Source organism: Streptomyces sp. NPDC048185 (assembly GCF_043202495.1).
Taxonomy (GTDB): domain Bacteria; phylum Actinomycetota; class Actinomycetes; order Streptomycetales; family Streptomycetaceae; genus Streptomyces.
On record NZ_JBIDAN010000002.1, the window covers coordinates 436,828 to 898,200 of the forward strand.

Genomic DNA, 461,373 nt, shown 5'->3' on the forward strand with positions numbered 1-461,373 from the left:
ACCACCTTTCGGCCAACGGGCCGGTACCGGCTCGTCATGGGTGGGTGAAGGGGTGCGTGAGGCGGTACTCCCACGCGCAGCGAACCGGAGTGGCTTTCGCGCGACGGGGCGAGGAGATCCGGCTTCTGCCTCTCCGGCTCGGTCCTGGGAGAGGGTGATTCCGAGCGAGACGGTGAGGACGGCGGGTTCGTCCTCTGCGCACGGCCACAGCCACGTGTTCAGCACTACCAAGCACGTGGGGGGCAAACGTCTATCACGCCGTCCCCGCCCCCGCAACGGCTTCGGAAAGGCCGGCCGCCACGCCGAAGCCGCCCCCGCCCTGCTCCGCGAACGGCCGAGTCTCGGCCTCAGCCGAGGTCGCGGCTCGGACGCCGACCGCCGTACGGGCTCGGCGAGGCGACCCGCCTGTGCATCGTGCACCGAGCCCGGGCGAAGGAGGTGCCCGCTGTCGTTCTCGCAGGCGGTCCTGGCTGGCGACAGTGAGGCAACCGCCACAGGAACAGCGAGGGAACGCCATGACAGCTGAGGTGTTGGACGCCGTCGAGGAATTCGACGTGGTGATCATCGGAGCGGGGATCTCCGGGATCGGCGCGGCCACCTATTTCAGCCGAGAGCTGCCCGACAAGTCGCTCGCCGTGCTGGAAGCGCGCGACGACATCGGAGGCACTTGGGACCTGTTCCGCTATCCCGGCATCCGCTCGGACTCCGACCTCCACACGTTCGGATACGCGTTCAAGCCATGGCGCCACGAAGCCGCGATCGCCGACGCTCCCCTCATCAAGGGGTACCTCCACGAGACCGTCGAGGAGAACGGCCTGGAGCGCGTCCTCAGGCTCGGCCACCGGGTCGTCCGCGCGGAGTGGTCCACGGCGGACTCACGGTGGACGCTCACCGTCCGGACGTCGGACCCCGCCACGGGAGCGACCCGGACCAAGACGATCGAAGCGGGGTGGGTCTTCGCCGCCACCGGCTACTACCGGTACGACGAGGGGTTCTCACCGGAGTTCCCGGGGCGGGACGACTTCGAGGGCCGGATCGTCCATCCGCAGCACTGGCCCGAGGGACTCGACTACAGCGACAAGAAGGTCGTCGTCATCGGCAGCGGTGCGACCGCGATCACTCTGGTGCCGGCCATGACCACCGGGGCGGGCGCCGCCCGGCACGTGACGATGCTGCAGCGCACCCCCACCTACGTCATGCCGCTCCCCCGTGTCGACAAGGTCGCCCTGGCGCTCACGAAGCTGCTCGGGGAAGAGCGCGGGTACGCCGTGACGCGGTTCAAGAACATCTGGACCGAACACGCCGTCGTGAAGGGCCTGCGGACCTTCCCCAAGGCAGGACGGGCCATCATCCGGCGCGAGAACGTCAAGCGCCTTCCCAAGGGATTCGACGTCGACAAGCACTTCAACCCGCCGTACGACCCGTGGGACCAGCGGCTGTGCGTCGCGCCGGACGGGGACTTCTTCGACGTGATCAAGGAAGGCAGGGCCTCCGTCGTCACCGACGCCGTGGCCCGGTTCAGCAAGCGCGGAATCGTCCTGACGTCGGGTGAGGAACTGGAGGCCGACGTCATCGTCACCGCGACGGGGCTGAACCTTCGGCTCTTCGACGGCATGCCCATCGTGGTCGACGGGCGCCAGGTCGACATCGCGGACGCGCTCTGTTACCGCGGCATGCTGCTGAGCGGGATGCCGAACTGGGCGATGGCGATCGGCTACACCACCTCGTCCTGGACGCTCAAGGTGAGCCTGATGTGTCGTTACTTCATCGACCTGGTCAGGCACATGGACGCCCGCGGATACGACACGGTGGTTCCGGTCGCGCCGCCGGGAACGAACCGCAGGCCCGTCATGGACCTTCAGGCCGGATACGCCAGGCGCGGCGAGAAGTTCCTGCCCAAACAGGGCCCCGAGAAGCCCTGGCGGATGGCGATGTCCTATCCCGAGGACGCCAGGGCGCTCCGCGGCCCGGTGGCCGACGAGAACCTCGAGTTCGGCACCCGTCGGACGGCCGCGCAGTCATCCGACGGGCGGCGAGCCACCCATGCCTGACACGAGCGTCGACCAGTACGCGACCCTGCCGTCCGGGATGACGATCTGCTTCCGGGACCACGGCGACAAGGACGACCCCGCGATGCTGCTCATCGCGGGACTGGGCGAAGACCTCACCTTCTGGACCGACTCGTTCGTCGCCTCACTCGTCACCCGCGGTTTCCGGGTCGTCGCGATCGACAACCGCGACGTCGGCCAGTCGACGTTCGTCGCCGCGCCCCCTCCCGGGCTCTGGCGCCAGATCGCCGCGCGCCCGCGCGGCGACGCGTACACGCTGGCCGACATGGCCCAGGACGGCATCGGCGTCCTCGACCACCTCGGGATCTCGCGGGTGCACCTGGTGGGGCGGTCGATGGGCGGGATGATCGCACAGACGATCGCGGCCACGGCGCCCGAGCGCGTGCTGTCGCTGACCTCGCTCTACTCGACCACCGGGGCGAAGAAGGTGGGCCGGCCTGCGTTGTCGACGATCCGGCTCCTTGCCGCCCCGCCTGCGCGGAACAGGACCGCAGCGGTCCGTGCTCACCTGCGACTCACCCGGCACGTCGCGGGAACGGACCATCCCATCGACGACGCGGCCGAGGCCGCCATCGCGGCTCGTGGGTGGGATCGCAGCGCCGGTGAGCCGGCGGCCGGCACGGCGCGCCAGATCCAGGCGATCCAGCGCTCCGGAGACCGGACGGCCGAGCTGAGCAGGATCACGGCCCCGACCCTGGTCATCAACGGCGACCGGGACCCGCTGGTCGACCCGAGCGGTGGCGCCGCGACCGTCCGGGCGATCCGCTCGGCGCAGCACGTGGTCATCCCCGGCATGGGCCACCACATCCCCGAGGCCCTCGTCGACCCCATCACGACCTACGTCTCGCAGCACGCGAACCGCGTGGGTGAAGGAGGAAGCCATGTCCGGATCTCGTGAGTCGCACTCCAAGGGCACCACGGTCGACGTCGTGGTCGTCGGTGCCGGTTTCGCCGGTCTGAGCGCTGCCGAGCGGCTGATGAGCACGGGACGGTCCGTCGTGGTCGTGGAAGGCCGCGACCGGGTCGGAGGGCGTTCGCTGTCCGGCGAGGTGGCGGGCGTGAAGGTCGACCTCGGAGCGACGTGGGTGGCACGGCGCCACACCGCCGTCCGGGACCTCGCGAGCCGGGTGGGGTGTACCACGACCGACCAGTTCGCCCAGGGCCGCAACGTGCTGTGGATGACGGGTCGGCGTCGCACCTACAGCGGCACCATTCCCAAGGTCTCCCCCTTGGCCCTGGTGGACATGGCCCGCATGCAGACGGCGGTGGACAAGCTGGTCGCGACCATCGACGTCGACGCCGCCTGGGAGACGCCCGGGGCCGGCCGGCTCGACGCCATCTCGTTCGGCGAATGGCTCGACCGGAAGAACGCGCTGCCCAGCACCCGTGCGCTGATGACCGTCATCAGCAAGGTGCAGTGGGGGTGTACCCCTGGCGACGTCTCCTTGCTGCACGCGCTGCGCTACATCCGCTCGGCGGGCGGGCTCGACCACATGCTGGACGTCGAGGGCGGACAGCAGCAGGACCGGATCGTCGAGACCACCCAGGAGATCGCCAAACGGGTGGCGGAGCGGCTCGGCGACCGCGTACGCCTGGAGACACCGGTGCAACGCATCACGCAAGACGACGACGGCGTCACCGTCAGCACCGATTCCGGCGAGATCCACGCCCGGTACGCGATCGTCACGGCCTCGCCGGCGCACCGCGCCGCCATCGAGTTCGACCCCTCACTGCCCGAGCGGGGCGAAGGGCTCACCCGAACCTGGCGCATGGGCGTGCTGAGCAAGGCCTTCGTGGCCTACGAGAAGCCGTTCTGGCGAGCCGAGGGATGCTCCGGTGAGGCGGTGACCGACACCGGAACCGTGTTCATCACCTTCGACGTGTCCCCCGCCCCCGGCGGACCGGGCGTCCTGATGGCCTTCTGCGATCCGCGCGTCTTCGACGGCTTCGGCCCCGAGACCCGGCGCGACCGGGTCGTCCAGCAGCTCGCCCACCTCTACGGTCCGCAGGCCCACGCCCCGATCGACTACGTGGATCACCGCTGGGGAGCGGAGCCCTTCGCCCCGGGCGGCCCCAATCCCGCCGTCGCCCCCTACGCGACCACGAGCTTCGGCAAGGCGCTGTCCGAGCCCCACGGGCGCGTCCACTGGGCGGGCTCCGAAACCGCCGGCGAATGGGCCGGAACCATGAACGGCGCGGTTCTGACGGGCCAGCGCACCGCAGAGGGCGTCATCGCCCTGCTGTCCCGCGACGTCCTAGAGGGGGCGTCCCGATGAGGGAGACGCTGTTCCTGCTGGCCGACCTGTGGATGATCTTCGCCGGTTACTTCTACGGCTGGAAATTCATCCGCCGCCATGGCAACTACCTCCTGGGCCTCGAATGGATGGTCGTCGCGACGTCGGGCACCAACTTCCTGCTCTGGTCACTGCTCGGCGCCAAGAGCGACAGCGTCCTGTACGACCTGGCGTACTTCTTGGACGCGTTCTCCAGGTCGGTCGGCATCACGCTCATTCTGATCATGGGCCTGATGAAGGTCACCCACCGCTACAAGCCGAGCCTCGGCGTCGACGTCGCCGTGTTCGGAGTCGCGACCGTGTCCGGTCTCCTCCTCCGCCAGTTCCACGGCGCGGACCTGCACACCGGCGGCATCGCGTTCTGGGTCGCCGTATTCTACGTGGTCGCCAACCTCCTCACGGCGGTCTTCCTCGGGTACTTCGCCAGGCGGCTCCGGAAGGCGGGCGAGAAGCGGCTCGCGATCTGGACCGGCCTGGTCACCGCCGCCGGAACGACCATCGCGTTGACCTACGACTTCTTCCCCCTGCCGTTCGACGACGCGAACCGCACGATCTTCTACACCGCCGCACTGGCGACGTGGGGCACCCAGGGATTCGTCTACTTCCGTGCCTATCGCGCGCTGCACGACCACAACGGGGCCTTGGACGCGAACCCGGCCCGCACCACCGGAACCCTCGCATGAAGCCCGAGAACGAAAAAGGAGTCAGCATGGCGAAGAGGCACGTGTACGCGGTGGTCGACCCCGCGAGCGGAAAGCTGGTCAAGGAGTACCCGACCGCGACGGACGAGGTCGTCGCGGGGGCCGTCGACGCGGCGGCGGAAACCTATGCGCAGTGGTCGAGGCGGACTTCCGTGGAACAGCGCGCCCAGCTGCTGAACACCGTCGCCGCCCTCCACGACGAGCGCAGCGCGCAGCTTGCCGAGATCATCCACCGGGAGATGGGCAAACCGGTGGACGAGGCCGTCGCGGAGGTCGAGTTCAGCGCCTCGATCTACAGGTACTACGCCGAGAACGCGGAGAAGTTCCTCGCCGACGAACCGATCGAGCTCCTCGAAGGAGAGGGCACCGCTTTCGTCCGTCGCCAGCCGGTCGGCGTGCTGCTGGGGATCATGCCCTGGAACTACCCGTACTACCAGGTGGCCCGGTTCGCCGCGCCCAACCTCGCGCTGGGCAACACCCTCGTGCTCAAGCACGCGTCGCAGTGTCCCGAGTCGTCCGAGGCGCTCCAGCAGCTGTTCACGGACGCGGGCTTCCCCCGGGGCGCTTACGTCAACGTCCACGCCACCGGCGAGCAGATCGCTCGGGCCATCGCGGACCCCAGGGTGCAGGGTGTCTCCTTCACCGGTTCGGAGCGGGCCGGCGCGGAGGTCGCCGAGAAGGCCGGGCGCAGCCTCAAGAAGGTGGTGCTCGAACTCGGCGGCTCGGATCCCTTCATCGTGCTGTCGACCGACGACCTCGACGCCACGGTCCAGGCGGCGGTCGAGACGCGGTTCGAGAACACCGGGCAGGCGTGCAACGCCGCGAAACGCTTCATCGTCGCCGAGGACCTCTACGACGCCTTCCTCGACAAGTTCACCGAGAAGGTGCGCGCCCTGACCGACGGGCTCACGCCGCTCTCCTCGGTCGCCGCCGCCGAGTACCTCGAGGAGCAGGTCGAGCGAGCCGTCGCCGACGGGGCGACCTTCGTCTCCGCGCGACAGCGCGAAGGAGCGTACTTCCCGCCCGGCGTTCTGACGGGCGCCTCGCCGATGTCGGCGTCGGCCGCCGAGGAGCTCTTCGGCCCCGTCGCGACCGTCTACCGCGTCGGATCCGAGGACGAGGCCGTCGAGCTGGCGAACGGAACCCCGTACGGGCTGGGTTCCTACGTGTTCACGACGGACGCCGAGCAGGCGCTGCGCGTCGCCGACAGGATCGAGGCCGGCATGGTCTTCGTCAACGGCGTCGGCCTCGAAGGCGCGGAACTGCCTTTCGGCGGGGTCAAGCAGTCCGGTTTCGGCCGCGAACTGGGGCGGGCCGGAATCGACGAGTTCGCCAACAAGAAGCTCATCCGCACCGCCCGGACGTGATCACCGCACCGCGCAGAAGGAAAACCGCCATGACCATCGAATTCGACGCCGCTGTCTTCAGGACGCCGAACGAACCACTGACCATCGAACGAGTGACCCTTCCCTCGACGCCTCCGCCCGGCGAGGTGCTGGTGCGGCTCAAGGCGAGCGGAGTGTGCCACAGCGACCTGCACGTGCTCGTGGGCGAATGGGAAGTTCCTTCGCCGATGATCCTCGGCCACGAAGGGGCCGGGATCGTCGAGAGCGTCGGCGACGGCGTCACGACCCTGAAGAAGGGCGACCACGTCGTGCTGTCCTGGACGCCGTCATGCCGCCGCTGCTCCTACTGCATCAGCGGCAGGCCCGTCCTGTGCGACATGGTCAGCCAGCACTCGGCGAACCACCTGTCGTTCGACGGCCGGTCCCGGATCACGTCCGTGGACGAGGGCGACGTCTACAGCTTCGCGGGCCTCGGAACGTTCGGCCAGTACACCCTCGTGCCCGAGTCGGGCGCGATCGCCATCCGGGACGACGCCCCGTTCCCGCAGTCGGCATTGGTCGGATGCGCCGTCACCACCGGCGTCGGCGCGGCCGTCAACACCGCAGGCGTGCGGCCGAGCGACACCGTGCTGGTCCTCGGCTGCGGCGGCGTCGGTCTGAACGCGATCCAAGGGGCCCGGCTCGCCGGCGCGCGGAAGATCATCGCCGCGGACGTCTCCGACGAGAAGCTCGAGCAGGCACGCGTCTTCGGGGCGACCGACCTGATCAACAACACCCGCGAGAACTTCGCCGACAGGGTGCGCCGGCTCACCGACGGACGCGGCGTGGAGATCGCCATCGAGGCCATCGGACTGCCCCGCACCATCGAGTCGGCCTACGAGGTCCTGGCCCGGGGCGGCACCGCGGTGGTCGCCGGGCAGGTGGCGGACGGCATGCGGATCTCCATCGATCCCTTCGTCATGTCCGATCAGGAACTGTCGCTCATCGGCTCGAACTACGGATCGAGCAAGCCGGCTTCCGACTTCCCGTTGCTGATCGACCACTACATGAACCACCGCATCGACCTGGACTCCCTCGTGACGAGCGAGATCGGTCTCCAGGACATCAACGAGGCGTTCGACCAGATGAAGCGCGGCATCGGCATCCGCTCGGTGATCACGTACTGAAAGGCAGGGGCGATCCCATGGCCCTGGAATCATCACGCTCGGCCTTCGAGCGGACTCGCCGCAGCGTCGGCGGGGGTGTGGGGTCGGGCCTGCGCGCCGCGATGCCTCCCCATCCGCTCTTCGTGCGCGAGGCACGAGGCGCGTACGTCTGGGACCTGGACGGCGACCGGTACATCGACTACGTGATGGCCTGGGGCCCGCTCGTCCTCGGTCACGGCGACCCGCGGGTGGTGTCCGCCGTGACCGAGGTCGCGACGAAGATGCAGGTCGTCGGCACCGGCCACCCGCTGGAGTACCTCGCGGCGGAAGCGGTCCTCGAGGCCGTGCCGCACGGCGAGCGACTGCTGTGGAGCAACACGGGGACCGAAGCGGTGCAGGTGGCGCTGCGCCTCGCGCGGGCCGCCACCGGGCGGCGTCGCGTCCTCAAGTTCGCGAAGAGCTACCACGGCTGGCACGACACCGTGTACGCCGGGATGTCCGAGGACGACTGCGACCGCCCCGCCACCCCCGGCGGACCGGGACAGTCGGCGAGCGTCCTCGACGACCTGGTCGTGGCGCGCTTCAATGACGTGCGTCTGGCCGAGCGCCTGCTGAGCGAGTCCGCCGAGCGCGACATCGCGGCCGTGCTCGTCGACCCGGTGATGAGCAATGCCGGCGTCGAAGCACCCACACCGCAGTTCCTGTCGACGCTGCGGACCCTCTGCGACCGGCACGGCGTCGTGCTCGTCTTCGACGAGGTGATCGCCGGGTTCCGGATCGCCCGTGGCGGGGCGGCCGAGAAGTACGGCGTGCTGCCCGACCTGTCCGTCTTCGGCAAGGCGATGGCCGGAGGGTTCACCCAGAGCGCCGTCGTCGGCCGAGCAGACCTGGTCGATCAAGTGACGACCGGCGTCGTGCACGCCGGAACCTTCAACGCCAACCCGATCGCACTGGCGGCCGTCGCGGCGACGATGCGGGCCCTGGCCGATCCCGCGGTCCACGAGCTGCTCGAACGGACCTCGTCCGAGTTCGAAGCACTCGTCGGCGGCGCTCTCGGTCCGTCCGCCGAGTTCGGCCGCTTCAACCGGGTCGGCTCGCTCCTCCAGTACGTCCCCGCCGGTGGGGCCACCGGGCTGCACGGGACCAGCGGGCTCTGGACCGAGATCCTCGAAGGGATGCTGCGTCAGGGCTTCCTGTTCATGCCGTCCGGCAAGGTCTTCATCAGTACGGCACACACCACCTCCGACATCGAGGCGACGGCCGAGGCCCTCGACCGGCTGCTGCGGAAGTCGTGACGCCCCCGTCACGTCGCGCGTAACCCCCACCCGCTCCGAGCCAGGCCGCGTGTTCTGTTCCCCCCCCCCCGCGGCCTGGCCCGGTCCACCTTCCCGGAAGACACCATGCTGAACCTCTCGGTCCTGCTCGAGGACTCCGCCCGCACGCACCCGGACCGGGACGCCGTCGTCCTCGGCACGACACGCCTCACCTACGCCCAGGTCGAGGCCGCCGCCAACCGGGTCGCCAACCTCCTGGTCGACCGCGGCATCTGGCCCGGCGACAAGGTCGCGCTCAGCTGTCCCAACGTGCCCTGGTTCCCGGTCGTCTACTACGGGATCCTCAAGGCCGGCGCCGTCGTCGTACCGCTCAACATCCTGCTCAAGAGCCGGGAGATCGCCTACCACCTGGCCGACTCGAAGGCGAAGGCGTACTTCTGCTTCGAGGGGGACGCGGGCCTGCCGATGGGTGCGGAGGGACACGCCGGGTTCACCGAGACCGCGGGCTGCGAGCACTTCTTCCTTGTCACCGCCGATCCCGAGGCGCACAGTCCGATCGAAGGTGTCGAGACCATGGGCGCCGCGCTGCAGGGCAGCGCGACGACGTTCGACAGCATGGGGACCACGGGGGACGACCCGGCTGTGCTGCTCTACACGAGTGGTACGACAGGACAGGCGAAGGGTGCCGAACTCAGCCACGCCAACCTGGTTCTCAACGCCCTGGCGTGCAACCGGCTGTTGGACAACCGGCCCGCCCTGGACACCCACCTGGTCGTGCTGCCGCTGTTCCACTCCTTCGGCGCGACCGTGCAGATGAACGCCGGATTCTCGACGGCGAGCACACTGGTGATGCTGCCACGATTCGACGCCCGGCAGGCGGTCTCCCTGATGCAGCGGGAAAGCATCACCTTCTTCGCGGGCGTCCCCACCATGTGGTGGGGCCTGTTGCAGGCGCTCACCGACGATGTCGACGTCGCGAGGATCGCGAAGAACCTGCGCGTCGGCGTCTCCGGCGGCGCCCCGCTCCCCGCCGAGATCATCAAACAGGTCAGGGAGCGGCTGGGGGTCCAGGTTCTGGAGGGCTACGGCCTCTCCGAGACTTCGCCGGTGGTGACCTTCAGCGATCCGGCGCGAGAGCCACGGCCCGGCTCCATCGGCGTGCCGGTCTGGGGCGTGGAGCTCAAGCTCGTCAACCCGGACTGGTCGGAGGTCGAGGACGACGGCACGGGCAGCGCCATCGGGGAGATCGCGGTCAAGGGCCACAACGTGATGAAGGGTTACCACGGCCGCCCCCAGGCCACCGCCGCAGCAGTCAGGGACGGCTGGTTCCGCACCGGTGACCTGGCCCGCAGAGACAAGGACGGCTTCTACTACATCGTCGACCGGGCGAAGGACCTGATCATCCGCGGCGGCTTCAACGTGTACCCGCGCGAGATCGAGGAGGTCCTGATGACGCACCCCGCGATCAGCCTGGCCGCGGTCGTCGGCGTGCCGCACGAGAGCCACGGCGAGGAGATCAAGGCATTCGTCATCCCCACCCCCGGCGTCGAGGCCAGGCCCGACGAGCTGATCGCCTGGGGCAGGGAGCAGATGGCCGGCTACAAGTACCCGCGCATCGTGGAGATCGTGCAGACCCTGCCGATGACGTCCACCGGAAAGATCCTCAAGCGCGAACTCACGTGACCGGCACGCCAAGCGCATGGACATGGGTGGGAAGGACGGCAGATGACAGTGGACGAGGGCCGGCGGCGGGAGACGTTCCCCGACGGGTTCGGTACGGGGGCGGACGCGATTCCCGACTCGCTCGTGGCCATCTGGAAGGCACGCGTGGAGAAGAACCCGGAGGGCACGGCGCTGCGCTACTTCGACGGCGTCCTGTCCGCGCGGGAGGTGGATGCGGCGTCGGACGCCCTGGCCGCCGCGTTCGAGGCCCGCGGCACCGGGCGCGGCGACCGCGTCGGCGTGTACCTGCAGAACGTCCCGCAGTACGCGCTGGTGCTCCTGGCCCTGTGGAAGCTGGGGGCCACGGCACTGGGACTCAATCCGATGTACCGGCGCCAGGAGCTCCGCCGCCTCATCGACGACTCCGGGGCGGTCGGGGTCGTCTGTGCGGACACGGACGTCCACGAGACTCTCGGGACGCTGGCCGGGAGCACGGTGCGCTGGCTGGTCAGCACGTCGGCGCTGGACTACCAGTCGAGGAACGATCCGCGGGTCTTTGCGACGACGGAGCGCCACGCTCCGGCCCCGGACGGCGATCTGATGGCGCTGATCGGTGAGTTCGAGGGCCGCAGCCCCTCGCCCGCGGAGCTGACCCGCGACGACGTCGCGTTCCTGACGTACACCTCGGGAACGACGGGGCCGCCGAAGGGCGCCATGAACACCCACGGCAACGTCCTGAGCGTGGTGGCGACCTGCGCGTCGTGGATGGGCGTGCGTGACGGGGACGTCGTGTTCGCCATGGCCCCGCTGTTCCACATCACCGGCGCGGTGGTCAACGCGACGATCTCTCTGCTCACCGACACCATGCTCGTCCTGACGGGCCGGTTCCACCCCGAGGTCGCCCTGGAGGCCTTCGCCGAGCACGGGGTGACCTACACGATCGGTTCCATCACGGCGTACAACGCGATCTACCAGTTGCCGCAGGCAGGACCGGAACACTTCACCTCGGCGAAGGCCCTGTACTCCGGCGGTGCGCCGATCCCGCCGGCCACCGTCGAGCGGTTCCAGGAGCGGTTCGGCGTCTACCTCCACAACGGCTACGGGATGACCGAGACGACGTCCGCCGTCATCGCCGTGCCGCCGGGGGACAGGGCCCCCGTGCATCTGCCGAGCGGCACGCTCTCCATCGGCAGGCCCCTGCCGCACCTCACCGCGCGCGTCGTGGACCCGCACGGCAATCCGGTTCCGAGCGGGGAACAGGGCGAACTGGAGTTGAGCGGGCCGCAGGTGGTGCCCGGCTACTGGGACAAGCCCGAGGTCACCCGCCAGACGATGCCGGAGGGCCGGCTCCGTACCGGTGACGTCGCCGTCATCGACGAGGAGGGCTGGGTCTACCTGGTGGACCGGCTCAAGGACCAGATCAACGTGTCCGGTTACAAGGTCTGGCCGCGCGAGGTCGAGGACGCCCTGTACGAACACCCGTCGGTGCTCGAGGCCGCGGTCGTCGGACAGCCGGACGCCTACCGCGGCGAGACCGTCGTCGCCTACGTCTCGCTCAAGACGGGGCTGAACGCCACGGCGGACGAACTGATCGCCTTCTCCCGCGAGCGGCTGGCGGCCTACAAGTGTCCCCGCGAGATCCGTTTCCTCGCCGACCTGCCCAAGACCCAGAGCGGCAAGATCCGGCGCGCCGAGCTGCGCGGCCCCGCGTGACGACCGCGCCCGCCCGGACCGGCCGTTCGGCCATCGGCTGTGCATCGTGCACCGGGGACCGGGCGAAGCAGGTGCCCGCTGTCGTTCTCGCCGGTGGCCGTGGCTGGCGAGAGTGACGCCCCAAGGCACATGAACGGCGAGGAAACGACGCCCGTCGTCCGCAGTTCACTTCGAGGGAGAGATGTCGCATGACAGCACAGAACGAGCCCCGGACCCTGTCGTCGGTGGCGACCGACGCGCCTGCGGAGGAGATCCTCCAGCTCCTGACCCGCGACGGAGGCGTCATCGTCAGGAACTTCCTGACGCGGGAGCAGATGAACCGCTTCAACACCGAGATCGAGCCGCCGTTGCAGGCGCTCCGCCCGGGCTCGACCCACGAGGACGACATGGTGGCCGCGTTCCACGGCAGCAACACCAAGCGGCTCACGAACCTGGTCACGCACAGCGCCACGTTCCGCAACGAGATCCTCGAACACTCCCTGGTCCACGAGATCTGCGACCGGATCTTCCTCCCGGAGTCGGGCACCTACTGGATGACCACCGCCCAGGTGATCGAGATCGGTCCCCGGAGCCAGGCCCAGATGCTGCACCGGGATCTGGAGAACTGGTTCCCGTTCATCGGGATGGGGCCGGGCGGCCCGGAAGTCACCCTCAACTTCCTCATCGCCCTGACCGACTTCACGGAGGAGAACGGCGCCACCCGGGTCATCCCCGGGAGCAACCACTGGAGCGACTTCGAGGACCGCGGGACTCCTGAGCAGACCGTCCCCGCGATCATGAACGCCGGAGACGCCCTTCTGTTCAGCGGCAAGACCGCACACGGTGGTGGCGCGAACCGGACCGGCGACGAGTACCGGCGGGCTGTGGCCTTCGCCCTCAACCCGGGCTTCCTCACCGGCGAGGAGGCGTACCCCTTCCTGGTCGACATGGAGGTCGCCAGAACGCTCTCACCGCGTGTCCAGCGCCTGCTCGGGTTCCGCTCCCAGTACCCGACGGGCTCCCCCGGCCTGTGGCAGGTCGACTACGCCGACCTCGGCGACCACCTCGGACTCTGAGACGCGCCAGGGGCTCGCGCCCGGCGTCGCGGCGGGGAGCGGGCGGCGCCGGGACCGGGGGGACGGTGACGCGGTCACGTACGGCTCTCGCCCGACGCCGTGTCCGCGGCGGAACCCCACGCGAGGGCGAGCAGCCGCCGCCAGTCGACCGGGGGCGCCGGCGGCGGCACGCCGGGGCGGTCGCGCGGCAGCAGCACCCGGAGCGCGCGGGGCCGTACCGTGCACACGACCGGTGTGCTCAGCCGCAGCGCCTCCCCGTCCACCGCCACCGGGAGCCGCGCCTCCTCCCCGCCCGCCGTCACCGGGGGCCGCGGTCCGCCGTCCGTCACCTCCACCCGCCGGGCGGTCGTCACGGTGAGCCCCGGCGCCTGTGCGCCCCACAGGGCCAGCCCCGCCGCCTGTGCCGCGTTCTCCACCCTGATCCCGATCACGCCCAGCTCACCGTTGTCGAGCACGGGCCGGCGACCACCGCCGCTCAGTTCGTCGGGCGAGACGTACGGGTTGTTGCTGATCAACAGCGCCTGCTGGTCCGTGAGCGGGGCGCCGTCCACCTGCGCGCCGAGCCGTCGCGCGCCCTCCCTGGCCAGGAGGTCCGGCATCAGCTTCAGGGCGGTGCCCGTCTTGGCGTCGCGGTACCGGGGGCTCTGCACGATGTCCGCGTACACGCCGAAGGACACCGTGTTGACGAAGGGACGGCCGGAGACGTCGCCGAGGTCGACCCGGATCTCCTCGCCGTCGGTCAGGGCGTCGAGGCAGCGGGCCGGGTCGGCGCGGTCGAGGCCGAGATCCATGGCGAAGTGGTTGCGGGTGCCGGCGGAGATCACGAGGAACGGCACTCCGTGCTCGGCGGCGACGGCCGCGACCAGTGCCTGAGTACCGTCGCCGCCGGCGACACCGAGCAGGTCGGCACCGTCGTCCACGGCCTTGCGGGCCAGTTCGCCCACATCGGCCGGGGCCGAGGGATCCAGGAGGATCACCCGTGCGCCCAGTCGCTCCGCCCGCCGCACGAGGTCGAAGCGGCCGACCTTGCCCCCGCCCGACTTCGGGTTCATGATCAGCACCGCCCGCTTCGGCCGACGTGCGCGGACGGGCCGCTGCGACCGGGGCGGCCGCGCCCGGTGCAGCGCCGCACGGCCGCAGGCCACCGCCGTCGCCCAGCACAGGCTGGAGACCAGCGCGACGAGCCACAGACCGCTCCGCGCGTAGAACACCAGGACGCCGGCCGGCGCCGCGGCGGCCAGGAACGCGCCGAGCAGCCGCGCCGGACCGCGCCGGGCCACGAACCACCAGATGCCGGCGGCGCAGACCACCAGCCCGAGGATCCCGGCCGCGACGACGAGCAGGCCGCCCCCGCCCAGCGCGAGCAGCAGCACCACCACGGCGGCGATTGCCGCCACCACGGCGCACCACGCGAGCAGCCGGGCGGCCGGCCCGCCCCGCGACCGCGCTCTCCGCGTCCTGTCTATGGCCGCCTCCTGAAGGGTGCTGGTGCGTCCTGCCTCGGGCGGCCCGGCGCAGCTCCGCCGAGCCGCCCGACCAGCACGGTCACCGTCCACGCGGCTCCCGCCGCCCGCGGCCGCCCGAGGGGCGCACGCCGAGGCTCTCCCCTACATTCACAGTATGGGAACCGACGTCGATGCGTTCCTTGGTCAGCTGGCCCGCCACCTCAGGCCACAGGTGGGGAAGCTGGCCGGCCTGGTGCTCCAGCGCCTGAACGGCGAGCTCTCCGAGCTGTCGGAGGAGCGGGACCTCGCGGCTCTGAACCTGGAGGAGACGGCCCAGCACGTCCTCGCTTTTCTGGATCTCCTGGAGAACCGCCCCGGTGCGAGCGCGTCGAACGTTCCTCCGGCCGCCTTGGAAGTAGGCCGTCTCTACGCCCGGCGGGGGATCTCGGTGAGCAGACTCCTCCGTGGCTACCGGGTCGGCCACCTCCGTCTGCTCGAACTGCTGCAGGCCGAGGCGCCGCACCTCACCAGCGACTGGCACCTGATCCACCGGGCCTCGATGAGGCTGGTCACGGTCGGGTTCGACTACGTGGACCGGTCCTCGGAAGAGGTCGTCGCCGCCTACCAGGAGGAGCGCGACCACCTGCTGCAACGTCGGCTCGCCCTCACCGACAGGGCGAGCAAGCGGATCGGGACCACGCTCGACGTCACCCGCACCGCACAAGAGTTGACGGCGGTCTGCATCGAGGACTTCGCCGACCTGGTCACCGTCGACCTCCTCGGCTCCGCCCTCGGCGAAGCGGACGACGCGGGTCCACCACGGGATTCGGCACAGCGCCGAGTCGCCCAGCGCTCGGTCCTCGACGGCTGTCCGGAGTCCCTGCTCCGCGTCGGTGAGGCCCACTCCTACCCCGACGGCTCCGAACCGGTGCGCGCGCTGGCCACCGGACGATCCGTCCTGCACCGCGTCGCGGGAACCGAGATGCCCGCGTGGATGGCACCGTCGGCGTCCCACGGCCGGGTGTTGCGCACCCTCGGCCTCCACTCGGTGCTCCTCGTGCCCGTGCACGCCCGTGGGGACACCCTGGGTCTGGTGCAGTTCGCGCGCCATCGCACCGCGGTCCCCTTCGACGACGACGACCTCCTGCTGGCGCAGGAGATCGTCTCCAGGGCGGCGGTGTCCATCGACAACGCCCGCCGGTACACCCGTGAGCGTTCCACCGCGCTCACCCTCCAGCGAACCCTGCTGCCGCGGCACACGGTGCGGCAGTCGGCCGTCGACACCGCCTCGCGTTACCTGCCCGCCGGGTCCCGCGCGGGGGTGGGCGGTGACTGGTACGACGTCATTCCGCTGTCCGGGGCGCGCGTCGCGCTCGTCGTCGGCGACGTGGTCGGCCGTGGCCTGCACGCCGCCGCCACCATGGGCCGGCTCCGCACAGCCGTCCGCGCCTTCGCCGACATCGATCTCATGCCCGACGAGCTCCTCACGCACCTGGACGACGTGGTCATCCGGATGCAGCGCGAGGAGTCCCGGGACGAGGGGGAGACCAGCGCCACCTGCCTGTACGCGATCTACGACCCCGTCTCCCGCCTGTGCTCCCTCGCCAGTGCCGGCCATGTCCCGCCGACCGTGGTGACCCCCTCGACCGCCGGCGGGGCACCCGGCACCGCCGGCGTGGCCGAGGTGCCCGAGGTGCCGATCGGTCCGCCCCTGGGCCTGGGCGGACTTCCTTTCGAGACGACCGAGTTCGAACTGCGGGAGGGCAGCCTGCTCGTCCTGTACACCGATGGGCTGATCGCCGGCCGCACGCGCGACGTGGACCTCGCGCTCGCCACGCTGCACGGTGTCCTCACCTCGGCGCCGGAGTCGCTGGAGGAGACGTGCGACCGGCTGCTGACCGCGCTGCTGCCCAGCCGCCCCGCCGATGACGTCGCCCTGCTGGTGGCCCGCACCCGAGCCCTCGACCCCGGCCACGTCGCGGCGATCGACCTCCCGTCCGATCCGGCGGCCGTGTCCGAAGCCCGCCGCTTCGCGGCCGACGTCCTGGCGGACTGGGGGCTGGAGGAGATGTCCTTCACCACCGAGCTGGCCGTCAGCGAGCTGGTGACGAACGCGATCCGCTACGGCAGGAGCCCCGTCCAGCTCCGACTGATCCTCCAGTCGACGCTCACCTGCGAGGTGTCCGACGCCGGCAGCACCGCCCCGCACCTGCGCCGCGCCCGGGTCTTCGACGAAGGCGGCCGCGGCCTGCTGCTGGTGGCCCAGCTCACCGAACGCTGGGGCGCACGACACGGTCGTGAGGGCAAGGTCATCTGGGCCGAGCAGACTCTCCCGGCGGGAGTCCGGCCAGGGTCCTGACCCGGACGGTGGCTCGTCCGCCCTGCCGGTGGCCCCCTCGCGAGGACCTCCACTCCGCTGCCACCATTGAAACCCCAGATTAATTCATATTTAATGGCTGCGCTTGCCGCTTCCGGCTACGTCCCCGGCCTGCCCCGGGCCTCAGGAAGGAACCTCGATGAGCACAGCCCCCGGCGCGCCGACGATGCCGCGCAGCGCGCTGCCCCGGGTGGAGCGCATAGGCATCCCCCGCCCCCTGATGTGGGGATATGTCGCGGTCCTGATCTTCATGATCGGTGACGGCGTGGAGTCCAACTACCTGGAGCCGTACCTCCGCGACAGCGGCTTCACCTCCTCCGGCGCTGGTCTCGTCATCAGCGTCTACGGCGCCTTCGTCGCCCTCGGCTCCTGGCTCTCCGGCGCCCTGTCCAACGTGTGGGGACCGCGCCGTGTGATGCGGACCGGCGCGGTGCTCTGGATCGTCTTCGAGGTCCTCTTCCTCACAGCGGCCCTCCCCAGCGGGAACCAAGCCCTCGTCTACGTCTTCTACGGCCTGCGCGGCATCGCCTATCCGCTGTTCGCCTACGCGTTCCTGCTGTGGATCCAGCTCACCGCCCGCAAGGAACTGCGCGGTTCCGCCGCGGGCTGGTTCTGGTTCGCCTACAGCGCGGGACTGCCGACCATCGGCTCCGCCATCGCCGCCGTCAGCATCCCGCTGGTCGGCGCCTACTCCACCTTCTGGCTCTCCCTGGGACTGGTCGCGGTGGGCGCGGCGATCGGCTCCTTCGCCGTCAAGGAGGCCCGCGGCACCCGGCCGATGGTGGACACCACGGCCCCGGACTTCTCCTTCCGGTCGGAACTGCTGCGCGGCGTCAGTGTGCTCAAGCGCCATCCGCGCATCGGTGTCGCCGCGGTGGTCCGGATGATCAACACGACGCCGTACTTCGGGTTCTTCGTCTTCCTGCCGTCGTTCTTCACCGACGACATCGGCATCAGCGAGTCCAAGTACCTCGCCCTGGTCACCTTCATGGGCGTCATCGGCATCCTCGCCGACCCGTTCTTCGGCCGGATCAGCGACCGGCTGGGCTGGCGCTCCACCATCGCCTGGGCCGGCGGTGCCGGCTGCGCGCTCGGCGTGGCGCTCGTCTACTGGGTACCCCAGCTCGCGCCCGGCAACTACGCCGTCGCCCTGCTGGCCACGGTCGTCTACGGCATCATGCTCGCCGGGTACATCCCGCTGTCCGCGCTGCTGCCGTCCCTGGTGCCCGAGGAGGACAAGGGCAACGCCATGGGCATCTACAGCCTCGCCGCCGGACTCTCCACCTTCGTCGGGCCCCTGACGTACTCCGTCGTCGACCCCCTCGTGGGCCACACCGGCGTCGTCATCGTCTACATCTGCATGTACCTGGCCGGCGCCCTGCTCACCTGGCGCTACCTCGACGTACCCGAGGACCCGGGGTCGCGCCGCGCCGGTGACGCCGTCACCGCGGCCTCCCCCGCCCTGAAGGACCTCCAGTCGTCCTGACCGGCCGTGCCCCCGTGCCCCGCACACCCCGTACCCGAAGCAACGAGGAACGACATGAGTACGAACTCCGACACCGCCACGATGACCGGCGCCTTCCTGCCCGGTGACGGCACCGTCGACCTGCGCGCGACGCCCCGCCCCCGGGCCGGCCACGGCCAGGTCGTCCTGCGCACGCGCGCCTCCGGGATCTGCGGCAGCGACATCCACTACATCTACAACGGCCACATCGGTGAGGGCGGCGCACGCTACGACGACGTGGTCGCCGGGCACGAGCCGGCGGGCGAGGTCGTCGAGGTGGGCCCCGGCTGCAAGCGGCTCGCGCCCGGCGACCGGGTCGCGGTCTACCACATCTCCGGCTGCGGCCAGTGCGACGAGTGCGCGCGAGGCTACTTCATCGGCTGCACCTCCGAGTCCCGCACCGCCTACGGCTGGCAGCGCGACGGCGGCCACGCCCCGTACGTCCTCGCCGAGGAGAACACCTGCGTCCCGCTGCCCGAGCCGCTCACCTACGTCGACGGCGCCTTCATCGCCTGCGGCATCGGCACGGTCTACGAGGCACTCTCCCGGATCGCGCTGAGCGGGGCGGACCGACTGCTGGTCACCGGGCTCGGCCCGGTCGGCGCGGCGGCTGCCATGGTCGCCCGCGCCTTCGGCGTGCGCACCGTGTACGGCGCCGAGGTCGTCCCCGAACGGATGGCGTGGGCCCGCTCGCTCGGGCTGTTCGACGAGGTGCTCGACTCCTCCGCCGAGCCGCTGGACCGGGTACGGGAGCTGACCGGTGGCACCGGCGTCGAAGCGGCCGTGGACTGCTCCGGTCACCCGGCGGCCCGCTCCCTCGCCCTCAAGGCGCTGCGGGTGCGCGGCCGGCTCGCGCTGGTCGGCGAGGGCGGGCAGATGAGTCTCGACGTCTCGGACGACGTCCTCCACAAGCAGGTGCTGATCTCCGGTTCCTGGGTCACCTCCGTGCAGGGCATGACCCGGCTGGCGGAACTGCTCGCCCGGCAGGGACTGCACCCCGAGCGGCTGGTCAGCGACCGGTTCCCGCTCACCGAGGCACAGCGCGCCTACGAGGCCGCGGCCGGTCGCGCCGCCGGCAAGGTCTGCCTCGTCTTCGAGGACTGACCGCACGCGCCGCATCGTTCCCTCCCTTCCGCACGGCCCGGACGGCAGTGACTCCACCGCTGCCGTCCGGGCCTGTTCTTTCCGAGGAGCACCTTCGTGAGCAGTACACCCGCACACCGACCCGGCGAGGGCCGGGTCCGCGCCGTCCGGCGGGCGCGCGCCGGACACGACGTCGTGGAGGTGGACAACGGCCTGATCAGCCTGGTGATCGCCCCCGAGCTGGGCGGCCGCATCCTGTCGGCGGTCCGCAACGGCCGGGAGTTCCTGCACCGGAATCCGGAGCTCCTGGACGACACGCTGGGCGCCCGGAACCCGTCGACCGTCGCAGCGCACGACGGCCCGATGTCCGCCTGGCACAACTGGGGCGGCGACAAGACCTGGCCGGCCCCGCAGGGCTGGTCGGGACCCGAGGAGTGGGCGGGCCCCCCGGACCCCGTCCTGGACTCGGGGGCGTACGCCTGCGACGTGGACGTCGCGGACGACGGTTCGCGCGCCGACGTCGTTCTCACCAGCGGCGACGATCCGCGTACCGGCCTGCGCCTGACCCGCCGGATCACTCTCGCCGCCGGCCGGTGCGACTTCGGGCTGCGGCTCGGCGCCCGGAACATCTCGGCACGGACCGTCCGGTGGGCCCTGTGGAACGTCACCCAGTTGCCGGGGCACCCCGCCGAGCAGCCGGGGGACGGAGTGTGGCTGGGGACGGCCGGGTCCGGCACGCCCGACACCGTCGACCTGGTCGCGGGCACCGGACGGCCGCGCGTCGAGCGCCACGGCGACCTGCTGCACGTCCCGGCGCAGGACGTGGTCGGCAAGGTCGGCTTCCCCGGTGCGGCCGGGTGGATCGCCCACGTCGGCCCGGCGGGCACCTGGACCTTCCGCTTCCCGGTCGACCCCGGCGCTCCCTACCCGGACGACGGTGCGCGGGCGGAGGTCTGGATGGAACACCCGCTGGACGAGCCGTTGGGGCACCTCGGGGGCCTGCGGCCGCGCCACCGGGTGGTGGAGTGCGAGGCGCTCGGCCCGTACCGGGAGCTGGCGCCCGGCGGCACCACCGCGTTGGACGGCACCGTGTCCCTAGGTCCCCGGCTCGGCGCGGTGACCTCGGTCGGCGCGCACGCCTGGTGGAGCGAGCCGCTCACCTGCTCGGAGGGGAGGGTGACCGGCGTGTGCGTGCCGGCGGGCGGCGGTCCGGCGGCCCTGCTGGTGCGGGACACGGCCGGCCGGGTGCTCCGGCGGCAGTCCCTCGCCGCGTGCGGGGCGGGTACGCCCCTGGTGCTGGACGTCCGGTTGCCGGCCGGTCCGGACGCCGCTCGCGTGGAGGTGTGCTGCGGGGGGAACGTCCTCGGAGCGGTGGCGGTGCCGCCCGGCTGACTCCCGCCCGAACGCCTGTGCCCGGCATCTCGGGGCCGCCGAGGTGCCGGGCACGGATGTCGGAGACACGGCGGTCAGGACACCGTGGGGCGGTAGGCGGCCGTCGGCAGTCCGGGCACCTCCACGCGGGCCCGGAACACGGCCCCGTCCAGCGGCCCGGGCGCGGCGAGTCCCACCCGGGCCGTCGTGACGTAGAGGGTGCGCCCGTCGTCACCGCCGAGGCAGAGACCCGCGGGCTGGGCGACCGGCAGGCGCAGGACGGTCGCCAGAGTGCCGTCGGGCAGGTAGCGGCGGACCTCGCCCGCACCCCAGACCGCCGTCCACAGGGCGCCTTCGCGGTCCACGGTCATACCGTCGGGGCTTCCCCCGGTGACCCGGGCGAACTCCTCGCCCTCGCCGAGACCGCCGTCGCGCGGGTCCACCGGGTAGCGCCGGACGAGACCGCGCGCGCTGTCGGCGAGGTACATCGTGGCGCCGTCCCCGTCGAAGGCGGGGCCGTTGGGGACGGTGATGTCGTCCAGGGCCCTGGTGACCGTGCCGTCGGGGCCGGTCCGGTACAGGGAGCCGGCCCCGGGTGTCCCGTCGTAGGCCATGCTCCCGGCCCAGAAGCGGCCGTGCGGGTCGGCACAGCCGTCGTTCATGCGCATCGCCCTCGACGCGTCCCGCTCAGGGTCGGCCAGCCACTCGGGGGCCGTGCCGGGGGTGAGCAGGCAGATGCCGGTGCCGGCCGCCGCGATCCAGGTGCCGGGCCGGCCCGCGACCGGGGCCACCGCGCCGAGCGGCACGTCCAGGCGGGCGAGGGGCCGCAGGGGGGCGGCGCCGTCGCCGTTCGGGTCGTCGCCGTCCGGGGTGAGCAGGCGGCCGGTGAGGATGTCGACGCAGACGAGCCGGCCGTCCGCCCAGCGGACGCCCTCGCCGAGCTCCAGGCGGTCCGGTGCGCCCAGGGGCGTCAGTTCGGTCATGGTGCGGCGCTCCCGGTGGTCGTGGACGGTCAGCGGATCGTGGAGCCCGGGGCTGCGGCGAGCAGGCCCAGTTCGTCGCGGCGGGGCAGGCCCTCCCAGTCGCCGTCCGACGCGACGGCGAACGCGCCGAGGGTGTTGGCGCGGTCGAGGCGTCCGTCCGGGGGCAGCCCGTCGAGCAGTCCGGAGAGGTAGCCGGCGCAGAAGGCGTCGCCCGCTCCCACCGTGTCGCGTACGGGCACGCGCAGGGCCGGGACCGTGCAGCGGGAGCCGTCCCGGTCACGGAAGGCGGCTCCCTCTCCCCCGCGTTTGACGACCACTTCCCGTACCCCGGCCGCCAGCAGCGCGTCGACGGCGTCCTCCTCGCCTCGCGGCCGCCGGGTGAAGGCGCCGGTGGCGACGGGGAGTTCGTCGTCGGAGGCGATCAGGACGGTGACGTGCTCCAGCAGCGGCAGCAGGGCCTTGCCCGCGTCCTCGGCCGTCCACAGGCGCCGCCGGTGGTTGACGTCCAGGGCGACGGTCCAGCCGTGGGCGTGCGCGTGGGCGGCGGCCTCGCGCACCGTCTCCAGCGGGCCGGGGCCGAGGGCGCAGGTGATGCCGGTCAGGTGCAGGACGCGGGCGCCGGCGTCCAGGGCGGGCGCGAGATCGGCCGGGGTGAGCAGGGACGCGGCGGAGTGGCGGCGCCAGTAGTGGACGCGGACCAGGTCGGCGACGCGTCGCTCGCGGAGCATGCCGCCGGTGGGCGCCTCGGGGCGGACGCCGGCGTGGGAGGTGTCGACGCCTTCGCCGCGCAGGGTGCGCAGGATCAGCCGGCCGGGTTCGTCGTCTCCGACCAGGCCCGCCCAGGCGGTGCGGTGGCCCAGCCGGGCCAGGCCGATGGCCACGTTGGACTCGGCACCGGCGATGGTGGTGCGGGCCTCGGCGCCGATCGCGAGCGGCCCGGGCAGTTGCGCGGCAAGCATGGTCTCGCCGAACGTGAGGACGTCGGCGGTGGTCCTCCCGGTGTGCGGGCCGGTGCTCATGCCTGCCCCCGCGCGGTGTCGCCGCCGCAGAGCGCGACGAAGCGGCGGGCGCGGTCCCGCAGGGCGTCCAGGTCACCGCCGCGCGCGGCGTCGCCGACCAGCGGGGAGCCGACGCCGACGGCGATGGCTCCGTGCGCGAGGTACTGCTCGGCACCGGTCAGGTCGACCCCTCCGACCGGTACGAAGGGCAAGTCCGGGAAGGGGTCGCGGAGCGCCTTGAGGTAGGCGGGGCCGCCGAGCGAGGCGGGGAACAGCTTGACGGCGTCGGCACCGGCGCGGCGGGCGGCGACGGCCTCGGTCGGGGTGAGGGCGCCGGCCAGGACCGGCAGGCCGGCGCGGACCGAGGCGGCGACGGACTCGGTGAGCGCGGGAGTCACGATCCAGCTCGCGCCGGCCTCCCGGGCGAGGGCGACGTCGTCCTCGGTCAGCACGGTGCCCGCTCCGACGAAGGCCGAGGGGCCGGCCTCGGCGACGGCCCGGCGGATGACGTTGAGGGCGTCGGCCGTGTTGAGGGAGACCTCGACGAGGGACACGCCCTCGTCGAGCAGGGCCAGGACGGTGCGCAGCGCGGCGTCGGCGTCCGGGCCGCGCACGATGGCGGCCAGCCGGGTGCGCCGCAGCACGGCGGAGAAGTCGTCGGTGGCGCAGGTCTGCGGGGCGTTCATGTTCACGTCCAGAGGGGTCGGGGGCGGGCGGGGTTCACCATTCGGCGAAGGAGCCGTCGGTGTGCCGCCAGAGCGGGTTGTGCCAGTCCGCGACGGTGTTGTCGGCGGCGCGGACCGCCTTCTCGTCCACCTCGATGCCGAGGCCGGGGACGGCGGTACGCAGCAGATGGCCGTCCTGGAAGCGCAGCGGCGTGGTGTCGACCAGGTAGTCCAGCGGACCGGCGCCCACGTTGTAGTGGATGCCTATGCTCTGCTCCTGGATGAGGAAGTTCGGAGTGGCGAACGCGACCTGGAGGCTGGCGGCGAGCGAGACGGGCCCCAGCGGGCAGTGCGGGGCCAGGAGGACGTCGAAGGTCTCGGCGAGCGCGGCGATCCGGCGGACCTCGGAGATGCCGCCGGCGTGGGAGAGGTCGGGCTGGAGGACGGCCACTCCGGCGGTGAGGGCGGGCAGGACGTCGGTGCGCGAGTAGAGGCGCTCCCCGAGGGCCAGCGGTACGGGGGACGACGCGGTCAGGTCGCCCAGCCGGTGGGTGTACTCGGGGAGCAGGGGTTCCTCGACGAACAGCGGATTGAAAGGGGCGAGGTGCGGCAGCAGCTTGGCGGCGTTGGCGACGGTGAACCGGCCGTGGAAGTCGACGGCGAAGTCCAGGTCGTCGCCGAGCGCCTCGCGGGCGGCGGCCGCGCGGGAGACGACCTCGTCGATGTCGCGGACGGTCGCCAGCCGGTTCATCCGGCCGCCGGCGTTCATCTTGACGGCGGTGAAACCCGCCTCCACCTGCTCCCGGACCGCTTCGGCGATCCGGCCGGGCTCGTCGCCGCCGACCCAGGTGTAGGCCCGTACCCGGTCGCGCACGGGGCCGCCGAGCAGTTGGTGCACAGGTGCGCCGTACACCTTGCCGGCGATGTCCCACAGGGCCTGGTCGAGTCCGGCGACCGCGCTGGAGAGAACGGGACCGCCCCGGTAGAACGACCCCTTGGTCATGGTCTGCCAGTGGTCCTCGATGCGCAACGGGTCCTGGCCGACGAGGAGTTCGGACAGCTCCCGGACAGCGGTGCGGACAGTGGCCGCACGGCCCTCGACCATCGGCTCGCCCCAGCCGACGACGCCGTCGTCCGTCTCGACACGGCACAGCAGCCAGCGCGGCGGCACGGCGAACGTCTCGACGCGGGTGATCTTCATGCTTCTCCTTGGTGCGGGCCGGGCACCGCGGTCCGGCCGGGATGCCGGGCGCGGGCGTCCTCCGCGCGGGCGGGCTCGGTTCAGGAAGAGGTCTTGTAGGCGCTCCAGCCGCCGTCGACGACCAGCGAGGCGCCGGTGACGAAGGAGGCGTCGTCGCTGAGCAGGAACGCCGTGGCCGCGGCGACCTCGTCGGGACGGCCGAGCCGTCCGGCGACGGTCTGATCGGCGCTGCGCTGCCGGTCCTCCTCGCCGATCCCGTCCCAGGCGCGGGTGAGCACGGGGCCTGGCAGCAGCGCGTTGACCCGCACGTCGGGCCCGTACTCGACGGCCAGTTGGCGGGCGAGCCCGGTGAGTCCGGCCTTGGCGGAGGCGTAGGCGGGGCGGCCCGGCAGTCCGACGAGGGCGTGGACCGAGGAGATCAGGACGGCGCTGCCGCGGGTGGCGCGCAGATCGTCCAGGCAGGCCCGGATGCCGAGGAAGGCCCCGGTCAGTGTGACGCCGAGCTGCTGGTTCCACTGGTCGAGCGTGGTGTCGTGGGCGGGGGCGACGCGCACGGTGTAGGCATTGGAGACGAGGGCCGAGACCGGGCCGTAGGTGCTGCGGACGGCGTCCGACGCCGCGGCCCAGGACTCTTCGTCGCTCACGTCGGTCCGGTGGAACATCGCCTCGCCGCCGGCCTCCCGGATGGCGCGGGCCGTGCGCTCGCCTTCCGTCGCGTCGATGTCGGCGACGAGGACGCCGGCTCCCTCGCCCGCGAGCCGTCGCGCCACGGCCGCGCCGATCCCCCCGGCCGCGCCGGTGACCACGGCGACCTGCCCGTCGAAACGAGGTGCGGTCCCGGACGACTGCGGATTCGTGGACGGCATGGGCGGCTCCGGAGGCTGTGGCGCGGACGGGTGGCTGTGGTCGGCGACCACGGCCACCCCACAACACATATTAAATATGAATTATCGAGGAAAGCCAAGGCGCCGGAGCCGAGACGCCCATGCGAGGCACCGCTCACAGAGGGGGACGCGCCGCCCCGGTGACCGGCGGCGGCGCGTCGAGCCGGCGGTGCATCAGCGAGCCCGGGAGGACCTGCGTCCTGCTCCGTCGTCCGCCCGCCCGGTGAGCTGGTCCAGGTCCTCGACCGCCTTCGCCAGCAGGTCGAGCATGGCGAGTTCGGCTCGGGCCGCGTCGCCGTCGCGCACGGCGTCGAGGACGGCACGATGGCTGGGGACGGGATCGTCGACGGACGCGTGAGCGTGTACCAGGCGGTCCCGCTCCCGCAAACCCGGTTCGAGCAGCATGTCCATGCGGGCCAGCATCTCGTTGCCCGTGGCCGTCAGGAGCGAGCGGTGGAACGCCGCGTCGGCCTCGGCCGCGTCCGACGAGTCCGTGCGAGCCCGCCCCATGAGGTCGAGTGCCGCCTCCAGTGCCTCGAGGTCGGCGTCGGTCCTGTGCAGGGCGGCACGGTGGGCGGCAGCGGGCTCGATGATGGACCGGACATCGGCGAGGTCTCGCATCAGATCCTCGCCGGCACCCCCCTCGACGCGCCACCGGATGACATCCGCGTCGAGCAGGTTCCAGTGCTGACGCTCCCTGACGAACGTGCCCCGCTTCTGCCGTGCGTCGACGAGCCCCTTGCCGGCCAGGACCTTCAGCGACTCCCGCATGACGGTCAGACTGACATCGAGCTCCTCCCCCAGCGCCCGCACGTCCAGCGTGGTGCCCTCGGGTACGGCGCCGCCCACGATGCGCGCGCCGAGCGCCTGGACCACCTGTCCGTGCACGCCGCGCGTGCTGTAGGCCGCCATGCCGCCATCTCCTAGACATCGGGCGCACCTGAGGCACGCGGGTGGGCGCCGCGGGCGCGAACGCGGGCCCATGGTAACGCCGCGCATTAATTATCAATACATCGCGGGCGGCTCCGTGAGCGGCGCCGAGGGCGGTGAGGACCGTCGGCGGGCGGCCCGCTCAGGGGTAGAAGTGGGTCAGTGACTCCGCGACGCAGGCCGGTTTCTGCGATCCCTCCAGTTCGAAGGTGAACGCCCGCGTCATCTGCACCCCGCCCCGGGCGACCTCCTCGACCTCGCCGACCGAGGCGTGCAGCCGGACGCGGCTGCCGACGGGAACGGGCGCCGGGTACCTGACCCGGTTGACCCCGTAGTTGAGCGCGCGCCCCACCCCGGTCACCTGGAGCAGCTCGCCGAACATCGGGATGCCCCAGCTCAGGACCATGTAGCCGTGGGCGATGGTGCGCCCGTACGGACCGTCCGCGGCGCGCCGCACGTCGGTGTGGATCCACTGGTGGTCCCCGGAGACGTAGGCGTAGGCGTCGATGAGTTCCTGGGTGACCTCCTTCCAGCCGGAGTGCCCGAGGTCGCGTCCGCCGAGGGCGAGGATCTCCGGGATGCCGTGCACGGTCAGGGGCATGAGCGGTGCTCCGTTCTGCGGGTGGGGCGGTCAGGCGCCGACGGGGGCGGTGCGGGGCTCGGCGACGGCGGGGCCGGCGGCCTGCTCGTCGTGGTTGGGGCGCCTGAGCAGCAGGAGCATGCAGCCCAGGGTGAGCGCCACCTGGAGGACGGCGTAGGCGATGACCGCCGTGACGGAGCCGGTCCGGTTGAGCAGGAACTGGCCGATGATCGGCGTCGTACCGCCCAGGAGCGTCCCGCACAGCTGGTAGCAGAGCGAGATGCCGGTGTAGCGCAGACGGGCGGGGAAACGGCTCGCGAGCATGCCGGCGAGGGCGGCGTAGTACAGGCAGTGCGGGATGGTGGCGACGGAGACACCGATCATCGCGAGACCGTAGTTCTCCGTGCCGATGAGGACGAACATCAGCGGCATCAGGACCAGTTCGGGCACCAGCATCACGAGCACGGCGCGGGACCAGCTCTTCATCCTGGTGGCGATGACCGCGCCGAAGGGCTGGACGACGATCTGGGTGATGTTGGCGACCAGGATGATCGTGAGGAACGCACTGCGGTCGAAGTCGAGCGAGCTGGTGGCCCAGGACAGGGCGAACGTCGACTTGAAGTAGGTCGCCGACAGGCCGATGGTGCAGGCGCCGATGCCGAGGACGATCAGCATGGGGTGGCTGCGCAGGACCTCGGTGAGCGGGAGCTTGACGACTTCCTTCTTCTCTATGAGCTTGGCCATGGCCGGGGACTCGGCGACCTTCAGCCGGACCAGCAGGCCGACCATGACGAGGGCGGCGGAGGCGAGGAAGGGCACCCGCCAGCCCCAGGAGACGAAGGCGTCGTCGGGCAGTTGGCTGATGGCCAGGAAGCTCACGGTGGAGAGGGTGTTGCCGACGGGCGAGCCCTGCTGGGCGAACGCCCCGTACAGCACCAACTTGCCCTTCGGGGCGTGTTCGGAGGCGATCAGCACGGAGCCGCCCCATTCACCGCCGAGGCCGATGCCCTGGATCATGCGGATGCAGACCAGGAGGATCGGGGCGGCGATGCCGATGGACCCGTAGCCCGGCAGCAGACCGATCGCGGTGGTGGAGAGGCCCATCATCAGCAGGGTGATGACCAGGGTCTTCTTGCGGCCGAGGCGGTCGCCGTAGTGGCCGAAGACGATGCCGCCGATGGGGCGGGCGAGGAAGCCGACCCAGAAGGTGGCGAAGGCGACCAGGGTGCCCACGGCGCCGGTGAGTTCGGGGAAGAACACCTTGTCGAAGACGAGTGCCGCCGCGGTGCCGTAGATGTAGAAGTCGAACCACTCGATGGTCGAGCCGATGAAGGCTCCGAATCCCGCGCGGTTGGCGGCCTTCGTCTTCTCGCGTGCGGTGGCGCCGGACGCGCTCGTGGGGGACGCACTCATGGGGGACTCCCTGTGGACATCGAACGGATGGGGATGACTGACCGGGGCGTGGCCCGGGACGCCCTGCGCCGCGTGAGTGGTGCGGGGACGGCGGCGCGGAGGGAAGGGCTGCGGCGGGTGTGTCCTCAGGCGGTGACGCGCTCGAAGACCGCGGCGAGGCCCTGGCCGCCGCCGATGCACATGGTCTCCAGGCCGTAGCGGGCCTGACTGCGGTGCATCTCGTGGGCGAGGGTGGCCAGGATGCGGGCACCGGTGGCGCCGACCGGGTGGCCGAGCGAGATGCCGGAGCCGTTGACGTTGATCCGCTGCTCGTGGTCCTTCTCGCCGAGGCCGAGCTCACGGGTGCAGGCCAGGACCTGCGCGGCGAACGCCTCGTTGATCTCGATGAGGTCGATGTCGGCGAGGGTGAGCCCGGCGCGGCCGAGGGCGGCGTGGGTGGCCGGGACGGGCCCGATGCCCATGGTGGCGGCGGGGACGCCGGCCCGGGCGAAGGACACGAGCCGGACCAGCGGGGTGAGGCCGAGCCGTGCGGCGGTGGCGGCGCTGGTGACCAGGCAGGCGGCGGCCGCGTCGTTCTGGCCGCTGGCGTTGCCCGCGGTGACGGTCGCCTCCGGGTCGCTCTTGACCATGATCGGGCGCAGAGCCGCGAGTTGGCCGGCGGTCGTGTCGGGACGGGGGTGCTCGTCGGCGGTGACCACCGTCTCGCCCTCGCGGGTGCGCACGGTGACGGGCACCGTCTCCGCGTCGTAGCGCCCCTCCTTCATGGCGCGGGCGGCCCGGGCCTGGGAGCGCAGGGCGAGGGCGTCCTGGTCGGCGCGGCTGACGGAGAAGGCGCGGCGCAGGTTCTCCGCGGTCTCGATCATGCCGCCGGGGACGGGGTGGTGGACGCCGCCCGCGGTGACCCGGCCGCGGGCCAGCGCGTCGTGGAGCTGGAGGCCGGGGCCCTTGATGCCCCAGCGGCCGTCGTGCGTGTAGTAGGGGGCGGCGCTCATCACGTCGACGCCGCCCGCGATGACGACGTCACTGAAACCGGCCCGGATCTGCATGGCGGCGTCCAGGACGGCCTGCAGTCCCGAGCCGCAGCGGCGGTCGGTCTGGAGGCCGGTGACGGTGTCGGGGAGTCCCGCGTCCAGGGCGGCGACGCGGCCGATGGCCGGGGCCTCGGAGGTGGGGTAGGCGTGACCGAGGATCACCTCGTCGACCCGGTCCGGGTCGATTCCCGTGCGGGCGACGACCTCCGCGATGACGCGTGCGGCGAGCGCCGCGGGTGTCTGCTGGGCGAAGACTCCGCCGAAGCGCCCGATCGGCGTGCGCAGCGGTTCGCAGATGACGACGTCTGAAGGGTCGGGCACGGCGGAACACCTTTCGGCGGCTCGGGTGTGTGGGGTGACCTTCGCACCAGACCACTGAGTCGGTCCAATATCGAGTTCACCGCCCATTGATTCTCCTGACGTCTCAATGAGCCGGGGAAGGCGTCGGCAGGGCCTCCTCCGCCACCGCGAGCACGGTCCGCAGAGCGGCGGACGGATTGTCGGCGCGCCAGGCGAGTGCGGCCTGCCGCCGGACCGGCGGGCCGGCCAGGGGCCGGTAGACGAGCCCGCCCTGCTGGATGTGCCGGACGGAGGAGACGGTGAGGGTGACACCGACACCCGCCGCGACCAGGGCCAGGATCGTGTACGAGTCGGGGGCCTCCTGCACCACACGGGGATTGAAGCCGGCCGACTCGCAGACCTGGACCATCGCGTCGCGCACCGTGGAGCCGGCGTTCGCGGGGAAGGAGACGAAGGGCTCGTCGGCGAGGATCGCGATCGGGATGCTCTCGAGTCCGGCCAGCCGGTGGTCGGAGGGCAGGGCGCACAGCAGCTCCTCCTCGTCGATCACCCGGTAGGCCACTCCCGGCTGGGTCACCGGGAGACGGACGAACCCCAGGTCGAGGGAGCCGTCGGCGACCCGGGACAGGGCGACGTTGGCATACGTCTGGCCCCTCATCACCAGCTCCAGTCCGGGGTGGGCGGCCCGCACGGCCCGGGTCAGGCGGGGCAGCGTCTCGTGGCTGGAGGCGCCGGCGAAGCCGATGGTGACCCGGCCGCGTTCCCCCCGGCCCGCGGCCTTGACCGCCCGCACCGCGGTGTCGAGGTCCTCCAGCACGGCCCTGACGGGTTCGAGGAAGGACTCGCCCTCACTGGTGAGCCGTACCGAGCGGGTGTTGCGCTCGAAGAGCTGGACGCCGAGCTCCTTCTCGAGCTGGCGGATCTGCTGGCTGAGCGGGGGCTGGGCCATCTGCAGCCGCTTGGCGGCCCGGCCGAAGTGCAGCTCCTCGGCCACCGCGATGAACGCCGTGAGATGACGCAGTTCCATCGGAGAACCCATTCTGTGCTGTGACGTCTCAATGCGACCTTAATTTGGTATTGGACAGCACTCAATAGCCGCTGACACGGTAAGGCGACCGCACGCACTCGCCGAGGAGCACCGTGGAACGGACGCATACGGCCGTCGGGGCCGGCAAAGTCATGTCGATGAGGGAGGCCGTCGCCGCCTACGTGCACGACGGCGCCACCGTCGGCATCGAAGGCTTCACCCATCTCATCCCGACCGCCGCCGGACACGAGATCATCCGCCAGGGCCGCCGCGACCTGACCGTCGTGCGGATGACGGCGGACATCGTGGTGGACCAGATGATCGCCGCGGGCTGTGTCTCCCGGCTGGTCTCCTCCTTCGTCGGCAACTCCTCGGCGGGCTCGCTCGGTGAGCTGCGGCGCAGGATCGAGCGCGCCGACCCGGCGCCGCTGGTCTTCGAGGAGTACAGCCACTACGGGATGGTCTGCCGCTACCTGGCCGGTGCGCAGCGGCTCCCCTTCTATCCGCTGCGCAGCTACGGCGGCAGCGACCTGCCGGGCGTCAACACTGATCTGCGCAAGGTGACGTCGCCCTATCCCGGGCCGGACGGCGAACCCGAGCAGGTCTACGTCGTCCCGCCGGTCAATCCGGACGTCACGATCGTCCACGCCCAGCGGGCGGACCGCCTGGGCAACACCCAGATCTGGGGGCTGACCGGCGTCCAGGCGGAGGCCGTGTACGCGGCGGACAGGGCGATCGTCGTGGTCGAGGAGGTCGTCGACGAGGAGGTGGTCCGCTCCGATCCCAACCGGACGCTGATCCCGGCCCACGCCGTCGACGCCGTCGTCGTCTGTCCACGCGGCGCGCACCCGTCCTTCGCGCAGGGGTACTACGACCGCGACAACGCCTTCTACCGTGCCTGGTCGCACATCAGCGCGGACCCGGGGCGGCTGCGGGAGTGGCTGGACGAGTGGGTGTACGGAACGGCCGACCACGCCGAGTACGCCGCGAAGCTGGGCGAGGAGTTCTGGGCGGGGCTCGCGGTCGGCGAGGCGCTCAGCGAACCGGTGAACTACGGGCGGCGGCTGTGAGCGCGCCGCCGGAAAGGAAAGAGACCGTGACGCTCACCGCACCCGAGGCGGTCACGTCGTCGGAGCTGCTCTCCGTCGTCGCCTCCCGCGAACTGGCCTCCCGGCGGACGGTGTTCGCCGGCATCGGGCTGCCGACGCTCGCCACCGAGCTGGCCCACCTGACGGTCGCCCCGCAGATCGAGGTCGTGTACGAGTCCGGGGTCTGCGGCGCGCACCCGTCGCACCTGCCGGAGACCATCGCCGACGCCGTGCTCATCTCGGGTGCCGAGGCGGTGCTGTCGATGCCGGCGCTGTTCGGCTACGTGCTGCAGGGCGGCCACATCGACGTCGGATTCCTGGGCGCCGCCCAGATCGACCGCTGGGGGAATCTCAACACCTCCGTGATCGGGGACTGGCAGCACCCGGACGTACGGCTGCCCGGCTCCGGTGGCGCCGTCGAGGTGATGGCCAACTCCCGTGAGGTCTTCGTGGTGATGCGCCGCCACACTCCGCGCTCCTTCACGAGGACCCTGGACTTCTGCACCACCCCCGGCCCCGACCGGGCGCTGGCCGAGGGCATCCGCCCCCTGGGCGTCGGCGTCACCCGGGTCATCACCGAACTGGGCATCCTGGCCCGTGACGGCGTCGGGGAGGAACTGCGCCTGGTCGCCGTCCATCCCGGTGTGACGGTCGGCCAGGTCCGCGACGCCACCGGCTGGGACCTGGAGGTGGCCGACACCGTGGAGACCGTGGAACCGCCGACCGCCGCCGAGCTGCGGCTGCTGCGGGAGGACGTGGACCCCGGCCGCGTCTACCTCCGCTGAGACGCCCCGCCTCTCTCCGCCTCTCCCCGCCTTGTCCGGGCTCCCCCGCGTGTTCCGCATGTTCCGCACCAACGAAAGGACCGTGAACGCCATGCGCATCAGGATCGTCGGCGCCGGAGCCATGGGCCGTGGCATCGCCCAGTGGGCTGCGTCCGCCGGGCACACCGTGGAACTGTGCGACGCGCGGCCGGAGGCCGTGACGGCGGCCGTGGACTTCGTACGGTCCATGCTGGAGCGGGCGGTGGACAAGGGCCGGATGTCCGCCGGGGACCGCGCGTCCGTGCTGGAACGGCTGGTCCCGCTGGACGACCCGTGGGCCGCCGGCCCGGACGTCGAACTGGCCGTCGAAGCGGTACGTGAGGACCTGGACACCAAGGCCGAGGTGTTCGGGAAACTGGAGCAGGTGCTGCCCCCCACCGCGGTCTTCGCCACCAACACCTCGTCCCTGTCCGTGACCCGGATCGCCGCCACCCTGGACGACCCGAGCCGGCTCGTGGGTCTGCACTTCTTCAACCCCGTACCGCTGATGAGGATCGTCGAGGTGGTGCCGGGCGCGGCGACCCGGCCGGACATCCCGCCGGCCCTCACCGCGCTGGTGGAGGGCTGCGGCCACCGCGCGGTCACGGTCGCGGACACCCCGGGCTTTCTGGTCAACCACGCCGGCCGGGGCCTGGTCACGGAGGCGCTGGCGCTGCTGGAGGAGTCGGTCGCCGAACCGGTGGACGTCGACCGGATCGCCCGGGACGTGCTGGGGCTGCGGATGGGTCCGTTCGAGCTGATGGACCTCACGGGACTCGACGTCACGGCTGCGGTGATCGACTCGATCTGGGAGGGGTTCCGCCACGAGGACCGCCTGCGCCCCTCCTACCTCACTCCCAACCGGGTGACCGCCGGGCTGCACGGCCGGAAGACGGGCCGCGGCTGGTACGCCTACGGCCCCGATGTCCCCGCCCCCGCCGCCGTCGCCGAGCCGCCGGTGACGGGCGACGCGGACCGGCCGGTGTTCGTGGCGGAGACGGACGCCCCCTCCGCGGCCGGGCTCCGGGAGGCCCTGGCCGCCGCCGGGGCGAGGGTGGAGGCCGGCCCCGAGCCGTCCGGCGACGCGCTGGTGCTGGTTCCGGTCTGGGGCACCACGGTGGCCTCCGCCGTGGCCGCGCTGGGTCTGCCCGCCGCACGCACCTTCGGGACCGATCCGCTGCCCGCGGCGGGCCGGCGCCGGGTGCTCGCGGTGACACCCGCGGCCGATCCGGCCGCCGCGCAAGACGCGCGTGCGGTCCTGGCCCGGGCGGCGGACGGTGAGGAACCGTACGCCGTGTCCGTGGTGCGGGACACGGCGGGCTCGGTGGCACAGCGGCTGCTGGCCTCGGTGGTGTCGGTCGCCTCCTCGATCGCGGAGCGCTCGCTCGCCGCTCCGGCGGACATCGACCTGGCCGTGCGCACCGGCCTCGGCTACCCCGTCGGACCGCTGGCCTGGGGGGACCGGATCGGCGCCGCGCGGATGCTGGAGCTCCAGCGGAACCTGCACGCCACGACCGGCGACCCGCGACACCGTCCGACCCGGTGGCTCACCGAACGCGCCCAGCTCGGACTCCCCCTGACGGCCCCGGGCACGTCGCCCGCCGGCTGCACCGCGTCCTCGCCCGGCGGTCCGGGAAGCCCGGCTTGATACTCTGCGGCCATGGACGAGGCGTTGGACGAGGGCCCCTTCTTTCACGGCACGAAGGCCGAGCTGCGGGTCGGAGATCACCTCACCGCCGGTTTCCGCTCCAACTACCGGCCCGACATCGTGATGAACCACATCTACTTCACCGCCCTGCGTGACGGCGCGGGGCTCGCCGCCGAACTCGCCGCCGGCGACGGCGCCCCGCGCGTGTACGTCGTCGAACCGACGGGGCGGTTCGAGAACGATCCGAACGTCACCGACAAGAAGTTCCCCGGCAACCCCACCCGCTCCTACCGCAGCAGGGAACCCCTCCGGATCGTCGGCGAGGTCACCGACTGGACGCGGCAGACGCCGGAGGCCCTCCAGGCGTGGCGTGACCGGCTGGCCGCGATGCGTCTGGACGGCCGGGCCGACATCATCAACTGAAGCGTGCCGCGCAGGGGCCCGCGCCCGCAGGAGCCTGTCCCCCCTACACCGACGGCATCACCGAAGCCCGCGACGACGACCGGGCCGCCTCGAAGCCCGCCCTCAGGTCCCGCTTCAGGTCGGCCAGGGCCTCGAAGCCGACGTGGACCCGGATCAGGGGGCCTCGGCCCGTCCAGGTCCCCGGCAGGCGCTGGGAGACGGGGTCGGCCGGGACGATCAGGCTCTCGTAGCCGCCGTAGCTGTGGCCGAGGCCGAAGAGACGCAGGTGGTCCAGCATCGCGTCGACGTCCGCCTTGCCGAAGGCCGGATCCAGCTCCACCCCGAACAGGCCGGCCGCGCCGGTGAAGTCGCGGCGCCACAGGTCGTGGCCGGGGTCCCCCGGCAGTCCGGGGTGCAGGACCGCCGCCACCCCGTCCTGTTCCGCGACCCAGCGGGCCAGTTCCAGTCCCTGTTCGTGGTGGCGGGCCAGGCGCACGCCGAGGGTGCGCAGCCCGCGCAGGCCGAGGTAGGCGTCGTCGGCGCTCGCGCACTGGCCGAGCCGCATCGCCGCGCCCCGGACGAGCGGGTAGCTCTCCTCGGTGCAGACGACGGCCCCGAGGATGCTGTCCGCGTGACCGGTCAGGTACTTGGTCGCGGAGTGCACCACGGCGTCCACGCCCGCGCCCAGGGACAGCGGGCGGTGGTACACGGGCGTGGCCCAGGTGTTGTCGGCGACGGTGGCCACCCCGTGGGCCCGGCAGACGGCGGTCAGCGCCGGGACGTCCTGCACCTCGAAGGTGGTGGAGCCCGGCGACTCGAGGTACAGCAACCGGGTGTGCGGGCGGATCAGCCGGGCGATCGCGGTGCCGTCCGCGGTCGGGCTGTAGTACTCGGTCTCCACCCCCAGCGCGGCGAGCGAGTCGCAGAACTTCCGGGTGGGCAGATACACCGAGTCGCTCACGAGGATGTGGTCGCCGGCCCGGACGTACGCGAGGATCGTGGTGGTGATCGCCGAGAGGCCGGAGCACGTCACGACCGCGGCGTGGCCGCCCTCCAGTTCGGTCAGGGCCTCCTCGAAGGCGCGGGTGGTGGGTGTGCCGAAACGGCCGTAGACCGGGCCGCCCCGCTTGAGCGGGTCCGCCTGGGAGGCGTCCATCTCGGCCACGTCCCGGTAAAGGACCGTGGAGGCGTGGTGCACGGGCGGGTTGACGTAGCCTCCCTGCCGCCGCGGGTCCGAACCGGCGTGGACGTACCGTGTCTCCGGCGAGTCGATCGGCTCGTTCACCGGCCCACCGCCGGTTCGGGCAGCGGCTGGCCGGGCACGGCGGGCCGCCGGTGGCGGCCCAGCGCCAGGGCGAGGACCGCCGCGAGCGCGCACTGGGCCCCGACCACGAGCCAGAACGTGCCCAGGTCGCCGCCGGACCGGTAGTGGGCGAAGACGAACCCGCCGACGACACCGGCGAGGAGTCCGCCGACACCGCCCGTGAGCCGCTGCACGCCGAAGGCGAACGCGGCGTTGCGCGGCATGAGGTCGACGAGTTCCAGGTCGCAGCGGAGGAAGAGGAAGATCTCCCCCATCGTGAACAGCGCCGTGCCGGCCAGCAGGGCCGGGGTGCCCTCGAGGGCCATGACCGCCATGCCGGCCGCCATCACGGCGAACGAACCGGCCATCAGCAGGCGGTAGTCGGCCCGGGCGATGCGGTCGGCGAGCACCGGCTGGAGCACCACCACCATGGCGCAGTTGAGCAGCATCACCCAGCCCAGCGCCTGGATGTTCGACACCCCGGCCGCGTACAGGCCGATGAAACTCTGGAAGAAGAAGTACAGGTAGTAGGCGAGGGCGGTGAACAGGACAGGGCGCAGCGCCCCCCGCAGTGCCGCCCGCTTCCCCGACCGCCCTTCCTCCCCGGTCGTCCCCGGCGGCGCCGCGGGCCGGCGCGCGGCCTGCTTCAGGGTGATCTGGTGGGCCACGGTGATCAGTGCGAAGAGCGCGGCCAGTCCGATGAGCAGCGCCATCGGGTCGGCGTCGACCACCAGCGCGGCCAGCAGCGGGCCGAGGCCCATACCGGCGTTGAGCGCGGCGCTGCTCACCCCGAGGAACAGCGGGCGCAGTTCGTCGGAGACGCTGGTGACGATGTACGCCTTGTTCGCCGGGAGGTACAGCGCAGGGCCGCCCGCGACGAGGACGACGGCCGGGTACGCCACCCAGGGCACCTCGACGGCCACCCCGAGCAGGACCAGGCCGGCCGTGCGCAGGGTGAGCGCGAGGACCATGGTCCGCTTGAGCCCGAGCCGGTCCACGACGGCGCCGCCGAGGATGCTGCCGCCGAACTGGATGAAGGTGGCCACCGCCACCAGTACCCCGGCCACCCGGACGTCCAGGTGGACGGCCTCGACCATCAGCACCCCGATGAACGGGGTGACCATGTAACTGCCCAGCGCGACGACGAACGACAGGACGATCAGGGACTTGAGCCCGGACGGCAGGCCGGTGAACGTCCGGTACTTCGCGGCGATCGCTCCCCCGGCACGTCCCCCGCTCACCGCGCGTCGCTCCGCCCGGCCACCCGTCCGGACACGGCGGGCGGACCGGGCAGGCCGGCGGCGGTGGTTCCCGGGCGGTTCGTCGCGCTCACGCGACACCTCCAAAGGCCGGTGCCGGCCGCCACCGGGAGGTGTCGGAGAACCAGCCCGCCACGCGTTCGAGGTTGGCGGCCACGTCCTCCTCGCTGTCCCCGTCGACCACGTAACCGGCCAGGAAGAGACCGGACTTCACCCCGCCGTGGAACTCCTGGCCGACCGTTCCGGTGAGCGTCACCTCGCGAACGCACCCGGGCTGCTCGTCCGCCGTGGGCAGCCGCTCCAGCACCCCGTTCCGCGGCGGGATGCACAGGGCCCCGGCGGGCCGGTACGCGGGGTCGGCCGGGGTCGGGGGCAGGCCGCACTCGGCGTACAGCCACTCCCTGTCCAGGTCGATCCCGAACGCGTGCCGGACCAGGGCGCTGATCATGCCTCCGCCGGTGCGGCTGGCGATCTCGCAGAAGACCAGCCGGTCGTCCGGCGTGATCCAGAACTCGGCGTGGAAGGCGGTCTGCGGCGGTGTCGGCAGCTCGGCCAGCACCGCCCGCGCCGCCTTGACCAGCCTGTCGTACAGCGGGTCCTGCCGGGTCAGCGGCAGGTTGGCCACCCAGTCGTTGCTCCGGAACGACAGACAGTCGTTGAGGTAGCGGAAGGGGTGGACGAAGACGACCTCCCCGCCGGCCACGAGCCCGTCCACGTGGTACATCTGCCCGGGAACGAACACCTCGATCTCGCTGCTCCCCCGCCAGGGACTGGCCAGGTAGGCGTCCAGCTCCGCCTCGTCGCGGACGACGGCCGCGCCCAGTGAGCCCGACTCCGACACCGGCTTGATCACGACCGGGTAGCCGTGTTCGGCGACGAAGTCGAGGGCGGTGTAGGCCGAGTCGAGCCGGCGGTAGGCCGGCACGTCGACGGGACCGCCCGCGAGGTGGTCCTTCATCACCACCTTGTCCCGGAAGGCCAGCGCGCTCGCAGTGTGCTGGCCCGGCAGACCGAGCAGCTCCCGCAGTTGCGCGGCGCGTACGACATCGGCCTCGGCCCGGGCGAAGACCGCCTCGACCGCGAACTCGCGGGCCAGGCGCAGCGCGGTCTTCTCGACCAGCTGGTTGGTGTCGTACGCGTCGAAGGCGTGCACGTGCGGGAGGTGGGAGTAGCCCTCGGCGTACTCGCGCGGGGTCACGAGGACCGGGACGATCCCCGAGCCGGCCAGCCACCGGTCGTACGGGGTCTTGGCGTAGGGCGTCTTGGCGAAGACGAGGATGTGGCGCATTGCTGGGGTCTTTCTCTCGGTTCAGGACGCGGAGTCGGTGAGGAGCGGCAGCCGGCGCCGCTGCGGGACGCGGGAGATCAGACCGAGTTCCTCGGACAGCTCGGTGGCGAAGCAGCCGTCCTTGTACGTGCCGGACATCCGCTTGGCGGTGAACGCCTCGATCTCGTCGTGGTCGAACTCCACGTCGTACGTGGTGCCGCCGGCGGTGACGGTGCGGGTCAGGATGCCGAGATGCGGTTCGAAGGTGTTGACGCAGCCCACGATGTCGCCGATCTTCTCGCGGCGGACCTCGGGTCCCTCGGAGAGGACCTCCTCCTGCGCGGGGATGGCGGCGAAGAGCTGGCGGCCCGCCCGGCACCAGCCGACGTGGCCGGGGAAGCCCATCGCCTTGATCCCGAACGTGCCGAAGTCCTCGCTGACGCCGAGCTGGAAGCCGAGCGGGATCGTCTCGTGGAGCCACTTGAAGTCGCGGTAGGCCTGCTCGACCTCCTCGCGGCTCAGGCGCAGTTCGGGGTGGCGGTTGCCGTGGTCGGTGAAGTTGTTGAACCGGACGGTGGCCACACCCAGCTTGTTGAAGTAGTGGGCGTAGCGCTCCAGGGAGGTGCGGCCGTGGTTGTGGCGGCCGATGGTGACGCCGATGTTGACGCGGAAGGCGTCCTCGGGTGCGACGCCCTTGTTGTACTCGGCGATGCGGCGCAGTACCTCCTCGGTGTCCGCGCCGGAGAAGACGCCCTTGATGGGGTACGTCTTGTGGTCGGTGACGGCGAGGTTCTCGTCGATCACGCCGTGGTAGGTGATGGAGACGGTGCCGTAGCCGTTCTCCACCGCACGGTCGAGGAGTTCGCGCCAGTTGTCGGCGAGCAGGGGGCGTCCGCTGGTCCAGGCGTCGCCCTTCTCCATCGTGGCGGTCGGCGTGTGGTCCAGCTCCTGGCGGAACTCGCGGTTGTTGGCCGGGCCGTAGAGGTTCATGAACTCGCCGTCGTAGGCGAAGCTGTCCACGTAGCGCGGGTAGACGTGGTACCCGTGCGACCGCAGCCCCTCCAGGATGCGGGGGCCTTCCTCCATGGCGAAGGACTTGTCGTAGACCTTCTCGTAGTTGACGAACCAGCAGTGCGCGCACTTCTGGCCGCAGGTGTTCTTGCCGACCTTGGTGTCGAGGTCGAGGTAGATGTGGATGTCGTCGGGCTTGATGTCCTTGAAGGGCGTGGAGAACGGGACATCGCCGTGGAAATCGTAGGAAATCGGCGCGTTCTGGACGGACATGAGACCCCCCGGTGTGGTGTTCGTCAGGAATGAGGCGTGCGGTCGGGACGGAGCGGCGGCCGCTCCGCAAGACGCGGGTGCCGCGGTCGCGGGCGCGTCAGAGATGTGGCTCGGGCGCGGTGGTGACCACCGGCCGGGCGGTGAGTTCCGCGACGGCCGCCGCACAGGCTTCGGTGCCGGCCGCGGTCAGGACGGCCATGCCGAGCCGGTCGGCGGAGGAACGCATCGGGCGGACCTCGTCGCCGGGCCGCACGGAGAGTTCCCAGGTCTCGATCCGGCCGTGGGCGAGGGCCGGCGGCGGAGCGACGGCCGTGACGCGTCCGGGCGGGGCGGTGAGGAAGACGGTGGCGGCCGCGGTGGCCGTCGCGGCGCCCCGGCGGACCCCGGCGGCAGTCGCCCAGCCGAGGGCGGCCCTGCGCCACTCGACTCCGGTGGTGAGGTGTACCAGGTCCGCGATGCCGTCGCCGCCGAGCCGGGTGTGGGTCTCGATCACGACGATCTTGTCGCCGTCGACCATGACCTCGGTGTGGCTGGGGCCGTCGGTGAGCCCGAGGGCGTCGAGCAGTTCGCCGACGGCCCGGGCGACCAGTTCCTGGCTGCGCGCGTCCAGGGAGGGCGGCGGCATCATGTGGCTGACCTCCACGAAGCCGTCCGTGGTGCCCTTCTCGGCGATGCCGACGACCGTGTGCCGCCCGCCCGCGGAGAGAGCTTCGACGCTGAACTCCCGCCCCTCCGCGAACTGTTCGAACAGCGTGGCGGCCGTACGGCGGTCCGCCGGGAGCGCGTCGGCGCTCTCCACCAGGGCGACGGAGTCGCTGCCGACTCCGTCGACCGGCTTGGCGATGACCCGCCCGTAGGCGGCGAACAGCCTGTCCACCGCGTCCGCGTCGTCCCCCGCCGCGAAGGCCGGGTTCAGGTGCGGTGCCTCGCGCTCCAGGATCCGCCGCATGGCGAGCTTGTCCCGGGTGGCGCGGACGACGGCGGGGTCGACGCCGGTGACGCCGAGCCGGCGGGCGGCCAGGGCGGCCGGCTCCAGGCCGAACTCGGTGAGCGAGACGACGGCCGTGGGCCGCAGAGGGCGCAGGACGTCCTCGGTGAAGGCCAGGAAGGCGGGCAGGTCTTGGAAGTCGGTCTCCAGGACCCGGGTGCCCGGGTCGAGGGCCGGGGCGCCGGGCAATTGTACGTGGATCAGCTCGCCGGGCAGAGACGCCGCCGCCCTCGCCACGGTCGGGTTGGCGCCGACGATCACGAGAGCGGGGACGTCGTCCGTGTCCTCCGGACAGTCCTCGTCGGGCCCGCCCGTACTCATTGCGTGCACTGTTCCTCCCCGTCCCGCACCGACTGCTCGTTCGGTCGGCGCGGTCAGCAAGACAATGCAAGCGCGCTCAAAGGTTGTCAACAGGCTCACGCAGAGTGACTTTTGATCCTTGCGACCGGGGCTGACCTGGCAACTGCCCACATCCGCAGGGCGCGTCCGACGCCAGGTACGACCGCTGGCGGTACCGCTTGCGTGCGCGCGCGGACCCCCTCCGCCACGTCATTCCGGCCAAGTTTCGACCGCCGGTACACACTCCGTTCACAAAACCGCAGCATGAGGTGCCTGTCGTTGGCGGTTTCCGGTCAATAGTCGGCCGGGGGCGCGGGCGGCGGCGATTCGAACCAGCGGGCCGGGGAAGCGCGACGCCCCGCCACTGCCCGGCGGTACGGGCGGTGACGGGGCGTCGTGCGGCTTCTCCATGCAGCGGGGCCGGCTCAGCCGCCGCTCTTGCGCCGGAACGACCGCTGGTTCGCGGCCGGACCGTGTGCCCCACGCACCTTGGACGCGCCCGGCGCGGCGGCGGCGTCGGCGGCGTCGGCCTGTACACCGCGCTTGCGGGCCAGGGCTTCGCGGAACTTGCGCTTGAGGTCGTAGTTGCCGTCGCTGTCCGGCGTCAGCGGGGACGTCTCGGGAGTGTCCGGTTCCGAACCGTCCGTGGCTGCGGGCTCTGCGGTCATGGTGACCTCCTGGGTTCGGGGGGTTTGGCAGGCACAGCCTGTCATGCCGGGAGAGTCGCCGCGGGCGGATTTCTCAGCCGTTGCGACGCACGTGGGCGGCTCTGCGGGCCTCGGCGAGCTTGCGGGCCTCGCCGGCCTTCCTGGACTTGCCGCCGGCACCGCGGGAGCCGTCCTTGCTGGTGCCGAGGCCGCGGAAGGGTGCGTTGGTGTTCTTGGGCCGGGGGGCGGCGGGCCCTCCGTCGAGCGGGATCCCGGAGGGAGCCCTGGCGCCGGTGATCCGGCTCAGTTCCGCCTCGCCCGAGCGCACCTTCGTGACGGTCGGCTCGATTCCGGCCTCGGCCAGGACGCGGCCCGTCTCCCGGCGCTGACCCCCCAGCACGAGCGTGACCACGCTGCCGGACTCACCGGCACGGGCGGTGCGGCCCGCCCGGTGCACATAGTCCTTGGGGTCGGTGGGCGGATCGACGTTGACCACGAGGTCCAGGTCGTCGACGTGCAGGCCGCGGGCCGCGACGTCGGTCGCCACCAGAGCGGTGATCCCGCCGCTCCTGAACTGCGCCAGCGTCCGGGTGCGCTGTGGCTGGGACTTGCCGCTGTGCAGGGCACCGGCGCGCACCCCGCCGGCCCGCAGGTGCCGGGTGAGCTGGTCGACGGCGTGCTTGGTGTCGAGGAACAGCAGGACGCGGCCGTCGCGGGCGGCGATCTCCGTGACGACGGCGTAGCGGTCGGGTCCGTGGACGACGAGGACGTGGTGCCGCATCGTCGTCACCGTGCCCGCGGGCGGGTCGACCGAGTGGACGACGGGGTCGTGGAGGTAGCGGTGGACCAGTCGGTCGACGTCGCCGTCCAGGGTGGCCGAGAACAGCATCCGCTGACCGTCGGCCCGCACCTGGTCGAGCAGGTCGACGACCTGCGGCATGAAGCCCATGTCGCACATCTGGTCGGCCTCGTCGAGCACGGTGATCCGCACCCGTCCCAGGCGGCAGGCGTTGCGTTCGATCAGGTCGTGCAGGCGTCCGGGGGTGGCGACGACCACCTCGGCTCCCTCGCGCAGCGCTGCGGTCTGCCGGCCGATCGACATGCCGCCGACGACCGTGGCAAGCCGCAGCCGCAGTGCCTCGGCGTACGGCCTCAGCGCCTCGGTGACCTGTTCGGCCAGCTCGCGGGTGGGCACGAGGATCAAGGCGAGGGGCTGCTTCGGCTCCGCGCGCCGTCCGGCCGTACGGGTCAGCAGCGGCAGGCCGAACGCGAGCGTCTTCCCGGAGCCGGTGCGGCCGCGGCCCAGGACGTCGCGCCCCTTCAGGGCGTCGGGCAGCGTGGCGGCCTGGATCGGGAAGGGGTCGCGCAGCCCGAGTCGGCTCAGTGTCCGCAGCACTGCCACCGGCAGGTCCAGACCGGTGAAGGAGACGGCCGGAGTCGGCGGGGTGGTGACGCCGGGCCGGGCGGGACCGCCATGAGGGGTGCCGGAGTCGTCGGGGTGCTTCATGAACAGCCTTCCGCAGAGGAACGTACCGAGGAAGGCCCGGCAGGAGGGAACAGTCCCCGCACAGGCGGAACCGGACAGAGGGAATCGCCCACCGCGACGACCACGCAAACGCGTAAGGCTAGCACGGAGCACCACGTCGCGTCCGCGACGTCACAGGCGACGGCACCTGGTGCGGCCCCCCGGGGGGCGTCGTCTCGTCCGGCCGGTCCGCCGCGGCTCAGCCGACGGTGACGGTGTAGGTGATGCGCTCGGGTGCCGGGGAGGAGGCGGACGGTCCCGTGCTCGGGGTGGCGGAGGGGCCGGCCGTCCCGGGGGGCCGCGTGGAGGTGTTGCCCCGGCAGGTGGTGAAGGTGCAGTGCAGCAGCGTGAACCGGGTGGTTCCCTTGCCCTGGGCCTCGAAGGTGAAGGTGAGGCGGCCGCCGGCGCCGTCCGCCGGCTCGTCGCCGGTGTCCGACGACGCGTAGTCCCGGCCGCGGCCGACGAGCACCGAGCTGTCCGGCGCGGGCCCGACCAGGTACCAGTACTCGCGGGTGGAGGCGTTCTGGTCGACGGTGAGCGTGAAGCGCTCGCCCGGCTCGGCGGTGATGCTGGTGTCGTCCACCGGGCGGCTCGAGGTGCCGTCGAAGCCGCCGGCCGGGTCGTCGCCGCCCGCGTCGCCGCCCGAGCCGCAGCCCGTGGCGAGAGCGAGGAGCGCGGCCGCCGCGAACGCGACACCGCCCTTGCCGGCGCGGAAGGCGGACGCTGTACGCGTCGGCGAGATCACGTGCCGGGCCTGTCCGGTCGTACCTGTCCTGACCTGGTAGCCCTCCGAGCCCACCGTGCCTCCCCCGTATGCATTCGATCTTGAATCGCGGGCAGGCTAGCACCCAGTGTCTGTACGGGATGTACCGGCGTCGTCGGCACTCACGCCGCCTCCACACGGCCTGCCCTCGCCCCCCCGGACCGTGCGGAATCGGTGACACCGCCCCATGCCCCTCCGGGCAGCCACCGGTTGCTGCGAGGACCGTCGCGGGCGCACGGCCACCGGCATGAAGGCGGGCGCGCGGGGCAGACGGTCGGCCTGCGATCGGGAGGATGACATGACGACAGCGGAGCAGTCGGCCGCGCCCGGGGAGAAGAAGACCGTTTGCCGCGCTCACCACGACGGGCACGGTCCGGGGCCCGGTGCCGAGGCCCCGGAGTCTCCGCGTGAGCGGGTCAACCGCCGCTGGAACGAGATCCTGCAGGAGACGCGGGTCACCCAGACCGGCGTGCAGATCCTCTTCGGCTTCCTGCTGAGCGTGGCCTTCACCCCGCTGTTCCGGGAACTGGGGACGGTGGACCGCGTCATCTACGTGATCACCGTGGTCCTGGGGGCTTCGGCGACGGGATCGCTCATAGCGCCCGTCTCCATCCACCGTTTCCTGTCCGGCCAGCGGATGAAGGACGAGCTGGTGGAGGCCGCCGGCCGCCTCATGATGTGCGGGATGATCCTGCTCGCGCTGACCATCGGCTGCACGCTGCTGCTGATCCTGCGTTTCGTGATCCCCGGGGTCCTCGCCGAAACGCTCGCCGCCGGGGTGATGCTCTGGTTCGGCCTGTGCTGGTACGTGCTGCCGCTGTACCTGCGCCGCCGCGCCCGCCGTCGTTCACCGGACGGTGACGCCTAGACCGGACCGCCCACGCCTCCGGTGGTCGGCGGCACGTCCGCGATTGACGCCCACCTGCGGGGTACCTGTGACCGGTCAGGACTTGTGCGACTGCCGGCACGGAAGGCGGCTCACCGTGAGTACACCACGCGGCACGGCCCTGGTGACGGGGGCCTCCTCCGGCATCGGCGCGGCCTACGCCGGACGACTCGCCGCCCACGGCTGGGACACGGTCCTGGTGGCGAGGAGGGCACAGCGTCTCGACGACCTCGCGGAGCGCCTGCGCGAGGAGACGGGCACATCGGTGGAGACCCTCGTGGCCGACCTGTCCGACCCCGCCGGCCTGGAGCGGGTGGCCCGGCGGGCGGCCGGTGACGACATCGGCTTCCTGCTCAACAACGCGGGGATCAACGGGTACGGCCCGTTCGCCGGACTGGAGCCCGACCTCATGGCCAAGGTGCTCCACATCAACGTCCTCGCCGTCACGGCACTCGCGCGGGCGGCTGTGCCGGGGATGCTGGAGCGCGGGCGCGGCACCGTGGTCAACGTGGCCTCCCAGCTGGCCTTCGCGGGATCGCTGCCGCCGCACCCGCTGCCCGAACGCGCGGTGTACGGCGGCACCAAGGGCTACGTGGTCACCTTCACCCGCACCCTCGCCGCCGAGCTGGCCGGATCACCGCTGCGGATCCAGGTGCTGTGCCCCGGGCTGACCGCCACCGAGTTCCACCGTTCCCGGGGCGACGAGCCCGTGCCCGGGCGGGACGAGTCGGTGCACGAGGACGGGGGCGTGCCGGTGTCCCAGGTGGTCGACGCGTCACTGGCCGCCCTGGACACCGACGAGGTGGTGTGCGTCCCGGGGCTGCGGGACGGGGCCCCGGTCGACGCTCTGGCGGAGGCCGAGCTGGCGATCCGCACGGCGGCGCGCCGGGGCGGGGCCTGATCCGGGCTCCGGACACGCTCGGCGCGGGGCCGTGGAGCATCCGTCGTACGGCCGGAGGCGGCCTCCGGCGGCCCCGGCCCGGCCGCCGAGCGCCGGGCCGGACCGGACCACCGGGGAGACGCGCGAGTTCCACCGGTCCCCGACGAGAGCCCGTGTCCGGGCGGGGCCGGCCGGTGCACGAGGACGGCGGCGTACCGGTGTCCCGGGCCGGAGGCGGCCTCCGGTTGCCCCCGGCCGGCCGCCGGACCGGACCACCGGCGACGGACGGTGGGCCCCAGGCCGTGTCAGCCACGGCCCGCCGTGGCCCGACGCACGTCCGGGGCCGCCCCGTGGTCGTCGTCCGGGCCGAGCGCGCGCAGGATCTCCTCGACGCTCTGTTTGGCGTCGCCGAAGAGCATGCTGCTGTTCTCCCGGAAGAAGAGCGGGTTCTGTACGCCCGCGTAGCCGGAGGCCATGGAGCGCTTGAAGACGACGACCTGTTCCGCCTCCCAGACCCGCAGCACCGGCATGCCGGCGATCGGACTGGCCGGGTCCTCGGCCGCGGCCGGGTTGACGGTGTCGTTCGCGCCGATGACCAGCACGACCGAGGTGTCCGCGAAGTCGTCGTTGATCTCGTCCAGCTCCAGGACGATGTCGTAGGGCACCTTGGCTTCGGCCAGCAGCACGTTCATGTGCCCCGGCAGGCGTCCGGCGACGGGGTGGACACCGAAGCGCACCTCCACGCCCCGCTCGCGCAGCCGCCGCGTCAGTTCCGCGACCGGGTGCTGGGCCTGGGCGACGGCCATGCCGTAACCGGGGGTGATGATCACCGAACGGGCCCGGGCGAGCATGCCGGCCGCCTCCGCCGCCCGCACCTCGTGGTGTTCGCCCTGCTCGCCGTCGTCTCCGGACGGTGCCTCGATGCCGAAACCGCCCGCGATGACCGAGAGGAAGGAACGGTTCATCGCCTTGCACATGATGTAGGACAGGTAGGCGCCGGAGGAGCCGACCAGGGCGCCCGTGACGATGAGCAGGTTGTTGTCGAGCAGGAAACCCGCCGCGGCCGCCGCCCAGCCCGAGTAGCTGTTCAGCATCGAGACGACGACGGGCATGTCCCCGCCGCCGATCGAGGCGACCAGGTGCCAGCCGAGCGCGAGTGCCAGAGCGGTCACCGCGATCATCAGCGGCAGGCCGGGGCTGATCGTGAACCACACGGTCAGCGCGACGAAGACGACGAGCGCGCCGACGTTCAGCGCGTTCTTGCCCGGCAGCATCAGCGGACGGGACGCGATGCGCGCCGAGAGCTTCAGGAAGGCGACGATCGAGCCGGTGAAGGTGACCGCGCCGATGAAGATGCCGATGAACACCTCCGCGTGGTGGATGCCCACCAGGCCGGCCCCGATCCGGGTCTGCGCCGCGCCGTGCGCCTCCACCTCCAGGTAGCTGTTCCAGCCCACCAGCACCGCGGCGAGGCCGACGAAGCTGTGCAGCACCGCGATCAGTTCGGGCATCTGCGTCATCTCGACGCGGCGGGCCCGCCACAGGCCGGCCGCCGCGCCGAGGGCCATCGCCAGCACGATCAGGGCCACCGCCCCGGCCGTGATGCTCTGCGCCGCCACCACCACGGTGGCGGCGAGGGCGAGGGCCATGCCGGCGATGCCCTGGACGACGCCGGCGCGCGAGGTGCGGTGCTGGGAGAGGCCGGCCAGGCTGAGGATGAACAGCAGGGCGGCGACCAGGTCGGCTGCGTGAGAGGCCGTCAGGGAGGTCATCCGGGCTCAGCCTTTCGAGAACATGGACAGCATGCGGCGGGTGACGGCGAAACCGCCGAAGATGTTGATGCTCGCCAGGAGGATCGCCGCGATGGACAGCGCGGTGACGATCCTGCTCTCGTGCCCGATCTGCAGCAGGGCGCCGATCACGACGATGCCGGAGATCGCGTTGGTGACCGACATCAGCGGTGTGTGCAGCGCGTGGTGCACCTTGCCGATGACGTAGTAGCCGATCACCACGGCCAGGGCGAACACGGTCAGGTTCTCGGCGAGTTGGGCCGGGGCGAAGCCCACCAGCAGGAACAGCGCGAGCATGCCGAGCCCGAGGACGCCGAGGCGTGCCGCGGGCGTCGCCGCCGGCCGTGCGGGCCGGGCCGGGGCGGCTTCGGCAGCGGGCTTCCCGGGTCCGGGGGCCGGTGCCGCCGAGACCGCGACGGGCGGTGGCGGCCAGGTGACCTCCGCGTCCCGGACCACGGTCACGGCCCGCTGCACGACGTCGTCGAAGTCGATCACCGGCTGTCCGTCCCTGCCGGGCGTGAGCAGCTTCAGCAGGTTCAGCAGATTGGTGCCGAACATCTGCGAGGCCTGGGCGGGCAGCCGGGAGGCGAGGTCGGTGTAGCCGATCAGGGTGACGCCGTTGCCGGTGACCACGCTGCGGCCCGGCACGGTGCCCTCGACGTTGCCGCCCTGGGCCGCGGCCATGTCGACGACGACGCTGCCCGGCTTCATCACGGCCACGTCCTCGGCCGTCAGCAGGCGCGGGGCGGGGCGCCCCGGGATCAGCGCGGTGGTGATCACGACGTCCACGTCCCGCGCCTGCTCGTGGTAGAGCTCGGCGGCGGCACGGTCGTAGTCGGCGGTGGTCGCCCTGGCGTACCCGTCGGTGCCGGTCTCCTGGGCGACGTCCACCGGGAGATACTCGCCGCCGAGGGACTTCACCTGGTCCGCGACCTCCGGCCGCGGGTCGGTGGCCCGTACGATCGCGCCGAGGCTGGAGGCGGCGCCGATCGCCGCCAGGCCCGCCACGCCCACGCCGGCGACGAGCACCTTGGCCGGCGGCACCTTGCCCGCCGCGGTGACCTGGCCGGTGAAGAACCGGCCGAAGACGTGCGCGGCCTCGATCACCGCCCGGTACCCGGCGATGTTCGCCATGGACGACAGCACGTCCATCGACTGCGCCCGCGAGATGCGCGGCACGGCGTCCAGCGCCAGCGCGGTCACGCCGGCGTCGGCGAGCGCCCGCAGCAGCTCGGGCCGCTGTGCCGGGGCCAGCAGGGCGACCAGGACGGCGCCCCGCCGCAGCCGGGTGACCTCCTCGTCGGTGGGTGCGGTCACCTTCAGGACGACGTCCGCGGTCCATGCCTCGCCGGTCCCGGCGCCGGCATCCAGGTAGGACCGGTCGCTGAAGCCGGAGGCCGCGCCGGCCCCCGGCTCCACCACGACCTCGTAACCGAGGTCCAGCAGCCGGCGGACCGTCGTCGGAGTCGCCGCGACACGCGTCTCCCCCGGGGCGGACTCGGCCACCACGCCGATGCGCTGTGGTGGGTGGTGCGCGGATTCACGTGAAGACATGTCTCGTGTTCTCTCCTCGGAGGGAATGTGACGGGATGTCCGCGATCAGTGCGTGTCCATCGGCCCTTTCCCGGTGGGCGCGGCCGTAGGAACCTACCCGTCACAGCTGCCCCTGCAGACCCTTGCGACCGTGGCACGTCTCACTCGGCCGGCGATCGCGCCGCCGGCCGGGGCGGGGCTTCGCCCGACCGGACAGGCGCGGTGGGCGGTAGGAGGGGCAGAATCGGTGGCAGGAGCCCGTGGGAGGAGGCGACGCGTGCGGGAACGACAGCGGCGGCGTGGAGCGCGACGGCCTCCGCGCCCCTTCGTCGGCGGGCACCGCACGCTGCGGGCCGCGCTGCGGCCGGTCTCCGAGGCGCTGGGCGCACGCCGCCGGCTGGCCTGGCTGAACGAGGCCGGGACGCGCATCGGGACCACGCTCGACCTGCAGGGCACGGCGAAGGAACTGGCCGACTTCACGGTGCCCGAGCTGGCGGACGGATGCGCGGTCGACCTGCTGGACTCGGTGCTGCGGTTCCAGGAGGGCGACCGCGTCCGAGGGCCGGGCGCGCCCGAGCTGAGGGCCATGGCGGTGTCGCAGATCGCCGGGCTGCACCTCGCCCCGGACCCGGTGGGCGAGCTGTCCGTGCACACCGCCGACCGGCTGGGGCAGACCTGCCTGACCTCCCGCAAGCCGGTGCTGCTGACCCGGATGACGCGGGCCGACCACGCGGCCGTGGCCTCCACGGCCGAGGCGGCCGACCTGATGCGCCGCGCGGACGTCCACTCCTACCTGGCGGTTCCGCTGATCGCGCGCGGGGTGCTGCTGGGCCTCGCCGACTTCGTCCGGGCCGGCAGCCGGGCCCCGTTCACGCGGGCCGACGTCGCCCTGGCCATGGCGCTGGCGTCCAAGGCCGCCCTGAGCATCGACAACGCCCGGCTGTACGGACGCGAGCGCGAGCACGTGATCACCCTGCAGCGGGCCCTGCTGCCCCGGACCAGCCCGGGCACGCCCGGGCTCGACGTGTCGTCCTGCTACGTCCCGGCCGGTGACCCGGCCGCCGTGGGCGGCGACTGGTTCGACGTCGTCGCGCTGCCCAGCGGCCGTACCGCGCTGATGGTCGGTGACGTGATGGGGCGCGGGCTCGCCGCCGCCGCGACCATGGGCCGGCTGCGCACGGTGGCCCGCACCCTGATGGCCCTCGACATCGCGCCGGAGCGGCTGCTGGCCCGGCTGGACCTGGCCGCCCGGGACCTGGGGGAGGACCAGGTCGCCACCTGTCTGTGCGCGGTCCACGACCCGTACGACGGCACCTTCCGCATCGCCAGCGCCGGTCACCCGCCGCCCCTGCTGACGGGGGCGGACGGCACGACGTCGTTCCTGGACGTGCCGGCCGGGGCGCCGCTGGGGACCGGGGTGATCCCGTACGACCCGGTCGTGTGCCCGGTGCCCGGGCGGGGGCGGCTGACGCTGTACACGGACGGGCTGATCAGGTCGCGCACCGCCGGTCTGGACGCGCAGCTGGAGCGGCTGCGCCGGGCGGCCGGCGCCGGTGTGCCCGAGGACGGCACGGTGTGCCAGGCGATCACCGAGCGGGTCGGCGGGGACCGGGCGGACGACGCGATCGTGCTCGTGGCCGCCACCCGGCCGCTCGGCCCCGAGGGCGACGTGTACGTGCGTGCCCTGCCGCCGGACGGCACGGCCGCGGCCCAGGCCCGTGCCGTCGTGCGCGAGCGGCTCGGGACGTGGGGGCTCGGGGACCTGGTCGACACGACGGAGCTGGTGGTCAGCGAGCTGGTCGGCAACGCCCTGCGCCACGGGAACGCCCCCGGCGAGCTGCGGCTGCTGCGCAACGAGCGGCTGTCGGTGGAGGTGTCCGACTCCGGGCCCGACCTGCCGCAGATCCAGCACGCCGACGTCAGCGACGAGAGCGGGCGCGGGCTGCAGCTGATCAACATGCTGTGCCGGCGCTGGGGTTCGTGCCGCACCCCCGGCGGAAAGGTCGTCTGGGCCGAGCAGGACCTGCCGGCGCGGACCGGGAGCGCCCCTCCCGTGCGCTGAGGGCGTCGGACCACGGCACACCTCCCCGCCCGCGGCGCGGACGGTGCCGGGCTCCCGTCGGTCCCGCGGGTGGACGTGATGGCGGCGTGACCCGGTGATGAGGCGGGGCGGCCACGGTGGCAGTACCTGCACCCGGCCGAGAGGAGAGTCCGATGTCCGTGACCGTGCGGCCGCCCACCGCGGCGGGCGGTGACGCCCGGGGGACCCCGCCCACGGTGCCGCGCGAGAGCGTGCACCGGCAGTCGTCGTCCGAGGTGTTCCTCGGTTCCGCCGTTCCGGGTCCGGACGGGAGCTTCACGGCCCGGGCCGTGCTGCCGCCGACGCACCCCTACTGGACCGACCACGCACATCCGCGGGCAGCCGATCCGCTGCTGCTGCTCGAATGCTGCCGCCAGGCCGAGACGTATGCCGCACACGAGTTCTTCGGGGTGCCGGCGGACGACAAGTTCGTCCTCGTCGACTGGTCGCTCGCGCTGGAGCCGGCGGCGGACGGGCCGGCCGTCGCGGGTGCGGAGGTGGCGATCGAGGCCACCACGCACGACGCCGAACGGCGGGGCGACGCGCTGCGGGCGCTGGCCTACCGGATGCGGCTGTCGGTGAACGGCGCGTCCGCCGGCGAGGCGCGGATGCGCGTGCGCTACGTGCCTCAGGCGGTCTACCGGGCCATGCGCACCCGCCGCGACGGCTCCGCCCTGCCCAGCTCCCAGCAGTACCGCGGGCGGCCCGACGGTGTCCCCGCCCCGCCCGCCGAGGTGGCCCGGGCGGCCGAGGACAACGTCCTCCTGCTCGACGTACGGCGCGAGGACGATGCGCTGCGGGCCCGCATGCGGGTGGCCGGCGGCCACCCGAGTCTCTTCGACCACGCCCAGGACCACGTGCCCGGCATGGTGCTGATGGAGGCCGGGCGGCAGGCCGCGCTCGCGGCGCTGGCCGGCTGGGGCGGCCGCCCGGCGGCCGACTGGCGGACGAGCGCCCTGCGGGCCGGGTTCAGCGCCTACGCCGAACTGGACGCGCCGTTGACCGTCACCGCGCACCGCCCCGAGCCCGCCGACGGCACGGACGGGGCCCTCGGCGTACGGGTGACGTTCACCCAGAGCGGCAGGTCACCGGCCGAGGCGTACTTCGCGGCCGTGCCGGGCCCGGCGTCGCCGCTGCCGCGCACCGGCGGGGACACGGCCGCACGCGCCTGACCGTTGCGCGCCATCGATCACGTGAACGCACGTACTCATTCGACAACACCCACAGGAGTTCGCCATGGAATTCGACTCCCTGCGTCTCGTCGCCCTCGACACCGACGGCGTCCTGTTCAACGACACCTACAGCCCGGTCATCGAACGCTTCGTCACCCGGCACGGGGGGCGCTACACCCCGGAGCTGGAACGTGCGGTGTGGGGCTCCCCCCAGCTCGCCGCCGGACAGTTCATGGCACTGGAGTGCAAGCTGCCCCGTTCTGCGCAGGACGTGATGACCGAGTTCTTCCAGGAACGCGACCGCTACCTCCAGGAACATCCGGTGCAGGTCACGCCGGGCACCGAGGGACTGCTGGAGCTGCTGCGCTCCACGGGGGTCCGGGTCACCAGCTACGGCGGCCGTGAACGGTCGTACTCCTTCGACCGCTTCCTCGGGCACCTCGCCGGCTACTTCGACGCCGAGACGCCCTACGTGGACGTCAATCCCTTCCGGCCCGGCGTGAAGGAGATCGTCACCGACGTCTTCGGCTACCGGTACGACCATGTCCTCTTCGTCGACGACATCAACCGGGTCGCGGAAGTGACCAAGGCCCTGGGCGCGGGGTTCATAGGCGTGCCCGCGAGCATGCCGCACAACTTCCAGCGTGCGCAGATGGCCGCGACGGGCGTGCGGCACACGGTCGACAAGCTGGACGAGATCACCCTCGACATGCTGCGGGACGTCGACCGCCGGCTCGGCGACGGCACGCTCTGGGACCTCTCCCGATGAGCCACCGTCCCGCGCCGTCCGCCGCCCCGACCACAGGAGGTGTCCCGTGACCGTTCCCGTCCGCAGCCGCACCGCACCGGCCGCTCCGCAACCGCCGCGAGAAGGCGCCCGAGCCCCGTTCGGCTACCACGACCTGGAAACGCTGGTCGGCCTGATGACCGGGGACGAGAAGCACCAGCCGTCGTCCGCGTCCACCCTGGACGTGCTGTGGGTGCTGTACGACCGCGTCCTGCGCACGGATCCCCGCCGGGTGGACGACGAGCGCCGTGACCGGTTCTTCCTGTCCAAGGGGCACGGCCCCATGGCGTACTACGCGGTCCTGGCCGCCAAGGGGTTCCTGCGCCCGGACCTGCTGTCCGGCTACGGGGACTTCGACTCGGCGCTCGGCTACCACCCGGACCGGGAGCTGGTCCCCGGTGTCGAGATGGCCAGCGGCTCCCTGGGACACGGGCTGCCGCTGGCGGTCGGCACCGCGCTCGGCCTGCGTGCGCGCGGCCTGGACGACGTCGCCACCTGGGTACTGCTGGGCGACGCCGAACTGGACGAGGGCTCCAACCACGAGGCCATCGCCTTCGCGGGCCGGGCGGGCCTGGAACGGCTGCACGCGGTGGTGATCGACAACCAGTCGGCGAGCATCGGGTGGCCGGGCGGCGTGGAGGGCCGGTTCGCCCTCGAGGGCTGGACCGTGCGCAGGGCCGACGGGCACGACCACCGTGCCCTGGAGGAGGCCTTCCGCGCCCCGCACCCCGGTGCCCCGTTGGTGGTGGTGGCCGAGGTCGAACGCAAGGACGGCCTCCCCCGCACCCCGGACGACGGACCGGGCGGCACCGCCGTCCCCGACTGAACCCCCGCCCACCGGGGCCGGGCACCGCGGTACGGCCGCCGGTGCCCGGCCCGGCCGGCCGTCACGACGGCCCACGACACCGAGGAGGAAGACACCGTGGTCCTCACCTGGGAACAGCGGTTCGCCGACATCAACGCCATGCGGCAGCGGTTCGCCGCCGTCATCGCCGACCTCGTCGAGGAGGATCCCCGCACCGCGGCCGTGTTCGCGGACATCACCTGGGACAAGCTGCCGCCCGGAGCGCGGGAGCATCCTAGGTTCATCAACGTCGGCATCCGCGAACAGCTCATGATCGACATCGCCGGTGGGCTGTCGATGGCCGGACTGAGGCCCATCGCCCACACCTTCTCCAGCTTCCTCGTGGAACGCCCCTTCGAGCAGATCAAGATCGGGCTGACCCACCAGCGGGCCGGAGCGGTCCTCGTCAGCGCGGGTGCCTCCTACGACCTCGCCGTGGACGGACGCACCCACCAGTCGCCCGCCGACGTGGCGCTGCTGTCCACGCTGGAGGACTGGACCGTCCACGTGCCCGGGCACGCGGACGAAGCGGAGGCACAGCTGCGCGCCGCCGCGCGCGGCGACGGCTGGGACTACGTCCGGCTGTCCACCGAGGCCAACGAACGGCCGCTGTGGCACGGGGAGGACGGCTTCGTCGTCCTGCGTCAGGGCTCGCGCGGCACGGTGGTCGCGGTGGGGCCGCTCGCCGACGCGGTGCTGGCCGCGGTCGAAGGGCTGGACGTGACCGTGCTGTACGCGCCGTGGGTCCGCCCCTTCGACGGCGAGACACTGCGCGCCACGCTGACGGCACCGGACGTGGTGCTGGCCGAGCCGTATCTCGCGGGCACCTCCGCCGCCGAGGTGACCGAGGCGCTGCGCGACGTACCGCACCGGCTGCTGTCGCTCGGCGTGGCACGGGAGGAACTGCGCCGGTACGGCACGCCGGCCGAGCACGCGGCCGCGCACGGTCTCGACGCGGCCGGACTGCGGCGCAGCATCGGGGAGTTCCTGGCCCACTGAGCGCCGGCTTCCCCGCACGCGCCTCGCCCGGTCCCGGCCGCCCTCGCTCCCGCCCGCACCTCGGGTCGCGGCGCGGGGGCGGCCGTATACGCGTCGCCGGCGGGACGGGCCGCCCGGCGACCGAGGCGGGGCGCTGCCGTACGAGACCGAGAACGGGCCGCCGGACCGCGGCGGCCCGGGGACAGGAGGAACGCATGACCGAGACGGACACGGCCACCGCGAGCACGGCCCAGCAGGTGGAGGACGACGCCGCCCGCATCACCGACGTCGTGGACGATCTGTTCGAGGCGATGGAGGACGGCGCCTGGGACAGGGTGCCGGCACTGCTCGACGAGGAGATCGAGGTCGACCACACCTCTCTGACGGGCGGTGCCCCGGTACGGCTGAGCCGGGCGCAGCTGATCGGACGGTGGCGGGCGGCGCTGCACCCGGGCAAGACCAACGCGCACGTCCTGGGCCGGTGCCGGGTGCGGGTGCGCGGGGCGTACGCCACGGCCCGCTTCAGTTGCCACGTCCTCAACGCCCTGGAGCCCGCGCTGGGCGGCGCGGAGTGGGAGGCGTGGGGCCGGCACACGCTGACGCTGCGCCGCAGCGGTGGTGCGTGGCGGGTGGCGGGCATGGACTTCGCCACCTTCCACACCCGCGGTGACGTGCGGGCGTACACGCACACCGCCGGTTCCGCGCCGCAGGACGCGAACGGGTAGGCGGGGCGTGCGTCCGCCCACCCGGGCGTGCGCCCGCCGCGGACGCCCCGGTGACGGGACGGAACGGGGCGAGGGCCCCGGCCGGGAGCATCCGGCCGGGGCCCTCGCCCCGGTGCGTCGCCGTGCGGCGGCGTCACACGGTGGTCGCCTGCCGCCCGGCCTCCTCGTACCGGGCGCGCAGCTGGTGCTGGCGGGCGCGTTCCGCGCCGCTGCCGAACGCCCACGCGAGCAGGCCCGCCGCGGCCAGCGCCACGCCCACCCAGCAGGAACCGTCCCAGCCCCAGCGGTGGTAGGCCGCGGCGGAGCACGCGGAGCCCACGGCACCGCCCAGCGCGAAGGAGATCATGTAGCCGCTGGCCAGCCGGGACCGGGCGTCGTCGTTCAGTTCGTACACCACGCTCTGGTTGGTGACGTGAACCGCCTGGATGGCGGCGTCCATGACCACGGCGCCGACCACCAGCCACAGGATGCTGGTGCCGCCCATCATCAGCAGGGCGAAGGACAGCGCCAGCACCACCAGGCAGACGCCGGAGGACTGCCACCGCCAGTGGCGGTACCGGTCGATGAGCCGGCCTCCGCCCGAGGTCATGAGCGCTCCCGCGACCCCGGACAGGGCGAAGACGCCGATGCCGATCTGCGAGTAGGAGAACGGCGGGGCGGTGAGGAGGAAGGCCACGCTGGTCCAGAAAGCGGTGAAGGCACCCATCACACAGGCGCCGAGGAAGCAGCGGGAGCGCAGCACCGGATGGTCGCGGAACTGGGTGAGGACGGACAGCACCTGGGCGCCGTAGGCCATGCGCAGCGGACGGGAGCCGTCGCGCACGAGCCGCGGGACGGTCACCGTCACGGCCCCCATGGCGACGGCGGCCACCGCGTAGACGGTGCGCCAGCCGCCGGCGGCGGCGATGAGGCTCGCGACCGTCCGGGACAGCAGGATGCCGAACAGGACGCCCCCCATGATCACACCGAGGGCGCGGCCGCGGGTGGCGTCGTCGGCCAGTCCCGCGGCGTAGGCGGTCAGGATCGGGATGGCGACGGCGCCGAAGCCGATGAGCACGGCCAGCAGGTCCAGCACCAGCACGTTCGGTGCGAGGGCGCTGCCCGCCAGGGCCAGGGTGTCCAGCGCGAACAGCGCCGCCAGCAGGAACTGCCGGCGCACGATGTCGGCGGCCGGCACGACGAACAGCAGGCCGCAGGCGACGCCGACCTGACCTGTGGTCACCAGCAGGGACACCGCCGACGACGAAGTGTTCAGATCGTGCGCCATGCGGTCGAGCAGGGGCTGGGCGTAGTAGGCGTTCGCCGTCGTGATGCCGCAGACGACGGCCAGCAGCAGCGTCAGCCCGCGCGTCAGAGGTCGTGACTGCACCTGCGGGAGCCTCCTCTTGTGGGTCGGGCCGCGGCGCGCGCGTGCGCGTCGCGGGACTGCGGGATGCAGCGTCACCGTTCACCCTCACCCGGTTCCCTCCCCACGTGCTCACATCCCGCTCATCCGGGTGTCGTGACCCGTGCGTGGGGCGCTCGTGAGCCGGAGCGGAGCGCGTGCACCCACCGTGACGTCAGGGCCTCCGGTCGGGCGCCGGGCGCCGTCGCCCCGGCGGGTGCGCCGGAGCGGACCGGAGACGACGAGATCACGGAAAGGCAGGCGAGGTGGACGTGCAGGACGCGCAACCCGCGGACGCGGGGACACGGGAACGGACCGCCGTGGTGGCGGGGCTGGGCGCGTGGGTGCCGCACGGCGTGGTGACCAACGACGAGCTGGCACGCGTGCTGGACACCTCCGACGAGTGGATCCGCTCCCGCACCGGCATCGGCCGCCGGCACGTGGTCTCCCCCGGGGAGAGCACCGGCGACCTGGCCGTGGAGGCCGGCCGGCGGGCCCTGGCGTCGGCCGCCGCGAACGGTGGTGACCGCGCGGCGGACGCGGTGGTGCTGGCGACCAGCACCCCGGACCGTCCCTGTCCGGCGACCGCGCCGGAGGTGGCGAGCCGGCTGGGTCTCGGCGGTGTGGCGGCCTTCGACATCTCGGCCGTCTGCTCGGGCTTCGTGTACGCACTCGGCGTGAGCGGTGCGCTGATCACGTCGGGGGCGGCCGAGCGCGTGCTCGTGGTGGGGGCGGACACCTTCTCCACCATCCTCGACCCCGGCGACCGCACGACCCGGGCCGTCTTCGGGGACGGCGCGGGAGCCGTGCTGCTGCGGGCGGGGCAACCCACCGAGCGGGGTGCCCTGCGCGGGCTGACCCTGGGCAGCGACGGCACGCGCAGCGACCTGATCCAGGTCCCCGGCGGAGGTTCGCGTCTGCGGTCTGCGGGCGAGCCCGCGCGGGATGCCGACGCCTACTTCACCATGGCCGGCCGTCCGGTGTTCGGGCAGGCCGTGCGGCGGATGGCGGACAGCGTGCGCGCGAGCGCGGCCGAGCTCGGCTGGGCCGTGAGCGACGTCGACCGGGTGGTGCTGCACCAGGCCAACGCCCGGATCACCGCCGCCGTCGCGGACCGGCTGGACCTGCCCGTCGACCGCTTCCCGTCGAACATCGGCCAGGTCGGCAACACGGTGGCGGCCTCCATCCCGCTGGCCCTCGCGGACGCCGCGCAGGAGGGCGTCCTGCGCCCCGGCCACCGCGTCGTGCTGTGCGGCTTCGGCGGGGGGCTCACCTGGGGCGCGCTCGGACTGGTGTGGCCGCAGGTCAAGCCGGTGTGAGCACAGCGGCGTCCGCATGCCGGCGGCCGGACCGACGGCGCGGCCCGCGGATCGCCACGGAGAAACCACGGCAGAAGACGGAAGAACGCACAGAAGGAGTGATTCCCCATGGCACAGACCCCGATCACGACCGGTGACCGCACCACGTCCGGCGGACCGGACCGAGAGGTGCCGGCGGACGTCCAGCGGCGGATCGCGGCCGTCCTCACCGGTCAGTTCAAGGTCCCCGCCGAGTCGGTGCGACCGGACACGACGCTGCGGGAGATGAAGTTCGACTCGCTGGTGCTCATAGAGCTCGGGCTGGTCCTGGACAAGGAGTTCTCGGTGGCCATCGAGGACGGCGAACTGTCCGACGAGTTCACCCTGGACCAGCTCGCCGCGTTCGTCGCCGGCAAGCAGGCGGACGCCTGATGGCCACGGACGTCGTCATCACCGGCCTCGGCCTGGTCACCCCGGCCGGCGTCGGTGTGGAGGAGAACTGGACGCGGGTCCTGTCGGGCCGCTCCTGCGCCGCCCGCGACGACGCGCTCGAGGGGCTGCCGGTCGACCTGTGCTGCCGCGTGCCGGGGTTCGACGCCGACGCGGTGCTGGGCGGGCGGACCGCCTGGCAGCTCGACCGGTTCGTGCAGCTCGCCGTGGCCGCGGCCCGCATGGCGGTGCGGGACGCCGGCTGCTCCAGCGACACCTGGGACGGCACACGGGTCGGCGTGGTGCTGGGCAACTCGCTGGGCGGGCCCGGCGTGCTGGAGGAACAGCACGCCGTGCTGTGCGAGGCCGGGTCGCGGCGGGTGTCGCCGCTGACCATCCCCAAGTACCTGCCGAACATGGTGGCCGGTCAGGTGGCCATCGACTGCGGCGCCCAGGGGCCCAGCCTGGTGACGGCCACCGCGTGCGCCTCCGGGGCCACCGCGGTCGGCCTGGGCCGCGACCTGCTGCGGTCGGGGGCGTGCGACGTCGTGCTGGCCGGGGCCAGCGAGTCGGCGCTCACCCCCACCACCCTGGCGGGCCTGGCCAAGATGGGGGCACTGTCCCGGGGACGGTCCGACGCCGATCGCGCCAGCAGGCCCTTCGACGCCGACCGGGACGGTTTCGTCGCCGCCGAGGGCGCCGGGGTGCTGGTGCTGGAGCGGGCGGCCGACGCACGGGCCCGCGGTGCCTCGGCACGGGCGGTGGTCAGCGGCTACGGCGCGGCGACCGACGCCCACCACGCCACCGCTCCGCACCCCGAGGGCCGCGGCATCCAGCAGGCGCTGCGGCAGGCCCTCGCCGACGCCGGGGTCTCCCCCGGCGAGGTCGACCACGTCAACGCGCACGGCACGTCCACGCCGATGAACGACCTGGTCGAGGGCGCGGTCCTGCGCCGGGTGCTGGGCGAGCGGCCCGCCGTGGCCTCGACGAAGGGCGTCACCGGGCACGCCCTGGCGGCCGCCGGCGCCATCGAGGCGGCGTACACCGCGCTGGCGGTGCAGCGCGACACGGTCCCGCCGACCGCCAACCTCGAGCGGCGGGACCCCCGCATCGAACTGGACGTCGTCAGCGGTGCTCCCCGCGCGGTCGGCATCGACGTGGCCGTCAGCACCTCGCTCGGCTTCGGGGGGCACAACGCCGCCCTGGTGCTGACCGCGGTCTGAGTCCCAACCACCCCGGCCCGGGCCCGCGCCCGTGCGGCGCGGGCACGGGCCCCGTGAAAGGAGTTGCAGATGAGCAGGTCCGTGCTGGTCACGGGCGGCAGTCGGGGCATCGGCCGGGCCGTCGCGGAGGCGTTCGCCGCCGACGGCGACCGGGTGGCGGTCACCGTCCGTTCCGGGCGGCCCCCCGCCGGAGCCCTGGGGCTCACCGCCGACGTGACCGTGCCCGAGCAGGTCGACGCGGCGTTCGAGGCGGCCGAGGCGGAACACGGGCCGGTGGAGGTGGTGGTCGCCAACGCCGGTGTCACGCGGGACACTCCGGCGCTGCGGATGTCCGAGCAGTGCTTCGACGACGTGCTGGCCGCCAATCTGCGGGGCGCTTTCACCACGGCCCGCAACGCCGTGCGCGCCATGCTGCCGGCCCGGCGCGGCCGGCTCGTGCTGCTGTCGTCGGTGCTGGGCTTCACCGGGTCGCCGGGCCAGACCAACTATGCGGCCGCCAAGTCCGGGCTGACGGGCCTGTGCCGCTCCCTGGTGTGGGAGCTGGGCGACCGCGGGATCACCGTCAACGTCGTCGCGCCCGGCATCATCCGCACCGACATGACGGCCGGGATGGGCGAGGCCCGGATGACGGAGCTGATGCGCATGACGCCGCTGGGCCGGCCCGGAACGGTCGACGAGGTGGTCGCGGCGGTGCGCTTCCTCGCCTCGGCGGAGGCGGGCTACATCACCGGGGCGGTTCTCCCGGTGGGTGGCGGCCTCGGCATGGGCCTGTGAACGGTGGGCCGCGCGTCCGCGGTCCCGGCCGCGGTGACGCGGCGGCCCCGCGGACCCGAGAGAACCAGGGCGCCCGTGAACCGGGCGTCCGCGCTCCAAGGAGGCAACCATGGCATACCAGGAGGCGGACCGCGGCGCCGCGAGGACGGCAGGCGGGCCCCCGGTCGACGAGGCGCGCCGTCGCGTGCGGCGGTTGCGCGCGCTGAAACGCTCCGTGTCCGCAGGCGACCCGCACGCCACCCGACGGCTGCGCGACAAGGGCCGGCTGACCGTGCGGGAGCGACTCGACCTGCTGTTGGACCCCGGCTCGTTCCGGGAGATCGAACCGCTGCGGCGGCACCGCTCCACCGGCTTCGGCATGGAGGACCGCCGGCCGCACACCGACGGGGTGGTCACGGGGTGGGGAACGGTGTACGGGCGGCGCGTCTTCGTCTACGCGCACGACTTCCGCCTGTTCGGCGGAACGCTCGGTGAGGCCCACGCCGAGAAGATCCACAAGGTGATGGACCTGGCACTGGCCGCCGGGGCCCCGCTGGTCTCCCTCAACGACGGGGCGGGCGCCCGCATCCAGGAGGGGGTGAGCGCGCTGGCCGGCTACGGCGGCATCTTCCGCCGCAACGTCCGCGCCTCGGGTGTGATCCCCCAGATCAGCGTCATGCTCGGGCCGAGCGCGGGGGGTGCCGCCTACTCCCCGGCTCTGACGGACTTCGTCTTCATGGTGCGCGGCACCTCGCAGATGTTCGTCACCGGCCCGGACGTGGTGCGCGCGGTCACGGGCGAGGAGATCGGCCACGACGGGCTCGGTGGTGCCGACGTGCACGCGGACGTGTCGGGGGTGGCACATTTCGTGCACGAGGACGAGGAGAGCTGTCTGCAGGACGTGCGCTACCTGCTGACCCTGCTGCCGTCCCACAACCGCGAAGTGCCCCCCGACCACCCGTCGGGCGACCCCGCCGACCGGCGCTGCGACGCGTTGCTCGACCTGGTCCCGGCCGACGCGAACCGCTCCTACGACGTCCGGCGGGTCGTCGGGGAGGTGGTGGACGACGGTGAGTACCTGGAGGTGCACGAGCGATGGGCGCCCAACGTGGTGTGCGCCCTGGCCCGGATGGACGGGCAGGTCACCGGGTTCGTGGCGAGCCAGCCCGGGCACACCGCCGGGGTGCTGGACATCCACGCCGCCGAGAAGGCGGCCCGGTTCGTGCAGATGTGCGATGCCTTCAGCATTCCGCTGGTGACCCTCGTGGACGTCCCCGGCTTCCTGCCCGGCGTCGACCAGGAGCACGGCGGCATCATCCGGCACGGGGCGAAGCTGCTGTACGCGTACTGCGACGCCACCGTGCCCCGGGTCCAGGTGGTCCTGCGCAAGGCGTACGGCGGCGCCTACATCGTGATGGACTCGCGTTCCGTCGGGGCCGACCTGTCGTACGCCTGGCCGGGCAACGAGATCGCCGTGATGGGCGCCGAGGGGGCGGCGAACGTCGTGTTCCGGCGCCGCATCGCCGAGGCGGACGATCCGGAGGCGATGCGGGCGAAGCTGGTGGACGAGTACCGGCAGGAGCTCATGCATCCCTTCCACGCCGCGGAACGCGGGCTGGTGGACGACGTGATCGACCCGGCCGACACCAGGGCCGTGCTCGTCGACGCGCTGCGCATGCTGAGGGACAAGCACGCCGACCTGCCGGCGCGCAAGCACGGGAACCCCCCGCTGTGAGCGGCGAGTCGGCCGCCGGTGACGCCACGCCCGTGCTCCGCGTCGTGCGGGGCGAACCGGACGCCGCCGAACTGGCGGCGCTGCTCGCGGCACTGGCGGGGCGCGGTGTCCCGGGTGCCGCCGAGGCGGGGGCCCCGCAGGCCCGGCAGGCACCGGCGCGTCCGGCGACCTGGCGGCGGGCGGGCGGCGGCTCGCCGCGGTCCTGGCGCCACGCCGGCCGCGGGTGAACCGGCCCCCCTCGTCGCAGCACGCGCACGCGGCCCCCGCACGACCCGCGTGCGCGAACACCCGAAACCGTACGTCGAGTGCCGGGCGGAGGGAGCCCGCCGGAGCGACCGGGGCTCCGGCCCGGCACCGGCTCGAACCGAGGAGGCGAGAGAATGCGAGTGAGGACAGGGCCATGTGACACGGTGCGGCGGAGCGGTGGACACCGTCGCTGGACGGTGCCGCTGCGGCCGGCGCGGTCGGAGACACGGGGCCGCGTCGTGCTGTTCCCGCACGCCGGTGCGGGGACGGCCCCCTACCGGCCCCTCGCGGACCTGCTGCCCGGTGACCTGGAAGTGCTGGGTGTGCTGCCGCCCGGCCGCGAGCAGCGGCACGCGGAGGAGCCGCGGTACACACCCGAGAACGCCGTGGCGGGCGTGAACCGGGAGCTGGCCTCGACGGCGGAGCCGGGCGCGGCGACACCGCCCACGGTGTTCTACGGACACAGCCTCGGCTCCCTGCTCGCCGTGCTGACGGCACACGCGGCCGACCGGCCGGCCACCGAGGCTCCGGGAGGCGGTGGCTGCGCCGAGCTGGTGCTGACCTGCGGCATGCCGGGAACCCGCGGCTGTGCACGCTCCGGAGGCGGACGGGCACCGGCCACACTGGCGGCGGTGTTCGCCGACCACGGACTGCCGGCGGACGCCCTGACGGCTCCGCATCCGACCGCGGAGCGACGCGTCCTGGCGCACGACCTTCTGGTGGCGCACCACGCGCTGGCGGCGGTCGACCCGGTCAGACTGTGCCGGCCCCTCACCGTGCTGTCCGGTGCGGACGACCCGCTGGTGCCCGCGGTCACGCTTCCGTTGTGGGCGCCGTTCACCACGGGCCACTTCCGGGGCCGGGTGGTGCAGGGCGGTCACTTCTTCCCCTTCGCCCCGCAGGGCCGGGACCTGGTGGCCGCGGAGCTGGCCGCCGCGGTCAGCCGGGCGGCGGCCGGGCGGCGGCCTGCCCCGGCCGGCCGCTCCGGTGAGGGCAGGCGGGGCGTTCGGGCCGCACGGGCCGCCTGACGTCCGCTCCCTTCCCTGGCCGCGGCGGTCCCGGACCGCCGCGGCCGGAGGCGGCTCAGGCCACCGCGGCCAGGTCGCGGCTGAGCTGCTCCTGGCTGGGGGCCTGAGAGGACTCCAGCACGGTCTGCTGCAGCCGCCGCAGGCGCGGTGAGGGCTCCAGGCCGAGTTCTCCCGCCATGGCCGACCGCAGCGCGGCGTACACGTCCAGGGCCTCACCGCGCCGCCCGGACAGGTAGAGGGCCGTCATCAGCCGCTCGTGCAGCGCCTCGTCGTAGGGGTCCAGGGCGGTCAGTGCGCGCAGTTCGCCGATCACGTCCGAGTACCGGCGCAGCCGCAGGTCGAGGGAGAGGCGGCGGTACAGCACCACCTTGCGGTCCTCCTCCATCCGCAGCAGGTGGGCGGTGAGCACGGGTCCGGCGGGCACGTCCGCCAGGGGCGCGTCACGCCACAGCGACAGGGCCCGCTTCAGCAGGTCCGACGCCCGCTCCGCATCGCCCCGGCCCTCTGCCTCGTCCGCCTCGCTCACCAGGCCGCGGTGTTCCGCGAGATCGCTGTGCTCGACGCCCAGGGCCAGCCGGTACCCGGTCGGCTCGGTGACGAGGAGGCGCTTGGGATCCGCCGCCGATCCCGCCTCCCGGCAGGCCTGCGCCAGTCGTTTGCGGATCTGCAGCACGTTGTTCTGGATACCGGTCGCGGCGCTGGCCGGCACCGCGTCGTCCCACAGTTCACGCTCGATGGTGCCGACCTGCGCGACCCTGCCCGGGTTCATCACCAGCATCGCCATCAGCTTGCGCGCCTTGTTGGCCGTGGGCACCACGGAGCGGCCGGCGATCGTCACGCGCAGCGGCCCCAGTACTTGGACGTCCACCCGTTGTCTCCTCACGGATCCGTACGTATACCTTCGTACATCGGTGAGTCTGAGTTCATCCTTGCATCACAGTACACGAATGCCTGCGACAGCCCGACTTCCCCCCAACTCCGCTGCACACACGCGAACATGACACTCCGTTTGTCACCGTATCGAGATGCTTCCCGGGCCCCCTCCCGGGAACCGCACCGGAGGACAGTGCCCTGCAGTCCATCTTTGGACTGCGATACGCACCGGAGGGAGAGACCTCATGACGCAGCCGGCCGACTCCTGGATCGCCGTGGTCGGGATGGGTTGCCGTTTCCCGGGAGCGGCGGACGTCGGACAGTTCTGGGAGCTGCTGCGGCGCGGCGGGGACGCGGTGGGCCCCCTGCCCACGGACCGGCCCGCCCTGGCGGAGTGGTCGGCGGGCGCCGCCCCTCCCTATGCCGGCACCCTGCCCGACCTGCTCTCCTTCGACAACGCCTTCTTCGGCATCTCGCCCCGGGAGGCGCGGCTGATGGACCCTCAGCAGCGCCTGCTGCTGCACGTCGTCTGGGAGGCACTGGAGAGCTCCGGGATACGCCCTTCCACCCTGTCCGGCAGCCTCACGGGGGTCTACATCGGCCAGGCGACCGGTGACTACGCCGACGCCTGCGGCCCGGCCGCCGGCGCGGACGCGGGTGCCATGGCCGGCAGCCGACTGCGGGCCGTGACGTCGGGGCGGCTGTCGTACGCGCTCGATCTGCGCGGTCCCAGCCTGACCGTCGACACGGCCTGCTCGTCCTCGCTGGTGGCGGTCCACCTGGCCCGGCTCGGCCTGCTGGCCGGCGAGTGCGACGTCGCCGTCGCCGCAGGGGTCAACGCCCTCCTCGCCGAGGCGGATTCCGTCGCCTACGCGCGCAGCGACATGCTCGCCGCCGACGGCCGGTGCAAGTTCGCGGACGCCGACGCGGACGGGTTCGTGCGCAGCGAGGGGGCGGGAGCCGTCCTGCTCAAGCGGTTCGCCGACGCGGTGCGCGACGGTGACGAGGTGCTCGCGGTGATCCGGGGCAGCGCAGCGGTCAACGACGGCCGCGGCGGCGAGTCGTTGCTGCAGCCGTCGGTCAGCGGCCAGGCGGCGATGATCCGCGCGGCCTGCCGCAGCGCCGGCGTCTCCCCCGTCGAACTGGACTACGCGGAAGCCCACGGCACCGGGACCCGGGTCGGTGACGGCATCGAACTGCGGGCCTGGGCCGAGGTGCTGGAGGGGCACGAGGCGCGGCGTCCGCTGACGCTCGGCTCGGTGAAGACGAACATCGGGCACACGGAGGCCGCCGCGGGCATCGCCGGTCTGATCAAGACCGTACTGATGGCCCGACACCGCCTGATCCCGGCCAGTCTGCACGTGTCCCGGCCCCATCCCCTGCTCGCGGCGGGGGATCTTCCGCTGCGCGTGGCCGACCGGCCGCTTCCGCTGGAGCCGAAGGGTGCGCACCCCCTGCTGTCGGCCAGCTCCTTCGGACTCTCCGGCACCAACGCGCAGGTCGTCATCACCGACCTCTCCCCGGCCCCCGCGCCCCCGGTGCCGGCCACCGTGCCGGCCGGGGCGGCCCTAGCCACGCACGCCTCCACGCCGCGGCACGCCGCGGCAGCACCGCGGGGGCGGGGCGAGCACCGGGGCGCGACCACGGTCCACGGCCCGGCGGAGACCGGTCCCCCGGCGCACCTCCCCGCCGACGCGCACGCCCCGGACCGCGGCGCCTCCCCCTGCACCGCGGAGGACCCCGCTTCGGACCGGGCGCCCGAACTGCTGGTACTCAGCGCGCGCAGCCGACGGTCACTGCGCCGGCTGGCCGCACGGTACGCCCGTCACCTCGTCGACGGCGCGGGGCGCGGACAGGCGCTGCGCGACGTCTGCTTCAGCGCGGCCGTGCACCGCGACGCCCACCCCCACCGCCTGTGGGCCGTCGCCGCCGACCACGCCGGCATGGCCCGCGTCCTGACCGCCCTGGCCGAGGGCGAGGAGGACCCCGACGGGGGCATGGCGGTCTCTCCCCGGGCGGGCCGGCGCGCGGTGGCGTTCGTGTTTCCCGGCCAGGGCGGCCAGTGGGCCGGCATGGGGGCGCGTCTGTGGCAGCGGGAACGGGTCTTCCGCGAGACCATGGCGGCCTGCGATGCGGCGGTGGCCGGTGAACTCGGCTGGTCGGTGACCGACCTCGTCACCACGGAGGACGGCGAACTGCCGGACACGGTCGGTCTGGTCCAGCCCGCGCTGTGGGCCATGGAGGTCTCCCTCGCCGCGCTGCTGCGGGCCCGGGGCGTCGAGCCGGACGTCTGCGTGGGGCACAGCATGGGCGAAGTGGCCGCCGCGCACGCAGCGGGGGCCCTGACCCTGCCGGACGCCGCGGTCGTCATCTGCGGCCGCAGCGCGCTCATGGAGCGGGCGGCCGGGCGCGGCGGCATGCTGGTCGTCGGCCTGCCGGAGCGCGAGGCGGCCGACGCCGTCGCGGACCTGCCGGTGTGCGTCGCGGCCGTCAACTCCCCCTCCGACACCGTCCTCGCCGGACCTCACGAGGCACTGAGGCAGGCGGCCGGCCGGTTCGAGGCGCGCGACGTCTTCTGCCGCGCCGTGCCCGTCGACGTCCCGTCGCACTCCCCCGCCATGGAACCGCTGCGCGGGGAGCTGGAGCACCGCCTGTCCGGCATCACGCCGCGGACGGCCACGACCGAGATGTTCTCGACGGTGCGTCGCGCGCCGGTGGCGGGCACGGATCTCGACGGGGCCTACTGGGCGGACAACCTGCGCAGGCCCGTGCGGTTCCTGGAGAGCGTCCGGGCCCTGGCCGAGCGCCGGGAGACGGTGTTCGTCGAGGTGAGTCCCCACCCGGTGCTGCACCAGGCACTGCGGCGCACCCTGCGGGCGGCGGACACCGAGCAGACCGTCGTGCCGGTGATGATGCGCCGTCAACCGGTGGAGGGGATGGCGGCCCGCGCGGCCGGACGCGTCTTCGCCCTCGGCGGCGGGATCGACTGGCGCCGCTGGTACGCCGACGGCGGCCGCCGGGTCCCCCTGCCCTCCTACGCCTGGGACACGGAGGAGTTCCGCCCACCCGTGACCGCGCCCCGGGCCGCTCCCGGGCGAGGCGGCGCACCGCTGCGCCGCAGCCATGACGTCCCGTTGTCCGCGCTCGGCGTGGAGCGGGCGGGCGCCGGCGTCCACTGGGGCGGCCCCGCACCGCTGCCCCCGGCGTTCGCGCTGCGCGCCGCCGGCGAAGTCCCCGGCCGGAGCGCGAACGGGTGGACGGTCCTCGAGGACGTCCGGCTGTGCGCGCCGCCGCCCCCGCTGGCCGCCGTGACGGACGCGGCTCTGCGCGTGGGGCTGGAGGACGCACCCGGCACCGCGGGGCCCGCGTTCCGGGTCACCGTGGCACCCGACGACCGGCCCCGCGCCCATCCGTGGCAGGAGGACGGGGCGGAGGCGGAAACCGGCCCGGACACCGACGTGTTCGTGACCGGACGCGTCGCCGCCGGTTCGGGTCCGGGCGACGACGTCCCGCCGCTCGACCGGGCGTTGGACGGACTGGCGCGGCACTGCCCCGAGCACCTCGCCGGGGACGCCTTCTACCACCGGACGGCCCGCCTGGGGTGCCGGGTCGACGGACCCCTGCGGCTGGTGGAACGCCTGTGGCTGGGCAGGGACCGGGCCATCGCCCAGCTGCGGTTGCCGCACGGGCCGGACGCCGCGGGCCTTGAGGCCGCCCTGGTCACGGTGCTCGCGGTGTGCCCCTCGGACGGACCGGAGCGCTTCCTGCCGACCGGCTTCGACCGCGTACGGCTGGGGTCCGGCGGTGGCGGGCCCGCCTGGGCCGTGGTGCGGCGGGACGCGGGCACCGGCGACGGCGCCCCGGACACCGCCGAGGCGCGCTGCGACCTGCACCTGTACGGCGGCGACGGGCAGCCGTGGGCGGCCTTCGAGGGCATCCGGCTGCGGCGCGCTCCCCTCGTCGGCGAGGTCCCGCACCCGGCGCCGCCGCATCCGCGGACGTCCGGGCCCCGGTCGGCGGCGGACGCCGCGGACACGGTCCTGCGGCACGTCGCCCTCGTGCTCGGCACGACCGTCGACCGTCTCGACGTCCGGTGCTCACTGCGCGACCTGGGGATGGACTCCCTGCTCGCCGCCGAACTGGCCACGCGGCTCACCCGCTCCCTGGGGCGGCGCGTGCGTCCCCGCACCCTCCTGACCGGGCACGACGTCTCCCGGCTCGTCGAGGAGCTGTCCCGGGAGGCGGGCGGACCGCCCGAGCTGACAGCGTCGTCCGGCGCGGGAGTAACCGAAATGGGCCTTGTTGATCTATGACTGCGAGTCAAAAATAGACTGCAGTCCGGACACAGCCGTCGAGAAGCAAGGTGAGCCCATGTCCGCCACCCAGTCAGCCCGGCCCCTGGGGCGCCGCGAACGCAGTAAGCAGCGGGTCAGGGACGCCATCTACTCCGCCGCGCTCTCCCTGTTCGCCGCACAGGGTTACGACCGCACCACCATCGACCAGATCACCGAACAGGCCGACGTGGCCCGGGGTACCTTCTTCAACTACTTCCAGCGCAAGGAAGACCTGGTGACCGCCTGGGCCGAGGACCGCGCCGTGCGACTGGAGGCCTGCATGGAGGAGACACTGCACGCCGACCACGACGTCACCGTGCACCTGACCCGGTGCGTCACCGCTCTCGCGGAGTTCAACGCGGCCGAACTCACCTACGCCCCCGCGATGGTGGAGGCGTGGGTGAAGGCCGGCCGGCCGCTGACCGAGGAGCCGTACACCGGCCGGATATTCGCACGCATCATCGAAGAGGGCCGTCGGCAGGGGCAGATCGCCACGGACGTCGACCCGCTGCGCGTGGGCAACCTGCTGCGGGACGCCTACCTCGGGGCGCTCTACCGCTGGTCCCGCGACCCCGCGGCGGCGACTCCCCTGCACACCGAACTGCGCGAGCTGCTGCGGATCGTCCTGGACGGCGTTCTGGCGCACTCCCGCGTCGTCCCCTCCCCCGTCGGCGGGGACGACGCGTGACGGCGGTGGTACGGCCGGCCGGGCGGCACCCGCACCGTCGTCCTCAACGCCCTGACGGCGCCGGCTCGGCGGGCCTCGGCCGGGTGGCCGCGTCCTCCGCCGTCCCGGGCGCGGCGAACTGCGTCCGGTACAGCTGGGCGTAGCGGCCGTCGGCGGCGAGGAGTTCGTCGTGGGTACCGCGCTCGACGATGCGGCCCGCTTCCACGACCAGGATCTGGTCGGCCGCGCGGACCGTGGACAGCCGGTGGGCGATCACGATGGCCGTCCTGCCCTCCAGGGCCTCGGCGAGTGCTTCCTGGACGGCCGCCTCGGAGGTGTTGTCGAGGTGCGCGGTGGCCTCGTCGAGGATGACGACGCGCTGGCGGGCCAGCAGCAGCCGGGCGATGGTCATGCGCTGGCGTTCGCCGCCGGAGAGGCGGTAGCCGCGCTCGCCGACGACCGTGCCGAGGCCGTCGGGCAGGGACCGCACGAGGTCGTCCAGGCGGGCGCGGCGCAGCGCGTCCCACAGTTCGGTGTCGGTGGCCTCGGGGCGGGCCAGCAGCAGGTTGGCCCGGACGGTGTCGTGGAAGAGGTGGCCGTCCTGGGTGACCATGCCGAGGGTGTCGCGCAGTGACCGGGCGGTGAGGTCGCGGACGTCGACCCCGCCGATCCGCACGGCGCCGGCGTCGGTGTCGTACAGGCGCGGCAGCAACTGGGCGATGGTGGACTTGCCGGCGCCGGAGGAGCCGACGAGCGCGATCGTCCGGCCCGGTTCGGCGCGGAAGGAGAGGCCGTGCAGGACCTCGTCGCCGCCGCGGGTGTCCAGGGAGGCGACCTCTTCGAGGGAGGCGAGGGAGACCTTGTCGGCGGACGGGTAGCCGAAGCGGACGTCGTCGAACTCGACGGCGACGGGACCGTCGGGGACGGGGCGGGCGTCGGGCTTCTCGGCGATGAGCGGGGTCAGGTCCAGCACCTCGAAGACCCGCTCGAAGCTGACGAGGGCGCTCATCACCTCGACGCGGGCCCCGGCGAGCGCGGTGAGCGGCGCGTACAGCCGGGTGAGCAGCAGCGCGAGGGCGACGACGGCGCCCGGGTCCAGGGTGCCGCGCAGGGCGAACCAGCCGCCCAGCCCGTAGACGACGGCCAGGGCCAGGGCGGAGACCAGGGTGAGCGCGGTGATGAACGCGGCCTGGGCGGTGGCGGTGCGCACGCCGATGTCGGCGACCCGGCGGGCGCGCGCGGCGAACTCGGCCGACTCCTCCTCGGGACGGCCGAACAGCTTGACGAGCGTGGCGCCGGGCGCGGAGAAGCGCTCGGTCATCCGCGTGCCCATCGCGGCGTTCAGCGTGGCGGCCTCGCGCTGCATGCGGGCCATGCGGCGGCCCATGCGGCGGGCGGGGACCACGAACACCGGCAGCAGCACCAGCGCGATCAGGGTGATCTGCCAGGACAGGGTGAGCATCACGGCGAGCGTCAGCAGCAGGGTGACCAGGTTGCTCACGACGCCGGACAGGGTGTTGCTGAAGGCGCGCTGCGCGCCGATGACGTCGTTGTTGAGACGGGAGACCAGCGCTCCCGTACGCGTGCGTGTGAAGAACGCCACCGGCATGCGCTGCACATGATCGAACACAGCCGTCCGCAGGTCGAGGATGAGTCCCTCGCCGAGCGTCGCCGACAGCCGGCGGGAGAGGATGCCCAGCGCCGCCTCGGCGACCGCGATCAGCGCGATCAGCAGGGCCAGGCGGACGACCGTGCCCTCGTCGCCGCCGGTCACGATGGCGTTCACCACCTTCCCGGCCAGTACAGGGGTGGCGACGGCGAGGCAGGCGGTCGCCACTCCGAGCAGCACGAACCAGGTGATGCGGCGGCGGTGCGGGCGGGCGAAGGCGCCGATGCGGCGCAGGGTGGCGCGGGCGAGGGGACGGCGTTCCTGCTCGGCGTTCATCACGCTGTGCAGCTGCGTCCAGGCGGTGGTCTCCATGCTCATGGGGAAGAAGTTAGGACCTCGAGTTTCCTTGAGGTCAAGGACGGTGTGCCCGCGATCCGTAAGCCCGCGTCCGCGCGTCGGTCATCCGCGGTTGGCGCGGCTCGGGGAATCTCTTGTGGTGTGACAGCGGTACACCTTCCCGAGACGCCCCCTCCCGGCCTCCTACCGGCCGGCCGGGGCGGCCGTACCCGCCGCGAGGCCCGTGCCCGCCTGGTGCGGCGGCTGCTCTGTGTCCTTCCGCTGCTGCTGGTCACCGTGGTGGCGGTGCGGCACCGGTCGGTGCTCGCCGACGGCTTCGGCCGGCTCGCCGACGCGGAGGGGCCCTGGCTGCTGGCGGCGGCCGGCGTGACCTGTCTGACCTGGGTGGCCGCGGCCTGCACGCGGCAGGGTGCGGTGGTGGAACGGCTGCCGGCGGGGCGGCTGCTGGCCACCCAGTTCGCGGCGGGCGCGGCCAACCATCTGCTGCCCACGGGGCTGGGCGCGAGCGCGGTCAACCTGCGGTTCATGACGGTGTGCGGGCTGCCTCTGGCCCGTTCGTCGGCCGCCCTCGCCCTGTATCTGCTGGCGGAGTGCGCCGGCCGGCTGGTCCTGCTGGGCGGGCTGCTGCTCGCGTTCCCCGGTGCGCTGCGGCTGGGCCCGCTGCTGCCCGAGGGCGCCGTCGGCCCGCTGCTGTGCGCCGCGGGGGCGGTGCCGCTCGTGGCGGTGGCCGCGCTGGTGCCGGCGCGGCGGCTGCGGGCGGCCGTGGTCTCCTTCCTGCGGACGGCGCTGGGCGAGGCCCGGTCGGTGCACGCGCGCCCGGCGCGGGCGCTCGCCCTGTGGGGCGGCGCGCTGGCCTTCCCCGCGTTGCAGGCGACCGCGCTGGTCCTGGCCGGCAGGGCGCTGGGGCTCGGGGTGCCGCCCGGACACATGGCGGTGGCGTACCTGGCGGCGACGGTCGCGGTCGCGCTGGTGCCCACCCCGGGCGGCATCGGCTCGGTGGAGGCGGCGCTGGTCGTGGCGCTGGTGGCGGCGGGCGGCCCCGCGGCCTTGGCCACGGCGGTGGTCCTCGCCTTCCGCGTCCTCACCGTGTGGCTGCCGCTGCTGCCGGGGGCGCTGACCCTGGCGGTGCTGGTGCGGACGAAGGTGCTCTGAGGGCGGGCCCCTCGGGTCCCGTGCCGACGGTCGGCGGGACGCCGGGACAGCCGACCGCCGTGGCACGTCCGCGCCGTCGGGCCCGGCCGGGCGGACGGGACCGTACGGCCCGTCCGCGGCTGTCCGGGGTACCGGGGCGTGGCCGGGGACGAGCCTCCGACGGGGAGTCAGACCGATGGACGCGCCGGGGGCGGGCCTCGCGGTTGTGCGGATTGCGAGGCGTGGCCGGGGACGAGCCGCAACGAGATGAGGCCGATGGACCGCGCCGGGGGGCGGGCCCCGCGGTGTGCGGGGTACCGCGGCGCGGTCGGGGACGAGCCTCCGATGGGCAATGAGGCCGATGGACCTCGCAGGGGGCGGCCCTGGCGGTTGTGCGGGGCACCGGGGCGTGACTGGGGACGAGTCCCCGAGGGGGGTGAGGCGATGGTCCTCGCGGAGGGGGCGGGGCCGGGCAGGGGCGGGCCCGGGGGCCGTGGCCGGTGTGCGGGCGCCCCGTCGGTGCGAGCGGCCTCGCGGCATACGGCAGGATGAGCCCTCGCGCCGGTCGAACTCCCTTGCGGGCCGGTGCGATCGCGACATCGGAGAATCGAGCAGGTGACAGGTGACGAGTAAGCACATCCGCCCGTCGGCCGGCGGCTACGCCGCGGCCGTGCCCCCCGGAGGCGACCGATGACGGAGGACCTCACCGCGGCACACCTGGTGCCCGCCGGCGTCGCGCTGGCCGCCGGCCTGCTGGGGGCCTTCCTGCTGCGCATGCTGCTGCGCTGGCTGGGGCGGCACGCGGAGCGCACCCGGTGGGGCGGCGACGACGTGATCGTGGACGCGCTGCGCTCGGTGGTGCCCTGGGCGGCGGTCTCGGGCGGCGCAGCCGGTGCGGCGGCGGCGCTGCCGCTGACCCGGACGGTGCAGCACAACGTCAACCAGGCGCTGACGGTCCTGCTGATCTTCGTCGTGACGGTGTCGGCGGCCCGGGTGATCGCCGGGCTGGTCCGGACGGTGACGACGTCACGTTCCGGGGTGGCCGGATCGGCGACGATCTTCGTCAACATCACCCGGGTCCTGGTGCTGGCGATCGGCTTCCTGGTGGTGCTGCAGACGCTGGGCATCTCCATCGCGCCGATGCTCACCGCCCTGGGCGTGGGCGGTCTGGCGGTCGCCCTGGCGTTGCAGGACACGCTCGCCAACCTGTTCGCGGGCATCCACATCCTCGCCTCGAAGACCGTGCAGCCGGGCGACTACATCAGGCTCAGCAGCGGCGAGGAGGGCTACGTCGAGGACATCAACTGGCGGCAGACCACCGTCCGCGCGCTCTCCAACAACCTGGTCGTGATCCCCAACGGTCAGCTCGCCAAGGCGAACATGACCAACTTCATGCGTCCCGAGCAGAACCTGACCATCCTGGTGCAGGCGGGCGTCGCCTACGACAGTGATCTGGAGCACGTGGAGCGGGTCACCATCGAGGTCGTCGCCGAGGTGATGACGGAGATCACCGGGGCGGTGCCGGAGCACGAGCCGGCGGTGCGCTTCCACACCTTCGGCGACTCGCGGATCGGGTTCACGGTGATCCTCGGCGTCGGCGAGTTCAGCGACCAGTACCGGATCAAGCACGAGTTCATCAAGCGCCTGCACCGGCGTTACCGCGAGGAGGGCATCCGCATCCCGGCGCCCGCGCGGACGGTCGCTCTCCAGCAGGGCACCGTGGTGATCCCGCAGCAGCGCGCCGGCGAGGACACCGTGCCGTTCGCCTGATCGATCACCCGCTCGGCCGGGGCCGCGCGGCCGGATGGCCGGAATCTCCGCGCGACCCCTGTCGAGCCGGGGTCGATCACGAGATATCTTGATGTCGAGCAATGTTGCAGACGTGGAGCGGAGCACCCGGTGACTGACTCGACCATCATCTACACACACACTGACGAGGCCCCGGCCCTGGCGACGTATTCCTTCCTGCCGGTGATCCGGGCGTACGCCTCGCAGGCGGGTGTCTCCGTGGAGACCCGGGACATCTCCCTGGCCGGCCGCATCATCGCGGTGTTCCCGGAGTACCTCACCGAGGACCAGCGCATCCCGGACGCCCTGGCGGAGCTGGGCGAGCTGGCCAAGACGCCCGCCGCCAACATCATCAAGCTGCCGAACATCTCGGCGTCCATCCCGCAGCTCAAGGCCGCCGTCGCCGAGCTGCAGGGCCAGGGCTACGCGCTGCCGGACTACCCGGACGACCCGAAGACCGACGAGGAGCGCGACATCCGCGCCCGCTACGACAAGGTCAAGGGCTCCGCGGTCAACCCGGTCCTGCGCGAGGGCAACTCCGACCGCCGTGCCCCGGCCTCGGTGAAGAACTACGCCAAGACCCACCCGCACCGCATGGGCGCCTGGACCGGCGAGTCGAAGACCAACGTCGCCACCATGGGCGAGAACGACTTCCGTTCCACCGAGAAGTCCGTGGTGATCGCCGAGGACGGCGCCCTGCGCATCGAGCTGGTCGGCGACGACGGCACCACCACGGTGCTGCGCGAGTCGGTACCGGTGAAGAAGGACGAGGTCGTCGACGCCTCGGTGCTGCGCGTCGCCGCGCTGCGCGAGTTCCTGACCGCGCAGGTCGCCCGCGCCAAGTCCGAGGGCATCCTGTACTCGGTGCACCTGAAGGCCACGATGATGAAGGTCTCCGACCCGATCATCTTCGGCCACGTGGTGCGCGCCTTCTTCCCGAAGACGTTCGCGCAGTACGGCGAGGCGCTGGCCAAGGCCGGCCTCACCCCGAACGACGGCCTGGGCGGCATCTACAAGGGCCTGGAGTCCCTGCCCGAGGGCGCGGAGATCAAGGCCTCCTTCGACGCCGAGCTCGCCGAGGGCCCGGAGCTGGCGATGGTCGACTCCGACAAGGGCATCACCAACCTGCACGTGCCCTCGGACGTCATCATCGACGCCTCCATGCCGGCCATGATCCGCACCTCCGGCCACATGTGGGGCGCGGACGGCCAGGAGCACGACGCCCTCGCCGTCATCCCGGACTCCTCCTACGCCGGCGTGTACCAGGCCGTCATCGAGGACTGCCGCGCCAACGGCGCCTACGACCCCGCCACCATGGGTTCGGTCCCGAACGTCGGCCTCATGGCGCAGAAGGCCGAGGAGTACGGCAGCCACGACAAGACCTTCGAGATCCCCACCACGGGCACGGTCCGCCTGGTCGACGCCGAGGGCAACGCCGTCCTGGAGCAGACGGTCTCCGCCGGCGACATCTTCCGCGCCTGCCAGACCAAGGACGCCCCGATCCGCGACTGGGTGAAGCTGGCCGTCACCCGGGCCCGCGCCACCGGCGACCCGGCCGTGTTCTGGCTGGACGAGGGCCGCGCCCACGACGCCAACCTGATCGCGAAGGTCAAGCAGTACCTGCCGGAGCACGACACCGAGGGCCTGGACATCAGGATCCTGTCCCCCGTCGAGGCGACCAAGCTGTCGGTGGAGCGCATCCGCCGCGGTGAGAACACCATCTCCGTCACCGGCAACGTGCTGCGCGACTACCTGACCGACCTGTTCCCGATCCTGGAGCTGGGCACCAGCGCCAAGATGCTGTCGGTCGTCCCGCTGATGGCGGGCGGCGGCCTGTTCGAGACGGGCGCCGGCGGCTCCGCGCCGAAGCACGTCCAGCAGCTGGTCAAGGAGAACTACCTGCGCTGGGACTCGCTGGGCGAGTTCTTCGCGCTGGTGCCGTCCCTGGAGCAGTACGCGGCGGCCACCGGCAACGGCAGCGCCAAGGTCCTCGCCGACACCCTCGACCGCGCCACGGCGACCTTCCTCAACGAGGACAAGTCCCCGACCCGTCGCGTCGGCGGCATCGACAACCGCGGCAGCCACTTCTACCTGTCCCTGTACTGGGCGCAGGAGCTGGCGAAGCAGACCGACGACGCGGACCTGGCCAAGGCCTTCGCCCCGCTCGCCGAGACGCTGTCCGCCAACGAGCAGAAGATCGTGGACGAGCTGAACGCCGTGCAGGGCAAGCCGGCCGAGATCGGCGGCTACTACCAGCCCGACCCGGCCAAGGCCGCCGAGGTCATGCGCCCGTCGGCCACCTGGAACGAGGCGCTGGCGTCCCTCGCCTGATCCTCACCGGCCCCGCAGGGCTACCGGGCACCCCGTCTCCGTCGGCCGGAGGCGGGGTGCCCGTCTGTCCGCCGCCCGACGCGGCCCCGACCACCCTTCTGGAGCAGCCCCATGACCGACGCCCCGCAGACCTTCGCGCTGCTGCCCGGCGCCGCGCACTCCCCCGTGATCCTGCACGTGCCGCACTCCTCGCGGGAGATACCGGCCGACGTGCGCCCCGGCATCGTCCTCGACGACGCGGCGCTGGAGCGGGAACTCGACCACATCACCGACTCGCACACGGCCGAGATCGCCGAGGCCGCGGCGGGACTGGCCGGCGTCACGCCCTGGCGGTTCGTGAACCGGGCGTCGCGGCTGGTGGTCGACCCGGAGCGGTTCCCGGACGACCGCGAGGAGATGACGGCCGTCGGGATGGGCGCCGTGTACACGCGGACCACGCACCGCGAGGTGCTGCGGGCCGACGGCACCGATCCGCGGCCGCTGCTCGAGCGGTACTTCCGGCCGTACGCGCGGGCCATGACCGAGGCGGTCGCCGGCCGGCTCGCCGCCACCGGCCGGGCCGTGATCATCGACGTGCACTCCTACCCCACCGAGCCGCTGCCCTACGAGCTGCACGGCGAGGGCCCGCGCCCGCCGGTCTGCCTGGGCACCGACGACTTCCACACGCCGCCCGGGCTGCTCACCGCCGCCCGGGAGGCGTTCGCACCGTGCGGGGAGACCGGGCTGGACAGCCCGTTCAGCGGGACCTACGTGCCGCTGGACTTCTACGGCGAGCGCCGCGAGGTCGGGGCCCTGATGGTGGAGATCCGGCGGGACACGTACATGACCGAGCCGGGCGGCCCGGCCGGACCCGGTCTGTCCCGCCTCGCGGCCTCACTGGCGGCGCTCGTCGACGCCGTGTCGGACTGATCGGGCGGCATCCGCCGACGTCAGGCGCGCAGCCACTCCGTGACGACGACCTCGCCGCCGGTCCGCAGCCGCAGGGCGAACGGACCGGCGGGCGGGGCGTCGCCGGTGAAGCGGCCCATGTCGTCGGCCGTCAGCCGGGCACGGGCCAGCGGACCGCCGAGCACCTCGATCCGGGCCGGGCCCGGCGGAAGCACCTGCCCGAACAGTCCCTCGGAGGTCACCTCCACGTCGACGATCACGTCGTCCGCGCGGAAGGTCAGCAGCCGAGGCGGGTCCGGCTCCCCGCGCACCGGGGCGGCGTCGTTCAGCGAGTCGAAGGTCAGCTCGGCGACGCGTGCCTCCAGGTCGTGCAGGGCGTAGGCGTCGACGGCGATCCGGCGCAGCTCGGCCGGTACCGGGTCCAGGATCGCGGCGGCCTGCCGCAGTTCCTCCTCCAGCAGCCCGGCGTCCCACTCCCCGTCGGTGAAGCACCCGTCGGTGAAGGTCCCGTCGGGCGGGCCGTCCTCGGCGTCGTCACCGTGATCGTCGTACACGTCGCTCATGTCGTCGTCCCCCGTGCCTCGAGCCGGGCCCGCAGCCGGCGCAGACAGCGCTGGCGCATCGGCCCGATGCTGCCCACCGCGATTCCCAGCGCGGCGGACACCTCCTGGTAACTGGGCGGTGGCGAGGAGATCAGCACCCTCAGCAACTGGCGGCAGCGCTCTCCCAGTTCCTCGAACTCCTGCCACAGCCGCCGCACGCGCTCGGTCTGTGCGGCGGCCTCCTCGGAGTCGAGCACCGACTCCTCCGGCGTACGGTCCTCGCTCGGCCGGTCGAGCAGCTGCGGATCGTCGGTCGGCGTCCAGCGCTTCGACGCCTTGAGCAGCTTCAGGCACTCGTGGCGTGCCGTGCTCGCCAGCCACGAGCCGGTCTTCTCCGGTTCACGGATCCGCCCCAGGTGCTGGGCGAACCGGAACCAGGCGGTCTGGTACACCTCGTGCGCGTCGGCGTCGGACAGGCCGTGCGCCCGTACGACCGACCACACCAGCGGCCCCAGCCCGTCCACCAGTGACTTCCAGGCCGCCGCGTCCCCGTCGGCGGCCGACCGGACGAGCGCCCCGACATCTGCACGGTCCACGGCCCCACCCCTCGTGTACGACTCGTCATCGTACGCCGCGCAGGGGGCGGGTCCGCCCGGCATCGCACCGCTCACGCCCCCGGGGCCGGCGGTGCGACGGAGGCCGGACGCCAGGTGGGCGGCAGCAGCGCCGGTACGTGCGCACCGCGCACCTCCGCGAACTCGCCGTTGGCCGCGAGCAGTTGCCTGCGGGCCTCGCGGGGGTCGGTCTCCTTGTGCGCCGTCATGTGGGAGGCGACCAGGCCGGCGGCCACGGGGGTCGCGAAAGAGGTACCGCTCCACTGTGCGTGCCCCTCGAACATCACCTGGTCGGGTTTGGCGGGCGCCTCGCCCGGCTCGCTGAGCACCCCGTTGTGCCGGGGGTACTGGCAGGTGCAGGCGTAGCCGAAGCCGAACCGGCAGGCGTCGTAGGTGGAGTGCTGGTAGACGTACGGCACGGGCGCCCGGAAGCCGGTGAGGGCGCTGGTGAGGCGCTCGCCTGGGGCGTAGGCCTTGACCCAGCCGCCGTGGTTGCTGAAGCAGGCGCCGAACTCGCCGTCGGCGCGCAGGGCGCCGACCGAGAGGACGGCGCTCTCCCACCCGGGCAGGTCGGCGTAGGCGGCGGGCCAGAAGGGGGTGGCGCTGGCGTTGTTGCCGGCGGCGGCGACCAGCAGGGTGCGCTGCTCGCGCAGCTCCTCCATGAAGGCCTGGAGGCCGAGCAGGCCGTCGGTGCGGCCGTTGGAGGTGCCTGCGGAGAGGCTGAGGATGTCGGGCCAGCCGCCCCGGTCGACGGCCTCGAAGAGCTTCTCGCCGAACTCGGACTCCAGGATCGCACCGGCGTCGTTGAGGGTGCCGCGCACGGTGACGTCGGTGTTGGGGGCGACGGCGGCGACCAGGCCGGCGATGAACGTTCCGTGGCCGACGTACTGGCACAGGACGCCGTCGTCGTCGCACTCCTTGGTCTGCGCGTCGCCGTCGGTGTGGGCGAGCAGCGGGGAGGAGCGGTAGTCGTGCATGAGCCCGGTGTCGACGACGAGGACGCCCACGGCGGTGCCCGCGTCGTACGCCGTCGCCGCCGGCGCCGGGTTCGGCGGCTCGCCGGCGGCGACCGGCACGGGCTCGTCGCCGGGGCAGGCGTTGACGGCGATCGAGACGACGTGGTTGCGGCTGATCAGGCGGCGGCCCGCGCGGCCCTCCACCGTTCTCAGGGAGCGCAGTGCGCCCGCCACGGTGGGGTCGCCGCTCGGGTCGCCCTGGCCGGGGTCGCCGACCTGGATGCGGGTGATGCCCGTGCGGTTGGTCTCGGGGCTCGCCCGGCGGACGTGGTCCGGGGTCAGACCGGCGAACGTGGTGAAGTGCTCGCGCACGGTGTCCTCGACCAGGCGGGCCTCCTCGCCGTCGCGGGCGAGGACGACGCCCTTCTCGTAGAAGAACTCGGCCGAGTCGTCCGGACCCATCGCCAGCGGGACGCCGGGCATCGAGCGCTGGATCTGGTCGAACTGCTCGCGGAAACGCTGTGGTGCCATACGGGTCCTCCACTGAGGCGGCTGTCGTGGCGACGGTCGCCGGCGGTCGTGCGCGCCGCCGGCGGTCGTCAACCAGAGTCCGGATGCGGCCGATTGATACAGACTCGAACCTGTGGGACGTGGTTGCGGACCACTACCATCCGTGGGGTGACAGCGGGAAACGACTCGGTTCTCGAACTGCTGCCGATGGTGTTCGCCGCCCCCAACGAGGCCGTGGAGCGGGCGGGAGAGGTGCTCGACGCCGATCCGTCGCCGCTGCACGCCTCGGTCGCCCACCAGGTGATCGGCATCTGGCAGCGGGACTTCGGCGACCTGCGGCGGGCGCTGGCCCATCTGCGGCGCGCCCGCGACCTCGCGGCCCGGGCGGACTCGGCCGAGCGGGAGGCGGACGTGCTGGCCACGCTCGGCGTGGCGCTGGTGCACGCCGGGCGCACCCGGGACGGACTCGCGGCGTTCGAGCGGGGCGTGGCCCGCGGCACCGGGCACACCAGGGCGAGGGTGCTGTTCCGGCGGGCGTACGTGTGGTGGGTGCTGGGCCGGCACGGCGAGGCGCTGGAGGACGTGCGACGGGCGGTCCCGGTGCTGCGGCAGGCGGACGACGTCATCTGGACGGCACGGGCGCTGACGCTGCGGGCGACCGTGCACCTGGCGCTCGGCGCGGTGGAACGGGCGGAGGCGGACTTCGCGGCGGCGGAGGCGCTGTGGGACACGACCGGCCAGGAGCACGACAAGGCCGACGCGGTGGAGAGCCGGGGGCTCGCGGCGTTCCGGTCCGGTGACGTGCCGGCGGCGCTGCGGCTGCTGGACGAGGCGGAGGAGCGGTACGCCAAGCTGGGCACGCCGACGTTCATGCTGACCATCCGGCGCTGCGAGGTGCTGCTGGCGGCGGGGCTGGCGCGGGAGGCGCTGGCCGAGGCGGACGGGGCGGTCGCCGCGCTGGACGGCATCGGCGGGCAGTCCACGCGCAAGGCGGAGCTGTTGCTGGTCGCCGCGCGGGCGGCCCGGCTGGCGGACGACGCGCAGACCGCGATCGCGCGCGCGGCCGTCGCGGTGCGGCTGTTCGCCGCTCAGCGGCGCACCTGGTACGAGACGCACGCCCGGCTGGTGCTGATCGAGGCGCGGGTCGCGGCGGGGCGTGCCTCGGGCCGGCTGGTCGCGGACGCGGCGGAGGTGGCGGAACGGCTGGCCGCGTTCGGGGCGCCGGCCGCGCCGGAGGCGTCGCTGCTGGCGGGCCGGATCGCACTGGATCTGGGCTGGACGGCCGACGCGGAGCGGCATCTGGCGGTCGCGGCGCGCAGCCGTCGCAGCGGGCCGCCGCTGGCGCGGATGACGGGCTGGGCGGCGCAGGCGCTGCGGGCGCGGGCCGCCGGGTCGACGCGGGGGGTGCTCGAGGCGTGCCGGCGGGGACTGGACGTGCTGGACGACCACCGGATGACGCTGGGCGCCTCGGAGCTGCGGGCCCGGGCGACCGCGCAGGGCGCGGAGCTGGCGGCGATGGCGCAGCGGGCGAGCCTGGTGTCGGGCGGGCCGCGACGGCTGCTGGTGTGGAGCGAGCGGTGGCGGGCGACCGTGCTGTCGGCGCCGCCCACCCGGCCGCCGGCCGACCCGGCGCTGCTGAGCGGTATGACGGCGTTCCGGGAGATCGCCGCCCGCGCGGAGGAGGCCCGCCTGGACGGCGGCCGGCCCGTTCCCGCGCTGGAGCGTGAACAGCGGCGGCTGGAACGGGAGATCCGCTCCCGCACCCTGCACATGCGGGGGGAGGCGTCCGGGGACGGTGACCTCTTCGACGTGGACCGGCTGCTGCGGCGGCTGGGTGACGGCGTGCGGCTGGTCGAGCTGGCCGTGCTCGACGGGCGCGTACACGTGCTGCTGTGCGGGCAGGGCCGGGTGCGGCGGTTCGCGGCGGGCCTGCTGGCCGAGGCGGAGCGGGAGGCCGAGCACGTCCAGGCGGGGCTGCGGCGGCTGGCGCATCCGGGGGCGGAGGCGCGGCTGCCGGTGGTGGAGGCCTCGGGGGTGCGGCTGCAGGAGCTGCTGCTCGGTCCGGCCGCGGCGCAGCTGGGCACCGGTCCGGTCGTGATCGTGCCGCCGGGGCGGCTGCACCGGGTGCCGTGGGCGCTGCTTCCCGCGCTGCGGGAGCGGGTGCTGAGCGTGTCGCCGTCGGCGGGCAGCTGGCTGCGGGCCCGTGAGACGGCACCGCCGCCCGGCGGCCGGCGGGTGCTGGTGCGCGGCCCGGGACTGGCGACCGGCGGCGCCGAGGTGACGCACCTCGCCGGCCGGCCCACGGACTCCGCCCCGGACGCGCCCGGGGGACGCGGGGGGCCGGCGACGGGGGCCGTCCGCGACGTACGGTCGGACCAGGTGGCGCAGGTGGCGCCGGACGCGGGGCGGCCCGGCGCCGGGCACGAGAACGGGCGAGGGGCGCGGGACGTCCCGCGCGGGCCCGTCGTGGCACCGTCGGACTCCGGGTCCGGCCCGGTGGCCGGGGCAGGCGGCGGGGGCCGGCGCGGGGTTCCGGTGCTGCTGGAGGAGGACGAGGCCCGGGTGCCCCGGGTGCTGCGGGAGCTGGACGGGGCCGCGCTGGCGCACATCGCCGCCCACGGCACCTTCCGTGCGGACAGCCCGCTGTTCTCGTCGCTGCGGATGGCCGACGGCCCGCTCATCGTGCACGACCTGGAGCGGCTGGACCGCAGCCCGTACCGGATCATCCTGTCCTGCTGCGACACCGCCCGGTTCGCCTCCGTCGGGGCGGACGAGCTGCTCGGGCTGGTCACCGCGCTGCTGCCGCTGGGCACGGCCGGGGTGGTGGCGTGCAGTGCGCCGGTCAACGACGCCGCGGTGGTGCCGCTGATGCTCGCCCTGCACAAGGGACTGGACGCCGGGCTGTCCCTGGCGGAGGCGCTGCGCGACGCGCGGGCCGCCCTGCCCGGTGACGCGGTGCACCAGGCCACGGGGTGGGCGTTCTCGGCGTTCGGTGCCGCCTGACCCGGGATCAGGCGGGCTGTGCCGCGGGCAGGTCCACCAGCCAGGGCAGGGCGCCGCGGTCACCGGCGCCGAGGCGTGTGTAGGCGCTGTAGAGGTGGTTGCCGACGGTGCGGACGGAGAGGGTGAGTCTCTCGGCGATCTGGCGGTTGCTCAGCCCCGCGGCGGCGAGTGTGACGATCTGGCGCTGCCGGGCGGTGAGTTCGCCGAGCACCAGACCGGACAGGGCCGGGGTGCGGGCGCCCTCGCAGCGACGGGCGAGGGCGACGGCGCGGGTACGGGCGGTGCGGGCGGCCCGCGGGTCGCGGTGGGCGCGTACCGCCTGGGCGTGTGCCTCGGCGGCGAAGAGCAGGAAGCCGCGCCGCTCCAGTTCCTCGGCCACCCGGTCGAGTCCGGGCCCGTCGCCCCGGGCGAGGGCGTCGGCATGGGCGGCGAAGACGCCGGTCAGCCGCCCGGCCGCGCGCTCGGGGGCGCCGAACCGGACGGTGTCGTAGGGATCGCCGCCCGTGGCCGCCCCGACGGCCCCGTCGAGGTCACCCCGCACGGCGGCCGCCCACGCGGCCGCGCCCCCGCCCCGCGCGGGACCGGCGGGGTGGTCGTCGCCCCCGTCACCGCGTGCGGCCGGTGCCTCGTCCGACCGGCCCCCGGCGGGTCCGTCCCCGGGGTGTGCCCGGCCGGGGTACGGGCCCGCCGGGGGCGCCTCCCCCGACTGGGCCGCCGCCAGGGCGAGTTCGGTCAGACATGCCGGGTCGCCGGCGTCCTGCCGCAGGCCTTCGCGGGCCCACGCCGCCGCCTCCCGCAGCCGGCCCCGCAGTCGCGCGAACCGGGCGCGGACGGCCGCGTCTCCGGCCGGGACCGGCGCCCCCTCCGCCACCAGCCACTCCCCCACGGGCGCCGGGAGGGCCCGTACGTCGGCCCGTTCGATGCGCCGGTTCAGGGCGTCCGTCTCCGCCGTCAGGGCGGGACCGCACCGGTCCGGGGTGCGGGCCAGCCGCCGGGCCCGCAGCCGGCCGGCCGCGGCACGCAGCACGGGTCCGTGCAGCGGGTGGGCGAGGCGGGCGGCGCCGTCGTCGTCGACGCGGACCAGGCCTTCGGCCTCCAGGCACTCCAGGGTCCGCAGGTCGAGGGGGTCCGGGTCGAGGGGCAAGGGCTCGGCGAAGGCGAGGCGGTCGAGCGTCTCGCGCTCCTCGGGGCGGGCGCGGCCGAGGAGGTGGGCGGCGTGTTCCCGTACGGCCGGCGTGAGGGGCACGGCGCCGCGCCAGGCCCGCTCGTCCGTGCCCGGTACCGCGGTGAGCAGCCCGCGTTCCCGGACGGCGGTGAGCAGTTCGCGCAGCAGCCGCAGGTCTCCCCGGCACAGGCGGTGCAGCCGGTGGACGGTGAGCGGTTCCAGAGCGGTGCCCGCGCCCGCCGTGAGCAGGGCCGCGGTCTCCTCTCGGGGCAGCGGCTCCAGAGTGAGCCGGGGCAGCAGCTCGCCGGTCCACAGCCGGGACACCGCGCCCGGCACCGCGGCGCCCTCGGTGGTGACGACCACGAGGCGGGTGCGGCCGTGCACGGCGAGCTGGTGCACGACGGCCGCGGAGGAGTCGTCGAGCAGGTGCGCGTCGTCGACCAGCAGCAGGCGCACGCCGGACAGGAGCTGCACGGCGCGGTGCAGGGTGACGGTCTCGGGCAGCAGGTGGGCGAAGGCGGCGAAGGGGATGCCGCGGGTCTGCGGCGTTCCGGCCGCGCGGGCGCAGTCCGTGCCGCGGACGGCCTCCGTCACGAGCCGGGTCTTGCCGCAGCCCGCCGGTCCCGTCACCACGATGCCGCCCCGTCCGGCGGCCAGGGACCGGCGCACCAGCTCCAGTTCGTCGGCGCGGCCGGTGAACGGCCAGGGCAGCTCCAGCGTCTTCGCGTCCCGCGCGGACGTCGTCACAGTCGTCACGGAAACAGGAGTCCGCCTACTCATTCCTGATACAAGGCGACTTGAGTAGCCCTCGACTCAGGCGCCCGGGCGGTCCGGACGGCAGGCTGTGCGCCATGACCGCACGCTACTGCTCGCTCGCGCAGCAGCCCGCCCCCGCGTTTCCGCCGGGGCTGGGCGCCGAGCGGCACGCCGCGCTCGCCGGCGGGCAGCGGATGTGGGTCAACGGCACGGTGCTGCACTACTGCTTCCTCGGCGGCGACACCGACACCTCGGTCGTCCCGCTGCGGGGCACGGGCCGGCCGCGACGGGGTGCGTGGGCCGGTACGGAGGAGCAGCGGGCCGTGGTGCGCGACTGCTTCCAGGAGTGGCAGGACCTCGGGATCGGACTCGTCCTGACCGAGGTCGGCGACCGCTCGGAGGCCGAACTGCGCATCGGCTTCCGCTCCGGCGACGGCTCCTGGTCGGCGGTGGGCCGCGACGCGCTGCGGACCGGTCTGAACGACCGCACCATGAACTTCGGCTGGGACCTGACCGCCCCCGGGGAACGTGCGACGGCCCTGCACCAGATCGGGCACGCGCTCGGCATGCTGCACGAGCACCAGAGCCCGTACGCGGGCATCCTCTGGGACGACGAGGCCGTCTACGCGGAGCTGGCGGGGCCGCCGAACCACTGGAGCCGGGAGCGGACCTTCCACAACATCCTGCGCACGCTCGACACGGACGAGGTCAACGCTCCGGTCTGGGACCCGCAGTCGATCATGGAGTATCCCTTTCCGTCGGGGCTGATACTGGAGCCGGAGCACTACCGCGCGGGCCTGCACCCGCCCGGCACCCTCTCCGCCGCCGACAAGGAGTTCGCGCTGCGCTGGTACCCGCCCGCCGGCCGGCCGGGACCACTGGTGCCGTTCCGTTCGGTGCCGCTCGGCCTCGCACCGGGCGAGCAGGCCGACTTCCGCCTCGATCCGCCGGAGACCCGGGAGTACACCGTCGGCACGTTCGGCGACAGCGACGCCGTCGTCGTGGTCTTCGAGGAGCGCGGCGGGGAGCCCCGCTACCTCGCCGGTCACGACGACGGGGGAAAGCCCCGCAACGCCACGGTCCGGGCCCGTCTCGTCAAGGGCCGCCGCTACGTCGTCCGGGTGCGCCTGTACTCCTCGTGGGGCGCGGGCGAGACGGCGGTCATGTGCTGGTGACCGCACGGCTGAACCGCACCCGTCCACGACCGACCACAATCCGGCGCCGGGGGAAGGCCGGTGACGTCGCCTTCGGGGGAGGGTGACGTCACCGGCCCGTGCCGTGTCCGCCGTACGAGGGGGCGGCGGACACGGCACTGCCGTACCGAATGTCCGGGACTACCTCACGACGCCGCCCGCTCGTCGGCGCGCACCGCGTCCGGGTGGGTCAGGCCGAGGTGGTCGCGCAGGGTGGTGCCCTCGTAGTCGGCGCGGAAGACGCCTTGTTCCTGGAGCAGCGGGACGACCGTGTCCGCGAACTCGTCCAGGCCGCTTGGGGTGATGTGCGGGACCAGGATGAAGCCGTCGGCGGCGTCGGCCTGGACGAACGCGTCGATGGTGCGGGCCACGGTGGCCGGGGAGCCGACGAAGGTCTGGCGATTGCCGGTGTTGATGACCAGGTCGCGGATGGACCAGCCGTTCGCCTCCGCCCGTGCGCGCCACTCGCGGGCGGTGGCCAGCGGGTCGCGGTACATCCGCACCTGGGCGCGGCCCCGCGCGATGTGCTCCCCGGTCACGTCCGGGTCGATGTCGGGCAGCGGGCCCTCCGGGTCGTAGGCGGACAGGTCCCGGTTCCAGACGAACTCCAGGTGCTTGAGGGCGGTGGCCCCGCTGACCTGCTGCCGGCGGACCTCGCGGGCCCGCTCCTGGGCCTCCTCGTCGGTGTCGCCGAGGACGAAGGTCGCGGCGGGCAGGATCAGCAGGTCCTCGGGACGGCGGCCGTACTTGGCGAGGCGGCTCTTGACGTCCCGGTGGAATGCCTGGCCCTCCTTCAGGGTGGCGTACCGGCTGAAGATCGCGTCCGCGTCCGCGGCGGCGAACTCGCGGCCCTCCTCGGAGTCCCCGGCCTGGAAGATCACCGGGCGGCCCTGCGGGGAGCGCGGGACGTCGAAGCGGCCGTGGATGTCGAAGTGCTGCCCCCGGTGGACGAAGGCACCGGCCTTGGCGTCGCTGAGGAAGGTGCCGGTGGCCGGGTCGGCGACGATCTCGTCGCCGCGCCAGGAGCCGAAGAGTTCGTTCGCCGTGGCCAGGAACTCGCGGGCGCGGGAGTAGCGCTCCTCCTGCGGCAGGAAGCCGCCGCGGCGGAAGTTCTCGCCGGTGAACGCGTCCCAGGAGGTGACGACGTTCCAGGCGGAGCGTCCGCCGGAGAGGTGGTCCAGGCTGGCGAACTGCCGGGCCACCTCGTAGGGCTCGTTGAAGGTGGAGTTGATGGTGCCGGTCAGGCCGAGCCGGTCGGTGACGGCGGCGAGCGCGGCCAGGATCGTGAAGGTGTCGGGGCGGCCGACGACGTCGAGGTCGTAGATCTGCCCGCCCTGTTCGCGCAGGCGCAGGCCCTCGGCGAGGAACAGGAAGTCGAACTTGGCCCGTTCGGCGGTGCGTGCGAAGTGCGCGAAGGAGCTGAACTCGATGTGGCTGCCGGCCCGGGGGTCGCTCCACACGGTGGTGTTGTTGACGCCGGGGAAGTGTGCGGCCAGGTGGATCTGCTTCAGGGGCTTGGTCATGGTGGTGTCCTCCCGGCTCAGGCGGTCGCGGCGGCGTAGCGGTTGACGGGGCGTGCGAGGCCGAGCAGGCCGCGCAGGGTGTCCGCTTCGTATGCGGTGCGGAAGAGGCCCCGGCGCCGCAGTTCGGGCACCAGGCCCCGGGTGATCGCGGGCAGGTCGTGGCCCAGGACCGCGGGACGCAGGCGGAAGCCGGTCAGTCCGCTTGCCGCGAACTCCTCCAGCAGGTCGGCGAGTTGGACGGGCGAACCGGTGAAGACGCGGGCGTCGCTCGTGTACGGGGTTCCGGCGAGCTCGTCCAGGCGGTCCCTGCGGGCGGTGGCGTCGGTGGGGCGGTCGTCAAGGAAGACCACCAGGTCGGCGAAGACGTGCAGCGGTTCGGCGGCACGTCCGGCCGCCGCCTGTTCGGCACGGATCTCGGTGACGGTCTCCCGTGCCTGGTCGGCGTCGTGCGGGGTGACGTAGCCGACGTCGGCCTGCCGGGCGACCAGCCGGTACGGCACGGTCCAGTGGGCGAGGGCGGTGACCAGGGGCTGGCCCTGCGGGGGCCGGGGGGTGATGGAGGGGCCCTTGACGCTGAAACGCGGGCCCCGGAAATCGATGTGGTGCAGCTTGTCCCGGTCGACGAACCGGCCGGTGGCCACGTCCCGGATCTCCGCGTCGTCCTCCCAGCTGTCCCACAGTCGGCGGACCACCTCGACGTGGTCGGCGGCCTCGTCGAACAGCTCGGTGACCGGCTCCCGCGCGGCCGGGCCCTCGTAGCCGTCGATGCGCGGGACGGTCCGGCGGCCGAAGTGGGCGGCCTCGTCGGGGCGGGCGGAGATCTTCACGCGCAGACCGGCGCGGCCGGCGCTGACGTAGTCGAGCGTGGCGATCGCCTTGGAGATGTGGAACGGCTCGGTGTGGGTGGCGATCACGGTCGGCACCAGCCCGATGTGCCGGGTCAGCGGCGCCACGCGGGACGCGATCAGGACCGCGTCGAGCCGGCCCCGGACCTGGTCGGTGCGCTCGTCCGGGCCGAGGAGGCGGGAGGACTGCGGGGCGAGGCCGTCCTCGACGGTCACGAAGTCGAGCAGGCCGCGCTCGGCCTCGGCGACCAGGCCGGCCCAGTAGGCGGCGGTGAACAGTTCCGACGGGCGGGCCACCGGCTCGCGCCAGGAGGCGGGGTGCCAGCCGGTGCCGTCCAGGGCGACGGCGAGGTGCAAGGGAGAGGGAGGAGTGGTGGACACGGGTGTGCCTTCCTGGTCGTCCGGAGGGGAACGTGGGCCTGGTCGTGACGGACGGGGACGCCGTGTTCGCGTCGTCGGTCACCACGCTCCCGGCACGGCGGCCGTGCCGGGGGTGCGCACGTCGCGGAAGTCGGTGTGGCGGCGCAGGGTGAAGCCGAGGGACTCGTACAGCCCGATGGCCCGGGTGTTGCTCGCGGCGGCGTGCAGGAACGGGGTGTCGCCGCGTTCGCGGATGCCCGCGGCGACGGCGCGCACCAGGCGGGTGGCGAGCCCCCGGCCGCGGTGGTCCGGGTCGGTGCACACGGCGCTGATCTCGGTCCAGCCGGGCAGCCGCAGGCGTTCGCCGGCCAGGGCGATCAGCCGGCCCCGGTGCCGGATGCCGAGGTAGGTACCGAGGAGCACGGTGCGGGGCAGGAACGGGCCGGGCCGGGTGCGGGCGACCAGGTCCAGGATCTCGGGGACGTCGGCGGGTCCGAGCCGTACGGCCCCGGGGTCGGGTTCGGCGTGCAGGGCGGTGTCGACGAGCTGGACGCCGGGCACGCCGCCGGAGGTGCCCCAGCCCTCGGGGACGGTGGGCGCGCCGGGCACCGCGACCGCCGTGCCGGGGCCCACGAGGCGGTGCAGGTCGGCCCAGGCGGCCGGGTCGGCGGGGTCCTCGAGGGCGGCGAAGACGGCCGTGTCCGAGGGGTAGCGGGCGGCCTTGCCCAGGCGTTCGGCGAAGGAGGCGTGCGGGCCGGTCAGGGCGGCCCAGACGGCGTTGTCGAGAGGGTGCGGGGCGGGGGCGGCCGGGGCCGGGTCGACGCGGAGGCCGGTCGGCTGGGTCACGGGTGCGGGGTCCTTTCCGACGGACGGGACGGGGCGCGGTGCGTGCTGACGGGTCATCAGGAGTTGTCGAGCGGGAGCCCGGGCGGGTTGACCTCGGAGGTCGCGACGGCCTCGCTGGAGAGGTTCCAGGCGGCCAGCCACTTCGCGTACTGGCCGTTCTCGATCAGGTGGTCGATGGCGGCCGCGATCGGCTCGGCGAGCCCGCTGTCCTTCTTGGTGGTGGCCGCGATCAGCCCCTGGAGGGAGGCGCCGGCGCCCGAGTACGTACCCGCGCTGCGCGTGGCGTTGGGGGACTTCGCCGTCTGGGTGACGTGGTAGGCGACGCCCGGGTTGGCGGCGAATTAGGCGTCGATCTTCCCGCCGGTCAGGGCCAGGTACGTGCTGCTCTTGCTGGCGTAGTGCTTGACGGTGAGCTGCTTGCCCTCCTGCTTCAGCTTCGCCTGCCACTCCAGGAGGATCTTCTCCTGGTTGGTGCCGTTGTCGACGGCGACGGTCCGGCCCGCGAGGCTGCGGTAGTCGCCGTCGAAGTTCCAGGTGCTGTTCTTCGGCACCTCGAAGCCGACGTCGTCCTTGCGGTAGGAGGCGAAGTCGTACTTTCGCTTGCGTTCCTCGGTGTCGGTGATGTTGGCGAAGGCGACGTCGGTGCGGCCGCTGTCGATGCCGACGAACATGTTCTCCCAGGTGGAGTTCTTCAGTTCGGGCTTCAGCCCGAGCACGGCGGCGACCAGCCGGGCCAGGTCCGGTTCGGCGCCGGTGAGGGACTTCTGGTCGTCGCCGACGTAGGCCAGCGGCGGGAAGCCGTCGGGCAGGGCACCCACGCCGACGACGAGTCTGCCGCTGCGGCGGACCGACGCGGGGAGGCGGGCGCTGATCGACTTCACCTCCGCGACGTCGAGCGTGGTCTCCTTCGCGGCGCCGTTGGACAGCCGGCCCACGGTCACCGTGCCCGCGGCGTCGGTCGTGGTGGCGGCGTCGCTGTCCCCGCCGCAGGCGGCGAGCCCGGTGGCGAGGGCGGTCGCGGCGGCCGCGGCCGTGATGCCGCGGAACAGACCGCGTCGGGAGAGGGAGTGGTGGTGGCGCATGGCTGTCCTTGTCGCTGGGAGGGATGGTCGTGGGGAGCGGTCTGCGAGGGAAGGGCCGGGCGGGGCCCGGGGCGGGGCGGGGCTGCGGTCAGTGGTGCGGGGCGGCGGGCCGGGGCGAGGACGCCAGGGGCGCGTGCGTGCCGCGGGTGGTCCGGTGCCCCGGGATGCGGGCCCCGCCGGACGGTCCGGCGGTGGTCATACGGCGGCCTCCCGGCGCAGCCGGGCCCGGGCCTCGGCGAGGCCGGCGCGCGCCTTCTGCAGGGGCGTCGGCGGCAGGGTGCGGGTCGCCCCCCGGGCGAAGTACCGCTCGACGTAGAACTGGACGACGGAGACGGCGCTGGTGAGGACCAGGTACCAGACGGTGGCGACCAGCAGCAGCGGCACGATGTCGCCGGGGTAGGTGCTGCCCATGGTCTGCACGGAGCCGAACAGGTCGAGCAGGGACACGTAGAACACCAGGGACGTGCCCTTGACGAGGCCGATGAGCTGGTTGACGTAGTTCGGGGTGATGGACCGCAGGGCCTGCGGCAGGACGATCCGGCGGAACCGGCGGCCCTTCGGCAGGCCGAGGGCCGCGGCCGCCTCGTGCTGGCCCTGGTCGACGGAGAGGATGCCGGCGCGGACCACCTCGGAGGCGTACGCGGCCTCGTTGAGGCTGAGGCCGGCCACGGCGGCGGCCAGGTCGGTGGCGAGCCGGGACTCGTCGAAGGTCACGAAGGCCGGTCCGAAGGGGACGCCCAGGCTCAACGTCCGGTACAGGGCGGAGAAGTTGTACAGGAAGATCAGGACGACGATCAGGGGGACGGACCGGAACAGCCAGGTGTAGGTCCAGCTCACGGCGCGCAGGACCGGGCTGCCGGAGAGCCGGGCGAGGGCGAGCAGGACGCCGCCCAGCAGCCCGAGTACGGCGCTGAGCGCGGCCACCTCGAGGGTGACGAGGAGGCCGTCGAGGATCGTGGGGCGCAGGAACCAGTAGCGGAAGCGGTCCCATTGGTAGAACGGGTTGGTGGCCAGGCCGTGGACGATCTGGGCGACGACGACGAGGACGGCGGCGGTCGCGATCCAGCGGCCGGGCCGGCGCAGCGGCAGCACCCGCTGGGCGGTGGCCGGCCGGGGGCTGTCGGTGGCGGACGGTGCCTCGGCGAGGGACACGGCGGCGCCCGGGGGTTCGCTCATGGGAGGACTCCGGTGGGTTCGGACACCCCGGGGTCGTGCGGACGGCGGTGAGCCGCGGTGGCGCGGTGGCGCGGCGGGAGCCGCTCCAGGGCGCGAGGTGGCGCACGGGGAAGGCACGGGGCCGGGGCGGGGCGGGGCGGGGCGGGGCGGACAACGGCACACCGCAGAGGCGGTGTTCGTCGTGGCCGGGCGGCCGCTGCGAGGGCTGGGTTCCGGGAAGGAGGTCAGGCCGAGCGGCGGCCGCGGCCGCGGCCGGTACACAGTGCGCTGCTGACGCGGAGCAGATCGACGGTCCGGTCGGCGACGAGCGGGCTCGGGTACGGGCGCACGGCGCCCTGGGAGCGGCGGTACGCCGTCCTGGGAGCTGCGTGCATGTCCGTCACCGTCACTGTTCCGGCCCCGTGGGCCTCGCGCTTACCGAAGTGTCATCCGGTCCGGTCGTCACCTGGGGCACCCCACCGCGGAGCGAGGGTTGCCGGTCAGCGAGCCAGGGCTTGTCGCTGACGCTCATGACCGTTCTTGGTCCGTAAGTAAGGCAGTTGACCGTGCTCGTGTCAACGCCGTTCCGTCAGGTGGGACGGCCTCCGAGGTCGCGCGCGAAGGCCGGGTGGGCGCTCAGGCGCCGCACGTGGGACCACAGGGCGGGGTGGCGGTCCGGGCGGCGGTGCGCGGGGCCGAGCCGGGTCAGGGCCACCCACACCTCGATGTCAGCGGCGGTGAGCCGCTCCCCCAGGACGTGGGGGCGGGCGGTCAGCCGTTCCTCCAGCAGGTCCAGCACCACCGGGTCGGCCGCCCGGGCGCAGAGCAGCTCGACGGCCTCGATCGCCGCGTCCTCGCCGCACGGGTACAGCTCGGGGCCGGCGGAGGCGAAGTACCGGGCGAGGTCGCGCATGATGTCGGGCGCGTGCGTGCTCACGATCCGGCCCGACCAGTCGTCGCTGAGCACCGGCGCGACGGCCGGGCCCCGGTAGTGGTGTGCGCTCGCCTCGTACAGCGGACGCAGCGCGGGGTGGCCGCCGTCGGCACAGCCGGAGCCGGCGTCGAGAACGGTCACCGGGCACACCTCGTCGAGTCCGAGGAGGCTGTGGACGACGGCGATGCGCAGACAGTCGTCGTGGCCGGGCGACAGGTGGAGGCGGTAGCGACGCGGGACGGCGTAGTGGCCGCTGCGGGGGTCGCGGCCGATGCGTCCCCGGAAGGCGGGGGCGGGGGCGAGCGGGGTGACGGACATGGTGCTCCTCGGGTGCGGGGGCGTGGAGACACGCGCGGCGGAAACGGCGGCGGGCCGGCCGCGAGCGGAAGCGGACCGGATCGGCTCGGCTCGGCTCGACTCGGCTCGGCTCGGCTCGGCTGGCTCAGTCCAGTGAGCCGATGGCGCTGCAGACGCGGAGGAGGTCGATGTGACGGCGGGAGGTGAGCAGAGGGGACGGTCCCGGAGTACGGCGCGCGTCGGCGGCGTCCGGCTCGATGCTCCCCATTGATTCCCTACCTGTTCACTAGGATTACCTGGGAAGTGTCGATCGGCGTCCGGAGTGCGTCAAGGGGGCGTCCACGCTGTGGTCCGCCGCGTGCGGGGCGGCACGGAAAAAGGGTCTCCGCGAGCGGCTGCTCGCGAAGACCCTTCGTCACCGTCGGGACGACAGGATTTGAACCTGCGACCCCTTGACCCCCAGTCAAGTGCGCTACCAAGCTGCGCCACGTCCCGGTGTGCGTCGCACGGGCCGCGGGTGAGCGGTTTCCGTGTGATCACGCAGGTCAACCCTACCCCATCCGCGGGGCGGGGCGGAGCCGCCGGCCGTCCCCCCTCGGAGCGGCCGGCGACGTGCGGGGCGGGCTACACGGGCTCGGGCGGTGTGATGCCGTGCCTGGCCGCCTGTTCCGCGAGTTCGCGCCATACCTTGGGCGCCACCGGCACCCCGTTCGTGCCGCGCTCCACGGCGACGGCGGCGCTGCGCTCGCCCGGGTAGTACACCCCGTCGGCGCCGTCCGCGACCGGCAGCCCCTTCAGGGTGCCGAGGGTGTCGTCCACGGCCGCGGTGAAGTCCGCCGCGCTGCCGCCGAAGGCCGCCGGGTCGAGGGCGATGAGCAGGGCGTTCTGGCGGTGCTTGCGGCCGGCCGGGTCACCGGAGTGGAAGGCCGAGAAGATCGGCGCCCCGACCAGGACGCTGGTCAGCAGCTCGAAGGCCAGGGACATGCCGGAGCCCTTGGCGCCGCCGAGCGGGAGGGGCATCACGGCCTCCGCGGGGTCAATGGTGGGGGTGCCGTCCTCGGTGGCGGCGGCGTTCTCGGGCAGCGGGGTGCCGTTCGCCTTCGCCTGACGGATCCTGCCGAGGGCGATCGTGGCGGTGGCCATGTCCAGCAGGAGCGGAGCGTGGTCGGCGGCCGGGACCGCGATCGCGAGGGGGCTGGTGGCGACGGCCGCGCCCCTGACGCCGGTGTAGCCCATGTTGGGCATGCCGGCGACGAAACCGAGGCCGACCAGGCCCTGTTCGGCGATCTTCGAGACGTAGTAGCCGATGGCACCGGTGTGGACGGTGCGGCGCACGCCCACGGAGGCGACGCCGAAGGCGCGGGCCCGCTCGACCGCCTCGTCGGCGGCGGCGCTCAGGGCCACGGGGCCGGGGGCGCGGTCGGCGTCGATGACGGCGGCGGCCGGCGCGGCCGACTCGACCGTGATGTCGGGCCTGGCGTTGGCCACGCCCTTGGCGAGCAGTTCCAGGTAGGCGGGGACGCGGGCGATGCCGTGGGACTCTACGCCGCGCCGGGCCGCCCAGACGAAGACGTCGGCGGTGGTGCGGGCGTGCTCGGGGCTCAGGCCCCCTTTCTCCAGCAGGGCGGCGGCGAAGGTCCGCAGGTCGCCGGCGGGGACGCGGACCTTCCCCGGCTCGGGGGCGGCAGTGTCGGTCATGGTGCGGGGTCTCCTGGGTCAGCGGGTGACGAGGACGTCGACGACGGCGGTGGTGCCCTCCGCCACGGCTTTGAGCGCGCGCTCCAGGGCGGGCGCGAGGGCGTCGGTGGTGTCGACGGTCTCGGTGTGCATGCCGAACGGTTCGGCGAAGGCCGCGAGCCGGGGCAGCCGGTGCAGGTCGGTGCCGAGCCACTCGCCGGTCTCGGCCGCCGCGCCCTCGGGGTAGAAGCGGCGGTGATTGAGATTCATCGACTTGTAGACACGGTTGTTGAAGACCACGATCAGCACCGGCAGGTCGTAGGCCTTCGCCGCGTCGTACGACGGGATCACCGGGTTGTAGGTGAAGGCGCCGTCGCCGATGGTGAGCACCACCGGGCGCTCCTTGACGGCCAGTTTGACGCCGAGGGCGACCGCGATGCCCTGGCCGAGGCCGCCCTGCACGTAGAAGTACGAGTCGGGGTCGGTGGTCTGCACGTGCCGCTTGACGACGCGGCTGTGGGTGATGGTCTCGTCGACGACGATGCCGCCGGTGCCGGCGAGCAGCTTGCGCAGGGTGGCGGCGACCAGGACCGGGTCGACGCCCTCGGACCGTGCCGCATCGGCCTCGGCGGCGGTGATGGCGGCCTGCTCGGCGGCGTGGCGTTCCTCCTGCGCCGACCGGCGGGCGGCGACGGGAGCCTCATCGAGGTCCTTCGCCCGCTTGGCCAGCTGGCGCAGGGTGTTGGCGACGTTGCCCTCCAGGTACACGTCCGCGAAGAGCACCTGGTGGACGATGTGCGGGCGCTGCGGCACCTGGTCGATGACGACGATCTTCGCCTTGGACGGCCTGCGGCTCGGCGGGTAGAACGGAGCGCGGCAGTTGACCAGGAGGATCAGGTCGGCCTCGTCCATCCACGGTCCGATGTCGCTGCCGACGTGCAGCGGGTGGGTGCGCGGGAAGTTGCCGCACACCGCCGAGTCGGGTTCGACGACCGGGATCTCCCAGGCCTCGGCGAAGGCGACCAGGGCCTCGAAGCCGCCCGCCTCGCGGCCGGCCGTCTCGGTGACGATCACGGGGTTCTTCGCCTCGCGGATCATCGCCGCGACCGGGTCGACCTCCTCGGGCGAGCTGTGCGTGGAGCCCGGCGGCACGACGGGCTTGGCCTCGCGTCCGTCCCAGTCCTCCAGCAGGATCTCCAGCGGGACGTTCAGGTAGGCGGGGCCCGCCGGGGCCCGCCAGGCCAGTTCCGCCGCCCGGGTGATCATGGTGGGCAGGGTGTGGATGCTCGCGGCCTCGTTGGCCCACTTGGTGAACGGCTGTGCCACGTGGTGCGGTCCGCCGACGACGGACAGGTTGCGGTACCACTGGCCGCCCGGGTCCTGGCCGGGGCCGTCGCCGTACGTGGTGGACTCCGAGGAGGCGACCACCATCGGGACGCCGGCGAGGAGGGCGCCGTGCACCGCCATCGAGCCCTGGAGCAGGCCCGGGGCGGCGTGCAGGAGGACGCCCTGCGGGCGGCGCTCGACCAGGCCGTAACCCGTGGCCATGCCGACCGCCACGGTCTCGTGGGTCAGGTCCAGGTACTGGGGCGCCGGCTCGCCGTCGCGGTGACGCCGGGCCAGGGACTCCCACACCGGGGCCCACTCGGACCCCGATGAGCAGAAGATGTAGTCGGCGCCGAGGGCGGTGAGGGCGGATACGAAGGCATCGCCGCCGTCGGCGCCCGGCCTGTTGCTGCTGTCCGTCATCTCGTGTGCTTCCTCAGCCCTCGTACGGCCAGTTCAGGACCTCGGAGATGCCGCGGCCCATGATCCATTCGAGCTCCTCGGGCGTGAAGTCCCAGTGCTTGGTGAACTGCTCGATGGTGTCGGTGTACGTGATGCCGTGGCCCAGCAGACGGGTGATGTCGGTGCCGTAGAAGCACCGCTGCGGGCCCATCTTGTCGACCATCTCGCGCACGTACTTCTGGATGTTGTCGTTCGGGAAGGGCTGCGTGGAGTAGCCCGGGAGCGCCGAGACCTTCACGTAGATGTTCGGGTGGGCCGCCAGGTCGGCGGTCTCCGAGACCCAGTAGCCGATCGCGTCGTCGACGCAGCGGGCCATGATGCCCATGTGGTCGATGATGATCTTCAGCTCGGGGTGCCGGGCGGCGATCTCGCCCAGCTCGCGCTTCCAGATCGGGGCGTGGACCATGGTGGGGATGCCGAGCTGCTCGGCGATCGGCCAGTACCAGTCGTTGGTGCCGTCGATCATCCAGTTGCGGTCCTGCGGGCGGTGGAAGGTGAGCCGGGTGCCCTTGATGTGCGGGTTCTGGGCGAAGTCCTTCAGCATGGCCGTGCCCTCGGCCTCGTTGTCCTGCGGGACGCGGGCCATGATGCCGAAGCGGTCCGGGTGGGCCTCGCACGCCTCCAGGGCGTAGTCGATGCGGTTGCCCTCCCAGGAGGGCGGGAGGATCAGCGCCCGGTTGACGCCGGCCTCGTCCATGAGTTCCAGGGCCTCTTCGTAGGAGAAGGGGTCCTCGCGGTGGCCGTTGAGGCGGATGCGCTCACGGGCGCCCGGGACCCAGGGGCGGTCCGGGGTCTCTTCCTTCCAGATGTGGATCTGGGTGTCGACGACGAACATGTCGTGAACTCGCTTTCTCGGAGGGGGTGGTGAGGTGCTGCGAGAGGAACGCTAGGCCGGTGCCGAGGTCTTGCCGAGAGCGTGGGATGCAAGCTGTTGTTGCACGAAAGCGCGCTGTGAGCAGGGCATTCTCAGCTTGCGTCAGGCGTGGTCGAAGACCGTGCCGACGATGTGCTCCGCGATCGCCATGGAGGCCGTGGCGGCCGGCGAGGGAGCGTTGCGCACGGCGGTGATCCGGCCGGCCCGGTGGATGCGGAAGTCGTCCACGAGGGTGCCGTCGCGGTCCACGGCCTGGGCGCGTACGCCCGCTCCGCCGCGCACCACGTCGTCCGCTCCGACGCCGGGGACGTAGAGGCCCGCGTCCTTCATGAAGGCCTTCGTGGACAGGGCGCCGCGGTACTCCTTGACGCCGGTACGCCAGTGCTGGGCCGCCATCCTCCAGGAACCGGGGTAGGCGGCGAGGCCCAGCAGATCCCGCGGGGAGACCTTGGTGAGCGTGTAGCCCTCCCTGGCCAGGGCCAGGACGGCGTTGGGCCCGACCTCCACCGTGCCGTCGACACGGGGCGTGAAGTGGACGCCCAGGAAGGGGTAGCGGGGGTCCGGCACCGGGTAGAGGAGGCCGCGCACCAGGTGGGTGCGGTCCGGCTTGAGGAGCATGTACTCGCCCCGGAAAGGGATGATCTTCGGTTCCTGCTTGTCCTGGGCGAGCTTGGCCACGGAGTCCGACTGGAGACCGGCGCACAGGATCAGCCGGTCGACCTTCACCCTCTGCTGTCCGGACGCCACCTCGATGCCGCCGGGCACATCGGTGATGCCCGTGACGGGGAATCCGAGCTTCACCTCGCCGCCGGAGCCGGTGATGTCCTGGGCGAACTCCCGGGCGATCGCCGGGTAGTCGGTGATCGCGGTGCGCGGGGAGTGCAGGGCGGCGACACCGCCGGCGTTTGGCTCCAGCTCCTTGATCTCGTCCTTGGACACCTTGCGGAGGTCGGGCACGTGGTTGTTCTTGGCCCGCTGGTAGAGGTTCTCCATGCGGCCCAGCTCGTCCTGGCGGACCGCCATGACCAGCTTGCCGATCTCCTTGTACGGCAGCTCGCGGTCCTGGCAGTACTCGCGCAGCAGCGCCACGCCGCGCACGGTTAGATTCGCTTTGAGGCTGCCCGGCGTGTAGTAGATGCCGGCGTGCACGACACCCGAGTTGTGGCCGGTCTGGTGCAGCGCGACCCGCTGCTCCTTCTCGAACACGACGACCCGGGTGCCGGGGCGCCTGAGCGCGATCTCGCGGCCCGTGGCCAGGCCGACGATGCCGGCGCCGACGATGCCGATCGTCTCGTCCGCCATCGGCATCCTCCTCTCTGTTCTTGCTCGCTCCAGCCGCGTCGGTCAGACGCCGAAGTGGACGGCGACCGTCTTGACACGGGTGGAGAAGCGCAGGACTTCGTCGCCCTGCTCCTTGTAGCCGGTGCCGGAGTCGTGGAAGCCGCCGAAGGGCAGGTGCACGTCCCAGCCGGTGGTGGTGGTGTTGACGGCGACCTGCCCGCACTCGGCCTCGTCGGCGAAGCGGTACGCGCAGGCGAGGTCGCGGGTGAAGACGGCGGCGGCGAGGCCGAAGCCGGAGTCGTTGACCGCGTCGACGGCGGCGGCGAAGTCGTCCACGGCGCGCAGGGCGAGGACCGGGCCGAAGACCTCCTCGCGCCAGATCGCCGTCTCGGGCGTGACGCCGGCGAGGACGGTGGGCTGCACGTAGCAGCCGTGCGCGCGGTCGCCGTCGGTGTCGGCCCGGCCGCCGGTGAGCACGGTGGCGCCCTGCGCGACGGCCTTGTCCAGGTCGGCGAGGACGCTGTCGCGCTGCCGTGGGCTGGACAGTGGGCACAGGGTGGTGGCCGGGTCGGTGCCGGGGCCCGTCCGCAGCGCCTCGACCTCCGCGACGAGCAGGCGGGTGAACTCCTCGTACACCGGCCGTTCGACGATCACCCGGCTGGTGGCGGTGCAGCGCTGGCCGGCCTGGCCGAAGGAGGCGGCGACGACGCCCCGCGCGGCGGCGGCCAGGTCTGCGTCGCGCAGCACGACGGAGGCGTTCTTGCCGCCCAGCTCGCCCTGGAAGCGGACGTTGCGGTCGGCGAGGCGGCGGCGGATGCGGTTGCCGACGGCGTTGGACCCGGTGAAGGTGATGCCGGCGATGCGCGGGTCGTCGAGGAGGGCTTCCTCGATCTCGGCCGTGCGGCCCGTGACGACGTTCAGGACACCGGCGGGCAGGCCCGCGTCGTGCAGGGCACGGGCGAGGTGCAGGCCCGACGCCGGGGTCTCGGTGGCCGGCTTGAGGACAGCCGCGTTGCCGGTCGCGAGCAGCGGGGCGAGCTTGCGGGCCGGGGTGATCAGCGGGTCGTTCCAGGGGCTGATCACCAGGATGACGCCGATGGGCTCGCGCTGGGTGTGCGTACGGGTGCCGGGGCGGGCGTCGTGCAGGAGGGTGCCGTACCCCTGGCGGGCCAGGCCGGCGTAGTAGTCGAGGAAGTCGGCGGCCTTGCCCGCCTCGCCACGGGCCTCGGCCAGCGTCTTGCCGTTCTCGGCGGTCACGTCGGCGGCGATCTCGTCGAGCCGTTCGCGGATCAGCCGGGCTGCGTCGGTGAAGATCCGGGCCCGCTCGAAGGGGCTGGTGCGCTTCCAGACGGCGAAACCCTGCTCGGCGTGGTCGTAGGCCCGGGTGACGTCCTTGGCGGACAGTGACGGGATACGGGCGACGGGGGTGCGGACATCGGCCGGATCGTGGACGTCGATCCACTCGCCGGTCGTCACCCACTCTCCGCCCAGGAGCGTTTCCAGAGTGCGCATCAGATCACTTCCTTCGTCGACCGCGGTGCGGATGACCGCGGTCCCAGCAGGTCGGCCTTGCGGGCCGGATGTGACAACACACCATGTCGGGATGGGCGCACCAGCCCCGCGGGGGCAGGCATTGGTTGCATCGCGCGCAGGTCGGACGGAGATCGATCCATGCTGGAATCGGCTGGCCGGACGGTGCGCACGACACCGCCGGGAGCCGAGAAACAGCCGAGGAGAGACAGAACATGGCCTACGCAGTCGTCGCCCACTACCGCTGTGCGCCCGCCGACGAGGCCGCGGTGCGTGCCGCGCTGCTGAAGGCGCGGGAGGCGACCCGCGCGGAACCGGCGAACCAGCTGTACGAGGTGCACGCCGTGGCGGACCAGCCCGGCGGTTTCCTGTTGTACGAGCGCTACGACGACGCCACCGGGTTCGAGGCGCACAAGGCGGCGCCGCACTTCGAGGAGCAGATCATCGAGACCGTGTGGCCGCTGCTGACTGACCGGTCGGTCACCTTCGCCGAGGTGCTCTGAGCGGACGGCGAGGGTCGGGAAGCGCACGCTTCCCGACCCTCGGTTCGGTCAGAACTCGTTGCCCCAGCAGTAGCGGGCGATCGTCTCGACCAGGACGAGCTTCCTTCGCTGGTCCTCGGCGCTCAGCAGCGGCCGGCTCGCCACGTCGGCGAATCCCCGCGACGGGGCGACGGCCGCGTCCTCCAGGTCCTTGAACGCGTCGAGCGGGTCGATCCGGGACATCACCGTGTCGATGTCCTCCAGCTCCGGCCTGGTCGCGTCGACCACACCCAGGCAGAAGTCCCGCTCCTCGGGCAGCGCCCGGACCAGCTCCACCTCGGCCTCGGTGCCCTGGTCGAACGGCAGTACCCAGCGGTCCGCCGGGACCTCGGTGAACAGCCGCTCGGCGCGGGCCACGTCCACGGCGGCCGGCGCGGCCCACCCGGGCGCCACACCGATGCGCAGGCCCTCGGGGCGCTCGTCCAGCCGTACCGCCAGCGCGTCCACGGCGAGGGCGTCCTCGAAGGACAGGGTCCCGCCGCCCGCCGGGTCGGTGGCGACCTGGTCCAGCAGAAGCGGGTTGTTCAGCTGGATCAGGCGGACGCCCTGGGAGACGAGCAGCGCGATCTCGGCGCTGATGATCTCGGCCAGCGTCTCGCCGAGTTCGCGGGCGGAGGCCGGGCCCTGCCCGGCCTCGAACGTGGTCGCGGCAAGATAGGCCGGGGACGGAAGTGTCGCCTTCGGGGCGATCATGGTCAGCTCGCTGAGCCGGGTGCCGTAGCCGGGCAGCAGCGGGCCGCCGGCCTTCGGCAGGGACTCGGCGACCCATCGGACCAGGCCGTCGGGGCCCGTCTCGCCGGTGCGGCGGAACCCGGAGACGTGGTCGAGGACGGCAGCTCGGAAGTCCTCGCGGGGGAAGTCGCCATCAGTGACGACGGTGCAGCGCAGCTTTCGCTGGTACACCACGGCTTCGGCGACCGCGTCCGTCACGGACTCGGCGTCCTCGCGCACGAGGCCGGCCGGGCGTACCAGGCTGCCGTGGTGGTCGATGCGGTAGTTGAACGTGTCCGCCATGGGTCAGCCCTTCGCGGAGTCGGAAGCGGACGGAGCCGGCGTGCCGGCGACGCCCCAGGCGGCGAACTCCAGTTCGTAGCCGAGGGATGCGAGCACCTCGTCGGCGATGACCTGGTCCTCGTCCGCGGTGCCGCCGGCGATGCCGAGGCCGCCGATGATCTCGCCGTCCTTCTTGATGGTGACGCTGCCGTCGGTGGCCATGATGGGCATCGCGGCGCCGGGCAGCTGGGAGAGCTGCGAGAAGAAGACGGGCTGGCTCTCCTGCCACTTCTTCAGCATCTTGCCGGGGCGCTGCATCACGGCGGCGGTGTACGCCTTGGCGCGGGCGATGTCCGGGGTGAGCGGGCGGGCGCCGTCCGGGCGGCGGATGGCGACGACGAAGCCGCCGGCGTCGACGACGGCGACGCTCACCGCCTTGCCGATCGCCTGGGCCCGCTTCTGGGCGGCGTCGATGATCTCCTCGGCGGCGTCGAGGCTGATGTTGCTCATGCGGCTTCCTTCGGTGCGGTCAGGGTGCGGCGCAGGCGGGCGACGGCCGCGTTGTACGACTCGGGCGTCTCCCAGTACATGGAGTGCGGGGCGCCGGGGACGATCTCCAGATGCGAGCCGGGCAGCAGTTCGTGGGCGCGGGTGACGGTCTTGACGCTGAGCACCGCGTCCTTCTCACCGGCCAGGAAGGCGACCTTGACGCCGGACTTCTGGATCTCGTCCAGGGACGGGCCGTTGGTGTCCAGGTTGCGCAGGTCCTGCATCCTGGCCACGTTGAACGTGCCCATCTGCTGGAACAGAAAGGTGAGGTCGGCGCGCTCGGACTGGAACGGCCTGGTCAGCAGGCGGTCGATGACCGGCAGCTTGACGGCCTCGGCGCGGTCTGCGGCGGCCAGCTCCTTCAGCTCGGGGTGGCCGATGCCGCCGAGGGAGTGGCCGAGGACGACGGAGGAGACCCGCTCGGGACGCATGAGGCCGGCGCGTAGGGCGGCGACGGAGCCGATGGACTGGCCGACCAGCATGACGTCGGTCAGGTCCTCCTTGTCGAGGACCGCGAGCACGTCACCGGGGAAGTCCTGGCCGTCGAACTCGGGCATCGAGCTGTCGGACTTGCCGAAGCCGCGCAGGTCGAAGGTGACCACGGTGAACTCGTCACGCAGGGCCGCGACCTGTTGCCACCAGATGGCGTGGTGGCCGCCGCTGCCGTGCACGAACATGATCGCCGGACCGCTGCCGTGACGCTCGTAGTAGAGGGAGGTGCCGTCGGAGTCGACGTAGGGCATGGGATGGAACTCCTCAGCGGGGGCGATCAGTTGGGGCGCTTGGCGTGGTGGACCAGCTCGATCATGGTGTGGTCGGGGTCGTGGATGTAGCAGAACTTGGACTGGTTCTCGGGGCGCTGGATGGGTCGGGTGTGCCGGATCCCCAGCTCCTTGAGGTGGGCGAGGAACTCGTCCCAGTCGTCGACCTCGACGGCGAAGTGGTAGGGCGCCATGCGCTCCATCTCCTCGACCGGCGTGAAGTGCAGGTCGAAGTTGCCCCGGGTCATCAGCACCACGCGGGTGTTGGACTTGGGCATGATCCGCTTCATCCCGAAGACCTTGGTGTACCACTCGGCGGTCCGGTCGGGGTCGGTGGTGGGGAAGTTGACGTGGTGGATGTAGCGGGGTGCTGCGCTCATGAGTCGTTCCCTTCCAGGTGTACGGGGTTGGAGAGCGTGCCGATACCGCTGATGTCGACCTCGACGGTGTCGCCGGGTTCGAGCTGGCAGACGGACTCGGCGCCCATCCAGAGCACGTCGCCGGGGTGCATGGTGATGTGCTTGGTGATCTCGACGATGTGGTCGAAGGGGTCGAAGACCATGTCGCCGGTGGCGAACTCGGCCCGGGTGACACCGTTGACGCGCAGGGTGGTGGTCTGCGCGAGGGCGTCGACGTCGGTCTCGATCCAGGGGCCCATGGGCTTGAAGGTGTCGCTGTTCTTGCTGCGCCAGAAGGAGCGGTCCTGGTGCTGCCAGGTCCGGGCACTGATGTCGTTGCCGACGGTCCAGCCGAAGACCGCCTTGCGTGCCTCGTCGTGGGTGACGTGCCTGAGGGTGCGGCCGATGACCGCGACGAGCTCGGGTTCGGCCTCGAACCGCCCCGTCACCTCGGCGGGTCTGACGATCGGCGTGCCGTGGCCGGTGAGGGCGTTGTTGGCCCGGTAGCCGACCTCGGGCCGCTCGGGCCGGGGAACCCCGGCGTGGGCGATGTGCCGGGGGTAGTTCATGCCGACGGCGTAGAAGACGGGCGGGACGACGGGCGGCAGCCAGTGCGCGCCCTCGCGCGGCACGGTGCCGATGACGTCGAAGTCGTCCTCCTCCAGGGGGGAGCCGGACAGCAGCTCGATGTCCCGCTCCCCCACGCGGCCCCACACCGCGCGTCCGCCGGCCGAGATGCGCGCGTACCTCATGGCACCAGCAGGTGGGAGACGCGCTTGGTGATCAGGTAGGCGTCCAGGGCCTCGGGGCCGCCCTCGCGGCCGTAGCCGCTGTCCTTGACGCCGCCCGAGGGGGCCTCGTGGACGGAGCCGCCGCAGTGGTTGAGGGAGAGGATGCCGGCCTCCAGTCCGGCCGACAGCTTCTCGGCGGTCGCGGCGGAGCCGGTGAAGCCGTAGGCGGCCAGCCCGTACGGCAGCGCGTTCGCGGTCGCGAGCGCCGCGTCGAGGTCGCCGAAGGGAACGACGGGGGCCAGGGGCCCGAACGGCTCCTCGCTCATCAGCCGCGCGTCCTCGGGCACGTCGGTGAGGACGGTCGGCGCGAAGAAGTAGCCGGGACGGTCCAGTCGCTCACCACCGGTGAGGACCCTGGCGCCGCGGGCGACGGCGTCGGCGGTGAGGCGCTCCATCGCCGCCAGGCGGCGCTCGTTGGCGAGCGGCCCCATGCCGGTGCCGTCGGCCAGGCCGTCGCCGACGGTGACCGCCTCGGCAGCCTCGACGAACTCGGCGGTGAACTCCTCGACGATCGACTCGTGGACGAGGAAGCGGCTCGGGGAGGTGCAGACCTGGCCGGCGTTGGCCCACTTGGCCTGGGCGGCCTTACGGGCGGCCTGCACCGGGTCGGCGTCGGCGCAGACGATCACGGGGGCGTGGCCGCCCAGTTCCATCAGGGAGGGCTTCATGACCTCGCCGGCCCTGGCGGCGAGCAGCTTGCCGACCGGGACGGAGCCGGTGAAGGCGATCAGGCGGATGACCGGGGAGTTGATCAAGTGCTCGGAGACCTCGGCGGGTTCTCCGAAGACGAGGTTGAGGACACCGGCCGGAAGTCCGGCGTCGGCGTAGCAGCGGACCAGTTCCATCGCCGTGGCGGGGGTCTCCTCCGAGCCCTTGATGACGAGGGAGCAGCCGGCCGACAGCGCCGAGGAGATCTTCCGGTTGGGGCCGCCCACCGGGAAGTTCCAGGGGACGAAGGCGGCGACGGGCCCGATGGGCTCACGCCGTACGGTCAGCACGGTGCCGGGGGCCGAGGGGATGATGCGGCCGTAGGCCCGGCGGGCGTCGTCGGCGTGCCAGCGCAGGGTCTCGGCGGTGCGGCGAGCCTCGCCGGTCGATTCCCTGAGCGGTTTGCCCTGCTCCTGCGTGGAGACGCGGCCGAGCTCGTCGGCGCGCTCGCTGATCAGGTCGGCGGCGGCGTGCAGGATGCGGGTGCGCTCGGCGACGGGCGTCGCGCGCCACACCGTGAAGCCCTCCGCGGCGGCGTCGAGGGCGCGGTCCAGGTCGGCCGTGGTGGCCAGGGGTACGTCGCCGATCACCTTCTCGGTGGCCGGGTTCACGATCGGGGCGGTACGTCCGGTGCCGCCCTGGCACCACTCGCCCGCGATGTACATGCGGACGGCGGGGTAACCGTGGTCGTTGGTCATGGATGGGTGCCCTCTCAGGCCGGCGGGGTGGTGGTTCGGGAGTCAGGAAGCGGGGGCGTCCTGGTCGCGGTTGGTGCGCAGGGCCCAGATGTGGTGGGGCGGGGTGGTCTCGTGCACGCGGGTCTCGTAGGTGTCGTCGACCCGGTCCATGTCTGCCGCGTACTCGACCCGGCCGCCGCAGGGGGCGTGCAGGAAGCGGAAGACGTTGGAGCCGATGGTGTGCCGGCCCAGCCTGCGGGCCTCGCGCCAGCCCCGCTCGATCATGAAGTTGCCGCCCTCGATCACGTCGTCGAAGCCGGGGACCTCGTAGGCGACGTGGTTGACGCCGGCCCGGTCGGGGCGGTGGCAGAGCAGCATAGTGTGCTGGTCGTCGTCGCCGGGGGCCTGCAGGAAGACGCCCATGGGCTCGACCACGTCGGTGGGGCGGAAGCCCAGGAGACCGGTGTAGAAGGCGACGGCCTCGTCCTTGCCCTCCTTGGCGATGTTGAGGGCGACGTGGCACATGCGCAGCGGGTGGGCGCGGGTGATCGGTTCCAGGGCCTCGTTCCAGCGGGCCACGCTGCCCAGCGTGTTGGCACGGCGGGGTTCGACGGTCACCTTCTTCGGCCGGGCGAGGGTGAGACCCACCCCGAAGCCGCTGCGGTCGACCGTGTGGTGGACTCCGTCGGCGCTCGCACGGACCTCGTGGTCCCGGTCGACCGCGGCCGCCAGGCGGGCCAGCTCCTCCCGGGTGTCGACGCCCCAGACGACCTCCCGCAGGGTGGGGCCGCTCTCCACGGGGGGCGGCAGCAGCCGGCCGGGGTCGGTGTCGAGGTGGAGGGTCTGTCCGGTGAGGGTCTCGAACACCGCGTGCTCGTCGGTCCGCTCGACCGGGAACAGCCCGAAGTCCTCGAAGAAACGGACGCATTCACCGAGGTCGTCCACGCTGTAGGTGACCGATTCGATTCTCTGGATTCCCATGCATTCCTCGTTTCCGTCTCGCCTGGTGAGCGTAGGTTTGCGGGCGCGGGGGCCTCAATGGGCCGAGGTCCCCCGGGTTCGCAATCGTTTCTTGCGCGGCCGGGCCGCGTTCAGGTGCGCACGGCGGGAATGGGATTCTCGGAGAACCACGCGGCGAGGAATTCCAGGAACACGCTGACCTTGCGCGGGGTGTCCTGCCCGGGGCCGTAGATCGCGAACAGCGGGCGGTCCGGTACCGCCAGTTCGGGGAGCAGCACCTGGAGGGCGCCGGAGACGAGGTCGTCGTAGGCCGGCCGCTGGGGCAGCAGGGCGATGCCGCGGCCGTGCACGGCCGCCTTCTGCAGGGCGATGTAGGAGTTCGAGGAGAAGGCGATGTTGCGGATCTTGTGCAGGGTGCTGGCGTGCCCGTGGCCGATCCGCCACACCGGGTCGTTGACGTGGACCAGGCAGTCGTGGGCGGCGAGGTCGTTGGGGTGGGAGAGCGCGCCGTGCGTCTTGACGTACTCCTCCGACGCGCACAGGACGAACGGGAGGGAGGAGATCTTCTTCAGGCGGACGCTGGAGTCGCGCAGATCGCGCGTGTGGAAGGCGACGTCGAAACCGCTGTCCAGGAAGTCGTAGGTGCGGTCCGACATTCCGCCCAGTTCGAAACGGATGTGAATTCTGGGATGGGCCGCGGAGAAGGCGGCGATGGCGTCGCCGAGGTCGAGGCTGCCTATCCACTTGGGGCAGATGACGCTGAGCGTGCCTTCGGCGCGGTCGTGGAGCTGGGCGATGCCGGCGTCCTCGGCCTCGATCTCGTCCAGGATGCGGGCGGCGAAGTCCGCGTACCGCTGGCCGGGTTCGGTCAGGCTCACCGAGCGGGCGGTGCGGTTCACCAGGCGGACGCCGATCTGGCGTTCCAGCTCGGCGACGTGCCGGGACACCAGGGAACCCGACGACCCCAGTTTCTTGGCGGCCCCGCTGAAGCTGCCGACCTGGGCGACGGTGACGAAGCTGTGCATGAGGAGCAGGCGGTCCATGTTCTTCCTCCGGAGGCCGCTCCCCGCCCGACCGGCGTCGGGTGCGGAGAGCAAGGGCCCGCCGCGGGACGCGGGCCCGTCCCGCAGTGGCGGTGCGGGGCCGGGTCGGCGGTACGGCGGTATGTGCGGCTCAGACACGGGTGAGGCGGGCGCCGGTTCCCGGTGGGGGCCCTACTTCGGGCAGTACTGGGGAGCCTCGCTCAGGTTGTCCTTCGTGACCAAGACAAGAGGAATGTCGGAGATCTTGTCAACACCCTCTTTCTTGTCGAGCAGCCCGACAGTGCTCTTCACGGCGGTCCGGCCGATGGTCATCGCCGAGTTGGCGACGGTGGCCGCGAGGCGGCCGTCCTTGACCGCGGCGACACCCTCCTCCGTGCCGTTCACGGAAACGATCTTGACGTCCTTGGCGCCGGCCGCGTCGAACGCCTTGCGGACGGCGAAGGCCATCTCCTCGTTGGCGACGAAGGCGTAGTCAAGGTCGGGGTGGGCCTGGATCATGTTCTCCGCGACGTCCTGCGCCTTGGCCGGGTTGAACATACCGGGCTGGTTGGCGACCACCTTCGCGTTCTTCGGCAGCGCGTCCTTGAAGCCGCCCACCAGCAGGTCGGAGGCGGCGCCCGGGGCTCCGGCGACCACGCCGACCGTCACGTCCTTGCCGGCGGCGTCCTGGCCGATCCACCCGGCGTCCAGAGCGCCGACCTTCTTCAGGTCGACCACCGCTGCGCCGAGCACGTCGGACATGTCGGAGGTGGACACGGAGGTGAGGTAGATCGGGATGCCCGCGCTCTTCGCCTTGGCCATGTCACCCTCGAGGGCGTCCACGTTGACCGTCTGGACGATCAGGGCGTCCACATTGCGGGCGATCATGTCCTCGATGTTGGACAGTTCAGTGCCGGCGTCCTGCTTGGAGTTGGCCGAGTACACCTTGGCGTCCTGCGCCTCGGCCTCCTGCTCGACCGCCTTGAGCAGACAGGTGTGGAAGTGGGTGTTGGAGCCGTTGACGAACCCGAGGGAGACGGAGCCGTCGGAGGCGCCCCCGCTGTCGCCTCCCGATCCGCATCCGGCGAGGACCAGGGCTGCGACGCCGGTCAGGGAGGCTGCGGCGGCGCGGTCACGGGAGCGGGCAATGGGCTTCATGGGTCGGGCCTTTCCTGCATCGTCGAAGAGAAGGTGTTTGCGTGGGGGACGCGCCGAGAGGGGGGTGCGCAAGGACAACGGACGTTCGCTTCCGCGCAGTTTCCGCTAACGACCTGGTGAGGACTTGCGCTGGAACTCGTTGATGACCGCCGCGACCAGCAGCACGCCGCCGGTGACGACGAGCTGGTAGTTGCTGTCGACCTGGAGCAGGTTCAGGGCGTTGCCGACCACGCCCAGCAGGACGACTCCGAAGACCGTGCCGACGATGGTGCCGTGGCCGCCGGCCAGGGACGTGCCGCCGATGACCACGGCGGCGACGGCCGTCAACTGGGTCTGCAGGCCCGCCGTGTTGGGGGCGGCGGCCCCCAGCCGGGAGAGCAGCATCAGGCCGGCCAGGCCCGCCAGCACGCCGGCGAGCGCGTACAGGGCGAGTTTGCGGCCGTTCACGTTGATGCCGCTGAGCCGGGCGACGTGCTCGTTGCCACCCATGGCGAAGGCGTCGCGGCCGAAGGTGGTGAAGCGCATGGTGACCCCGATCAGCGCGAGGATCAGCACCGCGACGACCGTCAGATACGGCACGCCGACGATCTCGTCGTTGCCGAGCGACGACATCCTGTCGCCGATGGTGACGCTCATGCCGTCGAGGACGAGCAGCGCGACGCCGTCGAGAAGCATGGCCGAGGCGAGCGTGGCGACGAACGGGGCGACCCGCGTGTATGTCACCACCAGGCCGTTGACCAGGCCGATCAGGGTGGCCAGTGCGAGGCAGATGACCACCACGGCGGGCGTGGACCAGCCGCTGTCGACGAGCTGCGCGCCCACGCACAGGGTGACGGCCGCGTTGCTGCCCATGGAGAAGTCCATGCCGCCGGCGGTCATCAGCAGAGTCAGTCCGGCTGCGATGACGGCGTTCACGCTGACCTGGCGCAGCACGTTGAGCAGGTTCTGCGAGGTGGTGAACGTGTCCGCCTGCACGGCGGTGAACACGCAGACCAGGATCAGTACGAGGATCAGTCCGCCGTGCGGGACGTTCAGCAGTTTCCGGGACCCCAGCCGGGAGGCGCCGGTGCGCTCGGGCGGGCCGGCCGCGACGTCCGGAGAGGCGGAGGGGGTCTTGAGACTCACTGCGGTTGACCTCCGAGTGCGGTCGCGACGAGCTCGTCGCGGGTGATGGCTTCGATGTCGTGTTCGGCGACCGTGCGGCCGGCGCTCACGACGACGACCCGGTCGGCCAGACGCATGACCTCCTCGGCGGACGAGGAGGCCAGCAGGACGGCCACGCCTCGTGCGGCGAGGCCGTCGACCAGGGTGTGGATGTCGGCCATGGCGGCGACGTCCACGCCGTTGGTCGGGTCCTCGAGGAAGCAGGCGACCGGCTCGGTCTCCAGCCATTTGCCGAGCAGGACCTTCTGCTGGTTGCCGCCGGACAGCGAGCCGACGGGCGGGTTGCCGCTGAGGGCGACGACGCCGTACGTGTCGCGCACAGGGGCGGCGCGGCGGGCGAGGTGGGCTGTGCGGTGCAGCCGGCGCCGGGCGAAACGGTCGCCCGCCAGCATCAGGTTCTCGTCCACGGTCATGCCCTGGACGAGACCGAGCGAGCGGCGATCCCCGGTCACGCAGCGCAGGCCGCTGGCCAGGGAGGCGGTGATGCGCCCGGAGGGCACGCGCCGGCCGTCGACGTGGACCTCGCCGGCGTCGGGACGCCGCCGCCCCGACAACAGGTCGAACAGCCGGGACTGCGCGTCACCGGCCGGTCCGAGCACGGCGACGATCTCGCCCTTGCGCACCTCGACGGTGAAGTCGCGGATGGCGCGGCCCTGGCTCAGTCCGCGGACGACGAGCCCGTGGTCGCTCTTGGGGGCGGGCCGTTCGGGGCGGGTGGAGACGACGTCCCGGCCGACCATGTTGCGCACCAGGGAGGCGGGGTCCATCTCCGTCGCCCGCGCGCTGCGCACCAGGGTGCCGTCGCGCAGGACCGTGACCCGGTCGGCGATGGACATGACCTCGTCGATGTAGTGCGAGATGTAGACGACGGCGACGCCCTCGTCCCGCAGCGTGCGCACCAGGGCGCGGACCTGGCCGGCGTCCTTGGCGCTCAGACAGGCCGTGGGCTCGTCGAGGATGAGCACCTTGCCGCCCCGGCGGACCTCCCGCGCGACCTCGACCATGGTCTGCTCGGCGACGGTGAGCGAGCCGGCCACCCGGTCGACGTCGATGTCGATGCCGAGCCCGGTCAGCGCGGCGTGGGCCTCGGAGCGGACCGCTTGCCAGTTCACGGCGCCGCCCCGGGTCGGGAGGTCGCCCAGCATGACGTTCTCGGCGACGGTGAGGCCCATGGCCAGTTCGCGGCGCTGCGGTACCGAGGAGATGCCGAGCCTGCGGGCCTTGCGCACGGTCAGCCCGGGGTGCTGCGTCCCGCCGACCTCGATGCTTCCGCCGTCGGGCTGATGGACGCCGCACAGGACCTGCACCAGCGTGGACTTGCCGGCGCCGTTCATGCCCATCAGGGCGTGGACCTCGCCGGGATACAGGTCGAGGTCGACGCCTTTCAGGGCGGCCGCGCCGCCGAAGCTCTTGGTGACGCCGCGTACGCGGACCACGGCCTCGGGCGTCGCCGTCGCGGTCCTGGAGCTCACCGCCGTACCTCCCTCGGCACCCGGGTCCGTCAGGCTGCTCACGGTCGTGCCCCGTCGGTGTCGGGCGCGACGCGGCCGTAGCCGCGGATGTCCGGGAAGGGGGGCTCCTTGCCGGCCTGCAGGTCCACCTGGAAGGTGTTCAGGCACATGCCGAGCATGGTGAAGTTGCCGAGCGCGCCGATGGTGTCGACCAGGCCCTTGGACCCGAAGTGCTCCAGGGCGGCGGCGAAGGTTTCGTCCGAGACGAAGTGCTCCTCCAGGATCTCCCTGCAGAACTGGTAGAACGCCTGGTCGGCCTCGTTGTCGAAGGCCGCCTCGCGCTTCTCGGCGATGGCCTTGACGGCGGCCTCCGGAATCCCGGCCTCGATCGCCTGGTGCACGTGGGCGTTCCACGAGTACTGCGCGTCCCAGTTGCGGGCGGCCATCAGCAGCGTGAGCTCGCGCAGGTGCTTCGGCAGGCTGCAGTCGAAGCGGGCGAACGCGCCGAGGGACTCGGCCCGTTCGCACATCTCCGCGCTGTGCAGCCACACCCGGAAGGGGCCGCGGACCGCGCCGCGGCGGCCGGCGATACGGGCGGCCAGCTCCTGCTGCCGCTGGTCCATTTCCTCTTCGGTGAGAACGGGGAGCCTCATCTGGCCGATACCTGCCTTTTCTTTCCGGCGCGTTGCCGCAACGGGTCGGGAGCCCTGCGGTGACAGGTGACGGTACAGCCGGGCGGAAGATGCTCACCCCTCTCGGAGTGCAACGTAAAACTGCATGCCAGAGGGCACCGTTTCGGGACACGGCGACCTAACGTCGTTCGACGCAACACGTCGAATCGGAGAGGAACTCCCGGATGACCACGATCATCAAGGCCGCGTCCGTGTCCCTGCTCGACCGGGGCGGTGCGGTCGTGACGACGCCGCTGATCACGACGCCGTCGGCGGGCGGGGAGAACCTCATCACCAGCGGCATGAGCGTGTATCCGGTGGGCTCCGGGGCTCCGATGCACTCGCACAACTGCGACGAGCACGTGACGGTCCTCGACGGCGAGGCGGAGGTGTGGGTCGACGGTGAGGTGACGAAGCTGGAGCGGTACGACACCACGTACATCCCCTCCCCCGTCCCCCATCTCTTCCGCAACGTCGGCGACACTCCCCTGCGGATCCTGTGGGTGTACTCCTCGGGTCATGTGACGCGGACGTTCACGGAGACCGGCAGGACGGTGGAGCACCTGTCGGACGAGGACCGGATGGGCCGGGACTGAACCGGTCACCGACGTGAGCCGTCCCGATGATCACATCGCGAGACGGCTTTGCGTCCCGCCCCTCACCGGGCGTTTCCTCGCACGGTGCAGACCGAGCGAACCCCCCACCTCAGCGATCACGACGTCACCGGCGACCGCTCCGCGCGCCGCGCCGTCACCGTCTTCCCCCTCCTCGTCCTCGCGGCCGGCGCTCTCGGCCTCCTGCTGCCGGGAAGCTTCACCGGGTGGGGCGAGGCGGTGCCGTACCTGCTGGGCGTGGTGATGTTCTGCATGGGCGTCACCATGACCCCCCAGGACTTCCGCGGGGTCGCCAGGCGCCCCTGGGCGGTGGCCCTCGGGCTGGTCGCGCACTACGTCATCATGCCGGGTCTCGGCTGGGCGATCGCCCACCTGCTCGACCTCTCGCCGCAGCTGGCCGCGGGCGTGATCCTGGTCGGCTGCGCGCCCAGCGGCACCGCCTCGAACGTGGTGACCTATCTGGCCCGGGGGGACGTGGCCCTCTCGGTCTCCGTCGCCACCGTCTCCACGCTCGTCGCCCCGCTGGTCACTCCGCCGCTGACGCTGCTGCTGGCCGGTGAGTACCTCCCGGTCGACGCCGGTTCCATGGTCACGGACATCCTCAAGACGGTGCTGCTGCCGATCCTCGCGGGCGTCGTCGTACGGCTCGTGGCGGGGCGGTACGTGCAGCGGGCGCTGCCCGCGCTGCCGTGGCTGTCCGCGCTGACGATCTCGGTGATCGTGGCCGTGGTCGTCGCGGGCAGCGCCGACGCCATCAAGTCGGCGGCCGGGATGGTGTTCCTCGCCGTCGTGCTGCACAACGGCCTCGGCCTGGCGCTCGGCTACGGCGCGGGACGCCTCGGCCGGCTCGGCGAACCGGGAAGCCGCGCCATGGCGTTCGAGGTCGGCATGCAGAACTCCGGTCTCGCGGCCTCACTGGCCACCGCGCACTTCAGCCCGCTGGCGGCGCTTCCGGCCGCGGTCTTCTCCGTCTGGCACAACGTCTCCGGCTCCCTGACCGCCGCCTGGCTGTCGCGCCGGGGGCGGTGACCTTCGGCCGGCCGGGCGGGGTTCTCCGGCGCGCCCCGGACGGCGCGGGTCGGACACCGGTCAGGTCCGGACCGGCTCGCGCACCATGAAGACGTCCACGGCGTCCTCGGTCTCGACGGTGAACCCGTGCCGCTCGTACAGCCGTCGGGCCGCGCTGCCCCGCAGCACATTCAGGCGGACGGGATCACCGCTGCGGTCGCAGCGCGCCAGCAGCGCGCGGAGCACGGCCGAGCCGACGCCCGCGCCCTGCAGGCGCGGGTCGAGGTAGAAGTGCTCCAGCCACCGGGCGTCCTCGGCCGGCCGCAGGGCCACGCAGCCGGCGAACGCGCCCTCCACCTGGATCACCCAGGTGTGCGCCCGGTCGAATCCGTCCCTCAGCCTCTGCCGCACCCGTCGTTCGTCGTACCGGCCGAGCCGCTCCAGGTCGGCCCGCAGCACCACGGCCCGCAACTCGGCGACGGCTTCCACGTTCGACGCCGACGCGGGCCGAAGTTCCCACTCCACCATGATCGGCACGCTACCGTCCGTGGTCCTGCCCGGTTCCGGACGGCCACCGGTTCGTGCGCCGGCGCCGGCCGCCGCGCCCTCGCGGTGGCCGGCGCGCGTCACCCTGCCGGGGATGCGGTCAGTGCGCGGGGGCGAGGTTCTGCTCCGTGGCGCCGGCGGCGGGCCGCCTCGTGCGCAGGGCCGCGATGCCGATGAAGACCATGGACGAGACGCCGGCGAGCGCGAACGCGGTGAAGCCCCAGTCGCCCTGGTCCGCGGCGAGCAACTGGCCGCCGAGCCAGGGGCCGAAGACGGCGCCGAAGCGGCCCATGCCGGACGTCCAGCCGACCGCGGTGGCGCGGTTGGCGGGCGTGGAGCCGATCGAGACGGTCGCGTAGATCATGGTCTGGGCGCTGTTAAGGAAGACGCCGGTGAGGAAGACGACCACGAAGGTCAGCGCCAGCGGCATGTGGACGCTGAGCAGGAAGACACCGCCGGCGGTCAGCGCGAACCAGATCGCGGAGATGCGCGGGGCGCCGAAGCGGTCCGAGGCACGGCCGGCGACCAGCATGCCCACGATGCCGCCGAGGTTGAACAGCACGACGAAGGTCAGTGCGGAGCCGAGTTCGTAGCCCTCGCTGCGCATCAGGGTGGGCAGCCAGGTGGCGACGCCGTAGACGAGCAGGAGTCCGCCGAAGGAGGCCAGCCAGTACAGCAGGGTCTGGATCCACTCGCCGCCGCGGAAGAGGTTGGCCAGGTTGGCCCAGGCGGCGCCGGTGGCCCGGCCGGTGGCGGCGGGGAGCTCGACGTCGTAGCGGCCGGCCAGCGTGCGGGCCTCCTCGGTGCGGCCCTTGGCGACCAGGAAGCTCAGCGACTCGGGCAGGAGTCGCGCGAGGACCGGGACGAAGAGCAGCGGGACCACGCAGACCCAGAACGCGGCGCGCCAGCCGAGCGGCTCGACGATCCACAGCGCGACGTAGGCGGAGAGGATGCCGCCGGCGTGGTGGGCGGTCATCAGCAGGCCGATGGTGAGGGCCGCGCGACCGCGCGGGGCGTAGTCGGAGACCATGCTGATCGCGGTCGGCAGCAGGCCGCCGAGGCCGACGCCGGCCAGGGTGCGGCCCAGACCGAAGACGGCCACGCTGCCGGAGACGGCGCAGATGCCGGAGGCCAGCGAGAAGAGCGTGACGCAGGAGACCATGAGCTTCTTGCGGCCGATGCGGTCGGCGACCGTCCCCGCGGCCAGCGCGCCGACCAGCATGCCGAAGGTGGCGTAGCTGCCGAGGTCGCCGGCCTGGCCCGAGGTGATGCCGAGGGCCTTCTCCTGGAGCATGTGGGGCAGCACCGAGCCGTAGATGAACATGTCCAGACCGTCGAACAGCACGGCGAGCCAGCAGAGGCCGACGACCAGCAGGGCCAGTCTGCTGCCGCGGGCGGACAGCGCGGGGGAGGAGGACATCGTTGTTTCCTCTCGTCCAGGAGGCGGTGCCTGGAGGGGACGGGGTGATGGGGCGACGCTAAGGACCGCGTTCACCGAGTGTCAACGCTTTTGTTGACAATCTCAGCAACAATTTGGGGGCGGGCCGCGCACAGGCGTGCGCGGACCCGCCCCCGGGGTGTGCGGCCTCGGTCAGGCGACCGGCGGAGTGCCGTGGGTGTGGAACGACTCGATGGTCTTCAGACCCCAGGCCTGGCCCTTCTTCCGCTCCTCCTCGGTCCAGGTGATCAGCGGCCAGTCCGGCGCCAGGACCAGGCGGGTGAGCGGGTTGCACAGCTCGATGCGGTTGCCGCCCGGCTCGTAGACGTACAGGAAGAACGTCTGCTGGATGGCGTGCTTGTGCGGGCCCGTCTCGATGAACACGCCGGTGTCGATGGCGAGGTCGGCGGCGCGCAGGATGTCCTCACGGCTGTCGGCCGCGAAGGCGATGTGGTGCAGGCGCCCGTTGGAGCCGGTCCAGTCCTCGGTGTAGACGACGTCGTAGGACTTGTCGGTGAAGGTCAGCCAGCGGGCGGCGATCCTCCCGGAGTCGAGCCGGATCTGCTCGGTGGGCCGGGCGCCGAGGAGCTGTTCCTGGAACTCGGCGTTGGCGAGCACGTCCTGGGCGAGGAAGTTGACGTGGTCCAGGCGGCGTACGCCAACGCCCTGGTTGGGTTTGGCCTGGGGCTGGTTCTTCAGCGCGGGCTTCAGCTCCTCGGGGGCCCGGTAGTGCTCGCTCTCCCAGTACAGGGCGTGCTCGTGACCGTCGGGGTCGGTGGTGAGGTACAGCCTGCCGATGCCGGGTTCGTCCTCGACCCACTTCCCGCCGCGTCCCGCCTGCTCCAGGGCCGTCACCCGGCGCTGGAGGGCGTCCTCGCCGGAGGCGCGCAGGGCGAGCCGGCCGAGGCCGGGCGTCGCACGGGCGGTGAGCACCAGGCTGTGGTGCTCGTAGTCGTCGAAGGTGCGCAGGTAGACGGTGTCGCCGTCCTGGCCGTTGACCGTCAGACCGAGGTAGTCGGTGAAGAAGGCGACGCTCGCGTCCAGGTCGGGGGTGAACAGCTGGGCGTGACCGACATGGGCGATGTCACCGAGCGGCGGAGTCATGGTGGTCTCCAGAGGGTTGTGCGGGTATCGGTGCCGTCTCGGCGGACCGCGGGAAGACGGTCCCGTCGAAGATCTTCCGTGCGGTGCGCACGACGGCGGTACGGCGGACCACCGGTGGTGTGTCACCGGTTCCCGGGTCCACGTCGGTCTCGACGTCGAGGAATCCGGTGGGGTGCTCGACGCGGACGCGGTCGCCCGTCCCGGGCTGTTGCGCGATGCCCTCCCCCACTCCGCCGGGGAGGCGGATCCCCGCGGCCACGCTCGCGGCGCCGAGGACGCCGATGGAGGTGTGGCAGCGGACGGGGATGAAGGTGCGGGTGGTGACCGCGCCGCCCTCCCGGGGCGGTGCCAGCAGGGTCAGCTTCGGCACCGTGGCGCCCTCGACGTCGCCGAGGCCCATCAACCGGCCGGCCTCCAGCCGGATCTCCCTCAGCCGGTCGGCGAGGGCGACGTCCTCCTCCAGGTCCCCGGGCTCCTCGTACCCGGTGACCCCGAGCGCGCCGGCGGGGATCAGGACGACCGGCATGCCGTTGTCGACGCAGGTCACCTCGACGCCGGCGACGACGTCCCGGACGTGGCCGGTGGGCAGGAGCGGGCCGCCGCCCTGCGGGAACTCGACGACGACCGCGGCCGCGGTGCCCGGCACGCCCGAGATCCCGGTGTCCCCGGCGTAGTCGACGCGCCCGCCCGGCGTGGGGAAGGTGACGACGGCGAGTTCCCCGGTGTTGAGCATGCGGATGCGTACGGAGGTCTCGGCGTCGCCGGCGGGCACCAGCCCGCGCTCGACGGCGAACGGGCCCACCCCGGCGAGGATGTTGCCGCAGTTCTGCCGGTCGGTGACCTCGGGCCGGTCGACGGCGACCTGGAGGAACAGGTAGTCGACGTCGGCCGCGGGATCGTCCGAGCGGGAGACCACGGCGACCTTGCTGGTCAGCGGGTGGCCGCCGCCCAGGCCGTCGATCTGGCGCCGGTCGGGGCTGCCCATGATCCGCAGCAGCAGGCCGTCGCGGGCCCCGGGGTCCGCGGGCAGGTCCCCGGCCAGGAAGTAGGCACCCTTGGAGGTGCCGCCGCGCATCAGCGTGCAGCGCACCTCCTCGGGACCGGTCACGCCTGTTCCCCGGCGGTGTACTCGTCGTACGACCGGTAGGTGACGCCGAGTTGCTCCAGTTTCTCGCGCAACCCGTAGCGGTCGAGGCCGAGTTGGCCGTCGATGAAGGCGGCGCGGGTGGCGGCCTCCTTCTTCTCGCGGGCCTCGGACGCCTCGGCGGTCCGCCGGGCCAGCTCGCGCGGTACGACCACCACGCCGTCGTCGTCGGCGACGATCACGTCACCGGGCCGGATCACCTGGCCGTCCACGGCGACCGGCACGTTGACCGAACCGCCGGTGGCCTTCACCGTGCCCTGCGCGCACACGGCCCGGGACCAGGCGGCGAAGCCCATCTCCCGCAGCTCCTGGGTGTCGCGGATGCCCGCGTTGATGATCAGTCCGCGGACCCCGCGCTGCTGCAGCGCGGTGGCGAACAGCTCGCCGAACATGCCGTCGGTGGACGGCGAGGTGGTGGTGACGACCAGGACGTCGCCCTCGCCGCACTGCTCGACGGCGGCGTGGATCATCAGGTTGTCGCCGGGCCAGGAGAGCACGGTGACCGCGGTGCCCGCGATCCGTACGCCCTGCTGGACCGGGCGGATGCCCGGCCCGAGCAGGCCGGTGCGGCCCAGCGCCTCGCTGACGGTGGCCACGCCGTACCCGGCGAGCGCCGCGACGTCCTCGGCGGCGGCCTTGGGCGGGTTGGTGACGACGACGCCGCTCATGCCAGCTCCTGCGCGATCTGCGGGTACGGGCGCATGTACGCCTCGGCCATGGTCTTGTGCGCCAGGCCCAGGTTGGGGCCGGCGTTGCGCTTGAGCTGGACGCCCCGGCGCACGGCCAGGTCGGTGTAGTAGTCCCACAGGTGCTGCTGGGCACCGAGGCACTCCATGGCCCTGCGCTTGGTCTCCCACACCTCGGTGATGTCGAGGAGGACCTCGGGCCTGAAGCCGCTCATCTCGGGCTGGTGCGGCTCGAAGTAGAAGACGGGCGGGGCGCCGATGATCTCGCCCTCGCCGGGGTAGCCGATGGCCTGGGCGAGGACGCGGGCCTCCAGGGCCATGCGGTTGGCGGCCGGGTGGTCGCCGTTGTACGGGTCCTCGACCGGGTGGGTGAGCACGACGTCGGGCTGGGTGGCGCGGTAGACCTCGACGAGCCGGTCGGTCAGCTCGGGCGTGACGAGCAGCGGGTAGTCCCCGGCGTCGAAGAAGCGGACCTCGGCGCCGAGCGTGGCGGCGGCCTTCTCGGCCTCCTCCCGGCGGATCGCCTTGATCTCCTCCAGCTTCCTGCCTTCCCGCCAGGCCTTGGCGGACTCGCCGCGCTCGCCGAAGGTCAGGCACGCGATGGTGACCTTCTCCCCGCGCGAGGCGGCCAGGGCGATGGCGCCGCCCGCCCGCCACACGAAGTCCCCGGCGTGCGCGGTGACGACGAGTGTCGACCGTGGGGTGGCGGCGGGCGCGTTGCCGTGCGTCATGGGTGCAATCTCCTTGGTGGACAGGTGACGCCCGCCTCGGTGCGTGTGTCAGTCGCGCAGCGCCTCGATCACGCTGGTGAGGTGGGCGCGGACGGCCGCCTCGGCCGCCTGCGGATCCCTGGCCTCGATCGCCTCGATCATGGCCAGATGCTCATTCAGGGATTGCTGCGGACGCCCCGGACGCAGCGCCAACTGGAAGCGATGGCGCACCAGTTGCGCGTTGAGACGCTCCAGCAGCTCCACGGCCGTCAGCTGACCGGAGAACTCCCGGATCCTGGCGTGGAGTTCGTGGTTGAGGTCCGAGTAGGTCAGCGGTTCCCCGCCGGCCACGGCCTTGCGCATCGCCGTGCCCAGGTCCTTGAGCCGGGTCACCTGCGCGTCGCTGACGGCGGCTGCCGCCTTCGCCGCGCAGAGCCCTTCGAGGACCAGGCGGCACTCGGTGATGGCGACCGCTTCCTCCACGGTCACCACCCGCACCCGGGAACCCCGGTTGCGGATCCGCTCCACGAGCCCCTGCGCTTCCAGATCGATCAGCGCGGCCCGGATGCTGGCCCGGGTCACGCCGAACTGCTCGGCGAGTTCGTTCTCCACCAGCCGCTGCGCCGGTGCCATCTCGCCGCGCAGGATCGCCTGCCGCAACTGCCCGAGCGCAAGCTGCTTGGCCTGCTCCCCGGTGCCCGGACGGGCTTGGTTCGGCATGGTTGCCCTCCCTGAGTGAGTGCCTGTCGAACCTAAATCTAGCCAAACAAGATTGTCAACAATTTTGTTCGAGGTGACTCGGCCGCCGGAGTGCGGTTCCGGGGTCGGCGAACGGCCCGACGAAGTGTCCGCACGCACCTCCGGATACGGCACACCCTGTCGCCCCCGCGGCCCCCTCCGCCCCGGCTAGCGTCGGCGCATGACCCACAGCTTCGTTGTCCACGTCCCCGACGCCGAGCTCGAACCCGAGCCCCTGTCCCCCGAGCAGATCGTGTCCGGCAGCCCCGAGGTCACCGGCAAGGTGGTCTGGGAGTCGGCGGACGGCCGTCAGGCGCGCGGCGTCTGGCAGATCACGCCCGGGGTCGTCACCGACACCGAGGCCGACGAGGTGTTCGTCGTGCTCAGCGGCTCCGCCACCATCGAGGTGGAGGGCGGCCCCACGCTGCAGGTCGGGCCGGGCGACCTGGCCGTCCTGCGCGAGGGCGACCGGACGACGTGGACCGTGCACGAGACGCTGCGCAAGGTCTACGCCGTCAACCTCGGATAGGGCGGCCGGACGGCACACGGTCCGCGCCCGGGACGCGACCGCGACGCGACCGCGACGCGACCGACGACCATTTGTCCTGTCAAACGGTTGACATGATGCGGAGCGTCCGCACAGGGTGGCCTTGGACAGATCACGGACCGGTCCTCGAGGGGCTCTCATGGTGGATGCGCTCGGTGTCGCCGTCGTCGGGTTCGGCTGGATGGGCCGGGTGCACACCCAGGCGTACGCCCGTGTCCGGCACCACTATCCGCGGCTGCCCCTGCGGCCGGAGCTGATCGCGGTCGCCGAGGAGGTGCCGGGCAGGGCCGAGGAGGCCGCCGCGCAGTATGGCTTCGCCTCGGCCACCCGCGACTGGCGCGAGGTGGCCGCCGACCCGCGCGTCCGGGCGGTCAGCATCACCGCGCCGAACTTCCTGCACCGGGAGATCGGCGTGGCGATGGCCGAGGCCGGCAAGCACATCTGGATCGAGAAGCCGGTCGGCCTCACCGCCGGGGACACCCGCGCGGTGGCGGACGCCGTGGCCGAGGCCGGCGTCCAGGGCGCCGTCGGCTTCAACTACCGCAACGCGCCCGCCGTCGAGACCGCCCGCGAGCTGATCGCCTCCGGGGAGATCGGCTCCGTCACGCACGCCCGCATCCGGCTGCTCAGTGACTACGCGGCCCACCCCGAGGGGGCGCTGACCTGGCGCTACGAGCGGGAGCGCGGCGCCAGCGGGGTGCTGGGCGACCTGGCCTCGCACGGCGCCGACCTGGCCCGGTTCCTGCTCGGCGACATCGTGTCCCTGACCGCCGACACGGCGGTCTTCCTGCCCGAGCGGGCCCGTCCCACCGCCGCCACGGCCGGTCACGCACGGGCCGCGGGCGGCGAACCCGGACCGGTGGAGAACGAGGACTACGTCGGCTGCCTGCTCCGCTTCGCCTCCGGGGCCCGCGGCGTACTGGAGGCCTGCCGGGTCTCGGTCGCCGCGCAGAACGACTACGGCTTCGAGGTGCACGGCACGCGGGGCGCGGTCTTCTGGGACTTCCGCCGCATGAACGAGCTCGGCGTCAGCCGGGGCACGGCGTACCAGGACCAGCCGGTCAGCACGGTCCACGTCGGTCCCGGGGACGGCGAGTTCGCCGCCTTCCAGCCGGGCGCGGCGAACGCCATGGGCTTCGACGACCTGAAGGTGGTGGAGGCCCACCGCTTCCTGCGCTCGATCGCGGAGGGCGTGCCGTACGGCGCCACCCTGACCGACGCCGTGCACAGCGCGGCCGCGGTGGACGCGATGGCGCGGTCGGCCGAGAGCGGGGCGTGGGTCACCCCCGGGATCTCCGGGTGACGGCGTGGGCACGACGCGGCCCTCTCGCCCACCGGCCGAGCAGGCTCTTGACCGGCACCAGGACGAGCCACCCCCACATGGCCGCCGGGCCGACCGCCAGCGCGAGCGGGATGCTCAGCGAGAACACCGCCACCGAGGCCGCGATGTCCAGTCCGTACAGCAGGAACCCCTCCTCGGGGACCGCCTCGCCGCGCAGCCAGGGCCGGTGGGCCAGCAGGGCGACCAGGGCCAGGTGGGTGGCGCCCAGTGCGGCGACGGCCGCCGCGTAGATGGCGACGGAGGCCGGCTCACGGCCGTACTCGGACAGGAGGGTGGTGGGGAAGGGCACGAGTGCCGCGACTCCCAGACCGAGCAGGGACAGTGTGATCACCTGGCCGTCGACCCGTTCGACGAAACGGAAGATCCGGCGGTGGTCGCGCCAGAAGAGTCCGAGCACGAGCAGGCTGAGCCCGTACGCCCCCAGATTGGGTACGAGGTCGCGCAGTTCACCGCGGAAGGCCGCGGAGTCCAGGCCGCGGGGCACGGAGAAGTCGAGGACGAGCAGGGTGATGGCGATCGCGAAGACGCCGTCGGCCAGAGCCACCACCCGCTCGGGACCGCCGGCCGGAGTCGATTTCCACATGCCCCCGACGGTAGGAGCGGCGGCGCACGGGACCGGGTCACACACCCGGGGCGCGGCCGTACGTCACACGCCCGCGGTGTCGTGGGCGGGTGGAACGAGGAGGGTGCCCCCGGCACCTTCGCCCACGGAGTCGTGTTCCCGTGTCCGGCGGCCCGCCGGGCATCGGTCGCGGCACACCGGACCCAAGGAGCAGCGGAACCCATGCGCATCGGAATCCTCGGCCTCGGCCGCATCGGCGCCTTCCACGCCGAGACCCTCTCCGGACTCGACGCCGTCGGCTCGCTCGTCCTCGCCGACCCGCTCGCGGACGCCGCGCGGGCCGCCGCCGAGCGGTTCGGCGCCGAGGTGGCACCCTCGCCCGCCGCCGTGCTGACCGCCGGGGTGGACGGGGTGGTGATCGCCGCCGCGACCGACGCCCACCCGGGCCTGATCCTGGCCGCCGTCGAGGCCGGAGTGCCCGTCTTCTGCGAGAAGCCCGTCGCCCGCACCATCGGGGAGGGCGTCGAGGTCCTTAAGGCCGTGGCCGGCCGGGGCGTGCCGGTCCAGATCGGCTTCAACCGTCGCTTCGACGCCGGGTTCGCCGCGGCACGGGCGGCGGTGCGCAGCGGCGAGCTGGGCACGCTGCACACCGTGCGGTCGACCACGCTCGACCCGGCACCGCCGCCTGCCGCTTACGTCGCCGCCTCCGGGGGCATCTTCCGGGACTGCTCCGTGCACGACTTCGACATCATCCGCTGGGTGACGGGCCGTGAGGTGAGCGAGGTGTACGCCGTCGGCGGCAACCGGGGCGCCGGCCACATCCGGGAGGCGGGCGACGCCGACACGACGGGCGCGGTCCTCACCCTGGACGACGGCACGATCGCGGTGGTCTCCAACAGCCGCCACAACGCACGCGGGCATGACGTCCGCATGGAGCTCCACGGCTCCGCGGACTCCATCGCCGTCGGCCTGGACGACAAGCTGCCGCTGCGCTCGGTCGAGCCCGGGGCGACCTTCCCGGCCGGTGTCCCGCACGACTTCTTCATGGACCGCTTCGCCGCGGCCTACCGCGCGGAACTCACCGCCTTCACCGAGGTCGTCGCGGGTGCGCGCCCCTCCCCCTGCACGATCGGGGACGCGCTGGAGGCGGGCTGGATCGCCGAGGCGTGCACGCTGTCGCTGCGCGAGCACCGCCCCGTGACGATCGCGGAGGTACGGCAGGTCTGAGACCCCCGGCACCGGGCGGACCGGCCGCCCGGTGCCGGTCAGCCCTGGCGCTCGGTGATGTTGACCATCCAGGGGACACCGAACCGGTCCGTGCACATGCCGAAGACGTCGCCCCACATCTGCTTCTCCAGCGGCACGGCGACGGTGCCGCCGTCGGAGAGCTTCTCCCAGTAGCCGCGCAGCTCGGCCTCGTCGTCGCCGCTGAGGCTGACCGAGAACGTGTTCCCGGGGCTGTACGCCATGCCGGGGGGCGTGTCGGCGCCCATCAGGGTGAAGCCGCTCGGCGTCTCCAGCATGCCGTGCATGATCTTGTCGGCCTCCGGGGCGTCGGCGTCACCGAACGCACCGAAGGTGTTCAGCGCGAGGGTCCCGCCGAAGACCCGCTCGTAGAACTCCATCGCCTGGCGGGCGTCGCCGTCGAAGCTGAGATACGGATTGAGGCGCGAGGACATGAGAACCTCCCGGAACGGGACGAACGGTCAGTGCTTCGCACGCTAGCGCCTGGCACTGACAACGGCTCGCCGAACGGGAGGGGGCGCGGGCCGTCAGACGCCGCAGGAGCGCAGGAACCTGCGGGTGCGGACCGCGATGGGCAGCGGCTCGTCCGGTGCGCAGGGGTACATGTCCTGCTCCACGATCGCGAACAGGTCCACGCCCAGCCGCTGGGCCGCCGTGAGCACCGGGCCCAGTTCGGGGACGCCGGACGGCGGTTCGCACATCACCCCGCGCTGGACGGCCGGCCCGAACGGCACGCCGTTCGCGCGCACGCCGGCGAGGATCTCCGGGTCGACCTGCTTGAGGTGGAGGTAGCCGATGCGCTCGCCGTAGGTCTCGATCAGCTTGACGCTGTCGCCGCCGCAGTAGGCGTAGTGGCCGGTGTCCAGGCAGAGGCCGACCAGGTCGGGATCGGTGGAGTCGAGGAAGCGCTCGACGTGCTCCTCGGTGTCGATGTGGGTGTCCGCGTGCGGGTGGACGACGACGTCCAGGCCGTAGGTCTCCCTGACCCGGTGACCGAGGCGCTCCATGCCCTCGGCCAGGTTCGTCCACTGTTCGGCGGTGAGCTCCGGCGGCTCCAGGATCTCGGCGGTCCTGTCGTCGCGCCAGAAGGACGGGATGACGACGAGGTGGGTGGCGTCCACGGCCCGGGCGAGGGCGGCGACGCGGCCGACCTGCTCCCAGGTGGCGTCCCACTCGGAGGGACCGCGGTGCAGACCGCAGAAGATGGTGCCGGCGGAGACGCGGAGGCCGCGCCGGGCCACCTCGTCGGCGAGCCGCGCCGGGTCCGTGGGCAGGTAGCCGTAGGGGCCCAGCTCGATCCACTCGTAGCCGGCCTCGGTGACCTCGTCCAGGAAGCGTTGCCAGGGCACCTGCCGCGGGTCGTCGGGGAACCAGACGCCCCAGGAGTCGGGGGCCGAGCCGACGCGGATGCGGTCCAGGGCAGCGGGCATGTCAGGCCTTCCCTTCGGCGGTGTCGGGCGCGACCTCCTGCGACGCGGCGGCGCGGGACGCGGGAACCACCGGTTCCGCCCCCGGGAGCACCGCCGTGCCGGCCCCGTCGGCCTGCGCCAGTTCGTGCTTGAGCGCGGCGAGTTCGGCGCCGCCCGCCATGTGGTCGGTGAGTTCCTGGACGGTGATCGCGGTGCGGGCGGCGCTGAGTTCCAGGGTGCCCAGGCGCAGCACGCTGAAGTGGTCGCCGACCAGGTAGGCGTGGTGGGGGTTGTGGGTGATGAAGATGACGCCGAGGCCGCGTTCGCGGGCGGCGGCGATGTACTTGAGGACGACGCCGGACTGCTTGACGCCGAGGGCGGCGGTGGGCTCGTCGAGGATGAGGACGCGGGCGCCGAAGTGGACGGCGCGGGCGATGGCGACGCACTGGCGCTGGCCGCCGGAGAGGGTGCCGACGGGCTGTTCGAGGTCGTCCAGGACGATGCCCATGGCCCGCAGTTCCTCGTCCGCGGTCTTCTTCATGCGGGCGATGTCGAGGCGGCGCACGGGCCAGGGGCCCTTGGTCATCTCGGAGCCGAGGAAGAAGTTCCGCCACACCGGCATCAGCGGCACGGTGGCGAGGTCCTGGTAGACGGTGGCGATGCCCCGGGCGAGGGCGTCACGGGGGGTGGTGAAGCGCACCGGTTCGCCGTCGACGAGGAGGTCGCCCTCGGTGTGCCGGTGCAGCCCGGAGATGATCTTGATGAGGGTGGACTTGCCGGCGCCGTTGTCGCCCAGCACGCAGGTCACCCGGCCGGGGTGGACGGCGAGGTCGACCCCGTGCAGGGCGCGGACGCTGCCGTAGGACTTGCCGGCGCCGCGCAGTTCGACGAGCGGCCGGCCGGCGTCCCCGGGGGCGGTGTCCGCCGGGGCGGCGGCGCGGGTGCCGGTGGTCTTCCTGGTCATTTCCGATCACCTCCGGGCCGCCGCGCGGCGGACCCACAGATTGATGAGGACGGCACCGAGCAGCATCACGCCGAGGAACGCCTTGAACCAGTCGGGGTTCCATCCGGCGTAGACGATGCCCTGGTTCACCATGCCGAACATGAAGGCGCCGAAGACCGGACCGATGGCCGAGCCGTAGCCGCCGGTGAGCAGGCAGCCGCCGATGACGGCCGCGGCGATGTAGATCAGCTCCTGGCCGACGCCCTCGCCGGACTGGACGGTGTTGAAGGAGAACAGCTGGTGCATGCCGACGAACCAGGCACCGAAGCCGACCAGCATGAACAGCGTGATCTTGGTGAAGGTGACGGGGACGCCGACCGCACGGGCGGACTCCTTGTTGCCGCCGACCGCGAAGACCCAGTTGCCGTACTTGGTGCGCAGCAGCACCCAGGTGGCCAGCGCGGCGAAGACCAGCCACCACACGACGGTGATCTTGACCTGGACGCCACCGACGTCGAACGACGAGGCGAAGAGCGCCTCGGCCTGGCCGAAGCCGTCCATGTCGCTGATGTCGTCGGTGGCGACGTTGCCGGTGACCAGCTTGGTGACGGCGAGGTTGACGCCCTGGAGGATGAGGAAGGTGCCGAGGGTGACGAGGAAGCTCGGCAGTCCGGTCCTGACGAGCACCCAGCCGTTGAACGCGCCGACGCCCAGGGAGACCACGAGGGCGACGATCACGCCCATCCAGACGTTCACGGTCAGCTGGTAGCTGAGCATGCTCGCGGTGAGCGCCGAGCCGACCACGGCGACACCGGCGGACAGGTCGAACTCGCCGCCGATCATCAGCAGGGCGACCGGCAGCGCCATGATGCCGATGGTGGACGACTGGTAGAGGACCGTCGCCATGGAGCTGCCGTCGCGGACCGAGGGCGCGGCGATCAGGAAGAAGACGTACACGGCGACGGCGCCGAGGAGGACTCCGACCTCGGGCCGGGCGAGCAGCCGCAGCGCCAGGGGGCGCCGCCGCGCCCGCCCGTCGCCCGGTCCGGGGCCGGGGGCCGGCGGTGCGGACACCGCCGGTCCGGCCTGCGGGGTCGTGCTCATCACCGGGTGCCCTTCGAGGCGAAGCCGGCGACGGACGTGACGTTGGACTTGTCGACGAAGGCCGGGCCGGTCAGCACCGGCTGCTCACCGCCGCCGCTGTAGTTGCCGTTGTTCTCGTAGAGCCACAGGCCGTCGACCGCCAGGTAGCCCTGGAGATAGGGCTGCTGGTCGACGGCGAACTCGATGGTGCCCTTCTCGATGGCACCGGTGAGTTCCTTGTTGAGGTCGAAGGTGGCGACCTTCGCCTTGCTGCCGGTCTCCTCGACCGACTGCGTCGCGGTCATGGCGAACGGGGCGCCGAGCGTGACGACGTGGTCGATGGCGCCGTCCTGCTTCAGCTTCGCGGTGATCGTCGACTTCACGGACGGCATGTCGGTGCCGTTGACGTAGAGGTTCTCGACCGCGCCCTCGAAGGTCTTCTTCACGCCGTCGCAGCGCTGGGTCAGGCCGACGTTGCCCTGTTCGTGGACGACGCAGACCGCCTTCTTCGCGCCGACCTCGTTCAGCTTCTTGCCGAACGCCTCGCCCGCCACGCTCTCGTCCTGCCCGAAGAACTCCATCAGGCCGAGCTTCTTCCAGTCGGCGAGGCCGGAGTTGAGGCCGACGACGGGTATGCCGGCCTGCTCCGCCTTGGCGAGAACACCGCGGAGGGCGTCCGGCTTGGCGAGGGTGACCGCGATGCCGTCGACCTTCTGGTCGATCGCGTTCTGCACCAGGCTGGCCTGGTTGCCCGCGTTGGGGTCGGCGGAGTAGACGAGCTTGATGTTGTCCTTGGCGGCGGCCGCCTCGGCTCCCTTGCGGACGATGTCCCAGAAGGTGTCGCCGGGTGCCTGATGGGTGACCAGGGCGACCGTCATGCGGGGCGTGTTCGCCTTGCCCGCGGAGGCACCGGAGTCCCCCTCCTCGTCGGCCTTCTTGCCCCCGGAGCTGCTGGAGCAGCCGGCGAGGGCCAGCGCCGCCGCCGCGGCGAGGGCCACGGCCGGGGCGAATCTGCGGGAGCGGGCGTGCGAAGAGCGGACCATCTTTCCTGCACCTCACTGTGCGACGGGGAGCCGTGTGTCGGACGGGAGAAGAACGGCTGTTGCGCTGGGACCGGATACAAGTCCTTGAGGGGCCCGCTGTCAATACTTTGTCAAGACATTATTTCACGCGCTGGTCCGAATGTCAGTACAAAGTCTTGACAGGCTCGTCCCGCGGTCATACACCTGGGAGGCGGCAGCCCCCCGCCCAGCCCGAGGAGCGTCGCACATGGCCGAGTCAGTCCGGCATTTCGATCTGATCACGATGGGCCGCATCGGAGTGGATCTCTATCCCCTGCAGACGGGTGTATCCCTCGCGGACGTCGAGACCTTCGGCAAGTTCCTCGGCGGTTCCGCCGCGAACGTGGCGGTCGCCGCCGCCCGCCTGGGCCGTGCCGCAGCCGTCATCACCCGCACGGGCGACGATCCGTTCGGCGCCTATCTGCACCGGGCCCTCGCGGAGTTCGGCGTCGACGACCGCTGGGTCACGCCGGTCGCCGCGTACCCGACGCCCGTCACCTTCTGCGAGCTGTTCCCGCCGGACGACTTCCCGCTGTACTTCTACCGGCGGCCGAAGGCGCCCGACCTGGAGATCCGCCCCCAGGAGCTGGACCTCGACGCGATCCGCGCGGCCCGCATCTTCTGGGTCACCGGCACCGGGCTGAGCGAGGAACCGAGCCGTACGGCGACTCTGGGCGCCCTCGCCCACCGCGCCGGGGCCGGCGCCGGGACCACGGTCTTCGACCTGGACTGGCGGCCGATGTTCTGGGCCGACCCCGACCGGGCCCGTCCGTACTACGCCGAGGCGCTGCGGCACGCGACCGTCGCCGTCGGCAACCTCGACGAGTGCGAGATCGCCACGGGCGTGCGCGAGCCGCGGGCCTGCGCCGAGGCGCTCCTGGCGGCCGGCGTGGACCTGGCCGTCGTCAAACAGGGCCCCGACGGCGTCCTCGCCCTGCACCGCGACGGCCGGACGGCCGAGGTGCCCGCGGTGCCGGTCGAGGTGGTCAACGGACTCGGTGCGGGCGACGCGTTCGGCGGTTCCCTCTGCCACGGCCTGCTGTCCGGCTGGGACCTGGAGCGCACCATGCGGTACGCCAACGCGGCCGGCGCCCTCGTCGCCTCCCGTCTCGCCTGCTCCTCCGCGATGCCCACCGGGGCGGAGGTCGACGGCCTCCTCGCGCGAGCCACTGTCTGAACGGAGCGTTGCCTTGTCCCTCAGCATCCCCGACCTCACGGCGGTCAGAGCCCGGCACCCGGAGGCCATCACCGAGGCGGCGGCGCGCCGGGTACGCCGTCCGCTGATCGGCGACTCCGGGCGCCTGATGATCGTGGCCGCGGACCACCCGGCACGCGGCGCGCTCGGCGTCGGCGACCGGCGGCTCGCCATGGCCAACCGGTCCGACCTGCTGGAACGCCTGTGCACGGCGCTGTCCCGGCCCGGCGTCGACGGGGTGCTCGCCACCGCCGACGTGCTGGAGGACCTGCTGCTGCTCGGGGCGCTGGAGAACAAGGTCGTCATGGGCTCCATGAACCGCGGCGGGCTCGCGGGCGCCGCCTTCGAGATGGACGACCGCTTCACCGGGCACCGCCCCGAGGACCTCGCCCGCCTGCGCTTCGACGCGGGCAAGCTGCTGCTGCGCATCGACTACGACGACCGCGGCTCGCTCGCCACCCTGGAGTCCGCCGCACGCGCGGTCGACGCCATGGCGGCACGCGAACTGCCCGTGTTCGTGGAGCCGTTCGTCTCCCGCCGGATCGAGGGCCGGGTCCGCAACGACCTGTCCGCCGAGGCCGTCACCCGTTCGGTCGCCATCGCCTCGGGCCTGGGCGGCACCTCCGCCTACACCTGGCTGAAGCTGCCCGTCACCCACGACCCGGACGACATGGGCGAGGTGCTGGAGACGTCCACGCTGCCCGCGGTCCTGCTCGGGGGTGACATAGGCGGCTCCCCCGCGGACCAGGCCGCCGCCTACGCACGCTGGCGCAAGGCGCTCAGGCTGCCCACCGTGCAGGGCATGGTGGTCGGCCGCTCCCTGCTCTACCCCGCCGAGGGCACGGTGGAACAGGCGGTGGACACCGCCGTCGGCCTGCTGTGACCCGGGTAGTCGTGACACGAGAGCTGTGACCCAGGCAAGGACAGGAGAGTCACCCGATGACGCATCACCTTCCCGCGGGCAAGACGGCGAGCGGCCCGTACGCCGTGGACGTGACGCCCGAGAAGGCCGGCTGGGGCCACTCCGGTCTGCGCGTGCTCCACCTGCCGCCCGGCGGCAGCCACACCTTCGACAGCGGCGACAGCGAGTGGATCGTCCTCCCCCTCGGCGGCGGCTGCACGGTCGCCACCGCCGACGACCACGGCCAGGACACCTTCGAGCTCGCCGGCCGCGCCGGCGTGTTCGACGGCATCACCGACTTCGCGTACGTGCCGCGCGACGCCCGTACGACGGTGACGTCCGCGGGCGGCGGCCGGTTCGCCCTCACGGGGGCCCGCTGCACCCGCCGCCTGCCCGCCCGCTACGGCCCGGCGTCGTCGGTGCCGGTGGAGCTGCGGGGCACCGGCACCTGCTCGCGGCAGGTCAACAACTTCGCCGCCGCGGACGTGTTCACGTGCGACAGGCTGATCGCGGTCGAGGTGATCACCCCGGGCGGCAACTGGTCCTCGTTCCCTCCGCACAAGCACGACGAACACCGACCCGGCGAGGAGTCCGTGCTGGAGGAGATCTACTACTACGAGTTCACCGGCCACGACGGCGTCCCCGGCCTCGGCTACCAGCGGGTCTCGCCGTCCGGCCCGGGACGGGGCACGGACGTGCTGGCCGAGGTACGGGACGGGGACGTGGTCCTGATCCCCGACGGCTGGCACGGACCGTCGATGGCCGTCCCGGGCCACCACATGTACTACCTCAACGTCATGGCGGGTCCGGAGGCCGAGCGCGCCTGGCTGATCCGCGACCACCCCGACCACGCCTGGATCCGCGACACCTGGCCCGGCCGGGCGGTCGACCCCCGGCTCCCCCTCTACACCGCACCGGAGAGGTCCGCATGAGCACCGTCACCCGACGACTGACCACCGCCCAGGCACTGGTGCGCTTCCTGGCCGCCCAGTACACCGAACGCGACGGCGCCCGGCACCGTCTGATCGCCGGGACCTGGGGCGTCTTCGGCCACGGCAACGTGGCCGGCCTCGGGCAGGCGCTCGTCGAGTACGCCGGCGTCATGCCGTACCACCAGGGCCGCAACGAACAGGCCATGGTGCACGCGGCCGTCGGCCACGCCCGCCACCTCGACCGGCTGTCCGCGCAGGCGGTGACGACGTCCATCGGACCGGGCGCCACGAACCTGGTCACCGGCGCCGCCCTCGCCACGGTCAACCGCCTGCCGGTCCTGCTGCTCCCCGGCGACTACTTCGCCTCGCACGCGGCCGACCCCCTGCTCCAGCAGCTCGAGCACCCGATCGAGGCCGACGTGTCCGTCAACGACACCCTGCGCCCGGTGTCCCGGTACTTCGACCGCGTCACCCGCCCGGAGGCCCTGATCGCCTCCGCCCTGCAGGCGATGCGGGTGCTGAGCGACCCGGCCGAGACCGGTGCGGTCACCCTCGCCCTCCCCCAGGACGTGCAGGCGCAGGCGTACGACTGGCCGGAGGAGTTCTTCGCCGACCGCGTCTGGCGCGTGCGGCGTCCCGCCCCCGACCCGGCGGAACTGGCCGAGGCGGTCCGGGCGGTGCGCGCCGCCGAGCGCCCGCTGATCGTCGCGGGCGGCGGCGTCCACCACAGCGAGGCGGAGGAGGCGCTGAAGGCGTTCGCGGACGCCACCGGCATCCCGGTCGCCTCCACCCAGGCCGGCAAGGGCTCCCTGCGCCACGACCACCCGGCCGACCTCGGCGGCATCGGCCACACCGGCACCGCCGTCAGCGACGAGCTGGCCCGCACCGCGGACCTGGTGATCGGCATCGGCACCCGCTACTCGGACTTCACCACGGCCTCCGGCACCCTCTTCCGGCGCCCCGACGTCCGCTTCCTCAACCTCAACATCACCGCCTTCGACGCCCACAAGCTCGCCGCCCGCACCCTGGTCTGCGACGCGCGCGCCGGCCTCACCCTGCTGACGGACGCCCTCGCGGGACACCGGGTGGCGCCCTCGTACGAGGCGGAGTACCGCACGGGCAAGGAGCGCTGGGAGCGGGTGGTGGAGGCCGCCCTGACGGCGGACGACGACACCGCCGTCCCCACGCAGACCCAGGTGCTGGGCGCGCTGGACGCGGTGGTCGGCGACGAGGACGTGGTGATCAACGCGGCCGGTTCGCTCCCCGGCGACCTGCACAAGCTCTGGCGGGCCCGCTCCCCGCGCCAGTACCACCTGGAGTACGGCTACTCGTGCATGGGCTACGAGATCCCGGCCGCGCTCGGTGTGCAGCAGGCGGCCCCCGGGACGCCCGTGTGGGCGCTGGTGGGCGACGGCACCTATCTGATGAACCCTACGGAGATCGTCACGGCCGTGCAGGAGAACCTGCCGGTCAAGCTGGTCGTCGTGCAGAACCACGGCTACGCCTCCATCGGCGGCCTGTCCGAGTCGGTGGGCGCCGAGCGCTTCGGCACCGCCTACCGCCACCGCGCCGCCGACGGCACCTTCACGGGCGCCCCGCTGCCCGTCGACCTCGCCGCCAACGCGGCCAGCCTCGGCATGGAGGTGCTGCGCGCCAAGACGGTCCGCGAACTGCGGGAGGCGCTGTCGGCGGCCCGCGAGGCGACCCGCCCGGTCTGCGTCCACGTCGAGACGGACCCGGCGGCGACCGCTCCCGGCGCCGAGGCCTGGTGGGACGTGCCGGTGGCCGAGGTCTCCGCCCGACCGGCCGCCGCCGAAGCGCGCGCACGGTACGAGCGGGCCGTCGCCGACCGCCGCCGCCACCTCTGACAACCCGTCACCTTCGCCGGGGAGGTGCGTCCATGGTGAGGACCGGCGATGCCGCACGTGCCTGACCGTCCCCGCGTGCGGCTCGCCGGATCTCGCCCTGGACCGCGGGCCGGACCGTGAGCCTCAGGCGCCGTCGAGGGGCCGGGCGAACGGGCCCTCCAGCGCCGCCCACTGGAGCAGCATGATGGTCTTGGCGTCGGCGATCTCGCCGGTGCGGATCATCTCCAGGGCACGGTGGAAGGGCAGTTCGAGGGTCTCGATGTCCTCGCCCTCCTCGTGCAGTCCGCCGCCCGCGTGGGTGCGGGTGGCGGGGCCGTAGGCCGCCGCGTAGAAGCTGACGCGTTCGGTGACCGAGCCGGGGCTCATGTACACGTCGAAGACGTGCCGCACCTCGCCGACGGTGTGCCCGGTCTCCTCGACGACCTCGCGCCGGACGGCGGCCTCGGGGTGCTCGTCCTCGTCGTCGAGCACCCCGCCGGGCGTCTCGATCAGCATCCCGTCGGGGTGGCCGTTGACGTACACGGGCAGGCGGAACTGGCGGGTGAGCAGGACGGTTCCGCGTACGGTGTCGTGGAGCAGCACGGTGGCGCCGTTGCCGCGGTCGTGGGTCTCTCGCTCCTGGGTGCTCCAGGTGCCGTCGGCGCGCCGGAGGTCGAACGTGGTGCTGCGTTCGACGTACCAGTGGCTGGAGAGGAGCCGGACGTCCCGGATCCTCACGCGCGGGTTGCCGGTCAGGTCCTGGCCGGCCCGGTCGAGTCCGGTGCGGCCCCGGCGGTCCGGGGTGTCGATGCCGGCGGTCACCGGAGGCCGTCCGGGGCCGTCGGGCGGTGCGGTGCGGGGTGGGGCGAGGTGGTCATGCCCGCTTCTATCACCTCGTGCGGCTCCGCACGAAGTCGAGCAGGGAGGCGAAGCAGCGTTCCACGTCCGCCTCGGCCGCCCCGATCCACAGGTGATCGGCTGCGGCGACGGTCCGGAAGTCGGCCGCCGTGCCGGCCGCCTCGAGCGCCGCCGCCAGGGCCTCCCCCTGGGCGACGGGGATGACGGTGTCCCTGTCGCCGTGCAGGATCTGGAAGGGCGGGGCGCCCGGCCTGACCCGGGCGACCGGGCTGGCCTCGCGGGCCCGTTCCGGGGCGTCGGCGGCGGGGCCGCCGAGCAGTGCCGCCTCGGGGGTGTGCGGCGGCGCCGCGGTGAGGTCGGTCGCGCCGTACCAGACGACGCAGCCGCGCAGGGCCGGGGTCGTGGTGAGGGCGAGGAGCGCGGCGAGGTGGCCGCCCGCCGACTCGCCCCAGGCGACGACCCGTTCGGGGTCGATGCCGAGGTCGGCGGCACGGGTGCGCAGCCACTCCAGCGCCGCGCCGAGGTCGTGCAGCGGGGCGGGGAACACCGCCTCGCCGCTGAGCCGGTAGTCGGGGCAGACGACGGCGAAGCCGGCCCGGGCGAGGCGGGCGAAGGGGCCGGGCCGCCAGGTGCGGAAGCGCGGGCCCGGGTCGTCGCGCAGCCCGGTGCGCCAGGCTCCGCCGTGCACGAAGACGACGACGGGCAGCGGCTCGCCGGGGGTCTCCTCCGGGAGCCACACGTCGAGCTCCAGGGGCCGGCCGCCGTCGTGCACGGCGTAGGGGACCGCGCGCAGCAGCCGTACGCCGTCGGCGGGGTGAGCGGCGGGCGGCAGGGGCAGGACCGTGGGGTCGGGCGGGGCCAGGAAAGGGGCGAGTCGGGGGTGCACGGTCACTCCTCGGGTGTCCGGGACGGGCGGTCGGCCAGGCGGGGCAGCAGCTTCAGGGCGTTGGCCGTCGTCAGGGACCGCCAGTCGGTGGCGCCCGCCGGCACCGGCGCGGTGTCGACGGCCGCGACGTGGGCGTCCACGCCGTGCGCCGGCGTCCAGCAGTAGTCGCTGCCGTACAGCAGCCGGTCCGGTTCGACCAGGGAGAGCAGCGCGGGCACCTGGCGCGGGAAGGCAGGGCCGGCCATGTCGTAGTGCAGGCGGCGGAGCTGGTCCACGGCGTCGGGGGCGCCGTCCGCCCCGGCGGGCAGGAAGAGTTTCATGAACCCGTTGATGCGGTCGGCGAGGACGGGCAGTGCGCCGCCGCAGTGAGGGACGATCACCTCCAGGCCCGGGTGGCGCTCCAGGGTGCCCGCCATGAGGAGGTCGGTGACCGTGCGGGCGGTGTCGAAGACGAACTCGACCATGGGCCGCGGCCGTCCGAGGGCCGACCGCTCCCAGCACACCGGGGAGGTCGGGTGCAGGAAGACGACCGCACGGCGTCGTCCGAGCTCGGCGAAGAGGGGCTCCAGCCGGGCGTCGCCCAGGTACACGCCGTGGGTGTTGGTCTCCAGGACGACGCCGTCCGCGCCGAGTTCGTCGAGGGCGTACGCCACCTCCGTCAGGGCCCCGTCCACGTCGGGCAGCGGGAGGGAGGCGAAGAAGCCGAAGCGGCCCGGGTGTCCGGAGGCGACCCGGGCGGCCTCCTCGTTCACCTCGCGGGCCAGGCGGCGGGCGGCCGCGTCGTCGCCGAAGTGGACCCCGGGGGACGACACGGACAGGATCGCGGTGCGGATGCCGACCCGGTCCATCAGCTCCAGGTGCGCCTCGGCGGACCAGCCGGGCCAGGCGGGCACGCCGTCGGGCAGTTCGTGACCGGCGGCGCGCGCCTGCCGGACGTAGGAGTCGGTGACGAAGTGCGCGTGGACGTCGACGAGGCCCGCTCGTTCATCCGGTGCGGTCATGGGCTTCTCCCTCGGGGGTGTGGCGTCTCGATGCGGTGATCCGGCCCCGTCCCCAGGTGATGGCGCGCTCGCCGAGGACGATGCCGAGCAGGCCGGTCAGGCCGATCAGGGGCGGGGCGGGCGAGGTGATGTCCAGGGCCCAGTAGACGGCGCCCATCAGCAGCCCGGCCCCGAGGCTGAGGGCGGCGCCGCGCAGGCGCCCGGGCGGGGCGCTCACAGGGCCCCCAGCAGGGCCTGGCCGGCGAGCATGCCGAGCAGGCCGAACAGGGCGACCGGAGGGGGCGCCGGGGACCTCACCCTGAGGGCGGCGTACAGCGCGCCCACGAGAGCCCCGGCGAGCAGCGCCCGTACGTACGCCATGGTGGCCTCAGCTTCCCGTGCGCCACTGGTGGCCGGGCAGGAAGGTCACGTCGTACTGCTGCGGCACGGTGGCGAACTTGTGCGGCTCGGGCACGAACGGCCGCTGTGGCAGGCCGAGTTCGTCCGTGTCGGTGCCGAGGGTCTCGAAGAAGCGCTCGAAGGTGCCGCCGGGGCCGGCGGCGACGCCGACGATCTGGCTGTGGTGCCGCTCGATGCGGTAGGCGTGCGGGCAGTTCTTCGGCACGAAGCCGAAGTCTCCGGCGGTGAGCAGCTTCTCCTCCTGCTCGCCTCGGAGGTCCTCCACGAAGAGCCGGACGGCGCCCTGCGTGACGAAGAAGACCTCGTAGGTGTCGGGGTGCGAGTGGGCCGGGATGATGTCGCCCTTGGGGCCCTCGCAGGTGAAGAAGTTGAAGGTGTTCTCGGTCTGCGGTCCGCCCGCGTAGACCGTGATCAGGTCGCCGAAGAGGTGGGCGCGGTCGCCCATGCCCTTCTCGATGAAGTAGGGCCTGCCCGGCTCGGCGGGGATGAGGGAGTGGGAGCGCCTGGCGAATTCGATGGTCATGGGGAGCCTCCGGCTGCACATTGTCAGGCTGCCTGACGTTGACGGTCGTCAGGCTACCTGACGATCGACTCGGGCGACACCCCCGTGACGGTGGGAACGGCCGGTGGGAGCGGGCGCCCGGAGCACCGCCCCGCCGGCCCGCCCGTATGCTCGTGGCCCGAGGAGTCCGAGGAGTCATGACACAAGCGAAGGAAGCCGCACCGAACATGCCCCTGCTGCTGGCAGGCGCCAAGCGCTGGTTCGACGACGCGCTCATGGCGAGCATGCGGGCGGCCGGTGAGCAGCCGCTGAGCAGTGCCCAGGGGCAGGTCTTCGCCCTTCTGGACCCGGAGGGCACGACGGTCGCCGAGCTGGCCCGCCGCCTCGGCGTCACCCGGCAGACCGCCCACCAGGCCGTGCACGGCCTGCTCGCGCTCGGCCTGCTGGAGCAGGTCCCGGATCCCTCCTCGGCGCGCAACCGGCTGATCCGCATCACCACGGAGGGCGTCCGCGTCCACCGCCGCGCCCAGGCGACGCTCGCCGTCATCGAGGATGCGCTCGCCGAGCGCATCGGCGAAGAGGCCGCGGCGGCCCTGCGCACGGCGCTGACGCTGCCGCGCGGGGAGCCGCCGGTGGTCCGGGCACCGTGAGACCGCCGACGCGGATGCATACCGGGTGACGACGGGGGCATACGGGTTTCCGGAAATCCGCAGTGACGGTTGACGCGGGACCGCCCGATCGGCCCGCCGGGGAAAGAGGTTGTGCTTTGTTGCTGCCCGCTGAGAAGGATCTGCGCGCGGTTCTGGCCCGTTTCGCCGAGGCCCGCTTCCGTCATGATCTGGAGCCCACCGGCCGTTCGAGCCGAGAGCTGGAGGACACCTCGTACACGCTGTGCGTGATGACGGGCACCCAGTCGGTGGACGAGGCCCTCAGCGCCGCCGACGCCCTTCTGGAGCAGTTGCGTGCGGGCCGCGAGCAGAACGTCAAGGCCGACCAGGGCCTGGCCGCCTGACCTGCCGCCGGGCACCGTGTACGGGCCGGGAGGTCGCGACGCCGACCGCCCCGGCCGTCGGCCGTGCCTGCAGCGGAGCTCCATGCACTCGGGCCGTCCGGCTGTCGTGAGCCACGCAGCGGATATCGAGGAGCGAGTGGGACCGTCGCCGGACTAGCATCCGCAGTCGCGTCCCATCCATCCCCCTACGAGGAACCCGCCCGTGCCGCATCGTCCGACTGTTTCCATCACGGAGTTCACCGTTTCCGATCGCGGGGCCGGACCCTACGGCATCGCGGCCGGGCCGGACGGCGCGCTGTGGTGCACCATGGTCCACCGTGGACGGATCGGCCGGATCACACCCGGCGGCAGCGTCACCTCGTACCAGCTGGAATCGGCCTCCGGCGGGCCGTCGGTCATCGCGGCGGGGCCCGACGGCGCGCTGTGGTTCACCGAGTTCCGCAGTCACCGCATCGGCCGCATCACCACGACCGGGGAGTTCGTCTCCTTCCCGCTGCCGACGCCGGGGGCCGGACCGTTCGGGATCGTGTCGGGCCCCGACGACGCGCTGTGGTTCACCGAGGCCGGCGCCGGCCGCATCGGCCGTATCACGACCGACGGTGACGTCACCGAGTTCCCCCTTCCGGTCGCGAACGCCTTCCCCTCGGCCATCGCGGCAGGCCCGGACGACCGGCTCTGGTTCACCATGAATCAGGCGAACGCGATCGGAGCCGTCGGGATCGACGGCACCGTCTCCGTCCATCCGCTGCCGACACCTGCGGGCGCTCCCGTCGGCATCACCGCCGGCGCCGACGGTGCCCTGTGGTTCGTCGAGATCGGAGCCGGCCTGATCGGACGGATCACTCCCGACGGGAAGATCACGGAATTCGCCCTGCCCGACCCCGCGTCACGCCCGCACGCCATCGCTGCCGGCGCAGACGGGGACTGCTGGTTCACCGAGTGGGGAGCAAACCGCATCGGACGGATCACCCCCGACGGCCGTATCGACGAACACGATCTCCCCCGCCCGTCCTCGGAACCGCACGGCATCGTCCAAGGACCGGACGGCGCGGTCTGGACCGCTCTCGAGATCGGTTCGATCGCACGCCTCGCGGTCGTCTGAACGCGGCCGCCGGCCGACCGGCGGCGGCGTATCCCGTCCCGGAGCGGTCCCCGGCCGGTGGGGCGGTCAGCCGTCCGCCCCGCGGGAATCAGCGTCAGACCGAGCTTTTCGGCTGCGTGCCGGTGCCCTGGGCCGCGCGGAGTTCTTCGTTGATGCGCTGGGCCTCTTCGAGCTGGTCCTCGAGGATGATGATTCGGCAGGCGGCTTCGACGGCGGTGCCGGCGTCGACCAGTTCGCGCGCGCGGGCAGCGATGCGCAGTTGGTAGCGGGAGTAGCGGCGGTGGCCGCCTTCGGAGCGCAGTGGGGTGATCAGGCGGTGTTCGCCCAGCGCGCGGAGGAAGGCGGGGGTGGTGCCGAGCATCTCGGTGGCCCGGCCCATGGTGTAGGCGGGGTAATCGTCGTCGTCGAGGTTGTCGGCGGCGCGGGAACTGCCAGGGGGCATAGACCTCTTCTTCCGGGGGACGCGTCGGGGGGCCCGGACGCCGACCGGCGTCCGGGCCCCGAGCTTTCCACACCATCTACCGGCTGACTGCGCCGGCCTTCTGTATCCGCAAGTTCCGCCTGGGAGGGCGGGCTTGCGGGGATCGCGGCTGCGTGACCGGGGACCACCTTCCAATCCGGGGTCTGCGGTACCCGGGCGGCTCCACCCACCCGGGCGATCCTGATGGCGTTCGGCTCCTTACCTCTTTCTGTCGATCTTTCCGTACTGCTGTGCGGCCGCGGGGCCGCTCGGCTTGACCTGCTCGCACGGCACCTCGTCTCTGCCGTGCCCTCCGACTTCTGGCTACACCCAGAACACTAGCGCTCGCCCCGGGCAATGTCTACACCCGCCAATGCAGATTTACTCCATCCAGGTCCATCCATATCTTCTGCCTGTCATGTCCGGAACCCATAACTGAGCGCGTCAGGCGGCGAGCCATCTCGACGGCACGGGGTCCGGCATCTGTCCGGCGACGGCATCCCCTTCACCTTCGAGCTGTTGCTGCGGCCGTCCGCTTTTCTCCAGCCCGGTGACGCGGTCGCGGACACCGCCGGCCGGGCGTGGCGGTTCGACGGCCCCCGGGACTGGACGGCCTTCGACGGGTAGTCCTGCTCACCCGCGCGGGAGTGCCCCGCACCGTCGAGGACGCAGACCGTGGCCGCGGGCACGGCGAGCGGTTCGCACCAGCGGACCGTCCGGGACCGGATGTCACTGACCGGGGCCTCGCCCACCCCCTGATCGGTCGCGCACCAGGTGGCACCACTAGGGCCGCGATCACTGGCGAACACGCCGCCTCGCGTCCCGAGTTGCCCGCCGGGTCACTCCGTCACGGGCAGGCATTCGGTGAGCAGGTCCACGACGTCGCGCCAGGCCCGCCGTGCGTGCAGCGGGTGGTGGCCGACGCCGGGGAGCAGCCGCTCGTCTCCCGACAGCGGGTGGTGGAAGGCGTGCACGGCGCCGCCGTAGACGACGAGCCGCCAGTCGACGCCCGCTGCCTGCATCTCGGCGGTGAACGCGTCGCGTTGCGCGGTCGCCATGATCGGGTCCTCCGACCCGACCCCGGCCCACACCGGGCAGCGGATGCGCGCCGCCTCGCCCGGCCGGCCCGTGATCAGTCCGTTGACCGTCGCGATCGCCCGCAGGCCGACGCCGTCCCGGCCGAGTTCCAGCCCGACGGCGCCCCCGGTGCCGTAGCCGACGGCGGCGACCCGTTCGGGATCGGTCCGCGGTTCGGCACGCAGCACGTCGAGCGCCGCGTGGCCGATGTCCCGCATCCTGTCGGGGTCGGCGAGCAGCGGCAGGCAGCGGGCCAGCATCTCCTCGGGATCGGTCAGGAGGCGCCCGCCGTGGAGGTCGAAGGCCAGCGCCACGTACCCCAGTTCGGCGAGCGCGTCGGCACGCCCGCGTTCGACGTCGCTGAGCCCCGGCCCCTCCGGTCCGAGCAGCACCGCGGGCCGGCGGCCGGTGCCGGCCGGCAGGGCGAGGTGCCCGCTCATCGTCAGACCGTCTGCGGCGTACTCGACCGTTCCCGTCGTCACCTTCGTCATGCGGCTCGACTGTAGTGAGCGCCGACAAGGGACGGGGCGTTGTTCTGCCGCCGGCAGAGCGCGGCGCGTGCGCAGGACATCGGCGGCGGTTCGCACGGGCCGTCCCGGCGGGATGGAGACGGCGGCGCCGGGCACGTGGAACGGATGGGTGCCCTTCTCGCGTTGGCTTCCGCGGTCTGCTACGGCTTCGTCGACTTCGCCGGCGGACTGCTGTCCCGGCGGGTCCACTTCGCCGTGGTCACCTTTCTCGGACAGGCCGGGGGCCTGCTGCTCGCGCTCGTGGCCGCCCTCGTGCTGCCCGCCCGGGCGGTCGGGCCGGCGGACCTGTTGTGGGGAACGCTCTCCGGGGCGGGCAGCGCCACGGCCATGCACTTCCTCAACCGCGGTCTGAGCCGCGGCGCCATGAGCGTGGTGGTGCCCGTGAGCGCCGTCACCGGGGTGGCCCTGTCCGTGGTGTGCGGGGTGCTGTTCCTGGGCGACCGTCCCACACCTCCGGCCTGGCTGGGCATCTGCCTGACCGTGCCCGCCCTGTGGCTCGTCTCCGCCGGTGGCACCCACCGCGGAGGCGACGGGAGAAGGAGGCCCGGACCGGCGCTGACGGACGGTCTGCTCGCCAGCGCGGGGGTGGCCGTGCAGTACATCGGCCTCGCCCAGGCGGATCCGGCGAGTGGTCTGTGGCCCGTGGCCGCCGGCCGCCTCGCCGCGGTGCTGCTCCTGCTGCCGGCCACCTGGCGGCACGCCCCCGAGTTCAGGAGGTCCGCGAGGTCGTCGGGCCGGGCCCTGCTCATCGGAGCGGGAGCGGCCCTCGGTCTCGTCCTCTATCTCTGGGCCACCCGACTGCAGATGCTGGCGGTCGCCGTCGTCCTGGCGTCTCTCTACCCGGCCGTGCCGACGGTCCTCGGGCTCGCCGTCCTGCGCGAGAAGGTCACCCGCGCACAGGCGACGGGCCTGGTGGGTTCGGCCGCCGCCGTGGTGCTGCTCAGCGTGGGGTGAGACGCCCTGGCCCCGCCCCGGGCCGACCGCACGACGACGCCCCGGGTCGTCCACTCCGCGTGCCCGGAAACACCCCGCCGGCGGAAATACCCCGGTGGCGGCGTACGGCTGCCCGCTAGGCTCGGTGATCGTGAACAGACGACGCCGAAAGAAACTGTCCGGGCGTCTCGTCGACGCCGCGCTGGTGGGTGACCTCACGCAGGTGCGCGCGCTGTTGCGCGCGGGCGCGCCGGCCGAGACGGCGGACTCCGCCGGCACCACGCCGCTGTACCAGGCGGCGGTGAACGGAGACGCCGGCATCGTCCGGGTGCTGCTGACGGCCGGGGCCTCGCCCGACACGGAGAGCGGGACCGGCTCGGAGGGGACACCGCTGTGCGGGGCGGCCTGTTGGGGCCACATCGAGGCCGTGCGCGCGCTGCTGGAGCACGGCGCCGACCCGAACGTGCGGGAGGACCACGGCACGGGCTGGACCCCGCTCGACTGGGCGACGCAGGGTGCGCATGCCGAGACCGCGGAGCTGCTCGCCGCGGCCGGCGCCCGGCCGCGGCCGGCGTCCGCGCCGACAGGTCCCGGGAACGCCTGAAGGCCGGTCCCGGATCTCTCCGGACCGGCCTTCGGCCTGCGACTCTCACGAGTCGGGACGACAGGATTTGAACCTGCGACCCCTTGACCCCCAGTCAAGTGCGCTACCAAGCTGCGCCACGTCCCGATGTGCTCGCGCGCGGTGCACCGCGCGATCACGCGGACAGCACTTTACCCCACACCCCGGGCCACGCGTGAGCGGGGGCGGGCGAGGGACAATCGGCTCCATGGACAGCCCTGCCGACAGCACAGCCTCGGACCGCCCGGTGGACTCACGGGACCGCGACGACGAGGGGCGGGCACGCAACGCCCGGCCGCGGGACGGGCTGGGACGCCCGCTGCCGTACGGCGCGGACGGCGTCCCCCGCCAGCCCGAGGGTGTCGTGCGGGCCCCGGGCGAGACGGTCGCCGAGGCCCAGCGGCTGCTGCACGAGGGCAAGCCCTTCCACGCGCACGAGGTCTTCGAGGACGCCTGGAAATCGGGCCCCGAGGAGGAGCGTGAGCTGTGGCGGGGCCTGGCTCAGCTGGCCGTCGGGCTCACGCACGCGGCCCGTGGCAACGTCACCGGCGGAGCCAGACTGCTGCGGCGCGGGGCCGGGGCCGTGACGGAGTGGGCGGCGTCGGAGCACGGGCGGGAGCGGCCGTACGGCATGGATCTGACCGCGGTCGCGGGGTGGGCCCGGGAGCTGGCGCGGGACGTGGAGGACGGCGTGCCGGTGGACGCCGGGGCCCGGGCGCCGCGGCTGCGGTGCTGACGCCCTCCCCCCACGGGACCGGTGAGCGGGCCGCCCGCGGCCGGGGGCAGCCCGGCCGGGGCCCCGCCGGCGGCGTACGGCAGACTCTTGGCGTGCGGAAGATTCATGTCATCGGTATCGGCGCGGGCGACCCCGACCAGCTCACCCTCCAGGCGGTGCGGGCCCTGCGGAGCACGGACGTGTTCTTCGTCCTGGACAAGGGCGAGGCGAAGGCGGACCTGGTGCGACTGCGCCGGGACATGCTGACGACGCACGTGCCGGAGGGCACCTACCGGGTGGTCGAGGCGCGCGACCCGGAGCGGGACCGCACCGCGGGCGGCACGGCGTACTCCCCCGCCGTCGGGGACTGGCGCAGCGCCCGCGCCGGCATCTACACGCGGCTGATCGCCGAGGAGCTGGGCGAGGACGAGAGCGGCGCGTTCCTGGTCTGGGGCGATCCGGCGCTGTACGACAGCACGCTGGGCATCCTGGAGGAGATCCTTGACGGGGGCACGGTGGCGTTCGAGTACGACGTCGTGCCCGGCATCAGCAGTGTCTCCTCGCTCGTCGCCCGGCACCGGACCGGGCTGAACCGGGTCGCGCGCCCGGTGCAGATCACGACCGGCCGGCGCCTCGCCGAGGGCTTCCCGGAGGGCGTGGACGACGTGGTGGTGATGCTCGACGCCCACCAGGCCTTCCGGCACTACGCGGACCAGGACATCGACATCTACTGGGGCGCCTACCTGGGAACCCCGGACGAGATCCTCGCCTCCGGCCCGATCGCCGAGGCCGCGCCGCGGATCGAGCGGCTGCGCGCCGAGGCCCGGGAGCGCAAGGGCTGGATCATGGACACGTACCTGCTGCGGCGCAACCCGAAGGATCACTAGGCGCTGTCGCCCGGCGGTACCCGGGCAGACCGTCCCCGCATGCGTGGCCCGTGCACGGGTGTGATCGTGACCTCGTGACAGTCGCCGAGGGAACGCCACGGACCGCCGCCGCCCAGCCGCCCGTGCTGGACAGGCGACGCCGCAACGTCGTCTTCGTCACGATCATGCTCGGCATGCTGCTCGCGGCCCTCGACCAGACCATCGTCGGCACCGCCCTGCCGACGATCGTGTCGGACCTCGGGGGCGCCGCGCACATGTCGTGGGTGGTCACCTCGTACCTGCTCGCGGAGACGGTCGCGACGGTGCTGGTCGGCAAGTTCGGTGACCTGTTCGGCCGCAAGGTGGTCTTCCAGGTCTCGGCGATCGTGTTCATCACCGGCTCGTTCCTGTGCGGGCTGGCCACGGACATGCTGCTGCTGATCGCCTGGCGGGCCATGCAGGGCATCGGCGCGGGCGGGCTGATGGTGACGTCGATGGCGCTGATCGCGGACGTCATCCCGCTGCGGGAGCGCGGCAAGTACCAGGGCGCCATCGGCGCGGTGTTCGGGGTCGCGACGGTCATCGGGCCGCTGCTGGGCGGGCTGTTCACCGACCATCTGTCCTGGCGCTGGGCGTTCTACGTCAACGTGCCCATCGCGATCGTCGTGGTGATCGCCGCCGCCCGCACCATCCCGGTGGTGAAGTCGGCCGCCCGGCCCGTCATCGACTACCTCGGCATCGCGCTGGTCGCCGTCGGTGCCAGCGCGCTGATCCTGGGGACGAGCTGGGGCGGCAACGAGTACGCCTGGGGCTCGGGCGTGATCATCGGCCTGTTCGCGGGCGGTCTGCTCGCGCTCGCCCTGTTCTGCCTGGTGGAGACCCGGGCGGCCGAACCGATGCTGCCGATGCGGCTGTTCGCCAACCCGGTGTTCACGGTGTGCTCGATCCTCAGCTTCATCGTCGGCTTCGCGATGCTCGGCGCGCTGACCTATCTGCCGACCTATCTCCAGTACGTCGACGGCGACTCGGCCACCGTCTCCGGGGTGCGGACGCTGCCGATGGTGGCCGGGCTGCTGATCGCCTCGGTGTTCAGCGGCAGCGTGGTCAGCAGGACGGGCCGGTACCGGCTGTTCCCGATCGTCGGCACCCTGGTGATGGGCGTCGGTCTGTACCTGATGTCGCTCATGGGGCCGTCCACGGGCGCCGAACTGGAGTCGCTCTACATGTTCGTGCTGGGCTCGGGCATCGGCCTGTCGATGCAGGTGCTGACCATCGCCGTGCAGAACACCGTCGACTACGCCGACCTCGGCACGGCGACCTCCGGCGTCACGTTCTTCCGCACCCTGGGCAGCTCCTTCGGCACCGCCGTGTTCGGCACGATCTACGCGGGCGCTCTCGGACCCAACCTCCGGGACGGCATCGCCGCCGCCGCGCGGACCGGCGCCGCGGATCCCGCGGTGATCAGCGGGGCGGCGACCAGTCCCGCGGGCGTGCACGGGCTGCCGCCGGACGCGGCGGCACCGGTCATCGACGCGTACGCCGACACCATCCAGACCGTCTTCCTGTGGACGGTGCCCGTGGCCGGCCTCGGACTCGTCGTCGCGCTGTTCCTCAAGCAGGTGCGGCTGCGCGACAGCGCCCGCGCGGGCTCCACCGACATGGGCGAAGGCTTCGCCTCACCGCACGACGCGGACAGCAGGCGGACGCTGGAGGCCTCCGTCGGCAAGATCATCGGCGGTACGGAGCTGGACACCGCCCGCCGCATCATCGCGGACAGCGACACCCGGCTCGACGTCGCCGGCGCCTGGGCCGTCATGCAGGTCGAGCTGTTCACCCGGCTGGTCGGCCACGCCGGCCTCGGCCTGATCGCCGCCCGCCGCCGGCTGCCGCCGGAGGTACTGCTGCCGGTGTTCGACCGGATGGTGGAAGAAGGCTTCCTGACCCGGGACGGTTCGCTGCTCTCGCACACCGAGGCCGGCGTCCGCGAGGCCCTGGTCATCGGGCGGGCCTGGGCGGACTGGCTGGAGGACCGGGTGGAGCGGGACCTCGGCCGCCCCTCGGACGCGGACCTGCGGGTCGCCGTGCACGCGATCGCCAAGCGCCTGCTGGTCGAGGACCTGAGCAACGGCCTGCCCTCCCGGAGCCGGGAGCGCGTCCCCGAGACGGCGCACTGAGGCGGCCCGAGGGGCGGCGAAGGAGCAGGGCCGGGCGCCCGGCGTCAGGGTCCGCCGAGACCCAGCCGCCGCAGGACGCCGGCCACGTCGGCCACCACGGGCACGCCTTCGGGCAGCGGGGGTCTGCGCACGACCACCACCGGCAGGGAGAGGTCCCGGGCCGCCGTCAGCTTGGCCGCGGTGGCGGCTCCCCCGCTGTCCTTGGTCACCAGTACGTCGATGCGGTGGTCGCGCAGGAGGGCGGTCTCCTCGGCCACCGTGAACGGGCCGCGGGCCAGCAGGATCCGGAGGTCCGCCGGGAGGGGCGGCTCGGGGGGCTCGACCGAGCGGGCGACGAAGTGGAGGCCGGTCAGGTGCGCGAAGGCCCGCAGGCCCAGACGGCCGGTGGTCAGGAAGACGCGGCGGCCGAGGCCGGGCAGCAGGCCGGCCGCCTCCGGGAGGGAGGCGGCCGGGTGCCACCGGTCACCGGGGCCGGCGTGCCAGCCCGGCCGGCGCAGGATCACCACCGGGGTTCCGCAGTCCGCCGCGGCCCGCACCGCGTTCGCCGTGATGGTCTCGGCGAAGGGGTGGGTCGCGTCGACGAGGGCGTCCACGCGGTGCTCGCGCAGCCACGCCGCCAGCCCCTCCGCGCCGCCGAAGCCGCCGGTCCGCACCTGGCCCGCGAGCGCGCCCGGCCGGGTCACCCGCCCCGCCAGCGACGTCGTCACCCGCACCCCGGGCCGGTCCGCGAGGACGGCGGCGAGGCGGCGGGCCTCGGTGGTGCCGCCTAGGACGAGGACGTGCGGGATCGGCATGGCGTCGAGGGTACGAGGTGCCTGCTCCGGGCGTGCCGCCGGATCCGGTGACAGGCCGCGCTCGCACCGGTGCGGGCCCTCGGCCCCGACGCCGGTGCGAGCACGTCCGCGGGGGCGGCTGCCGTCCCCCGCGGCGGAGTTCAGAAGTCGTCCGCCCCGTTGCGCAGTTCGGGCGTCCAGTAGCCCGTGAGCGCCTTCGCCGGGTCGACGGCGATGCCGTCGCTGCCGGGCGCGGTCACGGCGATGACCGTGGAGTCGCCCTCCAGCACGACGGAGAACGCCGACACGGGTTCGTTCTCCTCGTCGACCCCGCCGTCCGACAGCTTCACCAGGGCGTACGCCGGGGCTCCCGCCTCGAGCACCACCGGCGAGGCCGGCTTGCTCTTGGCGACGGACGGGACGTCCTGCTTGTGGCTCTCCAGGAACTGGATGTGCGGGAAGCCCGTCAGCCGGCAGGAGTGCCGGGTGCTGTTGCGCGCCGTGAGGACGATGTGGGTGTAGGGCGGACCGTCCTGCGTGGCGGCGGTGACGCGCACGTCACCGGCGGTGCAGACCGGGGTGGCGGCCGCCACCTGCTTGCCGCTCGCACCGCTGTCGCCGGCGGAGGCGTCGGCGGAACCGGCCGATCCGTTCGGCCCCGCCGCGCGCGCCGGGCCGCCCGGCGCCGTCGCGTCGGACGTGCCGGACGTGCCGGCGCCCGGGCCGGCCGCCGCCCCGGCGGACGCCCCGGCGGACGCCGGGGTCGACGCCACCGTGGCCGCCGTGGACGGCGCGGACGCCGACTCGGTGTCCGCGTCGCTCTGGCAGGCGGTGAGGGACATCACGAGTGCGGTGCCCGCGACGGCGAGCAGGGTGGAGCGGCGGCGCAGAGCGGTGTTCATGTGGAGGATCCCCGTTCGGTGAGCTACGGCACGCATGCCACGGTCGTTCGACGGCGGCCGGCCGGAGCCGTTCCCGGGCCCGCACCGGCGCCCTCCCCGGCGGACCCGTCCGCCGAGGGCGTCGGGACCGCGGTCCCGGGAGGGGCGTTCCGCGTCGGCCATCAGTCGATCATTTCCGGTCCCGGCCGCCCAGGCGGTTCTCCCGGCAGGAGTCCCGTCGGCGATACTTCTGCCGGTGGCTCGCATCCGTACGAGCCGGACGATCGGGGACATCGACGGTGCGTCACGGCACGCCCTCCACGGGGGACTTCGGGCAGCGGTTGCGGCACCTGCGGGGCCGCGCCGGGCTGAGCCAGGAGGCACTGTCCCATGCGGCGGGGGTGAGCGTCAGGGCCTTGGCCGACATGGAGCGCGGGCGCACCCGGGGGCCTCAGCGCCGTACGGTGCAGGCGCTGGCCGAAGCCCTGGGACTGGACGACGACGAGGCGGTGGGTCTGGAGAAGACCGCCGCCCTGGGCCGGCCGCGCCCGCGGACGGAAACCGGCCCGGCCGGCTCCAACACCCTGTCCCTGCCGCGCGACATCCAGGACTTCACCGCCCGCGGCCCGGCCCTCGCCCGGTTGCTGGACCTCGCGCGGGACGCCGGACAGGACCGGCCGGTGGTCACGCTGGTCGCCGGGCAGCCCGGTCTGGGCAAGACCGCGTTCGCGGTGCACGCCGCGCACCGTCTCGCCCCGCACTTCCCGGACGGACAGCTCGCGCTGGACCTGCACGGCATGGATCCCGAGCCGACCACCCCACGCGACGCGCTGGCCCGGCTGCTCGGCGCGGTGGGGGTCGCCGACGCGGCGATACCGGCGGGCACCGACGACCGTGCCGGTCTGTGGCGGTCCCTGGCCGCCGAGCGGCGCATGCTGCTGCTCCTGGACAACGCCGCCGACGAGTCCCAGGTCGGCCCCCTGCTGCCCGGCACCGGCCCGTCCCTGACCATCGTCACCAGCCGCCACGCCCTGGCGGGACTGGAGTCCGTGCACCGCACCGATCTGGCCCTGCTGCGGCGGGAGGAGGCGGTGGAACTCCTGACCCGCATCATCGGCGCGGACCGGGTGCGGGCGGAGGCGCAGGCCGCACGCGACCTCGCCGACCTGTGCGGGCATCTGCCGCTGGCCGTCCGGATCGCCGGTCAGCGGCTCCTCAGCCGGCCGCACGAGCGCCTCGGCAAGCTCGTCGCCCGCCTCGCCGCCGAGGGCCGGCGCCTGGACGGCCTGCAGGCGGGCAATCTGCGGGTGCGGGCCACCTTCGCGCTCTCCTACCGGCAACTGCCGCCGGGCTCCCGGACGGTGCTGCGCCGCGCCGCGCTGTCCGCCGGGGCGGACTTCGGCCCCGAGACCGCCGCCCTCCTGGCCGGAGTGTCCCACGACGAGGCGGTGGCCTGCCTGGAGGAACTGACCGACGCCGGGCTGCTCCAGAGCGATGCCGCCGCCGAGCGGTACCGCTTCCACGACCTGCTCCGGCTCTACGCGGCCGAGCAGGTCGAGGCCGAGGACGGCCCCGGGGTCCGGGACGCCGCCCTCGACCGGACGGCGGTCTGGATGCTGCGCCGGGCCACCGCCGCCGCGCTCCACTTCGACGTCGCCCACGAACGGACCGCGGGTCAGGGCGACCCTGCCCCGGAGACGGCACCCGTGGGGCGGGACGAGGCGCGGGCCTGGCTGGAGGCCGAGCGGGCCCAGTGGCTGGCGGCGCTGCGCCGGGCCCACGACGCGGGCCGGCACCGGGAGGTCCTGGACGCGGCGGTGGCCATGCACTGGTTCTCCGACCTCAACCAGCACTGGGAGCAGTGGGTGGAGGTGTTCCGGCGCTCCTCCGACGCCGCCCGTGCCCTGGGGAGCAGGCGGGAGGAGGCCGTTCACCTCAACTACCTCGCCTGGGCCTACAACCTGTGCGTGCACGACCCGCACGCCGCTCTGGCGAGCGCCGACGCCGCGCTGGCGGCGGCCCGCGAGTGCGGGGACGGGCTGCAGGAGGGCTGGGCACTCGGCTACGGCGCGGGCGCGATGCACCGGCTGGGCCGCGCGGAGGAGGCCCGGGCGCGCCTGCGCGAGGGGGCCCGCTGCCTCGCCTCGCAGGAGTCGCCGCAGGCCCGGCTGGCCGAACTGACGATCCTCAACTCCCTGGGCACGCTGCTGCGCCAGACCGGGCGGCCGGCCGAGGCGCTGGAGATCCACCGCCGCAGCGAGCGGATCTGCCGTGCCGGGGTTCCGGGCCGCACGGCCGAACTGATCGCGCTGTACCACGCCGTCGCCCGGCAGCAGATCGGCAACGACCTGGCGGCCCTGGAACGCTGGCAGGAGGCCGAAACGCCGCTGCGGCAGGCCCTCGCCGCCTTCGGCGCCGCGCAGATGCCGGCCTGGACGGAGCAGGCCCGGCTGGACCTGGGCAAGGTGCTCGGCGGCATGGGGCACCCGGACGCCCGGGAGACGCTCCGCACCGCCCGCGACGCCCTCTCCGCGCTCAGGAGCCCGCGCCTGGGCGAGGCCGACGCCGCCCTCACGACGCTCGACGAGGCCGCCGCCGGGGCCGTCTAGCGCAGCAGCAGTTGCAGGCCCCCCACCACGGTCGCCGCGATCACCAGTCGCTCGAACAGCCGTTGGTCGATCCGCTTCACGGCCCATCTGCCGAGGAACGCGCCGGGCACCACGAACACCAGGAGCAGGGCGTCCAGGAGCAGCGAGCGGCCGTCGATGAGGCCGAGGCCGGCGCTGAAGGGCAGCTTGGAGACGTTGACGATGAGGAAGAAGAAGGCCGAGGTGCCGAGGAAGCCGAGCTTGCGGAAGCCCGCGGAGAGCAGGTACATCGACATCACCGGGCCGCCCGCGTTGGCGACCATGGTGGTGAAGCCGCCGAGGACGCCGTAGGAGCGGGCCTTGACGCGACCGGCCCGGGAGGTGATCTCGTCCGGCGGTTCGGCCGCATCGGCCTGCCGCCTGCGCCAGACCGTCACGGCGGCCATGAACAGCAGGATCACGCCGATCGACGTCCGTACGACCGTGTCGTCGGCCCACACCAGGAACACGGTGCCCACGATCACGCCGGCCCCCACCGCGGGGAACAGCCGCCACAGCGTGGGCCAGTGCGCGTGGCGCCGGTAGGTGAGGACGGCCAGGACGTCACCAGCGATCAGGACGGGCAGCAGCACGCCGGTGGAGGCCCGGGCCGGCAGGACCGCCGCGAAGATCGCCAGACTGACCGTGTTGGCCCCGCTCACGGCGGTCTTGGAGAAGCCGACGAGCAGGGCCGCGAAGGCGAGGGCGGCGAATTCCCAGCCGGTGAGGTGCCAGAGCGTCATGGTGTCCATTGCGGGCACCGATGCTATGCGCACCCGGCCGGCGCCGGTAAGGACCGTCTCGTCAGATGATCACCGACGGCCGGCGTACCGCGCCCGCAGTTCCCGCTTCAGCACCTTCATGCTCGGGCCCAGCGGCAGCGCGTCCGTGAACTCCACCCGGCGGGGGTACTTGTACTTGCCGAGGTGCTGCTTGGACCACTCGGTGATCTCCGCAGCGTCCGGCGTCGCGTCCGGCGCGGGGACGACGACGGCGCACACCTCCTCGCCGTGCAGTTCGTCCGGCAGGCCGATGACGGCGACCTGGGCGATGGCGGGGTGGCGCATCAGCACCTCCTCGACCTCGCGCGGATAGACGTTGTAGCCGCCGCGGATGACGATGTCCTTCTTCCGGTCGACGATCCGCAGGAAGCCCTCGTCGTCCTTGGTGCCGAGGTCCCCGGTGCGGAACCAGCCGTCGACGAGCGCCTCGGCGGTGGCCTCGGGGCGGCCGAGGTAGCCGGAGAAGACGTTGTGGCCGCGCACGACGACCTCGCCCAGCTCGCCGGGCGGCAGCAGTTCGACGCGGTCCTCGGTCTCCGCGCGGGCGATCTCGACGTCGACGCCCCACAGCGGGTGGCCGATGGTGCCGGGCTTCGTGCCGAACACCGGCTGGTTGACGGCCGCCGCGGGCGAGGTCTCGGACAGCCCGTACCCCTCGTAGATCTTGGCGCCGAAGGCCTTCTCGAACCGCTCCAGCACGGCGACGGGCAGCGAGGCGCCGCCGGAGATGCACACCCGCAGGTCGGGCAGGGCTCCGGCCTCGGCCGCCGCCGCGGCGAGGGCGACGAACATGGTGGGCACCCCGTGGAAGGTGTTGACCTTCTCCCGCACCATCAGCTCGATCGCGCGCGCCGCGTCGAAACGGGGCAGCAGCACGAGGGTGGCCCCGGCCCGCCAGGTGGAGTTGAGGGAGACGGTCTGGCCGAAGGCGTGGAACAGCGGCAGCGCGCCGAGCGCGATGTCGTCGGGGCGGATGTCGTTGGCGTCGAAGGCGTTGACGGTCGCGTTCATCACCAGGTTGAAGTGGCTGAGCACCGCGCCCTTGGGCACGCCGGTGGTGCCGCTGGTGTAGAAGACGACGGCCGGGTCGTCGGCGTCCCGGGTCACGTACGACGGCAGCGGTTCGGCGTCGGCGGCGAGCTTGCCGAGTTCGTCACCCAGGACGACGACCCGTACCCCGGCCTCCCGGGCGGCGGCCGCTCCGGTCTCCGCCTGCGCCGGGTGCACGAGCAGCAGGGTCGCTCCGCTGTCGGTGAGGACGTGCCCCACCTCCGCGGGGGACAGCAGCAGGTGGACCGGGACGACGACGGCGCCGGCCGCGGCGATCGCGTAGTAGGCCTGCGGGAAGTCGGCGGTGTTCGGCGCCATCAGGGCGACCCGGTCCCTCGGCCGGACGCCCAGGTCCACCAGGGCCCCCGCCTGGGCGCGGGCCCGCTGCCACACCTCGGCGAAGGTCAGCCGCAGGTCGCCCTCGACCAGTGCCTCCTTGTCGGGACGGCGCCGGGCGTTCTCGGCGAGGACGGCGGCGACGGAGAGGGTTGCCATGGGGTGTTGCTCCGTTTCCTTGCTGCGGCTCTGCAGTGGGGTCGGTGGGTGACGGCGGACGGCGCCCAGGTCCTGGGCCGTCCCGGTCGGGAGCCCCTTCACGGGGCCGGTCTACGGCCGTTCGACCAGCACCGCGCTGCCCTGCCCCACGCCGACGCACATGGTGGCGAGTCCCCGGGCGCCGCCGGTGCGGCGCATGCGGTGGAGCAGGGTGGTCAGGATGCGGGCGCCGGAGCAGCCGAGCGGGTGGCCCAGCGCGATGGCGCCGCCGGTGGGATTGACCAGGGCGGGGTCGATGCCGAGCTGGTCGACGCAGGCGAGGGCCTGGGCGGCGAACGCCTCGTTGAACTCGGCCTCCGCGATGTCGTCGATGCCCCAGCCGGCGCGGGCGAGGACCTTGCGGGTGGCGGGGACCGGGCCGATGCCCATGACGTCCGGGTGGACGCCCGCCGAGCCGCCTGCCACATAGCGACCGAGCGACTCCAGGCCCAGGTCGTTCAGGGCCTCCTCGCTGACCAGCAGGAGGCCCGCGGCGCCGTCGTTCATCGGGGAGGCGTTGCCCGCGGTGACCGTGCCGCCGGCGCGGAAGACCGGCTTGAGACGGGCCAGCTTCTCGACGGAGGTGTCCTCGCGGACGCACTCGTCGGCGTCGACGACCACGCCGTCGGGGCGCTCGACGGGCAGCAGTTCGGCGTCGAAGTGGCCGTTCTTCCGGGCCTCGGCGGCCAGGCGGTGGCTGCGCAGGGCGAACTCGTCCTGCCGTTCGCGCGACACGTCGTACCGCGCGGCGACCTCCTCCGCGGTCTCCCCCATGGCCAGCAGGCCGTGCAGGTCCTTCATCGCCGGGTTGACCAGGCGCCAGCCGAGCCGGGTGTCGGCGGTCTCGATGCGGTGCGGCAGGGCCTCGTCGGGGCGGGGCAGGACGAAGGGGGCGCGGCTCATCGACTCCGAGCCGCCGGCGAGCACGATGTCGGCCTCGCCCGCGGCGATGGTGCGGGCGGCGGTGGTGACGGCTTCGAGGCCGGAGGCGCACAGCCGGTTGACGGTGGCGCCGGGGACCGTCTCGGGCAGGCCCGCGAGCAGGGCGGCCATGCGGGCGACGTTGCGGTTGTCCTCGCCGGCCTGGTTGGCGGCGCCCCAGTACACGTCGTCGACGCGGGCGGGGTCGAGCGCGGGCACGTCGGCGACCAGGCCACGGATCACGGTGGCGGCGAGGTCGTCGGGCCGTACCGCGGACAGGGCGCCGCGCAGCTTGCCGATCGGGGTGCGGCGGGCGGCCGCGAAGTGGACGGGACGCACGTGGTGACTCCTGACCGTCGTCGCTCGGCCGCCGGGCGGGGTCGCCGCCGGCCGGCCTCCGCGAGCCTGCTTCCTTCATTCCCGCAGCCGAAATTAGCACTGCTAGTTTTGGACTATAGACCTCCGGCCGCCTCCCTGGGAAGATCCTCCGGGCGACCTGCACCGACGCAGCTGGAGGAGACATGGCCGAGGCCCGCGAGCACGTCCTGTCCGGAACCCGTGGCCGGATCACCGTCCGCGAGTGGTCCGCCGAGCGGCCCCGGTACGCGGTGCTGCTGGTCCACGGCTACGGGGAGCACGCCGGCCGCTACGAGGAGGTGGCCGGCGTGCTGACGTCGCACGGCGCGGCCGTCTACGGCCCCGACCACGTCGGGCACGGCACGTCGGACGGCGAGCGGGTGCTGATCGAGGACTTCGAGGACGTGGTCACCGACGTGCACGCCGTCGCGGAACTCGCCCGGGCCGCCCGCCCCGACCTGCCCCTCGTGGTGCTCGGCCACTCCATGGGCGGCCTGATCGCCTCCCGCTACGCGCAGCGCCACCCCGCCGGGCTGACCGCGCTGGTGCTGTCCGGCCCGGTCATCGGCGACTGGGAGCTGCCGCGCCGCCTGCTCGCCCTGGACGAGATCCCCGACACCCCGATCAGTCCGTCCTCGCTCTCCCGGGACCCGGCGGTCGGCGCGGCGTACGCGGCGGACCCACTGGTGTGGCACGGCCCGATGAAACGGCCGACGCTGGAGGCGTTCGTCCGGACCCTCGAGACCGTCGCCGAGGGCGGTGACGTGGGCCGGCTGCCGCTGCTGTGGGTGCACGGCGACGACGACCGCCTCGTGCCCCTGCCCGGCAGCCGCGTCGGCGTCGAGCAGCTCAGCGGCGGAGACCTCACCGAGCGTATCTACCCGGGCGCCCGGCACGAGGTCTTCAACGAGACGAACCGCGCGCAGGTGTTCACGGACGTCACGCGCTTCCTGGACGGCGTGCTCGCCCGCTGAGCGGCGGGGGCGTTTGCCCCCCACCCCCCAGGGCACCCGCGCCCCCATGGAGTGGTTGCGCCGCGCCGCCTGCGTGGATGAGGACCCCGAACTGTTCTTCCCGGTGGGCACCACCGGACCGGCTCTGCGGGACGTCGCGGCCGCCAAGAGCGTCTGCGCCCGGTGCCCGGTGAGAACGCAGTGCCTGGCGCTGGCACTGGAGACGGTGCCGACATCGGGCGTGTGGGGAGGCACCTGCGAGGAGGAGCGGGACTCTCTGCTCCGCACCACCGCAGGCTTGGCGGCGAGGAGCGGCGCGAGCGCCGCACGCCTGCCCTGACGCCTCGCCCCTGCGCACGCCCGCGCATGCACACCAGAACATCAGCACACCAGCACATCCGCACATCCGTACGACGAAAGAGGGGCACCATGGCCGACGCCCTCGAACTCGACGCGCTGTGGGAGGACTTCCACCGCGTGGTGAACATGACGTCCGCCGAACTCGCGGACTGGCTCCGGGTCCGGGACTCCGGCGAGCTGACCGAGCCACTGCCGGACGACGCGGGCCCGCCGCTCGGTCAGCACGTCCTCTCGATCCTGCAGAAACGGCGCACGGACCTGACGGAGGACGACCTGCGCGCGATGCGCAAGGTCGTGGACACCGTGACCTCGCAGGCCGACCTGGAGAACGAGCCCCGGGCCGACGACTCCCGGCTCAGGCACCGGCTGATGACGATCGGCCACGACCCGCTGAAGCCCTAGTGGCGGGCCGCGACGAGCGCGTCGTGCGGGAACTCGTCGGCGCGCACGGACAGACGTACGCCGAGGAGGCCGGCATCCGGCTGCAGGACACCCCGCAGCCGCTGTACCGGCTCCTGGTGCTCGCCCACCTGCTCAGCGCCCGCATCCGCGGCTCGATCGCGGTGGCGACCGCCCGGGCCCTGGACGAGGCCGGACTCGGCGACCCGCGCCGCATGGCCGGCGCCCGTCGGCAGGAGCGGGTGGACGCCCTCGGCCGGGGCGGCTACCGGCGCTACGACGAGCGCACCGCGACGCAGCTCGGTGACGGGGCCGGGCTGCTGATCGAACGGTGGGGCGGGGATCTGCGCCGGCTGCGGAAGGAGGCGGACGGCGAGGTGCCCGAACTGCGGCGCCTGCTCCAGGAGTTCCCCGGTGTGGGACCGGCCGGCGCGGACATCTTCCTGCGCGAGGCCCAGCGGGTCTGGCCGGAGGCGGCACCCTGTCTCGACCGCAAGGCGCTGCAGGGGGCGCGGCGCCTGGGTCTGCCCGAGGACGCGGGCCGGCTGCTCGAGCTCGCCGGCCGGACGGACCCGGCCGTCCTGGCCGCCGCCCTGGTGCGCGCGGCCGTGGACAAGGACACGGTGCGGGACTGTCTGGAGCGCGCGGGCTGACCGCGCGCCGCCGGGCAGCCGGGCGGCCGGGGCGCCAGTTGTACGTCACCGGCGTCCCGGCCCGGTCCTGGCGACGCCGCCGGTGGCGCCGCTCACCCGGACGGCCCCGTGCGCTGGTGACGCCACCGCCGCGGTGATGCCCTGAGGACACCGTGCCACGTCCCCCAGGAGGCATCCGCGATGAGCCGTCGTCCGTCCCACCCCGTCCGTCTCCTCGCCTCCGCGCTCGCGGCCGGCGCGCTGCTGACCACGGCGGCCTGCTCGGGCGACGGCGGGGCGGACTCCGCCTCGGACACCGCCGCCGAGGAGGCCGCCCGGGCCGCGTCGCCCGCCGTCGAACGCGACGCGGTGCGGGCGGCTCCCACCGGTTCCCCCACGGCCTCACCCGTGGCCCTCACCACCTCCGGCGCGAAGGCCGCGCTGATCACGGAGGCGGACGTGGAGGACGACTGGAACCAGGTGCAGGACGCGGACAAGTGGCACGACAACATGCTCGTCGGCAAGGTCGACGTGTCCGACTTCCTGTCCGCGAAGGCCGACGCCGCGGAGTGCCAGCAGCTCCTCGACAGGCTCTACTCCGGCGATCTGCTGGGCACACCGTCCGGGGCGTCGGCGCTCACCGGTTTCGAGCAGGGCGACTCCCGTCTGCTGGAGCAGGTCGCCGCCTACAACCGCACCCAGCTGGACACCTCCCTGAAGTGGATGAACGCGCTCCCCCAGACCTGCGACCAGTTCACCGCGACCGACGACTCGGGCGGCGACAAGCGGACGGTGCAGGTGACCGAGGCGTCGGTGCCGAAGGTGGGTGACGCCCGCGCGGGCGTGCACGTGACGGTGCAGGGCACCTCCGGCGGCAACCCCGCGACCCTCACCCTGGACGTCGCCGCCGTGCGCGTCGGCACGGACGCCGTCGCGGTCACGGGCGGCGGCCTGAGCGGCGGCGAGACCGACTCCGTGCAGCAGGCGACGAAGCAGGGCACCGAACGGCTGCAGACGGTGCTGGCGGGCAAGACCCCCTCCCCGCAGCCCGGCAACCTCGACTGACCGCGCCGCACGGCACCCGCCCCGCGTCCCCGGGCGCGGGGCGTCGCCGTGCCCGCCCTCGCCGAATCCCGGGACACCGTGATCGACGGGGCGGCACAATGGTCGGCGACGGGCGGCGCACGCGCGAAGGAGCCGAGACGTGAGCGACAGCCACACCCCGGCGGGCGGCCCCGCGCCGCCGCGCACCGCCCTGGCGGGCGACGGCACCGCCCCGCCCGCACCGTTCCCCGTCCCCGTCCGGGAGGACGTATGACCGTTCCTGACGATCCCGTCCCCGGCGGACGGCCCGGTGACGTCGCGCGGGCCGCCTCGCTGAGCGGTGAGCTGGCCGGGCAGGGCGTCCACGGTGTCGTCCTGGCGTACGTCGACACCGCCGGGATCGGCCGGGTGAAGACCGTGCCCACCGCGAAGCTCGCCTCGGCCGCGGCCTGGGGCGTCGGGATGTCGCCGGTGTTCGACACCTTCCTCGCGAACGACGCGATCGTCACGACGGACGTCCTCGGCTCCCCGGACGGCGACCTGCGCCTCTTCCCCGACCTGGAGCGGCTGACCGTCCTCGCGGCGCAGCCCGGCTGGGCGTGGGCGCCGGTGGACCGGATCACGCAGGAGGGCGAGCCGCATCCGGCGTGCGGGCGGACCCTCCTGCGCCGGACGGTGGCGGAAGCCGCCGAACGGCACGGGATCACCTTCCGGGCCGCCGTCGAGATCGAGTGGGTCCTCGGCCGGAGCGACGCACCCGACGACACCTTCGTGCCGGCCGTGACCGGGCCGGCGTACGGTGCAGCCCGGCAGGTCGGGCTGAGCGACTGCGCCGCCGATCTGCTGGCCGCCCTGGCGGCGCAGGACGTGGACGTGGAGCAACTGCATCCCGAGTACGCGGCGGGGCAGTTCGAGGTCTCCGTGGGGGCGCTCGACCCGGTGGCGGCGGCCGACCGCAGTGTGCTGGTGCGCCAGACCGTCCGTGCGGTGGCGCAGCGGCACGGGATGCGGGTCTCCTTCTCCCCCGCGGTCTCGGCGCGCGGCGTCGGCAACGGCGGTCACCTCCACCTCTCGGCCTGGCGGGACGGGAAGAACCTGCACGCCGGCGGTGCGGGCCGGTACGGCATGACGGCCGAGGCGGAGTCGCTGGTCGCCGGGGTGCTCTCCCACCTGCCGGGGCTCACCGCGGTGACCGCGCCCAGCCCGGCCAGTCATCTGCGGCTCAAACCGTCCCAGTGGGCCGGGGTGTTCACCGCCTGGGGCCGGGAGACCCGCGAGGCGGCCCTGCGCGTGGTCACCGGCACCGCGGGAGTGCGCGACCAGGCGGCGAATCTCGAGGTCAAGCCGGTCGACCTGGCCGCCAATCCGTACCTCGCGCTCGCCTGCGTGATCGCCGCCGGGCTGCACGGCGTGACGTCCTCCGCCTCCCTGCCCGAGGAGACCGCCGGCGACCCGGCACGGCTGGGTGCGGCCGAGGCGGCGGCCCGGGGTGTGCGCCGGCTGCCGGTCTCGCTCGCGGAGTCCGTCGAGGCGTTCCGCGCGGACGACGTGCTCCGCGACGCGCTGGGGCCGGTCCTGGCCGACGCGGTGACCGCGGTACGGCGGGGCGAGATCGCGGCGGTCGACGGGCTGGACGACGACCGGGTCGCCGCGGCCTACCGCTGGGTCTACTGACATGGCCGCAGGCCCCGTCCACGAGACGCTCGCCGCCCTGGACCTCGTCGACCACCACTGCCACGGGGCCGTCACCGACGACCTGGACCGGGCGGGCTTCGAGTCCCTGCTCACCGAGGGCGAGGCGTGGCCCGGCGTCTCGCCCTTCGACAGCCCCGTCGGCCTCGCCGTCCGCCGGCACTGCGCGCCGCTGCTGGACCTGCCCCGCCACGCGCCGCCGGACGCGTACCTGGCCCGGCGGTCCGAGCTCGGCGCCACCGAGGTGAACCGGCGGTTCCTGCGGGCCGCGGACACGGGCGTGTTCTGCGTGGACACCGGGTACGCCCCGCACCGCACGACCACGCCGGCCGGGCTGGCCGGGGCGGCGGACGCGGTGGCCTACGAGATCGTCCGGCTGGAGGCCGTCGCGGAGGCGGTGGCGGCCGGGGGTGTGGAGCCGGACGCGTACGCGGAGGCGTTCCGCACGGCCGCGTGGGAGGCGGTGCGGCGGCCGGACGTGGTGGGCGTGAAGTCGGTGGCCGCCTACCGCACGGGCTTCGACCTCGATCCGGCCCGCCCGTCGCCCGGGGAGGTGACGTCGGCCGCCCGCGGCTGGCTGGCGCGCGGCGGCCGGCTCGACGACCCGGTGCTCGTCCGGCACCTGCTGTGGACCGCCGTCGACCTCGGACGGCCGCTGCAACTGCACACCGGGTTCGGCGACAGCGACATCCGCCTGCACCGCGCCGATCCCGCCCACCTCACCGACTGGCTCCACCTGACCGCCGGGACGGTCCCGGTCCTGCTGCTGCACTGCTGGCCCTACCAGCGGCAGGCGGCCTATCTGTCGGCCGTCTTCGAGCGGGTGTACCTCGACGTGGGCCTCACCCTGCACCACGTCGGCCCCGCCCGGGCCGGGGCGGTCCTGGCGGAGGCGCTGGAGATCACGCCCTTCCGCAAGCTGCTGTACAGCTCCGACGCCTACGGGGTGGCCGAGTTCCACCACCTGGGGGCGCTGTCCTTCCGAAACGGTCTCGCCGGGCTGCTGCAGGAGCGGGTGGACGCCGACGAACTCGCGTTGCCGGACGCGCTGCGCATCGCGCGGTGGACGAGCCGTGACAACGCACGCCGGGTGTACGGACTGCCCGGCGACGACCCCGACGACGGCTGAGCGACGTGGGGACGGTCACAGTCCCGGAGCGCCGCCCAGGAAGCACGAGACGCCGAAAGTATGATCAAGCGATGTCTGACATGACCGAAACCACGCCGGGCTGGCTGACGACCGACGAGCTCGAGATGGCGCGCGCACGCATGCCGATCCTGTACGTCGAGGCCGTGCCCGTGCGCGTCGACGACAGCGGCGAAGTCACCAGCGTGGGCCTGCTGCTGCGCATCGGGCCGGACGGCACGGTCAGCCGGACCCTGGTCTCCGGCCGGGTGCTGCACCACGAGCGGGTCCGCGACGCCCTGCTGCGCCACCTGGAGAAGGACCTGGGCCCGGTGGCGCTGCCCCGGGTGCCGTCCTCCCTCCAGCCCTTCACGGTGGCGGAGTACTTCCCCACCCACGGGGTCACGCCCTACCACGATCCCCGGCAGCACGCGGTCTCCCTCGCCTACGTCGTGCCGGTGACCGGCGACTGCCGGCCCCGGCAGGACGCTCTGGACCTGGTCTGGTTCAGCCCGCAGGAGGCCCTGTCGGCGGCGGTGCAGAGCGAGATGCCGGGCGGGCACGGGGTGCTGCTGAAGCAGGCCCTGGCGCATGTGGGCTGCGTGATCTGAGGGCTCGGGGCGCCGGCTCCGGCGGCACTCACCGGGGCGGGCGCCTCGGCGCTCGGTCCTGCGGGTCACGTGACCGGTGTGCGGGCGTGGAACGCACGGCCGCACAACGTCAGGGCCGGTTCGGAATCACTCCGAACCGGCCCTGACCTGCGACTCGTACGAGTCGGGACGACAGGATTTGAACCTGCGACCCCTTGACCCCCAGTCAAGTGCGCTACCAAGCTGCGCCACGTCCCGTTGCCCGTGTGACCTGGGGTTTCCCCTGGCCGAACGCGCAGGAAAACCATACCGCACTCGGGCCGGTGGTCGCGCACCGCTTTTCGCGGCGGGCGGTCGCCGCGCAGGTCAGCCCTGCTCCGCGCGGGCCCGTCCGCGCAGCGCCGTCCGGCCCGGACCGGCCGCGCGCGCGTCGACGCGCACCAGGCCCCGCACCGCCGGTATCACGAGGAGGGTGGTGCAGACCACGAAGCTCATCGCACCGGCGACGAGCAGGACGTGGTCCGCACCGAGGGCCGAGGCCGCCGGGCCGGCGAGGGCCTGGCCGACGGGCATCATGGCGAGGGAGCCCGCGACGTCGTAGGCGTGGATGCGGTTGAGGACGTCGGGCGGGACCTGGGTCTGCACGCTGGTCGCCCACATGACGCCCCAGAAGGACATGCCGGCGCCGGCGACGGCCGCTCCGGCGGCCATGGCCGGTACGCCGAGGCCGGCGCCGACGCTCGCCGGGAACGCGGCGAAACCGAAGAGGGCGACCGCGCCCGCGCGGAGCATGCGGCGCGGGCGCAGCCGCAGCGCGAGGAGTCCGCCGACGACGGTGCCGGCGCCCAGGGCCGAGTTGACCAGGCCGTAGGCGCGCGGCCCGTGCTGCTGCACGACCTCCGTGGCGACCAGGGGCACGGTCGGGCCCCAGACGGCGATCATGTAGATGCCCCAGACGGCGATGACGCCCCACAGCCACGTCCGCGACCGGAACTCGCGCCATCCCTCGACGAGGTCGGCGCGGAAGGCCTCGGCGGCGCGGCCGGCGCGCTCCCGGGGCGGGAGCGGGGGCAGGCGGAGCAGCAGCAGGCACAGGGCGCTGACCGCGTAGGTGGTGGCGTGGGCGGCGAAGACCCCACCGGGTGAGGCGAAGCCGACCAGCAGTCCGGCCGCGGCGGGGCCGGCGAGCTGGGCCGCGGACTCGGCGACGCGCACGGCGCCGTTGGCGCCCTGGATGTCGGAGGCCAGCCGGGGCACGGTGCTGGCGACGCCGGGCTGGAACACGGCGCCCGCGACGCCGTTGACGAAGCCGATCGCGCAGATCTGCCAGAGGACCACGTGTCCCGAGAAGAAGAGCACGGCGGTCAGGGCCTGGGTGACCAGGCGCACCAGATCGGCGCCGATCATCAGTCTGCGGGTGCTGAAACGGTCGGCGAGGACACCGCCGAAGACGACGAGACCGGCGAAGGCGGCGGCCGTCGCGGCCATGGCGAGGCCGACGGCGCCCGCCCCGTACCCGTGCTGGAGCAGGCCCGCGGCCAGGGCGACGGGCAGCATGGTGTCGCCGAGCCGGGCGACGGCCCTGGCGACGAAGAACAGGGCGAAGTCCCGCGACCAGACGGACTGTGCCGCCTTCTGCTGGGCCGGCCCTTCGTGCGTGGACCCCGATGACGTCCCGGCCATCCCGCGCGCTCCCCTCCCCGGCCGGTCCCACCGGCCCTGTGCCGCGGGCCGGGCCCCGCGCTCTCCCGGCCCTGCTCCCCGCCGCTCCCGGCAGCCGGGACCCCCCTCCGGCCCCGGCTGCCACGCATGTCACCGGATCATGCCACGGGGCACCGACAACGCCCGAGGGGTTTTCAGCTCCCGGCCGGGAGGCCCAGCCGAGGGTGTGCCTCCAGCAGCCGGGAGGGGGCCGCCTGGCGCCAGGAGTCGGCGAGGATGTCGCGCAGCTCGTCCTCGCCCTCGAGGGCGGCGAGGCGCGCCCGCACCCAGGCGAACTGGGCCTCGTGGCCGGCGATCCAGAACTTCTCCGGCTCGGCCAGCACCAGCTCGGCGCGCTCCTCCTTGGGGCAGCGCACCGCCATGGAGGTCTCGTCCTCGGGCAGCGTGGCGAACATCTTGCCCGCCACCCGGAAGGTGGGCATGCTCCAGGCGATCTTCTCCGTGGTGTCCGGCAGGGACAGGGCGATACGGCGTACGTCTTCGGCGTCCGGCATGCAAGGCACCGTAGCCGCCGCCACTGACAGCCGGCGGGGCATCAGGCGCCGGCCGCGGGGGCGCCGACCTGGTCGAAGTGGAGGTGCGTCGGCCGCGGGACGCCCTCAGGGCTCGCCGCGTGGTCGGGGATCGCCCCGGCCCGCGTCCACCCGGCAGGGGGTGCCGCTCCCTTGGCCCCGGCACGTCGGCGAACACGCTCGGCGTGCGCGGGCGGGCTCCCGTCGCCTCGGTCGGGGGCCGGGAGGTGCATCGTCACGCGCAGGCCGGCGCGGATCGCGGGGGCGGGCGGCCGGTTCCCGGTGGCCGGCCGGCTCGTCGGCGCGCGGCGCCTACCGCTCGGCGACCGCCTCCAGCGCGTCGAGCACCGGGCGGATCAGCGGATGCCCCTCGGCTCCCCGGCGTACGGCCGCGAAGACCCGGCGGGTGGGGGCCACGCCGTCGACGGGGCGGACGACCACGCCGGCCAGGTCCATGCCGAGCAGCGCCGAGCGCGGGACGAGCGCCACGCCCGCGTCGGCCGCGGCAAGGGACACCACCGCGCGGAAGTCGTCCGAGGAGTGTTCGAGGCGGGGCTGGAAACCGGCGATCTCGCAGGCCAGGACCACCACGTCGTGGCAGGGGTTGCCGGGGTAGGGGCCGATCCACGGGTCCTTGGCCAGTTCCGCGAGCGGCACCTCCGCGGCGTCGGCGAGGCGGTGGGTGACCGGGACGACCGCGTCGAACGGCTCCGCGTACAGCGGGACGTGGGTCAGGCGCGGGTCGTCGGCCGACGGCGCCCCGCGGTACTCGACGGCGACCGCCACGTCGACCTGGCGGTCCAGGACCATCGGCAGGCTGGCGTCGCCCTCGGCGTCCTGGACGCGGATGCGGATGCCGGGCGCCGACTCGGCGAGCCGGGCCAGCGCGGGCCCGACGACCAGGGTGATGCCGGTCGCGAAGGCGGCGACCGTGACCGTGCCGGCCTCGCCCGAGCTGTACGCGGCGAGCTCGGCCTCGGCCCGCTCCAGCTGGGCGAGGACGGCGTTGGTGTGGCTGAGCAGGATCTCCCCGGCCGGGGTCAGCCGTACGCCTTTGGCGCCGCGCTCGACCAGGCGGTGCCCGGTCTCCTGCTCCAGGGCGGTCAGCTGCTGGGAGACCGCCGACGGGGTGAGGTAGAGCGCGGCGGCAGCCGCCGTCACGGTGCGGTGGTCCGCCACCGCTCGGAGGATGTGCAGCCGCCGCGCTTCGATCACGCCGTCGATTCTCTCAGGTCGGGCCCCGCCGGCCGGACGGCGTCAGGCGCCCAGCTCCTCCCGCGCCGCCACGAAGGCGTCCACCGCGCGGTGCACGTCCTCGGTGGAGTGGGCGGCCGACAGCTGCACGCGGATGCGGGCCTGGCCCTGGGGGACGACCGGGTAGGAGAAGCCGATCACGTACACCCCGCGCTCCAGGAGCAGCTCGGCCATGCGGCCCGTCTTCGACGCGTCGCCGATCATGACGGGCGCGATGGCGTGGTCGCCGGGCAGGATGTCGAAGCCCTCCTCGGTCATCCGGCGGCGGAACAGGGCCGTGTTCCCGGCGAGGCGGACGCGCAGGTCGTCGGCCGACTCCAGCAGGTCGAGGACCTTGAGGGAGGCGGCGGCGATCACCGGGGCGAGGGTGTTGGAGAAGAGGTACGGCCGGGACCGCTGGCGCAGCAGGGCGACGATCTCGGCGCGGGCGGCGACGTAGCCGCCGGAGGCGCCGCCGAGGGCCTTGCCGAGGGTGCCGGTGATGATGTCGACGCGGTCCATGACGCCGTGCAACTCGGGGGTGCCGCGTCCGCCGGGGCCGACGAAGCCGACGGCGTGCGAGTCGTCGACCATGACCATGGCGTCGTAGCGGTCGGCGAGGTCGCAGATCTCGTCGAGCGGGGCGACGTAGCCGTCCATGGAGAAGACGCCGTCGGTGACGATCAGCTTGCGGCGGGCGTCGCCGGCCGCCTTGAGCTGCGCCTCCAGGTCGGCCATGTCGCGGTTGGCGTAGCGCAGGCGCTTGGCCTTGGACAGGCGGATGCCGTCGATGATCGAGGCGTGGTTCAGGGCGTCGGAGATCACCGCGTCCTCGGGGCCGAGGAGGGTCTCGAAGACGCCGCCGTTGGCGTCGAAGCAGGAGGAGTAGAGGATCGTGTCCTCCTGTCCCAGGAACGCGGAGAGGCGGGCCTCCAGTTCCTTGTGGACCTCCTGGGTGCCGCAGATGAAGCGCACGGACGCCATGCCGTAGCCCCAGCGGTCCAGCGCCTCGTGGGCGGCGACGACGACCTCGGGGTGGTCGGCGAGGCCGAGGTAGTTGTTGGCGCAGAAGTTGAGGACCTCGCCGGGGCGCCCGCCGGCGGTGACGTTCACGGTCGCGGACTGGGGGGTGCCGATGACGCGCTCGGGCTTGTGCAGGCCGGCGGCGCGGATCTCGTCGAGGGTGGCGCGCAGGTCGTCGCGCACGGAGTCGAACATCTCGGAAGCTCCTAGGAGGACAGTTGGCTGACGCGGTGACGTACGCGGTGACTCACGCGGTCCAGTCGAGGATGACCTTGCCGCCCTTGCCGCTGGCGGCGTCGGCGAAGGCCGCCTCGAAGTCGCGGTGGCCGTAGCGGCCGGTGATCACGGGGGCGAGGTCGAGGCCGCCTTCGAGCAGGACCGACATGGCGTACCAGGTCTCGAACATCTCGCGGCCGTAGATGCCCTTGACCGTGATCATCGAGGTGACGATCCGGGCCCAGTCGACGGGAAACTCCTCGGAGGGCAGGCCGAGCATCGCGATCCGGCCGCCGTGCGTCATGTTGGCGATCATGTCGCGCATCGCCTCGGGGCGGCCGGACATCTCCAGGCCGATGTCGAAGCCCTCGCGCAGACCCAGTTCGCGCTGGCCGTCGGCGATGGTCGCCTTCGACACGTCGAGGGCGAGGCTCACACCGACCTTGAGCGCGAGGTCGAGTCGTTCCTGGCTCACGTCGGTGATCACGACGTTGCGGGCGCCCGCGTGCCGGGCCACGGCGGCGGCCATCAGGCCGATCGGGCCGGCGCCGGTGATGAGGACGTCCTCGCCGACCAGCGGGAAGGACAGCGCGGTGTGCACGGCGTTGCCGAACGGGTCGAAGATCGCGGCGACGTCGAGGTCGACGGGGACGCGGTGCACCCAGACGTTGGCGGCGGGCAGGGCCACGTACTCGGCGAACGCCCCGTCCCGGCCGACGCCGAGGCCGACCGTGGCACGGCACAGGTGGCGCCGGCCGGCGAGGCAGTTGCGGCACTTGCCGCACACGAGGTGTCCTTCGCCGCTGACGCGGTCGCCGGCCTTGATGTCGGTGACGTCCCGCCCGGTCTCGACGACCTCGCCGACGAACTCGTGACCGACGACGAGCGGGGTGCGGATCGCCTGCTGCGCCCAGCCGTCCCAGGCCCGGATGTGCAGGTCGGTGCCGCAGATACCGGTGCGCAGCACCTTGATGAGCACGTCACCGGGTCCCACGGCGGGCTCGGGGACGTCCGCGAGCCAGAGCCCGGGCTCCGCCTTCTCCTTGACCAGCGCCTTCAACGCTACGGCTCCTGACGGGTGTGGTCCCCGCGCCGGGCATGCCGAAGCGGCCCGCGTCCGGGGAGGGAAGTGGAATCGCACAGCAATCTGCCGTACGCGGGCACCCCGGGTCCATCGAGCCTTTCTTAAGCCCTGCCCCAGCTTTCCTTCACGCCCCGAGCGCCGGTCGCACCGTTCCCCGGCGGCTCACAGCGGGAGCCCGTCCTCGGCGCTGCGCTCGATGCGCCGCACGAGGTCGTCCGCCGACGACTTGACGGTCTCCAGGCCGGCCTTGCCCCACGTCCGGGGCCGTACGTCGGCGGCGGAGACCGTGCCCAGCACCGTCCCCGTGCTGTCGATGAGGGGCGCGCCGAGGTAGGAGCGGATGCCGAACTCGTCGACGACCGCGTTGCCGGCGAAGCGCGGGTAGTCGCGCACGTCCTCCAGGACCAGCGCCTTGCGCCGGGCCACCACGTGGGGGCAGAAGCCGCGGTCGCGGGGCTGGACGCGGCCGAACCCGGGACCGGTGCCGTCCCCGCTTCTCACCGGCGGGATCTCGGGGACCCGCAGTCCCGCGAAGAACTGGCCTCCCTCCACAAGGAAGTTGACCATCGCGTACGGCGCCTCGACGAGCCCGGCGAGGTGGGCCGCGAAGGTGTCGAGGGCCGGATCGGGGCGTTGCGCCAGCCCGAGCCGGTGCAGCCGTCGCACCCGGGCGGGGGCGTCCCGGTCCTCGGGGGTGAGCAGCAGGCGTCCGACCGGGCGCGGCGGGTCGTAGCTCATGGCCGGACCCCTGCGCCGAATCCCGTCGCGGGGGCCGGCGTGTGGGCGATGAGGTGGCGTACGAGGGTGAGCAGCGTCTGTACGCCGGAGCTGGAGATCCGGGCGTCGCAGCGCACGACGGGAACCTCGGGGTGGAGGTCCATGGCCGCGCGCACCTCCTCGGGTGCGTAGCGGTGGGCCCCGTCGAACTCGTTGATCGCGACGACGAAGCCGAGGCCGCGCTCCTCGAAGAAGTCGACGGCGGCGAAGGACTCCTCCAGGCGCCGGGTGTCGGCGATGATCACCGCTCCGAGCGCGCCCTCGCACAGCTCGTCCCACATGAACCAGAACCGTTCCTGTCCGGGGGTCCCGAACAGGTACAGCACGTGCCGCGGGTCGAGGGTGATGCGGCCGAAGTCCATGGCCACGGTCGTCTCGAGCTTGTTCTCGATGCCGTCGAGGTTGTCCGTCGCGGCACTGACGGTGGTGAGCAGTTCCTCCGTGCTCAGCGGTGCGATCTCGCTGACCGCGCCGACGAAGGTCGTCTTGCCGACTCCGAACCCGCCGGCGACGAGGATCTTCAGCGCGGTGGGGAACGGATCGGCGCCCTGTCGGTGGTCGTGGCCGTGGCCGTGGTCAGAGCTGTCGTCGTAGTCCATCGAGCACTGCCTCCAGAAGGGCCCGGTCCGTGGGGTCGTGGTGGAACGCGGCGGGGGGTTTGGTGGTCAGCGCGCCGCAGTCGACGAGGTCCGACAGCAGCACCTTGGTGACCGCGACCGGCAGCCTCAGGTGCGCCGCGAGCTCGGCGACCGGGAGGGGCGCGCGGCACAGGTCGAGGGCCTGCGCGTGTTCGGGTCCGAGGTAGCCGAGCGGGGTCGCCCCCGTGGCCATCACCTGGGACATCAGGTCGAGCGCGACGGTGGGCCGGGTACGGCCGTTGCTGACGGTGAAGGGGCGTACCAGCCGTCCGGCCGCGTCGTCGAGCCAGGGCCCGTCGCCGGCCGCGGCCACCCTCAAGGCCTCATCGCCGGGGGTTCCACGGCGTACTGCCGGGGCGCGGTGACCAGGTAGGGGCGAACGCTCTTGACCAGCATCGCCATCTCGTAGCCGAGCACGGCCGCGTCGGCCTCCCGGCCGGCCAGCACGGCGAGGCAGGTGCCGGAGCCTGCGGTGGTGACGAAGAGCAGGGTCGTGTCGAGTTCGACGACGACCTGGCGTACGTCCCCGCCGTCGCCGAAGCGGACGCCGGCGCTGCGGCCGAGGGAGTAGAGGCCGGAGGCCAGGGCCGCCATGTGGTCGGCGCTGTCCGCGTCGAGGCCGTGGACGGACTTCACCAGTCCGTCGCAGGACAGCAGCACCGCACTGGTCGTGTGCGGTACGCGCTGCACGAGGCCGCTCATCAGCCAGTCGAGGTCGGACACGTGGCCGGTCGGCGCGTCGCTCGCCATGGTGGATCGACTCCTTGGGGTACGAAGGTCTGCGGGAGCGCTGGTCGTGGGGGTGGGCGGGGGTGCTGTCATCCGGCCGGTTCGCTCCCGTCGTGCGCGGCAGGGCGGTCGGTCCGGGGCGCGGGCAGGCGGTGCGTCTCGCCGTACGCGGTGCGGGCGGGCTCCCGGTGGGACGCGTCGGGGGTGACGGGCGCGGTGGGGAGCGGCTCGGGTTCGGTCCGGGCCCCTTCCAGGTGTTGCTGGGCTTCGGCGAGACCCACGCCGCGCTGGAAGGCCGCCATCAGGCCGGGGTCGTGGCCGACGAGTTGCCCGGGGTCGGTGTCGGGGCGCGGTGCGGGACCGCCGCGCAGCTGTGGCGCGATGTGCTCGTGGGCGCGGCGGCGGGGCAGTCGGGGCTTGCCCATGTTGCCGCGCACGGCGCCGTGCTGCGGGACCGGCGGTGTGGCGGCGTGCTCGGCGAGGACGCCCCGGTCACCCGGCCGGACGCCCGGCACCGCGGCGGCGGGGTTGGCCCGTTCCGCGCGGGCACCCCGTACGGGCAGCGGCGCGGGTCCCCCGCCCTCGGTGACGGGAGACGCCGGGGCTCCGTCGGGCACCGGCGCTGCGGGGACGGCGGGAACGCGCGCCGGGGGGACAGGCACGGCGGAGGGGGCCGCCCCGGAGGCGGGCACGTCCGAGGCCGGCCCGGTGAAAGCGGCGACCCCGGCGCCGGGCACGGCGGGAGCCGGCGGCCCGCTGCCCGGGACGGCGCGGACGGGTGCCCCGGAGGCGGCCGGTACCGCGGGAGCGGGCGTCCCGGTGCTCGGCACGGCGGGGACGGGCATTCCCGCGAGCGGCGCGGTCGGAGCGGGGGGCGCGGAGGCCGGTACCGCGGAAGTGGGTACCCCGCTGCCCGCGACGGCGGGAGCAGGCGACCCGGTGCCGGGCACGGACGTCCCTGCGAGCGGCGGCGCCGGGGCCGTGGGCTCAGTGGACGCGGGCAGTGGCGGTGCGGCCGGTGGCCGGGGCTGCTGCGGGGGCGGGACGGACGACGGCGTGGCTCCCGTGGCCTCCTGCGGCAGGTCCCCGGCGTCGGGAATGGCCGGCGCCGTGCCCAACAGGGCCTGCGGCAGGACCAGTACCGCCTGGACCCCGCCGTAGATGTTGGTCTGCAGGCGGACCGTGATGCCGTGCCGCTTGGCGAGCTGCGAGACCACGTACAGCCCGATCCGGCCGTCCGCCAGCAGGCGGGCGACGTTGACCTGGTCGGGGTCGGCGAGCAGGGCGTTCATCCGGCTCTGCTCGGCGGCGGGCATGCCGAGCCCGCGGTCCTCGACCTCCACGGCGAGGCCCGAGGTGACGAGGCCAGCCCGCATCAGCACCTGCGTCTGCGGAGCCGAGAACAGCGTCGCGTTCTCGACGAGTTCGGCCAGCAGGTGGATGACGTCGGCGACGGCGTGGCCGCGCAGGGTGCCGTCGATCGGCGGGACCAGCCTGACCCTGGAGTACTGCTCGACCTCGGCGATGGCGGACCGCAGCACCTCCGTCATGTCCACCGGGTTGCTCCACTGCCGGCGGGAGACGGCGCCGCCGAGCACGGCGAGGTTCTCGGCGTGGCGGCGGATGCGGGTGGCGAGGTGGTCGACGTGGAAGAGGCCCTTGAGGAGGTCGGGGTCCTCGATCTCGTTCTCCAGCTCGTCCAGGATGGAGATCTCCCGGTGCACCAGGGACTGGAGGCGCCGGGCGAGGTTGACGAAGACCTCCAGCTTCTGTTCGCTGCCGGCCTGGCTGGAGAGCTGGGCGGCCTTGACGACGGCGGTGACGGCGCCGTCGTGGGCCCGGTGGAGGTCGGCCGCGAGCAGGTCGAAGTCGTCTGCGTCGTCCGGCGGTCCGCCGGCCGGCTTGCGCCGGGCCGGGGTCTCACCGCGGCGCAACGCCTCGACCACGGCGCGCAGATCGCCCTCCCCGCGTGCGGTGCTGCGGCGCAGCGCGCCGACCCGGTCGTGCACGGACCGCGCGGCGCGGCCGGCGGCGACGGCGGCGATGACGACGGCCGCCAGTGCCACCGAGACCGCTCCGCCGAGCACGGCCCACAGGACGGGGCCGGGCCGTGTGCCGGTGGAGCGGACGGTGAACAGGACGGCCGCGCAGGCGCTGAGGGCGACCGCCACGGGCGGCAGCACGGCGAGACGCAGGAGTTGGGGCCGTATCTGAGTCTCGTGCGGCGCGGGGGCGGTCCGTGAGGCCGGCCGGCCGTGCCGCCCGCCCTCACGGCGGTCTGCTCGCGCGGCGGGGGCGCGGAGGTGAGACATCGGGGTCCTCGTACTGGTCCGTTGGTCCGCGACGCCACGCGGGCATGCGCCGTCGCGGGGTCGGCCGGGCGGGCCGGGGGATCCGGCCCTACGTCGCCCGACGGACACTGACAGTAGTCGCCTGCACATCATGTGCGGTGGGCAGTTGCCAAAGTCCCGCGGACAACGTCCCGCTCTGGTATGAGGCCTCGTACGACAGCCCGATAACCGGGTGAAACAGTCGTTCGTGAAGCGTCGGCAACTGGTCCGACTCGATCAGATGTGGTCACCATGAGTGACGACGGCGGAAGGGAGGCCGCGACCGGACCGGCCGGTCCGGGCCAGGTTCAGCCCAGGGGCGACGCCCCGTCCGTCGGCGCTTCCGCGCACGGATGCGGGTGCCGGAGCGCCCCCCTACGATGCCGATATGTCCCACCTGGAACTGGCGTCGCGGCGACTCGGCAGCGGGCCGCCCCTGCTGGTCGTCCTCCAGCTCGACCGGGACGGCTGGACGCCCGTCCTGGAGCGTCTCGCCCGTGAGCACGAGGTGGTGGCCGTCGACGTCCCGGGCTTCGGTGCCAGCCCTCCGCTCCCGGAAGGGACCACTCCCACCGTCGAGGCGCTGGCCGCCGCCGTTGCCGGGTGGCTCCCCGGTGCCGGCCTCGCACGCCCGCCCGTCGCGGGGAACTCCCTCGGCGGGGCCGTCGCCCTGGAACTGGCCCGCGGCGGCGCGGTCGGCAGCGCCGTCGCGTTGTCCCCCATCGGGCTGTGGACCCGCCCCGAGGCCACCTACGCTCTCGGTTCGCTCCGCGTCGCCCACGCGATGGCACGGGCCTGCGCCGGACACCCCGACCGGATCGCCGGACACCCGGTCGGGCGCACCGTCGCCTTCTGGCAGCTCGCCGCCAGGCCCTGGCGGATCCCGGAGGCGGCGGCCGCCGGAGCGCTGCGCAACCTGGCCCGCTCTCCCGGCTTCGAGCCGACGCGGCGCGCCGCGCACGCCTACCGGCTGCGGGCCTTCACCCCTTCGGTTCCGGTCCCGGTCACGGTCGGCTGGGGCACACGGGACCTGATGACCCCGCCCCACCAGGCACTCAGGGCAGCACGACTGCTTCCGGGCGCCCGGCACGTCTCGCTCAAGGGCTGCGGGCACTCGCCGATGTCCGACGATCCCGAGCAGGTCGCCCGGGTGGTCCTCGACGCCATCAACGGCTGACCGGCAGAGAGCGCCGGGCCGCCGGGGGCAGCCGCACCCGGGCGGAGCTGTCCGGGCCCTGCCCCCTGGGCGGGGCCCCTCAGGGCTCCTGTGACGGGCTCCTGTGATCGGAGCCACCAGGGCAAGGCGAATCAGTGGGCGACGGCACCCTCAGGCGTGGCAGCCGGGAGACGCGCCGACATCCCGACCGTCTCCCCCCGCCTCGTCACCGGCCGGCCTCACCGCTCACCGGCGAGGTCGAGATCACCCCGGCTCGTCCCGGACACACCCTCGGCGCCCCGCGGACGCCGCCACGGCTGCGCGACCGGACCGGACACCGCCCGCCACCAGGGCTCCCCGGGCACCTGCCCCGTCGGCTCGAACGGCTCGCCGGGGCGGGGAAGTGCCACGGTCTGTCCCGCCTCCTCGCCCGCGTCCCTCGTCCACTCCCCCGGCTCCGCCCAGGCGTGCGGCGCCAGGTTGAAGGTGCCCCAGTGGATGGGCAGCACGACGCCGCCCGGCCGGCCTCCCTGGAGGTCGAGGTGGGCGCGTATGCCCTCCTCGGGGGTCATGTGGATGTCCGGCCAGAAGTCGTTCTTAGTTCTTTCAGCCGACAGCGGCTCAACCGCCCTAGTCCAGCTCGCTTTTCGACCACGACTTGTTGCAACTGGTCAGAGAGCCCCTATCGTTCCAGGCCGCGGGAGCCACTAGCAGGTCATGCCCGCATAGAAGGCCACTTCCTAGGGACGGCGCTCCCGTTGGCTGTCGGTGGAGACCGAACAGGGTGGACGCGCAGGGCCCCACAGCCAGGCACTCACGACGGCGTTGGCGTCGTGGACGGCGGCGTAGCGCTGCCCCAGGGGGACGTCCCATGATTGGCTCTCCGTGGACTGGGGCACCATGACCGAGGGCGACTGCCTCCGCCAGGCGATCGATGACGCGGGCGCCTCGGCCACCGCCTGGGAACCTGACGACGGCATGCTCTACCGCACCGGCGACTGCCACCACGAGCACGCTCTGCCGAAGAGTGGCTACGTGATGCGGCTGACCGTCGAGACTGGCGCTGTCCCCTACGACGTGCTTCGCCGGTCCGCCGCGTCCGCGCACCACGTTGGCGACGCCGAGGCCGCCGGTCTGCTGCGAACCTTGTCACCAGCCGCATACGGTGGCCATCTTCCTGGGATGCCACCCGTATGGGTGAGCTCGAGGCCAGCCCACTTTCACGAATATGGAGCTGTTTTGCGCGACGCGGGGCAGGCAGGACTCGCAGGCTCTGAATTGTGGTGGTGGAAGACAGTCCGGTTTCGCTGCGTAGCAGAGACCTGTTCTCATAAAGTTTCGACTCCTGATCGGTGTGTAAGTGGGGAGGACGGCGCGAGTGGATCCGGTCTCGGTGGGGCTGTTGGCAGCGTTGGCGGGTGGAGTCGGTGGTGAGGTCGGCCGGCAGGCGTGGGCGGGGTTGAGTGCATTGGTGCGACGCCCGTTCCGGAACGGTCAGGACACTGAGGATGCTTCCGCGGTGAGCTCAGGGGAGGTGGAGCTGGCGGAGCTGGAGCGGGCGCCAGCCGATCCAATGCGCGCGCAGGCGCTCAGTACCGCGCTGGCGGTGCGCGCCGCGCTGGAATCAGACTTCCGCGCTGGTCTGGAGCGGTGGCACGAGCAAGCGAAGTTGGTGCGCACCGGCGACGGCGAGGTTCACAACACGATCAGCGGTGGCACCTTCCACGGGCCGACGCTGCAAGGCCGTGACTTTTCCGGAGCATCATTCGCTGCCCCGCCCCCACCCCCGAGCGCTCCTGGCGCGCCCTCTGCGCAGGACTGACCGGCATGGCCGACGCGGATCCCCGCGGCAAGGACGGCGCGGGCTCACCGGTGAAGAACCAGATCAGCGGCGGTGTCTTTTTCAGTACGGTAATCCAGGGTCGGGACATCACCGTCCAGTTGCCGCGTGCGGTACCCACAGCGTTGTCAGGACTGCCCGCCACAAGTAGCAGCTTCACCGGCCGGGACGAAGAGCTCTCCGTGCTGATGGGCTTGCTGAATCCGGACAGCCGCGGGCCCAGAGCAGTGGCGGTTTCGGCCGTGGTGGGACTGGCCGGAGTCGGCAAGACCGAGCTGGTGCTGCAAGCCGCACACACGGCTGTGGCGCGTGGCTGGTACCCGGGGGGCGTGCTGTTCGCCGACATCCACGGCTATGACGAGGATCGCCGCCCCAGTCCGGGATCTGTACTCGGTAGCTGGCTGAGCGCGCTGGGGATCGCCACAAAGGACATCCCAGTGGAGGAACAGGACCGCGCCCGGCTGTATACCTCCGTCCTGGCCGCCCTGACCGAGCACGACCGAAGGCTGCTAGTGGTGGTGGACAACGCCTCCTCTGCTGGGCAGGTACGCCCTCTGCTACCGTCCGATGGGTCCACGAGAGTGATCGTCACCTCCCGCCACACCCTCGGCACGCTCGATGCACGACTGGTAGAGCTGGATGTCCTCGCCCCGCAGACGGCGGTGGAACTGGTCAACAACGTCGTACAGGTAACGCGCGGCGCGGATGACCGAGTATCGCGGTACCCGCAGGACGCAGCCCGCGTCGCCCGACTCTGCGGGCACCTGCCGCTGGCGTTGCGGATCGTGGCCGCATCCTTGGCCGAGGATCCGGCCCGGCCCCTGGCGGAACTGGCTGCCGATCTCGCGCAGGAGCGCAGTCGGCTGGAGGAGTTGCGGTATGACGACTTGGCCGTACGCGCAGCCTTCGAGTTGTCCTACCGTCACCTGACGCCTGATCAGGCATGGGTGTTCCAGCTGTTGCCGATCAACCCCGGGCCCGATCTGGCCACGCAAGCGGTTGCGGCCCTCGCCGAGCGCGAGGTTCCGGCCACGCGCCGGGCACTTACCGAACTGGCCCGCGCGCATCTGGTCGAGCGCGACACAGCCCACGGGGACGGGTATTGGCGCATGCACGACCTGGTCCGACTCTACGCGAATGAACGCCGCGACTCCGATCTACGCCCGCAGGAGATCAGAGCAGCCGCCTGCCGGCTGTTTGCCCATTACCTCGACTCCTCCCGGCACGGTCACGCCGTCAACCAGACCGAGCTAATGACTAAGCTGACCGCCGGACCAATTGGTCAGCAATTCACCTATGCCGATTCTGAGCCGGCGCAACAAGCGATAGCCCACCTGCGACAGGCCACGACCATCCTTCGCAAGCTCGATGACCGCGAGGCTGAAGGACAGGCATTGGCTGAATTTACCGCCCTACTCGTCGATACCGGACGGTACGGGGAAGCATTCGAACTGCATCAACGCATTGACGAGATATCGGCCGAGCTGTCGCAAGCTTCGCTGGCCCAGGCACAGATCAACATCGGAATCGCATACGCCAGGAGACAGCGGCGCAGCGAAGCGACCGAAGCACTGCGACGGGCCGCAGGCGCCTACCGCAACGCCGATGACAAACCGGGAGAGTTCGCGGCACTATTTCTCCTCGCTAGTCTCCTGGTCGGCACCTGGCCCGTCCGTGAGGTGATCGCCGTCGGACAGCGCGCGGAGTCCCTCGCCGATCGCGCCGCTAACCAGTGGGGCCTCGACCCGATCACCCGGGCCAGGATCGCGTCCCGTCTGGGTGACGTTGTTGCCCTGGCCAAACGCGCCGACGAAGTGCTCAAGGCCAATCTAAAGGGATCCGCGGGCTGGTCCATCCAGGAGAAGCATGCACATGGGATTACGGCAGGGCTGCTCCTGAGCGAGGCCGGGCAGTACGAGGACGCACTAGCCATCATCTCGAGCATTGCCTCGCACCCACTCAACCGTCACAACAGCGTGGGATCAATGGGCGAATCCACCTTGAACAGCGTCCGCGAACGCGTCATCGAGGTTTATCGCCGTGATGCCCAAGCAGCCAAGGCTATGCGTGATGATCACACGGAGGGTGCCCTACTCGTCGAGCTCGGCATACGCTACGGTCAGGAAGGTGATTACCAGCAGGCAATCATGGTCCTGCGAACCGCACTGCCCTTACTCCATGAATCCGCCAACAAAAAGAACCTGGCCAAGGCGTACTGGGGACTCGGCTTTGGACACCTGAAGCTTGGCGAGCGTATTGAGGCAATAGATCTCTTCGAAAGTGGACTTTCTGTCGCCGAGTCGATCGGCGATCGCCAACTCATCGAGAAGTTCGAACGCATCCTCGCGGAAGCAAGTGGCAAAACTGAAACAAAGTCAGGATGGAAGTGGAATGGTTCCGGCTGGAGCCGTCGCAGCTCCTGGTCACGTCCAGCTGACGATTGATGTAGCTGCCCTGCCCCGCTGGGCACGGGATAAGCCAGCAGAATCGGCGGCAGAGCTCTTACCGAGTCCCAACGAGACGCTCGTATACGGAAAAAGCGCGGCCTGTGGCAGCCGCACCGTCGACCTTTCCGGAGCGCCACGTACCGACCGAGTGGTCGCCACACCAGACGTATGTCTGACACTGAGCGACTCTGTCGGGGATCTTGAGGTTCCCCGGACAAGGGCGTGGATGGTTCGGGATGCTTCGGCTGGTTCGATGCAGGCGTGTGTCCTCATGGGGTGATCAGTGTCCGTTCGTCCTCGGTCCGGTGCGGTAGTGCCAGAGCTCACCGCTCGGACGGCTCGCGCGAGTAATCCTCGTGGGACCACCGCGATGTGGGTACGTGATCATCTCGACGGGCTGTGGAGGGACGAGGACTTCCTGTCCTGGTATCCCCGTGACGGGCGCCCCGGGCTGTCGCCGGCCCAACTGGCCATGGTCTGCGTGCTGCAGTTCCTGCTCAATCTCTCCACCGGCAGGTGGCCGAGGCGGTGCGGTGCCGGATCGACTTCAAGTACGCCCTCGCGATGAGCCTGGACGACCCCGGCTTCCACCACAGCGTGCTCACGGACTTCCGTGACCGCCTCGGTCAGGATGGCCGTGCCGACCAGCTCCCGTCCCTGGCCCTGGACCGGTTACGTGAGGCAGGAATGATCAAGGAACACGGAAGGCAGCGGACCGGCTCCACCCAGATCCTGTCCGCCGCCAGGGAACTCACCCGCCTGGAACTGGTCCTCGAAGCGGTCCGCGCCGCGCTGGAAGAAGCCTCCCGCGAATCACCCCAGGTCCTGGACGACCTGGTGGACGCCGAATGGGCCACCCGTTACGGCCGACCGGTCCGCCTGCCCGCCCAGCAGCAGGCCGGAGCGGATGCCTGCCGGCTCCTGCAGATCCTGCCGCCCCACCGTCGCGGCCCCCAGACCGAGGCTATGCGACAGATCATGGTGCAGAACTTCCTCGTCGATACTCGCGGCGTCCTGCGTCCGCGCACCGAGAAGGACGGCCGGCCCAAAGGAGCCGTCCGGATCATCTCGCCCTACGACCTGGACGCACGCCGGGCCATCCGCGGCAACACCCGCTGGAGCGGCTATCTGGTCCACGTCACCGAGACCTGCGACGCGGCCGCCCGCGTCAACCTGATCACGGACCATCGCCACCACCAGCCCCACCCGAGACACCCAGGCCCTGCCCGGCATCCACGCCCGACTCCGCGACCGCCGACTGCTGCCCGCACAGCACCTGGTTGACGGCGGCTACATCTCCACCGCCCTGCTGAACAACTCCGCACGCGACCACAGCGTCCAGCTCGTCGGACCGGTCAAGGCGAGCGGAGCATGGCAGAAGAAGGAGCAGACCGGCTTCACCCGCGACGACTTCACCATCGACTTCGGCCGGCGCCAGGTCGCCTGCCCCAACGGCCGGACCAGCACCACCCTGGATCGAGGCCCCGCCCCGGCCATGGCGCCCTACACCGTCGTCCGGTTCGCCTCCCATCAGTGCGACCCCTGTCCGGACCGTCCTCCCTGCACCCAGGGAAAGTCCGCCCGCACCGTGAACTTCCTCCCCCGCCACCTGCACGAACTCCGGGCCGGAAACCGCACCGACTAGGCCGTGTCTGACAAGTACTGCGTGAGTGAGAGGGCTCTGATGTATCGGATGTGCGTTGGGCCCGTCGTGTGAGGGCGGGCTTGGACCGCTTTTGATGCGTGGCGGCCAATCTAGAGGACGTGCACCATCAGCACGACACTGAGGGCAACTCCCACCAGGCCAGCCATGTCGTAGTGCTTCCAGAATGGTTTGCGGGAAGCGAGTGCCGTCTCCGCGCGCCCAGGGGACATGGGGTCGTAGAGGACTGCAACGCTGTCCCCTTCGCGGGTGCCGGCGGGGACGTGGTTTTCACCTGCACTGTGCGTTCGCTTGACACCGTCTGGCGTCGTGTAGCTCAGAAGGAACTGCGGGCCGCCCTTCCCCCGCCAATCACGATCGAAGCACCGAGCGATGACCTCGACGCCCCGGGAGCGAAGCGTCAGCCGTCGCCGCATCTGCCAAACCACGACCAGCAGTAGAAAAATCGCGACGCCGTCGTAAGCGATCGTGTCCTGCACCCTCAAAGCTCCCCCAGTTTCGCAGTGGCACTGGTGAGCATTCAACCAGCCGTCGGGACCCTCCGGGGCTGCGTTACCAGCTCGCGAAACCAGAGAATGAGTGAGGCGAGGTGAAGTCCGGCGTGGTAGCGAGCGGCGAGCTTGTCGAAGCGGGTCGCGATCGCCCGGAACTGCTTGAGTCGGGCGAAGCAGCGTTCGACCACGTTGGGGGTTTGCAGAGCTCACGGTCGAAGGTCGGGGGCCTGCCGCCCCTCGTCCCTCGCCGCAGGCGGTCGGCCTTCTGGTCGGCCCGTTCCGGGACCACGGCCTGAATGCCTCGCCTGCGCAGGACCTGGCGGATCGCGCGGGACGAGTGCGCCTTGTCCGCGATGACCGCGTCGGGTCTGCGGCGGGGCCGCCCGGCACCGGTCCGGGGCAACCTCAGCTGGTCCATGACCGTGTCAAAGACGGTGGAATCGTTCACGTTGCCGGGCGTGACTACGACGGCCAAGGGCAGGCCCCGGCCGTCGCAAACAAGATGGATCTCCGTGGTCAGCCCGCCGCGGGACCGGCCCAGCGCCTGGCTAGCCGACACGCGTGCCGGATCCTCCACTTCGTCCCCCGCTACCGCCCCTTTTTTCGGGCGCCGGCAGCGTGCTGATGGGCCCGGTTGATCGTGGAGTCCACCGACACCGTCCACTCCACGGCTCCGACGGAGTCAGCGCGGACCTGGACCTGTTCGAGCAGACGGGCCCAAGTCCCGTCCGCCTCCCAGCGGGCGAACCGTTCATAAGCCGTGTGCCACGGCCCGTAGCGTTCCGGCAGGTCACGCCACGGGGCACCGGTCCGCAACCGCCACAACACCCCGTTGATCACCTGCCGGTGAATTCGCCACGGCCGCCCGCGACCATCAACACCCGGCAATCGGGGTGCTATCCGCTCCCACGCCACATCCGTCAGCTCGCCTCGACCTGCCACAAGATCAATTATCAGACAGGTCCTAGTGCTGTGACCCCGTAGGTTCGCCGGGTTGGCGGTAGCGTCCACGGATGAACCGGCTCCCGTGCACTGCGGAAGCGCATGCGCATGCTTCCCCCCAAGGGTGTTGTGGATGGTGATGCTGTACCCCCCTACGGGCAGGACTCGCCGAACTTGACCGCGGTGAACTCGACCGGCTGCCCATTAAGCGCTGTTCCGGGCGCCGGGCTCTGCGTGCACACCTGCCAGTTCGACTCCATCAGCACCATCCGGTCGTCGGCCGACGCATCGTTGACGGTGATCGACACGCCGGAGTCGAGCGCACCCCGCGCCGCCTTCACCGACTTGCCGTTGAAGTCCGGCATCTTGCCGCCCTCGGCCGACGGCGGCTTCTCGTCCTTCGCCGGACAGTCCTCCTCCAACTTCACCGCGCCAAAGTCGAGCCGGGTGTCCGTGGACGTGCTGGTGTCGGCGGCCACGTTCTGGCTGCACACCTTCCAGTTCCGGTCGAACGCCTGCATCCGGTCCCGGCCCAGCGCGTCGTGCGAGTCCAGGCCGTAGAAGCCGAGTTCTTGCGCCTTGTCCTGCGCCGACTGCAGGCCCATGCCGACAAAGTTCGGAACCATCGCCTGATCGCCGTCGGCCTTGTCGTCCTTTGCCGGCTCGCCAGCAGGCGATTCTGCGGCCTGGGACGGGGCGCTGCTGCTGGACGACTTGCCGTCTTCCGTCGGTTCGCAGGCCGTGACACTGACGACCGCAGCGCAGAGTAGGGCCGCCGTGATGATGCGGGTACGCACAGATTCCCCCCGAGTGATGCCAGTACAGGCGGAACACGGTAGAGCACATGTGAGGGACCTGTGAGGGCAGGTTACCCGTCTGTGACGAATGAATGTGGCTGCAGTCACTCATCTCGGCATTGCGTGCCCACTGCCGCTACAACGACAGTGATCAGTGGCGCGGGGCCAAACGATCGGATGCAGTATGACCAGCAGCATGGATCGCGTCGAGGACCTCTTCGAGACCGAAGAAACCCGCGCACTCCTCGTCGACAACCTCCCGGCCGCCCTCGCGCTCTACCCCTACTCCGAACTCGCCCGCGCCGTAAACCGGCGAGACGGCGGCATCCCTCGCGGAGTGCAGGCCCTCGGCCGCGAGTTCCAGCGCGCCGGCATCGCCATCCATCGGGCCCGAGCAGCAGACCAGCACGCTCAGGACGATGCGGTCGACCTCCTCACCTACGTCCGCTCGGCAACCGACTGGTGGGCCAGCACTGTCGACCACGACGGACCCGCCCTCGTCGGGGCTCATCTGATCGATCCCTGCGAGGCGCACCTCGCCCGTGGAGGCGCCAGCGAGCGCGACGACGCCTATGCCGTACTGCGCGCGCTCGCCACGCTCATGCAAGGCCGCGCCGGGTTCCGCCCCCAGTGGATCCTCGACGTGAACCCCGGCCTCTGACTGCATGCCAGCGCCCCCCGCTTCCCTACGACGACAGGGGAGCGGGGGCGCTGTGCTGCTGTGGCCTTCGTCAGACCGGCGGGCGCCCGCTTCACTTGAAACTCGTACCCTTCCCGCGGTCTTCGCCGGGGACGATGCTGGCCTCGCTGCCGCTGGGGAGGCGTAGCGAGGCCCGACGTCCGTTGATGAGCTTGAACGCGAGTGCGGAGTCTTCGGACTCAAGCTCGCCACCCCACCACTGGTGGGTGTTGTCAGCATCCACCGTGAATCGTGCGTATGCCTGGATCTCTTAGCCGTCGATCACGACGACAGCTTCAGTCTCATATTTCTCTGCCATGCCGGACAGTCTGCCGGGAGGCGCTGACAACTGGACCCGAACGAAGCGCAGGGGTGGCGCATAACGTTCCCCTAAACGCCGGCGCTCGGACTGACGAACGGAGCGGTTCCCAATCCTGAGCAGCCTGACTCGCGTGGCCCGCTGGTCGCCATGAACTCGCTCTCTCGTCCGTCGGGCATGCGCAAAATCGCAGGCGCCGCATCGAAGAGGTCGGCGTCCGAGGACTCGTCAGCGAGCGTGATGCTGCCGGCCCAGGTGCTATCCCGATCGGACTCGCGGTTGTCTGTGCGGTTGAGGTCGTAGCGAAGCACGAGCGAGACGGTCACGGGCTCCTCGCGACCGTCAGGGAAAACGACGACGGCCGTCCCAACGTAGCGCGGACGTCCGTCGCCGGGGTGGAAACGGGGACTCGAAGGCATGACATGAGCGTAACTGGCAGCGCAGCCTCGCCTCAGTAGCGCCCTCTTGGCTGACTGCGACTCTCGATAACATGCCATTACGGGTGCGGGAGTCAGATCCGCTTGCGTGACACCAAGCCCTGGTGGTCCTCCTCGTCGTCGGCTTCTTCCCCGAAGTGGGCGGTGTCCCAGTGGAGGAGGCGAGAGCAGAGCTTCCCGAGTTGATCGGCCAACTCCCATACCTCGCTGCTCTCGACGAATGTGACCTCTGGGCGCTGAGTGCCGTGCGCGCCCTTCAGCGTGAGCCACTGGTATGACTCGTCGTCGTAGATCCAGTAGCCGTGTAGGTATCGGTTCCGGAGACGGATTCCCTCCTCGACCGCATCAAGGTCTTCCGCGAGGGACGTCTGGCACGAAGCGGGCAAGCCGGATGTGATCAGCTTGGCGCGGCATTCCTTCACGAGCTTGCCCCCAGTCGCCACGGGTAGCTGGCTGTACGCCTTCTCGGCGTCGATGAGGTGTACATAGATCCCATGCAGGATGTACTCGGCTTCCGCAGCCTTGCGTGCGGCAAGTCCCAGCCCCAGCGTGATGGTCAACTCCTCCTCGTCCATGCCCGCCACGAGGTGGGGAAGGGGCGGCTTAACCGCGAGGGGCTCGTTGGGCTGCTCGGTCATGCGGTATCTCCGTGGTTCGACGGTTGAGTTGCCACTTAGAGCGAACGCCTCCCGGACGACAACTCTATGAGCTCGTAACACGATCATGATCGGTGCTTGTTGAGGCGTCTCCAGTAGATGAGGCTGCATGCCAACGAGACGAAGACGTCGTGGAGTTCGGTGCGGCGTTCCCAGCGGACGGCGAGGCGCGAACTGGTGGAGCAGGGCGAAGGTCTGCTCCACGACGTAGCGGAGCCTGCCCAGACCCTTGATAGTCGGGGCGCCCTTGCGGGAGATGACCGCCAGGATCCGGCGCTTGCGCAACTCCTCGCGGTGGCGGTTGGAGTCGTAGCCTTGTCCCCGAGCAGCGAGTCGGGGCGGCGGCGTGGCCGGCCAGGACGCCCAATCACCGGCGGGATGCCGTCGACCAGAGTGAGGGTCCGGGTGACGTCGTTACGGTTGGCCGCGATGGTGATGACTTTGAGCGGGTGCCGTGTCTGTCGCAGACCAAGTGGTGCTTGCTGCCCGTCTTCCGCCGGTCGACCGGCGACGGACCGGTCTCGGCTCCCCCCGGCATCGGCAGCCGGGCCGCCGACATCCAGCGTCAGCGAGTGCTCGCCAACCGAAGTCATGGAGGTAGATGGTTGCGGTGCGATCGTCTCACCCCAGCACGCGGTACGTTCGTCCGTTTCCTCACAACTCTCGAACCCGGTGAACCTTCGCGGTCACAGCAGTAGACGCTGTCACCGACCCCGGCCGAACGCTGCCAGCCGGGGCCTGCAAGCTCAGCGCTCCACAATGCGGGTTCGGACAACAACCCCAGACGAGGCTTCCAGGGACGGCAAGGGCCTGAAGCGCTGAGCAATGACTTCACACTCCACGCGGGACGCTCCGTCCAAGGCGCGCAGCAAACGATCCTGCTCGTCAGCAGGGAGACGCTCCAGCATCTGGACCATCTCTCCGAGCTCGTCCCCGACCGACGTCACCTCTCCCCCGCAAGGTCGAGATCGCCCTTGCTCGTCCCGGCCACGCCTTCGACGATCCGGGGACGGCTCCACGGGTGCGCGATCGGACCCGACACCGCCCGCCACCACGCCTCCCCCGGCAGCTCCCCCGCTGGCTCGAACGGCTCCCCCGGCCGCGGGAATGCCACCGCCTGGCCGACCTCCTCGGCCGCGTCCTTGGTCCACTCCCCGGGCTCCGCCCACGGATGCGGAGCCAGGTTGAACGTCCCCCAGTGGATCGGCAGCAGCACCCCACCCGGAGCGCCTCCCTGCAGGTCAAGGTGGGCCTGAACTCCCTGCGCAGGCGTCATGTGAATGTCTGGCCACATGCCAGGCAGCGGCGTATAGTCCGTGTGGTTCTTGGGCCAGAACTCGGCGTACGCCCCGATCTGGATCATCGTGGCGTCGAACGGGCCGTGGGCGGCGCCGATGTCCCGGAAGCCGTCGAAGTAGCCGGTGTCCCCGCTGTGGTAGACGCGGTGTTCCGCGCCGGCGACGACCCAGGAGGCCCAGAGGGTGTGCTGGGTGTTGCGCAGCCCGCGTCCGCAGAAGTGGCGGGCCGGGGTGGCGGTCAGGGTGAGGCCGCCGACGCGCGTCGACTCGTGCCAGTCCAGCTCCCGCAGCCGGCCGGCGGGCACGCCCCAGTGCTCGAGGTGGGCACCGACACCGAGCGGCACGGCGAACAGCGTGTCCGTGCCGGCCAGCGCCTTGATCGTGGGCATGTCCAGGTGGTCGTAGTGGTCGTGGGAGATGACCACGACGTCGACCGGGCCCAGGGCCGCCAGGGGCACCGGGACCGGGTGCAGCCGCTTGGGACCGGCGAACGGGAAGGGGGAGCAGCGCTCGCCCCACACGGGGTCGAAGAGCACCCGCTGCCCGTCGATCTCGGCGAGCACGCTCGAGTGGCCCATCCAGGTCAGCCGCAGCCCGGTGGCGGGCGGCCGGGCCAGGTCGGCGAGGGTGGTGGCGTGGACCGGGACCGTGCCGCGCGGGGCACGGCGGAGCCGCGACTCCCGGTCGAAGTAGACGCCGGCGAACTCGCGGGCCGATCCGGAGGGGCGGGTGCGGGCGGTGCCGCCGGGGTTCTGGAACACCCCGTCGCGGAAGTGCGGCGATCTGCGGATGCGCGCCATGCGCTCACCGGCCGGGTCGGCGCCGAAGGCGGCGGGCCGCGGCACACGGGGCCCGGTGCGGGGGGAACGGGGGGCGGCCACGGTACCTCCTGGTGGAGTGGGTCAGGCTCTCATTGTCGTCCTGTCCGACGTCACCTCGAACGAGGGATGTCACATCCAGGTTCCCTCCACCCGTCGCCCCCGTGAGGGCGCTCCCGCGAGGGCTCCGGCGACCTGCCCGGCGCCGGGGCTCACCGGCGCGGCCACCGCCACGTCGGGCTGAGCCGGCGGTGCCGGACGCAGCCGTCGTCGCACGTGCGTGCGCCTGTATAGGGTGACGGGCGTGACGAGGGTCCGGTTGAGTGTGGCGGAGCGGCGTGAGGAGCTGCTGCGCGCGGCCATCGAGCAGATATCGGCGCGGGGTGTGGCGGCACTGCGGATCGCCGACGTGGCCGCGGCGCTCGGTGTCAGCAGCGCGCTGGTGCTCTACCACTTCTCGACGAAGGAGAAGCTGGTCGCCGCCGCGTTCACCCACGCCGCCGAGGACGATCTGGCCCGTCTGCGCAAGCTGCTCGGCCGCCGTACGTCGGCGCTGCGCCGGCTGCGCGCCGCCGTGCGGTGGTACGCCCCGACCGGCCAGGCCAAGGGCTGGCGGCTGTGGATCGAGGGCTGGGCGGCGTCGCTGCGCGAGCCCGCGCTGCGGGAGGTCACGCGGGAGCTGGACCGGCAGTGGAAGGCGGCCCTCTCCGAGGTCATCGCGGACGGGGTGGCCGCCGGGGAGTTCCCGTGCCCGGACCCCGACGGCGCCGCCCTGCGGCTGACGGCACTGCTGGACGGGCTCGCCGTACAGCTGACGTCGTACACGGGCGCGGTCTCCCGCGCCCGTGCGCTGCGCTGGGTGGACGAGGCGCTGGCCCGCGAACTCGGCCTGGACCGGGACGCCTTGACCGCGCCACGGCCCTGAACGGCCCGGCCGCGGAGGCGGGGACCACCCGTCTCAGGCCACCGCGGCGATCCGCGACTTGATGTCGTCCGGTGACAGGGCCCCTTTGGCCGTGACGTGGTCGCCCGAGGACTCGCCGCGCAGACGGCGGCCGATCCACGGCACCAGGTACTCCCGCGCCCAGTGCACGTCGTCCCGCCGGACGTCGAGGGTGCCGCGCGGCGGCAGCGGCGGCCAGGGCTGGTCCGGGTCGGCCGGGATGCCCAGGCCGAGGACCTGGCCGGCGCGCAGTGCCACGCGGGTGTGCCCCTCGGCCGACAGGTGGAGGCGGTCGGCGTCCCACGCCCTGCGGTCCTGCACGCTGCGCAGCGACCACAGGTCGAGCACCGGACAGCCGTAGCGGTCGGCGACGGCCCTCACGTGTCCGTTGTAGGTGGCGATCTTGCCGCGCAGGTGCTTGAGGACGGGCACCCCGCGGGTGTCGAAGCCGGTGGTCACCAGCACCGTGCCGGCCGCGGCGGTCAGGGCGGCCACCGCCCGTTCGAACCGTTCGGCCACCTCGTCCGGGTCGGTGCCGGGCCGGATGATGTCGTTGCCGCCGGCACAGAACGAGACCAGGTCCGGGGCGAGTTCGACCGCCCGGGGAACCTGCTCCGCCACGATCTGGTCGAGCAGCCTGCCGCGCACGGCGAGGTTCGTGTACGTGAAGTCGCCCTCGGGGCGCCGGTCCGCGAGCAGTACGGCGAACCGGTCGGCCCAGCCGACGAACGCCCCGTCGGGGCCGGGGTCTCCGACGCCCTCGGTGAAGCTGTCCCCCACCGCCACGTACGACCCGATCACTGCTCTGCTGTCACTCTTCGAATCGTCTGCCACGTCGGACCATGATTCACCGTGGAATGTGACCTACGCGACCGTAAGAAGGGGTTGACGGTCGGTGAGAAAAGCCACTCCTAAAGTGTTGGCCAATTCAGGAATAAGAAGAGGCCGTCGGCGGACGCACCGAAGGCCGGACCCGGGGATCGGGGTCCGGCCTTCGGTGGCGCGGGTGCTGCGCGGGAGCGGTCGTCAGAGGGAGACGCCGTGCGAGCGCAGGTAGGCGACCGGGTCCACGTCGGAGCCGTAGTCCGGCGTGGTGCGGATCTCGAAGTGCAGGTGCGGTCCGGTCACGTTGCCGGTGGCACCGGAGAGGCCGATCTGCTGACCGGCGGTCACGGCCTGGCCGGCGGACACGGAGATCGAGGACAGGTGGGCGTACTGGGCGTAGTAGCCGTCGGCGAGCTTGATGACGACCTGGTTGCCGTACGCGCCGCCCCAGCCAGCGGAGACGACCGTGCCCGCGCCGACGGCCTTCAGGGAGGTGCCGGTCGGGACGACGAAGTCGGTGCCGGTGTGGTAGCCGCTGGACCACATGCTGCCGGACTGGTGGTACGGGGTGCCGATGCCGGCGCCGGCCACGGGGGCGGTGTAGCCGCTGGTGGTGGCGGACCCGGCGGCCGTGCCGGAGGACTTCGACGCGGAGGTCTTCGCGGCGTCCGACGACTTCTCGGCGGACTGCGCGGAGGACTTCTCGGCCTTGGCCGGCTTCTCGGCGGCCTTCTCGGTGCCGGCAGCGGCCTTCTGGCCGACGGACAGCTTGAGACCCGGGTGGATCAGCGACGGGTCGGAGCCGACGGCCTCGCGGTTGTCCGCGTAGAGCTTCTTCCAGCCGCCGTCGACGTGCTGCTCGTCGGCGATCTTCGACAGGTAGTCGCCGCTCTTCACGACGTAGGTGTGCGAGGCCGAGCCCTTGTCGGCGGACTTCTGCGCACCGGTCGTCACGGACTGGACGGACTGACCGGCGACGGAGTGCGCGGGAGCGGCGTTGGCGGCGGCGGCGCCCATCAGCGGGAGCGCGAGCGCGGCGCCACCGGTGCCGGCGACGGCGATGGTGCGGGTGAGGCGCTGGGCCTTGGTACGGCGGTGCTTACCCTTCGCGGGCATGGCGAATTCCTCTCCGGCGCCTGCGAGGTGAGCTGTCGGGTGCGGACTGGAGATGCCCGGCCGCGTCGTGACGCGGCTTTACCCCGAGCCGTTCCGGGAACCGGAACAGGCGTGGTACCTGTGGGTCCCCCGCTCCTGCCGTGTACGGGTGGTGGATGAGTGCGGGCTCCGGTCGGCGGCAGGATTAGGCGTCCGTCCGGATCGGTGGTGAACGTAAGCGACCGGGATGCGAACGGACAAGCGAGAGATTCCGCGGACAGGCGTTCCACTTGATCCATTGCGGGAATCGCCGGTCACACTCCGTCGATTCCGTGAGCGCCTTTTTCCGCAAAGGGCCTTGATAAGCGCATGAATTACGTGAACATGACGGGCAACGGACGGTCACCTCTATGACGCTGCTCACGGGAACCACTCCAGCACCCTTTATTCCGCGCCGAGTTGGGATGAAGGGCGCAATTCGGACCTAAGTCTCACACCAGCACTAGTCGGTCCTGTCGACGGCCTGCGGCCGGCTCGTTGCCGCAGGCAAGGGATGCCGTATCGTCGGCTGGGCGCCCGTCGGCGAGCAGCGCCGGCGGGGCGGAGTGGGAGGAGCCCCCGTGACGCAGCAGGTCCCGTCGACCGAACCCGAGCTGACCGGCGTGCGCAACTTCCGGGACGTGGGCGGACTGCCGACCGTGGACGGGCGGCGCGTGCGCCAGGGTGTGCTGTTCCGCAGCGGCCACCTCGCGCACGCCACCGGTGAGGACGCCGCCTTCCTCGCCTCACTGGGCCTGCACACGATCTTCGACTTCCGCAACGCCGCCGACCAGAGGCTCGAGGGGCCGGACGTCGAACTGCCGGGCGTGCGCAATGTGAACCTGCCGCTGAGCGATCCGGCCGACGGTGCCGAGTTCTGGAAGATGGTCCGCGACGGCGACCTCGACCAGCTGCGCGAGATCCTGGCGGACGACCAGGCCGCGAAGCGGATGATCGCCTCCTACCGCACGATCATCAAGGAGCGCACGGCGGAGCACTCCCGGGTGCTGCACGCGCTCGCCGAGGACAGCGTCCCCGCACTGATGCACTGCGCGGCCGGCAAGGACCGCGCGGGCCTGTCGATCGCCATCACCCTGCTCGCCCTGGGCGTGCAGCGCGACGCCATCACCGAGGACTACCTGAAGTCCAACGCGACGCACCGCCGCTACAAGGTGCGCCGCAGCGGCTCCGCCGCCTCGGCCTACTCCCCCGAGGTCATGGAGCTGCTCAGCCCCCTGTTCGACGCGCGCGCCGAATACCTGGCGGCGGCCTTCGAGACCGTCGAGGAGACCTGGGGCGGGGTCGACACCTACCTGGAGAAGGGGCTCGGCGTCACCCCGGAGATCCGGGAGCGGCTGCGCGAGCGGATGCTGGACTGAGCCACCCGCCCACGGTGCCGGCCGGCTACTTGGCGCCCACCTCGAAGAGCAGGAAGAGGAAGCCCGCGACGACGTGCCCGAGGACGATGTAGATGAGAAGTCGCACCCACAGGGCACGCGGGAGTTTGTCCTGAATCGTGCTCATGGCATCTCTCCGGTGGTGTGACGGGTCGGTGGGGTGAAGGGTCCCAGGCACAGCGCCGCGGTGGGGCTCTGCAGCAGGGTGTGGACGAAGAGGAGCTCGAGCCCGTCGGCGTCCTGGGCGGCGATCCGGTGCGGGGTCAGGGAGTCGAAGTGGGCGCTGTCGCCCGGGCCGAGCACGTGCACGGCGTCCCCGAGGCGCAGCCGCAGCCGGCCCCGCAGGACGTGGAGCCACTCCTCGCCGGGGTGCACGCGCACGATGTCGCCCTGCGAGCCGTACGGCACACGGACGCGCAGGGCCTGCATCCCGCGGCCGGAGCCGCCGGCCTGCCAGTACGTCCAGCCGCCCGCGGTCGTCGGTTCCATGTCCCCGGCCCGCACCACGGCGTCCCGGTCCGCGGTCGTCTCGCCGAGCAGCTCCGAGACGGTCGTACCATAAATGCGGGCGAGCGAGAGCAGCATCGGCAGCGAGGGCTGACGCTGCCCGGTCTCCAGCCGGGAGAGGTGGGCGGGCGACAGTCCCGCGGCGCGGGCCGCCGCCTCCAGGGTGAGGGACGCGCGGCGCCGCAGGGCGCGCAGCTGCGGGGCGACCACGGAGGTCACGGCGTCAGCCGCTTCCTCCGCCGGTTCCTCCGCGGGGTCGTTAGAGGAGGTCATGCCTCCATTCAGCCCGAGTTTTGCCCGTGAGGCAATTTTCTTGCCTCACAGGCAAACCGGGGCCGATCCCGGTCGGCTAGCGGTTCGCCACCGCCTGCCTGACCAGCGTCTTCCCGAAGTCCCACATCAGACCACCGCCGTTGTGCGCGTCGTCCATCACCTCGGTGAAGGCGTCGACGAAGCGGTCCGCGTCCGAGGTGTCGATGATCAGCGGCGGGATCAGCTTGATCACCTCCAGATGGTCGCCGGACACCTGCGTCAGGATCCGGTGCCGCTGCAGCAGCGGCACCACCACCATCTGCGCGAACAGGCCCTTCCGCGCGGCCTGCAGCATGGTCCAGCGGCTGCGCAGCTTCAGCGACTTCGGCCGGCCGAACTCGATGCCGATCATCAGCCCCCGGCCCCGGACGTCGGCGAGCAGCTCGTAGCGGTCCACCAGCTCCGTCAGCCGGGACTTCAGGTGCTCGCCCACGGCGGCGGCGTTCGCCACGATCTCCTCGTTCTCCATCACCGACAGCACCGCGAGCCCGGCGGCCATGGCCTGCGCGTTGGACCCGAAGCTCGCCGAGTGGACCTGCACCCGGTCCATCGACGAGTACACCTTCTGGAAGATCCAGTCCTTGCCGAGCGTGGCACCCACCGGCACGTACCCGCCGGACAGCGCCTTGGCGACGCACACCAGGTCGGGCTCGGCGCCCTCCTCGTGCTGGTAGGCGTAGAACTTCCCGGTCCGGCCCAGACCCGTCTGCACCTCGTCGGCGATCAGCAGCGCCTTGTGCCGGTGCAGCAGGTCCTGCGCGGCGCGCAGATAGCCGGGCGGGGCCTCGTGGACACCCTTGCCCTGGATCGGCTCCACGACCAGCGCCGCCACGTCACCCTTCCTCAGCTCCCGGGCCAGGGCGTCCAGGTCGCCGAGCGGCACGGCGGTGTCCGGCAGCAGCGGGGCGAAGCCGTCCCGGAAGCCGCTCTCGCCGTTCACGGACAGCGAGCCCGCGGTCAGCCCGTGGAAGGCGTGCGTGCAGTACAGGATCCTGCGCCTGCCGGTCGCGTACCGGGCGAACTTCAGCGCTGTCTCGACCGCCTCCGTGCCGCTGTTGCCGAAGAAGACGCGGTCCAGGTGCGGGCTGTAGGAGAGCAGCCGTTCGGCCAGCAGTCCGGGCAGCGGCGGACAGTCGAAACGGGTCAGGTCGGCCAGCGAGGCGTCGAGGACGTCGTGCAGGGCCTTGCGGACGACGGGGTGGTGGCGGCCCAGGCCCATCACGGCGAACCCGGCGAGCATGTCCAGGTAGTCGTTGCCGTCCGCGTCCCAGAAGTGCGCGCCCTCGGCCCGCTCGTAGACCTTGTCGAAGCCGATGGTGCGCAGCATGCGCGGCAACTGGTGGTTGAGGTGCTTCGCGTGCAGCTCGTACCGCTCGGCGCCGCGCTCGGCCAGCAGCGCGCCGAGGTCGAACTCCTTGGCCATTCAGTTCTCTCCTTGCCCTGGCATGACGGTCCGGCCGTCCCCGGCCGCTTCCCGGACGGCCAGGCTCGCGCTGATCCGGCCGGCGATCTCCACCGGGGTGAGGCCGATGTCGGCCAGCACCTCGGCGCGTTTGGCGTGCGCGAGGAACTGTTCCGGAATCCCGAACCGCCTCACGGGTACGTCGACGTCGGCGTCGCCCAGGGCCAGTGCCACCGCCGAACCGACCCCGCCGGCACGGCTGTTGTCCTCGACGACGGCCACCAGCCGGTGCCGGGCGGCCAGGGGCGGCAGCTCCGGATCGACGGGCTTGACCCAGCGCGGGTCCACGACGGTGCATCCGGTGCCGCGGCCCTCCAGCAGCTCGGCGGCCGCGAGGCAGACGGGTGCCATCACGCCGACGGCGACGAGCAGCACCTCGGGCCGTTCGGCGGCGTGCAGGACGTCCATCCCGCCGACCCGGTCCACGGCCGGCAGGGCCGGCCCGACCGACTCCTTCGGGAACCGCAGCAGGGTCGGCGCGTCGTCGACGGCGACCGCCTCGCGCAACTGGGCGCGCAGCTGGCCGGCGTCGCGCGGCGCCGCGATGCGCAGGCCCGGGACGGCCTGGAGGACGGACAAGTCCCACATGCCGTTGTGCGAAGGCCCGTCGACGCCGGTGACGCCGGCCCGGTCCAGGACGAAGGTGACACCGCAGCGGTGCAGGGCCACGTCCATCAGGAGCTGGTCGAAGGCACGGTTGAGGAAGGTGGCGTAGACGGCGACGACCGGGTGCAGTCCGCCCGTCGCGAGGCCGGCGGCGGACACGGCCGCGTGCTGTTCGGCGATGCCGACGTCCCAGACCCGGTCGGGGAACCGCTCGGCGAAGGGGGCGAGGCCGACCGGGTGCAGCATGGCCGCGGTGACGGCCACGACGTCGTCGCGTTCCTCGCCGATGCGCGCCATCTCCTCGCCGAACACGGAGGTCCAGGACGGCCCGTTCGACGGGCTGAGCGGCGCGCAGGTCAGCGGGTCCATCACGCCGACCGTGTGGAAGTGGTCCTCCTCGTCGCGCAGGGCGGGCTCGTAGCCGCGGCCCTTCTCGGTGAGGCAGTGCACCAGCACCGGCCCGTGGAAGCGTTTGGCGCGCCGCAGCGCCGACTCGACGGCGCCGATGTCGTGGCCGTCGATCGGGCCCAGGTACTTCAGTCCGAGGTCCTCGAACAGTCCCTGCGGGGCGAAGGCGTCCTTGAAGCCCTTCTTGGCGCCGTGCAGGGCCTCGTAGACGGTGTTGCCGACCACCGGCGTGCGCTGGAGCACCTCCTTGCCCCAGGCCAGCATCCGCTCGTAGCCGTCGGTCGTGCGCAGCGTCGCCAGGTGGTTGGCGAGGCCGCCGATGGTCGGCGCGTACGAGCGTTCGTTGTCGTTGACGACGATGATCAGCGGCCGGTCCCTGGCGGCCGCGATGTTGTTCAGTGCCTCCCAGGCCATTCCGCCCGTGAGCGCGCCGTCGCCGATGACGGCGACGACGTGGCCCCGCTCTCCCCGGACCTGGCGGGCCTTGGCGAGGCCGTCGGCCCAGCCGAGCGCGGTGGAGGCGTGGCTGTTCTCGATGACGTCGTGCTCGGACTCCTCGCGCGAGGGATAACCGGAGAGCCCGCCCTTGCCGCGCAGCTTGGAGAAGTCCTGACGGCCGGTCAGGAGTTTGTGGACGTAGCTCTGGTGGCCGGTGTCCCACAGGATGCGGTCGGCCGGCGACTCGAAGACCCGGTGCAGGGCGACGGTGAGTTCCACCACGCCGAGGTTGGGTCCGAGGTGTCCGCCGGTACGGGCGACCGCGTGCACCAGGAAATCACGTATCTCGTCGGACAGTTCTCCGAGTTGCGCCTCGGACAGCGCCTTCAGGTCGCGTGGTCCCCGGATGCTCTCCAGAATCGTCACGCTCGAGCCCCCTTCGGTTCGTGCTGTTCAGCCCACGGTGACGGCCGGCTCCCCCGACGTGCCGTCCTTCTCCGTCTGTTCGGCGAGCTTCATGGCCTCTTCGATGAGGGTCTCCACGATCTTGGACTCGGGCACGGTCTTGATGACCTCGCCCTTGACGAAGATCTGGCCCTTGCCGTTGCCGGAGGCCACACCGAGGTCGGCCTCGCGGGCCTCGCCGGGGCCGTTGACGACGCAGCCCATGACGGCGACGCGCAGCGGGACGTCCATGCCGGTCAGGCCGGCGGTGACCTCCTCGGCCAGCTTGTAGACGTCGACCTGGGCACGGCCGCAGGACGGGCAGGAGACGATCTCCAGGCCCCTCTGGCGCAGGTTCAGCGACTCCAGGATCTGGATGCCGACCTTGATCTCCTCGACGGGCGGCGCCGACAGGGAGACGCGGATGGTGTCGCCGATGCCCTGGGAGAGCAGGGCGCCGAAGGCGACGGCCGACTTGATGGTGCCCTGGAAGGCCGGGCCGGCCTCGGTGACGCCGAGGTGCAGCGGGTAGTCGCACTGGGCGGCGAGCCGGCGGTAGGCCTCGACCATGACGACCGGGTCGTTGTGCTTCACCGAGATCTTGATGTCCCGGAAGCCGTGCTCCTCGAAGAGCGACGCCTCCCACAGGGCGGACTCGGCGAGCGCCTCCGGGGTGGCCCTGCCGTACTTCTGGAGCAGGCGCCGGTCCAGGGAGCCCGCGTTCACGCCGATGCGGATCGGCGTGCCGTGGTCCTTCGCCGCCTGGGCGATCTCCTTCACCTTGTCGTCGAACTGCTTGATGTTGCCCGGGTTCACCCGGACCGCGGCGCAGCCGGCCTCGATGGCGGCGAAGACGTACTTCGGCTGGAAGTGGATGTCCGCGATCACCGGGATCTGCGACTTCTTCGCGATCACCGGAAGGGCGTCGGCGTCGTCCTGCGTGGGACACGCCACCCGCACGATCTGGCAGCCGGACGCCGTCAGCTCGGCGATCTGCTGGAGCGTCGCGCCGATGTCCGACGTACGGGTCGTCGTCATCGACTGCACCGACACGGGGGCCCCGCCGCCCACCGCGACCGGCCCGACCTGGATCCGCCGCGACATGCGCCGCTCGGCGATCGGCCGGACCGGTACCTCGGGGACCCCCAGGGGGATGGCGGTCACGGATCAGTCCCGGTTCCCGGAGACCGTCTCCCGCATGGCCCGCAGGGATTCCTTGAGGGAGCCCATGGTGGCCAGGACGGCGGTGGGCTCGTAGCCGCAGTGCGCCATGCAGTTGGCGCAGCGGGGGTCCTTGCCCCGGCCGTACTTGTCCCAGTCGGTCTCCTCGATCAGCTCGCGGTACGTGGGCACGTACCCGTCGCTCATCAGGTAGCAGGGGCGCTGCCAGCCGAAGAGGGAGTAGTTCGGGATCGCCCAGGCGGTGCACGGGAAGTCGACCTTGCCCTCGAGGAAGTCGAGGAACAGCGGGGAGTGGTTGAGCCGCCAGCGGGCCCGGTTGCCGCCCGAGAACGCCTTCTTGAACAGTTCGCGGGTCTGTTCCACGCCGAGGAAGTGCTCCTGGTCGGGTGCCTTCTCGTAGGCGTAGGCGGGCGAGATCATCATCTCGTCGACCTTGAGGTCGTCGTTGAGGAAGTTGAGCACCTCGACGATGGTCTGCGGGGTGTCGGTGTTGAAGAAGGTCGAGTTGGTGGTGACCCGGAAGCCGCGCCGCTTGGCCTCCTTGATGGCCTCCACGGCCTCGTCGAACACTCCCTCCTTCGCCACGGACTCGTCGTGCCGCTCGCGCAGGCCGTCGATGTGCACCGCGAACGCGAAGTACGGCGAGGGCGTGAACTTGTCCATCTTCTTGCGCATGAGCAGCGCGTTGGTGCAGAGAAAGACGTATTTCCGCTTGGCCACCAACTGCCGCACGATCTCGTCGATCTGGGGGTGCATCAGGGGCTCGCCGCCGGCGATGGACACCATCGGCGCACCCGATTCCAGCACCGCTCCCACGGCCTGCGCGACCGGCATGCGCTGCTTGAGCACGCCGGCGGGGTGCTGGATCTTGCCGCATCCCTCGCATTTCAGGTTGCAGGCGAAGAGCGGCTCCAGCTCCACGATCAGCGGGAACTTGTCCCGCCGCCGGAGTTTCTGTTCGGCCAAGTATGTAGCGACCTTGATGGACTGGCGCAGCGGCATGGCCATCTGGGCTCACCTCCTGGGGAGCAGCAAGGAACGGTGCCATTCGAAGAATGCGGGAAGTACGGACCGGAGAACGCGGAAAGCCGATATTCCACCGCGCACGGTGCCGATCCGGACGAGTTCGTGTTCGGGAGCGTCGACGACCACCCGGACGGCCGCAACGGGGCGCGTGCCCGTACGGACGGCGCTCAGCAGGGTGGCGGCGGACTCCATGTCGACGGCGATCGCGCCGGTCGCGAGCAGGTCGGCCCGTTCGGGACCGCGGACGACGTGGTCCGAGCCGGTCAGCGGCCCGGTGTGGACGGTGCGCCCGGGCACGGCACGCACCAGTTCCTTGACGAGCCGGTCGGTGCCGGCGCACGCGACCGTGCCCCGCGGGTCCCGGGTCTCCTCGGCGACGACCAGGTCGCCGGGGTGCATGCCGGGGGCGAGGCCCGCGCAGAAGCCCGTGGCCAGCACGGCGGCGTCGCCGAGTGCCGGGCCGGCCAGGACGCGGGCGACGGAGCGCTCGGCCGCCTTCGGTCCCATGCCGGTCCGCAGGACCGTGACCGGCCCGGCGGCCCCGCTCCGGTCACCGGCGCGCAGGGCGAGGTGCTCGATGCCGAGCGCGCAGGCGATCAGCAGCGGGGCCGGTCCGGGCTGTGCGCTCATCAGCTCCCCTTCGCCTCGGTCAGCGACTCGGCGAGGGCCTGGACCGTGCGGGGCACCTTGGCGAAGGGCTCGCCGTGGACGTACCGGCCGAGCGCGGTGAGCGGGAAGACCTGCCGGTAGAGGTGGTAGTTGATGGAGAAGTCCCAGGGGAAGCCGGTGCCGGTGAAGTACGGCTCGTCCCAGGAGCCGTCCTCCCGCTGGGTGGCGGCGAGCCACTCGATGCCGCGCTCGACGGTCTTGGAGTCCCTCTCCCCCGCCGCCAGCAGGGCCATCAGTGCCCAGGCCGTCTGCGAGGCGGTCGAGGCGCCCTTGCCGCTCCACTCCCTGACGTGGCGGTAGGAGCGCAGGTCCTCGCCCCAGCCGCCGTCGTCGTTCTGGACGGACTCCAGCCAGGTCACCGCGCGGCGGACGGCCGGATGGGAGGCGGGCAGGCCCGCGGCGGTCAGGGCGGGGACGACGGACCCGGTGCCGTAGACGTAGTTGACGCCCCAGCGGCCGAACCACGAGCCGTCCGCCTCCTGCTCGGCGAGCAGCCACTGGATGCCTCGCCGGGTGCGCGGGTCGTGGGTGAGGCCCTCGACCGCGAGCATCTCCACGACGTGCGCGGTGACGTCCGCGGACGGCGGGTCGATCACCTCGCCGAAGTCGCAGAACGGCAGCCGGTTGGGGAAGGGGCTGGTGTTGTCGACGTCGAAGGCGCCCCAGGCGCCGTTCTTCGACTGCATGCCGAGGTTCCAGCGCACCCCGCGCGCGATGGCCTTCTCCGTGCGCTCCGGGTCGGGGTGCCGCACGCGGCGCAGGGCGAGGACGACCTCGGCGGTGTCGTCGATGTCGGGGTAGTTGTCGTTGTGGAACTCGAAGGCCCAGCCGCCGGGCGGGAGTCCGGGCCGCTTCACCGACCAGTCGCCGGGGCGCACGATCTGCTCGCCGAGCATCCAGTCCGCGGCCTTCACCAGCTGCGGGTGGTCGGCGGGCACCCCGGCGTCGGCGAGCGCGATGACGGCCAGGCAGGTGTCCCACACCGGGGACTGGCAGGCCTCGATCATCCGGGCGCCGTCCTCGCGCCACACGGCGAAGCGGTCCAGGGACTCCAGGCCGGCGCGCATCACGGGATGTTCGAGGTCGTAGCCGAGGAGGTGGAGGGCGATGACCGAGTACACGGCCGGGGGCTGGATGCCGCCCCAGCAGCCGTCGTTCTCCTGCCGTTCGACGATCCAGCGGGCGGCGGTGTTCATCGCCGCCCGGCGCAGCCGCTTGGGTGCCACCTTGCGGTAGGCGTGCAGGGCCTTGTCGATGCGCTGGAAGGCGCCGTCCCAGCTGGCCGCCGGGGCCAGGGGGCGGGGCGGGTTCGGGCGGGCCGGGTCGGTGTGCAGTTCGTCGAGCGGGAACGGCGCCGGGCGCACCGGGCGCTTCGCCGAGACGACGGTCAGCGGCACGATGGTCTGCCGGGCCCAGCAGCCGAAGTCGTAGATGTTCAGCGGCACCCAGGTGGGGAACCAGATCAGTTCCGGCGGGAGTTCGGGCAGGTCCTCCCACTTCCACCAGCCGAACAGGGCCAGCCAGATCCGGGTGAAGACGCGGGAGGCCGCGATGCCGCCGCGGGCCCGGACCCACTCCGCGGCCTTCGCCATCTGCGGGGCGTCGGGGGCGTCGCCGGCCAGGCGGAGGGCGACGTAGGCCTCGATGGTGGCGGACAGGTCTCCTGGGCCGCCGTAGAAGGTGGCCCAGGTGCCGTCCTCGCGCTGCTCGCCCCGGATGAAGAGGGCGGCGGCGCGGGTGGTCTCCTCGTCCCGGATGCCGAGGAACTGACGCAGGAGCAGGTCCTCGGCGTCCATCGTGACGTTGGTCTCGAGGTCGCCCTTCCACCAGCCCTCGGCGTCCTGCCGGGCGAGCAGGAAGTCGGTGGCGCGCCGAGTCGCGCGTGCGGCGGCTTCGTGTACCCCGGCCGCCGCGGCGGGGCTCGTGATGTCGGCTGTTTCGCTGGCCGCGGCTGCGCGGGGCGGGAGGGTCGCCCCGGTGCTTCCGTCGGTCGTCGCTGTCATGGCTTCCCCTTCGTGCAGTGTGCAGGTGGTGCTTCTGCTGTGGGTCCGCCGTCGGCCGGTGCTCGTGTTCCCGCGACACCGGCCGGCGACTACGCGAGGGCTATTCGACCGATAATGATCATCTCTTTCGTACGACGACGAAGTCCGCGAGCGCCGTGAACCGGTCCCGTACCCGGTCGGGCATGTCGACGGTGTCGAGGGCTTCGATGGCGATGGTGTGCTGGCGGCGCGCCTCGTCGGCGGTCCACTCGCGCCCGCCCGCCTCCTCGATGAGGGCGGCACGGGCCGCGAACTCCTCCTCGGAGAAGTTCGCGAAGTCGCTGCTCTTGGCGTCGGCGGCGAGGATCTCGCCGAGTCGCTCGGAGGCGGGGCCGCCCGCGGCCAGGGCGGCCACGACCGGGAGGGACTTCTTGCGCTGGCGCAGGTCGCTCCAGGTCTGCTTGCCGGTGGCGTCCGGGTCTCCCCAGATGCCGAGGAGGTCGTCGACGGCCTGGAAGGCCAGGCCGAGGTGGTAGCCGTACCTCTCCAGCGTGTCGGCGGTGTGCTCGTCGGCGCCGCCGAGGACCGCGCCGATGGAGCTGGCGACGGCGAGCAGGGCGCCGGTCTTGTTGCCCTCCATCTCCAGGCACTCCTCGACGCTGACCCGGTCGCGGTGCTCGTAGGAGATGTCCTGGGCCTGACCGTCGATCAGGGCGCGGGAGGCGCGGGTGAGACGGCGGGTGGCGCGGCCGGCGTCGACGGTGCCGAGCTCCAGCAGCACCTCGTTGGCCAGGGCGAACAGGGCGTCGCCGACCAGGATGGCCTGGGCGGGGCCGTGCACCTTCCAGACGGTGTCCCGGTGGCGGCGCTGTTCGTCTCCGTCCATCAGGTCGTCGTGCAGGAGGGAGAAGTTGTGCACCAGTTCCACGGCGACCGCGCCGGGCACCCCGGCCTCGGGCGCGGCGCCGGTGACCTCGGCGGAGAGCACCGCGAGCGCGGGACGGACGGCCTTGCCGCCGTCGCCGTCCGCGGGGTTGCCCTGGGCGTCGATCCAGCCGAAGTGGTACGCGGCGACGGTGTCCATGGGAGGTGCCAGGCGGTCGACGGCCGCTCGCAGGACCGGCGTGGCCAGCGTCCGGCCCCGCTCCAGGAGCGCGGCGACGTCCACCGTGGTCCGTCGATCGGCCTTCGGGGCCGGGGGCACAGTGGACACAGTCTTTCCTCCAGTTGCGGTACCGGGAGTGCGGGAGTCGGTCCCACGCGGATCGGTTCTCATGCCGCCTCCTCGAAATCGGGAAGGCGGTCGCGGGACCGGCCCAGGGCGGCGAGCGCGGCTCCCGCCGCCCCGACACCGCTGCGGACGGCACTCTCCATGGTCGCGGGCCACCCGGTGGCGGTCCACGCTCCGGCCAGGTACAGGCCGGGTGCCTTGGTGCGGGCGCCGGGCCTGAGCCGGCCGACACCGGGGGCGGGCGCGAAGGTCGCGGTGCGCTCCCTGGTCACGAAGAAGTCCCTCACCTCGGCGCCCCGGGCGCGGGGCAGCAGCCGCTCCAGTTCGGGCAGGTAGCGCTCGCGCAGCGTGGCCACGGGTGTGTCGATCTCGTCCTGCGCGGTCGACTGGGACAGTGCCAGGTACTGGCCGTCCTCCAGGCCGGAGGCCTCGGTGCGGTCGAACACCCACTGCACCGGGGTGCCGAGCGCCGTGAGGAAGGGCGTGGCGAGCACCTTCCGGTCGTAGACCACGTGGACGTTGAGGATCGGGGCGGTCCCGATCTCCAGCAGCTGCCCGGGGGCGTCGAGCGCTCCCGGGGGCAGGAGTTCGTGCGCCTCGCGCTGCGGGACGGCGAGGACGACGGCGTCCGCCAGAAGCGTTTCTCCGGGGACCTGAACGCTCCACTGCCCGTTCCCGTATCCGAGGACGGAGGTGACGCGTGTACGGACCTCGGTACGGACGCCCGCGGAGTCGAGCGCCTTGCGGGCCAGCCGGTCGTGCAGTTCGCCCAGCGGCACGCGGGCCCAGCCGATGTCGGCCGCGCCCGGGTCGGACAGCAGGCCGGTCTTGAACACCATCGCGGCGAGCCCGAGGGAGGCGTCGCCGGCGGCCGCGTTGAGGGTGGCGACCCCGACCAGGTCCCACAGGGCCTCGACGGCACGCGGCGACTGACCGTGCGCGGTCAACCAGCTGCCGAAGTCCTGGCTGTCCAGCGCCGGATCGGTGAGGTCGAGCTGCCTGAGCGCGAGCGCGGCGCGGCCGACCCGGGCGCGCTCGGCGAGCGAGAGGTGCGGATACGTGGCGAGGCTGCGCCCCAGGTGCAGGGGTACGGGCAGCGCGTCGCGCCGCAGCCGGCCGAGCCGTCGTCCCTCGGGCCGGGCCAGGTCGACGACGGGCACGTCGAGACGTTCCTGCACCGGAGCGAGCGCCGTCCCCTCGATGCGGTCGAGGAACCAGCGGTAGGCGGTGCAGCAGCGCAGGTACACGTGCTGGCCGTTGTCGACGGTCAGGTCGCCGCGCCGGAAGGAGAAGGCGAGCCCGCCCAGTCGGGGCCGTCCCTCCAGAAGGGTGACGCGGACCCCTGCGTCGGCGAGGGCGAGCGCGGCGGTGACACCGGCGAGTCCGCCGCCGACCACGACGGCGTGTCTGCCGGCCGGGACGGCGGAGGCGTCCGTGAGCGGCCCGTGGTCACGCGTGCCGTTGCCGTGGGTCATCGTGCACCTTTCCCTGCCCGGTCGCCGTGGTGTGTGAACGCCGTACGGCAGACCGTCTCAGTCAGGGACGCCCTTCGCCACCGGAGGGTTGCCCGCCGTTCCCCGCCGGGAGCGGCGCGGTGGACCGGTGCGCTTCTCACGGGCGCCTCCTGACGGTCCGCCGGGCCACGTGGCGGGTGTCCAGCCCGGACAGGCCGCGCACGGCGACGTAGGCCTTCTCGCGTCCGGGCAGCGAGACCCGGCCGCGCAGCACGGCCTCCGGGTCGCGCTCGATGCGGTCCAGGAGGCGGCGGTAGATGCCGGCCATGGCGGCGACACAGGCGCCGCTGCGCCGGTCGAGCATCGGCAGCAGGCGGTAGCCCTCGGCGAACAGGGCCCGGGCACGGCGCACCTCGAAGTGCACGAGGCCCGCGAAGTCGGAGCCCACCGGTGGCACCGGCCCGCCGAATCCGGCCGAGCAGCCGAACTTGGCGAGGTCGTCGGCGGGCAGGTAGGTGCGGCCGTCCTCCGCGTCCTCACGGACGTCCCGGAGGATGTTGGTGAGCTGGAGCGCGAGCCCGAGCGTGTCGGCGTACTCGGGCGCGCGCTCGGCGCCGCGCGCCCCCGGTTCGGTGCCGAAGACACCGAGCGAGAGGCGTCCGATGGCACCGGCCACGCAGCGGCAGTAGACCTTCAGGTCGTCCCAGGTCTCGTAGGTCTCGCCCCGCAGGTCCATCTGGACGCCGTCGATCAGTTCGTCCAGTCCGCCCAGCGGGATCGGGAACTGCCGCGCGGCGTGGGTCAGGGCGACGGCCACGGGGTCGGTGTCGTCCTCGTCGACCGCGCCCTCCTGGACGCGGCCGAGCAGCGCCCGGGTCTCCTCGAGCCGGGCGACCTTGACGTCGGGCACGAGATCCCCGTCGCCGATGTCGTCGACGCGGCGCGAGAACGCGTAGAGCGCCGACATCGCCCGGCGCTTGGGCGTGGGCAGGAGCCGGATGCCGTAGGCGAAGTTCCGGGCCTGCTGTCCGGTGACGGTCTCGCAGTAGCTGTACGCGGCGAGTACCGGTGCGGACACGTGTGACGACTCCACGGTCCGGATCACCCCTCTCCTCGCAGGGTCGCGCCCACCTCGCGCAGCAACCGGACCTTACCGGGCTTGGGCGGGCCGGGAAGCACGTCGTGTCCGGCGGCGGTGATCGCCCCGATGGCCGCTCGTCCCCCGGCCACGAATCCCGCGAGCAGCAGCCTCAGCCTTCCGTGGACGCTGCCGACCAGGGGGGCGCCCTCGTCCAGCAGGTCGCGGGCGCGTCCGGCCTCGAAGGCGATCAGGGCGCGCACCGAGGCGCCCGCGGTGGGTGCGGCGAGGTCCGCCTCCCGCACGTGGAAGCGCTTCATGTCCTCGGCGGGCAGGTAGACGCGGTCCCGGGTGAGGTCCTCGGCGACGTCCTGGAGGTGTTCGACGATCTGCAGGGCCGTGCAGATCCGGTCGGAGTGGCGGACCCGCTCGGGGGTCGAGGTACCGGTGACGGCGAGGACGAGGCGGCCGACCGGGTTGGCGGACAGCTCGCAGTAGGCCAGCAGGTCGTCATAGGTCTCGTACCGGCCGACCAGCTGGTCCTGGCGGTTGGCGGCGATGAGACCGAGGAACGGCTCGGGGGTGAGCGAGCGGCGGCGCACGGTGGGCTGCAGGCGCCGCAGCAGCGGGTGGCGGGGCGTGCCGTCGAAGACGCTGCGCAGGTCGGCCTCGAAGGCGTCCAGCATCAGCAGCCGGTCGCCGGCGCTGTCGCCGGGGACGCCGAGGAGGCGGGCGTCGGCGCCGCCGGGGGCCAGGTCGCCGTCGCCGATGTCGTCGACCAGACGGGCGAAGCCGTAGACGGCCATGAGGTCGGTGCGCCAGTCGCGGGGCAGGAAGAAGGGGGCCACGGGGAAGTTCTCGCTCGCGGCCTTGTCGAGCGTGCCGCGCTCCGGGTCGACGGCGTGCGCCGTGTCGGTCAGCGTCATCGCCGGCTGCCCGGGACGGGGACGGCACACGCTTCGCGGAGCAGGGGAGTTTCCGTAGCCATTGCCGTCACATCTCCCGTTCTACACTGCCGACCCAATACACACTATTTCGGACACGCCGCCCGGCCGCCCGCGCGGCAGGCCCGCTCGAGGGTGACGGGCATTATCGCCCCATGTGCCGCGTTTCGGGACCGGTACAGCTTACGTTGTACAACTCACCGAGTTCCGCCGGGGTGCTCTGCGCATCACCACAACACACCGATCGGCTTCAAGATTCCTAGTACGGCCAGGAGTTGACGCTTCCTTTGCAGACGCGGGGCCCCGCCGGAACAGTTCCGGCGGGGCCCCGGGCGTGTCGGGCTACTTGCCCGTGAACTTCTCGTACTCCTTGAGGACCTCGTCGGTCGGCCCGTCCATGCGCAGTTCGCCGCGTTCCAGCCACAGGACGCGGTTGCAGGTGTCGCGGATGGACTTGTTGTTGTGGCTGACCAGGAAGACGGTGCCGGCCTCCTTGCGCAGCTCGCGGATGCGCTCCTCGGAGCGGGTCTGGAACTTGCGGTCGCCGGTGGCCAGCGCCTCGTCGATCATGAGGACGTCGTGGTCCTTGGCGGCGGCGATGGAGAAGCGCAGCCGGGCCGCCATGCCGGAGGAGTAGGTGCGCATCGGCAGGGTGATGAAGTCACCCTTCTCGTTGATGCCGGAGAAGTCGACGATCTCCTGGTAGCGGGCCTTGATCTGCTCGCGGCTCATGCCCATGGCGAGTCCGCCCAGGATGACGTTCCGCTCGCCGGTCAGATCGTTCATCAGGGCCGCGTTCACGCCGAGCAGGGAGGGCTGACCGTCGGTGTAGACCTTGCCCTTCTCGGCGGGCAGCAGGCCCGCGATGGCCCGCAGCAGCGTCGACTTGCCGGAGCCGTTGGAACCGATCAGGCCTATGGCCTCGCCCCGGTAGGCGACGAAGGAGACACCCCGCACGGCGTGCACCTTGCGCACCCCGCGCGCCGCGTCGTCGGAGCCCCGCTTCACGATGCGGCTGAGGGCCGCGGTGGCGCTGCCCTTGCCGGTCTTGGCGCCGTTGACGCGGTAGACGATGTGGACGTCGTCCGCGATGACCGTCGGCACCCGCTCGTCCTGCTGCTGCTCAGCCACGGCCGTACCTCTCCTCAGCCTTCCAGAAGTACACGAAGCCGCCGGCCACGGCGAGGACGGCCCAGCCGGCCGCCACCGCCCACACGTGCGGCGGGAGGTTGTCGGAGCCGTAGCCGTCGATCAGCGCGAAGCGCATCAGGTCCATGTAGACGGCCGCCGGGTTCCACTGGAGCACGTCGGCGATCCAGGACGGCTTGTCCTTCAGCATGACCGGGATGGAGAACATGACGCCGGAGGCGTACATCCAGGTCCGCATGATGAACGGCATCAGCTGCGCCAGGTCCGGCGTCTTCGCCCCCATCCGCGCCACGATCAGCGCGAGACCGGCGTTGAAGAGGAACTGCAGGGCGAGCGCCGGGACGATCAGCACCCAGGACAGGGTGGGATAGCTGCCGAAGGCCACGGCCACGATGAAGAGCACGATCATCGAGAAGAGCAGCTGCTGGAGCTGCTGGAGCGCGAAGGAGACCGGCAGCGAGGCGCGCGGGAAGTGCAGGGCCCGCACCAGGCCCAGGTTGCCGGAGATCGCGCGGACGCCGGCCATCGCCGAGGACTGCGTGAAGGTGAAGACGAAGATGCCCGTCACCAGGAACGGGATGTACACGTCCTTCGCCATGCCCCGGCCCGCGTCCAGGATCAGGCCGAAGATCAGGTAGTAGACCAGCGCGTTCAGCAGGGGCGTGGCCACCTGCCACACCTGGCCGAGCTTGGCCTGGCTGTACTGGGCGGTCAGCTTCGCCTGGGAGAAGGCGAGGATGAAGTGCCGCCGGCTCCAGAGCTGACGGACGTACTCGACGAGGGACGGCCGGGCGCCGCTCTGGGACAGCCCGTACTTCGCGGCGAGCCGTGCCGCCGTGAGGCCCTCGTCGGGCGACACGGGCCTGGTCGTGGCGACCGTGCCGTCGTGCGTTGTCTCACTCACTAGTGGAAACTTTCGTCTTCGTCGGTGCGTGGCCGGTTCGGACCCGGCACGAGCCCGTCGGCCTCGGAGGGCCTGGTGCTCTCGGGATACGAGCTTGTCAGATCACCGGAGGCCGGCCCAGCCGGGTCAGCCGCCACACCGTACGCCACTTCATGGGGCGGCGAGGACCGCACGGGCTTGCCCAGCCCTCCCGGAACCCGCCGAACCAGGCCTTCAGGGCCGGGCCCGAGGGCCGGCGCAGCAGCGTCAGCAGCAGCCACACCCCGAGGTAGACCGGTACGAGGAGCGCGGGGAGGTTGCGGCGGGCGAGCCAGACGCGGTTGCGGGCCACCATGCGGTGGTAGACCGCGTGCCGCGAGGGCGCCGTCGTCGGGTGGTACAGCACCATGTCGGAGCGGTAGTCGATCATCCAGCCGGCATCGAGGGCCCGCCAGGCCAGGTCGGTCTCCTCGTGGGCGTAGAAGAATTCGCCCGGCAGGTTGCCGACCTCCGCGAGGACGCGGGTGCGGACGGCGTTGGCGCCGCCGAGGAAGGTGGTCACCCGGGAGGAGCGCATCGGGTCGGAGGCCCGCAGCCGCGGCACGTGCCGGCGCTGGGTCTCGCCGGTGTCCGGGTCGGCGATGCGGAAGCTGATGATGCCGAGCTCCGGGTCGTCCACGAACGCCTTGCGGCACAGCTCGGCGGTGTCGCTGCGGGCGAGCAGCCCGTCGTCGTCGAGGAAGAGCAGGACGTCGACATCGGTGCCGCTGGGGCCGAAGGCCTCGATGCCGACGTTGCGGCCGCCGGGGATGCCCAGGTTCTCCGGCAGCTCGACGGTGCGGACGCCGGCGGGCACCTCCGGCACGGGCGAGCCGTTGCCGACCACGACCACCTCGACCGGGTCGCCGTCCTGCCCGGCGACCGAGTCGAGCAGGGCGCGCAACTCCTCGGGGCGGTTGCCCATCGTGATGACGACGGCGCCGACCTTCATGGCCGCGCTCACTTGAGCCTGCTGGAGGCGAGGACGGACACCAGGTGCAGCAGGCTCTGCAGGAGGGCGATGCCGGCGAGCACGGCGGTGCCGAGCCGGGTGAAGAACAGGTCGCCCCGGCTCTCGTCGACGATCGCGAGGACGAGGATGAGCAGGGACGCCTCGATGCCGAGGATCAGCCGGTGGAACTTCAGCGCCCCGGCGGCCCGGCGGGCCAGCGCCATGCCGGAGGAGCGCGGCTCGGACGCGGCCTCCTTGACCGGCTCCATCCCGGCCTGGTGGCGGGCGACGCCGACCAGGTCGGTCTCGGCCTTGATCAGGATGGCGCCGAGGGCGGCCAGGGTGCCCAGGAAGGCCCACAGCCAGTCGATCCGTCCGGTGCCCCAGAGGTCGGCGGCGCGCAGGCCGAGCCCGACCAGGACCGCGGCGTCGGTCAGGTAGGCACCGACGCGGTCGAGGTAGACGCCGCCGAGCGAGTACTGCTTCTTCCAGCGCGCGACCTCGCCGTCGACGCAGTCCAGCAGCAGGTACAGCTGGACCGCCACCACGCCGAGCACGGCGCCCGTGATCCCCGGCACCAGCAGCGCCGGTGCCGCGAGGACGCCGCAGACGGTCATCAGGTACGTGAGCTGGTTGGGCGTGATCCTGGTGTTCACCAGGTAGCGGTCGATCCGCAGCGAGACCTCGCGCATGTAGAGGCGTCCCGCCCAGTGCTCACCGCTGCGCCGGTCCTTGACCCCCGCGGGATGGACGACCGGGCGTAGTTCAGCTACCGATGGCCTTGACATAGTCGGCGTACATGTCCTTGATCTGGTCGGTCGTGAGGTCGAGGTGTTCGAGGATCGTGTAGCGGCCGGGCCGGGTCTGGGGGGCGAAGTCGACCGCCTCCACGAACTCGTCCAGGTCGAAACCGATCTCGCCCGGCAGGACGGGCAGCCCGTGGTGGCGCAGTACGTCGGCCATCTGCCCGGCCGTCTCCCGGTCGCCGCGCAGGAACGTGGCGAAGGCGCCGCCGAGGCCGCACTGCTCGCCGTGGAGCGCGCTGCGCTTGGGGAACCGCAGGTCGAACGCGTGGCTGATCTCGTGGCAGGCGCCCGAGGCCGGACGGCTGTCCCCGGCCACCGACATCGAGATGCCGCACAGCACGAGCGACTCGGCCAGTGTCGTCAGGAACGAGTCGTCCCCTGTCCCGCCGGGGTGGCGCAGCACCGCCTCGGCGGCCTGGCGGGCCATCGCGGCGGCCAGGCCGTCGACCTTCTCACCGGTCTCGCGGTGCGACAGCTCCCAGTCGGCCACGGCGGAGATCTTGCAGATCACGTCGCCGATGCCGGCCCGGACGTAGCGCACCGGTGCCTCGCGGATCACGTCGAGGTCGATGACGATGCCGATCGGGTTGGGCACCCCGTAGGAGCCGCGGCCCGCGTCGTTGTCGAGGGTGGCGACCGGCGAGCACAGCCCGTCGTTGGCCAGGTTGGTGGCCACCGCGACCAACGGCAGGCCCACCCGGGCCGCCGCGTACTTGGCGCAGTCGATGACCTTGCCGCCGCCGACTCCGACCACCGCGTCGTAGCGGCCGGCCTTCTTGATGGAGTCGGCGAGCCGGACGGCGCCGTCGATGGTGCCGTCGGCGTCCGCGAACCAGTCGGCGCCCGGGAAGGCCGGACCGAACCGGTCCCGCAGCACCTGGCCGGAGCCGTTGCTGATGGCGAAGGCCAGTCGCCCGGAGGGCGAGATCCGCTCGTCGGAGAGGATCGCGGCCAGGTCGTCGAGCGCCCCCGGCCGGATGTCGACGACGAGCGGCGAGGGGATGAGCCTCGTCAGTACTGGCACGCGATCTCCCGTCCCTTGGCGAGGTCGTCGTGGTTGTCGATCTCGACCCACTTGACGTCGCCGATGGGCTCCACGTCGATCCGGAAGCCGCGGTTGACCAGCTCCTGGTACCCGTCCTCGTAGTACAGCTGCGGGTCGCGCTCGAACGTGGTCTTCAGGGCGTCGGCCAGCTCCACGGCGGCCTCGCCCTCGATGAGGGTGACGCCGATGTACTCGCCGGTCGCCTCGGCCGGGTCCATCAGCTTGGTGATGCGCTGGACGCCCTTGTCGGGGTCGACGACGACCTTCATCTCCTCCTCGGCGAGGGACTTCACCGTGTCCAGCGCCAGGATGATCTTCTTGCCGTCGCCGCGGGCGGCGAGCAGGGTCTTCTCGACGGAGACCGGGTGCACGGTGTCGCCGTTGGCGAGGATCACGCCGTCCTTGAGGGCGTCACGGCCGCACCACAGGGAGTAGGCGTTGTTCCACTCCTCGGCCTTGTCGTTGTCGATGAGGGTGAGCTTGACGCCGTACTTCTGCTCCAGCGCCTCCTTGCGCTCGTACACGGCCTCCTTGCGGTACCCGACGATCACCCCGACCTCGGTGAGGCCGACCTCGGCGAAGTTGCCCAGGGTCAGGTCCAGCACCGTGATGTCGTCCTCCGCGCCCTCGGGGCCGACCGGGACCAGTGCCTTGGGCAGGGTGTCGGTGTAGGGGCGCAGACGGCGTCCGGCGCCGGCCGCCAGCACGAGGCCGATCATGCGGGTTCTCCTTCGTCGTGTACGGCGGGTGCGCCGACCTTGTGGGCGGCGACCCAGAAACGGATGCTCTCGACGAGCACCACGAGGGCGACGGCCACGGCGAGGACCGTGAGCGCGACCTTGAAACCGGAGGCGGTGAGCAGCACGGCCAGCACCGTGACCAGCAGCGTGCGGCCCTCGTGCCCCCCGATCGCCCGCACCAGCCAGTGCGGGGGCGCACCCGCGTTGCCGCGGATGCGGTAGACCGTGTCGTAGTGATGGTAGGCGACCGCGGCCACCAGCCCGAAAGCCGCCGGAAGCGCCCCGTTCACGTCCGCTTTCGCCGCCAGGGCGAGCACGGTGCCGTATTCGGCGGCGCGCAGGAAGGGCGGGACCAGCCAGTCGAGGGCGCCCTTGAGGGGGCGCGCGACGGCGAGCGCGGACGTCAGCACGTAGACGACCGCCGCGACGGCCGGCCAGGGTCCGCCGAAGTCGGTGAGGGCGGCCGTCGCGACGACGGCGAGGCCGCCGAGGAGGGCGACGGCGGGTGCGGTGAAGCCGGGCAGCCGGCGGGCGGGCGCGCGCAGGCCCGCGGCGACGGCCTCGGCGAGCGGGCCGGAGTCGGCGAGGTCGGCCAGCGCCCCGGCCGCGCGGTCGGTCCGGGTGGCCCTGCGGGTCAGCGAGCGCAGGACGCGGCCGGCCGTGGTGTACGTCGCGGCGAACGCGCAGCCGATCAGCAGCGCGTAGAAGGTGATCCGGGGGGTGGTGGCCGCGGTCAGCACGGCGATCATGGCCCAGCGTTCGCCGATGGGCAGGACGATCATGCGGCGCACCCAGACCGTCCAGCCGACGCTGTCGAGCTTGTCGGAGAGGGCCGCGGTGGGGCTCGTGTTGGCGGTGGCGTCGTGGTTGGCCTCGTTGAAGGAGAAGTCCACGACGTGCCGGCAGGTCTGGAGGACCATGGCGCCGAGCGCGAGGGCCCATACGTCGTCGTGGCCGCCGCGGGCGGCGCCGAGCGCGAGGCCCGCGTAGTAGGCGTACTCCTTGGCGCGATCGAAGGTGGCGTCCAGCCAGGCGCCGAGCGTGGAGTACTGCAGGGAGTAGCGGGCGAGCTGCCCGTCGGTGCAGTCGAGGACGAAGGAGGCGATCAGCAGGACGCCGGCGGCGACGAAGCCGCCGCGGGTGCCGGTGGCCGCGCAGCCCGCCGCTATGAGCGCGGTGAGCAGCGAGGCCGTGGTGACCTGATTGGGGGTCAGTCCGCGCCGCGCGCACCAGCGGGCGATGTAGCGGGAGTAGGGGCTGATGAAGAAGGTGGTGACGAAGCCGTCACGGGCCTTGACCGCCGACTTCAGGCGTACGGCCTCGTCGTCGACGGACGCGACGGCCTGCCGCGCCTCGTTGCGGGCCTGCGGGTCGGCGGGGACGACGGCGACGAGACTGCCGAGTTCCGGCCGGTGCACGTCGGAGCCGTCGGCGTCGAGCGCGGTGGCGATCCGGTCGGCGAGGCTGTCGGCGGCCGGCGTCGAACCGCCGCCCGCGGAGCTCTCCCGGGCCATCGCGCGGGTGAGGGCCTGGCGGGCGTCCGGCTGGGCGGTCACGGCGCCGGGGATGGCGGCGAGCGGGAAACGGGGGTCGGTGAGGCCGAGGCGCAGGGCGTGCGGATGGCCCACGAAGCGGGCGTCGACCACGGCGACCCGCTCCCCGCCCGGTACCTGGGCCAGCAGCGTCTCGGCGTCGGCCGTGTCGGAGGCGAGCCGTACGTCGAAGCCGAGGGACCGCAGCTCGCTCTCGACGGACGAACCGGGGACCGGCTGGCCGGTGAGGATGGCGGTCGACAACCGAACTCACTCCCTGGTGCCGGCGCCAGTGCGCCGGTCCTGTGCATGGTGGAGCGCCCGTGCCTGGGGCACCCGGGCGGCATGACGGCAGAGGTTATCGGATGCCTGGAACACCGTGTTCACCGCCCGTTTCACGGACGGTCGACGCCACGTGCACCCGCCTCGGCCGCGATCATCATCAGGGATTCGGGGCCCGCCCCACAAACCGCCCTCCCCAAACGGACATCGAGGGCATCGCCCAGTGTCGAGGGACGTGCGCGGAGGGTCAGAACGGTGATCGGACGCGCGGGTGCGGGCGCCTCGTCCGGCTGGGCACCGCGGCCGGGCGACGCTCTGACCTGCGTAACGTTTCCGCAGGTCAGAGCAGATGACAACGGTGTTCAGTGCCGCGTTGCCCCATACCCCCCACCCGTAGTTGACTGAGGTTCCGCAGACGAGGGAGGCGGCTTCCATGGGGGCTGGGCACGATCACGGGCACGCGCACGGCGCGCACGGCGGCGGTACGGCGACGGCCGCGTACCGCGGCAGGCTGCGGGCCGCGCTGGCGATCACGCTCACCGTCATGGTCGTCGAGATCGTCGGCGGTGTGCTCGCCGACTCGCTCGCGCTCGTCGCCGACGCGGCGCACATGGCGACGGACGCCCTCGGGCTGGGCATGGCGCTGCTGGCGATCCACTTCGCGGGACGGCCGCCCAGCGACCGGCGCACCTTCGGCTACGCCCGCGCGGAGATCCTCGCGGCCCTGGCGAACTGTGTGCTGCTGCTCGGGGTCGGCGGGTACGTCCTGTACGAGGCGATCGAGCGGTTCATCACACCGGCCGGCACCGCGGGCGGGCTGACCGTCGTCTTCGGTGCGGTCGGCCTGGTGGCGAACATGGTGTCGCTGACGCTGCTGATGCGCGGCCAGAAGGAGAGCCTGAACGTGCGGGGCGCCTTCCTGGAGGTGGCGGCGGACGCGCTGGGCTCCCTGGCGGTGATCGTCTCGGCGCTGGTGATCCTGGGCACGGGCTGGCAGCCGGCCGACCCGATCGCGTCCCTGGTGATCGGCCTGATGATCGTGCCGCGCACGTGGCGGCTGCTGCGCGAGACGCTGGACGTGCTGCTGGAGGCGGCGCCGAAGGGCGTGGACATCGCCGAGGTGCGCGCCCACATACTGGCGCTGGACGGCGTCGAGGACGTGCACGACCTGCACGCGTGGACCATCACGTCGGGCATGCCGGTGCTCTCCGCGCACGTGGTGGTGAGCGGCGAGGCGCTGAGCGCGATCGGCCACGAGAAGATGCTGCACGAGCTGCAGGGGTGCCTGGGGGACCACTTCGACGTGGAGCACTGCACCTTCCAGCTGGAGCCCAGCGGGCACGCGGAACACGAGGCGCGGCTGTGCCACTGAGTCCGGGCCGGGCACCGTGTCGCCGGTGGGGCCGCCGTGCGGGGGCGGGGCCGTGGACGGGTGCCGGGCCGTGGACGGGTGCCGGGCCGTGGACGGGTGCCGGGCGGCGTGGACAGGTGCGGGGGGCGTGGACAGGTGCGGTGCGCGCCGGGGAATGCCGCCGTCCGCCGGTCCTCCGCCGCCCGCCCTCCCGGGCGCTCCCCCGGGCCGTGCCCCGGGCGGTTCCCGGTGGGTGACGCCGGGCACGATCTTCCATCGGGCCCCCTCGGTACTCGACCGGTGACGGCCGCAGCCCGCGCCACCGCGCGGGACATGCGGGTGTGCCGGGAAGTGCCGGGAGTACCGAACGCGTGGGGCACACTTGGGGCGCGAGGACCGATGTGAAGGATGGGTATGCCGATCACTCCTGCCACCGCGACGCACAGTTCGTCGAACGGCACCGCAGACGCGATCTTGTTGGAACTGGTCGACGAGAACGGCGTGACGGTCGGTACCGCGGAGAAGCTCGCCGCGCACCAGCCGCCGGGGCAGCTGCACCGCGCCTTCTCCGTGTTCCTCTTCGACGAGCGCGGCCGGCTGCTGCTCCAGCAGCGTGCCCTGGGCAAGTACCACTCCCCCGGCGTGTGGTCCAACACCTGCTGCGGTCATCCCTACCCCGGGGAGGCGCCGTTCGCCGCCGCGGCCCGGCGGACGTTCGAGGAGCTCGGTGTCTCGCCGTCGCTGCTCGCCGAGGCGGGCACGGTGCGTTACAACCACCCGGACCCGGCCTCGGGGCTGGTCGAGCAGGAGTACAACCACCTGTTCGTCGGCCTGGTGCAGGCACCGCTGCGGCCCGATGCGGAGGAGGTCGCCGAGACGGTCTTCGTGACCCCGGACGAGCTGACCGCGCGGCACGCGAAGGACACCTTCTCGGCATGGTTCATGACGGTGCTGGACGCGGCCCGGCCCGCCGTCCGGGAGCTGACGGGACCGTCCGCCGGCTGGTGAGCGGGCCCGCTACCGCGGGGCGTGCTTGAGCGGCAGGGCGGCCCAGATCACCTTGCCGCCGCTCGCCGTGTGGACCACGTCGCACGCCCCGCCCGCCTCCCGGGTGATCTCCCGGACCAGGAGCAGTCCGCGTCCGCCCGTCCGGCCGTGGTCCGTCTCCAGGGCGGTCGGGCGGTAGGGGTGGCTGTCCTCCACGGACACCCGGACCCACTCGGGTCCCACGGCGACCTCCACGGCGAGCGTCGGTGACAGCACCGCGGCGTGCCGGACGGCGTTCGTGACCAGCTCCGAGACGATCAGCAGCAGGCCGTGGGCCACGTCGTCGGAGACGGGCACGCCCTGGCGTACCAGGAGATCCCGGACGGCGTGCCGGGCCTGCGGGACCGAGGCGTCGACCGCGGGCGCGGTGAACCGCCAGACGCCTTCGTACGGCAGCGGTTGTGCGGGCCCGGTCTCGTCCATCGTCCGGTCGCCACCCTCGGGTTCGATTGTCACCACACCCAGAGTGTTGGTAACGCGTCCCTCCGCACCGGATGACTGAACACAAGTCAGCAGGTATCGAACGGTTCTGAACGTTGGCGTATGACCCGATCGGTTGTGGGACCGTTCCTGTCCCGCTCGCACCTGCTCCGCGAACCGTTCGGGCGGGTGGATAGCATCCGGCCCATGGAGCCGCATCTGCTGCACCGGGTCCACGACTCGGTCGCCACCGTCGTCGTCCGCCACCCGGCCAAGCGCAATGCCATGACGGCCGCGATGTGGCGGGCGCTGCCGGAGCTGCTCGGCGCCCTGGCGGACGACCCCGCGGTGCGGGCGCTGGTGCTCACCGGTGAGGGCGCGACGTTCTGCGCCGGGGCCGACATCTCGACCCTGCGGGGCTCGGCGGAAGAGGCGCAACTGCTCGCCGTGCGCGCGGAGGAGGCCCTCGCGGCCTTCCCCAAGCCGACGCTGGCGGCGATCCGCGGCCACTGCGTGGGCGGCGGCACCCAGTTGGCGGCGGCCTGCGATCTGCGGTTCGCCGAGGAAGGGGCGCTGTTCGGGGTCACCCCCGCCAAGCTCGGCGTGGTCTACCCGGCGTCGGCGACCCGGCGGCTGGTGTCGCTGGTGGGGCCGGCCACCGCGAAGTACCTGCTGTTCTCCGGCGAGCTGATCGACGCCGGGCGGGCGCTGCGCACGGGGCTGGTCGACGAGGTGCTGCCGGGCGGTGAACTCGACCGGAGGGTCACCGAGTTCACCCGGGTCCTGGTCTCCCGCTCACAGCTGACGCAGGCGGCGGCGAAGGAGTTCGCGGACGGCCGCACCGACCGGGACGAGCACTGGGCCGCGCAGGCGCGCGGCAGCGGCGACACCGCGGAGGGAGTCGCCGCGTTCCTGGAACGCAGGCAGCCGCGCTTCGACTGGAGCGTGCCTACGTCAGGATGAACCGGCTTCGGGTGCGGAACTCCTCGACGAGGTGCGCGGGCGCCTTCTGCGGTGACCCGGCGTCGTAGGGCGGCTGCGGGTCGTACTCCGTCAGCAGCTGGACCGCCTGGGCGTGCTCGTCACCGGCGATCCGGCCCACCAGGGTGAGGCCCATGTCGATGCCGGAGGAGACGCCGGCAGCGGTGACGTACTTGCCGTCGGTGACCACCCGCTCCCCGGTCGGCTCGACGCCGTACCGCTTCAGCAGGTCCAGGGCCAGCCAGTGCGAGGTGGCGCGGCGGCCGGTGAGCAGTCCCGCCGCGGCGAGCAGCAGGGAGCCGGAGCAGACGGAGGTGGTCCAGGCGCTGGTGGCGTCGGCGGCGCGCAGCCAGTCGAGCAGGGCCGTGTTGTCCATCTGCGCCTCCTGACCGGGGCCGCCCGGCACGAGGACGACGTCCGGGTTCGGCATGTCCGCGAGGGTCCGGTCGGCGGTGAGCGCGAGGCTTCCCGTGTCGTTGCGGACCGGACCGGTCCGTTCGGCGGCGAAGACGGTCTCCGCGTCCGGTACACGACTGAGGACCTCGTACGGGCCCACGGCGTCGAGGGCGGTGAAACGGTCGAAGAGGACGATGGCGATCTGCACGTGTTTCCTTTCCTGTGCACTCGGGTGAGCGGGTTTCGCGCACTCGGACGAGCGGGGGGGGTCGTCAGCGGGCGGCCGCGGGCCGGAACCGGCGGCGGTACTCGGCCGGTGAGGTGCCGAGCGCCCTGACGAAGGCGCGGCGCATGGCCTCCGGGGTGCCGTAGCCGCTGACGCGGGAGATCTCCTCGACGCCGTCGGTGCTGTCCTCCAGCAGCCGGCGGGCGTGTTCGAGGCGCACCCGGTCGACGTACCGGCCGGGCGTCGTGCCGGTCTCGGCCTGGAAGGCGCGGGCGAAGTGGCGCGGGGAGAGGGCGGCGCGGGCGGCGAGGGACTCGACGCTCAGGTCGGCCCCGGGGTGCTCGGTGATCCACTGCTGGACCTCGCGGAGCGGCTCGCGACGCGCGGTCTGGGCGGCGAGCTGGGCGCTGAACTGGGCCTGGTTGCCGGGCCGGCGCAGGAAGACCACCAGATGGCGGGCGATGGTGAGGGCGGCGGCCCGGCCCAGGTCCTCCTCCACCAGGGCGAGCGCGAGGTCGATGCCGGAGGTGACACCGGCGGACGTGGCGACGTGGCCGTCGCGGACGTAGATCGGGTCGGGGTCGACCTCGACGGCCGGGTGGTCGCGGGCCAGCCGGTCGCAGTACGCCCAGTGGGTCGTGGCGCGGCGGCCGTCCAGCAGGCCGGCCGCGGCGAGCAGGGCGGCCCCGGTGCAGACGGAGACCAGGCGTGGGGCGCCCGGTCCGTGCTCGCGCAGCCATCCGATCAGGCGGGGGTCCGGGTCCCGGGTGCCCCGGCCGCCGGGGACCAGCAGGGTGTGCGGGGCGGGCGCCCCGGTGAGGGCCCGGTCCGGTACGACGGTCAGACCGCTGGACGTGCGCACGGGAGCGCCGTCCAGCGAGGCCGTGCGGATGCGGTACGTGCCGGATGTGTGCTGCTCGGCGCCCGCGAAGACCTCCACGGGGCCGGTGACATCGAGGCTCTGGACGTCGTCGAAGAGGACGACGAGAACGGTGCGCTGCGCCATGCCGCCGATTCTTCGGCCGCCCGGCGGTGGCCGCAATGACGCGTTCCCCACCTTTCCTGCCATGGCTCTCTCAGCCCTGGAGGGCGTACTGAGCGGTTGGTAACCTGCCGGGCATGACAACCGCCGCTCTCGACGCCCGCGCCGGCCGCCGCTGCCACAACGCGCTGAACTCGCTGCACTCGACCCACTACTTCTCGCCCGACCTGGGCCGGGAGCTCGCGTCCCTCGGGGTCACCGACCCCCGGGCCGTCAACTTCGCGGTGCGTGCCGCCGCCCTGGGCCCGGTCGGTGCCGGCGCCGTGACGGCGACGTTCTACAACTACCGACACGACCTGGTGGCCCGGCACGTGCCCGCCGTGTGGGAGACCGTCACGCCCGCCCAGGTCCTGGCGGCCCGCCTGCGCGCCGTCGACGCGACGCTGCGCCGCCTGCTGGGCGAGGAGGCCGTGGCGTCCCCGGAGATGGCGGAGGCGGCCGAACTGGCGCTGCGGGCCGCCGAGGGCTGCTCGCGCAGCGCCCGCCCGCTGTACTCGGCCCACGCCGACCTGCCCGTGCCCGGCGATCCGCACCTCGCCCTGTGGCACGCGGCGACCCTGCTGCGCGAGCACCGGGGCGACGGGCACCTCGCCGCGCTGCTGGCCGCGGGCCTCGACGGCCTGGAGGCGCTGGTGACTCACACCGCGACGGGCAAGGGCATGACGCCGAAGTGGGTCTTCACCACCCGGGGCTGGAACCAGGAGGAGTGGGACGCGGCCTCGGACCGGCTGCGGGACCGCGGACTGCTCGACGACGCCGGTGAGCTGACCGCGCAGGGCGTCGCCCTGCGCGAAGGGATCGAGCGGGAGACGGACCGGATGGACGAGGCCCCCTACGCGCACCTGGGCGCGCAGGGCGTGGCACGTCTGACGGAACTGGGGGCCTCGTTCGCGCGCAGGGCCCTCGGTGCCGGCGCCTTCCCGAAGGACCTGCTCGGCAAGCGCTGAGCAGCCGGTCCGGGCGCACGGGGCATGCGGCGCCGATCTCGAGGTACCCGTATATCTCCCGGCCGGAGGGGCCGGGAGAGGAAAGGGGCTTTTCGTGTTCCGTGCCATCGCAGACGTCCTGCGCCAGATCGGTGGCGCCATCGCCACTGTCGTCACGCTTCCCTTCCGGGCGCTGGCCCGGCTCTTCGGCGGGGCCTCGTCCTCGGCCCGCAGGGCCTGATGCCCCGTCCCGGTGCCGTCCGGACGCGACGGGCCCGGGTCGCGCCCTGATCCCCGATTGTCGGCACCACCTGCCACAATTACCGCGCAACCTCTGTGAGAAGGCGGTACGGGATCGTGACGACACCCGGGTCCAGCGCGTCCATCGACGTGAGGTCCATCGAAGGCAGGATCGCCGAGGAGCTCGGCGTACGGGAGCGGCAGGTGAAGGCCGCGGTGGAGCTGCTCGACGGCGGCTCGACGGTGCCCTTCATCGCCCGCTACCGCAAGGAAGCGACCGAGATGCTCGACGACGCGCAGCTGCGCACGCTCGAGGAACGGCTGCGCTACCTGCGGGAGCTGGAGGAGCGGCGTACGGCCGTCCTCGACTCGGTGCGCGAGCAGGGCAAGCTCACCGAGGAGCTCGAGGCCCGGATCCGTGAGGCGGAGACCAAGGCCCGCCTGGAGGACATCTACCTGCCGTTCAAGCCCAAGCGGCGCACGAAGGCGCAGATCGCGCGGGAGGCCGGTCTGGAGCCGCTGGCCGAGGGCCTGCTCGGCGATCCGTCGGTGGACCCGCTCGCCGCGGCCGTCGCGTTCGTCGACTCCGGCAAGGGCGTGGCCGACCCGCAGGCCGCCCTGGACGGTGCCCGGGCGATCCTCACCGAGAAGTTCTCGGAGGACGCGGACCTGATCGGCGAGCTGCGCGAGCGCATGTGGGTGCGCGGGCGGCTCGCCGCCAAGGTGAAGGCGGGCAAGGAGGAGGCCGGCGCCAAGTTCGCCGACTACTTCGACTTCGCCGAGCCGTTCACCGAGCTGCCCTCGCACCGGATCCTCGCGATGCTGCGCGGCGAGAAGGAGGACGTCCTCGACCTCGTCCTGGAGCCCGAGGAGGCCACCGACGGGCCGTCGTCGTACGAGGGCATCGTGGCGGGCCGCTTCGGGATCGCCGACCGCGGCCGGCCCGGTGACAAGTGGCTCGCGGACACCGTCCGCTGGGCCTGGCGCACCCGCATCCTGGTCCACCTGGGCATCGACCTGCGGCTGCGGCTGCGCACGACCGCCGAGGACGAGGCGGTGAACGTCTTCGCCGCCAACCTGCGTGACCTGCTGCTGGCCGCCCCGGCCGGGACGCGTGCCACGCTCGGCCTCGACCCGGGCTTCCGTACGGGTGTCAAGGTCGCCGTGATCGACGCGACCGGCAAGGTCGTGGCCACGGACGTGATCCACCCGCACGTCCCGGCCAACCGGTGGGACGAGGCGATCGCGAAGCTGGCGCGGCTGGCGAAGGAGCACGCGGTCGAGCTGGTCGCGATCGGCAACGGCACCGCGTCCCGCGAGACCGACAAGCTCGCCGGTGAACTCATCACCAAGCACCCGGAGTTGAAGCTCACCAAGGTGATGGTGTCCGAGGCGGGCGCCTCGGTGTACTCGGCGTCCGCCTTCGCCTCGCAGGAACTGCCCGACATGGACGTGTCGCTGCGCGGCGCCGTGTCCATCGCACGGCGGCTGCAGGACCCGCTGGCCGAGCTGGTGAAGATCGACCCGAAGTCGATCGGTGTCGGCCAGTACCAGCACGACCTGTCCGAGGTGAAGCTGTCGCGGTCGCTGGACGCGGTGGTCGAGGACTGTGTGAACGGTGTCGGCGTGGACGTCAACACGGCCTCGGCACCGCTGCTGGCCCGCGTCTCCGGCATCACCTCCGGGCTCGCCGAGAACATCGTGGCGCACCGGGACGCGAACGGGCCGTTCCGCTCGCGCACCGAGCTGAAGAAGGTGTCGCGGCTCGGACCGAAGGCGTACGAGCAGTGCGCGGGCTTCCTGCGGATCCGGGGCGGCGACGACCCGCTGGACGCGTCCAGCGTGCACCCCGAGGCGTACCCGGTGGTGCGGCGGATGGTGAAGACCGCCGGGCAGGAGGTCGCCGGTCTGATCGGCAACACCTCGGTGCTGCGGTCGCTGCGGCCGGCGGAGTTCGTGGACGAGAAGTTCGGTCTGCCGACGGTGAGCGACATCCTGAAGGAGCTGGAGAAGCCGGGGCGCGACCCGCGGCCGGCCTTCAAGACGGCCACCTTCAAGGAGGGCGTGGAGAAGATCTCCGACCTTGCGTCCGGGATGGTCCTGGAAGGGGTCGTCACGAACGTGGCCGCCTTCGGGGCGTTCGTGGACGTCGGTGTGCACCAGGACGGTCTCGTGCACGTGTCCGCGATGTCGAAGACGTTCGTGAAGGATCCGCGGGACGTGGTGAAGCCCGGGGACATCGTGAAGGTGAAGGTCCTGGACGTCGATATTCCGCGGAAGCGGATCTCGCTGACGCTGCGGTTGGACGACGAAGCCGCTCCGCAGGGGGAGCAGAAGCGGGAGCCGCGGCAGGGGGCCCGGCCCCCCAAGCAGCGGCAGCAGCGGCAGGGTTCCGGTGGGAAGGGGCGGTCCTCGGCGGCTCCGGCGCCCTCCAACGGGGCGATGGCGGACGCGTTGCGGCGGGCCGGGCTGGCGTAGACCGCCGGCGTGGTGGCCGGGGGTGGGTGCGCGGGCCGGCGCTTGCCGGGTACCTCCCCCACTCTCGGCTCCGCTCGAGCGGGGGGACCCCACCGCCCACCCGTGCCGCCCTGGGGGCACCTCCCAGGCCGTTCAGGCACTGGGGGAGGCACGACTACCCGCAGCGATGACGGCATGGGGCTGCCGCGGCTACGACGGCAGCGGCTGCCCGCGGCCGTGACCAGTGCCGCTGCGCGCCGCTATGTGCGGGTTTCCGTCACCTTGCCGTTCGTTACCTCCAGGCGGCGGGTCACTCGGATCGCGTTCAGCATGCGGCGGTCGTGGGTGATCAGGAGGAGGGTGCCCTCGTAGGCGTCCAGGGCTGATTCCAGTTGTTCGATGGCCGGCAGGTCCAGGTGGTTCGTCGGCTCGTCGAGGACCAGGAGGTTGACGCCCCTGCCCTGGAGGAGGGCGAGGGCGGCCCTCGTGCGTTCGCCCGGGGAGAGGGTCGACGCCGGGCGCACGACGTGGTCCGCCTTGAGGCCGAACTTGGCCAGGAGGGTGCGGATCTCCGCCGGTTCCGTTTCGGGGACGGCGGCGCGGAAGGCGTCGAGCAGCAGCTCAGGCCCGTGGAACAGCTTGCGCGCCTGGTCCACCTCGCCCAGCAGGACGCCCGACCCGAGCGCCGCGTGCCCGGCGTCGAGCGGGACACGGCCCAGGAGGGCGCCGAGCAGCGTGGACTTGCCCGCGCCGTTGGCTCCCGTCACCGCCACGCGGTCCGCCCAGTCGATCTGCAGGGAGACCGGGCCGAGCGTGAAGTCGCCGCGTCGCACCTCCGCGTCGCGCAGCGTGGCGACCACCGCACCCGAGCGCGGGGCCGAGGCGATCTCCATGCGCAGGTCCCACTCCTTGCGCGGCTCCTCGACGACATCGAGGCGCTCGATCATGCGCTGCGTCTGGCGGGCCTTGGCGGCCTGCTTCTCGCTGGCCTCGCTGCGGAACTTGCGGCCGATCTTGTCGTTGTCGTTGCCCGCCTTGCGCCGGGCGTTCTTGACGCCCTTGTCCATCCAGGTGCGCTGCATCTGCGCCCGGTCCTGGAGGGCCGCACGCTTGTCGGCGTACTCCTCGTACTCGTCGCGGGCGTGCCGACGGGCCACCTCGCGCTCCTCCAGGTAGGCCTCGTAGCCGCCGCCGTAGAAGTTGATCTGCCGCTGGGCGAGGTCGAGTTCGAGGACCTTGTTGACCGTGCGGGTGAGGAACTCGCGGTCGTGGCTGACGACGACGGTGCCGGCCCGCAGGCCGGTCACGAAGCGTTCGAGGCGTTCCAGGCCGTCCAGGTCGAGGTCGTTGGTCGGCTCGTCGAGCAGGAAGACGTCGTAGCGGGACAGCAGGAGGGAGGCGAGGCCCGCCCGCGCCGCCTGACCGCCGGACAGGGACGTCATCGGCTGGTCCAGGTCCACCGTGAGGCCCAGCGCGTCGGCGGTCTCCTCGGCGCGGTCGTCGAGGTCGGCGCCGCCGAGGGCGAGCCAGCGCTCCAGGCCGGCCGCATAGGCGTCGTCGGCGCCCGGGGCGCCCTCGACCAGAGCCTGGGTGGCCTCGTCCATGACGCGCTGGGCCTCGGTGACGCCGGTACGGCGGGCGAGGAACGCTCGGACGGTCTCGCCGGGCCGGCGCTCCGGCTCCTGCGGGAGGTGGCCGACGGTGGCGCTCGGCGGGGACAGGCGCAGCTCGCCCTGTTCCGGTGCGGTGAGGCCGGCGAGCATCCGCAGGAGGGTGGACTTGCCGGCGCCGTTGGCCCCCACGAGGCCGATCACGTCGCCGGGGGCCACGACGAGGTCGAGCCCGGTGAACAGGGAGCGGTCGCCGTGGCCGGCGGCGAGGTTCTTGGCGACGAGGGTGGCAGTCATCAGACCGTCGATCCTAACCGCGCCCCGCCGCCCGCTCAGCCGGGTTTCCCTCCCCGCACGACGGCCACCAGGGCATCGACCGCCTCTCCCGCACGCACACCCATGCGGTGAGTGTCCCCTCGGCGCAGCCGATGCGAGCACGTGCTGACGTACGGGGGCGGGGAGGCCTATCGTCCCGGTGTGGAGACCGAACTGGGTGACGAGGTCGTCGTGGTCGGCGGCGGTGTGATCGGGCTGACGACGGCCGTCGTGCTCGCCGAGCGCGGCAGGCGGGTGCGGGTGTGGACGCGGGAGCCCGTCGAGAGCACCACTTCGGCGGTGGCGGGCGCGCTGTGGTGGCCCTACCGCATCGAGCCGGTGGCGCTGGCGCGGGAATGGGCGCTGCGGTCCCTGGACGTGTACGAGGAACTGGCGGCGCGGCCCGAACGGACGGGAGTCCGCGTGGTCGACGGAGTGCTGGGCGAGACGGGCCTGGACGAGGTCGACGGATGGGCGACCGCGCGGCTGCCGGGGCTGCGCGCGGTGCGGGCCGGGGAGTACGTCGGGTCGGGGCTGTGGGCGCGGCTGCCGCTGATCGACATGTCGACTCATCTCCCCTGGCTGCGGGACCGGTTGACGGCGGCGGGCGGTGTGGTGGAGACGCGTACGGTGGCCGCGCTCGCGGAGGTCGGAGCGCCGGTCGTCGTCAACTGCACGGGGCTGGGCGCCCGTGAGCTGGTGCCGGACACGTCCGTGCGTCCGGTGCGCGGGCAGCTGGTCGTGGTGGAGAACCCGGGCATCGACACCTGGCTGGTCTCCACCGATCCCGTCTCCGGGGAGATGGCGTACCTCTTCCCGCATCCCGGCAGGCTCGTCCTGGGCGGCACGGCCGACGAGGACGCGTGGTCGGCCGATCCGGACCCGGCGGTCGCGGAGGCGATCGTACGGCGGTGCGCCGCGCTGCGTCCGGAGGTCGCCGGGGCGCGGGTGCTGGAGCACCGGGTGGGGTTGCGGCCTGCGCGGGACGCGGTGCGGCTGGAGCGCGAGCGGCTGCCGGACGGGCGGCTGCTGGTGCACAACTACGGGCACGGCGGTGCGGGCGTGACGGTGGCCTGGGGCTGCGCCCGCGAGGCGGCGCGTCTCGCGGGCGGCTGACGGGGGCCACTCTCCGGTGAGACGGAACACGAGAGCTCACCGAGACCGCGAGAAAGTACGGGGTGAGGCCGCGAAGGTGTCCCGCCGTCCCGGTGGCTCGTGTCCGACGCGACCACTGCCGGTCGGGGTCCTGCGGCCCGGGCGCGTGCGGCCCACCCGCCCGGGAGTCGGCGCCGGCTCCCGGGCGCGGGAGCGCCGAGGCCAGGACCCGGCGGGCCGGCACCGGTCCGGATGCCTCGGGCGGGCCGGTGCCGCGGGGCCGGCCGCAGGCCCCACGTCGTTCACTCGTCGTGTGTACCGATCGGGTCGCCCTCCACCTCCGTGCCGGCGCCCGGGCCGATGCGGATCTCGAAGTCGCCGTCGTACTGCTCGTGGCCCGCGATGACGGCCAGTTCGACGGCCTCGGAGCCCATCTCGCCCCGCACGATGAGCGGGTCCCTGCGCAGGTCGCGCATGAGGGCGACACACATGAAGATCATCACGATGACGAACGGTGCCGCCGCGAGGATCGTGAGGTTCTGCAGACCGGTCAGCGCGTCGCCCTGGCCACTGCCGACCAGCAGCATGATGGCCGCGACGGCGCCGGTGACCACGCCCCAGAACACGACGACCCAGCGGCTGGGTTCGAGCGCGCCCTTCTGCGAGAGGGTGCCCATCACGATCGATGCCGCGTCGGCACCCGAGACGAAGAAGATGCCGACGAGGATCATCACCAGCAGGCTGGTGACGGTGGCGACGGGGAACTCCTGGAGGACGGCGAAGAGCTGGCCCTCCGGCGTCGAGTCGTTGCCGAGCCGGTCCTGCTCCTGGAGCTTCATGGCCGAGCCGCCGAAGATCGCGAACCAGATCAGGCTGACCGTGCTGGGCACGAGGATGACGCCGCCGATGAACTGCCGGATCGTCCGCCCCCGGCTGATACGGGCGATGAACATGCCGACGAAGGGCGTCCAGGAGATCCACCAGGCCCAGTAGAAGACGGTCCAGCTGCCCAGCCAGTCGGCGACGCCCTTGCCGCCGCTGGCCTCGGTGCGGCCGGCCAGCTGGGGCAGCTCACCGAGGTAGGAGAAGACCGAGGTGGGCAGCAGGTCGAGGACGACGATGGTCGGGCCGGCGACGAACACGAACACCGCGAGGATCAGGGCCAGCACCATGTTGGTGTTGGACAGCCACTGGATGCCCTTCTCCACGCCGGAGATCGCGGAGGCGACGAACGCGACGGTCAGCACGGCGATGATGGCGACGAGCAGCCCGGTGCTGACCTTGTCCAGCCAGTCGAGCTTCTCCACGCCGGAGCCGATCTGCAGCGCGCCGAGGCCGAGCGAGGCGGCGGAACCGAAGACGGTCGCGATGATCGCGAGCATGTCGATGATCCGGCCACCGACTCCGCCCGCGTTCTTCTCGCCGATGAGCGGCGTGAAGACGGCGCTGATGGTCTGGCGGCGGCGCCTGCGGAACGTGCTGTAGGCGATGCCGAGGCCGACCACCGCGTAGATGGCCCACGGGTGGAGCGTCCAGTGGAACAGGGTGGTGGCCATGGCCGTCTCCATGCGTTCGCCGGAGTCGGCCGGGGAGGTGCCGGGCGGAGGCGTGGTGTAGTGCGCCAGCGGCTCGCTGACGCCGTAGAACATCAGGCCGATGCCCATGCCCGCGCTGAACATCATCGCGACCCAGGACACCGTGCGGAACTCGGGCTTCTCGCCCTCGGCACCGAGGTGGATCCGGCCGTAGCGGCTGGCCGCGAGCCAGAGGGCGAAGACGACGAATCCGGAGGCGGCCAGCATGAACGCCCAGCCGCCGTTGTGCATCAGCCCACCGAGCATGGTGTTGGAGACGTCCTCCAGCGAGTCGGTGAAGGCGGCGCCCCAGATGACGAAGGCGAGGGTCAGGGCGGCGGTGACACCGAAGACGACCCGGTCGGTCCGCGGGTGCTTCTCGTGCCCGGCGAGGTCGGCTTCCGAACCCGGAAGCGTTCCTCTTTCGTGATGGTCCTTGTCGCTCGGTCGGTCCTGCGTCACAGGCGGCACCTTTCGCTCCGGGGAGGCCGAAAATAGTCCTCCGCTACGCCCATACCACGTGCGCCGCGGAACTCACCTCCTCAGCGGCATGCGCGGGACGGTACCTCGGGCGATTGCTGTGCAGAAGAGGGCGTACGGAGGCCGCAGGGACCGATGAGACGGCCGCGGCAGGTGTCCCGTGACGGCCGGATGACGATCGTGTGAGGTGAGTGGCCGTGGACATGACTGGGCCCCCGGAGGCTGAATAGGCTCCGAACAGACCTCGTGAACCTACGACTTGGAGCTTTCGTGCACCGCAGACTCATCGTGCCGGGCGCACTGGGCGCCGCCTCCCTCATGCTGGCGATCCCGGCGTCGGCGGCGGCCCACTCCCCCGGCGCTCCGGGCATCGGCGACCCCTACTACCCGGCCTACGGCAACGGCGGCTACGACGTCTCCCACTACGACCTGCGCCTGAAGTACCAGCCGGCGACCGACCGGCTGGAGGGGACGGCGACGATCCTGGCCCGCACCACGCAGGATCTGTCGCGCTTCGACCTGGACTTCCTGCTGGACGTCGGCGAGGTGCGGGTGAACGGCGCCAAGGCGTCGTTCACCACGTCGGGCGAGCACGAGCTGGAGATCACCCCGAAGAGCCCGCTGCGCAAGGGCACGCCCGTCACCGTGGTGGTGCGCTACAGCGGGGTGCCGTCCTCGAAGCAGGCGTACGGCTTCACCAGCTGGCACCGCACCCCCGACGGCGGCGTCGGCGCGAACGAGCCCGAGGCCGCCTGGTGGTGGTTCCCCAGCAACGACCACCCGCTCGACAAGGCCACCTACGACGTGTCCGTGCAGGTGCCGGACGGCACCCAGGCCATCTCCAACGGCACGCTGCAGTCCAGCAGCTCGCGGCTCGGCTGGACCCGGTTCAACTGGCGGTCCGACAAGCCGCAGGCGACGTATCTGGCCACGCTCGCGGTCGGGAAGTTCGACATCACGACCGGCACGACCGAGGGCGGGATCCCGGTCGTCAACGCCTACAGCAGGGACCTCGGGGCCAACGACGGCGCGGCGCGGGCCAGCGTGGAGCGGACCGGGGAGATCGCCGACTGGCTGAGCGGCTACTTCGGGCCGTACCCCTACGACGCGCTCGGCGGGTACGTGCCGAACACGAACACCGGGTACGCGCTGGAGACGCAGACCCGGCCGTTCTACAGCCCGCGGCAGTTCGCGAACGGGTCGAACGTGTCCGTCGTCGTCCATGAGCTGGCCCACCAGTGGTACGGCGACCTGGTGTCGGTGCACGGCTGGAAGGACATCTGGATCAACGAGGGCTTCGCGCGGTACGCCCAGTGGCTCTGGTCCGAGCACGAGGGCGAGGGCACGGCGCAGGAGCTCGCCGACTACACCTACGCGTCGCATTCGGCCGACGACCCGTTCTGGACGGTGCGGCCCGGTGACCCCGGGCCGGAGAACCAGTTCGACATCGCGGTCTACGACCGGGGCGCGCTGGCCGTGCAGGCGCTGCGCAACGAGATCGGCGACGAGGCCTTCTTCGAGGTCCTGAAGGGCTGGCCGCAGCGGTACGCCTACGGCAACGCGTCGGTCGCCGACTTCCGGCGGTACGCCGAGGAGGTGTCCGGCAGGCCGCTGGCGGCGCTGTTCGACACCTGGCTGTTCCAGCCGTCGAAGCCGGACGCGCCGGCGGCCCGCGCGGCGTCCCTCGCGAAGGCGCCGGTCACAGCCGCACAGCCGCGGTCGTGGAAGAAGATCGCCGCGACGAACGACGTGCACGAGCACTGACGTTCCCGGGGGCGGCGCCGCGTCAGGCGCCGTCCCCGTGGTCGTACACGGTCACGGACAGGCCCTGCCGCGTGAGCCGCTCCGTGACGAGCGGCTCGATGCGGGACCACTTCCCGCCGGCCAGCCCGCAGCCGATGCGGGGCATGTGCACGGACGCGTCGAGCTCGGCCGCCCGGCCGGCGAGGCGCGCGAGGGCGGCGTCGATCGCCTCGTAGCGCACCGGTGCACCCTTGCTGCCGGTCCTGATGCCGTGCTGACCGATCATGTTGGCCACCCACACGTACGGCTCGACCCGGACGAGCTGGACGGCGCCCAGACCGAAGTCGTTCGACGCGCGGTCGCGGTGCCAGGCGCGGTAGGCCGCCTCCGGCTCCGGCCAGCGGCGGGACACCGCCAGGACGAAGCCCTTGCCCCAGCCGCCCAGGTCGTTGCAGACATGGGCGATCACCTTGACGCCCCTGACCGACGGGGCGGTGGCGTCACCGCGGACATACGTGATCTCCGGCATGACACCACCGTACGGGCCCCCTCCGACAGCGGCCCCGCCCGCTAGCGGCTCAGGCGGCTGAGCTCCTGGTCGGCGTTGAGCGCCACCCGGCGGCGGATGGCGAACCAGCCGACGACCAGCATCAGCGCGATCACCGGGATCAGCAGGAGGGTCCAGCGGCCGATCTCGGGGTCGTTGCCCATCATGCAGAGCACGCCCACCAGGAAGGCGATGGTGACGATCTCCGTGACCGGGCTGCCGGGGAGCCGGAAGTGCGGGCGGGCGACCAGGCCGGCGCGGGCGCGGCGGACGAAGATCAGGTGGCAGATCATGATGATCACCCAGGTGCTGATGATGCCGAGGGAGGCGACGTTCAGCACGATTTCGAACGCCTTGCTCGGCATCAGGTAGTTCAGGCCCACGCCGAGCACGCAGATGGCGCAGGTCAGCAGGATGCCGCCGTAGGGGACCTGGCTGCGGCTCATCACGCGGGTGAACTTGGGCGCGGAGCCCGCCATCGCCATGGAGCGCAGGATGCGGCCGGTGGAGTACAGGCCGGAGTTCAGGGAGGACATCGCGGCGGTGAGGACGACGAGGTTCATCACGTCGCCGGCCGCCGGGACGCCGGCCTTGGACAGGACGGTGACGAACGGGCTCTCGTCGCCGGAGTAGAGCGAGCCGGGCAGCAGCAGGGCCAGCAGGACGACCGAGCCGACGTAGAAGAGGGCGACGCGCCACATGATCGAGTTCACCGCGCGCGGGACGACCTTCTCCGGCTCGGCGGTCTCGCCGGCGGCGACGCCGACCAGTTCCAGGGCCGCGTAGGCGAAGATCACGCCCTGCATGACGAGCACCACGGGCATCACGCCGTGCGGGAGGATGCCGCCGTGGTCGGTGATCATGCTGACGCCGGGGGTGTAGCCGCCGACGTCGTGCTGGGTGGCCAGCAGGAAGATGCCGATCAGCATGAAACCGACCAGGGTGGCGACCTTGATGATCGCGAACCAGAACTCCATCTCGCCGAAGATCTTCACCGAGATGAGGTTCACGGCCAGGACCACCGCGAGGGCTGCCAGGGCGAGCACCCATTGCGGGATGCTCGTGAACAGGCTCCAGTAGTGCGTGTACAGCGCGATCGCGGTGATGTCGGCGATGCCGGTGGTCGACCAGTTCAGGAAGTACATCCAGCCCGCGACGTACGCGCCCTTCTCGCCGAGGAACTCGCGCGCGTACGACACGAAGGACCCGGAGGAGGGCCGGTAGAGCACGAGCTCGCCGAGCGCCCTGACCACGAAGAAGGCGAAGACGCCGGAGACGAGGTAGGCGATGGCGAGCGCCGGGCCCGCGTCGCGCAGCCGTCCGCCGGCGCCGAGGAAGAGGCCGGTGCCTATCGCTCCGCCGATGGCGATCATGTTGACGTGGCGGGCCTTGAGGTCCTTGCTGTAGCCGGCGTCGCCCGCGTCCGCGGGTGTCCCGGCCGCCTGGGGGTGGGCGGCGGCCTGTGCCGTGCCGACGGCGTCCTTGCTCACGGGTGGTTCCACTCTCTGGTGCGCCCGGGCGGGGTACGTCCCGGGTCGTCCGTACAGTGACTAGGCCCGCACCACCCTTTGCGGCACAGACCAGGGCAGCACCTTCCCACGACTCTGCGTTCGTATGCGGTGGCTCATGTCACACAGCGTGACTTCTCACAGGACCCGCCGGGCGCCTTCACCTGGGGCACATGAGGTGTCACAGCACTGGTGAGACAGCGATACTGCTGCACATGACGACGAGCGACACCGGGGAGCCGACCCTCACGATCGACGAGCTGGCCGCGCGGACCGGCGTCACGGTGCGCACGGTCCGTTTCTACGGCACCAAGGGTCTGCTGCCGCCGCCGGTGATCGGCCCGCGGCGGGTCGGGCACTACGGCCGGGAGCACCTGGCCCGGCTGGCGCTGATCGAGGAGCTGCAGCACCAGGGCATGACGCTGGCCGCGATCGAGCGGTACCTGAAGCGGCTGCCGCCGGACCTGACCGCCCACGACCTCGCGCTGCACCGCGCGGTGGTGGCCTCCTGGGCACCCGAGACGGTGGAGCGGGTCACGCGCGAGGAGCTGGACCGGCGGGCCGGGCGGCCGCTGACCGACGAGGAGGTGGAGCGGCTGGCGGAGATGGACATCGTCGTGCGGGACGGCGACGCGGACGACCGGGACGCCTACCGCGTCGACGCGGGGCTGCTGCGCCTCGGTGTCGAGCTGCTCGACGTGCCCCTGTCGCCCGGGACGGTGCTCGCCGCGCGCACCGCCCTGCTCGAGCACTCCCGGGCCGCCGCGCGCGACCTGTCACGGCTGCTGCGCGACGCGGTCGCCGAGCGCGACGCGCGGGACGTGCGGTCCCTGTCCGCCCACATGCACCCGATCGTGGTGCAGGCGCTGCTGACCACCTTCCAGCGGTCGCTGCGGGACGAGCTGCGGGAGTGGCTCGACACCGACGGCGAGCGCTGAGGGGCCCCAGCCGCTCGCCGTCGGTGGCGGGACGCCGTCAGCGGCCGTCGGTGAAGACCTCCCCCTGCTCCGCCTTCCGCACGAGCAGCGCGGGCGGCGTGAACCGGTCGCCGTAGCGCTCGGCGAGCTCACGCGCGCGGGCCACGAAGCCGGGCAGGCCGCCCTCGTAGCCGTTGATGTACTGGAGGATGCCGCCGGTCCAGCCGGGGAAGCCGATGCCGAAGATGGAGCCGATGTTGGCGTCGGCCACCGAGGTGAGCACGCCCTCCTCCAGGAGGCGGACGGTGTCCAGTGCCTCGGAGAACAGCATGCGCTCCTGCATGTCGCGGAACGGGATCTCGTGTCCGGGCTTCGTGAAGTGCTCGCGCAGCCCCGGCCACAGTCCGGCGCGCTTCCCGTCCTCGCCGTACTCGTAGAAGCCGGCGCCGCCGCTGCGGCCGGGGCGCTGGAACTCGTCGACCATCCGGTCGATGACGGCCTCGGCGGGGTGCGCGGTCCAGGTGCCGCCGGACTCCTCCACGGCCCGCCTGGTCTCGTTGCGGATCTTCCGCGGGAGGGTGAGGGTCAGCTCGTCCATCAGGGAGAGCACCTTGGCCGGGTAGCCGGCCTGGGCGGCGGCCTGCTCGACGGACGCGGGCTCGACGCCCTCGCCGACCATGGCCACGCCCTCGTTGATGAAGTGGCCGATCACGCGGGAGGTGAAGAAGCCGCGCGAGTCGTTGACGACGATCGGCGTCTTCTTGATCTGCCGGACCAGGTCGAAGGCGCGGGCCAGGGCCTCGTCCCCGGTGCGCTCCCCCTTGATGATCTCCACCAGCGGCATCTTGTCGACGGGCGAGAAGAAGTGCAGCCCGATGAAGTCGCCCTGCCGCTCGACACCCTCGGCCAGCGCCGTGATGGGCAGGGTGGAGGTGTTGGAGCACAGCAGCGCGTCGGGGGCGACGACGTTCTCGATCTCCTGGAACACCTTGTGCTTGAGCGAGGTGTCCTCGAAGACCGCCTCGATGACCGCGTCGCAGCCCGCGAGGTCGGCGGCCTCGGCGGTCGGGGTGATCCGGGCGAGCAGCGCGTCGGCCTTCTCCTGGGTCGTCCGGCCCTTGGCGACGGCCTTGGCGCACAGCTTCTCGGAGTACTCCTTGCCCTTGAGCGCCGCCTCCAGCGAGACGTCCTTGAGGACCACGTCGATCCCCGCGCGGGCGCACGAGTAGGCGATGCCGGCGCCCATCATGCCGGCGCCCAGGACGGCGACCCTGGTGACCTTGCGCGGCTCGATGCCCTTCGGGCGGTTGGCGCCGGAGTTGACGGCCTGGAGGTCGAAGAAGAACGCCTGGATCATGTTCTTCGCGGTCTGGCCGGCGGCCAGCTCGACGAAGTAGCGGGCCTCGATGACCTGCGCGGTCTCGAAGTCGACCTGGGAGCCCTCGACGGCGGCGGCCATGATGTTGCGCGGCGCCGGGTAGGGGGCACCGTTCGTCTGCTTGCGCAGGTTGGCCGGGAAGGCGGGCAGGTTGGCGGCGAACTTCGGGTGGGCGGGCGTGCCGCCGGGGATGCGGTAGCCGGGCCGGTCCCAGGGCTGGGCGGACTCCGGGTGGGCGTCGATGAAGGCGCGGGCCTTGGCGAGCATGTCCTCGCGGCTGTCGGCGACCTCGTCGACCAGGCCGTTCTCCTGGGCCCGGCGCGGGGCGTACTGGGTGCCCTGCAGGAGGACCTTCAGCAGCGCGTCGGTGATGCCGAGCATCCGGACGGTGCGCACGACGCCGCCGCCTCCGGGGAGCAGACCGAGGGTGACCTCGGGGCAGCCGATCTTGGAGCCGGGCGCGTCGAGGGCGACGCGGTGGTGGCAGGCGAGGGCGATCTCGTAACCGCCGCCGAGGGCCGCGCCGTTCAGCGCGGCGACGACGGGCTTGCCGAGGGTCTCGATGCGCCGCAGGTCGCGCTTGATCGCCATGCCGCCGTCGAAGAGGTCCTGGGCGGTCTCGGGGGTGACGCGGATCAGGTCGCGCAGGTCGCCGCCGGCGAAGAAGGTCTTCTTCGCGGAGGTGACGATGACGCCGCGGATCGCGTCCTTCTCGGCCTCGAGGCGGTCGGTGACGGCCGCGAGGGACGCGCGGAACGCCTGGTTCATGGTGTTGGCGGACTGGTCGGGGTCGTCGATGACGAGGGTGACGACTCCGGTGTCGTCCTGCTCCCAGCGGATGGTGGTGGACTCGGTGGTCATGAGGGTGTGCTCCAGGTGATCCGTCGTATCCGTCGGGAGGGGGTCAGATGCGCTCGACGATGGTGGCGATGCCCATGCCGCCGCCCACGCACAGGGTGGCGAGCCCGTACCGCTTGTCCTGGCGCTCCAGTTCGTCCACGAGCGTGCCGAGGATCATCGCGCCGGTGGCGCCGAGCGGGTGACCGAGGGCGATGGCGCCGCCGTTGACGTTGACCTTGTCCAGGGACAGCCCCATGTCCTTGACGAAGCGCAGGACGACCGCCGCGAACGCCTCGTTGATCTCGACGAGGTCGATGTCGTCGATGGTCAGACCGGCCTTGGCGAGGGCCTTGCGGGTGGCGGGGGCGGGCCCGGTGAGCATGATGGTGGGCTCGGAACCGGACACGGCGGCGGAGACGATCCGGGCGCGCGGGGTGAGCCCGTGACGCTCGCCGGCCTCCTTGGAGCCGATGGCGACGAGGGACGCGCCGTCGACGATGCCGGAGGAGTTGCCGGCGTGGTGGACGTGGTCGATCTTCTCCACCCAGTGGTACTTCTGCAGGGCCACGGCGTCGAAGCCGCCGAGTTCGCCGATGTCGGCGAAGGAGGCCTTGAGCTTCGCGAGGGAGTCGGCCGTGGTGCCGGGGCGCAGGTGCTCGTCGTGGTCGAGGACGGTGAGGCCGGCGCGGTCCTTGACCGGCACGACGGACCGGTCGAAGCGGCCCTCCTTCCACGCCGTGGCCGCCCGCTCCTGGGAGAGGGCGGCGTACTCGTCGACGTCGCGGCGGGAGAAGCCCTCGATGGTGGCGATCAGGTCGGCGCCGATGCCCTGCGGCACGAAGTTGGTGGCGAGGTTGGTCATCGGGTCGTTGAACCAGGCGCCTCCGTCCGAGGCCATCGGCACCCGGGACATGGACTCGACGCCGCCCGCGAGGACCAGGTCCTCCCAGCCGGAGCGGACCTTCATGGCCGCCATGTTGACGGCCTCCAGGCCCGAGGCACAGAAGCGGTTCTCCTGGACGCCGGCCACCGTGTCGGGGAGTCCGGCGGCGATGGCGGCGATGCGGGCGATGTCGGAGCCCTGGTCGCCGACCGGTCCGACGACACCGAGGACGATGTCGTCGATCGCGGCCGGGTCGAGGCCCGGGAACCGGGCACGGATCTCGTGGATGAGGCCGACGACCAGGTCGACGGGCTTCGTGCCGTGCAGGGCGCCGCTCGCCTTGCCGCGTCCGCGCGGGGTGCGGATCGCGTCGTACACGTACGCTTCGGTGGTCACTGGCAGGCCTTTCACTGAGGGTTCTTCGCAGGGCTGTTCGGCTGAGGGGCGCGGGGCAGTCCCCAGTCGCGGGCGACGTCCTCCGCGTCGGCGCCGGGCGGGGCGGGGCCGGTGCGGACGGCGGTGGGGGTCGCGGAGAAGCGGGGCGCGGGGGCGGGCTGGGTGATGCCGCCGTGGTCGGTGAAGGTGCCCCGGGCCGCGAGGTGCGGGTGGTGCGGGGCCTCGCGCAGCGACAGGACGGGGGCCACGCAGGCGTCGGAGTCCGCGAAGAGGGCCGTCCACTCGTCCCGGGTACGGGCCTTGAAGCGGGCGGCGATCGCCTCGCGCAGCTCGCCCCACCGGGCCGTGTCCTCCCGGGCCGGCACCTCCCCCGGGATGCCGAGCCGCCGCGTGAACTCGGCGTAGAACCGCGGTTCCAGGGCGCCGACCGCCATGTACCCGCCGTCGGCCGTCTCGTAGGTGCCGTAGAACGGGGCGCCGCCGTCGAAGAGGTTGCTGCCGCGCCGGTCCTGCCAGGCGCCGGCGGCGAGCATGCCGTGGATCATCGCCGAGAGGTGGGCGGCGCCGTCCACGATGGCGGCGTCGACGACCTGGCCGGTGCCCGTCGCGCGGGCGTGGTGCAGGGCGGCGAGGATGCCGACGACCAGGTAGAGCGAGCCGCCCGCGTAGTCGCCGAGCAGGTTGGCGGGGACGGCCGGCGGTCCGTCGGGGGCGCCGATCATGCCGAGGGTGCCGGTGAGGGCGATGTAGCCGATGTCGTGACCGGCGCGCTGGGCGAGGGGGCCGTCCTGGCCCCAGCCGGTCATGCGGCCGTAGACGAGGCGCGGGTTGCGGGCGTGGCAGGACGCGGGGCCGACCCCGAGGCGCTCGGCGACTCCGGGCCGGTAGCCCTCGATCAGGACGTCGGCGCGTTCGGCGAGGTCGAGGACGCGGGCCGGGCCGTCGGACGCCTTGAGGTCGACGATCACCGAGCGCTTGTTGCGGTTGGTGACGTCGAGGGCGGGGTCGATCGAGAGGCCGGGGCCGCCGGGCCGGTCGACGCGGACGACGTCGGCGCCGAGGTCGGCGAGGAGCATGCCGGCGAAGGGCCCGGGGCCGATCGCGGCCAGCTCGACCACGCGCACGCCGCTGAGCGGGCCGTCGTCCGGCGTCTTCGCCTCTGTCATCGAGCCCCCAGCTGCGTGACACTACTGATGTAACACCAGCGATGCTAAGAACGTGTTCCACTCGGCACAAGACCTGGCGAGCAAGCGCTTAGCCAATTATGGGGCAGGCTCGTCGTCGGGCTCGGCACTCCTCACGCTAGCCTCAGCCACCGGCGACGGCGCGTGCTGTGGGCCTTGGGGATGCCGACGAGGCCGCCGGAGAGTGGCCACGGGACGCCGAACGGCGGCGAAGGAGTGTCATGAGCAGGCTAAACAGGACGGATCGCCCGTACGACATCGTGCTCTTCGGGGCGACGGGTTTCGTCGGTGAGCTGACCGCGCAGTACCTGGCCGCGCACGCGCCCGAGGGGCTGGGCTGGGCGGTGGCCGGCCGCGACGAGGAGAAGCTGCGGCGGCTCGCCGGACGGCTGCCCGGCGGTGGCGAGGTCGGCATGCTGCGGGCGGACGTGTCCGACCCGGCCTCCCTGCGGACGCTCGCCGAACAGGCGCGCGTGGTCGCCTCCACGGTGGGCCCGTACGTCCAATACGGCGAGGGACTCGTCGCCGCCTGCGCGGAGACCGGCACGGACTATCTGGACCTGACGGGCGAGCCCGAGTTCGTCGACCTCATGTACGTGCGGCACGACGCACGCGCCCGGGAGACCGGCGCGCGGCTGGTGCACGCGTGCGGCTTCGACTCGGTACCGCACGACCTGGGCGTGTACTTCACGGTGCGGCAGCTGCCGGAGGGGGTGCCGTTGACCGTGGACGGTTTCGTGACCGCCGGCGCCACCTTCTCCGGCGGCACGTTCGCCTCAGCGCTGGGCCAGTTCGCGCGCGGCCGGCAGATGCAGGCCGCGGCGCGGGAACGGCGCCGGCACGAGCCGCGGCTGGTGGGCCGCCGGGCGGTGACGCCGACGGGCGCGCCCCGGTACGCCGGGGAGGTGGGGGCGTGGGCGCTGCCGCTGCCGACCGTGGACCCGCAGATCGTGCGGCGTTCCGCCAAGGCTCTCGACCGGTACGGGCCCGACTTCCGCTACCGGCACTACGCGGCCGTCCGGCATCTGCCCGTCGCGGTGGGCGGGGTGGCGGCACTCGGCGCGCTGGTGGCCGCGGCGCAGGTTCCGCCGGTGCGGCGCCGCCTGTCCGGCCTGCTCAAGCCGGGTGACGGGCCGAGCCCGCAGAAGCGGGCCAAGAGCTGGTTCCGGGTCCGCTTCGTGGGCGAGGGCGGTGGCCGCCGGGTGTTCACCGAGGTCGCGGGCGGTGATCCCGGGTACGACGAGACGGCGAAGATGTTCGCCGAGGCGGCGCTGTCCCTCGCCGTGGACGACCTGCCGCAGACCGCCGGTCAGGTCACGACGGCGGCGGCGATGGGCGACGCGCTCACCGAGCGCCTGCGGGCGGCGGGCATCACCTTCCGGGTGGCCGCCACACACTGACACCGGGCGTCGGTCCGGGTCGGGGTCCGGCGTGCAGGGCCGGACGGGTCGGCCGCCGGACCAGCGTGCAGGGCCGGCCGCCGACCGTCTCGAACCCGCCGGGTCCGGGACGCCGTTCGGGTCATCAGGGCCGGGTCACCGCGTCCAGGAGAGGCAGGTCCGGACCTCAGCCGACCCGGACCAGCCGGTTCACGCGCGCCCGTCCGGCCACCAGGGCCGACTCACCGCATCCGGGAGGCAGATCCGGACCCCAGCCGACCCGGGCCAGCCGGTCCGCGGACGCCCGTCCGGCCACCAGGGCCGGGTCGCCGCACCCCCGGTGGCGGGACCGAGTGTCGGGTTCGGTTCGGCGGGCGCGGACGGCAGCTCCGGTCGCCCGCATGCGCCGCCGGGGCCGGCCCTGGATGGACTAGCCCGTCCATCCGGCGATCGTGTAGATCATCCCGCCGATCCAGGCCGCCCCGGCGGTCACGGCGAGGGCCAGGCCGGCGGCCACGGCCCGGTCGGTGGGCCGGCTCGGGTGGGCGGAGGGCTCGGGTGCGCGGTGCGTCGTCATGTGCTCAGCCTGGCGCCCACCACTGACATCGCACATCCGTACGGGTACTCAGGCCGGTCCGGTGACACGGCCGACGGGGTCGCCGGAGCGTCGTCCGTCATGCCGAGCGGATGGCGTCCCGCAGGGCCGCGCGGCACAGGGCGTCCGCCCTGCGGGTCGTCTCCGGCAGGCGGTAGGCGGGGGCCAGCGCCAGAGTGTGCGCGCAGGCGTTGTCGAGGCTCACGCGATGGCCCACGGAGACAAAGACCGGCTTGACCGCGTCCCGGGTCCGCAGCGCGCGCCCGACCTCCTCGGCACCGGCGAGCAGCGGGGACGCGCTGCCGCGCGGCGCGGCCGGGTCGTCGTGGGTGAAGGTGAACGGGTTCTTGGCGACGCCGATCGTGGGCAGCCCGGTCAGCACCCCGAGGTGGCTGGCGAGGCCGAAGCGGCGCGGATGGGCCAGCCCATAACCGTCGCAGACGACCAGGCCGGGCGGGCAGGGCAGCGCGCGGAGGGCGGCGAGGACGGTGGGGATCTCGCGGAAGGCCAGCAGACCGGGCACGTAGGGGAAGGAGATCCGCCCGACGGCGGTGGCCTCGGCGACCACGGCGAGGGTCGTCGCGTCGAGGACGACGGCGGCCGCCGCGACGACGTCCCGTTCGTCGTCGTAGGCGACGTCCACGCCGGTAGCGTGCCCCGTTCCGGGAGGCGGCCCCGGCTCGTCGAGCACCACCCGGGCCCGCAGCTCGTCCTGGACGGCGCGGGCCTCCTCCTCGGTTGCGGGCCAGTCGGCGGGAGTGTGCGCGGTCACGGTCGTCATGGTGGCCGCAACCCTACGGGACCCCCGGAGTAGGCTCGCGATCATGTTCGTACTGGAGCTGTCCTACACCGCCCCGCTCGAAGCCGTCGACGCCGTGCTGCCGGAGCACGTGAAGTGGCTCGAGGCCCTCTACGACCAGGGCGTGTTCCTGGCGTCCGGGCGCCAGGAGCCCCGCAACGGCGGAGTGATCATCGCCGTGGCGGAGGACCGGGCGCGGATCGAGGACATCACCGCCGGCGATCCCTTCGTCGAGGCGGGCGTGTGCGCCTACCGCATCACCGAGTTCATCGCCACGAAGACGGCACCGGCGCTGGAGCGGTACCGGGAGACGCTCGGATAGGCCGTGACCGCGAAGTCCCTCCGTCCGCCCGGAGAACGCGCTTCGCGGCGTCCGGTGCGTGCCCGCGGCGTGCCGGTCCTCGTGAGGCGGGAGGCACGCCGCGGACGCGGCCCGGGGACGGCGCGGCTCACTTGCCGAGCGCGCGCTGGAGCTGGCCCTTGTTCATGCTCGAACGGCCGCTGATGTCCCGGCGCTTGGCCTCCTGGTACAGCTGGTCGTAGGTGGGGCCCTGGGAGCCCTGCCGCGACCCGGAGCGCTGTCCGCCGCGCTTGCTCGGCGACTTGTCCTGGGTGGACGTACGGCTGGCGGTCTTCGACTCGCCGGACTGAGCACGCTCCTTGTTCACCGTCCGGGCCGCGATCTCCTTGGCCCGTCCCGTGCTCTCGCCACGGTCCTCGGCGCTCTCCTTGATGTGTTCGTACTGCCGCTCGCGCTTGGGGCTCGAACCGCGTGGCATGTTCGCTCACTTCCTCTCGCGTTCAGCGAACGGATACCCACGTTACGGACAAACACCCGGGGTCGCCCTTCGGACACCTTCCGGCGGGCGAGGAGCGGGCGGGCGGGTGGCGCGTCGGCCGCAAGTGCCTTGTGGGGCACGCGAGGAGAGTCATGTCACTCGTGTGCATGAAGGCGGTGACAGAGGTCACTCGCACATCGTGTGCACGGATTGGCTGATTCCGTCGTCTCTTCCAGTGCCCGGCCCGTACCACCCCGGAAGCCCGCCCAGCCGTCACGAGGGAGCAAGGCGTTGTCCACCGTCATCGAGCAGCCCGTCGAGGCGCGTCTCGTCGCTGCCGCGCCGCGTATGCCGAGCATTCCCGCCACGCTGCACTACGACCGCGGCGACCCGTTCGCCGTCCGCATCACCTTCCCGGCCCCGGCCACCCTGGAGGGCGTGGAGGTCTGCTGGACCTTCTCCCGCGAGCTGCTCATCACCGGGATGCGGGAACCCGACGGCCACGGTGACGTCCGGGTGCGGCCGTACGGGTACGACCGCACCGTCCTGGAGTTCCACGCCCCCGAGGGCACCGCCGTGGTCCACATCCGTTCCGGCGAACTGCGCCGGTTCCTCCAGGCCACCAGCGAGCTCGTGCCGGTGGGCCTGGAGCATCTGCAGCTGGACCTGGACCACGACCTGGCGGAGCTGATGCGGGGCACCTGCTGAGCGGGCCGGACGCCCCGCCGGCGCAGCGGCGGACCGGCGCGAGCGGCCGGTCGGTCCGCCGGCACGCGACCCGCGGCTGAGCGGGTCCGGCACGGGCGTGGGGCGCGGCCCGCCTCGCCGGACCGCCCGTCAGCCGCGTCGCCGGAACGCCCGTCAGCCGCCCGCCGGGGCCACGGCGTGCGCCGCTTCCGCGCTCACCGCCGCCCGCACCTCACGCAGGACCTTTCCCAGGCCGGGTGCCGCCGCCGCGCCGCGGGCGGTCAGCTCCTCGATCCGGCCCTCGCGGCGCGCCCTGTCCCCCGTGGGCCCGAGACCGCGCAGCTCGGCCGAGGCCGCGAGGGCGACGACGATCGCGTCCCGCTCGGGGACCTCCCCGGCCGGCGACATACCGTCCAGGACGGCCCGCGCCTCCTCGCGCAGCGCCTGCGCGGCGGCGGGCCGGGCCAGGACGTGGTCCACGGACGGGAACACGCCGAGCACCCGCTTCTTCTCGGCCCTCAGGTACCCGTCGGCCACCAGCTGTTCCCGGACGGCGTCGAAGGTGAAGCGCGCGTACGACCGCACCCAGGCCCGCCAGCGGCGCGGTACGGACTCGCGGACCAGGTCCAGCAGCCCGTCGAGGACGGCGTCGCCGGTACGGGAGTCGAGGTCGACGGGCGTGGCGATGCCGTCGTCGTCGGCGAGCAGTCCGCGCCGGGCGAGTTCGGTGAGGGCGCCGGCGCGCACCAGGTGGTGCAGCCGCGCGGTGTCGGCGCCTCCGGGCCGTGCGGGGTCCCAGGCCAGCAGGCAGAGCCGGGCCGGCAGGGAGAGTGAGCCGTTGGGCACGGGGCCTCCTCGGGGCCGTGAGACCGGTTCCGCGATAAGGCGTTGACACCCCGGACCGGGCTCTTCTACGGTCTACAACGCCTCTGTTGCCGCCGATCGGAGAAGGACGTTGCTCATCTGAGGTCCTGAGACACCGCGTCACCCCCTTGCGTGGGTGTACGTCGCGTGCGACCTCGGCGTTCGAGCCGTCCCTTGCGGAACAGGGCTTTTTCATGCCCCGCCGTCCCGCGGACTCCTCCTTCCCTCGCCCGACGGCGGTCGCCGCTCCCGGTGTCTCGATACGCGTCTGCCCCTGACCGCATCAAGCAACCGCGGAGACCTCGTATGTCTGCATCCATCACCTGTACGGCCCTGTCCTTCGCCTGGGCCGACGGCACCTCGGTCTTCGAGGGCCTCGACGCCTCGTTCGGCCCCGGCCGGACCGGGCTCGTCGGGGTCAACGGGTCCGGGAAATCAACCCTGTTGAAGCTGATCGCCGGGCAGCTCGTCCCCGCCGACGGCGCCGTCCGCGTGGCCGGCGAGGTGGGTCACCTCCCGCAGAACGTCACGCTCGACACCGGCCTGCGGGTCGACGAGGTGCTCGGCATCGCCGCGCAGCGGGCCGCGCTGCACGCCATCGAGGCCGGTGACGTGGCCGAGGAGCACTTCGAGACCGTCGGCGACGACTGGGACGTCGAGGAGCGTGCCCTCGCCACGCTGGGCGAGCTCGGCCTCGGCCATGTGGCGCTGGACCAAACCATCGGCGAGGTGTCCGGCGGCGAGTCCGTCCTCCTCCGGCTGGCCGCCCTGCTGCTGCGCCGGCCCGACGTCCTGCTCCTGGACGAGCCGACCAACAATCTCGACCTGTACGCCCGCAGGCGCCTGTACGCGGCCGTCGCCTCCTGGCCGGGGGTGATGATCGTGGTCAGTCACGACCGTGAGCTCCTCGAGCTCGTCGACCAGATCGCCGACCTGCGGTCCGGCGGCATCACCCGGTACGGCGGCAACTTCTCGGCGTACGAGGAGGCCCTGGCCGTCGAGCAGGAGGCGGCCGAACGCATGCTGCGCGTCGCCGAGGCCGATCTGCGCAAGCAGAAACGCGAACTGTCCGACGCCCACGTCGTCCTGGCCCGGCGCAAGCGGTACGGACAGAAGATGTACGACACCAAGCGCGAGCCCCGGGCGGTGATGAAGATGCGCAAACGCACGGCCCAGGAGTCCGCCGGCAAGTACCGCATCATGCACGAGGAGAAGCTCGCCGAGGCGAAGGAGCGGCTCGACGACGCGGTGGAGGCCGTGCGGGACGACGACGAGATCCGCGTCGACCTGCCGTACACGGCCGTCCCGGCGGGCCGGTCGGTGCTCACCCTGCGGGAGCTGGAGCTCGTGCACGGCGCTCGGGTGGCGGGCGGCCTCGATCTGCACGGTCCCGAACGGATCGCGCTGACCGGCCGCAACGGAGCGGGCAAGACCACCCTGCTGCGCACGATCGCCGGGGAACTGGAGCCGGTGTCGGGCGAGGCGACCGCGCACGTCCCGCTGCGTTTCCTGCCCCAGCGCCTCGACGTGCTCGACGAGGAGCTGACCGTCGCCGAGAACGTGGCCCGGTTCTCGCCGGGCGTGACCAACAACCGGATCCGGGCGCGGCTGGCCCGCTTCCTGTTCCGGGGCGCCCGGGCCGACCAGAAGGCGGCGACGCTGTCCGGCGGCGAACGCTTCCGGGCCGCCCTGGCCGCCCTGATGCTGGCCGAGCCGGCGCCGCAGCTGCTCATGCTGGACGAGCCGACGAACAACCTGGACATGGCGAGCGTCCGGCAGCTCACCACGGCGCTGGAGTCGTACGAGGGGGCGTTGATCGTGGCCAGTCACGACATGCCGTTCCTGGACTCGATCGGCATCACGCGCCGGCTGCTGCTGGAGGGAGGGGAGCTGAGGGACGTCACGCGGGACACCGGCGGGTACACCGGACCGCGGGCCGGCTGACCCCGTCGTCCACCGCGGGGAGGGTAACCGCACGGGCCGCGGGAGGATCCGGGGGTTCCCTTCCCGCGGCCACCCCGGCTGATGACCGACCGGTGCCCGTCCGGCGCGTGACCTGCCCGCCCCTGGCGGGTCATACCGTCACCCGAAAGTGAGCAACAGCCGTCCGACCCGCCGCGACGCCCGTGGCGGCCCTGCAGCAGCGTCGACGGCTTGGTCACCCGGCCCGTCACGGCGGCGACCTCGGCCTCGACTCCGCCGGGGGCCGCAGCTCGATCGAGCTCAAATGGTCCTCAGGAATCGCACATCTGCTAGTTGCATACATGCCGCCGCAGCTAGCGTTCAGGGCAGTTGATCGCCACGGGGGCGATCCACCAGGAAGCGGTGGCTCCATGACCAGTGCCCGCATGTCCAGGCATGTGCCGGCCGTTACCTCCCTGACCGCCACCGCCGCGTGAGAGCGCGCCACGCAGCGGCGGCGTCCACCCTTCTGCTGCTGATGGGGGTGGGCTGCACCTCCGGTGAGGGCACGGACGACGCTGCCGCGTCCTCGGTACCCGGCCCGTCGCGGTCCAGCCCTGATCGGCACAACTCCACGGTCACACCGCCGGAGCTCGATCCGGAGTCCGGTGACATCGTCGCCGGCCGACGTGGTGCGACGCGTGGCAACGCGAGCGGCTCCTACGGCGCCGGACCTCCGGGCAAGGCACTCGTCGTAGCCGTCAGCTGTACGGGCACCGGCACCATCGACGTCGCAGTGCCCGTCCTGGGCACGGACTTCCCGCTGGAGTGCGGCACGGGCGAACCCGCCGTCACCCACCATCAACTCGCCGTGGAAGCCGCCCACAGGGCCGGCACGGTGACCGTCACCGCGCCGTCCACCGCCACCTGGGCGATCACCGTGGGACGCGGCAACGCCGCCGAGCAGGAACCCCCCGCACCGGGCTGACGTGCGTGCTGCCGCGCCCCGGTGGGCTGTCGCTGATCAGCGGCCTTTACAGTGCGTTTAACCTACGGTCTCGTAACCTACGGTTTCGTAGCCTACGATCCCGTAGGTTCCCGGCACCGCTCGCCGGTTCGCTTTCCGCTCTGTCGCACGTCCCCTGGAGTACCCGTGACGATCACTTCCCCGCACCTCGGCACCTCCGCCGCTTGGACCGACGCCCGGCTGCTGTACGCCCTGGAGGAAGTGGTCGAGAAGGAACTCAACCGGCATCTGGCAGTCGCCAAGGACTGGATGCCGCACGAGTACGTGCCGTGGAGCGACGCCCGCAACTTCCCGGGGATCTTCGAGGACGGCGAGGCGTGGGACAAGGAGCAGTCCAAGGTCACCGAGATCGGCCGGATCGCCCTCGTGGTGAACCTGCTGACCGAGGACAACCTCCCCAGCTACCACCACGAGATCGCCAGCCTCTTCGGGCGCGACGGCGCCTGGGGCACCTGGGTGCACCGCTGGACCGCGGAGGAGGGCCGGCACGGCATCGTGATGCGCGACTACCTGCTCGCCTCGCGCGCCGTCGACCCCGACAAGCTCGAGCAGTTCCGCATGGCCCACATGAGCGAAGGCTTCGAGTCGGACAACCGGCACTCGATGCTGCACTCGGTGGCGTACGTCGCCTTCCAGGAGCTGGCCACCCGCATCTCGCACCGCAACACGGGCCACCAGTCCGGCGACCCGGTCTGCGACCGCATGCTGGCCCGCATCGCGACCGACGAGAACCTGCACATGGTCTTCTACCGGAACCTGCTCAAGGCCGCCTTCGAGCTCGCGCCGGACCTGACGATGCAGGCGGTGCGTGACGTGGTCGTGAACTTCCGGATGCCCGGCCACGGCATGCCCGGCTTCGAGCGGGCCGCCGCGCAGATGGCCATCGGCGAGGTCTACAACCTGCGCATCCACCACGACGACGTCATCCAGCCCGTGCTGCGCTTCCTGAAGATCATGGAGATCGACGGCCTCGGTCCCGAGGGGAAGCAGGCCCAGGAGGAGCTCGGGCTGTACATGGGCGGACTGGACGCCGAGGCCGCCAAGTTCGACGAGAAGCTGGCGGCGCGCAAGGCGCGGATGGCGGCCCGCGCGGCGGGCTGACCGCCCCGCCGGAGCGGGTACGGCACTGCGGAGCAGGCGGACCGGGGCCGGCGCCCGGCTCAGTGCGCGGTGCGGCGCAGTGCCAGCCGTTCCTTCTCCGACAGCCCGCCCCAGACGCCGAAGCGCTCGTCGTGGGTCAGCGCGTACTCCAGGCAGGCCGAGCGGATCGGACACAGGGCGCAGATCCGCTTCGCGTCCCGCACGGAGCTTCCGGGCTCGGGGAAGAAGAAGTCCGCCCCGGTCTGTGCGCACAACGCTTCCTGCTGCCAGGTCAGGTCGGGCGTCGCGATCGTGTCGATGTGCATGGGCAGGATCGTGCCCGGTGGCGAAAAACGTTCGATCAACGCGGGATCAACGCGGCACCGCCGGGCCCGCCACCGCCCGGCGGACCTGTCGATGATCCCCCTGGTGCGGGCGGGCGCGCACGGCGGCGCGCGGAAGCGATCGTCGGTGGTCGGTGGAAGACTCGGCAGTGCAGGCAACGGGACCCTTCCGAGGAGGGCGATGATGCTCACCACCCGTTTCGTCACCGGCGCCCCGAACTGGATCGACGTCGGCACGTCCGACATCGACGGCGCCGCGTTGTTCTACGGTGACCTGCTGGGCTGGCGGTTCCGGTCGGCGGGACCCGAGGCCGGGGGCTACGGCTTCTTCGAGCTGGACGGCCGGATCGTGGCCGGAGGCATGCAGACCACGCCGGAGCAGGGACCGCCGTCCTGGACGGTGTACTTCCAGACCCCTGACGCCGAGGCCACCGCCAAGGCCTCCGAGCAGGCCCACGGCGGGGTGCTCATGCGGCCCATGGACGTGATGGGCCAGGGCACGGTGGCGATCCTCGCCGACCGGGGCGGGGTGGCGTACGGCGTCTGGCAGCCGGGACGGCTGGGCGGCCTGGGCGTGGCCGGCGAGACCGGTGCGCTGTGCTGGGTCGAGCTGTACACCCCGGACGTCGCGGCCGCCGCCGCGTACTACCACGGGGTGCTGGGGCTGGAGACCTCCGCGGTGCCGTTCCCCGGCGCCGGGACGTACACGTGCGTGAACCCGGCCGGGGAGGGCGAGGAGGCCATGTTCGGCGGTGTCGTCCCGCTCGCCGACGACCCGCTGGAGACGGACGCCCACTGGCTGCCGTACTTCGCGGTCGCCGACGCGGACGCCACGGTCGCGCGGGCCGGGGAGCTGGGCGGCTCGGTCCGGATGCCCGCGACGGACATCGAGGGCGTCGGACGCCTGGCCAGGCTCGCCGACCCGTACGGCGCCCGGTTCGCCGTGCTGAGGCCGGCGCCGCGCGAGGGGTGAGCGGCGCACCCGGCCCGGCGGGCTCACGCCGAGGAGCGGCGGACCAGGGTGGTCGGCAGGATCACTCCGGAGGCCGTGCCGGGCGCGGCCGTGCTGCCGGGGCCCCGGACCGCGGAACCCGCGTCACCGGCCGCCGGGTCCCCGTCGCCGTCCCCCGCCGTCCCGCGGTCCAGGCCGCGCAGCAGCAGGCGGGCCATCAGCCGGCCCATTCCCTCGACGTCCTGGCGGACCGTGGTCAGCGGTGGGTCGGTCTGCTCGGCGACCGGCGGCATGTCGTCGAAGCCGACCACGGCCACGTCGTCGGGCACCCGGCGTCCCCGCTCGCGCAGCACCCGCAGGGCGCCCGCAGCGGTGAGGTCGTTGGCCGCGAACACGGCGTCCAGGTCCGGGCGCCGGTCCAGCAGCTCCCGCATCGCGCGCTCGCCGCCGCCCGGCGTGAAGTCCCCGTGCGCGACCAGCCCGGGATCGGCGTCGGCCCGGACGTCGCGGAAGCCCGCGAGCCGGTCGGCGGCGGAGGTCTGGTCGAGCGGCCCGGCGATGTGCGCGATGCGGCTGCGGCCGAGGGCGGCCAGGTGACGCACGGCCTCGCGGGCGCCGCCGCGGTTGTCACTGTCCACGTAGACCACGTCGTCCCGGCCGTCCTCCCAGCCGGGCCGTCCGCCGAACACCGTCGGCACCCCGGCACGGCGGACGAGGCCGGGCAGCGGGTCGTCCAGGTGCAGGGAGAAGACCAGGGCGCCGTCGACGTGCCCGCCGGCGAGGTAGCGGCCGACACGGGCGTGGTCCTCGCGGCCCTCGGTGAGCAGCAGGACGAGCTGGTTGTCGTGGGCGGTCAGCTCCTTGCTGATGCCGCGGAGCTGCTGGGCGAAGTAGGGGTCGGTGAAGACCCGGGTCTCCGGTTCGGCCGCGACGACGGCGACGGCGTCATGGCGCTTCGTCACCAGGCTGCGCGCGGCCTGGTTGGGGACGTAGCCGAGGTCCTCCACCGCGCGCCGGACCCGCTCGGCCAGCGCGTCCCGCACCCCGTGCGCCCCGTTGACCACGCGGGACACGGTGGCCCGTGAGACCCCGGCCCGCGCGGCCACGGCCTCCAGCGTCGGACGCGGCGCGGTCTCGGTCACGGGCGCTCCTCCTCGGCGGCTGCCGCTCAGGATAGCGGCAGGTCGCCGGGCAGGAGAGGGCGTCAGTGCTCGTGCTGGGGCGCCTCCTCGGGCGTCCCGGTGTGCTCGTGCGGCTCGTACCCGGGAATCGTGCCGTCCGTCTTCTTCACCAGGAACAGCCCCACCATCCCCATGTCGGAGTGGCTCTGCACGTGGCAGTGGTACATCCACGCCCCGGCACCGACCCCCTCGCCCGCGATCACCTGGAAGCCGAAGGAGTCCGCCGGGCCCACGATCTTGTTGTCGACGACCCGGCTGGGGTCCTCCGGCCCGGTGAGCACGCCGGTGCGGTTGTCGGCCCAGCGGTGACCGTGCATGTGGAAGGTGTGGTAGTACTCGCCGTGCGTGATCATCACGAACTCGACGCGGTCGCCCACGGTGGCCTCGAAGTCCGGACCGGTGTGCGGGGCACGGTTGTTGATCCGCATGTCGTTGAAGACGATGGTGTGCGTGGCGTCCGGCAGCACGTCGCCCTTGCGGCGCACGACGACCGGGCCGTAGAGGCCGTTGCGGATGCCGCCGGTGCCGTGTTCGGTGCCGACGACGTGGTCGTGGTAGTGCCAGTAGCCCGCGCTGCCCGGCCGCCAGGTGCCGTCCGTCCGGCGGCCGGGTGCGTGGGTGCGCCAGGTGTAGGTGCGAGTAGCGCCGGGCTCGACGTCGCTCCGGTTCATCTTCGTGCCGTCGCTGGAGATCTCGTAGTCGAGCCCGTGGACGTGCAGACTCGCCGCCACGTCCATGGTGTTGGTGAACTCGATGTGCAGCGTGTCGCCCTCGTTCAGTTCGATCAGCGGACCCGGGATCGTGGCCTTGCCCTTCTCCAGGCCGTACCCCATCTGCCCGTCGGGCAGCTTCTCGGCGTACAGCTTGATGTGCTTCACCGCGCCGCCGGCGGGCGCCGTCCGTGCCGACACCGCCTGCGACCGGTCGGCGGCGCCGGCCGCCCCGGAAGCCGCCGACAACGATGTCGCCGCGGCAGCGCCGCCCAGCAGCACCCGGCGGTTGAAGCCGCGTCTGTCCATGCCGAACTCCCCACACTGGTACGGAATTTGCTCAGACGTAGCTGTGATGAGCCTGTGAGACGGTACCGGGCCCCGCTCTGTTTATCCACACTCAGGACAAAGTTCGACCCATCCCGGTGATACCTATTGGCGAATCGCGCAAAGAGGTCTAGCTTCCTTGGCGCTGCTGCCGTGACCGAGGAGGTGCCCATGCCCTTAAGAGGTTCGAGCGCGAGAAGAAAGAGTTGGGCGGCGTTCGCGACCGCCGGATTCGTCGCCGCGGGCCTGCTGTCCGGCCCCGCCGCCAGTGCGCGGCCGGCGCCGGACCCGTCCCTGACAACGATGTCCATCACGTCGCCGCCGGGCGGCGCCAATGTGCGCGTTCTGGTCTTCTACGGATCGGCCGCGTCCGGCGACGAGTCACCGGTGGTGAACGCCGGGATCGCGGCGATCGAGCGCATCGGGCTGTCCGGCCCGGCGAAGGAGCGCTTCAAGGTCGAGGCGACGGACGACGCCTCGGTCTTCACCAACGAGAGGAAACTCGGCCGCTTCAACGCGATCGTGTTCCTGACCGGGGGCGGCGACGTCCTCGATCCGGAACAGGAGGCGGGCCTGGAGGCGTACATGGAGGCCGGCGGCGGTTTCGTCGGCATCCATGACGCGGCCCGCGCGGAGCCGTACTCGGACTGGTTCACCGGCCTGGTCGGCGCCCGTCCGGCGGCCGACGCACCGGCCAAGGTCCAGCGCGCCACCGTGGAGGTCGGTGACCGGCGTCACCCGGCCACCAAGGACCTGCCGCTGGAGTGGAAGCGCCCCGACGAGTGGCTGAACTGGCAGAAGAACCCGTCCGGTGACGTCCACACCGTGGCGCGGGTGCGCGAGTCGACGTACACGCCCGGAGCCGGCGCCAACGGAGCGGACCACCCGGTCAGCTGGTGCCGCGACTACGACGGCGGCCGGTCCTTCTACACCGGCATGGGCGGCACGGTGTCGTCGTACGACGAGACCGACTTCCGCGCCCATCTGCGCGGCGCCCTGCTGTGGACGACACGGCTGGTGCAGGCCGACTGCAAGGCCACCATCACCGGCAACTACCGGGCCGAGCGGCTCACCCAGGCCAACCAGCCCGGCCGGAACGACCAGATCGGCGAGCCGCACGGCCTGGTCACCGCGCCCGACGGCCGGGTCTTCTACATCGGCCGGGGCGGTGCGGACTCGTCCCAGCCCGTGATCACGGACTGGAACAACCCCGACGTCGGCAAGGGCACGGGCCAGATCCACGTCTGGGACCCGAAGACCGAGAAGGTCACGCTCGCCGGTGAGCTGACCGTCTTCGGCAACAAGGGCGGCGGCGACGAGCTGGTCAAGGTCGAGGAGGGCCTGCTCGGCATCGAACTGGATCCGCGGTTCGAGGAGAACGGATGGGTGTACCTGCACTACACGCCGCACTCCCGGATCAACCGCGACACGCACATGGCCGAGCGGCGCGTCTCCCGCTTCACGCTCGACCGGGCGACGAACAAGCTGGACATGGGCAGCGAGAAGGTACTGCTGACGTGGCCGGTGCAGATCCACAGCTGCTGCCACGCGGGCGGCGGGATGGCCTGGGACTCCGAGGGCAACCTGTACATCGCCACCGGTGACAACAACTCCAGCCAGTTCAGCGACGGTTACTCCGGCAACAACCCGCAGCCGAACTTCAAGGGCGTGTCCTTCGCGGACGCGCGCCGCACCGCCGGCAACACCAACAACCTCAACGGCAAGATCCTGCGCATCCACCCGGAGCCGGACGGGACGTACACGCTCCCCGAGGGCAACCTGTTCACCGGCAAGGAGACCGCCGAGGGCGGCGGCAAGACGCGCGGCGAGATCTACGTGATGGGCGTGCGCAACCCGGCACGCATCTCCGTCGACAAGTCGACCGACACCCTCTACGCGGGCTGGGTCGGACCGGACGCGGGCGCCCCGTCGCCGACGTGGGGCCCGGCGAAGTACGACACGTTCGCCGTGATCACCAAGGCGAGCAACCGGGGCTGGCCGTACTGCATGGGCAACAAGCAGCCGTACCGGGACCGGAACCTGCCGGACCCGTCGAAGCCGCTGGGCTGGTACGACTGCGACCACCCGAAGAACGAGTCGCCGAACAACGACGGCCTGGTCAACCTGCCGCCCGTGACCGGGAACAACATCTGGTACTCGCCGCAGGGCGGCGGCCCCGACTTCCCGCGCGACGCGAACGGCATCCCGTCCTACAAGGAGAGCGAGTCCTTCTACCGGCTGCCCTGGCTCAAGGGCGGCGGCCAGGCCGCGATGGACGGCCCGGTCTACCGTTACGACGCCACCAGCGCCAGCGAGACCAAGTGGCCGGCGTACTGGGACGGCAAGTGGTTCGTCGGTGACTTCTACGACGCCGACCAGCCCCGCAACGCGGTGCTCATGGACCCGAAGACGCAGGGCGACGGCGGACTGCCGGTGCACTCGGAGTCGCTGAAGAAGATCGTGCCGGTCGGCAACGACGGCATCAAGAACCTGATGGGCTGGAAGTTCGGCCCGGACGGCGCGCTGTACGTCCTCGACTACGGCCGCGGCTTCTTCACCTCGGACTCCAAGTCGGCCCTGTGGCGGGTCACCTACAAGGGCGGCGGGCCGACCCCGGCCGCCGCACAGCTGGCGAGGGGGAGCGAGTGATACGGCGACGAAGAATGTGGGCCGCCCTGCTGGCCGGCCTGCTGATGATGCTCGGCCTCCAGGCGACGTCCGCCTCCGGGCAGCCCAGGGCCGCGGCCGAGGCCGCCGAGCAGCAGGTCCTCACCTGGACCGCGGGTGACGACATCACCAAGTACGCGTCCGCACCCGAGACGGCGGTGGCCGGACCGGCGACGATCGTCTTCGAGAACAGCGAGGCCACCGGCAACACCACCGGCATGCCGCACACGCTGACGTTCGTGACCGGCGACCCCGCCTACAACAGCGACGTCCAGCTCAACATCCTGGCCAATCCGTTCGACGCCGAGGGCGGCCGGCACACCGCCGAGGTCACCCTCACCCCGGGCCGCTACATGTACCACTGCACGATCCCGGGCCACGGCCAGATGACCGGCGTGCTCACGGTCACCGAGGGCGGGGGCGGCGACGACACCACCGCGCCCGCGACCTCGGCGAAGGTGGACGGCACGCAGAACGCCGACGGCGCGTACGTCGGTTCGGCGGCCGTCACGATCACCGCGACCGACGAGGGCGGTTCCGGTGTGGACCGCGTCGAGTACGCGATCGGTGCCGACGGCGCCTGGCAGCCGTACACCACGCCGGTCGTCGTCGACCAGGTCGGCGAGCACACGGTGCGCTACCGGGCGTTCGACAAGGCGGGCAACGCGGCCGCCGAGAAGAGCGTCGCGTTCTCCGTGGCCGCTCCGCCGACCGACGACACGGCCCCGCCGGAGACCTCGGCGACGGTCGCCGGCGAGAAGAACGCGGACGGCGCGTACGTCGACATGGCGACGGTGACGGTCACCGCGTCCGACACGGGCTCCGGCGTCAACACCATCGAGTACGCGGTCGGCGGCGGTGCCTGGCAGGCGTACACCGCACCGGTGATGGTGCACGAGGCCGGTGAGCACACGGTGCGCTACCGGGCCACCGACAAGGCGGGCAACGTCGCGGCGGAGAAGAGCGTCGCCTTCACCGTCGTCGCCGCTCCCCCGCAGGACACCACGCCGCCGGTGACCGGCGCGACCGTGGAGGGCACGAAGAACTCCGCGGGCGCGTACGTCGGCAGCGCCGAGGTGACGGTCAACGCCACCGACGAGGGCGGCTCGGGTGTGGCCGGGGTCGAGTACTCCCTCGACGCGGGTCCCTACCTGGCGTACAGCGCGCCCGTGGTCGTCGACCGGGTCGGTGCGCACACCGTGGCGTACCGGGCGAGCGACAGGGCGGGCAACACGTCCGAGCCGCTGAGCGTCAGCTTCACGGTGGTGGCGGGCGGGGGCGTGCCGGCGCCGCCGTGCCCGGAGTACGACGAGCGGCTGACGGTGATCGTCGGCACGGTCGACTCGGGGGTGCCGAACCGGGTGACGAACAACCGGTGCCGGATCAACGAGCGGATCGAGGACGAGAAGGAGTGGACGTCCCAGGCGCTCTTCCTCAAGCACGTCGGGGAGGTCCTGGACGCGCTCCTGGACGAGGGCGTCGTCGACAAGCGCGAGGTCAGGGCGATCAACAAGGCCGCCCGCCAGTCCGGGATCGGCAAGCCCGGCCAGACCGAGGGCTACCGCACGATCATGGACGGCACCCAGGCGTCCTTCGCCAAGTGGGAGCAGGTGGGCGGTGGTTCGTTCGCGCTGAACGGGGACGGGTCGATCACGTCCAGCACCAGCACGCCGGGCATGGGCATGCTGTGGTTCCCCGAGCGCAAGTACGGCGACTTCTCGCTGAAGCTGCAGTGGCGTGACGACGCGCCGGGCACCGGGAACGCCAACGGCGGTGTGTTCGTGCGCTTCCCGTGGGTCCACGACCACCCGGAGGAGTCACGCCCGGAGTGGGTCGCCATCAAGTACGGGCACGAGGTGCAGGTGCTCGACAGCCCGAGCGGCGACATGTACAAGACCGGGTCGGTCTACGGCTTCGACCGGGTCGGGCTCGCCGGGGCCGGCGTCACCGGGAAGGGCACCTGGAACGACTACGAGATCCGGGTGGTCGACCAGCACTACTCGGTCTACCGCAACGGCGTGCTGATCAACGAGTTCGACAACATCGGTGGTCAGGACTTCTACCCGGCGCGCTCGGACGACCCGGGCACGGACGGACGGCGGTTCGCCTCCGGTTACGTCGGTCTGCAGGTGCACAGCACGACGGACGTGGTCTCGTACCGGGACGTCCGGATCAAGGAGCTGTAGCCCGCTCCGCCGAGGCTCACTCGGCGCCGGGAGCGGGCTTCCTGGCCCGGCTCGGCTGTACCCGCCTGGGTTCTCCCGGCATCTTCGGATACTCGGGCGGGTACGGCAGATCGCCGAGTCCGTGGTCGTGCTCGTCCTTCGTCGCCAGTTCCAGCAGGGCGTCGAGGGAGTAGGCGTGATCGTCCATGTCCGCGTGCACGTCGCCGAGTTCGGCGAAGCGCGCGGGCATGGTCGTGATGTCGAAGTCCCGCGGGTGCGCGACGCCGACCTCGTCCCAGCGCAGCGGCGCGGAGACCGGGGCGTGCGGGCGGGGGCGCACCGAGTAGGCGGAGGCGATGGTGCGGTCCCGGGCGGTCTGGTTGTAGTCGACGAAGATGCGCTCGCCGCGCTCCTCCTTCCACCACTTGATGGTGACCCGGTCCGGCATGCGCCGCTCCAGCTCCCGCCCGACGGCGATGGCGGCGCGGCGCACCTGGGTGAAGGTCCAGCGCGGCTCGATCGGCACGAAGACGTGGATGCCGCGCCCGCCGGAGGTCTTGGGCCAGCCGCGCAGGCCCCCGAACTCCTCCAGCACCGCCCGCAGCTCGTGGGCGGCGTGGACCGCGTCGTCGTAGTCGGTGCCGGGCTGGGGGTCGAGGTCGATGCGCAGTTCGTCGGGGTGGTCGACGTCGTCGCGGCGCACGGGCCAGGGGTGGAAGGTGAGGGTGCCGTACTGGGCGGCCCACACGACCGCGGCCTGTTCGGTGGGGCACATCTCGTCGGCGCTGCGTCCGCTGGGGAAGGTGATGTGCGCGGTGGGGATCCAGTCGGGCATGCCCTTGGGGGCGCGCTTCTGGTAGAACCACTCCCCCGTGACGCCGTCCGGGTAGCGCTCCAGGGTGGTGGGCCGGTTCCGCAGGGCTCGCAGGATGCCGGGGGCGACCGCCTGGTAGTAGCGGGCGACGTCCAGCTTGGTGTAGCCGGGCTCCGGGAAGAAGACCTTGCCGGGGCTGGACAGCCGCACGGTCCGTCCGTCCGTCTCCAGTTCCACCGCTTCCGCCATGCGAGCCACGGTAGGCGTACCTCGCACACTTCGCATATCGCGCGTTCGGCGCGGCGGACGCGCAGAATCGGGGCATGGATCTTCCCGTGATGCCGCCCGTGAAGCCGATGCTCGCCAAGTCCGTGGCGAAGATCCCGCCGGGCATGCAGTACGAGGCGAAGTGGGACGGCTTCCGGGTGATCGTGTTCCGCGACGGCGCCGAGGTGGAGTTCGGCAGCCGCACGGGCAAGCCGCTGACCAGGTACTTTCCCGAGCTGGTGGAGGCCGTTCGGGAGCGGTTGCCCGAGCGGTGCGTGGTGGACGGGGAGATCGTGATCGCGCGGGAGGGGCACCTGGACTTCGACGCGCTGACCGAGCGGATCCATCCGGCGGACTCCCGGGTGCGGACGCTCGCCGAGCGGACGCCGTCGTCGCTGGTCGCCTTCGACCTGCTGGCGCTGGACGACGAGTCGCTGCTCGGCGTGCCGCTCACCGACCGGCGGGCGCTGCTGGTCCGGGCGCTGTCGGGGGTCACGCCGCCGGTGCACGTGGCACCGGCGACGGACGACATCGACGTGGCGCGGCAGTGGTTCGAGCAGTACGAGGGGGCGGGTCTGGACGGTGTCGTCGCCAAGCCGCTCGACCTGCGCTACCGGCAGGACGAGCGGGCCATGTTCAAGATCAAGCACGAGCGGACGGCGGACGTCGTCGTCGCCGGTTACCGCCTGCACAAGAGCGGGCCCGTGGTCGGCTCCCTGCTGCTCGGCCTGTACGACGACCGGGGCCGGCTCCAGCACGTGGGGGTGAGCGCCGCCTTCTCCATGAAGCGCCGCGCCGAGCTGGTGGAGGAGCTGGAGCCGCTGCGCATGGACGACGTCCAGGGCCATCCCTGGGCCGCCTGGGCCGAGGAGGCGGCGCACGAGTCGGCGCGGCTGCCCGGCGCGCCCAGCCGCTGGTCGGGGAAGAAGGACCTGTCCTGGGTGCCGCTGCGGCCCGAGCGGGTCGTCGAGGTGGCGTACGACCACATGGAGAACGGGGCGCGCTTCCGGCACACGGCCCGGTTCCGCCGCTGGCGGCCCGACCGCACGCCGGAGAGCTGCACCTACGCCCAGCTGGAGGAGCCGGTCCGCTACGACCTGGCGGAGATCCTCGGCGGGCCCTGAGCGCGGGTCGTCACGGCTTCATCAGGACCTTGACCGCCCCGTCCTGCTTCTTCTGGAACATCTCGTACGCGCGCGGCGCCTCGGTGAGCGGGACCCGGTGGGTGGCGAAGTCGTCGACCCCGAGCGGGTCCTCGTCCGTCAGGTACGGGACGATCTCGTCGCTCCAGCGGCGGACGTTGGCCTGCCCCATCCGCATCTGGATCTGCTTGTCGAACAGGGTGAGCATCGGCATCGGGTCGGCCATGCCGCCGTAGACGCCGCTCAGCGAGATGGTGCCGCCGCGCCGCACCAGGTCGATCGCGGTGTACAGGGCCGCGAGCCGGTCGATGCTGAAGCGCTCCGCGAGCGGGCCGCCGATGGCCCGGGGCATCACGGCCGCGGACTGCTGGACCAGCTTGGCCACGGTGCTGCCGTGCGCCTCGGTGCCGACCGCGTCGATCACGGCGTCGGGACCGCGGCCCGAGGTCTCGTCGTGGATCGCGGCGACCAGTTCCTTCTCGTTGTCGAAGGCCCGCAGGTCGTAGGTCTCCACGCCCCGCGCGCGGGCCCGCTCGAGCCGCTCCGGCACGAGGTCCACGCCGAACACGCGTCCGGCGCCCTTGAGCCGCGCGATCCGGCAGGCCATGTCCCCGATGGGTCCGAGCCCGAGCACGGCCACGCTGCCGCCCTGCGGGACGCCGGCGTACTCGACCGCCTGCCAGGCGGTGGGCAGGACGTCGGAGAGGTAGACGAAACGGTCGTCGGCGGGCCCCTCCGGCACCTTGATGGGCCCGTACTGGGCCTGCGGCACGCGCAGGTACTCGGCCTGGCCGCCGGGCACCGCGCCGTACAGGCGGGTGTAGCCGAACAGCGGGGCTCCCATGCCCTCGCCGGTGACCTGCGTGGTCTCGCACTGGGTCGGCAGCCCGGTGTCGCACATGTAGCAGTGCCCGCACGCGATCTGGAACGGCACCACGACCCGGTCGCCGGGCTTCAGACCGGTCACCTCGGCCCCGACCTCCTCCACGATGCCCATGGGCTCGTGGCCGAGGATGTCGCCCGGTGTCATGAACGGTGTCAGCACCTCGTACAGGTGCAGGTCGGAGCCGCACAGCCCGCTGGACGTGACGCGGATGACCGCGTCCGTCGGCTCCTGGATCTTCGGGTCCGGCACGTCCTCGACCCGCACGTCCCGCTTGCCCTGCCAGACAACTGCCTTCATCGCCTCGCGCTCCCTCCGTCGCCCGTGCGCGTCTGTCTCGCGTCGCGGCCGGGTACCCAGGGGCGCCCCCACCGAACCGCCGTCCGGTTCGGCCGAACAGCGGATTCCGGGTGCGTTATCAGATTCAGTCGGGTATGGCCATAAACGCCTTCAGAAGCGGACAATCATGGATACGACATGGGCGGGTGGGTGGTCGGAATGCGACACAGGACGCGCAGGCGGGGCCGTACGGTGCGGCGCGGCGCACAGGTCGGCGCCGTGCCGGTGCTGCTGGCCGCGGCGGTGGCGGCCTCGCTGGCGGCGGGCTGCGCGGCGCCGCCGCCGGCGAGGGAGGACGACGGCCGGGCCCCGCACCTGGAGCGGTCGCACGGCACGCACGGCAGCGCGGGCCCGGTGCTCGCGGTCAAGGTCGACAACGCGCCCGCGGCGCGGCCGCAGAAGGGCCTGGACGCCGCGGACGTCGTCTACGTGGAACCGGTGGAGGGCGGGCTGAGCCGCTTCATGGCGATCTACGCCACCCGGCTGCCGGAGTCGGTCGGGCCGGTGCGCAGCGCCCGGGAGTCCGACCTGGAGCTGCTGCGCCAGTTCGACCGGCCGGCGCTCGCGTTCTCCGGCGCGCAGAGCAAGCTGCTCCCCCTGATCGACCGGGCACCCCTGCGGCCCGAGCCGCAGGACCGGGCACCGGACGCCTACGTCCGCGACGACGCCCGCCCCGCGCCGCACAACCTCTACCTGCGACCGGACCGGCTGCTGCCCTCGCCCCCGGGCGCCACCGCGCTGACCACGGGCTACCGCTACGGTGACGCCCCCGAGGGCGGCCGGGCCGAGCCCTCCCGCACGGTGCGCTACCCGGCGGCGAGCTTCACCTTCACCTGGTCGCCGAGCACCGGCCGCTGGCTGATCGCCATGGACGGCGGTCCGGTCCCCGCCGCCGGCGGCGGCCGTCCGGAGCCGGCGACCGTCGTCGTCCAGCACGTGAAGGTGCGCGCGTCCGCCTTCCGGGACTTCCTCGGCAACAACTCGCCGTACGTCGAGTCGGTGGGCTCCGGGGAGGCGGAGGTGCTGCGCGACGGGCGCTCCTACGACGTGACGTGGAAGCGCGGGGCGGCCGAGGAGGGCACGGTCTTCACCGCCGAGGACGGCACGCCGGTGAACCTCGCCGAAGGCCCCGTGTGGGTGGTCTTCACGAGAACGTACTGATCAGCCGGGGGCCACCACGGGCTCGGACGGGTTGCGGAGGCCTTCGGCGGCGTCCGCGACCCGTTGGATGAGGTCGAAGAACACGGCCTGTTCCGCAGTGGACAGGGGGGCGAGGAAGACCTGGTTCATCCGGGCCGTCCGCACGCTCAGCCTGCGGTGGACGCGCAGACCCTCGTCCGTCAGGCGCAGCAGGAAGCGGCGGCCGTCCTGCGGATCGCGGACCTTGCCGAGCAGTCCGCGGCGGTCGAGCCGGCTGATCACCTCGGCGATGGTGGACCGGTCGAGCCCCACCCGCTCCCCCACGGTGCGCTGGTCGAGGCCCGGTTCGGCGACGAGCGCGTTGAGGACCGCGAACTGCGGCGAGGTCGTCTCCTCGGAGACCATCGTGTTCCACAGCAGGTGGTGCGCCTGCTGCAGCCGCCGGGCCAGATGCCCGGGGTGGGTGGTCAGATCGACCGCGGCCATGTGCGCTCCCCTGATGGCGAGAATCGTCGGTGCACTGACGATACACGGGCCGACTCGCCATCGCCGTACACCTCTCCACGCGATCTACCTCGCACTTCTCGCGGTCTTGACGCCCCGGCCGTCCGATGGCAGCGTGTGGGCCATCTCGCTGAAATACTCAGTGCCCTGATTAATTTCGCGGATTCAGGTCCGGGGGCGCTTGGAAGAGATGGGGCTTCTCGGATGGACAAGGTGGTGGCCACAGCCGCTGAGGCGGTGGCCGACGTGCCCGACGGCGCATCGCTCGCGGTGGGTGGTTTCGGGCTCAGCGGTGTGCCGAACGTGCTGATCGAGGCGCTCCACGAGCGCGGGGTCGGCGAGCTGTCGGTCGTCTCCAACAACTGCGGCGCGATGGACTCGGGACTGGCCGTCCTGCTGGCCGCGGGACGGATCGCCCGGGTGACCGGGTCCTACATCGGGGCGAACAAGGAGTTCGCACGCCAGTACCTCGGCGGCGAGCTCGAGGTGGAGATGATCCCGCAGGGCACGCTGGCCGAGCGGCTGCGGGCCGGCGGGGCGGGCATCCCGGCCTTCTACACGCCGGCGGGCGTCGGGACGCAGGTCGCCGACGGCGGTCTGCCGTGGCGCTACGACGGCTCCGGCGGCATCGCGCTGGCGTCGCCGCCCAAGGAGGTCCGTGAGTTCGACGGCGGTCAGTACGTGCTGGAGCGCGGCATCCGCACCGACTTCGCCCTGGTCAGGGCGGCGAAGGGCGACCGGCACGGCAACCTGGTGTTCGCGAAGTCGTCGCGGAACTTCAACCCGCTGGCGGCCATGGCGGGCCGGGTCACCGTCGCCGAGGTGGAGGAGCTGGTGGAGCCCGGCGAGATCGACCCGGACGCCGTGCACCTGCCGGGGATCTTCGTGCAGCGCGTGGTCGCGCTGACGGCGGAGCAGGCGGCGGACAAGAAGATCGAGCGGCGGACGGTGAGTTCCTGATGGCCTGGACGCGTGAACAGATGGCCGCGCGGGCCGCGCGGGAGCTCGAGGACGGTCAGTACGTCAATCTCGGCATAGGTCTGCCGACGCTGATCCCGAACCACCTCCCCGAGGGCGTGGAGGTGACCCTGGAGTCCGAGAACGGCATCCTGGGCACCGGTCCGTACCCGGCGGACGACCAGGTCGACCCCGATCTGATCAACGCCGGCAAGGAGACCGTGACGGTCCTGCCGGGCGCCTCCTTCTTCGACTCGGCGCTGTCGTTCGGGATGATCCGCGGCGGGCACATCGACGTCGCCGTGCTCGGGGCGATGCAGGTCTCCGCCTCCGGTGACCTGGCCAACTGGGCCGTCCCGGGCAAGATGATCACCGGGATCGGCGGGGCCATGGACCTCGTCCACGGCGCCCGCACGGTCATCGTCGTCATGACCCACACCGCGAAGGACGGCTCGCCCAAGATCCTCAAGGAGTGCGCGCTGCCGCTCACCGGCAAGGCGTGCGTGAACCGGATCATCACCGACCTCGGCGTCCTCGACGTCACCGACGACGGCCTGGTCCTGGTGGAGACCGCTCCGGGCGTGGACGTCGACGAGGTCGTCGCCAAGACGGACGCCGAGCTCGTCATCGCGGAGGACCTGAGGTGAAGGACGTCTACGTCGTCGACGCGGTGCGCACCCCGTTCGGCAAGTACAACGGCTCCCTGGCCGGCGTGCGCCCCGACGACCTGGCCGCGCACGCCGTCCGCGAGCTGCTCGCCCGCACCCCCGGTCTGGACCCGTCCCGGATCGAGGACGTGTACTTCGGCAACGCCAACGGCGCCGGCGAGGAGAACCGCAACGTCGCCCGCATGGCCGCCCTGCTGGCCGGCCTGCCCACCTCCGTGCCCGGCGTGACCGTGAACCGGCTGTGCGCCTCCGGTCTGGAGGCCGTGGTCCAGGCCGCCCGCGCCATCGCCGTCGGGGACGCCTCGATCGTGCTCGCGGGCGGCGTGGAGTCGATGACCCGGGCCCCGTACGTACTGCCCAAGCCGGACCGGCCGTTCCCCGCCGGGAACGCCGAGCTGTACTCGACCACCCTGGGCTGGCGCATGGTCAACCCGCGGATGGACCCGCAGTGGACCGTCCCCCTCGGCGAGTCGGCGGAGCTGATCGCGGACAAGCACAGGATCGGGCGGGAGCAGCAGGACGAGTTCGCCCTCGCCTCCCACCGGAAGGCCGCACGGGCGCAGGCGGACGGCCTGTTCGACGTCGAGATCGCCCCGGTGCCGGTGCCGCGGCGCAAGGGCGACCCGGTCGACTTCGCCGCCGACGAGTGCGTGCGCCCGACCGCCTCCCTGGAGGCGATGGCCAAGCTCGCGCCGTCCTTCCGCACCACCGGAGGCACCGTCACCGCCGGGAACGCCTCGCCGCTCAACGACGGCGCCGCGGCTCTGCTGCTGGTCGACGAGGACGGCCTGAAGGCCACGGGCCGGGAGCCGCTGGCCCGCATCCGGGCCACCGGCGTCTCGGCGAACGACCCGCGGTATTTCGGCCTCGCCCCCGTCGAAGCGGTGAACCGCGCCCTCGCCAGGGCCGGCCGGACCTTCGCCGACCTGGACGTCCTCGAACTCAACGAGGCCTTCGCCGCCCAGGTGCTGGGCTGCGTCGCCGAGTGGCCCGAGTTCGACCCGGCCGTCCTCAACCCGCAGGGCGGTGCCATCGCCCTCGGCCATCCGCTCGGCGCCTCCGGTGCCCGCCTCGCCGGCACCGTCGCCCACCAGCTCGCCCGCAAGGGCAGCGGCACGGGCGTCGCCACCCTCTGCATCGGCGTCGGCCAGGGCCTCGCCCTCGTCCTCGACCGCTAGTCACCCACGGGAACCCCCATGACTCTCACTCAGCACGACATCGACGCGGAGATCGCGGCCGAGCACGCCGCCTACGACAAGCGCGTGGCCGGCGGCGCGCCGGTCGAGCACCACCCGCGCCGCGACTACGCCCCGTACCGGTCCTCGGTGCTGCGCCACCCCAAGCAGCCGCCGGTCGGCATCGACGTCACCAAGGACCCGGAGCTGGTCGAGCTGTCCTCCCCCGCCTTCGGGGAGAGGGACCTCACCGACATCGACAACGACCTCACCCGGCAGCACACCGGCGAGCCGGCCGGCGAGCGCATCACCGTCTCCGGCCGCCTGCTCGACCGCGACGGCAGGCCCGTGCGCGGGCAGCTCGTGGAGATATGGCAGGCCAACTCGGCCGGCCGCTACGCCCACCAGCGCGAGCAGCACGACGCCCCGCTGGACCCGAACTTCACCGGCGTGGGCCGCACCCTCTCCGACGACGACGGCTTCTACCGCTTCACCACGATCCAGCCCGGCCCCTACCCCTGGCGCAACCACGTCAACGCCTGGCGCCCGGCCCACATCCACTTCTCGGTCTTCGGCTCGGCGTTCACCCAGCGGCTCGTGACGCAGATGTACTTCCCGAACGACCCGCTGTTCCCGTACGACCCGATCCTGCAGTCCGTGACCGACGACGCGGCCCGGCAGCGGCTGATCGCGACGTACGACCACAGCCTGTCCGTGCCCGAGTTCTCCCTCGGCTACCACTGGGACATCGTGCTCGACGGCCCGAACGCCACCTGGATCGAGGAAGGACGCTGACCGCCATGACGAAGATCGACACCAGCAGCCCGGAGAGCGTCCTGCCCACCCCGTCGCACACGGTGGGCCCGTTCTACGGCTACGCGCTGCCCTTCCGCGGCGGCGAGGACATCGCGCCCCTCGGGCACCCGGACACCGTCACCGTGCACGGGTACGTCTACGACGGCGAGGGCCGGCCGCTGCCCGACGCCCTGCTGGAGGTGTGGGGTCCGGACCCGGACGGCAAGGTGCCCACCGCCGACGGCTCGATGCGGCGCGACCCGGCCTCCGGCGCCTTCCTGGGCCGCAACGGCGTGGAGTTCACCGGCTTCGGCCGCATCCAGACCGACGCCGACGGACACTGGTACGCGCGGACCCTGCGCCCGGGAGCGCGGGGACGCAACGCGCCCTACCTCAGCGTGTGCGTGTTCGCACGCGGTCTGCTCGTGCACCTGTTCACCCGGATCTACCTGCCGGGCGACGACGCCGCGCTGGCCGCCGACCCGCTGCTGTCCAGGGTGGACGCGGAGCGCCGTGACACGCTGATCGCCGGGGACGAGGGCAACGGCACGTACCGTTTCGACATCCGCCTTCAGGGCGAAGGCGAGACGGTCTTCCTGGAGTTCCAGTGACATCTGCCGACACGGGCCTGCTCGCCCCCGGGTGGGCGGGCTCGCCGGCCGCCGACGCGACCGGCGACCACGCCTGGCTGCGGGCCCTGCTCGACGCGGAGGCGGCGCTGACCCGGGCCCAGGCCGGGCTGGGGCTGGTGCCCGCCGGTGCCGCGACCGCGGTGACCGAGGCCGCCGACCCGGCCCGCTTCGACGTGCGCTCGCTGGCCGAACGAGCCCGCGGCGGCGGCAACCCGGTGATCCCGCTGGCCGCGGAACTGACGAAGGCGGCCGGCGAGGAGTACGGGCCGTACGTGCACCGGGGCGCGACCAGCCAGGACATCATGGACACCGCGACCGTACTGGTCGCCGCCCGCACCCTCGACCTGCTGCTGCCCGACCTCGTCCGCACCGAGCGGGCGCTGGCCCGGCTGGCGGCCGAGCACCGGGACACCGCGATGCCGGGCCGGACGCTGACCCAGCACGCCGTTCCGACGACCTTCGGGCTGAAGGCGGCCGGATGGCGCACGCTGGTGCTCGACGCCCGGGACCGGATCACGGCCGTGCGCGACGCGCTGCCCGCCCAGCTCGGCGGCGCGGCGGGCACCCTGGCGGCCTTCGGGGCGTACGGCGCCGAGGACGCCACCGCGCTGCCCGAGGCGTACGCCCGTGAACTGGGCCTGCGGGCACCGCTGTTGCCCTGGCACACGCTGCGCACCCCGATCGCCGACCTCGCCGGCTGCCTCGCCTTCACCGCCGGAGCCCTCGGGAAGCTCGCCATGGACGTGCTGACGCTCTCCCGCACCGAGATCGGCGAGGTCGCGGAGGGCAGCGGCGGCGGCTCGTCGGCGATGCCCCACAAGGCCAACCCCGTGCGCTCCACGCTGATCGCGGCGGCGGCCCGGCGCGCGCCGCAGCTCGCGGCCACGCTGTACGGCTCCCTGGCCGCCGAGGACGAACGCCCGGCCGGCGCCTGGCACGCCGAGTGGGAGCCGCTGCGCGACCTGCTGCGGCTGACCGGCGGGGCGGCGCGCGACGCCGCCGAGCTGACCGAGGGGCTGCGGGTGCACCCGGACACGATGCGCGCGCACCTCGGCCTCACCCACGGGCTGATCGTGTCCGAGCGGCTCTCCGCCGAGCTGGCTCCGGTGCTCGGAAGGGCCCGCGCCAAGGCGCTCCTCACCGAACTCGCCCGGCGGACGTACGCCGAGGACCGCAGTCTGGGCGAACTGCTCGCCGAAGTGCCGGAGCTGAAGGACGTCGACCTCGGCGCCCTGACCGACCCCGCCCGCTACACCGGCTCCGCCGGAGCCCTGACCGACCGTGCTCTGGAGCGACGTTGACCATGCTGAACCACCTCGTCGAAGGCCCCGCCTCCGCTCCCCCGCTGCTCCTCGGGCCCTCACTGGGCACCTCGTACGCCCTGTGGGACGAGGTGGCGCCCGAACTGTCCATCGGGCACCGGGTGATCCGCTGGGACCTGCCGGGGCACGGCGGCTCGGCGGCCGGCCTGATCGGTCCCGGCGCCACCGTCGGCGACCTCGCCGGCCTGGTGCTGGACCTCGCCGACTCGCTCGGCGTCGACCGGTTCGCCTACGCGGGCGTGTCCCTGGGCGGTGCGGTGGGCCTGCACCTGGCCGTGCACCACCCGGAGCGGGTGTCGTCGCTGGCCGTGATCTGCTCGTCGGCGCACTTCAACGGCGCCGAGCCGTGGGAGGAACGGGCCGCCCTGGTGCGCGCGGAGGGGCTCGACGAGCTCGCCGGGAGCGCCGACGCGCGGTGGTTCACGCCCGGGTTCACCGTGCCCGGGCTGGTGCGGGACCACCGGGAGGCCGTCCCCGGGGCCTACGCGGCGTGCTGCGACGCGCTGGCCGCGTTCGACCTGCGGGACCGGCTCGGCGGGATCACCGCGCCCACGCTGCTCGTCGCCGGGCGCGAGGACCCGGCCACGCCGCCCGCGCACCTGCGGGAGATCGCCGACGCCGTGCCGGGCGCGGCGCTGGTGGAGATCCCCGGGGCCTCGCACCTGGCGCCGGCCGAGCGTCCCGAGGCGGTGCTGACCGCGCTGCGCGGGCACTTCGACGGGGGTGCCAAGCGGGGCATGGCGGTGCGGCGCGAGGTGCTGGGCGACGCCCATGTGGACCGGGCGCAGGGACGTCAGACCCCGTTCACCGCGCGGTTCCAGGACTTCATCTCGCGCTACGCCTGGGGTGAGATATGGACCGACGAGACGCTCTCGCGCCGCGAGCGCAGCATGGTGACGATGACGGCGCTGGTGGCGCACGGCCACTACGAGGAGCTGGCCATGCACGTGCGGGCGGCCCGCCGCAACGGCCTCACGCCGGACGAGATCGGCGCCGTGCTGCTCCAGACGGCCGTGTACTGCGGGGTGCCGGCGGCGAACTCGGCGTTCGCGACGGCCCAGCGGGTGCTGGCCGAGGAGGACGGCGCCGCGGGCTGAGCGGGCGGTTCAGCCCGTGAGTCCCGTCAGGGCCGCACGGGCCTTCGCCACCAGTCCGTCCGAGCCGCACGAGCGCGCCAGCGCCAGGCCCCGGTCGAGCTCCGCCTTCGAGCGGGCCGCGATGCCGTACTCGATGCGGGCCGCGGCGTGTTCGTACTGGCAGGGCGAGGCCTCCAGGTAGGCGACCGCCTGGGCGGCGAGCCGGACCGCGCGCTGGCCCGTCTCCAGCGCGGCGGCGCAGCGCAGGGCCTCCCCTATGGCGGTGTCGGTGCCGAACCGCTCGGCCTGGCGGCGCGCGTCCGAGGCCAGTTGCGCGGCGCGGCCGGGGTCCTCCGTGGCGAGGGCCCGGGCGAGGTCGGTCGCCCAGGGGACCACCACCGGGTTGTGCCGGCCGCGCGCGGCGGCGGCCTTCTCGGCGGCCTCCAGTTCGTTGATGCCGTCCTTGGTGCGGCCGGTGGCGAGCAGCAGCCGGCCCCGGACGGTGCGGGGGTCGGGCAGCACGATCGTGGACGGGTAGGGCGGGGCGAAGCCGTACTGGTCGGCGAGCGACCGGGCCTCCTCGACGTGGCCGCGCGCGAGCAGGGTGTCGATCAGGTTGCAGGTCGCGGACCAGTACAGCGGCAGGCCGCGGCCGACGCGCTCGGCTATGCGAAGTGATGCGCGCAGGGACTTCTCGGCCTCCCGCAGGCGGCCCCGCCTGCGGTGGCCCAGACCGACGTAGGCGTGCGCGAGGGCGAGGTGGCCGCCGCTCCAGCCCGCGGTCTCGTAGGCGCGCAGGGCCTCGGTGAACAGTGCCTCGGCGCGGTCGAGCCGGTCGCAGTAGGCGTAGGCGCTGGCCAGCATCATGGGCAGTTCCAGGCCCCACTCGGTGTCGGTCCAGCCGAGTCCGGGGGCGAGGCGGCCGTTGACGAGGGCGCGGTCGCACAGTTCGACGACCTCTTCGGCGTTCTCCCCGTGGGTCATGGCGTCGAAGCCGCGCAGGATGAGCAGGGCGCGTTCGGCGTTGTCGCGGCCGGTGCAGGTCGCGGCGAGTTCGGCGAGGCGCGCGGAGCGGCCGGGTGAGGCCGTCTCGCCGGCGTGGATGCCCTCCCACATGTACTGGACGGCCTGCAGGCGCAGCCGCGCCGACGGGTCCGGGTTGCGGACGGACTCCGCCTCGACGGTGCGGACGGCCTCCTCGAGCTGGTCGTTGTGGAGGAGCGCCTGGGAGAGCCGGAAGACGGCGTCGACGCGTTCGTCGTCGTCGAGGCCGGGCATGGCGAGGGCGGCGCGCAGGTGCCCGATGGTGATGGCGGGCGCGGTGAGCAGGGTGGCGCAGCCGAGCTCGTAGAGCACCCGCGCGTGCGCGTCGGGCAGCGGCGGTTCCTCCAGGGCGCGTTCGAGGCAGCGCCGGGCGGCGTCGGGTGCGCCGACGGCGAGGTGCTCACGGGCGGCGTCGCGCAGCTGCCGCACCACGTCCTGGTCGTCGTCGGGGTGGACCTGGAGGAGGTGGCGGGAGGCGGCCGCGGCTCCGTATCCGGAGTCCGCGACGAGCTGGGCCGCGATGCCGTGCATGGCCCGGCGCAGCGCGTCGGGGATCGAGTTGTACACGGCGGTGGCGATCAGCGGGTGGACGAACTCCAGGTCGCCGTCGGCGACTTGCCCGGCGGCCGGGTCGGGTCCGGTGAGGATGCGGGCGGTGCCGAGCAGTTCGGCGCAGCGGACGGCGTCGCCGCGGTCGAGGGTGGCGAGGCGGGCCACCATGTCGACGGTGATGCCGGTGCCGAGGATGGCGGCGGCCCAGGCGAACCGGGTGGCGTCGATGCCGAGTTGCTCCAGGCGGGCGACGAGTCCGCCGCCGCGGGCCGAGCGGTTCAGGGCGCGCAGTTCGGCCGCCCGGGCCTCGACCGGCTCCAGTTCGCTGTCCTGGACCTTGGCGAGCAGTTCGACGGTCTCGTAGGGGTTGCCGTCGGTGACGGCCCACACCTCGCGGCAGAACGCGCCGTCGGCGTGGGCGCCCACGGTGGCCCGGGTGAGCCCGGCCGTCGCCTCCGGGGTGAGGGCGCTGAGCTGGGCGAGGGGCCGGCCCGCGGCCTCCGCGGCGTCCAGGTGGCGGGCGCTGTCGCCGGAGACGCCGCCGGGACGGCGGGCGATCACCAGCAGCGCGGACGTCTCGGCGAGGCGCTCGGCGAGCGCGGCGAGCCAGCGCAGGGTCTCCTGGTCGGCCCAGTGGACGTCGTCGATGAGCAGGACCAGCGGCCACTCCCGGCGGGCCAGCCGGCGCACGGCGGCGACCAGGCCGTCGCACACTCCCTGCGGGTCGGCCTGCCGTTCGCCGGGTTCGGCGATGCCGAGGGCGGGGCCGGCGATGTCGTACCAGTCGCCGAGGTACTCGCGCGCCTCCTCCGGGAGCATGGACACGAGGGCCGGCTGCAGCAACTGCCGTACGACGTTGAAGGGGACGGAGCGCAGGGTCTCGCCGCCGCGCGCCGACCAGACGGTGCAGCCGCGTGCCTCGGCGATGCGGCGGGTCTCGGCCAGCAGCGCGGTCTTGCCCAGTCCCGCCTCGCCCCGGCACACCAGCAGGCTGCCGGAGGACGAGCGGTCCGCGCACAGCGTGTCCACCGCCTGTGTGATGGCGGCGACTTCCTCGTCGCGCTCCCAGAGGGAGGCCGAGGCGGCGGCCGTTGGCCGTACCTCCGTCATCCCGCTACCTCCCCATGTCGCCCGAACGACGTACAGACGTTGAGCCTAGCGGCCCGATCGGCCCGGTGGTGGTCGGTCGGGGCACCAGTTGCCGTGTCGGGTGACATGCGGTAATGCGCGGGCGACGCACCGGGCCCGTCACCAGCGGCGGAGGACGGACCGTGCGTCAACGGGCGGGAGAACGGGGGCGGTCGGGCGGGAGAACGGGGGGCGGTCGGGCAGGAGAACGGGGGGCGGTCGCGGGGTCTCTCATCCGGCTTTCACCGACGCCTCATACGGTGGGGCCATGACGCAGGTGACTCCTCCCGGGTGGTACCCGGACCCCGGGCAGACAAGTGACGGTCCCGCCACCGAGCGCTGGTGGGACGGCAAGGCGTGGACGGACCAGGTCCGTCCGGCGGGGCCGGCCGCCGCGCGGGAGCCCGGGACGCCGCCGGCGGCCGGCCCGGCGCCCGAGCCGCCGGCTCCCGCGCCGGTGCCGCCGGCTCCCGCACCGCAGGCCTCCGCGCCGCAGACACCCGGGCCACCGACTCCCCTGCCGCAGGCGCCCGTGCCCGGGTCCCACGACGCCGCACCCGGGTCCTACGCGGCCGCGCCCGGGCCGTACGGCGGCACGTCCGGGCCGTACCCGGTCCACCCGGGCTATCCGGGGTATCCCGTCCAGCCGCCGCCCGGCCGGCGGCGCGGTCTGCGCACCGGTATAGCCGTCGCGGCGGCCGTGGCCGTCCTGGCCGGCATCGGCGCCGGCGTGTATTTGCTGGCCGACGGTGACGGCTCGTCCGGCAGCAGCGCGGGGTCCCGGCAGCAGGAGGGGCCCGGCTCCCGCGACGGGAACGGCCCCTTCGGCGATCCGGGCGACGGCGGGGGCGGCTCCTCGCCCGCCCCGGACGCGCCGGGCCGGTCGGAGCCGCCCACCATCGACAGCGGCTCGGTACCGGACCCGGTGAGCGGGATCAGCCTGCCCATTCCTGACGGCTGGTCGGGACAGCAGCTGACGGTGGGCGCGTCGGTGACCTCCGACGACGCCTACAAGTGCCCGGGAGACACCTCGGCGACCTGCACCAAGGGCGGCGCCTACTCGGCCCCCGCGATGGTGCTGGGCACCGAGGGCAGCACCGCCGAGGAGGTCGCGAAGGCGGACATCGAGGCGAACGCGGAGGAGTCCTACGGCGGCAAGTCCTACGGCGGGATCACCTCGCACCAGGAGCTGGCCTCCAAGGCGGTGACGGTCGCCGGGCAGAAGGGCTACCTGGTCCGCTGGAAGGCGGTCACCAGCAAGGGCGCCGACGGGTTCGTGGAGTCGCTCGCCTTCCCGTCGCCGGCCGACGCCAAGCGCATCGTCGTCGTCCGCTTCGGCGTCGACACCGACGGGCAGCAGACGGTGATCGACGACATCACCGAGGGCATCGAGGTGTCCTCCTCCGGCGGCAGCGGACAGGACGTCTGACCGGCCCCGGAACGTCGGTCGGGGGGGGGGGGGGGGCCGCCCCCCCAAGGGGGGGCCCCCCCCCCGCGGGGGGGGGCGCCCCCCCCCCCCCCCCGGGGGGGCGGGGGCCCCCCCCCCGCCCCCCCCCCCGGGGGGCGGGCCGGGGCCCCCCCCGGGCCCGGGGGGGGGGGGGGGGGGCGGCCCCGGCGGGGGGGGGGGGGGGGGGGGCCCCCCCCCCCCCCCCCCCCCCCCCCCCCCCCGGCCGGGGGTGCGCGCCGCCCCCGTCCCCACGGTGCGGCGCGGGCAGGCCACCGTCCAGTCATCCCGTGGACGGCGACCTGAGTCTCAGGGCAGGCCGAGGGCCGGCAGCACGACGGCCTCAACGAACCGGACCAGGTAGTCCGCGTCGGCGTACTCGCCCTCGATGACCGGCCGCATCCGCAGCGCACCGAACATCTGCGCGGGCACGAACTCGAGCGCCGGGTGGCCGGCGGGGAGCTCGCCGCGTTCGACCCCGCGCCGCAGGATCTCCCGCAGCGCGGCGATCTCCGGCTCGACCAGTGCCTCGCGCAGCGCGCGCTGGAGCTCCGGGTCCTGCATGACCGCGTGGCCGAGGGCCTGGAGCAGCGTGTCCTTGCCCGACCACTGGCCCGCGGCCCGGGCCGCCTGGCGCAGGTCCTCGGCGAGCGATCCGGTGTCGATGCCGGCGAAGCGCACCCGGCGGCTGGAGCGCAGGGCCGCCGCCACGAACTGCGGCTTCGTCTTCCACTGCCGGTAGAGCGTGGACTTGCTGCACCGGGTGCTGGCGGCGACGCCCTCCATGGTCACGGCGTCGTAGCCGCACGTACGGATCTGTTCGAGCACGGCGTCGAAGAACTCCTGCTCACGCTCGGGCGTGATCTTGGAGCGGCGCGAGGCGCCGACCGTCTCCGGTCGGTCCGCGGCCTGCGACGTCATGCTCTGCTCCTCACTCGTTCCCGACTCGTTCCAGCGACTCTGCAGCAAGGGTCGAGCGACCCGTGTTCCAGTGTGTCGCATGTCTATCGATACGCCAGTGTACCGGTACCCAACCGTATCGGTACACTGGCGTATCGGAACGGGGTCGTATCGATGAGAACCGTCACACGCCCCCCGGACCGACGGCTCCGCCGCACCCGGTGAGCCGTCGGCCCGGCCAGCACCACCGCACGCACCACCGTCAGCGAAGGGGCCCCGGGGATGAATGCCCGCACCTGGCCTGCAGAAGCGGAGCCGGACGCGCCCGCGCGCCCGCCACTCGTCCGTGAACTCCTGCTCGTGGCGGGGCTCTTCCTCGTCTACAAGTTCGGCCGCCAACTGGCCACGGGCCACACCGCCGAGGCCTTCCGCAACGCGCACCACGTGTGGGACTGGGAGCGCGCCCTGCGGCTGCCCGACGAGGCCACGGTGCAGTCCCTGCTGCTCCACGGCGACGTTCCGGTCCACGTGGCGAACACCTACTACGCCACCGTCCACTTCCCGGCCACCGTGGCCTTCCTGGTCTGGCTCTATCTGCGGCGGCCCGCGCACTACGTCTGGGCCCGCAGGGTGCTGGCGGCACTGACCGGCGCCGCGCTGGTGCTGCACCTGGCCTTTCCGCTGGCCCCGCCGCGCATGCTGGGCGCGACCGGCCTGATCGACACGGCACGGGTCTTCGGACCCTCGGTGTACGGCCCGCCGCGCACCGACCAGTTGTCGAACCAGTTCGCGGCGATGCCCTCGCTCCACTTCGGCTGGGCGCTGATGCTGGCGGTCGGCCTGATCGTCGCCACCCGGTCGCGCGGTCGGTGGCTGTGGCTGCTGCACCCGCTGGTGACGCTCCTGGTGATCGTGGGCACCGCGAACCACTACTGGCTCGACGTGATCGTGGCGACCGCCCTGCTCGGCGTCGCCCTCGCGGTCGTCCGCCCGCCGCACGCGGCCCACGGGACCGCGCACCGCCTGCCGGCACCCCGGCGCCGGCCGGCCGCCCGGCGCGAACCGGAGCGGCACGAGCTGGTGGGGGCGGGCCGGTGAACGCCGCGCTGATCGCCGTACTGCTGTCCCTCGTCTCGGCCGTCGCCTACGCCGCCGCGGCCGTGGCCCAGGAGCGGCTGGCCGCCCGCAGCGACGCGGGCGCGCTGCGGATGCTGGGCAGCGGTGCCTGGTGGTGGTCGGTCTCGCTCAACGCCTCGGCCGCGCTGCTGCACGTCGTGGCCCTCAAGTACGGCCCGCTCACGGTGGTCCAGCCGCTCGGCGCGCTCACCCTGGTCGCCGCGGTGCCCCTGGGGGCGCGGCTGGCGGGCCGGCGGGTGAGCACGGTCGAGTGGCGGGGCACCGGGCTGACGCTGCTCGGCCTGGGCGCGCTGCTGCTGACGGCGTCCGGTCCCGCGCCCGACGACGTGCTGAGCGTGCCGGAGGCGCTGACGGTCGCCGGTGCGACGGCGGCGCTGATCGGCCTGCTGTCGCGGCCCGGCGCCCGGCCGGGCCTGCGGCACGCGACGGCGTCCGGCATCGCCTCCGGGGTCGCGTCGGCGCTCACCCAGACCGTCACGGTCGCCGTCACGGACCGCTCGGGTCCGCTGCTCAGCGTCCAGGTGATCGGGGTGGCGGTGCTGGTGGCGGCCTTCGCGGCGGGCGGTCTGCTGCTGTCCCAGACGGCCTACCGGGGCGGCCTGGGCGCCCCGCTCGCGGTGGTCACGCTGGCCAACCCGGTGGCCGCCGCGGTGATCGGGGTGGCGTTGCTCGGGGAGCGGCTGCGCGGTGGCCCGGGCGGTGTGCTCCTCGCGCTGGCCGGTGCGGCGCTGGCCGGCTGGGGTGTGGTCCAGCTGAGCCGCGCCACGCCGCGGCCTGCCGACGAGCCGCCGCTTCCCGTGGCCGAGGGTCTGCCTTCGACCGCCCCCGCCGTGCCGGTGCCGGCGCCGGAGAGCGGACCGGCCGGGACGGAGCCCGTGCTGGTGCCCCGGCAGCCGAGGCCGGGGCACCTGACTCCGCTGTGACGCCCGCGCCGGTGCCTACACCGTGGCGATCGCCGGGTCGCTCACGCCCGGCAGCCCGTTCTCCACGTGCCCGGCGAAGCGCCGCAGGAACACCGGGTCGCCGTCGGCGGTGACGGTGAGGTCGTACCAGCGCCGGCTCCCCGCCAGGTCGACGGTGTGCCGCACGGTGGCACCGGCGCGCACGGTCACCGTCCGGCCCGGGCCGCCGTAGCCGTCGGCGATCCGCAGACGGACCGTGCCGGACCCGGCGTTGGTGAAGGTCAGCCGCACGTCGTCGCCGGTGTGCCGGGCGGTGACCTCGGGCCCTGCGGCCCTGTTCCCGCCCCGGAAGACGCGCAGGAAGCCGCCCGGGCCGTGCACGGTCAGGTCGTAGGCGCCGTCCGAGTACACCGAGTTCCAGGTGTCCGCGATGCTCTTGCCGGCCTCGGTGGTGTACGTCCACGGGCCGTCGCCGCGGTTGCCGGAGGTGACGAGGAAGGCGGCACCGGCCCGGGCCCCGGAGGCGAAGGTGAGCGTGAACTTCCCGGCCGCCGCGTCCACGGCGCCGTCCACGTGCGGGTCGTAGCGCAGCGGGCGTGCGGGGCGCGGGCCGCGCTCCTGGCGGGGCATGTCCGGGTCCGCCGGGGGCGTCGGGCGGTAGTCCGGGTGGCGCTCGCGGTCCTGCGGTTCGTAGGCGTCCGTGTCCGGCAGCCGGGCGGGGCGGCTGTCCGGGCGGGAGAAGTCGAAGGCCGAGGTCAGGTCGCCGCAGATGGCGCGCCGCCACGGTGAGATCTGGGGTTCGCGCACGCCGAAGCGGCGTTCCATGAACCGGATGACCGAGGTGTGGTCGAAGGTCTCGGAGCAGACGTAGCCGCCCTTGCTCCACGGCGAGACGACCAGCATGGGCACGCGCGGGCCGAGCCCGTAGAAGCCCTCGGTGTGGGTGGCGCTGCCCTTGAAGACGTCGAGGGGCACGTCGACGGTGGACAGGCCCTGGGCGGCCGACTTCGGCGGCAGCGGCGGCACGACGTGGTCGAAGAAGCCGTCGTTCTCGTCGTAGGTGATGAACAGGGCGGTCTTCGCCCACACCGCCGGATCGGAGGTGAGCGCGTCCAGGATCTGGGAGATGTACCAGGCGCCGTAGTTCGAGGGCCAGTTGCCGTGCTCGGAGAAGGCCTCGGGGGCGGCGATCCAGGAGATCTGCGGCAGCTTCCCGGCCTTGACGTCGGCGCGGAGCCGGTCGAAGTAGCCCTCACCGCTCTTGGCGTCGGTGCCGGTGCGGGCCTTCTCGTACAGCGGGTCGCCGGGCCGGGCGTTCCGGTACGAGTTGAAGTACAGCAGGGAGTTGTCGCCGTAGTTGCCGCGGTAGGCGTCGCCGATCCAGCCCCAGGAGCCGGCCGCGTCCAGGCCGTCGCCGATGTCCTGGTAGATCTTCCAGGAGATCCCGGCCGCCTCCAGCCGCTCGGGGTACGTCGTCCAGTCGTAGCCGCGTTCGTCGTTGCCGAGGACCGGGCCGCCGCCCTTGCCGTCGTTGCCGGTGTGGCCCGACCACAGGTAGTAGCGGTTGGGGTCGGTGGAGCCGATGAAGGAGCAGTGGTAGGCGTCGCAGACGGTGAAGGTGTCGGCGAGCGCGTAGTGGAAGGGGATGTCCTCGCGGGTCAGGTACGCCATGGTCGTGGTGCCCTTGGCGGGCAGCCAGCGGTCGTACTTGCCGTTGTGGTAGGCGGCCTGTCCGTCGGACCAGCCGTGCGGCAGCCCCTGGAGGAACTGCATGCCGAGGTCGTCGGCCTCGGGGTGGAAGGGCAGCACCTCGGTGCCGTCGCTCTTGGTCTGGTGCCACACCGGCTTTCCGCCGTCCAGGGTCACCGGGTGCGGGTCGCCGAAGCCGCGGACGCCTCGCAGCGTGCCGAAGTAGTGGTCGAAGGAACGGTTCTCCTGCATCAGGACCACGATGTGCTCGACGTCCTCGATGCTTCCCGCGCGGTGGTTCGCCGGGAGTGCGGCGGCCCGCTCGATGCTCGCGGACAGCGCGCTGAACGCCGATGTGGCGCCCGCGAGTTGGAGAAAGCGGCGCCGGTTGACTTCGGGCATGGGGTGGGGAGCCTCTCGCCTCGGGGGTGGGGAACCGTGCCGGACCGTGCCGGTCCGGTGACGGAATGCGCGCGAAAGGAGTGTTCCAGGAGCACCAAACGTCAGGGAAGGGTCCGGTGGCGCTGATGTGAAAGTCGTCGGTACGGGGGGTGTGCCGGGCCCGCCGGGCGGGGATGGTCGCGACCATGACAGGCATGCACACCGAAGCCCCGCCGACCCGACGGCCCGTTCGCCAGCTCCTCGCCGCCTCGGTGGGCAACGCCGTGGAGTGGTACGACTGGTACGCCTACACGTTCCTGGCCACCTACATCGCGGACCAGGTCTTCCCCGACAGCGCGGACAACTCGCTGGTGCCCTTGCTGTCCACGTTCGCGGTGTTCGCGGTGGGCTTCTTCATGCGGCCCGTCGGCGGACTCCTGATGGGCGCGATCGCCGACCGGCGCGGGCGGCGGGCCGCGCTGACCGTCACCATCCTGCTGATGGGCGGCAGCAGCCTGCTGGTCGGGCTGACCCCGACGTATGCGGCGGCCGGTGTGCTGGCGCCGGTGGTGCTGGTCGCGGCGCGGCTGCTCCAGGGGCTGTCGGTGGGCGGTGAGTTCGCGGCGTCCACGACCTTCCTGGTGGAGTCGGCGGGGCCCGGCCGGCGCGGTCTCTTCTCCAGCTTCCAGTACGTCTCGACGACCGCCGGGCAGCTCGTGGCGTCCGGTGTCGCGACCTTGCTGGTGGACACGCTCGACGAGGGGCGGATGAACGGCTGGGGCTGGCGGGTGCCGTTCGTGTTCGGGGCCGTGCTCAGCCTGGTCGGTTTCTGGATCCGGCAGGGCGCCCAGGAGACCCGCAGCGCAGAGCAGCAACGGGCGCCGCGGCCGGGGCTGTTCGAGGCGCTGCGCCGCCATCCGCGCGAGTCGCTGCTGATCGGCGGCATCACGGCGGGCGGCACGATCGCCTACTACACGTGGACGTCGTACCTGCCGACGTACGCCGAGCTGGAGACGGGCCTGGAGAAGTCGGACGCACTGCTCGCCGGCACGATCTCGCTGGCCTTCTTCGGGCTGCTCCAGCCGCTGGGCGGACTGCTCTCCGACCGCTTCGGCCGCCGCCCGCTGCTGCTGTTCTTCGGCGTGGGGTTCGCCCTGCTGAGCGTGCCGCTGCTGCACGCCCTGCGCGACTCGTTCGCCGTGCTGCTGCTGGTGCAGTGCTCCGGCATGATCCTGCTGACCGGCTTCACGTCGATCAGCGCGGCCGTCAACGCGGAGGTCTTCCCGCCCCGGGTGCGCGCGGCCGGCATCGGCTTCCCGTACTCGCTCACCGTCGCCCTGTTCGGCGGCACGGCGCCGTACGTGGGCACGCTGTTCAAGGAGCTGGGCCACTCCGGGCTCTTCCCGTGGTACGTCGCCGTGCTCTGCCTGCTCTCCTCGCTGGTGTACCTGCGGCTGCCGGAGACGGCGCACAAGGAGCTGGCACGGTGACGGGCACGGTGCGCCGGGCCGTGGGCGGTCTCCTGGGCGTTGGGCCGTTCACCGGTCAACAGGGCCGTCAGGTGGGGTCCGTCGCCGGTGGTGTCCAGCAGTCCCGGCCGGACGGCGGGGACCGGTCGGGCCCCTCGGCGCCGAACAGGAGCGCGCCGTGGCGCACGAAGGCGTCGCCGGTCCCATCGGGACCCTTGGCACATCCGGGTCCGGCACCGCGCCCCCGGCGGCCCCAACTGGCGCGCCACGCCGTGACGTTGATCGAAAGACTAGGGGCACCCACCGACACTCCCCCGTGCGCTCCTTCCGTGAGGCGGAAGAGGCGTTGCCGCGCCGCGACGCCTGCCCCGACGATGCCACCACCCACGACGGACGGGAGCCGCACCGATGCCGCACATGACCGCCTTCGCCAGGAACCAGTGGTACGTCGCCGCCTACAGCCATGAGGTCGGGCGCGAGTTGCTCGGCCGGACGGTCCTCGGTGAGCCGCTCGTCCTCTACCGCACCGAGGAGGACGGCATCCCGGTCGTCCTGCACGACCGGTGCGTGCACCGGCGCTATCCGCTCTCCGAGGCACCGACCCGGCTCGACGGCGACCGGATCGTGTGCGGGTACCACGGGTTCACCTACGACACGACCGGCACCTGCGTGTACGTGCCGGGGCAGAAACGCGTCCCCCGCACCGCCCGGGTCGCCTCCTACCCGGTGCTCGAACAGGACTCCCTGGTGTGGGTGTGGATCGGCGACCCGGCACTCGCCGACCCGGGTGACGTGCCGCGCGCCCGGCACCTGGACTCGCCGGGCTGGGTCACCGTACGGGGCATGGAGCCGATCGACGCCGACTACGGGCTGCTGGTCGACAACCTCCTCGACCTCTCCCACGAGACCTATCTGCACGGCGGCTACATCGGCACCCCGGAGGTCGCCGAGACGCCGATCACCACGGAGGTCGACGAGGGCGCCGGGACCGTCCGGGTGAGCCGGCACATGGACGACGCCGAGTGCCCGCCCTTCTACGCCAGGTCGACCGGGATCAGCGGGCGCATCTCGCGGTGGCAGGACATCGAGTACCACGCGCCGTGCCTGTACCTGCTGCACAGCCGGGTCGCGCCCGCCGGGGTGGTGCCCGAGGCGGACGGCAGCGATCCGCACGGCTTCCACACCGAGATCACCTACGCCATCACACCCTCCGGCGACGGGAAGGTGTACGACTTCTGGGCGGTCTCCCGTGACTGGGCGACCGAGGACGCCGAGGTCACCGAGTTCCTGCGCAAGAACAACCACACAGTCGTCATGCAGGACGTCGACGCGCTCAACCTGCTCCAGCGCACGCTGGGCACCGAGCGCACGGGCTATCAGGAGCTGAGCATCAACATCGACACCGGCGGTCTGGCCGCCCGCCGCATCCTGGCCCGGCTGGTCGAGGAGGGCGACAAGCCCGGGGAGCGGGCCGCCCGGTGAGCGCGCGCACCGGCGAGGTCTACCGCGTCGACTGGGTCCCGGGCACCGACGTCCTGCACGGCACCTGCCACTGCGGCGCCGAGCACACCGCCGAGGACCCGGTCGCGATGTGGGAGTGGATGCTCGCCCACCCGCAAGGACACCGGACCCGGGGAAGCGGCTCATGACCCGGTACGAGACCGGACTCGTCGTCGGCCGCCGGGAGACCGTGGCCGACGGCGTGCTCGCCCTGACCCTGCACCACCCGCTGGGCGAGCCACTGCCCGCCTGGGAGCCCGGCGCGCACGTCGACGTCGTCCTCGGCCCCGGCCTGGAGCGGCAGTACTCGCTGTGCGGCGACCCCTCCGACCGGCAGACGTGGCGGATCGCCGTGCTGCGCGAGAACGACGGCCGGGGAGGGTCCGCGTACGTGCACGGGCGGCTCGGCCCCGGCGACACCGTACGGGTCCGGGGACCGCGCAACCACTTCCCCCTGGAGCCCGCCGCCCGTTACCGCTTCGTCGCCGGCGGCATCGGGATCACCCCGCTGCTGCCGATGCTGGCGGCGGCCGAGGAGGCGGGCGCCGAGTGGACGCTGCTGTACGGCGGGCGGACCCGGGGCACCATGGCGTTCACCGGCGAACTGGAGCGGTACGGCGACCGGGTGACGATCGTCCCCGAGGACGAGGCCGGGCTGCCGGACCTCGCCTCCGTGCTCGACGACGTGCCCGAGGGCACCCTCGTCTACTGCTGCGGGCCCGGGGCGCTGCTGGACGCGGTCGAGGCGCGGTGCCCGGCCGGAGTGCTGCGCGTGGAGCGCTTCTCCCCGAAGGAGGCGCGGGCGGCCGGCCCGGACACGGAGTTCGAGGTCGTCCTCGCCCGCAGCGGACGCACGGTCACCGTCGCGCCGGACGTCTCCGTCCTGGACGCCGTCCGCGCCGCCGGTGCCGAGGTGCTGTTCTCCTGCACGGAGGGCACCTGCGGCACCTGCGAGACCGACGTCGTCGAGGGCGTGCCGGACCACCGGGACGCGGTGCTCACCGACGCCGAGCGGGCCGCCGGGGAGACCATGCTCATCTGTGTGTCCCGCTGTCGTGGCCGGCGGCTCGTGCTGGACCTGTGATCCCCGGGTCGGCGTCGGCCCGTGAGTGCCCCGCGGCAGGCGGATCTCAGGTCCGGGGCGCCTGCGCGGTCGAGCCCCGCACCACCAGCTCGGGCTCGAAGAGCAGCTCTTCGGCGGCGACGGAACTGCCGTTGATCTGCGCGTTCAGCAGCTCCACCACGGCCCGGCCCATGGCCTCGATGGGCTGCCGGACGGTGGTGAGGGGCGGCTCGGTGCAGTTCATCAGCGCGGAGTCGTCGTACCCCACGACGGAGATGCGCGACGGCACGTCGAGACCCCTGCGCCGGGCGGCCCGTACGACACCGAGGGCCAGCGGGTCGCTGGCGCAGATGAAGCCGGTGACGCCCCGGTCGATGAGGCGGGAGGCCGCGGCGTGGCCGCCCTCGATGGAGAACATGGCACGCGCGACGTACTCGTCGGGCACCTCCCCGATGGTCCGGGCGGCGGCCAGCTTGCGTCCGGAGGGCATGTGGTCACCGGGGCCGAGCACCAGGCCGATCCGCTCGTGGCCGAGCGAGGCGAGGTGCCGCCAGGCCTGCTCCACCGCCACCGCGTCGTCGCAGGAGACGCCGGGGAAGCCCAGGTGCTCGATGCCGGCGTTGACCAGGACGACCGGGATGTTGCGTTCGGCGAGGCGCTCGTAGTGGTCGTGGGACGCGTCGGCCTGCGCGTACAGTCCGCCGGCGAACACCACGCCGGAGACCTGCTGTTGCAGCAGCAGGTCGACGTAGTCGGCCTCCGAGACCCCGCCCTTGGTCTGCGTGCACAGCACCGGGGTGAGGCCGAGCTGGGCCAGGGCCCCGCCGATGACCTCGGCGAAGGCCGGGAAGATCGGGTTCTGCAGCTCGGGCAGGACCAGGCCGACCAGCCGGGCCCGCTCACCGCGCAGCTGGGTGGGCCGTTCGTAGCCGAGCACGTCCAGGGCGGAGAGCACCGCCTGCCGGGTGGCCTCGGAGACTCCGGGCTTGTTGTTGAGCACCCGGCTGACCGTGGCCTCGCTGACCCCGACCTTCTTGGCCACCTCGGCAAGTCGTCGCGTCATGCGCGCAAGCGTAGCGCAAGTTATGCAAGCCGCTTGCGTACCGGTGTCATGCTCCCGCCCACAGGCCCCGCACGTGTCCGAGGTGCCGGGCCATCACGTCCCGCACCGCCCGCTCGTCCCGGGCGAGCAGCGCGTCGAGGATCTCCAGGTGCTCCTGGGCCGACGCCTCCAGGCGGCCCTGTTCCACCAGCGCCGTCAGCCCGTACAGCCGTGAGCGCCGGCGCAGGTCCCGGACGACCTCCACCAGGTGCCCGTTGCCCGCCAGGGCCAGCAGGCCGAGGTGGAAGCGCAGGTCAGCCTCGACGTAGGCGATGAGGTCGCCGGCCACCGCGGCCGCGACGATCTCCTCGGCGACCGGGCGGAGCGCCTCGAGGGCGACCGGGTCGGCGGTGCCGGCCAGGGCGGCGGTGGTCGGGATCTCGACGAGCGAGCGGATGTGGGTGTACTCGTCGAGCTGCCGGTCGGAGACGGCCGTGACCCGGAACCCCTTGTTGGGGACGGTGTCGACCAGCCCTTCCTTGGCGAGGTCGAGCAGGGCCTCGCGCACCGGCGTGGCCGAGACGCCGAAGCGGGCGGCGAGGCCGGGCGCCGAGTACACCTCGCCGGGCCGCAGTTCGCCCGCGATCAGCGCGGCCCGCAGCGCGTCGGCGACCCGCTCCCGGTGGCTGGGCCTGCGGCCGCCGAGGCGCGGCAGGGACGGGCCGGTGCCCGTGCTGACGGTGTTCACAGCACGAAGCCTGCCGGGAAGGGGTCCTCCGGGTCCAGCAGGTACTGGGCGGTACCGGTGATCCAGGCGCGGCCGGTGAAGCTGGGCAGGACGGCCGGGTGTCCGGCGACCTCGGTCGTGCCGAGCAGCCGGCCCGTGAACCGGGTGCCGATGAACGACTCGTTCACGAACTCGGTGTCCAGCGGGAGTTCGCCGCGGGCGTGCAGCTGTGCCATGCGGGCGCTGGTGCCGGTGCCGCAGGGCGAGCGGTCGAACCAGCCGGGGTGGATCACCATGGCGTGCCGCGAGTGGCGGGCGGTGGCATCGGGCGCGGTCACCTGGACGTGGTGGCAGCCGTGGATGGACGGGTCCTCCGGGTGGACCGGCTCTCCCTGGGCGTTGATGGCGTCCATGAGCGCCAGACCGGCGGCGAGGATGTCGTCCTTGCGGGAGCGGTCGAAGGGCAGCCCGAGCCGCTCCAGCGGCAGGACGGCGTAGAAGTTGCCGCCGTAGGCGAGGTCGTACGTCACCGTCCGGCCGTCGGGCAGGGTCGCCTCGCGGTCGAGGGCGACGGCGAAGGACGGCACGTTGCGCAGCGTCACGGCCTTCGCCGCACCGCCCTCGACGGCAACCTCGGCGACGACGGGGCCCGCGGGGGTGTCGAGGCGGATGACGGTGACGGGTTCGGTCACCTCGACCATGCCGGTCTCCACGAGGACGGTCGCCACGCCGATCGTGCCGTGGCCGCACATGGGCAGGTAGCCGGAGACCTCGATGTAGACGACGCCCCAGTCGCAGTCGGGCCGGGTGGGCGGCTGGAGGATCGCGCCGCTCATGGCGGAGTGCCCGCGCGGCTCGTTCATCAGCAGTCGCTTGACGTCGTCGCGGTGTTCGCGGAAGTACAGCCGCCGTTCGTTCATGGTCGCGCCGGGGATGGTGCCGATCCCGCCGGTGATCACGCGGGTGGGCATGCCCTCGGTGTGCGAGTCGACGGCGTGCAGGACGAGTCTGCTGCGCATGACGGACTCCCTACGCCAGTCCGGCCGCGAGGGCCTTCTCGGTGGCGGCGCGGACGGCGGCCTCCTGTCCGGGCAGCAGCGGTACGCGGGGTGGGCGGCAAGCGCCGCCGTGACGGCCCGCGATGTCCATGGACAGCTTGATGGCCTGGACGAACTCGACCCGCGAGTCCCAGCGCAGCAGCGGGTGCAGCTGCCGGTACAGCCGCTGCGCGGTGGTCAGGTCCCCGGCCGTCGCGGCGCGGTACAGCTCGACGCAGGAGGTGGGCAGGGCGTTGGGGTAGCCGGCGACCCAGCCCTTCGCGCCCGCGACCGCCAGCTCCAGCAGGACGTCGTCGGCGCCGGTCAGCAGGTCGAGTTCCGGGGCGAGTTCGGCGATGCGGTAGGCGCGGCGGACGTCGCCGGAGAACTCCTTGACGCCCCGGATGTGTCCCTCGCCGTGCAGCCGGGCGAGCAGCTCGGGCACCAGGTCGACCTTGGTGTCGACGGGGTTGTTGTAGGCGACGACGGGCAGGCCGGCCCGCGCGACCTCGGCGTAGTGGGCGAGGACGGAACGCTCGTCGGCGCGGTAGGCGTTGGGCGGCAGGAGCATGACGGCGCCGCAGCCGGCCTCCCGGGCCTGCTCGGCCCAGCGGCGGGCCTCGGCGGACCCGTAGGCGGCGACGCCCGGCATCACCCGTTCCCCGCCGATCGCGGCGACGGCGGTCTCGACGACCCGGCTCCGCTCCTCGGGGGTGAGCACCTGGTACTCGCCGAGCGATCCGTTGGGCACGACGCCGTCGCAGCCGTTCGCCACCAGCCAGGAGCAGTGCTCGGCGTAGGCGTCGAAGTCCACGCGGAGGTCGTCGGTCAGCGGGAGCGCGGTGGCGACGAGGACGCCGCGCCAGGGACGGTGGTCGGTCATGAGTGTCCTTCCTCCGGTGGTTCGGGCTGTGGCTGGGCGAGGACTCCGAGGGGGACGGGGCGGGCGAAGGGCCGCCGGGACGGGGCGGGGGCGCATCCGGTGAGGCCGGCGACGGCGGGGGCGCACATCCGCCCCTGGCACCAGCCCATCCCGGCCCGGGTCAGCAGTTTCACGGTGCGGACGTCGCCCGCGCCGAGGCCGCCGGCGGCCTCGCGGACGGCACCGGCCGTGACCTCCTCGCAGCGGCAGACGACGGTGTCGTCGGTGACACGGTCGGTCCAGCGCACGGGCGGGGGGAAGGCGGCGGCGAGGGCGGCGGCGGACGTCCGCAGCTCCTCGCGCGTCCTGGCGGCCGGCGCCCGTCCCGCGGGGTCCGGCCCGGTGCCCCGCAGCCGGGCGGCGATCGATCGGCCGGCGATGTGCCCCTCGGCGAGCGCGAGACCGGCGCCGCCGATGCCGGTGGCCTCCCCCGCCGCCCACACCCCCGGCACACTGGTGCGCTGCTCCGTGTCGACGGCCACCGACGTGCCGTCCAGGCGGCAGCCGAGGCCGTCGGCGAGGTCGGTGTGCGGGAGCATGCCGTGGCCGACGGCCAGGGTGTCGCAGGTGAGGTGCCGTTCGGTGCCGGGCCGGGTGTGACCGCCGGCGTCGAGGGCGGCGACGGTGACGCCGGTCAGCCGGTCGTCGCCGTGCGCGCGGACGACGGTGTGCCGGGTCAGTGTGCGGACGCGGTGGCGCAGCAGCCGGGCGGCGTACCCGGCGCCCTCGGGGAGCCTGCCGGCCAGGGCGCGGGCATGGCGGGCGACGTGCCCGGGTGCGGCCGACTCGACGAGTGCCGCCACCCGTACGCCGGCCGCCGCGAGGCCGGCCGCCACGGGCAGCAGCAGCGGCCCGGTGCCGGCGACGACGGCGGTCCGGCCCGGCACCACCAGGGCGCCCTTGAGCATGGCCTGGGCGCCCCCGGCCGTGAGGACGCCGGGCAGGGTCCAGCCGGGGAAGGGCAGGACGTACTCGTGACCGCCGGTGGCGAGCAGCACGGCGTCGGCGTGCACGGCCACCGGCTCGTCCTCGCCGGGCCCGCGCAGGGCGTGCACGGTGACGGCGCCGGAGCGCCGCTCGACGAACCAGACCTGGTGTTCCGTCAGGACGCCCACGTCGCTCGCGGCGAGTCCGTCGCGCAGCCGCTCCCAGGTGCGCCACCCGTGGTGGAGGGCACGGGCGCGCCGGGCGCCCAGCGCGGGGGCGGGCTGCCGGTAGAACTGCCCGCCCGGCTCCGCCGCCCCGTCGACCACCGTGACGTGGACGCCCCTCGCGGAAGCCGCCAGTGCCGCCGCGAGCCCCGCGGGTCCCGCGCCGATCACGGCCAGTTCAGTCCTCATGCCCGGTCCCCTCCTGGGTGCGGATCACGTCGCCCGGCCGTGCGGGCACCAGGCAGGCCCGCTGGTTGGGACGGCCGTTGACCGTGACCAGGCAGTCGAAGCACACGCCGACCCCGCAGAACACCCCGCGGGGCCGGCCGCCGCCCCGGGTGGTGCGCCAGGAGGTGATGCCCGCCGCCCAGAGCACCGCGGCGACCGTCCGGCCGGGCAGCGCCTCGATCTCCCGGCCGTCGAAGGTGACCGTGCGGGCGGGGCGGGGCCGGGCGCGGACCAGGCGCAGCGGGTTCCGGCGGCCTTCTCGGCGAACTTTCACACAACCTCCTCGGCGAAGCGGTCGGGGCGGAACGGGGCGAGGTCGAGTGCGGGCGCCTCGCCGCACAGGACCTGGGCGATCAGGTGTCCGGTGCCGGTGGACAGCCCGATGCCCGCGCCCTCGTGCCCGCAGGCGTGCAGGAGTCCGGGCACCCTCGGGTCGGGGCCGACCGCGGGCAGGTGGTCGGGCAGATACGGCCGGAAACCGGCGTACGTCCGCATGGCCCGTACCCCGGCGAGGAACGGGAACAGGCGCGTCGCGCCGGCCGCCAGTGCCCGCAGCGCCGGGAGCGACACCGACCGGTCGAAGCCGACCCGTTCGCGGCTGGCGCCGATGAGGACGGGGCCCGCGGCGGTGCCCTCCACCACCGGGGAGGTCTGCAGGCCGGCGGAGTCGCTGGCGACGTCGGCGACGTAGTCCGCCGCGTACACCTTGTGCCGCACCCGGCGCGGCAGCGGTTCGGTGACCAGGACGTAGCCCCGCCTGGGCAGGACCGGCAGCCGCACCCCGGCCAGGGCCGCCACCTCGCCGCCCCAGGGGCCGGCCGCGTTGACGACCGCCGGGGCGTGCAGGTCGCCCCGGTCCGTGCGCACCCCGCGCACGGCGCCGTCCGGGCCGCGCAGCACGCCGGTCACCGTGCGGCCGGTGTGCAGCCGGGCCCCCGACGCCCGCAGCAGGTGTGCCGCGGCCAGGGCGGGCATGACCTGGGCGTCCTGCGGATAGTGGACGGCGCCCGCGAGGCCGGGGGCGAGGTGGGGTTCGAGGTCGTGCAGCCGGTCCGCGGGGACGCTCACGGCCTCCACGCCGGCCGCCCGCTGGCCCGCGGCGAAGGCCTCCAGCCCGGTCAGCGCCCCGGGGGTGGCCGCGACGACGACACCGCCCTTGGGTTCGTACTCGGCCGCCCGGCCCAGGTCCTCGGCCAGCGCGCTCCACAACCGGCCGGAGAGCAGGGCGAGTCCGAGCTCCGGGCCGGGTTCCTTGTCGGAGACCAGGAGGTTGCCCTCCCCCGCTCCCGTGGTGCCGCCGGCCACCGGGCCGCGGTCCACCACCGTCACGTCGAGCCCGGCGCGGGCGGCGTACCACGCACACGCGGCGCCCACCATTCCGGCCCCGACCACCACGACATCGCAGGTCGGCGACTCGATCACGTCAGTACTATGTCACACATCACAGGGCGTGGGAACGGTGCGGCAACAGCTTCCACGAAGGCTCGCCGGGCCCGGCGCGGGCGCGCTCAGTCCGTCGCGGGGACGACCCTCAGGTGGGCGGCGGGGCGGCGGGTCCGGCCGGTGCGCTGTGGGGAGCGGCGCGTCTCGCGCAGGACCAGCGTCAGCCGCGTGTAGCCGAGTTCCTCCAGCGACCTGGGCGTCTCGACGACCACGCGGCACTCGGTGGCGCCCCAGCGCGGATCGGGGTGGTGCAGCGGCCGTACGGCGCCGTCGTGCTCGACGGCCTCCACGCCGACGGCGTGGACCCAGTGCGGCAGGCCCTGGCGGTAGGCGGCCTCCATGATCGGGTCCTGGGCGATGTCCCGGCGGACGGCCTGCAGCCCGGCGTCGTGCCCGTACTTCTCCATGGCGGCGGCGAACTGCGCCAGCATGGGCAGGCACCAGCTCGCCTCGTGGTCCGCGAGCACCGCGGACGCGTCCGGGTGGAAGAGGACGAACCTGAGGAAGTTGTCGGCCGGCATGGCCGTCGGGTGCGCGCCCGCGCCCCGGAAGAGCGTCCGGAAGGCGCCGTTGGCCAGGACCACGTCCCAGCGGTGGTCGACGACGAGGGAGGGGAAGGGCACGGCCTCCAGGAGGGCGGCGTAGTCCTGGAGATACGCCTGGGCGTCGGGGGTCGCGGGACCGGGCCGCGGTGCCGGCCGCTGCCCTCCTGCCTGAAATGCCATCGGGAGGTCACCCCTCTTGCCTATGCGGCCTTCTCGCGGCGTCCCGATCCTGCTGCCCCGACGCGAGGCGTGTCAACTATCGTGGCATTTCGTGCCTGTTGACGGCTGAAATAGGCCACAGTTGTGGCGAGACCTGGATGTGAGTTCGAGCGGCAGGCTACTCTCCGGGAAGTTCACGGCTACCGCTTGTGAGAAGCCTGTGAGGGCTGTGAGAGACGTAGGAGATCTGTCGGTGACCGGTGGCTTCGAGGGTCCGGGTGCCATGCCGACGGCCGTGCTGCAGGCCGTGGTCGCCCGCGTCACCGCACTCGCGGACCGGCTCGGCGTGGCACACACCGAGGTCTTCGACGTCGGCGCCCTCTCCGTCGCCTCCGGCGTCCCCGAACCCGTGGTGGGGGCCCTGCTGAGCGGCCGGCCCGCGGGCGAGCCGGACGTGCAGGCACGGTTCGTGCAGCGGCTGGACCTGCTGCGGCGCACCCGTCTCAAGCCCAACGGCCGCCGGTACACCCAGCAGGAGATCGCCGACGGCGCGGGCATGTCCCGGCAGCAGGCGGGCGCCCTCATCAACGGCGACCGGCGTCCCACCATGGAACACTGCGACGCCATCCAGCGCTTCTTCCGCGTGCACGCCGGCTTCCTCACCGCCGAGGACCCCGAGGCGCTCGCGAGCGCCCTGCAGCACACCGAGCAGGAGTTGCTGCAGCAGCTCGCCGACCGCGAGCGGGCGGCGGCGGGCGCCGCCGACGATCCGCTGGAGCGGCTGCTGCAGGACCACGGCGTGCGGGGCATCGCCTGGCGCGCCGCTCAACTCCCCACCGACCAGCACCGCGACAAGGTCGCCCAGTGGCTGGACATGCTCCTGGAGAGCGTCAAACGGCCCGATTCCTGACCCTGGCCGGCCGCGCGTTCTTCCGAGGGCGTGCGGGCGCGGCCCGGGGGGATTGTCAGTGGTGGGCGGCAAGCTGGTGGACGTGCCACCGCGGTGCGGGGGCGCGTGACCGCCGACGTCGTTGTGGGGAGAGCCGACCGATGACCACCGCCGTGCTGACCGACCGCGAGCGCACCGCCGTTCAGGCCTATCTGCGCCTCCTGCACACCGTGCGGGCCGGCTTCGACACGGCGGCCGGCCCGCCCGTCGTCCCGCCCTCCGTGCTCGCCGAGGCGGAGCAGGCGCTCGAGGCCGCGGGCCTGACCGGGAACGAGGACGCCTTCTTCCGGCTGCTGGGGAGCTGGTGCCCGCCGAACCCGTGACCCGGGGCGGGCCGCTCGGTGCCGTGGGGGTCGTGGGGTCAGGCGTGCGGGACCGTGATCACCGTGGCGACCAGGCCGTGGCGAGCCGTCCAGCGGCCCGTGAAGTGGGTCAGCCGGCGGCCGCCCACCCACGGCCCCGGCACCAGGAGAGCGGCGAGCAGCCCGCCGCGGCGGTCGTCGTCGGGGTCCACGGAGATCTCGATGTCGGCCTCCGAGAAGTCGAGCCACTGCCCGGTCAGGGGGAACCACGCCTTGTAGACGGACTCCTTGGCGCTGAACAGCAGCCGCTCCCAGTGGATGCCGGGGTGTTCACCCGCCAGGCGGCGCAGCCGCTCCGCCTCGCCCGGCAGGGACACCACGGGCAGGACACCGTCGAGCAGCGGCCCGTCGGGTTCGGCGTCGATGCCGATCGACGCCAGGTCGGTGCCGCGGGCCAGGGCGGCGGCGCAGTAGCCGTCGCAGTGGGTCATGCTGCCCACCAGGCCGGCCGGCCAGCGCGGTGCGCCGCGCTCTCCGGGCAGGACGGGCTGCGGAGGGACGCCGAGCTTGCGCATGGCCCGGCGGGCGCAGGACCGGACGACGGTGAACTCCCGGCGCCGCTTGTCGACCGACCGGGCGACGAGCGGCTCCTCCTCGGGGAGGAGCGGCGAGTGCCCGGCGTCCTCCAGGTCGTGGGCCTCGACGGTCACGACCGTGTCGGGCATCAGCTCATCGAGCACCGGAGCCGGTTCCTTTCTCTGCGGCGTCGGCCGGACACGCCGCGGTGGTGCCGGGTGGTCCGGGTCCCGGCGAGGTGTCCGTGGACCATAGTGTCGGCCCGGAGCCGGGGGTACCAGCCCGGGCGGCCGGTGACCGGGGGCGGGGCTGGGCTGGGCTACCTGAGGTAGGCCAGCCCCGGGTGGACGCTCGTGTAGCCGTCGACGAGGCGGCGGGCGACGTTCACCGAGTCGACGAGCGGGTGCAGGGCGAAGGCCTTGACGGCCGTGGCGCGCGAGCCGGTTGCGGCCGCCTCCAGCACCTCCCGTTCGACGGCCTTGACCGCGCAGACCAGCCCGGTGGCGTGCCCCGGCAACGGGTCGACGGCCACCGGGTGCGCGCCGCTCGCGTCGACCACGCACGGGACCTCGATCACCGCCTCGGAGTCGAGGACGGACAGGGTGCCGCGGTTGCGGACGTTGAGGATGAGGACCGTGCGTTCGTCGCGGGCGACGGCCCGCATCAGGGCCAGTGCCACCTTCTCGTAGCCGCCGGACAGGTCGTCGGCCTCGCGCTCCCCGGCGCCGGCCGCCTCCCGGTTCTCGGCCATGTAGGTGGCCTCGCGTTCGGCGCGGGTGCGGTCCCAGGCGGCGAGGGCGGGCGTGCCGGGACGGCCCATCTCCTCGTAGAAGCGGGCCTGCTGGTCGCGCAGGAAGGCGCCGCGGGTCCGTTCCGCCTCCTGGTAGGCGCGGACGGCTTCCCGGTTGAAGTAGTAGTAGTGCAGGTACTCGTTGGGGATCGCGCCCAGCGAGCGGAGCCACTCGGCGCCGAAGAGCCGGCCCTCCTCGAAGGAGCCGAGCAGCGCGGGGTCGGCGAGCAGGCGCGGGAGCTGGTCGCGGCCGGCGACGCGCAGGCCGCGGACCCAGCCGAGGTGGTTGAGGCCGACGTAGTCGATCCAGGCCTGCGCCGGGTCTGCGCCGAGCACGCGGGCGATGCGGCGGCCGAGGCCGACCGGGGAGTCGCAGATGCCGATGACGCGGTCGCCGAGGTGCCGGGACATGGCCTCGGTGACCAGGCCGGCCGGGTTGGTGAAGTTGATGACCCAGGCGTCGGGCGCCAGGCGGGCCACGCGGCGGGCGATGTCGACGGCGACCGGGACGGTGCGCAGCCCGTAGGCGATGCCGCCCGCGCCGACCGTCTCCTGGCCGAGGACGTCCTCGGCCAGGGCCACGCGTTCGTCGTCCGCGCGGCCCTGGAGGCCGCCGACGCGGATGGCGGAGAAGACGAAGTCGGCGCCGCGCAGCGCCTCGTCCAGGTCGGTCGTGGCGGTCACCTCCGGGGCGTCCGGCACCCCGGCGGCCTGCTCGGCCAGCACCCGGGTGACCGCCGAGAGCCGGCCGGCGTCCAGGTCGTGCAGGACGACGCGGGTCACGCGCCCCTCGCCGCGGTCCGCGAGGAGCGCGCCGTACACGAGCGGCACCCGGAACCCGCCGCCGCCCAGAATCGTCAGCCTCACGCCGGCACCCTCTCCTCACGGCCCTGCCACCTGACGCCGATCATGGCACGTCCACGCGGCGCCGCCGTAGTCGTGGGCCGGGGCGTCGTGAGGTGCCCCGGTGCGGGGGCGGGGCTGGGGGGGGAGGGGCGCCCGGGCCCGGCGCTGTGGGGGTGCCGCTGGGCGGGACGCCCTCCCCCTCGCCCGGCCTGCCCCGTAACCTGCCCGACGACCCCCGCCCGGCCCACCGGAAGGACGCCCATGCCCGACCGCTCCGCGCCCGACCGCCTCCTGTCCGTCCTCGCCGCGTTCGACCACGAGCACCCGGCCCTGTGCCTGACGGACATCGGCCGCCGCGCCGGCCTCAGCCTCACCACCGCGCACCGTCTCGTGGGCGCCCTGACGGCATGGGGCGCGCTGGAACGGGACGGCGCCGGGCTCTACCACGTCGGCCTGCGCCTGTGGGAGGTCGCCGCGCTCGCCCCGCGCGGCCTCGCGCTGCGCCAGATCGCCCTGCCGTACCTGGAGGACCTGTACGAGGCGACGCACGAGAACGTGCAGTTGGCGGTCCGGGACGGCGGCGAGGTCGTCTACGTCGAGTGGCTGTCCGGCCGCTCGGCGGTCGGCGTGCACATCCGCGTGGGGGCGCGCTGGCCGCTGCACGCCACCGGGGTGGGGCTCGCGCTGCTCGCCCACGGCGAACCGGACTTCCAGGAGGCCTACCGCGCGGGCCCGCTCGCCTCCTTCACCCCGTACACGATCACCGATCCGGTGCGGCTGCGCCGCGTGCTGGCCGAGGTGCGCCGCACCGGCGCGGCGGTGAGCGACCGCCAGGTCACCGACGACGCCCTGTCGGTGGCCGCTCCGGTGCGCGGGCCGGACGGGGCGGTGGCCGCCGCCGTGTCGGTGGTCGTCCCGCACGCCGACGCGGCGGTTCCCGTCCTGGTCCCGGCGGTGCGGCTGGCGGCGCGCGGGATCTCACGGGCGCTCGGCTGGCGTCCGGGTCCCGGCGGGGGAACCGCCGCGACCCGCGCCCCGGCCCCGCCGCGCGCCTGAAGCACGGGGCCGGGGGCCCGGTGGCGGCACCCGGTGACCGCAGCCGTGGCCCGTGGGGCCGCTCAGGGGGATGCCGCAGGCGGCACCGGCTCGGCCCACGGCTCGCTGCTCCCCCTTCACCACCGCCGGCACCCCTTCACCTACTGAACTCCCCTACAGGCAAAGGACTTTCTCGGTTTCACCTCTTGACGACGGCCACCGTCGGGAGCACATTGGCCGCACTCTGAGAGCGCTCTCAGCGCTCGACCGGAGCGCACTCGGACCGTCCGCGCTTCCCACTCCCGCACCCGAGAGGCGACCCCCACATGAGAGAGACCTCCGGCACCCCGCACCGACGGCGCAGACCACTGCGCCGGGCCCTGGTGGCCGTCGTCGGCACGCTCGGCCTGGCGGCGGCCGCCACCGCCGTCACCGGCCCCTCCGCGAACGCCTCCGCTCCCCCGCCCTCGTCCGGCTGGACGCAGGTCTTCGCCGACGACTTCGACGGCGCCGCCGGCTCCGGCGTGAACACCTCGAACTGGCAGTACGCGACCGGCACCTCGTATCCCGGCGGCCCCGCCAACTGGGGCACCGGCGAGATCGAGACGATGACGGCCGGCACGGACAACGTCTCCCTGGACGGCAACGGCAACCTGCGCATCACCCCGCGGCGCGACGGCGCCGGCAACTGGACGTCGGGCCGCGTCGAGACGAGGCGCACCGACTTCCGGCCCCCGGCCGGCGGCACGCTGCGCGTGGAGGCCCGCATCCAGGTCCCGAACGTCACGGGCGCCGCGGCCAAGGGCTACTGGCCGGCGTTCTGGATGCTCGGCGGCCCCTACCGCGGCAACTACTGGAACTGGCCCGGCGTCGGCGAGATCGACATCATGGAGAACACGCAGGGCCTCAACACCGTGTGGGCCACGCTGCACTGCGGCACCTCTCCCGGCGGCCCGTGCAACGAGACCAGCGGCATCGGCGGCAACACGCCCTGTCCCGGGGCCACGTGCCAGGCCGGGTTCCACACGTACCGGGTGGAGTGGGACCGTTCGGCCGCCGTGGAGGAGATCCGGTTCTCCGTCGACGGAACCACCTACCACACGGTGCGCCAGAACCAGGTCGACGCGACGACCTGGGCCAACGCCACGAACCACGGCTACTACGTCATCCTCAACGTGGCGATGGGCGGCGGTTTTCCGAACGCCTTCGGCGGCGGCCCGGACGCCGGCACGCAGCCCGGCCACCCGATGCTCGTGGACTACGTCCAGGTGCTGTCGTCCGGTGGGGGCGGCACCACGCCTCCCCCGGCCGGCGGCCGGGACGCGTACGGCACCGTCCAGGCCGAGTCGTACGACGCCCAGTCCGGCACGATGACCGAGGACACCACCGACGCGGGCGGCGGGCAGAACCTCGGCGCGCTCGCGAACGGCGACTGGGCCCAGTACAAGGGCGTGGACTTCGGCTCGCACCCCGCGACGCAGTTCACCGCCCGGGTCGCGAGCGGCGCGGCGTCCGGCGTCAGCGGCCTGGTGGAGGTGCGGCTGGACAGCCGCGGCAGCGCGCCGGTCGGGAGCTTCGCGGTGGGCAGTACGGGCGGCTGGCAGTCGTGGCGGACGGTCCCGGCGAACATCGGTCCCGTCACCGGCACCCATGACGTGTATCTGACCTTCACCAGCGGCCAGCCGGCCGACTTCGTCAACGTGAACTGGTTCGGCTTCGGACACTGACCCGCACGGCCCCCGCCGGGGCGGAGGGCTCCACGTGCGCGTGGAGCCCTTCGTCGTGCCGCGGCTCAGCGCAGCTCCGCCCGGAACGCCGCCGGGGTCATGTCCGTGTGCTGCTGGAAGAACTTGGAGAAGTTCGCCGCGTCCGGGAAGCCGACCGCCGCACCGACCCGGCCGATCGGCAGGTCGGTGTGCGCGAGGAGCCGTTTGGCCTCCAGCACCACCCGCTTGTCGATGAAGCCCTTGGGTGTCTCGCCGGTCGCGGCCCGCACCGCGCGGACGAGGGTGCGGCGCGAGTAACCGAGCGCGTCGGCGTAGGCGCTGACGCTGTGATTGGTGGCGAAGTCCCGTTCGACCGCGTCCCGGAAGAGCGTGAAGGTGGTGTCCCCCGGCGCGTCCGCCTGCCCCCGCCCCCGCTGCGCCTCCTGCGCCGAGCCGGCCGCGAGGTGCGCCAGGCGCAACAGGAAGGCGCTCAGCGTGTGCCGCAGCACCGCGGTGTGCAGGCTGAGCGGGAGGGTCGTGGCGTCCTCGTACTCGCGTCGCAGCTGCTCGAGCGAGGCGGTCAGCGCGGCGAGCCGGGCCTCGTCGGGGTGGAGCAGGGGCGGCAGGTCGTAGCGGTAGAGGCCGGTGGCCTCCACGGTGGCCCGGGGCAGAAAGCCGGGCTGCATGGTCAGCACCGTTCCGCGGTACTCGCTGTCGGGCGAGAAGCGGTGGACCTGGCCGGGACGGATCCACAGCAGATCGCCGGCCGTCGCCTCGTACTCGGCGAAGTCGATCATGTGACGGACCGGTCCGCCGGTGAAGAGCATGACGACGTGGAAGTCGATGCGGTGCACGCGGTGCAGCGGGGCATGAGCGTGCCAGGTGCGGCCGGCTCCCATGGGGCCGACCTGCATGCCGACGCCGAGGAGGCTGAGATCGACCGGGAAGGGGAAGGTTCTGATCCCGTCACCGCCGGCACCGTCGCCGTGTTGGGTGTGTTCGTCCGCCATGTCCTTCTCGCGCCGTGCCGCCCGTGCGCCGTGACGCCGGGGCGTGTCCCAGTTTCACCACAGGCTGGCACACCACGACCTTCACTCCCAAAAGTCAGACTTTTAAGTTTGAACGCGTCAGACCAGATATCCGGCTCCGATCGAGGATTTCTTGAAGATGAGCACGCAGACAACGGACCGCTTCGAATGGACCGAACTCGACCGGCGTGCCGTCGACACCGCCCGTGTTCTGGCGGCCGATGCGGTGCAGAAGGTGGGGAACGGCCATCCGGGCACGGCGATGGCCCTCGCCCCGGCGGCGTACACGATCTTTCAGAAGGTGATGCGGCACGATCCCGCGGACCCGGAGTGGACCGGGCGTGACCGCTTCGTCCTGTCCCCCGGGCACACCTCGCTGACCCTCTACACCCAGCTCTACCTCGCCGGGTACGAGCTGGAGCTGGACGATCTGAAGGCGTTCCGCACGCACGGCTCCAAGACGCCGGGCCACCCGGAGTACGGGCACACCGCCGGCGTGGAGACCACCACCGGCCCGCTCGGCCAGGGCGTCGCCAACGCGGTGGGCATGGCGATGGCCGCCCGTTACGAGCGCGGCCTGTTCGACCCCGAGGCGCCCGCGGGCGAGTCCCCCTTCGACCACACGGTCTGGGCGATCGTCTCCGACGGCGACCTCCAGGAGGGCGTCTCCGCCGAGGCGTCGTCCCTCGCCGGCCACCAGAAGCTCGGCAACCTGGTTTTCCTCTACGACGACAACCACATCTCCATCGAGGGCGACACCGCGACCGCCTTCTCCGAGGACGTGCTGAAGCGCTACGAGGCCTACGGCTGGCACGTGCAGCGCATCGAGCCCGCCGGGAACGGCGACGTCGACGTCCACGCCCTGTACGCGGCGCTGACGGCGGCGAAGGCCGAGACCGGGCGTCCCTCCATCATCGCCATGCGCACGATCATCGCGTGGCCCGCGCCGAACGCGCAGAACACCGAGGCGTCGCACGGCTCGGCGCTCGGTGAGGACGAGGTCGCGGCCACCAAGCGCGTCCTCGGCTTCGCCCCGGAGAAGAGCTTCGAGGTCGCCGACGAGGTCCTCGCCCACACCCGCGGGGCCCTGGACCGGGGCGCCGAGGCGCACGCCGCCTGGGACAAGCGGCTCGACAAGTGGCGCGGCGCCCAGCCGGAGCGCGCCCGGCTCTTCGACCGTGTCGTCGCGGGCCGCCTGCCCGAGGGCTGGCAGGACGCGCTGCCGGTGTTCGAGCCCGGCAAGGCGGTGGCCACCCGCGCCGCCTCCGGCAAGGTCCTCCAGGCCCTCGGCCCGGTCCTGCCCGAACTGTGGGGCGGCTCCGCCGACCTGGCCGGCTCCAACAACACGACCATCGACAAGACCAGCTCCTTCCTTCCCGAGGGCAACCCGCTGCCCGGTGCGGACCCGTACGGGCGCACCATGCACTTCGGCATCCGCGAGTTCTCCATGGCCGCGGAGATGAACGGCATCGCCCTGCACGGCAACACCCGCGTGTACGGCGGCACCTTCCTGGTCTTCTCCGACTACATGCGCAACGCGGTGCGGATGTCGGCGCTGATGCAGCTTCCGGTGACGTACGTGTGGACGCACGACTCCATCGGCCTCGGCGAGGACGGTCCCACCCACCAGCCCGTCGAGCACCTGGCGGCCCTGCGCGCCATCCCCGGCCTCAACGTCGTCCGCCCGGCCGACGCCAACGAGACCGCGACCGCCTGGGCCGAGATCCTCAAGCGGCACTCCACCGCCCCGGCCCCGCACGGCCTCGCGCTGACCCGCCAGGGCGTGCCGACGTACGAGCCGAACCCGGACGCCGCCCGCGGTGGCTACGTCCTGAAGGAGGCCTCCACCGGCGCCCCGGACGTCCTCCTGATCGCCACCGGCTCCGAGGTGCAGCTCGCCGTGGCCGCGCGGGAGGCGCTGGAGGCGGAGGGCACCCCCGCCCGGGTGGTGTCGATGCCGTCCGTGGAGTGGTTCGAGGAGCAGCCGCGCGAGTACCGCGACCGCGTACTGCCGCCGTCCGTGAAGGCCCGGGTGGCCGTCGAGGCCGGGATCGGCCTGACCTGGTACCGCTTCGTCGGCGACGCGGGCCGGATCGTCTCCCTGGAGCACTTCGGCGCCTCCGCCGACGCCAAGACCCTGTTCGCCGAGTACGGCTTCACCGCCGAGCACGTCACCGCCGCCGCCCGGGAGTCCCTCGCCGCCGTCCGCGGCTGAGCCGACCGGACCCGAAAGCCGGAAGAACCGCAGAAAGAGAAGATGATCACTGTGACCGAAGCAACCGCGACCGCGGGAGCACTGCGACGCCTGTCCGAGGCGGGCGTCTCCATCTGGCTGGACGACCTGTCGCGGCGGCGGATCGAGTCCGGCAACCTCACCGAGCTGGTCGACACGAAGGACGTCGTCGGCGTCACCACCAACCCGTCGATCTTCCAGGCCGCCATCGGCTCCGGAGAGGGCTACGAGGAGCAGCTCGCCGACCTGGCGACCCGGGGCGTCACCGTCGACGAGGCCGTCCGCATGATGACCACGGCCGACGTCCGCGCCGCCGCCGACGTGCTGCGCCCGGTGTACGACGCCACCGGCGGCCGGGACGGCCGGGTCTCCATCGAGGTCGACCCGCGCCTGGCCCACGCCACGACGGCCACGGTCGCCGAGGCCCGGCAGCTGGCCTGGCTGGTCGACCGCCCCAACGTGATGATCAAGATTCCGGCGACGAAGGCCGGTCTCCCGGCGATCACCGAGGTCGTCGGCGCGGGCATCAGCGTCAACGTCACCCTGATCTTCTCGCTGGAGCGCTACCGCGAGGTCATGGACGCCTACCTCGCCGGTCTGGAGAAGGCGCGGGCGGCCGGGACCGACCTGTCGGGCATCCACTCGGTGGCGTCCTTCTTCGTCTCCCGCGTCGACAGCGAGATCGACAAGCGGCTGACCCTGCTGGGCACGGACGAGGCCCTCGCCCTGAAGGGCAGGGCGGCGCTGGCCAACGCGCGACTGGCCTACGAGGCGTACGAGCAGGTGTTCGGCTCCGCCGGCGGTTCGACGCGGCCGGGCGAGCGTTTCGCCGCCCTCGTCGGGGCCGGGGCCAACGCCCAGCGCCCCCTGTGGGCGTCCACCGGGGTGAAGGACCCCGCATATCGGGACACCCTGTACGTGGAGGAGCTGGTCGCTCCCGGCACCGTGAACACGATGCCGGAGGCCACCCTGGACGCCGCCGCCGATCACGGTGACGTCCGGGGCGACACGGTCACCGGTGGTTACGCCCAGGCCCGGGCCGACCTCGCGGCCGTGGAGCGGCTCGGCATCCCGTACGACGAGGTGGTGGAGCAGCTGGAGCAGGAGGGCGTCGCCAAGTTCGAGGCCGCCTGGCAGGACCTGCTCGACGCCGTGACGAAGTCCCTCAACAGCAAGGGAGTTGACGGGGAATGAGCGAGGAGCTTCCCGCTACGACGGTCCACGAGACCAAGGCGACGAAGGAAGCCAAGGAGGCGAAGGCGTCCCAGGAGGCCGCCGGAGCGCTGACGGGCGAGGAGACCGACGGGCCGCCGGCCGCGAAGGCCCCCGGGGGCGCCCGGGCGGGCAGGTCCGCACGGTCCGCCAAGAAGTCCGGGGCGGCCGGTGCCGCCCGGAAGGCGGAGAGCGCGACGAGCGGTGACGGCACCGTCGAGCCCGTGGCACCGCTCGACTGGAGCAACCCCCTGCGCGATCCGCAGGACCGCCGCCTCCCGCGCATCGCCGGCCCCTCCGGCCTGGTCATCTTCGGCGTCACCGGCGACCTGTCCCGCAAGAAGCTGATGCCGGCCGTGTACGACCTCGCCAACCGGGGACTGCTGCCGCCGGGCTTCTCGCTGGTCGGCTTCGCCCGCCGGGACTGGGAGAACCAGGACTTCGCCGAGGTCGTGCACGACGCCGTCAAGGAGCACGCGCGCACGCCGTTCCGCGAGGAGGTCTGGCAGCAGCTCGCCGAGGGCATGCGCTTCATCCCGGGCGACTTCGACGACGACGAGGCGTTCGAACAGCTGCGCAAGGCCGTCGAGGAACTGGACGCCTCCCGCGGCACCAGCGGCAACTACGCCTTCTACCTCTCGGTCCCGCCGAAGTTCTTCCCAAAGGTCGTCCAGCAGCTCAAGAAGCACGGGCTGGCCGACGCCCCGGAGGGCTCCTGGCGCCGCGCGGTCATCGAGAAGCCGTTCGGGCACGACCTGGACAGCGCCTGCGACCTGAACGCGCTCGTGCACGACGTCTTCGACCCGGAGCAGGTCTTCCGCATCGACCACTACCTGGGCAAGGAGACCGTCCAGAACATCCTGGCGCTGCGCTTCGCCAACCAGATGTACGAGCCGATCTGGAACCGGTCCTACGTGGACCACGTGCAGATCACCATGGCCGAGGACATCGGCATCGGCGGCCGGGCCGGCTACTACGACGGCATCGGCGCCGCCCGTGACGTCATCCAGAACCACCTGCTCCAGCTGCTCGCGCTCACCGCGATGGAGGAGCCCGCCTCCTTCGACGCGGCGTCGCTGCTCACCGAGAAGCTGAAGGTGCTGAAGGCGGTGCGGCTGCCGGACGACCTCGGGAAGCACACCGTGCGCGGGCAGTACGCGGGCGGCTGGCAGGGCGGCGCACAGGTCCCCGGGTACCTGGAGGAGGAGGGCATCGACCCGGCCTCCACCACGGACACCTACGCCGCGGTCAGGCTGGCGATCGACAACCGCCGCTGGGCGGGCGTCCCGTTCTACCTGCGCACCGGCAAGCGGCTGGGCCGCCGGGTCACGGAGATCGCGGTGGTCTTCCAGCGGGCGCCGCACTCCCCCTTCGACTCCACCGCGACGGAGGAGCTGGGCGAGAACGCGATCGTCATCCGCGTCCAGCCCGACGAGGGCATGACGGTGCGCTTCGGCTCCAAGGTGCCGGGCACGTCGATGGAGATCCGGGACGTGTCCATGGACTTCGCGTACGGCGAGTCCTTCACGGAGTCGAGCCCGGAGGCGTACGAACGGCTGATCCTGGACGTCCTTCTGGGCGACGCCAACCTGTTCCCCCGTCACCAGGAGGTGGAAGAGTCCTGGCGGATCCTCGATCCGATCGAGGAGTACTGGGCCACGCACGGCAGGCCCGCACAGTACGCCTCGGGTGGCTGGGGCCCCCGGGAAGCCGACGAGATGCTCGCACGAGACGGACGGAGCTGGCGCAGGCCATGAGGATCGACCTGACCGACACCACGGCAAGCAAGATCAACAAGGCGTTGGTGCAGGGCCGCCGCGCCATCGGCACCCCGGCCGTGGGCATGGTCCTGACGATGGTCATCGTCACGGACGAGGAGAACGCCTACGACTCGATGAAGGCCGCCGAGGAGGCCTCGCACGAGCACCCCTCGCGCACCCTGGTCGTCATCAAGCGGCACGCCCGCAACCTGCGCGACCGCACCCGCTCGCACCTCGACGCCGAGGTCCGGGTGGGCTCGGAGGCCGGCACCGGCGAGACCGTCGTGCTGCGCATGTACGGCGAGGTGTCCGAGCACGCCGACTCGGTGGTGCTGCCGCTGCTGCTGCCGGACGCCCCGGTCGTCGTGTGGTGGCCGGTGGAGGCGCCGGACAACCCCGCGAAGGACCCGCTGGGCGCGCTGGCCCAGCGCCGCATCACCGACCTGTACGCGGTCGAGCGGCCGATGGAGGTCCTGGAGAAGCGGGTCCGCTCCTACGCGCCCGGCGACACCGACCTGGCCTGGACCCGGCTGACGCTGTGGCGCTCCATGCTGGCCGCGGCGCTGGACCAGGCCCGGGTGCCGGTGACCTCGGCGACCGTGGAGGCCGAGGCGGACAACCCGGCCGCCGAGCTGCTGGCCCGCTGGCTGGAGGCCCGGCTGGACGTCCGGGTCGACCGGGTGGTCACCGACGGCCCGGTCGTCACCGCCGTCCGCTTGGGCACCGCGAACGGGGAGATCGTCATCGACCGTCCCGAGGGCCCGCTCGCCACACTCACCCTGCCGGACCAGCCCCCGCGCTCGCTCGCGCTGAAGGTCCGCCCCACCTCCGAACTCATCGCCGAGGAGCTCAGGCGCCTCGACGCGGACGAGATGTACGCCATCGCCCTGCGCGGCGAGGCCGACAAGGAGACGCCCGTCCATGTCTGACACCCCCGAGCTCACCGCCCGCCCCGAGTGGACGGCGCTGAAGGACCACCGTGCGGACGCCCTCGCGCGTCCGGATCTGCGCGAGCTGTTCGACCGGGACCCGGGCCGGGCCGAGCGGTACGTCGTGCGCGTCGGCGACCTGCGCATCGACTACTCCAAGCACCTGGTCACCGACGAGACGCTGTCGCTCCTGCGGGAACTGGCCGCCGCCACGGACGTGTTCGGGCTGCGCGACGCCATGTTCCGCGGCGAGCGGATCAACATCACCGAGGACCGCGCCGTGCTGCACACCGCGCTGCGCGCCCCGCGGGACGCGGTGATCGAGGTCGACGGCGAGAACGTCGTCCCCAAGGTCCACGCCGTCCTGGACAAGATGGCCGACTTCGCGGACCGGGTCCGTTCCGGCGAATGGACCGGCCACACCGGCAAGCGCATCCGCAACGTGGTCAACATCGGCATCGGCGGCTCCGACCTCGGTCCGGCGATGGCGTACGAGGCGCTGCGGGCCTTCACCGACCGCTCGCTGACCTTCCGGTTCGTGTCCAACGTGGACGGCGCCGACCTGCACGAGGCGGTGCGGGACCTGGACCCGGCGGAGACCCTCTTCATCGTGGCGTCCAAGACGTTCACCACGATCGAGACCATCACGAACGCCACCTCGGCCCGTTCCTGGCTGCTGGCCGGGCTCGGGGGCGAGGAGAAGGCGGTCGCGAAGCACTTCGTGGCGCTGTCGACGAACGCCGAGAAGGTCGCCGGCTTCGGCATCGACACGGCCAACATGTTCGAGTTCTGGGACTGGGTCGGCGGTCGCTACTCGTACGACTCGGCGATCGGTCTCTCCCTGATGATCGCCATCGGCCCGGACCGCTTCCGGGAGATGCTCGACGGCTTCCGCATCGTCGACGAGCACTTCCGCAACGCCGAGGCGGAGGACAACGCCCCGCTGATCCTCGGGCTGCTGGGCATCTGGTACGGCAACTTCTTCGACGCCCAGTCGCACGCGGTCCTGCCCTACAGCCACTACCTGTCGAAGTTCACCGCCTACCTCCAGCAGCTCGACATGGAGTCCAACGGCAAGTCGACGGACCGCGAGGGCCGCCCGGTGGACTGGCAGACCGGCCCCGTGGTGTGGGGCACGCCCGGGACCAACGGGCAGCACGCCTACTACCAGCTGATCCACCAGGGCACCAAGCTGATCCCGGCGGACTTCATCGGCTTCGCCCGGCCGGTGGCCGAGCTGAGCGACGAGCTCAAGGCCCAGCACGACCTGCTGATGGCCAACTTCTTCGCCCAGACCCAGGCGCTCGCCTTCGGCAAGACCGCCGACGAGGTGCGGGGCGAGGGCGTGCCCGAGGAGCAGGTGCCGCACCGCACCTTCCACGGCAATCACCCCACCACGACCGTCCTGGCCGGCGAGCTGACCCCGTCGGTGCTCGGCCAGCTGATCGCGCTGTACGAGCACAAGGTGTTCGTGCAGGGCGCGGTGTGGCACATCGACTCCTTCGACCAGTGGGGCGTGGAGCTCGGCAAGGTCCTCGCCAAGCGCGTCGAACCCGCCCTGACCGAGGGCGCGGACGTGCCCGGTCTCGACCCGTCCACGGCCGCGCTGGTGGCCGCCTACCGTGAACTGAAGGAAGGGCACTGACATGCAGATCGGTCTCGTTGGTCTCGGCAAGATGGGCGGCAACATGCGCGAGCGCCTGCGCAACGCCGGCCACACCGTCGTCGGATACGACACCAATCCGGAGAAGGCCGACGTCGCCAGCCTGGTCGAGCTCGTCGAGCAGCTGGAGCGGCCGCGCGCGGTCTGGGTGATGGTCCCCGCCGGAGGCGCCACGCAAGCCGTCATCGACCAGCTGGCGACGCTGCTCAAGCCCGGCGACACCGTCATCGACGGCGGCAACTCCCGCTGGACGGACGACGAGAAGCACGCCGAGGAGCTGGGCAAGCGCGGCATCCACTTCGTCGACGCGGGCGTCTCGGGCGGTGTGTGGGGCCTGAAGAACGGCTACGCCCTGATGGTCGGCGGCGACAAGGAGTGCGTCGACGACCTGAAGCCGATCTTCGACGCGCTCAAGCCGGAGGGCCCGTACGGCTACGTCCACGCGGGCAAGGTCGGCGCCGGGCACTTCTCCAAGATGGTCCACAACGGCATCGAGTACGCCATGATGCAGGCCTACGCGGAGGGCTGGGAGCTGCTGGAGAAGGTCGACTCCGTGGACAACGTCCGCGAGGTCTTCCGTTCCTGGCAGGAGGGCACCGTCATCCGCTCCTGGCTCCTCGACCTGGCCGTCAACGCGCTCGACGAGGACCATCACCTGGAGAAGCTGCGCGGCTACGCCGAGGACTCCGGTGAGGGCCGCTGGACCGTCGAGGCGGCCATCGACAACGCGGTGCCGCTGCCGGCGATCACCGCCTCGCTGTTCGCGCGGTTCGCGTCCCGGCAGGACGACTCCCCGCAGATGAAGATGATCGCCGCGCTGCGCAATCAGTTCGGCGGGCACGCCGTGGAGTCGGCGAAGAAGTGACGCCCCGCGGCCACGCCCCCGTTCGGCCCTCCGGCCGGGCGGGGGCGTCGTCGTGTCAGCCGCCGGTGAAGCCCCGTACGGCGTGTTGCGCGGCCAGCCGGACCGGGGCGTTCGCCGCGCCGTAGCCGCGGTAGCCGCCGTCGCGCTGCACGAGTTCGAAGAAGACCCGGCCGACGGTGTGCGTGTAGCAGTGCCGGAAGGTGCCGTGCTCGTCGCGGTCGTAGAGGATGCCCAGCTCCCGGTACGTCTCCAGCTCGCCGTCCGCGAACTCGAAGCGGGCGGCGAGGTCGTCGTAGTAGTTGGCCGGGATCGGCAGCAGCGGACCGCCGGCGGCGCGGTAGCGGCGGGCGGCGGCGACCACGTCGTCGGTGGCCAGGGCGATGTGCTGGGCGTGAGCCGTGTCGTCGGCCGGCGCGGCGCCGACGGTCAGCACGATGCGCACGGCGCCGTCGCCGGTGGTGACGGCGCGGCTGCGCAGCAGGCCGTAGGGGTCGGCGACGTCCACGCTCTCCTGCGGGCGCAGCCCGAGGACGCTGCGGTGGAAGAGCGCCGCCTCGTCGAACTGGTGCCAGGGCTGGGCGAGGGAGAGGTGGTCGACGCGCCGCTCGGGGCCGGCCTCGGCGACGGCGCCCGTGTCCTCGAAGTCCGCCCGCCAGTCGGGCAGTCCGGGGCGTCCGGTGGCGCAGAAGAACAGCTCCGTGCCGTCGGGCGCGGCGACCGCCTCCAGCGGGGCGTCTCCCGGGGCGCGGCGGCGCGGCAGCACCGGGGCGAGCAGGGCCTCGGCCCGGCGGGCCGCCCCCGTGGGGTCGGGCGACTCGAGGCCGACGGCGGCGAGGCGGGTGCCGTCGCGGCGCTCGGCCGGTCCGGTGTTGACGAGGACGCGGGCGTCGCCCCACTGCCACAGGTCGACGGGTTTGCCTCGGTGGCGTCCGGTGCGGGTGAAGCCCAGCGCGTCGAGCACGGCCGAGACGGGGGCGGCGTCGGGGGTGACCAGTTCGGCGAAGGCGACGCCGCGGGGCACGACGGGGGCGGGCTGCGCCGTGAGGCCGGCCTGCTCCTGGAGCATGAGCAGGGAGCGCCGGCCGTCCACGGCGGTGGGGCCGGCCTCGGACTGCCGGAAGACGTCGTTGAAGACCTCCAGGGAGAGCGGGCCGTCGTAGCCGGTGCGCAGCACGTGCCCGAGCAGTCCGGCGACGTCGAAGCCGCCCTGGCCGGGGAAGCAGCGGTAGTGCCGGCTCCACTGGAGGACGTCCATCGCGAGCAGCGGGGCGTCGGCGAGCTGGAGGAAGAAGATCTTCTCGCCGGGGATGTCCTCGATGCCCTTGGGGTCGCTGCCGCGCGAGAGGATGTGGAAGCTGTCGAGGCAGGTGCCGAGCGCCGGATGCCCGGCGCTCTCCACGACGCGCCAGGCGTGGTCGTAGGTGCTGATGTGCAGGCCCCAGGCCAGCGCCTCGTAGGCGACGCGGACGCCGTGGTCGCGGGCCAGGTCCGCGAGGCGGCTGAGCTGTTCGGCGGCGAGGTCGTCGTCGTCCACGGCGTGCGGGGAGACGCTGGAGCAGACCAGGACGGTGTCCGCGCCGAGCCTGCCCATCAGCGCGAACTTGTGCCGGGCGCGGCGCAGTGCACGCGTGAAGGCGTCCTCGGGCAGTGCCTCGATGTCGCGCATCGGCTGGTAGAGGTCGACGGTGAGTCCGAGGTCGGCGCAGCGTGCGCGGATCTCCTCGGGGGTCAGGGGGCTGGCCAGCAGGTCGTTCTCGAAGATCTCCACGCCGTCGAAGCCGGCCCGGGAGGCGGCCGTGAGCTTCTCGGTGAGGGAACCGCTGAGGGAGACGGTGGCGATGGACGTCCGCACGTGACTGCCTCTTCTCTACCGCGGGGCGCCGAGGGCGCCCGCCAGGTCGGTGATGTCGGCGAGCATCCGCACGGCGTCGGGTTCCCGCCCGGTGAACAGCCGGAACGCGTCGACGGCCTGGAAGACGGCCATGCCGCCGCCGTCGAGCGTGGCGCAGCCCAGCGCCCGGGCGGTGCGCAGCAGCTCGGTCTCCAGGGGCCGGTAGACGACCTCGGCGACCCACAGCCCGGGGTGCAGCAGGCCGGCGGGCAGCGGCAGCCCGGGGTGGGCGGCCATGCCGGTGGGGGTGGCGTGCACGATGCCGTCGGCCCCGCCGAGCAGCTCGGGGAGCCGGTCCGGGCCGAAACCGGCGGCACGGCCGTCGCCGAAGTGCCGGTTCAGCGAGGCGGCGAGCGCGGCGGCCCGCTCCGGCACCGCGTCGACGACGGTGACCCGTCCGGCGCCCAGGGTGAGCGTGGCGTGGGCGACGGCGGCGCCCGCGCCTCCGGCGCCGAGCTGCACGACCCGCTCCAGCGGTGCGTCGGGCAGCCCGCGGGCGAAGGAGGCGGCGAAGCCGGTGACGTCGGTGTTGTGGCCGGTCGCCCGGCCGTCCTCGTCGAAGACGACGGTGTTGACCGCGCCCAGCGCCTCCGCCTGCGGGGCGAGGGCGTCCAGGTGGCCGATGACGAGCTGCTTGCACGGGTGGGTGATGTTCAGTCCGTCGAAGCCCAGGTCGCGGGCGGCGCGCAGCAGGTCGCCGACGGCCTCGGGCGGGACGCCGAGCACGTCGATGTCGATCAGCCGGTACACGTAGCGCAGACCCTGGCGGTCGGCCTCCTGCTCGTGCAGTGCCGGGCTGAGCGACGGGCCGATCCCCGAACCGATCAGTCCGACGAGAAACGAGTCCTTGGCCACCTGGACCTCCATCACGGATGACTAATGTACGAACCAGTACGTTAGTCATAGCAGCCGAGTGAGGGCCGGGGGAAGACCTGACCACTCCCGGCCCGGTGCGCGGACCGGGCTTCTACAATCACCGGACCGCCCCCGCCCCAGCCGAAGGAACCCGATGACCAGCGTCGACGAGCCGGCACGACCGAACGGGCGCATCCGCGACGCCGCCCGCACTCAGGCCGAGATCCTCGACGTGGCCACGCGCGAGTTCGCCCGGGCCGGCTACGACGGGGCCCGCGTCGACGAGATCGCCGCCCGCACCCGCACCACGAAGCGGATGATCTACTACTACTTCGGCGGCAAGGAGCAGCTGTTCACGGCCGTGCTGGAGCGGGCGTACGGCGTGATCCGGGAGGCCGAGCAGGAGCTCGACGTGGAGCACCTGGACCCGGTGGCCGCGATCCGGCGCCTCGCGGAGGTGACGTTCGACCACCACGAGCAGCACCCGGACTTCATCCGCCTGGTCGGCATCGAGAACATCCACGGCGCCGAGCACATCGCCGCGTCCGAGGCGCTGGGCCGGATGGGCTCGCCCGCGCTGGACGTGATCCGCCGGATCCTGGCGACCGGCCAGGAGTCGGGCCTGTTCACGGCGGACGTGGACGCGGTCGACCTGCACGCGATGATCAGCGCGTTCTGCTTCTTCCGCGTCTCCAACCGGGCCACCTTCGGCGCCCTGTTCGGCCGGGACCTGGTGGCCCCGGACCGGCGCGAGCACTACCGCGCCATGCTGGGCGACATGGTGATCGCCTACCTCACGGCGGAGCGCGCCGCGGACTGACCGCCGCGGCGGCCGCGCGGGCGCGACCCCTTGACACGCGGGAAACCTGCGCGCAACATCCGTAGCCAACCGCGACTAACTATCCAGTGGGTTAATTAGCCCACCGGCCGTCCTCGCCTCCGCTCACTCCGCTCACTCCGCCTACGGTGGAGTCCCCCGAAGGAGCACGCCGTGTCCGTCCCCGCACCCGCGTCCCACGACGCCGCCCCGCCCGGTCAGCCGAAGAAGGCGGCGCTGGCCGCCTGGATCGGCAGCGCCCTGGAGTACTACGACTTCTTCATCTACGGCAGCGCCGCGGCGCTGATCTTCCCCGAGGTCTTCTTCGACGAGTCGGACCCGGCCACCGCGACGCTGCTGTCGCTGGCCACGTTCGGCGTCGCCTACGCCGCCCGCCCGGTCGGCGCGTTCTTCCTCGGCCACATCGGCGACCGCCTCGGCCGCAAGAAGATCATGGTCTTCACGCTGGTCCTGATGGGCGTGTCCACGTTCCTCATCGGCTGTCTCCCCACCCGCGCCCAGGTCGGCACGCTCGCCCCGGTCCTGCTGGTGCTGTGCCGCGTCCTGCAGGGCATCTCCGCGGCCGGTGAGCAGGCCAGCGCCAACTCCATGACGCTGGAACACGCGCCGGCGCGCCGACGCGGCTTCTTCACCAGTTTCACCCTCAGCGGCACCCAGGGCGGGCAACTGCTCGCCACCCTGGTCTTCCTGCCCATCGCCGCCCTCCCCGAGGACCAGTTGCTGTCCTGGGGCTGGCGCGTGCCGTTCTGGCTGAGCGTCGTGGTCGCCGCCGTCGGCTACGTCATCCGGCGCAAGCTCGACGAGACGCCGGCCTTCGCCCGGCAGGCGGCCACGGAGGGCGTCGTGAAGATGCCGCTGGCCGTGCTGGCGCGCGACCACTGGGCGGACGTGCTGCGGGTGGTCGCGGGCGCGCTGATCGCCTCGGTCAGCACGATCTTCACGGTCTGGGCGCTGGCGTACGCCACCGGTGACGCGGTCGGCATGTCCCGTACCGCGATGCTCTGGGTGGGCGCCCTCGCGAACGTCGCCGCGCTCGCCGCGATCCCCCTGTGGGCGACGCTGTCCGACCGCATCGGCCGGCGCCCGGTGTACCTGATCGGCGCGGTGGGCAGCGCGGTGACGATGTTCCTGTACCTGTGGGCGGTCTCGTCCGGCTCCTACCCGCTGACCTTCCTGACGGGCATCGTGGCCTTCGGCGTCGTCTACAGCGCCGCGAACGGCGTCTGGCCGGCCTTCTACGGCGAGATGTTCTCCACCCGCGTCCGGCTGTCCGGGGTGGCGATCGGCACCCAGATCGGCTTCGCGGTGGCCGGTTTCGCGGTGACGTTCGCCGCGCGGATCGCGGGTCCGGACGGCGACGACTGGGTCGCGGTGGCCCTGTTCACGGCGGCCCTGTGCGTCCCGCCGGTGATCGCCGCGCTCTCGGCCCGCGAGACCCACGACGTCCCGACGGAGGACCTCGGCGAGCGCTCCCGCGACGAGGCGTCACAGCCGGAGGCGGAGACGGTGACGGCCTGACGTCACCGGCCGCGCGCGCCGCACCCGGCGGCACGTCGCCGCCCGTCGGTTCATCCCCCGGTGGCGGCGGCGTCCAGGAGCGGGCCGAGCTCCCGGGAGACCGCGGTCAAGGCCCGGACGTCCCGTTCGGCGCGGGCGATCAGGATCGCTCCCTCCAGCGCGCTGATCATCAGCGTGGCGAGCGGTGCGGACCGCGCCTCGGGGACGCCCATGCCGGTGAGCGCGTCGGCGACCGGGCGGGTCCAGGTGCCGAAGGCCTCGGCGGCCGCCTCGCGGGTGGCCTCGGAGGTCTCGGCGCAGTCGACCGTCGCGGCCGCCACGGGGCAGCCGGCGGCGAAGCCGGCCGTCCCGTACTCGTCGGTCCACTGGCGCACCATCGCGTCGAACAGCCCGCTCGGCGTCGGCCGCTCCGCCCCGGCCAGGAAGCGCGCGACACGCTGTGCCGCGTACCGGCCCGCCCACTGCAGGGCCTCCCCGACGAGCTGCTCCTTGCCGCCCGGGAAGTAGTGCTGGAGCGAACCCCGGGGCGCACCGGCGTGGGCGGCGACGTCCCGCATGCCGGTGGCTCCCACGCCGTCGCGCCGGATGAGCTGGGCGGCGCTGAACACCATGCGTTCGCGCGGCCCCCGCCCGGACTCCCCCATCACCGACCTCCCGCCGTGCCGCCCGTGCCCGGCCACTCTATGACGGCTGTCATAAACCCGGCTACTATGACGGCTGTCATAGGCGTGCGGCGCCCCTTCCCCGGCCGCCGGGAACGCCACCGCCCCCGGACGACGGACGGTGCACCATGCGCGTCGGCTTTCTCGGTCTCGGAGTGATGGGCCGGCCGATGGCCCTCCGGCTGGCCCGCGCCGGCACCCCCCTCGTGGTGGGCAACCGCACCGCCGCCCGCGCCGAACCGCTGCGCGCGGTCGGCGCCGAGGTGGCGTCCTGCCCCGCCGAGGTCTTCGACCGCGCGGAGACGGTGATCCTCATGCTGGCGGACGAGCGGGCGGTGGACGACGTCCTGGCCCGCGGCACGGAGGAGTTCCCCGCCCGCGTCGCCGGCCGCCTCGTCGTCCACATGGGCACCACCTCGCCCGCGTACTCGCAGGGCCTGGAGGCCGACATCCGCGCCGCGGGCGGACGCTACGTCGAGGCCCCCGTGTCCGGGTCCCGGGTCCCGGCGGAGAACGGCGAGCTGGTGGCGATGCTCGCCGGGGAGCCGGAGGCGGTGGCGACGGTGCGTCCGCTGCTCGCCCCGCTGTGCCGGGAGACGTTCCTCTGCGGACCGGCGCCGAACGCCCTGCTGATGAAGCTGTCGGTGAACCTGTTCCTGATCACCCAGGTCACGGGCCTCACCGAGGCCTTCCACTTCGCCGGACGCCAGGGCCTGGACGGACGGCTGTTCCTCGACGTCCTGGACGCGGGACCGATGGCCAGCGCGGTGTCCCGCATGAAGGCGCCCAAACTGCTGGAGGGCGACTTCGGGGTGCAGGCGGCGGCGCTGGACGTCCTGAAGAACAACCGCCTGATCGCCGAGGCCGCCCGTGCCACCGGCCTCGCCTCTCCCCTGCTCGACGCCTGCCACGCCCTGTTCGAGGAGACGGTGTCACTCGGACACGGCGGCGAGGACATGGTCGCGGTCCTGCGCGCGATCGAGGCGCGCACCGCCCACAACGCCCGGCCCTGACGTCTGGGACCGCGCCCCCGGGGTACCCCGCACCCACCTCGTCCGGCGAGCGAGGAGGGCGGCGGCGATGGGACCACTGCGGCAGGAGACCGACCCCGACGCGGCCGGGCTGGACCCGGAGTCGCTGGAACGGCTCGACCGGCACTTCGTCCGGCTCGTCGACGAGGGGCGGCTGCCCGGTTTCCTGGTGGCCCTCGCCCGCGGCGGTCGGGTCGCCCACCTGACCGTCCACGGCAGCCGGGACGTGGCGGCCGGGCTGCCGGTCACGCCCGGCACGCTGTGGCGGATCTACTCCATGACCAAGCCGGTCACCTCGGTGGCCGTGCTCATGCTGGTGGAGGAGGGCCGGCTGTCGCTGGACGACCCGGTGGACCGGTACCTCCCGGCCTTCGCCGAGCCGCGGGTCCACGTGGAAGGGGACGCGGACGACGTCGTCACCCGCCCGGCCGCCGGGCCCGTCCTCGTCCGGCACCTGATGACCCACACCGCCGGGCTGACGTTCGGCTTCTACCGGGCGCACCCCGTCGACGCGCTGTACCGGGCCGCCGGTCTGGAGTCGTCCCTGCGGCCCGGTGCCGGCCTGGCCGAGACGGTCGACCTGTACGCGAGTCTGCCGCTCCAGTTCGAGCCGGGCACGCGGTGGAACTACTCGGTGGCCAGCAACGTGCTGGGACGGCTGGTCGAGGTGGTGTCGGGGCAGGCGCTGGACACCTTCTTCGCCGAGCGGATCCTCGGCCCGCTCGGCATGACGGACACCGGGTTCGAGGTCTCCGACGAGCAGGCGGAGCGACTCGCCGAGCTGTACGGGGAGACGGACGACGGCGGCATCGAGCCGGTGCCCGGGCTGCCGCTGCGCGGCCGGCCCCGGTTCCTGTCGGGCAGCGGCGGGCTGGTGGCCTCCGCGTACGACGTGCACCGCTTCGCCGAACTGCTGCGCCGCCGGGGCGAACTGGACGGCGTCCGGCTGCTCGCCCCGGCGACCGTGGACCTGATGACCCGCAACCACCTGCCCGACGGCACCGACCTGCGCTCCTTCGGCAGCCACCCGGCGCACGACGACCCCGGCAACGACGGCGTCGGCTTCGGCCTGGGTGTCTCCGTGGTGACCGACCCGAGCCGTACGCAGGCGCCGTCCGGGCTCGGCACGTACGGCTGGAGCGGGGTGGCGACGACGACCTTCTGGGTCGACCCGGGCCGTGACCTGACGGTGCAGTTCATGACCCAGGTCCGGCCCAGGTCCGCGTCGACCGTCCACCGGGACCTCAAACAGCTGGTGCACGAGGCCGTGGCGGACTGAGCCGCCGTCGCCCAGGGGCTGTCGGGGGGGGGGGGGCGCGGGCCCCCCCCCCCCCGCCCCCCCCCCCCCCCCCCCCCCCCCCCCCCCCCCCCCGCCCCTGGCTCAGGACGACAGGTGCGCCACCGCGTCCAGGTGGGGCAGGTGGTGGTCCAGGCGCTCCCGCTTGGTGCGCAGGTAGGTGATGTTGCTCTCGCACGGCGGTATCAGCAGCGGCACCTGCTCGGCGACCTGGATGCCGTGCCGCACCAACGCCTCGCGTTTGCGCGGGTTGTTGGACATCAGCCGTACCGACCGCACGCCCAGGTCGTCGAGGATGCGGGCGGCGACGCCGTAGTCCCGGGCGTCCACCGGCAGGCCCAGCGCGAGGTTGGCCTCCACCGTGTCGAGTCCCTCCGCCTGCAACGCCATGGCACGCAGCTTGGCCAGCAGTCCGATGCCGCGTCCCTCGTGCCCGCGCAGGTAGACGACGACGCCGCTACCCTCGGCGGCCACGGCGCGCAGCGCGCAGGCCAGTTGGTCACCGCACTCGCAGTGCCGGGAGCCGAAGGCGTCTCCGGTGAGGCACTCCGAGTGCAGCCGGGTGAGGACGCGGTCGGCGCCGAGATCGCCGTACACCAGGGCCACCTGCTCGTCACCGCGCTCGTGGTCGAAGTAACCGACCGCCTGGAATTGCCCGTACACGGTGGGCAGCGGCACGTTGACCACGCGTTCCACATCCGTGCGTCGGGGTGACTTCTTGCCGAGTACGCCAATGTTTTCTGTCATGATTCTCGAGTTCCTCAGCCGGGGTTCTGAGCGGAGACGAAAGGCCGTGCGGAAATGGACGTTTCACTGGTGCCGGCGGACACGACGGAAGATGTGCGCAGGCGCGGTGCCGGGCTCGCGCGGCAGGTCGCCGTGCTGCCCGTCGGGAGCTTCGAGCAGCACGGCCCGTACCTGCCGCTGGCGACCGACACCCTCGTCGCCTGCGCCATCGCCCGGGAGATCGCCGACGCGTACCCGGTGCACCTCCTGCCGCCGGTGACGATCGGCTGCTCGCACGAGCACGCGGACTGGCCGGGCACGGTCAGCATCTCCTCGGTGACCCTTCACGCGGTGGTAGCGGACATCGCGGCGTCGCTGCGCCGTTCGGGCGTCGAAGCCCTGGTGCTGGTCAACGGGCACGGCGGCAACTACGTGCTGGGCAACGTCGTTCAGGAGTCCTCCGCGCGCGGCGAGCGGATGGCGCTGTTCCCGGCCGCGGAGGACTGGGAGGCGGCACGGCGGCGGGCGGGGGTGGCCACGTCTCTGCTCACCGACATGCACGCCGGGGAAATCGAGACGTCCATTCTTCTGCACACGCATCCCGAATGTGTCCGGCCCGGTTACGAGGCCGCTGATTTCGTCGCCGACGACCGGCGTCATCTGCTCTCCCTGGGCATGTCCGCCTATACCGATTCCGGTGTCATCGGGCGTCCTTCACTGGCGTCGGCGGAAAAGGGAAGGGAACTGCTGGCCGGCCTCACGGAATCCTTCGGCGAGTACGTCGCGATGCTCACTTCGGTGACGGTGTCGGTGCCCCCGCAGGGCGGCGAGCGCGGATAGTGCCCGCCGGGCGCGTGGTGCGGTTCGGGGTCCGGTACGACGGGCCCCGCGTGCCTCGTGGAGGGGGCGCGCCGACGGACGACGAGGACGACGGCACCGGGCAGGCTCGCCACGAGACCGAGCACCCCGTACACGACGGCCACGCCCAGGCCGCTGCCCGCGCCAAGCCCGGCCGCGCCGAACGCCCAGACCGTGACGCCCTCCCGGGGTCCCCAGCCGCCGACGTTCAGCGGCAGGCCCATGGCGAGCAGCGCCAGGACGGCCAGCGGTGTCAGCACCGCGACGGAGGCGGTGCTCCCGGCGACCCGGGCGGCGAGCACGAACATCGTCAGGTGCCCGGCGAGGACCACGACGGACGACACCACGACCCCCGGGCCGTTGCGCCGGGACAGCAGCGCCCGGCGCGCCTCGCCGAGCGTCGCCCGCAGCGCCCGGCCGCGACGCGAGGGCGCACGGCGCGAGGGGGCCCGGCATGAGGGGGCACGGCGCGAGGGGGCACGGTTCATCCGCAGGGCGAGACCGACGGCGAGCACGCCCAGCGCGGCCAGGCCCAGGAGCGGGGCGAGCTGCCGGGTCCCGGCCCGCACCGGGGACGGCATCGTGAGCAGCACCACCGCCCCCGCGCCGAGCAACGCGAGCTGTCCGGCGGCGCGTTCGAGCACGACGGCCCGCACGCCCCGGCCGAGGTCACCGGCGCTGCGCCCGTGCCGCACCGCGCGGTGCACGTCGCCGAGGACTCCGCCGGGCAGGGCCGCGTTGAGGAACAGGGCGCGGTAGTAGTCGCCGACGGCCGGGGCGAGCGGCAGCCGGATGCGCAGTCCCCGGGCCACCAGGACCCAGCGCCAGGCGCTGAACACCGTGGTGACCAGCCCGATGCCGAGCGCGGCCAGCAGGGTGGGGCCGTCGATCCTGCGCAGCCCGTCGAGGAAGACGCCGGTGCCCAGCCGCCACAGCAGCACGGCGAGGATGGCGGCGCCGGCGACGCTGCCGAGGTGCGCGCGCAGGGCGCGGGGGATGCTGGGGCTCCGGGGGGCTGCCGCCGGCGCCCGCACCGCCGGTGCGCTCACGAGGTCCCGCCCGTCGGCCGGCACAGCACCAGCAGGTCGCTGTGGTGCACGACGACCCGCAGCCCGCCCGCCGCGCAGGCGGCGAGGCGCTCCGCGAGGTAGCGGTCGGCCGGCTCACGCAGCCCGGGGCGCTGTTCGACGGCCGCGCCGACCCAGCCGCGCAGCCACTGTTCGGTGAGCGCGGCGTCGACGGGGCCCAGCCGCCAAGGGCTGGGACGCACCCGCACGGTCGCGCCGTGCCCGGCGAAGGCGTCCGCGGCGGCGGTGACCGCGTCCGGGCCGAGGAGGCCCGCGCGCCGCTGGTGCTCGTTGAACGCGTCGGCGATCTCGGCGTCCAGGGGGTGCGCGGGGGTGAGGTCGACGCGTCCGGCGACGGACAGGGTCAGCAGCGCCGCGCAGCCGGCCCCGGCGCAGGCGGCGGCGAGGGCGCCGACCTCCCGCTCGGTGAGGACGTCGAGCAGCGCGGACGCCGTCACCAGGTGGGCGCCGGCCAGCGCCTCCGGGGTGAGCCGGGCGACCTCGCCGCGCCGTGTCTCCACGGTGACCCGGCTGCCGTCGGCGGCGGAGCGTGGGGAGGCGGCCGCGGCGAAGTGCAGCAGGTAGGGGTCCCGGTCGTGCAGGACCCAGTGCTGGGCGCCGTCGAGCAGCGGGGCGAGCCAGCGGCCCATCGAGCCGGTACCGCAGCCCAGGTCGTGCACGACCAGGCCGCCGGCCCGGGCCGGCAGGTCGGCGAGGCGGACCCGCAACGGGTCGAGCAGGTCGTGCGCCCGCGCGGCGGCGTCGGCGTCCTCCCGGAGCCGGAGCCACTCGGGGGCGTAGCGCGGGGGGTCTTCGGGCGCTTCAGGCGCTTCGTGTGCTTCTGGCGCTCGGGACGCGGGAGGGGCGTCGGGCGCCTCAGGGTCCGCGGCCGCCTGTGGTCCCTCGGCCGTGCCAGGCCGTGACCGGTGCTCGTGCCGCGTGTCGTGGGTTGCTTCCTGCTCCCCCCTCAGCCGCAGGGTCCGCCGGTCGGCGGGTCCGGCGCCCGGCATGGTGCCGGGGATGCCCCCCGTCGTGGTGTCGGGGGCGTCATGTGGTCCGGGCTGGGCCGGGATCCTCCCGCCGGTGGGTGCCGTCGTCCTCTTCATGCCGCCCTCCGCGGTCGGGCCGGGAGCCGGTGCAGAACACCGGCCAGGCTCTGTGCCGTGGCCGCCCAGCCGTTCAGCGCCGCGCGGCGCGCGCGTGCCGCCGCCTTCAGCCGGCGCCGTACGTCCGCCTCGCCGAACCAGCCCCGCAGTTCGGCGGCGAGCGCGGCCGGGTCCTCCGGCGGGACGAGGATGCCGGGCACCCCTCCGTCGGGGGCGCGTCCCACGGCCTCCGGGAGGCCGCCCACGTCCGTGGCGAGCACGGGGATGCCGCGCGCGAGGGCCTCCGTCACCGCCATGCCGTACGTCTCGGCGTACGAGGTGAGGACCATCAGGTCGGCGGCAGCGTAGCTGGCGTCCAGGTCGGTGCCGGACCGGGGGCCCGCCAGGACCAGCCGGTCCTGGAGGCCGTGGCGCCCGATGAGGGCCCGCAACCGGCCCACGTACGCGGGGTCCTGGCCGAGCCCGCCGACGCACACGCACGACCAGGGCAGGTCGGCCACCTCGGCCAGGGCCTCGACCAGCCGGTGCTGTCCCTTGCGAGGCGTGACGGCGGCGACGCACAGCAGCCGGGAGACCCCGTCGGTGCCGGGCGCGAGCGGCGCGATGTCGGCGCCGGGGGCGGCGACGTGGACGCGGGCCGGGTCGAGGCCGTGGTGGGAGACGAGGCGGCGCACCGCCCAGTCGCTGGTGGCGACGACGGCCGGGACGGCCCGGAGCACCGCGCGCTCGCGGGCGTCCAGCGCGGCGGCCACGGCCGGGTCGAGGCCGGTCTCGTCACCGAGCGGCAGGTGGACCAGGACGGCCATGCGCAACCGTCCGGCCTCCGGGACGACGACCTCCGGCACCCCGCAGGCGACCAGCCCGTCCAGCAGGACCACGGCCCCGTCCGGCAACCGGCGCAGCACGCGCGCGAGTTCCGTCCGCGCTCTCGCGTCGGGCCGGGGCCAGGCGCCGTCCACGGGCAGTCCCCGCACCCGCCAGCCGAAGCCGGGCAGGTCCAGAGCCACCCGGCGGTCGTAGGCGTTGCCGCCGCTCGGCGCGGCCGGGTCGTCGACGCCGCCCGGCAGGACGAAGTGCACGGAGCGCAGGGACATGGGGACGATCCCGCCGTTCCTCGGGGCCGGCTGCGCGGGCACGTAGGCGAGCCGGGCGCGGCGTCCGGCCGTCGTTCCGGTGGACGTGTCACTGGACGTGTCGGTGGACGTGTCGGTCACAGCGCACGCTCGTAACTCGCCCAGGCGACGTGCGACTCGTGGAGCGTGACGGTGAGACCGGCCAGGACCTTGGCGCCCTCGCCGAGCGCGCCCTTGTGGACGCGTTCGGCGAGCCGGTCGGCGACGACCTTGGCGAGGAACTCCGTGGAGGTGTTGACACCGGCGAAGTCGGGTTCGTTGTCGAGGTTGCGGTAGTTCAACTCGGCGACGACGGCGCCCAGTTCCCGCGTGGCGAGTCCGATGTCGACGACGATGTCGTCCTCGTCCAGCTGCTCGCGCCGGAAGGTGGCGTCCACCAGGAACGTCGCTCCGTGCAGGCGTTGCGCGGGCCCGAAGACGTCGCCGCGGAAGCTGTGGGCGATCATGATGTGATCGCGGACGGTGATGCTGAACAACGGACGACCCTCCAGGTGTGGCACGTCTGATCCCCCGCCGTTCGCCGCGCGGGATGCCGTCTATTACGGCCCGGTGCCTTCCGTTGTTCAGCGGCCCGTACCTCTTTTCTCAAGGTCAGGCGCCGATGCGCCGAGGTCCCGCCCAGGGCGGGAGGCGGAGTTCAGTCGTCGTCGCCGTAGCGGATGCGGTGGCACAGGGCGGGGACGTCCCCCGAGGCCAGCCTCGGCAGCACGTCCGGCAGTTCGTCGAAGGCGGACTCGCCGGTGACGAGGGCGTCCAGCGCGGGGTCGGCGAGCAGGTCGAGGGCGAGGGCGAGCCGGTCGGCGTACGTGCGGGTGCCTGCGCGCGCCGGGGAGACGGTGCCGACCTGGCTGCCGCGCACGGTCAGGCGCCGGGAGTGGAAGGCCTCGCCGAGCGGCAGGGCCACGCGCCGGTCGCCGTACCAGCTCAGTTCGACGACCGTGCCCTCGGGCCGCAGCAGCTCCAGGGACCGGGCGAGGCCCTCCTCGGTGGCGCTGGCGTGCACGACGAGGTCCCGGTCGCCGACGGCGTCGGCGGGGGACGCGAAGCCGACGCCGAGTGCCTCGGCGACCTTCGCCCGCGCCTGGTCGGCGTCGACCAGCTCGACGCGGACGCCGGGGAACCGGGCCAGCAGCGCGGCCACCGAACAGCCGACCATGCCGCCGCCGACCACGGCGACGCGGTCACCGACCAGGGGCGCGGCGTCCCACAGGGCGTTGACGGCGGTCTCCACCGTGCCGGCGAGCACGGCCCGCCCGGCGGGGACGTCCGACGGCACCGGGGTGACGGCGGCGGCCGGGACGACGTAGCGGGTCTGGTGGGGGAAGAGGCAGAAGACGGTACGCCCGGCGAGCGCGTCCGGGCCCTCCTCCACCACGCCGACGTTGAGGTAGCCGTACTTCACCGGCCCGGGGAAGTCGCCCTCCTGGAAGGGCGCGCGCATGACCGCGTACTGGTTCTCGGGCACCCGGCCGTGGAAGACGAGGGTCTCGGTGCCCCGGCTGATCCCGGACCAGAGCGTGCGCACGAGCACCTCGTCCGGGCCGGGCGCGGGCAGCTCGACGTCGCGGATCACGCCCCGGCCGGGCGAGTCGAGCCAGAACGCACGTGCGGTGCGGGTCATCGGATGTCCTCCTGAACGATCGGCAAGCCGCCCACGTACCGAGGGATGCACGAGCCGCGCACAAGGTAGCGGCGTCGACCGACTCTGTCACACGGCCGGAGGGTGTTCGGTGGCCCTGAACAACACGTACGGAGCGAGGCCCCCGCAGCAGGAGACCGCGGTGGGGGCGGGCGCGCAGGTCCTGCTGCTGGTGCTGCTCGGCACGGTGATCGGCATGGGCGCGGCGGGCTGGCTGACCGGCCTCGCGTTCGCGTTCGCGACCTGGGCGGTGCTCACCCGGGCCCTGCACCGTTCCCGGCCGCCGTCGTTCGGCCCGGCCAACCGGGTCACGCTCGGCCGGGCCACCCTGGTCGGCGGGGTCACGGCCCTGGTCGCCGACTCGTTCCGCGGCGCGCCGCCCGTCTCCCTCCTCGTCGGCCTGACGGCCGCAGCCCTGATCCTGGACGGCGTGGACGGCCAGGTCGCCCGCCGCACGGGCACGACGACGGCCCTGGGGGCGCGCTTCGACATGGAGGTCGACGCGTTCCTCATCCTGGTGCTCAGCGTGTACGTCGCGATGGACCTGGGCCCGTGGGTGCTGCTGATCGGCGGCATGCGGTACGTGTTCGTCGCCGCGGCCCGGGTGTGGCCGTGGCTGACGGCCCCGCTGCCGCCGAGCACGGCCCGCAAGACGGTGGCGGCGTTGCAGGGGGTACTGCTGCTTCTCGCGGGCGCGGAGTTGCTGCCGCGTGGGGTCGACGCCGCTGTGGTGGGGCTGGCGTTGGGGCTGCTGGTGTGGTCGTTCGGGCGGGATGTGGTGTGGTTGTGGCGGAGGTCGGGGAGCGGGGTGGCGGCACCCGGGGAGGAACCGGCGTCCGCACCGGCAGCCGCGGCTCACGTGTCCGCGCGGGAGCTCCTGTCCCGGTGACCGCGCGGCAGCAGGGTGACCGCGGCGAGCGGTACGGCGGCCAGTGCCAGCCACGGCACGGCGGCCGGCAGCCCGCTGTCCAGGAGCAGGCCGGTCACGGAGCTGCCGGCCAGCACGATCAGCCCGGAGACCGAGGACAACGCCCCCGTGTACAGGCCGAGTCTGCCGTCCTCGGCGAGGTCGGGCACCCAGGCGCGGGCGACGGGCGCGACCAGCATCTGGCCGAGCGTCAGCAGCACGACGAACCCGGCGGCCGGTGCCAGCCCGCCCACGCCCGTCCACCCGGCGGGCCGGGCGAGGGCGACGGCGGCGAACCCGCCGGCGATCAGCACCAGCCCGGCCACCATGGACCGGCGCGGCGTCAACCGCTCCCCCGCCCACCGGGTCACCGGCAACTGCGCGGTCACCACCAGCAGTGAGGACAGCGCGAACAGCCAGGCCAGCGGCGCCTGGGAGCCGGCGGCCCGCTCCACCTCGGCGGGCAGGGCGAGGTAGAGCTGGTTGTAGGCGAGCAGATAGGCGCCGTAGGCGCAGCACAGTGCCAGGAAGGGCCGGTTGCGCAGGAGCAGCCGCACGCCGCCCCTGGCCCCTACGCGGGCCCGCCCGGGAAGGTGCTGGGGCAGCAGCCGCGCGTGCCCGGCGAGGACGAGCACGAAGACACCGGCACCGGCCAGACAGGCCGTACGGAAGTCGACGGCCAGCAGCAGCGCGCCCAGCAGCGGCCCGACGAACGCCCCCGCCTGCCCGGCCACGGTGAACAGCGCGAGCACCCGGGTGCGGTCCCCGCCGCCCTGTTCCTCCCAGAGGACGGCCTGCCGGGCGACCTCGGACTCGACGGCGGGCGAGAACAGCGCGGCGGCGAACCCGATGAGCAGCACCGCGCCGACGACCGCCCAGGTCCGCTCGGCGTACCCGAGCCACGCGAAGCCGGCGATGCGCAGGACGCATCCGGTGAGGACGACAGGCCGGATGCCGTAGCGGTCGGCCAGCGCACCGCCGACCACGAACAGTCCCTGCTGGCTGAAGGTCCGCAGTCCGAGCACGAAACCGACCAGCCAGCCCGCCATGCCCACGGCCTGTCCCAGGTGTTCGGCGAGGAAGGGCAGGACGGCGAAGAAGCCGACGTTGAAGGCGAGTTGGGTCAGGATCAGCAGGCGCAGGAGGGGGGACAGCGGGCTGGTGGGCCGGCGGCCGGAAGCCTTCCCGGATGCGCGGCCGATGGAGGTGATGGGGGTCATCGGGCGTCGGCCAGTTCCTTCTCGGCGACGGCGGTGGGCTGCGGGCCGGTGGCCGGGGGCTTCGGGCGTTGCCGTCGTCGGGGCCGGCGCAGTCCGCCCGCCGTGGTGACGGCGAGCGCGCCGAGCAGGGCGAGGACGGCGGCGGGAGCGAGGACGGCCCAGGGGGCGCGTTCGGCGTAGGGCTGGTTCTCGGCGAGGAGCAGACCCCACTCGGGGGACGGCGGCTGGGCGCCGAGGCCGAGGAAGCCGAGCGAGGCGAGCGCGAGGGCGACGCCGGGCAGCCGCAGCAGGGCGTGCCGAATGACGGGCGGCAGGACGGCGGGGAGCAGTTCGCGGCGCAGCAGGTACCAGCGCCCGGCGCCCAGCCCCCGGGTGGCCGTGATGTGCAGGGTGGCCCGTTCCTGGCGCAGCAGCGACGCGGTGTGCGTGGCGAGCGGCGCCCAGGCGACGGCGCCCACGGCGAGTGCGGGGGTCGCGGCTCCGCCGCCCGCGACGGCGGTGACGAGGAGGGCGGCGAGTACGGGCGGCACGGCGTTGACGGTGTCGACGAGCGGCGCGGAGACCCGGGGAACGAGCCCCAGCAGTACCCCGGTGAGCAGCGCGGCGGCGGTGATGGCGGAGGCGAGCAGCAGCGTGTCGAGAGCGCCGTGGCCGACGCGGGCGAGCAGGTCGCGGCCGAGGGCGTCGGTGCCGAAGGGGTGGGCGAGGGAGGGGGCCCGCAGCCGTTGGCCCGTGTCGAGGGCGAGCGGGTCGCGGAACAGCCCCCAGGCGACGACGGCCAGCAGGACACCGCCGTACAGGAGGGGCAGCAGGCCGCGGGCGGGCGGTGCCGGCCGGTGCAGTGAGGACAGGGCGCCGTCGCGCAGGGCGGGCCCGGTGAGCAGGCGGCCGGCGAGGCGGGTGACGAGGGTCGCGAGCGCGGCGAGCAGGAGCAGGGCGAGGGTGCCGGCCTGGAGGACGGGCAGGTCCTGCGCGAGGGCGGTCTGCAGGGTGGTGCGGCCGAGGCCGGGGATGTCGAAGACCTGCTCGACGGCGACGGCTCCGCCGGTCAGCCCGACGACGAACAGCCCGAGGTTGGGCAGCAGCGCGGGCACGCACCGCCGCACGGCCTGCCGGGCGACGGACCGTCCGGTCAGTCCGCGCGCCGCGGCGGCCAGCGCCCAGGGCTCGCCGAAGGCGCCGGGCAGCAGGTCGTCGAGCAGCCGCCCGAGCACGGCGCCGGCGGGCAGCCCGAGGGCGAGGGCGGGCAGTACGGTCCACTGCGGCCCGTACCAGCCCAGCGCGGGCAGCCAGCCCAGTTGCACCCCGACGACGGTGGCGAGCACGGAGGCGACGAGGAACTCGGGCAGCGCGGCGACCACGGCGGAGAAGGTGCCGCCACGGCGCCGCCCGTCGAGCAGCCGCCGCGCGCCGAGCCTGAGGGTGCGGGCACAGACGGCCGTGGCGGTGAGAACGGCCACCAGGAGGGCGACCGTCATCAGCAGCAGGGAGGCACCGAGGGCCTGGAGCACGTCGGGCAGGACGTCGTTCCCGGAGATCCACGACTGCCCGGCGTCGCCGTGCGCGAGCCCGCCGAGCCACCGGCCGAGCAGGTGCAGCGGCCCGCCGTCCAGCCCGAGCTGCTCGCGGATGTCGGCGAGCACCTCGGGCGTCGGGTCGCGGTCGGCCGCCCGCGCCTTGAGGACGGTGTGCGCCGGGTCGGTGCGGGTCAGCCACGGCAGCAGCCCGATCCCGCACACCAGCCCGGCCGCGAGGACGACCCGCCACACCGCGGTGGCCACGCGCTGCCGCACGGCTCAGCGCCGGGTGCCGGTGCCGACGAGGGTGCGCTCGTACGGGTCGAGGACGACACCCTGCACGGACGTGCCGACGCCGGTGATGATGCGCTGGTGCACGAGCGGCACGACGGCGTCGGTCCCGAGGACGCGGGCCTCGGCGGCCATGGCGGCGTCCTGCCGCCCGGCGGTGTCGGCGATCCCCTCGGCCTTGGCGACGGCGGCGTCGACGCCCTTGTCGCAGAGCTGGGCGATGTTGTAGCCGCCGGCGCAGGTGTAGTCGCTGGCGAGGACGGCGACGGGGTCACCGGTGTCGACCAGGGTGTTGCGGGCGAGCACGAAGGCGTCGAACTTCCCGTCCAGGGCGTCGCCTTCGAGGCGCGAGTACTCGCGCACGGTCAGCTTCACGGTGAACCCGGCCTTCTCCAGCTGCTGCTTGACCACCTGGGCGGCCTCGGGCAGCTCGGGCCGGTTGTCGTAGGTGGCGAGGGAGACGGTGGTCCCGTTCGGCTTCCCGGCGGCGACGCGCCCGACGGGCTTCTGCCGCTTGCCCTCGGCCCAGGTGACGGCGGGCCCGTAGACACCGGCACCGGCGTCGGCGTACCCCTCGTACACGTCCTTCGCGAACACGGAGGTGTCGATCGCACCCCGGGCGGCGGCCCGCAGCGAGGCGTCCTCGAAGGGCCCGGAGGAGGAGTTGAGCAGCAGGCTGGTGGTCCGCGTGGTGGCGGTGTCCCTGCGACTCTCCTTGCCGAGGCTCGCCGCCTGGGAGACGGGAACGGCCTCGGCGATGTCCAGCTCGCCGGTGCGCAGGGCGTTGGCACGTGCGGTGCCGTCGGCGATGAAACGGGCGTCGATCCCGGAGGCCTGGGCGCGGCCGCCCCAGTAGTCGTCGAAGCGGTCGAGGGAGGCGGAGGTGGCGCCGTTCACCTTCGTGATCTCGAAAGGCCCGGTGGCGGTGCCGACGGGGTCGACGCGCCCGCTCTTCGCGTAGGCCTTCTCGGCGAGGATGGCGAGGCTCGGGCTGGAGAGCCGCAACGGGAGTACGGGGTCGGGCGCGGCGGTGGTGACCCTGAGTACCCGGTCGCCGTCGGCCTTGGCGGTGAGGGTGACGCCGGCGAGGGCGGCGGGCGCGGGCTTGGCGGCGGTGGCCCGGGCGAGGGAGTCGGCCACGGCGGCCGGGGTGACGTCGGTGCCGTCCTGGAAGGTGGCGTCGCGGAGGGTGAACTCCCATGCCCTGTCCCCGTCCCTGCGCCACGATTCGGCGAGGGCGGGCGCGGCGGAACCGTTGGCGTCCAGCGCGGTGAGCCCCTCGGTGACGCCGAGCCGGCTGAGGAGGGTGGCGTCGGCGCCGTAGGGCGAGAGGTTCTCGGCGGGCGGGAAGGCGAGACCGACCCGGAGCCGGGAGCCGCCGTCACCGTCCTTGGCGGACTCCTCACCGCCGGAGGCGAAACAGCCGGCGACCAGGGGGAAGAGCAGGAGGGGGGCGAGCAGCCGGGAGCGGCGGTGGGAGCGCATGGTCCTCGGATCGATCGGGTGGACGTGTGAGCTGGAGGGGCAACGCGAACGCAGAGACACCCTACATGAAAATGATTTCCATGAGACCGTCGTGCGGCGCCCTCAGGGCAGGGGCACGTCGAAGTGCACGACGCGCTGCCCGCCGCCCGCGTCCTCACGCTCGTCGTGCACGACCTTGGCGAGCGACCGCCAGAACGGCTCGGCCCCGGTGACGGCGGGGTCGGTGTGCAGATACACGGCCCGGTATCCCCCGTCGGCGGCGGCGAACGCCAGCAGCTCGTCGACGAGCCCGCGCGCCAGCCCGCGCCGCCGGTGGTCGGGCCGGACGTACACGCGGCGCAGCTGCGCGGTGACCCCGGAGGGGTAACGCTCGGCGACGTGCCGGGGGTTCGGGGGATGCGCGGGCCCCCGGGAGTCGAGGGCACCGGTCGCGACGACCTCCCCGTCCCGCCCGTCCACGGCGACGAGGAGGGTGTGCCGGGCGGGGCTCAGGTACGCACCGTCCAGGTCGATGATGTCCCGGTGCCAGCGGGGCACGTAGCCGGTGCCGAAGTCGCGGTAGACGGTGTCCAGCATGACGGCCCGGGCGGCGTCGAGGTCGGCGGGGGTGGCGGGGCGGATGGTGTAGTCGGTGGTGCGCACTTGCACATCATATGCAGTAAGGAGAACGCACTGTTCAGGGCCCCGGCGGCACGGGTTCCTCTCCGCTCGTACGCCCTTGGCGGCGGACCCGCCACCCGGCCCGACTGATCGCTTGGCGACCCCAGGCCGGCGTCTCGCAGGCCGGGGAGGCCCTGGTCGCGGGATCGGCCGACATGCCTGAACCGACTCTCCACACCCTCTTCACCTGGGGCTGCCGATATCTCCATCCCGCCATACGCGTCACACCTGCCCACCACTTCCACTACCGTGTCCTCAGGCGCGCATCGCCGCTGATCAGACGCCCGCCAGGATCGAGTGCCGAGGACCCCCGTGCAGATCACGTCCCTGAACCCCGAGGACCCGCTCGCGCTGGGCGACTTCGAACTGCTCGGCCGGATCGGCCACGGAGGCATGGGTCAGGTGTACCTGGGTGAGTCACTCGGCGGCGAGCCTGCCGCGGTGAAGGTCATCAAACCGTCCGTCGTGGACTCCGAGTCCCGCCAGCGGTTCGCGCAGGAGATCGAGGTACTCAAGACCATCTGGGGTCCGCGCATAGCGGCGTTCCTGGGAGCCGACGCGGAGGCGGAGCAGCCGTGGCTGGCCACCGAGTACGTGGACGGCCCTGACCTCGCCCGGCACGTCAAGACGCACGGACCACTGCCGTCCGTCCTCACCGCCGCGCTCGGTGCGATCCTCGCCGAGGCGCTGTCGGCCGTGCACACACAGGGCCTTCTCCACCGCGACCTGAAGCCGGCCAATGTCCTGCTCGGTCCGAACGGCCCGAAGATCATCGACTTCGGGCTGGCCGCCTTCACCGAGTCGAGCGTCTCCCTCACCGCCCCGCACCAGGTGGTCGGTACCCCGATCTGCATGGCTCCCGAGCAGGCCGCCGGTGTGAAGCCGCTGACGTCGGCCGTGGACGTGTACGCGCTGGGCGCCTTGCTGCTCTTCGCCGCGACGGGCCACTATCCGCACGAGGCGGCGACCCCGTACATGGTGTTCCACCTGGTCACCGACCCTGACACGGCGCCGGACCTTTCCGGTGCGCCCGACGAACTGCTCCCACTTCTGACCGGCATGCTGGCCCAGAACGCCGAGGGCCGGCCGTCGCTGAACGACGTGGTGCAGCAGTGCCGATCGGTGATCGAGACGCACGGCATGAAGATCGCCCAGGCGCGTCGCAGGCTCACCGCGCACACCGCGGGGCAACGACACAAGGCTGCACCTGCGGATGCCCCACCTACTGTCTCCTGGCCCGCCCCCGTGAACGACGCTCCGGTCACGAAGATCCTCCCGGCCGACCTGGCGACGCCGCTTCCGTCCGACGCTCCGGCTTCCCCCTCCAGCCCTTCCAGCCCGGTCAAGAGCCCCGGGACAGCGGCACAGGACTCCACTGGTCTTGCGTCTCCCGCCCAGCGGGATCCGTCCGGCGGTCCGAGGCGTGAGAAGCCGATTCCGGGCCGCACACACACGGTGTCCGGACGGCCCGGCGAAGGAACACACACGCTGCGTCACTCAGTGCAGGCCCGTAGGACAGCAGAGCGTCTCCGTACCGCGTACGCGGCGAAAGCTCCGTTCTGATCCTCCGAGCCCGGGCCCGCCCGCGCCGATCCCCACGAGCACTGCCCCAACCATGCGTCCCGCGCGCTCTCCCCACCGCGGGTCGCGTCCAACCACCGACACGAACGCCCAGGAGGCAACCGCGTGACCGCCGACTTGAGCCCCGCCGCCGCGACGAGCGACGAGGACGCCCTCTTCCCGCCGGGCGCCCAGATCCTCGTACGGGACGAGGTGTGGCTGGTGCGCAACGCGACGCGGACCGAGCACGACGGCGCCCGCGTCGAGGCGGTGGGCGCGTCGGACTTCGTGCGCGACCAGGAGGCGGTGTTCTTCACCGGTCTGGACCAGGTCGAGCTGCTCGACCCGAGGCGGACCCGCCTGGTGCGGGACGACTCACCGAACTTCCGCCGCTCGCGCCTGTTCCTGGAGGCGGTGCTGCGCAAGACGCCGCTGCCGCAGGCCGAACGCGGCCTCGCGCTCGCGGACTCCTTCCTCCTGGACTCCCTCCCCTACCAGCAGCGTCCCGCCCAACTCGCCCTCTCTGGCCGCAACCTGCGCCCCCGCCTGCTCATCGCGGACGTCGTCGGCCTCGGCAAGACCCTGGAGATCGGCCTCACCCTCGCCGAGCTGATCCGCCGCGGCCGCGGCGAGCGGATCCTCGTCGTCACCCCGCAGCACGTCCTGGAGCAGTTCCAGCACGAGCTGTGGACGCGGTTCGCGATCCCGCTGGTGCGTCTGGACTCGGTGGGCATCGAGCGGATCCAGCGGGAGATCCCCGCGGGCCGCAACCCGTTCACGTACTTCAAGCGGGTCATCGTCTCCATCGACACCCTGAAGAACACCGACCAGTACAAGCACCACCTGGAGCGGATCACCTGGGACGCGGTCGTCATCGACGAGTCGCACAACTTGATCAACAAGGGCTCCCTGCGCAACCAGCTGGCCCGCACGCTGGCCCCACACACGGACGCCCTGCTGCTGGCCTCGGCGACCCCGCACAACGGCGACGCCCGCTCCTTCGCCGAGCTGATCTCCCTGCTCGACCCGGCCGCGATCCGCGACCCGGAGCACTACCGCGCCGACGACATCAAGCACCTGTTCATCCGGCGTACGAAGGTCAGCCCCGAGGTGCGGGAGCAGATGAAGGGGCAGTGGGCGGACCGGGGCCCGTCCCGTTCGATCCGGGTCACAGCCACCCCCGCCGAGGAGAAGGTCTTCGAGGAGCTGGCCTCGGTCTGGCTGCCGTCCGACGGCGCGAAGTCGGTCAGCGACGTGCCCCTGTTCCCGTACACACTGCTGAAGTCGTTCCTCTCCTCCCACGCCGCGCTGAAGGCCACGGTCAGCACGCGCATCAAGACGCTGGAGAAGAAGGACGACCCGGAGGCGACGGCCGCCGAACGCGCGGCCCTGCACCGGCTGCTGGAGCTGGCGTCAGGCATGACGCAGGCCGACTCGGGCAAGTTCGGGGCCCTGCTGGAGCAGCTGCGGGAGATCGGGGTCGGGCCGAAGTCCGACACCCGGGTCGTGGTCTTCTCCGAGCGGGTGCAGACCCTGGAGTGGCTGGCACGGACCGTGCCGGCGGCCCTCGGCTTCAAGGGCAAGGCCGCCGAGCAGGCCGCCCGGGTCATGCACGGCGGCCTGTCCGACGAGCAGCAGATGCAGTGCGTGGAGGACTTCGGCCTCGCGGACACCCCCGTACGCATCCTGTTCACCGGCGACGTCGCCTCCGAGGGCGTCAACCTGCACCGTCAGTGCCACCAGTTGATCCACTACGACGTGCCCTGGTCGCTGATCCGCATCGAGCAGCGCAACGGCCGCATCGACCGCTACGGGCAGCAGTACCAGCCGCAGTTCCGGGCGCTGATCCTCACCAGCTCCGTCGACGGCGCGAAGGACGACACCCTCGTCGCGGAGCGCCTGCTGGACCGCGAGGCCGAGGCCCATCGGTCACTGGGCACGGCGGAGGCGGTGTCCGGCCTGTACCGGGCGGAGGCCGAGGAGAAGTCCCTCATCCAGGACCTGTTGCGGGGCCGTGACGTGGACGAGTCCCTGGACTCCCGCGGTGCCTCCGACGCGGACGACGGCGTGGACGACTTCCTCGCCGACTTCTTCGGCGCCGTGAACGACGAGCCGGCGGAGGACGCCGGCGCCTCCGACGCGGGCGACGGCACCGGGTCCGTCCCCCGGGCGCACGTGCCCCACCTGTTCGCCTCCGCCCGCGACTTCCTCGACGAGGCGCTGCGCGAGGTATACCCCGACGCCCACGGCCGGCTGGACCTGTCCACCGACCCCGAGACCGGGCTACTCTCCTTCGTCCCGCCCTCCGACCTGATCAACCGCCTCAGGGCGCTGCCCCCGGACTACGTCCGCGAGCAGGGCCTGCGCGACCGCCTGAAGGTCACCTTCAACCGGCGGCTCGCCGACCACAGCCTGACACGCGCCCGCGCCTCGGCGACGTCGAGCTGGCCCGACATCTCCCTGCTGACCGACCTGCACCCGGTCATGGAGTGGCTCACGGACAAGGTCCTGGTCCGCCTGGACCGCCAGGAGGCACCGGTGCTGACCGCCGGCGTGCCGCAACCCACGTACCTCGTCCAGGGCATCTACTCCAACGCGCTCGGCCGCCCGACCGTCGTCAAGTGGATGGCGGTCACCAAGGACGGCGAGGTCGACGACGACATGGTGGCGGTGCTGCGTCGCGCCCAGGTCGGCCCGACGATGGCCAACCCGGGCCTCTCCCACGACACGGACCGCCTCGCCGAGGCGATCCCCGGTGTCCTGGACAGCGCGGAGGCGTTCCTGGAGCAGCACCGCGAGGCGTGGGACGAACCGCTGCGCGCGCCCATCGAGGAGTACAAGGCCCGCCTGGGCTCCTGGGAGCAGCCGACGCTGGCGAACGGCAACGGCTCCGCCACGCCCACCGGCACCCGCGAGCGCCTCGTCTCCCTCGCGGACTCCCTGCTCACCACCGGCCGTCCGATGCTCCGCGTCCTCGCCGTCCTCGCCCCGGCCCACGCCGCCGCCTGACCCATCACCCAGAGGTTCACCACGATGACGTTCGACTCCCTGGTCAACCGCGGCGACTACTTCTCCGCGCACTACCTCGCCGAGGTTCTCCCCAAGGACCTCAAGTCCGGTCTGCTCGCGGAGTGGAAGCAGCGCGAGGAGGACGCCGCCGGCACCGAGCGCCCGGAGGGCGCCCTGCCGGTCACCCCGCGCGCCGGCCTGCGGGCACTGCGCCGCCCCTACTTCGCGGCCCGCTCGTATTTCACGATGGACGAGGAGCGCGCGGCGACCGGCGAGGACGCCGTGACATACGACGCCCCCGAGTGGCGCGAGCGCGTCCACGCGCTCAACGCGGAGGTGCTGCGCGCCCTCGGCTTCGACGCCAAGCCGGGCACGCTCACCGTCATCCGCGCCGACCAGTCCCACGAGGTGACGGTCGCGCACGCGGAGAAGGACCTCATCACCCTGGACTGCGGCTGGTCCGCCGAGCCGGACGACGCGCTGGACCCGGACGGCGCGGGACGCCTACTGGACGAGCTGCGCCTGGACGGCCAGCACACCGTGGCCACGGGTTCCAAGCTGGCCTCCTTCCTGTTCGCGTGCGAGGACGCCCCGCGCTACGTGCTGCTGCTGGTCGGCGGCGTCGTCGTGCTCGCCGACCGGGCGGCGTGGGGCGAGGGCCGCTACCTGGCGGTGTCGCTGGACCGGGTGCTGGAGCGCAACGACACCAAGGCGGGCGGCGAGATCGACACGGTGGCCGCCCTGTTCGGCGCGGACTCGCTGCGCACGCCGGAGGAGGGCGGCGAGAATCCGCTCGCCTCTCTTCTCGACAAGTCGACGAAGCACGCGGTGGGCGTCTCCAGCGAACTGCGCGACGGCCTGCGGCTGAGCGTCGAGCTGATCGCCAACGAGGTCTTGGACCGGCTCCGCGAGGCGGGCGTCCGCCCAGAGGAGGTCAAGGAACTCCCCGAACTGGGCCGCCAGCTGACCCGAGAGTCGCTGCGCTATCTGTACCGCGTCCTGTTCCTGCTGTACGCGGAGGCCCGCCCGGAGCTGGGCATCCTGCCGTCGGACTACCCCGAGTACCAGCTGGGCTACGGCCTGGGCCGCCTCGGCGAGCTGATCGCCGAGCGGGACCTGGTCGACGAGAAGTCCCGACGGGGCTTCTACCTGTACGAGTCGCTGGACCTGCTCTTCCGCAAGGTCCAGGAGGGCTACCGCCCCCGTCGCACGCACGGCGTGGACGCCGAGTCGGCCGAGGCGGTGACCGCGAAGACGTCGGAGGACATGGGCCTGCGCTTCGAGCCACTGCACTCCAAGCTGTTCGAACCGGACGCGATCCGGCTGATCGGCCGGAACGCCGTCCCGGACCCGCGCGTCGACACCGAGGGTGAGGCTGGTACCGATGGTGGGGAGCGCTTCATCGACACCCGCCTGCGCAACGAGACGCTGTATCGGGTGCTGCGCCTGCTGATGCTCACACGCGGCAAGAAGCGCGAGCGCGGCGGCTTCATCTCCTACGCCCAGCTCGGCATCAACCAGCTCGGCGCCGTGTACGAGGGCCTGATGTCCTACTCCGGTTTCGTCGCGGGCGAGGAACTGTACGAGGTCGCGAAGAACGGCGACCCGAAGGACGGCTCCTGGCTGGTCCCGGCGACGAAGGCCGACGAGTACCCGGACGAGGTGTTCGTCCGGCACAAGGACGAGGACACCGGCGTGGAGGAGCGCGTGCGGTACGCGCCGGGCGCGTTCGTGTACCGCCTGTCGGGCCGCGACCGCCAGACCTCGGCCTCGTACTACACGCCTGAGTCCCTGACCCGAGTGACGGTCCAGCTCGCGTTGCAGCACCGCCTGGACCAGGACGACACGGTCACCGAGGCCCGCGAACTCCTGGACTGGAAGATCTGCGAGCCGGCGCTCGGCTCGGGCGCGTTCCTCAACGAGGCGATCAACCAGGTCGCGGCGGAGTACCTGCGGCGCCGCCAGGACGAGCTGGGAATCGCCATCGACACGGAGAAGTACGCGGTCGAACTCCAGAAGGCCAAGGCGTACATCGCCCTGCACAACTCCTACGGCGTCGACCTCAACAACACGGCGGTGGAGCTGGCGGAGGTGTCGCTGTGGCTGAACGCGATGCATCCGGGGATGGAGGCGCCGTGGTTCGGGTTGCACCTCCGGCGCGGCAACTCGCTGATCGGTGGGCGCAGGGAGGTGTACGGGGCTGAGCGGCTGAAGAAGGGCGGTTGGCTGGGCACGACACCGGAACGCTTCCCCCTGTCGGAGGCGCTGGCGGGTGCGGCGCTGCCCGAGGGCGCGGTGCACCACTTCCTCCTTCCGGCGAAGGAGTGGGGCGCGGTCGCGGCCGAGAAGGAGGCCAAGGCGCTTGCCCCGGCCGAGGCGAAGGCGCTGGCCGCTTGGCGCAAGGCGATCACCAAGTCGCCGAGTGCCACGCAGACCAAGCGGTTGCAGGGGCTTGCGCGGCGGGCGGAGTACCTGTGGGGGCTGGTCGTCCGCCGGCTGGAGATCTCCGAGCGGGAGATCTCGCGGCGGATCGACGTGTGGGGCGCGGAGGACGGCTGGCTGCGCTCGCCCGAGGTCGCGGTCCCGAGGGAGAAGGTCAAGGCCGACCTGGAGGCGGTCGACACCCCGTACTGGCGTCTGAAGACCGTGATGGATGCGTGGTGCGCGCTGTGGTTCTGGCCGGTGCAGAGCGCCGCGCTGCTGGACGGTTCGCACGAGTCGTACGTGCGGGCGGCGGAGGTCGCCTCGCAGTCGGCGGGGTGGACGGTGTCAGTGGCTTCGGTCCCGGCCCAGTCGGGTGCGACTGCGCGAGAGACGTATGAGTCGGAGGACCTGTTCGGCGACGTGCAGGTGGTGGAGGTCAAGTCGAAGGGTGCGCGGGGCGGCAGCCGCAAGGAGCAGATTCGTGGCGAGCGCCGCCCGGTGATCGCGCTGGCGTCGCTGGACGACTGGCTGGACTTCGCCGAGTCGCTGCTGGGCACGCAGGACGTGGCCGCGGACTCGCTGGTGGCCCAGTTCGAGACGCTGGACGCCCTGGAGCGGTACGAGGACGAGCTGCCCGAGTGGATGGGCATGGAGCGGTTCACCTCGCTGGAGTCACGGTATCCGTGGGCGGGGGTTGCGAAGGATATTGCCGAGCGGGAGGGGTTCTTCCACTGGGAGCTTGAGTTCGGGCAGGTCTTCGCGCGGGGCGGGTACGACTTGCAGGTGGGCAACCCGCCTTGGGTACAGCCACATTGGCATGAGGACCAGGTTCTTGCCGAGCTGGAGCCGTGGTTCATGCTGGTGGAGAAGCCTAGTGCGGAGGAGTGGCGCCTACGCAAGCAGGAAGTACTGGGTGCCACGAGCGATAACAAAGCCTACTTCCTTGGAGAGTTGACCATAAACGCAGGGATTGCGGCCGTGCTGGGCAGCTCGGCCACTTATCCGCTGCTGGTGGGAACGAAGAGTGATCTCTACCGGGCCTTCATGGCCCAGGTGTGGCAGCACATCGTGCAGGATGGCAGCGCCGGGCTCATCCACCCCGACACACACTTCGGCGGCATGCGCGAGGGCTTTGTCCGAGCTGCCGCATATCGTCATCTCCGAATTCATGCACATTTCGTCAACTCTTCGAGGTGGGCGTTTGACGACCTTAGCTGGTCCCAGGAATTCGGGATGCATATTTACGCCAGGGCACAGGATCCTGACTTTCTACACGTCAGCGAGCTGCGCGGGGCCGACGTACTTCCAGAGTCACTGATTCACGACGGCCACGGCCCAACACCCGGAATTAAATACAACAACTCATGGGATGTCCGGCCGCACCGGGAACGCGTGGTACACGTGAACGCGGCCTTGCTGGCCAGTTGGCAGGCCCTGAAGGGATCAACCGGTGAAGTAGCAGAAACTCCCCTATTGTATCCGGTCCTCGCCAGCGAGCAGGGCGCGGTCGAGGCTCTGGCTTCCCATCGTGACATCGTGGCCGATTTCAACCCCATGATCACTACAGGGTACGACGAAGGTGCCGCCAAGAAGGACGGACTGATCCGTTGGGGGAACCAGACGGTACCCGAGATCGCGGAAGTCATCCTTCAAGGGCCGCACTTCTCATGCGCGTCTCCCTTCTCGAAGGAGCCGATGATCCCGTGCCGGAACACGAGGTACTGGGAATCCCTCACGCCGACGGAACTGCCCGAGGCTTTCATCCCTGTGACCAATTATGTACGGGCCGCTAACGAGGAGACTTACCTGGCCGCCCAGGACTCTTGGAACGGAAGGCCGTCCACGTCGTACTTCCGGCTGGCGTGGCGGAAGATGATCCCCTTCAACACGAGCCGCAGCCTCCAGGCTGCTCTCCTCCCGCCTGGCCCCGCGCACATCGACAGCGTCTACTCCATGAGCCTGCCGGACAACCGCCTCACCGCCCTCAACGCGGGCTTCTGGGCATCGCTGCCTCTTGACTACCTAATGCGTATCACTGGGCGCGCGAATTTTCATTCCGCCGAGGCCCGCAAGATGCCGGCCCCCGACCCCAAGCACCCCCTCGCTCCCGCTCTACTTCTCCGCGCACTCCGCCTGAACGCCCTCACCGCACACTACGGACCCCTCTGGGCGGAGCTGTTCGACCCCCACTGGGCGGGCTACGAAGACTGGGCCAACCCGGACTGGCCGGGACTGGAGCCCCTAGCCGCCGGCCTCAAGCCGACCTGGGAGTACGCCACCCCTCTCCGCACCGAGCACGGGCGGCGAGCCGCGATCGTCGAAGTCGACGCACTTGTAGCCGTTTGGCTTGGCATCACCGCCGATCAGCTCGTAGCAATCTTCAAGACTCGCTTCCCGCAGTTGTCAAACTACGAATCGGCGACCTACCTCGACGCAAACGGGCGCAAGATTGCTGCCGATCCCAACACCTTCGGCCACGGCCAGACCAAGCAGGACTACCTCGACCTCCTCGCCCACCTGGAGAGCCCAGAGACCACCCCGCCGCCCACCGGCTACACCGCCCCCTTCTACAAAGCCGACCGCGAGGCCGAAATGCGCGCCGCCCACGCGCACTTCCAAGCTCGCTTGGACGAGGAGATCACTGCTGGCCGCTGGACTCCGCCTGGGAGCAGCGACGCCTGAGCACCGCTCCACAAAGCGAAGGTGGGCGCTTCCTGAAGAGAAGCGCCCACCTCGTCAGCCGCCCTACCCTGTGCTCGACCAGGAGGAGGGCGGCTGGCTCACATCGCCCCAAGCAACTCCGCCCACGCCGCCGAGCCGACCCTCAGCACAAGCCCACCCTGCGCCACGCACTTCGAGTCACGCACATGCACGCCGACAGCCGTAACGGCGACCTCGACGCACTCCCCGCCCGACCCCGTGCTGTAACTGCTGGTGCGCCAGGGCAGATTGGTCTCACCGCGCGTCGTTTCTTCCGCGTTCATAGCTCTCCCAGCATCTCTTCGAGGATCCCCAAGGACTCGCGTGGGGTCAGGGCCTGAGCACGCAGGATGCCGTACTGCTCCTCGTACTCGCGCACCGACCTCCGCTCGCTGAAGAGTCGGCTGTCGTTGCGTGCCTCAACGTACGCGAGCCGCTGGCCCTTCTGCGTCTCGTAGAGGGTGAACGGTCCATCCAGGGCCGCGTGTTCCACGCATCCGATCGGCATGACCTGAACGACCACGTTCCTCTGTTGCGCGCGAAGCAGCACTTCCTCCAACTGGCCTCGCATGACCTCCCGCCCACCCAAGGGCCTACGCAGCACATGCTCCTCGATGACGAAGCTGATCGTGGGGGATGGCTGGCGTTCGAAGATCACCTGACGAGCGAGACGCGAGCCCACACGCTGGTTGACGGTCTCAGGGTCCAGCAGAGGCAGCCACATCTCACAGACGGCCCGCGCGTACCCCTCCGTCTGCAACAGGCCGGGCACGGCCTTGCTGGCATACACATGCAGCTCAACCGCCTCCCCCTCCAGCTTCGCCGCGTCCCGGAAGAACGCCGGGTACCGCGCCCGCCCCACCTCCTCCTTCATCACCGTCAGCAGACCGCCGGCCTCCAGCACAGCATCCGCCCGCTCGATGAACTCCGGTCTCGGGATGCGCCGCCCCAGCTCCACCGACGTGACCATGTCCTCGCCGTATCCGAGCTTCGCGCCCAGCTCCGCCCGCGTCAGCCCCCGGCTCGTCCGCAGTAGCCGTACCTGCTGCCCGAAACACCGGAGGATGCCCGCCTCGCCCTCACCGTGAACCGTCACCGGTGACCTCACCTCACCCACGCGCACAGTGGCGCCCGCCCCTCGATCCGCCGTGGGCACCGCGCCAGACCGTCACTCACAGCACACTGTATGGACACGCACCGTCGCCATGGCACCACTTCGCCCAGTTCACCCCGTACCGCGTACGAGCCTCCGCGTACAGCACCCTCCTGTACACCCGCGGTCGCGTGACGACGCGCTAGACGGACCCTCCGCACATGACCGATTCGGATGACGGATGAACTGGCCTGGCACGATCCGTGGGGTGCTGGATCTGTGCGGGGATGGCCAACTGGGGCGAGATGCAGGGAGTTCGACTCTCAGCAGAGCCCCAAAAGTTAATATCGCCTGAGCCTCAGCGGGGGAGGGCATTGTGGCAGGCACATCCAATGATCATTCCACTGCCAAGCTGTGGGCACTGATCGGTGGAATCGCATCCGTGCTGTCGATCCTGACCTGGCTGGGCGTGAGCAACGCGGCGGAGTTGAAGGACCTGTTGGCCGACTCGCCCTCGTCCAGTTCCAGCCCGGCCCCGAACACGCCGCCGTCGACCGTCCACCGCCCCGATGCCCCTGCCACCGATAAGGGGAGCGATGACGAGTCCGCCCCCGAGCCGCCGACGCCCACTCCGGATCCCACCGAAGAGGCGTTCAAGGCCATCTCGGCCGGCGACTGCCTGGCGGTCTACGACACGGGCCGCATGGGCACCACCAGCGTTGACTGGAGCCTCGATGTTCCGCCGGACCCCGTGTCTTGCGCCTACGAGCAGGCTCAGGTCCGGGTGACCGCCACCGACACGGTCTGCCCCACCGGCTACGGGAAGTCGTACTGGAGCTACCAGTCCGCCGCCACCGGCGACACCACGAAGCTCTGCCTCGCCCGGATCTTCCACGCCACCTACTGCATGCTCGGCCAGCAGTCCGGCGACGCGATCTCCCTCGGCCTGATGACGGCCGTGGCCTGCCGACGCGAGCCGGTGCCCGCCCCGTACAACCAGATCATGCACATCACAGGCGTCTACCGCGCCCCGGCGGGCGCCAACGCGAACAACTGCCTCCGGGTGGCAGGCGACCAGACGCGCTACTGGGCCGCCCTGGTGGACGACGGCGCCACGCTGCTGTGCACCACGATCTACCAGGGTGGCTGACCGACGACTCAGTGCCACGTACCGGCGTCCTCCCCCGCCGAACAGCCCTCCGTCGTACAAGCCACAGCGCTGATGAAGGGCCGGGCATCGCCACGACGCTGAGCCCATGCACATGTCCCTCCGCCCTCCGCCGCACCCCGCGGACTCGACCGAGTTCGCCATGGCCTTCACCTCCACCCCGCGCGGTGCGCGCCTCACCCGACGGCTGTGCGGGCACCGGCTCGACGCCTGGGGCGTCCCATACGGCAGCGACGTGCACGACACCGTCACGCTCATCGCGTCGGAATTGTGCAGCAACGCCGTACGGCACGGGCACGTGACCGGCCGGGACTTCGAGGTCCGGCTCACCGCCGCCTCGGCCACCGGCACCGTGCGGATCGAGGTCACCGACACGCGGGGCGAACGCCTCCCCCGCCTCCCCGCGGCGGCAACACGCTGCGCCGTTCCTGATTGCAACTCTCGCGCTCATCATTGCTCCAAATGCTCTTGTTTTCCGGCAAGTTGGCCACCTAGTTTGACTTTGCTTCCACGAAACAAGTGGTAGCAAAGGGGAGGCGGGGGCATGGTCTTGGTCATGACGGCTGCGGCCGTCTGGGGTGTGCTGCAGTTATTCGCTCTGTCGTGGCCGACCCGCTCGGTCCGCCTGTCGACGGTGCTACTGGCGGTCGCGGCGGGCGTATACGGGTCCGGTGTTGCCACAGCCCTGCTGCAGTTGACCTACACGCGTCTCTACGCGGACTACTCCGGTCTGTCGCTGGTAAAGGTGGTCAACAACACCAGTTACACGGTGGCGCCCTGGGTCGAGGAACTGCTCAAGGTCTCCCCTCTGCTGCTGGCCGGCCTGAGCCTCAAGATCCGACGTCAGTGGGGGCTGACCGACTTCGTGGTGCTGGGCGCCGCGTCGGGCGGGGGCTTCGGGTTACTGGAAGCGGTACTGCGATACGGCCTCGACGCGGACCGGGCGATCACCCGGGACGGCGGCTGGATCATCCCGGACAGCCTCTTTCCGCCCTATGTGCCCGGGCCGGGGCAAGTGTTCACCTCATGGCTCCCGGCCCCTTTCGGACAGACGGCCTCGAGCACCCCCTTGAGTACTGAGACGTTCACACATCTGGTGTGGACGGCCGTCGCGGGTCTGGGAGTAGGCCTGCTGTGGCGGACACGGGGTTGGAGACGCCTGTTCGCGATTCCGCCTCTCGTGGTGCCTTCCGTGCATCACATGCTCAACAACTACGTCGTCCAGGAGCGAGACGAGCAGGCCCGACAGTGGCTGGACACACTGGACGCGAACGCGTGGGCAATGCCTCTGGTGTGTCTCGGTGTGGCCATGGTCGTCGACGTACACCGGTTGCACCGTGGCAAGCAGACGGTGCCGGGCGTACTGCTGGCCTCTGAGCGACTCGACGGCGACACCCTGGGCGCCCTGCTGCGCTACGCCGCCTGGTGCTTCCCATGGAGTCTGCTCATCACCCTGCGCTACGTGCGGCTGCGGCGCTCCCTGCTGTACGCCGCCTCTGTGGCGCCGTCCGACGACACGGAACGACTGCGCGAGGCGGTCTCCGGGATCACCGCGCGGATGGACTCCTCGGATCAGCGGCAAGCATGGCAGCGCGGCACGATACGTGCCCGCCTGAAGGCCGCCCGCGCAGGTCACGCGCGTCGTTGGTGGCTGCTGCTGATTCCTCTTGCTCTCAGCCTGCCCGCGTTGTTGTTTCTCGGTGCCGGCTCCTTCGCCTCCACAGCTGGATTGCAGGCCTTCTTCAGCACCCGGTCGGGAGCCAGGATCCTCATGGGCTTCGGGGCAGCCTCTCTCCTATGGATCGCCTGGCAGTTGTTCGTTCTGTTTCGCACCTGGCAGACCGTCTCGGCTCATCTCCTCGGGGAACCGCTGGCCGTTCACCGTTTTCGCACGGGCTGCGCTCTGGGGGCAGCTACGACTGGTGCGTTCCTGTTCTACCGCGCACTCGGTGATACCGGTCCTGACGGCAGGATCCTCTCGACCTTCCATCTGCTCGACGCGCTCGGTTCCTTCCTCGCCTACCTCGGTTTCGCCCTTCTCCTGCTCTCACTCCTCGCTCTGTTCCCGCCCGGGGGACTCGCGTTCGCCGGGGCAGGCACGGTTGGCTCAGCCGCTGCCGGAACGGGCGTCAACGCTGCTCTCCTCGGTACGGCCGGCATCGTCCTCATGGCTGTGGGAGCCAACGGCGGTGCCGGTGGCACGACAGCGGCGCCCCCGGCTGAATCGACTCAGCACGCCTGGCCACGAAGCAAGCGGAAAGGCCCGGTGAAACCCAAGCATCGTGCCGACATCAAAGGAGATGAGGGAAAGAACGGAGCTCACACCATTGAGCGGCACGTCGAGAAGACGACCCGGGACATGCGCAACCGTCTCCGCGCCGACCCGAAGCTCGACGCGGATTCGCGCTTTCTCAGCGAAGCCGACGCTCAGCGCTTCGCGGACGAAACCCTGCTGCGCAATCAGAAGAAGATCGAGAGCTGGCTGCACGGCAGGAAGGCCAAGCTCGAGCTGGAGAGGTCCTTCCGGGAGACCACAGGTCTTCGACTCACCCGTTCCGACTTCAAGCATGGCAGCCCACCACAGGAGGTGCGCTCGGTCCGTGTCATTCTGAAGCGGGACCCCCAAGCCCCCGCGGGTTTCCGGATCCTGACCTCGTACCCCACCCCTTGAGACGTGACTACACGGAGCAGCCTCATGACACCGTCCCCCGGCCCCGGATTCCGGTTCTACGAGGTGCAGGAACTCCTGGAGGCCTACGCGGCGCACGACTACACCTTCACCGACACTCCCGAGACCCCTGGGCCCGCCCTGTCCGCGTATCTCAGGATCGTCTCCACAGACCCGCAGCGGGCGTCCAACGCAGTACATCAGCTTGATGACATCCTCCGGACCGGCCTGTTCTCCCCCGAGATCGCGGACGACATCGAACTGCTCCCGAAGATCGAGCCGCCGTCCGGGCGGGGCGTCGAAGAATGCCTGCGCATCATCCGCGAGCATCTGGTCCGCCACCTCGGAAGTCCCGCACAGCAGAACCGGTCCTTGCCGCGGAACAAGTGGGAGTACAGAGAACGTTTCCCCGAACTGAACCAGTTCCTCGGAGCCCACTTCCATCAGGACTTCTCCGATGAGTACACCTCCTACGCCGAGGCTGTCGACGACTACTTGTCGGGGGCATCGGACGCTGACCTGGACCAGCTCGTACGGGACATCACGGGGCTTCTCGCCATGGCCGCCACGGACAAGGACCTGAAGCAGGCTGTCTCCGTGCTGGGGATGGACGTATCACCCCCCTCAGGGATCAGCGTCCGCCAATGGCTCGAGGAGGTGGCTGGGACCGTCGTCGAGCGCCTCCGCCACTAGGCATCGGCGTTCCCTTGGTTCTCCGCTCCGCCAGCGGACGCTGACGTTGCTCCAGCCTCGGCAACGACGTTCTTGGCGGCACCTGAAAGTGGCCCGCGCGGGAGACCGTGCTTCCCGGGATCCCGGGGTCGTCCCTGGCGGGTGCTGTGGGTTGCGGGCCTGGGGGTCGCGTCGGTCAGACCCGGTCCAGGGGTCGGTGCGGGCCGCGGATCCCTCTCCTCAATGCCGATGGACCAGCCACGACCCCAACCGTCGGGCTCCGGTGCGCGGCGGTCACGGTCGAACGCGAGTGCGGCCGCCGCCGTGCCGGGGCCGGGTGCGGTGCTGGTGGAGGTACGCGGCCGGGACCGTTCAGGTCGTGCGCCGCGCCATGTACCGGCGTCCGACCCGCCGTACAGCGTCCCGTCGTACAAGCCGTGGCGCTGGTGGCGGGCCGGACACCGCCACGACGCTGAGCCCATGCACATGCCCCTCCGCCCTCCGCCGCGCCCCGCGGACTCGACCGAGTTCGCCATGGCCTTCACCTCCACACCCCGCGGCGCCCGCCTCGCGCGGCTCTTCGTCGCGCACTGCCTGAACGCCTGGGGCCACCCGTACGCCAGCCACGTCAACGAGACGCTGTCCCTGATCACCTCCGAGCTGTGCGCCAACGCCGTACGGCACGGGCGCGTCCCGGGCCGGGACTTCCACGTCCGGCTCGCCGCCGAGGCGGACGGCGGGCGGCTGCGCGTGGAGGTCTCCGACACCCGTGCGGAACGCCGGCCCGTCACCGCCGGCCCCGCGGAGCCCGACGCCGAGTCCGGCCGCGGACTCCTCCTCGTCACCGCCCTGGCCGAAGACTGGGGCGTCACCGACCGCCGGGGCGGCCCCGGAAAGACCGTGTGGGCGATTCTGAGCACCTGCCGGCCCTCGGCGGAATGACCACGCCGAACACGCAAACCCATGTCAGCCGACCCGGATACGCTGAGCCACGATGTTCCGCTCGTGGTCGGATACGTACCGACCGCGAGCGGAAGCCGCCCTTCGCAGCCACCCGATAGGTTCCCCATGCCCGGCCGTCTCCTCGAACTGCACGTCGAGAACTTCCGCAGCTTGCGCGACGTGACCGTGCCGCTCGGCCCGCTCACGGTGTTGGTGGGCCCGAACGGCGCGGGCAAGTCCAACGTGCTTAAGGTGTTCGACTTCCTCGCCGACATCATCCGCACCGACCTCCAGCCGGCGCTCGACACGCGCGGCGGATTCGACGAGGTGGCCTTCTGGGGCGGGTCCAAGCCGCCGACTTCCATGCGCATTCAGCTGAAGGCGACTTGGACCAGCAACTCGACGCGCAATGCTCCGGATGAGTACAACCTGACCATTCGACGGCGCTCCCTGCCGACCAACCGGGATGGCAAGCGGCTGACCTACACCCTCTCCCGAGAGGAGAGCTTCGCGTTCAAGCGCAGGCAGGGACGCGGTCGGCGCATCACCATCTCGGGTGAGGAAGCACGCGTGGTCGATGTGCGGGCCGGTCAGACAAAGGACAGCGGCAGCTTCGGCATCCGCAGGCTCAGCAGCGGACTGTCGACCCTCCCCCGGCTCGGACCTGCGGACGGCGGGGACGAGGTGACGCGAGTCGCCGACCGGCTGTCGTCGTTCCGGGTCTTCGACGTCGACGTGGCGGCGGCCCGGCAGCCCACCCGTCTGCGCGGTGCGGACTTCGCCGCCCTCTCCCCGCATGCGGAGAACCTGGCCGGATTCCTGATCCATCTCAGCGGCCGCGAGGAGATCTGGGACGATCTGGTGGCCGACGCCCGTACGGTCCTGCCCCAGCTGGAGAACATCGAGTTCGAGGAGGTCGGCGGAGCCACCGACCAGCTGACCGTCGTCCTGCGCGAGCGGGGCCTGCGCCGCCTGACGCCGCTCGCCGACGCCTCCTACGGGACGGTCCGGCTGCTGGGGCTGCTCGCCCTGCTCTACGACCCCAATCCTCCAGCGTTCACCTGCATCGAGGAGATCGACCACGGGCTGCACCCCCAGGCCCTGGAACTCGTCGTGCAGCGGCTGCGTGAGGCCGCCGAGCGTACGCAGTTCATCGTCGCCACCCACTCCCCCGCCCTCGTGAACCGGCTGTATCCGGAAGAGTTCGTGGTCTGCGACCGCGACGATGACGGCGCGTCGATCATCCCTGCCCTCACCGTCGACGAGGTCCAGGACATCGTCGAGGAGTCCGGCGAACAGCCGCTCGGGGAGCTCTGGTTCTCCGGAGTGCTGGGCGGCGACCTCACCGGAGGCGAACTGTGACCCCGAAGGGGCGGCCGGGAGGCGGACGTACGTCCCGGGCGCAGGAGCGGGGGGTCGTCGTGCTGGCCGGCGAGGACCAGAACGACTGCGAGATCCTTGCGGCGCTCATACGCGCCCACCGGCCCCACGTGGACGCGGCGGCCAAGCTGGTCCGGATCAACGACCCGGTGCGGTTACGCAAGAAGACCGGCCCGGACCTCGCCGCCGCCGTGAAGACCCTCGTCGGCAAGGCACGGGCCAAAGCACGCCAGCAGCGCGCCGAACTGCTCGGATTCGTCGTCCACGAGGATCTGGACGGCTACACCGACGCCCAGTACGACCGGGTCCGCAAGACACTCACTGATGAGTTCACTCGCCAGTGCCAGGAGCTCCCTACCGCACTCGCACTCGCCGCCTGGGAGAGCGAGGGCTGGCTGTTGCTCTTTCCAGACGCCTTCCCGTACGTGCGTCCGCGCTGGAAGGTGCCCGACCGGCTGCTCGACAAGGACACCGGCCGCCTCAAGGACGCCAAGGAGGAACTGAAGCGAGGGCTCGGGCTGCCGGTGTTCCGGGAGAGCGACGGCCCCGAGGTCGCCCGCGAGGCGCTGAAGCACCGGCTGATCCCCTCTCCGCGCGGCAAGAACCGCTCGTACTCGGACTTCGTCGGGGAGCTCAACAGCTGGACTTGATCACGGGTGACGGGAAGGCCGGGTGCAGGTCACCGGAGCAGCCCTGCGTGCGCGGGGGGCCTCAAGGGCGAATCACACGCCGGACAGCGTCATCGCCACCGACTGGAACCATGCCCCGTAGGAGAACGGCTCCGGCGGACCAACCTCCATGCCGAGTTCGGCGGCTGCCAAGGCGTAGTCCCCCTCGTCCAGGGGGAGGGACAGCAGCTCGTGGAGTTCGCCCACGAGCCGCGCGGCCAGGTGGGGATTGGTGGTGGCGGCGTAATCGGCGACAGCGGCATCGTGATCGGAGAACTCGTCGACGACGTCCTGCGAGAACCATCCGCCGAGCAACTGCGCGGTTTCCGGAAAGCGGGCGTGCCACTCCCAGTGCGTCTGCGGGGACGAAGGCTCCGGGACGTCTCCTTCCTCGATGCTCTTCTTCAGGTGGTCGGCCAGTACTGTCATCCAGTCGCCGATCTCCGACTCGCTCATCCCGGTGTCCGGGATCGCGTAGAACTCGCCCAGCTTGTACCGGATACGGCCCGGAGGGTTGCGGCTGTACTCGCGCAGCTGGCGCTCCGCCTCCGCGACGGCCCAGGGGCGGGTGTGCCAGGTGTGACGGAGGTACGCGTCGAGTGCACGGCTGCGCCGTTCCGGAGTGTCGTCGGCCGGCTGTCCCAGGTAGGCGCGCATCACCTGGTCCAGCTCGCCGTACCGGCGGTCGTGTTCGAGGGGCTTCATGGACATGTGCGTGCGGCCCCTACAGGTAGAACGGGACGGTCGTGTGGACGACGAAGCCGTGCGGACTCGACGGCTCGCGGCGCAGCACCACGCGTGCCGCGCGGACGTCGACGGGCCCCTGCCCGGCCAGCAGATCGCCCACCAGCTGGACCCGGCCGACAGGCTCCTCGCGGGAGGGCCAGGCCGCCTCGATGGTGAGCCGGGCCCGGGTACCCTGGGCGAGCCAGCGGTGGATGACCTGCTCGTTGGCGGTCACCACCTGCTGGGTGGCCCACTGGGCGGTCTCCCGGTCGGGGTAGGAGGCGGAACGGGTCAGCACGGGGGCATCCTCTCAAAATGACCTGGGCAAAAACGACGGGCATCCGGTTCACAGGTCGTTGAAATTCCAGAACATGCCGACCTCTGTGTTCGAGACGACGACGAGACCGCAATCCTCCGTGAAGACGCTCATCGGGCTGTAGCCCAGGGTCTCCCGTGTGAAGTCGAGTGTGCCGGGCACGCTGCCCCTCTTGCTGACATTGGTGTGGTATGTGGCCTCATCGCCGTATCGCGCGAGTACCGTGCGTGCCATCGCCCGCAGTTCGTCCGGGGTCTCGGTGAAGTACTGGAGATTGGCCAAGGTGCAGCCGCCCTCGGTGAGGGCCAGGAGCAGGTTCTCGGCACTGTCCCGGTCGATCTCGTCGAGGCGGGGCGCGACGTGCTCCGGGGGGTGAGCGGCGAAGGGCCACGTGGGGCTCTCCACACGCTCCGGATTCTCCTCCGCGTCGTCGACGCGGGCCCAGCCCCTGGGGTCCGGCACCGCCCGGGCCATCAGCGCGAGGACGTCGAGCGTCCAGTCGTCGTGGCGGCGCGGGCCGGTGGCGATGTACGCGGTCGCGTCCCTGTACAGGTGGCGTACCGCAGCGTCCCAGGACGTCTGGTCGGCGGACATGTGGTGCGGACCTTTCTCGGCGAGGCTAGGGCTTGTAGGGCATCGACGTCATCACTGTGAACGGCGGATTGCGACTGCTGTCGTACCTGATGCGTGTGTCGATGCCGTTCACGTCGTACGCCTTGGCGCTCATCCCACCCTCCTTGTACCCGGACAACGGGTCATTCGGGTCCACGGGCTGCTTGAACACGCTGCGGCCACTGGTCTCGCCGGGTGGTGCGGTGGAGAGGAACTTCTCGACCTTGCCGTCCGCCGGCGGCGGCGGTCCCTTGATCCACGCCTCGATGGCTGCCTTGTTCTGGTTGAGGTTGTACTCCGTCAGCTGCTCGGCACGCTGATAGCTCGGGAAGGATGATGCCGCGCCGGGGTACGGTTTGCCGTGCGGCCACGCCTGGGTCGGCCCGTTCGTCTGCTGGTCGCGCAGGCGCTGCGCCAGCTGCTCGTCCGTCTTGCCGACGTGTTTGTCGAGAGTGTGGCCGTTCTCCATGTACTCATTGGCGGCGAGGTTGAGGTCGTACTTGCCGGCCGAGTCGACCTTCAGCCAGACCTTCGAGTCCTTGAAATCTTCCAGGGCCCGCATGCCGAAGCCCTCCGCACGCGCCTCCTGGGCTTCGAATGTCGGCGCGCTCCGATGCGCCTCGTCCAGCGCATCCATGAGCGCGTCGAGTTGCGGAACGAGTGCGTCTACCCGTCGGTTGTACGTGGTGACGATCGAGTTCAGCTTGGCAGTGTCCATGTTCAGGACGATGCCCTGGCCCAACTGGCTCGCGCCTTTGGCCACCCCCTTGGCCAGCCCTTTCACCAGGCCTTTGACGTCGTCCATGCCGACGCCGTCCTTGAGGTTGACCTCGACCTTGGGGATCGCGTCGCGTACGGCCTCCACGTAGACGTCCCACACCTCGCGATTGAGGTAGACGGCCGCCTCAGCGAATTCACGGAGGAGGTCACTGATTTTCCGGGCAGTGTCGAACAGCACACTCATCACGGGGTGAGTGGCTGTCTGCGAGGAAGAGCTGTCGTGCTTCCATTCGTAATTCAGGCGGCTTTGGCCCCATGCCGTCGTGCCCCACAGCGAACTGCAGAAGTGGCGCATCGCGTCGTACCACTCGCTGTCGCTCTGCTGAGAGATGCTGCCGACGTTCCCGGACAACCCGGTCTCCACCATGTCGAGCGTGGCGGTCGTCGTCGTTGTCCACGCCGTGGACAGCGAGTCCAGGTAGTGCTGCTGTGGAAACGGATAGACATCGGCGACCTTGCCCATCCGGAAGGCGTGCTTCACCACTGGCCTCAGCACGTCCCGGACCGGCTCGGGCACCCACTCGAGGAGCCTGCGGATGAAGTCGTCGCCGCCGTCGTCGTCGCCCCACTTCAGGTCCGGCACGGAGCCGTAGGCGGGCGGTTTCTCGATGACCTTCGGCAACGGCCGGACGACCGGCTTCGCCTTGCCTGAAGGATCGTTGGCCGCCTCCGCCTTCGCGTAGGCATTGGCCGTCGCGGTGAAGCCGACCGCCGCGCCCCCGATGCTGACGACACTCTTGGCCCACACCTCGAGGAAGCGGTTGCCCACCTTGACGTACGACGCCGCGAACGCCTGGGGCGAGGTGCCGTAACCACCGGCGTCCGGGTACTTGCGCAGGTCCTCGAGCAGACTCTTGACGCCTCTGTCCATCCTCTCCTGCTGGCTCGCCACACCGCCGGATACGCGGTGAAGATCGGCCGGCTTGCAGTCGATGGTGCCGCTCTGGCCTGGGGTCGGAGTCCCCATCAGCCGGCTCCCCAGCCACGCAGCACGGCTTGATGCGCTGCCGCGTAGTTGACGTGGCTCGTGGTCGCACATTCGTGGAGCCACTTCTGCGCTGCCTGAAGGTCCTGAGCCGAGCGGTCCCACTCGTCGAGTTTGTCGACGAAGACCTCGCGAGCTTCTCCCTTCCAGGACAGCACGACCGGCACCACCCGGTCATGGAGGTCGTCCAGACTCTCGTTGAGCTTCTTGAGGATGTCCTCAAGATCGACAGCAAGCTCGCGGAGGGTGGCGAAGGAGACCGTTATGTGATCGTCGTTCCCACTTCCGGTCGGCATGGTTCCCCGTTTCATCGGTGTGGTCGCAGTCGTCGCAGCGGGTCTGGAGGGCGTCAGAAAGAGTCGAAGCTGCTGCGCGAGCGAGTGGGCAGCGTCGTGTCCGGGTTCGGTGTGGACAGCTTCTCGACCTCGCTGTCGATGTCCACCGAGATCCTTCGCATCTGGGCCATCACGTCCAGTTCCCGCTCCGTGAACCCGTCCCGGCTCAGGCGCACGGCCTGCTCGAGGTGCCGGATCACCTCACGGATGCGCACGGCGTCCTCCGCCGCCGCCCGGTGGAACCCGCGGTACGCCGTCGCGGCCGGCCCTCGCCAACCCGCTTCGATGCGGTCGACGATCGCGTCCATCCGCTTGATCTGCTTGTTCAGGTAGGCCTGCATGTCGTCGAGGTCGTCGGCAAGTTTGGTGAGGTCCTGGCTCGACGCTGCCAGATCGACGCCACCCTCTTGGCCCGCGCCCTTATTACGCACGCCCATGCCCAGCACCTCCGCCCCCGTGACTTCGGCATGACAATCCGTATGTATAGCGGTGATCTTAGCCTCGGGCTTCGTGAGTGCGGCAGTCGGCCCCCCGGGGGCAAGATTCGACCAGGTGGGGACCGATGTCCTATGTGGGCGGTATTTTTGACGCTGATCGTCACGGCGCCTGCGCCCGCTGTCACGGCGTCAGATGCTCGGCGGTCGAGGTTGCCGTCCTGCCCGAAAGGTCCTCGTGAAGCCCACCCTGGCCGCCGCGCAGCTGCGCGGCAGTCTCACGCAGTACCTCACGACGACGTACGCGCTCGCCGACGAGGACACGCGACTCGCGCTGGAGCGTTTCCTCGGCGATCCGGAGACGGGCATCTTCCGGGGGCCGTACCTGCGGATCAGGACGCCGTTCCACCCCGCCGACGACGGGTGGCGGTCGGCGCTGGAGTGGCAGCCGTCGTTCACGCCGTGGCGGCACCAGGCGAAGGCATGGGAGCGGCTGAGCACGTACAGGGGGGCAGCCGAGCAGACGCTCGTGACGACCGGCACCGGGTCCGGCAAGACCGAGTCGTTCCTGATCCCCGTGCTCGACCACTGCCGGCGGCAGAAGGCGCTGGGCAGGCGCGGGGTGAAGGCCGTGCTGCTGTACCCGATGAACGCGCTTGCCACGGACCAGGCCGGCCGCCTCGGCGAGTACCTGGCCCAGCCGGAACTGGCTCAGGTGACGGCCGGTCTCTACATCGGCGACAAGCCCGACACGGACTTCCGGCGGGTGATGACGCGGCGCGAGGAGATGCGCCAGTCGCCCCCGGACGTGCTGATCACCAACTACAAGATGCTGGACCTGCTGCTCCAGCGGGCCGACGACCGGTCGCTGTGGGACGGCGCGGACCCGGCGTACGTGGTGCTGGACGAGTTCCACACCTACGACGGGGCCCAGGGCACCGACGTGGCGATGCTGCTGCGGCGGCTGGCGTCCGCCGTGGGCGCCTCGAAGCCCGAGCGGCCGCTCGGTTCGATCTGTCCGGTGGCGACCTCGGCGACGCTCGGTGAGGGCGGAGGCGAGACCGGCGGCATCCTCACCGTCGCCGAGCAGGTGTTCGGCGTGCCCTTCGGGCCCGACTCGCTGATCGGCGAGGAACGGCTGAGCGCCGACGACTTCGTCGGCGACATCGACTACGAACTGCCCGAGCCTCCGAGCCCCAAGGACGTCATCGACGTCTCGGGCGGGCCGGGAGTGGAGTCCGACCCGGACCGGCTCGACCTGGACGGGCTCGCCGAGCGGCTGCTGGGGCGGCGCGGCCTGGACGCGTTCCAGATCGGGCGGTTGCTGAAGAAGCACGACTTCACCCACGGTGTGCTCGCGCTGCTGAACGGTGAACCGCTCGACGAGTGGGGGCTGCGGGACCGCATGGCCCGCTTCGGGTACGCGTGGGCGCGTACCGCGCGGGAGAACCCGCGGCTGGCGCTGGAGGCGCTGTCGCGGTTCGTCGCCCTGCTGTCGTCAGCGCGGGATCCGGAGTCCGACGAGCGGCGGCCACGCCCGCTGCTGCACATCGAGGCGCACCTGTGGGTCCGTCCGGTGGGGCGGGTGCTGAGCGGTGTCAGCGGCCGGCCGGAGTTCCGCTGGTACGAGGACGAGCGGACCGTGGCGCGGCGCTCCGCGCTCACCGCGGCGTCCGCGGCCGAGGACTCGTCCGACAGCGACGAGTGGCCGACGACGGACTCGCGGCGGCCCCAGGCGCTGCCGGGTTCCGACACCGTGCAGCGGCCCGCCCAAACCCACCTGCCGGCGATCTACTGCCGCGTCTGCGGCCGCTCAGGCTGGGCGGCCCTGTCCCCGGAGGCCGATCCGCAGAAGCTGGAGACCGGCCCGCTCCGGATCTGGCAGGCCGCCGTCGGGCGCGACAAACGGCGACTGCGGTACTTCATCTCGGCGACGCCGGCCGAGGCGCGCGACGCCCTCGCGGCGCTCACCGGCACCGCACCGAAGCAGGCGGGCGGCGTCGACCCGCAGTCGGTGGTGGTACTGGACGGCGCGCAGAGCACCTATCGCATGCCGGTCGCCGAGGACGGGGAGGGACTGCAGGACGCCTGGTTCGCGCGGGCCGTCCTGGACAAGAAGACCGCAGACCAGGCAGCCAAGGACGACACGTGCCCGGCGTGCAACACGGAGAACGGCATCAGGTTCCTCGGCACCGCGCTCGCCGCGCTGGCGTCCGCCACGGTCACCCAGTTGTTCACGGGTGGCCAGGAGATCGCGCTGGCGCCCGAGGAGCGCAAGACGCTGCTGTTCAACGACTCCACACAGGACGCGGCACACCGGGCCGGGTATGTCGCCAACGCCTCGTACAAGTTCTCGATGCGCTCGCTGCTGGCGCACCAACTGGACGACTCCGGTGCGCCGCTGCCGCTCAACGACCTCATCGGCAACGTCCTGGACACCGTCGACGATCCGCAGGCACTGGCCGCCGTCGTCCCGCCGGACCTGCACGACGAACCGGGAGTGGACCGGCTCTTGTCGGGGCGCGGTACCGGCGACGCGCGGACCTGGAAGCTCATCGGGGAGCGGCTCGCGTTCGCGACCGTCATGGAGTTCGGACTGCGGTCGCGGCTCGGGCGCACCCTGGAACTGACCCGGACCACGGCCGCGGAGGTGGTGATCGCCGCCCCGGACCGGATCGTCGCACTCGCCCGCGACCTGCACCTCACGCTGCCGGGACAGCTGGGGCTGGACGGCGGCCTGCCCACGCCGGACCGGTACCTGGCTTACGTACGGGGGCTGCTGGAGCGGCTGCGGCTGCGCGGCGGCGTCCGGCACAGGTGGCTGGACACCTGGATCAAGGAAGCGGGCGTCAACCAGTACCTCATCTCCGGGCAGCGCCCGGAGGGGATGCCGGCCTTCCCCGAGGGGTACGTGGCGCCGCCGAGGTTCCTGCTCGCGGGCCCCAAGGAGAAGAGCAAGTTCGACACGATCACGGGTCGTGGCAACTGGTACCAGGACTGGACGCGGCGCTGCCTCGGTCTGGATGCGGCGCAGGCGACCGAGTACCTGCGCAGGCTGCTGCCGGTCCTCGCGGACGAGGGCGTGCTGTCGGTGCGCACGGCCAAGGACCGCACGACCCGTGTGTACGGGCTGCAGCCGGGCCACATCCACGTGCGGCTCCTGGCGGACGACCTGGTCAACAAGGCGTTCGTGTCCTGCGAGGAGTGCGGCTGGCAGCAGGTGGTGCCGCCCGAGCGGCGCACCCGCTGGTACGGGCACCCCTGCCCCCGCTGGCGCTGCACCGGCTTCCTCACCCCTCCGCAGTACGGCATGTCGTCGACCGGAGCGGGCAGCGGCGGCTTCGGCGGCAAGCTGGAGCGTGACTACCGCGCCGACTACTACCGCCGCCTGTATCTGACCGGCGGCACCTACCGGGTCGTCACGGCCGAGCACACCGGCATGCTGACCCGGCCCGAACGGGAGCGGGTGGAACGGACGTTCCGGCAGGGCACCCACTACACCGACCCCAACGTGCTTTCCTGCACGCCCACCCTGGAACTGGGTATCGACATCGGCGACCTGTCGGCGGTGCTGCTCGGTTCGCTGCCGGGCGGACCGGCGAACTACGTGCAGCGGGCCGGACGCGCCGGACGCCGGACCGGCAACGCGCTGGTTGTCGCCTTCGGCGGGCGACGGGCCCGCGACCGGTACTACCTGGACGATCCGACCGAGATGATCGCCGGTGACATTGTGCCGCCGGGCTGCTACCTGTCGGCCGTCGAGATCCTGCGCCGCCAGTACACGGCGCACCTGCTGGACCGGGCGGCGCGCGGCGAGCTGACCACCGCGGACGGCGAGCCGCTCATGCCGGTGCCGCGCCTGTCGTCGGCGCTGTTCGGTACGACCGGCTGGTGCCAGGACCTGTCGGACGCCGCGCTCACCCACGGGGCGCGGCTGGTGGAGGAGTTCCTGGCGCTGTTCCCGCAGGCGTCCGGTGACCCGGACGACGACCGGGGAGTGTCCGAGCACGCCGCCGACGAGCTGCGCGCCTACGCCACCGGCGGCATCGCGCGCACCCTGCAGGAGGCCGAGGAGGAGTGGACGGCGCGCCGGGAGGAACTGCGCCGTCGCATCGCCGCCATCGACACCGCGGTGGACGGACTGCTCGCCGACGACCGTGAACAGGGCGCCGAGCGGCGTGAGCTGCTCGCTGAACGTCGCGCCACGGGTGAGTTGCTGCGCGAGCTGAGCCAGACGAGCGCGCACGGCGGCCTCGTCGAACTGGGGCTGCTCCCCAACTACAGCCTCACCGACACCACGACGTCGCTGGAGGCCACCCTCTACTGGAAGGAGGCCGCCGGGGACGACGAGGGCCCGGAAGCACCGGAGGCCGACGACGCGCGCCGGGAGTCGGTGTACCGCAGCGAGATGCGCGACTACGAACGCTCCCGCAAACTGGCGCTCACCGAACTCGCTCCCGGCAACTCGTTCTACGTCAACGGTTACCGGCACGTCGTACGCGCCCTCGACATCGGCAGTCAGGAGCGGCGCGCCTGGGCGGTGTGGCGCCTGTGCCCGGCCTGCGGTTACGCACGCACGCACGGCGACCCGAAGAACGACACGTCGCCCTGCCCGCGGTGCGGTTCCCGGGAGATCGCCGACGCGGGCTGCGTGCACCACGTGCTGGAGCCCCGGCGGGTGATGTCCCGGGACAAGCGGGACGACGCCCGGGTGCGGGACGACCGTGACGAGCGGGACCGGAGGCGGTACGCGGTTCTCACCACCGTCGACATCGACCCGGCGCATCTGGCGGCCGGTTCGTGGCGGCACGACACCGCGGTCTTCGGCGCGGACTTCACGCGCAAGGCAGTCGTCCGCACCCTGAACCTCGGGGTCGACCGGCAGGACGGCAGCAGCACCGTTCCGCTGGCCGGGGACGACGTACGCCTGAACCCGTTCTACGTGTGCACCAGTTGCGGTGGGGCGACGGCCGACGGCCGGCCGGTCGCCGATCAGTCGCAGCACGCGCTCACTGCGTCGCTGGCCCGCTCCACCCGCGCGAGCGCCCACCACCAGCTGTGGTGCCCGCGCCGGCGGCTGCGCGGCAGCGGCGAGGAACAGGGCGCCGGGCAGGACGTGCCGCTGCTGCTGGCGCACGAACTGACGACGGAGGCCGTCCGCATCCTGCTGCCGGCGTCCGTCGCGCGGGCCAAGGAGCGGCTCGCCTCGTTCACCGCCGCGCTGTTCGCGGGCATAGCGGCCCGCTACGGCGGCGACCCCGACCACATCGACATCACCGCGGCTTCCATGCCGGACGGCGAGGACCGTGACTGGCCGCGCCGCTTCCTGGTGGTGTACGACAGGCTGCCAGGCGGCACGGGGTATTTGCACCGCCTGGCGACCTCCGACGGCTTCCGCGAAGTCCTGCTCAAGGCGCGCGAGGTGATCGAGGGCTGCGGCTGTCTGGAGAAGGGGCTCGACGGCTGTCACCGCTGCCTCCTGCGTCGCGTACCGCCGGCCGACTACGACAAGGTCAGCCGCAACGAGGTCCGGCAGATGCTCGACGAGCTGATCGGTGCGGACGGCGAGCGCTGGCACACCTCGCCTGTCGCCACTACCCAGCACATCCCGATGCATCGGCAGGCCGAGAGCGATCTCGAGGTCCTGTTCATCGACACGCTGCGCGAATGGGCCGGGCTTCCGGAGAGCCGTGCGAGCGGTGACGCGTACATAACGCCGGCCGGCACCCACGCACTGGATTTGCGGCTCACCGCGGCCGACGGTTCCACGCTGAGCTGGCGGGTGTCGCAGCAGCGCGTCTTCGACGGCACCCGCCCCGACGTCCTCTTCGAACGGGTCGACGCGCCCGGACCCCGTGTCGCGGTCTACCTGGACGGCTACGAGTTCCACGCCGGCCGAGACCACAACCGGGTCGGCGACGACGCCGACAAGCGCACCCGGCTGCGCGCGGAAGGGCTGAGGGTCTTCCAGCTCACCTACGGCGACGTCCGGGACTGGCAGCGGCGGGTCCGGGACATCGGCTACGCGGGTGCGGGGCCGGCCGACCCGGTGTGGGAGCCGTACGGTGACAAGGCCTGCGGCAAGGCCCGCGGCTACTACGCCAGCGTGCGGGGCGGGCTGCCCGGCGAGCTCGCGGAGACGGTCTGGGTCAACCCCGCCGTGCACCTCGTGGAGTACCTGCGGCAGCCGGGAGCGGAACGCTGGCAGTGGCGGGCGGAGGCGGCCCTGGCCGGCTTCACGGGCGCAGGGGCCCGTCCGGTCCCCCTGGCGCCGGACGTGCTGGGCGCGCAGATCATGGCGGCACTGCGCGGCGGCGCTCCCGAGGGACCTCGCGGTCCCGTGCAGCTGTTCACGGTGAACGACCGCTCGGGGCTGCCGCTGGTCTTCGCCGCGGACAGCCGGGCGAAGCCCCCGGTGTGGAGCGGCGTAGTTCTCCTCGACGACGCGTCCGGCGTCCACGCGCTGGAGGAAGCGCACAAGCGACGCTGGCGGGCCTGGCTGTACTGGTCCAACCTGCTGCAGTTCCTGGACACCGGCGGTGGTGACGCCCTCCAGCTCACCACAAGTCGCCTCGACGGTTTCCCCGTCGAGACCCTGGCGGTCACAGGCGGCAGCGGCGTCCTGGACAGCGTCCGCGCTACTCTCGCCCTCACCGGGGTCGCCGAAGGCACACCCGTGAAGGCCGAGAGCGCTGCTCCCACTTCGCAGGCTCCGGCAACAACCGAGGTGCCCACCGCGGACCTCGCCCATCCCGTCCTGAACGCGGCATGGGACCGGGTCATCGAGTACCTCGACCCCGACGAACCCGGCCTGCTCGCGCTCGCCGAGGTTCTCGCCGTGCGCGGTGCCCCGGTTCCCGAGGACGGCTACGAGCTCGACGAGAACGGCTGGATGGCCGAGTTGGCGTGGCCCGCAGTGCGCGTGGGCGTCGTCCTGGGCCCGCGCCCGCCGGAGGGTGAGGACGAGGACCCGGAGGCCGTGGACCGCGACTGCGCCTTCGCCGCGGCCGGCTGGGAGGTGCGGCCCGCCGCCGACTGGACCGCCGACGACATCATCTGCCGCCTCGACGGCGCACCGCCGTCCGGGAACCGGCGGCGACGCAACCGGACTGATGGCACCACCACGGAAAACGGGGGGAACGACTAGCCGTGACCGGCAAGAACGTGACGCTGCGCCTGCTCGACAAGGCGGACCGGGAGATTCTGAGGCTCCCCCGCCCGGTCAAGGGCGCGATCTACGACTTCCAGCACAAGTTCAAGACCAACCCCGACTCCGCGGGCCTGCGCCTCAAACAGCTGCAGGGCCACGACAAGCTGTACTCGGCCCGGATCAACGACGAGTACCGCGCGCTGCTGCTGCGCCTGGCCGACGACGACTGGCTGATCGTCTCGGTCAAGCACCGCAAGGACGTGTACGCGCATCTGGACCGGCTGACATACTCGGTCAACCGCGTCACCGGCGGTATCGAGTACGTGGACCTGCAGGTCGTGCAGGAGGAAGTACTCCGTGCCCCGTCTTCGCGGCCGGCCGGGCCCACCGAGCCCGTGCAGCCCGCCGAGGCTGTCCGTCCGGCCCCGCCGGTCACCCCCGGGCCGCTGTTCGCGAAGTGGTCGGAACAGGAACTCACAGACCTCGGCGTCGCTCCTTCCCTCATCCCGGTCGTCGCCGCGCTGACCTCCGAGGACCAGCTCCTCGGACTCGTCGAGTACGCGCCCCAGCTCACCGGGGAAGTACTGCTCGCGCTGTACGACGGCAAGGAGTACGACGACGTCCTGGAGCAGGTCACCGGGCCTGTCGCCACGCCGGAGCCGGTGGATCCCGAGGACTTCAGCGCCGCGGTCGAACGTCCCGCCACCATCGTCACCACGACCGACGACGCGCTGCGCGATGCCCTGGAGGGAGAGGACTTCGGTCGATGGAAGGTGTTCCTGCACCCCACGCAGGCCAAGCTGGTCAAGCGGGACTACAGCGGTCCGGCGCGGGTGGGCGGCGGTCCCGGCACGGGCAAGACGATCGTGGCGCTGCATCGGGTCAAGCACCTGGCCGAGTGGCTCCCGGCCGGTCGGAACAAACCGATCCTGCTGACCACGTACAACAAGAACCTCGCCGTGGATCTGCGCTCCCGGCTGCTGGCCCTGGGGGGCGAGGCACTGCTGTCCCGCGTCGAGATCAGTCACGTCGACCAGCTCGCGTTGCGCACGGTCCGAGAAGCTGAACCCGGTAACCGCAAACGCATCGTCGACGAGGCGCAGGCGGTCCGCGAATGGCGCTCGCTGCTCGACGAGCTCGGCGAGGACGGCTGGGACGCGGAGTTCCTGCACGACGAGTGGACGCAGGTGATCCTCGGCCAGGCCGTCACCTCGCGCACGGAGTACTTCAGGGCGCGCCGCGCCGGCCGTGGAGGCACGGTCACGCGTGCCGAGCGTGCCGAGATCTGGCAGCTCGTCGAGCGGTTCGTCCAGCGCCTGGACCGGCTCGGAGTCCAGACGTGGGACCAGGTCGCGGAGCGAGCGGCACAGCTGGAGGCGGAACGGGCCCGGCGCATCCAGGCCATCGACCGTCAGCGGGAGGAAGCGGGCGGCCTGGACAACGTCCATGTGGCCGACGGTTCGGGGGGCTGGCTGCGCTACAGGTATCGGCACATCGTGGTGGACGAGGCGCAAGATCTGCGGCCCGCTCACTGGAAGATGCTGCGCGCGATGACCGCCCCGGACCGCAACGACCTCTTCCTGGTGGGCGACACGCACCAGCGCATCTACAAGAACCAGGTGACCCTCGGCAGCCTCGGCATCAACATCCGCGGCCGCTCGTCGAAGCTGTCGTTGAGCTACCGCACCACCCGGCAGATCCTGCGCTCCGCGCTGAACGTCCTCGGTGACGAGACGTACGACGACCTCGACGGCAGCAATGAGACGCTCGCCGGGTACCGATCCGTGCTCAGCGGCGCGATCCCGGATCTGCACCCGAACAACGAATGGCAGGGCGAGCGCGAAGCGATCGCCGCGCTGATCGCATCCTGGGGTCAGGTGCCGTACGAGCAGATCGCGATCGCCGTACCCACCAATCAGATGGCGAGCGAGGCCGCTTACACGCTGGCCCAGCACGGAATCCGGGCGCTGGAGATCGGACCGGACGGCCCCCGTGGTGACAGCGGCGTCCACATCGGCACCATGTTCCGGTTCAAGGGGCTCGAGTACCAGCACATGATCATCGCCGGGGTGACCGACGGGTTGGTGCCACGGGCAGGTGTCCAGCAGCGGCGGACCACGGACCCGGCTCGCTACCGAGTGGAGATGCAGCGCGCTCGGTCCCTGCTCTTCGTGGCGGCCACACGCGCCCGGGACAGTCTGGACATCTTCTGGCACGGGGAGCCGAGCCCCTTCCTCGAGGAACTGATCAAGGTCAGGCCTTCGGTTGCTGCATGACCACCCTCGGGATCGAGCCGCGGGCCACTGCGGCTAACGCGGCACGATCGGCCCTTGGGGCACGAGGAATGGCCGCCGGGGGTCCTCCGGCGGCATCCTGCGGATCGCGAGAGCCGGATCGGGGGCAGGCAGATACGGCGCGAGGGCCGCGTAAGCTTCCGCCGCGTCGGCGGGGCGGTCCTCCGCTCGCTTGGCGAGCAGTGCGTGCGACAGTTCCTGGAGGACCGCCGGGACCTCGACCCCGTACTCGACCGTCCGGGGCGGGGGCGCGGTGAGGTGCTGGGTGACCAGCTCCGCGGGGCGCTCGCTGCGGAAGGGAGGGTGGCCGGTGAGCATGTGGTGCAGGAGGCAGCCCACCGCGTACAGGTCACTCCGTCCGTCCAACGACTTGTCCCCGGAGAGGAGTTCGGGCGAGGCATAGGCGACGTTGCCGAGGGTTTCGCCCGTCATGGTGAGCTGCGGATCGGTGTCCGAGAGGACCTTCACCAGGCCGAAGTCGAGAATCTTCACCAGACCGTCGGAGCGGACCATGACGTTCTGCGGCTTGAGGTCGCGGTGCACGAGACCGGCTTGGTGCGCCGCCGACAGCCCCGCGCACAGCTGCGCGGCCACGGAGACCGCAGCGGGCACGGTCAGGCGCCCGTCGTCGGCGCCGTCAATGACGTTGTCGAGGGTCGTGCCGTCGACGAGTTGCATCACCAGGCAGCAGACGTCCTCGGTGACGGCGGCGTCGTACACCGTGGTGATGTTCGCGTGGTCAAGACGAGCCGCGGCCTTGGCCTCCCTCTCGAAGCGAGCCAGTGCGGTGGAACGCCAGTCCCGCAGAGCCAGCAGGTCGGCGGCCACGGTCTTGACCGCGACAGGGCGCTCCAGGTACACGTCCGTCCCCTGCCAGACGTGCCCCATCGCCCCTCTGCCGAGAATCCGGTCCAGCCGGTACCTGCTGCGCAGAACCTTGCCCGCGGCGAACTGCTCCACGTTCACTTCCCTCGATGCACGCCATGGCATGCCCGGCACGGCACCCACCTGGGGGGTGGCTCGCTGTCGACAGCCCGAACGGGTGCAGTCAACCAGCCGTCACGACACGGACCGACGTGCGGGTCGCAGACAGGATGACGGCGTCCGTCGCCCCGGTCAGCCGCGCATCAGCTCGCCCTTCCCCACCTGCGCCAGCAGCGGGGGTTCCGATTCCCCTTCGTAGCCGAGGTGGAGCTCGCGCCGGGCTCTGGTCGCAAGGACGTAGTACGTCATGCGCAGGGCGGCGGACGAGGGGTCGACGGCCCCGTCGATGTGCGTGTCGGGGATGACGACCGTGTCGAAGCCGAGCCCCTTGGCACTGGCCCGGTGGACGATGACGATGCCCGGGCGTCCGAGGTCGAGGTTGCGGTACTGGCCGCCTTTCGCCTCGGACGTGTACAACTGCGGCTTCAGCCGTGGCGCCCGACGGGACAGGCTGCCCAGCAGCGAGAACTGGGCGTGTTTCGAACCCACGATCACGCCGATGGTGTCCCTGGGGTGCCGCTCCGCCAGCACGGCAACCAGGTCCGCGGCGCCGCGCTCGTGGAAACGGTGGAGCCGCGGCGGCGGTCCCTGCCGGCCGGGCAGGCCCGGCACGCCTGCTCCGGTGTGGAAGTGCGCGGCGAAGGAGGCGATCTGTTCGGTGTTGCGGTGGTTTCCCTCGAGTGTGTGGCGGGCGCACCGGCCGAGGTTCCGGGCAATTTCGTCGAGTGTCGAGTTGGTGTCGGTCAGACGCTGGCATTCGTCCGCGTAGACCGTGGTGCGGGCCTGGAGTATCCGGCAGAGCAGGTAGAACTCCGGTGGCAGGTCCTGGCCCTCGTCGACGACCAGGGTGAGGCCGGGGACCGGGCCGGTCTCGGCGGCTCGGTCGAACAGCGCGTTCCAGTCGTACCAGCCGTCGGCGCTGCGGGGAGCCTTGCCGCCGTACCACTCGGTGAGCCACGTGTGCGCGGTCGCGACACGGGCTCCCCGGTCGGCGGGGCCCAGTGCGTGGACCGTCGCGGCCAGCGACTGGCGCAGCAGGTTCGAGCGGGTGAGCAGGGTGACGGGGGGGCCGGTGAGGGCGAGCATGACGGCCCGCTGTGCCGCCAGCAGGCTTTTGCCGCTGCCCGGCGGGCCGCTGATCAGATGGTTGCCGTCGAAGGGCAGGTCGTCGAGACCGGCCCGTTGCTCTGGGGTGAGATCGAGGTAGGTGAGGGTCATGCCCGCTCCAGTGCGTCGGCGGCCGCGGCGCGTGCGGCGGCGACGATGGGCTCCAGGTAGCCGGGCACGTGCCCGCCGCCGACGACCAAGGCGCGGTCCAGGAGGGTGTTACCCGTCTCGCAGCTGGTCTCGGGCAGAAGGGCGCAGGCGTGGCAGGCGGCGCGGTTGAGGTTGCCGAAGCCCTGGCCGGTGTGCTCGGCGCAGAGCGGATCGGCCGAGCACCACGCGGCGGCCTCGGTCATGCGCAGCAGAGTTTCTGCCAGTCGGGGTGGCTCCCCCTGGCGGACGAGCCCGCCGAGGGTTCCCTCGGCATCGCCCGCGGCGGTGTAGACGAGGATGCCGTACTGGTCCTGCTCGGGGCGTGCGTAGATCCGTTCGCGCAGGCTCGCCGTGGTGTATCCGGACTCGAAGGAGAGCTGGCGGATGAGGAGGTGGGCGAGTGTGTGAAGGAGTACGAAACGCGGGGCGAGATCGGGTCCCGTCAGGGCCTCCAGGCGGTCCCGCTGGAAGGAGCGGCCGAGATCGGTCCGCATACCGGCGACGCGCTGCCGCACGTTCCGCTCCTTCTCCCAGGCCGTCAGTTCGCTCTGGTCCAGGGTCAGGAAGATGCCCTCGCCGAACACCTCAACGGCCGGCAGCCACTTGAGGCGGCGGGACGTGTCGGCAGGTACGGATGTCGCGTCCGGGGACACCCGGGTGAAGCCGGACAGGGCGCGCACCTCACGGAGCCTGTCGGCGAGGACGATCCTGCCGAAGCGGCGGCTGAGGGCGGCCCACGGGTTGGCGGTCTCCCCGGCCAGGCCGAGGGTGGTCTCGCGCAGCGCGAAGTCCCGGGTGGCGGGCGGGACGGGCGCAGTGAAGGCCACCCACTCCTCGCGGCTGAGGTCGGGACGGGCGGGAGCGGTCTGCGCGTCGGACGACGGGGTGGCCGAAGAAGGCTGCGCCTGTCCCGTCTCCTCGGCGATCAGCGTGTCCAGCAGGACGTCGTCGGCACCGGTGTCCTCCTGGATCATCGTCCGGAACACGGCGGCGCGTGGTGTGGCGGCCACCCGGCACAGCGACACCCACAGGTCGTGTTCCCGCACCTTCGTGGCAACAGCGTCGTCCCCCTGCGTGGCCGGTACCTCGGTCTCGGGGATGTCGAGCGCCGAGTGAACGATCGGGTAGTACAGGTTCCCGGCCGTGCGCTGCACGATCTGCACGGGCCGGGTGCACTCCACTCGTTCGTTCGCCCGCTGCCACGGATTGCGTCCCGAGCAGCGCATGCCGTGCGTGCCGAGGATGTCGAGCAGGTCCCGGGACGCGCCGCAGCCCTTGGCCGTGCAGGCGACGGAGAGCGCCTCGAGGCCGGAGGCCCGTTCGGAGACCAGGAAGCGCAGTCTGTCGCGTTCCTCGCACCTTCGCCGTTCCCCGGCGTCGCGCCGTGAATGAGCCCAGAACCACCAGTCGACGTCACTGAGGTGTCCGGCCTGGCAGATCTGCACGAACCGCATGGGCGCCAGCGTCCGGGCCGGCGAGCACGACGGGCAGCGCGGCGGCTGCCCGGGCTTCTCGTCGGCGATCCGCCAGCGCTTCATCCGGCGGCAAGATCCGCAGAACAGCCAGGCCGGGAAGCGGATGTACGGCGCTCCCGGTGCGTCCGGGGCGTCGAAGCGGTCGTTGGCTGCCGCCGGGGCGGCGTAGAAACCGGTGACGCCCAGGCGGGAGGCCAGGCGGGCCGATTCGACCCTCTGCTTGGCCTTGCCCGGCCAGTCCCCGATGCCGGTGGCGACGAAGGACTCGCCCTGGATGTCGAAGACGGCCCCGACTCCGAACGGCACCACCGTCTGCGACTGGCGTACCCGCAGTGTGCGGCTCACAGGTCGGCTCCCTTCACTGTCACCTGGCATTCCCGGTCCACATTGCGCATGGAGTTCGGCGTCTCCCACAGGCCGTAGTTCTGCTCGAAGCTCTTGATCAGGTTGGACTGGCCCTTGCCCTGGCTCCGGTAGTAGAGGTCGCGACCGTCCTTGCGGGCTTCCCGGGCTGCGTCCTCCCAGTCGGCGATCAGACCGGCGAGTTCCTTGCGGACCGCGTCACCGGCCGTCGGTTCGGCAGCCTCGGCGCGTGCGGCCAACTCCTCGGCGAGCGCCTCGGCCTCGGGCAGGCGGTGCAGCAGGTGTCCTGCCTGATTCTCGGCGGCGAGTCCGAGCCGGTGCCGTACGAGGACGACGAGTGCGGCGTGCAGCGCGCGCCGCCGGGAGGGCACGGACCAGGGGGTGACGCTGGTCGGCTCGACGTGCCGGTACAGCGACCGGTGGTACACGTCGAAGGTCTCGTAATGCGAACGGTCTCTGGGCCTGGTCGCGTTGAAGAACGTCACGACGAGCCCTGGGACGGTGTGCCGGCCCACACGGCTGGTGGCCTGGATGTACTCGGCGGTCGTCTTGGGCTGTCCCTGCATGAGCATCAGGGCCAGCCGTTTGACGTCGACCCCCACGGAGAGCATGTTCGTGCAGGGCAGGAAGGACACCGACTGCGGGTCGTCCCAGTTCTTCTCCAGGCGGTCCAGCAGGACGGGCTGCTCAGCGCGCGGAAGGTTGCTGGTCAGTTCCTGTACCTGACCGTCCGGCAGCGCTCTCACTCCGCTGCCGGTGTCGAGCCCGGCGAGCTGGGCGGGGATGTCGTCAGCCGCGGCGGTGACCGTGCGGCCGAGCTCGCGCAGGCTGTGGTGGTAGGCCACCAGCGTCCAATAGGCGTCCCGGTGCTCCTCGGGCAGTTCCCACGCGCCCTGCAGCAGGGTGGCCGCCGTCGCGACGGCGGCACGGCCGGCCGTGTGGCCCTGGGCCATGACCCCGAGGTAGCGGCGACCGGGGCGGGATGTGTCGGGTTCCGCGAAGTAGGAGTGGCGGGCGTCGAGTCCGGCGGGCGGGAAGAGCTGGACACCGCCACCGTACAGCGCGCGCACCTGTTCCCCGGAGCGGCGGATGGTCGCCGTGGACGCCACCACCTTGGGGCCCGTGCCATCGGGACGGACGCACAGCCCGAGAACCGCCGACTCATACAGCCCGACGGTGGTACCGAGCGGGCCGGTGAGCAGGTGCAGCTCGTCCTGGATGATGAGTGACGGCGGGAGATTCCCTCCTGTGCCGCTCGCTGCGCCCGAGCCGAACAGTCGTCCCGCGCGCGGTTCCCAGGCGAGTCGGGCGAACTTGTCCACGGTTCCGAGAACGAATGTCGGTGGACGGTTGTAGAGGTGCTCGTCCACGACGGCGACGGGCAGTTCGTCGTGGAAGACACACTCCTTCCTCGGGCAGAAGAAGGCGAAGGAGTCGGCTGCGGCACGCACTCCGTAGTCACCGATGTCAGGTGACTTGTGGACGGGCAGGATGCGCGTGCCGCACCACGGGCAGCGGTCGAGGATGAAGACGTCGTCGGGCTGGGCCGCCTGACGAACGTTGTCGAAGGCCGTGCGGGCCTTCTCGTAGGTGTTGGGGGTGGTCGTCTCGCCCACCCACAGGCCGATGGAGAACGGCTCCGCGCCGTACACCGCGGGGTCCGCGCGGCGCAGCGTCTCCAGGGCGCAGACAGTGGTGGCGGCACGCTGGAACTGCTGCGTGGTGAGCAGGCTGAGGGTGTACCGGCTGAGCACCGCGGTGCCTCCGCCGTCCGGTTCCCCGCGCCGCAGCACCATCGCGAAGGCGGCCAGGAGCAGATACGCCTCGGTCTTGCCACCGCCGGTCGGGAACCAGATCAGATCCGTCACGGCCCGGTCCGCGTGCCGCGGGTCTGCCATGCCGTCCACGGCCAGCAGGAAGAACGCCAGCTGGAAGGGGCGCCAGGTGGCCCCGGGATAAGGCTCCGGGTCAGGCGGTACGGCTTCCCGGGGTGAGCGCCGGGCTCCCGCGAGGTCGGGCGCCGAATGGCGCATCTGCAAGGCCATCGCACGGTTCGCGGCACGGAAGGCGTGCAGCAGTTCGGGGCGACGGGGATCGCAGAGGGTGCGGACGCCCGACTCGATCCGGGCGACAGCCGTACCGATACGGCCGAGGACGCGTTCTGCGGCCTCGCGCCCCCACTCCGGCACGTCCTCGTTCAGCTGCCCCACGTACCAGGCTCGGTAGTCGGCGGCGAACTCGGCCAGTTCCTCTTGAAGTTGATCGACCGACACGGTCGGATCGGCGAGGTGGAGGAGCTCCAGCACCGGAGCGCCGCTGAGTCCCGCGGCCCGCACACCGGTGACCTCGGTCTCCGGCATGACGGCGGCGCTCAGTTCGGCCACCCGCTCCCCGGCGTCGTCGTACCGCTCCGCGACCGCGCACCCGTGGCCGACGGCATGCGTGCGGACGTGCCGGTACTGGAGCCGGAGTTCCTGCTCCTCGGGGTCACGGCTGGCCAGGCGTACGCTCGGGTACTGGAGCACCCTGCCGTCCACGGGACGTGCCCGCAGCTCCACCTGGAACAGCATTCGGTCCCAGTGGGCGGTCTTGCCGAGGTCCGGTTCGTGGAGGGCGGAATTGACCAGCGCGACGGTGACGAGCCGCCCGGCCCCGAACGCGCGCCACCGGACGCGAAGTTCAGCTCGTCCTTCAAGGACCTCGACCTGGTCCTGGTCCAGGGAGAGCCGGTGCGTCTCCGTGGTCAGAGGGATCCGCTGCCAGTTCCGGCCGCGTTCCCCGGTGCGCGCGCGGGTCTCGTAGCGGGCGGCGGAGCAGCCGACCTCCACGGTGTCCGCATCGGTGTAGAAGCTGAAGCCGAGGGACGAGGGCAGCCAGGAGTTGGACTCGGGAACCGGATCCACGGCAGGCGCGGTGTCCTCGGCCCGGCGTTCCGTGCCGGCGCCTTCCGGTTCCTCGGCAGCGGCGTCCAACTGCCGCTGAAGATCTGCTTCCTGCGGGTACAGCGTGCCCATGAGGTACTGCCGGTCGGGTGGGGCGTCGAGCGTCTCGTGTTCACCGCCGGCCGGACCGACGAGTTGCCGTCGGAGGTAGGAGACGAGTTCCTGTCGGGGATCCATGGCGTTCCTGGTGGTCGTGACTGTGATGTTTGCGGACGGGAGTGCTGATCGGCGGACGGCCGGCTCAGCCCCGGCGCCAGCGGTCCCGGAGCGACGTACGGCTCTGGGCCGCCTCCTGCGCCGCGGCCAGTTCTGCCTGCATGGTGCCGAGCTGCGTCTGCAGGTCGGTGATGCGCAGCCATGCGTTGTGCTCGCTCTGCGCGATGCGCTGTGTCGCCTCCTGTTCGGCCTCCTCGGCGCGCCGACGGGCCGCCTCGACAAACAGGTCTCGCTGCGTCAGCGCCGCCTCGGCCTCTCGCAGCCGCGCCTCCGCCTCGGCGATTCGTAGCTGGGCACCTTGGCGGTACTCCTCCCGTGCCGACGCGACGGCGCGCTCACGCTCGGTTGCGGCCGCCTCCGCCTGCCGCAACCTGGTCTCCAGCTCGGCGGCCCACGCCCCGGCGGCACGTTCGCGCTCGGCAGCGGCCGTCTGGGCGTCCCGCAGCTGTGCCTCAAGGTCTCCGATACGGGCCTCGGTACTTTCACGGTACTCGCGCAGTCTCTGCTCCAGCTCCTGCGCCCGCTCCTCAGTGCCGGCCACCTGTCGGGCGGCCTCCTCGGCTCGCTCGGCTCTGTGCAGCAACGCCTCGTACGCTTCCTGGTGCTGCTCCTTCAGTCGCGCGAGACGCTCGTCGGCCTGGCGCCGCACATGCTTCTCGTGCCGCTCCCGGGCCCTGTCCGCACGGTGCAGCAGTTCCTCTTCCAGCGCGTCGAGCTGCCGCTCGCCCTCTGCCCGGACGGCGGCGACGCGCTCGTCGGACCTGTTTCGCTCCTCGCTCAGCCGACGCTCGTACTCCTGTGCCAGCAGGGCGGTCCCGGCCTCGTGCCGAGTGTGAGTCTCGACGAGCATCGCGTCGAGGCCGACTTGTGACTGCTCGGCCGGAGCAGTCTGCACGGCGGACGTCGCCGGACGTGCGCCGCCTGCGTCGGCCGTCTGATCCCCGGAAGTACTGACGTCGCCCTCGCCGTGCCTGGGCGCAGGGTCCGTGCGTACCGGGCGGGTCGCGACGAACTCCCCCAGGGCGTCCCGCACGGCGCGGCGCGACTCGGCACTCACCAAGGGACGCGTGACCAGGTACTCCCGCGGCGTGGCGCCGGTCAGCGCATCGGCGGCACACTCGAAGAAGCGCTCCGGCCGGAGTCCCCGGTCCCTCACCGCGTCGACGACTTCCCTGAGCACTTCGAGTGCCTCGACCACAGGGCGGTCGAGCGTCCCTCGATGCCGGGCCGCCCGCACCACGGCACCCGCGGCGGGCGAGCCCAGCAGCGCGGCCACTTGCACGTGTCCCAGGGCCAGCAGAGCGTACTCGGCGAGCCAGACCACGCCCCCGCCCAAGGGCGGCCGCGTCAGCTTCAGGGCCCTGTCCCAGTCAGCGGTGAATTGCGGCGCTCCCGAGGAGATGGAGGGCTCGGCCACGGCGGCTTCCGGATCGACCGAATCGGTGTGCGTGTGCGGACCCAGGCCCGCTCCCGCCTCTGTGTCTGTGTCTGTGTCTGTGTCGAGTGAAGGCTCCTCGTGCACGTTCGACCCCACCGGCGCCGGCCCGTCGGACTCCTGCGCCGCCTCCACGTCCTCCGCGCCCTGCGTCTCCACCAAGCGTTCCGTCTCCTGCACACGCTCTGGTTCTTCCGCTCCCGGAAGACTGGGAGGCAGTGTGGCGAGGAACTCCCGCAGGGCGTCCCGCACAGCCAGTCGCGACTCGCCGTTCACCAACGGCCTGTTCGCAAGGTAGGCACGAGGGGTTACTCCGCGAGGTGACTCGGTGGGCCGGTCGAAGAAGTCCTCGGGACGCAGCCCCGCATCCGCGACGTGGTCGAAGATGCGGCGAAGCACTTCGAGTGCCATCAGCACCGGACGATCAGCCGGCTCCCGGTGCCGGGCGACACGCACGACCGCGTCGGCCGCGGGTCGTCCTAGGTACGCCACCAGACCTTCGTGCCCCACAGCCGCGAGCGCGTACTCGGCGAGCCAGCTCTGGCCCGACGGCTCCTTCGCCAAGCGGCAGGCACGCTCCCAGTCAGCGACGACCACATCCGGCGTTCCGGGCCGTGTGGTCTCTCGGACCTGTGAAACCTGCTCGGTCAGAACCACCGCCTCGGCGATCGGCGCACCGCTGTTCTCCTCCCTCGCCTCCTCGACCGCGGTCGGCTCCGAGGCCGGAGCCGCCTGCGCCTTTCCCTCGGCAGTACGGGCAAGGCGTTCCGCCCTGGCCCTGCGAAGGGCGAGCCGGGCCCGGGCGGTCCGGGCGGCATGGGTAGCACGGACGTACCGTGCGACTCGCACCGCTTCGGCCGCCTTCTCCGCCGCCCGTTCGGCCTCCTCGCACGCGGCGTCCAGACCGATCAGGCCGGCTCCGCGCATCCGCGCCTGCAGGACGGGGCGTGCCTTGCCCTCGATCTGCCGGATGCGCTCCCGTGTGACGCCGAACTCGCTACCGAGCTCGTCCAGCGTCGATGGGTCGTCCCCGTCGAGCCCGAGACGCCGCACAAGGATCCTCGCCTCCCGTTCGGTGAACGTGTCGACCACTGCCAGCACGTCCGCCACGAACAGGTCCCCCACCACCTGCTTCTCCACGGACGGCAGGAAATGGGCCTGCCCCACGAAGTCCGCCAGGGTCGCGCCGTCTCCGATGACACGGTCCAGGGAGTCGGTGCGTCGGGTGAGGCGGCGGATCTCCTGCACCTTCTGCAGGGTGATGTCACAGCGCACCGCGACGTCGGCGTCGCTCGCCGGCCGTCCCTCCGCCACGAGAGTTCGTTCAGCCCTGGCCACCTTGCGCATCTGTTCGTGCATGTGCACCGGGATCCGGATCAGCGCCCCTTCGTCGGCGATGGCCCGGGTGATGGCCTGCCGGATCCACCAGGTGGCGTAAGTGGAGAACTTGTTGCCCATGGTCGGGTCGAACTTCCGTGCGGCCCGCATGAGTCCCAGCGCGCCGTGCTGCACCAGGTCGTCGTAGTCGAGCCCCTGTTCCAGGTGCGGGCGCACAAGCGAGTGCACCAGTCTCAGGTTGTGGATGACCAAGCAGTCACGAGCTCGCACTCGCACATCGTCCCGCGGTAGACCGGTGAGCTCCTCCTCGCCCGGCTCCTGGGCGATCCGTTCCACGCCGCCGCGCACCAGGACGGCCAGTCCCACTTCCGCTTCGGCACTCAACAGCCGATTGCTCGCCCGTCGCTCGTAGCGGTCGGTCTTCAGCACGGCGAGGGCGGCCGCCACCGCGTCGGCGAGCTCTCCTGCCGGGACGCCGACGTCCTTGCCGTCCGCGGGCGCCGCAGTGGCCTCCTCCACTGCCCCGGGATCCGCTGCTAGCTCGGAGCTGCCGGTCCCGCCAGTGTTCGCAGCAGGCCGGACAGCCGCTCCCGTCCGCAATTCCGCCGCTTCTCGGACATCAAGGCCTGCCAGGCGCACGACGCCTTCCAGAGCCCGGGACGACACCTGCCCCCTGTCGTCCTCGTACCGCGACAGCAGAGCGCGAGCCAGCCTCCCACGCTCGGTCACGTTTCCTTCACTGGCACGTACAACCTTTTCACTGTTGCGTGAGTCGATCTCGACGTGCATGCGCAAATCCCGCACCGGAAGACCCATCCGCGCCAGTTCGGCGCGCAACCGCGCCTGCTCATCTCCGTCCAGACCGAGTGCGCGTACGCCTCCAACGAACTCACCTTCCGGCACTGCGCCGTCGACCGCGACTCGCCGCAGTCGCTTGAGCAGTTCACCCAGCACGGCCCTCGACACGGGCGCGCCGGACTCCCCAGTCGCATGACGCTCCACGGCCTCCACCCCCAATGCAAGAACACAGGAGAGCTTATCGGTAGCACGTTGACAATATCAACGCGTTCACAAGCGTTCTCACTTGGTGTACGTTACTTCCGCCCCATACCTGACAGTGGGTCAGGGGTGCGCAACGCAACGTGAGAACACGACGGCTCCGACTGATGTGGCTCAGGCAGAACGAAGGGGGCGGCAATGAGGCGCGAGCTCATCGACGGCAGATCCCGCACCGGGCAGTTCATCGGCGGGGGTCAACACGGGAACGGTCCGCCGGGCCGGAGACTTTCAGGTTCCGGGGAGCGCGCCGGCCGTGCGGTATCCACGAGTTCGGCCCCGGCGCGCCTATTCCCCACGAGGGCGCCCGCCGGCGGGTCCCTTCAACCAGCTGTCGCTGGACTTCTCCGATGAGCTGGCGGCCAACGAGGTCCGCATCCGCGCGCTCTGCGGATACCACACCCCCCACGTGACCGCCCGGCGATCGCCGCGCGCACCCCGACCACCTCAGAAACTACTTCAGGAGCGGGCCATGGACAACGAGCTTCAGCTGGTCAGTGACGGTGATGGGCTGGCGGTCATCGGGAGTGCGACGGATGTCGAACGCTTCCTCGCCTCGGAGAGACTGCCGTCGAAAGATCACGGAGTGCGACGACTCAAGTCCGTCTTCGATACCGGGGCGGCGGTCGCGCAGGCAGGTTCGGATATCGCCGCCGACTCCGGTCGCTGGGTGAAGCTGACCAAGGAGTCCGCGGAGCGTGTCAGGAAGTTCGGGCTGATGGAAAGCAAGACGCCAGGGATCAGCCATGCGATGGTGGGGAGACCTGGCTCGATCAAGAACTGGCTCCAGATCGACAAGGGAGTCGGCTCGTCCCTGGTCAATCCTGCGCGCCTGGCTGGTGTCGCGGGGATCATGACACAGCTCTCCATGCAACAGACCATGGACGAGATCACCGACTACCTCGCCACGATCGACGAGAAGGTCGACGACGTGCTCCGCGCCCAGAAGGACGCCGTGCTGTCCCGCATGATCGGAATGGATCTCGTGATCGAGGAGACCATGACCATCCGAGAGCAGGTGGGCCGAGTCTCCGAGGTCACGTGGTCGAAGGTGCAGGCCGCTCCGACGACGATCGCGGAAACCCAGGCATATGCATTGCGTCAACTCGACGCTCTGGCCGAGAAGCTGGAAAGCAAACCCAAGATCGGTGACCTCGCCACGACGGTCAGGGAAGTCGAGCCCAAAGTGCGGGAGTGGCTCGCTGTTCTGGCTCGCTGCTTCCAACTGCAGGACGCGGTCGCCGTGCTCGAACTCGACCGAGTGCTGGACGCGAACCCGGATCAGCTGGACCGGCATCGCCTCGGGCTTCGGGCTGCACGGGAGAACCGGCTGAATCTCATCTCGCGGAGTACCGAGCGTCTGGTGGACCGGATGAAATCGGCTGCCGAAGCGGCCAACGCGAAGGTGTTGCTGCACCCGGCCAAGTCCCCGGTCGTGGTCCAGTCGAGCAATCATGTGGTGACCGGCGTCCATGACTTCCACGCGCGGCTAGGGATCGAATCCGGTCTCCGGTCGCCTGAGGCGAGACGCTGGGTTGAAGCGGCGGCAGAGGTGAAGGACAAGGCACTTGAGTCAGGAGCGAAGGGCGTCAGTGCCGCCAGAAGCCTCGGCAACGGAACTCTCGACCGGGCCAGCTCGGTCAAGGGCATGCTCTCCACCGAGATCGCCGAGCGAGCGCGCCGCCTGCGTGGGGACGAGACAGAACGCGTCGAAGAAGGCTGAGTCCATGGGCGGCGACGCCGTCGGGGCCGACGACCTGCCCTCCCAGTCGGCCAGGTCGCCACGCCCAGAGACTGGAGTCCGCCTGAGGCCACCACGGTCTGTCCGACCGTCTTGCACCACGCCGTCAACATCGTATGACCGTCGTCTATCATGACCCGACTCGTGAAGGTGGCGTGAAGATCGCCTTCACTTCGTTCGCGTGGCAGAACCTACGCACCACGTCATGGCTGAGTTCTCGTCACGCTCGGATCCGTATGAAGTCCCGGCATCACCGGGCAAGGGTGGGGAATGTTCACCGGGACACAACTCGACAAAGGGGTGACCGCACGTCACCTCGAGGACGCGGCGCAGGACCCTGCGCTCGCCCCGCGTGCCCAGGAACTGCGCGCGCTGGCAACAGCACTGGATTCCACCGACGTGGACGCTCTGGATGCTTGGGCCGATCTCGACCTGGTGGCCCATTTCGCCCGACCCGAGAGCATCGCCGAGCCGGTGGAATCCGACCGGGGCCAACAGCTCGATTCGGTGCTGGACTGGGTTCTGGGAGCTCTGGTCTTCCTGCCTCTGCTCTTCACGTGGTTCGGCCTGTGGCAGGCGTCGAGTGCCTATGGAGCGCTCACTGGGGACGACCCCAAGGCCGCCGGCCGGCCGTTCCTGCAGTTGTGGCAGTCAGGCTTCGACGGTCACCTCAGCGGGGCGTACCGCTTCGGACACGTCGCCGTGGGCGGGTTCCTGGCCCTGGTGATGCTGTTCGTCCTCACGGCCGTGCACGGCTACCGGCGTAATGGCGCGGAACGCCGCGAGGAACAGGCACGGGAGCGTGTCCGTGCGGCTCTGACCCGCCTGGTCCCGGTTCTCACCCGTGCGCAGCTCTCGCTCAACGAGCACCGGTTCGCCTCGCCCCAGCGCTTCGCGGCGGAGCTCAACTCGGCGGCCGGCCGCCTGCAGCGCATGCACTCCAAGGCCATCACCACGCAGGAAGCGCTCAGCCGGGCCGCCGAGTTGGTGAGCCTGGCCGCGGACAAGGCGGAGCGACGTCTCGAGCAGGCGGAGGCTTATGTACGGCCGATCGAGCAGGTGGTGCTGCGGATCGAGGAGACCGTCCGGGACAGCGGCACGGCCATCCAGGCCGCCGTCCAGGGCTTGGACGACCCGTTGACGCAGGCGGGCCGGCGACTGGCCGACGCTGTCAGCGGGCAGACCGGCGTCCTGGACAAGGCGTTGGAGAATCTGCGGACGGCCGGCGACGACATGCGTGACGTTCTGTCCCGTGCGGCAGACCGGCTGGAGACGGCGGTCGGTGACAACGGTGACCGCGTGCGCGGTGCGCTGTCGGACGCGGCCCGGCAGGTCGAGGAGTCGCTGATCGTGCTGGCCGCCTCCCAGCGCGGGTTCACCACCGGCATCGAAGTCGTGGCGGATGTCAGCGGCCGCCTGCTCAACGACCTCGGGGCGGTGGCCGACCGAACCGGTGAGGCCGCCGAGGCATCGCGGAAGACCCTGCTCGGCATCGAGGAGCGCAGCCAGGCCGTTCAGGAGGCGACGGACCGCTTCATCGCGGTCACCGATGTCCTGGAGCGGGCCCTGCGCGAGACGGAGGCCGCGCGGATCGAAACAGAGGCCGCGCGCAATGAGGCCCGAACGGCTCGGAGTGCGGCGGAGACGGCGCCGACGGGGGCCGAGGCAGCCCAACGGCGCGCGGAGAGCGAACTGCGGCAGGCCGAGAAGCTGCTGTCCGGAAACGGGCCGGACCGGTGAGCCCACTGAAGAGGCGTTTCCGGTTCACCCCGCTGCACTTGGCCGGATGGCTCTTCGCCGACATGCTGCTGGTGCTCGCCCTGGTTTCCATGGGAGATCGCGGCGATCCGCTCGCCGCGCAGGTCGACGCCACTCCCTCGAAGTCTGCCGATGCCACGCCGTCCCCGGAACCCAGTCGGACACCGGCTGGACCACGATCCGTGGCACGCAAGCCGGTGAAGATCCATCTGGCCGCCGCGGTCGGCGAGACCACGCGGATGGTGGAAGAGCTCCGGGACGCCACCACCCGTTACGAGGGACGCGAGGCCGCCTTCGTACTGACCTTCGGCCAGGCTCTGGAACCCGGTGACGGTCAGGCATACGCACGGGAGGTGAACAAGGCTCTGCGGAAGGCACGGCCGGACATGTTCACCGACGCGACGACGCGGGACTTCTGGAACGGCGGCCCCTCGGGCTCGGCCGACCTGGAGATCTACTTCTACACCCGTTGACGGCCAAGCCGTCTCATCAGCTCAGGAGAACCGACCATGCAGCTCCTCCCCTTCTACATGGTGTGCGACGAATCCGGCTCCATGACCGGCACCGGCGTGGACGCCATCAACTCGGCACTGCCCGACCTGCACCACGAGATCAGCACCAATCCGAGTGTCGCGGACAAGACCCGTTTCGCGCTCATCGGTTTCTCCACCCAGGCCTCCGTGCTGCAGCCCCTCGCCGACCTGAGCGAGCTGACGCAGCTGCCGTCCCTGTCGGCGGGCGGCGTGACCTCCTTCGGTGCCGCGTTCCGGCTGCTGAAGGACACCATCGAGAAGGACGTCACCGCGCTCAAGGCGGACGGACACGACGTGTACCGTCCTGTGGTGTTCTTCCTCTCCGACGGCATCCCCACGGACGAGGGCTGGCGCACCGCGCTCGCCGACTTGAACGCGTTCCGCTACGCGCCGAAGATCATCGCGTTCGGCATCAGTGACGCCGACGCCGCGACCATCACCGAGGTGGCCAATTTCAAGGCGTTCCTCCAGCAGAACGACTCCATCTCGCCGGCCGTCGCACTGCGCGAGTTCGCCTCGAGCCTCACGCGCTCCATTGTCAGCTCGGCGACCAGCATGGCCGACCAAGGCGGGGCCGGCTTCCAGCTCCAGGTGGACGAGCAGGTGCCCGGTTTCACCAGCCTTTCCCTGGACAAGCTGTGAGTGGCCCGATGCATCACGGAGAAGACCCCAGGACTCATGAGGACCCGACGAGGCTCGGCAGGCCCGTCCACGGTGACGGTCTTGACGAACACTTCGCGAGCCTGCCCACTGACATCGTCGTTCACGACACGCGCGTGCTCAGGGCCACCGCTTCCACGGAACAGTCTGTGCCTCCAGCAACGGGCCGTCCCGCGCAGTCCTCATGTCCTGGGGAACCCGGGGACGCCCTGTTGCGCGGGGTGCCTGCGCACGTCGGCCGACGGCCCCCCAGCTATCCGCCGCACCCTCTGCGGTGCCCCTCCGTGCGGGGCGGTGACGAATTCGCGGCCTTCACCCCGACGGTGCTGTTGGACGGGGCCCAAGTCGAACGGCTGACGGTGCGGGCCACGTCACTGCGTGGCGACTCCCACAACTGGGAGGGCGGCTGCCGCCAGGACGCCATGACGGTGACGCGCGTCGGTGCGCCGGAGACCGAACTGCTGTTGCTCGCGGTAGCCGACGGAGTGGGCTCCGCGAAGTACTCGCACATCGGCTCATACCGCGTGACTCGCCAGGCGGCTCTTCATCTGGACCGGGAGGCTGAGAACATCCATGCGGCGCTGATTGCCCGGGACGAGGGTGAACTCCGTGCGATCGCCAACAAGGCGATCGCCGGCGCGGTCAACGAACTGCGTATCGGTCAGGAGCACGCCACAACCCTTCATGTCCTGCTGGTGCCGACCGACGCGCGCATCCGCGAGCGCGTCGTGTTCAGCGTGGGGGACGGTGGTCTGTTCGTGCTGCGGGAGGGCCGATGGGAAGAGGCCAATCCAATGGACGACGGAAACCTCCTGGACACCCGTACCGAGGCACTTCCGGACGCCTATCGCAGCGTCAAGGCCAAGCTGCTGCGCACCGAGCCGGGAGAGGTGCTTCTCCTGGGCACGGACGGCATCACGAACCCACTCACTCAGAAGGATCCCGAGTTCGCCCAGCACCTCGCGAACGCCTGGGGCGGGCTTGAAGCGCCTTCGCTGTCCGACTTCCTGTGGCAGGCTCAGACGAGGGCCAAGTCCTACGACGACGACCGAACCGTCATCTGCGTCTGGGAGAGGCCGGAATGAGCGCCGCGGACGGAGCCGATGTCGCACGGTCGTCGCTCACCCTGGGTGAACGGATCGGCAGCGGCGGCCAGGGGGACGTGCACGCGGTCGCGGACGGTCCGCTCCTGTTCAAGGAGTACAAGAACCCGTCCAAGGTCAACGACGCTGCCCTTACCGACCTGGTCGGGTTGCGTCAGTGTCTCGGCCAGGCGGACAGGAGCCGTCTCGACGCCCTGGCCGCCTGGCCCCTGTGCCGTGTGGTCGACGGTGGCCGGTCGCTCGGCTTCCTCATGAGGCGAGCACCGGTCCACATGACATGGCGCACCGCAACCGGAGCCACGAAGCTCCTTGAACTGCAATACCTGATCAGACCACCCAAGGCGGCCTGGCAGGACGTCCCTCAACCGACCCCGGAGCAGCGCAGGGCTCTCGTTCTGGCCTGCGTCGAGGCCGTCGGTTGGTTCCACGACGCCGGGCTCGTGATCGGTGACATCTCGCAGGTCAACGTTTTGTGGTCCCTCTCCCCCGAGCCCGCTGTCCACTTCCTGGACTGCGACGGCTTCCGCCCGGTGGGGCGCGCGGCGGTCCAGGCTCAGGCCGCCACTCCGGACTGGAACGACCCGCTCGCGCCCTCCACTGACGCGACGGTGGACACGGACGCCTACAAGACGGCCCTCATGGTGGGGCGCATTGTCTCCCAGCAGCCGTATGTCATACCGGGGCAAGACCTGGAACCCGTCCCCGGCTGCCTCAACGACCGTCAAAGCGACGGAGCGCGGAGGCTCTTCGCGCAGGCCGCCGGCGAGCGTGGTACCCGGCCCCGGCCGGGCGAGTGGCAGACCGCGTTGAGCGACCGTGACGTCATCAGACTCACCGCTGCCACGCCTCGGCCTCGGCCTGTCATCGACCCCACGGTCCTGGACGGAGCACGCGACCGGACGCCGATCAGACTGAAGGGCCCTGCACAGTAGAGGAGCACCTGTTCTGCGGGCCGGTCGCCGGGTGCCCAGCACGACCGGGCGCTCGCCTATCCGAGGATCTTCGGACGGCCCCTCCGGACATGGCTAGGGTCTGGACAGCAGGCAAGGCCGCGGAGACAAGGAACGACTGGAGCGAGGAGCAGGAAACTCCCCTCCGGGACGGAGAATCGGGACAGTTACCCGATGCCGACCTGTACCAGATGATGGCGTACTGCACCGCGCTCGGGACGAAGGCCACCTCGTCTACGCGAAAGGCAACGCCTCGCCACGCCGCCCACCGGGTACGTCACGCTCCTGATCCACCAGCACGCCTTCGACCTCGACCAGGACCCCGGCGGGTCTGCTCACCGACATCGTTCAGGTCGCGCGGCAGATGCACGCTGGCCGACGCGACCGCACCGGTTCGCATCGGCACCACGCCCGTATGATCGACCACGCAGTGTCAGCCCGGGGTGGGGAGTGCGCATCGTGCCGCAGCTTGCGTTTGCCAACAGTTTCTGGGAGAGCTACGACGCTCTCGAGAAGCCCGTCAGAAACGGCGTTCGCAAGGCGATGCAGAAGTTCCAGCAACTCACCGTGCCGGAGTTGCAGCAGGACAAGGGACTGCACCTGGAGTCGGTCGAGAAGGCTGCCGACCGCCGCATGCGGACCATCCGCATCAACGACTTCTGGCGGGGCGTCGTACTCGCCCCGGACGACGGCAGCGACGTGTTTCTGCTCGTCAACGTGGTACCGCACGACGATGCGTACACCTGGGCGGCCAAGCGCCTGTACACCACGAACTCCGCCACCCGAGCCCTGGAGGTCCGCAACGTACGGGCGATCGAGCAACTGACCCCGCAGCTCGAGAAGGCGGCCGCCACGGCCGAATCGCTGCTGTTCGCCCCGTACTCGGACACCGTGTTGCGGGAGCTGGGCATCGACGACCAGGTGTTGCGGGCGGTGCGGACGATCATCGACAAGCCGCAGCTGGAGGCCTTCGGCACGCTGCTGCCCGAGGACCAGTTCGAGGTGTTGCAGTATCTCGCCGAGGGGTTCGGACCGGAGGAGGTGTACCGGGACGTGGTCGCGGTGCGCCGTCCCGTGGACGCGGGACCGGACCCGGACGAGACGCTCGCCGCCGTGATCGCCAACACGACCAGCCGGATCAGGCTCGTCAGCGGGGCGGAAGAGCTCGCCGACATCCTGGAGCAGCCGTTCGCGGCCTGGCGGGTGTTCCTGCACCCTTCGCAGCGCCGGGTCGCCTACCGGGTGTCGTACGGGGGTCCGGTACAGGTCACCGGTGGGCCGGGAACGGGCAAGACCGTCGCCGCGCTGCACCGCGTCAAGCACCTGCTGACCCGGTCGCCCGACACCCGCATCCTGCTCACCACCTACACCAACGCGCTGGCCACCTCGCTGCACGAGAACCTCGCCCTCCTGCTGGACGGGGACGAGTCTCTGCTCGGCCGGGTCGACGTGACCACGGTCAACGCGTACGCGCATGGTGTCGTGACCCGTCTCGACGGCAAGGCACCCTCCCCCCTGGGCGACCGGGAGGAGCGGCAAGTGTGGCAGCGGGTCGTCAGGAAACTCGGGCTGCCGTGGACGGAGCAGTTCCTGGCTCAGGAGTACCGGCACGTCGTCCTCGCCCAGGATCTGCGCACCCTGGACGCCTACCGAGCCGCGTCCCGGCGTGGTCGCGGCAGCGCGCTGTCGCCGGCCCGGAGGGAGCAGATATGGCCCGCCGTCGAGCTGTTCGAGTCGATGCTGCGCGACCAGAAGGCGACGACGTACCTGAAGGTGTGTGCTCGGGCCGCCGAGCTCCTGGCCGCGTCGGCGCCGACACACGATCACGTGGTGGTCGACGAGGCACAGGATCTGCACCCCGCCCAGTGGCGTGTGCTGCGCGGCGCGGTGGCGCCCGGCAGCGACGACCTGTTCCTCACAGGGGACCCGCACCAGCGGATCTACGACTCGAAGGTCTCCCTGAGTTCCCTCGGCATCGCGGTGGCCGGTCGTACCCACCGGCTGCGCATCAACTACCGCAGCACGGAGGAGATCCTCACCTGGTCGACGGGCATCCTCAGCCCGGTGTCCGTCGACGACCTCGGCGGCGAGGGAAGCGACACGCTCGCCGGGTACCGCTCCCTGCTGCACGGCCGCAGACCGCAGGTGGAGGGGCACGGCTCGGAGCAGGCAGAAGTCACGGCGCTCGTCGAGCGGGTCCAGGGCTGGATCGCGCAGGGCATCAACCCGTCCGAGATCGGAGTGTGCGCCCGGTTCAACGTGCTGCTGGACAAGGCGTACGACAGGCTGGCCGCTGCCGGGGTGTCGGTGGTCCGGGCCAGAGACAACCTGGGGTCCGGCCTGGAGGGGGTGCGTCTCGCCACGATGCACGCCATGAAGGGGCTTGAGTTCCGTTGTGTCGTGGTACTCGGGGTGACGGCCGGGGCGGTGCCGTTCGCCCGCGAGGTGACTCCGGCGTCCGTGGACGTGTTGCAGCACGAGTCCGACCTGTTGCGGGAGCGCTGTCTGTTGTTCGTCGCCTGTACGCGGGCGCGGGAGGCGCTTGCCGTCTCATGGAGCGGGGCGAGCAGCCCCTTCGTGCCGGCTTCTATGTGACGGTCTGTCATTCATGGGGCACAAGAGCTCCGTTGCCGAGCCCGTCGCGGGCCAGCTCGGCCGCCTGTCTGCTGAGCTCGGCCACCCGTCGTGCCCGTTCCTCGAACTCCCGGAGCCTGCTGAACGCGGTGCCGTAGCGGCGCTGCTCGGAGATATCCATCTGCGGGATACGGGCCCCTTTGCCGTCCAGCCGGAAGGTGCCGCTCGTACTCGTGGAACGCCGGGTGTTGGCCGCACTGCGCAGGAATCCCTGCAGGAAGTCGGTGTCGAGCTGGTCGCTGGTCGAGACCGGTTCCGGGTCTCCGTACTCGACGAGTCCGGCGCGTGCCAGGTCGGCGACGCTCACCGACGCCCCGTCCAGGGCACCTGGAGCATCTCCCTTGATCAGCTCCGGCAGCAGCTCGGCCAGCTTGCGCACGTGCTCGGCCAGCTCCTGGCGAACGGCCCGGTACTCGGCCGCGTAGTCGCGGTGCGACTCCTCGACGTGGCGGCCGGGAGTGAGGTCCACCGTGTCGTCGAGAAGATCGATGAGGGGGACGTCGGCGATCTGGTCGGGCGCCGGCTCAAGGGCTTCGTCCGGGTCGTTCGCAGACAAGTCGACCATGCGGACGCTCGTCGCCGCATCGCCTGCCGCGGAAGGGCGACGCAGGTGCCAGAGGTGCACCGGAAGAGCGTGCGACGCGGCGCTGCCGGCCGGCAGGGCGATCACCTGGGTGAGGATGCCACGCCGTACCAACTCGGCACGGATGCGGCGGCCGGCCTTGCGGTAGGCCACCGACGCGGGCATGACCATGACCACCCGGCCACCGGGAGCGGCGTGCGCGTACGCGTGCTGGAGCCAGGCGAGCTCGCCTTCCGCGCGCGGGGGGATTCCGAGTTCCCAGCGCGAATCGAGGAGGAGGTCTTCCCGCCCCCAGTCGGTGTCCCCTGTAGGAGGGTCACAGACAACGAGATCAGCCTTGAGGGCCGGCCACTTGTCGTCGCGCAGGGAGTCTCCGGTGACGACCTCAACCCCGGTGCGCCCCATCAGATCCGCGCGAAGCTGGGCGAGCCGGGCACTGTGGAGGTCGACCTCCTGACCACACCGTCTCGGCCCCTGCTCCGGACCAACGGTGAGGAGCAGGGTTCCGATGCCGCAGGCTGGATCGAAGACTGTGGCATCCCGAGTAACTTTCCCTGCGAAGTGCCCCAGAGCGCGGACGATGAGAGGTGAGGTGACCTGGTCGGACCCGGCCCTGCGCACCGACTCCGTGAATCGCTCGGCGAGGGCCTCCACCAATTCTCCCGCCGACCCGCGCTCGCACAGAAGACGTGCCAGGTGTGCGGCCTCTTCCGGCAACGTGGGGACCGCATTTCCGTCACCGGCCGCGAGCATCTGGGCGACCGCTGCGATTCCTCCAGCCATGTCGTCACCGTATGCGGCCCGCAATGCCTGCCAGAGCTGCACCTCCTGCGAGATGTTCTGGCCTTTCCGTTGCTTGCTCAGCCACCTCTGGACCTCATCCAGAGCGAAGAGCGGGCTGTTCACGCTCCCGCCAACGGGCGTGGGGAAGTCGTCGTACCTTCTCCTCCAGTTGGATACGGCGGCACGTGTGACGCCTGCCAATCTGGCGATCTCGGAGCCAGTGACCATTGGGCCGGCCGGTGCAGCGGGGGTGTCTGCCATAGTGGCCAACCGTACACAGAGGCGACCAGCCCTTCAACGATAGATTCGTTGACCGCGCTAACGACCATCGGGGCTGATGTACAGGTAAACCAATACCGGGAATACAGCAGCGAGACATCACGGCTTCGAGAGCCTGCCGAACACCCTCGACGACGAGAAAGGCGCCAAGGCGGTCCAGTCTGGGCGCGCGTTCAGCTACACGTTCGAGCACGGCGCGGACTGGCCCGACATCACTTCCCATCCATCCACCAGCGCCTTGCCCACCTGCGCCAGCTCGGACGTCCACGCCGTGACTCGACACCTCACCGACCGCTTCGCCCCCCAACCCCGCGCAACGTCCGCCCCAGTGGGCCGGTGTCAGTGCCAACCCCTAGCCTTCGCACGTGAGTTCAACGATCCAGTCCTACGCCTACGTGCACGCCTCCGCCGTGCGCGTGACCCCGGACGGGCGCTCCCTCGCCCTGGAGACCTCGGGCGGTGCCACACCCGCCGGCGAGGTCCCCAATCCGCGGTTCTTCGACGGGTTCCTGACCGCGCCGGCCGCCGCCGCGACGGCGTTGCTCGCGGTTGCCGACGTCGCCGCCAGCCGCTACTACCGGCCGCGGCCGTCGGCTTTCCTGGACCCGGTCGTCACGGCCGGCGGCGACCGGCTGCGGCTGGAGTCCTTCTCCGCCTGCTGCGGCGTCCACGCGCGCCTCGACGTCCTCGCCCCCGGCCTCGACGGTGGCGACGTCGGTCACGGCACCACCAACGTCGACATCAACACACCGCTGCGCCTGACCCTCGCCAGGATCGGCGGGCTGGACCCGCTGCACCTGCGGGTGGGGCCGGACGGGCTGGAGGCCACCACCTTCGACGGCCGGTTCGTGGAGAAGAAGGTCCCGCTGCCGGATCGCTGGCTGCGCGGCTTCGCGGAGGCCCAGGTGATCGCGGCGGGTCTCGTCCCGCGCGCCGAGATACCCGCCGCGGAGGCGGCCGCCGTCCTGCGGTCGCTGCCGCGGCCCACCCAGCGGACCGGCGCGCACACGACGCGCTGGGTGGTTCCCTCGGGCCGCACCCTGCGCCCGGCGACCAGGCCGTCGCCCGGTGCCGTGTGCCTGCCCGGCTGCGAGCGGTTGCTGAGCCTCCAGCAGGTACTGCGGCACGCGTCGACGGTGCGGGTGTACGCCCCGGAGCCCGAGCGAAGCCACGACGAGCCGAGCCGGGGCCGGGAGGACCGGACCGCGCCCGTCGCGTGGGAGGTCGCGCTGCCCGGCATGCGGCTGACGCTCCTGCTCTCCCCGCACGCCTCGCGCGGCTTCTCCGGCGAGGGCGGCGTGCTCGACGACCTCGCCACGGCACCGGCGGAGCAGGACACGGACCGGGTGGCGGAACTGCTGGCCTGGGAGCCGAAGATCGACGTGGCCGACCTGTCCGCACAGTCCGGCCTGGAACCCGGACGCGTCCGCGCGGCACTGACGATGCTGGGGACCTCCGGGCAGGTCGGCTACGACCTCGCGGAGCAGGCGTACTACCACCGGCACCTGCCCTGGGCCGCGGGCGCCGCCGAGGCCCGCAACCCGCGGCTGCGTGGAGCGAAGGCCCTGGTCGCTCAGGGCGCGGTCCGCGTCGACGGTGCGCTGGCGTGGGTGGGCAAGGACGAGCACGCCTACCTGGTCCGCATCGAGGACGGCGAGCGGATGAGCTGCACCTGCCCGTGGTGGGCGAAGTACCGGGGAGGTCGAGGACCGTGCAAACACGTGCTCGCCACCCGCATGGTCCGGAACACGAAGAAGGAGTCGGCGCGATGAGACTGATGGCACTCGTGGAGGCCGGAGACGTCCCCGGCGTGCTCCGCGCGCTGGGCGAACTCGACCCGGAGCAGCGCGCGGCCCAGCTGCCGGAACTGGACGCCCGCTACGAGGAGATGGGTTACCCGGGCTGGCTGGAGCTCACCGTCGAGCAGCGTGTCGCCCTGGCCAGCGCACGGCTGGGCTGCCAGGTCACCCCGGACGCCGCGGCCCGCCACCTCCACTCGGGCGGGGGCTACGTGCCCTCGGACGACCGCTGGATGGCCGGCGTCGTGGACCTGTTCCCCGTCGCGTGGCGGACCCAACTCGTGGCACGGCTCGACGAGCTGGTGCGGGAGCGCGTGGTTTCCCAACGCCTCCGCCACGTCGTCGACCACATCGTCCGCACTACCGGCTGCCCGATGCCGGAATCCGACTACTTCCTCGCCGGCTGGCTGGGCAGGCACTCGAACGGTGCCTCGGATGATGTCCTGGAGCGGCTGCGCGAGGACCCGTTGACCCCGAGGCTCCTCCCGCTGGTCCTGGAGCGGCCGTCCATCTCCCTCAGCACCAGGGTGCTGACGGCCCTGTGCGTCTTCGCCGCCGAGGGGTTGGTGGACCGTGCCACGCTCGTCCGCCGTACCTTCGCGATCGTGGCCGACGAGCATCCGGCGCACGCCATCCACTACTGGCAGGCCGTCCCCCTCACCGCCGACGAGCACGCCCGGACGGCACCCGAACGGACCGCCCTGGCCGAGCCGCTGCTCGCCCGTCTCCTCCAGGACGGCTCACCCAAGACGATCACACCGGTCGTGACGCTGCTGCGGGCGCTGGCCCTCACTCCGGCCGAGAAGGCCCCCTTCCTCAGGGACCATGTGGCCATGCTCGACCTGTCGTCCCCGGTGGCCTCCTACGGCCAGGAGGTCCTGCGCGAACTGGACGAGACTGGTCTGCTGGAGGAGGACGTGCTGAGCGAGGCGTGCCAACGCGTCCTGCTGCGCCCGGAGAAGAAGCTGGTGCGCGCCCAGCTCTCCTGGCTCGACCGGGTGGCACGGCGGGAGCCCGCGCGCGCCGGTCGGGTGCTGGCCTACGCGGCGGCTGCCTTCGCGCACCCGGACGTCTCCGTTCAGGACCGCGCCCTCCGGCTCGTCGCCCGCCACCTGAAGAACGCGGGGGACCCGGTGCGGGCGGAGCTCCGGACGGCAGCCGCGTCGCTCGGGCCGGGGCTGTCCGCGCACGCCGCGGAACTGCTCGGCACGGAGGTGCCCGGTACGGAGGCGCCCGGTACGGAGGTGCCCGGTACGGAGGCGCCTGGTATGGAGCACGACACCGGCGGCACCGAGCGGGTGGCCGAGGCTGAGGTGCTGCCCTTCCTGTCCGGGCCCGAGCCGGTGCCAGGTCCCTGCGGGACGGCCGCGGAGGTCGCCCAGGAGCTGGCGGTGGTCCTCGCCGACGACGACGTGGTGGCGTTCGAGCGCGCCCTGGACGGGCTGGTCCGCCATGCCCGGCTCGACCGTGCGGCGCTGTCCCGAGCACTCGAACCGGTCATGCGCAGGGAACCGGGTATCCACTCTGACTGCGGGCAGAGCGACCTGTACGACGTGGCGGCGGCCGTGCGCGGCGACAAGCCCAGAGATATGTACGACCTCACCCACCGCCGGATCAGTCACGGCGAGGCGGTCTCCCCGCCCGGCACGTTGCTCATGGCGCGTCTGATGGAGGCCCTCGATGTGATCGAGGCCGGCACGCAGCCGTTCCTGCTGGCCCTGCCGACCCACGTCACCGGCGCGGTGGACGCGGACGTGCTGGTGGAGCGCGTCGCCGAGCTGGAGCGCCTGCGGGTCGAACCGGCACCGGTCGATCTGGCGCAGGCCTTGCTGCGGGTGACCCCCACAGCGGACGAACAGGTGCTGCGCGCCGCCGATGACCTGCAGTCGACCGCCGGCCGGCGGCTGGCGCGCCGGCTGCGCGAGGGCGGTCTGCCGCACCAGGACACGACTCCGGAGAAGTGGCCGGCCGCCGATCCGGCCGACGCCCCGCCCGGACGGTGGGAGCCCGTCTCCCCCGGACCGGATCAGGACCTTCCACTCCCTCCGGTCGCCGCGGCCGTGCTGGGTACGTACGAACGGGACCGGTCCCTCAAGGGCAGCTACAGCCCCTTCGACGCCTACGCCGCGCCGTACTGGGTGGCCCAGCTGCCCCATCACCGCGACGAGGTGGCCGCACACGCAAGGCACTATGTGGACGACCGCATGCTCGCGCTGCTGGCCGAAGCGGGCGGCCCGGCGGGGTACGCCCTGCACTGGCAGATCGCCCGGAAGATGGGCTACGCCCGTGACGCCGCGGTGGACGCCCTGCTCGTGCTCGCCGCCCAGGGACAGTTGGACAGCCGGCTGCTCTCAGGGCAGTTGCAGGCGTTGCTGCGCAACAGGTCGGGCTCACCCAAGCGCGTCGTCGACGCACTGCGCGCGGCGGCCGAGACCGGCGCGTACGCCACGGTCTGGTCCGTACTGGAGGCCGCCCTGCCCGCGCTGCTGCGCGGCACACCGGTCCGGGAAGCCGGGGCGTTCCTCGCGCTCGCGGTCGAGTGCGCTTCGCGCTGCGCGGCCAAGGGCGGTATCCCCGAGGTCGATGCGGTGGCCGCGCGCAAAGGATCGAGCCAGACGGTGAAGCACGCCAGGCTGCTGCGAGACGTTCTGCGCTGAGCCCACCGGCGTCACCGCTTGTCACCTTCCCTGTGGCACGCCCGCCTCAGTCACCGACCCCCAACGCCCCCAGCAGCATCGGCAGGGACGCGTGCAGCTCTCGCTCCCAGTACGGCCACCCGTGCGTCCCCGGACCGTAGAAGTCGGTCGTCAGGTGCCGTGCCCCCACCCTGCGCAGCTCCCCCGCCAAGGCCTGGTTCTGGCGGTTGAAGTCGGCCTCCAGGGCGCTCGTCGCGCCCGGGGCGTCGAGGGGGCCGGTGGTCCCGTCGCCGCAGGACAGGTAGACCGGGATCGAGCGGAGCCGCTTCGCCAAGTAGTACGGGTCGTGGGCCTCCCAGATGCGGCGTTGTGCGACCGGGTCGCCCCAGACGCGGAGCGGGTCGTTGCCCTGACCGGCGAAGAAGCCCATGATGCGGTCGGTCGACTCGGCGTTGAGGAGCGGGTGGGCGGAGCCGGAGTACGCGGCCGTCGCCTTGAACATGCCGGGGTGGCGGGCGGCGTAGAGGAGGGCGCCCTGGCCGCCCATCGACAGGCCGGCCACGACGCGGTCGGTGCCCGCGCCCCAGTCGTGTTCCAGGAGGTGGCGGAGCTCCACGGTGTGGAAGGTCTCCCACGCGGGGTCGCCGCCCCGGCCGTGGTTCCACCAGTCGCTGTACCAGCCGTTCCAGCCGGCCTCCGGCATCACGACGAGGACGTCGCGGAGGGCGTCGGTCCGCGCGACGTCGGTCATCGCCGTCCACGACGTGTAGTCGCCGCAGCAGCCGTGGAGGAGCCAGAGGGTCGGCCAGTGCTGCGGGCGTCGGGGGTTCGGGTCCCAGCCGTCGGGGGTGAGGAGGCGGACCTTGACCGTCCGGCCGCCCAGGGCGGTGGAGCGTACCGACAGGTCGACCTGGCGGTCCGCGACCCGGGTGACCGCGACGACCTCCGCGCCGTGCGGGGAGGGGGCATGGGAGGCTGCCACTGCCGGTGCCGTCGGCAGCAGCATGGCGAGCACGGCGGTGAGGACGAGCAGGACGCGGGATCTGAGGGTCGGGGCGGTGGGCGTGGTCACGGCGGCTCCCTGCTGGGCGGTTCGTGCGAACAGTGCGACCGGGCTCGTTCAGTGCTTGCGGGGCAGGATCAGCAGGGCGTCGCCGACCGGGCGTTCGCCCGTCGCGTCGGACGGGGCGTTGACGACCTCGTCGTCGGTGACCATCGTCGTCGAGCCGCCGCCGTCGAGGTTGACCGCGTCACGCAGTCCCAGGGACTTGGCGACCTTCGCGCTCTCCGTGATGCTCAGGCCGAGTGCCTCGGTGCTGCGTCCGTCGGCCGTGATCAGTACCGTGCGGCCGGCCGCGTCCACGCCGGCCAGGGTGCGCGGGTTGCGCTTGTGCACCCAGCCGTAGTACCAGCTCGGGTCGCCCGGGTGCACCATGCCGTCGGTGGCCGGTGTGACGTGGAGCCGTCCGTCGCGGACCAGCTCGGGGCCGGCGTTGACGATGTCGGTGCGGGGGGACGGGGAGACGCGTCTGCCCCGGTCGTCCCGCAGAGTCGTCGTCAGGTTCAGGTGGGTGCCGGGGCGGGCCAGGGACGTCAGTTCGGCGGCCCGCTCGCCCGTCGCCTGGATCGCGCTGCCGCCTTCCGGGAGCGGTCCCCCGCGCGGTGAGCGGACCTCCGCGACCCGGTCGTGGGCGTCCAGGACCGCCTCCACGCCCTCGCCGGGCGGGGTCTGCTGCCCGTACTCGGGGGTGAAGGCGACGAGTTCGTTCGGGTTGGTGCAGGTGACGTCGTGCAGCGGGAGTGACGTCGGCTGGTCGCCCTGGCCGCCGCCGCAGTTTCTGATCAGGCCCGGTACGCGGTTGACGCCGTCCAGGGTGAGTGAGGCGCCGTGGGCCGTGAGCCGTCCCTGCCAGGTGTAGCGGGCGATCTCCGTGCGTCGGGCGTCGTCGTGGAGGACCAGGGCCGGGCGGCCGTTCACCGGTTCGCTGAGCAGCCGTCCGTCGTAGACGCCCACTCCGGCGGGGTCGCCGGGCGCGCCCGCCTGCGGGTCGAGGACGAAGAAGCCGGCGTTGACCGCCGCCGTCGCACCGGCCTCGTTCGACAACCGGCTCGTGGTCTCGCGGTTCTCCAGGTCCGGTCCGTAGGACGCGTCGAGGCGGCCGCGGAAGGCGCGCGGGTCGATGGTGAGGACGTCGATGTGCCAGGGGCCGCGGTCCGTGGCCTCGCCGTCCCAGCCGGTGAAGACGGCCGATCCGGTGTATCCGGCCGTTCTCAGGCGGGTGCGTTCCGCCGTCGCCGCGGACTGCGAGGTGAACGTGCCGATGCGGACGCGCCAGCCGAGGGTGCCGCCCGTGTGGTCGGCCGTCCTCGCCGTCGTCACCTTCTCGACCCGGGCCGGGAAGCCGTCGCCCGTGAGTGCCGCGGCCAGTTCGTCGGCGCTCGCCCTGTCCTTCAGGGCCGTCGGTGGTGCGTCGGGGTCCGGTGAGGTGTCGCCGCCGGGGATGGCGACCTCCACCGTCCAGCGCAGGGACGGGTCGCCGGCGTTCCCGCGCACGATGCGGGTCAGGGTGACGCCCGGCTGGAGGGTCGTCGTGGTGCGCGTCTCGGGGAGGTCGGCGGGGCCCAGCGGAAGTACCTGCCGGGCGTGCGGCGACGTCTCCGCGGCCGCCGGAAGGGCCGTCAGGGTGGTGAGGACGCCGAGAGCGGCGGCCGTGGCACACAGTCTCTTCTTCATCTGTCCCGCCTCGCGCCGACCACGGACACCGACCGACCCATGCTGCGCACAAGTATCGGCCGGTTCCGGCTCACGTCAAGGCGGCCCGGTGGGCCCGGGGCACCCCTCCGGACGGATCGCCGCCGGTCAGGGGACCCGCGCCACGCCCACGTAGAAGCCGCTGCGTTCCTGCACCGGTGCGGGCTCCTCCCGGTACCACTCGGTGGCGAACACCAGCCCGGGCGCGACGAGTTCGAGTCCGTCGAAGAAGGGCTCGACCTCGCTCCGGGTGCGCATCCGCAGGGGGATGGCGCCCTTCTTGTACGCGGCCTCGGTCTCCTGCTTCAGCTCCGGGTGCTGGTCGGCGGTGCCGTGCGAGAGGAGCAGGTAGCTGCCGGAGGGGAGGGCCTCCACGAGGGTGCTCACGACGCCGTACGGGTCCTCGCCGTCGGGCAGGAAGTGCAGGAGTGCGATCAGGGAGAGAGCGATCGGACGGCCGAAGTCCAGTACCTCACGCGCTCGTTCGAGGATCGTCCCGGGCTGCCGTACGTCCGCGTGGAGGAAGTGCGTGGCGCCCTCCGGGGTGCTGGTCAACAGCGCTTCCCCGTGCCTGAGGACGATCGGGTCGTTGTCCGCGTAGACGATCCGGGCGTCCGGCCTGATCCCCTGCACGATCTGGTGCAGGTTGGGTTCGGTGGGGATGCCGGTGCCGATGTCCAGGAACTGGCCGACGCCGTTCTTCGCCAGCCAGGCCACCGCGCGGTGCATGAACGCGCGGTTGCGGGCCGCGTTGCCCCGTGCCTCCGCCGGGAGGGTCTCGCCGACCTGCTGGTCGACGGGGTAGTTGTCCTTGCCGCCCAGCAGCCAGTCGTAGACGCGGGCGGGGTGCGGCTTGCTCGTGTCGATGATGGGTCTGGGCACACCGGCGGTCACAGGACACTCCTCCGTACGCGGAACGGCACCGTCAGGGCGTCACCCTATCCGTATCCGGCGCAGGTCACCGGGTGCCGTCGGCGGTCGCCGGCGACTCCGGCACGGCCGGGGCCCGCCGGGGCCCGTGCTCGTGCCAAGATGACGTTCCGACAAGCACTCACGCCGGTGCTCACCACGCTTGTGCCGTGCGTGGCACACGAGTTGAGGACGGAGTCAGGCCGCATGACCTCCCTGAGCAGTGGCGAGAGCGCCGCCCACGCCGACCCGATCGACACGAGCAGGCCCCATCCCGCCCGCATGTACGACTACTTCCTCGGCGGGAAGGACAACTACGAGGTCGACCAGAGGGCCGCCGAGCAGTTCATGAAGGCGGCGCCCGAGGTGCGCGAGGGCGTTCTCGCCAACCGGCACTTCATGCACCGCGCGGTGCGGCACGTGGTGGCCGAGGGCGGCGTCCGTCAGATACTCGACGTGGGCACGGGTCTGCCCACCGAGCCCAACGTGCACCAGATCGCACGGTCGGTCGCCCCGGAGACCCGGGTCGCGTACGTCGACAACGACCCCATCGTCGCGGCCCACTCGAGGGCACTGTCGGACGACCCGGACACCGCTGTCGTCCAGGCCGACCTGCGCGACCCCCGGGCGATCCTCGGCCATCCCGAGGTGCGCGCCGTCATCGACTTCGGCCGGCCGGTGGCGCTGCTGCTGGTGGCCGTCGTGCACTTCGTCGCCGACGCCGAGGACCCGGCCGGCATCGTCGCCACGCTGCGCGACGCGCTGCCGGCCGGGTCCTACCTCGTCCTGTCGCACGCGACGGGTGACGTCCACGAGGACCGGCGCGAGGATGCGGCGGCCGTCTACGACAACGCCACCGCCTCCCTGCGTCTGCGGTCGCACGCGGCGGTCCTCGACCTGTTCGGCGACTTCGAGATGGTCGAGCCGGGGCTGGTCCGGGTCACCGACTGGCGCCCCGAGGAGGTACGGCGCCCCGACGCCCCGCCGATCGGCATCTACGGCGGAGTGGCGCGGAAGGGCGCCTGACGCGCGGCGGCTACCCCTTCTGCTCCACCCGCACCCAGTCCACCTCCACCTGTACTCCGCCGGCCGCGATCCGGTCCACGCTGGACTGCGGCAGGCCCCAGTAGGGGCTGGTGACCTGGTTCCAGCCGGCCGGGTAGGCGCCGCCGAGGGCGAGGTTGAGGATGACGTACTGGTCGTGGTCGAAGACCCACGCGCCGCGCGTCGACTCCAGCTTGTTGCGGGTGGTCTCCTGGACCACGCGGTCGTCGACGGAGAACTTCATGCCGGTCGGCGTCCACTCCACCGCGTAGGTGTGCCACTGGTCGGCCCGGCCGCCGCCCGGGTACACCTGGCGTGCGCCGATGTTGCCGTCGGCCGAGTAGCCGGGGCCGTGCAGGGCGGTGCTGGTCCAGTCGCCGTAGCCGATGTTCTCCATGATGTCGGTCTCGCCGGAGGCGGGCCAGGACACGGAGGGGTCGTCGACGTTGCTGCCGAGCAGCCAGAAGGCGGGCCAGAAGCCGTCGCCGACGGGGAGTCTCATGCGGGCGCTGACCCGGCCGTAGGTGAAGTCGAATCTGGTGTTGGTGTCGATGCGGCCGGAGGTGAAGTCGTAGGTGCCGCCGCCCGCCTTCGTGCAGCCCTTGCAGTGCTTGGCGCGCAGGACGAGGGCGCCGTTCTCCAGGCGGATGGTGTCGGCCGAGTCGACGTAGGCCTGCGCCTCGCCGTTGACGGAGCCCATCTCGGTGCCGGTGCGGACTACGCGCCACTTGCCGCGGTCCAGTGCGGCCGAGGTGAAGTCGTCGAAGAACGTCGTCCGGTAGGTGCCGGACTGTTCGCCGGGCAGCGCCGGGTAGGCGGCGGCCGCGCTGCCTCCGGTGCCCCAGACCTCGAACTCGTAGAGGGAGTAGCCGAACTGGGCGGTGGCCGGGGCGGGGTTGTAGAAGGAGCGGCGTTCCTTGCCGAGCATGCGGACGTAGCGGCCGCTGACGGGCTGCGGGAGGCGGACCGTGTCGTGGCGGCCCGTCGCCTCGCCCGGGGACTTGACGTCCGCGCGGCGGGCTGCGGCCTCGGACGCCGAGGGCCGGTACACCGTGCGCCAGGTGCGGTTGTCGTCGGAGACCTGGAGTTCGTAGTCGACGGCGTAGGCCGCCTCCCAGTACAGGTCGACCGTGTCGACGGTGGAGGTGGCGCCGAGGTCGACGGAGACCCAGCGGTCGGCGTTCCAGTCGCTGGACCAGCGGGTGGCGTCGCCCCTGAGGTCGGCGGGGCGGCCGCCGTCGGTGACGAAGGCCGGTGAGTTGCCGGCGTGCTGGTAGACGTTCGAGTACGCCGGGTGGTTCAGGGCGAGGTTGGTGCGGGTGGTGGACGCGGGGGCCGGTGCGCCGCCGTAGATCTTGAAGGAGTAGAGGGAGTAGCCGTAGGGGGTGGCGCGTTCGATGCCGCGCATGCGGACGTAGCGGGCCCGCACCTCCTGGGGGTAGGTGTGCGCGGTGACCGATCCGCCGGTGCCGGCCGTCTCCGTGTAGAAGGGCTTCCAGTCGGTGCCGTTCGTGGATGCTTCCAGGACGTATCTCTTGCCGTAGGCCGCTTCCCAGTCCAGCGTCACCCGGTCGACGCGGATCGTCGTCCCGAGGTCGACGCGGATCCAGGCGCCGTCGGTGAAGTCGCTGGACCAGCGGGTGCCGGCGGCGCCGTCGAAGGCGAGGCCGGGTGCGGTGCCGGCGTTCTCACTGGCCGATGCGGTGACCGCGGCCGGGTCGGCGGCATAGGCGGCGGCCGCGCGGTCGGTGTCCCAGGCCGCGTCCGCCGCGGCGGACGGTGCGGCGGCGGCGTGGCTCGTGAGGGACGGGACCGCGGCCAGCAGGGCGAGCGCGGTCAGGGCGGTGAGGAGAGTGCGGGGGGTGCGGGACGGCATGCGGATCTTCTCCTTCGGGACGACGACGAAGAGCGGACGTGAAATGTCATGCACCTGACATCTGACATATGAAGCAACGCGGACCGTGGTGGGCACGGACTCCCGCATCCGCGCCCACCACGGGGTCTCAGGCGGCCCGGCGGCCCCTCTCCCGACCGTGTGCCTCGATGATCTCCGCGTACCGCCGTCCGCTGCCCTTGATCGTGCGGACCTGGGTCGCGTAGTCGACGTGGACCAGGCCGAAGCGCTTGTCGTAGCCGTACGCCCACTCGAAGTTGTCCAGGAGGGACCAGGCGAAGTAGCCGGCCAGCGGGGCGCCCTTGCGGGCGGCGGAGGCGCAGGCGGCCAGGTGGGCGGCGAGGTAGTCCTGCCGTTCCGGGTCGTCGATCGTGCCGTCGGGGCGGACCACGTCCGGGTACGACGAACCGTTCTCCGTGACGTACAGCCTGCGCGCCCCGTAGTCGTTCGTCAGGCGCAGCAGCAGGTCCTCGATGCCGCTCGCGTCGACCTCCCAGTCCATGCCGGTGCGCGGGACGCCGATGCGGCGGACGGTGCGGACGTACGGGGCGGGGGCCGTCGGGTCGGCGGCCACCGTCTGGGGGAAGTAGTAGTTCAGGCCCAGCCAGTCCAGGTCGGCGCCGATCAGCTCCATGTCGCCCGCGCGCTCGGGGAGTTCGACGCCGTAGACCTCGCGCATGTCCTCGGGGAAGCCCCGGCCGTGGACCGGGTCGAGCCACCAGCGGTTGGTGTGCCCGTCCATGCGGCGCGCGGCGGCCAGGTCCTCCTCGCGGTCGGTGGCGGCGTGGATGGTGGAGAGGTTGTTGACGATGCCCACCTGCGCGTCCGGGGCGGCCGACCGGATGGCCCGCATCGCCAGGCCGTGGCCGAGGAGCAGGTGGTAGGAGGCGCGGACCGCCGCGGTGAGGTCCGTCAGGCCCGGGGCCATGACGCCGTCCAGGTGGCCGATCCAGGCGGAGCACAGCGGCTCGTTGAGGGTGGCCCAGTGGGTGACGCGGTCGCCGAGGCGCTCGGCGACGACGGACGCGTAGGCGGCGAAGTGCTCGGCGGTGGCCCGTGCCTGCCAGCCGGCGTCCCGGTCCTGGAGCACCTGCGGCAGGTCCCAGTGGTAGAGGGTCACGGAGGGCGTGATGCCCGCCTCCAGCAGGCCGTCGACCAGGCGGTCGTAGAAGGCGAGGCCCTTGGCGTTGACGGGGCCGTCGCCGCCGGGCACGACGCGCGGCCAGGCGACCGACAGGCGGTAGGCGTTGGTGCCGAGCCGGCGCATCAGGTCGATGTCCTCGCGCCAGCGGTGGTAGTGGTCGCAGGCGACGTCGCCGTGGTCGTTGTTGTCGATCTTCCCGGGGGTGTGGGAGAAGGTGTCCCAGATCGACGGTGAACGGCCGTCCTCCGCCACGGCCCCCTCGATCTGGTACGCCGATGTGGCCGTGCCCCACAGGAAGTCGTGCGGGAGTGCGGCGAGGTCGATGCTCACGGGGGTCCTTTCGGTTTCGTATCGTTCTGCGGCGGCGGTCACTTGACCGCGCCCGCGGTCAGGCCTGCCACCAGGTAGCGCTGGAGGAGCAGGAAGCCCGCCACCACGGGGACGCTCACCACCAGCGAGGCGGCCATGATCTGGTTCCAGTACACGTCGTTCTGCGTGGAGTAGCCCTGGAGTCCGACGGCGAGGGTGCGGGTGGCGTCGTTGGTCATCACCGAGGCGAACAGCACTTCGCCCCAGGCGGTCATGAAGGCGTAGACGGCGACGGCGACGATGCCCGGGGTCGCCGCCGGGACCACGACCCGGACGAGCGCCTTGAGCGGGCCGCAGCCGTCCACGAGCGCGGCCTCGTCCAGGTCGCGCGGGACCGAGTCGAAGTAGCCGATCAGCATCCAGATGGAGAAGGGCAGGGAGAAGGTCAGGTAGGTGAGGATCAGGCCGCCGCGGGAGCCGAACAGGGCGATGCCGGTGGCGTTGCCGATGTTCACGTAGATGAGGAACAGGGGCAGCAGGAAGAGGATGCCGGGGAACATCTGCGTCGACAGGACGGTCACCGAGAAGACCCGCTTGCCGCGGAACTCGTAGCGGCTGACGGCGTAGGCGGCGAAGACCGCGATGACGACCGAGCAGACGGTCGCCGCGCCCGCCACGACGAGGGAGTTCACGAAGTACTTGGCCAGCGGGACCGTCGACCAGATGTCGATGTACGGGCGGAAGGTCAGGCCGCTGGGCAGCCAGCGGAACTTGCCCGAGACGTCCTGCAGAGGTTTCAGCGAGCTGGAGACCATGACGTACACCGGCAGCAGCACGAAGCCGGTGAGCAGGGTCAGGAAGACGCGGCGCGTCCAGAGGAAGGAGCGCGGCATGGCCATCGGGGACCTAGGCACGGGCGGACCTCCGTCCACGCGACGTCAGGAGCAGGTAGACGCCGGTCACGAGCAGCAGGAACAGCAGCAGCAGGACGGACATGGCGGAGCCGGTGCCGAAGTTCCAGGTGACGAACGACGACTGGTAGATGTGGATGGAGATCAGGTCGGCCGCCTCCGGTGCGGACTTGCCGAACAGCACGTAGGGCGTGTTGAAGTCGTTGAACGTCCACAGGAACAGCACCAGCACCAGCACCTGGTTGACCGGGCGCAGGGACGGCAGGGTGATGCGGCGGATCTGCTGCCAGACGCCGGCGCCGTCCAGGGACGCCGCCTCGTAGAGCTCCCTGGGGATGTTCTGCAGGCCGGCCATGACGATGAGGAAGGCGAACGGCCAGCCCTTCCAGACCGACACCACGAGCAGGGCGACGAAGCTGTTGTCGCCGATCAGCCAGAAGGAGGGCTTGTCGGTGAGGCCGAGCTGGTCGTGCAGGACGTGGTTCACCAGGCCGTTGTCGTGCTGGAACATGAACGCCCAGGTGATGACCGCCGCGTAGACCGGCAGGGCGTAGGGCACCAGGAAGACGGTCCGCAGCAGGCCGCGACCGCGGAAGGAGTCCTGCATGCTGATCGCCGCCGCGGTGCCGAGGAACCAGCACAGGCCGACGGACAGGATCGTGAAACCGCAGGTGACCAGGAAGGAGTGGAGCAGCGCCTCGCCGACGGGGGCGTCGAAGTCCACCGACATGCGGTAGTTGTCGAGCGCGGTCCACGGGGCGGTGGTCCAGTCGCGGATGTAGAACTGGGTGAGCTCCTTGAAGCTCATCACGATGCCGATGACCATCGGCACCAGGTGGACGAGGAGTTCGAGGAGGAGGGCCGGCAGGAGCAGCAGGTACGGCAGTCCGATGCGGCGGATCCGCCCGGTGCGGCGGCGGGGTCCGCGCGCCGCACCGGGGGAGCTCTTGCCGGCCGTCCGCTCGCCGGGCCGCGCCGAGGCGGTCGTGGTGGTCATGGCGATGTCCGTGTCCGTGGGGTGTCGGTGGGGGTGCTCACTTCGTCGGCATCTGCTGCTGGGCCTTGGCGAGCTTGGCCTTCACCGACTCGGTGGTGACCGCGCGGCCGGCCGCGGCGTCGGCGAACAGTTCCTTGACGGCCGTGCCGACCGCGGTCTCGAACTGCGACTCGTCGGGCACCTGGGGCAGTGCGGCGGCGCTGGCGGCCAGGGTCTCGCGCAGGACGGCGGTGCCCTGGGTGTTGAAGGCGGGGTCGGTCTGGGCGGCCTTGACCGGCGGGATGGAGCCGTACGCCTTGTTGAGGATCTTCTGCTCGTCGTCGCTGGTCATGAACTTCACGAACTCGGTGGCGCCGTCGACGTTGTCGGTGTTCTTGAACACGGCCATGTTGATGCCGGCGACCATGGAGTTGGTGGCAGTGCCGGCGCCGGGGGTGCCGGACGGGACGGGTGCGGGGGCGACGCCCCATTCGTCGTCCTTCATGCCCATGGTCTTGAAGGTGGCGGAGGCGGTCTGCCAGAGCACCATCGCGGTCTTGCCCTTGGCGAAGTCGCTCAGGGACTGGTTCTGCGCGTACTCGGCGTTGCCGGGCGCGACGATCTTGTTCTCGGCCATCAGGTCGACGTACTGCTTGACGGCCGCGACCGCGCCGTCGGAGGTGAAGTCGGGCTTGCCGTCGGGGGTGAAGAAGTCGGCGCCGTGCTGCTTGCCGAGGACGAAGACCTGGTGGATGTTGTTCGACAGGTTGGAACCCTCGGCGCCCAGGCCCCACTTGCCGCCCTTGGAGATCTTCTTGCCGGTCTCGACGAGCTCGTCCCAGGTGGCCGGCGGCTCGGTGATGCCGGCGTCCGCGAACATCTTCTTGTTGTAGTAGAGCGCGTACGCCATCGAGTACAGCGGGACCGCGGCCGGGTCCTGGTCCTGCACGCCGGTGGAGCCGAGGGCGGAGTCCACGAAGCGGTCCCTGCCGCCGATCTTGCCGAAGTTCTTCGCGTCCCAGGGCATCAGGGCACCGGTGGCCTGGAGCGAGGCGCTCCAGGTGTTGCCGATGTTGAGGACGTCGGGGCCCTGGCCGGAGGTGGTGGCGGTGAGGATCCGGTTGAGCAGGTCGGACCAGGGCACGACCTCCAGCTTCACCTTGATGCCGGTCTTCTTCTCGAACTTGTCGAGTTCGGGCTGGAGGACCTTCTTGTCGACCTCGATGCTGGCGCCCTGGTTGGAAGCCCAGTAGGTGAGTTCCTTCGGCGAGTCGTTGGACCCGCCGCCCGAGGAGGAGCCTCCTCCGCAGGCCGTGGCGGCGAGTGCGAGAGACATGGTGACGGCGCCTACGGCCGCGGCTCGGATGCTGCGCATGGCTCCTGGTCCCTTTCCGGGAGGCGGGAAGTCCGAGGGCGGCTTCCGGAAACGACACCCCGTTCGCTTCCCGAAGCCCCTCATGGCTTAATTTAGGACGTGAGTTAAACCTCAAGAGAAAGACGCGTCAAGGTGTCGCGCACGGCCGGCCGCCGGCCGGGAGCGGTGAAGGAGGGTGCCGGATGGCCAGGGCGAGCGGACGAACGGTCCGTGACCTGCGGCGGGAGAACCGCACCGCCGTTCTACAACGGTTGTATTTCGACGGCCCGATGAGCCGGGTCGCGCTGGGTTCGGCGGCCGGGCTGAGTTCGGGCTCCGTCAGCAACGTCGTCGCCGAACTGCTCACCGAGGGCGTGGTGGAGGAGGCGGGCAGCCTCGGCACCGACGGCGGCCGGCCGCGCACCCTCGTGCGGATCACCGCCGGTCACGGACGGCTCATCGGCGTCGACGTGGGCGAGACCCGGGTGCGCGTCGAGCTGTTCGACCTGGCGATGACCGAACTGGCGCGGGCCGAACGCCCGTTGACCGGCCACGGCACCAGGACCTACGACGTCGGGGTCGTCGCCGGTCACATCCTCGACGGCATCGCGGAGGTGCTGGACCGGGCCGGGGAGGGCCGCGGGTCCGGCGACCTGCTCGGCGTCGGCGTCGGTGTGCCCGGCATCGTCGAGCACACCGCCGACGGCACGCTCGTGCACGGCCAGACCATCGGCTGGGACGCCGTGCCGCTGGAGCGACTGCTGCGGGACTCGGGGCGTTTGCACGCGCGGGTGCCGCTGTTCATCGACAACGGCGCCAAGACCGCGGGGCAGGCCGAGATGTGGTTCGGCGGCGGACGCGGCGCCCGCAACGCCGTCGTGGTGCTGTTCGGTTCCGGCGTCGGCGCCTGCGTCGTGAGCGACGAGGCCGAGCACGGACGCGCGGTGGAGTGGGGGCACCTGACGGTACGGGTCCGGGGCCGCCGGTGCCGGTGCGGCGCCCGGGGCTGCCTGGAGGCGTACGCCGGTGCCGAGGCGCTGCTGGCGCGCTGGCGGGAGGCGGGCGGGCGGCCGCCGTCCGGCACCGACGACGAGGAGGCCGCCCTCACCGACATGCTGCGCGCCGCCCACCCTCCGGACGGCCGGGAGCCGGACCCGGTGGCGGTCCGGGTGCTCGCCGAGACGGCCGAGTACCTGGGGGCGGGCCTGTCCGACCTCATCAACCTCTTCCAGCCCGAACGCGTCCTCGTCGGCGGCTGGGCCGGGCTCCGGCTCGGCCCCGGGTTCCTGGAGTCGGTGCGGGAACACGCGCACGCCCACGCGCTGCGCCACCCGGCCGGGCGGGTCGGCATCGCCCTCGGCCGGCTCGGCCCGGACGCGGTGACCCTGGGCGCCGCCCTCCTGCCGCTGGCCGCGTTCTTCGCCCGCGGCGGCCACGGCGCCCCCGTCGACTCCCCCGCGACGCCGCCGGCGTGGCGTACGGCGCTCGGCGGCAGGCTGGCGGGGCCCGGACGGCGCGCGGGCGGCGCCGAGCGGCCGGAGAGCCCGGCACGCCTCCCCTGACCGGCGGAGCGCGCGTCCCGCGGGGCGGGGGCGGTCGTGCGCGGGGACGCCGCCGCCGTACGGTCCGCCGGGCGTCGCCCCTGCCGTGACGTCGACGCGCCCCCGGCACCCTCCCCCACCCGGCGCCGTTGCCGCCCGAAAACCCGTCGTCGCTACGCCGAGTCGCGGATCACCAGTTCCGGTTCGAAGAGCACCGAAGCCGGCTCGCCGCGCGTGCCGTCGATGTGTTCGCCGAGCAGGCGGGCCATCGTGGCCGCCATCTCCTCCACCGGCTGGCGGACGGTGGTGAGCCGGGGCCGGCAGGTGACCGCCACGCTGGAGTCGTCGAAACCGATGACCGCGACGTCCTCGGGCACCCGGCGCCCGTGGTCGCGCAGCACCTGGACGGCCCCCTGCGCCATCAGGTCGTTGGCGGTGAACACCCCGTCGAGGCCGGGATGTTCGTCCAGCAGGGTGCTCATGGCCGCCATGCCGCTGTCGACCGTGAAGCCGCCCTCGGCGACGGGCACGTGCGGGTGCCCGTGCCGGACGAGGGTGTCGCGGAACCCGGCCAGGCGTTCCTGGCTCGCCGCGACGGCCAGCGGCCCGGTGACGGTGCCGATCCGGCGGCAGCCCCGGGCCAGCAGGTGCTCGGCCGCGAGCCGCCCGCCGTCGCGGTGGGCGAGGTCGACGTGGCTGAGCGGCACCGGACGCCCTGGGCGGGCGAACAGCACCGCCGGCAGCCGGGCGTCGGCGAGCAGCGCGGGCAGCGGGTCGTCCGGGTGCGTGGACACCACGAGCGCACCGTCCGCGCCGCCCTGCCTGAGGTACCCGATGACCTCCTGCCGGGCGGCGGGCGTCTCGGCGAACATCAGCACCGGGTGCATCGAGCGGGGCCGCAGATGGCCGACCACGCCGCCGACGACCCGGCCGAAGAACGGGTCGGCGAACACCCGGGTGGCGAACGCGGTCTGCTCCGTGTCCGAGGCGTCCCCGGCGCCGGAGACCACCAGCGCCACGGTCGTGGTGCGCCGGGTGACCAGTTGCCGTGCGGCCTGGTTGGGGGCGTACCCGGTGCGTTCGATGGCGCGGCGGACCAGGTCCTGGATGGCCGGGTCCACGTTGCGCACGCCGTTGACCACCCGCGAGACGGTGGCCCGGGAGACGCCGGCCTCCCGGGCCACGTCCTCGAGGGTCGGGGCCTGTCTGCTCATGCCCGCACCCTAAACGGCGGCGCCGAGCGGTGGTAGAGCGCTCTCCCGTGGCGCTCCCCCGTGGCGCTCTCCGTGGCGCCGGCGGCGTCATCCCCGTACGACGACCTCCGTCTCCGCGGCCAGCGGCAGATCGCCCGCCGACCGCCCGGCCAGTACCCGGCAGCGTCCCGCTTCCGTGCGCCAGGCGTGCTCCCGCACCGACCAGTGGCGCAGCGCCCGCGCCGGGACCCGCACCGCCGCAGTCACCGTCTCCCCTGGCCCGGCGTGGACCGCCGCGTACCCGGCGAGCCACCGCTCGGGGTGGTCGACGACGGCCGCCGGACGGGCGAGGTAGACCTGTACGACCTCCCGGCCCTGCCTGGCCCCGGTGTTGCGCACCCGGACCCGGACCGTCAGGTCGTCCCCGGCCCGCGTCACCGGGGCCACGGACAGCTCCTCGTACGCCCAGGTGGTGTAGCCGAGGCCGTGTCCGAACCAGTAGGCGGGGGTGCGGTGTTCGCGCAGCCAGCCGCGGTAGCCGATGTGCAGGCCCTCGTCGTAGGCGAGGCGTCCCCCGGCCGGGCGGGTGCGGGTGACGGGGGCGTCGGCGAGGCGGGCCGGCCAGGTGGTGGGCAGCCGTCCGCCCGGCTCGGCGCGTCCGAAGAGCACGTCGGCCAGCCCGCCTCCGCCCTCCTGGCCGGGGAACCAGGCCAACAGGATCGCGCCGGCCGCGTCCCGCCAGGGCAGCTCGACCGGCCCGCCGCTGTTGACCACGGCGACCGTGCGGGGGTTGGCCGCGGCGACGGCCCGGACCAGCGCGTCCTGGGTGTGGCCGAGCGACAGGTCCGTACGGTCGTGGCCCTCCGACTCGCCGTGCTCGGTGGTGCCGACGACCACGATCGCCGCGTCCGCCGCCCGGGCCGCGCGGGCCGCCGCGGCCAGGGACGCGGTGGTGTCCGGGGCCGGCGGCGCGACGCTGACGACGGTGGCCCGGCCGGTGCCGGGTGCCAGTGCGCGCCGTGCCACGAGCAGGGCGTCCCGGCCGGCGGCGAGTTCAGCGCCGGCGTACCGGGCGGGCGGGTCGACGTGGAGCACCGCCGGGTCGTCGGTGGCCGGCGGGAAGTCGCCGTCCAGCAGGACCCGTCCGTCCAGGCTCAGGCTCATCCGGCCGAAGCCGGCCACGCCCAGGGTCCAGCGGCCCGCGGTGCGGGGACGCAGCCGGGCGCTGATCTCGACCGTGTGTGCCCCCGGCACCAGGCGCGGTTCCAGCAGCCGCCCGCCGCCGCGCCGCTCTGCGTACAGCTCGGCGCCGGTGGCGTCCAGCATGCGCAGCAGGACGCCGGGACGGCCGGACCTGGGGTCGGTGCACGCGGCGGTGTCCAGCGGGGGCGGCGGCCCGTCCGGACGGGGGCCCGGGACGTGGACGACGCGGGCCCGGCCGCGCAGTGCGGCCCGGACGCCGTCCAGGACGGAGACCTCGTCCTGGGGGAAGACGCCGGCGCTGCCGCCGCCCTGGGTGCGGGTCCGCGCCGCGTGCGCGCCGATCACGGCGACGGTCCCGAGGCGGTCCGCGTCCAGCGGAAGGACGTCCCTGTTGGCCAGCAGTACCGCGCCCGCGGCGACCGCCCGCCGGGCCAGGGCCCGGGTCCGGCGGGTGGGGACGGGTGCCCGGGCCGGCGGCTCCTCCTCGCCGAGGACGCCGCAGCGGGCGGCGAGCCGCAGCAGGCGGCGCGCCTTGTCGTCGACGGCCGCCTCGGGCACGCTGCCGTCCGCCACCGCCCGGGCCAGGGCCTCACCCCAGGGACTGTCGGGCCCGGGCATGGCGAGGTCCAGTCCCGCGCACGCGGTGGCCACCGTCTCGCGCACCGCGCCCCAGTCCGAGACGACGACGCCGTCGAAGCCCCACTCGCTCTTCAGCGGGTCGGTGAGCAGGGCGTTCGCGGTCATGGTGGTGCCGTTGACCGCGTTGTAGCCGGCCATGACCAGGCCGACCCCGGCGGCCACCGCGGCCTCGAAGGGCGCGAGGTAGACCTCCCTGAGGGCCCGCTCGCCGACGCGGACGTCGACGGTGAGCCGGTCGGTCTCCGAGTCGTTGGCCACGTAGTGCTTGGCCGTCGCGGCCACGCCCTGGGCCTGGACACCGCGGACGAAGGCGGCGCCGATGCGGCCGGTCAGTTCGGGGTCCTCCGAGAAGCACTCGAAGTGCCGGCCGCCCAGGGGGCTGCGGTGCAGGTTGAGGGTGGGGGCGAGCAGGACGTGCACGCCCTTGCGCCGTGCCTCGGCGGCGAGGAGGCCGCCGAGGCGTTCGACCAGCGCCTCGTCCCAGGTGGCGGCGAGCGCGGTGGCGCAGGGCAGCAGCACCGACGTGCTGCGCTCGTCCCAGGACTGGCCGCGTACGCCCGCCGGGCCGTCGGACATCACCACCTCGCGCAGGCCCACGCCCGGTTCGGCGCGGGTGCGCCAGGTCGTGGCGCCGTCGAGCAGCAGTGCTCGGGCGCGTGGTGTCAGCTTGCCCAGCAGCCGGTCGATGTCTTCCTCACTGGTCCCCACCCGGGTCCCTCCCCCTCGGTCGAATCGCCGGCCGTCAGTTGTAGACGCCGAACTCGTACAGCGAGTAGCCGTAACCGGTGCCGCGCGCCGTGCCGTTCACGCGGACGTAGCGGCCGGTGCCCGTCACGTCGAGGTCGTCGACGCCGCCGTTGCCGTCGGTCACCGTGCGCACGGTCCGCCAGTTCGTCCCGTCGTCGGAGGTCTGGACGGTGTAGGCCTTGGCGTAGGAGGCCTCCCAGTGGAGCTGCACGTGCCGGAACGTGGTGCGCGCGCCGAGGTCCACCCGCAGCCACTGCGGGTCGCTCCAGTCGCTGGCCCAGCGGGTGTTCGGATCGCCGTCCACGGCGTCGGCGGCGGTGCAGGGGCAGTCGCCGTAGCTCGCCTGGTACGAGGAGGCGGTGGCCGGCTTGCCGAGGGCGACGTTGGTGCCGCCGACGGCGGGCGGTACGACCCGTGCCGAGAGCGTCTCCACGCCGACGTTGCCGTGGCCGTCGGTGGCCTTGACGTACAGCTTCCACACGCCGGGCCGGTCGGGAGCGGTGATCCTGAGGCGGCCGCCGCCGAGGTCGGTGTAGGGCTGCGGCGTCAACTGCTTGCTCTGGTCGATGTAGTTGCTGTTGGTGAGCACCTCGTAGGCGATCGGGTCCCCGTCCGGGTCGGTGGCCCGGGCGGTGAGCACCAGGTCCTTGCCCGCCTGGACCTTGCCGGCGTCGCCCTCGACGCCGAAGCCGGTGACGACGGGCGGGGTGTTGTCACGCGAGGTGTCGCCGCCGTAGGCCCGCTTCACGGCGTAGTAGGACAGCCGCTTCTGGCCGGCGGGCAGCAGGTTGAACCAGATGCCGCCGAAGTCGTACTCGGTGCCGTAGTGGAACAGGGTCGCGCCCAGGGCGACGCCGCGGTGCCCGGTGACGCAGTTCCAGGCCTTGGTGTAGCCCTCCGCCTTCGCCTGGTCGGTGGGTTCCCTCGGTACGCCGTTGGCGTCGTCCGGGACCTCCCACTCGCCGGCCGGGCCGGATTCGGTGACGATGTAGGGCTTGGTGTAGCCGCCCTGCTCCCAGGCGCCGCGGACGTCGCAGACCGCGTCGTAGGAGTTGACGGCGTACAGGTCGAGGTCGGGGGCGTTCTTCTTGTAGTACGGCCAGGCGCCGACCCAGGCGTCGGTGGAGGTGACCGGGTGGTTCGGGTCGACGGCGTGGATCTTCCTGGTGACGTCGTTGACGAAGGTCGTGTAGGCGTCGCGCTGGCGTTCCAGTTCGGCGCCGCTGTAGCAGTTCTGCAGGCCGAGCACGGACTCGTTGCCGACGTTCCACATCAGGACGCCGGGGTGGTCCTTGTACTCCTGCACCCAGCGGGGGAACTCGGCGAGCATCCGGTCCTTGTACGCGGTGTCGGTCAGGTAGTTCACGCAGCCGCCGCTGCCCGGGCCGCCGCCGGGCTGGAGCCAGAAGCCGGCGATGACCTTGATGCCGTGTGCGGCGGCGGAGTCGAACAGGGGGCGGCTGCTCGCGTCGGTGCCCCAGGTGCGGATGGTGTTGACGCCCATGGAGCGCAGGTCGGGCAGGTACCGGTCGGCGTCGGCGACGGCGGGGCCCCAGGTCAGGCCCTTGACCTGGTAGGGGCTGCCGTTCACGGTCAGCTGCCAGGCACCCTGGCCGCCGGTGACCTTGACGACGCTGCCGGCGGCGTGCGCCTGGGCGGCGGGCAGCGCGGTGAGCGCTCCGACGGTGAGGAGGGCGGCGGTCAGGGGCGCGGTGAGTCTGCGGACGGGGGTGTGCGGTCGGCTCATGCGGGGTCTCCGGGGTGCGGGGTGGGGGCGGCCCGGCCGTCGCGGGAGGCGCGGGGCCGGGCCGGCCCGTTCGGTGCGGCCGTCTCGTCGTCCGTGAGCCGGCCGGGTGGGGGGAGTCGTCGGGTCAGGGCAGTTCGTAGTGCTCGTTCAGGGCCGCGCCGGCCTCGGGGTGGGTCTCGTCGTAGCCGCGCGCGTTGCACTGGAGGCCGCCGACGATGCAGTGGTCGACCATGGCCCGGAGGGTGGGCTCGTCCCAGGCGTTGAAGAAGTCGTAGTGCCACGAGTGGCTCGGGCCGCTGGCCAGCCGGACCCTCGAGAGGTCGCCGTTGACCGGGAAGGCCATCTTGAACTCGATCATGGGCAGGGCGACCGGGTGACTGGCCGGGCAGATGTTGTTGTTGGTGCCGGGATTGACCACCGGGTATGCCATGTGGCTCTTGTGGTCCGGCGTGTCGAGGTGCCTGCCGTCCCAGCAACTGGGGGCCTGGAAACGGATGTTGACCTTGACGTCCGGGCGGGACGGGCAGTCGGTGGGGAAGCCGACGTTGAAGAAGCTGTCGCCGCACTCCCAGCCCTCGACGAAGCCTGGATGGTCGCGGAACTCCTGGGCGCTCTGCATGGGGCTGCCGACGACGTACCTGAGGCCCTTGGGGAAGGGCCGCACGCTGGTGTAGTCGGTGACGCCGGCCTTGTAGTAGATGGTCTGCGGCCCGACCGGCAGCACCGGCCGGTCACCGTTGTACATGGTCGGCATCCAGTACCCCGACCGGTCGCCGGGAGCGAGGCAGGTGGTGTTCCCCGCGGCGAGCGAGGCCGTCGTGCTGTGGGCGTTCGTCGTGGTGTTGCCCATGAAGGTGTGGTCGTGCGACTTGCCGGGCTGCTGCGGATAGACGATCGGGTCGTCCGGCGCCGTGTGGGTGACCGAGCAGTTGGCCTGGAACTCGTGGAAGTAGCGGTGCGGCGGCTCCTTCGTGGACGGGCTGACGCCGGTGACCTGCGGGTTCGCGAGGATGTAGCCGTCGCCGTCCGGGTCCTCGGGCGAGGAGGCGGTCGAGGCGGCCATGGTGTGCCCGTGGCCGGCCGCGTGGGTGTGCGCGGCCGGGGCGGGGGTGTCCGCGGCGGAGGCGAGCGTGCCGACGCCGATCGAGGTGAGCAGTAACGCGCTTGCGACGAGAGTGCCGGACAGAACTTTCGATCTCCGTGGCATGGAGACCTCCTGGGAAGGTCGGTGGGGTCTCGGAGAGCGCTCTCCCGAGTGGGAGTGTTGGGGGCGCGGCGGGAGGGTGTCAAGGGAATCGACAGAAGGATCAAGTGGCCCATTGCCCGCACTTGTTGAACGCGACGCGACAGAACCGGTCACAACTCTTGACGAGTTGTGCACACGGATGAAGCATGCACACCCAGAGAGCGCTCCCCCACCCCCACCACGTTCACTTCCCGAACAAGGAGAGCCGCCCCCCATGCCCTCTTCCCCCACGGCCCCTTCGGCGCCCGAGCCCTCCGGCATGCGCCGCCGCACCCTCCTCGGGGCGGCCGCCGCGGCCCCCGCGCTGGCCGCGCTGCCGGGCACGGCGTCCGCGTCCTCCGGCTCCCGGCGCGGCCCCCGCGCCCTTCCGGGCGGCGGCGACCTCGGCCCGAACGTCCTCGTCTTCGACCCGTCGACGCCCGGCATCCAGGCCCGGCTGGACGAGGTCTTCCGGCAGCAGGAGTCGGCCCAGTTCGGCACCGGCCGCTACGCCCTGCTGTTCAAGCCGGGCACCTACCACGGGCTCAACGCCCAGCTCGGCTTCTACACCTCCGTCGCCGGCCTCGGCCTCTCCCCCGACGACACGACCATCAACGGCGACGTGACGGTCGACGCCGGCTGGTTCGGCGGCAACGCCACCCAGAACTTCTGGCGTTCGGCGGAGAACCTCGCCCTCGTCCCGGTCAGCGGCACCAACCGCTGGGCGGTCTCCCAGGCGGCGCCCTTCCGGCGCATGCACGTCCGCGGCGGTCTCGATCTGGCACCTGACGGTTACGGCTGGGCGAGCGGCGGCTACATCGCCGACAGCCGTGTCGACGGCCAGGTCGGGCCGTACTCGCAGCAGCAGTGGTACACACGGGACAGCGCGGTCGGCGGCTGGACCAACGCCGTGTGGAACATGGTGTTCTCAGGAGTCGAGGGCGCCCCCGCACAGAGCTTCCCCGATCCGCCGTACACCACCCTCGACACCACGCCCGTCTCCCGTGAGAAGCCCTTCCTGTACGTGGAGGGCAGCGAGTACCGGGTGTTCCTGCCGGAGAAGCGGACCGGCGCCCGCGGCGTGTCATGGGGCAACGGGACCCCCCGCGGCACCTCGCTGCCGCTGTCCCGGTTCTACGTCGCCAAGCCGGGCGTCACGGCGGACACCCTGAACCAGGCCCTCGACCAGGGCCTCCACCTGCTGCTCACGCCGGGGATCTACCACCTCGACCGCACGGTCACCGTGAACCGCGCCGGCACGGTCGTCCTGGGCCTCGGCTACGCCACGCTCGTCCCCGGCAACGGCGTCACCGCACTGAGGGTCGCCGACGTCGACGGGGTACGCCTGGCCGGTTTCCTCGTCGACGCCGGCCCGGTCAACTCGGCGACGCTGCTGGAGGTCGGGCCGCGGGGCGCGTCCCGGGACCACTCGGCCGACCCGGTCACCGTCCAGGACGTGTTCGTCCGGATCGGCGGCGCCGGCCCCGGCAGGGCCACCACCAGCATGGTGATCAACAGCCGGCACACCATCGTCGACCACACGTGGGTGTGGCGCGCCGACCACGGCGACGGGGTCGGCTGGGAGACCAACCGGGCCGACTACGGCGTCGTCGTCAACGGCGACGACGTCCTGATCACCGGCCTGTTCGTGGAGCACTTCAACAAGTACGACGTGCAGTGGAACGGCCAGCGGGGCCGCACGGTCTTCTTCCAGAACGAGAAGGCGTACGACGCCCCCGACCAGGCCGCGATCCAGAACGGCTCGGTCAGGGGCTACGCCGCCTACAAGGTCGCCGACCACGTCACCGAGCACGAGGGCTGGGGCCTGGGCAGCTACTGCTACTACAACGTGAACCCCTCCATCGTGCAGCACCACGGCTTCGCCGCGCCGGACCGGCCCGGTGTCCGCTTCCACGGGCTGCTGGTCGTGTCGCTGGGCGGCAACGGCCAGTACGAGCACGTCGTCAACGAGACCGGCGCACCCACGTCCGGGACGTCGACCGTGCCGTCGACGGTGGTGTCCTACCCCTGACGGTGCGTGCCGGTACCGGTCCCCTCCCGCTCGGGGAGGGGACCGGCCCGCCCTACGGCACCGGTGTCACGGCCGGCGCCGGCGCGTAGCCGGTGGGCCGGGCGGTGAAGGTGCCGCGGCCCTGGGTGCGGCTGCGCAGCCGGGTCGCGTAGCCGAACAGCTCGGCCAGCGGCACGGTGGCCGTGACGACCGCCGCACCGGCCCGCGGCTCGGAACCGGTGACCCGGCCGCGGCGGGCGGCCAGATCACCGAGCACCCCGCCGACGCCGTCCTCGGGCACGGTGACCGTCACCTCCACGACCGGCTCCAGCAGGACCATCGCCGAGGCCCGCAGCGCGTCGCGCAGGCCCAGCCGGCCGGCGGTGCGGAAGGCCGTGTCCGAGGAGTCCTTCACATGGGTCCGGCCGTCGGTGAGCGTGACGCACAGACCGGTCACCGGGTGCCCGCCGAGCGGCCCCTCGGCCAGGGCGTCCCGGCATCCCGCCTCGACGGCCCGGACGAACTCCTGCGGCACGCGCCCGCCGACGACCGTCGAGCGGAAGACGAAACCGCCCTCGTCCCACGGCGCGACGTCCAGCACGACGTGCGCGAACTGCCCCGCGCCACCGTCCTGTTTGACGTGCCGGAAGACGAACCCGGTCACGCCCGCGCCGACGGTCTCGCGGTACGCCACACCCGGGCGGCCCACGGTGACCTCGATGCCGTGCTCGCGCCGTACGCGCTCCACCGCGACCTCCAGGTGCAGTTCGCCCATGCCGGACAGGACGGTCTGCCCGGTCTCCGGGTCGCTCCGCACGGCCAGCGAGGGGTCCTCCTCGGTGAGCCGGGCGAGGGCGGAGGCCAGCCGGTCGGTGTCGGCGGACCGACGGGCCTCGACGGCGACGTGCACGACCGGTTCGGCGACGCCCGGAGGTTCCAGGACGAGCGGGGCGTCCGGGGCGCACAGGGTGGAGCCGGCGCGGGCGGACTTCGGTCCGATCACGGCGACGATGTCCCCGGCGACCGCCCGTTCCAGCGGGTCGTACCGGTCGGCCCGCACCTGCAGGATGCGGCCGATCCGCTCGGTGCGGCGCGTGCCCGCGTCCCACACGGTGTCTCCCTTCTCGATCGTGCCCGAGTACAGCCGCAGGTACGTGAGCCGGCCCGTCGGCGTCGCGTTGACCTTGAACGCCAGGGCGGCCAGCGGTGCGGCGGGGTCGGCGTCCCGTTCCTGCTCCGTGCCGTCGTGCGTGCCGCGCACCGGGGGTACGTCCTCGGGGGACGGCAGGTAGGCCACCACGGCGTCCAGCAGCGGCTCGATGCCACGGTCGCGGTAGGCGGAGCCGCACAGCACGACCACGGCGTCGCCGTCGCGGGTCAGGTCGCGCAGCGCCGCGGCGAGGGTGCCGGCGGTCAGCGTCTCGCGGTCGCAGAACTCCTCCAGCGCGGCCGGGTGGCGTTCGGCCACCGCCTCCTCCAGCGCCCGTCGCCTGTGTGCCGCCTCCTCGCGCAGCGCGTCCGGCACCGGCTGCTCCTCGGGCCTTCCCGCACCGTCCGCCCACACGAGTGCGCGCATGCGCAGCAGGTCGACGACGCCGGTGAAGCCGTCCTCCGCACCGATCGGCAGCTGCACGGCGAGCGGCGCGGGATGCAGCCGTTCGCGGAGGGAGGCGACCACCGCGTCCAGGTCGGCACCGGCCCGGTCCATCTTGTTGACGAACGCGATCCGCGGCACGCCGTGCCGGTCGGCCTGCCGCCACACGGACTCGCTCTGCGGCTCGACGCCCGCGACCGCGTCGAACACGGCGACGGCGCCGTCCAGCACGCGCAGCGACCGCTCGACCTCGTCGGCGAAGTCGACGTGTCCCGGTGTGTCGATCAGGTTGAGCCGGTGGCCGTCCCAGGAGCAGCTCACGGCCGCGGCGAAGATGGTGATGCCGCGATCGCGCTCCTGCGGGTCGAAGTCGGTGACGGTCGTGCCGTCGTGGACCTCCCCGCGCTTGTAGGTGGTGCCGGTGGTGTAGAGGATCCGCTCGGTGACGGTGGTCTTGCCCGCGTCGACGTGGGCGAGGATGCCGAGGTTGCGGACGGTGGCGAGGGAGGTGCTGCGCATGGCCGCGTGGCCTTTCGGATGGTCGGTCCGGAAAACGGGCAGCGCGATTCCCCGTGAGCGCGCCGGGCGCGCGCCGTTCCCGCCGGCCTCACAAGGGGTCGACGGGATGCGGCCGGGCGTGGTTCAGGCGGACGTCACGGGCATCCGGTACCGGCCGCGCGGCGGGCACCGGAGGGACCGGGACACGAGGATCACCGTGTACCGGGGACGGGGAGCGACGACGGCGGTGCGGTCACGCACGACGGTCTCCCCTCACTGGTCACGGGCACCCGCGGTGGGCGCCCGTCTGCTCTGCGTCCGGTGAGTGTAGGCAGCGGCGGGAGGGAGGGGCCACGGATTTTCCGCCGCCGACCGCGGGGGCCCGCGCACGCGAAGAGGACCCCGGCCGTGGGCCGGGGTCCTCGTTTCGCTTCCGCGAGTGTCCGAGGGGGGACTTGAACCCCCACGCCCGATAAAGGGCACTAGCACCTCAAGCTAGCGCGTCTGCCATTCCGCCACCCGGACAAGGTGTCTGTCGCTGTGCGGGGTGTTCCCCCGCGGCGACATGGACAACCATACCAAGGTTTCGGAGCGCCTTTCACCTGCGTTTTCCCTCGCCGGGGCGGCGCTGCGGAGTGTGCGGGCGCGGGGCACCTAGGGTCGCACCATGAGTGACGGGATGGTTGCGCACAGCTCGCGCCGGGGGCGTCGGCCGCGGGCGCTGTCACCGGTCAGGGAGCATCTGCGGGACACGTTCTGGTTCGCGCCCACAGCGGCCATGGCGGGCGTCTTCGTGGTCTGGCTGCTGGCCCAGGCGTCCGATGCCGCGCTCGTCCGCTCCCTGCAGGACGACGGTGACTACGAGACGCTCGCCGAGCTGCTGCGGTTCGCGGACGACGCCAGGACGGTGGTGTCGGCGGTCGGCTCGGCGATGATGACGTTCATCGGTGTGGTGTTCAGCATCTCGCTGGTCGCCGTGCAGATGGCGAGCGGGCAGTTCACGCCGCGGGTGGTGCGGCTCTTCGTCCGCAGCCGGATCACCAAGGCGACCTTCGCGGTCTTCCTGGCCACGTTCGTGCTGACGCTGCTCGTCCTGACCTCCTACGAGAGTGGCGCCGACCCCCGCGTCGTCTCGTCGGTCCCCCTGGTCCAGTCGGTCCTCACGCTGGTGATGGTCGCGCTGAGTCTGCTGCTGTTCGTGATGTACGTGAACGCGACGCTGCGGCTGATGCGGGTCAGCCATGTGATCGCGCGGATCGCCGCGGAGTCCTTCCGGGTGGTGGCGGCGATGCCCGCGCCGGCGCCCGGCGACGAGGCGCCGGTGCTCGGGCCGGTGACGGCGTGGGTCGCGCACGACGGGGCGGCGGGCGTGCTGCGGGACGTGCATGTGGGGCGACTGGTGCGGGCGGCGCGCAAGCACGGGGTGGTGATGCGGCTGATCCCGCGGACCGGTGACTTCGTGGTGCCGGGCACGCCGGTGCTGGCGGTGCACGGCGGGCCGGCTCCACCGCGCCGGGCGCTGCGGTACGCCGTGTCCGTCGGGGTGGAGCGCACCTTCCACCAGGACCTGGGGTTCGGTCTGCGGCAGTTGTGCGACATCGCCCTGCGGGCCCTGTCCCCCGCGATCAACGACCCGACGACCGCCGTGCACGCGCTGGACCGTGTCGTGCAGCTGCTGGCCGCGCTGTGCCGGCGGCCGCTTGACGCTGTCGTGGACCGGGACCGGCGCGGGGCGGTGCGGCTGGTGCGGCCCGTACCGGGGTGGGCCGAGCTGGTGGATCTGGGGTTCACCGAGGTACGGGGGTGCGCCGCGGGCAGTCCCCAGGTCACGCGGCGGATGCTGGCCGGGCTGGACGACCTGGCGCGGCTCGCCCCGCCGGACCGGCGTCCACCGCTGCTGCGCCACCGCGAGCTGCTCCGGCAGGCGGTGCAGCGCGCCGTGCCGACCTCGGCGGACCGCTCCTTCGCCCTCCACCCGGACCGCCAGGGCATCGCCTGACCCACAGCCGCACACCGCACCATCGCAGCTCCGCCGCCCATAGCCGCGGGCCGACCCGCCGCCCGGCCGTAGCTGCGGGCGGTCGTACCTCCCCCAGTGCCTGAACGCCCTGGGAGCCACCCCCAGGACGGCACGGGTGGGCGGTGGGGGTCCCCCCGCTCGAGCGAAGCCGAGAGTCGGGGAGGCATCCGGCCCGCGCCGGTTCGCGACACCCACCCCCGGCCCGCCCCCGCGCCCGGCACCCGCCTTTCACGCCCCCACCGGAACATCGTCACGGCATGAGGTGACCGTCCGGGAAGTTCCCCGGCAGCCGCTCCCCCGCCGGCCCCCGCGTCACCGCACGCACCAGCAGTTCTCCGCCCACGAAGGCCCCGCGCCAGGACGCTCCGTGCCCGCCGAACAGCTCGTCGCGGTCGCCGCGCGAACGTGGGACGCCGTGGCCGACCTTGAAGGCGCGGATCTGCGGCGCCAGCCTGTCGTAGGTCGCCCGGTCGTCCGTGGACAGCGTGGCGACCAGCGCGCCGTTGGAGGCGTTCATCGCGGCGAGCAGTTCGGCCTCGGTGTCGACCAGGACGATGGTGTCGACCGGGCCGAACGGTTCCGCGTGGTGCAGCGGCGAGGACGGCGGCGGGTTGAGCAGGGTTACCGGCTGGACGTAGGCCGAGGTGTCCTGGCCGGGCAGGAACCGTGCGTCGGCGGCGTCGCCCCGGTGCAGGGGTACGGCGCCGCGGTCGACGGCCTCGGCGACCTGGTCCCGCAGTTCCTTCGCCTTGGCCGCGTTGATCAGCGGCCCGAAGTCCAGTGCCGGGTACGGGTCGGCCGGATGCTCGACGGCGAGCGGGTGACCGAGGCGCAGGGAGCGGACCGCCGGGAGGTAGGCCGCGAGGAACGCGTCGAACAGCTCGCGCTGGACGACGAAGCGCGGGTAGGCCGTGCAGCGCTGCTTGCCGTAGTCGAAGAGCCCCGGGACGACCGCCGCGAACGCGTCCCAGTCCGTGAAGTTCCAGATGCCCCAGGTGTTGAGTCCCTCCTGTTCGAGGATGTGCCGTTTGCCGAGGCCGGCGACGGCGGTGGCGACGGCGGCGCCGGTGTCCCGGCCGCCGACGAAGGAGACGCAGCCGATCTCCGGCGCCCGCACCAGGGCGTGGGACAGCTCGCCCCCGGTGCCGCTGACGAGGGTGACCGGGACTCCCTCGCGGGCGGCGAGCGCGCAGGCCAGGGTGAGGCAGGCGACGCCGCCGTCGGTCGGGGTCTTGGCGATGACCGCGTTGCCCGCCAGTGCCTGGACCAGCAGGGCGTGGACGAGCACGCTCATCGGGTAGTTCCAGCTCGCGATGTTGGACACCGGGCCGTCCAGCGGGGCCCGGCCCTCGGTCATCTCCTCGATGCCGTCGACGTACCAGCGCACGCCGTCGACGGCACGGTCGACGTCGGCCTGCGCGAGCCGCCAGGGCTTGCCGATCTCCCGGACGAGCAGCAGGGCGAGGAGTTCACGGTGCCGGGCGAGGGCGTCGAGGGTGGCGGCGACGCGGGCCCGGCGTTCGGGCAGGGGGACGTGGCGCCAGGCCCGGTGCTGGTCGAGCGCGGCGCGTACGGCCTGGTGGGCGGTGCGGCGGTCCAGTCGGGGCGGGCCCGCGACCGGGGTGCCGTCGACGGGGCTGGTGGCGGGCAGGACGCGGCCGTCCGCCTGCCAGCGCCCGTCCCAGAGGTTGAGCACGCGGTCGTCCCGGAAGGCCTCGGGAGCCGCGGTGAGGCAGCGCTGCCAGGCGTCGGTCCAGGAGGTGCCGGACTTCAGGGTGAGGGCGGGTGCGGCGGCACCGGTGGGGGTCATGCCCGCCCTCCGTCCCGTGCCGCGCCGCCGAGTACGGCGACGACGTGCCGTGCCGTCTCGGTGGGGGTGCTTCCGACCCGTACGCCGGCCGCTTCCAGCGCCTCCTTCTTGGCCCGCGCCGTGCCGGACGAGCCGGACACGATGGCGCCCGCGTGTCCCATGGTCCGCCCTTCCGGTGCGGTGAAGCCCGCGATGTAACCGACGACCGGTTTGGTGACGTGCTCGCGGATGTAGGCCGCCGCGCGTTCCTCCGCGTCGCCGCCGATCTCGCCGATGAGGACGATCAGTTCGGTGTCGGGGTCGTCCTGGAAGGCGGCGAGGCAGTCGATGTGGCTGGTGCCGGCGACCGGGTCGCCGCCGATGCCGACGCAGGTGGAGAAGCCGACGTCGCGCAGCTCGTGCATGAGCTGGTAGGTGAGGGTGCCCGACTTGGAGACCAGGCCGATCGGGCCGGGCTTGGTGATGTCCGCCGGGATGATGCCCGCGTTGGACTGGCCCGGGGTGATCAGACCCGGGCAGTTGGGGCCGATGATGCGGGTGCCCCTGGCGCGGGCGTACGCGGTGAAGGCGACGGAGTCGTGGACGGGGATGCCCTCGGTGATGACGACGGCGAGGCCGATGCCGGCGTCGGCGGCCTCGGTGACCGCGGCCCGGGCGAAGGCGGGCGGGACGAAGACGACGGTGACGTCCGCGCCGGTGGCCTCCACGCCCTCGCCCACCGACCCGAAGACGGGGACGGCACGCTCGTCGAAGTCCACGGTGCGGCCGGCCTTGCGCGGGTTGACGCCGCCGACCACGTTCGTGCCGGCGGCCAGCATGCGGCGGGTGTGCTTCATGCCCTCGCCGCCGGTCATGCCCTGGACGAGGACCTTGCTGTCCTTGGTGAGGTGAATGGCCATGTCGTCCCTCTCTCCTCAGGCCGTGGTGGCGAGCCGGGCCGCACGGCGGGCGGCGTCGTCCATGGTGGTGGCCTGTTCGACCAGCGGGTGGGCGCGGGCGTCGAGGACGGCCCGGCCGCGGGCGGCGTTGTTGCCGTCGAGGCGCACGACGAGGGGTTTGGTCGGCCGGAGCTCGTCCAGGGCCCGGACGATGCCGTCGGCGACCGCGTCGCAGGCGGTGATGCCGCCGAAGACGTTGACGAGGACGGATCTCACGTCCGGATCGGAGAGGACGACCGACAGCCCGTCGGCCATGATCCGCGCGGACGCGCCGCCCCCGATGTCGAGGAAGTTGGCCGGACGGGCGCCGCAGCCGGCGACCACGTCGAGCGTCGACATGACCAGGCCCGCGCCGTTGCCGATGACGCCGACCTGGCCGTCCAGCTTGACGTAGTTCAGGCCCTTGGCCGCGGCCCGTGCCTCCAGCGGGTCGTCGGACGTCGTCTCCTCGTCGCCCCAACGGGCGCGGCGGAAGGCGGCGTTGTCGTCGAGGGTGACCTTGCCGTCGAGGGCCACGATCCTGCCCTGGGCGGTCCTGACCAGCGGGTTGACCTCGACGAGCAGGGCGTCCTCGCGGACCAGCACCTGCCAGAGGCGGACGAGGACGTCGACGGCCTGCGGCGGCAGGCCGGCGGCCTGCGCGATCCGGGCCGCCCCGGCCGCGGTGACGCCCACGGCGGGGTCGACCGGGATGCGCACCACCGCCTCGGGGCGCTGGGCCGCGACCTCCTCGATCTCCGTGCCGCCCTCGGCGGAGGCGATGGCGAGGAACCGGCCGGCGGCTCGGTCGAGGACGTAGGAGACGTAGAACTCCTGGTCGATGTCGACGGGTTCGGCGAGCATGACGGTGCCGACCGGATGGCCCTTGATGTCCATGCCGAGGATCCGGCGTGCCGCCGCTTCCGCCGCGGCCGGGTCCGCGGCGAGCCGCACTCCGCCCGCCTTGCCCCGCCCGCCGGTCTTCACCTGTGCCTTGACGACGACGCGTCCGCCGAGCCGGCGGGCGATCTCGCGGGCCTTCGCGGGCGAGTCGGTGACCTCCGCCCGCGGCACCACGATGCCGTGTTCCTCGAAGAGTTGCCTTGCCTGGTGTTCGTACAGGTCCATTTCGGCTCCTGACTGAAAGTGCCGCACGCCCCCTGGACACCACCCACCGGATGCGGGATAACAAGCTTCATACAGTATTCGTCGACTGTATGCAATGTACCGCGAGAGCGCCCCAACCCCTCGTGAAGGGACAGGACTTCGCCATGCCCGACGACACCCAGGACGTCATATCCGGCGGCCACCTCGTGGCCAAGGCCCTCAAGGCCGAGGGGGTCGATCGCATCTACACGCTGTGCGGCGGCCACATCATCGACATCTACGACGGCTGCGTCGACGAGGGCATCGAGGTCGTCGACGTGCGCCACGAGCAGGTCGCCGCGCACGCCGCCGACGGATACGCCCGCATCACCGGCAAGCCCGGTTGCGCGGTGGTGACCGCCGGGCCGGGGACGACCGACGCCGTCACCGGGGTCGCCAACGCCTTCCGCGCCGAGTCACCGATGCTGCTGATCGGCGGTCAGGGCGCGCACAGCCAGCACAAGATGGGGTCGCTGCAGGATCTGCCGCACGTCGACATGATGACGCCGATCACCAAGTTCGCGGCGACCGTGCCGGACACGGCGCGGGCGGCGGACATGGTGTCGATGGCGTTCCGCGAGTGCTACCACGGTGCGCCCGGCCCCTCCTTCCTGGAGATCCCGCGCGACGTGCTGGACGCCAAGGTGCCGGCGGACAGGGCGCGCGTGCCGAAGGCCGGGGCCTACCGCGCCTCGACCCGCTCGGCCGGCGACCCGGAGGCCGTGGAGAAGCTCGCCGACCTGCTGGTGCACGCCGAGAAGCCGGCCGTCCTGCTCGGCAGCCAGGTGTGGACGACCCGCGCGACGGAGGCCGCCGTCGAACTGGTCCGGACGCTGAACGTCCCGGCCTACATGAACGGCGCCGGGCGCGGCACCCTGCCGCCCGGGGACCCGCACCACTTCCAGCTCTCGCGCCGCTACGCCTTCTCCCACGCCGACGTCATCGTGATCGTCGGCACGCCCTTCGACTTCCGCATGGGGTACGGCAAGCGGCTCTCCCCGGACGCGACCGTCGTGCAGATCGACCTCGACTACCGCACCGTCGGCAAGAACCGCGACATCGACCTCGGCATCGTCGGCGACGCGGGGCTGGTGCTGAAGTCGGTGACCGAGGCGGCGTCCGGGCGGATCAACGGGGGTGCGTCGAAACGCAAGGAGTGGCTGGACGAGCTGCGCGCGGCCGAGCAGACGGCGCTGGACAAGCGGCTGCCGCAGCTCAGGTCGGACGCCTCCCCCATCCACCCGTACCGGCTGGTCAGCGAGATCAACGACTTCCTCACCGAGGACTCCGTCTACATCGGCGACGGCGGCGACATCGTCACCTTCTCCGGGCAGGTCGTGCAGCCCAAGTCACCGGGCCACTGGATGGACCCGGGCCCGCTGGGCACGCTCGGCGTGGGCGTGCCCTTCGTGCTGGCCGCCAAGCAGGCGCGGCCCGACAAGGAGGTCGTCGCCCTCTTCGGGGACGGTGCCTTCTCGCTCACCGGCTGGGACTTCGAGACCCTGGTCCGCTACGACCTCCCCTTCGTCGGCATCGTCGGCAACAACTCCTCCATGAACCAGATCCGCTACGGCCAGGCCGCCAAGTACGGCAAGGAGCGCGAGCGGGTCGGCAACACCCTCGGAGACGTGCCGTACGACGAGTTCGCGCGGATGCTGGGCGGTCACGGCGAGGAGGTCCGCGACCCCGCCGACATCGGCCCCGCGCTGCGCCGCGCGCGCGAGTCCGGCAAGCCGTCCCTGGTCAACGTCTGGGTCGACCCGGACGCGTACGCCCCCGGAACCATGAACCAGACGATGTACAAGTGAGGTGAAGCCCCATGGTGGCGAAGGCTCTTGAGGGCATCCGCGTCCTGGACATGACGCACGTGCAGTCGGGTCCCTCGGCGACCCAGCTGCTCGCCTGGCTGGGCGCGGACGTCGTGAAACTGGAGGCGCCGAGCGGTGACATCACGCGCGGGCAGCTGCGCGATCTGCCGGACGTCGACTCCCTCTACTTCACGATGCTCAACTGCAACAAGCGAAGCATCACCCTCAACACCAAGACCGAGCGCGGCAAGGAGATCCTCACCGAGCTGATCCGGCGCTCGGACGTCATGGTCGAGAACTTCGGGCCGGGCGCGGTCGACCGGATGGGCTTCACCTGGGACCGCGTCAGGGAGATCAATCCACGGATCGTCTACGCCTCCGTCAAGGGGTTCGGCGAGGGCCCGTACACCGCGTTCAAGGCGTACGAGGTCGTCGCGCAGGCCATGGGCGGATCGATGTCCACCACCGGTTTCGAGGACGGGCCGCCGCTGGCGACGGGGGCCCAGATCGGGGACTCGGGCACGGGCGTCCACGTCGTGGCGGGCATCCTCGCCGCCCTCTACCAGCGGGAGCACACCGGACGCGGGCAGCGGGTGAACGTGGCCATGCAGCACGCGGTGCTCAACCTCTGCCGGGTGAAGCTGCGCGACCAGCAGCGCCTGGCCCACGGTCCTCTCGCCGAATATCCCAACGAGGACTTCGGCGACGAGGTTCCCCGCTCCGGGAACGCGTCCGGGGGCGGTCAGCCCGGCTGGGCGGTGAAGTGCGCGCCGGGCGGCCCCAACGACTACGTGTACGTCATCGTGCAGCCGGTCGGCTGGCGGCCGCTCAGCGAGCTCATCGGCCGGCCCGAACTGGCCGACGACCCCGAGTGGGCGACACCCCGGGCCCGGCTGCCGAGGCTGAACAAGATGTTCCAGCTCATCGAGGAGTGGTCGTCCACCCTTCCCAAGTGGGAGGTGCTGGAACGGCTCAACGCCCACAACATCCCGTGCGGGCCGATCCTGTCGACCAAGGAGATCATCGAGGACCGGTCGCTGGCCGCCAACGAGATGGTGGTCAGGGTCACCCATCCCGAGCGGGGCGAGTTCGTCACCGTCGGCAGCCCGCTGAAGCTCTCCGACTCCCCGGTGGAGGTGACCAGTTCGCCGCTGCTCGGTGAGCACAACGAAGAGGTGTACGTCGGCGAGCTGGGGCTCGGTGACGAGGAGCTGCGCCTGCTCAAGTCGAACGGGGTGATCTGAGGTGATGGCCGAGGACCGGGTGCAGCGGGTGCGCCGGCTGCTGGACTCCGTGCGGGCCGGGGGGCGCACCGCCCTGACCGCTCCCGAGGGAAAGGTGCTGGCCGACGCCTACGGGATCGCCGTACCGGGCGAGGAGCTGGCGCGGGACGTCGACGAGGCGGTGGCGTGCGCGGCACGCTTCGGCGGTCCTGTCGTGATGAAGATCGTCTCGCCGGACATCCTGCACAAGACCGACGCGGGCGGCGTGGTCGTCGGGGTGGAGGGCGCCGCGGACGTACGGGCAGCGTTCTGCCGGATCATCGGCAACGCGCGCGCGTACGACGCGTCGGCGCGGATCGACGGCGTGCAGATCCAGGAGCTGCTGCCCAGCGGGCAGGAGGTGATCGTCGGCGCGGTGACCGACCCGACGTTCGGGAAGGTGGTGGCGTTCGGGCTCGGCGGGGTGCTGGTCGAGGTGCTGAAGGACGTCACCTTCCGGCTGGCGCCCGTGGACGCCGACGAGGCGCTGTCCATGCTGGACTCGATCCGGGCGGCCGAGGTGCTGCGCGGGGTGCGGGGACGGGCCGGGGTGGACCGGTGGGCGGTGGCGGAACAGATCCGCAGGGTGTCGGAACTGGTGGCGGACTTCCCGGAGATCGCCGAGGTCGACCTCAACCCGGTGATCGCCACGCCGGAGGGCGCGGTCGCCGCCGACATCCGGGTGATCCTCGCCTCCGGGGCGCCCAGGGCGCGCCGCCGGTACACGCGCGAGGAGATGCTCACCTCGATGCGCCGGCTGATGCAGCCCTCGTCGGTCGCCGTGATCGGTGCCTCCGACGAGGCCGGCAAGATCGGCAACTCGGTGATGCGCAACCTCGTCGACGGCGGCTTCGCGGGCGAGATCCACCCGGTGAACCCCAGGGCCGATGACATCTTGGGCCACAAGGCGTACAAGAGTGTCACCGACGTTCCCGGCGAGGTGGATGTGGCGGTCTTCGCGATCCCCGCGAGGTTCGTGGCGGCGGCTCTGGAGGAGGTCGGGCGCAAGGGCGTCCCCAACGCCGTGCTGATCCCCTCCGGGTTCGCCGAGACCGGTGAGCACGCGCTCCAGGACGAGATCGTGGCGGTCGCCGAGCGGCACGGCGTCCGGCTGCTGGGCCCGAACATCTACGGCTACTACTCGACCTGGCAGGACCTGTGCGCCACGTTCTGCACGCCCTACGACGTCAAGGGCGGAGTGGCGCTGACCTCGCAGTCGGGCGGCATCGGGATGGCGATCCTGGGCTTCGCGCGCACCACGAGGACGGGCGTGTCGGCCATCGTCGGCCTCGGCAACAAGTCGGACCTGGACGAGGACGACCTGCTGACCTGGTTCGGCGAGGACCCGCACACCGAGTGCATCGCGATGCACCTGGAGGACCTCAAGGACGGCCGGGCGTTCGTCGAGGCGGCACGGGCCACCGTGCCGAAGAAGCCGGTCGTGGTGCTCAAGGCCGGGCGCACGGCAGCGGGCGCCAGGGCCGCCGGGTCGCACACCGGGGCGCTCGCCGGGGACGACGCCGTGTACGACGACATCCTCAGGCAGGCCGGTGTCATCCGGGCGCCGGGGCTGAACGAGATGCTGGAGTACGCGCGCGCGTTGCCGGTGCTGCCCGCTCCCCGGGGGGACAACGTCGTGATCATCACCGGGGCCGGCGGCAGCGGGGTGCTGCTGTCCGACGCGGTGACGGACAACGGGCTGTCCCTGATGGAGATCCCGCCCGACCTGGACACGGCGTTCCGCGCGTTCATCCCGCCGTTCGGGGCCGCGGGCAATCCGGTGGACATCACCGGGGGCGAGCCGCCGTCGACGTACGAGGCGACGATCCGGCTCGGCCTGGAGGACCCGCGCATCCACGCGCTGGTCCTGGGCTACTGGCACACCATCGTCACTCCCCCCATGGTGTTCGCCGAGCTCACCGCGCGCGTGGTGGCCGAGTTCCGCGAGCGCGGGATCGAGAAGCCCGTGGTGGCCTCGCTCGCGGGCGACGTGGAGGTGGAGGAGGCCTGCCAGTACCTCTTCGAGCGCGGGGTCGTGGCGTACCCGTACACGACCGAGAAGCCCGTGGCCGTGCTGGGCGCGAAGTACCGCTGGGCGCGGGCCGCGGGGCTGTTGGGGGGCGGTTCATGAGCTGAGGGAGCACGGGACCGGCCGACGGTGCGCGTCGGCCGGTCCCAGGACCCGCGCGCGCACGAAAGGCATGGGACAGGGGGCGCCGGCCAGATCTTTCGAACGCAAGGGGTGCACACGACATGACAACCACCGATGTCACACGGGTCGCCGTCCACCGGGAGGTGACCGACAGGAACGGACGCGTCTACCGCGTGGGCGAGTCCGACATCGACATCATGGGGCGCAAGCGCAAGTGGATGGTGATCCTGCCCTGGATCGGCATGATGGGCATCTCTTCCGCCGAGTACGCGTTCGCGTCCGCCGAGGACACGCTGCACGAGGCCCACCACTGGTCCAGCGGCAGCATCTACTGGATGATGACCGCCTGGGTGTTCTGCCAGGCCGCGGTGGCGTTTCCGGCGGGGCGGCTGCGGGAGAACGGCAGACTGCCGGCGCGCTGGGCGATGATGCTGGGTTCGCTCGGCACCCTGCTCGGCTATCTGTCGCTGGCGTTCGCGCCGCACGTCGCGCTCGCCTTCATCGGGTTCGGCGTGTTCAGCGGCATGGGCGCGGGGATGGTGTACGCGACCTGCGTCAACATGGTCGGCAAGTGGTACCCGGAGCGCAGGGGCGGGAAGACCGGCTTCGTCAACGGCGGTTTCGCCTACGGTTCGGTGCCGTTCGTCTTCATCTTCCACGGCTACATGGACGGCTCCAACTTCCGCTGGGTGCTGGTCTCGACGGGTCTCTTCCTCGCCGCGACGGTGGCCCTCGCCGGCTTCTGGTTCCGGGACCCGCCGAAGAACTGGTGGCCGGCCGCCGTCGACCCGCTGAACCCCCCGGAGGACCCGCGGGCCCGGCGTTCGCTGGAGAAGAATCCCCCGGCCGTCAAGCAGTACTCCCCGCTGGAGGCCTGGAGGACCGGCCGGGTGGCGCTGATGTGGTTCTGTCTCGCCTGCACCTCCGGCGTGAACATCTTCGGCATCGCCTTCCAGGTCGACATCGGCGAGGAGGCGGGCTTCGCGGCCGGGATCGTGGCCACCGCGATGTCGCTGAAGGCGATCGTCAACGGCACCGGACGCGGTGTCATCGGCTGGCTCTCCGACCTCTACGGCCGCAAGCAGTGCCTGCTCTACGTGTGCGCGATCCTGGGCGTCGCCCAGTTCGGCATCATCCTGGCGGCCGAGATCAAGAACCTGCCGCTGTTCCTGGTCTTCTCCGCCGTCTCCGGTTTCGGCGGCGGCGCCATCTTCCCGATGTTCGCGGCGCTGACGGCGGACTACTTCGGCGAGAACAACAACGCCACCAACTACGGGATGGTCTACAGCTCCAAGCTCGTCTCGGGTCTGGGCGCGGGCATGGGTTCCGTGGTGGTCGGCGCCTGGGGGTACAACGGCGCCTACACCCTGGCGGGTTCGATCTCGATCTTCGCCGGATTCGTGGCCCTGGGCCTGCGTCCGCCGGGACGGCCGAAGGACAAGCGCATCACGCCCAACCCCCGGCCGCTCGGGGAGGGATGAGCGGGGCGCGACACGACAGTGCCCCCTCCGCACGGACCGGGCGGTCCCTTCCGCGCGCTGCGGAAGGGACCGCCCGGTCCGTGTCGCGGGTCAGTGGCGACGCTTGCGCAGGGCCGCCAGGCCGTCGTAGCTGATCTTCGCCTCGCGCAGTGACTGCGCGGGGTCGGTGGCGCTCGGGGAGTTGTCGTCCTCGACCATCGGGTTGTGGTAGTTGCGCTGTCCGACGCGCGAGAAGAACGTCGTGTAGTCGATGACCCCGGTCCCGAAGGGCACCATGTCGTAGCCCATGCCGTTGGTCGTGCTGACGACGCCGTCCTTGGCGTGGAAGAGCGGGTAGCGCCGGTTGTTGCGGACGACCAGCCCGGCCGGGTCGAAGACGTTCTTCCGGGTGGAGCCGTCGTGCGCGGTGTACTCGTGGAACTTGTACTGGGCGACGTGCGCCCAGAAGATGTCCATCTCCAGCCAGACCACCCTCGGGTCGGTGATCTTGAGGAAGTACTCCAGCTTCCGGATGCCCGAACTGCGGGTCGGCCGGCCCTGGTCGTCCAGCGGACCGCCGTCGAGGAGGAATCCGTAGGCGCTGTCGTGGTTGTGGGTGTAGAGCTTGATGCCCTCCCGGTGGGCGATCGCGCCGAGGGCGTTCCACTTGTCGGCGGCCACGTCCCAGTCGGCCCGGTAGGAACTGCCGGTGGGGTCGCCGCCGGTGCCCATGTGGTCCATGCCGAGGATGTTGGCGATCTCCAGGTGCTTCTTGAAGGTGTCCTTGTCGGCCTGGGTCAGCGGCCAGGAGGACGGGATGAAGCCGTGGTTGCCCTGGGCGCGCAGCCCGTAGTCGTCGAGCCAGGAGCGCAGCAGCTTGGCGCCCTGGACGGATTCGAGGCTGGCGCCGCCCGGTGCGTTGGCGTGCTGGTTGTAGCCGGCGAACTCCACCTGGCGGTAGCCGTGGCGGGCCAGCTGCTTGAAGACCTCGCGGAAGCCGGAGGGCAGGTCGGTGGCGAGGGGGTCGCGGGCGGTGGCGTCGCGGACGGTGTAGAGGATGATGCCGCGCTTGTCGGCGGGGACGAGGACCTGCCCGTGCCCGTGGTCATGCCCGTGGTCGTGGTCTCCGTCGCGGCCGTGGGCGAGGGCCGGGGAGGCGCCGAAGACGGGGGCCGCGACGGCTCCGGCCGCCACGGCGGTGCAGGTGCTGAGGAAGCGGCGCCGGCCGACGCCGAGGCTGCGGCGCAGGCTCTCGCCCGGGCCGTCGGCGGCCGGGTCGGTGCCGGCGTCGGTGCGGGAGGGGTCGGTGAAGGGGGTCACGGGTGCCTGCCTTCTGGGTCGTGGCCTGCGCCGATGCGGATCGGCGGGCCGTTGTCAGTGCCGTGTGTTTCACTCTCGGTAGTCGGATGTCGGCGGGCGCACCGAGGGGTGCGTCAGTCGAGTCCGGCCAGCCGGAGCAGGAGTTGTTTCACGTCGGTGGCCGCGACGCGGTCGCCGACTGCGCGGGGGGTGGAGCAGATGAGGAGCGGACCGTCGTCGTCGCTCGCTGGGAGGCGGCCGTGGCTGCCGCGAATAGGTGAGGCGTCCAGGGGCACGACCGCCATGCGGTAGCGCATGCCGAGCTTCTTGCGGGCCACGGCGGTGGCCGCCTTGACCTTGACGTAGGGGTCGAGCGGGTCCATGAACAGCTCGACCGGGTCGTAGCCGGGTTTGCGGTGGATCTCGACGAGCTGCGCGAAGTCGGGCGCGCGGTCGTCGTCGAGCCAGTAGTAGTACGTGAACCAGGCGTCCGGTTCCGCGACGGCGACGAGTTCGCCGGCCCGGGGATGGTCGAGCCGGTGGGCCTTCTTGCCCTCGTCGTCGAGGAGTTGCTCGATGCCGGGCAGACCGTCGAGGGCGGCGCGGGTGGCGTCGAGGTCCTCGGGGCGGCGGACGTACACGTGGGCGATCTGGTGGTCGGCGACCGCGAAGGCGCGGGAGGCCATCGGGTCGAGGTACTCCATGCCGTCCTGCGTGTGGACCTCGAGCAGTCCGGCGCGGCGCAGGGCTCGGTTGATGTCCACGGGCCGGTTCACGCGGGTGATGCCGTACTCGGACAGCGCGACGACGGTGCGGCCCTCGGCGCGGGCGTCGTCGAGGAGCGGGGCCAGCGCCGCGTCGAGGTCGGTGGCGGCCTTCAGGGAGCGCGGGTCGTCGGGGCCGAAGCGCTGCAGGTCGTAGTCGAGGTGAGGGAGGTAGCAGAGGGTCAGGTCGGGGTGGCGGGTGGCCATGATGTGCCGGGTGGCGTCGATGATCCACTGGCTGGAGACCAGGTCCGCGCCGGGTCCCCAGAAGTGGAAGAGGGGGAAGGTGCCGAGCTTGTCGGTGAGTTCGTCGTGCAGGGCCGGGGGCCGGGTGTAGCAGTCGGGTTCCTTGCGGCCGTCGGCGTAGTAGACGGGACGGGGGGTGACGGTGATGTCGGTGTCGGCGCCCATGGCGTACCACCAGCAGATGTTGGCGACGGTGTAGCCGGGGTGGGCGCGGCGGGCGGCGTCCCAGAGTTTGTCGCCGGCGACCAGGCCGTTGTGCTGGCGCCACAGCAGGACATCGCCGAGTTCGCGGAAGTACCAGCCGTTGCCGACGATGCCGTGCTCGGAGGGGTGGGTGCCGGTGAGGAAGGTGGACTGGGCGGCGCAGGTGACGGCCGGCAGGACGGTGCCGAGCGGTGCCCGGGAGCCGGACCGGCCGAGCTGCTTGAGGTGGGGCATGTGGTCGAGGAGACGGGGGGTGAGGCCGACGACGTCCAGGACGAGGAGCGGGGTCGGTCCCTCGGAGGGGGTCGGTCGGGTCATGGCAGTTCCTTCAGGCCGAGGTCGGTCAGCAGGTCGCGGGCGAGGGTGAGCTCGGCGGCGATGCCGTCGGTGAGCTGGGCCCGGGCCCGGGGGCGCAGCTCGGGCGGGAGGGCCTGCCAGGTGTAGGTCTCGACCTCCAGGTGCCGGGTGAGCGGGTGCGGGCCGCCGACGAGCCGGGTCAGCGCGGCCTTGAGCACGGGAAGGGTGGAGGTGAGGGGCGCGGCGGGGGCCGCGTGCAGCGGGACGTGGAAGTGGGCGCGCCAGGGAGCGGTGCCGGGCAGCGGGCCGCCGGCGGCCAGGGCCTCGTCGAGGTCGTCCGTGCCGTGCAGGGCGCCGGAGGGGGTGGTGGTGCGGGTCTGGTGCAGGAAGCGCGGCTCGGCGAACGCGGCCAGGGCTTCGCGGACCGCGGGGTCGGCGGGGCGTTCGGCGTGCAGGGCGGCGGAGAGCTGGGACTTGACGACGGGGACGCGGGCCTCGGCCAGGGCGTCCAGGGCGGTGTGCGGGTCTTCGAAGGAGGTGGCGAGGTGGCAGGTGTCGACGCAGATGCCGATGCGGTCGTGGGCGATGGAGGTCAGCGGTGCGATGGCGTCGTGGGTCGTCTCCACCACGCAGCCGGGCTCGGGTTCGAGACCGATGCGGATGGAGCGGCCGGTCAGTTCCTCGAGGGCGTCGAGGCGCTCGGCGAGCGTCACCAGGGCGCCCCGGGCCTTGTCGGCGCGGGTGTCGTCGTAGGCGGTGCGCCAGGCCAGCGGCAGGGTGGAGATGGTGCCGTCGGTGACGTCGTCGGGCAGCAGGCCGGCGAGAAGGCGGGCGAGGGAGGTGGTGTGGTCGAGGCGCTCGGGGTCGGCCCAGTCGGGCCTGTACACCCGGTACTTGACCTCCTCGGCGCCGAAGCCCTCGTAGGGGAAGCCGTTGAGGGTGACGACCTCCAGGCCGCGCCGGTCGAGTTCGGTGCGCAGGCCGCGCAGGGCCGAGGGGTCGGTGACCAGGGCGTGGGCGGCGTCGCGGGCGAGCCACAGGCCGATGCCGAGACGGTCGCGGCCCAGGCGCCTGCGGACGGGTTCGCAGTGGTCGCGGAGCTGGGCGAGCACGCCGTCGAGGGTCTCGGCGGGGTGGACGTTGGTGCAGTAGGCGAGGTGGACGGTGGAGCCGTCGGGGTGCCGGAAGCGCATCGCTCACTCCCCGCCGCGCAGGATGGAGTTGCCCTCGTGCGTGGCGTCGGACGGGGCCACGTCGAGGCTCAGGCGCCCGCTGAGCCCGTAGAAGTCGACGGGGTTGCGCCACAGCACCCGGTCCACGTCGTCCTCGGTGAAGCCTTCGGCGAGCATCAGGTCGCCGACCTTGCGGGTCTTGAGCGGGTCGCTCCTGCCCCAGTCGGCGGCGGAGTTCACCAGGACCCGCTCCGGGCCGTACTCGCGCAGGAGGGCGACCATGCGGGTCTCGTCCATCTTGGTGTCCGGATAGACGGAGAAGCCGAGCCAGGCGCCGCTGTCCTTGGCCTCGTGGACGGTGGTCTCGTTGAGGTGGTCGACCAGGACCCGGTCCGTGGGCAGGGCCGACTCGCGGACCACGTCGAGGGTGCGGCGCAGGCCGGCGAGCTTGTCGCGGTGCGGGGTGTGCACGAGGGCGGGCAGACCGTGGTCGGCGGCGAGCTGGAGCTGCGTGGCCAGGGCCTTGTCCTCGGCGGGGGTCATCGAGTCGTAGCCGATCTCGCCGACGGCCACGACGCGGTCCTTGACGAGATAGCGGGGCAGCTCGTCCAGGACGGGGAGGCAGCGCGGGTCGTTGGCCTCCTTGGGGTTGAGGGCGATCGTGCAGTGGTGGGCGATGCCGTACTGGGCGGCGCGGAAGGGCTCCCAGCCGAGGAGGGCGTCGAAGTAGTCGCGGAAGGAGTCGGGAGAGGTGCGGGGCTGGCCGAGCCAGAAGGAGGGCTCGACGACGGCGCGGACACCCGCGGCGTGCATGGCCTCGTAGTCGTCGGTGGTGCGGGAGGTCATGTGGATGTGGGGGTCGAAGATGCGCATCAGGACTCCTTGCCGTGGGGGGCGGCCGTGCCGTGCGAGGAGCGCGGGGCCTCGGTCAGGGCCAGGACGCGGTGCAGGTCGTCGGGGACGGGACGGCCCGCCGCGGTGCGTTCGGCGGCGTAGTCGGCGAGCATGCGGGCGAGTTCGGTGTCGGCGCCGGCCCTCCGGTCCAGGTCCGCCACCTGGTCGACGGGGACACCGGTGAACAGGCACTTGAGCACGGCGTGCCGCCACTGGTGGGCGTCCAGGTGCAGGGCGGCGTAGGGGCCGAGGGCGGCGGCGACCAGCCGGGTGTCGTTGGTGCGCAGGGCGTCCTCGACGAGCGGGAGGGCGTCCGGGCCGGGCACGAGGTGGGGCAGCGCCTGCAGGACGGCGCGGCGTTCGTCGGCGGTGCCCTGCGAGTACACCCGGGACAGGACGTCCGCGTCGGCGCGGGCCGCGCGCAGGATGAGGACGCGGGCGGCGTCGGCGTGGGCGGGGCCGCAGCGGCGGCCGGCCTCGGCGAGGCGCAGCTCCCAGACGGAGATGGGGCCGTGGGCGCCGGGGTGGGCGGCGGCCTCGTCCAGGGCCTGGTCGAGCCAGGCGCGGGCGGCTCCGTCGAGCCGGGCGGTGAGCACGGCCCGCAGGTCGGCCGGGGCGACGAGGGCGGGGGTGGTGCCCTGGGCGGCCCGCTCGGCGGGGGCGCCATCCGTGTCCCGGGTGCGGTGGGTGGCGTGGGATCTGGTCATGAGGTGGCTCCCTTCAGAGGGTGGCGGACGGCTCGCCCCGGTGGTTCCTGGTGGTGGACGCCGCTGCCGCCGCCCGGCGGAGGAACGGGAGGGAGCGTTCGGCGAAGTGGGGACCCGCGTGCGAGTGGCGGGGCAGTTCGACGACGGTCAGGCCCTGGTAGCCGGTGGCGGCGAGGGCCTCCAGGACGGACGGGAAGTCGATCTCGCCGTCTCCGAAGGGGAGGTGTTCGTGGACGCCGCGGCGCATGTCCTCGATCTGCACGTGCCGCAGCCAGGGAGCGGCTTCGCGTACGCAGTCGGCGGGAGGAAGGGGTTCGAGGCACTGGCAGTGGCCGATGTCCAGGGTGAGGCCGAGGTTCTCGGGGTCGCCGAGGGCGCGGCGCAGAACGTGGAAGTCGGCGAGGCAGGCCAGGAGGTGGCCTGGTTCGGGTTCGACGGCCAGGGGCACGCCGGCGTCGGCGGCGGCGTCCAGCACCGGGGCGAGGGACTCCGCCAGCCGCTTCCAGGCCGTGTCCTCGTCCGTGCCGGGCTGGACGACGCCGCTGAAGCAGTGCACGGCGTGCGCACCGAGGTCGGCGGCGACCCGGACGGCCCGCACGAGGAGGTCGGTGCGGCGGGCGCGGTCCTCCGGGTCCGGGTCGAGGAGGGTCGGGCCGTGCTTGCGCCGCGGGTCGAGCACATAGCGGGCGCCCGTCTCCACGGTGACGCCGAGCCCGAGGGCGTCCAGACGGTGCGCGATCCGGCGGGTGCGGGCCGCGAGGTCCGGGGCGAGCGGGTCGAGGTGCATGTGGTCGAGGGTCAGGCCGACGCCGTCGTAGCCGAGGTCGGCGAGGAGGGCGAGGGCGTCGTCGAGGCGGAGGTCGGTGAGGCCGTTGGTGCCGTAGCCGAAGCGGAGGGCGGACGGAGAGGCACCGTGCGGCTCCGGCCGCGGGTCCGCTGCGGCGGTCTCGACCCGGCCCGCGTGTCCGTTCGGGCCAGGGCCCTGGCCGAGCCGCTGGTCCGGTCCTCGGTCGGGACCCTGGCTCCGGCCAACGGTCAGACCCTGGCTCCGGCCAACGGTCAGGCCCTGGTGCGGGCCGCGCTGCGCGGGCCCCTGATCGAGACGCTGGTCCGGGCCCGCCGTCGGGCCCTGGTGCAGGCCCGTGTCCGGGTTCCGGTTCATGTGATGCTCACCTTCCTCATGCCGGCCTTCCTCGCGAACAGCCGGCCTGCCGGGGCCAGGGCCGCCACCAGGAGCGACGTGGTGACCGCGCCGGAGCGGGCGGCGAGGGCCGCCTGGAGCGGGACCGTGGCCCGGATGCCGCCCGAGACGGCGCGCTGGGTGAGCGGCGGTGAGGGGTTGAGCGCGGCGTGGAAGTAGGGGCGGGCGGCCGCGGCAGCGTAGGCGGCGCCCAGGGCGGTGGCGAGGACGCCGTCGCGGGCCGCGCGCCCGGCCGGGCCGGAACCCGGCAGGCCGGGGGCGGCTGCTGCCCGCCGGCCTGCCGGGAGTCGGGTGCGGCGGTGGGTGACCAGGCCGGTCAGCGCGCCCGTCGTGGCGAGCGCGGCCAGCGGGGCCAGGACCGAACCGCCGGTGGTCTCCCGGCGGGAGACGGCCGTGACGGCGAGGGTGTGCGTGCCGAGCAGCGCGGCGGAGGGAAGCGCGGCGCGGGTGCCGCCGGCGGTGGCCGCGGCGCCCAGGAGCAGGTCCAGTCCGCGGGCGGCGGCCATCGCGGCGGGCCCGGCGGGCGTGTGCTTCAGGGCGAGGTCGTAGGCCCAGACGGTGGCCGCCAGCGGTGCGGCCACCGCGAGGGCGGGCCGCCCCGCACCGGCGGCGAGCGCCAGCCCGGCGCCGGTGAGGGCACCGGCGGCGGCCAGGGCGGCGGCCGGACGGACGCGGCCCGACGGGATCGGGCGGTGCGGGCGCTCCACGGCGTCCTCGGCGCGGTCCGCCCAGTCGTTCAGGGCCATGCCGGCCTCGTACAGGCACAGGGAGGATCCGATGGCGAGCAGGGTGCGGGGGCCGGGGCGCGCGCCGGCCGCGGCGGCGCCGGCCAGGGCGTCGCCGGGGACGGTGAACAGTGCGGGCAGGCGCAGCAGTTCGGTCCAGGCGCCCGTACGGCCGCCGCGGTGGCCGGGGGTGCGGGGTGCCGCGCCGCCGGAGGGGGCCGGGGTGGCCGCCTCGGCGGTGGGGCCGCCGGCCGCCGTGGACGCGGCGGGCGCGGGCACGCCCCGGACCGTGCTGCCGGCCGTGCGGCTCATCGCCGGGCTCCTCGGTCGTCGGCGTCGTCCCGCAGCAGCCCGGCGAAGCGCCTCAGCTCCGCGTACTGCTCGGCCAGGGACGACGGGCCGTCGCCGACCGGGTCCTTGAAGTAGAAGCCGAGTTCGCTCAGCGGGCCGGTCAGCCCCTTCTCCCGGGCGCGCGCGGCCAGCCGGGCCAGGTCGAGGACGAGCGGGGCGGCGAGTGCGGAGTCGCAGCCCTGCCAGATGGTCTGCAGGATCATGCGGGAGCCGAGGAAGCCGTCGAAGGCGATGTGGTCCCAGGCCGTCTTCCAGTCGCCGAGCGCGGGGACGTCGTCGATGTGGACCTCGCCCTCGGGTGCCGCGCCGAGGGTGTCGGCGAGGACGCGCTCCTTGCCGGCGTTCTTGGCGGCGGCGGCCGCGGGGTCGGCGAGGGCGGCGCCGTCACCGCCGCCCAGCAGGTTGGTGCCGGACCAGGCGCGCACGGCGAGGGCCCGCTGCGTGAACATCGGGCCGAGCACGGACCGCAGCAGGGTCTGCCCGGTCTTGCCGTCGCGGCCCGCGTACGGCACGCCCGAGGACGCGGCGAGCGGGGCCAGCGCCGGGTGGTGCAGGCCGGTGGAGGGGGTGAAGTTGACGTAGGGGCAGCCGGCGCGCAGGGCGGCCGCCGCGTAGAGGGAGCTGGGCGGCAGCGTGCCGTCGGTCGGCGCGGGCTCGGTGGAGGCGACGTTCACCACGACCGTGCCCGCGAGGCCGTGGCGGTCGGTGAAGTCGCGGATGTCGGCCGCGAACACGTCGATCCACTCGTCCTGGGCGCGGCCGTCGTCCGTGTCGCCGGGCAGCGGGCCGCCGGGCCTGATCTCCCGGTCGGCGGCCGCGAGCTCGGCGTGCACGGCGGCCGGCAGGCCGTGCGGCAGGACGCCGCCGGCCGCGAGGTGCTCGGCGCGTTTGGGCAGCGGGCAGTCGACGGTGTCGTGGCCCCCGAAGACGAGGGACGACAGCGGCGGCAGACCGCACGAGGTGAAGTCGGGGGTCTCGGTGACCATGCCGGCCGGCGGGTGGAGCCCGGCGGCGACGGCGGCGCAGCCCGCGATCGCGGTCGTGGCGACGGATCCGCGCGCCCCGATGAACCAGACGCCGAAGCGCGGGGCCGGGGAGGGGGTGGGCAGGGACGGTTCGGCGGACATGGGCAGCCTCCTTGTCGTACGCGAACCGGGTGGGAGTGCCGGAGGGGGACGAGCGGGGTGCCGGGCGCGTGGCCCGTGGTGACGGCGGGCGGAGTTCCGGCGTCCTCCGCCCGCCGCCGTTCCGGTTGCCCTACTGGGGCAGTTCCTTCAGCTGGATGTCGCGGAAGGAGACCTGGTCGTCGGCGCCGTGGTTCTGCAGGCCGATGTAGCCGTCGGCCAGGCTCCGCTCCGGGTCCTTGTTGGTGAAGTCGTTGATCTTGACTCCGTTGAGGAACACCTGGAGGCGTTCGCCCTGGACCTTGATCTCGTAGGAGTTCCACTGGCCGGGCGGCCGCAGGACCTGGTCACGGGCCTTGATGTTCGCCGCCTTGAACGTGTAGACCGCTCCCGTGGTGCGGTCCACGGCGTCCGTGGCGTCGATCTGGATCTCGTAGCCCTTGTTCACCGCGGACCAGGGGTCGTCGGAGGCCGGGAAGCCCACGAAGACACCGGAGTTGTCGTCGCCCTGCATCTTCCAGTCGAGCTTGAGGGAGTACGACTTCAGCTCCTTGGCCTGGTACCAGAGCAGCCCCATGCCGCCCTCGGACTCCAGCGTGCCGTCCTTGACGGTGAACTTGCCGGGGCCGGCCTGCTTCCAGCCTTCCAGGGTCTGGCCGTTGAAGATCTTCCGGTAGCCCTTGGCCGGCTTGCAGTCGGCCTTGACCTGGCCGGTGGCGTACTGGAGGCCGCCGAGCAGGTGGGCGCGGAACGTCTCGTCGGCGTAGGACTCCTTGGTGTGGCCGAGGCCGGTGTAGAAGGAGCGGCCGCCCTCGTAGGCCTGGCACCAGGCGATCGGGTGGTCGCCCTTCATGGTGCCGCCCTGGTAGGTGGTCTCGTCGAGGGTGGCGAGGACCTTGGCCTGCGCACGCGGGTTGGTGCGGTAGTTGTACAGCTCGTCGGTGCGCTCCCAGGTGTCGCCCAGGTGGGCGGTGGCCGGGTGGTCGTGGTCCTCGACGCGCACGGTGGCCTTCTGGATGGCCGGGTGCGAGTCGAAGTAGGCGCCGACGAGGCCGCCGTAGAACTTCCAGTCGTACTCGGTGTCGGCGGCGGCGTGGATGCCCATGTAGCCGCCGCCGTTCGCGACGTAGTTCTCGAACGCCTTCTGCTGGTCGGCGTTCAGGACGTCGCCGGTGGTGGACAGGAAGGCCACCGCGTCGTACTTGGCGAGGTTGGCCGTGGTGAACTGCTTGGCCTCCTCGGTGGCGGTGACGGAGATGCCGGCCGGGGCGCCCAGCTCCTTCAGGGCGGCGATGCCCGCCGGAATGGAGTCGTGGCGGAAGCCCGCGGTCTTGGAGAAGACCAGGACCTTCTTGCCGGCCGTGAACGGCTCCGTGGAGAACTCGAAGTCGTCGATGTCGAACAGCGCGCCCTCGCCGCCCCGGAAGACCAGGTAGACGTCGGTGGTCTTCTTGGGCAGGGCCCGCAGCGGCACGTCGACGTTCTGGAAGGTCTCCCAGCTGCCGGTGGGCGGGATGTACGCCGAGCCGTGCAGCGGGCCGGTGGGCGAACCGGTGCGCACCTCGACGTAGCCACCCGCGCCGCCGGAGGAGGCGCGCACGGTCAGCTTCCTCTGCCCGTCGAACTTGTAGGGCGTGAAGGAGATCCAGTCACCGTCGTTGATGTCGCCGACGGTCTTGCCGCCGTTGGCGCCGGTCTTGTCGATCGGTGACACGCCCTGCTGGGCGGTGAAGTGCTCGGCCTGGCGGTGCGGGGGCTGGACCACGGCGCGGGCGGTGCCGGTCAGGGCCTCCTGGCCGTTGGCGCCGCCGTCGGTGTAGCTGGCGCCGACGACGCCGTAGATGTTGGCGTTGGGGTCGTGGCCGCCGTCGCCGGGCGGCGGGTTGAGGGTGCCCTCACAGCCCGTCTCGCTGGTCAGCTCGTGGGCGTGCGAGTCGTGACCCAGGCTGTAGGCGACCTTGACCTTGGAGCAGTCGACCGTCTCCTCGGGGTCGGTGACCTTCACCTTGAAGGGGATGGGCTGCCCCATGGGGAGCAGGGTGCCGTTGCCGGGGGTCTCGATGACCACCTTGGGCTCGGTGTTGCCGACCACGATCCGGATGCTGGCGTGGCCGGTGTTGCCCTCGGGGTCCTTCGCGGTGAAGGTCGCGGAGTAGGTGCCGGCCTTCTTGTACTTGTGGGTGGGCGTGAGGCCCTCGCCCTGGGTGCCGTCGCCGAAGTCCCAGCTGTAGGTGAGGTTCGGGGAGTCGGCGTCCTTGGCGGAACCGGTGAAGGTGACCTTGAGGCCGGCCGCGCCGGAGGTCCTGTCCGCGCTCACCTCGGCGATCGGGGAGAAGCCGTCGGAGGCGTTCTCGATCCGGTAGAGCGCGGAGTCCTTGTCGCCCTGGAACCAGGAGAGGCCGTAGTCGAGGACGTAGAGCGCGCCGTCGGGGCCGAACTCCATGTCCATGATCTGCGTGCCGGTCCACGGGAAGTCGTTGATCTTCGCGACCGAGCCGTCCTCGGTCTGCTCGATCCGCTTGATCCAGCGGCGGCCGAACTCGCCGGCGAAGAAGTCGCCGTCGTACTCCTCGGGGAACTTCACCGAGGATTCGAGGTTCGGGTCGTAGCGGTAGACCGGGCCGCCCATCGGGGACTCGGAGCCGCTGCCGAACTCGGGCACGGAGTCGTCGTCGTACGGGATCCAGGCGGCCTGCGCGGGCGGCAGGTCGACGAGGCCGGTGTTGTGCGGCGAGGTGTTCTTCGGTGCGGCGCAGTCGAAGGTCTCGCCGGAGGTCTTGGTGGCGAAGTCGTAGTCGACGTAGGGGTCGTTGTCGCCGGTGCAGAAGGGCCAGCCGAAGTTGGCGGCCTTGGTGACCTTGGCGAACTCGACCTGCCCGGCCGGTCCCCGCTTCGGGTCGGCGGCGCCGGCGTCGGGGCCGTAGTCACCGACGTAGACCGTGCCGGTCTTCTTGTCGACGCTGATGCGGAACGGGTTGCGGAAGCCCATCGCGTAGATCTCGGGACGGGTCTTCTCGGTGCCGGGGGCGAAGAGGTTGCCCTCGGGGATGGTGTACGAGCCGTCCTCGGCGACCTTGATCCGCAGGATCTTGCCGCGCAGGTCGTTGGTGTTGCCGGCGCTGCGGCGGGCGTCGAAGGCCGGGTTGCGGTCCGGGCGCTCGTCGATCGGCGCGTAGCCGTCGGAGGCGAACGGGTTGGAGTCGTCGCCGGTGGAGAGGTAGAGGTTGCCCTCGGCGTCGAAGGCGATGTCGCCGCCGACGTGGCAGCAGGTGCCGCGGGAGGCCGCGACGTCCAGGACCTTCTTCTCGCTGGCCATGTCCAGCGTGCCGTTGGCGTTCAGGACGAAGCGGGAGAGACGGTTGACGCCGTCGAACTTCTTGAAGTCCTCGGCGGTGCCGGTCTCCGGGGCGTCGCCCGCGGGGGTGTCCAGCGGCGGAGCGTAGTAGAGGTAGATCGCCCGGTTGTTCTTGAAGTCCGGGTCGATGCCGACGCCCTGCAGGCCCTCCTCGTCGTGGTTGTAGACGGGGATCCGGCCGGCGACCTTGGTGACGCCGCCCTGGTCGGTGAGGCGCAGTGTGCCGTCGCGGGCGGTGTGCAGGACGCTGCGGTCGGGGAGGACGGCGAGCGACATCGGCTCGCCCATCTCGGGCTCGCCCTTGGCGAGCGGTACCTGCTGGAACTGCCCCTCGGCGGCCGCGGGGGCCGCCGCCTCGTCGAGTACCGAGCTGCCCGGCCGGGCGCCGGCGACGGTCGCCGGGGTCGCCACCGCCAGGGCGAGGCCCGTGACCAGGGCGAGGGTGGTGCGAAGTCCGGGCCGCCTCGTGGTGTCGGTGCCTTTGAGTCTGCTTCTGTGCACGAAGTCCCTCCGGGAACGGAATGGGCCGTACGGAACGGGTGCGAAGACATGCGGTGCGGGCGCCGGGGTGCGCCGTCACCCCGGAGGCGTGTGTGTCCTGAACACTTCAGGGACGGTAGCTGTGATTGTCCTGTGCGAACACCCCTTGGACCGCGACTAGTTGAACTTTTACCCGACGCAGGACAAAGGGGTGTCCGGGCAGGTCGGACCAGGGACCGGCGGTTGTTCCGGCCCCCGTGCCGACCTGTTGCCGGACGTGTGGATCAGCTGTTGAACGCGGCGTCGAAGGACGCGCTGGGCGGCTCGAAGTCGAACGCCTTGAGCCGGGCGAGGGCCTCGGGGGCGCCCTGGAGCCGGTCCATGCCGGCGTCCTCCCACTCGACGGAGACCGGGCCCCGGTAGTCGATGGAGCGCAGCATGCGGAAGACGTCCTCCCAGGGGACGTCGCCGTGTCCGGCCGACACGAAGTCCCAGCCGCGCCGCGGGTCGCCCCACGGCAGGTGGGAGCCGAGGCGGCCGTTGCGGCCGTCGAGGCGCCTGCGGGCCTCCTTGCAGTCGACGTGGTAGATCCGGTCCCGGAAGTCCCACAGGAAGCCGACCGGGTCGAGGTCCTGCCACACGAAGTGGGAGGGGTCGAAGTTGAGGCCGAACGCGGGCCGGTGGTCCACCGCCTCCAGGGCGCGCTGCGTGGTCCAGTAGTCGTAGGCGATCTCGCTGGGGTGGACCTCGTGCGCGAACCGCACGCCCTCGGCGTCGAAGACGTCGAGGATCGGGTTCCAGCGGTCCGCGAAGTCCTGGTAGCCGCGTTCGATCATCGACTCGGGCGCCGGCGGGAACATGGCGACCAGGTGCCAGATCGCGGACCCGGTGAAACCGATGACGGTGTCCACGCCGAGGCGGGCGGCGGCACGCGCGGTGTCCTTGATCTCGGCGGCGGCGCGCTGCCGGACGCCCTCCGCGTCGCCGTCGCCCCAGATCCGGGCGGGCAGGATCGCCTGGTGGCGTTCGTCGATGATGGCGTCGCAGACGGCCTGCCCGACGAGGTGGTTGGAGATCGCCCAGCACTTCAGGCCGTACTTGTCGAGCAACTGGTGACGTGAGTCCACGTAGGACGGGTCCGCGAGGGCCTTGTCGACCTCGAAGTGGTCGCCCCAGCAGGCGAGTTCGAGGCCGTCGTAGCCGAAGTCGCGGGCGAGCCGGCAGACCTCCTCCAGGGGCAGGTCGGCCCACTGCCCGGTGAACAGCGTGAAGTTGCGCGGCATGCGCTTCTGGCCTCCTCAGACGGCGATCGACGTGATGGCGACGGGGGTGTAGACGGAGTTCTTCTCGGCGCTCTCCTCCACCGCGGCGAGCACGCGCTGCACCTGCAGCCCGTCGGCGAAGGAGGGGTCGGGCCCGCGTCCCTCGGCGACCGCGTGGACGAGGTCGCGCGCCTGGTGGACGAAGGTGTGCTCGTAGCCCAGTCCGTGGCCGGGCGGCCACCAGGCGTCCAGGTAGGGGTGCTCGGGCTCGGTGACGAGGATGCGGCGGAAACCGGCGTGCTCCCCCGGTTCGGTGCCGTCGTGGTACGATAGCTCGTTGAGCCGCTCCAGGTCGAAGGCGAGGGAGCCGCGCTCACCGTTGAGTTCGATGCGCAGGGCGTTCTTGCGGCCGGTGGCGTACCGGGTGGCCTCGAAGGAGGCGAGGGCGCCCGAGGTGAAGCGGCCGGTGAACACGGCTGCGTCATCCACGGTGACCTCCCCCGTGCCGGCCGCCGACGCGGCGGACAGGCCCCGCGCCGCACCGCCGGGCAGCGGGCGTTCCCGCACGAAGGTCTCGGTGAGGGCGGAGACGCCGGCCAGCCGCTCCCCGGTCAGGTACTGGGCGAGGTCGATGATGTGCGCGCCCAGGTCGCCGAGCGAGCCGGAACCGGCCAGCTCCTTGCGCAGCCGCCAGGTCAGCGGGGCCTGCGGGTCCACCAGCCAGTCCTGGAGGTACGTCACCCGCACGTGCCGCAGCCGGCCGATGCGGCCCTCGGCGACCATGCGCCGGGCGAGCGCGGTGGCGGGCACCCGGCGGTAGTTGAAGCCGGCCATGGCCACCTGGCCGCGTGCGGCCGCCTCCTCGGCGGCCCGGGTCATGGCCTCCGCCTCGGCGACGGTGTTGGCGAGGGGCTTCTCGCACAGGACGTGCTTGCCGGCGGCGAGCGCGGCCAGCGCGATCTCGGCGTGGCTGTCGCCGGGCGTGCAGATGTCGACGAGGTCGATGTCGTCCCGTTCCACCAGGGCCCGCCAGTCGGTCTCGGTGCTCGCCCAGCCGTGCCGGTCGGCCGCCCTGCGGACGGCGTCGGCGTCCCGGCCGCAGACGGCGGTCATGACCGGGTTCAGCGGCAGGTCGAAGACCCGGCCGGCGGTGCGCCAGCCCTGGGAGTGGGCTGCGCCCATGAAGGCGTAGCCGACCATGCCGACGCGCAGCGGCGGTCTGGTCGCGGATGCCCCCGTGGCCGTGTCGCCGGTACCGGCACCGGTCCCGGTCGCTGCTGCGTCCGCCCCGGCCCCCTCGGGCTGCTGCGGCTGTCCCATGCGGATGTCCTCCTCGTCGTGGTGGCGCGGTGGGGTGGGCCCCGCCCCGGCCGGCTGGTCAGGCCGGTGCCGGGGCGGCGGGCCTCACTTGAAGCCGGTGGACATGTACTGGTCCACGTTCTCCTTGTCGACGACGGCCGAGTAGCAGGTGACCGTCGACGGGATCTCGAACTCGGCGAGTCCGCCGATCCCCTTGCCCTGGCCGAGGGCGCGGGCGAGGTCGATCGCGGAGGCGGCCATGGTCGGCGGGTACAGCACGGTCGCCTTGAGGACGCCGCTGTCCGCCTTGATGGCCTGGAAGGCGGAGAGCGCGCCGGCGCCGCCGACCATCAGGAAGTCGTCGCGGCCCGCCTGCTCGATGGCGCGCAGCGCGCCGACGCCCTGGTCGTCGTCGTGGTTCCACAGGGCGTCGAACCGCGACTGCGCCTGCAGGAGCTGGGCCATCTTGGCCTGGCCGGACTCGACGGTGAACTCCGCGGCCTGGCGGGCCACCTTCTTGATGTTCGGGTAGTTCTTCAGGCCGTCGTCGAAGCCCTGGGTGCGCTGCTGGGTCAGCTCCAGGTTGTCCAGTCCCGCGAGCTCGATGACCTTGGCGTCCGGCTTGTCCTTGAGCTTCTCGCCGATGTAGTGGGCGGCGTTGAGGCCCATGCCGTAGTTGTCGCCGCCGATCCAGCAGCGGTACGCCTGGGGGCTGTTGAAGATGCGGTCGAGGTTGACGACGGGGATGCCGGCCCGCATCGCCTTCAGGCCGACCTGGGTGAGCGCCTTGCCGTCGGCGGGCAGCACCACGAGGACGTCGACCTTCTTGTTGATCAGGGTCTCGATCTGGCCGATCTGCGCGGCCGTGTCGTTGGACCCCTCGGTGACCTCGAGGGTGACGTCCGAGTACTTCTCGGCGCGCTTCTTGGCGTTGTCGTTGATGGCGTTGAGCCAGCCGTGGTCGGCCTGGGGACCTGCGTAGCCGATGGTGACGGCCTTGCCCGGCTTGTCGTCGGCGGCCGGCTGGTCGTTCGCGGCCGGCTTCTCGTCGTCGCTGCTCTCGTTGCTCGTGCAGCCGGTGAGGAAGGCACCGGCGGACACGGCGGCGGCTCCGAAGAGCAGTCCTCTGCGACTCGCGTTGAGTTGCTGCATGGTGGTGAACCCTTTCCTCAGGTCGTGCTCGCGGTACGGCGCTGGACCAGCACGGCGGCGACGATGATCGCTCCCTTGGCGATCTGCTGGACGTCGCTCTGCAGGTTGTTCAGGGCGAAGATGTTCGTGATCGTGGTGAAGATGAGGACGCCGAGCACGGAGCCGACGATGGTGCCCCGGCCTCCGGTGAGGAGCGTGCCGCCGATGATCGCGGCGGCGATGGCGTCGAGTTCGTAGAGGTTGCCGTTGGTGTTCTGGCCGGAGCCGGCCAGGACGATCAGCAGGAAGGCGGCGATGCCGCAGCACAGCCCGGACAGCAGGTAGAGGTAGAGCCGCTGGCGGCGGACGTCGATGCCGGCGAGCCGGGCGGCCTCCGCGTTGCCGCCGACGGCGACGGTGCGGCGTCCGAAGGTGGTCCGGTTGAGCACCAGCCAGCCGATGACGGTGACGGCCGCGAACACCAGGACGAGCGGCGGGACACCGAGGACGTAGGAGTCGCGTTCGCCGAGGTCCAGCACGCTGGGCACCGTGACGACCTGGGTGCGGCCGTCGGTGATCTGCAGCGCGAGGCCGCGTGCCGAGGCCAGCATGGCGAGGGTGGCGATGAACGGGACCATCGCGCCGTACGCGATGAGCACCCCGTTGACCAGCCCGCAGCCCACTCCGACGACGACCGCGGTGAACAGGATGCCGGCGAAGCCGTACTCCTGGGTGGCGACCGTGGTGGCCCACACCGACGACAGGGCGACGATGGCGCCGACGGACAGGTCGATGCCGCCGGAGACGATCACGAAGGTCATGCCGACGGTGACGACACCGATCACGGACGCCTGGGTGAGCACCAGTTGCAGGTTGCGGGTGTCGAGGAACGCGTCGGGCTGGGTGATGCCGCCGATGAGGACCAGCGCGGCGAGCACGCCGAGCAGGGAGAGGGTGCGCAGGTCGGCGCGGGCCGTCAGGCTCCGCCAGGCGGGCGGACCGTCCACCGGTGCCGCCTTGCCGGTGCCGCCCCGTGGCGGGGACACGTGCTGCGTCATGACGCCGGGCTTCCTTCCATCACGAGGTCGAGTACGCGGTGTTCGTCGAGTTCGCGGGCGGGGGCCTCGTGCACGACGCGGCCCTCGCGCAGGACCAGCACGCGGTCGGCGAGGCCGAGCACTTCGGGCACCTCGCTGGAGACCAGCAGGACGGCGAGGCCCTCGTCGGCGAGGCGGCGGATGACCGCGTAGAGCTCGGCGCGGGCGCCGACGTCGACGCCGCGGGTGGGTTCGTCCAGGAGCAGGACCCGGCAGCCGCGCAGCAGCCAGCGGGCGAGGACGGCCTTCTGCTGGTTGCCGCCGGACAGGGTGCGCACGGGCACGGACGGGTTGTCGGGCCTGAGCGAGAGTTCGCGGGTGGCCGCGCGTGCCGCGCCGAGTTCGGCGCCGCGGTCGATCCAGCCGGCGCGGGCGAAGCGGGACATGGCGGAGACCGACACGTTGCGGGTGACGGACTCCAGCATCAGCAGGGCCTGCGCCTTGCGTTCCTCGGGGGCGAGCCCGAGTCCGGCGCGGACGGCGGCGCGCACGCTGCCGGGCCGCAGCGGGCGGCCCTCCACGAGGACCTCTCCGGCGCTGGGCCTGCGGGCTCCGTAGACCGTCTCCAGGATCTCGGAGCGGCCGGAGCCGACCAGCCCGGCCAGGCCGACGATCTCACCGGGGCGCACGTCCAGGTCGAGCGGGGCGAACTCGCCGTCCCGGGCCAGTCCCCGCACGCTCAGCACGGGATCCGCCGCCGGCGGTGAGGCCGGCCGGTCGGGGAAGACGTACTCGACGTTGCGGCCCGTCATCAGCGCCACCACGTCACGGGTCGGGGTCGACTCGGCGGGCAGTCCGCCGGCGACGGCCCGGCCGTCCTTCAGGACGGTGACCCGGTCGCCGATGCGGCGGATCTCCTCCAGGCGGTGCGAGATGTAGACGACGGCGACCCCGTCGGCGGTGAGGTCGCCGACGATGCGGAAGAGGTTGTCGACCTCGTCCGGGTCGAGCGCGGCGGACGGCTCGTCCATCACGATGAGCCGCACGTCGTGGGAGAGGGCGCGCGCCATGGACACGATCTGCTGCTGTGCCGCCGACAGGTCGCCGACCAGCCGTCCGGGGTCGACCTCCGGGTGTCCGAGCCGCTTGAGCAGCTGCGCGGTCGACGCCCTGGCCGCACGTCCCCGTACGACGAATCCGGCGGTGGTGGGCTCGTGGCCGAGGTGGACGTTCTCGGCGACCGACAGGTGTTCCACCAGGTCGAGCTCCTGGTAGATGGTGGCGATGCCGAGGCGCATGGCCGCGATCGGTGAGCGCAGGGTGACGTCCTCGCCGCGCCAGCGGATGGTGCCGGTGTCGGGCTGGTGGGCGCCGGCCAGCACCTTGATGAGGGTGGACTTGCCGGCCCCGTTCTGGCCGAGCAGGCAGTGCACCTCGCCGGCCTGGACGTCGAGGTCGACGCCGTCGAGGGCCCGGACTCCGGGGAACGACTTGGTGATGCCGGACATGCTGAGCAGCGGTGGTTCTGGTGCCATGTGAGGTCCCCTCGGCGGGCATGCGGGCCGGTGTCAGGGCAGAGCAGGGCAAGGCAGGGCAGAGCAGGGCTGAACGCTGTACTGGTGTGGCTCGGGAGGCGGGTGGTGCCTACGCGGGTGAGAACAGGTGGTCGCTGATCAGCCGGGCCGCGCCGATGACGCCGGCGGTGGGGCCCAGTTCCCCGAGGACGATGGGCAGGTTGCCGGTCGCGAGCGGCAGCGACTGGCGGTAGACCTGCGTGCGGATCGCGGCGAGCAGGTTGTGCCCGAGGCCGGTCACCCCGCCGCCGATCACGACCAGGCCCGGGTTGAAGAAGCTGACCAGGCCGGCGATGACCTGGCCGGTGCTGCGGCCGCCCTCCCTGATCAGGTCGAGTGCGGTGGCGTCGCCCGCGGCGGCCGCGGCGGCGACGTCGGCGGCGCTCAGGGCCCCGCTCGCCTCGAGCCGGGTCGCGAGCTCGGCGGACCGGCCCTGCTGGGCGGCCTCCGTGGCGTCGCGGGCCAGTGCGGCACCGCTGAAGTGCGCCTCCAGGCAGCCCCGGTTGCCGCAGGCGCAGGGGCGTCCGTCGGGCACGGCCTGGATGTGCCCGATGTCGCCCGCGCTGCCCGTCGTCCCGCGGTAGACGTCACCGCCGACGACGATGCCGCAGCCGATGCCGGTGCCGATCTTGACGACGAGGAAGTCGGCGACGGTGCGGGCGACGCCCGCGTGCTGCTCCCCCAGCGCCATGAGGTTCACGTCGTTGTCGACCATGACCGGGCAGCCCAGTTCCTGGCTGAGCGCCTCCCGCACGGGGAAGCCGTCCCAGCCCGGCATGATCGGCGGGGCCACCGGCACGCCCTCGGGGAAGCGGACCGGCCCCGGGACACCGATGCCGGCGCCGTCGAAGCCCTCCGCGAGTCCCGAGGCCCGCAGCTTGGCGGCCATGGACAGCACCTGCTCGAAGACCGCGACCGGTCCCTCACGCACGTCCATGGGCTGGTTGATGTGCCCGAGGATCTCCAGCTCGGCGTTGGTGACCGCGAGATCGATCGAGGTCGCGCCGATGTCGACGCCGAGGAAGCGGAGTTCGGGGTTGAGGCGGACGTTGTGGGAACGGCGGCCGCCGCGCGAGGCGGCGAGTCCGTCGGCCACCACCAGCCCGGTCTCCAGCAGCCGGTCCACCTCGACCGCCAGCTTGGACCGGGACAGGTCGACCTGGTCGCCGAGCTGGGCGCGGGAGTTGGGGCCGCCGTCACGCAACAGCTGCAGCAGCCGGGCCTGATGGGCGTTCGCAGGTCGTGCCGTCATGCGTCTCACGAACCCCTCCCCGCCTCAATCGGCTTGAGTGTACCGGTTTTCCGGCCACATCCGTGGCGTGCTTTCGGAGGGAACGTAGCAGCGGGCGCCCGGTGTGGGAAGAAGTCGCGCATGAATTGCCGCCAACTTTCTCCACTGAGAGGACAAAGCCGTGCGAGGCACCCGGCGGCCGGGGACACGACGAAGCCGCCCGGCGGGAACGCCGGGCGGCCTGGAGAACGCCTGTGACCTCAGGAGTCTCAGGAGGTGCGGTGCTCGTGGTAGGAGCGCCGCGTGTGCTCGGTGTGCTCGCGCATCAGCCGGGTCGCCCGCTGCTCGTCGCGGTCGCCGATGGCGGCGATCAGCTCACGGTGCTCGATCCAGGACTGCATGCCGCGCTGCCGGGCGACCGGCGTGTGGTACCAGCGGACCCGGCGGTCGACCTGGGCGGCGAGCTCGGCGAGGACGGCGTTGCGGGCCAGCTCCATGATCGTCGCGTGGAAGCGGGCGTTGAGGGTCACGGTGGCGTCCACGTCGTCGGCGGCGACGGCCCGCTCCCCCTCCGCGCACAGCTCCTCCAGCGCGGCCACGCCCGCCGTGCCGGCGTTGGCGGCGGCGAGCCGGGCGGCCTCGGCCTCCAGCAGCGTACGGACGGTCAGCAGCTGGTCGGCCTCCTCCTCGGTCGGCTCGTGCACGAACGCGCCCTGCGCGGGGCGCAGATCGACCCAGCCCTCGGTGTTGAGCCGCTGGAGCGCCTCCCGCACGGGCTGACGGGACACTCCGAGATGACCGGCGAGCTCGCTCTCCACGAGGTGCTGGCCGGGCCGGAGGGCCCGCGTGGTGATGAGTTCGAGCAGTGCCTCGTAGACACGGTCGCGCAGCGGGCCGGGCCGTTCGAGCTTGGGCACCGCGCCCTGCGGCAGTCCTGCGGACAACATCGGTCCCCCTCGACGGACGGCACGAGCAGTACGCCAAGTATCGATTGTCTTTCGTCTACAGTCTACGGCGCACGGGAGTCGGGACCGGGAGTGTCGGCCACGTCACACCGCCCCCGCGGCCGGCGGACGCCGCGTCACGGGCAGCGGACGACCTGCCCGGCGTAGGAGAGGTTGCCGCCGAAGCCGAAGAACAGCACGGGGTCGCCGGCCGCGACGTCGCCCCGTTCGACGAGCTTGGAGAAGGCGAGGGGGATGCTCGCCGCAGAGGTGTTGCCGGACTCCACGACGTCGCGGGCGACGACCGCGTTGACGGCGCCGATCTTCGCGGCGAGGGGTTCGATGATGCGCAGGTTGGCCTGGTGCAGGACGACGGCGGCGAGGTCGGCGGGCTCGAGTCCGGAGCGTTCGCAGGCCCGGCGTGCGATGGCGGGCAGTTTCGTGGTCGCCCAGCGGTAGACGCTCTGCCCCTCCTGCGCGAAGCGCGGCGGCGTGCCCTCGATGCGGACCGCGTTGCCCATCTCGGGCACCGAGCCCCACAGGACGGGGCCGATCCCGGCTTCCTCGCCCGGGGCGCAGGGCTCCACGACGGCGGCCCCCGCCCCGTCGCCGACCAGCACGCAGGTGGTGCGGTCGGTCCAGTCGGTCACCTCGGACATCTTGTCCGCGCCGATGACCAGCGCGCGGTTCGCCGAACCGGCCCGGAGGGCGTGGTCGGCGGTGGCCAGGGCGTGGGGGAAGCCGGCGCAGACGACGTTGAGGTCCAGCACGGCGGGCCCGGGCATGCCGAGGCGGGCCGCCACCCGGGCCGCCGTGTTCGGCGAGCGGTCGACGGCGGTGGAGGTGGCGACCAGCACCAGGTCCACGTCCGCGGGCGCGAGCCCGGCCGCGGCGAGCGCCTTGGCCGCGGCGTGGCCGGCGAGCTCGTCGACGGGCTCGCCGGGTCCGGCGATGCGGCGGGTGCGGATGCCCACCCGGCTCCTGATCCACTCGTCGCTGGTGTCGACCATGCCCGCCAGGTCCTCGTTGGTCAGGACCCCGGCGGGCTGGTAATGGCCGACGGCGGTGATGCGCGAGCCGTGCATGGGTGGAATCCTCGCTGCCTCGGGGACGGGATCCACCAGTGTGATCAGTGACCGGCGAGTACGGCGGCAGGTGAAGCGACAGGAAACGGGCGCCCGCCTTGTCGGCTTCGGTCAGCATCCGTGGCGCCCCGTCCCCTCATCCGGTGAACAGCTGGGTCGCCTTCCTGACGAGTTCGTACAGGCCGTAGGCGAGCGGCGCGCCCACCCAGAGCCAGGTGAACGCGATCAGCGGACGCCGTCGGCCGGACGGGTCAGGCGGACTCTGGCTGCTGTCGGGGGACATCGGCGGCCTCCTTCCGCGCCGGGGCGGACATGTGGTGGCGGGCGTGGACCGGGCGGATGAGTTCGTTGGCGGCGAAGCCGACGGCCAGCAGCCCGATCATGATGACGAACGACAGCCCGTACAGGGACGGGCCGTGCCGCCCGGCGTCCTCCTGCCGGTCCGCGATCCAGTTGACGATCAGCGGCCCGAGGACGCCGGCCGTCGACCAGGCGGTGAGCAGCCGCCCGTGGATGGCGCCGACCTGGTAGGTGCCGAAGAGGTCCTTGAGGTAGGCGGGTGCCGTGGCGAAGCCGCCGCCGTAGAAGGAGAGGACGACGAGGGCGCACAGGACGAACAGGGGCTTGGAGGAGTCGCCGAACAGGGCGAGGAGCGTGTACATCAGCGCGCCGGCGCCCAGGTAGAGCCGGTAGACGTTCTTGCGTCCGATCAGGTCGGAGGCCGTGGACCAGCCGAGCCGTCCGGCCATGTTGGCCGCCGACAGCAGGGCGACGAACCCGGCGGCGGCCGTGGCCGACACGGGTGCGGAGGTGTCGGCGAAGAAGTCCGTGATCATCGGGGCGGCCTTCTCCAGGATGCCGATGCCGGCGGTGACGTTCATGCAGAGCGCGACCCACAGCAGCCAGAACTGCGGGGTGCGCACCGCCTCGCGCGCCGAGACCTGCACGCCCGCACCGTCCGGGCCGCCGCCGGTGTGCTCCTTCGGGCGTGGCACCCGCACCAGCAGCACGCCCAGCAGCATGAAGACCGCGTACGTCAGGCCGTGCACGAGGAAGGCCAGCGCGATGCCCGTGTTGTCGGCACCGAAGGACTCCAGCATCTGGGCCGACCAGGGCGAGGCGATCAGCGCGCCGCCCCCGAAGCCCATGATGGCGATGCCGGTGGCCATGCCCGGCCGGTCGGGGAACCACTTGATCAGCGTCGAGACCGGCGAGATGTAGCCGATGCCGAGGCCGATCCCGCCGACGAAGCCGTAGCCGAGGACGATGAGCCAGTACTGCTCCACCGCGGCGCCGAGCGCGGAGAGCAGGAAGCCGGACGAGAAGCAGACCAGGGCGACGGTCATCGCCCAGCGCGGCCCGTGCCGTTCCACCAGGGTGCCGCCGAACGCGGCCGACAGGCCGAGCATCACGATGCCGAGCTGGAAGGGCAGCGCGCTCTGCGTGCCGCTGAGGGCGAGCGCGGATTCCAGGGGCGGTTTGAACACGGACCAGGCGTAGGCCTGGCCGATGGAGAGGTGGACCGAGAGCGCGGCGGGGGGAACGAGCCAGCGGCTCCAGCCCGGGGGTGCCATGGGGGGACTCATGAGTCCCCAACCGTAGGCAGCGGGAACGCGGTTGAGAAGACAGTTGAGGGGACAACGAACGCCGATTGCACCAAGCCGTGCCGGGAGCCTTGCTGGGGCAACCTCCATACTGTAGACAATATTTCGTCGACACAGGGCCGGCCGGTGCGCACCGGCCCGCGGTTCCTCGGTATCCCTCGACCGAACGGAGCTTCCCCGTCATGAAAGTCGCAGTCCTCGGCGCCGGGGCGATCGGTGCCTATGTCGGCGCCGCGCTCCACCGTGCGGGCGCCGACGTCCACCTCATCGCCCGTGGACCGCATCTGGCGGCCATGAGGCGGTACGGAGTCCGGGTGCGCAGCCCGCGCGGTGACTTCACCGCTCATCCGCGCGCCACCGACGACCCGGCCGAAGTCGGCCCGGCCGACTACGTCTTCCTGGGCCTGAAGGCCAACTCGTACGCGGCGTGCGGGCCGCTGATCGAGCCGCTGCTGCACGACACCACGGCCGTCGTGGCCGCGCAGAACGGCATCCCCTGGTGGTACTTCCACCGGCACGGCGGCCCGTACGACGGGCGCCGCATCGAGAGTGTGGACCCGGGCGGCGCGGTCAGCGCGGTGCTCGCGCCCGAACGGGCCGTGGGCTGCGTCGTCTACGCGGCCACCGAACTCGAGCAGCCGGGCGTCGTCCGGCACGTGGAGGGCACGCGCTTCTCGATCGGGGAGCCCGGACGGGGTGTCTCGGCGCGCTGCCTGGCGTTCGGCGAGGCGATGCGGTCGGGCGGCCTGAAGTGCCCGGTCGAACCGGACCTGCGGTCCGACATCTGGCTGAAGCTGCTGGGCAACATCTCCTTCAACCCGATCAGCGCGCTGGCCCGCGCCACCATGCGGCAGATGTGCCTGCACGGCGGCACCCGGCAGGTCATCGAGACCATGATGACCGAGACGCTCGCGGTTGCCGCGGCCCTCGGCTGCGAGGTCGGCGTCTCCGTCGAACGCCGGCTCGCGGGCGCCGAGAGGGTCGGCGACCACCGCACCTCCACGCTCCAGGACCTGGAGCGCGGCAAACCGCTGGAACTCGACGTCCTCCTCGCGGCCGTCGTCGAACTGGCGGGGATCACCGGCGTCGAGGTGCCCACCCTGCGCACCGTGCACGCCCTGTCGGACCTGCTCGCACTGAGGAGTGCCGCATGAGGAAAGCCGACCGCAAGGGGCGCGAGAGCGGCCCGAGGACCTACACCCGCCTCACCCACCCGCTGGTGCGGGACTCCCGCGACCAGCCCTTCCGCCGGGCCTCCTGGGACGAGGCCCTGGACCGGACCGCCCGGGGCCTGGCGGCGGCACGCGGCGCGTTCGGGATGTTCTCCTGCGCCCGGGCGACCAACGAGATGAACTACGTGGCGCAGAAGTTCGCCCGGGTCGTCATGGGCACCCACAACGTCGACTCCTGCAACCGCACCTGTCACGCGCCGAGCGTCGCCGGACTGTCGGCCGCCTTCGGCTCGGGCGGCGGCACGTCCTCGTACGAGGAGGTCGAGCACACGGACGTCATCGTGATGTGGGGCTCCAACGCCCGCTTCGCGCACCCGATCTTCTTCCAGCACGTGCTGAAGGGCATCAGGAACGGCGCCCGCATGTACGCGGTCGACCCGCGCCGGACGAGCACCGCCGAGTGGGCGGAGAGCTGGCTCGGCCCGAACGTCGGCACCGACATCCCGCTCGCCCACGCGGTGGGCCGCGAGATCATCCACGCCGGGCTGGTCAACGAGGCGTTCGTCGCGCGGGCGACCACCGGGTACGAGGAGTACAGGGCCCTGGTCGAGCCGTGGACGCTCTCCCTCGCCCAGAAGGTGACGGGCGTCCCGGCCGCCGCCGTCCGCGAACTGGCCCACGCCTACGCCCGCGCCGAGCGTGCCCAGCTCTGCTGGACGCTCGGCATCACCGAGCACCACAACGGCACCGACAACGTCCGCGCCCTGATCAACCTCTCCCTGCTGACCGGCCACGTCGGCCGCTACGGTTCCGGGCTGCAGCCCCTGCGCGGGCAGAACAACGTGCAGGGCGGCGGCGACATGGGGGCGATCCCCAACCGGCTGCCGGGCTTCCAGGACATCCTCGACCCGGACGTGCGGCTCAAGTTCGAGTCGGCGTGGGACACGGTCATCCAGCCGCACCACGGCATGACGCTGACCGAGATGTTCGAGGCGATGGAGGACGGCACGCTGAAGGCCGTCTACTGCATCGGCGAGAACCCGGCGCAGTCGGAGGCGGACAGCGAACAGGCGGTGCGCCGGCTGAACGCGCTGGACTTCCTCGTCGTCCAGGACATCTTCCTGACCAGGACCGCCGAACTCGCCGACGTGGTCCTCCCGGCGACCGCCGGCTGGGCGGAGACCGAGGGCACCACCACCAACAGCGAGCGGCGCGTGCAGCGCGTCCGCAGGGCCGTCACCCCGCCCGGCGAGGCCCGCGAGGACATCGACATCCTGTGCGACCTGGCGGCGCGGCTCGGCCACGACTGGAAGTACCCGGACGCCGAGGCCGTGTGGAACGAGCTGCGTTCCCTCTCCCCGGACCACCACGGGATGACGTACGCGCGTCTGGCCGAGCACCAGGGCATCCAGTGGCCGTGCCCGAGCACGGAGGAGCTGGAACCGCCGTACCTGCACGGCAGGCTGTGGGACCCCGACCCCGGCCGGCGGGGCCCCCTCGCGCCCTTCGGGATCGTCCGGCACGACCCGCCCGTGGACCTCACCGACGAGGAGTACCCGATCCGCCTGACCACGGGCCGGCGACTCGACTCCTACAACACCGGTGTGCAGAGCGGCGGTTACGCCTCCCCGTTGCGCCGGGGCGAGGCCGTCGAGCTGTGCCCGGAGGACGCGGAGCGCTACGGAGTGGCGGTCGGCGAGGAGGTGCGGGTGACCTCGCGGCGCGGCTCGCTGATCGCGCCGGTGTGGGTCGACACCGCGCTGCGTCCCGGGCTCGCCTTCATGAGCTTCCACTTTCCCGACGAGGTGGACACCAACCAACTGACCATCGAGGCCAACTGCCCGATCGCCGGGACGGCGGAGTTCAAGGCCTCGGCGATCCGGATCGAGAAGGTGAACACCGGTGGACCTGCGCTTCGGTGACAGCGAACCGACGGACGACGAACGCGCGGCCGTCGACGCCCTGCTCGGCCCGCCCGGGTCCGCCTGGGAGGGCGCCGACCGCACCGACGAGGACCTCCGCTGGGCCCGTGGCGGCAGGGAGGCCCGCGACCGCCGCGACCTGCTCCTGCCGGGACTGCACGCACTCAACGACCGCGTCGGCTGGATCAGCGAGGGCGCACTGGACTACCTGTGCCGGCGCCTGACGGTACCGCCGGCCGAGGCGTACGGCGTCGCCACCTTCTACGCGATGTTCTCCGTCCGCCCCCGACCCGCGACCGTGCTGCACGTCTGCACGGACCTGGCGTGCACGGCGTCGGGCGCGACCGAGCTGTGCGCGGACGTGGAGGCGCGGCTGGGCCCGGAGAGCGGGGTGAAGCTCGAACGCAGCCCGTGCCTGGGGCTCTGCGAGCGGGCCCCGGCGGCTTTGGTGATCCGTGCAGGGCGTGCCGCGGCCGCCACGGCTCCGGGGGACGTATCAGCCCGTCCGGCGTTCGAGGACGCGGCCGTTCAGGCCGACGGCGGGGGTCCGGGCGCGGCAGCCCCCGGGGTCGGGAACGGGAAGGGGCGGCGGGGAACCCTCCACGCGACCGCCGTATGCGCCCCCGCCACCCCCGCCACCGCAGTCCTCGCGGCCACCACCCCGGAGTCCGCCCCCGCCGAACCCCCGCCCGCGACCGCGGTCCCCCAGGCGGGCGACCCCGCCCTCACCCTCCTCGCACGCGTCGGCACCGTGGACCCCGCCTCCCTCGACGACTACCGCGCCCACGGCGGCTACACCGCCCTGCGCCGGGCCTTCGCCCTCGGCCCGGCCGGCGTCATCCGCGAGGTCACCGACTCCGGCCTGCTCGGCCGAGGCGGTGCCGCCTTCCCCACCGGCCGCAAGTGGCAGGCCACCGCCGCCCAGCCCGACCACCCGCACCACCTCGTCTGCAACGCCGACGAGTCCGAGCCGGGCACCTTCAAGGACCGCGTCCTCATGGAGGGCGACCCGTACGCGCTCGTCGAGGCCATGACGATCGCCGGGTACGCCACCGGCGCGCACCAGGGCTTCCTCTACCTCCGCGGCGAGTACCCGCGCGCCCTGGCCCGCCTCACCCACGCGATCGCGCAGGCCCGCGCCCGCGGACTGCTCGGCGACGACGTCCTCGGGCAGGGCTACGCCTTCGACATCGAGATCCGGCGCGGCGCGGGCGCCTACATCTGCGGTGAGGAGACGGCCCTGTTCAACTCCATCGAGGGCTACCGGGGCGAGCCGCGCTCCAAGCCGCCGTTCCCGGTGGAGAAGGGCCTGTTCGGCAAGCCGACCGTGGAGAACAACGTCGAGACCCTGGTCAACGTCCTGCCGATCCTGACGGCGGGCGCCGAGGCGTACGCCGCGACCGGCACCCCGAGGTCCACCGGACCGAAGCTGTTCTGCGTGTCGGGCAGCGTGGACCGGCCCGGCGTCTACGAACTCCCCTTCGGCGCGACCCTGGGCGAGCTGCTCACCCTCGCGGGAGTGCGGGACGGGCTGCGGGCGGTCCTGCTCGGCGGGGCCGCCGGCGGCTTCGTACGCCCCGACGAACTGGACGTCCCACTCACCTTCGAGGGCACCCGTGAAGCGGGCACGACCCTCGGCTCCGGCGTCGTCATGGCCTTCGACGACACCGTCCCCCTCCCCCGCCTCCTGCTCCGCATCGCCGAGTTCTTCCGCGACGAGTCGTGCGGGCAGTGCGTGCCCTGCCGGGTCGGGACCGTGCGGCAGGAGGAGGCGCTGCGGCGGATCGTGGACCGTACCGGTGACGGCGCCGCCGGGGACATCTCCCTGCTGCGGGACGTCGGCCGCGCCATGCGGGACGCCTCGATCTGCGGTCTGGGGCAGACCGCGTGGAACGCCGTGGAATCCGCCATCGACCGTCTGGGGGCGTACAAGTGACCGCGATACCGCTGGGTGTGCCGCGCCGGCTGGTGGAGTTCACCGTCGACGGCCGGGAGGCGCGGGTGCCCGAGGGCTCGACCGTGCTCGACGCCTGCCGTGCCGCCGGGAAGGACGTGCCGACCCTGTGCGAGGGCGACACGCTCACCCCGAAGAACGCCTGCCGGGTGTGCGTGGTGGAGGTGGAGGGCTCCCGGACGCTCGTTCCCGCCTGCTCACGCGAGGCGGCTCCGGGCATGGTGGTCAGGACCGACACCGAGCGGGTCCGGCACAGCCGCAGGCTGGTCCTCGAGCTGCTCGCGTCGTCGGTCGACCTGTCCACCACCCCCCGGGCGGCCGACTGGATCAAGGAGTACGACGCGAAGCCGGACCGGTTCGGCCCGGACGCGGCCCGCGTCGACGAGCAGCCGCGGATCGACAACGAGCTGTACGTCCGCGACTACGCCAAATGCATCCTCTGCTACAAGTGCGTGGACGCCTGCGGCGACCAGTGGCAGAACACGTTCGCCATCTCCGTCTCCGGCCGCGGCTTCGACGCCCGCATCGCGGTCGAGCACGACGCTCCGCTGACCGACTCGGCCTGCGTCTACTGCGGCAACTGCATCGAGGTGTGCCCCACCGGGGCGCTGTCCTTCAGGTCGGAGTTCGACATGCGGGCGGCGGGTACCTGGGACGAGGCGCGGCAGACGGAGACGACCACCGTGTGCGCGTACTGCGGTGTCGGCTGCAACCTGACCCTGCACGTGCAGGACAATGAGATCGTCAAGGTCACCTCGCCGCACGACAACCCGGTGACCCACGGCAACCTGTGCATCAAGGGCCGCTTCGGCTACCAGCACGTACAGAACCGGGACTGACCGGTACGAGGGGTACGGACATGGGACGAGTCACGGAACGACGCAAGGTGGTCCGCATACGGGACGGGGCGGTCTCCAGCCGCCCGGACACGCTCGTGGCCGAGGAACCCCTGGAGATCCGGCTGAACGGCAAGCCGCTCGCGATCACCATGCGCACACCGGGCGACGACTTCGCGCTGGCGGCCGGTTTCCTGGTCAGCGAGGGCGTGCTGGCCGAGCGCGGCGACCTGCAGAACATCGTGTACTGCGCGGGCGCCACGGCCGACGGCTCCAACACCTACAACGTGGTCGACGTGAAGACGGCCCCCGACGTGCCGGTCCCGGACATCACGCTGGAGCGCAACGTCTACACCACGTCGTCCTGCGGCCTGTGCGGCAAGGCCAGTCTGGACGCGGTGCGCACCACGGCCCGCTGGCCGATCGCCGACACACCCCCGGTCCGCGTCACCCCGGAGCTGCTGGCGAGCCTGCCCGACCGGCTGCGCGCGGCCCAGCGGGTCTTCGACCGCACCGGCGGCCTGCACGCGGCGGCCCTGTTCACCGAGGACGGTGACCTGGTGGACGTACGGGAGGACGTGGGCCGGCACAACGCGGTCGACAAGCTGGTCGGCCGCGCCCTGCAGAACGGGGACCTGCCGCTGTCCCGGTCCGTGCTGCTGGTGTCGGGCCGGGCCTCCTTCGAGCTGGCGCAGAAGGCGGTGATGGCGGGCATTCCGGTGCTCGCGGCGGTGTCGGCGCCGTCCTCCCTGGCGGTGGACCTGGCCGCCGAGACCGGGCTGACGCTGGTGGGCTTCCTGCGCGGCACCTCCATGAACGTGTACGCGGGTGAGGACCGCGTCGCCCTGCGGGCGGCCGCCCAGGGCTGACCCACCTCTCCGCGGCACGGCGGCGGGGCCCCGGACGGCGGGGAGCGCCCCCTGCGCCGCAGGGGCCCCGCCTCATCCGGCCCACCCCTCCGTCCGGCCCGCCGCCCGCCCCTCAGGGCGCGGGGGCCGGCGGTCAGCCGTCGGCGTCGTTGCCGGCGATCCGCCGGACCATGTCCAGCAAGCGCGTCCGCTCCTCGGCCGTGAGGGGCGCGAGCAGCTCGTCGTTGGCCGCGCGGGCCGCCTTCTCGCACCGCGCGAGCACCCGTCCGCCCTCCTCGGTGAGGGACACCGCGTTCTTGCGGCGGTCGCCCGGGTCCGGGGCGCGGACGACGAGCTCCGCCGCCTGCAGGTCGTTGAGGACGCCGACCAGGTCCTTGGGGTCGAGCCCGATGCCGCGGCCCAGGTCGGCCTGGGCGACGGGGGCGAGGTCGCGGACGGCGGAGAGCACCACGTGGTGCCACATCTTCAGCCCCTCCGCGGCCAGCCCCTCGGCCACCAGGGCCCGGCCGCGGGCGGCGGCCCTGCCCAGCTGCCAGCTGGGCAGGGAGCGGATCTCGGGAAGCGATGCGTCGGCCATGGGGTCAGCCTATGCAGCGTGCCGCAGGGGGGCGGACGCCGGTGATGGCATCGGTCACATCGCCTTTCCCCGCGCCGTCACGCTCTGGTAGGAGTGGCTGGGCCAGCACGACCCCACGCGAAAGCCCCCGATGTCTGCCGATCCCGCCCCTGGACTCCGTCCCTTCGTGCTCGACCTCTCCCTGGAGGAGACCCGGCGCCGTGCGGAGGTGGTGGCGGCGCTCGGCCCCGCCTGGGACCCGGTGGCCGCATTGCGGTCCGAGCAGGAGGCCCACGCCCTGCTCTACTCCGGGCTCGACGCGGAGCAGCGGCGGACGTACGCCATGCTCGTGGCGGCCGGGGTGCTGCCGGAAGCGGGGACGGGCGATGCGGCTGCCGATTGATCCGCAGGCGGACCGGGCCCGCCGCGCCTGGGTCCCCTGCCCCGCCTGCGACGACGCGCGCGACTGCGCCGCGTGCGCCGCACAGCGCAACTGCGCGGTCCACTGGCGCTACCTCATAGCGAACGAGGGCCCGCGGGTCCACCTCCAGTGCCCCGGCTGCACCCACACCTGGACCCTCGACACACGGCCCGGCGGACGCGGCCGGGCGGGCTGACGCCGACGTCGCCCGCCCGCCGGAACCGCGCGGACCGGTCAGCAGATCCGCGGCAGCTGCTCCCCGAGCGGCATGTCCACCACCCGCGTGCCGCCGAGCCCGGTGCGGGCGACGACCATGCCCGGGTGGTCCGCGACGACCTCGCCGATGACCGCCGCCTCCGCCCCCAGGGGGTGGGCCCGCATGGCGGCGAGGACCGCGTCGGCGTGCTCCCGGGGCGCGAAGGCGACGAGCTTGCCCTCGTTGGCCACGTACATCGGGTCCAGCCCCAGCATGGCGCAGGCCCCGGCCACGGGGGGCGGCACCGGTACGGCGCGTTCCCGGACGGCGATCCCGGTCCCCGACGCGGCGGCGATCTCGTTGAGCGACGCGGCCAGGCCACCGCGGGTGGGGTCGCGCAGGGCGTGCAGGTCCGGGCAGACGGACAGCATCGCCTCGACGAGCCCGCCCAGCGCCGCGCAGTCGCTCACCACGTCGGCCTCGAACCGCAGGTTCTCGCGCTCGCTCATGATGGCCGTGCCGTGGACGCCGATGGCGCCGTTGACCAGGACCACGTCGCCGGGGACCACCCGCCCCGGACGCAGGTCGACGCCGGCCGGCACCAGGCCGATGCCCGCGGTGTTCACGTAGACGCCGTCGCCGTGCCCGGCCTCCACCACCTTGGTGTCGCCGGTGACCACCCGCACCCCGGCGGCACGGGCGGCGGCCCCCAGCGCGGCGGCGACCCGGGCCACGGTGTCGATCTCGACGCCCTCCTCCAGGATCAGGCCGCAGGAGAGGTAGGCGGCGCGGGCCCCGCTCATCGCGAGGTCGTTGACCGTGCCGTTGACGGCGAGGTCCCCGATGCTGCCGCCGGGGAAGAACAGCGGCCGCACCACGAACGAGTCCGTGGAGAAGGCCAGCCGCGCCCCGCCGAGCTCGACCACGGCGGAGTCGTTCAGCGGCCCCGGCGCCGGTCCGTCGACCGCGGGCAGGACGATCTGTTCGATGAGCTCGGCGGACAGCGTGCCGCCACCGCCGTGGCCCATCACCACGCGCGGACCGTCGCGCAGCGGCGCCGGGCAGGTCCAGGAGAGCATGTCCGGTGCTGCGGTGGTGTCAGACAACGGGGCTGCCCTCCAGACTCGCGGCGGGCGCGGGAGCCTCCGGTGCCGCCGGGCGGGCCGGCAGCTCCAGCCGGCGGTACAGGTAGTAGGCGGCGCAGGCCCCCTCGCTGGAGACCATGGTGGCTCCCAGCGGCGTGCGCGGGGTGCACGTGGTCCCGAAGGCCTCGCACTCGTGCGGCTTGAGCAGCCCCTGCAGGACCTCACCGCTGCGGCACTCCGCGGGCTCGCGCGTGGCGATGTCACCCACGTCGAAGCGGTACTCGGCGTCGTGCTCCCGGTAGCGGTCGGACAGGCGCCAGCCGCTGGCCGGGATGACCCCGATGCCGCGCCAGGCGCGGTCGGTGACCTCGAAGACGTCGTCCAGCATCGCCCGCGCGGCCGGATTGCCCTCCGGCCGCACGGCGCGCGGATAGGCGTTGTCGACCGTGTGCTCGCCCCGTTCCAGCTGCCGCACGGTGCGCCGTACGCCTTCCAGGATGTCCAGCGGCTCGAACCCGGTCACCACGATGGGCACCCCGAACCGCTCGGCGAGCGCGGGGTACTCCTCGGTCCCCATGACGCTGCACACGTGCCCGGCGGCCAGGAAGCCCTGGACCCGGCAGTCCGGCGACTGCATGACCGCCTCGATGGCGGGTGGCACCCGCACGTGCGAGACCAGCAGGCTGAAGTTGCGGATACCGCGTCTGCGGGCCTGGTGGACGGTCATCGCGTTGGGCGGGGCCGTGGTCTCGAAGCCGATGCCGAAGAAGACGACCTCGCGGTCGGGGTTCTCCTCGGCGATGCGCAGCGCGTCGAGCGGGGAGTAGACCACGCGGACGTCGCCGCCCGCCCCCCGGACCTGGAACAGGTCGCGGCCCGTGCCCGGGACCCGGAGCATGTCACCGAACGAGCAGAAGATCACGCCGGGCCGGGAGGCGATCTCCAGTGCCTTGTCGATGACCTCCAGCGGTGTCACGCACACCGGGCAGCCCGGGCCGTGGATCAGCTCCACCTCGTCGGGGAGCAGCTGGTCGATGCCGTGCCGGATGATGGAGTGGGTCTGGCCGCCGCACACCTCCATGAGCGCCCACGGCCGGGTCACCGTGGCCTTGATCTCGTCGAGCAGCCGCGCGGCCAGCTCCGGGTCCTGGAACTCGTCGATGTACTTCACGGCCGCACCTCCCCGGCGAGGTCCTCGCCGGCCTCGGCCCGTGCCGCCTGCTCCCACGGGTCACCGAACTCCTCCTGGAGCATGCCGAGGTTCTCGAACAGCTCCAGCGTCCTGCGGGCCGACTCCTCGTCGAGCCGCTGCAGGGCGAACCCGACGTGGACGATGGTGTACTCGCCGACCCGCAGATCGGGCAGGTACTCCAGGCACACCTCCTTGACCACACCGCCGAAGTCGACGGTCGCCATGCGGGTGCCGTCCCGTTCCTCGATGCCCAGCACTCTGCCGGGTACCGCCAGGCACATGTTGTGTCTCCTTCACTTGTCGAGCGGCGCGTCCGCTCCGGTCATCCGCTGCGGACTCCCGCACGGGCGGCCACGACGAGCTGGCCGAGGGCCAGTCCGCCGTCGTTGGGCGGGATGTCGCGGTGGCGCAGCACGGTGAAACCGTCCGCGCGCAGCCCGCGGGCGCAGGCCTCGGAGAGCAGCGTGTTGGCGAAGACGCCGCCGCTCAGGGCCACCGTCCGCAGACCGGTCGCCCCGCGGGCCGCGCCGCACACCGTCCGCACCAGCCGGGCGACGGCGTGGTGGAACCTGGCCGCGACCAGGGCCGCGGCGGTCCCGCGCCGTACGTCCGCCGCGACGGCGGCCAGCAGGGGCGCGGGATCGGCGACCAGCGGGTCGTCGCCCGGCTGCCGGCCCGTCAGGCGGAAGGTGTAGCGGGGGTCGTCGTGCACCCCGTCGCCCGCGGACACCGCCGCCGCCTCCAGCTCGATCGCGGCCTGCGCCTCGTACCCCGCGTGGTGGCAGACCCCCGCCAACGACGAGACGGCGTCGAAGAGCCGGCCCATGCTGGACGTGGGAACGCAGTTCAGACCGCTCTCCAGCTGCCGTGTCAGCACGGCGAGTTCGGCGGGCGGGCAGGCGGCGGTGCACGGCAGGCCGGGATCGGGGGCGAGGCCGGCCGCGTGCAGGTGCGCCAGCGCCATGCGGTACGGCCGGCGGACCGCCGCGTCGCCCCCGGGCAGGGACACCGGGGCCAGGTGCGCGAACCGTCGGTACCCGTCGTAGTCCGCGAGCAGGAACTCACCGCCCCAGACCGTGCCGTCGTCCCCGTGCCCGGTGCCGTCGAAGGCGACCCCGATCACCCTGGTGCCGTCCGCCAGGCCCCGCTCCGCCATGACCGAGGCGATGTGCGCGTGGTGGTGCTGCACCCGCAGCACGGTGCGGTCACCGGCGTGCCGCCGCGCCCAGGCGGCCGAGCGGTAGGCCGGGTGGGTGTCGGTGACCAGCAGCGACGGGCTCACTCCGGTGATGGTCTCCAGCTGCCGTTCGGCACGGCCGAAGGCCCGTTGGGTGGCGAGGTCGTCCATGTCGCCGATGTGGGCGGACAGCCAGGCCCGGTCGCCCCGTGCGAGAGCGAAGACGTTCTTCAGGTCGCCGCCGACCGCCAGGGCCGCGGACACCGTGACGGGCAGGGTCACCGGGAGCGGGGCGTGGCCGCGGGAACGGCGCAGCATCAGCGGCTCTCCGTCGCAGACGCGGACCACGGAGTCGTCGCACGGCACATGGATCGGGCGGTCGTGCGTGAGCCAGGCGTCGGCCAGGCCGGCCAGCCGCTCCAGGGCTTCCCCGTCGTCGGTGACGATGGGTTCGCCGGAGCGGTTCCCGCTCGTCATGACCAGCAGCCGGGGAGCGTCGGCGTGCCGGTCCGGGGCGTCCGTCCCGAGCAGCAGATGGTGGACCGGCGTGTACGGCAGCATGACGCCGAGGTCGGGACTGCCCGGCGCGACGGCGCGGGCGGGCACGGGCAGGCCGGGGGCGGCCTCGGTGCCGGTGCGCCGCCGCATCAGGACGACGGGCCGCACGCGTCCGGTGAGCAGTTCCCGCTCGAGGGGGCCGACGTGGACGAGGTGCTCGACGTCCCCCACGTCGCGGGCCATCACCGCGAACGGCTTGTCGCCGCGGGCCTTGCGACGGCGCAGCTCGGCGACCGGCCCGGCACGCGTGGCGTCGCAGGCGAGGTGGTACCCGCCGAGCCCTTTGACGGCGAGTACGGCGCCCGCGGCGAGCAGCTCGCGGGCGGCTGTCACGGGGTCCGTGCCGTCCCGGACGGTGGCGTCGGACCCCGCCGCCGTGACGAGACGCAGGCGCGGTCCGCACGCCGGGCAGGCCACCGGCTGGGCGTGGAAGCGCCGGTCGGCGGGGTCGTCGTACTCGCGGGCGCAGTCCGGGCACAGCGGGAAGTCCGCCATCGTGGTGTGCGCGCGGTCGTAGGGCAGGCCGGTGACGATGGTGAACCGGGGGCCGCAGTGCGTGCAGGTGATGAAGGGGTGGCGGTGCCGCCGGTCCGTGGGGTCCGCGAGTTCGGCCAGGCAGTCGGGGCAGGTCGCGGTGTCGGGCGACACCAGCGTGCGGACCCGGCCGCCGGTCCGGGAGGGCACGATGCGGAAGCCGCTGCCGCCGGTGGCCGGAAGCGCGGACGTCTCCACCGTCTCCACGATCGCGAGGGGCGGTGCGCCGGGCCCGAGGCGGGCGCAGAACAGGTCGACGGCGCTCTGCGGCCCCTCGACCTCCGCGACGACGCCGTCGCCGGTGTTGGTCACGTGCCCGGCGAGGCCCAGCTCGGTGGCGAGACCGTACACGAACGGGCGGAAACCCACGCCCTGCACCACGCCCCGGACGACGACGCGGGCGCGGCGTGCGGACCGTGGTGGCGCGCCGGCGTCCCGGGCGGTGCTCACGCGTGTGCCCTGGCCATCACCGGTGCGTGCACGGCGTCTCCCGCGGCCGCCGCGAGTGCCCGGTCGAGGAGGACACCGGCGCCTTCACCGGTGCGCACGGAGGTGAGGACGACGTCCACGCCCGGGTTGACCCGCTGGACGTGGGCGCGGAAGGTCTCCTCGTCGAACTCGGCGGGTGCGGCCAGGTCGGACTTGGTGACGACGACGAGCTGGGCCAGGCCGAAGGCGGTCGGATACTTGAGCGGCTTGTCCTCCCCCTCGGTGACGGAGGCGAGGACCACCCGCAGCGACTCGCCCAGGTCGTAGGAGGCCGGGCAGACCAGGTTGCCGACGTTCTCCACGAAGAGCAGGCGGGTGTCCTCGGGCAGCCAGTCGTGCAGGTGCCCGGCGAGCATGTCGGCCTCCAGGTGACACAGCCCGTCCGTCAGCACCTGCTTGACGGGCACTCCCGAGCGGGCCAGGCGGGTCGCGTCGTTCTCGGTGGCGAGGTCCGCGGTGAGGGCCGCGACGGCGACGTCCCGCTCCTTCGCCAGCCGCAGCTCGCGCTCCAGCAGGGCCGTCTTGCCGCTGCCGGGGCTGGACAGCAGGTTGATCACCGTGGTGCCGCGGGCCGTCAGTTCGGTACGCAGGATGCCTGCCGCCATCGTGTTCTTGGCCAGGACGGCCTGCCGGAGGTCGACTGTGCGGCACATCGTCAGGGCTCCTCGTGGTGGGATGCGGTGGGGGTGGCGCGGGCCGGGGGCTCGGCGGCCCAGCGCACCTCGGTGATCGTCAGTTCGCGCCCCGTCAGCAGCTCGGTCGCCGCCCGACGGCAGTGGGCGCACACCAGGTCGGGGGGCATCCCCGTCTCCCAGGTCCGTCCGCACGGCTCGCAGGACGCCCGTCCGGGGACCGGCCGGGCGAACAGTTCGCAGCCCTCCAGGACGGTGCCGGCGCAGGCGAGTTCGAAGCAGAACGCGAGCGCGTCGGGGACCACCCCGGCCAGTTCGCCGATGTCGACGTGGACGTGAGAGACCCCGTGCGCGCCTCGGGACCGTGCCGCCCGCTCGACCTGGTCCACGACCGACAGGGCGACGGACATCTCGTGCATCGCCACTCCGTCCTGGCCCGGGGTTGTGTCGCGGCTCATTCAAGGTGGCCCGTGGGCGCCGGGGCGCCCGGCACGCCGGGCCCGGCGGGCGCGTAGCCCGTTCGGTGCAGGCGTGACCGGGCCGGCGTCACATCCGGCGGATACGCAGGTACCGCATGATGTCGGACCAGAAGGTGGCGAGGAACGCCGTCAGGGCCGTGACGGTGACGGTGGCGGCGGCGCCACCGACGAGCTGCTTGTTCATGGGGTCTCCGTGGGGGGTGAGGTTCGGGAGCCCTCTTCGGGCTCCCTGCTTCGCCGTCAGACGACGGCCGCGTCGCGGACCAGTTCGCCGACCATGCGCACCGCGCCGGGCACGGCGGCGGCGACGGGCGGACTGAGGCCGATGCCCTCCTCGACGGTGCCGGGTTCGCAGCCGACCACCAGGATGCGGCGCGGCGGCACGGCACCCGTTCCCGCGCACAGCGTGCCCAGCAGCGCCAGTACGGCGTCCGGCGACATCCGGTGCCCGTCCAGGGCGGCGCCGGCGGGGCCGGGCGCGCTGCCGGGCTCGGGTGCCTCGATCAGGTAGAGCGTTCCCGGCGGTCCGCCCCGTGCCGTCGCGTCCACCAGGATCAGCGTGTCGTACCCGTCGAGGAGCCGGTAGGCCAGGTGGACGCCCCGGATGCCGACGTCGGTGACCTCGACGCCCGCGGGCAGGTCCTGGCCGGCCAGGACGCGGACGGCCTCGACGCCGAAGCCGTCGTCGCCGAGGAAGACGTTGCCCACGCCGGCGACCAGCGTGCGGGACGGTGCCGCCGCGGCGGTCACGGTGCCTCCTCGGCGTCGGCGACGGCGACCTCGTCGGGCTGGAAGTAGAGGTAACGGCCCTGCTCGCGGCGGATGTCGGCGCCCGGGTCGTCCTCGACGGTGACCGCGATGTGCACGCCACCGTCCACGTCGTGCAGCACCGCCTCGACGAGGGCGCGGCGGCCGTCGAGGAACAGGTCCTGGGCGTCGGTGTGCCGCAGCCGGGGGCGCAGGACGACGCGGCTGCCCGCCCGCACCGGCCGCCCGTCGACCAGGACGTGGTCGTGGGCGGGATCGACGGAGGTGTCCGAGCCGGGGTCCCACCACGGGGTGTCCGGCCGCGGGACGCCGTCCGCTCCCCCGGCGCCGGCCCGCGGGACGGCGGGGCCGATGACCGGCACGCCGGCCGCCGGTGTCCGCGGCGCCCCGGGCCCGGTGACCTCCCGCAGGCCCCGGACCGCGCCGTGCAGCCGTTCCAGCACCTCCGCGGGCAGGGAGTCGGCGAGGTCGATCACCGCGGCGGCCCGGTCGTCCGTGCCTCGTGCCTCGCGCTTCTCCTCGTCGGTGAGGGCGGCCGTGCGCAGCGCGAGGATCTCGTCGATCTCCGTGGCGTCGTACAGGGCACCGGGGCTCTCGGGGGCGATGGACGGGTGGTCCTCCAGGATGATCGGCGAGGAGAGCACCAGGTCCTCGGTGCCCGGTTCGCCGGCCGGCACGGGCCAGGTGTGCAGGTTGCGGCAGCGGGCCACCTCGGCCCCGGCCCACTCCGGCGGGTCCGTCAGCGACAGGAACCGTCCGGCGTCCAGGCACAGCACCGTGTGCGCGGCGACGAGGGAGCGGTACAGGGCGGCGTCGCGGCCGGTGTCCTCGGCCGGTGCCCAGTCGCTGGTGTTCTCCACGACCACGCGGAGCCGTTGTGTGGTGTACGGGCCGTCCAGGTCGCTCGCCGAGAGCCGCAGCAGCCCGCTGATCTCCTCACGGCGGCGCACGAGCCGGCCCACGACCCGGCCCGTGTCGTCCGTGACCGGCTCGGTCTCCTCGGCCGCCGGCCGGGTGAAGGGCACGACGGTGCCCGCGCCGGCCAGGTCGTCCACGGCGACGGTGAGGCGCACCCGCTCCTCGTGTCCCTCGTCCCAGGGGACCAGCACCCTGTCGTCCAGGCGCAGTTCGGGGACGGTCTCGAAGGCGCCGTCCGGCAGCGCCCGCTGGACCGTGCGCCGGCAGGCGTGCAGGAAGCGCGTCTCGACGGCGAGGGTGGCGCCCCGCCGGGGTTCCATCAGCAGCTCGGTGCGCTGGAAGTCGTGCTCCTCGGCGACCGCGGTCCAGGACGGGGGCACGAGGACCCCGAACTGCCAGCGCAGCCGGTTCTTGGCGGCGGAGGCCCGGTACGGGTAGAGCACGTACCCCTCGAACAGCACGGCGTCGGCCACGTGGCGGGCGACGGCCATGCGGGCCTCGGTCGCCGGGGCGAAGGCCGGCGTCGTCGTCTTCGTCGATGTCGTCACGGTGTCCGCTCCCCGGCCACTCGCAGGAGGTCCTCGACAGTCGCCTGCCACGAGGGCAGCGCCTTGCGGGACCGGTGGGCGAGCAGCGCGTCCATGGTGTCGTTCGGCAGCCGCACCCACCCCGAGCCCGGGAAGTGCTGCTCGACCATCTCCCGCCAGGTCTTGACCGGCATCCGGTACGTGGCCTCCCTGTCCCAGGGGACGGGTTCCACGTGGAAGCCGCCGGCACCGGTGAAGGCGGTGCCGGAGAACAGCATGAGCAGCGGCACCTCTCCCTCCTCCAGGGCGTGGAAGTAGCGGGAGGACGCGATGTCCATGTCGTAGGTGCAGGGCACCACCACGTCGGTCTCCACCTCTCCGGTGAAGCCCTGGACCATCACCGGGACCTGGGCGAACTGGACGGGGTGGAGGCTGCGGGACCAGCGGGACCGCTCGCCGAACAGGTCGGCCAGGGCCAGGGCCTCGCCGTCGGCGTAGGTCCGGCGTGCGGGTTCGATGCGGATCTGGCAGCGCAGCGCCAGCGCGTGCACCCGGGTGCCCGGGGACGCGGTGACGCGCAGCCGGAAGACGAGGGTGGGGCCGGCCGCGTACGGGTCGGCGCGCACCCCGGTGCAGGTGAAGGCGAAGTCGGTCACGGCCGGCTCCCCTCGAGGTCGCGGGCGCGGTCCCGGACGTGGGCGAAGAACGCGTCCAGGTCCGCGCGTGCCTCCGCGCCGCCGTCGAATCCCTGCCAGCGCAGCCGCATGCGGCCCACCAGTTCGTAGCAGACGTCGACCGGCACGAGGTGGCACTCGATGCGGTCGTCGTGGCGGCGCAACAGCAACGCCTCCACGTCGGGTTCGAGGAGTCCGGCCAGCGGGGAGGCCGCCAGGACCGACTGCCATGCCTCCGGATCCAGTTCGCTCTCGGTCGCGCCGGCCGGGCTCGGGTAGAGCGCGACCAGGCGGTCGAGGGCGGAGTTGTGGAAGAGGAACGCGACGCCGACGGGGATGTCCAGCCGTCCCCAGTCCTGCTCGTCGAGGCGGTGTCCGGGGTCGCTCAGGTACCGTCCGGGGACGGTTCGGAAGCGGCCCGCCGGCCCGCTGCCCGGACGGTCCAGGAGCTGCGCGCAGGGTTCGCAGGAGCAGGCCAGTGCCCGCTTCTCGGTGTCCACGAGGTGCCGGTGTTCTCCGCCGGCCAGCGGCGCCGAGCACAGGTCGCAGCGCTCCTCGCGGGGCCCGCGGGGCGTGGTGAAGCGGGCCAGGCCCCGGAGGGCGGGGCGGTGTCCGGCCGGTCCCGGGCCGGGCGGGTACGTGCTCACGGCGCCGTGGCGGCCGACGGGCCGCCGCCCGCGCCGGCCGTGCCCGCGGGGCCGGACCCGATCTGGAGCAGGACCGGTTCCCGTACCTCCGCGTCGTCCAGCACCACCGCCGTGACCTCCGGGGCGAAGCAGGCGAGCGCTTCCCGTGCCGCCTGTTCGACGGCCTCCCGGCCGCCGCCGCAGCCGCAGCCCGCGGATCCGGTCCGGCGCAGCCGCAGCTCACCGGTCGCCGGGTCGAAGCCGGCGCTCTCCACGGGCTGCGGCAGGCCCTCGAGCGCCCGGGCGATGCGGGTGGGCGTGTCCTCGGGGTGCAGCCCGTGCAGCACCAGCAGACTCGCCACGAGGTCGTCCCCGAGGAGGGCGTTCAGGGCCCGCTCCGCGGGTGCGCCGGGGTCGCGGCCGAGCAGGTCGACGGCACGGGCCAGTCCGGCGCCGTAGAACTCCATGAGGACACGGACCAGTTCCTCGGCGGCCTCGCACGCCGTGCGGTCGCCGGAGGCGGCGAGCCGGTCCAGGACCTCCTCGACCCGCCGTCCGGCCGTCTCCGCGTCGGTCCCGCCGCTCATCCGGCCAGGCCGCTCAGTCCGGTGGGCACGTGCATGGACTTCACCGTCCTGCCGTCGCCGACGTACATGTGGACACCGCAGGGCAGGCAGGGGTCGAAGCTGCGGACGGCGCGCATGATGTCGATGCCCTTGAAGTTCTCCGGCGTGTTCTCCTCGAAGATGGGCGTGTTCTGCACGGCGTCCTCGTACGGGCCGGGGGTGCCGTAGGTGTCGCGGGTGGACGCGTTCCACGGGGTCGGCGGGTACGGGTGGTAGTTGGCGATCTTGCCGTCCCGGATGACCATGTGGTGGGACAGCACGCCGCGCACCGCCTCGGTGAAGCCGACGCCGATGGACTCCTCCGGCACCTCGAACTTCTCCCAGGTCTGGGTGCGTCCGGCACGCACCTCGGCGAGGCCCATCTCGGCGCAGTGCAGGGCGACGGCGGCGGCGTAGGCCTGGAAGTAGGTCCGCGCCCGGTTGCGCTCCAGCGCGTTGCTCCACTTCGGGATCTTCCACTCGAAGGTGGTCTCCGGCTTGGTGAGCGTGCGGGGCAGGTTGATGACGACGCTGTGACCGGTGGCCTTGACGTAGCCGATGTCGACGAGCCCGGACAGGGCCGTGGACCACAGCCGGGCGATGGGACCGCCGCCGGTGTCCAGCGCCAGGTGGTCCTTGCCGTCGAACCAGCGCGGCGACATGACCCAGCTGTACTTGTCGTCGAAGTTCCGCTTCTGCGGCGCCGGGATGGTGTGCTGGTTCCACGGGTGGCGCGGGTCGACCGGGTTGCCGAGCGGGTCGTGCGTGACGAACTGCTCCTGGCCCTCCCAGTCCTCGTAGTACGAGCTGCCGAGCAGGATGCGGATGCCGAGGTTGATCTCGGTGAGGTCGTTGGTGACGAGCTTGCCGTCCACGATCACGCCCGGGGTGACGAACATGCGCCGGCCCCAGTCCGACATGTTGGCGTAGGTGAAGTCGCAGTACTCGGGGTCGTTGAGCGCGCCCCAGCAGCCGAGCAGGACCCGCCGGCGGCCGACCTCCTCGTAGCCGGGCAGTGCCTCGTAGAAGAAGTCGAAGAGGTCGTCGTGGAGCGGCACGACCCGTTTCATGAACTCGACGTAGCGCATGAGCCGGGACATGTAGTCGGTGAAGAGCTGGACCGATCCGATGGTGCCGACGCCGCCCGGGTAGAGCGTGGAGGGGTGCACGTGGCGGCCCTCCATCAGGCAGAACATCTCGCGGGTGTAGCGGCTGACCTGGAGCGCCTCGCGGTAGAACTCGCCCTCCAGCGGATTGAGCGAGCGCATGATGTCGGCGATGGTGCGGTAGCCGTGCTCCGCGGCGTGCGGCGCCTCGGTGCGTTCGGCGAGTTCCAGCACGCCGGGGTTGGTCTCGCGGACCATCTTCTCGCAGTAGTCGACCCCGACCAGGTTCTCCTGGAAGATGTTGTGGTCGAACATGTACTCCGCGGACTCGCCGAGGTTGATGATCCACTCGCCGAGGTGCGGCGGCTTCACGCCGTAGGCCATGTTCTGCGCGTACACCGAGCAGGTGGCGTGGTTGTCGCCGCAGATGCCGCAGATGCGGCTGGTGATGAAGTGCGCGTCACGCGGGTCCTTGCCGCGCATGAAGACGCTGTAGCCGCGGAAGACGGACGAGGTGCTGTAGCACTCGGCGACCTTCTTCTGCTTGAAATCGATCTTCGTGTGGATGCCGAGGCTGCCCACGATCCGGGTGATCGGGTCCCACGCCATCTCCACCAGGCCGGTGCCGTCACCGGTCGTCGTCGAGGTCGCCATCGTGTCTGTGCTGCCCTTCGGTCGGGTCGGGTCGGTGAGCGGGTCGTCTGACGGTGCCTCGGCGGGCCTGCGGAGCGGGCTCGGCGGCGGTCACCAGGGAGGGCGGTAACCGGTGGTGATCTCCCGGCCGGTGTGGCGCCACTTGGGCTCCTTGTCCACCGTTCTGGCCGTGATGGTCCGGAGCCTGCGGATGACCGTGCCGTAGGCGCCGCTGGCGGTGCTGGAGAACTTGCCGCCGGGCGGCTCGTCCATGAACGGCATGAACTTGTCGGGGAAGCCGGGCATGGTGCAGGCGATGCAGATGCCGCCCACGTTCGGGCAGCCCCCGATGCCGTTCATCCAGCCGCGCTTGGGCACGTTGCACTTCACGACCGGCCCCCAGCAGCCCAGTTTCACCAGGCACTTCGGCGAGTCGTAGGACATCGCGAACTGGCCCTGCTCGTAGTAGCCGGCCCGGTCGCACCCCTCGTGCACGGTCGCGCCGAACAGCCAGTTCGGCCGGAGTTTGTCGTCCAGCGGGATCATCGGCGCGGACCCGGCGGCCTGGTAGAGCAGGTACGTGAGGGTCTCGGCGAAGTTGTCGGGCTGGATGGGGCAGCCCGGTACGCAGACGATCGGGATGCCCGCCTGCGACTTCCAGTCCCAGCCCAGGTAGTCGGGCACTCCCATCGCGCCGGTGGGGTTCCCGGCCATCGCGTGGATGCCGCCGTACGTGGCGCAGGTGCCGATCGCGACCACCGCCAGCGCCTTGGGCGCGAGCCGGTCGATCCACTCGCTGGTGGTGATGGGCTGGCCGGTCTCCGGGTTGTCGCCGAAGCCGCACCAGTACCCCTCCTGCTTGATCGCCTCGTTCGGGATGGACCCCTCGACCACGAGCACGAAGGGGTCGATCTCACCGCGCTCGCCCTTGAAGAACCACTCGATGAAGGTGTCCGCGCCGCCGACCGGTCCGCACTCGAAGTCGATGAGCGGCCAGTGGACCGCGATCTTCGGCAGCCCGGGCAGCACACCGAGGGCGATCTCCTCGATGCTGGGCTGCATGGCCGCCGTCAGGGCGACCGAGTCACCGTCGCAACTCAGACCGGCGTTGATCCAGAGGATGTGGATCGGCTTCTCGTCCGTGCCGACGGCGCCGGAGGCGTCCGGCTCGGCGCTCGTGGCCGGGGTTGCTGCGTTCATCAGTGCCTCCCGGGGAGGAATACGGCAAAGCCGACTGATCGGCCCGCGATGCTGCTAAGAATCGGTCACCTCGGCGGTCGCCGCACGCGAAGAGGCCGTTCGGGCGGACGGGGTCTCCTTGCGGACGAAGGCCCGGCGCAGCGCGTGGTAGGGCGCTTCGGGGTCGAAGAAGATCGCGCGCATCCGGTCGAGTTCACGCTGACGGACCGCCGCCAACGGGGTGCCGCCCTCCCGGCGGTCGCGCTCGGCCTTCTTGCCGGCGAGGCGGGCACGCGCTCCCGGGGAGGCCGACCAGCGCTCGGCCAGTCGGGTGACCTCGTCGCTGAACCGTGCGGGCGGGCACTCGATCACCCGGTCGGCCAGCCCGATCCTCTCGGCCCGCCGGGCGCTGACGGGCAGCGCCTCCCGGGTGAGCCGTTCCGCCATGACGGCGCCCACCCTGCGCGGCAGGCTGTAGGTCCAGTACTCGGAGCCGTACAGGCCCATGTGCCGGTAGTGCGGGTTGAGCACGGAGCCGGCTCGGCACCACACCTCGTCGGCGGCCAGCGCCAGCATGACGCCGCCGGCCGCCGCGTTGCCGCCGACCGCGCTCACGACGAGGCGGTCGGTGGTGGTGAGGACGGCCTCGACGAGGTCGTTCATCGCGTTGATGTTGGCCCAGGACTCCGCGGCCGGATCGG

386 protein-coding genes, 4 tRNA genes, 4 pseudogenes and 2 riboswitches (1 of these 396 only partly in view) are annotated in these 461,373 nt (G+C 72.4%); of the genes and pseudogenes, 161 read left to right on the forward strand and 233 right to left on the reverse strand.

Translation table 11 applies throughout. The features are described 5' to 3' along the window. Positions 1-515 precede the first annotated feature (515 nt). From ACGF3H_RS07950 to ACGF3H_RS07995, 10 genes are all read left to right on the forward strand, one after another. Positions 516-2,051, forward strand: a complete 1,536-nt coding sequence (locus ACGF3H_RS07950) for an NAD(P)/FAD-dependent oxidoreductase (RefSeq protein ID WP_362496686.1) — start codon at positions 516-518, stop codon at positions 2,049-2,051. Then, the gene (locus ACGF3H_RS07955) at positions 2,044-2,967 is read left to right on the forward strand and encodes an alpha/beta fold hydrolase (protein ID WP_362496684.1); all 924 of its coding nucleotides are present in this window, start codon (positions 2,044-2,046) and stop codon (positions 2,965-2,967) included. The genes ACGF3H_RS07950 and ACGF3H_RS07955 overlap by 8 nt, the downstream gene beginning before the upstream one ends. Next, a complete protein-coding gene (locus ACGF3H_RS07960) occupies positions 2,951-4,345 on the forward strand; it encodes a flavin monoamine oxidase family protein (protein ID WP_362496682.1) in 1,395 nt (464 codons plus the stop codon). The genes ACGF3H_RS07955 and ACGF3H_RS07960 overlap by 17 nt, the downstream gene beginning before the upstream one ends. Next, positions 4,342-5,046 carry a transporter gene (locus ACGF3H_RS07965; RefSeq protein ID WP_362496680.1) on the forward strand — a complete coding sequence of 235 codons (705 nt, stop codon included), beginning with the start codon at positions 4,342-4,344 and terminating at the stop codon, positions 5,044-5,046. The genes ACGF3H_RS07960 and ACGF3H_RS07965 overlap by 4 nt, the downstream gene beginning before the upstream one ends. A gap of 26 nt (positions 5,047-5,072) precedes the next feature. Continuing rightward, positions 5,073-6,431, forward strand: coding sequence for an NAD-dependent succinate-semialdehyde dehydrogenase (locus tag ACGF3H_RS07970; RefSeq protein WP_362496677.1), 1,359 nt, complete (start codon positions 5,073-5,075; stop codon positions 6,429-6,431). Between the two features lie 29 nt (positions 6,432-6,460). Continuing rightward, entirely contained in the window at positions 6,461-7,576 is a 1,116-nt protein-coding gene (locus ACGF3H_RS07975) for a Zn-dependent alcohol dehydrogenase (protein WP_362496674.1), read from the forward strand. A gap of 17 nt (positions 7,577-7,593) precedes the next feature. Continuing rightward, the gene (locus ACGF3H_RS07980) at positions 7,594-8,850 is read left to right on the forward strand and encodes an aminotransferase class III-fold pyridoxal phosphate-dependent enzyme (RefSeq protein WP_362496671.1); all 1,257 of its coding nucleotides are present in this window, start codon (positions 7,594-7,596) and stop codon (positions 8,848-8,850) included. A 105-nt stretch (positions 8,851-8,955) separates the two neighbouring features. After that, on the forward strand, positions 8,956-10,512 hold the full coding sequence (locus ACGF3H_RS07985; RefSeq protein ID WP_362496668.1) for a long-chain fatty acid--CoA ligase: 1,557 nt from the start codon (positions 8,956-8,958) through the stop codon (positions 10,510-10,512). A 42-nt stretch (positions 10,513-10,554) separates the two neighbouring features. Further along, positions 10,555-12,204, forward strand: coding sequence for an AMP-binding protein (locus ACGF3H_RS07990; protein WP_362496665.1), 1,650 nt, complete (start codon positions 10,555-10,557; stop codon positions 12,202-12,204). A 188-nt stretch (positions 12,205-12,392) separates the two neighbouring features. Then, positions 12,393-13,259, forward strand: a complete 867-nt coding sequence (locus tag ACGF3H_RS07995; RefSeq protein WP_362496662.1) for a phytanoyl-CoA dioxygenase family protein — start codon at positions 12,393-12,395, stop codon at positions 13,257-13,259. A 74-nt stretch (positions 13,260-13,333) separates the two neighbouring features. Here ACGF3H_RS07995 and ACGF3H_RS08000 read toward each other — a convergent pair whose 3' ends face one another. Beyond that, the gene (locus tag ACGF3H_RS08000) at positions 13,334-14,656 is read right to left on the reverse strand and encodes a diacylglycerol kinase family protein (RefSeq protein ID WP_362496659.1); all 1,323 of its coding nucleotides are present in this window, start codon (positions 14,654-14,656) and stop codon (positions 13,334-13,336) included. A 223-nt stretch (positions 14,657-14,879) separates the two neighbouring features. Here ACGF3H_RS08000 and ACGF3H_RS08005 point away from each other — a divergent pair, with 223 nt between their 5' ends. The 4 genes from ACGF3H_RS08005 (at position 14,880) to ACGF3H_RS08020 (ending at position 21,060) form a co-directional block, all read left to right on the forward strand. Then, positions 14,880-17,063 carry a SpoIIE family protein phosphatase gene (locus ACGF3H_RS08005; RefSeq protein ID WP_362496656.1) on the forward strand — a complete coding sequence of 728 codons (2,184 nt, stop codon included), beginning with the start codon at positions 14,880-14,882 and terminating at the stop codon, positions 17,061-17,063. Positions 17,064-17,220: 157 nt separating this feature from the next. After that, positions 17,221-18,567 (forward strand): MFS transporter, encoded by a 1,347-nt coding sequence (locus ACGF3H_RS08010; RefSeq protein WP_362496653.1) that lies wholly within the window; start codon positions 17,221-17,223, stop codon positions 18,565-18,567. A 54-nt stretch (positions 18,568-18,621) separates the two neighbouring features. Then, a complete protein-coding gene (locus ACGF3H_RS08015; protein ID WP_362496652.1) occupies positions 18,622-19,689 on the forward strand; it encodes a zinc-binding dehydrogenase in 1,068 nt (355 codons plus the stop codon). Between the two features lie 96 nt (positions 19,690-19,785). Continuing rightward, positions 19,786-21,060 carry a DUF4380 domain-containing protein gene (locus ACGF3H_RS08020; protein WP_362496650.1) on the forward strand — a complete coding sequence of 425 codons (1,275 nt, stop codon included), beginning with the start codon at positions 19,786-19,788 and terminating at the stop codon, positions 21,058-21,060. Positions 21,061-21,134: 74 nt separating this feature from the next. Here ACGF3H_RS08020 and ACGF3H_RS08025 read toward each other — a convergent pair whose 3' ends face one another. The 10 genes from ACGF3H_RS08025 to ACGF3H_RS08070 form a co-directional block, all read right to left on the reverse strand. Next, positions 21,135-22,022 (reverse strand): SMP-30/gluconolactonase/LRE family protein, encoded by an 888-nt coding sequence (locus tag ACGF3H_RS08025; RefSeq protein ID WP_362496648.1) that lies wholly within the window; start codon positions 22,020-22,022, stop codon positions 21,135-21,137. A 29-nt stretch (positions 22,023-22,051) separates the two neighbouring features. Then, positions 22,052-23,041 carry a sugar kinase gene (locus tag ACGF3H_RS08030; RefSeq protein WP_362496646.1) on the reverse strand — a complete coding sequence of 330 codons (990 nt, stop codon included), beginning with the start codon at positions 23,039-23,041 and terminating at the stop codon, positions 22,052-22,054. After that, on the reverse strand, positions 23,038-23,706 hold the full coding sequence (locus ACGF3H_RS08035; protein ID WP_362496643.1) for a bifunctional 4-hydroxy-2-oxoglutarate aldolase/2-dehydro-3-deoxy-phosphogluconate aldolase: 669 nt from the start codon (positions 23,704-23,706) through the stop codon (positions 23,038-23,040). The genes ACGF3H_RS08030 and ACGF3H_RS08035 overlap by 4 nt, the downstream gene beginning before the upstream one ends. A 34-nt stretch (positions 23,707-23,740) precedes the next feature. Next, positions 23,741-24,886: a galactonate dehydratase gene (dgoD, locus tag ACGF3H_RS08040; RefSeq protein WP_362496641.1), complete on the reverse strand. Its 1,146-nt coding sequence runs from the start codon at positions 24,884-24,886 to the stop codon at positions 23,741-23,743. 80 nt (positions 24,887-24,966) lie between these two features. Continuing rightward, positions 24,967-25,752, reverse strand: a complete 786-nt coding sequence (locus ACGF3H_RS08045; protein ID WP_362496639.1) for an SDR family oxidoreductase — start codon at positions 25,750-25,752, stop codon at positions 24,967-24,969. A gap of 192 nt (positions 25,753-25,944) precedes the next feature. Beyond that, positions 25,945-26,682: an FCD domain-containing protein gene (locus tag ACGF3H_RS08050; protein ID WP_362496637.1), complete on the reverse strand. Its 738-nt coding sequence runs from the start codon at positions 26,680-26,682 to the stop codon at positions 25,945-25,947. 160 nt (positions 26,683-26,842) lie between these two features. Beyond that, a complete protein-coding gene (locus ACGF3H_RS08055) occupies positions 26,843-27,301 on the reverse strand; it encodes a MaoC family dehydratase (RefSeq protein WP_362496634.1) in 459 nt (152 codons plus the stop codon). 30 nt (positions 27,302-27,331) lie between these two features. Further along, positions 27,332-28,693 carry an MFS transporter gene (locus tag ACGF3H_RS08060; RefSeq protein WP_362496631.1) on the reverse strand — a complete coding sequence of 454 codons (1,362 nt, stop codon included), beginning with the start codon at positions 28,691-28,693 and terminating at the stop codon, positions 27,332-27,334. 125 nt (positions 28,694-28,818) lie between these two features. Continuing rightward, a complete protein-coding gene (locus ACGF3H_RS08065) occupies positions 28,819-30,045 on the reverse strand; it encodes an acetyl-CoA C-acetyltransferase (RefSeq protein WP_362496630.1) in 1,227 nt (408 codons plus the stop codon). 103 nt (positions 30,046-30,148) lie between these two features. Continuing rightward, positions 30,149-31,051: a LysR family transcriptional regulator gene (locus ACGF3H_RS08070; RefSeq protein ID WP_362496627.1), complete on the reverse strand. Its 903-nt coding sequence runs from the start codon at positions 31,049-31,051 to the stop codon at positions 30,149-30,151. A 152-nt stretch (positions 31,052-31,203) separates the two neighbouring features. On the opposite strand from ACGF3H_RS08070, the gene ACGF3H_RS08075 reads away from it, so the two are divergent. The 4 genes from ACGF3H_RS08075 to arr all read left to right on the forward strand — a co-directional run bounded on the left by ACGF3H_RS08075 (position 31,204) and on the right by arr (position 35,013). Further along, a complete protein-coding gene (locus ACGF3H_RS08075; RefSeq protein ID WP_362496812.1) occupies positions 31,204-32,121 on the forward strand; it encodes a CoA-transferase in 918 nt (305 codons plus the stop codon). Positions 32,122-32,147: 26 nt separating this feature from the next. Then, on the forward strand, positions 32,148-32,924 hold the full coding sequence (locus tag ACGF3H_RS08080; protein ID WP_362496625.1) for a CoA-transferase: 777 nt from the start codon (positions 32,148-32,150) through the stop codon (positions 32,922-32,924). Between the two features lie 91 nt (positions 32,925-33,015). Next, entirely contained in the window at positions 33,016-34,590 is a 1,575-nt protein-coding gene (locus tag ACGF3H_RS08085) for a 3-hydroxyacyl-CoA dehydrogenase (protein WP_362496623.1), read from the forward strand. 12 nt (positions 34,591-34,602) lie between these two features. Beyond that, the gene (gene arr / locus ACGF3H_RS08090; RefSeq protein WP_362496620.1) at positions 34,603-35,013 is read left to right on the forward strand and encodes an NAD(+)--rifampin ADP-ribosyltransferase; all 411 of its coding nucleotides are present in this window, start codon (positions 34,603-34,605) and stop codon (positions 35,011-35,013) included. Positions 35,014-35,056: 43 nt separating this feature from the next. Here arr and metC read toward each other — a convergent pair whose 3' ends face one another. The 8 genes from metC to ACGF3H_RS08130 form a co-directional block, all read right to left on the reverse strand. Further along, entirely contained in the window at positions 35,057-36,277 is a 1,221-nt protein-coding gene (metC, locus tag ACGF3H_RS08095; protein WP_362496617.1) for a cystathionine beta-lyase, read from the reverse strand. Further along, a complete protein-coding gene (locus tag ACGF3H_RS08100) occupies positions 36,274-37,536 on the reverse strand; it encodes an MFS transporter (RefSeq protein ID WP_362496615.1) in 1,263 nt (420 codons plus the stop codon). Before ACGF3H_RS08100 ends, metC begins: the two co-directional genes overlap by 4 nt. Positions 37,537-37,624: 88 nt before the next feature. After that, on the reverse strand, positions 37,625-38,842 hold the full coding sequence (locus tag ACGF3H_RS08105) for an ATP-dependent carboxylate-amine ligase (RefSeq protein WP_362496612.1): 1,218 nt from the start codon (positions 38,840-38,842) through the stop codon (positions 37,625-37,627). A gap of 21 nt (positions 38,843-38,863) precedes the next feature. Then, positions 38,864-40,105, reverse strand: coding sequence for a radical SAM protein (locus tag ACGF3H_RS08110; RefSeq protein WP_362496610.1), 1,242 nt, complete (start codon positions 40,103-40,105; stop codon positions 38,864-38,866). A gap of 97 nt (positions 40,106-40,202) precedes the next feature. Further along, on the reverse strand, positions 40,203-41,414 hold the full coding sequence (locus tag ACGF3H_RS08115; RefSeq protein ID WP_362496607.1) for an ATP-grasp domain-containing protein: 1,212 nt from the start codon (positions 41,412-41,414) through the stop codon (positions 40,203-40,205). 443 nt (positions 41,415-41,857) lie between these two features. After that, positions 41,858-42,100, reverse strand: coding sequence for a DUF5302 domain-containing protein (locus ACGF3H_RS08120; RefSeq protein ID WP_362496606.1), 243 nt, complete (start codon positions 42,098-42,100; stop codon positions 41,858-41,860). Between the two features lie 73 nt (positions 42,101-42,173). Beyond that, the gene (locus tag ACGF3H_RS08125) at positions 42,174-43,586 is read right to left on the reverse strand and encodes a DEAD/DEAH box helicase (RefSeq protein ID WP_362496604.1); all 1,413 of its coding nucleotides are present in this window, start codon (positions 43,584-43,586) and stop codon (positions 42,174-42,176) included. A 217-nt stretch (positions 43,587-43,803) separates the two neighbouring features. Next, positions 43,804-44,403 (reverse strand): protease inhibitor I42 family protein, encoded by a 600-nt coding sequence (locus ACGF3H_RS08130; RefSeq protein WP_362496601.1) that lies wholly within the window; start codon positions 44,401-44,403, stop codon positions 43,804-43,806. Positions 44,404-44,665: 262 nt separating this feature from the next. On the opposite strand from ACGF3H_RS08130, the gene ACGF3H_RS08135 reads away from it, so the two are divergent. Together ACGF3H_RS08135 and ACGF3H_RS08140 are read left to right on the forward strand one after the other, a co-directional pair. Further along, the gene (locus ACGF3H_RS08135; RefSeq protein WP_362496598.1) at positions 44,666-45,235 is read left to right on the forward strand and encodes a DUF6328 family protein; all 570 of its coding nucleotides are present in this window, start codon (positions 44,666-44,668) and stop codon (positions 45,233-45,235) included. A 115-nt stretch (positions 45,236-45,350) separates the two neighbouring features. Then, positions 45,351-46,154: an SDR family NAD(P)-dependent oxidoreductase gene (locus ACGF3H_RS08140; protein ID WP_362496595.1), complete on the forward strand. Its 804-nt coding sequence runs from the start codon at positions 45,351-45,353 to the stop codon at positions 46,152-46,154. Between the two features lie 284 nt (positions 46,155-46,438). Here the strand turns inward: ACGF3H_RS08140 and pntB are convergent, their stop codons facing one another. After that, on the reverse strand, positions 46,439-47,905 hold the full coding sequence (gene pntB / locus ACGF3H_RS08145; protein ID WP_362496592.1) for a Re/Si-specific NAD(P)(+) transhydrogenase subunit beta: 1,467 nt from the start codon (positions 47,903-47,905) through the stop codon (positions 46,439-46,441). A 6-nt stretch (positions 47,906-47,911) separates the two neighbouring features. Continuing rightward, on the reverse strand, positions 47,912-49,477 hold the full coding sequence (locus tag ACGF3H_RS08150) for a Re/Si-specific NAD(P)(+) transhydrogenase subunit alpha (protein WP_362496590.1): 1,566 nt from the start codon (positions 49,475-49,477) through the stop codon (positions 47,912-47,914). 256 nt (positions 49,478-49,733) lie between these two features. Here ACGF3H_RS08150 and ACGF3H_RS08155 point away from each other — a divergent pair, with 256 nt between their 5' ends. From ACGF3H_RS08155 to ACGF3H_RS08180, 6 genes are all read left to right on the forward strand, one after another. Further along, positions 49,734-51,518 (forward strand): SpoIIE family protein phosphatase, encoded by a 1,785-nt coding sequence (locus tag ACGF3H_RS08155; protein ID WP_362496587.1) that lies wholly within the window; start codon positions 49,734-49,736, stop codon positions 51,516-51,518. Positions 51,519-51,670: 152 nt separating this feature from the next. Continuing rightward, positions 51,671-52,708 (forward strand): ScbA/BarX family gamma-butyrolactone biosynthesis protein, encoded by a 1,038-nt coding sequence (locus ACGF3H_RS08160; protein ID WP_362496584.1) that lies wholly within the window; start codon positions 51,671-51,673, stop codon positions 52,706-52,708. A gap of 64 nt (positions 52,709-52,772) precedes the next feature. Then, positions 52,773-53,477: an HAD family phosphatase gene (locus ACGF3H_RS08165; protein ID WP_362496581.1), complete on the forward strand. Its 705-nt coding sequence runs from the start codon at positions 52,773-52,775 to the stop codon at positions 53,475-53,477. Positions 53,478-53,631: 154 nt separating this feature from the next. Then, positions 53,632-54,321: a transketolase gene (locus ACGF3H_RS08170; protein ID WP_362496809.1), complete on the forward strand. Its 690-nt coding sequence runs from the start codon at positions 53,632-53,634 to the stop codon at positions 54,319-54,321. A 129-nt stretch (positions 54,322-54,450) separates the two neighbouring features. After that, positions 54,451-55,338 (forward strand): transketolase C-terminal domain-containing protein, encoded by an 888-nt coding sequence (locus tag ACGF3H_RS08175; protein ID WP_362496806.1) that lies wholly within the window; start codon positions 54,451-54,453, stop codon positions 55,336-55,338. 194 nt (positions 55,339-55,532) lie between these two features. Further along, positions 55,533-56,042, forward strand: coding sequence for a nuclear transport factor 2 family protein (locus ACGF3H_RS08180; protein ID WP_362496578.1), 510 nt, complete (start codon positions 55,533-55,535; stop codon positions 56,040-56,042). A 133-nt stretch (positions 56,043-56,175) separates the two neighbouring features. Here the strand turns inward: ACGF3H_RS08180 and ACGF3H_RS08185 are convergent, their stop codons facing one another. Further along, a complete protein-coding gene (locus ACGF3H_RS08185; RefSeq protein ID WP_362500601.1) occupies positions 56,176-57,411 on the reverse strand; it encodes an MFS transporter in 1,236 nt (411 codons plus the stop codon). A gap of 287 nt (positions 57,412-57,698) precedes the next feature. Between ACGF3H_RS08185 and ACGF3H_RS08190 the strand changes: the two genes are divergently transcribed. The 7 genes from ACGF3H_RS08190 (at position 57,699) to ACGF3H_RS08220 (ending at position 64,138) form a co-directional block, all read left to right on the forward strand. Next, positions 57,699-58,745, forward strand: coding sequence for a beta-ketoacyl-ACP synthase III (locus tag ACGF3H_RS08190; RefSeq protein ID WP_362500603.1), 1,047 nt, complete (start codon positions 57,699-57,701; stop codon positions 58,743-58,745). 108 nt (positions 58,746-58,853) lie between these two features. Continuing rightward, positions 58,854-59,156, forward strand: a complete 303-nt coding sequence (locus ACGF3H_RS08195) for an acyl carrier protein (RefSeq protein ID WP_362500605.1) — start codon at positions 58,854-58,856, stop codon at positions 59,154-59,156. After that, positions 59,156-60,376: a beta-ketoacyl-[acyl-carrier-protein] synthase family protein gene (locus tag ACGF3H_RS08200; protein WP_362500607.1), complete on the forward strand. Its 1,221-nt coding sequence runs from the start codon at positions 59,156-59,158 to the stop codon at positions 60,374-60,376. Before ACGF3H_RS08195 ends, ACGF3H_RS08200 begins: the two co-directional genes overlap by 1 nt. 69 nt (positions 60,377-60,445) lie before the next feature. Next, entirely contained in the window at positions 60,446-61,150 is a 705-nt protein-coding gene (locus ACGF3H_RS08205; RefSeq protein ID WP_362500609.1) for an SDR family oxidoreductase, read from the forward strand. Positions 61,151-61,259: 109 nt separating this feature from the next. Next, entirely contained in the window at positions 61,260-62,864 is a 1,605-nt protein-coding gene (locus ACGF3H_RS08210; RefSeq protein WP_362500611.1) for an acyl-CoA carboxylase subunit beta, read from the forward strand. After that, positions 62,861-63,091: an acyl-CoA carboxylase epsilon subunit gene (locus ACGF3H_RS08215; protein WP_393583751.1), complete on the forward strand. Its 231-nt coding sequence runs from the start codon at positions 62,861-62,863 to the stop codon at positions 63,089-63,091. Before ACGF3H_RS08210 ends, ACGF3H_RS08215 begins: the two co-directional genes overlap by 4 nt. Before the next feature lie 258 nt (positions 63,092-63,349). Next, on the forward strand, positions 63,350-64,138 hold the full coding sequence (locus tag ACGF3H_RS08220) for a thioesterase domain-containing protein (RefSeq protein WP_362494349.1): 789 nt from the start codon (positions 63,350-63,352) through the stop codon (positions 64,136-64,138). A gap of 55 nt (positions 64,139-64,193) precedes the next feature. Here the strand turns inward: ACGF3H_RS08220 and ACGF3H_RS08225 are convergent, their stop codons facing one another. Continuing rightward, on the reverse strand, positions 64,194-65,006 hold the full coding sequence (locus tag ACGF3H_RS08225) for an AfsR/SARP family transcriptional regulator (protein WP_362494352.1): 813 nt from the start codon (positions 65,004-65,006) through the stop codon (positions 64,194-64,196). 250 nt (positions 65,007-65,256) lie between these two features. Between ACGF3H_RS08225 and ACGF3H_RS08230 the strand changes: the two genes are divergently transcribed. Then, positions 65,257-69,324, forward strand: a complete 4,068-nt coding sequence (locus ACGF3H_RS08230) for an acyltransferase domain-containing protein (RefSeq protein ID WP_362494354.1) — start codon at positions 65,257-65,259, stop codon at positions 69,322-69,324. A 58-nt stretch (positions 69,325-69,382) separates the two neighbouring features. Then, the gene (locus tag ACGF3H_RS08235; RefSeq protein ID WP_362494356.1) at positions 69,383-70,033 is read left to right on the forward strand and encodes a TetR/AcrR family transcriptional regulator; all 651 of its coding nucleotides are present in this window, start codon (positions 69,383-69,385) and stop codon (positions 70,031-70,033) included. Between the two features lie 43 nt (positions 70,034-70,076). On the opposite strand, the gene ACGF3H_RS08240 is transcribed toward ACGF3H_RS08235, so the two are convergent. After that, positions 70,077-71,993: an ABC transporter ATP-binding protein gene (locus ACGF3H_RS08240; RefSeq protein ID WP_362494633.1), complete on the reverse strand. Its 1,917-nt coding sequence runs from the start codon at positions 71,991-71,993 to the stop codon at positions 70,077-70,079. A gap of 219 nt (positions 71,994-72,212) precedes the next feature. On the opposite strand from ACGF3H_RS08240, the gene ACGF3H_RS08245 reads away from it, so the two are divergent. From ACGF3H_RS08245 to ACGF3H_RS08260, 4 genes are all read left to right on the forward strand, one after another. Beyond that, entirely contained in the window at positions 72,213-73,130 is a 918-nt protein-coding gene (locus tag ACGF3H_RS08245) for a lysylphosphatidylglycerol synthase domain-containing protein (protein ID WP_362494635.1), read from the forward strand. Between the two features lie 669 nt (positions 73,131-73,799). Beyond that, positions 73,800-74,879, forward strand: coding sequence for a mechanosensitive ion channel family protein (locus ACGF3H_RS08250; protein ID WP_362494359.1), 1,080 nt, complete (start codon positions 73,800-73,802; stop codon positions 74,877-74,879). A gap of 129 nt (positions 74,880-75,008) precedes the next feature. Then, positions 75,009-77,228 carry an NADP-dependent isocitrate dehydrogenase gene (locus ACGF3H_RS08255; RefSeq protein WP_362494362.1) on the forward strand — a complete coding sequence of 740 codons (2,220 nt, stop codon included), beginning with the start codon at positions 75,009-75,011 and terminating at the stop codon, positions 77,226-77,228. Positions 77,229-77,339: 111 nt separating this feature from the next. Further along, on the forward strand, positions 77,340-78,137 hold the full coding sequence (locus tag ACGF3H_RS08260) for an N-formylglutamate amidohydrolase (RefSeq protein WP_362494364.1): 798 nt from the start codon (positions 77,340-77,342) through the stop codon (positions 78,135-78,137). A 20-nt stretch (positions 78,138-78,157) separates the two neighbouring features. On the opposite strand, the gene ACGF3H_RS08265 is transcribed toward ACGF3H_RS08260, so the two are convergent. From ACGF3H_RS08265 to ACGF3H_RS08275, 3 genes are all read right to left on the reverse strand, one after another. After that, the gene (locus ACGF3H_RS08265) at positions 78,158-78,679 is read right to left on the reverse strand and encodes a hypothetical protein (protein ID WP_362494367.1); all 522 of its coding nucleotides are present in this window, start codon (positions 78,677-78,679) and stop codon (positions 78,158-78,160) included. Next, positions 78,676-79,254 (reverse strand): RNA polymerase sigma factor, encoded by a 579-nt coding sequence (locus ACGF3H_RS08270; RefSeq protein WP_393583765.1) that lies wholly within the window; start codon positions 79,252-79,254, stop codon positions 78,676-78,678. The genes ACGF3H_RS08265 and ACGF3H_RS08270 overlap by 4 nt, the downstream gene beginning before the upstream one ends. A 71-nt stretch (positions 79,255-79,325) precedes the next feature. Then, on the reverse strand, positions 79,326-80,759 hold the full coding sequence (locus ACGF3H_RS08275) for a S8/S53 family peptidase (RefSeq protein WP_362494372.1): 1,434 nt from the start codon (positions 80,757-80,759) through the stop codon (positions 79,326-79,328). Between the two features lie 147 nt (positions 80,760-80,906). Here ACGF3H_RS08275 and ACGF3H_RS08280 point away from each other — a divergent pair, with 147 nt between their 5' ends. Beyond that, entirely contained in the window at positions 80,907-83,741 is a 2,835-nt protein-coding gene (locus tag ACGF3H_RS08280; RefSeq protein ID WP_393583768.1) for a CHAT domain-containing protein, read from the forward strand. A 7-nt stretch (positions 83,742-83,748) separates the two neighbouring features. Here the strand turns inward: ACGF3H_RS08280 and ACGF3H_RS08285 are convergent, their stop codons facing one another. Further along, positions 83,749-85,686: a LuxR C-terminal-related transcriptional regulator gene (locus ACGF3H_RS08285; RefSeq protein ID WP_362494374.1), complete on the reverse strand. Its 1,938-nt coding sequence runs from the start codon at positions 85,684-85,686 to the stop codon at positions 83,749-83,751. 71 nt (positions 85,687-85,757) lie between these two features. Between ACGF3H_RS08285 and ACGF3H_RS08290 the strand changes: the two genes are divergently transcribed. Next, positions 85,758-86,837: a M12 family metallopeptidase gene (locus ACGF3H_RS08290; protein ID WP_362494377.1), complete on the forward strand. Its 1,080-nt coding sequence runs from the start codon at positions 85,758-85,760 to the stop codon at positions 86,835-86,837. 164 nt (positions 86,838-87,001) lie between these two features. Here ACGF3H_RS08290 and ACGF3H_RS08295 read toward each other — a convergent pair whose 3' ends face one another. The 14 genes and pseudogenes from ACGF3H_RS08295 to ACGF3H_RS08360 all read right to left on the reverse strand — a co-directional run bounded on the left by ACGF3H_RS08295 (position 87,002) and on the right by ACGF3H_RS08360 (position 101,029). Beyond that, entirely contained in the window at positions 87,002-88,378 is a 1,377-nt protein-coding gene (locus ACGF3H_RS08295) for an NtaA/DmoA family FMN-dependent monooxygenase (RefSeq protein WP_362494379.1), read from the reverse strand. 17 nt (positions 88,379-88,395) lie between these two features. After that, complete coding sequence (locus tag ACGF3H_RS08300) at positions 88,396-89,604, reverse strand: LLM class flavin-dependent oxidoreductase (protein ID WP_362494382.1); 1,209 nt, start codon at positions 89,602-89,604, stop codon at positions 88,396-88,398. A 78-nt stretch (positions 89,605-89,682) separates the two neighbouring features. Then, on the reverse strand, positions 89,683-90,429 hold the full coding sequence (locus ACGF3H_RS08305; protein ID WP_362494384.1) for a GNAT family N-acetyltransferase: 747 nt from the start codon (positions 90,427-90,429) through the stop codon (positions 89,683-89,685). A gap of 56 nt (positions 90,430-90,485) precedes the next feature. After that, a pseudogene (locus tag ACGF3H_RS08310) lies at positions 90,486-91,511 on the reverse strand (transporter substrate-binding domain-containing protein). Between the two features lie 195 nt (positions 91,512-91,706). Then, positions 91,707-92,687, reverse strand: a complete 981-nt coding sequence (locus ACGF3H_RS08315) for an amino acid ABC transporter permease (protein ID WP_362494386.1) — start codon at positions 92,685-92,687, stop codon at positions 91,707-91,709. 224 nt (positions 92,688-92,911) lie between these two features. Next, on the reverse strand, positions 92,912-93,061 hold the full coding sequence (locus ACGF3H_RS08320; RefSeq protein ID WP_362494389.1) for a hypothetical protein: 150 nt from the start codon (positions 93,059-93,061) through the stop codon (positions 92,912-92,914). Between the two features lie 31 nt (positions 93,062-93,092). Then, a riboswitch (SAM riboswitch) is annotated at positions 93,093-93,202 on the reverse strand. 53 nt (positions 93,203-93,255) lie between these two features. Beyond that, positions 93,256-93,918 carry a glutathione S-transferase C-terminal domain-containing protein gene (locus ACGF3H_RS08325; RefSeq protein WP_362494391.1) on the reverse strand — a complete coding sequence of 221 codons (663 nt, stop codon included), beginning with the start codon at positions 93,916-93,918 and terminating at the stop codon, positions 93,256-93,258. 124 nt (positions 93,919-94,042) lie between these two features. Beyond that, positions 94,043-94,165: a putative leader peptide gene (locus ACGF3H_RS08330; protein ID WP_362494395.1), complete on the reverse strand. Its 123-nt coding sequence runs from the start codon at positions 94,163-94,165 to the stop codon at positions 94,043-94,045. Positions 94,166-94,318: 153 nt separating this feature from the next. Next, positions 94,319-94,392, reverse strand: a tRNA-Pro gene (locus ACGF3H_RS08335). 129 nt (positions 94,393-94,521) lie between these two features. Continuing rightward, positions 94,522-95,595 carry an Ldh family oxidoreductase gene (locus ACGF3H_RS08340; RefSeq protein ID WP_362494397.1) on the reverse strand — a complete coding sequence of 358 codons (1,074 nt, stop codon included), beginning with the start codon at positions 95,593-95,595 and terminating at the stop codon, positions 94,522-94,524. Positions 95,596-95,613: 18 nt separating this feature from the next. Next, complete coding sequence (locus tag ACGF3H_RS08345) at positions 95,614-97,323, reverse strand: thiamine pyrophosphate-dependent enzyme (RefSeq protein WP_362494399.1); 1,710 nt, start codon at positions 97,321-97,323, stop codon at positions 95,614-95,616. A gap of 13 nt (positions 97,324-97,336) precedes the next feature. Then, positions 97,337-98,197 carry an amidohydrolase family protein gene (locus tag ACGF3H_RS08350; protein WP_362494402.1) on the reverse strand — a complete coding sequence of 287 codons (861 nt, stop codon included), beginning with the start codon at positions 98,195-98,197 and terminating at the stop codon, positions 97,337-97,339. Positions 98,198-98,338: 141 nt separating this feature from the next. Beyond that, on the reverse strand, positions 98,339-99,538 hold the full coding sequence (lhgO, locus tag ACGF3H_RS08355; RefSeq protein WP_362494404.1) for an L-2-hydroxyglutarate oxidase: 1,200 nt from the start codon (positions 99,536-99,538) through the stop codon (positions 98,339-98,341). A gap of 42 nt (positions 99,539-99,580) precedes the next feature. Then, complete coding sequence (locus ACGF3H_RS08360) at positions 99,581-101,029, reverse strand: aldehyde dehydrogenase family protein (protein ID WP_362494408.1); 1,449 nt, start codon at positions 101,027-101,029, stop codon at positions 99,581-99,583. A gap of 233 nt (positions 101,030-101,262) precedes the next feature. On the opposite strand from ACGF3H_RS08360, the gene ACGF3H_RS08365 reads away from it, so the two are divergent. Continuing rightward, a complete protein-coding gene (locus ACGF3H_RS08365) occupies positions 101,263-101,550 on the forward strand; it encodes an antibiotic biosynthesis monooxygenase (RefSeq protein ID WP_362494411.1) in 288 nt (95 codons plus the stop codon). Between the two features lie 48 nt (positions 101,551-101,598). Here the strand turns inward: ACGF3H_RS08365 and ACGF3H_RS08370 are convergent, their stop codons facing one another. The 12 genes from ACGF3H_RS08370 to ACGF3H_RS08425 all read right to left on the reverse strand — a co-directional run bounded on the left by ACGF3H_RS08370 (position 101,599) and on the right by ACGF3H_RS08425 (position 112,844). Next, complete coding sequence (locus tag ACGF3H_RS08370) at positions 101,599-102,603, reverse strand: methionine synthase II (cobalamin-independent)-like protein (RefSeq protein WP_362494413.1); 1,005 nt, start codon at positions 102,601-102,603, stop codon at positions 101,599-101,601. Positions 102,604-102,606: 3 nt separating this feature from the next. Then, entirely contained in the window at positions 102,607-103,092 is a 486-nt protein-coding gene (locus ACGF3H_RS08375) for a heme-binding protein (protein ID WP_362494416.1), read from the reverse strand. Further along, entirely contained in the window at positions 103,089-103,874 is a 786-nt protein-coding gene (locus ACGF3H_RS08380) for an alpha/beta hydrolase (RefSeq protein WP_362494418.1), read from the reverse strand. The genes ACGF3H_RS08375 and ACGF3H_RS08380 overlap by 4 nt, the downstream gene beginning before the upstream one ends. Before the next feature lie 26 nt (positions 103,875-103,900). Then, positions 103,901-104,272 carry a VOC family protein gene (locus ACGF3H_RS08385; RefSeq protein ID WP_362494421.1) on the reverse strand — a complete coding sequence of 124 codons (372 nt, stop codon included), beginning with the start codon at positions 104,270-104,272 and terminating at the stop codon, positions 103,901-103,903. Continuing rightward, the gene (locus ACGF3H_RS08390) at positions 104,269-105,042 is read right to left on the reverse strand and encodes a fumarylacetoacetate hydrolase family protein (RefSeq protein ID WP_362494423.1); all 774 of its coding nucleotides are present in this window, start codon (positions 105,040-105,042) and stop codon (positions 104,269-104,271) included. Before ACGF3H_RS08390 ends, ACGF3H_RS08385 begins: the two co-directional genes overlap by 4 nt. After that, a complete protein-coding gene (locus tag ACGF3H_RS08395) occupies positions 105,039-106,487 on the reverse strand; it encodes an NAD-dependent succinate-semialdehyde dehydrogenase (RefSeq protein ID WP_362494426.1) in 1,449 nt (482 codons plus the stop codon). The genes ACGF3H_RS08390 and ACGF3H_RS08395 overlap by 4 nt, the downstream gene beginning before the upstream one ends. A gap of 42 nt (positions 106,488-106,529) precedes the next feature. Beyond that, on the reverse strand, positions 106,530-107,447 hold the full coding sequence (locus ACGF3H_RS08400) for a VOC family protein (protein ID WP_362494429.1): 918 nt from the start codon (positions 107,445-107,447) through the stop codon (positions 106,530-106,532). Between the two features lie 110 nt (positions 107,448-107,557). After that, positions 107,558-108,469, reverse strand: a complete 912-nt coding sequence (locus ACGF3H_RS08405; protein WP_362494432.1) for a LysR family transcriptional regulator — start codon at positions 108,467-108,469, stop codon at positions 107,558-107,560. 171 nt (positions 108,470-108,640) lie between these two features. After that, positions 108,641-109,606 carry a sugar ABC transporter substrate-binding protein gene (locus ACGF3H_RS08410; protein ID WP_362494435.1) on the reverse strand — a complete coding sequence of 322 codons (966 nt, stop codon included), beginning with the start codon at positions 109,604-109,606 and terminating at the stop codon, positions 108,641-108,643. Positions 109,607-109,711: 105 nt separating this feature from the next. Further along, the gene (locus ACGF3H_RS08415; RefSeq protein WP_362494438.1) at positions 109,712-110,731 is read right to left on the reverse strand and encodes an ABC transporter permease; all 1,020 of its coding nucleotides are present in this window, start codon (positions 110,729-110,731) and stop codon (positions 109,712-109,714) included. Continuing rightward, positions 110,728-112,242: a sugar ABC transporter ATP-binding protein gene (locus tag ACGF3H_RS08420; protein ID WP_362494440.1), complete on the reverse strand. Its 1,515-nt coding sequence runs from the start codon at positions 112,240-112,242 to the stop codon at positions 110,728-110,730. Before ACGF3H_RS08420 ends, ACGF3H_RS08415 begins: the two co-directional genes overlap by 4 nt. 38 nt (positions 112,243-112,280) lie before the next feature. Then, entirely contained in the window at positions 112,281-112,844 is a 564-nt protein-coding gene (locus ACGF3H_RS08425) for a carboxymuconolactone decarboxylase family protein (protein ID WP_362494641.1), read from the reverse strand. 233 nt (positions 112,845-113,077) lie between these two features. On the opposite strand from ACGF3H_RS08425, the gene ACGF3H_RS08430 reads away from it, so the two are divergent. Both ACGF3H_RS08430 and ACGF3H_RS08435 read left to right on the forward strand, forming a co-directional pair. Further along, complete coding sequence (locus tag ACGF3H_RS08430; protein WP_362494443.1) at positions 113,078-113,488, forward strand: cupin domain-containing protein; 411 nt, start codon at positions 113,078-113,080, stop codon at positions 113,486-113,488. An 84-nt stretch (positions 113,489-113,572) separates the two neighbouring features. Next, the gene (locus tag ACGF3H_RS08435) at positions 113,573-114,535 is read left to right on the forward strand and encodes a bile acid:sodium symporter family protein (RefSeq protein ID WP_362494446.1); all 963 of its coding nucleotides are present in this window, start codon (positions 113,573-113,575) and stop codon (positions 114,533-114,535) included. 60 nt (positions 114,536-114,595) lie between these two features. Here the strand turns inward: ACGF3H_RS08435 and ACGF3H_RS08440 are convergent, their stop codons facing one another. The 7 genes from ACGF3H_RS08440 to ACGF3H_RS08470 all read right to left on the reverse strand — a co-directional run bounded on the left by ACGF3H_RS08440 (position 114,596) and on the right by ACGF3H_RS08470 (position 120,862). Continuing rightward, entirely contained in the window at positions 114,596-115,042 is a 447-nt protein-coding gene (locus tag ACGF3H_RS08440; RefSeq protein WP_362494449.1) for a GNAT family N-acetyltransferase, read from the reverse strand. 118 nt (positions 115,043-115,160) lie between these two features. After that, entirely contained in the window at positions 115,161-116,480 is a 1,320-nt protein-coding gene (locus tag ACGF3H_RS08445) for an aromatic acid/H+ symport family MFS transporter (protein ID WP_362494451.1), read from the reverse strand. Positions 116,481-116,651: 171 nt separating this feature from the next. Then, entirely contained in the window at positions 116,652-117,602 is a 951-nt protein-coding gene (locus tag ACGF3H_RS08450; protein ID WP_362494454.1) for a catechol 2,3-dioxygenase, read from the reverse strand. Further along, positions 117,583-118,710 carry a 4-oxalomesaconate tautomerase gene (locus tag ACGF3H_RS08455; RefSeq protein WP_362494456.1) on the reverse strand — a complete coding sequence of 376 codons (1,128 nt, stop codon included), beginning with the start codon at positions 118,708-118,710 and terminating at the stop codon, positions 117,583-117,585. Before ACGF3H_RS08455 ends, ACGF3H_RS08450 begins: the two co-directional genes overlap by 20 nt. Next, positions 118,707-119,414, reverse strand: coding sequence for a 4-carboxy-4-hydroxy-2-oxoadipate aldolase/oxaloacetate decarboxylase (locus ACGF3H_RS08460; RefSeq protein ID WP_362494459.1), 708 nt, complete (start codon positions 119,412-119,414; stop codon positions 118,707-118,709). The genes ACGF3H_RS08455 and ACGF3H_RS08460 overlap by 4 nt, the downstream gene beginning before the upstream one ends. Next, on the reverse strand, positions 119,411-120,163 hold the full coding sequence (locus ACGF3H_RS08465; protein ID WP_362494461.1) for a PIG-L deacetylase family protein: 753 nt from the start codon (positions 120,161-120,163) through the stop codon (positions 119,411-119,413). Before ACGF3H_RS08465 ends, ACGF3H_RS08460 begins: the two co-directional genes overlap by 4 nt. 48 nt (positions 120,164-120,211) lie before the next feature. Next, positions 120,212-120,862: a GntR family transcriptional regulator gene (locus ACGF3H_RS08470; RefSeq protein ID WP_362494464.1), complete on the reverse strand. Its 651-nt coding sequence runs from the start codon at positions 120,860-120,862 to the stop codon at positions 120,212-120,214. Between the two features lie 199 nt (positions 120,863-121,061). Between ACGF3H_RS08470 and ACGF3H_RS08475 the strand changes: the two genes are divergently transcribed. Both ACGF3H_RS08475 and ACGF3H_RS08480 read left to right on the forward strand, forming a co-directional pair. After that, a complete protein-coding gene (locus ACGF3H_RS08475) occupies positions 121,062-121,409 on the forward strand; it encodes a cupin domain-containing protein (protein ID WP_362494467.1) in 348 nt (115 codons plus the stop codon). 157 nt (positions 121,410-121,566) lie between these two features. Further along, complete coding sequence (locus ACGF3H_RS08480; protein WP_362494470.1) at positions 121,567-122,730, forward strand: Gfo/Idh/MocA family oxidoreductase; 1,164 nt, start codon at positions 121,567-121,569, stop codon at positions 122,728-122,730. Here ACGF3H_RS08480 and ACGF3H_RS08485 read toward each other — a convergent pair. Next, entirely contained in the window at positions 122,708-123,352 is a 645-nt protein-coding gene (locus ACGF3H_RS08485; RefSeq protein ID WP_362494472.1) for a TMEM175 family protein, read from the reverse strand. The two genes, ACGF3H_RS08480 and ACGF3H_RS08485, sit on opposite strands and share 23 nt — an antisense overlap. Positions 123,353-123,553: 201 nt before the next feature. On the opposite strand from ACGF3H_RS08485, the gene ACGF3H_RS08490 reads away from it, so the two are divergent. After that, complete coding sequence (locus ACGF3H_RS08490) at positions 123,554-124,558, forward strand: Gfo/Idh/MocA family oxidoreductase (RefSeq protein ID WP_362494475.1); 1,005 nt, start codon at positions 123,554-123,556, stop codon at positions 124,556-124,558. Between the two features lie 38 nt (positions 124,559-124,596). Here ACGF3H_RS08490 and ACGF3H_RS08495 read toward each other — a convergent pair whose 3' ends face one another. The 5 genes from ACGF3H_RS08495 to ACGF3H_RS08515 form a co-directional block, all read right to left on the reverse strand. Beyond that, on the reverse strand, positions 124,597-125,010 hold the full coding sequence (locus ACGF3H_RS08495; protein ID WP_362494478.1) for a VOC family protein: 414 nt from the start codon (positions 125,008-125,010) through the stop codon (positions 124,597-124,599). Positions 125,011-125,103: 93 nt separating this feature from the next. Continuing rightward, positions 125,104-126,006 (reverse strand): sugar phosphate isomerase/epimerase, encoded by a 903-nt coding sequence (locus tag ACGF3H_RS08500; RefSeq protein ID WP_362494480.1) that lies wholly within the window; start codon positions 126,004-126,006, stop codon positions 125,104-125,106. Between the two features lies 1 nt (position 126,007). Continuing rightward, positions 126,008-126,949, reverse strand: a complete 942-nt coding sequence (locus ACGF3H_RS08505; protein ID WP_362494482.1) for an ATP-binding cassette domain-containing protein — start codon at positions 126,947-126,949, stop codon at positions 126,008-126,010. 6 nt (positions 126,950-126,955) lie between these two features. Continuing rightward, positions 126,956-128,032, reverse strand: coding sequence for an ABC transporter permease (locus ACGF3H_RS08510; protein ID WP_362494485.1), 1,077 nt, complete (start codon positions 128,030-128,032; stop codon positions 126,956-126,958). After that, positions 128,032-129,054: a sugar ABC transporter substrate-binding protein gene (locus tag ACGF3H_RS08515; RefSeq protein WP_362494488.1), complete on the reverse strand. Its 1,023-nt coding sequence runs from the start codon at positions 129,052-129,054 to the stop codon at positions 128,032-128,034. The genes ACGF3H_RS08510 and ACGF3H_RS08515 overlap by 1 nt, the downstream gene beginning before the upstream one ends. 226 nt (positions 129,055-129,280) lie before the next feature. On the opposite strand from ACGF3H_RS08515, the gene iolC reads away from it, so the two are divergent. The 4 genes from iolC to iolD are packed head-to-tail and all read left to right on the forward strand — an operon-like array spanning position 129,281 to position 133,968. Continuing rightward, positions 129,281-130,249, forward strand: a complete 969-nt coding sequence (gene iolC, locus ACGF3H_RS08520; protein WP_362494491.1) for a 5-dehydro-2-deoxygluconokinase — start codon at positions 129,281-129,283, stop codon at positions 130,247-130,249. Between the two features lie 13 nt (positions 130,250-130,262). Beyond that, positions 130,263-131,150 (forward strand): deoxyribose-phosphate aldolase, encoded by an 888-nt coding sequence (locus ACGF3H_RS08525; RefSeq protein WP_362494493.1) that lies wholly within the window; start codon positions 130,263-130,265, stop codon positions 131,148-131,150. A gap of 56 nt (positions 131,151-131,206) precedes the next feature. Then, positions 131,207-132,100 (forward strand): 5-deoxy-glucuronate isomerase, encoded by an 894-nt coding sequence (iolB, locus tag ACGF3H_RS08530; RefSeq protein ID WP_362494495.1) that lies wholly within the window; start codon positions 131,207-131,209, stop codon positions 132,098-132,100. Next, entirely contained in the window at positions 132,097-133,968 is a 1,872-nt protein-coding gene (gene iolD, locus ACGF3H_RS08535; protein WP_362494498.1) for a 3D-(3,5/4)-trihydroxycyclohexane-1,2-dione acylhydrolase (decyclizing), read from the forward strand. Before iolB ends, iolD begins: the two co-directional genes overlap by 4 nt. A gap of 123 nt (positions 133,969-134,091) precedes the next feature. Here the strand turns inward: iolD and ACGF3H_RS08540 are convergent, their stop codons facing one another. From ACGF3H_RS08540 to ACGF3H_RS08565, 6 genes are all read right to left on the reverse strand, one after another. Continuing rightward, the gene (locus tag ACGF3H_RS08540) at positions 134,092-134,769 is read right to left on the reverse strand and encodes an NUDIX domain-containing protein (protein WP_362494500.1); all 678 of its coding nucleotides are present in this window, start codon (positions 134,767-134,769) and stop codon (positions 134,092-134,094) included. Positions 134,770-134,836: 67 nt separating this feature from the next. Then, positions 134,837-135,691 carry an alpha/beta hydrolase gene (locus ACGF3H_RS08545; protein ID WP_362494502.1) on the reverse strand — a complete coding sequence of 285 codons (855 nt, stop codon included), beginning with the start codon at positions 135,689-135,691 and terminating at the stop codon, positions 134,837-134,839. Between the two features lie 2 nt (positions 135,692-135,693). Beyond that, complete coding sequence (locus ACGF3H_RS08550; protein ID WP_362494504.1) at positions 135,694-136,692, reverse strand: amidohydrolase family protein; 999 nt, start codon at positions 136,690-136,692, stop codon at positions 135,694-135,696. Next, on the reverse strand, positions 136,676-136,909 hold the full coding sequence (locus ACGF3H_RS08555) for a DUF1427 family protein (protein ID WP_362494506.1): 234 nt from the start codon (positions 136,907-136,909) through the stop codon (positions 136,676-136,678). The genes ACGF3H_RS08550 and ACGF3H_RS08555 overlap by 17 nt, the downstream gene beginning before the upstream one ends. Then, complete coding sequence (locus tag ACGF3H_RS08560; protein ID WP_362494508.1) at positions 136,906-137,052, reverse strand: DUF1427 family protein; 147 nt, start codon at positions 137,050-137,052, stop codon at positions 136,906-136,908. The genes ACGF3H_RS08555 and ACGF3H_RS08560 overlap by 4 nt, the downstream gene beginning before the upstream one ends. Before the next feature lie 7 nt (positions 137,053-137,059). After that, positions 137,060-137,614 carry a quercetin 2,3-dioxygenase gene (locus tag ACGF3H_RS08565; RefSeq protein ID WP_362494511.1) on the reverse strand — a complete coding sequence of 185 codons (555 nt, stop codon included), beginning with the start codon at positions 137,612-137,614 and terminating at the stop codon, positions 137,060-137,062. Positions 137,615-137,790: 176 nt separating this feature from the next. On the opposite strand from ACGF3H_RS08565, the gene ACGF3H_RS08570 reads away from it, so the two are divergent. The 3 genes from ACGF3H_RS08570 (at position 137,791) to ACGF3H_RS08580 (ending at position 139,707) form a co-directional block, all read left to right on the forward strand. Beyond that, the gene (locus ACGF3H_RS08570) at positions 137,791-138,243 is read left to right on the forward strand and encodes a MarR family winged helix-turn-helix transcriptional regulator (protein WP_362494512.1); all 453 of its coding nucleotides are present in this window, start codon (positions 137,791-137,793) and stop codon (positions 138,241-138,243) included. 116 nt (positions 138,244-138,359) lie between these two features. Beyond that, positions 138,360-138,605 (forward strand): DUF5133 domain-containing protein, encoded by a 246-nt coding sequence (locus ACGF3H_RS08575; protein ID WP_362494514.1) that lies wholly within the window; start codon positions 138,360-138,362, stop codon positions 138,603-138,605. Positions 138,606-138,807: 202 nt separating this feature from the next. Further along, positions 138,808-139,707: a virginiamycin B lyase gene (locus ACGF3H_RS08580; protein ID WP_362494517.1), complete on the forward strand. Its 900-nt coding sequence runs from the start codon at positions 138,808-138,810 to the stop codon at positions 139,705-139,707. A 94-nt stretch (positions 139,708-139,801) separates the two neighbouring features. On the opposite strand, the gene ACGF3H_RS08585 is transcribed toward ACGF3H_RS08580, so the two are convergent. Together ACGF3H_RS08585 and ACGF3H_RS08590 are read right to left on the reverse strand one after the other, a co-directional pair. Continuing rightward, positions 139,802-140,149: a MerR family transcriptional regulator gene (locus tag ACGF3H_RS08585; protein ID WP_362494520.1), complete on the reverse strand. Its 348-nt coding sequence runs from the start codon at positions 140,147-140,149 to the stop codon at positions 139,802-139,804. Positions 140,150-141,006: 857 nt separating this feature from the next. Then, on the reverse strand, positions 141,007-141,735 hold the full coding sequence (locus ACGF3H_RS08590; protein WP_362494523.1) for a dienelactone hydrolase family protein: 729 nt from the start codon (positions 141,733-141,735) through the stop codon (positions 141,007-141,009). Positions 141,736-141,879: 144 nt separating this feature from the next. On the opposite strand from ACGF3H_RS08590, the gene ACGF3H_RS08595 reads away from it, so the two are divergent. Together ACGF3H_RS08595 and ACGF3H_RS08600 are read left to right on the forward strand one after the other, a co-directional pair. Next, positions 141,880-142,728, forward strand: a complete 849-nt coding sequence (locus ACGF3H_RS08595) for an EamA family transporter (RefSeq protein WP_362494526.1) — start codon at positions 141,880-141,882, stop codon at positions 142,726-142,728. A 130-nt stretch (positions 142,729-142,858) separates the two neighbouring features. Next, positions 142,859-143,311, forward strand: coding sequence for an ankyrin repeat domain-containing protein (locus ACGF3H_RS08600; RefSeq protein WP_362494528.1), 453 nt, complete (start codon positions 142,859-142,861; stop codon positions 143,309-143,311). 52 nt (positions 143,312-143,363) lie between these two features. Here ACGF3H_RS08600 and ACGF3H_RS08605 read toward each other — a convergent pair. Beyond that, positions 143,364-143,437, reverse strand: a tRNA-Pro gene (locus ACGF3H_RS08605). A gap of 100 nt (positions 143,438-143,537) precedes the next feature. Here ACGF3H_RS08605 and ACGF3H_RS08610 point away from each other — a divergent pair. The 3 genes from ACGF3H_RS08610 to ACGF3H_RS08620 all read left to right on the forward strand — a co-directional run bounded on the left by ACGF3H_RS08610 (position 143,538) and on the right by ACGF3H_RS08620 (position 147,084). Then, entirely contained in the window at positions 143,538-144,065 is a 528-nt protein-coding gene (locus ACGF3H_RS08610) for a DUF309 domain-containing protein (RefSeq protein ID WP_362494531.1), read from the forward strand. Between the two features lie 92 nt (positions 144,066-144,157). Further along, complete coding sequence (gene cobF, locus ACGF3H_RS08615; RefSeq protein WP_362494534.1) at positions 144,158-144,931, forward strand: precorrin-6A synthase (deacetylating); 774 nt, start codon at positions 144,158-144,160, stop codon at positions 144,929-144,931. A gap of 74 nt (positions 144,932-145,005) precedes the next feature. After that, complete coding sequence (locus ACGF3H_RS08620; protein ID WP_362494537.1) at positions 145,006-147,084, forward strand: MDR family MFS transporter; 2,079 nt, start codon at positions 145,006-145,008, stop codon at positions 147,082-147,084. 44 nt (positions 147,085-147,128) lie between these two features. Here the strand turns inward: ACGF3H_RS08620 and ACGF3H_RS08625 are convergent, their stop codons facing one another. Continuing rightward, on the reverse strand, positions 147,129-147,878 hold the full coding sequence (locus ACGF3H_RS08625) for a cobalt-precorrin-6A reductase (protein WP_362494540.1): 750 nt from the start codon (positions 147,876-147,878) through the stop codon (positions 147,129-147,131). A gap of 140 nt (positions 147,879-148,018) precedes the next feature. Further along, positions 148,019-148,759 (reverse strand): DUF4232 domain-containing protein, encoded by a 741-nt coding sequence (locus ACGF3H_RS08630; RefSeq protein ID WP_362494541.1) that lies wholly within the window; start codon positions 148,757-148,759, stop codon positions 148,019-148,021. A gap of 278 nt (positions 148,760-149,037) precedes the next feature. Here ACGF3H_RS08630 and ACGF3H_RS08635 point away from each other — a divergent pair, with 278 nt between their 5' ends. Continuing rightward, positions 149,038-151,347, forward strand: a complete 2,310-nt coding sequence (locus ACGF3H_RS08635) for a helix-turn-helix domain-containing protein (RefSeq protein WP_362494544.1) — start codon at positions 149,038-149,040, stop codon at positions 151,345-151,347. Here ACGF3H_RS08635 and ACGF3H_RS08640 read toward each other — a convergent pair. The 3 genes from ACGF3H_RS08640 to ACGF3H_RS08650 form a co-directional block, all read right to left on the reverse strand. Continuing rightward, the gene (locus tag ACGF3H_RS08640) at positions 151,344-152,117 is read right to left on the reverse strand and encodes a sulfite exporter TauE/SafE family protein (RefSeq protein ID WP_362494547.1); all 774 of its coding nucleotides are present in this window, start codon (positions 152,115-152,117) and stop codon (positions 151,344-151,346) included. The two genes, ACGF3H_RS08635 and ACGF3H_RS08640, sit on opposite strands and share 4 nt — an antisense overlap. A 60-nt stretch (positions 152,118-152,177) precedes the next feature. Then, positions 152,178-153,692 (reverse strand): long-chain fatty acid--CoA ligase, encoded by a 1,515-nt coding sequence (locus ACGF3H_RS08645; RefSeq protein WP_362494549.1) that lies wholly within the window; start codon positions 153,690-153,692, stop codon positions 152,178-152,180. 111 nt (positions 153,693-153,803) lie between these two features. Beyond that, entirely contained in the window at positions 153,804-154,991 is a 1,188-nt protein-coding gene (locus ACGF3H_RS08650; protein WP_362494552.1) for a thiolase family protein, read from the reverse strand. Between the two features lie 182 nt (positions 154,992-155,173). Between ACGF3H_RS08650 and ACGF3H_RS08655 the strand changes: the two genes are divergently transcribed. From ACGF3H_RS08655 to ACGF3H_RS08690, 8 genes are all read left to right on the forward strand, one after another. Further along, complete coding sequence (locus tag ACGF3H_RS08655; protein WP_362494554.1) at positions 155,174-155,983, forward strand: lysophospholipase; 810 nt, start codon at positions 155,174-155,176, stop codon at positions 155,981-155,983. A 46-nt stretch (positions 155,984-156,029) separates the two neighbouring features. Beyond that, positions 156,030-156,302, forward strand: coding sequence for a WhiB family transcriptional regulator (locus ACGF3H_RS08660; protein ID WP_362494556.1), 273 nt, complete (start codon positions 156,030-156,032; stop codon positions 156,300-156,302). Between the two features lie 89 nt (positions 156,303-156,391). Then, positions 156,392-156,724 (forward strand): DUF3140 domain-containing protein, encoded by a 333-nt coding sequence (locus ACGF3H_RS08665; protein WP_362494559.1) that lies wholly within the window; start codon positions 156,392-156,394, stop codon positions 156,722-156,724. Next, entirely contained in the window at positions 156,724-157,374 is a 651-nt protein-coding gene (locus tag ACGF3H_RS08670) for an endonuclease (RefSeq protein WP_362494561.1), read from the forward strand. Before ACGF3H_RS08665 ends, ACGF3H_RS08670 begins: the two co-directional genes overlap by 1 nt. 180 nt (positions 157,375-157,554) lie before the next feature. Then, a complete protein-coding gene (locus ACGF3H_RS08675; protein ID WP_362494563.1) occupies positions 157,555-158,418 on the forward strand; it encodes a hypothetical protein in 864 nt (287 codons plus the stop codon). A gap of 249 nt (positions 158,419-158,667) precedes the next feature. Further along, entirely contained in the window at positions 158,668-160,071 is a 1,404-nt protein-coding gene (locus tag ACGF3H_RS08680) for a glutamine synthetase family protein (protein WP_362494566.1), read from the forward strand. Between the two features lies 1 nt (position 160,072). Beyond that, the gene (locus tag ACGF3H_RS08685; protein ID WP_362494569.1) at positions 160,073-161,218 is read left to right on the forward strand and encodes an amidohydrolase family protein; all 1,146 of its coding nucleotides are present in this window, start codon (positions 160,073-160,075) and stop codon (positions 161,216-161,218) included. A gap of 80 nt (positions 161,219-161,298) precedes the next feature. Then, positions 161,299-161,826, forward strand: a complete 528-nt coding sequence (locus tag ACGF3H_RS08690; protein ID WP_189231746.1) for an NUDIX hydrolase family protein — start codon at positions 161,299-161,301, stop codon at positions 161,824-161,826. A 163-nt stretch (positions 161,827-161,989) separates the two neighbouring features. Here the strand turns inward: ACGF3H_RS08690 and ACGF3H_RS08695 are convergent. The 11 genes from ACGF3H_RS08695 to ACGF3H_RS08745 all read right to left on the reverse strand — a co-directional run bounded on the left by ACGF3H_RS08695 (position 161,990) and on the right by ACGF3H_RS08745 (position 172,051). After that, a tRNA-Pro gene (locus tag ACGF3H_RS08695) sits at positions 161,990-162,063 on the reverse strand. Positions 162,064-162,171: 108 nt separating this feature from the next. After that, positions 162,172-163,488, reverse strand: coding sequence for an MFS transporter (locus tag ACGF3H_RS08700; protein ID WP_362494572.1), 1,317 nt, complete (start codon positions 163,486-163,488; stop codon positions 162,172-162,174). 173 nt (positions 163,489-163,661) lie between these two features. Then, on the reverse strand, positions 163,662-164,021 hold the full coding sequence (locus tag ACGF3H_RS08705; protein WP_362494574.1) for an MmcQ/YjbR family DNA-binding protein: 360 nt from the start codon (positions 164,019-164,021) through the stop codon (positions 163,662-163,664). 330 nt (positions 164,022-164,351) lie between these two features. Next, positions 164,352-165,254 carry a LysR family transcriptional regulator gene (locus ACGF3H_RS08710; protein WP_362494577.1) on the reverse strand — a complete coding sequence of 301 codons (903 nt, stop codon included), beginning with the start codon at positions 165,252-165,254 and terminating at the stop codon, positions 164,352-164,354. A gap of 42 nt (positions 165,255-165,296) precedes the next feature. Next, positions 165,297-166,490 (reverse strand): glycine C-acetyltransferase, encoded by a 1,194-nt coding sequence (locus tag ACGF3H_RS08715; RefSeq protein ID WP_362494579.1) that lies wholly within the window; start codon positions 166,488-166,490, stop codon positions 165,297-165,299. 52 nt (positions 166,491-166,542) lie between these two features. Beyond that, positions 166,543-167,571 carry an L-threonine 3-dehydrogenase gene (gene tdh / locus ACGF3H_RS08720; RefSeq protein ID WP_362494582.1) on the reverse strand — a complete coding sequence of 343 codons (1,029 nt, stop codon included), beginning with the start codon at positions 167,569-167,571 and terminating at the stop codon, positions 166,543-166,545. Positions 167,572-167,757: 186 nt separating this feature from the next. Beyond that, positions 167,758-168,333: a GAF domain-containing protein gene (locus ACGF3H_RS08725; protein ID WP_362494584.1), complete on the reverse strand. Its 576-nt coding sequence runs from the start codon at positions 168,331-168,333 to the stop codon at positions 167,758-167,760. Further along, entirely contained in the window at positions 168,330-168,971 is a 642-nt protein-coding gene (locus ACGF3H_RS08730) for an ATP/GTP-binding protein (RefSeq protein ID WP_362494587.1), read from the reverse strand. The genes ACGF3H_RS08725 and ACGF3H_RS08730 overlap by 4 nt, the downstream gene beginning before the upstream one ends. Beyond that, the gene (locus ACGF3H_RS08735) at positions 168,949-169,323 is read right to left on the reverse strand and encodes a DUF742 domain-containing protein (RefSeq protein ID WP_019330485.1); all 375 of its coding nucleotides are present in this window, start codon (positions 169,321-169,323) and stop codon (positions 168,949-168,951) included. The genes ACGF3H_RS08730 and ACGF3H_RS08735 overlap by 23 nt, the downstream gene beginning before the upstream one ends. A gap of 2 nt (positions 169,324-169,325) precedes the next feature. Continuing rightward, positions 169,326-169,760, reverse strand: a complete 435-nt coding sequence (locus ACGF3H_RS08740; protein WP_362494590.1) for a roadblock/LC7 domain-containing protein — start codon at positions 169,758-169,760, stop codon at positions 169,326-169,328. Between the two features lie 68 nt (positions 169,761-169,828). Beyond that, on the reverse strand, positions 169,829-172,051 hold the full coding sequence (locus ACGF3H_RS08745) for an ATP-binding protein (RefSeq protein ID WP_362494593.1): 2,223 nt from the start codon (positions 172,049-172,051) through the stop codon (positions 169,829-169,831). A gap of 406 nt (positions 172,052-172,457) precedes the next feature. Here ACGF3H_RS08745 and ACGF3H_RS08750 point away from each other — a divergent pair, with 406 nt between their 5' ends. After that, positions 172,458-173,246, forward strand: coding sequence for an alpha/beta hydrolase (locus tag ACGF3H_RS08750; RefSeq protein WP_362494596.1), 789 nt, complete (start codon positions 172,458-172,460; stop codon positions 173,244-173,246). A 218-nt stretch (positions 173,247-173,464) separates the two neighbouring features. Here the strand turns inward: ACGF3H_RS08750 and ACGF3H_RS08755 are convergent. After that, a pseudogene (locus ACGF3H_RS08755) lies at positions 173,465-173,821 on the reverse strand (MBL fold metallo-hydrolase); the annotation flags it as partial. A gap of 1,231 nt (positions 173,822-175,052) precedes the next feature. Between ACGF3H_RS08755 and ACGF3H_RS08760 the strand changes: the two are divergent. The 3 genes from ACGF3H_RS08760 to ACGF3H_RS08770 all read left to right on the forward strand — a co-directional run bounded on the left by ACGF3H_RS08760 (position 175,053) and on the right by ACGF3H_RS08770 (position 179,157). Further along, positions 175,053-177,509 (forward strand): NB-ARC domain-containing protein, encoded by a 2,457-nt coding sequence (locus tag ACGF3H_RS08760; RefSeq protein WP_362494598.1) that lies wholly within the window; start codon positions 175,053-175,055, stop codon positions 177,507-177,509. Positions 177,510-178,028: 519 nt separating this feature from the next. Further along, positions 178,029-178,796: a transposase gene (locus tag ACGF3H_RS08765; protein WP_362494601.1), complete on the forward strand. Its 768-nt coding sequence runs from the start codon at positions 178,029-178,031 to the stop codon at positions 178,794-178,796. A gap of 133 nt (positions 178,797-178,929) precedes the next feature. After that, positions 178,930-179,157 (forward strand): transposase, encoded by a 228-nt coding sequence (locus ACGF3H_RS08770; RefSeq protein ID WP_362494643.1) that lies wholly within the window; start codon positions 178,930-178,932, stop codon positions 179,155-179,157. 110 nt (positions 179,158-179,267) lie between these two features. On the opposite strand, the gene ACGF3H_RS08775 is transcribed toward ACGF3H_RS08770, so the two are convergent. The 3 genes and pseudogenes from ACGF3H_RS08775 to ACGF3H_RS08785 all read right to left on the reverse strand — a co-directional run bounded on the left by ACGF3H_RS08775 (position 179,268) and on the right by ACGF3H_RS08785 (position 181,408). Beyond that, the gene (locus ACGF3H_RS08775) at positions 179,268-179,654 is read right to left on the reverse strand and encodes a DUF3592 domain-containing protein (protein ID WP_362494603.1); all 387 of its coding nucleotides are present in this window, start codon (positions 179,652-179,654) and stop codon (positions 179,268-179,270) included. Between the two features lie 41 nt (positions 179,655-179,695). Beyond that, positions 179,696-180,611 (reverse strand): annotated as a pseudogene (locus ACGF3H_RS08780) (IS5 family transposase). A 152-nt stretch (positions 180,612-180,763) separates the two neighbouring features. Continuing rightward, positions 180,764-181,408, reverse strand: coding sequence for a PASTA domain-containing protein (locus tag ACGF3H_RS08785; protein WP_362494604.1), 645 nt, complete (start codon positions 181,406-181,408; stop codon positions 180,764-180,766). Positions 181,409-181,592: 184 nt separating this feature from the next. Between ACGF3H_RS08785 and ACGF3H_RS08790 the strand changes: the two genes are divergently transcribed. Next, positions 181,593-182,069, forward strand: coding sequence for a hypothetical protein (locus ACGF3H_RS08790; RefSeq protein WP_362494607.1), 477 nt, complete (start codon positions 181,593-181,595; stop codon positions 182,067-182,069). A gap of 408 nt (positions 182,070-182,477) precedes the next feature. Here the strand turns inward: ACGF3H_RS08790 and ACGF3H_RS08795 are convergent, their stop codons facing one another. From ACGF3H_RS08795 to ACGF3H_RS08805, 3 genes are all read right to left on the reverse strand, one after another. Next, positions 182,478-182,732: a hypothetical protein gene (locus ACGF3H_RS08795; protein WP_362494610.1), complete on the reverse strand. Its 255-nt coding sequence runs from the start codon at positions 182,730-182,732 to the stop codon at positions 182,478-182,480. Positions 182,733-182,917: 185 nt separating this feature from the next. Beyond that, a complete protein-coding gene (locus tag ACGF3H_RS08800; protein WP_362494612.1) occupies positions 182,918-183,481 on the reverse strand; it encodes a hypothetical protein in 564 nt (187 codons plus the stop codon). Positions 183,482-184,442: 961 nt separating this feature from the next. Continuing rightward, positions 184,443-185,678 (reverse strand): MBL fold metallo-hydrolase, encoded by a 1,236-nt coding sequence (locus ACGF3H_RS08805; RefSeq protein ID WP_362494614.1) that lies wholly within the window; start codon positions 185,676-185,678, stop codon positions 184,443-184,445. A gap of 241 nt (positions 185,679-185,919) precedes the next feature. Here ACGF3H_RS08805 and ACGF3H_RS08810 point away from each other — a divergent pair, with 241 nt between their 5' ends. Further along, positions 185,920-186,540 carry a TetR/AcrR family transcriptional regulator gene (locus ACGF3H_RS08810; protein WP_362494616.1) on the forward strand — a complete coding sequence of 207 codons (621 nt, stop codon included), beginning with the start codon at positions 185,920-185,922 and terminating at the stop codon, positions 186,538-186,540. Between the two features lie 33 nt (positions 186,541-186,573). Here the strand turns inward: ACGF3H_RS08810 and ACGF3H_RS08815 are convergent, their stop codons facing one another. Both ACGF3H_RS08815 and ACGF3H_RS08820 read right to left on the reverse strand, forming a co-directional pair. Further along, entirely contained in the window at positions 186,574-187,359 is a 786-nt protein-coding gene (locus ACGF3H_RS08815) for an SGNH/GDSL hydrolase family protein (protein WP_362494646.1), read from the reverse strand. Positions 187,360-187,584: 225 nt separating this feature from the next. Then, on the reverse strand, positions 187,585-188,499 hold the full coding sequence (locus ACGF3H_RS08820) for a LysM peptidoglycan-binding domain-containing M23 family metallopeptidase (protein WP_362494619.1): 915 nt from the start codon (positions 188,497-188,499) through the stop codon (positions 187,585-187,587). Between the two features lie 4 nt (positions 188,500-188,503). Beyond that, a riboswitch (cyclic di-AMP (ydaO/yuaA leader) is annotated at positions 188,504-188,660 on the reverse strand. A 438-nt stretch (positions 188,661-189,098) separates the two neighbouring features. Between ACGF3H_RS08820 and ACGF3H_RS08825 the strand changes: the two genes are divergently transcribed. Beyond that, positions 189,099-189,896, forward strand: coding sequence for a tyrosine-protein phosphatase (locus ACGF3H_RS08825; protein WP_362494622.1), 798 nt, complete (start codon positions 189,099-189,101; stop codon positions 189,894-189,896). 25 nt (positions 189,897-189,921) lie between these two features. Here the strand turns inward: ACGF3H_RS08825 and ACGF3H_RS08830 are convergent, their stop codons facing one another. From ACGF3H_RS08830 to ACGF3H_RS08925, 20 genes are all read right to left on the reverse strand, one after another. Beyond that, positions 189,922-190,041 carry a DUF6126 family protein gene (locus tag ACGF3H_RS08830; RefSeq protein ID WP_161166010.1) on the reverse strand — a complete coding sequence of 40 codons (120 nt, stop codon included), beginning with the start codon at positions 190,039-190,041 and terminating at the stop codon, positions 189,922-189,924. Further along, the gene (locus ACGF3H_RS08835; protein ID WP_362494625.1) at positions 190,038-190,694 is read right to left on the reverse strand and encodes an XRE family transcriptional regulator; all 657 of its coding nucleotides are present in this window, start codon (positions 190,692-190,694) and stop codon (positions 190,038-190,040) included. Before ACGF3H_RS08835 ends, ACGF3H_RS08830 begins: the two co-directional genes overlap by 4 nt. Positions 190,695-190,770: 76 nt before the next feature. Beyond that, positions 190,771-192,156 carry an aspartate aminotransferase family protein gene (locus tag ACGF3H_RS08840; protein WP_362494627.1) on the reverse strand — a complete coding sequence of 462 codons (1,386 nt, stop codon included), beginning with the start codon at positions 192,154-192,156 and terminating at the stop codon, positions 190,771-190,773. After that, positions 192,157-194,073 carry a 1-deoxy-D-xylulose-5-phosphate synthase gene (dxs, locus tag ACGF3H_RS08845; RefSeq protein ID WP_362494630.1) on the reverse strand — a complete coding sequence of 639 codons (1,917 nt, stop codon included), beginning with the start codon at positions 194,071-194,073 and terminating at the stop codon, positions 192,157-192,159. It abuts the gene before it with no gap. A 27-nt stretch (positions 194,074-194,100) separates the two neighbouring features. After that, positions 194,101-195,255 carry a flavodoxin-dependent (E)-4-hydroxy-3-methylbut-2-enyl-diphosphate synthase gene (ispG, locus tag ACGF3H_RS08850; protein ID WP_393816464.1) on the reverse strand — a complete coding sequence of 385 codons (1,155 nt, stop codon included), beginning with the start codon at positions 195,253-195,255 and terminating at the stop codon, positions 194,101-194,103. A gap of 3 nt (positions 195,256-195,258) precedes the next feature. Beyond that, positions 195,259-196,281, reverse strand: a complete 1,023-nt coding sequence (hpnH, locus tag ACGF3H_RS08855) for an adenosyl-hopene transferase HpnH (protein WP_239764607.1) — start codon at positions 196,279-196,281, stop codon at positions 195,259-195,261. A 6-nt stretch (positions 196,282-196,287) separates the two neighbouring features. Beyond that, positions 196,288-196,929: a 1-hydroxy-2-methyl-2-butenyl 4-diphosphate reductase gene (locus ACGF3H_RS08860; protein WP_362488427.1), complete on the reverse strand. Its 642-nt coding sequence runs from the start codon at positions 196,927-196,929 to the stop codon at positions 196,288-196,290. Then, the gene (gene shc, locus ACGF3H_RS08865; RefSeq protein ID WP_362488425.1) at positions 196,929-198,971 is read right to left on the reverse strand and encodes a squalene--hopene cyclase; all 2,043 of its coding nucleotides are present in this window, start codon (positions 198,969-198,971) and stop codon (positions 196,929-196,931) included. Before shc ends, ACGF3H_RS08860 begins: the two co-directional genes overlap by 1 nt. Before the next feature lie 118 nt (positions 198,972-199,089). Continuing rightward, complete coding sequence (locus ACGF3H_RS08870) at positions 199,090-200,154, reverse strand: polyprenyl synthetase family protein (protein WP_362488452.1); 1,065 nt, start codon at positions 200,152-200,154, stop codon at positions 199,090-199,092. A gap of 68 nt (positions 200,155-200,222) precedes the next feature. Then, complete coding sequence (gene hpnE, locus ACGF3H_RS08875; RefSeq protein ID WP_362488423.1) at positions 200,223-201,656, reverse strand: hydroxysqualene dehydroxylase HpnE; 1,434 nt, start codon at positions 201,654-201,656, stop codon at positions 200,223-200,225. Beyond that, positions 201,653-201,796, reverse strand: a complete 144-nt coding sequence (locus ACGF3H_RS08880) for a DUF6380 family protein (protein WP_362488421.1) — start codon at positions 201,794-201,796, stop codon at positions 201,653-201,655. Before ACGF3H_RS08880 ends, hpnE begins: the two co-directional genes overlap by 4 nt. Beyond that, the gene (gene hpnD / locus ACGF3H_RS08885; protein ID WP_362488420.1) at positions 201,793-202,740 is read right to left on the reverse strand and encodes a presqualene diphosphate synthase HpnD; all 948 of its coding nucleotides are present in this window, start codon (positions 202,738-202,740) and stop codon (positions 201,793-201,795) included. Before hpnD ends, ACGF3H_RS08880 begins: the two co-directional genes overlap by 4 nt. Continuing rightward, on the reverse strand, positions 202,737-203,639 hold the full coding sequence (gene hpnC, locus ACGF3H_RS08890; protein WP_362488418.1) for a squalene synthase HpnC: 903 nt from the start codon (positions 203,637-203,639) through the stop codon (positions 202,737-202,739). The genes hpnD and hpnC overlap by 4 nt, the downstream gene beginning before the upstream one ends. A 360-nt stretch (positions 203,640-203,999) precedes the next feature. Next, positions 204,000-204,788 carry an ABC transporter ATP-binding protein gene (locus tag ACGF3H_RS08895; RefSeq protein ID WP_362488416.1) on the reverse strand — a complete coding sequence of 263 codons (789 nt, stop codon included), beginning with the start codon at positions 204,786-204,788 and terminating at the stop codon, positions 204,000-204,002. Continuing rightward, the gene (locus ACGF3H_RS08900) at positions 204,781-205,710 is read right to left on the reverse strand and encodes an ABC transporter permease (RefSeq protein WP_362488414.1); all 930 of its coding nucleotides are present in this window, start codon (positions 205,708-205,710) and stop codon (positions 204,781-204,783) included. The genes ACGF3H_RS08895 and ACGF3H_RS08900 overlap by 8 nt, the downstream gene beginning before the upstream one ends. 97 nt (positions 205,711-205,807) lie before the next feature. Then, on the reverse strand, positions 205,808-206,680 hold the full coding sequence (locus ACGF3H_RS08905) for a glycosyltransferase (protein WP_362488450.1): 873 nt from the start codon (positions 206,678-206,680) through the stop codon (positions 205,808-205,810). Between the two features lie 8 nt (positions 206,681-206,688). Next, positions 206,689-207,468, reverse strand: a complete 780-nt coding sequence (locus ACGF3H_RS08910; RefSeq protein ID WP_362488412.1) for a CDP-alcohol phosphatidyltransferase family protein — start codon at positions 207,466-207,468, stop codon at positions 206,689-206,691. Next, the gene (locus ACGF3H_RS08915; protein WP_362488410.1) at positions 207,446-208,510 is read right to left on the reverse strand and encodes an iron-containing alcohol dehydrogenase family protein; all 1,065 of its coding nucleotides are present in this window, start codon (positions 208,508-208,510) and stop codon (positions 207,446-207,448) included. Before ACGF3H_RS08915 ends, ACGF3H_RS08910 begins: the two co-directional genes overlap by 23 nt. Then, a complete protein-coding gene (locus ACGF3H_RS08920; protein ID WP_225635508.1) occupies positions 208,498-209,250 on the reverse strand; it encodes a sugar phosphate nucleotidyltransferase in 753 nt (250 codons plus the stop codon). The genes ACGF3H_RS08915 and ACGF3H_RS08920 overlap by 13 nt, the downstream gene beginning before the upstream one ends. Then, positions 209,247-211,067: a DUF5941 domain-containing protein gene (locus ACGF3H_RS08925; RefSeq protein ID WP_362488408.1), complete on the reverse strand. Its 1,821-nt coding sequence runs from the start codon at positions 211,065-211,067 to the stop codon at positions 209,247-209,249. Before ACGF3H_RS08925 ends, ACGF3H_RS08920 begins: the two co-directional genes overlap by 4 nt. A gap of 451 nt (positions 211,068-211,518) precedes the next feature. Between ACGF3H_RS08925 and ACGF3H_RS08930 the strand changes: the two genes are divergently transcribed. Together ACGF3H_RS08930 and idi are read left to right on the forward strand one after the other, a co-directional pair. Next, positions 211,519-212,457, forward strand: a complete 939-nt coding sequence (locus tag ACGF3H_RS08930; protein ID WP_362488406.1) for a cation diffusion facilitator family transporter — start codon at positions 211,519-211,521, stop codon at positions 212,455-212,457. A gap of 393 nt (positions 212,458-212,850) precedes the next feature. Next, positions 212,851-213,444: an isopentenyl-diphosphate Delta-isomerase gene (idi, locus tag ACGF3H_RS08935; RefSeq protein WP_362488404.1), complete on the forward strand. Its 594-nt coding sequence runs from the start codon at positions 212,851-212,853 to the stop codon at positions 213,442-213,444. A 9-nt stretch (positions 213,445-213,453) separates the two neighbouring features. Here the strand turns inward: idi and ACGF3H_RS08940 are convergent, their stop codons facing one another. After that, a complete protein-coding gene (locus ACGF3H_RS08940) occupies positions 213,454-213,906 on the reverse strand; it encodes an ATP-binding protein (protein WP_362488448.1) in 453 nt (150 codons plus the stop codon). A 204-nt stretch (positions 213,907-214,110) separates the two neighbouring features. Between ACGF3H_RS08940 and ACGF3H_RS08945 the strand changes: the two genes are divergently transcribed. Beyond that, positions 214,111-214,866 carry an enoyl-CoA hydratase/isomerase family protein gene (locus ACGF3H_RS08945; RefSeq protein ID WP_362488402.1) on the forward strand — a complete coding sequence of 252 codons (756 nt, stop codon included), beginning with the start codon at positions 214,111-214,113 and terminating at the stop codon, positions 214,864-214,866. Here ACGF3H_RS08945 and ACGF3H_RS08950 read toward each other — a convergent pair. Further along, positions 214,853-215,488 (reverse strand): DJ-1/PfpI family protein, encoded by a 636-nt coding sequence (locus ACGF3H_RS08950; protein WP_362488400.1) that lies wholly within the window; start codon positions 215,486-215,488, stop codon positions 214,853-214,855. The two genes, ACGF3H_RS08945 and ACGF3H_RS08950, sit on opposite strands and share 14 nt — an antisense overlap. Positions 215,489-215,552: 64 nt before the next feature. Beyond that, complete coding sequence (locus ACGF3H_RS08955) at positions 215,553-216,512, reverse strand: GlxA family transcriptional regulator (protein ID WP_362488398.1); 960 nt, start codon at positions 216,510-216,512, stop codon at positions 215,553-215,555. Positions 216,513-216,625: 113 nt separating this feature from the next. On the opposite strand from ACGF3H_RS08955, the gene ACGF3H_RS08960 reads away from it, so the two are divergent. The 3 genes from ACGF3H_RS08960 to ACGF3H_RS08970 all read left to right on the forward strand — a co-directional run bounded on the left by ACGF3H_RS08960 (position 216,626) and on the right by ACGF3H_RS08970 (position 220,192). After that, positions 216,626-217,495 carry a hypothetical protein gene (locus ACGF3H_RS08960; RefSeq protein ID WP_362488396.1) on the forward strand — a complete coding sequence of 290 codons (870 nt, stop codon included), beginning with the start codon at positions 216,626-216,628 and terminating at the stop codon, positions 217,493-217,495. Positions 217,496-217,589: 94 nt separating this feature from the next. Beyond that, a complete protein-coding gene (locus ACGF3H_RS08965; RefSeq protein ID WP_346010761.1) occupies positions 217,590-217,715 on the forward strand; it encodes an LPFR motif small protein in 126 nt (41 codons plus the stop codon). A gap of 116 nt (positions 217,716-217,831) precedes the next feature. Next, the gene (locus tag ACGF3H_RS08970; protein WP_362488394.1) at positions 217,832-220,192 is read left to right on the forward strand and encodes a Tex family protein; all 2,361 of its coding nucleotides are present in this window, start codon (positions 217,832-217,834) and stop codon (positions 220,190-220,192) included. Positions 220,193-220,431: 239 nt separating this feature from the next. Here ACGF3H_RS08970 and ACGF3H_RS08975 read toward each other — a convergent pair whose 3' ends face one another. Beyond that, positions 220,432-222,078: an ABC-F family ATP-binding cassette domain-containing protein gene (locus ACGF3H_RS08975; RefSeq protein WP_362488392.1), complete on the reverse strand. Its 1,647-nt coding sequence runs from the start codon at positions 222,076-222,078 to the stop codon at positions 220,432-220,434. 180 nt (positions 222,079-222,258) lie between these two features. Here ACGF3H_RS08975 and ACGF3H_RS08980 point away from each other — a divergent pair, with 180 nt between their 5' ends. After that, positions 222,259-223,212, forward strand: a complete 954-nt coding sequence (locus ACGF3H_RS08980) for an FAD-dependent oxidoreductase (RefSeq protein WP_362488390.1) — start codon at positions 222,259-222,261, stop codon at positions 223,210-223,212. 281 nt (positions 223,213-223,493) lie between these two features. On the opposite strand, the gene ACGF3H_RS08985 is transcribed toward ACGF3H_RS08980, so the two are convergent. Then, positions 223,494-225,227 carry a BCCT family transporter gene (locus tag ACGF3H_RS08985; RefSeq protein WP_362488389.1) on the reverse strand — a complete coding sequence of 578 codons (1,734 nt, stop codon included), beginning with the start codon at positions 225,225-225,227 and terminating at the stop codon, positions 223,494-223,496. Between the two features lie 288 nt (positions 225,228-225,515). Here ACGF3H_RS08985 and ACGF3H_RS08990 point away from each other — a divergent pair, with 288 nt between their 5' ends. After that, entirely contained in the window at positions 225,516-227,009 is a 1,494-nt protein-coding gene (locus ACGF3H_RS08990) for a M1 family metallopeptidase (protein ID WP_362488387.1), read from the forward strand. 22 nt (positions 227,010-227,031) lie between these two features. Here ACGF3H_RS08990 and ACGF3H_RS08995 read toward each other — a convergent pair whose 3' ends face one another. After that, positions 227,032-227,517 carry a macro domain-containing protein gene (locus ACGF3H_RS08995; RefSeq protein ID WP_362488385.1) on the reverse strand — a complete coding sequence of 162 codons (486 nt, stop codon included), beginning with the start codon at positions 227,515-227,517 and terminating at the stop codon, positions 227,032-227,034. A gap of 41 nt (positions 227,518-227,558) precedes the next feature. Beyond that, entirely contained in the window at positions 227,559-229,025 is a 1,467-nt protein-coding gene (locus ACGF3H_RS09000) for an amino acid permease (protein ID WP_362488383.1), read from the reverse strand. Between the two features lie 233 nt (positions 229,026-229,258). Between ACGF3H_RS09000 and ACGF3H_RS09005 the strand changes: the two genes are divergently transcribed. Next, positions 229,259-229,981, forward strand: a complete 723-nt coding sequence (locus ACGF3H_RS09005; protein ID WP_362488381.1) for a MerR family transcriptional regulator — start codon at positions 229,259-229,261, stop codon at positions 229,979-229,981. A gap of 37 nt (positions 229,982-230,018) precedes the next feature. Here the strand turns inward: ACGF3H_RS09005 and ACGF3H_RS09010 are convergent, their stop codons facing one another. Genes ACGF3H_RS09010 through ACGF3H_RS09020 form a run of 3 tightly spaced genes read right to left on the reverse strand, consistent with a single transcriptional unit; the run spans position 230,019 to position 234,623 of the window. Beyond that, a complete protein-coding gene (locus tag ACGF3H_RS09010; RefSeq protein WP_362488379.1) occupies positions 230,019-232,199 on the reverse strand; it encodes a 3-hydroxyacyl-CoA dehydrogenase NAD-binding domain-containing protein in 2,181 nt (726 codons plus the stop codon). Between the two features lie 43 nt (positions 232,200-232,242). Next, positions 232,243-233,457, reverse strand: a complete 1,215-nt coding sequence (locus ACGF3H_RS09015; protein ID WP_362488377.1) for an acetyl-CoA C-acetyltransferase — start codon at positions 233,455-233,457, stop codon at positions 232,243-232,245. An 11-nt stretch (positions 233,458-233,468) separates the two neighbouring features. Then, complete coding sequence (locus ACGF3H_RS09020; RefSeq protein WP_362488375.1) at positions 233,469-234,623, reverse strand: CaiB/BaiF CoA-transferase family protein; 1,155 nt, start codon at positions 234,621-234,623, stop codon at positions 233,469-233,471. 239 nt (positions 234,624-234,862) lie between these two features. On the opposite strand from ACGF3H_RS09020, the gene ACGF3H_RS09025 reads away from it, so the two are divergent. Then, positions 234,863-236,041 (forward strand): saccharopine dehydrogenase NADP-binding domain-containing protein, encoded by a 1,179-nt coding sequence (locus tag ACGF3H_RS09025; protein ID WP_362488374.1) that lies wholly within the window; start codon positions 234,863-234,865, stop codon positions 236,039-236,041. A gap of 409 nt (positions 236,042-236,450) precedes the next feature. On the opposite strand, the gene mmpA is transcribed toward ACGF3H_RS09025, so the two are convergent. Together mmpA and ACGF3H_RS09035 are read right to left on the reverse strand one after the other, a co-directional pair. After that, positions 236,451-236,597: a morphogenic membrane protein MmpA gene (mmpA, locus tag ACGF3H_RS09030; RefSeq protein ID WP_362488373.1), complete on the reverse strand. Its 147-nt coding sequence runs from the start codon at positions 236,595-236,597 to the stop codon at positions 236,451-236,453. Between the two features lie 97 nt (positions 236,598-236,694). Further along, positions 236,695-237,396: an endonuclease V gene (locus tag ACGF3H_RS09035; protein WP_362488371.1), complete on the reverse strand. Its 702-nt coding sequence runs from the start codon at positions 237,394-237,396 to the stop codon at positions 236,695-236,697. 43 nt (positions 237,397-237,439) lie between these two features. Between ACGF3H_RS09035 and ACGF3H_RS09040 the strand changes: the two genes are divergently transcribed. Further along, positions 237,440-237,736 (forward strand): YciI family protein, encoded by a 297-nt coding sequence (locus ACGF3H_RS09040; protein WP_362488369.1) that lies wholly within the window; start codon positions 237,440-237,442, stop codon positions 237,734-237,736. Positions 237,737-237,863: 127 nt separating this feature from the next. Here ACGF3H_RS09040 and ACGF3H_RS09045 read toward each other — a convergent pair whose 3' ends face one another. Continuing rightward, a complete protein-coding gene (locus ACGF3H_RS09045) occupies positions 237,864-238,193 on the reverse strand; it encodes a plasmid stabilization protein (protein WP_362488367.1) in 330 nt (109 codons plus the stop codon). Between the two features lie 291 nt (positions 238,194-238,484). Between ACGF3H_RS09045 and ACGF3H_RS09050 the strand changes: the two genes are divergently transcribed. Next, positions 238,485-238,901, forward strand: a complete 417-nt coding sequence (locus ACGF3H_RS09050; protein ID WP_362488365.1) for an SsgA family sporulation/cell division regulator — start codon at positions 238,485-238,487, stop codon at positions 238,899-238,901. A gap of 153 nt (positions 238,902-239,054) precedes the next feature. Here the strand turns inward: ACGF3H_RS09050 and ACGF3H_RS09055 are convergent, their stop codons facing one another. Next, positions 239,055-239,726 (reverse strand): GPP34 family phosphoprotein, encoded by a 672-nt coding sequence (locus ACGF3H_RS09055; RefSeq protein WP_362488363.1) that lies wholly within the window; start codon positions 239,724-239,726, stop codon positions 239,055-239,057. A 324-nt stretch (positions 239,727-240,050) separates the two neighbouring features. On the opposite strand from ACGF3H_RS09055, the gene ACGF3H_RS09060 reads away from it, so the two are divergent. From ACGF3H_RS09060 to ACGF3H_RS09070, 3 genes are all read left to right on the forward strand, one after another. Further along, positions 240,051-241,688: an ABC-F family ATP-binding cassette domain-containing protein gene (locus tag ACGF3H_RS09060; RefSeq protein WP_362488361.1), complete on the forward strand. Its 1,638-nt coding sequence runs from the start codon at positions 240,051-240,053 to the stop codon at positions 241,686-241,688. 451 nt (positions 241,689-242,139) lie between these two features. Further along, on the forward strand, positions 242,140-242,634 hold the full coding sequence (locus ACGF3H_RS09065) for a hypothetical protein (protein WP_362488359.1): 495 nt from the start codon (positions 242,140-242,142) through the stop codon (positions 242,632-242,634). Positions 242,635-242,799: 165 nt separating this feature from the next. Next, positions 242,800-243,774 (forward strand): acyl-ACP desaturase, encoded by a 975-nt coding sequence (locus tag ACGF3H_RS09070; RefSeq protein WP_362488358.1) that lies wholly within the window; start codon positions 242,800-242,802, stop codon positions 243,772-243,774. Positions 243,775-243,833: 59 nt separating this feature from the next. On the opposite strand, the gene ACGF3H_RS09075 is transcribed toward ACGF3H_RS09070, so the two are convergent. Continuing rightward, positions 243,834-244,079: a WhiB family transcriptional regulator gene (locus ACGF3H_RS09075; RefSeq protein ID WP_362488357.1), complete on the reverse strand. Its 246-nt coding sequence runs from the start codon at positions 244,077-244,079 to the stop codon at positions 243,834-243,836. A 202-nt stretch (positions 244,080-244,281) separates the two neighbouring features. On the opposite strand from ACGF3H_RS09075, the gene ACGF3H_RS09080 reads away from it, so the two are divergent. After that, a complete protein-coding gene (locus tag ACGF3H_RS09080; protein ID WP_362488446.1) occupies positions 244,282-245,070 on the forward strand; it encodes a VOC family protein in 789 nt (262 codons plus the stop codon). A gap of 23 nt (positions 245,071-245,093) precedes the next feature. Here the strand turns inward: ACGF3H_RS09080 and ACGF3H_RS09085 are convergent, their stop codons facing one another. Both ACGF3H_RS09085 and ACGF3H_RS09090 read right to left on the reverse strand, forming a co-directional pair. Beyond that, positions 245,094-246,191, reverse strand: a complete 1,098-nt coding sequence (locus ACGF3H_RS09085) for a LacI family DNA-binding transcriptional regulator (protein WP_362488355.1) — start codon at positions 246,189-246,191, stop codon at positions 245,094-245,096. 62 nt (positions 246,192-246,253) lie between these two features. Continuing rightward, a complete protein-coding gene (locus ACGF3H_RS09090) occupies positions 246,254-247,249 on the reverse strand; it encodes a multicopper oxidase domain-containing protein (protein WP_362488354.1) in 996 nt (331 codons plus the stop codon). A 189-nt stretch (positions 247,250-247,438) separates the two neighbouring features. Between ACGF3H_RS09090 and ACGF3H_RS09095 the strand changes: the two genes are divergently transcribed. Both ACGF3H_RS09095 and ACGF3H_RS09100 read left to right on the forward strand, forming a co-directional pair. Beyond that, entirely contained in the window at positions 247,439-249,916 is a 2,478-nt protein-coding gene (locus ACGF3H_RS09095) for a ThuA domain-containing protein (protein ID WP_362488444.1), read from the forward strand. Positions 249,917-249,930: 14 nt separating this feature from the next. Then, positions 249,931-252,120: an OmpL47-type beta-barrel domain-containing protein gene (locus ACGF3H_RS09100; protein ID WP_362488352.1), complete on the forward strand. Its 2,190-nt coding sequence runs from the start codon at positions 249,931-249,933 to the stop codon at positions 252,118-252,120. 16 nt (positions 252,121-252,136) lie between these two features. On the opposite strand, the gene ligD is transcribed toward ACGF3H_RS09100, so the two are convergent. Further along, positions 252,137-253,162 carry a non-homologous end-joining DNA ligase gene (ligD, locus tag ACGF3H_RS09105; RefSeq protein ID WP_362488350.1) on the reverse strand — a complete coding sequence of 342 codons (1,026 nt, stop codon included), beginning with the start codon at positions 253,160-253,162 and terminating at the stop codon, positions 252,137-252,139. A gap of 74 nt (positions 253,163-253,236) precedes the next feature. Between ligD and ACGF3H_RS09110 the strand changes: the two genes are divergently transcribed. Next, a complete protein-coding gene (locus ACGF3H_RS09110) occupies positions 253,237-254,304 on the forward strand; it encodes an ATP-dependent DNA ligase (RefSeq protein ID WP_362488348.1) in 1,068 nt (355 codons plus the stop codon). Between the two features lie 10 nt (positions 254,305-254,314). Here the strand turns inward: ACGF3H_RS09110 and ACGF3H_RS09115 are convergent, their stop codons facing one another. Then, positions 254,315-255,505, reverse strand: a complete 1,191-nt coding sequence (locus tag ACGF3H_RS09115) for a zinc-dependent alcohol dehydrogenase (RefSeq protein WP_362488346.1) — start codon at positions 255,503-255,505, stop codon at positions 254,315-254,317. 198 nt (positions 255,506-255,703) lie between these two features. Between ACGF3H_RS09115 and ACGF3H_RS09120 the strand changes: the two genes are divergently transcribed. Beyond that, positions 255,704-256,705: a DUF3048 domain-containing protein gene (locus ACGF3H_RS09120; RefSeq protein WP_362488343.1), complete on the forward strand. Its 1,002-nt coding sequence runs from the start codon at positions 255,704-255,706 to the stop codon at positions 256,703-256,705. Here the strand turns inward: ACGF3H_RS09120 and ACGF3H_RS09125 are convergent, their stop codons facing one another. Then, positions 256,706-257,170, reverse strand: a complete 465-nt coding sequence (locus ACGF3H_RS09125) for a MarR family transcriptional regulator (protein ID WP_362488341.1) — start codon at positions 257,168-257,170, stop codon at positions 256,706-256,708. Positions 257,171-257,392: 222 nt separating this feature from the next. Between ACGF3H_RS09125 and ACGF3H_RS09130 the strand changes: the two genes are divergently transcribed. From ACGF3H_RS09130 to pcaD, 7 genes are read left to right on the forward strand one after another with little or no spacing between them, the layout of a single operon-like run. Next, positions 257,393-258,148, forward strand: coding sequence for a CoA transferase subunit A (locus ACGF3H_RS09130; RefSeq protein WP_362488339.1), 756 nt, complete (start codon positions 257,393-257,395; stop codon positions 258,146-258,148). Beyond that, positions 258,148-258,792: a CoA transferase subunit B gene (locus ACGF3H_RS09135; protein ID WP_362488337.1), complete on the forward strand. Its 645-nt coding sequence runs from the start codon at positions 258,148-258,150 to the stop codon at positions 258,790-258,792. The genes ACGF3H_RS09130 and ACGF3H_RS09135 overlap by 1 nt, the downstream gene beginning before the upstream one ends. After that, entirely contained in the window at positions 258,789-259,991 is a 1,203-nt protein-coding gene (locus ACGF3H_RS09140; RefSeq protein WP_362488335.1) for a thiolase family protein, read from the forward strand. Before ACGF3H_RS09135 ends, ACGF3H_RS09140 begins: the two co-directional genes overlap by 4 nt. 18 nt (positions 259,992-260,009) lie before the next feature. Then, on the forward strand, positions 260,010-260,783 hold the full coding sequence (gene pcaH, locus ACGF3H_RS09145) for a protocatechuate 3,4-dioxygenase subunit beta (RefSeq protein WP_362488333.1): 774 nt from the start codon (positions 260,010-260,012) through the stop codon (positions 260,781-260,783). 5 nt (positions 260,784-260,788) lie between these two features. Then, positions 260,789-261,394: a protocatechuate 3,4-dioxygenase subunit alpha gene (pcaG, locus tag ACGF3H_RS09150; protein WP_362488331.1), complete on the forward strand. Its 606-nt coding sequence runs from the start codon at positions 260,789-260,791 to the stop codon at positions 261,392-261,394. Next, entirely contained in the window at positions 261,391-262,716 is a 1,326-nt protein-coding gene (gene pcaB / locus ACGF3H_RS09155) for a 3-carboxy-cis,cis-muconate cycloisomerase (RefSeq protein WP_362488329.1), read from the forward strand. Before pcaG ends, pcaB begins: the two co-directional genes overlap by 4 nt. A 2-nt stretch (positions 262,717-262,718) precedes the next feature. Then, complete coding sequence (pcaD, locus tag ACGF3H_RS09160) at positions 262,719-263,834, forward strand: 3-oxoadipate enol-lactonase (protein ID WP_362488442.1); 1,116 nt, start codon at positions 262,719-262,721, stop codon at positions 263,832-263,834. Positions 263,835-263,843: 9 nt separating this feature from the next. On the opposite strand, the gene ACGF3H_RS09165 is transcribed toward pcaD, so the two are convergent. Further along, positions 263,844-266,519, reverse strand: a complete 2,676-nt coding sequence (locus ACGF3H_RS09165) for an ATP-binding protein (RefSeq protein ID WP_393816465.1) — start codon at positions 266,517-266,519, stop codon at positions 263,844-263,846. 286 nt (positions 266,520-266,805) lie between these two features. Here ACGF3H_RS09165 and ACGF3H_RS09170 point away from each other — a divergent pair, with 286 nt between their 5' ends. Next, complete coding sequence (locus ACGF3H_RS09170) at positions 266,806-267,966, forward strand: DUF2510 domain-containing protein (protein WP_362488327.1); 1,161 nt, start codon at positions 266,806-266,808, stop codon at positions 267,964-267,966. A 324-nt stretch (positions 267,967-268,290) separates the two neighbouring features. Here ACGF3H_RS09170 and ACGF3H_RS09175 read toward each other — a convergent pair whose 3' ends face one another. Further along, entirely contained in the window at positions 268,291-268,902 is a 612-nt protein-coding gene (locus ACGF3H_RS09175; protein ID WP_362488325.1) for a TetR/AcrR family transcriptional regulator C-terminal ligand-binding domain-containing protein, read from the reverse strand. Positions 268,903-269,163: 261 nt separating this feature from the next. On the opposite strand from ACGF3H_RS09175, the gene ACGF3H_RS09180 reads away from it, so the two are divergent. Beyond that, a complete protein-coding gene (locus ACGF3H_RS09180; RefSeq protein WP_362488323.1) occupies positions 269,164-269,979 on the forward strand; it encodes a phosphatase PAP2 family protein in 816 nt (271 codons plus the stop codon). Further along, a complete protein-coding gene (locus ACGF3H_RS09185) occupies positions 269,976-270,941 on the forward strand; it encodes a hypothetical protein (protein WP_362488321.1) in 966 nt (321 codons plus the stop codon). The genes ACGF3H_RS09180 and ACGF3H_RS09185 overlap by 4 nt, the downstream gene beginning before the upstream one ends. A gap of 15 nt (positions 270,942-270,956) precedes the next feature. Here the strand turns inward: ACGF3H_RS09185 and ACGF3H_RS09190 are convergent, their stop codons facing one another. After that, the gene (locus ACGF3H_RS09190; protein ID WP_362488319.1) at positions 270,957-273,011 is read right to left on the reverse strand and encodes a phosphocholine-specific phospholipase C; all 2,055 of its coding nucleotides are present in this window, start codon (positions 273,009-273,011) and stop codon (positions 270,957-270,959) included. A gap of 173 nt (positions 273,012-273,184) precedes the next feature. Between ACGF3H_RS09190 and ACGF3H_RS09195 the strand changes: the two genes are divergently transcribed. From ACGF3H_RS09195 to ACGF3H_RS09210, 4 genes are all read left to right on the forward strand, one after another. Further along, positions 273,185-274,480 carry an MFS transporter gene (locus tag ACGF3H_RS09195; protein WP_362488317.1) on the forward strand — a complete coding sequence of 432 codons (1,296 nt, stop codon included), beginning with the start codon at positions 273,185-273,187 and terminating at the stop codon, positions 274,478-274,480. 387 nt (positions 274,481-274,867) lie between these two features. Next, the gene (locus ACGF3H_RS09200; protein WP_362488315.1) at positions 274,868-275,941 is read left to right on the forward strand and encodes an aromatic ring-hydroxylating dioxygenase subunit alpha; all 1,074 of its coding nucleotides are present in this window, start codon (positions 274,868-274,870) and stop codon (positions 275,939-275,941) included. Then, positions 275,938-276,108 carry a hypothetical protein gene (locus tag ACGF3H_RS09205; protein WP_362488313.1) on the forward strand — a complete coding sequence of 57 codons (171 nt, stop codon included), beginning with the start codon at positions 275,938-275,940 and terminating at the stop codon, positions 276,106-276,108. Before ACGF3H_RS09200 ends, ACGF3H_RS09205 begins: the two co-directional genes overlap by 4 nt. Beyond that, positions 276,105-277,043: a PDR/VanB family oxidoreductase gene (locus ACGF3H_RS09210; RefSeq protein WP_362488311.1), complete on the forward strand. Its 939-nt coding sequence runs from the start codon at positions 276,105-276,107 to the stop codon at positions 277,041-277,043. Before ACGF3H_RS09205 ends, ACGF3H_RS09210 begins: the two co-directional genes overlap by 4 nt. A 46-nt stretch (positions 277,044-277,089) precedes the next feature. Here ACGF3H_RS09210 and ACGF3H_RS09215 read toward each other — a convergent pair whose 3' ends face one another. The 8 genes from ACGF3H_RS09215 to ACGF3H_RS09250 all read right to left on the reverse strand — a co-directional run bounded on the left by ACGF3H_RS09215 (position 277,090) and on the right by ACGF3H_RS09250 (position 284,297). After that, entirely contained in the window at positions 277,090-278,085 is a 996-nt protein-coding gene (locus ACGF3H_RS09215; protein ID WP_362488309.1) for a LacI family DNA-binding transcriptional regulator, read from the reverse strand. Positions 278,086-278,131: 46 nt separating this feature from the next. Then, a complete protein-coding gene (locus tag ACGF3H_RS09220; RefSeq protein ID WP_362488307.1) occupies positions 278,132-278,812 on the reverse strand; it encodes a GntR family transcriptional regulator in 681 nt (226 codons plus the stop codon). Then, positions 278,809-279,810 carry a proline racemase family protein gene (locus tag ACGF3H_RS09225; protein WP_362488305.1) on the reverse strand — a complete coding sequence of 334 codons (1,002 nt, stop codon included), beginning with the start codon at positions 279,808-279,810 and terminating at the stop codon, positions 278,809-278,811. The genes ACGF3H_RS09220 and ACGF3H_RS09225 overlap by 4 nt, the downstream gene beginning before the upstream one ends. Positions 279,811-279,820: 10 nt before the next feature. Next, positions 279,821-280,711 carry a dihydrodipicolinate synthase family protein gene (locus ACGF3H_RS09230; RefSeq protein ID WP_362488303.1) on the reverse strand — a complete coding sequence of 297 codons (891 nt, stop codon included), beginning with the start codon at positions 280,709-280,711 and terminating at the stop codon, positions 279,821-279,823. Beyond that, entirely contained in the window at positions 280,708-282,090 is a 1,383-nt protein-coding gene (locus ACGF3H_RS09235; RefSeq protein WP_362488301.1) for an FAD-dependent oxidoreductase, read from the reverse strand. The genes ACGF3H_RS09230 and ACGF3H_RS09235 overlap by 4 nt, the downstream gene beginning before the upstream one ends. Continuing rightward, positions 282,080-282,403, reverse strand: coding sequence for a (2Fe-2S)-binding protein (locus tag ACGF3H_RS09240; protein ID WP_362488298.1), 324 nt, complete (start codon positions 282,401-282,403; stop codon positions 282,080-282,082). Before ACGF3H_RS09240 ends, ACGF3H_RS09235 begins: the two co-directional genes overlap by 11 nt. Continuing rightward, positions 282,400-283,551 carry an FAD-binding oxidoreductase gene (locus ACGF3H_RS09245; RefSeq protein ID WP_362488296.1) on the reverse strand — a complete coding sequence of 384 codons (1,152 nt, stop codon included), beginning with the start codon at positions 283,549-283,551 and terminating at the stop codon, positions 282,400-282,402. The genes ACGF3H_RS09240 and ACGF3H_RS09245 overlap by 4 nt, the downstream gene beginning before the upstream one ends. An 86-nt stretch (positions 283,552-283,637) precedes the next feature. Further along, positions 283,638-284,297: a hypothetical protein gene (locus ACGF3H_RS09250; protein ID WP_362488294.1), complete on the reverse strand. Its 660-nt coding sequence runs from the start codon at positions 284,295-284,297 to the stop codon at positions 283,638-283,640. Between the two features lie 232 nt (positions 284,298-284,529). Here ACGF3H_RS09250 and ACGF3H_RS09255 point away from each other — a divergent pair, with 232 nt between their 5' ends. Both ACGF3H_RS09255 and ACGF3H_RS09260 read left to right on the forward strand, forming a co-directional pair. Beyond that, on the forward strand, positions 284,530-285,186 hold the full coding sequence (locus tag ACGF3H_RS09255; protein ID WP_362488292.1) for a helix-turn-helix transcriptional regulator: 657 nt from the start codon (positions 284,530-284,532) through the stop codon (positions 285,184-285,186). A 140-nt stretch (positions 285,187-285,326) separates the two neighbouring features. Then, complete coding sequence (locus ACGF3H_RS09260; RefSeq protein WP_362488290.1) at positions 285,327-285,548, forward strand: hypothetical protein; 222 nt, start codon at positions 285,327-285,329, stop codon at positions 285,546-285,548. Between the two features lie 38 nt (positions 285,549-285,586). Here ACGF3H_RS09260 and ACGF3H_RS09265 read toward each other — a convergent pair whose 3' ends face one another. Both ACGF3H_RS09265 and ACGF3H_RS09270 read right to left on the reverse strand, forming a co-directional pair. Continuing rightward, positions 285,587-286,267: a 4'-phosphopantetheinyl transferase superfamily protein gene (locus ACGF3H_RS09265; protein ID WP_362488288.1), complete on the reverse strand. Its 681-nt coding sequence runs from the start codon at positions 286,265-286,267 to the stop codon at positions 285,587-285,589. Positions 286,268-286,422: 155 nt separating this feature from the next. Next, entirely contained in the window at positions 286,423-287,760 is a 1,338-nt protein-coding gene (locus ACGF3H_RS09270) for a 6-phospho-beta-glucosidase (protein ID WP_362488286.1), read from the reverse strand. Between the two features lie 240 nt (positions 287,761-288,000). Between ACGF3H_RS09270 and ACGF3H_RS09275 the strand changes: the two genes are divergently transcribed. Together ACGF3H_RS09275 and ACGF3H_RS09280 are read left to right on the forward strand one after the other, a co-directional pair. Beyond that, on the forward strand, positions 288,001-288,795 hold the full coding sequence (locus ACGF3H_RS09275; RefSeq protein ID WP_362488284.1) for an IclR family transcriptional regulator: 795 nt from the start codon (positions 288,001-288,003) through the stop codon (positions 288,793-288,795). A gap of 305 nt (positions 288,796-289,100) precedes the next feature. Further along, positions 289,101-290,501, forward strand: a complete 1,401-nt coding sequence (locus tag ACGF3H_RS09280; protein WP_362488282.1) for a glycoside hydrolase family 16 protein — start codon at positions 289,101-289,103, stop codon at positions 290,499-290,501. Between the two features lie 65 nt (positions 290,502-290,566). Here ACGF3H_RS09280 and ACGF3H_RS09285 read toward each other — a convergent pair whose 3' ends face one another. Beyond that, positions 290,567-291,490 carry an AraC family transcriptional regulator gene (locus ACGF3H_RS09285; RefSeq protein ID WP_362488280.1) on the reverse strand — a complete coding sequence of 308 codons (924 nt, stop codon included), beginning with the start codon at positions 291,488-291,490 and terminating at the stop codon, positions 290,567-290,569. 157 nt (positions 291,491-291,647) lie between these two features. On the opposite strand from ACGF3H_RS09285, the gene tkt reads away from it, so the two are divergent. The 6 genes from tkt to gnd are packed head-to-tail and all read left to right on the forward strand — an operon-like array spanning position 291,648 to position 300,170. Beyond that, positions 291,648-293,723 carry a transketolase gene (gene tkt, locus ACGF3H_RS09290; RefSeq protein ID WP_362488278.1) on the forward strand — a complete coding sequence of 692 codons (2,076 nt, stop codon included), beginning with the start codon at positions 291,648-291,650 and terminating at the stop codon, positions 293,721-293,723. Between the two features lie 42 nt (positions 293,724-293,765). Beyond that, complete coding sequence (tal, locus tag ACGF3H_RS09295; protein ID WP_362488276.1) at positions 293,766-294,935, forward strand: transaldolase; 1,170 nt, start codon at positions 293,766-293,768, stop codon at positions 294,933-294,935. Continuing rightward, positions 294,932-296,710 carry a glucose-6-phosphate dehydrogenase gene (gene zwf / locus ACGF3H_RS09300; RefSeq protein WP_362488274.1) on the forward strand — a complete coding sequence of 593 codons (1,779 nt, stop codon included), beginning with the start codon at positions 294,932-294,934 and terminating at the stop codon, positions 296,708-296,710. Before tal ends, zwf begins: the two co-directional genes overlap by 4 nt. Continuing rightward, complete coding sequence (opcA, locus tag ACGF3H_RS09305; RefSeq protein WP_362488272.1) at positions 296,707-297,642, forward strand: glucose-6-phosphate dehydrogenase assembly protein OpcA; 936 nt, start codon at positions 296,707-296,709, stop codon at positions 297,640-297,642. Before zwf ends, opcA begins: the two co-directional genes overlap by 4 nt. Continuing rightward, complete coding sequence (pgi, locus tag ACGF3H_RS09310; RefSeq protein ID WP_362488270.1) at positions 297,635-299,287, forward strand: glucose-6-phosphate isomerase; 1,653 nt, start codon at positions 297,635-297,637, stop codon at positions 299,285-299,287. The genes opcA and pgi overlap by 8 nt, the downstream gene beginning before the upstream one ends. A gap of 1 nt (position 299,288) precedes the next feature. Further along, positions 299,289-300,170, forward strand: a complete 882-nt coding sequence (gene gnd / locus ACGF3H_RS09315) for a phosphogluconate dehydrogenase (NAD(+)-dependent, decarboxylating) (RefSeq protein WP_362488268.1) — start codon at positions 299,289-299,291, stop codon at positions 300,168-300,170. Between the two features lie 55 nt (positions 300,171-300,225). Here gnd and ACGF3H_RS09320 read toward each other — a convergent pair whose 3' ends face one another. Next, positions 300,226-302,022, reverse strand: coding sequence for a TIM barrel protein (locus ACGF3H_RS09320; RefSeq protein WP_362488266.1), 1,797 nt, complete (start codon positions 302,020-302,022; stop codon positions 300,226-300,228). A gap of 15 nt (positions 302,023-302,037) precedes the next feature. Continuing rightward, on the reverse strand, positions 302,038-302,916 hold the full coding sequence (locus ACGF3H_RS09325; RefSeq protein ID WP_362488440.1) for a shikimate dehydrogenase: 879 nt from the start codon (positions 302,914-302,916) through the stop codon (positions 302,038-302,040). A 154-nt stretch (positions 302,917-303,070) separates the two neighbouring features. Between ACGF3H_RS09325 and ACGF3H_RS09330 the strand changes: the two genes are divergently transcribed. After that, positions 303,071-303,736 (forward strand): TetR/AcrR family transcriptional regulator, encoded by a 666-nt coding sequence (locus ACGF3H_RS09330; protein ID WP_362488264.1) that lies wholly within the window; start codon positions 303,071-303,073, stop codon positions 303,734-303,736. Between the two features lie 171 nt (positions 303,737-303,907). After that, complete coding sequence (locus ACGF3H_RS09335; RefSeq protein WP_362488262.1) at positions 303,908-305,272, forward strand: MFS transporter; 1,365 nt, start codon at positions 303,908-303,910, stop codon at positions 305,270-305,272. 50 nt (positions 305,273-305,322) lie between these two features. Here ACGF3H_RS09335 and ACGF3H_RS09340 read toward each other — a convergent pair whose 3' ends face one another. Continuing rightward, the gene (locus ACGF3H_RS09340; RefSeq protein WP_362488260.1) at positions 305,323-305,916 is read right to left on the reverse strand and encodes a TetR/AcrR family transcriptional regulator; all 594 of its coding nucleotides are present in this window, start codon (positions 305,914-305,916) and stop codon (positions 305,323-305,325) included. A gap of 146 nt (positions 305,917-306,062) precedes the next feature. Between ACGF3H_RS09340 and ACGF3H_RS09345 the strand changes: the two genes are divergently transcribed. Beyond that, a complete protein-coding gene (locus tag ACGF3H_RS09345; protein WP_362488258.1) occupies positions 306,063-306,947 on the forward strand; it encodes an NAD(P)-dependent oxidoreductase in 885 nt (294 codons plus the stop codon). 67 nt (positions 306,948-307,014) lie between these two features. Continuing rightward, the gene (locus ACGF3H_RS09350; RefSeq protein WP_362488256.1) at positions 307,015-308,244 is read left to right on the forward strand and encodes a serine hydrolase domain-containing protein; all 1,230 of its coding nucleotides are present in this window, start codon (positions 307,015-307,017) and stop codon (positions 308,242-308,244) included. Positions 308,245-308,346: 102 nt separating this feature from the next. On the opposite strand, the gene ribA is transcribed toward ACGF3H_RS09350, so the two are convergent. Beyond that, positions 308,347-309,009, reverse strand: a complete 663-nt coding sequence (gene ribA, locus ACGF3H_RS09355; protein WP_362488254.1) for a GTP cyclohydrolase II — start codon at positions 309,007-309,009, stop codon at positions 308,347-308,349. 54 nt (positions 309,010-309,063) lie between these two features. On the opposite strand from ribA, the gene ACGF3H_RS09360 reads away from it, so the two are divergent. Continuing rightward, entirely contained in the window at positions 309,064-309,828 is a 765-nt protein-coding gene (locus ACGF3H_RS09360; RefSeq protein ID WP_362488252.1) for a creatininase family protein, read from the forward strand. Positions 309,829-309,935: 107 nt separating this feature from the next. On the opposite strand, the pseudogene ACGF3H_RS09365 reads toward ACGF3H_RS09360, so the two are convergent. From ACGF3H_RS09365 to ACGF3H_RS09385, 5 genes and pseudogenes are all read right to left on the reverse strand, one after another. Next, positions 309,936-310,919: pseudogene (locus tag ACGF3H_RS09365) on the reverse strand (lysylphosphatidylglycerol synthase transmembrane domain-containing protein); the annotation flags it as partial. Next, positions 310,892-312,019 (reverse strand): trans-aconitate methyltransferase, encoded by a 1,128-nt coding sequence (locus ACGF3H_RS09370; RefSeq protein WP_362488250.1) that lies wholly within the window; start codon positions 312,017-312,019, stop codon positions 310,892-310,894. The gene ACGF3H_RS09370 and the pseudogene ACGF3H_RS09365, both read right to left, overlap by 28 nt. Continuing rightward, positions 312,016-313,233 (reverse strand): glycosyltransferase family 4 protein, encoded by a 1,218-nt coding sequence (locus tag ACGF3H_RS09375; protein WP_362488248.1) that lies wholly within the window; start codon positions 313,231-313,233, stop codon positions 312,016-312,018. The genes ACGF3H_RS09370 and ACGF3H_RS09375 overlap by 4 nt, the downstream gene beginning before the upstream one ends. After that, a complete protein-coding gene (locus ACGF3H_RS09380; RefSeq protein WP_362488246.1) occupies positions 313,230-313,628 on the reverse strand; it encodes a 6-carboxytetrahydropterin synthase in 399 nt (132 codons plus the stop codon). Before ACGF3H_RS09380 ends, ACGF3H_RS09375 begins: the two co-directional genes overlap by 4 nt. Positions 313,629-313,789: 161 nt before the next feature. Further along, a complete protein-coding gene (locus ACGF3H_RS09385; RefSeq protein WP_362488243.1) occupies positions 313,790-314,773 on the reverse strand; it encodes a dehydrogenase in 984 nt (327 codons plus the stop codon). 109 nt (positions 314,774-314,882) lie between these two features. On the opposite strand from ACGF3H_RS09385, the gene ACGF3H_RS09390 reads away from it, so the two are divergent. Next, entirely contained in the window at positions 314,883-315,680 is a 798-nt protein-coding gene (locus ACGF3H_RS09390; RefSeq protein ID WP_362488241.1) for a CDP-alcohol phosphatidyltransferase family protein, read from the forward strand. On the opposite strand, the gene ACGF3H_RS09395 is transcribed toward ACGF3H_RS09390, so the two are convergent. The 4 genes from ACGF3H_RS09395 to ACGF3H_RS09410 all read right to left on the reverse strand — a co-directional run bounded on the left by ACGF3H_RS09395 (position 315,647) and on the right by ACGF3H_RS09410 (position 320,853). Beyond that, entirely contained in the window at positions 315,647-316,918 is a 1,272-nt protein-coding gene (locus ACGF3H_RS09395; RefSeq protein WP_362488238.1) for an MFS transporter, read from the reverse strand. The genes ACGF3H_RS09390 and ACGF3H_RS09395 overlap by 34 nt on opposite strands. Beyond that, on the reverse strand, positions 316,915-318,711 hold the full coding sequence (locus ACGF3H_RS09400; RefSeq protein WP_362488236.1) for an ABC transporter permease subunit: 1,797 nt from the start codon (positions 318,709-318,711) through the stop codon (positions 316,915-316,917). The genes ACGF3H_RS09395 and ACGF3H_RS09400 overlap by 4 nt, the downstream gene beginning before the upstream one ends. A gap of 3 nt (positions 318,712-318,714) precedes the next feature. Continuing rightward, positions 318,715-320,211, reverse strand: a complete 1,497-nt coding sequence (locus ACGF3H_RS09405; protein ID WP_362488234.1) for an ABC transporter substrate-binding protein — start codon at positions 320,209-320,211, stop codon at positions 318,715-318,717. A gap of 102 nt (positions 320,212-320,313) precedes the next feature. Next, positions 320,314-320,853: a GNAT family N-acetyltransferase gene (locus ACGF3H_RS09410; protein WP_362488232.1), complete on the reverse strand. Its 540-nt coding sequence runs from the start codon at positions 320,851-320,853 to the stop codon at positions 320,314-320,316. Positions 320,854-321,183: 330 nt separating this feature from the next. On the opposite strand from ACGF3H_RS09410, the gene ACGF3H_RS09415 reads away from it, so the two are divergent. From ACGF3H_RS09415 to ACGF3H_RS09425, 3 genes are all read left to right on the forward strand, one after another. Further along, complete coding sequence (locus tag ACGF3H_RS09415) at positions 321,184-322,434, forward strand: protein kinase (protein ID WP_362488230.1); 1,251 nt, start codon at positions 321,184-321,186, stop codon at positions 322,432-322,434. A 123-nt stretch (positions 322,435-322,557) separates the two neighbouring features. Further along, complete coding sequence (locus ACGF3H_RS09420) at positions 322,558-325,440, forward strand: DEAD/DEAH box helicase (RefSeq protein ID WP_362488228.1); 2,883 nt, start codon at positions 322,558-322,560, stop codon at positions 325,438-325,440. A 24-nt stretch (positions 325,441-325,464) separates the two neighbouring features. Further along, a complete protein-coding gene (locus tag ACGF3H_RS09425; RefSeq protein ID WP_362488226.1) occupies positions 325,465-330,546 on the forward strand; it encodes a class I SAM-dependent DNA methyltransferase in 5,082 nt (1,693 codons plus the stop codon). Positions 330,547-330,644: 98 nt separating this feature from the next. Here ACGF3H_RS09425 and ACGF3H_RS09430 read toward each other — a convergent pair whose 3' ends face one another. Further along, complete coding sequence (locus tag ACGF3H_RS09430; RefSeq protein WP_362488224.1) at positions 330,645-330,848, reverse strand: DUF397 domain-containing protein; 204 nt, start codon at positions 330,846-330,848, stop codon at positions 330,645-330,647. Then, positions 330,845-331,660, reverse strand: a complete 816-nt coding sequence (locus ACGF3H_RS09435; protein ID WP_362488222.1) for a helix-turn-helix transcriptional regulator — start codon at positions 331,658-331,660, stop codon at positions 330,845-330,847. Before ACGF3H_RS09435 ends, ACGF3H_RS09430 begins: the two co-directional genes overlap by 4 nt. A gap of 439 nt (positions 331,661-332,099) precedes the next feature. Between ACGF3H_RS09435 and ACGF3H_RS09440 the strand changes: the two genes are divergently transcribed. The 7 genes from ACGF3H_RS09440 (at position 332,100) to ACGF3H_RS09470 (ending at position 339,137) form a co-directional block, all read left to right on the forward strand. Next, the gene (locus ACGF3H_RS09440; protein ID WP_362488220.1) at positions 332,100-332,807 is read left to right on the forward strand and encodes a hypothetical protein; all 708 of its coding nucleotides are present in this window, start codon (positions 332,100-332,102) and stop codon (positions 332,805-332,807) included. A 160-nt stretch (positions 332,808-332,967) separates the two neighbouring features. Continuing rightward, positions 332,968-333,351: an ATP-binding protein gene (locus ACGF3H_RS09445; protein ID WP_393583990.1), complete on the forward strand. Its 384-nt coding sequence runs from the start codon at positions 332,968-332,970 to the stop codon at positions 333,349-333,351. An 18-nt stretch (positions 333,352-333,369) separates the two neighbouring features. After that, the gene (locus tag ACGF3H_RS09450) at positions 333,370-335,496 is read left to right on the forward strand and encodes an RNase A-like domain-containing protein (protein WP_362488218.1); all 2,127 of its coding nucleotides are present in this window, start codon (positions 333,370-333,372) and stop codon (positions 335,494-335,496) included. 24 nt (positions 335,497-335,520) lie between these two features. Further along, a complete protein-coding gene (locus tag ACGF3H_RS09455) occupies positions 335,521-336,186 on the forward strand; it encodes a contact-dependent growth inhibition system immunity protein (RefSeq protein WP_362488216.1) in 666 nt (221 codons plus the stop codon). 459 nt (positions 336,187-336,645) lie between these two features. Continuing rightward, positions 336,646-337,107: an ATP-binding protein gene (locus tag ACGF3H_RS09460; RefSeq protein ID WP_362488214.1), complete on the forward strand. Its 462-nt coding sequence runs from the start codon at positions 336,646-336,648 to the stop codon at positions 337,105-337,107. 126 nt (positions 337,108-337,233) lie between these two features. Then, a complete protein-coding gene (locus tag ACGF3H_RS09465; RefSeq protein WP_362488212.1) occupies positions 337,234-338,469 on the forward strand; it encodes an AAA family ATPase in 1,236 nt (411 codons plus the stop codon). Beyond that, positions 338,466-339,137 carry a hypothetical protein gene (locus ACGF3H_RS09470; RefSeq protein ID WP_362488210.1) on the forward strand — a complete coding sequence of 224 codons (672 nt, stop codon included), beginning with the start codon at positions 338,466-338,468 and terminating at the stop codon, positions 339,135-339,137. The genes ACGF3H_RS09465 and ACGF3H_RS09470 overlap by 4 nt, the downstream gene beginning before the upstream one ends. A gap of 72 nt (positions 339,138-339,209) precedes the next feature. On the opposite strand, the gene ACGF3H_RS09475 is transcribed toward ACGF3H_RS09470, so the two are convergent. The 6 genes from ACGF3H_RS09475 to ACGF3H_RS09500 are packed head-to-tail and all read right to left on the reverse strand — an operon-like array spanning position 339,210 to position 343,346. Beyond that, positions 339,210-339,866 (reverse strand): contact-dependent growth inhibition system immunity protein, encoded by a 657-nt coding sequence (locus ACGF3H_RS09475; protein ID WP_362488208.1) that lies wholly within the window; start codon positions 339,864-339,866, stop codon positions 339,210-339,212. A 13-nt stretch (positions 339,867-339,879) separates the two neighbouring features. Continuing rightward, on the reverse strand, positions 339,880-340,179 hold the full coding sequence (locus ACGF3H_RS09480) for an RNase A-like domain-containing protein (RefSeq protein ID WP_362488206.1): 300 nt from the start codon (positions 340,177-340,179) through the stop codon (positions 339,880-339,882). A 48-nt stretch (positions 340,180-340,227) separates the two neighbouring features. Then, the gene (locus ACGF3H_RS09485) at positions 340,228-340,791 is read right to left on the reverse strand and encodes a hypothetical protein (RefSeq protein WP_362488204.1); all 564 of its coding nucleotides are present in this window, start codon (positions 340,789-340,791) and stop codon (positions 340,228-340,230) included. A gap of 25 nt (positions 340,792-340,816) precedes the next feature. Beyond that, complete coding sequence (locus tag ACGF3H_RS09490) at positions 340,817-342,556, reverse strand: RNase A-like domain-containing protein (RefSeq protein ID WP_362488202.1); 1,740 nt, start codon at positions 342,554-342,556, stop codon at positions 340,817-340,819. Next, positions 342,556-342,870, reverse strand: coding sequence for a WXG100 family type VII secretion target (locus ACGF3H_RS09495; protein WP_362488200.1), 315 nt, complete (start codon positions 342,868-342,870; stop codon positions 342,556-342,558). Before ACGF3H_RS09495 ends, ACGF3H_RS09490 begins: the two co-directional genes overlap by 1 nt. A gap of 53 nt (positions 342,871-342,923) precedes the next feature. Continuing rightward, complete coding sequence (locus tag ACGF3H_RS09500; protein WP_362488198.1) at positions 342,924-343,346, reverse strand: WXG100 family type VII secretion target; 423 nt, start codon at positions 343,344-343,346, stop codon at positions 342,924-342,926. A gap of 235 nt (positions 343,347-343,581) precedes the next feature. Here ACGF3H_RS09500 and ACGF3H_RS09505 point away from each other — a divergent pair, with 235 nt between their 5' ends. Both ACGF3H_RS09505 and ACGF3H_RS09510 read left to right on the forward strand, forming a co-directional pair. Continuing rightward, a complete protein-coding gene (locus tag ACGF3H_RS09505) occupies positions 343,582-350,490 on the forward strand; it encodes a DEAD/DEAH box helicase (RefSeq protein ID WP_362488195.1) in 6,909 nt (2,302 codons plus the stop codon). A gap of 2 nt (positions 350,491-350,492) precedes the next feature. Then, positions 350,493-352,769 carry a UvrD-helicase domain-containing protein gene (locus ACGF3H_RS09510; protein ID WP_362488193.1) on the forward strand — a complete coding sequence of 759 codons (2,277 nt, stop codon included), beginning with the start codon at positions 350,493-350,495 and terminating at the stop codon, positions 352,767-352,769. 33 nt (positions 352,770-352,802) lie between these two features. Here ACGF3H_RS09510 and ACGF3H_RS09515 read toward each other — a convergent pair whose 3' ends face one another. The 5 genes from ACGF3H_RS09515 to ACGF3H_RS09535 all read right to left on the reverse strand — a co-directional run bounded on the left by ACGF3H_RS09515 (position 352,803) and on the right by ACGF3H_RS09535 (position 363,751). Further along, entirely contained in the window at positions 352,803-353,747 is a 945-nt protein-coding gene (locus tag ACGF3H_RS09515; RefSeq protein ID WP_362488191.1) for a serine/threonine-protein kinase, read from the reverse strand. 156 nt (positions 353,748-353,903) lie between these two features. Beyond that, positions 353,904-354,989 (reverse strand): DNA helicase, encoded by a 1,086-nt coding sequence (locus ACGF3H_RS09520; RefSeq protein ID WP_362488189.1) that lies wholly within the window; start codon positions 354,987-354,989, stop codon positions 353,904-353,906. Next, the gene (locus tag ACGF3H_RS09525; protein WP_362488187.1) at positions 354,986-356,848 is read right to left on the reverse strand and encodes a DUF1998 domain-containing protein; all 1,863 of its coding nucleotides are present in this window, start codon (positions 356,846-356,848) and stop codon (positions 354,986-354,988) included. The genes ACGF3H_RS09520 and ACGF3H_RS09525 overlap by 4 nt, the downstream gene beginning before the upstream one ends. Then, complete coding sequence (locus ACGF3H_RS09530; RefSeq protein ID WP_362488185.1) at positions 356,845-359,985, reverse strand: helicase-related protein; 3,141 nt, start codon at positions 359,983-359,985, stop codon at positions 356,845-356,847. The genes ACGF3H_RS09525 and ACGF3H_RS09530 overlap by 4 nt, the downstream gene beginning before the upstream one ends. 64 nt (positions 359,986-360,049) lie before the next feature. Further along, positions 360,050-363,751 (reverse strand): sigma-70 family RNA polymerase sigma factor, encoded by a 3,702-nt coding sequence (locus ACGF3H_RS09535; RefSeq protein WP_393816466.1) that lies wholly within the window; start codon positions 363,749-363,751, stop codon positions 360,050-360,052. A 574-nt stretch (positions 363,752-364,325) separates the two neighbouring features. On the opposite strand from ACGF3H_RS09535, the gene ACGF3H_RS09540 reads away from it, so the two are divergent. The 7 genes from ACGF3H_RS09540 (at position 364,326) to ACGF3H_RS09570 (ending at position 373,193) form a co-directional block, all read left to right on the forward strand. Then, a complete protein-coding gene (locus ACGF3H_RS09540; RefSeq protein WP_362488181.1) occupies positions 364,326-365,576 on the forward strand; it encodes a hypothetical protein in 1,251 nt (416 codons plus the stop codon). A gap of 288 nt (positions 365,577-365,864) precedes the next feature. Then, complete coding sequence (locus tag ACGF3H_RS09545) at positions 365,865-367,334, forward strand: hypothetical protein (RefSeq protein ID WP_362488179.1); 1,470 nt, start codon at positions 365,865-365,867, stop codon at positions 367,332-367,334. Positions 367,335-367,534: 200 nt separating this feature from the next. Then, a complete protein-coding gene (locus ACGF3H_RS09550; protein ID WP_362488177.1) occupies positions 367,535-367,825 on the forward strand; it encodes a hypothetical protein in 291 nt (96 codons plus the stop codon). 36 nt (positions 367,826-367,861) lie between these two features. Next, positions 367,862-368,527, forward strand: coding sequence for a VWA domain-containing protein (locus ACGF3H_RS09555; RefSeq protein WP_362488175.1), 666 nt, complete (start codon positions 367,862-367,864; stop codon positions 368,525-368,527). 302 nt (positions 368,528-368,829) lie between these two features. Continuing rightward, a complete protein-coding gene (locus ACGF3H_RS09560) occupies positions 368,830-369,630 on the forward strand; it encodes a protein phosphatase 2C domain-containing protein (RefSeq protein ID WP_362488172.1) in 801 nt (266 codons plus the stop codon). Then, on the forward strand, positions 369,627-370,580 hold the full coding sequence (locus tag ACGF3H_RS09565; protein ID WP_362488170.1) for a hypothetical protein: 954 nt from the start codon (positions 369,627-369,629) through the stop codon (positions 370,578-370,580). Before ACGF3H_RS09560 ends, ACGF3H_RS09565 begins: the two co-directional genes overlap by 4 nt. 477 nt (positions 370,581-371,057) lie before the next feature. Beyond that, positions 371,058-373,193, forward strand: coding sequence for a UvrD-helicase domain-containing protein (locus ACGF3H_RS09570; RefSeq protein WP_362488168.1), 2,136 nt, complete (start codon positions 371,058-371,060; stop codon positions 373,191-373,193). A 7-nt stretch (positions 373,194-373,200) separates the two neighbouring features. Here the strand turns inward: ACGF3H_RS09570 and ACGF3H_RS09575 are convergent, their stop codons facing one another. Further along, complete coding sequence (locus ACGF3H_RS09575; protein ID WP_362488166.1) at positions 373,201-374,859, reverse strand: N-6 DNA methylase; 1,659 nt, start codon at positions 374,857-374,859, stop codon at positions 373,201-373,203. A 383-nt stretch (positions 374,860-375,242) separates the two neighbouring features. On the opposite strand from ACGF3H_RS09575, the gene ACGF3H_RS09580 reads away from it, so the two are divergent. Both ACGF3H_RS09580 and ACGF3H_RS09585 read left to right on the forward strand, forming a co-directional pair. Then, positions 375,243-376,649: an SWIM zinc finger family protein gene (locus ACGF3H_RS09580; RefSeq protein WP_362488164.1), complete on the forward strand. Its 1,407-nt coding sequence runs from the start codon at positions 375,243-375,245 to the stop codon at positions 376,647-376,649. Next, positions 376,646-379,333 (forward strand): DUF6493 family protein, encoded by a 2,688-nt coding sequence (locus ACGF3H_RS09585; protein WP_362488162.1) that lies wholly within the window; start codon positions 376,646-376,648, stop codon positions 379,331-379,333. Before ACGF3H_RS09580 ends, ACGF3H_RS09585 begins: the two co-directional genes overlap by 4 nt. A 46-nt stretch (positions 379,334-379,379) precedes the next feature. Here ACGF3H_RS09585 and ACGF3H_RS09590 read toward each other — a convergent pair whose 3' ends face one another. The 3 genes from ACGF3H_RS09590 to ACGF3H_RS09600 all read right to left on the reverse strand — a co-directional run bounded on the left by ACGF3H_RS09590 (position 379,380) and on the right by ACGF3H_RS09600 (position 382,958). Beyond that, positions 379,380-380,318, reverse strand: coding sequence for an alpha/beta hydrolase family protein (locus ACGF3H_RS09590; RefSeq protein WP_362488437.1), 939 nt, complete (start codon positions 380,316-380,318; stop codon positions 379,380-379,382). A 114-nt stretch (positions 380,319-380,432) separates the two neighbouring features. Next, the gene (locus tag ACGF3H_RS09595; protein ID WP_362488160.1) at positions 380,433-382,046 is read right to left on the reverse strand and encodes a phosphodiester glycosidase family protein; all 1,614 of its coding nucleotides are present in this window, start codon (positions 382,044-382,046) and stop codon (positions 380,433-380,435) included. Positions 382,047-382,172: 126 nt separating this feature from the next. Further along, entirely contained in the window at positions 382,173-382,958 is a 786-nt protein-coding gene (locus ACGF3H_RS09600; RefSeq protein WP_362488158.1) for an SAM-dependent methyltransferase, read from the reverse strand. Between the two features lie 222 nt (positions 382,959-383,180). Here ACGF3H_RS09600 and ACGF3H_RS09605 point away from each other — a divergent pair, with 222 nt between their 5' ends. Further along, positions 383,181-383,999, forward strand: a complete 819-nt coding sequence (locus ACGF3H_RS09605; protein ID WP_362488156.1) for an SAM-dependent methyltransferase — start codon at positions 383,181-383,183, stop codon at positions 383,997-383,999. A gap of 10 nt (positions 384,000-384,009) precedes the next feature. Here the strand turns inward: ACGF3H_RS09605 and ACGF3H_RS09610 are convergent, their stop codons facing one another. The 5 genes from ACGF3H_RS09610 to ACGF3H_RS09630 form a co-directional block, all read right to left on the reverse strand. Continuing rightward, entirely contained in the window at positions 384,010-385,893 is a 1,884-nt protein-coding gene (locus ACGF3H_RS09610; protein ID WP_362488154.1) for a discoidin domain-containing protein, read from the reverse strand. Positions 385,894-386,020: 127 nt separating this feature from the next. After that, entirely contained in the window at positions 386,021-387,385 is a 1,365-nt protein-coding gene (locus ACGF3H_RS09615) for a GH1 family beta-glucosidase (protein ID WP_362488152.1), read from the reverse strand. A gap of 38 nt (positions 387,386-387,423) precedes the next feature. Next, a complete protein-coding gene (locus tag ACGF3H_RS09620; protein ID WP_362488435.1) occupies positions 387,424-388,263 on the reverse strand; it encodes a carbohydrate ABC transporter permease in 840 nt (279 codons plus the stop codon). A gap of 7 nt (positions 388,264-388,270) precedes the next feature. Continuing rightward, positions 388,271-389,272: a sugar ABC transporter permease gene (locus tag ACGF3H_RS09625; protein ID WP_362488150.1), complete on the reverse strand. Its 1,002-nt coding sequence runs from the start codon at positions 389,270-389,272 to the stop codon at positions 388,271-388,273. Between the two features lie 37 nt (positions 389,273-389,309). Next, positions 389,310-390,626 carry a sugar ABC transporter substrate-binding protein gene (locus ACGF3H_RS09630; RefSeq protein WP_362488147.1) on the reverse strand — a complete coding sequence of 439 codons (1,317 nt, stop codon included), beginning with the start codon at positions 390,624-390,626 and terminating at the stop codon, positions 389,310-389,312. Positions 390,627-390,808: 182 nt separating this feature from the next. Here ACGF3H_RS09630 and ACGF3H_RS09635 point away from each other — a divergent pair, with 182 nt between their 5' ends. Continuing rightward, positions 390,809-392,167: an ROK family protein gene (locus tag ACGF3H_RS09635; protein ID WP_362488145.1), complete on the forward strand. Its 1,359-nt coding sequence runs from the start codon at positions 390,809-390,811 to the stop codon at positions 392,165-392,167. 152 nt (positions 392,168-392,319) lie between these two features. Here the strand turns inward: ACGF3H_RS09635 and ACGF3H_RS09640 are convergent, their stop codons facing one another. From ACGF3H_RS09640 to ACGF3H_RS09655, 4 genes are all read right to left on the reverse strand, one after another. Further along, entirely contained in the window at positions 392,320-393,360 is a 1,041-nt protein-coding gene (locus tag ACGF3H_RS09640) for a LacI family DNA-binding transcriptional regulator (protein WP_362488143.1), read from the reverse strand. An 87-nt stretch (positions 393,361-393,447) separates the two neighbouring features. Continuing rightward, positions 393,448-395,889 (reverse strand): glycoside hydrolase family 3 C-terminal domain-containing protein, encoded by a 2,442-nt coding sequence (locus ACGF3H_RS09645; RefSeq protein WP_362488141.1) that lies wholly within the window; start codon positions 395,887-395,889, stop codon positions 393,448-393,450. 34 nt (positions 395,890-395,923) lie between these two features. Then, on the reverse strand, positions 395,924-397,675 hold the full coding sequence (locus ACGF3H_RS09650) for a discoidin domain-containing protein (protein ID WP_362488139.1): 1,752 nt from the start codon (positions 397,673-397,675) through the stop codon (positions 395,924-395,926). Between the two features lie 124 nt (positions 397,676-397,799). Beyond that, entirely contained in the window at positions 397,800-398,882 is a 1,083-nt protein-coding gene (locus ACGF3H_RS09655) for a DUF1996 domain-containing protein (protein WP_362488136.1), read from the reverse strand. Positions 398,883-399,135: 253 nt separating this feature from the next. On the opposite strand from ACGF3H_RS09655, the gene ACGF3H_RS09660 reads away from it, so the two are divergent. Continuing rightward, a complete protein-coding gene (locus ACGF3H_RS09660) occupies positions 399,136-400,932 on the forward strand; it encodes a coagulation factor 5/8 type domain-containing protein (protein WP_362488135.1) in 1,797 nt (598 codons plus the stop codon). 52 nt (positions 400,933-400,984) lie between these two features. On the opposite strand, the gene fusA is transcribed toward ACGF3H_RS09660, so the two are convergent. Together fusA and ACGF3H_RS09670 are read right to left on the reverse strand one after the other, a co-directional pair. Further along, positions 400,985-403,024: an elongation factor G gene (gene fusA, locus ACGF3H_RS09665; protein WP_362488133.1), complete on the reverse strand. Its 2,040-nt coding sequence runs from the start codon at positions 403,022-403,024 to the stop codon at positions 400,985-400,987. A 419-nt stretch (positions 403,025-403,443) separates the two neighbouring features. Next, positions 403,444-403,528, reverse strand: a tRNA-Leu gene (locus ACGF3H_RS09670). Between the two features lie 142 nt (positions 403,529-403,670). Between ACGF3H_RS09670 and ACGF3H_RS09675 the strand changes: the two genes are divergently transcribed. Further along, complete coding sequence (locus ACGF3H_RS09675; RefSeq protein WP_362488131.1) at positions 403,671-405,002, forward strand: DUF2254 domain-containing protein; 1,332 nt, start codon at positions 403,671-403,673, stop codon at positions 405,000-405,002. A gap of 271 nt (positions 405,003-405,273) precedes the next feature. Here ACGF3H_RS09675 and ACGF3H_RS09680 read toward each other — a convergent pair whose 3' ends face one another. Genes ACGF3H_RS09680 through sucC form a run of 3 tightly spaced genes read right to left on the reverse strand, consistent with a single transcriptional unit; the run spans position 405,274 to position 408,878 of the window. Further along, on the reverse strand, positions 405,274-406,833 hold the full coding sequence (locus ACGF3H_RS09680; protein ID WP_362488129.1) for an aldehyde dehydrogenase family protein: 1,560 nt from the start codon (positions 406,831-406,833) through the stop codon (positions 405,274-405,276). After that, positions 406,830-407,732: a succinate--CoA ligase subunit alpha gene (gene sucD / locus ACGF3H_RS09685; RefSeq protein WP_362488127.1), complete on the reverse strand. Its 903-nt coding sequence runs from the start codon at positions 407,730-407,732 to the stop codon at positions 406,830-406,832. Before sucD ends, ACGF3H_RS09680 begins: the two co-directional genes overlap by 4 nt. Before the next feature lie 15 nt (positions 407,733-407,747). After that, on the reverse strand, positions 407,748-408,878 hold the full coding sequence (gene sucC, locus ACGF3H_RS09690) for an ADP-forming succinate--CoA ligase subunit beta (RefSeq protein ID WP_362488125.1): 1,131 nt from the start codon (positions 408,876-408,878) through the stop codon (positions 407,748-407,750). Between the two features lie 143 nt (positions 408,879-409,021). Between sucC and ACGF3H_RS09695 the strand changes: the two genes are divergently transcribed. The 4 genes from ACGF3H_RS09695 (at position 409,022) to ACGF3H_RS09710 (ending at position 415,599) form a co-directional block, all read left to right on the forward strand. After that, positions 409,022-410,704 (forward strand): thiamine pyrophosphate-binding protein, encoded by a 1,683-nt coding sequence (locus ACGF3H_RS09695; protein ID WP_362488123.1) that lies wholly within the window; start codon positions 409,022-409,024, stop codon positions 410,702-410,704. A gap of 11 nt (positions 410,705-410,715) precedes the next feature. Continuing rightward, complete coding sequence (frc, locus tag ACGF3H_RS09700) at positions 410,716-411,948, forward strand: formyl-CoA transferase (protein WP_362488121.1); 1,233 nt, start codon at positions 410,716-410,718, stop codon at positions 411,946-411,948. 4 nt (positions 411,949-411,952) lie between these two features. After that, positions 411,953-414,097 (forward strand): acetate--CoA ligase family protein, encoded by a 2,145-nt coding sequence (locus ACGF3H_RS09705; protein ID WP_362488119.1) that lies wholly within the window; start codon positions 411,953-411,955, stop codon positions 414,095-414,097. Positions 414,098-414,219: 122 nt separating this feature from the next. Next, complete coding sequence (locus ACGF3H_RS09710) at positions 414,220-415,599, forward strand: OFA family MFS transporter (RefSeq protein WP_362488117.1); 1,380 nt, start codon at positions 414,220-414,222, stop codon at positions 415,597-415,599. 90 nt (positions 415,600-415,689) lie between these two features. On the opposite strand, the gene ACGF3H_RS09715 is transcribed toward ACGF3H_RS09710, so the two are convergent. The 19 genes from ACGF3H_RS09715 to ACGF3H_RS09805 form a co-directional block, all read right to left on the reverse strand. Beyond that, the gene (locus ACGF3H_RS09715) at positions 415,690-416,898 is read right to left on the reverse strand and encodes a sugar phosphate isomerase/epimerase family protein (protein ID WP_362488115.1); all 1,209 of its coding nucleotides are present in this window, start codon (positions 416,896-416,898) and stop codon (positions 415,690-415,692) included. A gap of 113 nt (positions 416,899-417,011) precedes the next feature. Further along, on the reverse strand, positions 417,012-418,409 hold the full coding sequence (locus ACGF3H_RS09720; RefSeq protein ID WP_362488113.1) for a nucleotide pyrophosphatase/phosphodiesterase family protein: 1,398 nt from the start codon (positions 418,407-418,409) through the stop codon (positions 417,012-417,014). Next, a complete protein-coding gene (gene eboE, locus ACGF3H_RS09725; protein ID WP_362488111.1) occupies positions 418,406-419,581 on the reverse strand; it encodes a metabolite traffic protein EboE in 1,176 nt (391 codons plus the stop codon). The genes ACGF3H_RS09720 and eboE overlap by 4 nt, the downstream gene beginning before the upstream one ends. 3 nt (positions 419,582-419,584) lie before the next feature. Beyond that, positions 419,585-420,433: a TatD family hydrolase gene (locus ACGF3H_RS09730; RefSeq protein ID WP_362488109.1), complete on the reverse strand. Its 849-nt coding sequence runs from the start codon at positions 420,431-420,433 to the stop codon at positions 419,585-419,587. Continuing rightward, positions 420,433-421,161 carry an EboA domain-containing protein gene (locus tag ACGF3H_RS09735; protein WP_362488107.1) on the reverse strand — a complete coding sequence of 243 codons (729 nt, stop codon included), beginning with the start codon at positions 421,159-421,161 and terminating at the stop codon, positions 420,433-420,435. The genes ACGF3H_RS09730 and ACGF3H_RS09735 overlap by 1 nt, the downstream gene beginning before the upstream one ends. A gap of 13 nt (positions 421,162-421,174) precedes the next feature. After that, a complete protein-coding gene (locus ACGF3H_RS09740; protein ID WP_362488105.1) occupies positions 421,175-422,323 on the reverse strand; it encodes a sugar phosphate isomerase/epimerase family protein in 1,149 nt (382 codons plus the stop codon). Further along, positions 422,320-423,399 (reverse strand): SCO3242 family prenyltransferase, encoded by a 1,080-nt coding sequence (locus ACGF3H_RS09745; RefSeq protein WP_362488103.1) that lies wholly within the window; start codon positions 423,397-423,399, stop codon positions 422,320-422,322. The genes ACGF3H_RS09740 and ACGF3H_RS09745 overlap by 4 nt, the downstream gene beginning before the upstream one ends. After that, a complete protein-coding gene (locus ACGF3H_RS09750) occupies positions 423,396-424,565 on the reverse strand; it encodes an inositol-3-phosphate synthase (RefSeq protein WP_362488101.1) in 1,170 nt (389 codons plus the stop codon). Before ACGF3H_RS09750 ends, ACGF3H_RS09745 begins: the two co-directional genes overlap by 4 nt. Positions 424,566-424,695: 130 nt before the next feature. Further along, positions 424,696-428,418 (reverse strand): ThuA domain-containing protein, encoded by a 3,723-nt coding sequence (locus tag ACGF3H_RS09755; protein ID WP_362488099.1) that lies wholly within the window; start codon positions 428,416-428,418, stop codon positions 424,696-424,698. Between the two features lie 263 nt (positions 428,419-428,681). Continuing rightward, positions 428,682-429,680 (reverse strand): sugar phosphate isomerase/epimerase family protein, encoded by a 999-nt coding sequence (locus ACGF3H_RS09760; protein WP_362488097.1) that lies wholly within the window; start codon positions 429,678-429,680, stop codon positions 428,682-428,684. A gap of 15 nt (positions 429,681-429,695) precedes the next feature. Then, on the reverse strand, positions 429,696-430,979 hold the full coding sequence (locus tag ACGF3H_RS09765; RefSeq protein WP_362488095.1) for a Gfo/Idh/MocA family oxidoreductase: 1,284 nt from the start codon (positions 430,977-430,979) through the stop codon (positions 429,696-429,698). A gap of 84 nt (positions 430,980-431,063) precedes the next feature. Continuing rightward, entirely contained in the window at positions 431,064-432,110 is a 1,047-nt protein-coding gene (locus ACGF3H_RS09770; protein WP_362488093.1) for a substrate-binding domain-containing protein, read from the reverse strand. A gap of 17 nt (positions 432,111-432,127) precedes the next feature. Next, positions 432,128-433,147 carry an ABC transporter permease gene (locus ACGF3H_RS09775; RefSeq protein ID WP_362488091.1) on the reverse strand — a complete coding sequence of 340 codons (1,020 nt, stop codon included), beginning with the start codon at positions 433,145-433,147 and terminating at the stop codon, positions 432,128-432,130. Further along, positions 433,144-434,661 carry a sugar ABC transporter ATP-binding protein gene (locus ACGF3H_RS09780; RefSeq protein ID WP_362488089.1) on the reverse strand — a complete coding sequence of 506 codons (1,518 nt, stop codon included), beginning with the start codon at positions 434,659-434,661 and terminating at the stop codon, positions 433,144-433,146. Before ACGF3H_RS09780 ends, ACGF3H_RS09775 begins: the two co-directional genes overlap by 4 nt. 109 nt (positions 434,662-434,770) lie before the next feature. Continuing rightward, positions 434,771-435,952, reverse strand: a complete 1,182-nt coding sequence (locus ACGF3H_RS09785; protein WP_362488088.1) for an ROK family transcriptional regulator — start codon at positions 435,950-435,952, stop codon at positions 434,771-434,773. A 248-nt stretch (positions 435,953-436,200) separates the two neighbouring features. Further along, positions 436,201-436,878, reverse strand: a complete 678-nt coding sequence (locus ACGF3H_RS09790; RefSeq protein WP_362488086.1) for a GntR family transcriptional regulator — start codon at positions 436,876-436,878, stop codon at positions 436,201-436,203. Between the two features lie 134 nt (positions 436,879-437,012). Beyond that, positions 437,013-437,960 (reverse strand): beta-ketoacyl-ACP synthase III, encoded by a 948-nt coding sequence (locus ACGF3H_RS09795; RefSeq protein ID WP_362488084.1) that lies wholly within the window; start codon positions 437,958-437,960, stop codon positions 437,013-437,015. A gap of 136 nt (positions 437,961-438,096) precedes the next feature. After that, positions 438,097-438,243 carry a hypothetical protein gene (locus tag ACGF3H_RS09800; protein WP_362488082.1) on the reverse strand — a complete coding sequence of 49 codons (147 nt, stop codon included), beginning with the start codon at positions 438,241-438,243 and terminating at the stop codon, positions 438,097-438,099. Continuing rightward, a complete protein-coding gene (locus ACGF3H_RS09805) occupies positions 438,212-439,546 on the reverse strand; it encodes an OFA family MFS transporter (RefSeq protein WP_362488080.1) in 1,335 nt (444 codons plus the stop codon). Before ACGF3H_RS09805 ends, ACGF3H_RS09800 begins: the two co-directional genes overlap by 32 nt. 200 nt (positions 439,547-439,746) lie before the next feature. Between ACGF3H_RS09805 and ACGF3H_RS09810 the strand changes: the two genes are divergently transcribed. From ACGF3H_RS09810 to fdhD, 5 genes are read left to right on the forward strand one after another with little or no spacing between them, the layout of a single operon-like run. Further along, complete coding sequence (locus ACGF3H_RS09810) at positions 439,747-440,718, forward strand: 2-dehydropantoate 2-reductase (protein WP_362488078.1); 972 nt, start codon at positions 439,747-439,749, stop codon at positions 440,716-440,718. Further along, a complete protein-coding gene (locus tag ACGF3H_RS09815; RefSeq protein WP_362488076.1) occupies positions 440,715-442,658 on the forward strand; it encodes a molybdopterin-dependent oxidoreductase in 1,944 nt (647 codons plus the stop codon). Before ACGF3H_RS09810 ends, ACGF3H_RS09815 begins: the two co-directional genes overlap by 4 nt. After that, positions 442,639-444,594: an NAD(P)H-dependent oxidoreductase subunit E gene (locus ACGF3H_RS09820; RefSeq protein ID WP_362488074.1), complete on the forward strand. Its 1,956-nt coding sequence runs from the start codon at positions 442,639-442,641 to the stop codon at positions 444,592-444,594. Before ACGF3H_RS09815 ends, ACGF3H_RS09820 begins: the two co-directional genes overlap by 20 nt. Then, positions 444,591-445,451 carry a 2Fe-2S iron-sulfur cluster-binding protein gene (locus ACGF3H_RS09825; protein ID WP_362488072.1) on the forward strand — a complete coding sequence of 287 codons (861 nt, stop codon included), beginning with the start codon at positions 444,591-444,593 and terminating at the stop codon, positions 445,449-445,451. Before ACGF3H_RS09820 ends, ACGF3H_RS09825 begins: the two co-directional genes overlap by 4 nt. A gap of 20 nt (positions 445,452-445,471) precedes the next feature. Beyond that, positions 445,472-446,317: a formate dehydrogenase accessory sulfurtransferase FdhD gene (fdhD, locus tag ACGF3H_RS09830; protein ID WP_362488070.1), complete on the forward strand. Its 846-nt coding sequence runs from the start codon at positions 445,472-445,474 to the stop codon at positions 446,315-446,317. 133 nt (positions 446,318-446,450) lie between these two features. Here fdhD and ACGF3H_RS09835 read toward each other — a convergent pair whose 3' ends face one another. Beyond that, positions 446,451-446,894, reverse strand: coding sequence for a MarR family winged helix-turn-helix transcriptional regulator (locus ACGF3H_RS09835; protein ID WP_362488068.1), 444 nt, complete (start codon positions 446,892-446,894; stop codon positions 446,451-446,453). A gap of 130 nt (positions 446,895-447,024) precedes the next feature. Here ACGF3H_RS09835 and ACGF3H_RS09840 point away from each other — a divergent pair, with 130 nt between their 5' ends. Both ACGF3H_RS09840 and ACGF3H_RS09845 read left to right on the forward strand, forming a co-directional pair. Beyond that, positions 447,025-447,276 (forward strand): DUF6400 family protein, encoded by a 252-nt coding sequence (locus ACGF3H_RS09840; protein ID WP_362488066.1) that lies wholly within the window; start codon positions 447,025-447,027, stop codon positions 447,274-447,276. Further along, on the forward strand, positions 447,260-447,490 hold the full coding sequence (locus ACGF3H_RS09845) for a hypothetical protein (RefSeq protein WP_362488064.1): 231 nt from the start codon (positions 447,260-447,262) through the stop codon (positions 447,488-447,490). Before ACGF3H_RS09840 ends, ACGF3H_RS09845 begins: the two co-directional genes overlap by 17 nt. A 38-nt stretch (positions 447,491-447,528) precedes the next feature. Here the strand turns inward: ACGF3H_RS09845 and hypE are convergent, their stop codons facing one another. The 14 genes from hypE to ACGF3H_RS09915 form a co-directional block, all read right to left on the reverse strand. Next, entirely contained in the window at positions 447,529-448,596 is a 1,068-nt protein-coding gene (gene hypE / locus ACGF3H_RS09850; protein ID WP_362488062.1) for a hydrogenase expression/formation protein HypE, read from the reverse strand. Further along, entirely contained in the window at positions 448,589-449,746 is a 1,158-nt protein-coding gene (gene hypD / locus ACGF3H_RS09855; RefSeq protein ID WP_362488060.1) for a hydrogenase formation protein HypD, read from the reverse strand. Before hypD ends, hypE begins: the two co-directional genes overlap by 8 nt. Further along, on the reverse strand, positions 449,743-450,048 hold the full coding sequence (locus ACGF3H_RS09860) for a HypC/HybG/HupF family hydrogenase formation chaperone (RefSeq protein ID WP_362488058.1): 306 nt from the start codon (positions 450,046-450,048) through the stop codon (positions 449,743-449,745). The genes hypD and ACGF3H_RS09860 overlap by 4 nt, the downstream gene beginning before the upstream one ends. A gap of 41 nt (positions 450,049-450,089) precedes the next feature. Continuing rightward, a complete protein-coding gene (hypF, locus tag ACGF3H_RS09865) occupies positions 450,090-452,486 on the reverse strand; it encodes a carbamoyltransferase HypF (RefSeq protein ID WP_362488056.1) in 2,397 nt (798 codons plus the stop codon). Then, on the reverse strand, positions 452,483-453,178 hold the full coding sequence (hypB, locus tag ACGF3H_RS09870) for a hydrogenase nickel incorporation protein HypB (protein WP_362488054.1): 696 nt from the start codon (positions 453,176-453,178) through the stop codon (positions 452,483-452,485). The genes hypF and hypB overlap by 4 nt, the downstream gene beginning before the upstream one ends. 2 nt (positions 453,179-453,180) lie before the next feature. Beyond that, positions 453,181-453,576: a hydrogenase maturation nickel metallochaperone HypA gene (locus ACGF3H_RS09875; protein ID WP_362488052.1), complete on the reverse strand. Its 396-nt coding sequence runs from the start codon at positions 453,574-453,576 to the stop codon at positions 453,181-453,183. A gap of 300 nt (positions 453,577-453,876) precedes the next feature. Continuing rightward, complete coding sequence (locus tag ACGF3H_RS09880; RefSeq protein WP_362488050.1) at positions 453,877-454,386, reverse strand: hydrogenase maturation protease; 510 nt, start codon at positions 454,384-454,386, stop codon at positions 453,877-453,879. After that, positions 454,383-455,813: a hypothetical protein gene (locus ACGF3H_RS09885; protein ID WP_362488433.1), complete on the reverse strand. Its 1,431-nt coding sequence runs from the start codon at positions 455,811-455,813 to the stop codon at positions 454,383-454,385. The genes ACGF3H_RS09880 and ACGF3H_RS09885 overlap by 4 nt, the downstream gene beginning before the upstream one ends. Positions 455,814-455,866: 53 nt before the next feature. Beyond that, complete coding sequence (locus tag ACGF3H_RS09890; protein WP_362488049.1) at positions 455,867-456,505, reverse strand: DUF6084 family protein; 639 nt, start codon at positions 456,503-456,505, stop codon at positions 455,867-455,869. Continuing rightward, on the reverse strand, positions 456,502-457,170 hold the full coding sequence (locus ACGF3H_RS09895) for a DUF5947 family protein (protein WP_362488047.1): 669 nt from the start codon (positions 457,168-457,170) through the stop codon (positions 456,502-456,504). Before ACGF3H_RS09895 ends, ACGF3H_RS09890 begins: the two co-directional genes overlap by 4 nt. Then, on the reverse strand, positions 457,167-457,736 hold the full coding sequence (locus ACGF3H_RS09900; protein WP_362488046.1) for a hypothetical protein: 570 nt from the start codon (positions 457,734-457,736) through the stop codon (positions 457,167-457,169). Before ACGF3H_RS09900 ends, ACGF3H_RS09895 begins: the two co-directional genes overlap by 4 nt. Then, a complete protein-coding gene (locus tag ACGF3H_RS09905; protein ID WP_239764434.1) occupies positions 457,733-459,514 on the reverse strand; it encodes a nickel-dependent hydrogenase large subunit in 1,782 nt (593 codons plus the stop codon). Before ACGF3H_RS09905 ends, ACGF3H_RS09900 begins: the two co-directional genes overlap by 4 nt. A gap of 90 nt (positions 459,515-459,604) precedes the next feature. Continuing rightward, positions 459,605-460,693 carry a hydrogenase expression protein HypE gene (locus ACGF3H_RS09910; RefSeq protein WP_362488043.1) on the reverse strand — a complete coding sequence of 363 codons (1,089 nt, stop codon included), beginning with the start codon at positions 460,691-460,693 and terminating at the stop codon, positions 459,605-459,607. A 54-nt stretch (positions 460,694-460,747) separates the two neighbouring features. Further along, positions 460,748-461,373, reverse strand: partial view of a hydrogenase maturation protein gene (locus tag ACGF3H_RS09915; RefSeq protein WP_362488041.1) — the end only. The gene runs 1,090 nt beyond the window's last position; 626 of the gene's 1,716 nt are visible here — the last part of the coding sequence; the start codon falls outside the window, past its right edge; it ends in the stop codon at positions 460,748-460,750.

Coding starts and splice junctions, on each gene's coding strand:
- ACGF3H_RS07950 (WP_362496686.1), top strand. CDS start 516: ATGACAGCTGAGGTGTTGGACGCCGTCGAGGAATTCGACGTGGTGATC.
- ACGF3H_RS07955 (WP_362496684.1), top strand. CDS start 2,044: ATGCCTGACACGAGCGTCGACCAGTACGCGACCCTGCCGTCCGGGATG.
- ACGF3H_RS07960 (WP_362496682.1), top strand. CDS start 2,951: ATGTCCGGATCTCGTGAGTCGCACTCCAAGGGCACCACGGTCGACGTC.
- ACGF3H_RS07965 (WP_362496680.1), top strand. CDS start 4,342: ATGAGGGAGACGCTGTTCCTGCTGGCCGACCTGTGGATGATCTTCGCC.
- ACGF3H_RS07970 (WP_362496677.1), top strand. CDS start 5,073: ATGGCGAAGAGGCACGTGTACGCGGTGGTCGACCCCGCGAGCGGAAAG.
- ACGF3H_RS07975 (WP_362496674.1), top strand. CDS start 6,461: ATGACCATCGAATTCGACGCCGCTGTCTTCAGGACGCCGAACGAACCA.
- ACGF3H_RS07980 (WP_362496671.1), top strand. CDS start 7,594: ATGGCCCTGGAATCATCACGCTCGGCCTTCGAGCGGACTCGCCGCAGC.
- ACGF3H_RS07985 (WP_362496668.1), top strand. CDS start 8,956: ATGCTGAACCTCTCGGTCCTGCTCGAGGACTCCGCCCGCACGCACCCG.
- ACGF3H_RS07990 (WP_362496665.1), top strand. CDS start 10,555: ATGACAGTGGACGAGGGCCGGCGGCGGGAGACGTTCCCCGACGGGTTC.
- ACGF3H_RS07995 (WP_362496662.1), top strand. CDS start 12,393: ATGACAGCACAGAACGAGCCCCGGACCCTGTCGTCGGTGGCGACCGAC.
- ACGF3H_RS08005 (WP_362496656.1), top strand. CDS start 14,880: ATGGGAACCGACGTCGATGCGTTCCTTGGTCAGCTGGCCCGCCACCTC.
- ACGF3H_RS08010 (WP_362496653.1), top strand. CDS start 17,221: ATGAGCACAGCCCCCGGCGCGCCGACGATGCCGCGCAGCGCGCTGCCC.
- ACGF3H_RS08015 (WP_362496652.1), top strand. CDS start 18,622: ATGAGTACGAACTCCGACACCGCCACGATGACCGGCGCCTTCCTGCCC.
- ACGF3H_RS08025 (WP_362496648.1), bottom strand. CDS start 22,022: ATGACCGAACTGACGCCCCTGGGCGCACCGGACCGCCTGGAGCTCGGC.
- ACGF3H_RS08030 (WP_362496646.1), bottom strand. CDS start 23,041: ATGAGCACCGGCCCGCACACCGGGAGGACCACCGCCGACGTCCTCACG.
- ACGF3H_RS08035 (WP_362496643.1), bottom strand. CDS start 23,706: ATGAACGCCCCGCAGACCTGCGCCACCGACGACTTCTCCGCCGTGCTG.
- dgoD (WP_362496641.1), bottom strand. CDS start 24,886: ATGAAGATCACCCGCGTCGAGACGTTCGCCGTGCCGCCGCGCTGGCTG.
- ACGF3H_RS08045 (WP_362496639.1), bottom strand. CDS start 25,752: ATGCCGTCCACGAATCCGCAGTCGTCCGGGACCGCACCTCGTTTCGAC.
- ACGF3H_RS08050 (WP_362496637.1), bottom strand. CDS start 26,682: ATGGCGGCCTACAGCACGCGCGGCGTGCACGGACAGGTGGTCCAGGCG.
- ACGF3H_RS08055 (WP_362496634.1), bottom strand. CDS start 27,301: ATGCCCCTGACCGTGCACGGCATCCCGGAGATCCTCGCCCTCGGCGGA.
- ACGF3H_RS08060 (WP_362496631.1), bottom strand. CDS start 28,693: ATGAGTGCGTCCCCCACGAGCGCGTCCGGCGCCACCGCACGCGAGAAG.
- ACGF3H_RS08070 (WP_362496627.1), bottom strand. CDS start 31,051: ATGGAACTGCGTCATCTCACGGCGTTCATCGCGGTGGCCGAGGAGCTG.
- ACGF3H_RS08075 (WP_362496812.1), top strand. CDS start 31,204: ATGTCGATGAGGGAGGCCGTCGCCGCCTACGTGCACGACGGCGCCACC.
- ACGF3H_RS08085 (WP_362496623.1), top strand. CDS start 33,016: ATGCGCATCAGGATCGTCGGCGCCGGAGCCATGGGCCGTGGCATCGCC.
- arr (WP_362496620.1), top strand. CDS start 34,603: ATGGACGAGGCGTTGGACGAGGGCCCCTTCTTTCACGGCACGAAGGCC.
- ACGF3H_RS08105 (WP_362496612.1), bottom strand. CDS start 38,842: ATGCGCCACATCCTCGTCTTCGCCAAGACGCCCTACGCCAAGACCCCG.
- ACGF3H_RS08110 (WP_362496610.1), bottom strand. CDS start 40,105: ATGTCCGTCCAGAACGCGCCGATTTCCTACGATTTCCACGGCGATGTC.
- ACGF3H_RS08115 (WP_362496607.1), bottom strand. CDS start 41,414: ATGAGTACGGGCGGGCCCGACGAGGACTGTCCGGAGGACACGGACGAC.
- ACGF3H_RS08120 (WP_362496606.1), bottom strand. CDS start 42,100: ATGACCGCAGAGCCCGCAGCCACGGACGGTTCGGAACCGGACACTCCC.
- ACGF3H_RS08125 (WP_362496604.1), bottom strand. CDS start 43,586: ATGAAGCACCCCGACGACTCCGGCACCCCTCATGGCGGTCCCGCCCGG.
- ACGF3H_RS08135 (WP_362496598.1), top strand. CDS start 44,666: ATGACGACAGCGGAGCAGTCGGCCGCGCCCGGGGAGAAGAAGACCGTT.
- pntB (WP_362496592.1), bottom strand. CDS start 47,905: ATGACCTCCCTGACGGCCTCTCACGCAGCCGACCTGGTCGCCGCCCTG.
- ACGF3H_RS08150 (WP_362496590.1), bottom strand. CDS start 49,477: ATGTCTTCACGTGAATCCGCGCACCACCCACCACAGCGCATCGGCGTG.
- ACGF3H_RS08160 (WP_362496584.1), top strand. CDS start 51,671: ATGTCCGTGACCGTGCGGCCGCCCACCGCGGCGGGCGGTGACGCCCGG.
- ACGF3H_RS08165 (WP_362496581.1), top strand. CDS start 52,773: ATGGAATTCGACTCCCTGCGTCTCGTCGCCCTCGACACCGACGGCGTC.
- ACGF3H_RS08170 (WP_362496809.1), top strand. CDS start 53,632: ATGACCGGGGACGAGAAGCACCAGCCGTCGTCCGCGTCCACCCTGGAC.
- ACGF3H_RS08180 (WP_362496578.1), top strand. CDS start 55,533: ATGACCGAGACGGACACGGCCACCGCGAGCACGGCCCAGCAGGTGGAG.
- ACGF3H_RS08195 (WP_362500605.1), top strand. CDS start 58,854: ATGGCACAGACCCCGATCACGACCGGTGACCGCACCACGTCCGGCGGA.
- ACGF3H_RS08200 (WP_362500607.1), top strand. CDS start 59,156: ATGGCCACGGACGTCGTCATCACCGGCCTCGGCCTGGTCACCCCGGCC.
- ACGF3H_RS08205 (WP_362500609.1), top strand. CDS start 60,446: ATGAGCAGGTCCGTGCTGGTCACGGGCGGCAGTCGGGGCATCGGCCGG.
- ACGF3H_RS08210 (WP_362500611.1), top strand. CDS start 61,260: ATGGCATACCAGGAGGCGGACCGCGGCGCCGCGAGGACGGCAGGCGGG.
- ACGF3H_RS08230 (WP_362494354.1), top strand. CDS start 65,257: ATGACGCAGCCGGCCGACTCCTGGATCGCCGTGGTCGGGATGGGTTGC.
- ACGF3H_RS08235 (WP_362494356.1), top strand. CDS start 69,383: ATGTCCGCCACCCAGTCAGCCCGGCCCCTGGGGCGCCGCGAACGCAGT.
- ACGF3H_RS08240 (WP_362494633.1), bottom strand. CDS start 71,993: ATGGAGACCACCGCCTGGACGCAGCTGCACAGCGTGATGAACGCCGAG.
- ACGF3H_RS08250 (WP_362494359.1), top strand. CDS start 73,800: ATGACGGAGGACCTCACCGCGGCACACCTGGTGCCCGCCGGCGTCGCG.
- ACGF3H_RS08260 (WP_362494364.1), top strand. CDS start 77,340: ATGACCGACGCCCCGCAGACCTTCGCGCTGCTGCCCGGCGCCGCGCAC.
- ACGF3H_RS08265 (WP_362494367.1), bottom strand. CDS start 78,679: ATGAGCGACGTGTACGACGATCACGGTGACGACGCCGAGGACGGCCCG.
- ACGF3H_RS08275 (WP_362494372.1), bottom strand. CDS start 80,759: ATGGCACCACAGCGTTTCCGCGAGCAGTTCGACCAGATCCAGCGCTCG.
- ACGF3H_RS08285 (WP_362494374.1), bottom strand. CDS start 85,686: ATGAGTAGGCGGACTCCTGTTTCCGTGACGACTGTGACGACGTCCGCG.
- ACGF3H_RS08290 (WP_362494377.1), top strand. CDS start 85,758: ATGACCGCACGCTACTGCTCGCTCGCGCAGCAGCCCGCCCCCGCGTTT.
- ACGF3H_RS08295 (WP_362494379.1), bottom strand. CDS start 88,378: ATGACCAAGCCCCTGAAGCAGATCCACCTGGCCGCACACTTCCCCGGC.
- ACGF3H_RS08315 (WP_362494386.1), bottom strand. CDS start 92,687: ATGAGCGAACCCCCGGGCGCCGCCGTGTCCCTCGCCGAGGCACCGTCC.
- ACGF3H_RS08320 (WP_362494389.1), bottom strand. CDS start 93,061: ATGCACGCAGCTCCCAGGACGGCGTACCGCCGCTCCCAGGGCGCCGTG.
- ACGF3H_RS08325 (WP_362494391.1), bottom strand. CDS start 93,918: ATGTCCGTCACCCCGCTCGCCCCCGCCCCCGCCTTCCGGGGACGCATC.
- ACGF3H_RS08330 (WP_362494395.1), bottom strand. CDS start 94,165: ATGGGGAGCATCGAGCCGGACGCCGCCGACGCGCGCCGTACTCCGGGA.
- ACGF3H_RS08340 (WP_362494397.1), bottom strand. CDS start 95,595: ATGACCGACACTGCCGCCCCCGAGCCGGGGAAGGTCCGCGTCCCCGCC.
- ACGF3H_RS08345 (WP_362494399.1), bottom strand. CDS start 97,323: ATGACGGACAGCAGCAACAGGCCGGGCGCCGACGGCGGCGATGCCTTC.
- ACGF3H_RS08350 (WP_362494402.1), bottom strand. CDS start 98,197: ATGTTCGTCGTCGACACCCAGATCCACATCTGGAAGGAAGAGACCCCG.
- lhgO (WP_362494404.1), bottom strand. CDS start 99,538: ATGGCGGACGAGACGATCGGCATCGTCGGCGCCGGCATCGTCGGCCTG.
- ACGF3H_RS08360 (WP_362494408.1), bottom strand. CDS start 101,029: ATGCGCACTCTGGAAACGCTCCTGGGCGGAGAGTGGGTGACGACCGGC.
- ACGF3H_RS08365 (WP_362494411.1), top strand. CDS start 101,263: ATGGCCTACGCAGTCGTCGCCCACTACCGCTGTGCGCCCGCCGACGAG.
- ACGF3H_RS08370 (WP_362494413.1), bottom strand. CDS start 102,603: ATGGCGGACACGTTCAACTACCGCATCGACCACCACGGCAGCCTGGTA.
- ACGF3H_RS08375 (WP_362494416.1), bottom strand. CDS start 103,092: ATGAGCAACATCAGCCTCGACGCCGCCGAGGAGATCATCGACGCCGCC.
- ACGF3H_RS08380 (WP_362494418.1), bottom strand. CDS start 103,874: ATGCCCTACGTCGACTCCGACGGCACCTCCCTCTACTACGAGCGTCAC.
- ACGF3H_RS08385 (WP_362494421.1), bottom strand. CDS start 104,272: ATGAGCGCAGCACCCCGCTACATCCACCACGTCAACTTCCCCACCACC.
- ACGF3H_RS08390 (WP_362494423.1), bottom strand. CDS start 105,042: ATGAGGTACGCGCGCATCTCGGCCGGCGGACGCGCGGTGTGGGGCCGC.
- ACGF3H_RS08395 (WP_362494426.1), bottom strand. CDS start 106,487: ATGACCAACGACCACGGTTACCCCGCCGTCCGCATGTACATCGCGGGC.
- ACGF3H_RS08400 (WP_362494429.1), bottom strand. CDS start 107,447: ATGGGAATCCAGAGAATCGAATCGGTCACCTACAGCGTGGACGACCTC.
- ACGF3H_RS08405 (WP_362494432.1), bottom strand. CDS start 108,469: ATGGACCGCCTGCTCCTCATGCACAGCTTCGTCACCGTCGCCCAGGTC.
- ACGF3H_RS08410 (WP_362494435.1), bottom strand. CDS start 109,606: ATGAAGCCCATTGCCCGCTCCCGTGACCGCGCCGCCGCAGCCTCCCTG.
- ACGF3H_RS08425 (WP_362494641.1), bottom strand. CDS start 112,844: ATGGACCAGCGGCAGCAGGAGCTGGCCGCCCGTATCGCCGGCCGCCGC.
- ACGF3H_RS08430 (WP_362494443.1), top strand. CDS start 113,078: ATGACCACGATCATCAAGGCCGCGTCCGTGTCCCTGCTCGACCGGGGC.
- ACGF3H_RS08440 (WP_362494449.1), bottom strand. CDS start 115,042: ATGGTGGAGTGGGAACTTCGGCCCGCGTCGGCGTCGAACGTGGAAGCC.
- ACGF3H_RS08445 (WP_362494451.1), bottom strand. CDS start 116,480: ATGTCCTCCTCCCCCGCGCTGTCCGCCCGCGGCAGCAGACTGGCCCTG.
- ACGF3H_RS08450 (WP_362494454.1), bottom strand. CDS start 117,602: ATGACTCCGCCGCTCGGTGACATCGCCCATGTCGGTCACGCCCAGCTG.
- ACGF3H_RS08460 (WP_362494459.1), bottom strand. CDS start 119,414: ATGAGCGGCGTCGTCGTCACCAACCCGCCCAAGGCCGCCGCCGAGGAC.
- ACGF3H_RS08465 (WP_362494461.1), bottom strand. CDS start 120,163: ATGACGCACGGCAACGCGCCCGCCGCCACCCCACGGTCGACACTCGTC.
- ACGF3H_RS08470 (WP_362494464.1), bottom strand. CDS start 120,862: ATGCCGAACCAAGCCCGTCCGGGCACCGGGGAGCAGGCCAAGCAGCTT.
- ACGF3H_RS08475 (WP_362494467.1), top strand. CDS start 121,062: ATGACCCACAGCTTCGTTGTCCACGTCCCCGACGCCGAGCTCGAACCC.
- ACGF3H_RS08480 (WP_362494470.1), top strand. CDS start 121,567: ATGGTGGATGCGCTCGGTGTCGCCGTCGTCGGGTTCGGCTGGATGGGC.
- ACGF3H_RS08485 (WP_362494472.1), bottom strand. CDS start 123,352: ATGTGGAAATCGACTCCGGCCGGCGGTCCCGAGCGGGTGGTGGCTCTG.
- ACGF3H_RS08490 (WP_362494475.1), top strand. CDS start 123,554: ATGCGCATCGGAATCCTCGGCCTCGGCCGCATCGGCGCCTTCCACGCC.
- ACGF3H_RS08495 (WP_362494478.1), bottom strand. CDS start 125,010: ATGTCCTCGCGCCTCAATCCGTATCTCAGCTTCGACGGCGACGCCCGC.
- ACGF3H_RS08500 (WP_362494480.1), bottom strand. CDS start 126,006: ATGCCCGCTGCCCTGGACCGCATCCGCGTCGGCTCGGCCCCCGACTCC.
- ACGF3H_RS08505 (WP_362494482.1), bottom strand. CDS start 126,949: ATGACCAGGAAGACCACCGGCACCCGCGCCGCCGCCCCGGCGGACACC.
- ACGF3H_RS08510 (WP_362494485.1), bottom strand. CDS start 128,032: ATGAGCACGACCCCGCAGGCCGGACCGGCGGTGTCCGCACCGCCGGCC.
- ACGF3H_RS08515 (WP_362494488.1), bottom strand. CDS start 129,054: ATGGTCCGCTCTTCGCACGCCCGCTCCCGCAGATTCGCCCCGGCCGTG.
- iolC (WP_362494491.1), top strand. CDS start 129,281: ATGGCCGAGTCAGTCCGGCATTTCGATCTGATCACGATGGGCCGCATC.
- iolB (WP_362494495.1), top strand. CDS start 131,207: ATGACGCATCACCTTCCCGCGGGCAAGACGGCGAGCGGCCCGTACGCC.
- iolD (WP_362494498.1), top strand. CDS start 132,097: ATGAGCACCGTCACCCGACGACTGACCACCGCCCAGGCACTGGTGCGC.
- ACGF3H_RS08550 (WP_362494504.1), bottom strand. CDS start 136,692: ATGACCGCACCGGATGAACGAGCGGGCCTCGTCGACGTCCACGCGCAC.
- ACGF3H_RS08560 (WP_362494508.1), bottom strand. CDS start 137,052: ATGGCGTACGTACGGGCGCTGCTCGCCGGGGCTCTCGTGGGCGCGCTG.
- ACGF3H_RS08565 (WP_362494511.1), bottom strand. CDS start 137,614: ATGACCATCGAATTCGCCAGGCGCTCCCACTCCCTCATCCCCGCCGAG.
- ACGF3H_RS08570 (WP_362494512.1), top strand. CDS start 137,791: ATGACACAAGCGAAGGAAGCCGCACCGAACATGCCCCTGCTGCTGGCA.
- ACGF3H_RS08585 (WP_362494520.1), bottom strand. CDS start 140,149: ATGCCCCCTGGCAGTTCCCGCGCCGCCGACAACCTCGACGACGACGAT.
- ACGF3H_RS08590 (WP_362494523.1), bottom strand. CDS start 141,735: ATGACGAAGGTGACGACGGGAACGGTCGAGTACGCCGCAGACGGTCTG.
- ACGF3H_RS08595 (WP_362494526.1), top strand. CDS start 141,880: ATGGGTGCCCTTCTCGCGTTGGCTTCCGCGGTCTGCTACGGCTTCGTC.
- ACGF3H_RS08610 (WP_362494531.1), top strand. CDS start 143,538: ATGGACAGCCCTGCCGACAGCACAGCCTCGGACCGCCCGGTGGACTCA.
- ACGF3H_RS08625 (WP_362494540.1), bottom strand. CDS start 147,878: ATGCCGATCCCGCACGTCCTCGTCCTAGGCGGCACCACCGAGGCCCGC.
- ACGF3H_RS08630 (WP_362494541.1), bottom strand. CDS start 148,759: ATGAACACCGCTCTGCGCCGCCGCTCCACCCTGCTCGCCGTCGCGGGC.
- ACGF3H_RS08640 (WP_362494547.1), bottom strand. CDS start 152,117: ATGGACACCATGACGCTCTGGCACCTCACCGGCTGGGAATTCGCCGCC.
- ACGF3H_RS08645 (WP_362494549.1), bottom strand. CDS start 153,692: ATGGCAACCCTCTCCGTCGCCGCCGTCCTCGCCGAGAACGCCCGGCGC.
- ACGF3H_RS08655 (WP_362494554.1), top strand. CDS start 155,174: ATGGCCGAGGCCCGCGAGCACGTCCTGTCCGGAACCCGTGGCCGGATC.
- ACGF3H_RS08660 (WP_362494556.1), top strand. CDS start 156,030: ATGGAGTGGTTGCGCCGCGCCGCCTGCGTGGATGAGGACCCCGAACTG.
- ACGF3H_RS08665 (WP_362494559.1), top strand. CDS start 156,392: ATGGCCGACGCCCTCGAACTCGACGCGCTGTGGGAGGACTTCCACCGC.
- ACGF3H_RS08675 (WP_362494563.1), top strand. CDS start 157,555: ATGAGCCGTCGTCCGTCCCACCCCGTCCGTCTCCTCGCCTCCGCGCTC.
- ACGF3H_RS08680 (WP_362494566.1), top strand. CDS start 158,668: ATGACCGTTCCTGACGATCCCGTCCCCGGCGGACGGCCCGGTGACGTC.
- ACGF3H_RS08685 (WP_362494569.1), top strand. CDS start 160,073: ATGGCCGCAGGCCCCGTCCACGAGACGCTCGCCGCCCTGGACCTCGTC.
- ACGF3H_RS08690 (WP_189231746.1), top strand. CDS start 161,299: ATGACCGAAACCACGCCGGGCTGGCTGACGACCGACGAGCTCGAGATG.
- ACGF3H_RS08700 (WP_362494572.1), bottom strand. CDS start 163,488: ATGGCCGGGACGTCATCGGGGTCCACGCACGAAGGGCCGGCCCAGCAG.
- ACGF3H_RS08705 (WP_362494574.1), bottom strand. CDS start 164,021: ATGCCGGACGCCGAAGACGTACGCCGTATCGCCCTGTCCCTGCCGGAC.
- ACGF3H_RS08715 (WP_362494579.1), bottom strand. CDS start 166,490: ATGTTCGACTCCGTGCGCGACGACCTGCGCGCCACCCTCGACGAGATC.
- ACGF3H_RS08725 (WP_362494584.1), bottom strand. CDS start 168,333: ATGAGCTACGACCCGCCGCGCCCGGTCGGACGCCTGCTGCTCACCCCC.
- ACGF3H_RS08730 (WP_362494587.1), bottom strand. CDS start 168,971: ATGGACTACGACGACAGCTCTGACCACGGCCACGGCCACGACCACCGA.
- ACGF3H_RS08740 (WP_362494590.1), bottom strand. CDS start 169,760: ATGGCGAGCGACGCGCCGACCGGCCACGTGTCCGACCTCGACTGGCTG.
- ACGF3H_RS08745 (WP_362494593.1), bottom strand. CDS start 172,051: ATGTCTCACCTCCGCGCCCCCGCCGCGCGAGCAGACCGCCGTGAGGGC.
- ACGF3H_RS08750 (WP_362494596.1), top strand. CDS start 172,458: ATGTCCCACCTGGAACTGGCGTCGCGGCGACTCGGCAGCGGGCCGCCC.
- ACGF3H_RS08760 (WP_362494598.1), top strand. CDS start 175,053: ATGGCCGACGCGGATCCCCGCGGCAAGGACGGCGCGGGCTCACCGGTG.
- ACGF3H_RS08790 (WP_362494607.1), top strand. CDS start 181,593: ATGACCAGCAGCATGGATCGCGTCGAGGACCTCTTCGAGACCGAAGAA.
- ACGF3H_RS08800 (WP_362494612.1), bottom strand. CDS start 183,481: ATGACCGAGCAGCCCAACGAGCCCCTCGCGGTTAAGCCGCCCCTTCCC.
- ACGF3H_RS08820 (WP_362494619.1), bottom strand. CDS start 188,499: ATGCCCGCGAAGGGTAAGCACCGCCGTACCAAGGCCCAGCGCCTCACC.
- ACGF3H_RS08830 (WP_161166010.1), bottom strand. CDS start 190,041: ATGAGCACGATTCAGGACAAACTCCCGCGTGCCCTGTGGGTGCGACTT.
- ACGF3H_RS08835 (WP_362494625.1), bottom strand. CDS start 190,694: ATGACCTCCTCTAACGACCCCGCGGAGGAACCGGCGGAGGAAGCGGCT.
- ACGF3H_RS08840 (WP_362494627.1), bottom strand. CDS start 192,156: ATGGCCAAGGAGTTCGACCTCGGCGCGCTGCTGGCCGAGCGCGGCGCC.
- hpnH (WP_239764607.1), bottom strand. CDS start 196,281: ATGGCCATGCCGCTGCGCCAGTCCATCAAGGTCGCTACATACTTGGCC.
- ACGF3H_RS08860 (WP_362488427.1), bottom strand. CDS start 196,929: ATGAGCGCACAGCCCGGACCGGCCCCGCTGCTGATCGCCTGCGCGCTC.
- shc (WP_362488425.1), bottom strand. CDS start 198,971: ATGACAGCGACGACCGACGGAAGCACCGGGGCGACCCTCCCGCCCCGC.
- hpnE (WP_362488423.1), bottom strand. CDS start 201,656: ATGACCCACGGCAACGGCACGCGTGACCACGGGCCGCTCACGGACGCC.
- hpnC (WP_362488418.1), bottom strand. CDS start 203,639: ATGACGCTGACCGACACGGCGCACGCCGTCGACCCGGAGCGCGGCACG.
- ACGF3H_RS08905 (WP_362488450.1), bottom strand. CDS start 206,680: ATGAAGGTCGGCGCCGTCGTCATCACGATGGGCAACCGCCCCGAGGAG.
- ACGF3H_RS08910 (WP_362488412.1), bottom strand. CDS start 207,468: ATGTCAAGGCCATCGGTAGCTGAACTACGCCCGGTCGTCCATCCCGCG.
- ACGF3H_RS08920 (WP_225635508.1), bottom strand. CDS start 209,250: ATGATCGGCCTCGTGCTGGCGGCCGGCGCCGGACGCCGTCTGCGCCCC.
- ACGF3H_RS08930 (WP_362488406.1), top strand. CDS start 211,519: ATGGGGGCTGGGCACGATCACGGGCACGCGCACGGCGCGCACGGCGGC.
- idi (WP_362488404.1), top strand. CDS start 212,851: ATGCCGATCACTCCTGCCACCGCGACGCACAGTTCGTCGAACGGCACC.
- ACGF3H_RS08940 (WP_362488448.1), bottom strand. CDS start 213,906: ATGGACGAGACCGGGCCCGCACAACCGCTGCCGTACGAAGGCGTCTGG.
- ACGF3H_RS08945 (WP_362488402.1), top strand. CDS start 214,111: ATGGAGCCGCATCTGCTGCACCGGGTCCACGACTCGGTCGCCACCGTC.
- ACGF3H_RS08955 (WP_362488398.1), bottom strand. CDS start 216,512: ATGGCGCAGCGCACCGTTCTCGTCGTCCTCTTCGACGACGTCCAGAGC.
- ACGF3H_RS08960 (WP_362488396.1), top strand. CDS start 216,626: ATGACAACCGCCGCTCTCGACGCCCGCGCCGGCCGCCGCTGCCACAAC.
- ACGF3H_RS08975 (WP_362488392.1), bottom strand. CDS start 222,078: ATGACTGCCACCCTCGTCGCCAAGAACCTCGCCGCCGGCCACGGCGAC.
- ACGF3H_RS08995 (WP_362488385.1), bottom strand. CDS start 227,517: ATGCCGGAGATCACGTATGTCCGCGGTGACGCCACCGCCCCGTCGGTC.
- ACGF3H_RS09005 (WP_362488381.1), top strand. CDS start 229,259: ATGACGACGAGCGACACCGGGGAGCCGACCCTCACGATCGACGAGCTG.
- ACGF3H_RS09010 (WP_362488379.1), bottom strand. CDS start 232,199: ATGACCACCGAGTCCACCACCATCCGCTGGGAGCAGGACGACACCGGA.
- ACGF3H_RS09020 (WP_362488375.1), bottom strand. CDS start 234,623: ATGACAGAGGCGAAGACGCCGGACGACGGCCCGCTCAGCGGCGTGCGC.
- ACGF3H_RS09025 (WP_362488374.1), top strand. CDS start 234,863: ATGAGCAGGCTAAACAGGACGGATCGCCCGTACGACATCGTGCTCTTC.
- mmpA (WP_362488373.1), bottom strand. CDS start 236,597: ATGACGACGCACCGCGCACCCGAGCCCTCCGCCCACCCGAGCCGGCCC.
- ACGF3H_RS09035 (WP_362488371.1), bottom strand. CDS start 237,396: ATGACGACCGTGACCGCGCACACTCCCGCCGACTGGCCCGCAACCGAG.
- ACGF3H_RS09040 (WP_362488369.1), top strand. CDS start 237,440: ATGTTCGTACTGGAGCTGTCCTACACCGCCCCGCTCGAAGCCGTCGAC.
- ACGF3H_RS09045 (WP_362488367.1), bottom strand. CDS start 238,193: ATGCCACGCGGTTCGAGCCCCAAGCGCGAGCGGCAGTACGAACACATC.
- ACGF3H_RS09060 (WP_362488361.1), top strand. CDS start 240,051: ATGTCTGCATCCATCACCTGTACGGCCCTGTCCTTCGCCTGGGCCGAC.
- ACGF3H_RS09075 (WP_362488357.1), bottom strand. CDS start 244,079: ATGCACATCGACACGATCGCGACGCCCGACCTGACCTGGCAGCAGGAA.
- ACGF3H_RS09080 (WP_362488446.1), top strand. CDS start 244,282: ATGCTCACCACCCGTTTCGTCACCGGCGCCCCGAACTGGATCGACGTC.
- ACGF3H_RS09090 (WP_362488354.1), bottom strand. CDS start 247,249: ATGGACAGACGCGGCTTCAACCGCCGGGTGCTGCTGGGCGGCGCTGCC.
- ACGF3H_RS09095 (WP_362488444.1), top strand. CDS start 247,439: ATGCCCTTAAGAGGTTCGAGCGCGAGAAGAAAGAGTTGGGCGGCGTTC.
- ACGF3H_RS09100 (WP_362488352.1), top strand. CDS start 249,931: ATGTGGGCCGCCCTGCTGGCCGGCCTGCTGATGATGCTCGGCCTCCAG.
- ligD (WP_362488350.1), bottom strand. CDS start 253,162: ATGGCGGAAGCGGTGGAACTGGAGACGGACGGACGGACCGTGCGGCTG.
- ACGF3H_RS09110 (WP_362488348.1), top strand. CDS start 253,237: ATGGATCTTCCCGTGATGCCGCCCGTGAAGCCGATGCTCGCCAAGTCC.
- ACGF3H_RS09115 (WP_362488346.1), bottom strand. CDS start 255,505: ATGAAGGCAGTTGTCTGGCAGGGCAAGCGGGACGTGCGGGTCGAGGAC.
- ACGF3H_RS09120 (WP_362488343.1), top strand. CDS start 255,704: ATGCGACACAGGACGCGCAGGCGGGGCCGTACGGTGCGGCGCGGCGCA.
- ACGF3H_RS09125 (WP_362488341.1), bottom strand. CDS start 257,170: ATGGCCGCGGTCGATCTGACCACCCACCCCGGGCATCTGGCCCGGCGG.
- ACGF3H_RS09130 (WP_362488339.1), top strand. CDS start 257,393: ATGGACAAGGTGGTGGCCACAGCCGCTGAGGCGGTGGCCGACGTGCCC.
- ACGF3H_RS09135 (WP_362488337.1), top strand. CDS start 258,148: ATGGCCTGGACGCGTGAACAGATGGCCGCGCGGGCCGCGCGGGAGCTC.
- pcaH (WP_362488333.1), top strand. CDS start 260,010: ATGACTCTCACTCAGCACGACATCGACGCGGAGATCGCGGCCGAGCAC.
- pcaG (WP_362488331.1), top strand. CDS start 260,789: ATGACGAAGATCGACACCAGCAGCCCGGAGAGCGTCCTGCCCACCCCG.
- pcaD (WP_362488442.1), top strand. CDS start 262,719: ATGCTGAACCACCTCGTCGAAGGCCCCGCCTCCGCTCCCCCGCTGCTC.
- ACGF3H_RS09165 (WP_393816465.1), bottom strand. CDS start 266,519: ATGACGGAGGTACGGCCAACGGCCGCCGCCTCGGCCTCCCTCTGGGAG.
- ACGF3H_RS09170 (WP_362488327.1), top strand. CDS start 266,806: ATGACGCAGGTGACTCCTCCCGGGTGGTACCCGGACCCCGGGCAGACA.
- ACGF3H_RS09175 (WP_362488325.1), bottom strand. CDS start 268,902: ATGACGTCGCAGGCCGCGGACCGACCGGAGACGGTCGGCGCCTCGCGC.
- ACGF3H_RS09180 (WP_362488323.1), top strand. CDS start 269,164: ATGAATGCCCGCACCTGGCCTGCAGAAGCGGAGCCGGACGCGCCCGCG.
- ACGF3H_RS09190 (WP_362488319.1), bottom strand. CDS start 273,011: ATGCCCGAAGTCAACCGGCGCCGCTTTCTCCAACTCGCGGGCGCCACA.
- ACGF3H_RS09195 (WP_362488317.1), top strand. CDS start 273,185: ATGGTCGCGACCATGACAGGCATGCACACCGAAGCCCCGCCGACCCGA.
- ACGF3H_RS09200 (WP_362488315.1), top strand. CDS start 274,868: ATGCCGCACATGACCGCCTTCGCCAGGAACCAGTGGTACGTCGCCGCC.
- ACGF3H_RS09210 (WP_362488311.1), top strand. CDS start 276,105: ATGACCCGGTACGAGACCGGACTCGTCGTCGGCCGCCGGGAGACCGTG.
- ACGF3H_RS09215 (WP_362488309.1), bottom strand. CDS start 278,085: ATGACGCGACGACTTGCCGAGGTGGCCAAGAAGGTCGGGGTCAGCGAG.
- ACGF3H_RS09225 (WP_362488305.1), bottom strand. CDS start 279,810: ATGCGCAGCAGACTCGTCCTGCACGCCGTCGACTCGCACACCGAGGGC.
- ACGF3H_RS09230 (WP_362488303.1), bottom strand. CDS start 280,711: ATGACCGACCACCGTCCCTGGCGCGGCGTCCTCGTCGCCACCGCGCTC.
- ACGF3H_RS09235 (WP_362488301.1), bottom strand. CDS start 282,090: ATGAGGACTGAACTGGCCGTGATCGGCGCGGGACCCGCGGGGCTCGCG.
- ACGF3H_RS09250 (WP_362488294.1), bottom strand. CDS start 284,297: ATGGCATTTCAGGCAGGAGGGCAGCGGCCGGCACCGCGGCCCGGTCCC.
- ACGF3H_RS09260 (WP_362488290.1), top strand. CDS start 285,327: ATGACCACCGCCGTGCTGACCGACCGCGAGCGCACCGCCGTTCAGGCC.
- ACGF3H_RS09275 (WP_362488284.1), top strand. CDS start 288,001: ATGCCCGACCGCTCCGCGCCCGACCGCCTCCTGTCCGTCCTCGCCGCG.
- ACGF3H_RS09280 (WP_362488282.1), top strand. CDS start 289,101: ATGAGAGAGACCTCCGGCACCCCGCACCGACGGCGCAGACCACTGCGC.
- ACGF3H_RS09285 (WP_362488280.1), bottom strand. CDS start 291,490: ATGGCGGACGAACACACCCAACACGGCGACGGTGCCGGCGGTGACGGG.
- tkt (WP_362488278.1), top strand. CDS start 291,648: ATGAGCACGCAGACAACGGACCGCTTCGAATGGACCGAACTCGACCGG.
- tal (WP_362488276.1), top strand. CDS start 293,766: ATGATCACTGTGACCGAAGCAACCGCGACCGCGGGAGCACTGCGACGC.
- zwf (WP_362488274.1), top strand. CDS start 294,932: ATGAGCGAGGAGCTTCCCGCTACGACGGTCCACGAGACCAAGGCGACG.
- opcA (WP_362488272.1), top strand. CDS start 296,707: ATGAGGATCGACCTGACCGACACCACGGCAAGCAAGATCAACAAGGCG.
- pgi (WP_362488270.1), top strand. CDS start 297,635: ATGTCTGACACCCCCGAGCTCACCGCCCGCCCCGAGTGGACGGCGCTG.
- gnd (WP_362488268.1), top strand. CDS start 299,289: ATGCAGATCGGTCTCGTTGGTCTCGGCAAGATGGGCGGCAACATGCGC.
- ACGF3H_RS09330 (WP_362488264.1), top strand. CDS start 303,071: ATGACCAGCGTCGACGAGCCGGCACGACCGAACGGGCGCATCCGCGAC.
- ACGF3H_RS09340 (WP_362488260.1), bottom strand. CDS start 305,916: ATGGGGGAGTCCGGGCGGGGGCCGCGCGAACGCATGGTGTTCAGCGCC.
- ACGF3H_RS09345 (WP_362488258.1), top strand. CDS start 306,063: ATGCGCGTCGGCTTTCTCGGTCTCGGAGTGATGGGCCGGCCGATGGCC.
- ACGF3H_RS09350 (WP_362488256.1), top strand. CDS start 307,015: ATGGGACCACTGCGGCAGGAGACCGACCCCGACGCGGCCGGGCTGGAC.
- ribA (WP_362488254.1), bottom strand. CDS start 309,009: ATGACAGAAAACATTGGCGTACTCGGCAAGAAGTCACCCCGACGCACG.
- ACGF3H_RS09360 (WP_362488252.1), top strand. CDS start 309,064: ATGGACGTTTCACTGGTGCCGGCGGACACGACGGAAGATGTGCGCAGG.
- ACGF3H_RS09370 (WP_362488250.1), bottom strand. CDS start 312,019: ATGAAGAGGACGACGGCACCCACCGGCGGGAGGATCCCGGCCCAGCCC.
- ACGF3H_RS09385 (WP_362488243.1), bottom strand. CDS start 314,773: ATGACCCGCACCGCACGTGCGTTCTGGCTCGACTCGCCCGGCCGGGGC.
- ACGF3H_RS09395 (WP_362488238.1), bottom strand. CDS start 316,918: ATGACCCCCATCACCTCCATCGGCCGCGCATCCGGGAAGGCTTCCGGC.
- ACGF3H_RS09405 (WP_362488234.1), bottom strand. CDS start 320,211: ATGCGCTCCCACCGCCGCTCCCGGCTGCTCGCCCCCCTCCTGCTCTTC.
- ACGF3H_RS09425 (WP_362488226.1), top strand. CDS start 325,465: ATGACGTTCGACTCCCTGGTCAACCGCGGCGACTACTTCTCCGCGCAC.
- ACGF3H_RS09430 (WP_362488224.1), bottom strand. CDS start 330,848: ATGAACGCGGAAGAAACGACGCGCGGTGAGACCAATCTGCCCTGGCGC.
- ACGF3H_RS09445 (WP_393583990.1), top strand. CDS start 332,968: ATGGCCTTCACCTCCACCCCGCGCGGTGCGCGCCTCACCCGACGGCTG.
- ACGF3H_RS09450 (WP_362488218.1), top strand. CDS start 333,370: ATGGTCTTGGTCATGACGGCTGCGGCCGTCTGGGGTGTGCTGCAGTTA.
- ACGF3H_RS09455 (WP_362488216.1), top strand. CDS start 335,521: ATGACACCGTCCCCCGGCCCCGGATTCCGGTTCTACGAGGTGCAGGAA.
- ACGF3H_RS09460 (WP_362488214.1), top strand. CDS start 336,646: ATGCACATGCCCCTCCGCCCTCCGCCGCGCCCCGCGGACTCGACCGAG.
- ACGF3H_RS09465 (WP_362488212.1), top strand. CDS start 337,234: ATGCCCGGCCGTCTCCTCGAACTGCACGTCGAGAACTTCCGCAGCTTG.
- ACGF3H_RS09475 (WP_362488208.1), bottom strand. CDS start 339,866: ATGTCCATGAAGCCCCTCGAACACGACCGCCGGTACGGCGAGCTGGAC.
- ACGF3H_RS09485 (WP_362488204.1), bottom strand. CDS start 340,791: ATGTCCGCCGACCAGACGTCCTGGGACGCTGCGGTACGCCACCTGTAC.
- ACGF3H_RS09490 (WP_362488202.1), bottom strand. CDS start 342,556: ATGGGGACTCCGACCCCAGGCCAGAGCGGCACCATCGACTGCAAGCCG.
- ACGF3H_RS09495 (WP_362488200.1), bottom strand. CDS start 342,870: ATGCCGACCGGAAGTGGGAACGACGATCACATAACGGTCTCCTTCGCC.
- ACGF3H_RS09500 (WP_362488198.1), bottom strand. CDS start 343,346: ATGGGCGTGCGTAATAAGGGCGCGGGCCAAGAGGGTGGCGTCGATCTG.
- ACGF3H_RS09520 (WP_362488189.1), bottom strand. CDS start 354,989: ATGACCCTCACCTACCTCGATCTCACCCCAGAGCAACGGGCCGGTCTC.
- ACGF3H_RS09530 (WP_362488185.1), bottom strand. CDS start 359,985: ATGGATCCCCGACAGGAACTCGTCTCCTACCTCCGACGGCAACTCGTC.
- ACGF3H_RS09540 (WP_362488181.1), top strand. CDS start 364,326: ATGGACAACGAGCTTCAGCTGGTCAGTGACGGTGATGGGCTGGCGGTC.
- ACGF3H_RS09545 (WP_362488179.1), top strand. CDS start 365,865: ATGTTCACCGGGACACAACTCGACAAAGGGGTGACCGCACGTCACCTC.
- ACGF3H_RS09555 (WP_362488175.1), top strand. CDS start 367,862: ATGCAGCTCCTCCCCTTCTACATGGTGTGCGACGAATCCGGCTCCATG.
- ACGF3H_RS09565 (WP_362488170.1), top strand. CDS start 369,627: ATGAGCGCCGCGGACGGAGCCGATGTCGCACGGTCGTCGCTCACCCTG.
- ACGF3H_RS09575 (WP_362488166.1), bottom strand. CDS start 374,859: ATGGCAGACACCCCCGCTGCACCGGCCGGCCCAATGGTCACTGGCTCC.
- ACGF3H_RS09585 (WP_362488162.1), top strand. CDS start 376,646: ATGAGACTGATGGCACTCGTGGAGGCCGGAGACGTCCCCGGCGTGCTC.
- ACGF3H_RS09590 (WP_362488437.1), bottom strand. CDS start 380,318: ATGCTGCTGCCGACGGCACCGGCAGTGGCAGCCTCCCATGCCCCCTCC.
- ACGF3H_RS09595 (WP_362488160.1), bottom strand. CDS start 382,046: ATGAAGAAGAGACTGTGTGCCACGGCCGCCGCTCTCGGCGTCCTCACC.
- ACGF3H_RS09605 (WP_362488156.1), top strand. CDS start 383,181: ATGACCTCCCTGAGCAGTGGCGAGAGCGCCGCCCACGCCGACCCGATC.
- ACGF3H_RS09610 (WP_362488154.1), bottom strand. CDS start 385,893: ATGCCGTCCCGCACCCCCCGCACTCTCCTCACCGCCCTGACCGCGCTC.
- ACGF3H_RS09620 (WP_362488435.1), bottom strand. CDS start 388,263: ATGGCCATGCCGCGCTCCTTCCTCTGGACGCGCCGCGTCTTCCTGACC.
- ACGF3H_RS09625 (WP_362488150.1), bottom strand. CDS start 389,272: ATGACCACCACGACCGCCTCGGCGCGGCCCGGCGAGCGGACGGCCGGC.
- ACGF3H_RS09630 (WP_362488147.1), bottom strand. CDS start 390,626: ATGCGCAGCATCCGAGCCGCGGCCGTAGGCGCCGTCACCATGTCTCTC.
- ACGF3H_RS09635 (WP_362488145.1), top strand. CDS start 390,809: ATGGCCAGGGCGAGCGGACGAACGGTCCGTGACCTGCGGCGGGAGAAC.
- ACGF3H_RS09640 (WP_362488143.1), bottom strand. CDS start 393,360: ATGAGCAGACAGGCCCCGACCCTCGAGGACGTGGCCCGGGAGGCCGGC.
- ACGF3H_RS09650 (WP_362488139.1), bottom strand. CDS start 397,675: ATGAGCCGACCGCACACCCCCGTCCGCAGACTCACCGCGCCCCTGACC.
- ACGF3H_RS09655 (WP_362488136.1), bottom strand. CDS start 398,882: ATGCCACGGAGATCGAAAGTTCTGTCCGGCACTCTCGTCGCAAGCGCG.
- ACGF3H_RS09660 (WP_362488135.1), top strand. CDS start 399,136: ATGCCCTCTTCCCCCACGGCCCCTTCGGCGCCCGAGCCCTCCGGCATG.
- fusA (WP_362488133.1), bottom strand. CDS start 403,024: ATGCGCAGCACCTCCCTCGCCACCGTCCGCAACCTCGGCATCCTCGCC.
- ACGF3H_RS09675 (WP_362488131.1), top strand. CDS start 403,671: ATGAGTGACGGGATGGTTGCGCACAGCTCGCGCCGGGGGCGTCGGCCG.
- ACGF3H_RS09680 (WP_362488129.1), bottom strand. CDS start 406,833: ATGACCCCCACCGGTGCCGCCGCACCCGCCCTCACCCTGAAGTCCGGC.
- sucD (WP_362488127.1), bottom strand. CDS start 407,732: ATGGCCATTCACCTCACCAAGGACAGCAAGGTCCTCGTCCAGGGCATG.
- sucC (WP_362488125.1), bottom strand. CDS start 408,878: ATGGACCTGTACGAACACCAGGCAAGGCAACTCTTCGAGGAACACGGC.
- ACGF3H_RS09695 (WP_362488123.1), top strand. CDS start 409,022: ATGCCCGACGACACCCAGGACGTCATATCCGGCGGCCACCTCGTGGCC.
- frc (WP_362488121.1), top strand. CDS start 410,716: ATGGTGGCGAAGGCTCTTGAGGGCATCCGCGTCCTGGACATGACGCAC.
- ACGF3H_RS09705 (WP_362488119.1), top strand. CDS start 411,953: ATGGCCGAGGACCGGGTGCAGCGGGTGCGCCGGCTGCTGGACTCCGTG.
- ACGF3H_RS09710 (WP_362488117.1), top strand. CDS start 414,220: ATGACAACCACCGATGTCACACGGGTCGCCGTCCACCGGGAGGTGACC.
- ACGF3H_RS09720 (WP_362488113.1), bottom strand. CDS start 418,409: ATGACCCGACCGACCCCCTCCGAGGGACCGACCCCGCTCCTCGTCCTG.
- eboE (WP_362488111.1), bottom strand. CDS start 419,581: ATGCGCTTCCGGCACCCCGACGGCTCCACCGTCCACCTCGCCTACTGC.
- ACGF3H_RS09730 (WP_362488109.1), bottom strand. CDS start 420,433: ATGCGCATCTTCGACCCCCACATCCACATGACCTCCCGCACCACCGAC.
- ACGF3H_RS09735 (WP_362488107.1), bottom strand. CDS start 421,161: ATGACCAGATCCCACGCCACCCACCGCACCCGGGACACGGATGGCGCC.
- ACGF3H_RS09740 (WP_362488105.1), bottom strand. CDS start 422,323: ATGAACCGGAACCCGGACACGGGCCTGCACCAGGGCCCGACGGCGGGC.
- ACGF3H_RS09745 (WP_362488103.1), bottom strand. CDS start 423,399: ATGAGCCGCACGGCCGGCAGCACGGTCCGGGGCGTGCCCGCGCCCGCC.
- ACGF3H_RS09750 (WP_362488101.1), bottom strand. CDS start 424,565: ATGTCCGCCGAACCGTCCCTGCCCACCCCCTCCCCGGCCCCGCGCTTC.
- ACGF3H_RS09760 (WP_362488097.1), bottom strand. CDS start 429,680: ATGCCGCGCAACTTCACGCTGTTCACCGGGCAGTGGGCCGACCTGCCC.
- ACGF3H_RS09765 (WP_362488095.1), bottom strand. CDS start 430,979: ATGGGACAGCCGCAGCAGCCCGAGGGGGCCGGGGCGGACGCAGCAGCG.
- ACGF3H_RS09770 (WP_362488093.1), bottom strand. CDS start 432,110: ATGCAGCAACTCAACGCGAGTCGCAGAGGACTGCTCTTCGGAGCCGCC.
- ACGF3H_RS09775 (WP_362488091.1), bottom strand. CDS start 433,147: ATGACGCAGCACGTGTCCCCGCCACGGGGCGGCACCGGCAAGGCGGCA.
- ACGF3H_RS09780 (WP_362488089.1), bottom strand. CDS start 434,661: ATGGCACCAGAACCACCGCTGCTCAGCATGTCCGGCATCACCAAGTCG.
- ACGF3H_RS09785 (WP_362488088.1), bottom strand. CDS start 435,952: ATGACGGCACGACCTGCGAACGCCCATCAGGCCCGGCTGCTGCAGCTG.
- ACGF3H_RS09790 (WP_362488086.1), bottom strand. CDS start 436,878: ATGTTGTCCGCAGGACTGCCGCAGGGCGCGGTGCCCAAGCTCGAACGG.
- ACGF3H_RS09795 (WP_362488084.1), bottom strand. CDS start 437,960: ATGCACGGCTCGCGCATCACCGCCGTCGGCCATTACCAGCCCGCCGGG.
- ACGF3H_RS09800 (WP_362488082.1), bottom strand. CDS start 438,243: ATGTCCCCCGACAGCAGCCAGAGTCCGCCTGACCCGTCCGGCCGACGG.
- ACGF3H_RS09805 (WP_362488080.1), bottom strand. CDS start 439,546: ATGAGTCCCCCCATGGCACCCCCGGGCTGGAGCCGCTGGCTCGTTCCC.
- ACGF3H_RS09810 (WP_362488078.1), top strand. CDS start 439,747: ATGAAAGTCGCAGTCCTCGGCGCCGGGGCGATCGGTGCCTATGTCGGC.
- ACGF3H_RS09815 (WP_362488076.1), top strand. CDS start 440,715: ATGAGGAAAGCCGACCGCAAGGGGCGCGAGAGCGGCCCGAGGACCTAC.
- fdhD (WP_362488070.1), top strand. CDS start 445,472: ATGGGACGAGTCACGGAACGACGCAAGGTGGTCCGCATACGGGACGGG.
- ACGF3H_RS09835 (WP_362488068.1), bottom strand. CDS start 446,894: ATGGCCGACGCATCGCTTCCCGAGATCCGCTCCCTGCCCAGCTGGCAG.
- ACGF3H_RS09840 (WP_362488066.1), top strand. CDS start 447,025: ATGTCTGCCGATCCCGCCCCTGGACTCCGTCCCTTCGTGCTCGACCTC.
- ACGF3H_RS09845 (WP_362488064.1), top strand. CDS start 447,260: ATGCGGCTGCCGATTGATCCGCAGGCGGACCGGGCCCGCCGCGCCTGG.
- ACGF3H_RS09860 (WP_362488058.1), bottom strand. CDS start 450,048: ATGTGCCTGGCGGTACCCGGCAGAGTGCTGGGCATCGAGGAACGGGAC.
- hypB (WP_362488054.1), bottom strand. CDS start 453,178: ATGTGCCGCACAGTCGACCTCCGGCAGGCCGTCCTGGCCAAGAACACG.
- ACGF3H_RS09875 (WP_362488052.1), bottom strand. CDS start 453,576: ATGCACGAGATGTCCGTCGCCCTGTCGGTCGTGGACCAGGTCGAGCGG.
- ACGF3H_RS09885 (WP_362488433.1), bottom strand. CDS start 455,813: ATGGCCGTCGCCCGCCACGTGGCCGACGCCGTGCTGTTCGAGGGGTAC.
- ACGF3H_RS09900 (WP_362488046.1), bottom strand. CDS start 457,736: ATGAGCGGCGGGACCGACGCGGAGACGGCCGGACGGCGGGTCGAGGAG.
- ACGF3H_RS09905 (WP_239764434.1), bottom strand. CDS start 459,514: ATGGCGACCTCGACGACGACCGGTGACGGCACCGGCCTGGTGGAGATG.
- ACGF3H_RS09910 (WP_362488043.1), bottom strand. CDS start 460,693: ATGAACGCAGCAACCCCGGCCACGAGCGCCGAGCCGGACGCCTCCGGC.